The sequence below is a fragment of the Burkholderia arboris genome (assembly GCF_902499125.1).
Taxonomy (GTDB): Bacteria; Pseudomonadota; Gammaproteobacteria; order Burkholderiales; family Burkholderiaceae; genus Burkholderia; species Burkholderia arboris.
Map to the genome: position 1 here is coordinate 169,673 of NZ_CABVPX010000001.1, position 388,324 is coordinate 557,996.

The 388,324-nt window shown below is 67.6% G+C and carries 338 protein-coding genes and 3 pseudogenes (1 of these 341 only partly in view); 160 read left to right on the plus strand and 181 right to left on the minus strand.

The features are described from left to right. Both BLA15945_RS00765 and BLA15945_RS00770 read left to right on the plus strand, forming a co-directional pair. Positions 1-1,120, plus strand: the 3' portion of a protein-coding gene (locus BLA15945_RS00765) for a chloride channel protein (RefSeq protein WP_059240327.1). 668 nt of this gene lie to the left of the window's left edge; 1,120 of the gene's 1,788 nt are visible here — the last part of the coding sequence; its start codon lies off the left edge, out of view; it ends in the stop codon at positions 1,118-1,120. Positions 1,121-1,607: 487 nt separating this feature from the next. Continuing rightward, positions 1,608-1,943 carry a hypothetical protein gene (locus tag BLA15945_RS00770; protein WP_059240325.1) on the plus strand — a complete coding sequence of 112 codons (336 nt, stop codon included), beginning with the start codon at positions 1,608-1,610 and terminating at the stop codon, positions 1,941-1,943. Positions 1,944-2,030: 87 nt separating this feature from the next. On the opposite strand, the gene ppnP is transcribed toward BLA15945_RS00770, so the two are convergent. Both ppnP and BLA15945_RS00780 read right to left on the minus strand, forming a co-directional pair. Then, complete coding sequence (gene ppnP / locus BLA15945_RS00775; protein ID WP_006478890.1) at positions 2,031-2,351, minus strand: pyrimidine/purine nucleoside phosphorylase; 321 nt, start codon at positions 2,349-2,351, stop codon at positions 2,031-2,033. 148 nt (positions 2,352-2,499) lie between these two features. After that, positions 2,500-3,402, minus strand: a complete 903-nt coding sequence (locus tag BLA15945_RS00780) for a LysR substrate-binding domain-containing protein (RefSeq protein ID WP_059240323.1) — start codon at positions 3,400-3,402, stop codon at positions 2,500-2,502. Positions 3,403-3,584: 182 nt separating this feature from the next. Here BLA15945_RS00780 and BLA15945_RS00785 point away from each other — a divergent pair, with 182 nt between their 5' ends. After that, on the plus strand, positions 3,585-4,769 hold the full coding sequence (locus BLA15945_RS00785) for a M20 aminoacylase family protein (protein WP_059240321.1): 1,185 nt from the start codon (positions 3,585-3,587) through the stop codon (positions 4,767-4,769). Positions 4,770-4,811: 42 nt separating this feature from the next. After that, entirely contained in the window at positions 4,812-6,131 is a 1,320-nt protein-coding gene (locus BLA15945_RS00790; protein ID WP_059240319.1) for an MFS transporter, read from the plus strand. Between the two features lie 87 nt (positions 6,132-6,218). Here the strand turns inward: BLA15945_RS00790 and BLA15945_RS00795 are convergent, their stop codons facing one another. From BLA15945_RS00795 to BLA15945_RS00815, 5 genes are all read right to left on the minus strand, one after another. Then, positions 6,219-7,322 (minus strand): porin, encoded by a 1,104-nt coding sequence (locus tag BLA15945_RS00795; RefSeq protein ID WP_059240317.1) that lies wholly within the window; start codon positions 7,320-7,322, stop codon positions 6,219-6,221. A 63-nt stretch (positions 7,323-7,385) separates the two neighbouring features. Beyond that, positions 7,386-7,805: a DoxX family protein gene (locus BLA15945_RS00800; RefSeq protein WP_059240972.1), complete on the minus strand. Its 420-nt coding sequence runs from the start codon at positions 7,803-7,805 to the stop codon at positions 7,386-7,388. 169 nt (positions 7,806-7,974) lie between these two features. Next, entirely contained in the window at positions 7,975-9,252 is a 1,278-nt protein-coding gene (locus BLA15945_RS00805; RefSeq protein WP_174991222.1) for a cytochrome c, read from the minus strand. A 2-nt stretch (positions 9,253-9,254) separates the two neighbouring features. After that, positions 9,255-10,874, minus strand: coding sequence for a GMC family oxidoreductase (locus tag BLA15945_RS00810; RefSeq protein WP_059240313.1), 1,620 nt, complete (start codon positions 10,872-10,874; stop codon positions 9,255-9,257). Continuing rightward, on the minus strand, positions 10,874-11,380 hold the full coding sequence (locus tag BLA15945_RS00815) for a sugar dehydrogenase complex small subunit (RefSeq protein ID WP_174991389.1): 507 nt from the start codon (positions 11,378-11,380) through the stop codon (positions 10,874-10,876). The genes BLA15945_RS00810 and BLA15945_RS00815 overlap by 1 nt, the downstream gene beginning before the upstream one ends. A gap of 304 nt (positions 11,381-11,684) precedes the next feature. Here BLA15945_RS00815 and BLA15945_RS00820 point away from each other — a divergent pair, with 304 nt between their 5' ends. The 5 genes from BLA15945_RS00820 to BLA15945_RS00840 all read left to right on the plus strand — a co-directional run bounded on the left by BLA15945_RS00820 (position 11,685) and on the right by BLA15945_RS00840 (position 25,467). Next, complete coding sequence (locus BLA15945_RS00820; protein WP_174991223.1) at positions 11,685-17,726, plus strand: alpha-2-macroglobulin family protein; 6,042 nt, start codon at positions 11,685-11,687, stop codon at positions 17,724-17,726. 10 nt (positions 17,727-17,736) lie between these two features. Beyond that, on the plus strand, positions 17,737-19,986 hold the full coding sequence (gene pbpC, locus BLA15945_RS00825; protein ID WP_174991224.1) for a penicillin-binding protein 1C: 2,250 nt from the start codon (positions 17,737-17,739) through the stop codon (positions 19,984-19,986). Between the two features lie 259 nt (positions 19,987-20,245). Further along, positions 20,246-20,935, plus strand: coding sequence for a hypothetical protein (locus tag BLA15945_RS00830; protein WP_174991225.1), 690 nt, complete (start codon positions 20,246-20,248; stop codon positions 20,933-20,935). A 380-nt stretch (positions 20,936-21,315) separates the two neighbouring features. After that, positions 21,316-24,519 (plus strand): DEAD/DEAH box helicase, encoded by a 3,204-nt coding sequence (locus BLA15945_RS00835; protein ID WP_174991226.1) that lies wholly within the window; start codon positions 21,316-21,318, stop codon positions 24,517-24,519. Positions 24,520-24,522: 3 nt separating this feature from the next. Next, positions 24,523-25,467 carry a hypothetical protein gene (locus BLA15945_RS00840; RefSeq protein ID WP_174991227.1) on the plus strand — a complete coding sequence of 315 codons (945 nt, stop codon included), beginning with the start codon at positions 24,523-24,525 and terminating at the stop codon, positions 25,465-25,467. Between the two features lie 104 nt (positions 25,468-25,571). Here BLA15945_RS00840 and BLA15945_RS00845 read toward each other — a convergent pair whose 3' ends face one another. Both BLA15945_RS00845 and BLA15945_RS00850 read right to left on the minus strand, forming a co-directional pair. Continuing rightward, positions 25,572-26,819: a multidrug effflux MFS transporter gene (locus tag BLA15945_RS00845; RefSeq protein ID WP_059240303.1), complete on the minus strand. Its 1,248-nt coding sequence runs from the start codon at positions 26,817-26,819 to the stop codon at positions 25,572-25,574. 306 nt (positions 26,820-27,125) lie between these two features. Next, complete coding sequence (locus tag BLA15945_RS00850; protein ID WP_174991228.1) at positions 27,126-28,022, minus strand: glutamate/aspartate ABC transporter substrate-binding protein; 897 nt, start codon at positions 28,020-28,022, stop codon at positions 27,126-27,128. 422 nt (positions 28,023-28,444) lie between these two features. On the opposite strand from BLA15945_RS00850, the gene BLA15945_RS00855 reads away from it, so the two are divergent. From BLA15945_RS00855 to BLA15945_RS00870, 4 genes are all read left to right on the plus strand, one after another. Further along, positions 28,445-30,079 (plus strand): S8 family peptidase, encoded by a 1,635-nt coding sequence (locus BLA15945_RS00855; RefSeq protein ID WP_059240298.1) that lies wholly within the window; start codon positions 28,445-28,447, stop codon positions 30,077-30,079. 513 nt (positions 30,080-30,592) lie between these two features. After that, positions 30,593-30,751, plus strand: a complete 159-nt coding sequence (locus tag BLA15945_RS00860; RefSeq protein ID WP_174991229.1) for a hypothetical protein — start codon at positions 30,593-30,595, stop codon at positions 30,749-30,751. A gap of 47 nt (positions 30,752-30,798) precedes the next feature. Further along, positions 30,799-33,564: a magnesium-translocating P-type ATPase gene (gene mgtA, locus BLA15945_RS00865; RefSeq protein WP_174991230.1), complete on the plus strand. Its 2,766-nt coding sequence runs from the start codon at positions 30,799-30,801 to the stop codon at positions 33,562-33,564. A gap of 98 nt (positions 33,565-33,662) precedes the next feature. Further along, positions 33,663-34,406: a transporter gene (locus tag BLA15945_RS00870; RefSeq protein WP_059240295.1), complete on the plus strand. Its 744-nt coding sequence runs from the start codon at positions 33,663-33,665 to the stop codon at positions 34,404-34,406. Positions 34,407-34,475: 69 nt separating this feature from the next. Here BLA15945_RS00870 and BLA15945_RS00875 read toward each other — a convergent pair whose 3' ends face one another. Next, positions 34,476-34,760: a transcriptional regulator gene (locus BLA15945_RS00875; RefSeq protein ID WP_174991231.1), complete on the minus strand. Its 285-nt coding sequence runs from the start codon at positions 34,758-34,760 to the stop codon at positions 34,476-34,478. 73 nt (positions 34,761-34,833) lie between these two features. Continuing rightward, positions 34,834-35,709, minus strand: coding sequence for a LysR family transcriptional regulator (locus BLA15945_RS00880; RefSeq protein WP_174991232.1), 876 nt, complete (start codon positions 35,707-35,709; stop codon positions 34,834-34,836). Positions 35,710-35,760: 51 nt separating this feature from the next. Between BLA15945_RS00880 and BLA15945_RS00885 the strand changes: the two genes are divergently transcribed. From BLA15945_RS00885 to BLA15945_RS00910, 6 genes are all read left to right on the plus strand, one after another. Continuing rightward, entirely contained in the window at positions 35,761-36,039 is a 279-nt protein-coding gene (locus BLA15945_RS00885; protein WP_174991233.1) for a hypothetical protein, read from the plus strand. A gap of 197 nt (positions 36,040-36,236) precedes the next feature. Beyond that, positions 36,237-37,319: a serine hydrolase gene (locus BLA15945_RS00890; protein ID WP_174991234.1), complete on the plus strand. Its 1,083-nt coding sequence runs from the start codon at positions 36,237-36,239 to the stop codon at positions 37,317-37,319. A 44-nt stretch (positions 37,320-37,363) separates the two neighbouring features. Beyond that, positions 37,364-37,597, plus strand: coding sequence for a DUF7661 family protein (locus tag BLA15945_RS00895; RefSeq protein ID WP_059240287.1), 234 nt, complete (start codon positions 37,364-37,366; stop codon positions 37,595-37,597). Between the two features lie 73 nt (positions 37,598-37,670). Then, positions 37,671-38,126: a MarR family winged helix-turn-helix transcriptional regulator gene (locus BLA15945_RS00900; protein ID WP_081052023.1), complete on the plus strand. Its 456-nt coding sequence runs from the start codon at positions 37,671-37,673 to the stop codon at positions 38,124-38,126. A gap of 67 nt (positions 38,127-38,193) precedes the next feature. Continuing rightward, on the plus strand, positions 38,194-38,757 hold the full coding sequence (locus tag BLA15945_RS00905) for an isochorismatase family protein (protein WP_059240283.1): 564 nt from the start codon (positions 38,194-38,196) through the stop codon (positions 38,755-38,757). Continuing rightward, positions 38,754-40,208, plus strand: coding sequence for a DHA2 family efflux MFS transporter permease subunit (locus tag BLA15945_RS00910; RefSeq protein ID WP_174991235.1), 1,455 nt, complete (start codon positions 38,754-38,756; stop codon positions 40,206-40,208). The genes BLA15945_RS00905 and BLA15945_RS00910 overlap by 4 nt, the downstream gene beginning before the upstream one ends. 31 nt (positions 40,209-40,239) lie before the next feature. Here BLA15945_RS00910 and BLA15945_RS00915 read toward each other — a convergent pair whose 3' ends face one another. Beyond that, on the minus strand, positions 40,240-40,839 hold the full coding sequence (locus BLA15945_RS00915; RefSeq protein WP_081052022.1) for a LysE family translocator: 600 nt from the start codon (positions 40,837-40,839) through the stop codon (positions 40,240-40,242). A 94-nt stretch (positions 40,840-40,933) separates the two neighbouring features. Between BLA15945_RS00915 and BLA15945_RS00920 the strand changes: the two genes are divergently transcribed. Continuing rightward, entirely contained in the window at positions 40,934-41,809 is an 876-nt protein-coding gene (locus BLA15945_RS00920) for a LysR substrate-binding domain-containing protein (RefSeq protein WP_174991236.1), read from the plus strand. A 12-nt stretch (positions 41,810-41,821) separates the two neighbouring features. Here the strand turns inward: BLA15945_RS00920 and BLA15945_RS00925 are convergent, their stop codons facing one another. Beyond that, the gene (locus BLA15945_RS00925; RefSeq protein ID WP_174991237.1) at positions 41,822-43,540 is read right to left on the minus strand and encodes a SulP family inorganic anion transporter; all 1,719 of its coding nucleotides are present in this window, start codon (positions 43,538-43,540) and stop codon (positions 41,822-41,824) included. Between the two features lie 493 nt (positions 43,541-44,033). Between BLA15945_RS00925 and BLA15945_RS00930 the strand changes: the two genes are divergently transcribed. Next, positions 44,034-45,275, plus strand: coding sequence for a mechanosensitive ion channel family protein (locus BLA15945_RS00930; RefSeq protein WP_174991238.1), 1,242 nt, complete (start codon positions 44,034-44,036; stop codon positions 45,273-45,275). 48 nt (positions 45,276-45,323) lie between these two features. Here BLA15945_RS00930 and BLA15945_RS00935 read toward each other — a convergent pair whose 3' ends face one another. Next, positions 45,324-46,745, minus strand: a complete 1,422-nt coding sequence (locus BLA15945_RS00935) for an aminotransferase-like domain-containing protein (protein WP_059240271.1) — start codon at positions 46,743-46,745, stop codon at positions 45,324-45,326. A gap of 152 nt (positions 46,746-46,897) precedes the next feature. Between BLA15945_RS00935 and BLA15945_RS00940 the strand changes: the two genes are divergently transcribed. Together BLA15945_RS00940 and BLA15945_RS00945 are read left to right on the plus strand one after the other, a co-directional pair. After that, entirely contained in the window at positions 46,898-49,222 is a 2,325-nt protein-coding gene (locus BLA15945_RS00940; protein ID WP_174991239.1) for an FdhF/YdeP family oxidoreductase, read from the plus strand. 12 nt (positions 49,223-49,234) lie between these two features. Next, entirely contained in the window at positions 49,235-50,155 is a 921-nt protein-coding gene (locus tag BLA15945_RS00945; RefSeq protein WP_174991240.1) for a bestrophin family protein, read from the plus strand. 13 nt (positions 50,156-50,168) lie between these two features. Here the strand turns inward: BLA15945_RS00945 and BLA15945_RS00950 are convergent, their stop codons facing one another. Further along, entirely contained in the window at positions 50,169-52,199 is a 2,031-nt protein-coding gene (locus BLA15945_RS00950; RefSeq protein ID WP_174991241.1) for an FUSC family protein, read from the minus strand. A 146-nt stretch (positions 52,200-52,345) separates the two neighbouring features. Between BLA15945_RS00950 and BLA15945_RS00955 the strand changes: the two genes are divergently transcribed. The 6 genes from BLA15945_RS00955 (at position 52,346) to BLA15945_RS00980 (ending at position 59,432) form a co-directional block, all read left to right on the plus strand. Further along, positions 52,346-53,248, plus strand: a complete 903-nt coding sequence (locus tag BLA15945_RS00955) for a LysR family transcriptional regulator (RefSeq protein ID WP_059240266.1) — start codon at positions 52,346-52,348, stop codon at positions 53,246-53,248. A 404-nt stretch (positions 53,249-53,652) separates the two neighbouring features. Continuing rightward, positions 53,653-55,212, plus strand: coding sequence for a DHA2 family efflux MFS transporter permease subunit (locus BLA15945_RS00960; protein ID WP_059240263.1), 1,560 nt, complete (start codon positions 53,653-53,655; stop codon positions 55,210-55,212). 176 nt (positions 55,213-55,388) lie between these two features. After that, entirely contained in the window at positions 55,389-55,718 is a 330-nt protein-coding gene (locus BLA15945_RS00965; protein WP_059240262.1) for a hypothetical protein, read from the plus strand. A 264-nt stretch (positions 55,719-55,982) separates the two neighbouring features. After that, positions 55,983-56,315: a hypothetical protein gene (locus tag BLA15945_RS00970; RefSeq protein ID WP_059240260.1), complete on the plus strand. Its 333-nt coding sequence runs from the start codon at positions 55,983-55,985 to the stop codon at positions 56,313-56,315. A 127-nt stretch (positions 56,316-56,442) separates the two neighbouring features. Then, complete coding sequence (locus BLA15945_RS00975) at positions 56,443-58,032, plus strand: ABC transporter substrate-binding protein (RefSeq protein WP_174991242.1); 1,590 nt, start codon at positions 56,443-56,445, stop codon at positions 58,030-58,032. Between the two features lie 146 nt (positions 58,033-58,178). Next, positions 58,179-59,432: a hypothetical protein gene (locus BLA15945_RS00980; RefSeq protein ID WP_059240256.1), complete on the plus strand. Its 1,254-nt coding sequence runs from the start codon at positions 58,179-58,181 to the stop codon at positions 59,430-59,432. An 18-nt stretch (positions 59,433-59,450) separates the two neighbouring features. On the opposite strand, the gene BLA15945_RS00985 is transcribed toward BLA15945_RS00980, so the two are convergent. Further along, positions 59,451-60,758, minus strand: coding sequence for an Nramp family divalent metal transporter (locus tag BLA15945_RS00985; RefSeq protein WP_059240254.1), 1,308 nt, complete (start codon positions 60,756-60,758; stop codon positions 59,451-59,453). Between the two features lie 98 nt (positions 60,759-60,856). Further along, positions 60,857-62,113 carry an oxalate decarboxylase family bicupin gene (locus BLA15945_RS00990; protein WP_174991243.1) on the minus strand — a complete coding sequence of 419 codons (1,257 nt, stop codon included), beginning with the start codon at positions 62,111-62,113 and terminating at the stop codon, positions 60,857-60,859. Positions 62,114-62,549: 436 nt separating this feature from the next. Here BLA15945_RS00990 and sapR point away from each other — a divergent pair, with 436 nt between their 5' ends. The 9 genes from sapR (at position 62,550) to BLA15945_RS01035 (ending at position 70,491) form a co-directional block, all read left to right on the plus strand. Continuing rightward, complete coding sequence (sapR, locus tag BLA15945_RS00995; protein ID WP_174991244.1) at positions 62,550-63,437, plus strand: sap1 transcriptional regulator SapR; 888 nt, start codon at positions 62,550-62,552, stop codon at positions 63,435-63,437. A gap of 27 nt (positions 63,438-63,464) precedes the next feature. After that, positions 63,465-64,028: a D-alanyl-D-alanine dipeptidase gene (ddpX, locus tag BLA15945_RS01000; RefSeq protein WP_059240249.1), complete on the plus strand. Its 564-nt coding sequence runs from the start codon at positions 63,465-63,467 to the stop codon at positions 64,026-64,028. A gap of 61 nt (positions 64,029-64,089) precedes the next feature. Then, positions 64,090-65,691 (plus strand): ABC transporter substrate-binding protein, encoded by a 1,602-nt coding sequence (locus BLA15945_RS01005; protein WP_059240247.1) that lies wholly within the window; start codon positions 64,090-64,092, stop codon positions 65,689-65,691. A 10-nt stretch (positions 65,692-65,701) separates the two neighbouring features. After that, positions 65,702-66,772: an ABC transporter permease gene (locus BLA15945_RS01010; RefSeq protein ID WP_174991245.1), complete on the plus strand. Its 1,071-nt coding sequence runs from the start codon at positions 65,702-65,704 to the stop codon at positions 66,770-66,772. A 66-nt stretch (positions 66,773-66,838) separates the two neighbouring features. Then, on the plus strand, positions 66,839-67,753 hold the full coding sequence (nikC, locus tag BLA15945_RS01015; protein WP_174991246.1) for a nickel transporter permease: 915 nt from the start codon (positions 66,839-66,841) through the stop codon (positions 67,751-67,753). 1 nt (position 67,754) lies between these two features. Then, the gene (locus BLA15945_RS01020; protein WP_059240241.1) at positions 67,755-68,669 is read left to right on the plus strand and encodes an ABC transporter ATP-binding protein; all 915 of its coding nucleotides are present in this window, start codon (positions 67,755-67,757) and stop codon (positions 68,667-68,669) included. Beyond that, the gene (locus BLA15945_RS01025) at positions 68,666-69,442 is read left to right on the plus strand and encodes an ABC transporter ATP-binding protein (protein WP_174991247.1); all 777 of its coding nucleotides are present in this window, start codon (positions 68,666-68,668) and stop codon (positions 69,440-69,442) included. The genes BLA15945_RS01020 and BLA15945_RS01025 overlap by 4 nt, the downstream gene beginning before the upstream one ends. A 126-nt stretch (positions 69,443-69,568) precedes the next feature. Beyond that, complete coding sequence (locus BLA15945_RS01030; protein ID WP_059240237.1) at positions 69,569-69,823, plus strand: GlsB/YeaQ/YmgE family stress response membrane protein; 255 nt, start codon at positions 69,569-69,571, stop codon at positions 69,821-69,823. 332 nt (positions 69,824-70,155) lie between these two features. Beyond that, complete coding sequence (locus BLA15945_RS01035) at positions 70,156-70,491, plus strand: type 1 fimbrial protein (protein ID WP_059240235.1); 336 nt, start codon at positions 70,156-70,158, stop codon at positions 70,489-70,491. Between the two features lie 36 nt (positions 70,492-70,527). Here the strand turns inward: BLA15945_RS01035 and BLA15945_RS01040 are convergent, their stop codons facing one another. From BLA15945_RS01040 to BLA15945_RS01050, 3 genes are all read right to left on the minus strand, one after another. Continuing rightward, a complete protein-coding gene (locus tag BLA15945_RS01040) occupies positions 70,528-71,400 on the minus strand; it encodes a LysR substrate-binding domain-containing protein (protein ID WP_059240232.1) in 873 nt (290 codons plus the stop codon). Positions 71,401-71,507: 107 nt separating this feature from the next. Beyond that, positions 71,508-72,407 (minus strand): class A beta-lactamase, encoded by a 900-nt coding sequence (gene bla / locus BLA15945_RS01045; protein ID WP_174991248.1) that lies wholly within the window; start codon positions 72,405-72,407, stop codon positions 71,508-71,510. A 212-nt stretch (positions 72,408-72,619) separates the two neighbouring features. Beyond that, complete coding sequence (locus BLA15945_RS01050; RefSeq protein WP_174991249.1) at positions 72,620-73,465, minus strand: peptidoglycan DD-metalloendopeptidase family protein; 846 nt, start codon at positions 73,463-73,465, stop codon at positions 72,620-72,622. 500 nt (positions 73,466-73,965) lie between these two features. Between BLA15945_RS01050 and BLA15945_RS01055 the strand changes: the two genes are divergently transcribed. Then, positions 73,966-74,862: a LysR substrate-binding domain-containing protein gene (locus tag BLA15945_RS01055; protein WP_174991250.1), complete on the plus strand. Its 897-nt coding sequence runs from the start codon at positions 73,966-73,968 to the stop codon at positions 74,860-74,862. 35 nt (positions 74,863-74,897) lie between these two features. Further along, positions 74,898-75,284 carry an ester cyclase gene (locus BLA15945_RS01060; RefSeq protein ID WP_174991251.1) on the plus strand — a complete coding sequence of 129 codons (387 nt, stop codon included), beginning with the start codon at positions 74,898-74,900 and terminating at the stop codon, positions 75,282-75,284. A gap of 68 nt (positions 75,285-75,352) precedes the next feature. Here BLA15945_RS01060 and BLA15945_RS01065 read toward each other — a convergent pair whose 3' ends face one another. Then, a complete protein-coding gene (locus BLA15945_RS01065; protein ID WP_174991252.1) occupies positions 75,353-75,565 on the minus strand; it encodes a hypothetical protein in 213 nt (70 codons plus the stop codon). 217 nt (positions 75,566-75,782) lie between these two features. On the opposite strand from BLA15945_RS01065, the gene BLA15945_RS01070 reads away from it, so the two are divergent. After that, positions 75,783-77,954, plus strand: a complete 2,172-nt coding sequence (locus BLA15945_RS01070; RefSeq protein WP_174991253.1) for a hypothetical protein — start codon at positions 75,783-75,785, stop codon at positions 77,952-77,954. A gap of 103 nt (positions 77,955-78,057) precedes the next feature. On the opposite strand, the gene BLA15945_RS01075 is transcribed toward BLA15945_RS01070, so the two are convergent. Next, positions 78,058-78,798 (minus strand): sulfite exporter TauE/SafE family protein, encoded by a 741-nt coding sequence (locus tag BLA15945_RS01075; RefSeq protein WP_174991254.1) that lies wholly within the window; start codon positions 78,796-78,798, stop codon positions 78,058-78,060. A 133-nt stretch (positions 78,799-78,931) separates the two neighbouring features. Beyond that, positions 78,932-79,933, minus strand: coding sequence for an aldo/keto reductase (locus BLA15945_RS01080; protein ID WP_174991255.1), 1,002 nt, complete (start codon positions 79,931-79,933; stop codon positions 78,932-78,934). 143 nt (positions 79,934-80,076) lie between these two features. Between BLA15945_RS01080 and BLA15945_RS01085 the strand changes: the two genes are divergently transcribed. Then, positions 80,077-80,988, plus strand: a complete 912-nt coding sequence (locus BLA15945_RS01085; protein WP_059240213.1) for a LysR family transcriptional regulator — start codon at positions 80,077-80,079, stop codon at positions 80,986-80,988. A gap of 51 nt (positions 80,989-81,039) precedes the next feature. Here BLA15945_RS01085 and BLA15945_RS01090 read toward each other — a convergent pair whose 3' ends face one another. Next, positions 81,040-82,194 carry a porin gene (locus BLA15945_RS01090; RefSeq protein WP_059240211.1) on the minus strand — a complete coding sequence of 385 codons (1,155 nt, stop codon included), beginning with the start codon at positions 82,192-82,194 and terminating at the stop codon, positions 81,040-81,042. A 381-nt stretch (positions 82,195-82,575) separates the two neighbouring features. On the opposite strand from BLA15945_RS01090, the gene BLA15945_RS01095 reads away from it, so the two are divergent. Together BLA15945_RS01095 and BLA15945_RS01100 are read left to right on the plus strand one after the other, a co-directional pair. Further along, positions 82,576-83,673: an OpgC domain-containing protein gene (locus BLA15945_RS01095; RefSeq protein WP_059240968.1), complete on the plus strand. Its 1,098-nt coding sequence runs from the start codon at positions 82,576-82,578 to the stop codon at positions 83,671-83,673. Positions 83,674-83,734: 61 nt separating this feature from the next. Beyond that, entirely contained in the window at positions 83,735-84,667 is a 933-nt protein-coding gene (locus tag BLA15945_RS01100; protein WP_174991256.1) for an alpha/beta hydrolase, read from the plus strand. Between the two features lie 117 nt (positions 84,668-84,784). Here the strand turns inward: BLA15945_RS01100 and BLA15945_RS01105 are convergent, their stop codons facing one another. Continuing rightward, a complete protein-coding gene (locus BLA15945_RS01105) occupies positions 84,785-85,999 on the minus strand; it encodes an FAD-dependent monooxygenase (protein WP_174991257.1) in 1,215 nt (404 codons plus the stop codon). Positions 86,000-86,165: 166 nt separating this feature from the next. Between BLA15945_RS01105 and BLA15945_RS01110 the strand changes: the two genes are divergently transcribed. Next, entirely contained in the window at positions 86,166-87,110 is a 945-nt protein-coding gene (locus BLA15945_RS01110; protein ID WP_059240205.1) for a LysR family transcriptional regulator, read from the plus strand. A gap of 139 nt (positions 87,111-87,249) precedes the next feature. Then, complete coding sequence (locus BLA15945_RS01115) at positions 87,250-88,008, plus strand: SDR family oxidoreductase (RefSeq protein WP_059240202.1); 759 nt, start codon at positions 87,250-87,252, stop codon at positions 88,006-88,008. 79 nt (positions 88,009-88,087) lie between these two features. Here BLA15945_RS01115 and BLA15945_RS01120 read toward each other — a convergent pair whose 3' ends face one another. Further along, the gene (locus BLA15945_RS01120) at positions 88,088-89,299 is read right to left on the minus strand and encodes an alpha/beta hydrolase family protein (RefSeq protein ID WP_174991258.1); all 1,212 of its coding nucleotides are present in this window, start codon (positions 89,297-89,299) and stop codon (positions 88,088-88,090) included. Positions 89,300-89,628: 329 nt separating this feature from the next. On the opposite strand from BLA15945_RS01120, the gene BLA15945_RS01125 reads away from it, so the two are divergent. Beyond that, positions 89,629-90,291 (plus strand): helix-turn-helix domain-containing protein, encoded by a 663-nt coding sequence (locus BLA15945_RS01125; protein WP_174991259.1) that lies wholly within the window; start codon positions 89,629-89,631, stop codon positions 90,289-90,291. Positions 90,292-90,331: 40 nt separating this feature from the next. Here the strand turns inward: BLA15945_RS01125 and BLA15945_RS01130 are convergent, their stop codons facing one another. After that, positions 90,332-90,667: an H-NS histone family protein gene (locus tag BLA15945_RS01130; RefSeq protein WP_226196366.1), complete on the minus strand. Its 336-nt coding sequence runs from the start codon at positions 90,665-90,667 to the stop codon at positions 90,332-90,334. Between the two features lie 310 nt (positions 90,668-90,977). On the opposite strand from BLA15945_RS01130, the gene BLA15945_RS01135 reads away from it, so the two are divergent. Next, a complete protein-coding gene (locus BLA15945_RS01135) occupies positions 90,978-91,634 on the plus strand; it encodes a TetR/AcrR family transcriptional regulator (protein WP_174991260.1) in 657 nt (218 codons plus the stop codon). 141 nt (positions 91,635-91,775) lie between these two features. After that, positions 91,776-92,393, plus strand: a complete 618-nt coding sequence (locus tag BLA15945_RS01140; protein WP_059240192.1) for a cysteine peptidase family C39 domain-containing protein — start codon at positions 91,776-91,778, stop codon at positions 92,391-92,393. A 6-nt stretch (positions 92,394-92,399) separates the two neighbouring features. On the opposite strand, the gene BLA15945_RS01145 is transcribed toward BLA15945_RS01140, so the two are convergent. Together BLA15945_RS01145 and BLA15945_RS01150 are read right to left on the minus strand one after the other, a co-directional pair. Next, complete coding sequence (locus tag BLA15945_RS01145) at positions 92,400-93,494, minus strand: potassium channel family protein (protein ID WP_059240190.1); 1,095 nt, start codon at positions 93,492-93,494, stop codon at positions 92,400-92,402. Between the two features lie 60 nt (positions 93,495-93,554). Then, a complete protein-coding gene (locus tag BLA15945_RS01150; protein WP_059240188.1) occupies positions 93,555-94,889 on the minus strand; it encodes an NAD(P)/FAD-dependent oxidoreductase in 1,335 nt (444 codons plus the stop codon). Between the two features lie 225 nt (positions 94,890-95,114). On the opposite strand from BLA15945_RS01150, the gene BLA15945_RS01155 reads away from it, so the two are divergent. From BLA15945_RS01155 to BLA15945_RS01170, 5 genes are all read left to right on the plus strand, one after another. Beyond that, entirely contained in the window at positions 95,115-95,969 is an 855-nt protein-coding gene (locus BLA15945_RS01155) for a helix-turn-helix domain-containing protein (protein ID WP_059240186.1), read from the plus strand. A 123-nt stretch (positions 95,970-96,092) separates the two neighbouring features. Beyond that, positions 96,093-97,760: an ATP-binding domain-containing protein gene (locus tag BLA15945_RS01160; RefSeq protein WP_174991261.1), complete on the plus strand. Its 1,668-nt coding sequence runs from the start codon at positions 96,093-96,095 to the stop codon at positions 97,758-97,760. A 217-nt stretch (positions 97,761-97,977) separates the two neighbouring features. Further along, on the plus strand, positions 97,978-98,490 hold the full coding sequence (locus BLA15945_RS37830; protein WP_265095817.1) for a DUF6402 family protein: 513 nt from the start codon (positions 97,978-97,980) through the stop codon (positions 98,488-98,490). A 1-nt stretch (position 98,491) separates the two neighbouring features. After that, the gene (locus tag BLA15945_RS01165) at positions 98,492-99,202 is read left to right on the plus strand and encodes a DUF6402 family protein (protein ID WP_265095818.1); all 711 of its coding nucleotides are present in this window, start codon (positions 98,492-98,494) and stop codon (positions 99,200-99,202) included. Then, the gene (locus BLA15945_RS01170; RefSeq protein ID WP_233464093.1) at positions 99,169-99,600 is read left to right on the plus strand and encodes a hypothetical protein; all 432 of its coding nucleotides are present in this window, start codon (positions 99,169-99,171) and stop codon (positions 99,598-99,600) included. The genes BLA15945_RS01165 and BLA15945_RS01170 overlap by 34 nt, the downstream gene beginning before the upstream one ends. Positions 99,601-99,766: 166 nt before the next feature. On the opposite strand, the gene BLA15945_RS01175 is transcribed toward BLA15945_RS01170, so the two are convergent. Further along, positions 99,767-101,326 carry a methyl-accepting chemotaxis protein gene (locus tag BLA15945_RS01175; RefSeq protein WP_174991262.1) on the minus strand — a complete coding sequence of 520 codons (1,560 nt, stop codon included), beginning with the start codon at positions 101,324-101,326 and terminating at the stop codon, positions 99,767-99,769. Between the two features lie 231 nt (positions 101,327-101,557). Between BLA15945_RS01175 and BLA15945_RS01180 the strand changes: the two genes are divergently transcribed. Beyond that, on the plus strand, positions 101,558-103,072 hold the full coding sequence (locus BLA15945_RS01180) for an MDR family MFS transporter (RefSeq protein ID WP_059240180.1): 1,515 nt from the start codon (positions 101,558-101,560) through the stop codon (positions 103,070-103,072). Positions 103,073-103,132: 60 nt separating this feature from the next. Here BLA15945_RS01180 and BLA15945_RS01185 read toward each other — a convergent pair whose 3' ends face one another. Next, a complete protein-coding gene (locus BLA15945_RS01185) occupies positions 103,133-104,131 on the minus strand; it encodes a quinone oxidoreductase family protein (RefSeq protein ID WP_174991263.1) in 999 nt (332 codons plus the stop codon). A gap of 131 nt (positions 104,132-104,262) precedes the next feature. Here BLA15945_RS01185 and BLA15945_RS01190 point away from each other — a divergent pair, with 131 nt between their 5' ends. The 5 genes from BLA15945_RS01190 (at position 104,263) to BLA15945_RS01210 (ending at position 107,891) form a co-directional block, all read left to right on the plus strand. Next, positions 104,263-105,135: a LysR family transcriptional regulator gene (locus BLA15945_RS01190; RefSeq protein WP_174991264.1), complete on the plus strand. Its 873-nt coding sequence runs from the start codon at positions 104,263-104,265 to the stop codon at positions 105,133-105,135. A gap of 88 nt (positions 105,136-105,223) precedes the next feature. Then, positions 105,224-105,784 (plus strand): GNAT family N-acetyltransferase, encoded by a 561-nt coding sequence (locus BLA15945_RS01195; protein WP_174991265.1) that lies wholly within the window; start codon positions 105,224-105,226, stop codon positions 105,782-105,784. Between the two features lie 9 nt (positions 105,785-105,793). Then, positions 105,794-106,651, plus strand: coding sequence for a MerR family transcriptional regulator (locus tag BLA15945_RS01200; RefSeq protein ID WP_059240172.1), 858 nt, complete (start codon positions 105,794-105,796; stop codon positions 106,649-106,651). A gap of 532 nt (positions 106,652-107,183) precedes the next feature. Then, positions 107,184-107,387, plus strand: coding sequence for a cold-shock protein (locus BLA15945_RS01205; protein WP_027790965.1), 204 nt, complete (start codon positions 107,184-107,186; stop codon positions 107,385-107,387). A gap of 279 nt (positions 107,388-107,666) precedes the next feature. Further along, complete coding sequence (locus BLA15945_RS01210) at positions 107,667-107,891, plus strand: hypothetical protein (protein WP_059240171.1); 225 nt, start codon at positions 107,667-107,669, stop codon at positions 107,889-107,891. Between the two features lie 268 nt (positions 107,892-108,159). Here the strand turns inward: BLA15945_RS01210 and speB are convergent, their stop codons facing one another. Continuing rightward, the gene (speB, locus tag BLA15945_RS01215) at positions 108,160-109,128 is read right to left on the minus strand and encodes an agmatinase (RefSeq protein ID WP_174991266.1); all 969 of its coding nucleotides are present in this window, start codon (positions 109,126-109,128) and stop codon (positions 108,160-108,162) included. 357 nt (positions 109,129-109,485) lie between these two features. Here speB and BLA15945_RS01220 point away from each other — a divergent pair, with 357 nt between their 5' ends. The 5 genes from BLA15945_RS01220 (at position 109,486) to BLA15945_RS01240 (ending at position 114,762) form a co-directional block, all read left to right on the plus strand. Next, on the plus strand, positions 109,486-110,157 hold the full coding sequence (locus BLA15945_RS01220; RefSeq protein WP_174991267.1) for a lysoplasmalogenase: 672 nt from the start codon (positions 109,486-109,488) through the stop codon (positions 110,155-110,157). Positions 110,158-110,403: 246 nt separating this feature from the next. Beyond that, positions 110,404-111,987: a flavin-containing monooxygenase gene (locus BLA15945_RS01225; RefSeq protein WP_174991268.1), complete on the plus strand. Its 1,584-nt coding sequence runs from the start codon at positions 110,404-110,406 to the stop codon at positions 111,985-111,987. Positions 111,988-112,008: 21 nt separating this feature from the next. Then, positions 112,009-112,944 carry an SDR family NAD(P)-dependent oxidoreductase gene (locus BLA15945_RS01230; RefSeq protein WP_059240167.1) on the plus strand — a complete coding sequence of 312 codons (936 nt, stop codon included), beginning with the start codon at positions 112,009-112,011 and terminating at the stop codon, positions 112,942-112,944. Then, positions 112,941-113,846, plus strand: coding sequence for a metal-dependent hydrolase (locus BLA15945_RS01235; RefSeq protein WP_059240165.1), 906 nt, complete (start codon positions 112,941-112,943; stop codon positions 113,844-113,846). Before BLA15945_RS01230 ends, BLA15945_RS01235 begins: the two co-directional genes overlap by 4 nt. 4 nt (positions 113,847-113,850) lie before the next feature. Further along, on the plus strand, positions 113,851-114,762 hold the full coding sequence (locus tag BLA15945_RS01240; RefSeq protein WP_059240163.1) for an alpha/beta fold hydrolase: 912 nt from the start codon (positions 113,851-113,853) through the stop codon (positions 114,760-114,762). Here BLA15945_RS01240 and BLA15945_RS01245 read toward each other — a convergent pair. Then, positions 114,717-115,277, minus strand: coding sequence for a putative glycolipid-binding domain-containing protein (locus tag BLA15945_RS01245; protein WP_059240162.1), 561 nt, complete (start codon positions 115,275-115,277; stop codon positions 114,717-114,719). The genes BLA15945_RS01240 and BLA15945_RS01245 overlap by 46 nt on opposite strands. A gap of 255 nt (positions 115,278-115,532) precedes the next feature. Here BLA15945_RS01245 and BLA15945_RS01250 point away from each other — a divergent pair, with 255 nt between their 5' ends. From BLA15945_RS01250 to BLA15945_RS01265, 4 genes are all read left to right on the plus strand, one after another. Further along, positions 115,533-116,426 carry an urea transporter gene (locus BLA15945_RS01250; RefSeq protein ID WP_174991269.1) on the plus strand — a complete coding sequence of 298 codons (894 nt, stop codon included), beginning with the start codon at positions 115,533-115,535 and terminating at the stop codon, positions 116,424-116,426. After that, positions 116,401-117,177 carry a class II aldolase/adducin family protein gene (locus tag BLA15945_RS01255; protein WP_059240158.1) on the plus strand — a complete coding sequence of 259 codons (777 nt, stop codon included), beginning with the start codon at positions 116,401-116,403 and terminating at the stop codon, positions 117,175-117,177. The genes BLA15945_RS01250 and BLA15945_RS01255 overlap by 26 nt, the downstream gene beginning before the upstream one ends. A 51-nt stretch (positions 117,178-117,228) precedes the next feature. After that, positions 117,229-117,417: a 4-oxalocrotonate tautomerase gene (locus BLA15945_RS01260; RefSeq protein ID WP_011354745.1), complete on the plus strand. Its 189-nt coding sequence runs from the start codon at positions 117,229-117,231 to the stop codon at positions 117,415-117,417. A 192-nt stretch (positions 117,418-117,609) separates the two neighbouring features. After that, positions 117,610-122,451: an NAD-glutamate dehydrogenase gene (locus BLA15945_RS01265; protein ID WP_174991270.1), complete on the plus strand. Its 4,842-nt coding sequence runs from the start codon at positions 117,610-117,612 to the stop codon at positions 122,449-122,451. A 22-nt stretch (positions 122,452-122,473) separates the two neighbouring features. Here the strand turns inward: BLA15945_RS01265 and BLA15945_RS01270 are convergent, their stop codons facing one another. From BLA15945_RS01270 to BLA15945_RS01295, 6 genes are all read right to left on the minus strand, one after another. Continuing rightward, positions 122,474-123,334, minus strand: coding sequence for a class I SAM-dependent methyltransferase (locus BLA15945_RS01270; RefSeq protein ID WP_174991271.1), 861 nt, complete (start codon positions 123,332-123,334; stop codon positions 122,474-122,476). Positions 123,335-123,341: 7 nt separating this feature from the next. Then, positions 123,342-123,692: a VOC family protein gene (locus BLA15945_RS01275; RefSeq protein ID WP_059240152.1), complete on the minus strand. Its 351-nt coding sequence runs from the start codon at positions 123,690-123,692 to the stop codon at positions 123,342-123,344. Between the two features lies 1 nt (position 123,693). Beyond that, positions 123,694-123,870 (minus strand): ribbon-helix-helix protein, CopG family, encoded by a 177-nt coding sequence (locus BLA15945_RS01280; RefSeq protein WP_059240150.1) that lies wholly within the window; start codon positions 123,868-123,870, stop codon positions 123,694-123,696. Between the two features lie 114 nt (positions 123,871-123,984). Then, on the minus strand, positions 123,985-124,806 hold the full coding sequence (locus BLA15945_RS01285) for an arylamine N-acetyltransferase family protein (RefSeq protein ID WP_174991272.1): 822 nt from the start codon (positions 124,804-124,806) through the stop codon (positions 123,985-123,987). 121 nt (positions 124,807-124,927) lie between these two features. Continuing rightward, the gene (locus BLA15945_RS01290; protein WP_174991273.1) at positions 124,928-125,620 is read right to left on the minus strand and encodes a hypothetical protein; all 693 of its coding nucleotides are present in this window, start codon (positions 125,618-125,620) and stop codon (positions 124,928-124,930) included. A gap of 316 nt (positions 125,621-125,936) precedes the next feature. Continuing rightward, positions 125,937-127,421, minus strand: coding sequence for an amidase (locus BLA15945_RS01295; protein ID WP_059240144.1), 1,485 nt, complete (start codon positions 127,419-127,421; stop codon positions 125,937-125,939). A 370-nt stretch (positions 127,422-127,791) separates the two neighbouring features. On the opposite strand from BLA15945_RS01295, the gene BLA15945_RS01300 reads away from it, so the two are divergent. Together BLA15945_RS01300 and BLA15945_RS01305 are read left to right on the plus strand one after the other, a co-directional pair. After that, a complete protein-coding gene (locus BLA15945_RS01300) occupies positions 127,792-128,226 on the plus strand; it encodes a universal stress protein (RefSeq protein WP_059240142.1) in 435 nt (144 codons plus the stop codon). Positions 128,227-128,814: 588 nt separating this feature from the next. Then, positions 128,815-129,063 carry a hypothetical protein gene (locus tag BLA15945_RS01305; RefSeq protein ID WP_059240140.1) on the plus strand — a complete coding sequence of 83 codons (249 nt, stop codon included), beginning with the start codon at positions 128,815-128,817 and terminating at the stop codon, positions 129,061-129,063. A 68-nt stretch (positions 129,064-129,131) separates the two neighbouring features. On the opposite strand, the gene BLA15945_RS01310 is transcribed toward BLA15945_RS01305, so the two are convergent. Continuing rightward, positions 129,132-130,514 carry a lysozyme inhibitor LprI family protein gene (locus BLA15945_RS01310; protein ID WP_233464094.1) on the minus strand — a complete coding sequence of 461 codons (1,383 nt, stop codon included), beginning with the start codon at positions 130,512-130,514 and terminating at the stop codon, positions 129,132-129,134. Positions 130,515-130,738: 224 nt separating this feature from the next. Between BLA15945_RS01310 and BLA15945_RS01315 the strand changes: the two genes are divergently transcribed. Beyond that, positions 130,739-131,212 carry a nuclear transport factor 2 family protein gene (locus BLA15945_RS01315; RefSeq protein ID WP_059240138.1) on the plus strand — a complete coding sequence of 158 codons (474 nt, stop codon included), beginning with the start codon at positions 130,739-130,741 and terminating at the stop codon, positions 131,210-131,212. 11 nt (positions 131,213-131,223) lie between these two features. Here the strand turns inward: BLA15945_RS01315 and BLA15945_RS01320 are convergent, their stop codons facing one another. Then, positions 131,224-131,961 carry a BPL-N domain-containing protein gene (locus BLA15945_RS01320; protein ID WP_233464095.1) on the minus strand — a complete coding sequence of 246 codons (738 nt, stop codon included), beginning with the start codon at positions 131,959-131,961 and terminating at the stop codon, positions 131,224-131,226. A 435-nt stretch (positions 131,962-132,396) separates the two neighbouring features. Here BLA15945_RS01320 and acnB point away from each other — a divergent pair, with 435 nt between their 5' ends. Then, positions 132,397-134,982: a bifunctional aconitate hydratase 2/2-methylisocitrate dehydratase gene (gene acnB, locus BLA15945_RS01325; protein ID WP_059240134.1), complete on the plus strand. Its 2,586-nt coding sequence runs from the start codon at positions 132,397-132,399 to the stop codon at positions 134,980-134,982. A gap of 84 nt (positions 134,983-135,066) precedes the next feature. Here acnB and BLA15945_RS01330 read toward each other — a convergent pair whose 3' ends face one another. The 4 genes from BLA15945_RS01330 to BLA15945_RS01345 form a co-directional block, all read right to left on the minus strand. Continuing rightward, entirely contained in the window at positions 135,067-135,480 is a 414-nt protein-coding gene (locus BLA15945_RS01330; protein WP_059240132.1) for a PPC domain-containing DNA-binding protein, read from the minus strand. A 97-nt stretch (positions 135,481-135,577) separates the two neighbouring features. Next, positions 135,578-136,600 carry an FAD-binding oxidoreductase gene (locus BLA15945_RS01335; RefSeq protein WP_174991276.1) on the minus strand — a complete coding sequence of 341 codons (1,023 nt, stop codon included), beginning with the start codon at positions 136,598-136,600 and terminating at the stop codon, positions 135,578-135,580. Between the two features lie 13 nt (positions 136,601-136,613). Continuing rightward, positions 136,614-138,281 (minus strand): hydroxylamine reductase, encoded by a 1,668-nt coding sequence (gene hcp, locus BLA15945_RS01340; RefSeq protein WP_174991277.1) that lies wholly within the window; start codon positions 138,279-138,281, stop codon positions 136,614-136,616. A 193-nt stretch (positions 138,282-138,474) separates the two neighbouring features. Further along, on the minus strand, positions 138,475-138,708 hold the full coding sequence (locus BLA15945_RS01345; protein ID WP_174991278.1) for a DUF3079 domain-containing protein: 234 nt from the start codon (positions 138,706-138,708) through the stop codon (positions 138,475-138,477). Between the two features lie 178 nt (positions 138,709-138,886). On the opposite strand from BLA15945_RS01345, the gene BLA15945_RS01350 reads away from it, so the two are divergent. Both BLA15945_RS01350 and BLA15945_RS01355 read left to right on the plus strand, forming a co-directional pair. Then, entirely contained in the window at positions 138,887-139,813 is a 927-nt protein-coding gene (locus BLA15945_RS01350; RefSeq protein WP_059240124.1) for an ADP-ribosylglycohydrolase family protein, read from the plus strand. A gap of 95 nt (positions 139,814-139,908) precedes the next feature. Beyond that, on the plus strand, positions 139,909-140,316 hold the full coding sequence (locus BLA15945_RS01355; protein WP_059240123.1) for a RidA family protein: 408 nt from the start codon (positions 139,909-139,911) through the stop codon (positions 140,314-140,316). A gap of 9 nt (positions 140,317-140,325) precedes the next feature. Here the strand turns inward: BLA15945_RS01355 and BLA15945_RS01360 are convergent, their stop codons facing one another. The 15 genes from BLA15945_RS01360 to BLA15945_RS01430 all read right to left on the minus strand — a co-directional run bounded on the left by BLA15945_RS01360 (position 140,326) and on the right by BLA15945_RS01430 (position 154,460). Then, a complete protein-coding gene (locus tag BLA15945_RS01360; protein WP_059240121.1) occupies positions 140,326-140,874 on the minus strand; it encodes a GNAT family N-acetyltransferase in 549 nt (182 codons plus the stop codon). Positions 140,875-141,032: 158 nt separating this feature from the next. After that, a complete protein-coding gene (locus BLA15945_RS01365; protein WP_059240120.1) occupies positions 141,033-142,433 on the minus strand; it encodes an MFS transporter in 1,401 nt (466 codons plus the stop codon). 37 nt (positions 142,434-142,470) lie between these two features. After that, positions 142,471-143,715 carry an NAD(P)/FAD-dependent oxidoreductase gene (locus tag BLA15945_RS01370; RefSeq protein ID WP_174991279.1) on the minus strand — a complete coding sequence of 415 codons (1,245 nt, stop codon included), beginning with the start codon at positions 143,713-143,715 and terminating at the stop codon, positions 142,471-142,473. Beyond that, entirely contained in the window at positions 143,712-144,674 is a 963-nt protein-coding gene (locus BLA15945_RS01375) for a VOC family protein (protein ID WP_174991280.1), read from the minus strand. The genes BLA15945_RS01370 and BLA15945_RS01375 overlap by 4 nt, the downstream gene beginning before the upstream one ends. Before the next feature lie 18 nt (positions 144,675-144,692). Then, complete coding sequence (locus tag BLA15945_RS01380) at positions 144,693-146,183, minus strand: aldehyde dehydrogenase (protein WP_174991281.1); 1,491 nt, start codon at positions 146,181-146,183, stop codon at positions 144,693-144,695. 72 nt (positions 146,184-146,255) lie between these two features. Beyond that, complete coding sequence (locus BLA15945_RS01385; RefSeq protein WP_059240112.1) at positions 146,256-147,071, minus strand: aspartate dehydrogenase; 816 nt, start codon at positions 147,069-147,071, stop codon at positions 146,256-146,258. After that, entirely contained in the window at positions 147,064-148,731 is a 1,668-nt protein-coding gene (locus BLA15945_RS01390) for a thiamine pyrophosphate-binding protein (RefSeq protein WP_059240111.1), read from the minus strand. Before BLA15945_RS01390 ends, BLA15945_RS01385 begins: the two co-directional genes overlap by 8 nt. Continuing rightward, positions 148,724-149,521 (minus strand): SDR family oxidoreductase, encoded by a 798-nt coding sequence (locus BLA15945_RS01395; protein ID WP_174991282.1) that lies wholly within the window; start codon positions 149,519-149,521, stop codon positions 148,724-148,726. The genes BLA15945_RS01390 and BLA15945_RS01395 overlap by 8 nt, the downstream gene beginning before the upstream one ends. Further along, positions 149,518-150,375, minus strand: coding sequence for an IclR family transcriptional regulator (locus BLA15945_RS01400; RefSeq protein WP_174991283.1), 858 nt, complete (start codon positions 150,373-150,375; stop codon positions 149,518-149,520). Before BLA15945_RS01400 ends, BLA15945_RS01395 begins: the two co-directional genes overlap by 4 nt. 79 nt (positions 150,376-150,454) lie before the next feature. Further along, positions 150,455-151,366: an alpha/beta fold hydrolase gene (locus tag BLA15945_RS01405; RefSeq protein WP_174991284.1), complete on the minus strand. Its 912-nt coding sequence runs from the start codon at positions 151,364-151,366 to the stop codon at positions 150,455-150,457. Positions 151,367-151,384: 18 nt separating this feature from the next. After that, on the minus strand, positions 151,385-151,912 hold the full coding sequence (locus BLA15945_RS01410; protein WP_059240103.1) for a cupin domain-containing protein: 528 nt from the start codon (positions 151,910-151,912) through the stop codon (positions 151,385-151,387). Between the two features lie 29 nt (positions 151,913-151,941). Continuing rightward, complete coding sequence (locus tag BLA15945_RS01415) at positions 151,942-152,712, minus strand: SDR family oxidoreductase (protein ID WP_174991285.1); 771 nt, start codon at positions 152,710-152,712, stop codon at positions 151,942-151,944. Beyond that, the gene (locus BLA15945_RS01420; RefSeq protein ID WP_059240099.1) at positions 152,705-153,775 is read right to left on the minus strand and encodes an aromatic ring-hydroxylating dioxygenase subunit alpha; all 1,071 of its coding nucleotides are present in this window, start codon (positions 153,773-153,775) and stop codon (positions 152,705-152,707) included. The genes BLA15945_RS01415 and BLA15945_RS01420 overlap by 8 nt, the downstream gene beginning before the upstream one ends. Before the next feature lie 54 nt (positions 153,776-153,829). Beyond that, positions 153,830-154,141: a recombinase-like helix-turn-helix domain-containing protein gene (locus BLA15945_RS01425; protein ID WP_059240097.1), complete on the minus strand. Its 312-nt coding sequence runs from the start codon at positions 154,139-154,141 to the stop codon at positions 153,830-153,832. Position 154,142: 1 nt separating this feature from the next. After that, a complete protein-coding gene (locus BLA15945_RS01430) occupies positions 154,143-154,460 on the minus strand; it encodes a non-heme iron oxygenase ferredoxin subunit (protein WP_006489883.1) in 318 nt (105 codons plus the stop codon). 436 nt (positions 154,461-154,896) lie between these two features. Here BLA15945_RS01430 and BLA15945_RS01435 point away from each other — a divergent pair, with 436 nt between their 5' ends. Continuing rightward, the gene (locus BLA15945_RS01435) at positions 154,897-155,976 is read left to right on the plus strand and encodes a porin (protein ID WP_059240094.1); all 1,080 of its coding nucleotides are present in this window, start codon (positions 154,897-154,899) and stop codon (positions 155,974-155,976) included. Positions 155,977-156,077: 101 nt separating this feature from the next. On the opposite strand, the gene BLA15945_RS01440 is transcribed toward BLA15945_RS01435, so the two are convergent. The 15 genes from BLA15945_RS01440 to BLA15945_RS01510 all read right to left on the minus strand — a co-directional run bounded on the left by BLA15945_RS01440 (position 156,078) and on the right by BLA15945_RS01510 (position 170,415). Next, positions 156,078-156,971: an IclR family transcriptional regulator gene (locus BLA15945_RS01440; RefSeq protein ID WP_059240092.1), complete on the minus strand. Its 894-nt coding sequence runs from the start codon at positions 156,969-156,971 to the stop codon at positions 156,078-156,080. A gap of 291 nt (positions 156,972-157,262) precedes the next feature. Continuing rightward, the gene (tecA, locus tag BLA15945_RS01445) at positions 157,263-157,742 is read right to left on the minus strand and encodes a type 6 secretion system effector deamidase TecA (protein WP_059240090.1); all 480 of its coding nucleotides are present in this window, start codon (positions 157,740-157,742) and stop codon (positions 157,263-157,265) included. A 91-nt stretch (positions 157,743-157,833) separates the two neighbouring features. Next, positions 157,834-158,316 carry a YbaB/EbfC family DNA-binding protein gene (locus BLA15945_RS01450; RefSeq protein WP_407045079.1) on the minus strand — a complete coding sequence of 161 codons (483 nt, stop codon included), beginning with the start codon at positions 158,314-158,316 and terminating at the stop codon, positions 157,834-157,836. A gap of 11 nt (positions 158,317-158,327) precedes the next feature. Further along, positions 158,328-159,788 carry a Do family serine endopeptidase gene (locus BLA15945_RS01455; RefSeq protein WP_174991287.1) on the minus strand — a complete coding sequence of 487 codons (1,461 nt, stop codon included), beginning with the start codon at positions 159,786-159,788 and terminating at the stop codon, positions 158,328-158,330. A gap of 76 nt (positions 159,789-159,864) precedes the next feature. Continuing rightward, on the minus strand, positions 159,865-160,242 hold the full coding sequence (locus BLA15945_RS01460) for a hypothetical protein (RefSeq protein ID WP_059240086.1): 378 nt from the start codon (positions 160,240-160,242) through the stop codon (positions 159,865-159,867). A gap of 40 nt (positions 160,243-160,282) precedes the next feature. Continuing rightward, positions 160,283-161,173, minus strand: coding sequence for a hypothetical protein (locus BLA15945_RS01465; protein WP_059240084.1), 891 nt, complete (start codon positions 161,171-161,173; stop codon positions 160,283-160,285). Positions 161,174-161,181: 8 nt separating this feature from the next. Beyond that, positions 161,182-162,072, minus strand: coding sequence for a peptidylprolyl isomerase (locus tag BLA15945_RS01470; RefSeq protein ID WP_174991288.1), 891 nt, complete (start codon positions 162,070-162,072; stop codon positions 161,182-161,184). 44 nt (positions 162,073-162,116) lie between these two features. Next, complete coding sequence (locus tag BLA15945_RS01475) at positions 162,117-162,467, minus strand: hypothetical protein (RefSeq protein ID WP_174991289.1); 351 nt, start codon at positions 162,465-162,467, stop codon at positions 162,117-162,119. Positions 162,468-162,532: 65 nt separating this feature from the next. Next, complete coding sequence (locus tag BLA15945_RS01480; protein ID WP_059240079.1) at positions 162,533-163,120, minus strand: YbjN domain-containing protein; 588 nt, start codon at positions 163,118-163,120, stop codon at positions 162,533-162,535. A 59-nt stretch (positions 163,121-163,179) separates the two neighbouring features. Further along, positions 163,180-163,854 (minus strand): hypothetical protein, encoded by a 675-nt coding sequence (locus BLA15945_RS01485; RefSeq protein ID WP_174991290.1) that lies wholly within the window; start codon positions 163,852-163,854, stop codon positions 163,180-163,182. Between the two features lie 12 nt (positions 163,855-163,866). Then, positions 163,867-165,624, minus strand: a complete 1,758-nt coding sequence (locus BLA15945_RS01490; protein ID WP_233464097.1) for a putative porin — start codon at positions 165,622-165,624, stop codon at positions 163,867-163,869. Positions 165,625-165,761: 137 nt separating this feature from the next. Next, on the minus strand, positions 165,762-166,451 hold the full coding sequence (locus BLA15945_RS01495) for an energy transducer TonB family protein (RefSeq protein ID WP_063805287.1): 690 nt from the start codon (positions 166,449-166,451) through the stop codon (positions 165,762-165,764). Positions 166,452-166,461: 10 nt separating this feature from the next. After that, positions 166,462-166,872: an ExbD/TolR family protein gene (locus tag BLA15945_RS01500; RefSeq protein ID WP_027780971.1), complete on the minus strand. Its 411-nt coding sequence runs from the start codon at positions 166,870-166,872 to the stop codon at positions 166,462-166,464. Positions 166,873-166,891: 19 nt separating this feature from the next. Further along, complete coding sequence (locus tag BLA15945_RS01505; protein ID WP_059240963.1) at positions 166,892-168,697, minus strand: DUF2341 domain-containing protein; 1,806 nt, start codon at positions 168,695-168,697, stop codon at positions 166,892-166,894. Between the two features lie 65 nt (positions 168,698-168,762). Further along, the gene (locus BLA15945_RS01510) at positions 168,763-170,415 is read right to left on the minus strand and encodes a ShlB/FhaC/HecB family hemolysin secretion/activation protein (protein ID WP_233464098.1); all 1,653 of its coding nucleotides are present in this window, start codon (positions 170,413-170,415) and stop codon (positions 168,763-168,765) included. A gap of 797 nt (positions 170,416-171,212) precedes the next feature. Between BLA15945_RS01510 and BLA15945_RS01515 the strand changes: the two genes are divergently transcribed. Next, positions 171,213-171,776 (plus strand): hypothetical protein, encoded by a 564-nt coding sequence (locus BLA15945_RS01515; protein WP_059240070.1) that lies wholly within the window; start codon positions 171,213-171,215, stop codon positions 171,774-171,776. A 33-nt stretch (positions 171,777-171,809) separates the two neighbouring features. After that, complete coding sequence (gspK, locus tag BLA15945_RS01520) at positions 171,810-172,805, plus strand: type II secretion system minor pseudopilin GspK (RefSeq protein WP_059240961.1); 996 nt, start codon at positions 171,810-171,812, stop codon at positions 172,803-172,805. 28 nt (positions 172,806-172,833) lie between these two features. On the opposite strand, the gene BLA15945_RS01525 is transcribed toward gspK, so the two are convergent. Beyond that, a complete protein-coding gene (locus BLA15945_RS01525) occupies positions 172,834-174,489 on the minus strand; it encodes a type II toxin-antitoxin system Phd/YefM family antitoxin (RefSeq protein ID WP_174991292.1) in 1,656 nt (551 codons plus the stop codon). A gap of 164 nt (positions 174,490-174,653) precedes the next feature. Between BLA15945_RS01525 and BLA15945_RS01530 the strand changes: the two genes are divergently transcribed. Then, positions 174,654-175,478 carry a hypothetical protein gene (locus BLA15945_RS01530; protein ID WP_059240960.1) on the plus strand — a complete coding sequence of 275 codons (825 nt, stop codon included), beginning with the start codon at positions 174,654-174,656 and terminating at the stop codon, positions 175,476-175,478. 236 nt (positions 175,479-175,714) lie between these two features. Here BLA15945_RS01530 and BLA15945_RS01535 read toward each other — a convergent pair whose 3' ends face one another. The 8 genes from BLA15945_RS01535 to gspG all read right to left on the minus strand — a co-directional run bounded on the left by BLA15945_RS01535 (position 175,715) and on the right by gspG (position 181,671). Continuing rightward, on the minus strand, positions 175,715-175,975 hold the full coding sequence (locus tag BLA15945_RS01535) for a FecR/PupR family sigma factor regulator (RefSeq protein WP_174991293.1): 261 nt from the start codon (positions 175,973-175,975) through the stop codon (positions 175,715-175,717). 275 nt (positions 175,976-176,250) lie between these two features. After that, positions 176,251-177,246, minus strand: coding sequence for a FecR family protein (locus tag BLA15945_RS01540; protein ID WP_059240064.1), 996 nt, complete (start codon positions 177,244-177,246; stop codon positions 176,251-176,253). A gap of 11 nt (positions 177,247-177,257) precedes the next feature. After that, complete coding sequence (locus BLA15945_RS01545) at positions 177,258-177,806, minus strand: RNA polymerase sigma factor (protein ID WP_059240062.1); 549 nt, start codon at positions 177,804-177,806, stop codon at positions 177,258-177,260. Positions 177,807-177,812: 6 nt separating this feature from the next. After that, positions 177,813-178,559: a secretin and TonB N-terminal domain-containing protein gene (locus tag BLA15945_RS01550; RefSeq protein WP_174991294.1), complete on the minus strand. Its 747-nt coding sequence runs from the start codon at positions 178,557-178,559 to the stop codon at positions 177,813-177,815. Between the two features lie 165 nt (positions 178,560-178,724). After that, positions 178,725-179,237 carry a type II secretion system protein GspM gene (gspM, locus tag BLA15945_RS01555; RefSeq protein ID WP_174991295.1) on the minus strand — a complete coding sequence of 171 codons (513 nt, stop codon included), beginning with the start codon at positions 179,235-179,237 and terminating at the stop codon, positions 178,725-178,727. After that, positions 179,201-180,676, minus strand: a complete 1,476-nt coding sequence (gspL, locus tag BLA15945_RS01560; RefSeq protein ID WP_174991296.1) for a type II secretion system protein GspL — start codon at positions 180,674-180,676, stop codon at positions 179,201-179,203. The genes gspM and gspL overlap by 37 nt, the downstream gene beginning before the upstream one ends. Positions 180,677-180,704: 28 nt before the next feature. Continuing rightward, on the minus strand, positions 180,705-181,208 hold the full coding sequence (locus BLA15945_RS01565) for a GspH/FimT family pseudopilin (protein ID WP_233464099.1): 504 nt from the start codon (positions 181,206-181,208) through the stop codon (positions 180,705-180,707). A gap of 4 nt (positions 181,209-181,212) precedes the next feature. Beyond that, positions 181,213-181,671: a type II secretion system major pseudopilin GspG gene (gspG, locus tag BLA15945_RS01570; protein ID WP_407045081.1), complete on the minus strand. Its 459-nt coding sequence runs from the start codon at positions 181,669-181,671 to the stop codon at positions 181,213-181,215. A gap of 64 nt (positions 181,672-181,735) precedes the next feature. On the opposite strand from gspG, the gene BLA15945_RS01575 reads away from it, so the two are divergent. After that, positions 181,736-182,182, plus strand: coding sequence for a type II secretion system protein N (locus BLA15945_RS01575; protein ID WP_174991297.1), 447 nt, complete (start codon positions 181,736-181,738; stop codon positions 182,180-182,182). 8 nt (positions 182,183-182,190) lie between these two features. Here BLA15945_RS01575 and gspF read toward each other — a convergent pair whose 3' ends face one another. Continuing rightward, positions 182,191-183,408: a type II secretion system inner membrane protein GspF gene (gspF, locus tag BLA15945_RS01580; RefSeq protein ID WP_174991298.1), complete on the minus strand. Its 1,218-nt coding sequence runs from the start codon at positions 183,406-183,408 to the stop codon at positions 182,191-182,193. A gap of 637 nt (positions 183,409-184,045) precedes the next feature. Between gspF and BLA15945_RS01585 the strand changes: the two genes are divergently transcribed. Both BLA15945_RS01585 and BLA15945_RS01590 read left to right on the plus strand, forming a co-directional pair. Then, positions 184,046-185,383, plus strand: a complete 1,338-nt coding sequence (locus BLA15945_RS01585) for a substrate-binding domain-containing protein (protein WP_059240046.1) — start codon at positions 184,046-184,048, stop codon at positions 185,381-185,383. Between the two features lie 164 nt (positions 185,384-185,547). Further along, positions 185,548-186,894 carry a substrate-binding domain-containing protein gene (locus tag BLA15945_RS01590; RefSeq protein ID WP_174991299.1) on the plus strand — a complete coding sequence of 449 codons (1,347 nt, stop codon included), beginning with the start codon at positions 185,548-185,550 and terminating at the stop codon, positions 186,892-186,894. An 89-nt stretch (positions 186,895-186,983) separates the two neighbouring features. On the opposite strand, the gene BLA15945_RS01595 is transcribed toward BLA15945_RS01590, so the two are convergent. The 8 genes from BLA15945_RS01595 to BLA15945_RS01630 form a co-directional block, all read right to left on the minus strand. Beyond that, complete coding sequence (locus tag BLA15945_RS01595; RefSeq protein WP_233464107.1) at positions 186,984-199,718, minus strand: filamentous haemagglutinin family protein; 12,735 nt, start codon at positions 199,716-199,718, stop codon at positions 186,984-186,986. 310 nt (positions 199,719-200,028) lie between these two features. Continuing rightward, a complete protein-coding gene (locus BLA15945_RS01600; RefSeq protein WP_174991301.1) occupies positions 200,029-202,269 on the minus strand; it encodes a tetratricopeptide repeat protein in 2,241 nt (746 codons plus the stop codon). After that, positions 202,266-204,509, minus strand: coding sequence for a tetratricopeptide repeat protein (locus BLA15945_RS01605; protein ID WP_174991302.1), 2,244 nt, complete (start codon positions 204,507-204,509; stop codon positions 202,266-202,268). The genes BLA15945_RS01600 and BLA15945_RS01605 overlap by 4 nt, the downstream gene beginning before the upstream one ends. 42 nt (positions 204,510-204,551) lie before the next feature. Continuing rightward, entirely contained in the window at positions 204,552-206,774 is a 2,223-nt protein-coding gene (locus BLA15945_RS01610) for a tetratricopeptide repeat protein (RefSeq protein ID WP_174991303.1), read from the minus strand. 187 nt (positions 206,775-206,961) lie between these two features. Continuing rightward, entirely contained in the window at positions 206,962-207,624 is a 663-nt protein-coding gene (locus tag BLA15945_RS01615; protein ID WP_174991304.1) for a PulJ/GspJ family protein, read from the minus strand. After that, on the minus strand, positions 207,608-208,039 hold the full coding sequence (gspI, locus tag BLA15945_RS01620; RefSeq protein WP_174991305.1) for a type II secretion system minor pseudopilin GspI: 432 nt from the start codon (positions 208,037-208,039) through the stop codon (positions 207,608-207,610). The genes BLA15945_RS01615 and gspI overlap by 17 nt, the downstream gene beginning before the upstream one ends. Before the next feature lie 285 nt (positions 208,040-208,324). Next, the gene (locus BLA15945_RS01625; protein WP_034180396.1) at positions 208,325-208,531 is read right to left on the minus strand and encodes a hypothetical protein; all 207 of its coding nucleotides are present in this window, start codon (positions 208,529-208,531) and stop codon (positions 208,325-208,327) included. Between the two features lie 304 nt (positions 208,532-208,835). After that, positions 208,836-209,435, minus strand: a complete 600-nt coding sequence (locus BLA15945_RS01630) for an alpha-ketoglutarate-dependent dioxygenase AlkB family protein (RefSeq protein WP_174991306.1) — start codon at positions 209,433-209,435, stop codon at positions 208,836-208,838. 237 nt (positions 209,436-209,672) lie between these two features. Here BLA15945_RS01630 and BLA15945_RS01635 point away from each other — a divergent pair, with 237 nt between their 5' ends. After that, a complete protein-coding gene (locus BLA15945_RS01635) occupies positions 209,673-210,260 on the plus strand; it encodes a malonic semialdehyde reductase (protein ID WP_059240957.1) in 588 nt (195 codons plus the stop codon). Between the two features lie 21 nt (positions 210,261-210,281). On the opposite strand, the gene BLA15945_RS01640 is transcribed toward BLA15945_RS01635, so the two are convergent. Further along, positions 210,282-211,427 (minus strand): metallophosphoesterase, encoded by a 1,146-nt coding sequence (locus tag BLA15945_RS01640; protein ID WP_174991307.1) that lies wholly within the window; start codon positions 211,425-211,427, stop codon positions 210,282-210,284. A 188-nt stretch (positions 211,428-211,615) separates the two neighbouring features. Here BLA15945_RS01640 and BLA15945_RS01645 point away from each other — a divergent pair, with 188 nt between their 5' ends. From BLA15945_RS01645 to BLA15945_RS01675, 7 genes and pseudogenes are all read left to right on the plus strand, one after another. Next, complete coding sequence (locus BLA15945_RS01645; protein ID WP_174991308.1) at positions 211,616-212,518, plus strand: LysR substrate-binding domain-containing protein; 903 nt, start codon at positions 211,616-211,618, stop codon at positions 212,516-212,518. Between the two features lie 191 nt (positions 212,519-212,709). Continuing rightward, a complete protein-coding gene (locus BLA15945_RS01650; RefSeq protein ID WP_155627276.1) occupies positions 212,710-212,889 on the plus strand; it encodes a hypothetical protein in 180 nt (59 codons plus the stop codon). Further along, entirely contained in the window at positions 212,886-213,179 is a 294-nt protein-coding gene (locus BLA15945_RS01655; protein ID WP_174991309.1) for a hypothetical protein, read from the plus strand. Before BLA15945_RS01650 ends, BLA15945_RS01655 begins: the two co-directional genes overlap by 4 nt. Further along, positions 213,176-214,225, plus strand: coding sequence for a multidrug transporter subunit MdtN (gene mdtN, locus BLA15945_RS01660; RefSeq protein ID WP_059240024.1), 1,050 nt, complete (start codon positions 213,176-213,178; stop codon positions 214,223-214,225). The genes BLA15945_RS01655 and mdtN overlap by 4 nt, the downstream gene beginning before the upstream one ends. Next, positions 214,206-216,269, plus strand: a complete 2,064-nt coding sequence (locus tag BLA15945_RS01665; protein WP_174991310.1) for an FUSC family protein — start codon at positions 214,206-214,208, stop codon at positions 216,267-216,269. Before mdtN ends, BLA15945_RS01665 begins: the two co-directional genes overlap by 20 nt. Then, entirely contained in the window at positions 216,256-217,800 is a 1,545-nt protein-coding gene (locus BLA15945_RS01670; RefSeq protein WP_174991311.1) for a TolC family protein, read from the plus strand. Before BLA15945_RS01665 ends, BLA15945_RS01670 begins: the two co-directional genes overlap by 14 nt. 307 nt (positions 217,801-218,107) lie before the next feature. After that, positions 218,108-218,816 (plus strand): annotated as a pseudogene (locus BLA15945_RS01675) (MgtC/SapB family protein). Between the two features lie 43 nt (positions 218,817-218,859). Here BLA15945_RS01675 and BLA15945_RS01680 read toward each other — a convergent pair. After that, positions 218,860-219,579: an autoinducer binding domain-containing protein gene (locus BLA15945_RS01680; protein ID WP_059240016.1), complete on the minus strand. Its 720-nt coding sequence runs from the start codon at positions 219,577-219,579 to the stop codon at positions 218,860-218,862. A 73-nt stretch (positions 219,580-219,652) separates the two neighbouring features. Here BLA15945_RS01680 and BLA15945_RS01685 point away from each other — a divergent pair, with 73 nt between their 5' ends. From BLA15945_RS01685 to BLA15945_RS01700, 4 genes are all read left to right on the plus strand, one after another. Further along, the gene (locus tag BLA15945_RS01685; protein ID WP_059240014.1) at positions 219,653-220,096 is read left to right on the plus strand and encodes a DUF4902 domain-containing protein; all 444 of its coding nucleotides are present in this window, start codon (positions 219,653-219,655) and stop codon (positions 220,094-220,096) included. 210 nt (positions 220,097-220,306) lie between these two features. Then, positions 220,307-220,915: an acyl-homoserine-lactone synthase gene (locus tag BLA15945_RS01690; protein ID WP_059240012.1), complete on the plus strand. Its 609-nt coding sequence runs from the start codon at positions 220,307-220,309 to the stop codon at positions 220,913-220,915. Between the two features lie 51 nt (positions 220,916-220,966). After that, positions 220,967-221,731: a hypothetical protein gene (locus BLA15945_RS01695; RefSeq protein WP_174991312.1), complete on the plus strand. Its 765-nt coding sequence runs from the start codon at positions 220,967-220,969 to the stop codon at positions 221,729-221,731. 261 nt (positions 221,732-221,992) lie between these two features. After that, a complete protein-coding gene (locus BLA15945_RS01700) occupies positions 221,993-222,379 on the plus strand; it encodes a VOC family protein (RefSeq protein ID WP_059240007.1) in 387 nt (128 codons plus the stop codon). A 21-nt stretch (positions 222,380-222,400) separates the two neighbouring features. On the opposite strand, the gene BLA15945_RS01705 is transcribed toward BLA15945_RS01700, so the two are convergent. Then, positions 222,401-222,970 (minus strand): GNAT family N-acetyltransferase, encoded by a 570-nt coding sequence (locus BLA15945_RS01705; protein WP_174991313.1) that lies wholly within the window; start codon positions 222,968-222,970, stop codon positions 222,401-222,403. A 153-nt stretch (positions 222,971-223,123) separates the two neighbouring features. Then, positions 223,124-223,774, minus strand: a complete 651-nt coding sequence (ribA, locus tag BLA15945_RS01710; protein ID WP_059240003.1) for a GTP cyclohydrolase II — start codon at positions 223,772-223,774, stop codon at positions 223,124-223,126. Between the two features lie 175 nt (positions 223,775-223,949). On the opposite strand from ribA, the gene BLA15945_RS01715 reads away from it, so the two are divergent. Beyond that, the gene (locus BLA15945_RS01715) at positions 223,950-224,411 is read left to right on the plus strand and encodes a CBS domain-containing protein (protein ID WP_021162297.1); all 462 of its coding nucleotides are present in this window, start codon (positions 223,950-223,952) and stop codon (positions 224,409-224,411) included. Between the two features lie 158 nt (positions 224,412-224,569). Here the strand turns inward: BLA15945_RS01715 and BLA15945_RS01720 are convergent, their stop codons facing one another. Further along, a complete protein-coding gene (locus tag BLA15945_RS01720; RefSeq protein ID WP_059240001.1) occupies positions 224,570-224,899 on the minus strand; it encodes a DUF4148 domain-containing protein in 330 nt (109 codons plus the stop codon). A 513-nt stretch (positions 224,900-225,412) separates the two neighbouring features. Between BLA15945_RS01720 and BLA15945_RS01725 the strand changes: the two genes are divergently transcribed. After that, positions 225,413-225,811: a GreA/GreB family elongation factor gene (locus BLA15945_RS01725; RefSeq protein ID WP_059239999.1), complete on the plus strand. Its 399-nt coding sequence runs from the start codon at positions 225,413-225,415 to the stop codon at positions 225,809-225,811. Between the two features lie 178 nt (positions 225,812-225,989). Here BLA15945_RS01725 and BLA15945_RS01730 read toward each other — a convergent pair whose 3' ends face one another. Further along, a complete protein-coding gene (locus BLA15945_RS01730; protein ID WP_059239997.1) occupies positions 225,990-227,078 on the minus strand; it encodes a porin in 1,089 nt (362 codons plus the stop codon). Positions 227,079-227,665: 587 nt separating this feature from the next. Here BLA15945_RS01730 and BLA15945_RS01735 point away from each other — a divergent pair. Then, positions 227,666-228,037 (plus strand): YXWGXW repeat-containing protein, encoded by a 372-nt coding sequence (locus BLA15945_RS01735; RefSeq protein ID WP_059239996.1) that lies wholly within the window; start codon positions 227,666-227,668, stop codon positions 228,035-228,037. A 240-nt stretch (positions 228,038-228,277) separates the two neighbouring features. On the opposite strand, the gene BLA15945_RS01740 is transcribed toward BLA15945_RS01735, so the two are convergent. Further along, positions 228,278-228,664, minus strand: coding sequence for a winged helix-turn-helix transcriptional regulator (locus BLA15945_RS01740; protein ID WP_174991314.1), 387 nt, complete (start codon positions 228,662-228,664; stop codon positions 228,278-228,280). Positions 228,665-228,977: 313 nt separating this feature from the next. Between BLA15945_RS01740 and BLA15945_RS01745 the strand changes: the two genes are divergently transcribed. The 3 genes from BLA15945_RS01745 (at position 228,978) to BLA15945_RS01755 (ending at position 232,501) form a co-directional block, all read left to right on the plus strand. Then, entirely contained in the window at positions 228,978-229,454 is a 477-nt protein-coding gene (locus BLA15945_RS01745; protein ID WP_174991315.1) for a nuclear transport factor 2 family protein, read from the plus strand. Positions 229,455-229,569: 115 nt separating this feature from the next. Further along, complete coding sequence (locus tag BLA15945_RS01750; protein WP_059239989.1) at positions 229,570-230,466, plus strand: helix-turn-helix transcriptional regulator; 897 nt, start codon at positions 229,570-229,572, stop codon at positions 230,464-230,466. A 409-nt stretch (positions 230,467-230,875) separates the two neighbouring features. Continuing rightward, entirely contained in the window at positions 230,876-232,501 is a 1,626-nt protein-coding gene (locus tag BLA15945_RS01755) for an amidohydrolase (RefSeq protein WP_059239986.1), read from the plus strand. A 19-nt stretch (positions 232,502-232,520) separates the two neighbouring features. Here BLA15945_RS01755 and BLA15945_RS01760 read toward each other — a convergent pair whose 3' ends face one another. The 3 genes from BLA15945_RS01760 to BLA15945_RS01770 all read right to left on the minus strand — a co-directional run bounded on the left by BLA15945_RS01760 (position 232,521) and on the right by BLA15945_RS01770 (position 236,028). Further along, entirely contained in the window at positions 232,521-233,132 is a 612-nt protein-coding gene (locus tag BLA15945_RS01760; protein WP_174991316.1) for a cysteine hydrolase family protein, read from the minus strand. Positions 233,133-233,309: 177 nt separating this feature from the next. Beyond that, on the minus strand, positions 233,310-234,560 hold the full coding sequence (locus BLA15945_RS01765; RefSeq protein WP_174991317.1) for an MFS transporter: 1,251 nt from the start codon (positions 234,558-234,560) through the stop codon (positions 233,310-233,312). Positions 234,561-234,711: 151 nt separating this feature from the next. Then, positions 234,712-236,028 carry an MFS transporter gene (locus BLA15945_RS01770; RefSeq protein WP_174991318.1) on the minus strand — a complete coding sequence of 439 codons (1,317 nt, stop codon included), beginning with the start codon at positions 236,026-236,028 and terminating at the stop codon, positions 234,712-234,714. Positions 236,029-236,345: 317 nt separating this feature from the next. Between BLA15945_RS01770 and BLA15945_RS01775 the strand changes: the two genes are divergently transcribed. The 3 genes from BLA15945_RS01775 to BLA15945_RS01785 all read left to right on the plus strand — a co-directional run bounded on the left by BLA15945_RS01775 (position 236,346) and on the right by BLA15945_RS01785 (position 238,778). Further along, complete coding sequence (locus BLA15945_RS01775) at positions 236,346-237,263, plus strand: LysR family transcriptional regulator (protein WP_174991319.1); 918 nt, start codon at positions 236,346-236,348, stop codon at positions 237,261-237,263. Positions 237,264-237,444: 181 nt separating this feature from the next. Next, on the plus strand, positions 237,445-237,981 hold the full coding sequence (locus tag BLA15945_RS01780) for a VOC family protein (protein WP_059239977.1): 537 nt from the start codon (positions 237,445-237,447) through the stop codon (positions 237,979-237,981). A 41-nt stretch (positions 237,982-238,022) separates the two neighbouring features. Then, positions 238,023-238,778, plus strand: a complete 756-nt coding sequence (locus tag BLA15945_RS01785) for a glucose 1-dehydrogenase (protein WP_059239975.1) — start codon at positions 238,023-238,025, stop codon at positions 238,776-238,778. Positions 238,779-238,887: 109 nt separating this feature from the next. Here the strand turns inward: BLA15945_RS01785 and BLA15945_RS01790 are convergent, their stop codons facing one another. Both BLA15945_RS01790 and BLA15945_RS01795 read right to left on the minus strand, forming a co-directional pair. Beyond that, positions 238,888-240,405, minus strand: a complete 1,518-nt coding sequence (locus BLA15945_RS01790; RefSeq protein ID WP_174991320.1) for a purine-cytosine permease family protein — start codon at positions 240,403-240,405, stop codon at positions 238,888-238,890. Between the two features lie 202 nt (positions 240,406-240,607). Continuing rightward, positions 240,608-241,255: a glutathione S-transferase family protein gene (locus tag BLA15945_RS01795; protein WP_059239972.1), complete on the minus strand. Its 648-nt coding sequence runs from the start codon at positions 241,253-241,255 to the stop codon at positions 240,608-240,610. Between the two features lie 105 nt (positions 241,256-241,360). Between BLA15945_RS01795 and BLA15945_RS01800 the strand changes: the two genes are divergently transcribed. After that, on the plus strand, positions 241,361-242,473 hold the full coding sequence (locus BLA15945_RS01800; RefSeq protein ID WP_174991321.1) for a transketolase-like TK C-terminal-containing protein: 1,113 nt from the start codon (positions 241,361-241,363) through the stop codon (positions 242,471-242,473). A gap of 16 nt (positions 242,474-242,489) precedes the next feature. Here the strand turns inward: BLA15945_RS01800 and BLA15945_RS01805 are convergent, their stop codons facing one another. Continuing rightward, entirely contained in the window at positions 242,490-242,945 is a 456-nt protein-coding gene (locus tag BLA15945_RS01805; RefSeq protein ID WP_059239968.1) for a MarR family winged helix-turn-helix transcriptional regulator, read from the minus strand. Positions 242,946-243,120: 175 nt separating this feature from the next. On the opposite strand from BLA15945_RS01805, the gene aceE reads away from it, so the two are divergent. Further along, complete coding sequence (gene aceE, locus BLA15945_RS01810) at positions 243,121-245,805, plus strand: pyruvate dehydrogenase (acetyl-transferring), homodimeric type (protein WP_174991322.1); 2,685 nt, start codon at positions 243,121-243,123, stop codon at positions 245,803-245,805. Positions 245,806-245,861: 56 nt separating this feature from the next. Here the strand turns inward: aceE and BLA15945_RS01815 are convergent, their stop codons facing one another. The 3 genes from BLA15945_RS01815 to BLA15945_RS01825 are packed head-to-tail and all read right to left on the minus strand — an operon-like array spanning position 245,862 to position 251,759. Further along, positions 245,862-247,373 (minus strand): efflux transporter outer membrane subunit, encoded by a 1,512-nt coding sequence (locus BLA15945_RS01815; RefSeq protein WP_174991323.1) that lies wholly within the window; start codon positions 247,371-247,373, stop codon positions 245,862-245,864. Further along, positions 247,370-250,543: an efflux RND transporter permease subunit gene (locus BLA15945_RS01820; protein WP_174991324.1), complete on the minus strand. Its 3,174-nt coding sequence runs from the start codon at positions 250,541-250,543 to the stop codon at positions 247,370-247,372. The genes BLA15945_RS01815 and BLA15945_RS01820 overlap by 4 nt, the downstream gene beginning before the upstream one ends. A gap of 13 nt (positions 250,544-250,556) precedes the next feature. Continuing rightward, a complete protein-coding gene (locus tag BLA15945_RS01825) occupies positions 250,557-251,759 on the minus strand; it encodes an efflux RND transporter periplasmic adaptor subunit (protein WP_059239959.1) in 1,203 nt (400 codons plus the stop codon). 80 nt (positions 251,760-251,839) lie between these two features. Between BLA15945_RS01825 and soxR the strand changes: the two genes are divergently transcribed. After that, on the plus strand, positions 251,840-252,319 hold the full coding sequence (gene soxR / locus BLA15945_RS01830; protein WP_059239957.1) for a redox-sensitive transcriptional activator SoxR: 480 nt from the start codon (positions 251,840-251,842) through the stop codon (positions 252,317-252,319). A 36-nt stretch (positions 252,320-252,355) separates the two neighbouring features. On the opposite strand, the gene BLA15945_RS01835 is transcribed toward soxR, so the two are convergent. Continuing rightward, positions 252,356-253,117: an SDR family NAD(P)-dependent oxidoreductase gene (locus BLA15945_RS01835; protein WP_174991325.1), complete on the minus strand. Its 762-nt coding sequence runs from the start codon at positions 253,115-253,117 to the stop codon at positions 252,356-252,358. A 108-nt stretch (positions 253,118-253,225) separates the two neighbouring features. Between BLA15945_RS01835 and BLA15945_RS01840 the strand changes: the two genes are divergently transcribed. Continuing rightward, positions 253,226-254,137, plus strand: a complete 912-nt coding sequence (locus BLA15945_RS01840) for a LysR family transcriptional regulator (protein WP_174991326.1) — start codon at positions 253,226-253,228, stop codon at positions 254,135-254,137. A gap of 24 nt (positions 254,138-254,161) precedes the next feature. Here BLA15945_RS01840 and BLA15945_RS01845 read toward each other — a convergent pair whose 3' ends face one another. Then, a complete protein-coding gene (locus BLA15945_RS01845; protein ID WP_174991327.1) occupies positions 254,162-254,815 on the minus strand; it encodes a TetR/AcrR family transcriptional regulator in 654 nt (217 codons plus the stop codon). A gap of 148 nt (positions 254,816-254,963) precedes the next feature. Here BLA15945_RS01845 and BLA15945_RS01850 point away from each other — a divergent pair, with 148 nt between their 5' ends. Both BLA15945_RS01850 and BLA15945_RS01855 read left to right on the plus strand, forming a co-directional pair. Further along, a complete protein-coding gene (locus BLA15945_RS01850) occupies positions 254,964-256,256 on the plus strand; it encodes an NAD(P)/FAD-dependent oxidoreductase (RefSeq protein ID WP_059239949.1) in 1,293 nt (430 codons plus the stop codon). Positions 256,257-256,300: 44 nt separating this feature from the next. After that, positions 256,301-256,690 (plus strand): DUF3331 domain-containing protein, encoded by a 390-nt coding sequence (locus BLA15945_RS01855; protein ID WP_059239947.1) that lies wholly within the window; start codon positions 256,301-256,303, stop codon positions 256,688-256,690. Between the two features lie 2 nt (positions 256,691-256,692). Here the strand turns inward: BLA15945_RS01855 and BLA15945_RS01860 are convergent, their stop codons facing one another. Then, complete coding sequence (locus BLA15945_RS01860) at positions 256,693-258,021, minus strand: dicarboxylate/amino acid:cation symporter (RefSeq protein ID WP_059239945.1); 1,329 nt, start codon at positions 258,019-258,021, stop codon at positions 256,693-256,695. Between the two features lie 184 nt (positions 258,022-258,205). Next, complete coding sequence (gene ggt, locus BLA15945_RS01865; protein WP_174991328.1) at positions 258,206-259,957, minus strand: gamma-glutamyltransferase; 1,752 nt, start codon at positions 259,955-259,957, stop codon at positions 258,206-258,208. A 363-nt stretch (positions 259,958-260,320) separates the two neighbouring features. Between ggt and BLA15945_RS01870 the strand changes: the two genes are divergently transcribed. Continuing rightward, positions 260,321-261,199, plus strand: a complete 879-nt coding sequence (locus tag BLA15945_RS01870; protein WP_174991329.1) for a MurR/RpiR family transcriptional regulator — start codon at positions 260,321-260,323, stop codon at positions 261,197-261,199. Between the two features lie 27 nt (positions 261,200-261,226). Here BLA15945_RS01870 and BLA15945_RS01875 read toward each other — a convergent pair whose 3' ends face one another. The 3 genes from BLA15945_RS01875 to BLA15945_RS01885 form a co-directional block, all read right to left on the minus strand. After that, on the minus strand, positions 261,227-262,573 hold the full coding sequence (locus tag BLA15945_RS01875) for an ABC transporter ATP-binding protein (RefSeq protein ID WP_174991330.1): 1,347 nt from the start codon (positions 262,571-262,573) through the stop codon (positions 261,227-261,229). Positions 262,574-262,584: 11 nt separating this feature from the next. After that, positions 262,585-264,336 carry an ABC transporter permease gene (locus BLA15945_RS01880; RefSeq protein ID WP_059239926.1) on the minus strand — a complete coding sequence of 584 codons (1,752 nt, stop codon included), beginning with the start codon at positions 264,334-264,336 and terminating at the stop codon, positions 262,585-262,587. A gap of 79 nt (positions 264,337-264,415) precedes the next feature. Further along, a complete protein-coding gene (locus BLA15945_RS01885) occupies positions 264,416-266,005 on the minus strand; it encodes an inorganic phosphate transporter (protein WP_174991331.1) in 1,590 nt (529 codons plus the stop codon). Positions 266,006-266,267: 262 nt separating this feature from the next. Between BLA15945_RS01885 and BLA15945_RS01890 the strand changes: the two genes are divergently transcribed. The 4 genes from BLA15945_RS01890 to BLA15945_RS01905 all read left to right on the plus strand — a co-directional run bounded on the left by BLA15945_RS01890 (position 266,268) and on the right by BLA15945_RS01905 (position 269,407). After that, positions 266,268-267,206 (plus strand): metallophosphoesterase family protein, encoded by a 939-nt coding sequence (locus BLA15945_RS01890; protein ID WP_174991332.1) that lies wholly within the window; start codon positions 266,268-266,270, stop codon positions 267,204-267,206. A gap of 19 nt (positions 267,207-267,225) precedes the next feature. Then, positions 267,226-267,567: a cupredoxin domain-containing protein gene (locus tag BLA15945_RS01895; RefSeq protein ID WP_059239920.1), complete on the plus strand. Its 342-nt coding sequence runs from the start codon at positions 267,226-267,228 to the stop codon at positions 267,565-267,567. Positions 267,568-267,661: 94 nt separating this feature from the next. Next, positions 267,662-268,123 carry a cupin domain-containing protein gene (locus BLA15945_RS01900; RefSeq protein ID WP_059239918.1) on the plus strand — a complete coding sequence of 154 codons (462 nt, stop codon included), beginning with the start codon at positions 267,662-267,664 and terminating at the stop codon, positions 268,121-268,123. Positions 268,124-268,267: 144 nt separating this feature from the next. Further along, the gene (locus tag BLA15945_RS01905; protein WP_059239916.1) at positions 268,268-269,407 is read left to right on the plus strand and encodes a patatin-like phospholipase family protein; all 1,140 of its coding nucleotides are present in this window, start codon (positions 268,268-268,270) and stop codon (positions 269,405-269,407) included. A gap of 274 nt (positions 269,408-269,681) precedes the next feature. Here BLA15945_RS01905 and BLA15945_RS01910 read toward each other — a convergent pair. The 5 genes and pseudogenes from BLA15945_RS01910 to BLA15945_RS01930 all read right to left on the minus strand — a co-directional run. Next, positions 269,682-270,650 (minus strand): annotated as a pseudogene (locus BLA15945_RS01910) (D-2-hydroxyacid dehydrogenase family protein); the annotation flags it as partial. A 127-nt stretch (positions 270,651-270,777) separates the two neighbouring features. Beyond that, positions 270,778-271,947: an alpha/beta hydrolase gene (locus BLA15945_RS01915; RefSeq protein ID WP_174991334.1), complete on the minus strand. Its 1,170-nt coding sequence runs from the start codon at positions 271,945-271,947 to the stop codon at positions 270,778-270,780. A gap of 85 nt (positions 271,948-272,032) precedes the next feature. After that, positions 272,033-273,397, minus strand: a complete 1,365-nt coding sequence (locus BLA15945_RS01920) for an MFS transporter (RefSeq protein WP_174991335.1) — start codon at positions 273,395-273,397, stop codon at positions 272,033-272,035. Between the two features lie 22 nt (positions 273,398-273,419). Then, complete coding sequence (locus tag BLA15945_RS01925; protein ID WP_059239909.1) at positions 273,420-274,112, minus strand: HAD family hydrolase; 693 nt, start codon at positions 274,110-274,112, stop codon at positions 273,420-273,422. Positions 274,113-274,203: 91 nt separating this feature from the next. Next, positions 274,204-274,515, minus strand: coding sequence for a winged helix-turn-helix transcriptional regulator (locus BLA15945_RS01930; RefSeq protein WP_226196263.1), 312 nt, complete (start codon positions 274,513-274,515; stop codon positions 274,204-274,206). 243 nt (positions 274,516-274,758) lie between these two features. Between BLA15945_RS01930 and BLA15945_RS01935 the strand changes: the two genes are divergently transcribed. After that, positions 274,759-275,088 carry a YdhR family protein gene (locus tag BLA15945_RS01935; RefSeq protein ID WP_155627273.1) on the plus strand — a complete coding sequence of 110 codons (330 nt, stop codon included), beginning with the start codon at positions 274,759-274,761 and terminating at the stop codon, positions 275,086-275,088. A gap of 62 nt (positions 275,089-275,150) precedes the next feature. On the opposite strand, the gene BLA15945_RS01940 is transcribed toward BLA15945_RS01935, so the two are convergent. The 3 genes from BLA15945_RS01940 to BLA15945_RS01950 form a co-directional block, all read right to left on the minus strand. Continuing rightward, positions 275,151-276,656 carry an agmatine deiminase family protein gene (locus BLA15945_RS01940; RefSeq protein WP_174991336.1) on the minus strand — a complete coding sequence of 502 codons (1,506 nt, stop codon included), beginning with the start codon at positions 276,654-276,656 and terminating at the stop codon, positions 275,151-275,153. Between the two features lie 87 nt (positions 276,657-276,743). Continuing rightward, positions 276,744-278,282, minus strand: coding sequence for a DUF3138 family protein (locus tag BLA15945_RS01945; RefSeq protein WP_174991394.1), 1,539 nt, complete (start codon positions 278,280-278,282; stop codon positions 276,744-276,746). A gap of 236 nt (positions 278,283-278,518) precedes the next feature. Further along, positions 278,519-279,640, minus strand: a complete 1,122-nt coding sequence (locus tag BLA15945_RS01950; RefSeq protein WP_174991395.1) for a polyamine ABC transporter substrate-binding protein — start codon at positions 279,638-279,640, stop codon at positions 278,519-278,521. A 795-nt stretch (positions 279,641-280,435) separates the two neighbouring features. Here BLA15945_RS01950 and BLA15945_RS01955 point away from each other — a divergent pair. Both BLA15945_RS01955 and BLA15945_RS01960 read left to right on the plus strand, forming a co-directional pair. Next, positions 280,436-280,744, plus strand: coding sequence for an ArsR/SmtB family transcription factor (locus BLA15945_RS01955; RefSeq protein ID WP_006496873.1), 309 nt, complete (start codon positions 280,436-280,438; stop codon positions 280,742-280,744). Between the two features lie 81 nt (positions 280,745-280,825). Continuing rightward, positions 280,826-281,887: an alkene reductase gene (locus BLA15945_RS01960; RefSeq protein WP_174991337.1), complete on the plus strand. Its 1,062-nt coding sequence runs from the start codon at positions 280,826-280,828 to the stop codon at positions 281,885-281,887. An 18-nt stretch (positions 281,888-281,905) separates the two neighbouring features. On the opposite strand, the gene BLA15945_RS01965 is transcribed toward BLA15945_RS01960, so the two are convergent. After that, positions 281,906-282,433, minus strand: a complete 528-nt coding sequence (locus BLA15945_RS01965; RefSeq protein WP_174991338.1) for a GNAT family N-acetyltransferase — start codon at positions 282,431-282,433, stop codon at positions 281,906-281,908. Positions 282,434-282,520: 87 nt separating this feature from the next. Here BLA15945_RS01965 and BLA15945_RS01970 point away from each other — a divergent pair, with 87 nt between their 5' ends. After that, on the plus strand, positions 282,521-283,132 hold the full coding sequence (locus BLA15945_RS01970) for a LysE family translocator (RefSeq protein WP_059239893.1): 612 nt from the start codon (positions 282,521-282,523) through the stop codon (positions 283,130-283,132). A gap of 251 nt (positions 283,133-283,383) precedes the next feature. Here BLA15945_RS01970 and BLA15945_RS01975 read toward each other — a convergent pair whose 3' ends face one another. Further along, a complete protein-coding gene (locus BLA15945_RS01975; protein ID WP_233464100.1) occupies positions 283,384-283,746 on the minus strand; it encodes a hypothetical protein in 363 nt (120 codons plus the stop codon). A 386-nt stretch (positions 283,747-284,132) separates the two neighbouring features. Between BLA15945_RS01975 and BLA15945_RS01980 the strand changes: the two genes are divergently transcribed. Next, positions 284,133-285,089 (plus strand): alpha/beta hydrolase family protein, encoded by a 957-nt coding sequence (locus BLA15945_RS01980; protein WP_174991396.1) that lies wholly within the window; start codon positions 284,133-284,135, stop codon positions 285,087-285,089. Here BLA15945_RS01980 and BLA15945_RS01985 read toward each other — a convergent pair whose 3' ends face one another. Then, entirely contained in the window at positions 285,090-286,010 is a 921-nt protein-coding gene (locus BLA15945_RS01985; RefSeq protein WP_155627272.1) for a phosphatidylinositol-specific phospholipase C, read from the minus strand. It lies immediately after the preceding gene. A gap of 6 nt (positions 286,011-286,016) precedes the next feature. Between BLA15945_RS01985 and BLA15945_RS01990 the strand changes: the two genes are divergently transcribed. Further along, positions 286,017-287,039 (plus strand): LacI family DNA-binding transcriptional regulator, encoded by a 1,023-nt coding sequence (locus BLA15945_RS01990; RefSeq protein ID WP_059239884.1) that lies wholly within the window; start codon positions 286,017-286,019, stop codon positions 287,037-287,039. A 32-nt stretch (positions 287,040-287,071) separates the two neighbouring features. Here BLA15945_RS01990 and BLA15945_RS01995 read toward each other — a convergent pair whose 3' ends face one another. From BLA15945_RS01995 to ypfJ, 13 genes are all read right to left on the minus strand, one after another. Next, positions 287,072-287,959, minus strand: a complete 888-nt coding sequence (locus BLA15945_RS01995) for a carbohydrate ABC transporter permease (RefSeq protein ID WP_174991339.1) — start codon at positions 287,957-287,959, stop codon at positions 287,072-287,074. Next, complete coding sequence (locus BLA15945_RS02000) at positions 287,929-288,798, minus strand: carbohydrate ABC transporter permease (RefSeq protein ID WP_059239882.1); 870 nt, start codon at positions 288,796-288,798, stop codon at positions 287,929-287,931. Before BLA15945_RS02000 ends, BLA15945_RS01995 begins: the two co-directional genes overlap by 31 nt. Before the next feature lie 34 nt (positions 288,799-288,832). Continuing rightward, positions 288,833-290,071, minus strand: a complete 1,239-nt coding sequence (locus BLA15945_RS02005; RefSeq protein WP_174991340.1) for an ABC transporter substrate-binding protein — start codon at positions 290,069-290,071, stop codon at positions 288,833-288,835. A gap of 195 nt (positions 290,072-290,266) precedes the next feature. Beyond that, on the minus strand, positions 290,267-291,475 hold the full coding sequence (locus BLA15945_RS02010; RefSeq protein WP_174991341.1) for a porin: 1,209 nt from the start codon (positions 291,473-291,475) through the stop codon (positions 290,267-290,269). A gap of 166 nt (positions 291,476-291,641) precedes the next feature. After that, positions 291,642-292,580 (minus strand): helix-turn-helix domain-containing protein, encoded by a 939-nt coding sequence (locus BLA15945_RS02015; protein WP_043181328.1) that lies wholly within the window; start codon positions 292,578-292,580, stop codon positions 291,642-291,644. Positions 292,581-292,649: 69 nt separating this feature from the next. Beyond that, a complete protein-coding gene (locus tag BLA15945_RS02020; protein ID WP_174991342.1) occupies positions 292,650-293,234 on the minus strand; it encodes a DUF3156 family protein in 585 nt (194 codons plus the stop codon). Beyond that, the gene (locus BLA15945_RS02025; protein WP_174991343.1) at positions 293,231-294,733 is read right to left on the minus strand and encodes an APC family permease; all 1,503 of its coding nucleotides are present in this window, start codon (positions 294,731-294,733) and stop codon (positions 293,231-293,233) included. Before BLA15945_RS02025 ends, BLA15945_RS02020 begins: the two co-directional genes overlap by 4 nt. A 248-nt stretch (positions 294,734-294,981) precedes the next feature. After that, on the minus strand, positions 294,982-296,322 hold the full coding sequence (locus tag BLA15945_RS02030) for an aspartate aminotransferase family protein (protein WP_011354541.1): 1,341 nt from the start codon (positions 296,320-296,322) through the stop codon (positions 294,982-294,984). Between the two features lie 73 nt (positions 296,323-296,395). Then, positions 296,396-297,898, minus strand: coding sequence for an aldehyde dehydrogenase family protein (locus BLA15945_RS02035; RefSeq protein WP_174991344.1), 1,503 nt, complete (start codon positions 297,896-297,898; stop codon positions 296,396-296,398). Between the two features lie 220 nt (positions 297,899-298,118). Further along, positions 298,119-298,358 (minus strand): hypothetical protein, encoded by a 240-nt coding sequence (locus BLA15945_RS02040; RefSeq protein ID WP_226196261.1) that lies wholly within the window; start codon positions 298,356-298,358, stop codon positions 298,119-298,121. Next, on the minus strand, positions 298,336-298,521 hold the full coding sequence (locus tag BLA15945_RS02045) for a hypothetical protein (RefSeq protein ID WP_174991345.1): 186 nt from the start codon (positions 298,519-298,521) through the stop codon (positions 298,336-298,338). Before BLA15945_RS02045 ends, BLA15945_RS02040 begins: the two co-directional genes overlap by 23 nt. A 37-nt stretch (positions 298,522-298,558) precedes the next feature. Then, a complete protein-coding gene (locus BLA15945_RS02050; protein ID WP_174991346.1) occupies positions 298,559-299,287 on the minus strand; it encodes a helix-turn-helix transcriptional regulator in 729 nt (242 codons plus the stop codon). 164 nt (positions 299,288-299,451) lie between these two features. Continuing rightward, positions 299,452-300,354, minus strand: coding sequence for a KPN_02809 family neutral zinc metallopeptidase (gene ypfJ, locus BLA15945_RS02055; RefSeq protein WP_059240954.1), 903 nt, complete (start codon positions 300,352-300,354; stop codon positions 299,452-299,454). 393 nt (positions 300,355-300,747) lie between these two features. On the opposite strand from ypfJ, the gene BLA15945_RS02060 reads away from it, so the two are divergent. From BLA15945_RS02060 to BLA15945_RS02080, 5 genes are all read left to right on the plus strand, one after another. Then, positions 300,748-301,539, plus strand: coding sequence for an SDR family NAD(P)-dependent oxidoreductase (locus tag BLA15945_RS02060; protein ID WP_059239864.1), 792 nt, complete (start codon positions 300,748-300,750; stop codon positions 301,537-301,539). 194 nt (positions 301,540-301,733) lie between these two features. Next, on the plus strand, positions 301,734-302,771 hold the full coding sequence (locus tag BLA15945_RS02065; protein ID WP_174991347.1) for a LysR family transcriptional regulator: 1,038 nt from the start codon (positions 301,734-301,736) through the stop codon (positions 302,769-302,771). Positions 302,772-302,870: 99 nt separating this feature from the next. Beyond that, positions 302,871-303,560 carry a DUF4286 family protein gene (locus BLA15945_RS02070; RefSeq protein WP_059239860.1) on the plus strand — a complete coding sequence of 230 codons (690 nt, stop codon included), beginning with the start codon at positions 302,871-302,873 and terminating at the stop codon, positions 303,558-303,560. 92 nt (positions 303,561-303,652) lie between these two features. Then, entirely contained in the window at positions 303,653-304,972 is a 1,320-nt protein-coding gene (locus BLA15945_RS02075) for an MFS transporter (protein WP_174991397.1), read from the plus strand. 49 nt (positions 304,973-305,021) lie between these two features. Then, a complete protein-coding gene (locus BLA15945_RS02080) occupies positions 305,022-305,723 on the plus strand; it encodes a DUF2848 domain-containing protein (RefSeq protein ID WP_174991348.1) in 702 nt (233 codons plus the stop codon). A 351-nt stretch (positions 305,724-306,074) separates the two neighbouring features. On the opposite strand, the gene BLA15945_RS02085 is transcribed toward BLA15945_RS02080, so the two are convergent. Further along, the gene (locus tag BLA15945_RS02085) at positions 306,075-307,052 is read right to left on the minus strand and encodes an NAD-dependent epimerase/dehydratase family protein (protein ID WP_174991349.1); all 978 of its coding nucleotides are present in this window, start codon (positions 307,050-307,052) and stop codon (positions 306,075-306,077) included. 98 nt (positions 307,053-307,150) lie between these two features. On the opposite strand from BLA15945_RS02085, the gene BLA15945_RS02090 reads away from it, so the two are divergent. Then, positions 307,151-308,053, plus strand: a complete 903-nt coding sequence (locus tag BLA15945_RS02090) for a LysR family transcriptional regulator (RefSeq protein ID WP_174991350.1) — start codon at positions 307,151-307,153, stop codon at positions 308,051-308,053. A 15-nt stretch (positions 308,054-308,068) separates the two neighbouring features. Here the strand turns inward: BLA15945_RS02090 and BLA15945_RS02095 are convergent, their stop codons facing one another. Further along, positions 308,069-308,389 carry a DUF7660 family protein gene (locus tag BLA15945_RS02095; protein WP_174991351.1) on the minus strand — a complete coding sequence of 107 codons (321 nt, stop codon included), beginning with the start codon at positions 308,387-308,389 and terminating at the stop codon, positions 308,069-308,071. Positions 308,390-308,449: 60 nt separating this feature from the next. Beyond that, the gene (locus BLA15945_RS02100; protein WP_174991352.1) at positions 308,450-309,322 is read right to left on the minus strand and encodes a LysR family transcriptional regulator; all 873 of its coding nucleotides are present in this window, start codon (positions 309,320-309,322) and stop codon (positions 308,450-308,452) included. Between the two features lie 145 nt (positions 309,323-309,467). Between BLA15945_RS02100 and BLA15945_RS02105 the strand changes: the two genes are divergently transcribed. Further along, positions 309,468-310,928, plus strand: a complete 1,461-nt coding sequence (locus BLA15945_RS02105) for an MFS transporter (RefSeq protein WP_174991353.1) — start codon at positions 309,468-309,470, stop codon at positions 310,926-310,928. Positions 310,929-311,001: 73 nt separating this feature from the next. Here BLA15945_RS02105 and BLA15945_RS02110 read toward each other — a convergent pair whose 3' ends face one another. Then, the gene (locus tag BLA15945_RS02110) at positions 311,002-311,199 is read right to left on the minus strand and encodes an oxidoreductase-like domain-containing protein (RefSeq protein WP_081052008.1); all 198 of its coding nucleotides are present in this window, start codon (positions 311,197-311,199) and stop codon (positions 311,002-311,004) included. Positions 311,200-311,359: 160 nt separating this feature from the next. Here BLA15945_RS02110 and BLA15945_RS02115 point away from each other — a divergent pair, with 160 nt between their 5' ends. After that, positions 311,360-311,782 (plus strand): RidA family protein, encoded by a 423-nt coding sequence (locus BLA15945_RS02115; protein WP_059239847.1) that lies wholly within the window; start codon positions 311,360-311,362, stop codon positions 311,780-311,782. Positions 311,783-311,858: 76 nt separating this feature from the next. Here the strand turns inward: BLA15945_RS02115 and creD are convergent, their stop codons facing one another. The 5 genes from creD to BLA15945_RS02140 form a co-directional block, all read right to left on the minus strand. Then, entirely contained in the window at positions 311,859-313,247 is a 1,389-nt protein-coding gene (gene creD, locus BLA15945_RS02120; protein ID WP_174991354.1) for a cell envelope integrity protein CreD, read from the minus strand. Positions 313,248-313,350: 103 nt separating this feature from the next. Then, positions 313,351-314,802 carry a two-component system sensor histidine kinase CreC gene (gene creC, locus BLA15945_RS02125; protein WP_059239842.1) on the minus strand — a complete coding sequence of 484 codons (1,452 nt, stop codon included), beginning with the start codon at positions 314,800-314,802 and terminating at the stop codon, positions 313,351-313,353. A gap of 15 nt (positions 314,803-314,817) precedes the next feature. Beyond that, entirely contained in the window at positions 314,818-315,570 is a 753-nt protein-coding gene (gene creB / locus BLA15945_RS02130) for a two-component system response regulator CreB (protein WP_174991355.1), read from the minus strand. A 75-nt stretch (positions 315,571-315,645) separates the two neighbouring features. Then, positions 315,646-316,359, minus strand: coding sequence for an SDR family NAD(P)-dependent oxidoreductase (locus tag BLA15945_RS02135; protein ID WP_059239838.1), 714 nt, complete (start codon positions 316,357-316,359; stop codon positions 315,646-315,648). Between the two features lie 57 nt (positions 316,360-316,416). Then, positions 316,417-317,325, minus strand: a complete 909-nt coding sequence (locus tag BLA15945_RS02140) for a sterol desaturase family protein (protein ID WP_059240951.1) — start codon at positions 317,323-317,325, stop codon at positions 316,417-316,419. Between the two features lie 765 nt (positions 317,326-318,090). Between BLA15945_RS02140 and BLA15945_RS02145 the strand changes: the two genes are divergently transcribed. The 7 genes from BLA15945_RS02145 (at position 318,091) to BLA15945_RS02175 (ending at position 324,360) form a co-directional block, all read left to right on the plus strand. Further along, positions 318,091-319,185, plus strand: coding sequence for a hypothetical protein (locus BLA15945_RS02145; protein ID WP_174991356.1), 1,095 nt, complete (start codon positions 318,091-318,093; stop codon positions 319,183-319,185). Positions 319,186-319,293: 108 nt separating this feature from the next. Next, on the plus strand, positions 319,294-319,599 hold the full coding sequence (locus BLA15945_RS02150) for an EF-hand domain-containing protein (RefSeq protein ID WP_174991357.1): 306 nt from the start codon (positions 319,294-319,296) through the stop codon (positions 319,597-319,599). A 46-nt stretch (positions 319,600-319,645) separates the two neighbouring features. Continuing rightward, positions 319,646-320,359: a response regulator gene (locus BLA15945_RS02155; protein ID WP_059239830.1), complete on the plus strand. Its 714-nt coding sequence runs from the start codon at positions 319,646-319,648 to the stop codon at positions 320,357-320,359. Further along, complete coding sequence (locus BLA15945_RS02160; RefSeq protein ID WP_174991358.1) at positions 320,359-321,705, plus strand: ATP-binding protein; 1,347 nt, start codon at positions 320,359-320,361, stop codon at positions 321,703-321,705. The genes BLA15945_RS02155 and BLA15945_RS02160 overlap by 1 nt, the downstream gene beginning before the upstream one ends. Before the next feature lie 248 nt (positions 321,706-321,953). Next, entirely contained in the window at positions 321,954-322,721 is a 768-nt protein-coding gene (locus BLA15945_RS02165) for a DUF4410 domain-containing protein (RefSeq protein WP_174991359.1), read from the plus strand. A 159-nt stretch (positions 322,722-322,880) separates the two neighbouring features. Continuing rightward, complete coding sequence (locus BLA15945_RS02170; protein WP_174991360.1) at positions 322,881-323,573, plus strand: dihydrodipicolinate reductase; 693 nt, start codon at positions 322,881-322,883, stop codon at positions 323,571-323,573. Between the two features lie 304 nt (positions 323,574-323,877). Next, the gene (locus BLA15945_RS02175) at positions 323,878-324,360 is read left to right on the plus strand and encodes a cupin domain-containing protein (RefSeq protein WP_174991361.1); all 483 of its coding nucleotides are present in this window, start codon (positions 323,878-323,880) and stop codon (positions 324,358-324,360) included. Positions 324,361-324,462: 102 nt separating this feature from the next. Here BLA15945_RS02175 and BLA15945_RS02180 read toward each other — a convergent pair whose 3' ends face one another. Together BLA15945_RS02180 and BLA15945_RS02185 are read right to left on the minus strand one after the other, a co-directional pair. Next, entirely contained in the window at positions 324,463-325,272 is an 810-nt protein-coding gene (locus BLA15945_RS02180) for an SDR family oxidoreductase (RefSeq protein ID WP_174991362.1), read from the minus strand. Continuing rightward, positions 325,269-326,102, minus strand: a complete 834-nt coding sequence (locus BLA15945_RS02185) for a molybdenum cofactor biosynthesis F family protein (RefSeq protein ID WP_174991363.1) — start codon at positions 326,100-326,102, stop codon at positions 325,269-325,271. Before BLA15945_RS02185 ends, BLA15945_RS02180 begins: the two co-directional genes overlap by 4 nt. A gap of 170 nt (positions 326,103-326,272) precedes the next feature. Between BLA15945_RS02185 and BLA15945_RS02190 the strand changes: the two genes are divergently transcribed. The 3 genes from BLA15945_RS02190 to BLA15945_RS02200 all read left to right on the plus strand — a co-directional run bounded on the left by BLA15945_RS02190 (position 326,273) and on the right by BLA15945_RS02200 (position 328,949). Continuing rightward, positions 326,273-327,067, plus strand: a complete 795-nt coding sequence (locus tag BLA15945_RS02190; protein WP_174991364.1) for an AraC family transcriptional regulator — start codon at positions 326,273-326,275, stop codon at positions 327,065-327,067. 166 nt (positions 327,068-327,233) lie between these two features. Next, complete coding sequence (locus tag BLA15945_RS02195; RefSeq protein ID WP_059240947.1) at positions 327,234-328,202, plus strand: DMT family transporter; 969 nt, start codon at positions 327,234-327,236, stop codon at positions 328,200-328,202. A 198-nt stretch (positions 328,203-328,400) separates the two neighbouring features. Then, positions 328,401-328,949, plus strand: a complete 549-nt coding sequence (locus BLA15945_RS02200; RefSeq protein WP_174991365.1) for a permease — start codon at positions 328,401-328,403, stop codon at positions 328,947-328,949. 109 nt (positions 328,950-329,058) lie between these two features. Here the strand turns inward: BLA15945_RS02200 and BLA15945_RS02205 are convergent, their stop codons facing one another. Then, positions 329,059-329,193: an entericidin A/B family lipoprotein gene (locus tag BLA15945_RS02205; protein WP_021158165.1), complete on the minus strand. Its 135-nt coding sequence runs from the start codon at positions 329,191-329,193 to the stop codon at positions 329,059-329,061. Between the two features lie 234 nt (positions 329,194-329,427). Here BLA15945_RS02205 and BLA15945_RS02210 point away from each other — a divergent pair, with 234 nt between their 5' ends. Then, positions 329,428-330,723, plus strand: a complete 1,296-nt coding sequence (locus BLA15945_RS02210; protein ID WP_059239813.1) for an aspartate carbamoyltransferase — start codon at positions 329,428-329,430, stop codon at positions 330,721-330,723. A 129-nt stretch (positions 330,724-330,852) separates the two neighbouring features. Here the strand turns inward: BLA15945_RS02210 and BLA15945_RS02215 are convergent, their stop codons facing one another. Both BLA15945_RS02215 and BLA15945_RS02220 read right to left on the minus strand, forming a co-directional pair. Then, entirely contained in the window at positions 330,853-331,272 is a 420-nt protein-coding gene (locus BLA15945_RS02215) for a type II toxin-antitoxin system VapC family toxin (RefSeq protein ID WP_059239811.1), read from the minus strand. Beyond that, positions 331,269-331,535, minus strand: coding sequence for a FitA-like ribbon-helix-helix domain-containing protein (locus tag BLA15945_RS02220; RefSeq protein WP_233464101.1), 267 nt, complete (start codon positions 331,533-331,535; stop codon positions 331,269-331,271). The genes BLA15945_RS02215 and BLA15945_RS02220 overlap by 4 nt, the downstream gene beginning before the upstream one ends. A 296-nt stretch (positions 331,536-331,831) precedes the next feature. Between BLA15945_RS02220 and BLA15945_RS02225 the strand changes: the two genes are divergently transcribed. From BLA15945_RS02225 to BLA15945_RS02260, 8 genes are all read left to right on the plus strand, one after another. Further along, complete coding sequence (locus BLA15945_RS02225; RefSeq protein WP_174991366.1) at positions 331,832-334,075, plus strand: TonB-dependent receptor; 2,244 nt, start codon at positions 331,832-331,834, stop codon at positions 334,073-334,075. 3 nt (positions 334,076-334,078) lie between these two features. Further along, the gene (locus tag BLA15945_RS02230; RefSeq protein ID WP_059239808.1) at positions 334,079-334,834 is read left to right on the plus strand and encodes a tetratricopeptide repeat protein; all 756 of its coding nucleotides are present in this window, start codon (positions 334,079-334,081) and stop codon (positions 334,832-334,834) included. Next, the gene (locus tag BLA15945_RS02235) at positions 334,831-335,514 is read left to right on the plus strand and encodes a Fe2+-dependent dioxygenase (RefSeq protein WP_174991367.1); all 684 of its coding nucleotides are present in this window, start codon (positions 334,831-334,833) and stop codon (positions 335,512-335,514) included. The genes BLA15945_RS02230 and BLA15945_RS02235 overlap by 4 nt, the downstream gene beginning before the upstream one ends. 91 nt (positions 335,515-335,605) lie before the next feature. Next, the gene (locus tag BLA15945_RS02240) at positions 335,606-335,845 is read left to right on the plus strand and encodes a type II toxin-antitoxin system Phd/YefM family antitoxin (RefSeq protein ID WP_059239804.1); all 240 of its coding nucleotides are present in this window, start codon (positions 335,606-335,608) and stop codon (positions 335,843-335,845) included. Next, a complete protein-coding gene (locus tag BLA15945_RS02245) occupies positions 335,842-336,237 on the plus strand; it encodes a type II toxin-antitoxin system VapC family toxin (protein ID WP_174991368.1) in 396 nt (131 codons plus the stop codon). The genes BLA15945_RS02240 and BLA15945_RS02245 overlap by 4 nt, the downstream gene beginning before the upstream one ends. Before the next feature lie 106 nt (positions 336,238-336,343). Next, on the plus strand, positions 336,344-337,063 hold the full coding sequence (locus tag BLA15945_RS02250; RefSeq protein ID WP_233464102.1) for a M15 family metallopeptidase: 720 nt from the start codon (positions 336,344-336,346) through the stop codon (positions 337,061-337,063). Between the two features lie 103 nt (positions 337,064-337,166). Next, a complete protein-coding gene (locus BLA15945_RS02255; RefSeq protein ID WP_059239802.1) occupies positions 337,167-337,751 on the plus strand; it encodes a nucleotidyltransferase family protein in 585 nt (194 codons plus the stop codon). A gap of 171 nt (positions 337,752-337,922) precedes the next feature. Continuing rightward, complete coding sequence (locus BLA15945_RS02260) at positions 337,923-338,063, plus strand: hypothetical protein (RefSeq protein WP_174991369.1); 141 nt, start codon at positions 337,923-337,925, stop codon at positions 338,061-338,063. A 66-nt stretch (positions 338,064-338,129) separates the two neighbouring features. Here BLA15945_RS02260 and BLA15945_RS02265 read toward each other — a convergent pair whose 3' ends face one another. The 8 genes from BLA15945_RS02265 to panE all read right to left on the minus strand — a co-directional run bounded on the left by BLA15945_RS02265 (position 338,130) and on the right by panE (position 347,384). Beyond that, complete coding sequence (locus tag BLA15945_RS02265; RefSeq protein ID WP_059239800.1) at positions 338,130-338,888, minus strand: SDR family oxidoreductase; 759 nt, start codon at positions 338,886-338,888, stop codon at positions 338,130-338,132. Beyond that, positions 338,885-340,432 carry an FGGY-family carbohydrate kinase gene (locus tag BLA15945_RS02270; protein ID WP_174991370.1) on the minus strand — a complete coding sequence of 516 codons (1,548 nt, stop codon included), beginning with the start codon at positions 340,430-340,432 and terminating at the stop codon, positions 338,885-338,887. The genes BLA15945_RS02265 and BLA15945_RS02270 overlap by 4 nt, the downstream gene beginning before the upstream one ends. A 31-nt stretch (positions 340,433-340,463) precedes the next feature. Next, positions 340,464-341,552 (minus strand): alcohol dehydrogenase catalytic domain-containing protein, encoded by a 1,089-nt coding sequence (locus tag BLA15945_RS02275; RefSeq protein WP_059239796.1) that lies wholly within the window; start codon positions 341,550-341,552, stop codon positions 340,464-340,466. 46 nt (positions 341,553-341,598) lie between these two features. Further along, positions 341,599-342,606 (minus strand): ABC transporter permease, encoded by a 1,008-nt coding sequence (locus BLA15945_RS02280; RefSeq protein WP_174991371.1) that lies wholly within the window; start codon positions 342,604-342,606, stop codon positions 341,599-341,601. After that, entirely contained in the window at positions 342,593-344,113 is a 1,521-nt protein-coding gene (locus BLA15945_RS02285; RefSeq protein ID WP_174991372.1) for a sugar ABC transporter ATP-binding protein, read from the minus strand. The genes BLA15945_RS02280 and BLA15945_RS02285 overlap by 14 nt, the downstream gene beginning before the upstream one ends. Positions 344,114-344,175: 62 nt before the next feature. After that, positions 344,176-345,120: a substrate-binding domain-containing protein gene (locus BLA15945_RS02290; RefSeq protein WP_174991373.1), complete on the minus strand. Its 945-nt coding sequence runs from the start codon at positions 345,118-345,120 to the stop codon at positions 344,176-344,178. A gap of 118 nt (positions 345,121-345,238) precedes the next feature. Next, complete coding sequence (locus tag BLA15945_RS02295) at positions 345,239-346,198, minus strand: AraC family transcriptional regulator (RefSeq protein ID WP_174991374.1); 960 nt, start codon at positions 346,196-346,198, stop codon at positions 345,239-345,241. A gap of 238 nt (positions 346,199-346,436) precedes the next feature. After that, entirely contained in the window at positions 346,437-347,384 is a 948-nt protein-coding gene (gene panE / locus BLA15945_RS02300; RefSeq protein WP_174991375.1) for a 2-dehydropantoate 2-reductase, read from the minus strand. 251 nt (positions 347,385-347,635) lie between these two features. Between panE and BLA15945_RS02305 the strand changes: the two genes are divergently transcribed. Next, positions 347,636-349,189, plus strand: coding sequence for a methyl-accepting chemotaxis protein (locus BLA15945_RS02305; protein ID WP_059239786.1), 1,554 nt, complete (start codon positions 347,636-347,638; stop codon positions 349,187-349,189). A gap of 25 nt (positions 349,190-349,214) precedes the next feature. Here BLA15945_RS02305 and BLA15945_RS02310 read toward each other — a convergent pair whose 3' ends face one another. Further along, complete coding sequence (locus BLA15945_RS02310; RefSeq protein WP_059239784.1) at positions 349,215-349,892, minus strand: response regulator transcription factor; 678 nt, start codon at positions 349,890-349,892, stop codon at positions 349,215-349,217. 377 nt (positions 349,893-350,269) lie between these two features. Between BLA15945_RS02310 and BLA15945_RS02315 the strand changes: the two genes are divergently transcribed. Then, on the plus strand, positions 350,270-350,761 hold the full coding sequence (locus tag BLA15945_RS02315; protein ID WP_059239782.1) for a hypothetical protein: 492 nt from the start codon (positions 350,270-350,272) through the stop codon (positions 350,759-350,761). A 27-nt stretch (positions 350,762-350,788) separates the two neighbouring features. Here the strand turns inward: BLA15945_RS02315 and BLA15945_RS02320 are convergent, their stop codons facing one another. The 4 genes from BLA15945_RS02320 to BLA15945_RS02335 all read right to left on the minus strand — a co-directional run bounded on the left by BLA15945_RS02320 (position 350,789) and on the right by BLA15945_RS02335 (position 355,227). Next, positions 350,789-351,295 carry a hypothetical protein gene (locus tag BLA15945_RS02320; protein ID WP_174991376.1) on the minus strand — a complete coding sequence of 169 codons (507 nt, stop codon included), beginning with the start codon at positions 351,293-351,295 and terminating at the stop codon, positions 350,789-350,791. 129 nt (positions 351,296-351,424) lie between these two features. Continuing rightward, complete coding sequence (locus BLA15945_RS02325; RefSeq protein ID WP_059240941.1) at positions 351,425-352,822, minus strand: sigma-54 dependent transcriptional regulator; 1,398 nt, start codon at positions 352,820-352,822, stop codon at positions 351,425-351,427. A 141-nt stretch (positions 352,823-352,963) separates the two neighbouring features. Further along, positions 352,964-353,548 carry a hypothetical protein gene (locus tag BLA15945_RS02330; protein ID WP_059239778.1) on the minus strand — a complete coding sequence of 195 codons (585 nt, stop codon included), beginning with the start codon at positions 353,546-353,548 and terminating at the stop codon, positions 352,964-352,966. A gap of 155 nt (positions 353,549-353,703) precedes the next feature. Beyond that, complete coding sequence (locus BLA15945_RS02335; protein ID WP_233464103.1) at positions 353,704-355,227, minus strand: chemotaxis protein CheA; 1,524 nt, start codon at positions 355,225-355,227, stop codon at positions 353,704-353,706. On the opposite strand from BLA15945_RS02335, the gene BLA15945_RS37555 reads away from it, so the two are divergent. After that, positions 355,202-355,477, plus strand: coding sequence for a hypothetical protein (locus tag BLA15945_RS37555; protein WP_226196253.1), 276 nt, complete (start codon positions 355,202-355,204; stop codon positions 355,475-355,477). The two genes, BLA15945_RS02335 and BLA15945_RS37555, sit on opposite strands and share 26 nt — an antisense overlap. 22 nt (positions 355,478-355,499) lie before the next feature. Here BLA15945_RS37555 and BLA15945_RS02340 read toward each other — a convergent pair whose 3' ends face one another. The 3 genes from BLA15945_RS02340 to BLA15945_RS02350 all read right to left on the minus strand — a co-directional run bounded on the left by BLA15945_RS02340 (position 355,500) and on the right by BLA15945_RS02350 (position 356,880). Further along, the gene (locus tag BLA15945_RS02340; protein WP_059239774.1) at positions 355,500-355,781 is read right to left on the minus strand and encodes a hypothetical protein; all 282 of its coding nucleotides are present in this window, start codon (positions 355,779-355,781) and stop codon (positions 355,500-355,502) included. A gap of 73 nt (positions 355,782-355,854) precedes the next feature. Continuing rightward, positions 355,855-356,445: a hypothetical protein gene (locus BLA15945_RS02345; protein WP_059239771.1), complete on the minus strand. Its 591-nt coding sequence runs from the start codon at positions 356,443-356,445 to the stop codon at positions 355,855-355,857. 111 nt (positions 356,446-356,556) lie between these two features. Continuing rightward, complete coding sequence (locus BLA15945_RS02350) at positions 356,557-356,880, minus strand: hypothetical protein (RefSeq protein WP_059240940.1); 324 nt, start codon at positions 356,878-356,880, stop codon at positions 356,557-356,559. Between the two features lie 1,858 nt (positions 356,881-358,738). Between BLA15945_RS02350 and BLA15945_RS02355 the strand changes: the two genes are divergently transcribed. The 3 genes and pseudogenes from BLA15945_RS02355 to BLA15945_RS37560 all read left to right on the plus strand — a co-directional run bounded on the left by BLA15945_RS02355 (position 358,739) and on the right by BLA15945_RS37560 (position 359,658). Next, the gene (locus BLA15945_RS02355; protein WP_233464104.1) at positions 358,739-358,963 is read left to right on the plus strand and encodes a hypothetical protein; all 225 of its coding nucleotides are present in this window, start codon (positions 358,739-358,741) and stop codon (positions 358,961-358,963) included. Further along, a pseudogene (locus tag BLA15945_RS02360) lies at positions 358,956-359,321 on the plus strand (NAD-dependent epimerase/dehydratase family protein); the annotation flags it as partial. The gene BLA15945_RS02355 and the pseudogene BLA15945_RS02360, both read left to right, overlap by 8 nt. Before the next feature lie 106 nt (positions 359,322-359,427). Next, positions 359,428-359,658, plus strand: a complete 231-nt coding sequence (locus BLA15945_RS37560) for a hypothetical protein (RefSeq protein WP_059239769.1) — start codon at positions 359,428-359,430, stop codon at positions 359,656-359,658. Positions 359,659-359,676: 18 nt separating this feature from the next. Here the strand turns inward: BLA15945_RS37560 and BLA15945_RS02370 are convergent, their stop codons facing one another. Next, the gene (locus BLA15945_RS02370) at positions 359,677-360,600 is read right to left on the minus strand and encodes an AraC family transcriptional regulator (RefSeq protein ID WP_059239768.1); all 924 of its coding nucleotides are present in this window, start codon (positions 360,598-360,600) and stop codon (positions 359,677-359,679) included. A gap of 182 nt (positions 360,601-360,782) precedes the next feature. On the opposite strand from BLA15945_RS02370, the gene BLA15945_RS02375 reads away from it, so the two are divergent. Both BLA15945_RS02375 and BLA15945_RS02380 read left to right on the plus strand, forming a co-directional pair. After that, entirely contained in the window at positions 360,783-361,244 is a 462-nt protein-coding gene (locus BLA15945_RS02375) for a (2Fe-2S)-binding protein (protein WP_174991378.1), read from the plus strand. 2 nt (positions 361,245-361,246) lie between these two features. After that, the gene (locus tag BLA15945_RS02380) at positions 361,247-363,457 is read left to right on the plus strand and encodes a xanthine dehydrogenase family protein molybdopterin-binding subunit (RefSeq protein WP_174991379.1); all 2,211 of its coding nucleotides are present in this window, start codon (positions 361,247-361,249) and stop codon (positions 363,455-363,457) included. Positions 363,458-363,596: 139 nt separating this feature from the next. Here the strand turns inward: BLA15945_RS02380 and BLA15945_RS37835 are convergent, their stop codons facing one another. After that, the gene (locus BLA15945_RS37835) at positions 363,597-363,719 is read right to left on the minus strand and encodes a hypothetical protein (RefSeq protein WP_256086118.1); all 123 of its coding nucleotides are present in this window, start codon (positions 363,717-363,719) and stop codon (positions 363,597-363,599) included. Between the two features lie 519 nt (positions 363,720-364,238). Between BLA15945_RS37835 and BLA15945_RS02385 the strand changes: the two genes are divergently transcribed. The 5 genes from BLA15945_RS02385 to BLA15945_RS02405 all read left to right on the plus strand — a co-directional run bounded on the left by BLA15945_RS02385 (position 364,239) and on the right by BLA15945_RS02405 (position 379,421). Further along, the gene (locus BLA15945_RS02385) at positions 364,239-364,637 is read left to right on the plus strand and encodes a winged helix-turn-helix domain-containing protein (RefSeq protein WP_059239764.1); all 399 of its coding nucleotides are present in this window, start codon (positions 364,239-364,241) and stop codon (positions 364,635-364,637) included. A gap of 362 nt (positions 364,638-364,999) precedes the next feature. After that, complete coding sequence (sctQ, locus tag BLA15945_RS02390; protein WP_059239762.1) at positions 365,000-366,154, plus strand: type III secretion system cytoplasmic ring protein SctQ; 1,155 nt, start codon at positions 365,000-365,002, stop codon at positions 366,152-366,154. Between the two features lie 3 nt (positions 366,155-366,157). Further along, complete coding sequence (gene sctR / locus BLA15945_RS02395) at positions 366,158-366,832, plus strand: type III secretion system export apparatus subunit SctR (RefSeq protein WP_039360892.1); 675 nt, start codon at positions 366,158-366,160, stop codon at positions 366,830-366,832. Next, positions 366,829-367,617, plus strand: a complete 789-nt coding sequence (locus BLA15945_RS02400; RefSeq protein ID WP_059239759.1) for a lytic transglycosylase domain-containing protein — start codon at positions 366,829-366,831, stop codon at positions 367,615-367,617. The genes sctR and BLA15945_RS02400 overlap by 4 nt, the downstream gene beginning before the upstream one ends. Before the next feature lie 215 nt (positions 367,618-367,832). Beyond that, positions 367,833-379,421: an LWXIA domain-containing protein gene (locus tag BLA15945_RS02405; protein ID WP_174991380.1), complete on the plus strand. Its 11,589-nt coding sequence runs from the start codon at positions 367,833-367,835 to the stop codon at positions 379,419-379,421. Between the two features lie 45 nt (positions 379,422-379,466). Here BLA15945_RS02405 and asnB read toward each other — a convergent pair whose 3' ends face one another. The 9 genes from asnB to BLA15945_RS02450 all read right to left on the minus strand — a co-directional run. Next, a complete protein-coding gene (gene asnB, locus BLA15945_RS02410) occupies positions 379,467-381,434 on the minus strand; it encodes an asparagine synthase (glutamine-hydrolyzing) (protein WP_174991381.1) in 1,968 nt (655 codons plus the stop codon). Positions 381,435-381,708: 274 nt separating this feature from the next. Continuing rightward, positions 381,709-382,740 (minus strand): EscU/YscU/HrcU family type III secretion system export apparatus switch protein, encoded by a 1,032-nt coding sequence (locus tag BLA15945_RS02415; protein ID WP_174991382.1) that lies wholly within the window; start codon positions 382,738-382,740, stop codon positions 381,709-381,711. Positions 382,741-382,756: 16 nt separating this feature from the next. Next, positions 382,757-383,566 (minus strand): type III secretion system export apparatus subunit SctT, encoded by an 810-nt coding sequence (gene sctT, locus BLA15945_RS02420; protein ID WP_059239750.1) that lies wholly within the window; start codon positions 383,564-383,566, stop codon positions 382,757-382,759. Next, on the minus strand, positions 383,560-384,228 hold the full coding sequence (locus BLA15945_RS02425; RefSeq protein WP_059239749.1) for a hypothetical protein: 669 nt from the start codon (positions 384,226-384,228) through the stop codon (positions 383,560-383,562). The genes sctT and BLA15945_RS02425 overlap by 7 nt, the downstream gene beginning before the upstream one ends. Then, positions 384,221-385,597 carry a type III secretion system ATPase SctN gene (gene sctN / locus BLA15945_RS02430; protein WP_174991383.1) on the minus strand — a complete coding sequence of 459 codons (1,377 nt, stop codon included), beginning with the start codon at positions 385,595-385,597 and terminating at the stop codon, positions 384,221-384,223. Before sctN ends, BLA15945_RS02425 begins: the two co-directional genes overlap by 8 nt. Beyond that, complete coding sequence (gene sctL, locus BLA15945_RS02435) at positions 385,594-386,223, minus strand: type III secretion system stator protein SctL (RefSeq protein ID WP_027781117.1); 630 nt, start codon at positions 386,221-386,223, stop codon at positions 385,594-385,596. The genes sctN and sctL overlap by 4 nt, the downstream gene beginning before the upstream one ends. Then, positions 386,205-386,954 (minus strand): SctK family type III secretion system sorting platform protein, encoded by a 750-nt coding sequence (locus BLA15945_RS02440; RefSeq protein WP_059239744.1) that lies wholly within the window; start codon positions 386,952-386,954, stop codon positions 386,205-386,207. The genes sctL and BLA15945_RS02440 overlap by 19 nt, the downstream gene beginning before the upstream one ends. Further along, positions 386,951-387,838 (minus strand): type III secretion system inner membrane ring lipoprotein SctJ, encoded by an 888-nt coding sequence (gene sctJ, locus BLA15945_RS02445; RefSeq protein ID WP_174991384.1) that lies wholly within the window; start codon positions 387,836-387,838, stop codon positions 386,951-386,953. The genes BLA15945_RS02440 and sctJ overlap by 4 nt, the downstream gene beginning before the upstream one ends. 50 nt (positions 387,839-387,888) lie before the next feature. Next, a partial coding sequence (locus BLA15945_RS02450; RefSeq protein ID WP_174991385.1) for a hypothetical protein occupies positions 387,889-388,324 on the minus strand: 436 nt, incomplete at its 5' end.

Below are 388,324 nucleotides of genomic sequence, written 5' to 3' on the forward strand. Positions count from 1 at the left end.
GCTGACGACGGCCGCGCCGACGCCGGTCGCGCTGCTGTCGTGCATCGTCGCGGGCCTGCTGTCGGGCATGCTCGCATGCGGCCTGTCGGCAGCGCTCTACCGCGTCGAGGACACCTTCGCGAAGCTGCCCGTGCACTGGATGTGGTGGCCTGCGCTCGGCGCGATCGTGATCGGCATCGGCGGCTGGCTCGAGCCGCGCGCGCTCGGCGTCGGCTACGACGTGATCGGCGACCTGCTGCATCAGCACATCGCATTGAAGATCGCGCTCGCGCTGCTGATCGTGAAGGCCGTGATGTGGGTGATCGCGCTCGGCTCGGGCACGTCGGGCGGTGTGCTCGCCCCGTTGCTGATGCTCGGCGCCGGCCTCGGCACCGTGCTGTCGCCGATGCTGCCTGGCGGCGATCCGGCGCTCTGGCCGCTCGTGTGCATGGCCGCGACGCTCGGCGCGACGCTCGGCGCCCCGCTCACCGCGATCGTGTTCGCATTCGGCCTCACGCACGACGCCAACGCGCTGTTGCCGCTGCTCGCGGCGACGCTCGTCGCGCACGGCTTCGCGACCGTCGTGATGAAGCGTTCGATCATGACGGAGAAAATCGCCCGCCGCGGCTATCACATCTATCGCGAATACGGCGTCGATCCGCTCGAGCGCCATGACATCGGCGAAGTGATGACGTCGGCCGACGTGCTCGTCGCGATCGACGGCGCCGCGACGCTCGATACCGTCGAGTCGCAGTACTTCGGCGCGAAGCAGACGCATCGCGCGTACCCGGTCGTGCAGAATGGCCGCCTGCTCGGTCTCGTCGATCGCGCGACGCTCGATGCGCAGCGCGCGCAGGCAGGCGCCGACGCGCCGATCTCCGGCGCATTCGCCAACCGCGCGCCGTCCGTCGCACTCGCACACGAAACGTGCCGCGTCGTCGCATCGCGCCTCGCGATGCTGGGCCTCGAACGCCTGCCGGTCGTCGACAACGAGCAATCGCTGCGCATCACCGGCATCGTGTCGCGCAGCGACCTGATCAAGCCCGCACTCCAGCACTTCGACGACGAACACAAGCGCGAGCGCTTCCGCCCGATCGTCCCGGCCAACCTGCGCGACGCAGGCACCCGCAAGGCCGGCTGACGCCACCCGCGTGCGCGGCACCCCGGCCGCGCACCGCTTGCTCATCCCGCCTCACCTCGCTGCACGATGCGGCGCGCCCATCGCGCGCCGCATCGCATGCGGTCGCGTCCCGTGTTTAAAGTTGGTTAACAATTCGACCGACGAAAGTTTGTCATCATGGCTGCCATGCGACGGGGCCATCAATCAGCCATTCCACTTCGCCATCAAATAAAGAGCCGCGGCACGGCATGCACACCCATGCCGTTTGCCGCGGCCGTCACGACACCACACGACCGGGCAGCGCGCCGACCGAGCAACGCATGACGTCGAGCCGCATACGACGCATGCCGCATCGCAGCAACGCTGCACAGCACCTGAGCCGCCATTTGGCAAGCGCGTTAACAACTTGTTTCGGAATAGCCGGAACCGTGCGTGCCCGCTGCAATCTCACTAGCACGCAGTACTGCTGCGCATCCCACTCAATCAATCACGACTCGAGGGAGATAACGTGAACGCGAAATACTTACCGCTCATCGCATTGACCGTGGCATTTTCTGCTCACGCAGCCGATTCTGCCCTGCAGAACGTGGGACAAAGCCAAAAGCCCGCCGACCAGGTGGCGCAGTGCATCGCCAAGACGTGGGCCGACAAGTCGCAACAACAGGTGACGTCGCAGTACGAACTGGCGAACGGCCTCGCAATGGCCGTCTATGCGCCGGGCCAGCAGCCGCCTAACGGCGCTGCCGCCGTGGTGCGCCCGGCCAATGCCGGCAACGCGAAGACCTGGGTCGGTTTCCGCGGCGGCGATGCCTCGTCGGCCGGCGACATCAACGCCTGCCTGTAACGAGAACAGGCGCTCCGGATGGCCTTGCGCCATCCGCTTGTGACAAGCCCCGCTTCGGCGGGGCTTTTCTTTTGCTGCCGCCTGCGCTTACAGGTAGCTGCAGACGTAATCGAGCGTCTCGAGCACTTCGATGTCGAAGCGGCTCTTGCCCGGCACCGAGAACGACTCGCCGGCGCCGTAGGTCTGCCATTCGCTGCTGCCGTCGAGCTTCACGCGGCACTTGCCGGCCTGCACTTCCATCAATTCGGGAGCGTCCGTGCCGAAGTTGAGCGCGCACGGCAGGATCACGCCGAGCGTCTTGCGCGTGCCGTCCGGGAAGAGCACGGTATGCGACACGCACTTGCCGTCGAAATAGACGTTCGCGCGCTTGACGACCGATACGTTGTCGAATTGGGTTGCACTGGTCATGTGATGCCTCTGATTGCTGGATGCCGGATGGCGATAGTTGTCGGCGGCCGGCCGGAGCGGCTGGCCGGCCGATATCATACCGGCTCGCGCGACGCGTGCCGAGCGCCAAACAATCAGGATGACTATGCGATCGCCGGCGAGCGGCGGCTCAGCGCAATCCCTTGCGGCGCGCGGAATCGCGCAGGCAGTCGAGCAGCATCGCCGCGGCCGGCGTCAGCGGGCTGTCGCGGCGCGTGACGACCTGCACCGAGACACCCGGCAGGCGCTCGCGGATCGGCAGCACCGCGAGCTGGTCGCGCGCCCACTCGCCCTGCAGCAATTGCTCGGGCATCGATGCGATCAGGTCGCAACCGGTCATCAGGCTGTGCGCGAGCCCGAAGCTCGGGCATTCGACGACACGCGCCGGCACCGGCAGCCCGTACGCAACGAATGAATTGAACAGCACCTGGGTGGAGCTTTCCGGCGACGGATTCATCAGCCAGTCGGCGTCGACGAGATCGGCGAGCGACGTGGCCGACGCGAGCGGATGCCCCTTGCGCGCGACGATCAGCGAGCGGCTCGCGTAAAGCTCCGCGTGATCGAACTCGGCTGCCAGCAGCTCGGGCACGACGACCGCCACCGCGAAATCGAGCGAGCCGTCGTGCAGGCGCGGCAGCGCGACGCCCGGAAACCCTTCGATCAGGTTGACGCGCGCCACCGGGAAGCGGCGCCGGAACGCACGGAACGCGTCGGGCAGGATCGTCACCGCTGCCGCTGGCGTGATCGCCGCCGCGACGGAACCCGTCATCGCGCCCTGCGCCTGCTCGATATCGTCGCGGGCGCGCTGCATTTCGGCGACGATCAGCCGCGCGCGCACCTGCAATTGCTGGCCGAACGCAGTGAGCTGCACGCCGCGCGCGGTGCGCACGACGAGCGATACGCCGAGCGCGATCTCCAGCTCCTTGACCGCCTTCGTCAACGCCGCCGGCGACACGTTCAGGCGCCGCGCGGCCGCGCGGATGCTCCCTTCTTCAGCAACGGTGACGAACGCTTTCAGTTGATGGTATTTCATGGCGGCAACGCGTGATCCGTGGAAACCCTGTGCGTCGCGACGTGTGCCGCCTCAGGGTATTCCCGAGCGGCAACCGATGGTGTGCACCAAAGCAATTTATCAGCTTCTGGTACGCAAAAGAAATTTATATGCTTGCTCGTCATAGGTGCGTCAAACGCCCCATCGGCCCCACAGGAGACACCATGCCGCAAGCCGTGAACCCCGTCATCCCCGGTATCGCCGCGATCGCCCCCGAGCTGGTCGAGGTGCGCCGCCGCATCCACGCTCATCCCGAGCTTGCGTTCGAAGAAACGCTCACCAGCGATCTCGTCGCCGAGCTGCTCGCCGGCTGGGGTTACGAAGTGCATCGCGGCATCGGCAAGACGGGTGTCGTCGGCGTGCTGCGCGAAGGGCAAGGCACGCGCACGGTCGGCCTGCGCGCCGACATGGACGCGTTGCCGCTCGCGGAAGCCACGGGCCTGCCGTACGCGAGCCGCCATGCGAACAAGATGCATGCATGCGGTCACGACGGCCACACCGCGATGCTGCTGTGCGCGGCGCGCCACCTCGCGGCGACGCGCCAGTTCTCCGGCACGCTGAACCTGATTTTCCAGCCGGCCGAGGAAAACTTCGGCGGCGCGAAGGCGATGATGGACGACGGCCTGTTCGACCGCTTCCCGTGCGACGCGATCTTCGCGATCCACAACATGCCGGGCCGCGCGGCCGGCGACATGGCGTTCCGCACCGGCGCCGCGATGGCGTCGGCCGACCGCGTGACGATCACGCTGCGCGGCGTCGGCGGTCACGGCGCGATGCCGCATTTCGCGCGCGATCCGATGTCGGCCGCGGGCAGCATCATGGTCGCGCTGCAGACGATCGTCGCGCGCGAGGTCGATGCGCAGCATGCGGCCGTGATCACGGTCGGCAGCGTGCAGGCCGGCGAGACGTTCAACATCATTCCCGAAACCGTCGTGATGAAGCTGTCGGTGCGCGCGCTGAACGCCGACGTGCGCGCGCTGCTCGCACGCCGCATCGAAGCACTCGCAAAAGGCCAGGCGGAAAGCTTCGGCATCACCGCGGAAGTCGACTACGACTACGGCTACCCGGTGCTCGTCAATCACGCGGAACCGACCGCATTCGCGGCCGACATCGCGCGCCAGATGCTCGGCGCCGACCGTGTCGAAACCGACGCCGCGCCGCTGATGGGCAGCGAGGATTTCGCGTTCATGCTCGAAGCGCGCCCCGGCTGCTACGCGTTCATCGGCAACGGGATCGGCAGCAAGGGCGGCTGCATGGTGCACAACCCCGGCTACGACTTCAACGACGACATTCTCGCGATCGGCGCGAGCTACTGGGTTCGCGTCGCCGAAGCCTGGCTCGCGGCCTGACGGCCCTTCACCACGCAGTTTCGCGCTTACCGGGGGAACCCCATGGAAACGTCCGCCCTTCCGTTCACCGGCACGCCGGTCGATGCCCGCGCCGCCGCCAAGAAACGCCGGCTGATTGCGGCCGCCGCCGTCGGCAACGCGCTCGAGTTCTACGACTTCACGGTCTACAGCTTCTTCGCGATCCTGATCGGCAAGCTGTTCTTTCCCGTGCATTCGTCGTTCGGGCAGCTGATGCTCGCGGTCGCGAGCTTCGGCGTCGGCTTCGTCACGCGTCCGCTCGGCGGGCTCGTGATCGGCATGTATGCCGACCGTGCCGGCCGCAAGAAGGCGATGATCCTCACGCTGCTGCTGATGGCGCTCGGCACGGCAGCGATCGCGGTCGCGCCGACCTTCGCGCAGATCGGCATCGCCGCACCGATGCTGCTCGTGCTCGCCCGCCTGCTGCAGGGGTTCGCGTCGGGCGGCGAAGTCGGCGCGTCGACGACGCTGCTGCTCGAACAGGCGCCGCAGCACCGTCGCGGCTTCTACGCATCGTTCCAGTTCTCGAGCCAGGGGCTCGCCGCGCTCGCGGGCGCGCTCACCGGCGTCGCGCTGACGTCGACGCTGACTGCCGCACAGCTCGAAAGCTGGGGCTGGCGCGTGCCGTTCATCATCGGCACGCTGTTCGTGCCGATCGGTTACTGGCTGCGCCGCACCGTCGAGGAAGTGCCGGCTACCGCACCGGCGGCCGCGCACGACGAGCCGGTCGCATCGCTGCCGCTCGCCGACGTGCTGCGCCATCACGGCAAGGCCGTGTTCGCGGGGCTCGGCGTAACGATCGGCGGCACGTCGATCCACTACATCATCGTGTTCTACATGGCGATCTACGGCGTGCAGGTGCTGCACCTGCCGACCTGGCTGTCGATGACGGCCGGCTGCGTCGCCGGTGCGATCCTGATGCTCGTGACGCCAATCGGCGGCCACCTGTCCGACGTGTACGGTCGCAACCGGATCGTCTGGTGGACACGCATTGTGCTGATGGTCGCGATCTACCCGGCGTTCATCGCGCTGAATCGCTGGCCGGGTGCCGCATCGCTGCTGTCGATCATCGCCGCGCTGTCGATCGTGCACGCGATCAACATCGGCGCGACGGGCGCGATGCTCGGCGAACTGTTCCCGCGTGCGGTGCGCGCGACCGGCGGCGCGCTCGTGTACAGCGTCGGCGTCGCGATCTTCGGCGGCTTCGCGCAGTTCTTCGTCACGTGGCTGATCGCCGCGACCGGCAATGCGAATGCGCCCGCGTGGTATGCGATCGGCTGCGGCGCGATGACGCTGCTCGCGATTCGCTGCATGGATGAAAAAGCCGGGAAGGCGCTCGACTGAGCGGTGAGCGATGCGGCCGCGCGCCGCAAACGAAAAAAGGCACGGGTGCGACCACCCGTGCCTTTTGCGTATCTGGCGTTGCCCCGCTCAGAACGTATGCATCATCCCCACATACGCACCCGTCTGCGACTCACCTGCGAGCGGGCTCGTGCCCGACGTCGCATCGCGCGGCGTCGCCAGCAGCGAGAAGTTCGAGTTGCCACCGTTGCGCACATACGCCACCGTGCCGTACAGGAACGTGCGCTTCGACAGGTTGTACGTGGTGCCGAGCACGTACATCATCGCGTGGCCCGACGGATCGTGCGACGCATCGCTGCCGCCGTCGCCCACCTTCACGTAATAGCCGCCGGCCGTCACGGCCCATTGCGGATTCGCCGCATAGGTCGCGCCGAGCCAGTAGTGATCGGCGCGATCGGCGACGCCGGCCGGGCTGTCCGGCGCCTGGTAGTGCGTATACGCGCCCTGGATCTTGAACTTCGACACCTTCACGTTCGCCCCGACGAAGTACTCGCGCGACGCCGTGAAGATGTTGCTGAACTTGCCGTTGTTGTCGCGCAGTTCGTCGTACATGCCACGCACGTCGAACACCGGCGAGTGATACGAGATCATGATCCCGTCCGAGCGGCCGAAATCGTCAGCCGCACCGTAGTTGAAGCCGCGCGACTGGTTGCCGAACGCATACTGCGCCTGCACGTCGAAGCCGCCGATCACCGGGCTGTGGTATTCGATGTTGTTGCTGCTCTGCTGCCAGTTGCGGCCGCGCACGAGCGACGCGGACGAAAACGCCTGCTGCACGAACGGATCGAATTCCCACACGCCGTCGCTGTCGATGAACAGGTTGCGGCCGGCCTGCAGCTGGCCCCACGTGTCGCTCTTCAGCCCGACATACGCGCGCCGCGACCACATGCGCCCGCCGCCCGTCGTGCCGTTCATCACCTGGAACGCGGTTTCCAGGTTGAAGACGGTCGACAGCCCGCCGCCGAGATCCTCGAAGCCCTTCAGGCCGAACATGCTGGTACCCCAGTCGCCGCCTTCCGCGCTCCAGCGCGACTTGCTGCCGTTCGGCGTCGCGATGTGGTTCAGGTATTCGATGCCGCCGTCGATCCGGCCGTACAGCATCACACTCGTCTGTGCAAAAGCAGCCGCCGGTGTGGCAGCCGCGATCAGCCATGCGAAATGTTTAAGTCGCAAAATGATGCCCCCTCGGAGTCTCGACCTTCCCGCGCGCGCCCCATGCGCGCGCCCAGGGTCTGTTTATCCGCGATCGATCGAATATCGACCGGGGCCCGCTGCGCACAGTGCAAGCAGGCCGCCCGCGATCGCGATGTTCTTGTAGAAATGAATCATGTTGTCGATCTGCTCGCCGCCCGTCATCGTCCAGTAGTGGTGACCGATGATGCCGGTGCCGATCGTATAAAGCGCAAGCAACAGCGCAAGCGGGCGCGTCTGGAAACCAACGAGGATCGCGATCCCGGCGAACAGCTCCATCACGACGGAGATCGCGGCGGAGATGATCGGCGCGGGCGCGCCTTCCGAACCCATGAACGCGATCGTACCGGAGAAGTCGACGATCTTCTTCCAGCCGAACATCACGAACAGGATCACGAGCAGGATCCGGGACAGCAGCAGCAGCACATCGCGCTGGGACGCGAGAAACGGTTGATTCGGTGTCATGGTCTCGATCAACGAAATCGATGCGCGGCCTACGCGCACCGGATTGCCAACGAACCAGGACGGGCGGCCGCCTGCGCCGCCCGCCCCGCTCTGCAACAACCGGCATCGGGCCCGCCCGATGTGCTGTGCGCCTCCTCTGGGTGGTCGCCCTGCTTTGTCGCGCGCCGCATCAGCGCAGCTTCGCGACGTCCTGCTCGGTCACCTTCGCGGCCGGGTTGCCGAACTGCCCGGTCAGGTAGTTCGTCAGCGCGGCGATCTGCGCATCCGACAGCTCGTGGCGGAACGCCGGCATCCCGACGTCCTCGCTGCCGGCCTTGCGCTGCACGCCGTTCAGGATCACCTGCACGAGGTTGGTCGGATTCGGTGCGCCGACCGCCGAGTTGTGGAACAGCGGCGGGTAATAGCCGTCCGGCGTGCCCTTGCCCTGCATCTGGTGGCAGGTCGCGCAGTTGCCGAGGTACAGCCGTGCCGGATCGATGCCCGACGACGCGAGCGCGACGCCACGCAGCTTCAGGCCGTCCTCGGCCGGCTTGCCCCACGACGAGCGCGACTGCTTCGCGTCGCCGCTGGCCACCGCCGGCACCGTGCGGATGTACGTCGAGATCGCGCCGATGTCGGCTTCCGTCATCTTCGAGAAGCTGTGCTCGATCGCCTCGGCCATCGGGCCGGCCGCCTGCGCGAGGCCCGGCACGCTGCCGGTGCGCAGGTACTGGACGAGCTGCTGCTGCGTCCAGCCGCCGATCCCCGCGTTCGGGTCGGACGTGATGTTGTAGCCGTCCCAGCCCGCGAGCACCGAACCCGACAGGAAGCTGCCGCCGGTTTCATCCAGCGACTTCTCCTGCATCGCGATGCCGCGCGGCGTGTGGCACGTGCTGCAGTGCGCGAGGCCCTGCACCAGATACGCACCGCGGTTCCACTCGGCGCTCTGCGCCGGCTTCGGCTGGTACACGCCGTCCTTCAGGAACAGCCAGTTCCAGATCTTCAGCGGCCAGCGCATGCTCAGCAGCGCGGGGATCTCGTTCTTCGGCGGCGCCTGCTTGACCGGTTCGACGCCGTGCATGAAGTACGCGTACAGCGCCTGCACGTCGTCGTCGTTGATCTTCGCGTACGACACGTACGGCATCGCCGGGTACAGGTTGTCGCCGTTCTTCGAGACGCCGTGACGCACCGCGCGCTCGAAGTCGTCGAAGGTCCAGTTGCCGATACCGGTATCGGGATCGGGCGTGATGTTGCTCGTATAGATCTTGCCGAGCATCGGCACCGGCATGCCGAGACCGCCCGCGAACGGCTTGCCGCCCTTCGCGGTATGGCACGCCATGCAGTCGCCCGCGATCGCGAGGTATTCGCCGCGCTTGACCTGCGCAGGATCGGCCGCATCGGCCGCGCGGACGAGCCCCGGCAGCGCGAGGCAGCCGGCGAGGAGGAAGGTGAGAGTAGATTTCCGCACGGTCAGACTTCCTTCTTCAGCGTGTCCGACATCCGCAGCGCAAGCGCCGCGATCGTCAGCGTCACGTTCACCGTACCGACGGTCGGCATCGTCGAGCTGCTCGAGATGAACAGGTTCGGATGGTCGAACGTGCGGCAGTCCTTGTCGACGACCGAGTCGCGTGCATCCGCGCCCATGATCGTCGCGCCCGTGATGTGGTTGTTCGGCGCGAACTCGTCGTTGAAGACGACTTCGGTGCCGCCGAGCACCTTCGCGGCCGTCGCGTAGACCTCGCGCGTGTGCACGGCGCCGCGCTTCACGTAATCGTCGATCGCATACGTGATCTCGGGGCGCGGGATGCCGACCGCGTCGGTGGCCGTCTTGCTCGGCACGATGCGGTTCTCGGGCTGCGGCAGGATTTCGTGGAAGCAGTCGAACTGCACGTAGCGCGCGGAACGGTCGCGGATCTGCGCGTCGAGCTCCGCGGGCTTCATCAGCTTGCCGCCCTTGAAGATCTTCTGCGTTTCCTGATTGATCCGCGACATGTTCGACAGGTGGATCTTCTTCGCGGCTTCGGTCGCGCGGAACGGGCCGTCGCGGAAACCGATCAGCGACGTCATTTCCTGCGGGCCGCGGCCCGGCCACAGCTTCTCGTTCGCATAGAACGACACGCCAGTGCCCGGATGGTCCATCAGGTTGCGGCCGACCATGTCGGAGCTGTTCGCGACGCCGTTCGGGAAATCGCGGTTCGCGGACATCAGCAGGATCTTCGGCGTCTCGATGCCGTTCGCGGCGATCACGAAGTACTTGCCCTCGACGCGATGGTCGGCGCCCGTCTTGTCCTTGTAGATCGCTGCGACGATGCGCTTGTCCGGCCCGGTCTCCAGCTTGTAGACGACCGCGCTGTCGATCAGCTTCGCACCGGCCTGCTCGGCCTTCTCGACGTGCACGATGCCGTTGTACATCGCGCCGATCGGGCAGATCGGCATGCAGTTGTTGTTCCCGCAACAGGTGGGCCGGCCGTCGTACGGGCGGCTGTTGCGCGCGACGGGCTCGGTCACCACGTGGAACTTCGGGTCATAGCCGTTGAGCGCGCTCTTGATCGTCTGCTCGTTGAACGACAACGGCAGCGGCGGCATCGGGTACGGCTCCTTGCGCGGCGAGTACAGGTCTTCCTCGGGGCCCGGGCCCCACACGCCGAGTTCTTCCTCGGCGCGCTGGTAGTAATGCTCGATGTCGTCGTACTGGATCGGCCAGTCGCGGCCGACGCCGTACACCGTCTTCATCTTGAAGTCGTTCGGGATGAAGCGCCACGCCGACGCGGCCCAGTGCCACGTCGTGCCGCCCACCGCGCGGATGTACTGCGAGTTGAACTTGTGCTCGCCCTTCAGGATCAGGTAATCGTTCGGCGGGCCGTATTCCGGATGCGGCGCCCATGCGCTCGACGGGTACGGCGCCATGAAATCGGTCTTGTCGACCTGATTGCGAAAGCGCTCGACGATTTCCCAGCGCGGCATGCGCGGGCCGGCTTCCAGCAGGATCACGGACTTCCCGGCCATCGCGAGCTGGTGGGCAACGATCGCGCCTGCGACACCCGATCCGACAACCACGACGTCGGCTTTTTGCGTATCGGTATCGGCCATCAGGCTTGCCTCTCGATCGGTTTTTCGGCCCAGAAGCCGGGTTTGTTGGGGCAATACGAAGGAATCACGAGCGTATCGGATACGACGCTGAACATTAATGCTTCTTCGTAGGTAATCGCGACGTTATCGACAATGCCGAGATACCACGCTTCAAGAATCTTCAGCGCGAGTGCTTCCTGATCGGGATTCAGCGAACCGGACGCGAGTGCGCCGGCGAGTTGCGGCAGGCTGTCGGCCGTCTTGAACGAGCCCTTCTGCAAGGCCTGCAGGAAGCGTTCGCCGAGCACGCGGCTCAGCCCCTTCTTGCCGGTCAATGCTTCGGAGAGCGTCATGAACGTATCGAGCGGCGCAGTGCCGGGATCGTCAGCCAGGGCCCGCAACGCCAGCGAGCCGGTGAGGCCCGCCGCCGTCAGCGCCAGTGCGCCCTGCAGCCATTGACGCCGCGTGATGCCGCTTGCGGCTGCGTCGCTTTCACGACGCGAGTGGGGAGTGTTGTCGTTGTGCATGTTTCCTTCTCTCGAACACCGGATTCGGGAAAACCACGCTTGATATTTCTCAAACATTGGCGCGGACCTGAAATGTACGCGCACAAATCGGATCGAACAATCTTTTTATAGTCCATTAAATGTTCCGCAATCCGAGACAATCGACATTTCGCTGCATTTTTGTGTCGTTGACGCGACAAATCTGCGGCACCGGCACCAGTGTCGCATGCCGGCGACAGACTGCGTGCCGCGATGCGCGTGCATGACCGTCGGTTAGAATCGCGTGCAATCAAACAGAAAGCTTCCCTCCGAGGGCAATCGAGCGATGAAGCAGCACGACAAGCACAACAAAGAAACGCATCAACCCGGCCACACCACCCGGCTGCTCTGGCGCATCGGCGCCGTCGCGCTGCTCGGCGGCGCCGCGGCGCTGTCGCTGCATGCGGGCGCTGCGCGCACGGTGAGCGTGTCGCCGCAAGGCACCGTCACCGAAGTCCGGCAGAGCGTCGTCAAGTTCGACGAGCCGATGGTCGCGTTCGGCTCGGCCTCCGCGCCGAATCCCGCGCGCGTGACCTGTAACGACTCGACGGCCGCGCGCGGCCAGGGTCACTGGCTCGACGACAAGACCTGGGTTTACGATTTCGAAAACGACCTGCCGCCCGGCGTTCGCTGCTCGGTCGCGCTCAACGACACGTTGCGCTCGGTCGCCGGCAATGCGGCGAGCGGCCCGCGCCGCTTCACGTTCCAGACGGGCGGCCCGTTCCCGGTGTCGGTACGCCCCGGCTCGCGCGAGATCGAGGAACGCCAGGTCTTCGTGATGAAACTGAACGGCCCGGCCGAGCCGCGCTCGGCGCTCGCGAACATCTGGTGCGAAGCGGCCGGCATCGGCAACCGCATTCCCGTCACGGCGGCCGACGACGATACGCGCAACGCCCTGCTCGATCATTTCGGGCTGAAGAAGGAAGCCGCGCGCGTGCTGACGCTGTCATGCTCGCAGGCACTGCCGGCGAGCGCGAAGATGCAGCTCGTGTACGGCAAGGGCGTCGCGAGCCCGAGCGGCATCGCGAACGAAACCGAACGCCGCTTCGACTTCACCGTGCGCGCACCGTTCGCCGCGAGCTTCTCGTGCGAACGCGAGAACGCGAAGGCGCCCTGCACGCCGCTCCGTCCGCTCACGCTGTCGTTCAACGCGCCGATCTCGCGCAAGAACGCCGAAGCGATCAAGCTGCGCGGCCCCGATGGCTCGTTGAACCCGACTTTCGCGGCCGACGATCACAGCGAGGAAGTGACGACCGTCACGTTCAACCCGCCGCTGCCCGCGCAGGCCGCCCTGACGATCGAACTGCCGTCGGGCCTGCGCGACGTGACCGACCGAGCGCTGTCGAACGCCGACCTGTTCCCGCTCGCGACGCGCACCGCGCCGATGCCGCCGCTCGCGAAATTCTCGTCGGGCACGTTCGGGATCGTCGAGCGCTTCGCCGAACCCGATACGCCCGCGCTCGTACCCGTCACGCTGCGCAACGTCGAGGCCGACCTGCATATCGCGGGCCTCAACGCGGGCGGTGCGCAATTTGCCAACCTGAAGGTCGAGAACGACACGGCAATTCGTCAGTGGATACGCACGGTCGACCGCTTCGACAACTGGTCGATGACGGCCGGCTCGATCGACAGCCAGATTCCCGGCCTGCTCGACCGCAAGGGCCAGCACCCGGTCTTCGTGCCGCTCGAGGCCGGAGAAAAGCAACCCGCGCCGAAGAACCGCCGCATCGACGTGCGCTCGCTGTCGCTGCTCAAGGGCGAGCCCGGCGCGCAGACGCTGACGCTGCCGAAGGCCGATCCGAAGACGCTGCGCCCGTTCGAAGTGGTCGGCGTGCCGATCGACAAGCCCGGCTTCTACGTGCTCGAACTCGCGTCGCCCGCGCTCGGCCGCTCGCTGCTCGCGAAGCCGTCGAGCATGTACGTGCGCACCACCGTGCTCGTCACGAACCTCGGCGTGCACCTGAAACAGGGCCGCGAGAACAACCTCGTATGGGTCACGACGCTCGACAAGGGCAAGCCGGTGCCGAACGCGCAGATCCGCGTGTCGGACTGCAACGGCGATGAAATCGCGTCCGGCAAGACCGACGCGCAGGGCCTGCTGAAGATCGACGGGCCGTTCGAGCCGAAGCGCGCGTGCAGTTCGTCGGAGCAGCGCTTCGACGACTACTTCGTGTCGGCACGGGTCGACGATCCGAAGACCGGCCCCGACATGGCGTTCGTCAGCTCGGGCTGGAACCGCGGGATCGAATCGTGGCGCTTCAACGTGCCCACCGACACCGACAGCGCGCCGACCGTGCGCGCCCACACGGTGTTCGACCGCACGCTGCTGCGCGCGGGCGAAACCGTGTCGATGAAGCATTTCATCCGCGCCGAAACGCTGCAGAGCCTCGCGTTCCCGTCGCAATACCCGACGCGCGTGACGATCCGCCATCTCGGCACGGGCCAGACGTACAAGCTGCCGCTCACGTGGGCGGCCGACCATAGCGCGGACACGCAGTTCACGCTGCCGGCCGCCGCGAAGCTCGGCGAATACAGCGTCGAGCTCGAAGGCGGCCCGGAAGATGCACCGACCGCCACCTACTACAGCGGCAGCTTCCGCGTCGAGGCGTTCCGCCTGCCGGTGCTGAAAGGCTCGATCGGTGCGCGCGACGCGCAGAAGAGCCCGCTCGTCGCGGTGAAGGAAGCGCCGCTCGCGGTGCAGATCGACTACGTGTCGGGCGGCGGCGCATCGAACCTGCCCGTGCAGGTATCGGCGCTGATGAAGTGGGCGTCACCGCCGTTCGCGGATCGCTTCGAGGATTTCAGCTTCACGCCGTATCGTCCCGACGCGAGCGACGGCAACGCCGACGACGATTCGCAGGACGGTGACAACACGTCGTCGTCTTCGAACAACGACCCCGATGCGACGAAGCTGATCGCCGACAAGCTGCCGCTGACGCTCGACCGCAACGGCGCGGGCTCGGTCACGCTCAAGGGCCTGCCGGATGTCGACGCGCCGAAGCGCATCGCGCTCGAAGCGACGTTCGCGGATCCGAACGGCGAAGTGCAGACGATCCGCGGCGACACGATCCTGTGGCCGGCCGCGGTAGTGGCCGGCATCAAGGCGGGCCGCTGGGTGTCGGTAGGCCAGCGCGTGCCGGTTCAGGCGCTGGCGGTCGACCTGCAGGGCAAGCCGCGCGCCTCCGTGCCGATCGAAATCAAGGGTGTCGCACACATCACGACGTCGTCGCGCAAGCGGATGGTCGGCGGCTTCTATGCGTACGACAACAAGAGCGACACGCGCGACCTCGGCGTGCTGTGCTCGGGCAAGACCGACGACAAGGGCCGCATGGCCTGCGACGCGACGCTCGAACAGGCCGGCAACGTGCAACTGATCGCGGTCGCGAAGGACGGCGACGGGCGCACGTCGAACGCGTCGACGTCGGTGTGGGTCACGCGTGAAGACGAACTCTGGTTCGGCGGCGACAACACCGACCGGATCGACGTGATTCCGGAGAAGACTTCGTACGAACCGGGCGAAACGGCCCGCTTCCAGGTGCGGATGCCGTTCCGCTATGCCACCGCGCTCGTCGCGGTCGAACGCGGTGGCGTGATGGAAACGCACATCGTCGAACTGAACGGCAAGAACCCGACCGTCGACCTGAAGGTCGGCGAATCGTGGGGGCCGAACGTCTACGTGTCGGTGCTCGCGCTGCGCGGCCGGATCCGCGAGGTGCCGTGGTACTCGTTCTTCACGTGGGGCTGGAAAGCACCGGTCGAATGGGCGCGCGCATTCTGGCGCGAAGGCCGCCACTATGAAGCGCCGACCGCATTCGTCGACCTGTCGAAGCCCGCGTTCCGCTACGGCCTCGGCGAAATCAAGGTCGGCACGGGCGTCCACCGACTCGGCGTGACCGTGACGACCGACGCGACGCGCTACACGGTGCGCAGCAAGGCGCAGGCGCACGTGAAGGTCACGCTGCCGAACGGCCAGCCCGCACCGGCCGGCACGCAAATCGCCGTCGCGGCCGTCGATGAAGCGCTGCTCGAACTGATGCCGAACAACAGCTGGGACCTGCTCGACGCGATGCTGCGCCGGCGCGCGTACGGCGTCGAGACGGCCACCGCGCAGATGGAAATCGTCGGCCGACGCCACTTCGGCCGCAAGGCCGTGCCGGCCGGCGGCGGGGGCGGCAGCGCGCCGACGCGCGAGCTGTTCGACACGCTGTTGCTGTGGAACCCGCGCGTGACGCTCGACGCGAACGGCAGCGCGACCGTCGAGGTGCCGCTGAACGACGCGCTCACGCGCTTCCGGATCGTCGCGATCGCGGCGGTCGGCCCCGACCGTTTCGGCACGGGCAGCACGTCGATCCGCAGCACGCAGGATCTGCAGCTGATCTCCGGCCTGCCGCCGCTCGTGCGCGAAGGCGACGCGTTCCGCGCGCAGGTCACGCTGCGCAACACGACCGACCGCGCGATGCAGGTCGTCGTGACGCCGCGCGTGACGGGCCTCGAGGTCGCACCGCAAACCGTGTCGCTGGCAGCCAATACGGCGACCGAGGTCGCGTGGACGATCACCGTGCCCGAGCAGGCGCTCGACGCGGCCGGCGCGCTGAACTGGCGCATCGAAGCGGCCGAGCAAGGCGGCAAGCGCGCGTCCGACGCGCTGGCGGTCGCGCAGAAGGTCGTGCCCGCGCTGCCGGTGACCGTGCAGCAGGCGACGCTCGCACAGGTCGACGGCACGCTGACGGTGCCCGTGTCGGCCCCGGCCGGCGCCGTGAACAACGCGCAGGGTTCGCCGCGCGGCGGCATCGCCGTGTCGATGCAGTCGAAGCTCGCCGACGGCCTGCCCGGCGTCCGGCGCTGGTTCGAGCGCTATCCGTACCGCTGTCTCGAACAGCAGACGTCGCGCGCAATCGGGCTGCGCGATCCCGCCCAATGGCAGGCGCTGATCGCCCGCATGCCCGTCTACCTCGACAGCGACGGACTCGCGAGCTACTTCCCGCCGTCGTCCGACGATTCGCACCACGGCAGCCCGACGCTGTCGTCGTACCTGCTCGTGGTGTCCGACGAAGCCAGCCGCCTCGATCCGCGCTTCGCGCTGCCGGAAGACCTGCGCACCCAGCTCGAAGCCGGGCTCGCGCGCTTCGTCGACGGCCGCATCGAGCGCAACGCATGGGCGCCGCGCCAGGACCGCGACCTGCGCAAGCTCGCCGCCATCGAGGCGCTGTCGCGCTTCGGCGCCGCACAGGGCCGCATGCTCGGCTCGATCGAGATCGCGCCGAACCAGTGGCCGACGTCGGCGGTGATCGACTATCACGCGATCCTGACGCGCGTGAAGGACATCCCGCAACGCGACGAGAAACGCGCACAGGTCGAACAGATCCTGCGCGCGCGCCTCACGTACCAGGGCACGCAGCTCGTGTTCTCGACCGCGCGCGACGACGACCTGTGGTGGCTGATGACCAGCAACGAGACCAACGCCGCGCGTCTCGCGCTGGAATTCGCGGGCGACCCGGCATGGAAGGACGAGATGCCGCGCGTGACGGCCGGCCTGCTCGCGCTGCAACGCCAGGGCGCGTGGCAGACGACGACGTCGAATGCGCTTGGCCTGCTCGCGATCGAGCGCTTCTCGCGTACCTACGAGAGCGCGCCGGTCGCCGGCGCAACGAAGATCGCGCTGGGCGGCGACGAGCGCTCGATCTCGTGGTCGCAGGCGCAGGCGCCGGCCGACACGCCGGCATCGGCCACGGCCGCCACCCGCGCCGCCGCCGCACGCAGCGTGATGCTGCCGTGGCCGCGCGCGTCGCAAGCGCCGGCCACGCTGTCCGTCACGCAGGACGGCACGGGCCGCCCGTGGGCGACGGTCGAGAGCCTCGCGGCGGTGCCACTGCGTTCGCCGTTCGCGGCCGGCTACCGGATCACGAAGACCGTCACGCCGGTGTCGCCTGCCGTCAAGGGCGTGCTGACGCGCGGCGACGTCGTGCGCGTGCATTTGGACATCGATGCGCAAAGCGACATGACGTGGGTCGCCGTCAACGATCCGATCCCGGCCGGCGCGACGATCTTGGGCTCGGGCCTCGGCCGCGATTCCGAAGCGGCGACGCAGGGCGAGAAGACGCCGGACGGCGCATGGCCGGCGTTCATCGAGCGCGATTTCGACGGCTACCGCGCGTACTACGACTATCTGCCGAAGGGCAAATTCTCGGTCGAGTACACGGTGCGGCTGAACAACGTCGGCACGTTCGGGCTGCCGCCGACGCGCGTCGAGGCGCTGTACGCGCCGTCCGTGTACGGCCTGTGGCCGAACCCGCCGATGACCGTGAAGGCGGCCGACGCGAGCAAGTAACGAGTCAGTGATGATCGATCTGGCATTGCCGCGGCCGGCGCGTTTCGCCGGCCGCCTGTTCGTCGCCGTCGTGCTGGCCGCGCCGCTGGTCGCGCATGCGTTGCCCGGCTACGACGACGTGCGCCGCAACTGGCGCAGCTCCGACTGGGTGCTGCTCGCGCGCGACGGTACGCCGCTGCAACGTACGCGCGTCGACCTCACCGAACGGCGCGGCGACTGGGTGTCGCTCGCTGATGTATCGCCCGCGTTTCGCGAGGCGATCGTCGTGTCCGAGGACAAGCGCTTCTACGAACACAGCGGCGTCGACTGGCGCGGGATCGCCGGCGCCGCATGGGGCAACCTGTGGAACGAGCGCACGCGCGGCGCATCGACCGTCACGATGCAGCTCGCCGGGCTGCTCAGCGATTCGCCGCGCCGCTCGGGCCAGCGTTCGCTGCCGCAGAAGGCCACGCAGGCGATGAACGCGCTGCTGCTCGAACGCGGCTGGCGCAAAGACCAGATCCTCGAGGCCTACCTGAACCTGGTGCCGTTCCGCGGCGAGACGGTCGGGCTCGGCGCACTGTCGCAGGTGCTGTTCGGCAAGGCGCCGTCGGGCCTCGACGCGCGCGAAGCCGCGATCGCTGCGGCACTCGTGCGCGCGCCCAACGCAGCACCCGCGAAAATCGCCGAGCGTGCGTGCCGGATCCTGCGCGACATGCACGCCGAGCAGGCGTGCGCATCGCTCGACGGCTATGTGCAGCTCATCGTCGCGCGCCCGGCCAACCCGGTGCGCGACGACGGCGCCGCCCTCGCCCCGCATTTCGCGCGGCGCATCGCGGCCGAGGTCAAGCCGGCGGCCGGCGCGCAGGTGCGCACGACGCTCGATGCGCCGCTGCAACGCTTCGCGCGCGACACGCTGGTGCGCGCGCTGACCGAACTCAACGCGCCCGCGCACCGGCGCAACGTGCAGGACGGTGCGGTCGTCGTGATCGACAACGCGACCGGCGAGATTCGCGCGTGGGTCGGATCGTCGGGGGCCTTGTCGAGCGCGCGCGACGTCGATGCCGTGCTCGCGCCGCGCCAGGCCGGCTCGACGCTCAAACCGTTCCTCTATGCGCAGGCGCTCGACGAGAAACGGCTGACGGCCGCGTCGCTGCTCGACGACGCGCCGATCAACCTCGCCGCCGGCGGCGGGCTGTACATTCCGCAGAACTACGACAAGGATTTCAAGGGCTGGGTAAGCGTGCGCAGCGCGCTCGGCGGCTCGCTGAACGTACCGGCCGTGCGCACGCTCGTGCTCGTCACGCCGCACCGCTTCGCGCGCACGCTGACCGCGCTCGGCCTGCCGCTCGCGCAGGAAGGCGATTACTACGGCTTCAGTCTCGCGCTCGGCAGTGCGGACGTCACGCTGCTGTCGCTGACCAATGCGTATCGCGCGCTCGCGAACGGCGGTGTCGCGCGCCAGGTCGTCGACCTGCCGGCCGCTGCACCGGCACCGGCGTCCGGCGCGTCGGCACCGGCGCGTGCGCGTGCAGACGGCGGCACGCGCGTGTTCAGCGAGGCAGCCAGCTTCGTTGTCACCGACATCCTGTCCGACAACAACGCGCGCGTCCGCACGTTCGGCTTCGACAACCCGCTCGCGACGCGCTTTTTCTCGGCGGTGAAGACCGGCACGAGCAAGGACATGCGCGACAACTGGACCGTCGGTTTCACGTCGCGCTATACGGTCGGCGTGTGGGTCGGCAATGCGGACGGCTCGCCGATGTGGGACGTGTCGGGCGTCACGGGCGCGTCGCCCGTGTGGTCGGCCGTCGTCGGCTACCTGCACCGCGACCTGCCGAGCCGAGCGCCGCGCGCGCCGGCCGGCGTCGAGACGCGCCGCATCGCGTTCGAACGCGACATCGAGCCGGCGCGCAACGAGTGGTTCCTCGCCGGGACGGCGGTCGACACGATCCGGCTCGCGGCGCCCGTCACGCCGGGCAAGGACGGCGCGCGTGCGCCGCTGACGATCGGCGCGCCGACCGACGGCACGATCTTCGCAATCGACCCGGACATTCCGCCGAAGAACCAGCGCATCTGGTTCGAGCGCTCGGCCGGACGCGCGACGAAGTTCGCGTGGCGGCTCGACGACAAGGTGATCGGGCATGCCGACCGTATCGCTTGGCTGCCGTGGCCGGGCCGGCACCGGCTCGAACTCGTCGATACGCGCGGCAACGTCGCGGATACGATCAGCTTCGAGGTGCGCGGCGCGTTCGCGAAAGCGGCCGCGCGCAAGCCCTGAGCGGGCAAGCCGGCCTGACTGGCCGGCCTGCCTGTCGTTTGGAGGACATGTCGGAAACGCCGCGCCGGCTCGCTCGTGGACGGCACGTTCTCCGGTCGTTTTGATCGTCCCGCGACACAACCCATCGCGAAAGGGACTGAAGGTTTCCGGCGGAGCCGGCAAACGGGCATGCAGCCCGCAGGTCCGGAATCTAGAATGTGAACAGCGCCGCGTCCCCGGGCGCATCCCAGCTGCTTCCCTCTCCCGGAGACCAGCGACCATGAACATCCGCCCGATGCGCTTCACCCGCCCCGCGCTGGGCGTCTTGTGCGTTGCAACGCTCGCCGCCCTCCAGGCGTGCAACGGCGATGCCTGCTTCGGCGTCGACGCGTGCTTCAACAACAACACGCAAACCGTCGCGCTGTCGGGCACGGCCGCGACGGGCGACCCGCTCGCCAGCGCGCAGGTGACGGTCAGTTGCGCGGCAGGCTCGGCGACGACGCTGACGGACGGCGGCGGCAACTATCGTGTGACGGTCAACGCCACGCTGCCGTGCGTCATCACCGTGGCGTCGGGCGGCACGAGCCTGCATTCGCTCGCCTATGCGGGCGGCACCTTCAATACGACGCCCGAGACCGAGCTGATGCTGGTCTATCTCGCCGCGCAGCTCGGCACGAACACGGCCGGGCTGATCGGCAATTTCCAGGGCAGCCTGCACGATCAGCAGGTGATGAACGATCCGAACGCGGTCCAGGCCGCACAATCGGCCGTGGTATCGAACCTGCAGCAGCGCTATGCGGTCACGCTCGCGTCGCCGGCGTTCCTGACGACGTCGTTCGTGGTCGGGCAACCGGGTGTCGACAGCGACCTCGTCGCGCTGGCCAAGGCCGGCGCGATCGATTCGAACGGGCAGCCGGATCCGGCTGCCGTATCGTTACTGGCGCAGGCCGGCGCCGCGCGTCCGCTGTAAGACCCGACTTGATCGCGGACGATCTCGCGGATATTTCAGATTCATCGCCGCTGTAACTGCCAATCGGCGGGAATTCATCCGGGAATCCCGTTCACTGCGCCAGATCGATGCATGCCGCCGCGATTTAAATGGGTCACGTATCCGGCTTATTTTCATTCAAAATCCGATCGCCGGTCTCCGATTGACTGAAATGATCGACATCGAGCATATCCGCCTTATTTTTTCTTGAATTGAAATAAAAGGCGGTTTGCCACCATTTCCTAAACAATCAGCGTTAGACCACACATTTCCCATCCGACGAACAATTGGGTAGAGTGCCCACCATCTGACGACGCAGGCACTTCATTCGCCTCACGTAGCGCAATACCCTTCCGAGTCACATGAATACGAAAGCAAAGATTCTAAATTACTGGCGCGCCACTGAAATCTTCAATCCGCAATCCGTTCCCGATATTGATCTGAAACCCGGCAAGCGAACGAAGCAGACAGACAGGGTTACGCCGGAAGACAATCTCGCGCCCTGGCAACCCGGATTCAAGCGCCTTCCGGCCGCGGAGGAGGACAGTGTATGGCGCCACGACATCTACGGCGGTGTCTATCTGGTTCGGCGTGTACGCGAATTTCTCGAATCGATCTTCGGGAAGGATCCGCAATCATTCGACTCGCGGCTGGACAGTCTTTCCGCATGCTTCCTGATTCGTGTCGATCATGACGGGCGTCCGCTCTTCGACACGTTCGTCGTGTCCGCATGCGCGTGGGCATGGGGACGCACGATCACACTGGGCCCGGATTCGCCGGGCTGGCTCAATGGATTCGAGCTATTCGCCGATGACTTTCTGATCAGGTTGCGCCAGATATTCGCCGTTCCTGACGACGACGAGGAAGGTAAGGCGCTACTCGCGCAGAAAATCGACGTCGGGCGCAAGCTGACGTTGGGCGACGTCGACGCCATCACCGAATTGCTGTTCAAGGAGATCGGTCTGACGAAAGAGGTGCCGGACGAGCGTGCCCGCATCCAGTCGCGACAAGTCGCGACGAGCAAGGAATATCAGGTCGACCGCGCCGACTTCCTGAACAGCTTCTTTGTCGACGACCTGAAGCGGGTCGCCGACGCCTTCGAGCGGAACGACACGGGAGCCGCTTTATCGTCCTACCTGAGCCCGGATAGCGAGATTGACAACGCAGCACGCAACGACACACGGCAATCGGTCGATGCGATGTACGACGCCCTGTCGCCCGACCGCTACCCGTCCGGGCGCTGGCCGGCGAACGGGCACCACCCGCTGGTCTTCAGTCAGCAGTTCGCGATCAATCGGATGACTCGCGAACTGGACGGCGGCGCCGGCATATTCAGCGTCAACGGACCGCCCGGCACGGGCAAGACCACCTTGCTCCGCGATCTCGTCGCGCACATCGTCGTCGAACGGGCTGAAAAGCTTGCTTCGCTGCGCAGACCGGAAGACGCGTTCAACGGCATCGACGGCTGGGGATCCGACAATCGTCAGCGAACCATCCATTTATGGAAGCCGGAGTTCTCGGGCTTCGAGATCGTGGTGGCCTCCGCCAACAACGGCGCGGTCGAAAACATCACCCTCGAACTACCGGGAGCCGATGCGATTGACGACATCTGGAAACCGAGCATCAACTATTTCCCGGATCTCGCCGCGCGGGCGCTCGGTGACGACAAGCCGGTATGGGGCTTGCTGGCGGCCCGTCTCGGCAACAAGACGAACCGGATGGCGTTCCTTCGCGATGTCTGGTGGGATGAAAAAAAGGACGAGCGTCGATCGAACGACGAACCGGCGAGCGAAAAAGGGCTGCCGGGCCTGCTGACCTGGCTCGGCGATCACGCCAGACGCCGGCCGTCGATATGGCGCGAGTCGGTCGAGCGCTTCCGACGAGCCTGTTCCGATGAATCGAAACTGCGGACACAGCGCGAAGACTGGGCCCGGCAAGCCGACCTGCTTCATGCCGCGCGGTCGCGCCTGGGTGCGCTGCGCGCACTTGCACGGGACCGCAATCAGGCAACAGCGAACGCGGCAAACGCGCACGAAGTCGCACGAACACGTCATACGGCAGCGATCGAACGGGCAAGACAGGCGCATGCTCAAAAAATCGATCACCTGCATGCCCGCCCGGGCTTCATCGAGAATTTGTTCAGCTTCGGTCGCGCGCACCGGGACTGGCGAATCAGATTTCTCGCGTGCGTCGATACCGAAAAACAGGCCGGCGATGCGATGGACGCCGCCGCCGGCATCGTGGATCAGGCCAATGTCGCGCGCCAAGGCGCGGAACAACTCGAACGCGAGGCTCACGCCGAAATCACGCTGCTGGCGGACGACATCACGCGACTCGATGCCGGGCTCGTCCACGCACGCGCGATCCTGGGCGACCATTTCTTTGATCGCGATTGCACGGACCACAACCGCGAACTGTCGTCGCCTTGGACCGACCGGGCCTGGAATGACGCCCGGGCGAAGGTGTTTCTTGAAGCGCTGAATCTGCATCAGGCGTTCGCAGCCGAAAACGCCCATATCTTCCGGTCCAATCTCTTCGGCATGGTCGACATCCTGCAAGGTTCCGTACCGGGAGGCGTGTCCCGCCAAGCCGTGAAATCCGCGTGGCAAACGCTTTTCACCGTGGTGCCGGTCATATCCAGCACGTTCGCTTCGTTCGGTCGCCTATTCACCAATCTTCAACGCGAGGAAATTGGCTGGCTGTTGATCGACGAAGCCGGACAAGGGCTGCCGCAGGCCGCCGTGGGTGCGCTCTGGCGTGCCAGGCGGGCCGTCGTGGTCGGCGATCCGCTTCAGCTCGAGCCGATCCTGCCACTGCCGTTCACCTCGCAACAGGCGTTGCGCACCCGCTTCGGTGTCGATGCGACGTGGACGCCCGGCCGCCAGTCGATCCAGCGACTCGCCGACCGGATCTCGACGGTCGGCACCTATCTTCCCGATCACGAAGGCAACGCGCTCTGGGTCAGCGCCCCGCTTCGGGTTCATCGTCGCTGCGACTCCGCCATGTTCAATGTCGCCAACAAAATCGCGTACAACGGGATGATGGTATTCGGCACCGTCACGCGCGCGAAACTTGCGCTTCCCGACACGACTTGGATTCATGTCGAGGGACGCGACGCGCATGGGCACTGGATCCCCGACGAGGGGCGTGTCGTCGCCACGATTCTCGACGACATTCATGCGCACGACGACGTCTCCGGAACGATCTACGTCATCTCCCCGTTCCGGGAGGTGACACAAGGTTTGCAAGACACGCTCGGCAATCGATACGGGAATGTCAAGATCGGCACGATCCATACGGTGCAGGGCAAGGAATCGGATGTCGTCCTGCTCGTACTGGGCGGCCATCCGGAGCGCCACGGCGCGAAAGCATGGGCATCGGAGAAGCCGAACCTGCTCAACGTCGCAGTCAGCCGCGCCAAACGCATACTCTATGTGATAGGCAATCGCGACGCGTGGCGAGACTATCCGTTTTTCAGCGAATGCGCAGTCACGCTCGAACATCGGACGACGTGGCCGGGCGTCGCCCGGCACGGCGCCACGATACTGCTGCGCGACGAGGCATAACGAATGGACAACGTGATGGAACGTGCCACGCATCGTGCCGAATCAAGCGATACGATCGACGCCGACACCTATTTCCAATGGCTCCGACTCGCAGGCACGGCACGTGACGCCGGCACCGACGTCATCGGCGCACTGCGCTCGGCGGGCACACCGGAAGCCGATGCGGACGCCATCGCATGCGGCCTCACCCTGCCCGACGGCATACGTTCCGCACCGGCCGTTGCCACACCTATCGTGTCCGACGGGCTTCCCGACCACGGGATCGTCGAACGCCGCAGCATCACGCAGCGGGATAGGCGCGCTTCATCGCGTGTCGGATACGGACGCCGGATCGCCGCCGGCGCGGCAGTCATTGCCCTCGTTGCCGGCGCGACCCTCGCGCTGATCCATCGCCCGTCCACACGGCCCGCGGAAGCACCCGGCCGGCCCGCCGGCCAGCGGCGCGCGGCAACGACCATCGAAAGCCACCCGGCACCGATAGCACATCAGCAGCGCGACAGCGGCCGCCCCGAGCGATCGGAGTCGCCGCCGACGCTCACGGACCGCGCGCGATCGCAATCTCGCCCCACACCGCTCAAGCAAACGGTCAGTGCGCCCGTGCTCGATACGCGGCCACCGATGCAAATGGAGGCGCCTCGTCCGGAATCCTGTCCGCCGGGAGTCGATCGTCTCGGGTGTCCGGGCGCGTCGCGCCAGACTGAGCACGAATCGCCGTGCCCCAACGGCCTCAGCCGCATCGGATCGTCATGCGTGCCGGCTGCCATACCGCAGCACGCGCACGCGATTCCAACCGGTTTCGGATGGGAATGCGACGCCGGCTTCATTCAGACCGGTGGAAGCTGCGCACGACTGCGCGTGCCACCCAACGCGCATGTCGATTTCACCGGGCGCTCGTGGGAATGCGATTCGGGTTATGAACGTGTCGGCGAAAGCTGTCGTCCATCGTGACCATGCATACGTCCCGGTCGTGACATCACGACCGCACAACGCAGCCTTGGCAGGCATGCGCGCATAGCGTCATGCATTCAGTGGCGGCGCCACCTTCCGGCCTGCTACGCCGCTTCCCCGCTCCCGCACACGACGGGCGCGGCCTGCTGCTGCGACAGGTACCGCAACAGCTTCGTCACCATCCATACGACGATGAACGACAACGCGACGAAGAACACCGCGAGCGGCGTCAGCACGTGAATCGACACGAACCCGGCCAGCCCCATCATCGCGGACGACACGAGCAGCAGCGCGCAACCGAGGATCGCGCTCGTCAGGCCGGCGATATGCGGAAACAGCGAATTGCCCTTGGCCATCAGCGTCGGGTACATCGCGCCCGCGCAGAAACCCATCACGAGCACCGGCGTCGCGAGCGTCCACACGCGCAGGCCGACGGTCAGCGCCAGCACCAGCATCGCGACCGATGCGCCGGCCATCACGCGCGCGCCGATGCGCAGCCGCTGCTCGGCGCTGGGCAGCCCGCGGCCGTGAATCCGGTTCGACAGGCCGCCGAGGAAATACATGAGCCCGATCCCGAGCGCGAGATAGCCGAAGAAGGTTGGCGGCTTGTGCAGCGTGGTCTGCACCATGAACGGCCCGACGATGTTGAACACGAGCAGGATGCTGTAGCACAGCCCCTGCGCGAGGAAGCAGCTCTGGAACACCGGGCTCGCGAGCACCTTGCCCGCATTCGTCATCAGCGTGCGCGGCTCGAGATGCACCGGCTTCGGCAAGGTTTCGCGGTAGTGCCACAGCAGCGCCCACATCGCCAGCGAGTACACCAGCAGGAACACGAGGCACGCGCGCCAGCCGAACCATTCCTGCAGGTGCGCGCCGATCACCGGCGCGATGATCGGTGCGAGCCCCCACGCGATCGACATGTACGTGAACGCATGCATCAGCGCCTGGCCCGAGAACGAATCGGTGATGATCGCCTTCGCGAGCAGGTTGGTGGTCGCGATCCCGAAGCCCTGCAGGCAGCGCGCGAGCACGAACGTTTCCAGGTTCGGCGCGCCGAGCGACAGCACGCAGCCGATCGTGTAGATCACGAGCCCGAACGCGAGCACCCGCTTGCGCCCGTATGCGTCGGCGATCGGCCCGAAGATCAGCTGGCCGAGCGCATAGGCCGCCATGTAGCCGGACACGCTCGACTGGATCGCCTGCGGCGTGGTCGCGAACGACCGTGCCATGTCGGGCAGCGCCGGCACGTAGATGTCGATCGCAAGCTGGCCGGCGGACGAAAACAGGCAGATCAGGAACAGCAGGAAGCGCGGCGAATTCGACTCGCGCGCGGGAGTGGACGTGGCGTTCATGACGACTGGGAAGGATCTCGGGCAGCAGTGTCGCACCGTCAATGTTCGAATTACGAACATGCGTGCGATCGTGGCGAATTCCGTATTGTGCCTGTTGTTGCATCAGGCGACAGGATTCCCCTGGCGCAGGCGAGGTTGAATGCCGATTGCGGCACATCCTGAAAGACGCTAGCCGGGATGCATCCGTCATCGTGACGGCCCGGCGCCACGCGCGCCCGACCTCGCCGCCCGACGCGTTTCGCGTCACTCGCCCTTCCCGTCCGACCCGCCGGCACGCGCCGGCGGTTGTTCACCGTGACGGCCGGATCAGTACTGCGCCTGGTCCGTCGGATTCTTGAACAGCTGCTTCATCTCCGGCGACAGCGGATAGTTGAGGCTCACGCCCTTCGGCGGAATCGGTTGCGTGAACCACCGGTCGTAAAGCTTCTCGGCCGCGCCCGACGTCTGCATCTTCGCGATCACGCCGTCGACCACCTGCTTGAACGCGGGATCGTCCCTGCGCATCATGCACGCGTAGTTTTCGTGGACGAGCGGCGTGCCCGTGACTGAATACGCGCCCGGGTTGCGGTCCTTCGCGATCTCGCCGTACAGCAGCGGCTCGTCCATCACGAATGCCACCGCGCGCCCGGTCGTGACGTTCATGAACGCTTCGGCGTGATCCTTCGCGCTGATGATCGTCATGTTCATCCCTTTCTCTTCGTTGAGCTTGCGCAGCAGGCGCTCGTCCGACGTGCCGGCCGTCGTCGCGACCGTCTTGCCGGCCAGGTCCGTGAAGTCCTTCACGCCCGAATCCTTGCGCGTGCTGAAGCGGATGCCATACAAAAAGATGCTGTTCGAGAACGCGGCCTGCTTCTGCCGTTCGAGCGTGTTCGTCGTCGATCCGCATTCGAAGTCGATCGTCCCGTTCTGCAGCAGCGGAATCCGGTTCTGCGACGTGATCGGAATTTCCTTCACCGCGAGGTTCGGCAGGTTCAGGTCCGTCTTCAACTGATCGATGATGCGCGCCGCGATGTCCCGCGAATAGCCGATGTTCTTCTGCTGATTGTCCGAATACGAGAACGGCACCGACGACTCGCGAATGCCCAGCGACACGATGCCCGTGTCCTTGATCTTCTTCAGCGTACCGGTAAGGGCCTCGGCGTGCGCGGCGCCTGCCAGCGCACAGGACAGCGCGACGGCCAGCCAACGGAAACGGCGATCCATGCTTGTCTCCTGACGAAACGTTGAGCGAAGCACGATCGTACGCCCGACAATATTCGCGTCACATCAGGGGAAGCGTAAACAACCTTCCACCGCGGCCGGATCCTGAAAGATGTTTTCCGTACCGCGCAAACCGGCCCGCGCGGCACGTTTCACCCGACCGGGCCGCGCGCCGGCTCGACCCCACCTTCTGTACCGGCCGTTCCAAACGCGCGTTCATGCTGCGAAGCAGCAACGTAATCGTTTGCGCCAACCCCTGTTTTTCTCGTGAAACCTGCTCAAGAAGCCGTCGCGCACGCCGTTACCCAGTGCATGGCGCGTCGCAGCAACCTTGCTGCAACCGTCAGACAAAAACGACAAGGTCCGGGTCAGCCGGACCAGCGCCACCGCCGGCACGACGGTTATCTACGAGGATCGAGTTTCACATGAGAGCCAAACGTTTCAATTTTGCGCTGGCGCGCTCCGCACACGCGCGCATGCTCGCCGGCATGCTATCCGCCGCCGCCCTCCTGCCTCTCGCCGGTTGCGGCGGTGGAGGCGGCGACGGCAGCAACCCGTCTTCTTCCAACGCGGCGCCCGCACCGGCGCCCGCGCCCGCCCCGACGACCCCGCCCGCCTCGACCGGCAGCAATGCATGCACCACGCAGCAGGCTGCCGTGCAGATGGCCGCACAGGCCGCGCCCGTCGAGCCGCCGGTCGATCACATCATCGTCAAGCTGAAGACGCTGACCGCCACGCGTGCGATGGCCGCCATCGACAACGGCACGCGCCTCGACGCGGTGATCCAGCGGTCGATGACGCGCTGGACGGCGCCGGTCGCCGGCAGTGCACGCGCCTATGCGAGCACCGTGGCGCAGGCGCCGGTCAACGTACAGGTCGAACGGACGATCTCGAACGGCGCGGCCGTGCTGTCGCTCGGCCAGCGCATGGCGTCCACCGACGCCGCCGCGCTCGCGCAGGCGTTCGCAGCCGACGGCGATGTCGATTACGCAGAACCGGATCATCCGATGCAGATCCGCGACACGCCGAGCGACCCGCTCTACAGCCAGCAGTGGTATCTGTCCGACCCGACCGCCGGCATCGACCTGCCGCCCGCCTGGAACGTGACCAAGGGTTCGCCGACCGTCGTCACGGCGGTGCTCGACACCGGATACCGGCCGCACGCCGACATCGTCGGCAACCTGCTGCCCGGCTACAGCTTCATCACCAACGTCAACACCAGCAACAACGGCCTGTCGCGCGGCCCTGACGCAACCGATCCGGGCGACTGGGTCACGCAGCAGGAACTGAGCAACGCGAGCGGCCCGTACTATCAATGCGAGAGCCAGCCGAGCGACAGCAGCTGGCACGGCACGCGCGTGATGGGTGTGATCGGCGCGACCGCCAACAACGGCACCGGCATCGCCGGCGTGTCGTGGCTCGGCCGGATCCTGCCGGTGCGCGTGCTCGGCAAGTGCGGCGGCGTGACGAGCGACATCGCCGACGGGATGCGCTGGGCAGCCGGCATCCCCGTGAACGGCGTACCGACGAACCCGACGCCTGCCAAGGTCATCAACCTGAGCCTCGGCGGTGTCGGCGCATGCAGCACGACGTTCCAGCAGGCGATCGACGACGTGACCGCGAAAGGCGTGACCGTGGTCGTCGCGGCCGGCAACGACGGCCTGTCGACCGGGCTCGACCAGCCCGCGAACTGCCGCGGCGTGATCAGTGTCGGCGCGACCGACGCGACCGGCCGACGCGCATCGTTCAGCAACTTCGGCGCCGATGTGTCGCTGAGCGCGCCGGGCGTCAACATCCTGTCGACGTCGAACACCGGCACGACGACGCCGGGCTCGGACACCTACGGCCTCGCGAACGGCACCAGCCTCGCGACGCCGCAAGTGACGGGCGTCGCCGCACTGATGCTGTCGGTGAACGGCAACCTCACGCCCGCGCAGATCCAGCAGAAGCTGCAAGGCGGCACGCGTGCGGCGAAACTGGCAGCGGGCACGTCGTGCACCGCGATGCCTGCGGGCTCGGGCATCCTCGATGCAGGCGCCGCCGTGGCAGCAGCCCACTGACGCCGGTACGCCGCGTCGACTCGGCCGCGCGCATGCCAACCTGGCCTGCGCGCGGCCGTTTCTTCTTTGGCGCGACGGCGCGCCGGCGAGCGCGCATCGGCCCGGTTACGCTTCTCGAAATAACACCTGACAAAAGGGTTGACGCTTCGCACAGCGAGCCATTACCATCGCTCCCGTCTAATTACATGGAGTGTTCTGTGAACACCGATGCGAGTTGTAGTTGGTGCTTGGCCAACTTGACTGCTGCCTGAGGAAAACGCGCAGAGCCTCGTCTTCTGCCGCATCCCGGGAAGCAGGATGCGGCGTCCTTCCGGCCTGAATACTGGCCCGATCTCCCGCCGAATTTTTCGATGTTGTCGAATGCACGCGACGCGCCGTCGCGCGCGTGCATTCGTGTTGCGCGCAGCGCCAGCCGCGTGCACCTTCCGTTCGCGTGCCGTCCGGCCGCGCGCCTCGTTGCGCGTGGCGCAGTCGATCGCCCGTGCCGATTATCCGCAACCGACAGGAGTGCAGATGAACTCAGACGACAGTAGTCGATTACCGCTCGCCGGTGCGACGCTGCGCATCGACACGCCGACCGCATCGCGCGCGCCGGCGAGCGTTCCCGCCTTTACCGATCCACAGCCGATCGCGCCTGACGCGACGCGGCGGGGAGCGCTCGTGCGTCGATAACGTCACGGCCGCTCCCCGCCCGCCGCCTCGTGCGCAAGGAGCGACTCATGACAACACGACACAACACATCGCAGAAGAAACAGCGCGGCTTCATCAAGACCGGCGCCGGCCAGCAGAACGCACCGCGCATCATGCGCGCCGCGCAGGAAGCAGCCCGTCCGCTCGAAGACACGCTCAAGGCGCTGCACACCAGCACGCGCGGCCTCACCTACGACCAGGCCGCCGACCGCCTGCAGCACTACGGCCCGAACGAAATCGCGCACGACAAGCCGCCGCACTGGACCCGCCAGTTGCTGCTCTCGTTCCACAACCCGTTCGTCTACGTGCTGCTGGTGCTGGCCGCCATCAGCTTCTTCACCGACGTCTACTTCGCGGCGCCCGACGATCGCGACTACGTCGGCATGACGATCCTGCTGACGATGGTCACGATCAGCGCGCTGCTGCGCTTCGTGCAGGAATTCCGTTCGCTGCGCGCCGCCGAGAAGCTCAAGGCGATGGTCCGCACGACGGCCACCGTGCAGCGTGCCGTGACCGACACGTCCGAGCCGACGCGCCGCGAGGTGCCGATGCGCGAAGTCGTGACCGGCGACATCGTGCACCTGTCGGCCGGCGACATGATCCCTGCCGACGTGCGCCTGCTCGCATCGCGCGACCTGTTCATCAGCCAGGCCGTGCTGACCGGCGAGGCGCTGCCCGTCGAGAAGTACGACACGCTCGGCGCGGTGGCCGGCAAATCCGCGAACACGCGTGCGGCCGGCGCGGCAAACGATGCGTCGGCGTCGCTGCTCGATCTCGAGAACGTGTGCTTCATGGGCACCAACGTCGTCAGCGGCACGGCAACCGCCGTCGTCGTCGCGACCGGCGAGGATACGTACTTCGGGTCGCTCGCGCGCAACGTCGTGAGCCACAAGCGCATCGAGACGAGCTTCGACCGCGGCGTCGCGAGCGTGAGCTGGCTGCTGATCAAGTTCATGTTCGTGATGGTGCCGATCGTGTTCATGATCAACGGGCTGACCAAGGGAGACTGGCTGAGCGCGCTCACGTTCGCCCTCGCGGTGGCCGTCGGCCTGACGCCCGAGATGCTGCCGATGATCGTCAGCGCGAACCTCGCGCGCGGCGCAGTTGCGATGGCGCGCCGCAAGGTGGTCGTCAAGCGGCTGAACTCGGTGCAGAACTTCGGCGCAATGGACGTGCTGTGTACCGACAAGACCGGCACGCTCACGCAGGACAAGATCATCCTCGAACATCACCTCGACCTGTCCGGTCACAAGAACGAGGAAATCCTGCGGCTCGGCTGGCTGAACAGCTTCCACCAGAGCGGCCAGAAGAACCTGATCGACATCGCGGTCGTCGCACGCGCCGACGAGATCGGCGAGCGCGTGAAGCCACAGGGCTACAAGAAGATCGACGAACTGCCGTTCGACTTCGTGCGGCGCCGCCTGTCGGTGGTCGTCGAGGACAAGCACGGCACGCACCAGCTGATCTGCAAGGGCGCGGTCGAGGAAATGCTGGCGGTGTCGACCCACGTGCAGGATGAGGACGGCATCCGCCCGCTCGACTTCGTCGCGCGCAAGCGGCTGCTCGAACAGGCCACCGCGTACAACGAGGACGGCTTCCGCGTGCTCGTGCTCGCGACCCGCACGATTGCGCGCGGTGACGAACGCGCGCAGTACCGCACTGCCGACGAACACGATCTCGTCGTGCGCGGCTTCCTGACCTTCCTCGATCCGCCGAAGGAATCGGCCGCGCCGGCACTCGCCGCGCTGCGCGAGAACGGCGTCGCGGTCAAGGTACTGACGGGCGACAACCCGACCGTCACGATGAAGGTGTGCCGCCAGGTCGGCCTCGAGCCCGGCAAGCCGATGCTCGGCGCGGAAATCGAAGCACTCGACGACGAAACGCTCGCCAAGGTCGTCGAACGCACGACCGTGTTCGCGAAGCTCACGCCGCTGCAGAAGGCGCGCATCGTCAAGGCGCTGCAGGCGAACGGCCACACGGTCGGCTTCCTCGGCGACGGCATCAACGATGCCCCCGCGCTGCGCGACGCCGACGTCGGCATCTCGGTCGACAGCGGCGCCGACATCGCAAAGGAAACCGCCGACATCATCCTGCTCGAAAAGAGCCTGATGGTGCTCGAGGAAGGCGTGATCAAGGGCCGCGAAACGTTCGGCAACATCCTGAAGTACCTGAACATGACCGCCAGCTCCAATTTCGGCAACGTGTTTTCGGTGCTCGTCGCCAGCGCGTTCCTGCCGTGGGAGCCGATGCTCGCGACCCAGCTGCTCGTGCTGAACCTGATCTACGACACGTCGCAGATGCTGCTGCCGTGGGACAAGATGGATCCCGAGTTCCTGAAGAAGCCGCGCAAGTGGGAAGCCGGCAACATCAGCCGCTTCATGCTGTGGGTCGGGCCCACGTCGTCGGTGTTCGACATCACGACGTACATCCTGATGTGGACCGTGTTCGGCGCGGGCGCGCTGTATCACCTGAACGGCGGTACCGGCGGCCAGATCGTGATGAACTCGGGCTGGTTCATCGAGAGCCTCGTGTCGCAGACGCTCGTCGTACACCTGCTGCGCACGCAGAAGATCCCGTTCCTGCAGAGCACGGCGTCGCTGCCGGTGCTGCTGTCGACCTTCACCGCGATCGCGATCGGCTGCTGGCTGCCGTTCTCGCCGTTCGCGGAGGCGATCGGCTTCATGCACCTGCCGGGCACCTACTGGCTGTGGCTCGCCGCGACGATGGTTGGCTACATCGTGCTCGCGCAGATGGTCAAGACGATCTACGTGCGCCGCTACAAGCAGTGGTTCTGATTCCGTCCTGAATCTGTACCGATTCCGACCGGATGACGACGCGCCGGCCCGCACCACGCTGCGGGCCGGCACGCTCACGACGCTCTACGGGTAATGTGATGAAAAGAATCCTTCCGCTCGCCGCCGCGAGCGCACTCCTCGCGCCGATCGAAGCCTTTGCCGCCCATCCGCTCGTCAGCGACGACACCGGCACGCAGGGCAACGCCAACTGGCAGTTCGAGTTCAACGGCGAGGAAACCTCGAAACAGGAAGACAGCGGCCGCCACCAGTTGTGGAACGCAACACTCACGCGCGGCTTCGGCGAACACGTCGACGTGTACGTCAACGCGCCGTACACGCATCTGCAGACGCGATCCGACGAGAACGGCGCCGGCATCGGCGATGTCGAGATCGGCATGAAATGGCGATTCGTCGAACGCGGGCCGCTGTCGTTCGCGCTGAAACCGAAACTGACGATGCCGACCGGCAACGACAGCCGCGGGCTCGGCACGGGCCGTGTCGGCACCGGCGCGACGCTGCTCGTGCAGGCCGACGCCACGCGTGTCTCGCTGCTCGCGAACGCGGGCTTCACGTACCAGCCGAATCGCCAGGGCGACCTGACGTCGGTCTGGGCCGTGTCGGCCGCGGCGATCTACAAGGCGACCGACCGGCTGCAACTCGTGGCCGACATCGGCACGTCGCGCAACACCGAACGCACGGCCGGCGCGAATCCGGCGTTCGTGCTCGCGGGCGCGATCTATTCGCCGACGCGCTGGCTCGATCTCGACATCGGCTACCGGCGCGGGCTGAACGACCAGACCTACCGTCATTCTGTGATGGGCGGCGTGACTGCCCGCTGGTGATGTGCGGTCCGGCGCGGCGGACGCGCGTGGCCAGCACACGACGGGCCGCATCGGCGGCCCGTTTTTCATTCATCGGGCGTCGTTCGCCCCGAACAGTTGCGCGCACACCGCGCGCCCTTCGTCGGTCAACGCGGCGCTGCCGGTGCCGTCGTCGTTCAGCGTCGTTGCGCTCAACCCAGCCGCGTCGAGCTGCGTCAGCACGCGGCGCAGCGTGCTCATCGGCAATTGCGTGCGCTTCGCGATCTTCGGCAGCGACCAGGTCTTGCCGGCCGGATCGTTCGCGGCCTCGTTCAGCGTCGCGAGCGTCGCAACGAGCGCGGGATCGAGCGGGGAATCGTCGGATTCGGAAGTCATCGGTTCGGGTTCGTCGGCCGGCGCCGGGCCGGCCTTCATTCGGAAAAGGGAATCGCAACCACTATACGCCGCGTCACGCGCCCTTGAGCGCGGTGCGCATGAACGACACGAAACGCGCGGTGACGGGATCGTCGCGATCCGACAGCCATGCGAGCCCCACGCGCCACTTCGCGTCCCGGCCGTCGAGCGGCATCACCGTCGCATCGCGCAGCAGATACTGCGCGCTCGACGGGATGAACGCGACGCCGACGCCCGCCGCGACCGACGTCAACACCGACTGCACGTCCTCCGCCTGCTGCATCACGTGCGGCACGAAGCGGCGCTCGACGCACCATCGGTCGATCTGCGCGGCCAGCCCCGGGCCGCGCGCCCGCTGCAGCGCGATGAAGCCGATCTCGTTGAGCACGTCGAGGTCCGCCGGCACGCGTTTGAAGCCGAGATGCGGTGGCACCGCGAGCGCGAGCGACTCGTCGATCACCTTGAACGACGACAATCCTTCGTCGGAAGGCAGGCGCAGGAAACCCGCGTCGAGCTTGCCCGCGCGCAGCCGGCGCGTCTGCTCGGACGACGACAGGTCGCTCAGCGTGACCGCGATGCCCGGATTGCGACGCCGAAACTCGGCGATGAGCTTCGGCACCAGCGTCAGCACGGACAGGCAGATGCCGAGCCGCAGATGGCCGCGCTGCCCGCTGGTCGCCTCCCGCGCACGCGCAAGGATCTCGTCGGCATCGCGCACGAGCGTCTGCGCGTCGGGCAGGAAGCGTTCGCCGAACGGCGTCAGCTCCGCGCCGTGGCGGCCGCGCTCGAACAGCTTGCCGCCGAGGCTCGCCTCGAGCGCGCCGATCTGCTTGCTCAGCGCCGGCTGGCTCATGTGCAGCGCATCGGCCGCGCGGCTGAAATGGCACAGCTCGGTGACCGTCAGGAACGTGCGAAGCAGTTTCAGTTCCATTCCTGAAAAGAATCGTATCGATTGAAATATTCATTTTACCGATTGAATGCGATGCCGTTCAATACGGGCATGCCCTTCCCGGAATTCACCGTCATGCCTGTCGATCAAGCGGCCGATTGTGTCGCCGAGCCATCTTGCGATGTCGAAAACACCAACGAACATGCGGCCGCGGCCGATGCCCGCGCACCGAAGCGTCGTGCCGAACGCACGGACGGACGCAGCCGCCGCTTTCGTTTTGGCGATGCGCTGAATGAAGCGCCGCCGCGTGCCGTGACGGGTTCGATCGCGATCAGCTTCGCGGTCGTGTCACGGCGGCACTGGCCGCGCTGAGCGGCCCGCCTGCCCGGTCTTCGCCACACGCGCACCGCCGGTCGGCAGCACGAAAACGCCCCAAATCCGCCCGCATCACGCGTCATTGCGACTCATCCCATCGTCATCGCCACGCGATCGACCGTATAATTTCCCGCACCCGCCGACCGCCCATGCATTCCGCGCAGCCGCATTGCGCGTGAAAAGGAGACTTTCGCTTGACCGGCCTCATCGCGCGCCTGCCTCGCGCCCGGACCACCCTGATCCTCGCCCTCTCGTTCCTGTTGCTCGCGTTCGCCGCGAATGCGTCCGCGCAACGCGTGCAGCCGCATCGCACCGTCCATGCACAAGCGCATGCGCACACGAAGGCCGTCAAGAAGAAGCCCCACCGCAAGAAAAAGGCCGTCAAGCATCGCCGCCCTCGCGTCACGCACCAGGCAGCCAAACGGCACGCGGCACCCGCGCCACAGCAACGGCGCGCGAAACGCCCGGCCGCCGTGCGGTCGCGCCCGCCCGCGAAACCGAAGCTGCTCGCCAGTTGCGGCTACACGCCACGTGCAGTCGGATCGCTGCATTCACGCGCGGCCTACGTGCTCGACGTCGATTCCGGCACACCGCTACTGGCCCGCAACGCGCGCACCGTGCGGCCGATCGCGTCGATCTCGAAGCTGATGACGGCCGTCGTCGCGCGCGACGCCGATCGTCCGCTGAACGGCGTGCTGCGCGTCACCGCGCACGATCGCGACACGATCAAGTTCACCGGCTCGCGCCTGCAGGTCGGCTCGGAGCTGTCGCGCCGCGACATGTTCCATATCGCGCTGATGTCGTCCGAGAACCGCGCGGCCGCCGCACTGAGCCGCGACTATCCGGGCGGTCGCGCCGCATTCGTCAACGCGATGAACCGCGAAGCGCGCCGGCTCGGCATGCGCCATACGCACTTCCGCGAGCCGACCGGCCTGTCGCCGCACAACGTGTCGACGGCGGAAGATCTCGCGCGGCTCGTCGGCGCGGCCGCACAGGATCCGCTGATCCGCTATTTCTCGACGGACACGTCGACCACCGTGCGCCCCGGCGACGGCGAACTCGTGTACGTGAATTCCGACCCGCTCGTCCGCTACCGCCGCCTGCCGATCCGGTTGCAGAAAACCGGCTTCATCAACGAATCGGGGCACGGCGTCGTGATGCGCATGCGCGTGAAGGGCCGCCGCGAAACGGTCGTGCTGCTCGGTGCGCCGACGCGTGCGGGCGTGTCGAGCGACGCACTCAAAATCCACCGCTGGCTGTCCTGCTCGATCCAGTAAACGCGCGCGGGCAGCCGGTGCGTTCACCTGACGGGAGCGATGCCATGCAGGACGAATACCGCTTCAATGCATTCGGACGGCTGCTCGCCGTCGTGCGTACGAACGGCCGCTGGGCCGTGTTCGATCTCGGCGTCGAAGGCAAGCGGCGCCCGGCCAACCTGCAGATTCCGTCCGCGCTCGCCGCGGACGAACTCGCGCAATACCTCGGCGACCTGCTGCACGAGAACGCGACCCCGAGATACAGCGAAGTCGTCCCGGTCGAATCGCGCCGCGCGTAATCGCACGTCGGACCACACCGCAATCCGGCAGAATATTAGACAGTTAAACTTGCAAGTTTAACTGTCGTACTCTATGATTCGCCGCATGAACCCGCCACGCAAACCCGGCGTTTCCGCCGACATCGTTGCCGCCGACCTGACCCTCGCCGTCGGCCAGCTCATCCGGCGACTGCGCTCCGAGATCGAATCCGAAGGGCTCGGCATGTCCCAGACCAGCGCGATCGCGCGGCTCGAACGGCACGGGCCGATGACGACCGCCGATCTCGCCCGCGCCGAGGCCATGAAGCCGCAGTCGATGAAGGCGATTCTCGCGAGCCTCGAGGAAGACGCGCTCGTCGAGCGCGAACCCCATCCGACCGACGGCCGCCAGATCCTGTTCAAACTGACCGCGGCCGGCCTCGACGCACGGCGCAAGCGCAACGCCGCGAAACACAAGTGGCTCGGCGCGGCGATCGAGAAGCTCGATCCGGAAGACATCGACACGCTTGCCGCCGCGATCCCGCTGATCCGCCGCATCGGCGACCAATGAATCCTGCCGGCGCGCCGCGTGGTAGCCGCGCGCCCGGCTTTCCCCGCCCTTTTCCACGGAGCCCATCATGAGCGCAACCCGCCTCGACACGAACACGGCCCTGGTCGTCATCGACCTGCAGAAAGGCATCGTCGCCCTCCCCACGGCCCACCCGGTCGCACCGGTGATCGCACACGCCCGCACGCTGCTCGACGCCTTCCGCAGCCGCGGCCTGCCGGTCGTGCTCGTCAACGTCGCCGGCGGTGCGCCGGGCCGCACGCAGCAGCAGGCGCGCCTTGATGCGCTGCCCGCCGACTGGGCCGAACTCGTGCCCGAACTGAACCAGCAACCCACCGACCACGTCGTGACGAAAAAGACCTGGGGCGCCTTTACCGGCACCGGTCTCGACGCGCACCTGAAGGCGGCCGGCGTCACGCAGATCGTGCTGACCGGCGTCGCGACGAGCATCGGCGTCGAATCGACCGCACGTCACGCGCACGAACTCGGCTACAACGTGACGCTCGCCGTCGACGCGATGACCGACCTCAACGCAGATGCACACGTGAACAGCATCGAGCGCCTGTTCCCGCGCCTCGGCGAGACCGGCACGACGCAGGACATCGTCGCGCTGCTCGACCGGCGCGGCGCGTGAGCGACACGCGTACGCAGCCGGCGCCAGGCCACGCGGCCGGCCGGCTCGACCCGTCGATCTGGAAGGTCAGCGCGGTCGCGACGCTCGGCTCGCTGCTGTCACAGCTCGACGCGACGGTCGTCAACGTGTCGCTGTCGAGCCTCGCGACCGACCTGCATGCGAGCCTGTCGACGATCCAGTGGGTGACGAGCGGCTACCTGCTCGCGCTGACGCTGGTGCTGCCGCTGAACGGCTGGCTGGTCGACCGCATCGGCGCGAAGGCGCTGTACCTGTGGTGTTTCTCGGCGTTCACGCTCACGTCGGCGCTGTGCGGGCTCGCGTGGTCCGCGCCGTCGCTGATCGCGTTTCGCGTGCTGCAAGGCGTCAGCGGCGGGCTGCTCGCGCCGATGGCGCAGATGATGATCGCGCGTGTCGCCGGCCAGCAGATGGCGCGCGTGATCGGCTACGCGGCGGTGCCCGTGCTGCTTGCGCCGATCCTTGGGCCCGTGGTCGCCGGCGCGATCCTGCAGCATGGGTCGTGGCGCTGGCTGTTTCTCGTGAACCTGCCCGTCGGCGCGCTTGCGCTTGCACTGGCCGCGCGCTTCCTGCCCGGCGACCGCGACGACGCGCAACCGCGCGAACTCGACTGGGTCGGTCTCGCGCTGCTGTCGCCCGGCCTCGTGCTGTTCCTGTACGGCGTCGAACGAATCGGCTCGGCCCTCGGCATCGCCGCGGTCGCCTGCTCGGCGCTGCTGCTGGTCGTGTTCCTGCGCTTCGAGCGACGCAAGGGTGAACATGCGCTGATCGATCTCGCGCTGTTTCGCTCGCGCGTGTTCGGCGCGGCGGCCGGCACCCAGTTCCTGTCGAACGGCGCGATGTACGCGGGCCAGATGCTGATCCCCGTGTTCCTGATCCAGGCCTGCGGGCGCTCACCGGGCGAGATGGGCTGGCTGCTCGCGCCGCTCGGGCTCGGGATGCTCGTCACCTATCCGTCGATGGGCGCACTGACGAGCCGCTTCGGCGTGCGCCGGCTGGCCGCTGCCGGTGCATTGCTGGCGCTGTTCGCGACCTTGCCGTTCGTGTTCGTCGCGCTGACCGGCTACGACCCGCTGGTGCTCGTGCCCGCGTTGTTTCTCCGCGGCATGGGCCAGAGCGCGATCGGCGCACCGTCGATCGCCGCCGCGTATGCGTCGGTCGAACGCCGCAACCTGCCGATGGCGACCACGTCGCTCAATATCGTGCAGCGCCTCGGCGGCCCGACGTTCACGACGGTGTGCACGCTGTTTCTCGCGTGGCGGCTGCAGGCCGAATCGGTATCGCCCGGCGGCACGCCGGCCGTCGCGTATGCATGGGCGTTCGGCCTGCTGTGCGCGCTGCATGCGGCAAGCTGCGCGACGACGCTGCGGTTACCGGTGTGGTCGGCCGGCGCCGGTGGTCGGCCCGACGGTACCGCGCGGGCCGGCTCGCACTGAACAGCGGGAGCGCCGCGTGCGCGGCCTCCCGCTACGGCAGCCACATCGGCACGATCGACACCACGAGCAGCAAGCCCAGCCCGGCATTCAGGCAGCGCCACTGCCGCTCGGTGCGCAACACGCGTGCGAACAGCAGCCCGGCGAAACACCACAGCGACAGCGACGCCATCGCCGCCACGCCGAACGCGAGCCCGAGCAGCACGCCGAGCCGCGCCGGCCCGGACGCGAGCGCAGCGAACGACGCGGCCGCACCGAGCGTCATCGCCCAGCCCTTCGGGTTGTGCCAGAGCATCCACACACCGCTGACGAATCCTTGCGGCCGTTGCACGGCGGCATCGAGCCGCGGCTTGCCGCCGCGCCCGATACGCACGGCCAGCCACACGAGGTACAGCGACCCGACCGCCTTCATCGCAAGCTGCAACGTCGGCAGCGCGAGCAGCACACTGCCGAGCCCGGCCGCCGCAGCGGCCGCCATCGACGCCAGGCCGGCCGCGATCCCGGCCATCAGCGGCAGCGAACGCCGGTAGCCGAAATGGGCGCCCGAGGCGGTCGCGAGCGTCGTCGCGCCGCCGGGCGTCACGGTGGACACGATCACGAACAGCATCAGCGGCAGGTAGTCGTGAAGCGGCACGGCAGCTCCGGTAGTCGTCGTCGAAGCCCCGTTTTACCTGCGATGCACGCATGACGAAAGCGAAAGCTTTTTATGCCTGCCATTAGCATCCATAATGCGACGCATGGCACGCAATCTCGACATCGCGCTGCTGCGCGCATTCGTCTCGGTCGCCGATCATCGCAGCATGACGGCGGCCGGCCACGCGCTGCACCTGACGCAGGGCGCGATCAGTCAGCAGGTCGCACGGCTCGAAACGCTGTCCGGCCCGCTGTTCGTCCGCGAGCATCGCAGCCTGCTGCTCACGGCGGCCGGCGAGCGGCTGCTCGAACAGGCGCGCCGGCTGCTCGCGGTCCACGATGCGCTGCTCACCGACCTGACGGCCGGTGCGATGGAAGGCGCGGTGCGTCTCGGTGCGCCGCAGGATCTGGTCGGCACCTGTCTCGCACCGATCCTGAAACGCTATGCGCAGGCGCATCCGCAGGTTGCGCTCACGCTCGTGTGCGCGGCGTCGCCGGAATTGCGCCGGGGGCTCGCGCAGGGCGACCTCGACGTCGCGCTGATCGAGGCGCCGGCCGGATCGGCGCGCGGCGAGTGCATCGCCGTCGACCGGCTGGTCTGGGTCGGCGCGAAAGGCGGCACCGCGCACCGGAACACGCCGCTGCCGGTATCGATGGTCGCGCAGACCTGCGCGTTCCGCCCGACGGTGCTCGACGCACTGCGCGGCTGCGATCGCGCGTGGCGCACCCTGTTCGAGAACGGCAGCTTCGACGCAACGGCCGCGACCGTGCGCGCCGATCTCGCCGTAACCGTCTGGCTCGCGTCCACCGTACCGGCCGATCTCGACATCCTGCCGGCCGGCAACGGCCTGCCCGCGCTGCCGAACTTCTCGATCAACCTGCATGTGCCGCGCGGCCAGCACACGCCGGCCGCGGCGGAACTGGCCCGCTACTTGCGCAACGGTTTTGCGCGCTTGCGCACGGCCGCGTAGCGCCGGTTCGCGCTACACCGTGCCCGGCTCCTGCGGCGCAGGCGTGGTGCCCGCCGCTTCCAGCGCCTGATGCAGCGTCGCAAAGATGCATGCCGCGCCGACCACCTCGGTGATCCCGTGGCGATCCATGTCCGCGCGCAGGTAGCGGTTCACGCGCCCGAACAGCACGCCGATCCCGCGCGCATGCAGCGCCCTGACGAGATCGGTGAGGGTCCGCGCGGCCGAATAGTCGACGTCGGTGATCGCGCCCGCATCGACGACGAACCAGCGCGGCGGCACCGGCGCCGCCTCGACGAGTTCGGTCACTTCGGCGGCAAACAGGTGATCGTTCGCGAAGAACAGGTCGGAGCCGAACCGGTAGACGATCAGCCCCGGCGCCGTCATCGCGCCGCGTCGCGCGGGCACCGGCTGCCAGCGCCCGTTGCCTGCGACGGGTTCGAGCACCATCGTATGCGGCTGGTAGCTGTGACGCACGTGCCGCATCAGCGACAGCGCGACGGCCAGCAGGATGCCCTGCTCGACGCCGACCGTCACGACGGCCGCGGCCGTGATCAACGCAAGCGTGAATTCACCGGGGCTTTCCTTGCGGATCGCCGCGAGACTGCGCACGTTGATCAGCCCGAGCGCGATCGTGAACACGATGCCGGCCAGCACCGCATGCGGCAGATACTGGAGGTAGGTGCTGAAGAACAGCAGCACGACGGCCACCACCGCGGCGAACGCGAGATGCCCGATCTGGCTGCGCACACCCGCGCCGTCGGCCATCGCCGTCTGCGTCGGGCTGCCGTTCACGACGAACGCGCCGCCGACCGCGGCGGCCGCGTTCGCGGCCGCGAGACCGAGGATGTCGGCATTGGTGTCGACGTCCTCGTCGTACTGCTGCGCGAACACGCGCGCGGCCGCCGCGCTCTGCGCGATGATCATCACGAAGCACGATGCGGCGACCGGCACGAGATCGAGGAACTGCTGCCACGTGACGGAGGGCCAGCGCAGCGGCGGCAATCCGCCCGCGACGGGCCCGAGCACCGCGATGCCGTGCGCGGCGAAGCCGAACGCATCGCTCGCGGCGATGCTGCCCACGACCGCGATCATCGGCATCGGCACGCGCGGCAGGAACCGCTTGCACGCGAGAATCGCGACGACGACGAGCGCCGCGAGCGCGAGCGTCGGCCGGTTCGTATGGACGAGATGCGTGACGACGTAGTCGAGTTGCGCGAGGCTACGCGACGCCGGGTACGGCACCGACAGGCCGAGCATGTCGCCGAGCATCGCGATCGACACCTGCACGCCGACGCCGGCCAGAAAGCCGACCAGCACCGTGCGCGACAGGAAATCGGCGAGAAAGCCGAGCTTGAAGATGCGCGCGAGCAGCAGCATCGCGGCCGTCAGCAGCGCGACCATGCCGGCCAGCGCCGCATAGTCCGCGCTGCCGGCCGGCGCCATCGACGACAGCCGGCTCGCGAAGATCGTCGCGGTCGCGGAGTCGGCGGCGACCACCAGATGGCGCGACGCGCCGAAGCACGCAAACGCAACGAGCGGCAGGAACACCGTGTACAGGCCCGTGACGGCCGGCATCCCGGCGATGCGCGCGTAGCCGAGCACCTGCGGGATGTCCATCGACGCGAGCGAGACGCCCGCGAATACGTCGCGGATGGCCCCGGCGCGGCGGATCGGGAGAATGCCCTTCAGCAGCCGCACGCCTGACGAGCGGCTTTCGTTGGAATCTTGCATGCGTGAAATGCGTGAGGTCGATGTGACGGGGTTCGCGAAGTCGTTCGAGCATCGTGCCCCGGGCGGCCCCGGCATGGCAAGTGCGCGAAAGCGCCGCGTGTCGCTCACCGCTGGCTGACAGGCCGCACGCGGGCGCGAGCGACGCCCCGGCAACGCATGCGACGTCCGCATGATGGCACGGATCGCCGATCGAGCGCATCGAAGCGCGAAGGCCCGCTGTAAAGGCTGCGCGCCGATCGCAGGCAGGCGCGCGATGTATCCGGCAAGCGACTCGACACCGGCCTGAGGTGACGCAGATTCACTGCGCGCCCTCACCTGAATGCAGAGGACACCTGCACAAGGGTGAGCCTATTCGGGAGCCGGTCGACGCGGCATTCACGGCATGCGCCCGGAACCCGATGGCACAATCACGGTCCCTTTCATGTGCCCTTCACCGGGCGCGCGCCGCGTCGCGGCGCCGATTCAACGCACCAGAAGGCCCCTGTCTGCCGCCATGACCCTGAACGAATCCTGGTTGACGCCGCTCGTCGGCATCCTCGTCCTGCTCGCCGCCGCCGGTGCGATCACCGTCGCCGTCCACTTCCTGCTGTTTCGCGTGGTTGCGCGCCTCGCGCGGCTGTCCGCCACGCGCGTCGACGACGCGCTGTTCGAGTTCGGCGCATTCAAATGGCTGAACCGCATCGTCCCGTTCGTCGTGGTCAAGCTCGGGCTCGGTGCGGTGCCCGGCATTCCCGACACGGCCGCTCAGGCCGCCGACAAGGTGCTGTTCGCGCTGATCGTGTTCCTCGTGACGATGACCATCAGCGCGACGTTGTCGGCGCTCGAACACGCGCACCGCACCTATCAGCGCGACCAGCCGCGCCTGTCGCTGAAAGGCGCGATGCAGCTCGTCAAGCTCGTGATGTTCATCACGGCGGCGCTCGTCGTGATCGGCGACGCAACCGGCAAGCAGATCGGCCTGCTGCTGTCCGGCATCGGCGCGATGTCCGCGGTGCTGATGCTGATCTTCAAGGACACGCTGCTCGGCCTCGTCGCCGGCGTGCAACTGTCGTCGAACGACATGCTGCGGATCGGCGACTGGATCACGATGCCGTCGGCCGGCGCGGACGGCACCGTCATCGACATCACGCTGAACACCGTCAAGGTCGCGAACTTCGATCACACGATCATCACGGTGCCGACGTGGAAGCTGATCACCGAGAGCTACCAGAACTGGCGCGGGATGACCGAAGCGGGCGGCCGCCGCATCAAGCGCGCGCTGTTCGTCGACGCGACGAGCGTGCGCTTTCTGTCGAACGACGAAATCGAACGGCTCGAACGCCTGACGCTGCTGAAGGACTATCTCGAGGACAAGGTCGACGCGATCGAGCAATGGAACGGCTCGCTCGGCGCGGCCGGCGACTGCCCGGCGAACCGCCGCCAGCTGACCAACCTCGGCACGTTCCGCGCGTATGTCGCGAACTACCTGAAGGGCCATCCGCGCATCCGCCGCGACATGACCTGCATGGCGCGGCAGCTGCCGCTCACGGCCGAAGGCATTCCGCTCGAGCTGTACTGCTTCACCGACACGACGTCGTGGGTCGACTACGAAACCATCCAGTCCGACCTGTTCGATCACCTGATCGCGGTGCTGCCGGAGTTCGGGCTGCGCGTGTACCAGCACCCGTCGGGCTTCGACATGCGGCAGATGGCCGTCGCCGCGAAGGCCGGGTTGCAGGCGCCGCAAGCGGGTTGATGCGCGACGCGGCGGCCGGTCACCGGCCGCTGCCCTTCGCGACAACGCTCACCGCGCCGCGCACTCCGACGCGAGCCGCCCGAGCACCTTCAATGCGTCCTCGATCTGGCGCGACCACGGATAGCTGTAGTTGAGCCGGATGAAATGCCGGTAATCGGTGCCCGCCGAGAACATGTGGCCGGGCCCGACCGTGATCCGCTGCGCAAGCGCGAGCGTGTACAGCTTCATCGCATCGACCTGCGGCGGCAGCTCGACCCACAGCACGTACCCGCCCTGCGGCTGCGACAAGCGCGTGCCTTCCGGGAAGAAGCGCCGCACCATCGCGCTCATCAGGCTCGCCTGCTGTGCGTACTGCTTGCGCATGCGCCGCAGGTGGAAATCGTAGCCGTCGTATTTCAGGTACTCGGCGATCGCCAGTTGCTCGATCGCGGGCGTCGCGAGCGTATTCAGAAATTTCAGTTTCTCGACCTGGTCGCGGTAGCGGCCCGGCATCGCCCAGCCGATCCGGTAGCGCGGCGACAGGCTCTTCGTGAACGACGCGCAATGCAGCACGAGCCCGTCGCGGTCGAACGATTTCAGCGCGCTCGGCGTCGTGTCGCCGAAATGCAGCTCGTGATAGACGTCGCTCTCGATCGCCGGCACGCCATGCTTCGCCAGCAGTTCGACGAGCGCGCGCTTGCGCGCATCGGGCATCTGGAAGCCGAGCGGATTCTGGAAATTCGGCATCACCATGCACGCGGCGATGCGCTCGCGTTCGAGCACCCGCTCGAGCGCGTCGAGATCGATGCCGTCGCCCGGGTGCGTCGCGACTTCCAGCGCACGCATGCCCATCCGCTCGATCGCGTGCAGCATCGCGTAGAACGTCGGCGATTCGACGGCAATCGTGTCGCCCGGCTTCGCAACGGCCTGCAGGCACAGGTTGATCGCCTCGGTCGCGCCGATCGTCATCACGATCTCGCCCGGCTCGACCGGGATCCCGCGTTCCGCATAGCGCCGCGCGATCTGGCGGATCAGCTCCTGGTTGCCGGGCGGCAGATCGTCGATCACGCCCCAGCGCGTGCGGCGCCGGCCGATCGCCTGCGCATAGCGCGCGAGGCGCTGCACCGGAAACTGCGACGCGTCGGGGTAAGGCGAGCCGAGCGGGACCGCGTCGTCGCGCGCGATCGAGCGCAGCGTCGACAGCACGAGCCGGCTCACGTCCACGGCCGACGGCTCGGCCGTCGGCGCGGACGTGTGCAGCTCGGCCTCGGCCGGCGCCGACGCGCGCGCCCGCACGAAATAGCCCGACTGCGGCCGGCTTTCGATCAGCCCGCGGCTTTCCAGCACGAGGTACGCGCGCAGCACGGTCGTCACGCTCAGCTGCTGCTGGCGGCTCGCCTGCCGCACCGACGGAATCCGCTCGCCCGGCCGGTACACGCCACGCTCGATCTGCGCCTGGAGATCGTCGGCCAGTTGTTCGTAACGCTTCACGCGCCTCCCTTTCAACTTCCCTTCAACAACACAGTTGCGATCCGCACTGTATGAATGGCCGCAACTGTACTCTTTTTTGAAGTGAACAGGTGTACACACAGCCGGACGGGTGCCGCGCGTACTCTGCAGCCATCGACCCCGACACCCGCATCATGAAAAAGAAATCCGCCACCGCGCGCATCGAACCGTACACCCACCCGGCCGCCGGCTGGGGCGCGCTGAAAGCCGTCACGATCAACCTGATCAAGGAAAAGGTCGCCGGCGGCAATTACCGTACGCTGCTGCGCCAGAACCAGCCGGACGGCTTCGACTGCCCGGGCTGCGCGTGGCCCGACCGCCAGCACGCGTCGACGTTCGAATTCTGCGAGAACGGCGTGAAGGCCGTGGCCGCCGAAGCGACGAGCAAGCGCGTGACACCCGACTTCTTCGCCGCGCATACGGTCACCGAGCTGCTCGAACAGTCGGACTTCGAACTCGAACAGCACGGCCGGCTCACCGACCCGATGGTGTACGACGCGCAGACCGACCGCTACGTGCCGATCGCGTGGGACGATGCGTTCGAGCTGATCGCGCGCCACCTGCGCGCGCTGCCCGACCCGAACCAGGCGGCGTTCTACACGTCCGGCCGCGCGAGCAACGAGGCGGCGTTCCTGTACCAGCTGCTGGTGCGGCTGTACGGCACGAACAACTTCCCCGACTGCTCGAACATGTGCCACGAAGCGACGAGCCGCGGGCTGCCGGCCTCGGTCGGCGTCGGCAAGGGCACCGTCACGCTCGACGATTTCGAACATGCGGACACGCTGCTGATCTTCGGCCAGAACCCCGCGACCAACCATCCGCGGATGATGGGCGAGCTGCGCGAATGCGCGAAGCGCGGCGCGACGATCGTGTCGATCAACCCGCTGAAGGAACGCGGCCTCGAACGCTTCGCCGATCCGCAAAGCCCCCTCGAGATGCTGACGATGTCGGGCACCAAGATCGCGTCGACGTTCATCCAGCCGACGATCGGCGGCGATTTCGCGCTGATCAAGGGGATGGCGAAGCGCGTGCTCGAACTCGACGACGCCGCGCGCGCCGCCGGTGCGCCGCGCGTGCTCGACACCGCGTTCATCGGCGAACACACCGCCGGTTTCGATGCATTCGCCGACGACCTGCGCGCCGAAAGCTGGTCCGCGCTGACGGCCGAAAGCGGCGTGCCGTACGAGCAGATCGACGCCCTCGCCCAGCTCTATGCGCGCAGCGAACGCGTGATCGCGACATGGGGCATGGGCATCACGCAGCACAAGCATTCGGTCGCGACCGTGCAGATGCTGACCAACCTGATGCTGATGCGCGGCAACATCGGCCGCCCCGGCGCCGGCCTGTGCCCGGTGCGCGGCCACTCGAACGTGCAGGGCAACCGCACGGTCGGCATCGAGGAAAAGCCGTCGCAGGCGTTCCTCGACCGGCTCGGCCACGTGTTCGGCTTCGAACCGCCGCGCCATCATGGCTACGACGTCGTCGAGACGATCGAAGGGATGCTCGAAGGCCACGTGAAGGTGCTGATCGGCCTCGGCGGCAACTTCGCGATGGCGACGCCCGACACGCCGCGCACGTGGGAAGGCATGCGCCGCTGCGACCTGTCGGTGCACATCACGACCAAGCTGAACCGCAGCCACCTGATCCACGGCCGCGACGCGCTGATCCTGCCGACGCTCGGCCGCACCGAGATCGACCTGCAGGACAACGTCGCGCAAGGCGTGACGGTCGAGGATTCGATGAGCATGGTCCACGTGTCGTACGGGATGAACAAGCCGGCGTCGCCGAACCTGATGTCGGAGCCCGCGATCGTCGCGCATATGGCCCATGCGCTGTTCGGCAGCGGCAAGATCGACTGGCTCGCCTACAAGGACGACTACGCGAAGATCCGCGACGCGATCGAAGCGACGCTCGACGGCTTCTACGACTACAACACGCGCATCGCACGGCCGGGCGGCTTCCACCTGCGCGTCGCGTCGCGCGACCGCGAATGGCTCACGCCGACCGGCAAGGCGAACTTCATCGCGCACGCAATGCCGACCGACACGCCGATCCAGCGCGCCCGCGCACTGCACGGCGAACGGCTGATGACGCTGATGACGACGCGTTCGCACGACCAGTACAACACGACCGTCTACGGGCTCGACGACCGCTATCGCGGCGTGTTCGGCCAGCGCCGCGTGGTGTTCGCCAACCGCGACGATCTCGCGATGCTCGGCCTGAAGGCCGGTGAATGGGTCGACATGGAGACCGTGTGGCACGACGGCATCGAGCGGCGCGCGGACGGCTTCCTGCTCGTCGAGTACGACATCCCGCGCGGCTGCATCGGCGCGTACTACCCGGAAACCAACCCGCTCGTGCCGCTCGACAGCGTCGGCGACGTGTGCAATACGCCGACGTCGAAGTCGGTGCCCGTGCTGCTGCATCGCGCGGCCGCGCCGGCGTCGATCGCCGCCTGACGGAGCACGACGATGATCGTTCGGCCGCGCGAGCACTGGCTGCGGATGCTGCTCGTCTGGAACGGCTCGGTGCTGCCGACCATCCTGCCGCAGCTCGTGCTGACGCTCGCGATCAGCCTCGTCGCGGTGTGGGGCGGCGGCCGCGTGCTCGGCGAGAAAGTGCCGCTGAACCCGACGCCGTTCACGCTGATCGGGCTCACGCTCGCGATCTTCGCGGGGTTTCGCAACAACGCGAGCTACGAACGCTACCGCGAGGGCCGGCAACTGTGGGGCGGCGTCCTGACCGCCACGCGCACGCTGGTGTCGCAGGCGCTCTGCTACGGCGCCGTCGATCGTGACGACGCATCGCGGCGCGCGTTCGTGCGCCAGGTCGTCGCGTTCGTCTATGCGCTCAAGCATCAACTGCGCGGCACCGATCCGGCCGCGGACCTGCGCGGGCTGCTCGACGATGCCGCCTATGCGCGCATCGCCGGCTCGCGGTTCCGCCCGGTCGTCATCGTGCATGCACTGCGCGAAGCGTTCGCCGCACGCGCCGATGCGGGCCGCCTCGCCGACACGCGCCTGTGGATGCTCGACGCGCGCCTCGACGATCTCGTGTCGATGGTGAGCGGCTGCGAGCGGATCGCGTCGACGCCGATCCCGTTTTCATACGATGTGCTGCTGCACCGGACCATCTATGCGTACTGCGTGCTGCTGCCGTTCGGCCTCGTCGACTCGATCGGCGCGGCGACGCCGTTCGTCACCGTGTTCGTCGCCTATACGCTGATCGCGCTCGACGCGATCGCCCATGCGATCGCCGAGCCGTTCGGCGACGGGCCGAACCATCTCGCACTCGATGCGATGACGCGCCAGATCGAGCGCACGCTGCTCGAACTGAACCGCGAGCCGCTGCCGGCCGAAGTGACGCCCGGCCGCGCGTACCGCCTCACCTGAGCCGCCGCCCCGCTCAGTCGCCGCGGCCGCGCAGGAAGCGGCCATGCTCGGCGGCGGCGTCCGCGATCCGCCGCAACAGCACGACGCCACGCAGCAACGCGGGCGCGGCATCGCCCTCGCGAACGGCCACGCGCCGTCGGAGCACACGCGCCGCCGCATCGCAAGTCCGGTCGAGCTGGGCGAATTCCGCCCGCGCGACGCGCCCGCGCACCACGGACACCGCACGGCGCGCGGCCGGCTCGCGCGATGCCAGTTCGGCAAGCGACAGCAGGCTGTCGCCGATTCCCCAGATCGCGAGCAGGTCGCGCATGTCGCGCTCGATCAGCGTCTGCGGCAGGCTGCCCGCGAAGCCGAGTTCACGCGCGAGACGGTCGGCCGTCCGGCTCAGCCACGCGCTCTCCGACCACGCACGCGGGTCGCGCGCGATGCCGGCCAGATCGCGGCGCACCGCGCGATGCAACCGCCGCCGGCTGGTGGCGGGATCGCCGGGAAACACCAGCGCGAAGATCAGCGCACCGAACGCGATGCCGAGCAGCGTGGCGAGCGCGCTGTTCAGGAACGCGGCGTCGCCGATGCGCGCGGTGTTGTCCGGCGACGTGAAATTCCAGAAGAAGATCGCGAATGCGCTGCCCATCGCGGCCGTGCGCGGATGACGCATCGCGATACCGGTGCCGATCAGGAACACGCCGAGGATATAGGCCAGCATCTCGAAGCCCGACACCGCCGGCAACAGGATGAAATTGCAGACCGCGCCCGCGACCGCCGCGCAGGCCGTGCCTTTCAGGAAGCCGACGGCCGCGCGCACCGAATTCGGCCGCGTCGAGAACAGCGCGCCGACCACGGCCGTGATCGCGACGAAACCGGCGCCCGACGGCCATGCGGTGACGATCCAGATCGCCGACGCGGCCAGCACCGCGATGAATGCGCGGATCCCGTTGTGCCATGCGAGCACCGGATCGTGGTGGAACGCATAGCGCACGCGCGCAGGCGGCGGCTCGGGCCGGTCGAGCAGCGCCTGGCTCGCGAACGCGCGCTCGAATCCGGCGAGCAGCGCCGCCAGCCGGTCGAGCGTCAGCAGGCGCGACGTATCCGGGCCGACCGGCGCGGCGGCCTCGGCGTGCAGCGCGTCGTCCACGCGTGCGCGCAGCGCCGCCATCCCGTGTCCCGCGTCGCCCGATGCGGCAATGCCGTCGAGCGCGCGCGCGACCTCGTCGACCAGCGGATCCGGCGCATCGCCGGCACGCGCCGCGTGCTCGCGGATCGCCTGCCCGGCGGCCTGCGCAGTCAACACGCCCAGCGCCGCTGCGCGCAGATGGCCGATCGCGTTGCGCACCGGTGGTGCGCCGGCCGCCGCATATTCGGCTGCCGTGTCGAGTTCGAGCGCGTCCACGAACAACCGGTGCACGGCCGCGCCGTTCGGCTCGCGGCGCAGCGCGCCCGCGCCGACCGCCACCGCGCGATCCAGATAGCGGGCGAGCCGCGTCCGGACGTCCTTCAGCGGTGCGCCCGGCGCAAACACCGTTTCGAACAGCGCGCCGCACAGGATGCCGACCACCACGTACAGGAACCGCGCGACCGCGATATCGAACGCATGCAGCGGCGCGGACACCGCGTCCATCGCGATGATCGCGGCCGTATAGCCGGCGAGCACCGCCGCATACGCGCGGAAATTCCGCTGGAACGTCGCCACGCCCGCACAGAGGCCGATCCACGCGGCGAGCGCCGGCAGGAACAGCTCGGGCGTCTGCGCGAACGCGCCGGTCAGCACGAGCGCGACGGCCGCGCCGATCGCGGTGCCGAGAATCCGGTACTGGCTCTTCGACAGCCCCATCCCGCGGCTGCCCTGCGCGACGATCCACACCGTCGACGCCGCCCATTTCGGATCGTCGAGATTCATCCGGAACGCGATATAGAGCGCGAGCAGCGACGCGGCCGTATTGCGCAGTGCGAATGCAAGCGCACCGGGCGGCAACGCCGGGCGCGCGTCGCGCAGCGCGGCCCGGACAGCCGCGAGCGGCGGCATGCTGGGAAAGGCGAATTTCATCCCGCGAGCATACGGTTGCACGCCGGCCGCCACTACGGGGCAGCGGCAGGATGCGTTATTGCACCGGGCAGGATAATCGGCGCGACCCGCAGCGATCCGGCGCGCGACGGTAAGATGCGCGCAGGCCGAACCCTGATACGCCCTGTATGGACCTCGAAAGCATCCGGATATTCTTGCGCGTGGTGGAACGCGGCAGCTTCACGGCCGCCGCCACGCAACTCGACATGCCGCTCAGCCGCGTGAGCCGCAAGGTCAGGCAGCTCGAGGACGATCTCGGTGTGCAGCTGCTCTACCGCACGACACGCCGCGTCTCCGTCACCGAAGCCGGCCGCGACTATTACGAGCGCTGCCTGCGTGCCGAGGAAATCCTGCTCGACGCCGACCGCCAGGCCCGTGCGCTGCGCACCGAGCCCGAAGGCACGTTGCGCGTGCTGGTGCCCTACGCGATCGGCCTGCTGGAACTGGAGCCGGCGCTGGCCGAGTTTCGCCGGCGCTATCCGCTGGTCCAGCTCGTGCTGATCTACGACAACAGCGCACTCGATCTCGTCGAACACGGCTTTGACGTCGCGCTGCGCACGGGCGTGCTGACCGATTCCGGCTATGTCGCGCGCTCGCTCGGCTGGTCGCACGCGAAGCTCGCGGCCAGCCCGCACTATCTCGACCGCACCGGCCGGCCGCGCACGCCGCAGGATCTCGCGGAGCACGACATCCTGTTCGTCGGCCGCGACACGCCCGGCCTGACGCTGCGGCTCACCAACGCAGCCGGCGACGTCGCAGAAGTACCGGTGCGGCCCGTGCTGATCTCGAACGAATCGGTCACGGTACTGCGCCAGGCCGCGAGCGGCGGCGGCATCGCGCTGATTTCGACGCACTTCACCACGCGGCGGCTCGAGAACAACGAACTCGAAATCGTGCTGCCCGACTGGCACCGTACCGACGACGTCGAGCTGCACGCGCTGTACCCGAAGCGCGCAACGCTCGACAGCAAGGTGCGCGCATTCGTCGAGTTCCTGACGGAAGTCTTCACCGCGTGGCGAGCTGCACCGTAACCGGCACCGTACGACCAGCCATCGATGCACGTCGACCGCATTATTGCGCCGCACGAAAGGAATTAATGACCGCGCGAGCGTTGATCGCCGCTCGCCGCGTCGTTAGCCTGTGCCCATGAAAAACCACCGCACACGCGACGGCAGCCACGTGCCCGCTGCCCGCCGGCGCGTCACGCGCGTCGCGCCTTCCTGACCGGCCTGCCCGCGCCCCGGAGCCCGTCACGGCTTCGCCGATCCGATTGAACGCCTGAACCGCACGCTGCGCGCGGACGGCCCCTGTTTGCCGGGCCGCCCGCGCGCGGTGCGTGTCCGTCCGCTGCGCGGCCCGCCCGCGCAGGCGTCGCACGCGTGTGCGCGCCCGCCAGTGCGCGCCGCCCGGCCCCCTTTCATCACGCAGGAACACCATGTCATCTCCGTCACCCCAGGCGCCGCTGTCGGGCGCCAAGCTCGCGATCGGCACGATCGCGGTCTCGCTCGCCATGTTCATGAACGTGCTCGACTCGTCGATCGCGAACGTCGCGATCCCGACGATCTCGGGCGACCTCGGCGTGTCGGTCGACGAAGGCACGTGGGTGATCACGATCTTCGCGGCCGCGAACGCGGTGTCGATTCCGCTGACGGGCTGGCTGACCCAGCGCTTCGGCCAGGTGCGCCTGTTCGTCACGTCGATCCTGCTGTTCGTGTTCGCGTCGTGGCTGTGCGGGATCGCGCCGAACCTGCCGACGCTGCTCGCCGCGCGGATCCTGCAGGGCGCAGTCGCGGGGCCGCTCGCGCCGCTGTCGCAGGCGCTGCTGCTCGGCGCGTGGCCGCGGCAGAAATCGTCGAGCGCGCTCGCGCTGTGGTCGATGACGGCGCTCGTCGGCCCGATCGCGGGGCCGTCGCTTGGCGGCTGGATCACCTACGACTACAACTGGTCGTGGATCTTCTACATCAACATCCCGGTCGGCTTCTTCGCGGCGGCCGTCACGTGGTTCGTGTTCCGCGACCGCGAATCGGCCACGCGCCGCCTGCCGATCGATACCGTCGGCCTGCTGCTGCTCGTGCTGTGGGTCGCGTCGCTGCAGATCATGCTCGACAAGGGCAAGGACCTCGACTGGTTCAACTCGCCCGTCGTCGTCGCGCTGGGCATCGTCGCGCTGATCGGCTTCGCGTTCTTCCTCGTGTGGGAGCTGCACGAGGCCAACCCGATCGTCGATTTGCGGCTCTTCACGCAGCGCAACTTCGCGGGCGGCACGATCGCGATCTCGGTCGCGTACGGGATGTTCTTCGGCACGCTCGTGCTGCTGCCGCAATGGATGCAGGGCTACCTCGGCTACCGGGCGGTCGATTCGGGGCTCGCCACCGCGCCGCTCGGGCTGTTCGCGGTCCTGCTCACCCCGGTGATGGGGCGCCTGCTGCCGCGCACCGATCCGCGCTACATCGCGACGCTCGCGTTCGTCGGCTTCGCGGTCGTATTCATGATGCGCACGACCTTCTACACCGACGTGTCGCGCTGGGATCTCGTGCTGCCGACGCTGCTGCAGGGCATTCCGATGGCGATGTTCTTCGTGCCGCTGACGTCGATCATCCTGTCCGGGCTGCCGCCCGAAAAGATCCCGGCCGCGGCCGGCCTGTCGAATTTCGGCCGCACGTTCTGCGGCGCGGTAGGCACGTCGCTGATCAGCAATGCGTGGAACGACCGCACGATCCTGCATCACGTGCGGCTCACCGAACAGGCGAGCGTCACCAACCCGGTTTTCACGCAGCAGGTCGACGCGACGCGCTCGCTGCTGCACATCGGCCCCGATTCGGCGCTCGCGTTCTTCAACGCTTCGGTCGATTCGCAGGCGGCCGTGATGGGATTGAACGACATCTTCTTCGTGTCGGCGATCATCTTCATCGCGATCATCCCGCTCATCTGGATCACGAAACCGTCGCGCTCGGGCGGCGGCGATGCCGATGCGGCGGCGGCCGGCGCGCATTGATCCGTACCCGCTTCGGCCGGGCCCGGTGTCCTGCACGCCCGGGCCCGCGCCGCCCCCCCGCCGACGTAATAAAGACTTGCAATCGATACAGGCGGAAACGTCAACAGCCGGTGCCCGCCCCGCGTTTTTTCCTCATGCGCCCACGATCCGGACGCGCAACAACAGGAGAAAACACCATGCGAGCCCTTACCCGCCAAATCGCGATTGCCGCCACCCTGATGTCGGTGCTGACCGGCACCGCGTTCGCCGACACGCCGTGGCAACAGGCGCATCCGCGCCGCGAAGAGGTCAACCAGCGCCTCGCGAACCAGAATCGCCGCATCCATCACGAAGTGAAGGAAGGCGAGATGTCGCACGCCCAGGCAGCACGCCTGCATCGTGACGACCGCAAGATCCGCCAGGAAGAGCGGGACATGGCTGCGCAGGATCGCAGCCACATCACGAAGAGCGAAAAGCACGTGCTGAACCAGCAGGAAAATGCGGTCAGCAACAAGATCGGCCAATAACAGCGACAACACCGGCAAGCGCCCATTCGCCATCACCTGAAACGCCCGCTGCCGCGATGCGGTAGCGGGTGCTTGTGCTTGTTGTGTATCGAATCGTTTCAACGCGCCAACGGCTTCAAATGCTGCGGGTATACTCCGTCGTCAGCCGCCTGTCGCATCGTCGTCCGTCAAAAAATGGCCCGATTCCGGGCGGTTTCGTCGCGAAGCTTCGCGTTTCGCCTACCCCGCGCCCCAGCCTCGATACGAGACACACGACGACCGACCATGAAACGATTCCTGCTGCTCCTTCCCGCCGCCCTGCTCGCCGCCTGCGGTTCCGCGCCCTCGTCCGATTCGGCTTCCTCGGGTGCCGCGCCGATGATCTACGTGTCGTCGCAACGTCCGGCCTACGCGATCGCGAACTGCCTCGACAGCCGCCTGTCGGGCACCGAACAATCGCAGCACAACGGCGTGACCGACATCTCCGTCGGCTCGAATTCGTACTTCGTCACGCTGACGCCGTCGGGCAACGGCTCGGTCATCAAGGTCGTCCGCGGCTCGGGTAGCGAGCCGGCCGAGGAAGCGATGCGCTTCGCGATCGCACGCTGCGCGATCTGACGCCCGCCGGTGCCGGGCGCCCGCCCGGCCCGCCGCTGCGCGCCAGCCGGCGCGTACGCCGAATATTTTCATCCGGGCGTCCGTCGATGAGAGAATCGCACCACGATTCCTTTTCGATGGAGCCCGCATGAAGCACCTGCTGTCCCGGTTGTTCGTCAGCGCCGCGCTCGTCGCGCTTGTTCCGGCGCTGCCGGCGCAGGCTGCCACGCCGCCCGGCATCTTCGTCGTCGCCACGCAGCTCGGCGAATTCACGACCCTCGACCCGAGCGGGATCTACGAGCTGGTGCCGTCCGAATATGTCGCGAACACCTACGAACGCCTGGTGCGCGTCGACCTGAAGGACCCGACACGCTTCGACGGACAGATCGCGCAATCGTGGACCGTCGGCGCCGACGGCACGACCTACACGTTCAAGCTCCGCCCCGGCCTCACGTTCCATTCCGGCAACCCGGTGACCGCCGACGACGTCGCATGGTCGCTGCAGCGCACCATCCTGCTCGACAAGGGGCCGGCCGGCGTGCTCGCCGATCTCGGCCTCACGAAGGCGAACGTGATGCAGAAGGTGCGCGTGGTCGATCCGCAGACCGTCGTGCTCGAAACCGACCGCAAGTACGCGCCGAGCTTCGTGCTCAACGTGCTGAGCGCGTGCCCGGCCTCGGTGTTCGACAAGAAGCTCCTGCTGTCGCACCAGCAGGGCAACGATTTCGGCAGCGGCTGGCTGCGGACCAACGATGCGGGCTCGGGCCCGTACCAGCTCGTCAAGTGGACGCCGAACGAGACCATCGTGCTGCAGCGTTTCGAGAAGTACCGCACGCCGTACCCGATGAAGCGGGTCGTGCTGCGCCACGTGCCCGAAGCGTCCGCGCAACGGCTGCTGCTGGAGAACGGCGACGCCGACGCCGCGCGCAACCTGAGCCCCGACAGCCTCGCCGCGCTGACGAAGGCCGGCAAGATCAAGGTCGCGTCGTGGCCGGTATCCGCGCTGCTGTACCTGAGCCTGAACACGAAGAACCCGAACCTCGCGAAACCGGAGGTGCAGCAGGCGATGAAATGGCTGGTCGACTACGACGGCATCCAGCGCAACATCGTCAGCACGACCTACAAGGTGCACCAGACCTTCCTGCCCGAAGGCTTCCTCGGCGCGTCGAACGCGCGGCCGTACAAGCAGGACGTCGCGAAGGCGAAGGCGCTGCTCGCGAAGGCCGGCTTGCCGAACGGCTTCGACGTGACGATGGACATGCCGAACGACTATCCGTACCTCGAGATCGCGCAGGCGCTGCAGGCGAACTTCGCGCAGGGCGGCATCCGCGTGAAGCTGATCCCCGGCGATGCGAAGCAGGCGATCGGCAAGTACCGCGCGCGCCAGCACGACATCTTCATCGGCGAATGGTCGCCCGATTACATGGACCCGAACAGTAACGCGCGCGGCTTCGCGTGGAATCCGGACAACTCGGATCAGTCGCCGACGAAGATGCTCGCGTGGCGCAACAGCTGGGACATTCCGCAACTGACGAAGGACACCGAGGCCGCGCTCGTCGAGCCGTCGCCCGCGAAGCGCGCGCAGCGTTACGAGGCACTGCAGAAGGCCGTGCTCGCGAACTCGCCGTTCATCATCATGTTCGAGAAGGTCGTGCAGGTTGCGACGCGCCCCGGCGCGACCGGGCCGGAGATCGGGCCGATCAACGACCTCGTGTCGTACCGGACGCTCGCGAAGTAATCGCGGCGGCCCGCGCACCCGGCCCTGCCGGAGCACGGGTCATCGCCGCCGGCCGCCACGCCGGCGCTGCGCCGTGCGGCGGCCGCGATCTACAATGGCCGGCGCCGCGCCGATGCCGCGCCGGGCACACGTAACGGGGAAACAACATGCATTCGAGCGAGCACGCAGTCTGCGTCGCGATCAACGACAACAACCGCGCGTGGTATGAAATGCTCGTGCCGTTCCTGCTGTCGCTGCGACAGACCGGCTACGACGGGCGGATCGCCGTGATCGGCTACGGGCTGTCCGAACGCAAGCGGCAGATCCTCGCCAGTCAGTCGGTCGACGTGATCGACGCGTCGGACGCGTATGCGCTGCCGGTCGGCCGCTTCATCGAGGCCGCCGAATATTGCGCGCGCCATCCGCAGATCCGCAAGCTCGCGCTGTACGACGCCGATATCTGGTTCTGCGCGCCACAATTCGACCTGTTCTCGCAGATCGGCGATGACCGGATCCATGTGTGCCCCGACCCGCTGTTCTGCACGTTCGTCGTCACGCCGCTGATCGGCGAGCGGCGCGACCATCACTGGCGTCTCGTCGTCGATGAAGTCAACGCACGCCACGGCGGCGCGCTGCAGGCCGGGCTCGTGGCCGGAACGGCCGATGCCTGGGCGCGTTATGCCGATCACCTGCGCGACTGCATGGCCCGCATCGGTACCGATTTCCAGGAATGCTTCGGCATCGATACGACCTTCCTGCATCTGTGGAGCGCGCAAGGCGAAACGACGCTGCTCGACCCGGTCCAGAACTTCGTCAGCAAGTACGGCATTCACGAATCGTTCGATGCGGGCAGCGGCAAGACGACGCTCCGGTATCAGGGCGAACCGATCCGCGCACTGCACATGACCGGCGATATCCGCTTCCTCGACCGGTGGCGCTACTACACGAACCACATCGACGCCGCGCTGCGCGACGGCACGCCGTTCGCGCTGTCGGACGGCACACCGGCACCGTCCGACGCCGTCGCCGCACGCATCGCCGCGGCGGACTACGTGCAATCGGCCGGGCTGGCCGTGTCGTCCGCAGCGATCGAGGCCAGCGCGGGCGCGTATCTGCAGGCGATCGACGAACCGGGCGGCACGATGCTCGTCGGCAGCGGAAACCACGAAGCGGTATTCACCGCGACCCGCGACATCGCGCGGCTGAACGTCTACGTCACGCACCCGTCCGGCTCGCCGTCACCGCTGCAGTGCGAAGTGCGGGTCGACGGGCAGGCCCAGCGCAAGGGCACCGAACTGATGGCGCATTTCTCGTATCAGGTAGCGGCCGGCGCCGTCATCACGCTGCGCTCGACGAGCCTCGGCGGCCAGCAGTGCAACGCGATCTGGCGGCTGCGCGAAGCGCCGGACATGCAGCAGTAGGCACCGGGCCGCTGCCGGTCAACCGAATGCCGCCCACACCAGGTAGGCATTCAACCCGACGATCACGACCGTCGCCGCGCCGGCGACGATCCGCAGCGGCATCCGCATCGCGTAAGCGCCCATCACGTCCGCGCGCGCCGACAGCATCAGCAACGCGATCATCGGCATCGGCAGCACGAAGCTCAGCACGACCTGGCTCGCGACCATCGCACGGGTGACGTCGCAGCCGAGCGCGACCACCGCGAATGCGGGCGCGATCGTCACCGCGCGCCGCACCCAGACCGACATGCGGCGGTGGATGAAGCCCTGCATCACGACCTGCCCGGCCATCGTGCCGACCACCGAACTCGATACGCCCGACGTCAGCAGCGCGACGAGAAACAGCGCGCCGGCCGCCGGACCGAGCACCGGGATCAGCGTGTGATACGCATCGCCGATATCGGTCATGCCCGGCGCACTCAGATGGAACGCCGACGACGCCATCATCACCATCGCGAGATTCACGAATCCGGCCAACCCGAGCGCCACGACGACCTCGCGGTTCGAGAATCGCACGAGCCGCCGCCGCTCCGCGTCGTCGCGCGGCGCGGTGCGATCCTGCGTGAGCCCCGAATGCAGGTACAGCGTGTGCGGCATGATCGTCGCGCCGATGATCCCGACCGCGATCGTCAGCGCCGCGTGATCCGGAATCTGCGGGACGACCAGATGGAACGCGGCCGCGTGCCAGTCCTGCGGCGCGATCAACAGTTCGCCGAGATAGCACGCGCCGATCACGCCGACCAGCGCCGCGATCGCGGCCTCCAGCGGCCGGAAGCCGCGCTTTTCGAGCGCGAGGATCGCGCAGGTCGCCAGCGCCGTCGCGATCATCCCCGCGAACAGCGACAGGTGGCACAACAGCCCGAACGCGAGCGCGCCGCCGAGGAATTCGGCAAGATCGGTCGCCATCGCGGCGATCTCGGACGCGATCCACATGCTCCACACGACGGGCGCGGGGAAACGGTCGCGGCACAGCTCGGCCAGATTGCGGCCGGTCACGATGCCGAGCTTCGCGGACATCGCCTGGAACAGCATCGCGATCGTGTTCGCGGCCAGCACGACCCACAGCAGCCGGTAGCCGTACGCGGCGCCGGCCTGGATGTTGGTCGCGAAGTTGCCGGGATCCATATAGCCGATCGACGCGATCACGGCCGGGCCGACGAACGGCAGCAGCGCGGCGACGCCGGTGCGGCGCCCTTCCAGCGCGGCACGCGTCGCGCCGTCGATACGCTCGGGAGACGGGCCCGGCAGCACGAGGCCGCCGGCAGGTTTGCTCGGGACGGGAAGCATGGTGGAGTTTCCGTTCGAATGAGGAAGACCGATTCGGGAGCGGGCGCCGCGGCCGGCATGCCGCCTGCCGGCCGCGGCGCTGCACTGCGCATACCGCGTTACAGCGGCACGACGTCGGGACGATTGCGCGGAAACTGCGCGATCACGTCGGGCGCGACGTTCAGATGCGCTTCGACGAGCTTCGGCGGCGTATGCGCGAGCCAGTCGGACAGCGACACCTCCGCGTAGCGGTCGGTCTTGAAGATCTCGAGGAACACGAGATCGGTCTGGCCGGTGTTCTGCACGTAGTGCCCGAGACTCTTCTTCACGTAGCCGACGTCGCCCGCGCGGAAGTCGGCCGTCTGCGCCTTCGGCCCCGTGTCGAACACGGTCATCCGCGCTTCGCCCTGCAGGTAGTACTGCCATTCGTCCGCGTTCGGGTGCCAGTGCAGCTCCCTCATGCCGCCCGGGTGCACGGTGACGAGCGCCGCCGCGACGGTCGTCGACACGTTGAAGTTGGTGCTGTCCGCGATCCGCACTTCGCCGCCGCGCGTCTTCCTGACGGGCTTCATGTCGCCGAGCGAGAAGATGAACGGATGCGGCGGCGCCCCGGCCGACGCAGCCGACGCGCGCTGCGCTTCCGCGAGCGGGCCCGGTTCGTCGCCCTGGAAGATCCACAGGTTGTCGAGCGGAACGTTCCTGAACGCATCGGCCGGCACGCCGAAGTTGAGTGCGAGCACGTCGGGCGGCGTATGCGCGATCCAGTCGGTCAACAGCAGCGTGTTGAATTCCGATGCGCGGCCGTTATCGAACGCGAGCAGGAATTCGGCGCCGTCGGTGCCGAGGCCCTGCAGCGAATGCGGCAGGCCGGGCGGGAAATACCAGAGATCGCCGGTCTTGACGTCCTGCACCGACGGCCGCCCCAACTCGTCGAGCACCGTGATCCGGCAGCGGCCGTCGAGCATGATCGCCCACTCGGCCTGCTGGTGCCAGTGCATCTCGCGAATGCCGCCGCGCGTCAGGCGCATGTTGACACCGGAGATGGTTTCGGAAATCGCAAAATCGTCCTGCGTGACTTCGCGCGCCCAGCCGCCATTCTGGATGCGTTTATGCGCATTATTGAACGACGCCCAGAATAACGGCATCCCGTTGATATCGGTGGCCGGCGGATTTTGAAAGGACGGAAATTGATTGGCGATGGCCGGATTTTTAGGACCCGGGTCGGTCACGCTCTGGCGATTGAGTGCATTCACCGCACCTTCCGGCGGGCGGTCCGGATTACCGAACGAGGCGGCCTTGGCCGACACCGCGATGCCTGCCGCAGCAATGGCGCCGGCCGTACCTGCCAGCATTTTGCGTCGAGAAAGATTCGTCATGGTTTCCTCTTCATTCCTGCAACCTTGAACACTTCCATTACGGAATACCTGCCGTTTTTCGATTATCGAAAATCAAGGATCCCGTGACTCAAGTTAAATCCAAATCATCACATAAATTAAATGAATTATTAATCTGAATTAATGATTTAATCTGATTTACTTTAATTTTGTAATTATTGCGTTGCAGCGGGAGGATGAGCGATAGCGACGGAAGATCGAAACATGCGCGCCGATGCAACGCCATTGATTCGCATGACTGATCAAATCGGCGCGCCATGCTCGCCGGAACACAAAAGTCGCCGTTCACCACCGGCCCGGCGGCCACCCGCCCCTATCACCTATCCTCACACCATAGTTTTTATCCGCTGGCGCGAATGATTTTGGTTTTGTTAGATGGATGACATTCGCTCATTCGACGACAACGATCTAACAGCCGATGACCTGCGCGTTCGCCCATACCGTCGAATCCCGCTATGCCGAGCTGACGCCGACCGCCAAGCGCATCGCGAGCTACATGCTCGCGAACCTCGACCGGCTCGGGCTCGAGACGGCCGACCAGATCGCGCAGCAGGCCGGCACCAGCGGCATCTCGGTCGGGCGCTTCCTGCGCAGCGTCGGCTATCGCAATCTCGACGACCTGAAACGCGAACTGCGCGGCGGCGGCGACCGTCCGTGGATGATCACCGACCGGCTCGACGAGTACCGCCGCGTCGCCGGCACGCCGCCGGCCGAACGCAACGGCAAAGGCGACGGCAACGACGGCACGCTCGCATCGTCGCTCGAGCGTGAACTCGACGCGATCCGCCACGTGTACCGGCTCGCCGAAGGCCCGGTGTTCGCGCAGGTCGCCGACCGGATCGCGCAGGCCGACGCGGTATTCATCCTCGGCATCCAGTCGACGCGCGGCATCAGCAACGCATTCAGCAGCTACCTCGAATACCTGCGCCCGCGCGTGTTCTATTCCGACGGCCAGTCGGGCTCGTACGTCGATTCGCTGAACTCCGAATTCGAACGGCCGTACTGCATCGTCACCGATACGCGCGCATATTCGCGCAGCGCGCGCCGCTATTGCCAGGCGGCCGCCGAGCGCGGGCAGCCGTACGCGCTGGTCACCGACCTGTCGTGCCCGTGGGCGCGCGACTGGCCGGCCGACCTGCTGCAGGTAAAGACCGACGTCGGCCAGTTCTGGGATTCGCTCGCGCCGCTCACCTGCCTGTTCAACCTGCTGATCACAGCCGTGGTCGACCGCCTCGGCCCCGCGATCGACCGGCGTGTCGCGCGTAACCGCGAACTGCAGCACACGTTCGACCAATTCGAATCCTGAGCGAGCCCGACCGAACCCGAACCACCGATGAACGACCACCACCTCGTCGAAATCACGCCCGCCACTCATCACGTCGACATCGATCTCGTCTACGCGACCGATCGCAACCTGACTGGCAAGCAGATCTATCGTCGCGCGCACTGCCTGCTGCTGGCGCCGGCCGAAGCTGCACTGCGCCGCGCGGTGAGCGTCGCCGCGCAAGCCGGCTTCACGCTGTGCATCTACGACGCGTACCGGCCGCCGCAGGCGCAGCTGGTGCTGTGGGATTTCCTGCCCGACCCGAACTTCATCGCCGATCCCGGCGGCGGCTCGAATCACAGCCGCGGCACCGCGCTCGACCTGACGCTCGTCGGTGCGAATGGCGAACCGCTCGACATGGGCACCGGCTTCGACGAGATGGTCGCCGCATCCGGCCACTTCCACGCGGGGCTGCCCGAAGCCGTGCAGCGCAACCGCCTGCTGCTGCTCGGCGTGATGCACGCGGCCGGCTTCGCGCACGTCGACGACGAGTGGTGGCACTACGAACTGCCCGGCTCACACGCGTTGCCGCAGATCGACAACGCGGCGAGCGGCCCGTGGCGCCTGATGTGATGGCCATACGCATTCCCCTCACCGTTCACGTTCGACGACTTCAACGACACATGGAGCGCAGATGAAACCCCTGACATCCCGGCTCGTCGCGGCGCTGGCCGCCGCATCCGTTCTCGCCGCCGTCCCGCTTTCCGCCGCGCGCGCGGAAACGCCGAAGGACCTGTTCGTGATGGCCACGCTGCTCGACGAATTCACGACGCTCGACCCGGGCGAGATCTACGAACTGGTGCCGGAGGAATACGTCGCGAATACCTACGACCGGCTCGTGCGCGTCGACCTGCGCGATCCGTCGAAATTCAACGGCGATGTCGCGCAGTCGTGGACGGTGAGCCCCGACGGCCTGACCTATACGTTCAAGCTGCGCCCCGGCCTCAAGTTCCACTCGGGCAACCCGCTGACGGCCGACGACGTCGCCTGGTCGATCCAGCGCGCGGTGCTGCTCGACAAGGGGCCGGCCGCCGTGCTGACCGGCATCGGCCTCACGAAGGCCAACGTCGCGGCGAGCGTGAAGAAGCTCGACGACCAGACGGTGTCGGTCACGACCGACCGCAAGTACGCGCCGACCTTCGTGCTGAACGTGCTCGGCTCGTGGCCCGCGTCGGTGCTGGACAGGAAGCTGCTGCTGTCGCATCAGCAAGGCACCGACTTCGGCAATGCGTGGCTGAAGACCAACGAAGCCGGTTCCGGCGCGTACAAGCTGGTCAAGTGGACGGCCGGCGACAGCATCGTGCTGCAGCGCTTCGACGGCTACCGGCTGCCGCTCGCGATGAAGCGCATCGTGCTGCGCCACGTGCCCGAAGCCGCGAGCCAGCGCCTGCTGCTGGAAAACGGCGACGTCGACGCGGCGCGCGACCTGAGCCCCGACGATCTGGCGTCGGTCGTGAAATCCGGCAAGGCGAAGGTGTCGGCCTCGCCGCAGGCCACGCTGCTGTATCTCGGCCTGAACACGAAGAACCCGACGCTCGCGAAACCCGACGTGCAGGACGCGCTGAAATGGCTCGTCGACTATGCGGGCATCCAGGGCAACGTCGTGAAGACGACCTACAAGGTGCACCAGACCTTCCTGCCCGAAGGCTTCCTCGGCACGCTGAACGCGAACCCGTACAAGCTCGACGTCGCGAAGGCGAAGGCGCTGCTCGCGAAAGCCGGCGTGCCGAACGGCTTTTCGGTGACGATGGACGTGCGCAACGACTATCCGTACACGGAAATCGCGCAGGCCGTGCAGGCGAACTTCGCGCAGGCCGGCATCAAGGTGCAATTGATCCCCGGCGACAACAAGCAGACGCTCGCGAAGTACCGCGCGCGCCAGCACGACATCTACATCGGCGAATGGTCGGCCGACTACATCGATCCGCACAGCAACGCGCAGGGTTTCGCATGGAATCCGGACAACGCCGACAAGTCGAGCTATAAAATGCTGGCCTGGCGCAACAGCTGGGACATCCCGCAACTGACGAAGGAAACCGACACCGCGCTCGCCGAACCGACCGCCGCGAAACGCGCGCAGCTGTATCAGACGATGCAGAAGGAAGTGCTCGCGCGCTCGCCGTTCGTGATCATGTTCGAGAAAGTCGCGCAGGTCGCGACGCGGCCCGGCGTGAGCGGGCTCGAAGTCGGGCCGATCAACGATCTCGTGTCGTACCGCAACCTGAAGAAGCAATAAGATTCGCCGCATGTCGACTCCCGCCTCCTCCCTCGAAGCACTGCGCACGCTGCCCGCGCGGCGCCCGGCCGTGCGCTGGGCACTGCGCGGGCTGCGCTGGGCGCTCACGCTCGCCGTCACGTTCGCGGGGCTGCTCGCGCTGACGTTCGTGATCGGCCGCAAGGTGCCGATCGATCCCGTGCTCGCGATCCTCGGCGATCGCGCGTCGGCCGAGGCGTACGCGGCCGAACGCATCGCGCTCGGGCTCGACAAGCCGCTCGTCACGCAATTCCTGATCTACGTGCGCGACGTGCTGCACGGCAATCTCGGCGTGTCGCTGCTGACCGCGAACCCGGTGCTCGACGACATCAAGCGCGTGTTTCCGGCCACGCTCGAACTCGCGACGATCGCCACCCTGATCGGCATCGCGATCGGCGTGCCGCTCGGCGTCGCGGCCGCCGTGAAGCACAACCGGCCGATCGATCACATCGCGCGCTTCGTCGGGCTGATCGGCAATTCGGTGCCGGTGTTCTGGCTCGGGCTGATGGGCCTGCTGCTGTTCTACGCGCGGTTGCACTGGGTCGGCGGGCCGGGCCGGCTCGACCCCGTGTACGACGGGATGGTCGACCCGCGCACCGGCAGCCTGCTGATCGACTCGGCGCTCGCGGGCGAGTGGGACGTGTTCCGCAACGCGGTATCGCACATCGCGCTGCCGGCCGCGATCCTCGGCTACTACTCGGTCGCGTACCTGAGCCGGATGACGCGCTCGTTCATGCTCGACCAGTTGAGCCAGGAATACATCGTCACCGCGCGCGCGAAGGGCTTGTCCGAGCGGCGCGTGATCTGGCGGCATGCGTTCGGCAACATCATGGTGCCGCTGCTCACCGTGATCGCGCTCACGTACAGCAACCTGCTCGAAGGCTCGGTGCTGACCGAGATCGTGTTCGCGTGGCCGGGGCTCGGCTCGTACCTCACGGGCGCGCTGCTGAACGCCGACATGAGCGCGGTGCTCGGCGCGACGCTCGTGATCGGCGCGATGTTCATCACCGTCAACCTGCTGACCGACGCGCTGTACCGCGTGTTCGATCCGCGTGCGCGCTGAGGGCCGCCCCGACATGACCGCTTCCACCCCGCTTCTTTCATCGCCGATGCCGAAGGTCGTCCAATCATGAACGCCGAGCGCCTCACACTGCGCGCGTGGCTGCTGTCCGATGCGCCCGCGTCGCGCCCGCAGGCCGCACTCGGCCTTGCCTACCGACGCTGGCGCCGGCTCGCCACGAATCCGCTCAACCTGTTCGGGCTCGCGATCCTCGTCGCGCTGATCGCCGTTGCGATCGTCGGCCCGCTGATCATGCCGCACGACCCGCTGCGCCAGGTCCTGTCCGACCGGCTGCTGCCGCCCGGCTCGCCGTCGCACTGGTTCGGCACCGACCAGCTCGGCCGCGACATCCTCTCGCGGCTGATCGCCGGTTCGCGCCTGACGCTCGGCATCGCGCTGCTCGTCGTCGTGATCGTGGTGCCGATCGGCCTCTTGATCGGCACCACGGCCGGCTATTGCGGCGGCTTCGTCGACAGCGTGCTGATGCGCATCACCGACATCGCGCTCGCGTTCCCGAAGATCGTGCTCGCGCTCGCATTCGCGGCCGCGCTCGGGCCGGGCGTCATCAACGCGGTCGTCGCGATCTCGATCACCGCGTGGCCCGCGTATGCGCGGCTCGCACGCGCGGAGACGATCCGCATCGCCCAGGCCGATTACATCCACGCCGCGCGGCTGCAGGGTGCGTCGGGCCCGCGCATCCTGCTGCGCTACATCATGCCGCTGTGCATGTCGTCGGTGATCGTGCGCGCGACGCTCGACATGGCCGGCATCATCCTGACCGTCGCGGGCCTCGGCTTTCTCGGCCTCGGCGCGCAGCCGCCGAGCCCCGAGTGGGGCTTCATGGTCGCGTCGGGCCGCAACGTGCTGCTCGACGCATGGTGGGTCGCGACGCTGCCCGGCATCGCGATCCTGCTCGTGAGCCTCGCGTTCAACCTGCTCGGCGACGGGTTGCGCGACGTCTTCGATCCCCGTCATGGAGCGTGACATGCCGATGCATTCCACCACCGCGCCCACGCCGCTCTGCGAGATCGACGGGCTGAAGATCGGCTTTCGCGGCCATGACGGCGTCGTCACCGACGCCGTGCGCGACCTGTCGCTGACGCTCGCGCCGGGCGAGCGGCTCGGCATCGTCGGCGAATCGGGCTCCGGCAAATCGCTGACGGGCCGTGCGCTGCTCGGCCTGCTGCCTGACGCCGCGCGCTGGTCGGCGCGCACGATGCGCTTCGCGGGCCACGACCTGCTCGCGATGTCGCCGCGCGACCGCCGGCGGCTGTGCGGCAGCCAGATGGGCATGATCCTGCAGGACCCGAAATATTCGCTGAACCCGGTGATGACGGTCGCGAAGCAGATGGGCGAGGCGTTCCGGCTGCACGAGCCCGGGCTGCGCGGCCGCGCGCTGCGCGAACGGATCGTCGATGCGCTGTCGGCCGTGCAGATCCGCGACCCGGCGCGCGTCGCAGACGCGTATCCGCACGAGCTGTCGGGCGGCATGGGCCAGCGCGTGATGATCGCGATGATGGTGTCGACCGGCCCGCGCCTGCTGATCGCCGACGAGCCGACGTCCGCGCTCGACGTCGCGGTGTCGATGCAGGTGCTCGCGGTGCTCGACGCGATGATCGCGCGGCACAACACCGGCCTGATGTTCATCAGCCACGACCTGCCGCTCGTGATGTCGTTCTGCGACCGCGTCGCGGTGATGTATGCGGGCCGTGTGGTCGAAACCTGCGCCGCGCGCGACCTGCGCGACGCGTCGCATCCTTATACGCGCGGGCTGCTCGCGGCGAACCCGCCGCTCGCGAACCCGCCGGACGAACTGCCGGTGCTGCGGCGCGACCCTGCGTGGCTCGAGCCCCTGCAGCCTGCCGTCACGCCCGCCGACCGACAGGAGGCCGCACGATGATCGACGTCGATCACGCATCGATCCGTTTCCCGACCCGCACGGGTCACGTCGACGCCGTGCGCGACGCGAGCTTTGCCGTGCGCGACGGCGAAGTGTTCGGGCTCGTCGGCGAATCGGGCTCCGGCAAGTCGACGCTGCTGCGCGCGCTGACGGGCCTCGTGCCGCTCGCATCCGGCAGCCTGTCGATCGATGGAAGGCCGGTCGGCGGCACGCCCGATCGCGCGTTCCGCCGCCACGTGCAGATGGTGTTCCAGGATCCGTACGCGTCGCTGCATCCGCGCTTCACGGTCGACCAGACGCTGCGCGAGCCGCTGTCGATCCATGCGATCGGCGACGCCGATGCACGCATCGCCCGCGCGCTGGCCGAGGTCGGCCTCGGGCCCGCGTTCCGCTTCCGCTATCCGCACCAGCTGTCGGGCGGCCAGCGGCAGCGCGTCGCGATCGCCCGCGCACTGATCGTCGAACCGCGGGTGCTGCTGCTCGACGAGCCGACGTCCGCGCTCGACGTGTCGGTGCAGGCCGAGATCCTGAACCTGCTGCGCCGCCTGCATCGCGAACGCAGCCTGACGATGATCCTCGTCAGCCACAACCTCGCGGTGATCGGTTTCCTGTGCCAGCGCATCGCGGTGATGCAGCACGGCGAGATCGTCGAGCAGCTCCGGATCGAGGACGTGCGCGCGGGGCAAGTCGCACGCGACTACACGCGCACGCTGCTGAATGCGACCGAAGGCTACCGCCGCCTCGACCCGGTGGCCGGCGCGCCGGTGGCGTGACATCTGCGCGACGCGCCGGCGTGCGATACTCGGCACGCCACGCGCCGGCTTGCCGCCGCATGGAACCCTTGTGCGCCGCACGGGTCAACTTCCTTTCGTCAACAGCACAGCAATAGGGAGGCGTTCATGCTGCAATTCATCGAAACCCTGGTCGTCGGGCTCATCGTCGGCCTCCTCGCCCGCGCGCTCAAGCCCGGCGACGACAAGATGGGCATCCTGATGACCACCGTGCTCGGCATCGTCGGCTCGCTGGTCGCCGGCTACGTCGGCCGGGCCGCCGGCTGGTATGCGCCGGGCCAGGGCGCAGGCTGGATCGCATCGATCATCGGTGCGATCGTGCTGCTCGTTGTCGTTGGTGCGATTCGCAAGCGCGCGGGCTGAACACCGCACGCATCGTTCCAATGCAAAACGGCCGCTCGTCACGAGCGGCCGTTTTGCTTTCCGGGCGGCGCCAGAGCCGTTGCCTGCGCAACGGACTCGGCAACCGTTCGTCCTGCGATCCTATCCCGCCCGGCATTTTCCCGACTTGCGGTTGCGCAGATCCGGCCTACATTGGTTGAAGCAATCCGCAGTCATTTGCTTATTACCTTTATTTCCATTTTTTGATTCAAGAGGTCCGATGGTTTTGCCGTTTACGCATATAGCATCGCAGCGTTAGACGGACTGCCACCCGAGCGGCCCCGCTGCGACGCGCTTCCTCTCTGGAGCCTGTCATGAAGCATCGCCTGTTCGCCGCCTCGTTCGCCCTGGCTGCCACGCTTCTGGCCTCGTCCTCGTCCTTTGCCGGCGGCACGTCCGGCATCATTCATTTCTCCGGCATGATCGTCGAGCCGCCCTGCTCGTTCGCACTCGACACGGCCGATATCGCCCGTCCGCACGTGCGCCCCGACTGCCCGCGTCCTGCGAGCGGACAAGTCGCGTTCGTCGACGCGGCCAGCCTGCGCACGATCAAGACCACGACCTTTACTCAGGCCTCGCGCGCAATCGTTTTACCTGACCGTCCGGGCAGCGATCATGCCCCGATGATCGCCGTCGTGACCTACCAGTAGAGCCCGCTGCCGCACGCCCGTCGCCGAGGTCGCGCGTCAGTCGCGATGGCGCGCGATCCAGTCGCTGAACGCACGGATCTTCTGCTGGCTGCCGAGGTTTTCGGGGTAGACGAAGAAGTAGCGCGCGCCCGTCTCGAGCACGATGTCGAACGGCCGTTCGAGCCGGCGTGCGCTGACGTCGTCGTCGACGAGCGTCACGTCGCCGATCGCAATGCCGAAGCCCTGCATCGCCGCATTCGTCGCGAGATCGAGCGTGTCGAACGTCGGCCCGCGCGCGGGATCGACGCTGCGCTCGCCCGCGTGATCGAGCCATGCACGCCAGTCGCGATGGTCGCGCGTCGGATGCAGCAGCGTATGACGCGCGAGATCGCCGAGCGCGTCGAGCGGCGCCGCCTGACGTAGCTCGGGCGCGCAGACGGCTGTCAGCCGCTCGTCGAACAGCGGCAGCGCGACGACGCCCGGGCCCGGCGACGTCCCGTAGACGATCGCCGCATCGAACGGCTCGGTCGAGAAATCGACGACGTGCTGCCACGTGGTCGTGATCTGCACATGCAGATCGGGATGCTCGCCCTGGAAGCGCATGATGCGCGGCAGCATCCAGCGCATCACGCAGGTCGGCACCTTCAGCGCGAGATCGGTACGCTGTCGCGTCAGCCGCATCGAGATGTCCTCGATCCGCGCGAAGCTCTCGTTCACGACCGGCAGCAGTTGCTCGCCCTCCGCCGTCAGCGTGAGCCCCTTCGCATGTCGCTTGAACAGCGGAAATCCGTAATGCGCCTCGAGCGTCTGGATCTGCCGGCTCACCGCGCCCTGCGTGATGCACAGCTGCTCGGCCGCACGCGTGAAGCTGCGGTGGCGAGCCACCGTCGAGAAGATCTGCAGCGCGTGCAGGGGCGGAAGTCGGCGCATGGCGAACGGGATACAGGGAAACGGCGCGGAAGGACCGCGCGCCGACGCCGGCGCGCGCTGACCGACACGATAAGCCAAACGCCGGCTTTGCGCGAGACGCCGGGCGCTCAGGCCGTCGCGGCCAGTGCACCCGCCGCGATGCGCGCTGCCGATGCGACGACGTCCGCGCGAACCGCCGCATCGGCCTGCTGCTGCGTGAACGACACGGCCATCACGATCGGCGCACGCGACGGCGGCCACAGCACCGCGATATCGGTCGTCGTGCCGTAGCCGCCCGTGCCGGCCTTGTCAGCGACGCGCCAGCCCGGCGGCACCCCCGCCGCGATGCCGGTCGCGCCGCGCGCGCCGCCGGCCATCCATTCCGTCAGTTGCGTGCGCTGCGGCTCTTGCAGTGTCTTGCCGAGCAGCAGCCGCTGCAGCGTGTCGACCATCGCGACCGGCGTCGACGTGTCGCGTTCGTCGCCGGGCGCGGCCTGGTTCAGTTCGGGTTCCCAGCGATCGAGGCGGAACGTCGTATCGCCGCTCTCGCGCGCGAACGCCGTGACGGCCTGCGGGCCGCCGAGCACGCCCATCAGCAGGTTGCCCGCGCCCTTGTCGCCCGCTTGCAGCATCGCCTCGCACAGCTGCGCGATCGTCAGGCCCGTGTCGACGTGGCTTTCCGTGACCGGTGAGCCCGCCACGATTTCATAACGGCGGTAGAGGATGCGGCGCGGCAGCAGCGACGCGTCGAGCGAACCGCGCGCGAGCATCGCGGCGGCCGCCATGACCGCATACGTGCCGCACAGCGGGAAGCGTTCGCGCGCGTGATGAGCGAGGCGCACGCCGTTCGACGTATCGAGCGCGGCGACGCCGAGCCGCCCGTTCGACGCCTTTTCGAGCGCGGCCAGTTCGGCCTGGGCGGCATGGGCGCGCCCCTGGTCGGCGACCGGTGCGGACGTGCAGGCGGCGACGAACGGCGCGGCAACGGCGGCAAGCAACAGCGAGCGGCGTGTCGGAGAGTGTTCCATGGATAAGATGTGTTCGGTCGGAAACGGTGGCACGAAGCAACACGGGCGCGCATCGGCGAAGCGCCCCCGTTCACGCCGACGGCCGGCCCGCGACGGCCTTCGCCGCGCATCCCCGAAAGACGCCCGTCGGCCCCGCATGAAGCGCGGGACGCGCATGAACAGACCCTAGCGTAGCAGCGACCGCCGCCACGTTCCAGCAAAACGGCCCTGCGTCACCCTTGCGACGACGGCAGGTACGGCATCGGATTCACCGGCTTGCCGTCGCGCCGCACCTCGAACAGCAGCGCGACGCGCGAGTTGTCGAGGTCGCCCATCTCGGCGATCTCGTCGCCCTGGCGCACGATGTCGCCCGTCTTCACGAGCAGCTTGCGGTTGTGCGCATAGGCAGTCAGGAAATCCGCGTTGTGCTGGACGATGATCAGGCTGCCGTAATCGTTCAGGCCGGTGCCCGCGTACATCACGCGGCCGTCGGCCGCGGCGCGGACCGGGTCGCCCGGCCGGCCGGCGATCTGGATGCCGCGGTTCTGCCCCGGCCGGAAGCCGTCGACGATCTTGCCGTTGGCCGGCCACTTGAGCGCGACGCCGCCCGCATGACGCTTCGTTTCCTTGACGACCTGGCGATCGTTCGTGCTCGATGCGGTGGTCTGTGAAGCGGCCTGGCTACCTGCGGCCCCATTGCCCGCGGCAGTTTGCGTGCCGGCCGCGCCGGCCGGCGGCAGCGGCTGCTGCTTGACGATGCGCAGCACCTGCCCCATCCGCAGCCTGCCGTTCGGGGCCAGCTTGTTCCAGGTGCGCAGGTCGGCCACGCTGCAGTTGTTCGCTGACGCGATGCCCGTCAGCGAATCCCCGCGCTTCACGACGTACTTCTGCGCGACGAGAATCGGCGCCGGCGGCATTGCGTTTGCCGACGGCGCAGCAGGCTGGCTCGAATCAGGCGGCTGTCCCGCCAGCGTATCGCTCGGCGGAACGGACTGCGTGCTTGCACAACCGGCCATGACGAGCACGGCGGCCAGGCCCGACAGCCGCGCCGCATTGCGGTAAATCTCGCGCGTTTTCATGGACGATCCGACTCCGGTTTGACAATCTTTCAAGCATCTCAAAAACGGATCGGCCGACGTGTAACCGGATGCAAACAATGATGACAAACGATCACGAACCGGATGCCGGCCGGCATTCGATACCGGTAATACGGTCCGATTCAGAAAAACTTGATGGTTTTTTTGCAAGAAGGCGGAAGAATTTTCGTCGCTTAAAACTATGACAAGTTTGTTTCAATAGGCGCGAGGCCGCACTCAACGCAACCATCCGACGAATTCGGAACAGGCCCACGCGACGCCGATGCACAGGAACAGCAGATGCAGCGCGATCTTGAACGACACGCCCCACGACGAATCGATCTGCATGACGGGCTCCCCGGTTGATGTGCGTCCATGATCGGCCATCGATCGCGCCCCTGAAATGCGGAACCGGCGAATCGGGTCTCAGGCTGCGCCTGAGACCCGGGCGGCGGTTCCTGCTAACTTATCGGCCATTCCACCGCCATCGCCCCCTGCCCATCATGCGCTTCGACCTGACCGACCTGCGGCTCTTCCTGAACATCTGCGAAGCCGGCACGATCACGAGCGGCGCCGAGCGCACGCACATCACGCTGCAGGCCGCGAGCGAACGCATTCGCGGCATGGAAGACGAGCTCGGCGTGCCGCTGCTGCACCGGACCAAATCCGGCGCGCAGGCAACCGACGCGGGCCGCGCGCTCGAACACCACGCGCGCACCGTGCTGCAGCAGATCGACCACATGCGCGGTGAACTGCAGCAATACGGCCAGGGGCTGCGCGGCCATATCCGGCTGCTGTGCAACACGGCGTCGCTGAGCGAATACCTGCCCGACGCACTGGCCGACTACCTGCCGCACCATCCGAAGCTGTCGATCAGCGTCGAGGAGCGCTCGAGCCAGGAGATCGTGCATGCGCTCCGCAACAAGACGGCCGAGATCGGCATCGTCGCCGATTCGGTCGGGCTCGGCGGGCTCGAACAGAAGCCGTTCCGCGCGGACTGGCTGATCGTCGTCGTCCCGGCCACGCATCCGCTCGCGGCGCACGACACCGTCGCGTTCGACGACATCGCCGGCGAAGACTTCATCGGCCTCACCGACGGCAGCGCATTGCAGGTGCATCTCGCCGATCAGGCCCGCGCGCTCGGCAGGCGGATCCGATACCGCGTGCAGTTGAAGAGCTTCGACGCGATTTGCCGCGTGATCGCGAGCGGCGTGGGCATCGGCATCGTGTCGCGGCATGCGGCCGAGCGCGCGATGCAGACGATGGACGTGCGGCTCGTCGAGCTGTCCGATGCGTGGAGCCACCGGAAACTGACGCTCTGTGCGCGGTCGTTCGATACGCTGCCGAAGTACACGCGGGAATTCGTCGCGTTCTTGTCCGGCGAGACAACGTCGCCGTAACGCGCGCCGCATCGTCGATACACGGAGACCTGACCATGACCGAAACCGATCTCGCCACCCGCTATCGCGCGTATATCGATTGCCTGAACCGGCAGGACTGGGCGGCGCTCGGCGAGTATGTCTCCGACGACGTGATCCACAACGACCGGCCGCTCGGCCTCGCCGGTTATCGCGCGATGCTGGAACAGGACTACCGCGACATTCCCGATCTCCGCTTCGAGATCCGGCTGCTCGTATGCGAGGCGCCGCGCGTCGCATGCCGGCTGCGCTTCGCCTGTTCGCCGAAGGGAACGTTCATGGGGCTCGCCGTCGATGGCCGGAAGGTCGGGTTCGCCGAGAACGTGTTCTACGCGTTTCACGAAGGCAAGATCCGTCAGGTCTGGTCGGTGATCGACAAGGCGGCGATCGAGGCACAGCTTTAGCCCCGTCGCAGCGACCGCTTGCCGGCCCGGACCGGCGCACCGATATCCGGCCTGATACGGCCTGATCCTTATGGATAACGTTTTCTCTCGTCATCCTTCGAAAGCGCGCCGCCAATCAGTCTTGCTGCCTGCCGCAGCTGCACCCGCATCCCGCGCGATGCCATCTCATTCATTGAGAGAATTCCGCGCGATTTCCGTGCAATCTTGATCCGCATACCCGTTTCACCATTCCCACTATCCGGGTTTTCACCGGCGCATCCGGCGTGAAAGTTCGTTGACATCACGTCGCTCGATGCCTAAATTTGGAAAACGTTTTCCAATGCTTCAGCGCGACGCCGGCCACGGCCCGTGCAGGGGGAACGCTTGCCCGCTCGAGTTGTGATTCAGGCCGTCCGCCTTCAGGGATCAGGGTTGCAAGGCGGAGGTCAGGTACGGGCATCGAGCGCGGCAACGGCCACATCCGCCCGTCCTTCATCACTATTCGAAACTGGAGACACAATGCATCCGCGCAGCAGATTCGCGCTCGGCGCCGCGTTCAGCGCCCTTTCCGTCCTGTTCGTCAGCGCATGCGGCGGCAACGACGTGACCGACACGCCGGCGGCGTCGCCTTCGTCGTCCGCACCGGCGACGCCCACGCTCGCGTCGAATTCGCTGCAGGCGCTCGTCTACGGTGCGCCCGACACCAGCGTGCCGGCCGGCACCGGCATTCCGGTCACGATGATGGGCCAGATGCGCGCGCTGTTCGACCTGATCCGGAAATCGCCCGACTTCACGCAGGTCGTGATGGATCTCGGCGACGGCACGCCCGTCCACGTGCTCGATACGAATACCGGCGACAAATTCCTGCCCGGCAAGCTCGCGCTCGGCCTGTCGTACATCCTGATCGACATGAAGTCGAAGAACGACCCGCAATACGCAAGCTACCTCGCGACGTACCAGACGATCACGACCGCGATGATGGCGCAGTCGGGCAGCAACTATACGTATGCGAACACGTCGTGGGGCGAGTACTACTATCTCGTCGCACTGAACAACCTGAAGGCGCACGGGATGCTCAACGAAGTCTTCAGCGACGCGATGCTCGCGACGCTGCAGCAGCGCCTGACCTTCTGCGACATGTTCGGCCCCGATGCGAGCGGCAAGACCAGTACGTGCCCGGCCGCCGGCACGCCGATCGATATCGCATCGCTCAACACTGCGCAGAATTACTATGCGGTGTCCTACGGAATTGCCGGGCTGCGCCAGAAGCTCGGCTGGAGCAGCCCGTCGTTCGCCTCGAAGACCGATCCGTCCGTGGCGACGATGGGCGCGCGCGACGCGCTGCTGTACACGCTGACGAACCACATCCGCAACGATTCGTCGGGCGGCTTCTCCGACGAAGCGTCGAACACGCACACGACCTACTACGACCAGGCGCGCTTCGACCGCTACAGCACGCTGCTGATCGGCGAGGTGGTCGAGCGCACGTTCGAGATGGACAACGTGGCGAACCTCACGCCCGAACTGAAAGGCTATCTGCGCAAGTCGGTGGACCTGATCCTGCCGCAGTTGAACGCCAACGGCCAGGGCTTCAACTACGGCCGCTCGATCGGCCCGTACGGCGATTCCGCGTTCATGGAAGTGCTGACGGCCGCCGCCAACGCGGGGGTGCTGACCGACCAGGAGAAGCAGGTTGCGTATGCGTTCATCTACCAGGCCGCGCATCGTTTCGACACGTACTGGTACGACCCGTCGCTGCCGACGCCGTCGGTGAACATGTGGGTCAAGGGCCGCGGCACCGACGCGTATCGCGGCAAGCCGCGCGTGATGGGCGAGAACTTCAGCCTGCTGCACCAGTACCTGTACGTGAATGCGTGGTGGAACAAGCTCGGCTTCGGCGGCAAGGCGCCGATGGCCGATGCGGACTACGGCGCATGGCTCGACGCGCTGCCGCGCTACACGCTCACCTGGTACAACCAGCCGACCGATGCCGCGCACCCGTACAGCGCGGCGCTGCTCACCGTGCGCGACGGCCGGCGCGTGATCAACCTGAACCTGAGCCAGGCGCCCGACTACAACTCGTTCACGCCGTACTACCCGGTGCCGTTCTCCGACAAGCTGATCTACGGCACGACCGACCTCGGCTACGCGCTGCTGGTGCCGCAGGTCACGTACAACGCGAAGAGCTACATTCCCGTCACGTACTACAAGAACCTGAGCGTGCAGCAAAGCAACGGCCAGGTGGTCGTGTCGTTCGATACGACGAAGTTCCGCCTCGCCTCGAAGAATGCGGCCTACACGACGGATCTCGACCTGCAGGTACACACGGTGCTGACCTTCGCGCACGGCGCGGTCACACGCAGCGATACGCTGAGTTCGGGCACGCTCACGGGCAACCTCGCGGTCGAGACGGACTTCACGTCGTTCGCGGATTTCGCGTCGACGCAGGCCAACGGCGACGGCGTATCGGTCACCTATGCGAACAGCCCCGCGACCGGCTATGCGGCGTCCGGGTTCGACACCTGCGCACTGTCCGCCTTCGACACGGCGAACGGCACGACGAACCCGCTGTCGACGACGCCGATCGGCCAGCTGCATTCGAACTTCGCGTGCACGACGAAGCCGTTCGCACTCGGCGCGGGCGCGACGCGTACGGTCGGGTGGACGCTGAAGTACGCCGATCCGGCCTGAGCCGTGTGATCCACGCCGTGTGAACGCGCCCGAAGCCGGTTGCCGAAACCGGCTTCGGGCGCTTCACAACCCGGCAGGCGTCACACTCGCCCGGAATACCCGTTCACAGCCACCCCGAAACCGCCATATACGCGCCGAGCGCCATCAGCCCGACGAAGAAGCAGCGCTTGAACGCCTTCTCGCTCATCACGCGCCGCGCATACTGGCCGCCCACCATCCCGGCCAGCGCCGGCACGAGCGCGAGCGCCGACACGCCGAGATCGACCGTCTGCAGCGCGCCCGTCACGCGCAGTTGCAAACCGAGCACGATCGTCGACGCGGTGAACGACAGCCCAAGCGCCTGGATCAGGTCGTCCTTCGACAGCCGCAGCGCCTGCAGGTACGGCACGGCCGGCACGACGAACACGCCGGTCGCGGCCGTCACGACACCCGTCAGGTAGCCGACCACGGCCGACAGCCATTTTTCATGGCGCCCCGGCGCGGGCAGCCGCGCGGCAGCGAGCCCCCACAGCCCGTACAGGATCAGCACCACGCCGAGCGCCGCGTGCGTCCAGGAACTGCCGGCCGCGAGCGCGGGCAACCCGCCCGTCAGCGTCCCGATCGTGAGACCGGCGAGCAGCGGCCACAGCCGGCGCAGCAGCGGGCCGAACGACGGGCCGAGCCACAACTGCCACACGTTGGTGATGAACGACGGTACGAGCAGCAGGCTCGCCGCGGCCGACGGCGGCATCGCGAGCGTCAGCAGCCCCATCGCGATCGTCGGCAGCCCGAGCCCGATCATGCCCTTGACCGCGCCGGCCAGCAGGAAAACCAGCACGATGATCGTCAGCGTATGAATTTGCATGGAGGCGGCTCCATCCGGTTGAGTACGGCGCCGATGGTGCCGCCCCGCCATGCTGCCCGCCATCTGGCTTTGCCTGATGCTGGCTAGGGCCCGCCGGACGGGCCTGTCAGGCCCGTCGATCCGGCCCCGTGAATCACCCCCGTCCCTGCTCGCTGTCGAGGTGCGCCATTTGAGCAGCCGGATAGCGCTCGCCGGCAGCCGCCCCGGCGGGCACCGCCGCTTCGATGCGGGCGAGATCATTGACCGTTAGTTGCAACTTAGTCGCCAGCAAACCATCCTGCAGTTGCGTGCGCTTGCGCGCGCCGACCAGCGGCACGATGTCGGCGCCGCGCGACAGCGCCCACGCGATCGCGACCTGCGCCGGATTGCTGCCCTTCTCGTCGGCGATCGTGCGCAGCGCATCGACGAGCGCGAGGTTGTGCTCGAGGTTCTCGCCCTGGAAGCGCGGGCTCGCCGCGCGGAAATCGCGCTCGCCCTGCCGTGCCGCGCTCCAGCGCCCGCCGAGCAGCCCGCGCGACAGCACGCCGTAGGCCGTGACGCCGATGCCGAGCGCGCGACAGGTCGGCAGGATGTCGGCTTCGATCCCGCGCGACAGCAGCGAATACTCGATCTGCAAGTCGGCGATCGGTGCGACGGCCGCCGCGCGGCGGATCGTGTCGGCGCTGGCTTCGGACAGCCCGACATGGCGCACGTATCCGGCCTTCACGAGATCGGCGATCGCGCCGACCGTGTCCTCGATCGGCACGGCCGGATCGACGCGCGACGGCCGGTAGATGTCGATGTAGTCGGTGCCGAGCCGCTTCAGCGAATACGCGACGAAGTTCCGGATCGCGTCGGGCCGCGCGTCATAGCCGGCAAACCCGCCGGCCGGATCGCGCAGCGCGCCGAATTTCACGCTGATCAGCACCTGGTCGCGTGCCCGGCCGCGCAGCGCGTCGCGGATCAGCATCTCGTTGTCGCCCATCCCGTAGAAATCGCCGGTGTCGAGCATCGTGATGCCGTGGTCGAGCGCCGCATGCAGCGTCGCGATGCTTTCGTCGCGGTCGGCCGGCCCGTAGAAGTCCGACATTCCCATGCAGCCGAGTGCGATGGCCGAAACCTGCGGGCCGGTGCGGCCCAGTTGACGCGTGTCCATGTCCGTTTCCTTCGAGTGGTGAGTGGATGGAGCGGATTCTGGTCGCTTTGCCGCGCGCGATAAACGCGAAACGTTCCACCAAACCATTCGACGCTGATTAACAATGGAGACTGTCTTCCATCACTGCCAAGGTTCTCGCCCGCATGGATCATCTGCAAGCAATGCGCATCTTCGCTCGCGTCGCCCATCTCGGCAGCTTCACGAAGGCGGCCGAGCAACTGCAACTCCCCCGTCCGACCGTCAGCAACGCGGTCCAGTATCTGGAAAAGCACCTGAAGATCCGCCTGCTGCAACGCACGACGCGGCGCGTCGCGCTGACCGCCGAAGGCGCGACCTACTACGAGCGCTGCGTACGACTGCTCGCCGATCTCGACGATGTGGAAACGCTGTTCGAGGACGCCGGCACGTCGCCGCGCGGCGTGATCCGCGTCGACCTGCCCGAGCGTTTCGCGCTGAACCAGGTGATCCCGGCGCTACCGGATTTCCATGCGCGCTACCCCGACCTGCGCGTCGTGATCAGCACGACCGACCGCTTCGTCGATCTCGTCGCCGACGGCATCGACTGCGCGGTGCGGGTCGGCGTGCTGTCCGATACGTCGCTCGTCGCGCGGCGCGTCGGCGAGATGGCCCAGATCAACTGCGCGTCGCCCGCGTACCTGGCGCGCCACGGCACGCCGCGCTCGCCGGACGAGTTGCCGGACCACGTCGCGGTCGGCTATTTCTCGAGCCGCACGGGCCGCGAGCTGGACTGGGAATATGCGGACATGGATTCGGGCGACGTGCACACGGTGAAGATGCACAGCGTCGTGTCGGTCAACAGCTCGCAGGCGTATCTCGCGTGCTGCGTCGCGGGCCTCGGGCTGATCCAGGCGCCGCGCGACGGGCTCGCGCCGCTGCTCGCCGACGGCGCGCTGGTCGAGGTGCTGCCGGAATGGAATGCGGGGCCGCTGCCCGTATCGGTGGTGTTCCCGACCGGCCGGCACCTGGCGCCGCGCGTGCGGATCTTCGTGGACTGGCTCGCGGAAACGCTCGGCGGCATGCACCGGGCGGACTGACGCGGACCGGTGCCGGGGCGCCCGGCCCCGGCCACCGGCCGGTCGAAACGATCAGAACTTGTGGCGGATCGCGGCGCGCACCGCGAACTGGTTCGACGACGCCGACGGGCCGTCCGTCCCGACGACGTAGCCGCCGTCGGCCGCCGTGCCCGTCTTGTCGCCGGCCACCTTCTGCCACGCGCCCTGCAGGTACACGTCGGTGCGCTTCGACAGGCTGTAGTCGGCCATCAGGCCGACCGTGTGGTACTTCGGTTTGAACGAGCCGGCCGCGGCATCGAACTTGCCGTCCGTGTACACGTACTGCGCGCCGAGATAGAAATCGGGCGTGAGCTGGTACTTGCCGTTGATCTCGAAGTTCTGGAACTTGGTCGCGGTCAGCCCGAGGCCGGCGAACGTCGACGCCGGCAGGTAGACGGTCGACACCGGGTTCTTCACGTCCGTCTTCGTGTAGACGAAGCCGACCGTCGCCGGGCCGAACGTATAGTTCACGCCGCCGCCGAAGATGCGCAGGCGATCGGCGACGAAGTTCGCGTCGTCGGCCGAGATCGCGCCCGCGCTGCCGACGCCCGGGTTGTTCGCCTGCAGGTATGCAGCGGCGACCTGCAGCCCGGCCAGCGAATACTGCGCGCCGATGCTGTACTGGCGGTTGTTCGAGAAGCCCGTGCTGTTGCTGAAGCTGTACGTGCCGCCGAACGTCAGGCCGTTCCAGTCGGGGCTCGCGTACTTGACCGTGTTGTTGACGCGGAACGAGTTGTCCGTGTTGTCGTTGTCGAACGGGTGCGAGAACAGCGTGCCGCCCCAGTTGCCGTTCGCGGTCAGCGGCGCGAGATAGTCGACGACGGAGTCGTACTGGCGGCCGAACGTCAGCGTGCCGAAGCGCGACTGGCTCAGCCCGACGAACGCCTGGCGGCCGAACATGCGGCCACCCTGGCCGAGCCGGCCGTTGTTCACGTCGAAACCGTTTTCCAGCGTGAAGATCGCCTTCAGTCCGCCGCCGAGATCCTCGCTGCCCTTCAGGCCCCAGCGGCTGCCCTGCGCATAACCGCTCGCGAGCTGGTAATTCGTCTTTCCGACCCCATTGACGTTGACGTTGTTCGTGTAATTGAAGCCTTCGTCGATCAGGCCGTACAGCGTCACGCTGTTCTGGGCAAAGGCCGGCGCGGCGAAGGCAGCGAGCGCGGCGGCAAAAATGACGTGCTTCTTCATGACGGATCTCCGGAGCCGAGGGCCGGGCAGGCCGAGCGCCCGGCGAATGTTTGGTCTGTTCTATGTGTGGCCCGCAGGGCGGACGACGCGGTGTGCGGCCGCGTGAGGACAAAATGGTGTCACGTCGGAAACCGTCCGTCCATCGGGGGTTGATCACCGCGCGCAAAGCGTTGCGCTCGTCCAACTGCTCCGTTGCGCCGACAGCCTGACCGGGCTTATCGGCAGCGGCGGGCCGGCCCGCCATCCGCGTAAACCCGGCCGGTGTCGCATCGGTGGCACAATGCGCATCCGTTCGCCATTTCTTCACGAAGTCATGCTTCACCCCGATTCATGCGCGGCATGGGCCGGCCGCGCCCGCGGCCCGCGCCGGGACGCGATCCGATGACCGCGCCTGCCCGGGCCGGCCGCTACGCCGAACTCGATTTCTTCCGCGGCCTCGTGCTGCTCGTCATCGTCGTCGACCACATCGGCGGCAGCATCCTGTCGCGCGTGACGCTGCACGCGTATGCGCTGTGCGATGCGGCCGAGGTGTTCGTGTTCCTCGGCGGCTTCGCGACCGCCATCGCGTACAACTCGCTCGCCGAGCGGCACGACGAGGCCGCCGCGCGCCAGCGCTTCATCCGGCGCGCGTTCGAGATCTATCGCGCATTCCTCGTGACGGCCGGCCTGATGCTGCTGATCACGGCCGCGCTGAACGCGTTCGCGATCGACGGCCCGAACATGCCGACCAACGATCTCGACGGCCTGCTCCACAAGCCGCTCGCCGCGCTGCGCGACATCCTGTTGTTCCGCCGCCAGCCGTATCTCGCGTCGGTGCTGCCGATGTACGCGTTCTTCGCGCTGCTCGTCCCGCTCGCCTTGCCGCTCGCACGCACGCAGCCGTGGCTGATGCTCGCGTTCAGCGGGTCGCTGTGGTACGCGGCGCCGCACGTCGCGCGCTTCCTGCCGACCGTCGAAGGCGCGCCGTGGGACTTCAATCCGTTCGCGTGGCAGTTCCTGTTCGTGCTCGGCGTGATCGCGCGCTGCCAGCCCGTCTACCAGACGCTCGCACCCAAGCCGCAAGGCTGGCTGCTGACGGCCGTGTCGCTCGCGATCGTCGCGGCCGGCGCGTACTACCGGCTGCGCATCGAGCCGTTCCCGACCGATCCGTCGATCAAGCAGAACCTCGGCGCGCTGCGGCTCGTGAACTTCCTCGCGATCGCGTGGCTCGCCGCCAAGCTCGTGCACCTCGGCTGGATGAAGAAGGTCGCGCACGCGATGCCGTGGATCGGCACGATCGGCCGGCAGGGGCTGCTGTGCTTCGTCGCGGGCACCGGCATCTCGCTCGCGGTCGATTCGCTGCTCTACCAGGCGACCGAAGGCTATCTCAACGTGCCGCTCGGCCTCACCGCCGACGTCGTCGCGATGGGCCTGCTGTACCTCGTGGCCAAACTCTACGGGCCGCTCGTCGCGCGGCTGCCGTTCCGTTCGCGGCGATGATGCGCCGCACCGTCACGCGCCGCTGCTACGATAGCCGGCGCCTCTCCTGAAACGCTTCGCCATGCGCCGACTCACCCTTCCGTTCGCCATCGCCCTGATCGCCGGCTCCATCGCCGCGGCCCGCGCCACGCCGGCCGCGCCGCCGGTCCAGCCCGCGCCGCCGCCGGCCGTGCAGACCGCGACGACGCCGTCGTCGATCCAGGAACCGCCGGTCAATCCGGGCAGCAGCGTCGTGCTGCGCACGTTCCGGTCGGCCTCGCTGAAGCGCGACTGGTCGTATACGGTCTACCTGCCACCCGGCTACAACCCGGAAGGCGCGCGCTACCCGGTGATGTACCTGCTGCACGGCAATGCCGGCAACGCGAACGACTGGGTCACGCAGGGCCGGCTGCAGGCGACCGCCGATACGCTGATCGAGCGCCGCGAGATTCCGCCCGTCGTGATCGTGATGCCGCAGGGTGGCACCGACTGGTACGTCGACCGCAAGGAGAAGATGCAGAGCGCGTTCCTCAACGACCTGCTGCCCGAGGTCGAGGCGCACTTCGCGGTGTCGAACCAGCGAGCGGGCCGTGCGATCGGCGGCGTGTCGATGGGTGGCTTCGGCGCGCTGCGCTTCTCGCTGCTCGAACCGGGGCTGTTCTGCGGCGCGATGCTGCTGAGCCCCGCGATCTATGCGAACGAGCCGCCGCTCAATTCGGCCGCGCGCTACGTCGGCGTGTTCGGCGACCGGCAGTTCGACTCGCGCGTGTGGCACGAACTCAACTACCCGGCGCTGCTGCGCGGTTATTTCGCGCGCAGCTGGCGCGTGCCGATGTTCATCGCGGCCGGCGACGACGACCTGACGATCCAGGCCGAATCGAGCGTGCTGTACACGCACCTGCGCCGCGCGCAGAACCCGGCCGAGCTGCGCATCGTCGACGGCGGGCATACGTGGGACGTGTGGCGCGGGCTGCTCGGGCAGGGGTTGAAGTACGCGCTCGAGTGCGTGAAGTGACGGCAGGCGGGCGTTGCGCCGCCCGTTTTCGTCTGGCGGGCCGCTCACCGGCCGGTAGCCGTCGAGCGGCATGCGCGCCGATACGCTGCCCGCGTCACGCAGGCACGCAGGCCGCCATCAAAGCCACGTCCCGCCCTGCCGCTCGCTCGGCGCCTCGTTGAGCGCATCGAAGTCGTGGATCCAGTCCAGGTGATGCAGCACGCTGTCGCGTTCGGCCAGACGCGCGTTGCGCGCCTGCGCAGCCGGCCCGTCGGGCAGGTGCAGCACGTCGGCCGCTGAAATCGACGCGTACTGCACCTTGCGCGTGCGGCCGCGACGCAGCCGCTCGTACGCTTCCTGCGCTTCACGCCAATTCCCCGGCCCTGCCTTCGCGAGTTGCGCCGCCAGCACCACCGCATCCTCGATCGACTGGTTCGCCCCCTGCCCATGGTGCGGCACCAGCGCGTGCGCGGCATCGCCGATCAGCGTCACACGCCCGCGGCTCCAGCGGCCGAGCGGCGGACGGTGGAACAGCCCCCAGCGCTGGCTGACCGGCACCGCGGTGATCATCTGCACCACGGCCGGATGCCAGCCCCCGAACGCGCGCAGTTGCTCGCCCTCCTCGGCCGGCATGACCCAGTCGCGCGACGGCCACGGTGACGGATGCCGCTCGACCAGCAGGAAATTCTGGTCGCCGTTGTCGCCGATCGGATAGTGCAGCAGATGCCCGTGCGGCCCGACCCAGAACTGGATCGTCTCAGGATCGGGCAGCAAATCCATGCGCGCGGCCGGCACCACGCCGCGAAAACCCGAACAGCCCGAGTACAGCGCATCGTCGTAGCCGAGCATCCAGCGTCGCGTGATCGAACGCGCGCCGTCCGCGCCGATCACGAGATCGGCTTCGATGCGTGCGCCGTTGTCGAACGACAGCGTGACGCGCTCGGGATGCTGCGCGAGATCGACCAGCCGATGGCCGAGATGGATGCGTTCGAGGCCGACCGCCTTCGACAGCACGGCCTGCAAATCCGCGCGATGCACGCCCCAGTACGCGCCGCCGAATTGCCGGCGGTAATCGGGAGTGCCGCGATGATGGCCGATCACCGCGCCGCTGCGCCCGTCGCGATAGACGAGACCCGGGATGTCCGCGCATACCGCATCGAAGGCCGCGCGCAGACCCATGCGTTCGTAGAAGCGCGTCGCATTGGCCGACAGCGCGACGGCCGCGCCGACTTCGCGCAATTCATGGGTCTGCTCGTAGAGTTGGGCGTCGATGCCGTGCTCGCGCAACGCGAGCGCGAGGGTCAGGCCGCCGATGCCGGCGCCGACGATCGCAATCTTCAGGTTCGTCTGCATGATGAAGATGTCTCCGATATTCCTATGTGGGGTCTGCGACTTGCGCAGCGGTCATGTCGAATGCATGCGCCGTATCGGTATTTTCAGGAGTGGACTTTCATCCCGCAATAAAATGAAATGAATCTGCTTCATCACCAAATGCAATGAACTGGGCCATGCGAAACCGATGGAACTGAGCGAGATCGACCTCAACCTGCTGCTGCTTTTCCAGCGGCTGATGCAGGAGCGGCGCGTGTCGAGCGTCGCCGAACAGATGAACATGAGCCAGCCGGGCGTCAGCAACGCGCTCGCGAAGCTGCGCCGCCGGCTCGGCGATCCGCTGTTCGTGCGCGGGCCGGGTGGTGTCGTGCCGACGCCGTTCGCGCTGCGTCTCGCGGAACCCGTGTCGCATGCGCTCGCGACGCTGCATGCCGCGCTGAATCCCGAGACCGGTTTCGATCCGTTGCGCGCCACGCGGACGCTGACCATCGGCATGACCGACATCGGCGAAGTCGTGTTCCTGCCCGCGCTGCTCGAACACCTGTCGCACGCGGCACCGGGCATCGCGCTCAATACCGTGCGCGACACGAGCGTCAACCTCAGCGACGAAATGGCCGACGGCCGCGTCGATCTCGCGATCGGCCTGCTGCCGCAGCTCAAGGGCGGGTTCTATCAGCGCCGGCTGTTCGATCAGCGCTATGTGTGCCTGTTCCGGCGCGGGCACCCGCTCGAGGACGCGCCGCTGACGGTCGACGCGTGGTGCGACGCCGAGCATCTGGTGGTGGTGTCGGCCGGCACCGGTCACGGGCAGGTGGACGAATGGCTGAAGCGGCGCCGCGTGAAGCGCCAGGTACGGCTGACGGTGCCGCATTTCATGAGCGTGGGCTACATCCTGCAGCGCACCGACCTGATCGCGACGGTGCCCGAGCACCTCGCGCTGCAACTCGCCGCGCCGTTCTCGCTCGGCTGGCGCGCGTTGCCCGTCACGCTGCCCGGTGCGCCGATCCATATGCTGTGGCACACGCGGGTCAATCAGGACGAAGGGAACCGGTGGCTGCGCGACGTGGTGGTCGATCTGTTTGCGGAAACGGGCGCGCACGCGAAGAAGCGTTCGCCTGGCCGGAAGAAATAGCTGCGGTTATCGCGCGGCCGGGTGCGCTTGCGATGTCGCTTGAATCCGTATGCCGCGCATTTCGTCTACATTGCCGAAGTGGCGATGACACCGGTCGTCGCCCGCATCACCCGTCACTCAACCAGCAGGAAATCAAGCCATGTCTGTCTCGAAGCAATTCGCAGCCGTCACGGGCGCCGGCTCCGGCATCGGTCGTGCAGCGGCCATCGCGCTCGCTGCCGCGGGCTTCACCGTCGCGCTGCTCGGGCGCAACGCGGCATCGCTGCGCGAAACGCAGGATGCGATCCACGCCGCCGGCGGCGATGCGCAGGTGTTTCCCGCCGACGTGACCGACGAAGCATCGGTCGACCACGCGTTCGCGCAGATCGCGCAGCAGTTCGGCCGGCTGGACGTCCTGTTCAACAATGCCGGGCGCAACGCCCCCGCCGTTTCGCTCGACGAATACGACTTCGACGTGTGGAACAGCGTCGTCGCGACGAACCTGACCGGCGTCTTTCTGTGCGCGCGGGCCGCGTGGCGCCTGATGAAAGCGCAAACGCCGCAGGGCGGCCGCATCATCAACAACGGCTCGATCTCGGCACACGCGCCGCGCCCCGATACGATCGCGTACACCGCCACCAAGCACGCGGTGACCGGGATCACCAAATCGCTGGCGCTCGACGGCCGCCGCTACAACATCGCGTGCGGCCAGATCGACATCGGCAACGCGGCCACGGCGCTGACGGACCGGATGACGCAAGGTGTCCCGCAAGCGGATGGCAGCCTGGCACCCGAGGCGCGCATGGACGTCGCGCATGTCGCGAACGCGATCGTCCAGATGGCGAACCTGCCGCTGGACACGAACATCCTCACCATGACGATCATGGCGACCGCCATGCCGTTCGTCGGTCGCGGATAAACCGGCGCTGGGGCCCGCGCCGGAAGATGTCGCCAGGCCCCTGGCGCGATGCCTCCCGGCGCTCGACTCGCTGCGCCGCTCAGGCCAGCGACTGCGTACGCTTCCGGACTTCGCGCTGGTCGATGCCCAGCCGCGCGGCAAGCCAGTCGCAGATGAACTCCTGCCCGAGCGTCGGATTGTCGACCTGGCAGTGCGCGGCGCCCGTTTCATCCGGATCGAACAGCCGCAGCGTCGCGTCGACACCCTGCGCCTTCGCATAGTCGTAGGTATCGGTTGCCGTCTTCAGGCCGAGCCAGTCCTCGGTGCCCTGCAGCACCAGGTACGGCACCGAGATTCGATCGATCACGCCGGCGAGACGGAAATCCCGCGCCTTGTCGACCACATCCTGCGGCGTCGCGCAGCCGAACACCCATTTCAGGTGCCGCCAGATGAGCCGCTCCGGCGTCTCGAGCCAGCTCGCGAACAGTGCCCCCATGTCGAACATCACCGAATCCGAAACCGCCGCGACGATGCGCTTCTCGAACGACGCCGCGCGCGCCGCATAGACGCCGCCGACGCTTGCGCCATACAGTGCGATCCGGCCGGCATCGACGTCGCGGCGCGTCAGCAGGTAATCGACGCACGCGCCGACCGGCACTTCGGTATCGGGCCGGTTGACGATGCCCTGCCGGCGCAGCGTGCCGCCCTGCCCCGGCAGATCGACCAGCAGCAGCGACATGCCGCGCGTGAGCGCGTGCTTGGGCATCTCGTGGAGCAGTTCGTCCTTGTACTCGTCGAGCCCGCCGAACGCAATCACGGCCGGCGAACGCACGCCGTCGCCCGCGCACGGGATGAAATACGCGTCGAGATCCGCGCCACCCTCGTACGGGATCCGCACGATCTCGCCGGCCGGCGTCAGCCCTTCGAGATAGCGATGCGAACAGCGTTCGACGCTGTCGAACGTGTCGCACCGCCGCGCGTCGTCATGCGCGAGGTAGAACTCCGACGACCGGTAGTAGTTGGCCGCGCGCAGCCAGTTGCTGCTCGCGGTGCGCAGGAAGCCGCGCTCGAATGCGTCGAGCGCGCGCTGCTCGCTGGCCCTCGCGAGGAGTTGCCATTCGCGATACCAGCTCTCCGTGTCACCGGGCGTCATCCGCGCCGCCGCGCGAAAGCACTCGCTGATCAGGCTCGCACCTTCCTGCGCACCGCCGAGCGTGCGCGCGAACTGGAAACTCAACTCCGGCTCGCCGGGCCATTGCACCCAGCCTTCCGCGCGATACGCGCCATTCATCCGGTCGTCTTGCAGATTCATGTCAGCCTCTCCGAAATTACCGATACGTAAATTTCTGGTCATGCCGATGCGCTACCGCTTGTGCCTCCATTCATCATGCGTGCAGCATCGCGCGCCGACAGCCGGGACGAGATGCGTTGCGTTCAGTTCTCGAATTTACATATACGTAAATACAGGAACCGAAAAAACGAGGCATCGAAGATGCCCCGCTTTCGTCACGTCAACACGCTGGAAGTGTACGCCTCGATGCCGGCCAGCGACAAGCCTCGCACATTTGATCGGCCGGGTTCGTGCCGATGCGGTATATTTTTATTACGTATCAGTAAAATCATTCTCCCCGGTGAACGTCAATGAGCAAGAAATCCCGCGTCGCGTCGCTCCTGTCGGCACTGCCGCTCAAGCCTCAGCGTCGCGAGCACCTGCAGGTTCCCGCCGACCAGATCGGGCAACGGCTGCGCGCGCTGCGCCAGTCGCGCGACCTCACGCTGAACGAGGCCAGCCGGCTGACCGGCGTGCCCGCGGCGACGTTTTCGCGCATCGAGACCAACAAGATGTCGCCGACCTTCGGCGTGCTGCACCGGATCATCGAAGGGATGGGCTTCGACTGGCGCGACGTGCTGACCCACCACCCGCGCCATCGGGCTTCGCTGAGCGTTTGCCACGCGGGAGACATCGTCACGACGCGGATTGCGAACATCCCGTACACATACGCGCTGCTGCATCGCGACAGTTCAGCCGGGATGATCACGCTGCGCATGCAGGTCGACGCGCGCACCGTGGACGAAGCCGGCGGGCTCGCCGGTCATGAGGGCGACGAGTTCTGCTATGTGCTGTCGGGCGAACTGGCGCTGCATTTCGAGCACGGCGAGCCGACACGGTTGCGTGCCGGGGAAAGCGCGTTGTTCTCTTCGCACCGGCCGCATGCGTACGTGGCGCCGTCGCCGGACGGCGCGACGCTGCTCGTCGTGCTGACGCCGCCGGGCCACACGCCGCAGCAGCCCGCATCGCCTTAGCTCACCCCTGCAACGCACGGTCCACGCCCACCCGGTTCCGTCATCGCCTTTTGGCTTTCTTTCCAAAGGCCGGTGGCTTGCATATGACGAACTGACGGCGGTCCTTGCCCCGGATCCAGAGCGGCGCGTTACCGCGCCCGCTCCACTCCTTGCCGCTCGCCGGATCGCGATAGCGCGCCGGCAACGCTTTCACGATGTACGAGCCACGGCGGCCGTTGCGGCCGACCAGGTCGCGATGCTTGATCGCATAGGTGTCCATCAACGAGTGAACCTTCTCGATCGCATCGATGCGTTCGCGCTCGCGGGCGCGCTCGATTTCCTCGTCCAGTTCGGACAGCTCCACAACGAGCTGCGCATAGGTCTTGCTCACGCTCATCTTCCGCTTCCTGCCACGCATCCACATGCAAATCGACATGATTCGCATGACTAACCGACTGTTTCATCACGACGCACGAGGCCGGCATACCTGATCGACCGGCGACGCGCTCTGCGCATCGGCGGCGCGACTATCCCTGGCGCACCGGCACCGCATCGACGCCCCCGCACCGGCACGATCGTCCGCCTGGTCCCCGCCCACTGCGGACATTCGGGTGCACAATCGTGCCCGGCGTTTCAAATATCAACTGATATCTGGAATGCGATCGTAATGATTTCCATCTCAAATATCAACTGATATCCTTCCGGCCATGATCACGGCACCCCTTCCCCCGCGGCTGACCCGCGAAGAAAGTCGACTGCAGACCCGCGCGCATTTGCTTGCCGCGGCGAAGCGGCTGTTCGTCGATCGCGGTTTCGGCGCGACGTCCCTCAGGGATATCGCGGCCGAGGCCGGCTACACGCAGGGCGCGTTCTATTCGAATTTCGCGAGCAAGGAAGCGTTGTTCGTCGAACTGATGCAGTCGCGCTCGATGGCGCAAGTGGCAGACGTCGCCCGGGCGCTGAGCGACCCGTCCGCGTCCGGGAACGACATACTGGATGCGCTGGAAGTGTGGTCGCGGACCGTCGATGCCGAGCCCGAGTGGTCGGTGCTGGGCGTCGAATTCAAGCTTCACGGGCGTCGCAATCCCGATTTTGCGAAGGCGGTGCAGGCATTACTGGATGCCCACCGCGATGGTCTTGCCTGTTGCATCGAACAGATTTTTGCCCGGTTCGGGAAAGTGCCGCCCGAGTCGCCGACCGTCCTGGCCGTGTCGTTCATGGGGCTCTCGCAAGGGTTGTCGCTGCACGAGTCGATCCTGTCGGAGGTGCCGATCGGGCACATGATCATGGTGTTCCTGCGCAGCCTGCTGGCGTCGGCCGAGCCCGTGCGTTCATCTGCGAGGCCACGGGCGCAAAAAAATTGACCGGCTCCGCGATGGAACCGGATGGTGCGTGATGCGGCGGCACGATGCGGCGCCGCATGCCAATGCGCGGCGTTACGCCCGCACGATATCTTCGGCACAACGGTCGACCGTTTCGTCGCGATACTGTTTACCGGATGAAAAATGACCGACGTACCTTACTTCTCGCAGTGGGAATCGAGGATGCTGATCGACAAGTTTCTGTCCGGCGCGCTGCGTTCGGAAGACGATCCGCTCTGGCGCGAGTCGGGCGCCCGCAGCCCCGAAGAGTACGCGCAATGGAGCCCGCACATCTGCGGCATCGCATGCCTGAAGATGCTGCTCGCGCAGCGTACGAAGCGCGTGTTCCCGTTGCTCGAACTGGTCCACGACGCCGTGACCTTCGGCGTCTACCGCCCTGAACTGGGCGATGGCGGCAAACGCCTGCTGTACCGACCGTTCGTGCAATGGCTCGGCGAGCGTTTCCAGATGCGAGGCAGCGTCGTCGAGCATACGGAATCGGCGGTCCTTGAAGCAAGGCTACGCGACGGACACAGGCTGATGGCGTCGGTCCATCCGGGAATCCGGCATCGGGATGTCGAGCCGCCGGCGCGTGGCGGCCATCTGGTGCTCGTGCTTGGCGTCGACGCACAATCCGGCGACTGGATCTTTCATAACCCGTCAGGATTTGAACGGGACACGCAGGAAAACGTGACGATGCGGCGCGAAACCTTCGATCGCTACTTTGCCAATCGAGGAATCCTGATCGCCCCACCGGACTGAATGCCCTCACACATCCGGATCCGGAATCCGCGCCGACTGAATCACGACCAGCGTATCCCCCGCCTCGATCCTGCACGGCGGATCCTCGTAGAACGAATAGATCTTCCCGCAGCGATCGAGCCCGACCACGATCGCACCCGGCACGACGTTCGTCAGGCACCCGATCTCCTGCGGCAACGCTTCGCGCTCCAGCAGCGTCGCACGCCCGCGCGTCGACAGCATGTCGTTCACGAATGGCACGATATAGCGGCTGTGCACCGCATCCGCGAGCAGCAGCGCGCCGATCTTCGTCGACGACACGATCACGTCCGCGCCGGCCTGCCGCAGTTGCCGCTGGTACAGGTTTTCCTGGATCCGCACGACGATCTTCGTATCGGGCGCGATGCTGCGCACCGACAGCGTCAGCAGGATCGCGGTCGGATCGTCGGTCACCGAAATGATCACGGCCTTCGCCGCGCGCACCTGCGCCTGCTGCAGCAGATCCTCATGCGCAGGATCGCCAAGCAATCCCGTCACGCCGAGCGACGTCGCGGCCTCGAGCGCCTGCTGCTGCGAATCGATCACGATGACCGTCGCGGGATCGACGCCGCTTTCCAGCAACTCGCGCACCGCGATCGACCCCGACAGGCCATAACCGCACACGACGATGTGATCGGACAACTGCTTCTGCAGGCGCTTCATGCGGAATTCCTCGATAACGCGCTGGATCACGAACTGATACGCCGTGCCCAGGAAAATGAACCAGATGACGATACGGATCGGCACGATGAAGAACGCATCGAGCAGGCGTGCCCGCGCGGTGACCGGCACGATGTCGCCGTAGCCGACCGTCGCGACGGTGACCATCGTGAAATAGACGAGATCGGCGACGGTCATCGGCGTGCTCTTGGTCGAATCGCGCAGGCCGTCGCGATCGAGATACAGCACGATGAACGCGAGCGTGCACAGCAGCACGACCGCGCCGATGCGGAACAGCAGCGTGCGCCGCGGCGACGTCGCGGGACGCGTGAACAGCGTGCGCGTACGCGGCGCCTGCCACGGATTGCGGGCACGACGCAGGCGTAAGCGCAACGAGCGGCGCTGGTCGGATGGCGAAGCCAACGGGGAGTCTCCTGAAGAATGCGGGCTCGATTTTACGACGGGAACGCGCGCGCCCGGCCGTCACAGCATGCTGCGCGGCCGCACCATCGTTCCGTCGACGAAGCGCCGCGCGCGAAACGCCGACAGGTCGAGCGACGGCGTCCCGGTATCGATCCATTCGGCGAGCAGCCGGCCGACGATCGGCCCCATCGCGAAACCGTGACCGCAGAACCCCGTCGCGATCGCGAGCCCCGACGGCGTGCCCGGTGCATCGATCACCGGGATGCCGTCGGGCAACACGTCGATCAGGCCGGCCCACGCCTCGACGATCTGCGCGTCCTTCAGCGCGGGAAAGATCGCCTTGAGCTTCGCGAGTGCGCGCGGCGCGTGGGCGCGATTCGGCTGCGGCTGCGGATCGCGCGGCTCGACCGGCCCGGTCGCGCCGCTGATGCGGGCAAGCGCGTCGCGCCAGGCAGACGCATTCAGGTGCAGCCGGAATTTGTCGCGCTGCGACCAGAACTCCGGCCAGAAGAGACTCAACCCGCGCAGGTGGCCGAGCGTCAGATCGACGTCGACCTGCATGTCGTCGGCGAGATTGATCGCGCCGTTCTCGCGCTGCCGGATGCCGAGGCCGTGCCCCCAGACCGTCGCCGCCGACACCGGCGGCACCACATTGGTGCGCATGCAGGTGCCGCGCACGGCCTGCTGCGGCAGCCGGATGCCGACGCCGTCGAGCAACCGGAAACTGGTCGCGCCGGCCGCACAGATCGCGCGCCGCGTACGGATCGTGCCGCGCTCGGTCACGACGCCGACGACCGCGCCGCCGGCCGTCTCGATCGCCGTCACGCCGCAGCCTTCGAAGAAACGCGCGCCGGCCTCGGTCGCGCGCGCCGCGAACGCGGCGGCCACGCGACGCGGCTCGGCCTGCCCGTCGGTCGCGGTGTACAGCCCGCCAAGCGTGCGTGCCTGCGGCGAAAGGCCACGGACGCGCTCGTCGATCTGCGCGCGCGTAAGCGTGCGCGTATCGAGCCCATGCTCGCGTGCGACGGCGAGCCACGCGTTGAACGACGACCAGTCCGTTTCGTTGTCCGCAATATAGAGACAGCCGCCCTGCCGCCATTCGAGATCGAAACCGAGGGTTTCCTCTAACCCCTCCCAGATCCGCATGCCCGCCATCATCAGCGGCACCTCGGCGGCTTCACGGCCCTGCTGCCGCACGAAGCCCCATGCGCGCGTCGACTGCTGCCCGGCGATGCGCGACTTGTCGAGCACGACGGCCTTCAGGCCACGCAGGCCCAGGTAGTACGCGGCCGCGCAGCCCATGATGCCGGCGCCGGCGATCACGACGTCGGCTTCGGCCGGGAACGCCGTTTCGGCGCGGGTCAGGGCATCGTGCAACGGATAGGTTGTCGTCATTGTTTCCTGTCAGTCGTTAATGCGTTCGAGATGCGGGTGCTTGCGGTAACTTCGTGACACACCTTTCACACAATCGCACCTTTCACGACACTGAATGACGACCATTTTGCGGTAAAGTTATCTTTTGCGCGCGTGGCCGGTCGGCTCGCCATTGGACGTCATGAAGACTGTCCGTCGAGACTGCCGCAAGGCGTCGTTCTGAACGTCACGATCCGTTCCCGTAGCATGACCACTGAAGCAATCACCACGGATTCCCTCGCGGTTGCCGAGCGCGTGCGCGAGCTGATGACCCGCAACGGCATCGGCAAGCGCCAGCAGACCACCGAGCTGTGCCGCATCCTCGACCTGAGTTTCTCGCAAGGCCACCGCAAACTGCGCGGCAGCAGCCCCTGGACGCTCTCGCAGATCAAGAAAGTCGCCGAAGCGTACGGCGAACCCGCCGCCCAGCTGTTCGGCGCGCAAACGCTCGACCCCGGCATGGTCGGTGCCTATTCCCAGGAAGCCGTCCTTTATGCGGGCGTCGCCGAGATCCCGTGTACCGCGTGGATCGGCGCGCCGCTCGAAGCCGGCGCGCGTCCCGAGTTCGTCGCGTACGAACAGAACGGCCGCTGGCGCGTGCTGCGTCATACCGGCGTGCTGTACCAGAACGCGTACGACGTGCACAAGATCGAGATCTATCCGCGCCGCGCGGAGAGCGACAAGCTCGTCGTCGCGGTGATCGACCCCGATCGCGTCAGCGCGACCGAGCTGTGCCGCTATCTCGAACGGCAGGGTTTCGCGACGGCCGCGTTCGACGGTCTCGCGCCGTTCGTCGACGCCCTGCAGGGCCAGGCCTTCGACGCCGTGCTGACCGAATGGCTGTTCGACGACAGCACGGCCGCGACCGCGATCAAGGCCGTGCGCACGTCCGACAACCCGGGCGCGCCGATTTTCGTCCTGACGGGCGACCTGCTCACCGGCCGCGCAAGCGAAGCCGACATCAGCGAAGTCATCCGCGCGTTCGACGTGGTCTGCTACGAAAAACCCGCGCGCATGGCGATCCTCAGCGCGGATCTCGCGAAACGGCTCGCGCGCGGATAATCCCCGCCGGCACGCCTCACCTCAGGGTGGCCAGCGGGCGCGCAATGCCGCGGGCATGGACAGGTTCCTCAGTACAATAGCCGGACCTGTTCACGCCCGCACCGGCATCCGCCGCCCGACGCCATGGCCCGCCTCATCCCCGACGACTGGAAAAGCCTCGCCGCGACCGGCGCGGCCGAACGCGAACGCGAAACGCTCGCCGCGCTCGAACACGCACTGCCCGACAGCTACACGGTGTATCACGGCGTCCACTGGACGCGCGCCGATCAGGCGTTCTCGGTGTTCGGCGAAGCGGCGTTCGTCGTCGTGAGCCCGGCCGGCCGCGTGCTGCTGATCGAGCAGAAGGCCGGCTTCCTGCGCGAAACGCCGAAGGGGCTCGTGAAGGTCTATCTGCAGAAAGAGCGCAATGTCCCGATCCAGCTCGCGCGCACGCAGGAAACACTGCACCGGCGGCTGACGGCCGCGCTCGGCGCGGGCGTCTACGGGGTCGAGGCGCTGCTGTACTGCCCCGACTACTCGATCCGCGACGCGTCGATCGCCGGCGTCGCGGCCGACCGCATCGTCGACGCGTCGCGCAAGGCGCAGCTCGCGCAGGTCGTCCTGCAGATCCTGCCCGAGGACGACGCACACTTTCCGAACGCGCCGAAGCTCCACCATTTCCTCGCGGACGAGCTCGCGCTCACGCCCGACACGAGCGCGCTCGTCGGGCAGGCCGGCACGCTCGTCACGCGGCTGTCCGGCGGGCTCGCCGAATGGGCGCGCCAGCTTGAGTTCGCGCCGTTCCGGCTGCGCGTCACCGGCACCGCCGGCTCGGGCAAGACACAGCTCGCGGTGCAGGCGATGCGCGATGCCGTCGCGGCGGGCAAGCGCGTGCTCTATGTGTGCTTCAACCGGCCGCTCGCCGACTACATCGCGCGCATCGCGCCGCCCGGCGCGAAGATCGCGAATTACCACCAGCTGTGCGACTGGGTCGCGCGTGACGGCGGCTATGTGCCCGACTTCCAGGTGCCCGGCGAATTCGAGCGGCTCGAAGCGCGTTTCGCGGAAGCGCCGATTCCCGAGCACTGGCGCTTCGACGTGCTGGTCGTCGACGAAGGGCAGGATTTCCATGCGCCGTGGGCGGCCGCGCTGGCGCGCGTGCTCGCGCCGGACGGCGCATGGTGGTGGCTCGAGGATCCGCTGCAGAACCTGTACATGCGCGAACCCGTCGCGCTGGCCGGCTGGGTCACGCTGAAGGCGCTGACGAACTACCGCAGCCCGCGCGACCTGCTCGAATTCGTGCGCGACGTCGTCGGCCGGGTCGAGCCGCTCGCGGCCGAGCTGCGCGCGGGCAGCCCGTTCGACGGTTCGGATCCGTCGGTGTCGGCATACGGGGAAGATGGCGCGTCGGGAGACGCATTGACGGAAGCCTGCATCGACGCGACCAAGCGCGCGATCACGCACGCGCTGTCGCTGGGCTTCCGCAAGCAGGACATCGCGGTGCTGTCGTATCGCGGCCGCGAGGGCTCGGTGCTCGCGCCGCTCGACCAGCTCGGTCCGCACCGGATCAAGCGCTTCACCGGCAAGTACGACCTGTTCGGCAACCCCGAATATCGCGAAGGCGACGTGCTGCTCGATTCGATCTACCGCTTCAAGGGCCAGTCGGCGCCGTGCGTGATCCTCACCGAAGTCGACTTCGACACGCTCGACGCGCGGGCCGCGCGCAAGCTGTTCGTCGGTGCGACGCGCGCGACGATGAAGCTGCTGATCGTCGCGTCGTCGCGCGCGGCCGCGCAACTCGCGGCGGTCTGACGCGGCGGTCTGACGCGGCGGTCTGACGCGGCGAAACGGTTCGCCCGGCTCGGGGACACTATTCGACGTCATGGTGGCCGACACAATCGGGCACATTTCTTTCTGCCCCGGCCCCTTGTCCAATCGCGCTTCGCCCTGTTTCGGCAACACCTGATGGTTTGTCCGCTTGCAGTCGGCTTTTACGATGCCAGGCTATTCGTTGCAAACGGAAGAGTCCATGGCCGACGTAAAGAAGGTGCCTTACTACAAGCCGAAAAATGGGTGGTTCGGATCGGAGTTGAAGGAATACAAGGGTTCCCAAGGATGCATTCCGCTTGATACTCAAAGAGGCGTATCGATCGACAGGCTCGCACCGGGGGAAAAGCCTCCACCACCGCCTCCTCCTCCAAAACCGATTTCCAAGCCCTCGAACGCGCCGCAGCCCCCTCCAGCACCTCAACCGCCGCCGCAAGCCGACCAGACAATAACCAAAGGATCACCGCGGCAGGCGGAATCGGAAGTTTGCGATAACCCGCCACCTTTCGATCTCCAGGACGTACCAATCGCGATGGACAAATTGGGCTGGAAGGTTTCAGCCAAACTTGCGCGAATCTGGTTTGCGGGTGCTGCGCATATTTACAATGACGATCCAACGTCGGCCCAGCCGCTGAATGACGATGACGTTTCCCTCGACTGGGCGTTGAAATTCGGAAGCGTCAGAAGAAAATACGAAAAAACTGCTTTCGAGTGACATCTACAGCGAGCGATCCGTACGCACTGCGTCAGATATCACCCAGTCCTTTGTCAAGAAGTTATTTTTTGACAGAAATTCCACATTCAATTTCAACACCTCTTCATTCACCGGAAATCCTCAAAAATTTCACAGGGATTGGCAATTTCAATTATTGTCAATAAGAAACCTCGACACCCTTGAAAATCTTGCTCCAACAGACCTCACGGGAGCCCTAGCCAACTTCAATATTTATACCGCCATCGGAAATGTCGAAATATCATTCGAGAAATACTTCAAATATGAAAAATCAGGAAATCTGTATTGCCTTAACGCCATCGGAAAAATCACACACATCTATGCTTATTTAAAAGACAGCTACTCATTCAACGGAAAGCAATACCTAGGGCACTGGAACAAGCATGGAGTCATCATCGCGCCGGGGTCAATCCTCACCGGATCAAGCGCGCTCAAACGAGATTCCGACATTGACATTTGGTCAAGAAACCTCAGCAAACCCGTGGATACGAGAAGAAGTTTTGCAGGAAGATTCAAATCCACCGATGTTTACTTCCCAGTCTATAACGCCGACTACAGTCGTTGGCGGGAGAGGCATCGCCGGGGAAGAGACTTCATGATATATTCAAAGCCGGTTTATTTGAAACTGAAGAAGCCGATCGACCTCAAGCTTGGCGAAATATGCAGACTAGAGCCCTCAGATACATTGGCCTAGCCATTGTTGCCTATATCGGCGTAGGCCTGACCATTCATCTCAACCGCCCCGTCTACGGGCGATGCGATTTCTATGATCGCCCAGAAACACTGGATGGTGGCAAAAAAAACATGAATGGAGTTCCGTATCGATTCAAGATGTGCGGCACCGGCGGGAATGATCAAGACGCGACGAACGACAATATAGAGCTACGGGTTTTCAGCGAAGAAGGCGAGCTTCTTGCGAGGCGATATTTCTCCGTCAACTGGCATCATGGAGACAGCTTCCATCGCCCCCTGAATTACGAAGGCAATCTGGTTCGCTACATCGACTTGACCGACGAATCGAACCACAATAAATATCTCACGATTCCACCTTCAAAGTGGGATTGGCTTCGCGCCAGAATGCCGTTGTTCTAAAAGCGCATCGCAATACTTTGATTTATAAAAAATAAAGCCCCGCTACCGGGGCTTTTATTTCTTGACCGACCGCTCGAACAGATCAACGAAGATAACGCCGGCCAATCCGCGAAGCTGGCCGCGTCAACCGACCATCGGGTCACCACTCGCCTCGCGCCTGCGTTGCTCAAGCCACCCGGAACGCCCCCACCGCACGGCGCAACCCGTCAGCCTGTTCCTCGAGCGACGCAGCCGCCGCCGCCGCCTGCTCGACGAGCGCCGCGTTCTGCTGCGACACCTGATCCATCTGCGACACCGCGCGGTTCACCTGCTCGATCCCGTCGCGCTGCTCGCTCGATGCGGCCGCGATCTCCGTCATGATGCCGGTCACGCGTCCGATCGCCTGCTGGATGTCCTGCATCGTCGCACCGGCCGTGCCGACGAGCCGCGAGCCGATCGCAACGCGTTCGACCGATTCGCCGATCAGCGTGCGGATTTCCTTCGCCGCGGACGCCGAGCGTTGCGCAAGCGTGCGCACCTCGCCTGCGACCACGGCAAAACCGCGGCCCTGCTCACCTGCGCGCGCAGCTTCGACCGCCGCATTCAGCGCAAGAATGTTGGTCTGGAACGCGATGCCCTCGATCGTGCCGATGATGTCGGCGACCTTCTGCGAGCTCTGGTCGATCTCGTTCATCGTGCCGATCACCTCGCCCACCACCGTCGCGCCGCGCGTCGCGATTTCGCTCGCGCTGTCCGCGCAGGCCTGCGCCTCGAGCGCGTTGTCGGCGTTCTGCTTCACGGTCGCCGTCAACTGCTCCATGCTCGCGGCCGTCTCCTGCAGCGCCGACGCCTGTTCCTCGGTACGCTGCGACAAGTCCGTGTTGCCGGCCGCGATCTGGTGCGTGGCCGTCGAAATCGCTTCGGAACCCTGGCTGACCTGGCGCACCGTGTCCGCGAGGCTGCGCTGCATGCCCGTCACGCCCTTCACCAGCTCGGCCATTTCGTCACGCGACGACCAGCGCACTTCCGACGTCAGGTCGCCGTCCGACAGGCGGCGGAAATGCGACAACAGGCGATTCACCGGTTGCGTGATCGCGAAATGCAGGCCGATCGCACAGCCGAGGCACGCGGCCAGCCCGAATGCGATGCCCGCGATCGCGCCCATACGCATCCAGCCGTAATAGGTCTGCGCGGTGTCGTAAACGTCCTTGCCGCGCGCGACCTGGTACGCATCGAGCGCATCGGTCGCCTGCGTGAGCGCGACCGACAGCGGCGGCGCGACCGTCATCAGCAGCCGGTCGGCCTCGTCGCGCCGGCCTTCGCGGATCGCGTCGATCATCGGCTTCAGCGCCTGCCCGATCAGCGCCTGGCGCGCGGCGTCGAGGCGGCTCGCGAGCGGGCCCTCGTCGCCGTCGTGCGGCATCGCCGCGTAATTGCGCCAGGCGGTGTCGGCCTTCGCGAGATAGCCTTCGGCCTTTTTCACGAGATCCGGCACTTCCGGCGCCTCCGGATGCAGGAGCGCGCGGTCGAGCGTCGTGCGCACGATCGTCAGGTTCAGGCTCGCCGCGGACAGCGCGGTCTTCGCAGCCAGTTGCTGCGTATAGGCCTCGTCGAGTGCGCGGTTCGAGCTTTGCATGCCGGCAAGGCCGATCAGCCCCGACACGACGAGCAGCGCGGCAACGAGACCGAGCGTGGAGAAGATCCGCGTACGGATCGAGAAACGGGAAAACAGGGCGTTCAGGTTCATGACGGCACGTGAGCGATGAAAAATGCCGCGGCAATCGGTCCGCAGCACTCTGTATTACGGTTTGCCTGCAAAAAACTTGAGTCCGTCCCTGCTTTCCGTCTGATCACGGTCAATTTTTCCTGCCGGCAATCTCCTGTTACGACTGCAACAGACTGAGTCTGAGCAGAAATTGACTAGTCAAGTATATGTGGCTATATTTCGGCTCAATTCCCTGCCACGGCAGATATCTCGATGACAACCAACACCCTCCTCACTCCGCCGGCCGCCGAAACGGCCCGCCGCGACGCGCCGACCGGGCTGATCATCGCCGCGCTGCTGCTCGTCATGCTGCTGTCCGCGCTCGACCAGACGATCGTATCGACCGCGCTGCCGACGATCGTCGGCGAGCTCGGCGGGCTCGACCAGTTGTCTTGGGTCGTCACCGCGTACCTGCTGTCGTCCACCGTCGTGCTGCCGCTGTACGGCAAGCTCGGCGACCTGTACGGCCGCAAGATCGTGCTGCAGGCGGCGATCGTGCTGTTCCTCGCCGGCTCCGCACTGTGCGGCGTCGCGCAGGACATGACGCAGCTGATCGTGCTGCGCGCGCTGCAGGGGCTCGGCGGCGGCGGCCTGATGGTCGTCACGATGGCCGCGATCGGCGATCTGGTCCCGCCCGATCGCCGGGCGCGCTACCAGGGGATGTTCGGCGGCGTCTACGGCCTCGCGACGATCGTCGGCCCGCTGCTCGGCGGTTTCCTGGTCGAGCACCTGTCGTGGCGCTGGATCTTCACGATCAACCTGCCGCTCGGCTTGCTCGCGCTCGCGGTGATCGGCATGGCGTTCCGTCCGCACACCGCGCACGTGAAGCACCGGATCGACTACATGGGCGCCGCGTTCCTCGCCACCGCGCTGACCTGCGTGATCCTGTTCACGAGCGAAGGCGGGTCGCTGCTGCCGTGGACGTCGCCGCAACTGTGGATGACGCTCGTGCTCGGCCTCGTCGCGATCGGCGGCTTCATTTATGAAGAGCGCCTCGCGGCCGAGCCAATCATGCCGCTCGCGCTGTTCCGTCAGCGCACCTTCGTGCTGATGAGCCTGATCGGCTTCGTCGTCGGCATCGCGCTGTTCGGCTCGGTCACGTTCATTCCGCTGTACCTGCAGGTCGTGAAAGGCTCGACGCCGTCGCAGGCCGGCATGCAGCTGCTGCCGATGATGGGCGGGATGCTCGCGATGTCGATCATCAGCGGCCGGCTGATCTCGCGCCTCGGCACGTATCGCCCGTTTCCGATCGCGGGCACGCTGATCGGCGGCATCGCGATGGCGCTGCTGTCGACGCTGTCGCTCGACACGCCGCTGCACACGATGTACGCGTACATGGCGCTGCTCGGGATCGGGCTCGGCATGGTGATGCCGGTGCTGACGCTCGCGGTGCAGAATACGGTCGAATTCCGGCACATGGGCGTCGCGACGTCGGGCGTGACGCTGTTCCGCTCGATCGGCGGCTCACTCGGCGTCGCCGCGTTCGGTGCGCTGTTCTCGCACGGGCTGCAGTCGCGGATCATGCAGGCGCTGCCGGCCGGCACGGAATTGCCGCCCGCGATGGGCCCGGCCGCCGTGCACCAGTTGCCGGACGCCGTGCGCGACGCGTACCTGCATGCGTTCGCCGGATCGCTGCATGTGGTGTATCTCGCGGCGGCGGCCGTGATCGCGATCGCATTCGTGCTCGCGTGGTTCGTCGAAAGCGCGCCGCTGCGCAAGCATCACTGACCAGCAAGGTGGCGGCGTGCCGGTATCGTCACTGCGAAGCACCGGCCCCGCCGCTGGCCGTCACGGCACCAGCACCACGCCCCCCGTCGTCTTGCGCGACTCCAGCAGCCGATGCGCATCGGCCGCCTGTTCGAGCGGCAGCCGCGCGCCGATCTCCACGTGCATCCCGCCCGCGAGCCGTTCGAGCGTCGCGCGCGCCGCTTCCCGATAACCCGCCACGTCCCGTGCGATGAAGCCGAGCACGCTCGGCCGCGCGAGCGCGATCGAACGGACCGGGCCCAGTTCGTCGAGATCGAAGGTCTGCCGCGCGCCGATCGCGGCCACCTGCCCGATGCTCGCGACCATCCCGAACGGACGGATCGCACCGAGCGTGCGCGTCAGCACGTCGCCGCCGATGCCGTCGATCGCGTAATCGACGCCCGCGCCGCCGCCGAACGCGCGCGCGGCCGCGACGAAATCCTGTTCGCGATAGTCGACCACCGCTTCGGCGCCGTGCGTGCGCACGAGCGCAGCCTTCGCGGCCGATCCGACCGTACCGATCACCCGTGCGCCGAGCGCGCGCGCCCACTGCGTCGCCAGCAGCCCGACGCCGCCAGCCGCCGCATGGACGAGCACCGTATCGCCGGCGCCGACCTGCCGGACGCGATGCAGCAGCATGTAGGCGGTGATCCCCTTCAGCAGCCCGGCGGCAGCGGCTTCGTCGCTCAGGCCGTCGGGAATTGGCAGCACGCGTTCGGCCGGCATCGTGCGCAGGCTCGCATAGCTGCCGGTCGGCATGCCCGCATACGCGACGCGCTGGCCGGGGACGAGATCCGTCACGCCCGGCCCGACCGCGTCGATCACACCGGCCGCCTCGACACCGAGCGCATCGGGCAGCGCGGGCAACGCGTGCGCGCCCGTCCGGAAATAGATGTCGACGAAATTCACGCCGATCGCGGTCTGGCGAATCCGCACTTCGCCGGCGGCAGGCGGCGCGACGGGCGCATCGACGCGGCGCAGCACGCCGGCGTCGCCGTAACGGTCGATCCCGATCCGGATGGCGTTGGCAGTTTGGGTCATGACGTTCCTCGCTATCGAATGAAGTGACACGATCATCCCATCGTGCATAATCGAACGGAATTCACGTTGACCGCCCATTTACTGTGCAAAAATCGACCGATCCGATTGCCGCTCCCCCCTCCGCGCTGCCGATGAGCTGGGATGACATCCGCTACTTTCTTGCGGTGATGCGCAGCGGCAGCCTGTCTGCCGCCGCCCGCGCGCTGCAGGTCCAGCATTCGACGGTCGCGCGGCGCATCGACGCGCTGGAATCCTCGCTCGGGGTCCGGCTGTTCGACCGGCTGCCGCGCGGCTGGCCGCCGACCGACGAAGGACTGCACCTCGCCGAGCACGCCGCGCGCCTCGAAGCCGATGCGCATGCGTTCGCGCGCGCCGCGCAGGGGGCGGCGGCGCTCGACGGCGTGGTGCGCGTGTCGGCGTCGCCGGTGTTCGCCAGTCATTTCCTCGCGCCGCGCCTGGCCCGCGCGCAGCGCGCGTGGCCGGCACTGCGCATCGACCTGATGGGCGAAATGCATGCGGCGAACCTGTATGCGCGCGAAGCCGACCTCGCGGTGCGGCTGTCGCGGCCGAGCGAACCGGGGCTCGCCGCACGCCGGCTCGGCACGATGCGCTTTGCGCTGTGTGCCGCACCGGAATGGGCCGACGCGCCGCCCGACACCTGGGCGTTCGTCGGCTACGACGACGCGCTCGCGCAAACCCCGCAACAGCAATGGCTCGAACGCTTCGCGGCCGGACGGCGCTTTGCGTTCATCGCCAACGACCTCGCCGCGCTGCATCGCGCCTGCGCGGCGGGGGCCGGCGTCGCGCTGCTGCCGCGGTTTCTCGTCGACGATCCCGTCGCGCACGCTGGCGCGCCGCTCGTCGAGCTGACCGACGCGCCGCATTGCGACATCGAGCGCGAGATCTGGCTCGTCGTTCACCCCGACGTGCGCCGGTCGCCGCGCGTGCAGCGCGTCGCCGATGCCATCGCCGATGCGGTTCATGCGGCGGACGGACGGCTGTAGGCAACCCGCGCCGCACTCCGTCGAACGGCTTTGCCACACGCGCCGGCGGGCGGCATAGTAGCGATTTGCGTTTGTCCGCCCCGCCGCCATGTCCACCGCTCCCGCCTGCGTCGTTCGCGACGCAACCGACGCCGACCTCGACGCGATTCACGCGATCTATGCGCACCACGTTCACCACAGCGTCGCGTCGTTCGAGGAAACGCCGCCCGACGTCGCCGAGCTGCGCGCACGCCGCGACGCGGTACTGCGCCACGGACTGCCGTATCTGGTCGCCGCATGCGACGGCCGCGTGGCCGGCTATGCGTACGCGACGCCGTACCGCACGCGCAGCGCGTACCGCTTCGCGATCGAGGATTCGATCTACATCGACGATGCGCAGCGCGGGCGCGGAATCGGCCGCGCCCTGCTCGCGGCGCTGATCGCGCGTTGCGAAGCCGGCCCGTGGCGGCAAATGATCGCGGTGATCGCCGACGGCGGCACCGGCGGCTCGACGTCGCTGCATCGCGCATTCGGTTTCGAACCGGCCGGCACGCTGACAGCGGTCGGCTTCAAGCATGGCCGGTGGATCGATACGGCGCTGCTGCAGCGCCCGCTCGGCGACGGCGCGCGAACGCTCCCCGCCTCGCCCGCTCCCGCCGCGTCGCGCTAGAATGGCCGCATGTCAAAACAGACTCATTCCACGCCCGACGAGGCTGCACCGGATTCCCGCAACGAGTACACGGTCGACGAACTCGCGCGCGTGTCCGACACCACCGTGCGCAATGTCCGCGCGTACCAGGATCGCGGCTTGCTCGCGCCGCCGGAAAAACGCGGGCGCGTCGGCATCTACGACGACACGCACGTCGCGCGCCTGAAGCTGATCAACCATCTGCTCGCACGCGGCTACACGCTGTCGAACATCCAGGATCTCATCAAGGCGATCGACGAAGGCCACGACCTGCGTTCGATCCTCGGCCTCGAAAACGCGATCGGCGGCCGCTGGTCGCACGAGCTGCCGAAGACCTATTCGCTCGCCGCGCTCGCACAGATGTTCGGCCCGCAAGCGACCACGCAGCTGTCGCGTGTGACCGAGCTCGGGCTGCTCGAACGGCGCGGCCTGTCGTTCGTCGCGAAGAGTCCCGCGCTGCTCGAGGCGGCCGCCGCGATGACGAAGGAAGGGATTCCGCCGCGCGAGCTGCTCGACGTGATCAGCCTCGCTCGCCCGCACTTCGACGCGATCGCGCGGCTGCTCGTCGATCTCGTCGTGAAGCGGCTCGACCGCTACGACGCCGGCACGCTGCCGCCGGCCACCGACGTGCCCGAACTGGTCGACGCGATCTGGCGCCTGCGCCCGCTCGCTGCCGTGTTCGTCGAAGGCGAGACGAACCGCGCGCTCGAAACCGCCGCGAGCGCGTATCTCGGCGGCCGCGTTGCAACGATCCTCGACAAGAAGCTCAGCGATGAAGCGGCGCGGCAGTCCGGCGCGCCGGATACGTCCGATACATCCGATACGCAAGGCGACGGCGACCACACCTAGGGCGGCTGCCGTCTCGTTCATGATCGGCAATGCTTCGTGTGCGGGCGCCATCGACGACGCGACGATTCTTTCGATCGAGCGGTAACAGCCACGCCCCGAAGATGTCTCGCATGGCGTTCGTTCGACGATGCGTTTCCCCCGCCGGATCACCCGCACCGCCGCCGTCACGCATGCGTCGACTGTTCGCGACAACGCGCGCGGTCCGGACAGAGGAAAGACCAGCGACCGTTGCAGGTGACAACCACCGCTTGCGTCGGTCGGCGAACGGCCGGACGCGCCACCCGTCGCCCCCTCCTGCCAGACGGGGTCGCATCGCTGCGCCCTCGATAACGGGCCGTGCTGTGAAACAGTTACAAGATAACGGTTGACGCGAGCCCCGCCCGGCGGTTACCGTATCGTCCGAAGTTCAAGAAGTCCGATTGCTGTTCATCAATTGATCGCTCCTCAGCGGTATTCGTTGTCCTCTCCCTCCTTGACGCTTCACGCGCTCTTCAACAGAGCAAATCTTTCTATTTTTTCTCAAGGAATCTTCATGGATACCGGTATCGTCAAGTGGTTCAACGACAGCAAAGGCTTTGGCTTCATCACCCCGGACAACGGCGGCGACGACCTGTTTGCTCACTTCTCGGAAATTCGTGCCGACGGCTTCAAGACGCTGGCTGAAAATCAAAAAGTGAGCTTCGAAACGAAGCAAGGCCCGAAGGGTCTGCAAGCGGCCAACATCACGCCGCTGTAAAGTTTGAAGGGCCCGGCCTCCCGCGACGGACGCCGGGTCGCAGCGACACCCCCACGGAGCCTCGCCTCCCAAAGTTGGCGCTATCGCCTTTAGCTGCATCGGTTTGTTCAGCAGCTTGCCAAGCGCCACACGCCTCGTTGCACTTCATCCCCCCTCTGGCCGCAACGCCTGATTTTCGTTTCTCGACTGCGTCGGATTCAGCTCGCAATGGCTTTGAATCGGCCTACCCGTGCGCATTTCGCACGGCACGCGCGCACTCGAACATCATTAAAATTAAAAATGCAAAACAATCGAATTCAACAGTACAACGGCTATGCCGTCCACCCGTCGGCGCATCGCTTGCCCGATGGCAGTTTTTCATCCAACCTGCTGCTCGAACGCAGCGGTAGCCCGCGCAACGAAGGCCGCTACCAGTTTTATTCGCTCGATTACTTCGCGAGCGAAGCGCTGGCGCTGGAGCATTCGGCACGCTGGGCACACAACTGGGTCGATGCGCGCGGCTAACGGCAGCGCCCCGGTACCGGCATCCGCCGCCTGTGAGTCATCGGTGCGCACGCGACCAAGCGTGTCCCGACATCGCGCGCAACCGATTCGAAACCTTCCGGTTCGAGCGGCGCCCGATTCGAATTTTCGAATGGCCCCTTCGCCGGCGTCGTCACGCCGCGCCATCTCCGCGTCGAAATTGACGACGGACTTGCGTTACCGGAGCCGACCAGCATGAAAACCGGCGGGCAACCTGCCCGCCGGCCTCTTGCATTGCACGCCCGCTCACCTACTTCAACGCGCCCGCCACCTTCTTCTGCCGCCACAAGCACAGCAGATCGCACGCGACATGCGCGGCCGCGATCGCGGTGATGTCCGCGTGATCGTACGCCGGCGCAACCTCCACCACATCGGCCCCGACCAGATTCACCGCCCCGAGCCCTCGCACGATCGCGAGCGCCTGCGCGGACGACAACCCGCCCGCGACCGGCGTCCCCGTCCCCGGCGCAAACGCCGGATCGAGGCAGTCGATATCGAACGTCAGATACGCGGGCCGCGCACCGACGATCTCGACGATCCGCTCGACCGCCGCGCGCGAACCATGGTCATGCAGCCACGCGGCATCGAGCCGCTCGATCCCGAGAAAATCGTCGTTCCACGTGCGGATGCCGACCTGCACCGACGTCGCGGGATCGATCAACCCTTCCTTCACGGCCTTGTAGAACATCGTCCCGTGATTGAGGCTGTCCGGCTCGTCGTCGGCCCATGTATCGCAATGCGCATCGAAATGGATCAGCGACAGCGGCTTGCCGTAGCGCTCCGCATGCGCGACCAGCAGCGGATACGTGATGTAGTGATCGCCGCCGAACGTCAGCATCTTCGCGCCCGAACGCAGGATCGTGCGCGCATGCTCGATGATCGCGGGCTTGATCGACAGCGGGTTGTGCGCGTCGAACCAGCAGTCGCCGTAGTCGACGGCCGCGAGATCGTCGAATGGATCGAAGCCCCACGGATACGGATTGAGCTCGGCGAGTTGCACGCTCGCCGCGCGGATCGCGGCCGGCCCGAGCCGTGCGCCTGACCGATAGGTCGTCGCGAGATCGAGCGGCACGCCCGAGATCGCGACGTCGACGCCGTCGAGCGCACGCGAATAGTTGCGGCGCATGAACGACAGCACGCCCGCATAGGTGTTTTCGATCGAGGAACCGTAAGGCGTCGTGCGACGGATCGCGCCGTCGCCGTGGAGAAGTTCGGTCATGGGTCGGACCTGTTTTCGTGGGGAGCCGGCACCGCCCCGCTTTCGACGAGCGCGCGGGCCGGGCACGGCATGGATTCATCGGGCACGCACCGGCGTACGCATCCAGTCGCGCGGCCGGGCGGAACATCGACAACGGCAATACCGCGGCGATCATAGCAAGCCGAATTGAAGTCGTTGCCCCGGTTCGGCCGGGGCAACGCGCGGAGAAATCCGCCGGCGGCATCGTCATCCGTCGCCATCGATGACTAGAAGGATTCGCCGGTTTTTGCGTGCCCGTTCTTCCGGATAATGGCCGGCAGCCGCGCCCTCGACGGCGCGCCGTCCACCGCAGACAACAACAATCCGGAGACACCCGCCTTGATCGCCACGCTTCCCGCCACCTACCGCCGGCTCTGGCCGCTCGCCATCGCCGCCGCGCTGCTGTACGGGCTGTCGCTCGCCACCGCGCCCTATCCGGGCCAGGCCGTCGCGAAAGCCGCGATGGGTATCCTGCTGCTCGCCGCGGGCAGCACCTGCGGCGCGCCGCGCGAACGCGCGTGGCTGTGCGCGGCGCTCGCCACCGCAGTGCTCGGCGACGTGCTGCTCGCGCTGCCCGACTGGCCGCTGTCGTTCGTCCTCGGTCTGGGCGCGTTCCTGCTCACGCACGTGTGCTACTGCGTGATCTTCATGCGCTGGCGCGCACGGCCGCACGGCTGGCGCATCGTCGCGCTGATCGGGCTGTGGATCGCCGCGCCGGCTTTCTATGCGGCATTCTTCCCGCACCTCGGCGAGCTGCTGGCGCCGGTCGCCGTCTACATGCTCGTGCTGTGCGTGATGGCGAGCTTCGCGCTCGCGGCCCGCACGCACGGCGCGCTGGTCGCGATCGGCAGCCTGATCTTCGTCGGCTCCGACACGCTGATCGGCGTCGGCCGGTTCCTCGGCGGCTTTCCCGGCATCGACTACCTGATCTGGGGCCTCTACGCGCTCGCGCAGGTCACGATCGTGGCCGGGGTTTTCCATGAGACGGCCGCCCGATCGATCCGTCCCTGATACTGTTTCAAACAGACCGCCGCGCGCCGGCGGTCTCGTCCAGCACCTGTCTCGTCCTGCCGACGGCCCTTTCCGCCCATCCCGCATCGCGGAAAGCAAACCGTTCCAAACCCCGCTCAGCCTTTTCCCGTCTGGCTTCCGGCCCTTAGAGCGCCGCTTCTAGCCTCTTGCGGTTTCCGGGTTCACCCACTATCGTTACATCAAACAATGTAACATTCGAAAATGAGCCAAATCGGAGACACCCGGATGAATGCTCGCACGTTGCCTTTCGGTCCGCCCGGCCACGACGGCCAGGACGAAACCATCGACATCGCCATCATCGGCACCGGCTTCGCCGGTCTCGGGATGGCAATCCGCCTGCGGCAAACAGGCGTGACCGACTTCGTCGTCCTCGAGAAGGCCGCGTCGGTCGGCGGCACGTGGCGCGACAATCATTACCCCGGGTGTGCATGCGACGTGCAATCGCACGTCTATTCGTTCTCGTTCGCGCCGAACCCGCGCTGGACGCGCATGTTTGCGCCTCAGCCGGAAATCCGCGCGTATCTGGAAGACTGCGTGCAGCGCTTCGGCGTCGGCCCGCACCTGCGCCTGAACCACGAGTTGCAGCGCGCCGAGTACGACGAAGCCGCGCAGCGCTGGCACCTCACGTTCGCGAACGGCAAGCGGCTGTCCGCGCGCGTGCTGGTGTCGGGGATGGGCGGCCTGTCGCGCGCCGCGCTGCCGTCGATTCCCGGCGTCGAGAATTTCCAGGGCCGCGCGTTCCATTCGCAGCAGTGGGATCACGACTACGCGCTCGAAGGCAAGCGCGTCGCGGTGATCGGCACCGGCGCGAGCGCGATCCAGTTCGTGCCGCAGATCGCGCCGCGCGTGAAGGAACTCGCGCTGTTCCAGCGCACGCCGCCGTGGATCATGCCGAAGCCCGACCGCAACCTGAGCGGGCTCGAGAAGTGGCTGTTCCGCACGCTGCCGTTCACGCAGAAGGCCGTGCGCAGCAGCATCTACTGGATGCTCGAATCGCGCGTGCTCGGCTTCGCGATCCATCCGTCGCTGATGAAGAACGTGCAGAAGCTCGCGTTGCGCCACATCCGCAAGCAGATTCCCGATCCGGAGCTGCGCAAGACCGTCACGCCGGACTACACGCTCGGCTGCAAGCGCGTGCTGATCTCGAACGACTACTACCCGGCGCTGTCGCGCAAGAACGTCGACGTGATCACGACCGGCATCGACCACATCGAAGCCGACGCGGTCGTGACGACCGACGGCAAACGCCACGAAGTCGACTGCCTGATCTACGGCACCGGCTTCCAGGTGGCCGACCCGTATCCGCGCGGCGCGATCGTCGGCCGCGGCGGGCTCGACATCGTCGACGCGTGGCGCGACGGCGCGCATGCGTATCTCGGCTCGACGCTGCCCGGCTACCCGAACTTCTTCATGATCGTCGGCCCGAACACGGGCCTCGGCCACAACTCGATGGTGTTCATGATCGAGTCGCAGATCGAATACATCCTCGGCGCGCTGCAGGCAATGCACCGCGAGCGAGCGGATGCGATCGAGGTGCGCCCGCTCGTCGAGGCGCAGTTCAACAGCGACCTGCAGGGCAAACTGAAAAAGGCGATCTGGTCGACGGGCGGCTGCAAGAGCTGGTACCTCGACCCGCGCACCGGCAAGAACACGACGCTGTGGCCGGGCTTCACGTGGCGCTTCCGCCAGGCGACCGCGCGCTTCGCGATCGCCGATTACCACGCGTATCGCGCGCCGCAACACGACACGACGGCGCGGCCCGTCGCCGCGCCCGCCGCTTCCGCATCCACGTCCGCCGAAGCGGCCTGAGTAAGACAAGGAGCCAACGACATGAGAGATTTCGCCAACAAGGTCGCCGCGATCACGGGTGCCGGCTCGGGCATGGGCCGCTCGCTCGCGATCCAGCTCGCGCAAGCAGGCTGCCACGTCTCGCTCGCCGACAAGAACGGCGTCGGCCTCGCCGAAACCGAACGGATCGTCCGCGCGATCGCGCCGAACGCGCGCGTATCGACGCGCGTGCTGGACGTCGGCGACCGCGACGCGATGTTCGCGTGGGCCGACGACACCGCGAAGGAACACGGCAAGGTCAACCTGATCTTCAACAACGCGGGCGTCGCGCTGTCGAGCACGATCGAAGGAATGGAATACAGCGATCTCGAGTGGATCGTGAACATCAACTTCTGGGGCGTCGTGCACGGCACGAAGGCGTTCCTGCCGCACCTGAAGGCCTCGGGCGACGGTCACGTGATCAACACGTCGAGCCTCTTCGGGATCTTCGCGCAGCCGGGCATGAGCGGCTACAACGCGACCAAGTTCGCGGTGCGCGGCTTCACCGAATCGCTGCGCCAGGAACTCGACATGATGAAGTGCGGCGTGTCGGCGACCTGCGTGCATCCGGGCGGCATCCGCACGAACATCGCACAGGCGAGCCGCGTGTCGAAGAACATGGTCGGCTTCATGGTCGCGAGCGAGCAGCAAGGCCGGGACACGTTCGAGAAGTTCTTCATCACGACCGCCGACGATGCCGCGCGCACGATCCTCTCGGGCGTGCGCAAGAACAAGCGCCGCGTGCTGATCGGCCGCGACGCGAAGGCCGGCGACTGGATGGCGCGCGTGCTGCCGTCCGCGTACCAGGCGCTCGTCGTGCTCGCGACGCGCCGCGAGGCCGCTCGCGCGCGCCGCGATGCCGCACGCGGCACGCCGGCGCCCGCACCGCTGCACGCCACCTACAACAATGCAGGCAATCAGGGAGGAGAACAATCATGACGACCCCGAACATGATGCCCGTACGGCGCGACATCCGTTTCGCGCTGCCGCCCGAACGCGCGCGCGACTGGCACGTGCAGGGCGTGCCGGTCACGCACTTCATGAATGCGCTGTCGCTGCTGTTCCCGGCCGGCGAACGCTTCTTCATGGATTCGGTGCGCAACTACCGCGACCGGATCGAGGATCCCGAGCTGAAGAAGCAGGTGCTCGGCTTCATCGGCCAGGAAGCGATGCACACGCGCGAGCACATCGAATACAACGACCTGCTGCAGTCGTCGGGCCTGCCCGCGCACAAGCTCGACAAGCGCCTGTGGACGATCCTCGGCTGGTTCAAGAAGGTGCTGCCGCATTCGATGCAGCTCGCGATCACGATCGCGCTCGAGCACTACACGGCCATTCTCGCGAACCAGCTGCTGTCGGGCCACGAGCACCGGATCGACGGCTCGGTCGAAGGCTATCAGCAGATGTGGATGTGGCACGCGATGGAGGAAACCGAGCACAAGGCGGTGTCCTACGACGTGTGGACCACGGTGATGAAGCCGGGCCTCGGCAGCTACCTGCTGCGCACCGGCACGATGCTGACGACCACCGTGTTCTTCTGGACGATCGTGTTCGACTTCCACGTGCGCCTGATGCGCGCGCACCGTCGCGAACACGGCAAGTTCGGCGGCATGTGGCGCCTCGTGAAGTATCTGTACGGCCCGAAGCACGGCGTGTTTCCGAGCATCGCGCGCGAATGGCTCGACTACTTCCGCCCGGGCTTCCACCCGTGGGACCACGACAACCACCAGTACCTGCAGGGGCTCGACACGCTGCTCGAGAACATCGACGCGACCAACGCGCGCTACGCCGCGCAAGCCGCCCCGCGTCGCGTGCCGCTGCACCCGGTCCCGCAGGCATGACGCCATGGCGCGCGCCCACGAGATGCTGACCGTCCAGTCCGGCGACGTGAAGCTCGCCGTCTACGTGAGCGGGTCGCGGCGCGCGCCGCCGCTGATCCTCGTGCACGGCTACCCCGACTCGGCGGCCGTGTGGGCGCCGATCCGCGCGCGGCTCGCGAAGCGCTACCGCGTGATCGCATACGACGTCCGCGGCGCCGGCGCGTCCGATGCGCCGCGCCGCCGCGCCGACTACACGCTCGAGCGGCTCGCCGCCGACCTGAAGGCGGTGGCCGACGCGACCTGCGGCGGCCGGCCGTTCCACCTCGTCGGCCACGACTGGGGCTCGATCCAGTGCTGGGAGGCCGTGACCGACCCCGCGTTCCGCGGCCGGATCGCGTCGTACACGTCGATCTCGGGCCCGTGCCTCGATCACGTGTTCCGCGCGAAGATGCGGCTCAAGCAGAGCCTGAAGTCGTGGTACATCGCGTTCTTCCACCTGCCGCTCGTGCCGTCGCTGGTGTGGCGGCTCGGCGGCGCGGCGCTGTGGCCGCGCTGGCTGCAGCTGACCGAACGCGTGCGCGCCGAGCGCGATCCCGTGCAGCTGAAGAATGCGTTGAACGGGATGCAGATGTACCGCGCGAACTTCCTCGCGCGGGCACGCAAGCCGCGCGAACGGTACGCGCAGGCGCCGGTGCAGATCCTCGTGCCGGTGCGCGATCGCTACGTGACGCCCGAGATGTCGGTCGGCCTCGACCGCTGGCTCGGCGACCACGTGCGGGAGGAAATCGACGGCAGCCACTGGATCGTGCTGCGCCACCCCGACATGATCGCGCAGCGGATCGACCGCTTCGCCTCCGCGCAGGAGCGGCCGGCGGTCACGACCGCCGCGGTTCAGCGCCCCGTCGGTGCCGGCAGGCGTCTGAACAGCGTCTCGTAGTCGACGACGAGCCCATCGTCGTCGATGTCCATCTCGGCCGTGAAATTCCGGAAGATCCCTTCGTAGCGGTAGCGCCGGCCCGGCTCGATGCACGCGTAGGCCTGCTTGACCGGCGTGACCATCAGGTCCGGCGTCGAGATGTACGCGACATCGATCGGCCGCCGCTCGCCGCGCGCGAGCCCCAGGCGGCCGATCGGCAGCGCATTCGTAAACGGCGTCGCCGCGATGTCGATGTCGATGCAGCCGTCGAGCCCGGGCAGCGCACGGCCTGAGCCGTCGCGCCAGTGGCCGGCGCCGTCGCTGCGCAACTCGAGCGTGCCGCCGCCCATCACCTTGAGCACCGCGTAGGCGACACGCCATTGCGCATCGCACTCGACGCGATACGCGAGCCCGTACGCGCGGCCGTACCGCTGGCCGACCACCGCGCTTTCGACGACGATCGCGCCGCCGCTCCGGTCGAACGTCAGATGTTCGACCCCGTCGCCCTCAAGCGACGCCCAACGCACTTCGCGCATCCTTTCGCCTCCCGGTTGCCCGATGTCGGGCATCGTCGCACGAATCCGCCGACGGAAACGCCGGCGAATGCACCCATTCGCTGGTCACGCCGATTTCGCATCGGAAAGCGTTCACGCAGCGCCGGTCAAACAGCGGCGCCGCGCCTCATTCCCCACCTCGGTGCATCCACGACAAATCCTGACTATCCAGAATTCCCTATTCCGGTGCATGGCATTGTGTCCTATGCTCGCGGCTCGTCCTGTTCCGCCGCCATCATGCCTACCGCCCGCCCCGTCCCGCCGTCGATCGACCTGCGTATCCTGCTGCGCGGCATCGGGCAGGTCGTGCTGCAGGCGAATGCGCTCACCGGCGCGCTGCTGCTCGCCGCGCTGGCGCTGACCGACCTGCGCCTCGCGAGCGCTGCGCTGGTCGGTTCGGCCGCCGCCAGCATGACCGCCGTGCTGACGGGCGCCGAGCGCCGCGACGTCGAACAGGGGCTGCACGGCTTCAACGGCGCGCTCGCGGCGCTGATCGCCGTACTGTTCGCGCCCCATCAACTCGCCGCCGTCGCGCTGGTGCCGCTGGTCTCGATCGGCGCGGCACTCGTGCAACGCGCGATGCGCGGGCCGCTCGCCCGCTGGCGCCAGTGCCCGTATTCGAGCCCGTGTCTCGCCGTCACCGCGCTGTGGCTGCCGTTTGTCGCGCTGCAGCATGCCGACGGCGCGACGGCCGCCCCCGCGCTGACGCTTGCTTCCACTGCCGACGCCCTCCTTTCAGGCGTCGCGCAGACCACCTTCGCGCAAGGCGCCTGGGCCGGACTGCTGATCGTCGCCGGCGTCGCCATCGCGTCGCGCCGCGCGGCCGCGTTCGCGCTCGGCGGCGCGATCGTGTCGACCGTGCTGCTGGTCGCGCTCGGCGCGAACGGCGCCTTGTTCGCCGACGGCCTGCTCGGCTTCAACGGCGCGCTCGCCGCATTGGCGCTGATGCCGCGCGGCCCGCGCGCGGCGCTTGCAGCCGCCGCCCTCGCCGCGCTGATCCAGTGGCTCGCGATGCGCGCGGGCCTCCCCGTGTTCACGGCCCCGTTCGCGCTTGCGTCGTGGGTGACCGTAGCCGTCGCGCGCCGCTTCACCCTCGGAGATCCCGATGTCGTCATTCGCACACCGTCCTGATGCCGTGAAACCCGGCGGCCCGATCTCGGACGCCGAACGCGCACGCCGCGTCGACCTCGCCGCCGCCTACCGGCTCGTCGCACTGAACGGCTGGGACGACCTGATCTACACGCACCTGTCGGCAACCGTGCCCGGCGAGCCCGGCCACTTCCTGATCAACCCGTTCGGCCTCACGTTCGACGAAGTGCGCGCGTCGAACCTCGTGAAGATCGACCTGGCCGGCAACCGGATCGGCGACAGCGAGCATGCGGTCAACGTGACGGGCTTCGCGCTGCATGCGGCCGTTCACGCCGCGCGCGCCGATGCCGTCTGCGTGATGCATCTGCACAATACGGCCGGGATCGCCGTGTCGATCCAGCGCGACGGGCTGCTGCCCGCGTCGCAGCACGCGCTGCGCTTTCACGGCGACCTTGCGTACCACGACTACGAGGCGCTCGCGTTCTCGCCGGCCGAAGGCGCGCGGCTAACCGCGAACCTCGGCGCGAGATCCGCGATGCTGCTGCGCAATCACGGCACGCTGACGGTCGGCCGCACCGTGGCCGAAGCCTATGTGCTGATGGATACGCTGATCAAGGCCTGCGACATCCAGGTGCGCGCGCAAGCAGGCGGCGGGCCGCTCGTGCTGCCCGACCCGGCGATCGCGGACCGCACCGCCGAACAACTGCGCGACGGCGGCGCGATCGAAGGCGAACTGGAATGGCCGGCGCTGCTGCGTCGCCTCGACCGGATCGATCCGTCGTATCGCGACTGACCTCGCAGCTGCATTCAACCGAATCGTCCAATCCCAACCGGAGCATTTGTCATGCCGACTTTCAATATCCAGCTGTTCGAAGGCCGCACCGTCGACCAGAAGCGCGAATTCGTCGAAGCGATCACGCGCGTCACCTGCGAGACGCTCGGCTGCGCGCCGGGCTCGGTCGATATCATCCTCACCGACGTGAAGAAGGAGAACTGGGCGACGGCCGGCAAGCTGTGGAGCGACGAGCGCTGAGCGTCGACGGCGCCGCCGCTTCGGCACCGCCCGCCCCGCACTGATTCACACGCTGCGGCGCCCGCGACGGGCGCCGCACGCGGCCGCCCCGGGCCGCCTGCGTTGTGCGCCCGCACATCGCTTTGTCACGCAATCGGCGCCATAATGCCGGACAGACGCAGCAGCCAATGGCCACCCGACGAGGAGACCGCCATGGAAGCGAAGAACGAGGAAGTCGTCGCACACCTGCTCTCCGATGTCGTCGAATTCGCGCGCGGGCGCCTGCCCGAAGCCACCTTCCGGATCGTCGAACCCTTCCTGCGTCACTACTACGATTTCGTCGACGCCGACGATCTGCAGAACCGCAGCATCGCCGACCTGTACGGCGCCGCGATGGCGCACTGGCAGACCGCCCAGAAATTCGTGCCCGGCAGCGAACGGCTGCGCGTGTACAACCCGATCCTCGAACAGCACGGCTGGCATTCCGATCACACGGTGATCGAGATCGTCAACGACGACATGCCGTTCCTCGTCGACTCGGTGACGATGGCCGTCAACCGCCTCGGGCTCGCGCTGCATTCGGCGCTGCACCCGGTGTTCCGGATCTGGCGCGGCGCGGGCGGCGGCATCGAGCGCGTCGACGCGGGCGGCGCGACGCCCGGCGACGGCCAGTCGCAACTCGCGTCGTTCATCCATTTCGAAGTCGACCGCTGCGGCGACGCCGCGCTGCTCGACACGTTGCGCGAGGACATCGCACACGTGCTCGGCGACGTGCGCGCATCGGTCGAGGACTGGCCGAAGATCGTCGACATTGCCCGCGCGACGATCAAGGAGATGAAAGCGCGCGAATCGACCGCGGAAGACATCGAGGCGCGCGCGTTCCTCGAATGGATGGCCGCCGATCACTTCACGTTCCTCGGCCAGCGCGACTATGCGCTGGTCTCGGACGGCACGGGCTTCGGCCTGCGCGGCATCGAAGGCTCGGGCTACGGCATCCTGCGCGAATCGCTGCGCCCGTCGGGCGCACCCGATGTGACGCCGCTGCCGCAGGCCGCCGCCGACATCATCACCGGCGCGTGGCCGATCTTCCTGACCAAGGCGAACTCGCGCGCGACCGTGCACCGGCCGGGCTATCTCGACTACGTCGGCGTGAAACTCGTCGGCGCGGACGGCAAAGTGACCGGCGAACGCCGCTTCATCGGGCTGTACACGTCGACTGCGTACATGGTGTCGAGCGCCGAGATCCCGATCGTGCGCCGCAAGTGCGCGAACATCGTGCGGCGCGCGGGCTTCCTGCCGAAGGGGCATCTTGGCAAGACACTCGTGACGGTGCTCGAAACCTATCCGCGCGACGAACTGTTCCAGGCCGACGAAGACCAGCTCTACGACATCGCGCTCGGCATCCTGCGGCTGCAGGAACACCAGCGCACGCGGCTGTTCGTGCGGCGCGACCGGTTCGACCGCTTCGTGTCGTGCCTCGCGTTCGTGCCGCGCGACAAGTACAACACCGACCTGCGCCGCCGCATCGCGAAGCTGCTGGTCGACGCGTTCAACGGCGTGAACGTCGAATTCACGCCGCTGCTGTCGGAATCGGCGATCGCGCGCATTCATTTCGTCGTCCATGCCGAACCGGGCACGATGCCCGACGTCGACACGCGCGAGCTCGAAACGCGGCTCGTGCAGGTCACGCGCCGCTGGCAGGACGATCTCGCCGACGCGCTGCTCGACGCATTCGGCGAAGAGCAAGGCAACCGCCTGCTGCAACGCTATGCCGATTCGTTCCCGGCCGGCTATCGCGACGACTACCCGGCGCGCACGGCCGTGCGCGACATCGAGCTGATCGAGCGCGTGAAGGACACCGGCCAGCTCGCGATGAACCTGTACCGCCCGATCGAGGCCGAGCCGCGCGCGTTCCGCTTCAAGGTCTATCGCGCGGGCGACCCGATCGCGTTGTCGCGCAGCCTGCCGATGCTCGAGCATCTCGGCGTGCGCGTCGACGAGGAGCGGCCGTACCGGATCCAGACGCAGGACGCGACGCACGCGTGGGTACACGACTTCGGTCTTGAACTCGCCGACGATACCGAGTTCGACATCGAGCGCGTGAAAGACCTGTTCGAAGACGCGTTCGACCGGATCTGGAGCGGCCGGATCGAGAACGACGATTTCAACCGTCTCGTGCTGCGTGCGCACCTGAGCGCGCGCGAAGTGACGATCCTGCGTGCGTATGCGAAATACCTGCGGCAAGTCGGCTCGACGTTCAGCGACGCGTATATCGAACGCGCGCTGACCGGCAATCCGGCCATTGCGCGGCAACTCGTCGAGCTGTTCCTGCTGCGCTTCGACCCGGCCACCGGCGACACGCGCGACGTGCAGGCCGAACGGCTGCTGAAAGCGATCGAAGGCGCGCTCGACCAGGTGCCGAACCTCGACGAGGACCGCATCCTGCGCCAGTTCCTCGGCGTGATCAACGCGACCGAGCGCACGAACTACTTCCTCGTCGACGCGAACGGCGAATCGAAACCGTACCTGTCGTTCAAGTTCAATCCGGCGAAGGTACCGGGCCTGCCCGAACCGAAGCCGATGTTCGAGATCTGGGTGTATTCGCCGCGTGTCGAAGGCGTGCACCTGCGCGGCGGGCGCGTCGCGCGCGGCGGCCTGCGCTGGTCGGATCGCCGCGAGGATTTCCGCACCGAGGTGCTCGGGCTGATGAAGGCGCAGATGGTGAAGAACGTCGTGATCGTGCCGGTCGGCTCGAAAGGCGGCTTCGTCGTGAAGAACCCGCCGCCGCCGAGCGATCGCGAAGCGTGGATGCGCGAAGGCATCGCGTGCTACCAGACTTTCCTGCGCGGCCTGCTCGACCTGACCGACAACCTGGCCGGCAACGCGATCGTGCCGCCGCCCGACGTGGTGCGTCACGACCCCGACGATCCGTACCTGGTCGTCGCCGCCGACAAGGGCACGGCCACCTTCTCCGACTACGCGAACGCGATCTCGCACGAATACGGCTTCTGGCTCGACGACGCGTTCGCGTCCGGCGGCTCGGTCGGCTACGACCACAAGAAGATGGCGATCACCGCGCGCGGCGCGTGGGAATCGGTGAAGCGGCACTTCCGCGAGATGGGCATCGATACGCAGACGACCGACTTCACCGTGGTCGGCGTCGGCGACATGTCGGGCGACGTGTTCGGCAACGGGATGCTGCTGTCGCCGCATATCCGGCTCGTCGCCGCGTTCGATCACCGGCACGTGTTCCTCGACCCGAACCCCGATCCCGCGACGAGCTTCGCGGAGCGCGCACGCCTGTTCGCGCTCGAACGCTCGAGCTGGGCCGACTACGATCCGGCCGCGATTTCGTCGGGCGGCGGCGTGTATCCGCGCACCGCGAAGACGATCCCGCTGTCGCCGGCCGTGCAGGCCGCGCTCGGCATCGACGCGCACGCGCTGCCGCCGACCGAGCTGATCCGCGCGATCCTGCAGGCGCCGGTCGACCTGCTGTACAACGGCGGCATCGGCACCTACGTGAAGGCCGCGCGCGAAACCCACCTGCAGGTCGGCGACCGCGCCAATGACGCGGTGCGCGTGAACGGCGCGGACCTGCGCTGCAAGGTCGTCGGCGAAGGCGGCAACCTCGGCTGCACGCAGTTCGGCCGCATCGAGTTCGCGCAGCGCGGCGGCCGCATGAATACGGATGCGATCGACAACTCGGCCGGCGTCGATTGTTCGGATCACGAAGTCAACATCAAGATCCTGCTCGGGCTCGTCGTGTCGGACGGCGAAATGACCGAGAAGCAGCGCAACGCACTGCTCGCGGCAATGACTGACGAAGTCGGGCTGCTCGTGCTGCGCGACAACTACTACCAGACGCAGGCGCTGTCGATCGCGGGCCGCTATGCGGTCGAACTGCTCGACGCCGAAGCGCGGCTGGTGCGCTGGCTCGAACGCGCGGGCCGGCTGAACCGCGTGATCGAATTCCTGCCGACCGACGACGAAGTCGCCGAGCGGCAAGCCGCGAAGCTCGGCCTCACGTCGCCGGAGCGCGCGGTGCTGCTCGCGTACAGCAAGATGTGGCTCTACGACGCGCTGCTCGAATCCGACGTGCCCGAGGATCCGCTGGTGGCCGCGATGCTGGTCGACTACTTCCCGAAGCCGCTGCAGCAGCGTTTCAGCGAACCGATGGGCCGCCATCCGCTGCGCCGCGAGATTCTCGCGACGCACCTGACCAACGCGCTCGTGAATCGCGTCGGCTGCGCATTCGTGCACCGGCTGATGGAGGAAACCGACGCGAAGCCGGGCGACATCGTGCGCGCGTGCATCATGGCGCGCGACGTGTTCGATCTCGATGCGGTATGGCGCGACATCGACGCGCTCGACAACCGCGTGGCCGACGACGTGCAGGCGCGCATGTTCGTCGACGTCGCGCGGCTGCTGGAGCGCGCGGCGCTGTGGTTCCTGCGGCATCTGCAGTCCGGCGCGGTGGCCGACGGCGGCGTCGCCGAGCTGATCGCACGCTGCCGCGATGCGGCAGAGCGGCTGGCGCCGCAACTGCCGTCGCTGCTGCCGGCCGACGATCTCGATGCGCTGTCCGAGCGGCAGCGCGTGCTGGTCGAAGCCGGCGTCGACAGCGCGCTCGCGGTACGCGTCGCGAGCGGCGATATTTCAGCGGCGCTGCTCGACATCGCCGAAGTGGCCGCGACCAGCAACCGCAGCCTCGAACTCGTCGCGGGCGTCTATTTCTCGCTCGGTACGCTGCTCAATTACGGGTGGATCAGCGAGCGCGCGGCGACACTGCCGACGCCGACGCACTGGGACATGCTGGCGCGCGCGGCCGCGCTTGCGGAAGTCGCGCGCCTGAAGCGCACGCTGACGACGAGCGCGCTCGCGGAATCGCCGGATTCGACGACGCCCGAGACGATCGTCGGCGCGTGGCGCGAACGCCGCGAGGCCGCCCTGGCCCGCTACGAGCACCTGCTCACGGACCTGCGCGCATCGGGCGGTGCGAGCCTGGCGGTGCTGCTCGTGGTCGTGCGGGAAATGGCCGTACTCGAACGCGCGTGACGGGCGTCACGAACGCGACGGATCAGACCGTCGCGACCAGCAGCGCTTCGGCGTTGTTCGGCGGCCGCAAGCCGTCCGTGCGATCGGCGAAGTAACGGCGCGTCAGGTCGGCGGCCGACACGTGCGCGGCCTTCGCAAAACCGGCCGCCAGCGCAAGCGCCTGGATCTGCGCCGGCATGAAGAAGCTGATGAACGGCGTACCGCTCGCACGTGCGCCCTTCGCGGCCATTTCCAGCCCCGGACGCACGTCCGGGTCCGCGTGTTCCAGCGGCAGCAGGAACGTCATCGCGAGCGTCGAGCCCGGCGCGAGCGACGCGACTTCGCGCAGCGCGGCCGCGTTCGCCTCGCGCGTCAGGTACATGCTGACGCCGGTGGACACCACGACGGCCGGCTTGCCGGCATCGAAGCCGGCGCCGACGAGCGCGTCGCGCCACGACTGCTTCGCCTCGAAATCGACCGGCACGAACCGCAGCCAGCCGGGCACGCCGTAGCCGAGCTCGGCCAGGCGGCGCTGCTTCCAGGCCTGCGGCGCCGGCGGGTCGACTTCGAAGACGGTCACGCGCGACGCCATCTCCGGCCGGCGCTGCACGAAGCTGTCGAGCCCGGCGCCGAGGATCACGTACTGGCTCACGCCGCGCGCGGCCTGCTCGGCCACGAGATCCTCGATGAAGCGCGCCCGCGCGACGATCGACGCGCGAAACGGCCGCGTGAATTGCGGATCCATGTCGCCGCGCTGCTGCCAGCCCGGTTCCGGCGCGAGCAATCGAAGCCCGACTTCGTCGGCAAGCACATGCGGGGGGGCGTCGAGTTCGACGTGCAGCGCGCGCCACAGCGCGACGCGGGCGGCCGTGCTGTCGGGGGCGCCTTCGCGGAGGTCGGTCATGCCGGCCTCACGCGCCTTGCTTGCCCGGCGCCTGCAGGCGCCACACGCGGCCGTCCGGGTCGCGCACGGTCATGTCGCGCGTGCCCCAGTGAGTATCCTCGAACGGCGTGACGACCTCGACGATCGGCTGCGGCTGCACCGCCTGCTCATCGGGCACCTTGAGCACGACCTGCATGGCCGGCGTCTCGCCCGGCGGCACTTCGGCGATGAACAGGAACGGACCGTCGCCGCTGCGCAACTGGCCCGAGTGGTGATCGGTTTCGAATTCCAGCTTGAAGCCCAGCGCCTGGAAGAACTTCGCCGACTTGCCCCAGTTGTGCGTCGTCAGGTACACGGCTTCGATTCGCTCGGATGACATGTCACTCCTCCTTGGTGGACGGCGCCGCGCCCGGCGGCGGCGCGGCCAGGTACGCGCGCAATGCATCGGCCACCAGCGCGGACAGCGACTGCTCCGTTTCGATGGCGCGATGCTTGACCTGCCGGATCAGGCCGAGCGGCAGGTACACGTTGAATTGCTTCACTTCTTCGTCGGTCATGAATACTAGTATGCTAGCAATCTAGCAAATGTCAACCGCGCCTGCGGCGGAATGGATCGATTGCATCGAGGCGCGGCCCGCAGGCGGGCCGCTTGCGCGCATCGTGCGTGCGCGTTACCGCGCGGCCAGCCGCGTGAACAGCGCGTCGAGATCGAAACCCGCCGTATTGATGCCGATCGTGTCGCGCAGGCACGCGCCCCACTCGGCTGCGTTGTCGAACGTGACGGTGCGCCCGGCGCCCGCCGCGTCGCGCAGCGTCAGCGCCGTGTTGAGCAACGCCGCACGGCCGTCCGGCAGCACGCGGCATGCGATCAGGTCGTTCACGAAGATCGATTCGGGATACGTCGACGTGAACCAGTTCGCGGCGTCGTAATCGATCCATTCGGCCGGCTTCAACGAGAAGCGGTAGGTCGTCTGCCAGCCGTCGGGGATCTCGAACTGCATGTCGAATTCGCCGTCGACCGGCGCGTCGACCACGCGGAACGCGCCATGCGGGGTCAATTGCCGCTCGCCGGGCACGAAGCGCAGCGGCGCGGTCAGCGTCGCGCTGCCGAAGCCGATGTCCGCGAGCCACGCCGCGCCGTCGAGATCGATGCGCAGCAGCATGTGCGTCTGCGCCGTGACGATCTCGGGCGGCCGCATCCAGCGCACGCGCGCGATCAGCGGCGTCACGCGAAAGCCGATCGTCGTGAGCGCGGCATGGAACAGCTTGTTGAGTTCGAAGCAGTAGCCGCCGCGGCGGCGCTCGATCACCTTGTCGACGATCGCGGGCAGGTCGAGCGCGACGCGTGCGCCGGTCAGCGGATTGAGGTTTTCGAACGGGATCGCCTGCGGATGCAGCAGATGCAGCCTGCGCAACACGTCGAGCGTCGGCTCGACCGGGCCGTCGTAGCCGATGCGGGAGAAATAGCGCGAGAGGTCGAACGAGTCAGTCATGAACCGGCACCGATAAAAGGGACACGCCACGATAGCATCGCGCGACATCCCCATGTTGTGCGGCGCGATCGTCCGTCGCCGCGCGCGATGCCGGCACCGCATCGCGCGCACCCGCACGACGTTACGGCAGCAGCTTCAGCGCGGACGCGGCGACCGACGGCACCGAAATGCCCTGGCTCGTCGCGAACTGCACGGCCTGGCTGAGCGTCGCGGCAAGCGACTGCAACTGGCCCGGCGCGCTTTGCGCGATATACGACGCGGCCTGCATGTTCTGCGGATTCAGGCCCGACTGCAGCAGCGACGCCGCACTCGTCGAACCGAGATTGCCGAGCCCCGACTGCAGTTGCGAATACTGCGTGAGCCCCTGCCCGAGCGACGCGAGGCCGTTGCTGAACGCCTGCTTGTCGACCGGGCCGTGCGTTGCGCCGCCGCTCGCGAACGCCTGGCCGAGCGCCTGCGACACCGACTGCTGCGCGCCACCCATCTGCGACAGCGCGGCCGGCGTCAGCGCATCGCCGCCGGACAGCTGGCTCGCGGCTTGCTGCGCCTGCCCGGCCGCACCCGTCAGCCCCATCGCCGACGCGAGCGACGACTGGCCGGTCAGCACCTGCTGGTTCGCGCCGACATACGCCTGCAGCAACTGCGCGACACCGCCCTGCGCGGGCGCAGCTTGCTGCTGCCCGCCGGCGCCGCCGAGCAGCGATGCGCCGATCGATTGCAGGTCGAGCTGCGCGTGTGCGGCGCTACTGATCAGGATGCCGAACGCGATGCCTGCCGAGGCCAGGTGCCGGCCCGTCGCGCGAATGTGCTTCATGTGTTTCCCTCGTGCCCGAATTGTCGAGGCGATATTGTCGAAGCGCGTCGCGCGCCGCCGCAACGACTGAAACACATCGAAACGAAATCAGGCCACGCGACCGCTTGCAATTCGGCGACCAACGGACACCGGCGCGCAGATTCGCGCGCGTTTGCCGCGCGATGTCATGCACGTCCTGCGATTCGTTCTCCGGTTGCATCAATCGAGGCAGGTTCCGGCATGCGCCGGCGGCGCAACGCATCGCCTCAAAACGAAACGGGCGGCTCGCCGCCGCCCGTTTCGCCCGCCTGCTACCGGCTTCCCGCCGGTCGCGACGTTACGCTGCCATCCACGCCGGCAACCGCTGGCTGACCCAGTCGGCCGCTTGCTCGTAGCCGCGTGCGAGCTGCAGCACGGCGAGATCGGCGCGCGGGCGTCCGATCAGCTGCATCCCCATCGGCAGCCCCGCGTCGTTGAAGCCGACCGGCACGTTGATCACCGGGCAGCCCGCCAACGTCCACGGCACGACCGTCTCCATCCAGCGGTGGTAGGTGTCCATCGGGCGGCCCGCGATTTCTTTCGGCCAGCGCTGGTCGACGTCGAACGGGAACACCTGCGCGGTCGGCGCCGCGATGAAGTCGTAGCGGTCGAAGAAACGCAGCACGGCCTGATGCCACGCGGTGCGCTCGACGCTCGCGTCGAACACGGCCGCGCCCTGCATCGCGAGCAGCCCTTCGACCTCGTAGATCGCCTCGGGCTTCAGCAGCGCGCGCCGCGCCGGGTCGCGATAGTGCGCGAGCAGCCCGCCGCCCGACAGCAGGTGCCGGTGCGCGAGCCACAGGCGCCAGATCCGGTCGGGCGCGAACGCCGGCAGCGCGGCATCGACGTCGCAGCCGATCTCGCGCAGCGTCGCCAGCCCCTGCTCGCACTGCGCGAGCACGCCGGCCTCGGTCGCGAGATAGCCGTTCCAGTCGCCGACCCACGCGATGCGCTTGCCGCGCAGGTCCGCATCGAGCGGCTGCGCGAACACGGCCGGATCTTCCGCGAGCGACAGCGGATCGTTCGCGTCGTAGCCGGCCTGGATCGCGAGCAGCTGCGCGACGTCGCCGACGGTGCGGCCCATCGGCCCTTCGATGCCGAGCTGCTGCATGTACACGTCGACGCCCGGCCAGCGCGGCACGCGGCCCTGCGACGGACGAAAGCCGTAGATGTTGCAGAACGCGGCCGGATTGCGCAGCGAACCGCCGAAATCGCTGCCGTCCGCCACCGGCAGCATCCGCGCCGCCAGCGCCGCCGCCGTGCCGCCGCTGCTGCCGCCCGCGCTCTTCGTCAGGTCGTACGGATTGCGCGTCGCGCCATAAACCTCGTTGAACGTGTGCGAACCGAGCCCGAACTCGGGCGTATTGGTCTTGCCGATGAAGATCGCGCCGGCCGCGCGCATCCGCGCGACGCCGACGGAATCGGCCTGCGGCACGTTCTCGCGGAAGATCGGCGAGCCGTAGGTCGTCCGCAGCCCCTTCGTCATCGCCAGATCCTTCGGCGCCTGCGGCATCCCGTGCATCCAGCCGCGGTACTCGCCGCGCGCCAGCTCGGCATCCTTCTGCGCCGCTTCGGCGAGCAGCGCATCGCGGTCGCGCAGCGCGACGATCGCGTTGACCGCGCCGTTCACGCGCTCGACGTGGTCGAGATACGCGCGCATCGTCTCGACGCACGACACCGCCTGGCTGCGGATCGCCGCGGCGAGCTCGCTGGCCGACAGGCGCACGATCGGATCGACGGAAATGGAAGCGGAGGCGAGAAACTGCGGGGCGCCGTGCGGCATGCGGGGTCTCCTGGAATCGGGATGGAATGGCGGGCCGCGTAGCGGCGGCGATCGCTCCCGGGCCGGCCGGGAGAGGCCGCGCCGCGGCCGATGTTCTACTCTACGCGACGCCGGATCGGCGACCTCCGATATTTTCCGTCGCGATTCATTGCGGATCCGACTAAATCGGGGCGGCGCCTACCGGACCGCTCACGCCGTTCCGGCCGATGAAATCGTTTATGCGCATAAACTAAAATTTCTTATATTTCTAATAGGCGCGTCACGCGGCCGCACGCGTTAACGCGATTTTTATGCGGCCGCCCGATTTCTTTAGATGGCTCGATCCGGCCGCACGCTACGCTGGAAGCATCTCGTTCCCTGGACATCGTTCATGCTCAAGCTGCTGGTTCCGGTCGGTCACTCGCCCCGCTCGCTTCAGGCGGTTCGCCACGCGACATTCCTCTATCGCGAACGGTGCGCGTCGGAGATCGTGCTGATCAACGTGCAGGCGCCGCTCGAATCGACGCGGCTCGAGGCCTATTACCCGCTGTCGCGGCTGCGCTCGATCGAGGAGAAGTTCGCGTCCGACGATCTGGCGATGGCGGAACGGATTCTGCGAGAGGCCGGTGTCAGATACACCGTCGTGATGAAGGTCGGCCCGGTGGCCGACACGATCGCAACCGCGGCAGCCGAGACCGGCTGTGACGAGATCGTGGTGGTCGCGCCGCGGCACGATCCGCTGCATGCGCTGATGTCGGTATTTCGCCGCAGCGTGATGAGCCGGCTGGTGCGCATTTCGAACGTGCCGGTGACGGCCGTGCAATGACGGGCATCCGGCACGGCGGCGCAGCTGACGCCGGCCGCCCGACGGGCCCGCAGCCTTGCGCCCGCGACCGTCGAACGTGCGACGAAGGACGAGGGACGTGCGGGCGCCGTGCATCGCACGCGTACCCGCCATCGTGCAGCACTCAGTCGATGACCTTGCGCCAGAACACGAAATACGCGGCAGCCGACGACGCCATCAGCAGGATGGCCCACAACGGGGCAAGACTGATCAGGACGGAAGAGACGTTCAACATTTGGATTCCTCACTATTTCGACAGCGCTGTTCAACACGCACCTGCTTGCCGGAACCGATGCATTCATCCGCCATCGCGTTCCGTCAAATCATGTATTCATGCTATCGCTTTGAACGTCCGCACAACCGTCTCCGCCTGACCGTACCCTGACATTCGTCAAACTCGCGCGAATCGCGCGCCGGGCCGCGCCCCCTCCTTTCCACGCAAAATCCGGAAAACAGGACGGGATCACCCCGCCCGCCCCGCCACCTTTTTCAGCAGACGTTTACCGGGGGAAGCCCCAAGTGCTTCGTCAAACGTGTCCGCGTTACGCTTGGGCAACGAGGAGACAAACCATGAGACGAGCCGTACATATCGCTGTTTTTGCGCTGCTGGCCTATCTCATCGGCGATCGCGCGATCCTGCATGCGCAGGGCCGCGACGCCAGCCCGCTCGCGTGCGAGCAAGGCGCCGCGCAGGTCAAGGCCGACGCGCTTGGCCGCGGTTTCGGCGAAGCCGCCGCCGGCAGCCAGAGCGAGGCCTTCATGTCGGGCTGCCTGGTGACCGGTCGAGGCAATCAGGACGTCGCGCTGGCGAACCGTTGACGGGAATCCGGTGACGTGCCGGTCGCGTTCAAGTCGAAATGGCCGAACCGAAGCCGCGCGCGCCCGCGTCAATTCCCGCTGTTGACCGTCATTTTCCCGATCGACGCCGCGACGGACGTCACGGTCCGGACACCGTTCACGCTGAACGTCTGCTCGCGGTCCGTATCGTTGGCGGGAAGACGCATCGACAGTTGCGCCATCAGGCCGTCCTTGCCGTACTGACCAAACCAGTCGATCAAGCGGCCGATATAGCACGTGCCCCCGACATGCACCGGCATGTCGCCGACGATCTCGTACGAATAGTGGCCGGGCCCATAGTTCGAATACGCGGCGCGGTCATCGCCCTGCACCGTGGACGGAACCGGGCACAGCGGCTTGCCGGCGCCCGCATCGCGCGCCTGGCTGTCGCTCACATCGCGCAGCGCCTGCTCGAGCGCCATCTGCAGCGGGCCGTCGAGCATCGTTGAACCCGTCTTGCCGTCCTTGTGCTGTTCGATCGGCACCGACAGGCGGTAGCGGTAATGCACCGTCAGCATCGGCACCCGGTCGACGACGGTAAACGGTCGCAGCAAGTAAAAATCATCGACGCCGTAGTGACTGTCGCGATACAGCGCATAGACGCGCCCGCGCAAGCGAATCCAGTCGGCCGCCTGATTCGCGCCGCGGCCATTCGTCGTGTACAGGCTGCGCTCGATCGCCCCGTTCGAATCGCCGGGCACCTCGAACTTGCCGCCGTTACGGCGCAGGACGTCGACCGACGACCACAACCCCGTTCCGTTCGCCGCCGACTCGATCACCAGATCGCGCTGCCCGTTGCCATCCAGATCGATCAGCGTGTAGGACGCGCTCGCCTCCGTGTCGTCGCCATCGACGTGCGACGCCTTCAACGCCTTCCATTCGTCGGCTGTCACGCCGTCGGGCCGGGTCGTCGGAAACGCCGCGCCCTGCCCGTCATCGGACGCGCTGGAAAACCGCGTGACTGCCGTCCTGATCCGCAGCCGTGCGATCACCTGCTCGACGGGCGAGCTCGCATCCGTTCGTCGCGCCTGATCGACGCGCGTACGCAAATCGTCGAGCGCGGCCTTGTCTTCGGCGTCGGGGCGATAGGCGAGCACCACGGCCAATTGCGATTGCAGGTCGCTGATCCACGTCAGATAGCGTTGCTCGATACAGCCATGATCGGCGCCGCATCGATCGCGCGTCGTCAGCCAGCCGCGTTGCGCGGTCCGCAACGCAGCGCGTTGATCCTGAGGCAACACGCCGGACAACTTCCGGTAAAAGGCCGACAGCCGGCCGTCGTCCAGATGCAGGTCGTTCGACGCGCACACGGCCTTTTCCGTCGGGCTGGATGCCTGCGCACAGTCGAGCCCTGCCGCGAAAGCGGGGAATGCGTGCGCGAGCAGCACGAGCAGCCACGTAGGCCGCAACGGCGCTTCAACGCGAAATATCACGAATGGGTTCTCGACGGTCATGGCGCGCTCGCGGATCGAGGCCCTGCCGGCCTCCAGCGCGGATTGTCCATCAATTGCCCGGCGGGCGAAACAGCCGGCAGAAACCGGCTCATGCCGCCGCGCCGGTCGGCGACAGCGCATTCGATTTCCGCTACAGTGGCTTGCCCGGCGCCCGGCCGCCGCGTCGCGATTCCGCTTCATCGACAACGACATCCAATCAAAAGATGAGTCATCCGAACACCGAACTGATCCAGCGTTTTTACACGGCCTTCCAGCAGCGCGACATCGACGCGATGCTCGCGTGCTATGCGGACGACATCGTCTTCAGCGATCCGGCGTTCGGCGAACTGCACGGCGAACGTGCACGCGACATGTGGCGCATGCTGGTCGCGCGGGCGCAGGAGTTTTCGCTGACGTTCGGCGAGGTCGCGGCAGACGAACACACCGGGCGCGCGGAGTGGATCGCGCACTACCGGTTCACCGCGACCGGCCGGATGGTGGTCAACCGGATCGACGCGCGGTTCCGGTTTCGCGACGGACGCATCGTCGAGCATCGCGACCGTTTCGACCTATGGCGCTGGGCGCGTCAGGCGCTCGGGCTGAAAGGCGCGCTGCTCGGCTGGACGCCGTTCATGCAGCGCGCGATCCGGGCGCAGGCCCGAAAGAATCTCGACGCGTATCGGGCCAAACGGAAGTAAGCCGCGCACCGCTATGGCTTCATCGTCGCGTCGATCAGGTCGTAGGCCATGTCCGGCAACACGCCGTCCGGGTTCTTGAGGCGGTTCTGGCGATACCAGCTTTCATCGGCCTCGGGATGCGGACCGGCGAGCCCGACGCGCCCTTTGCCGTAACGGTAGGTCGCGGCCGCGATGTCGTTGTTCGGATAGGTCGCCAGCACGACGCCGCCGGAGCCGGCCGGCACGGCCGGGAGCATCGCGCCGTCCTGGTAATAGATCCAGCGCTTCTTTCCGCGCCATACGACCGGCGTCACCGTGTCGGCGATACCGTGAAGCGTCGAGCCCGGCCGGTCGACCTCGGAGTCGATGTCGCCGGCGACCAGCCGGAAACCCTGTTCGCCCGCCAGGTACGCGCCCATGCAGAGCCCCAGGTATCGCCCGCCGTTCGCCACGTACTGCCGCACGGCCTTGATTGAATTGCGCCCGATGCTGGTGGCCGCGCCGGGGATATCCTGCCCGCCGCCGGGTTGCACGTACAACGCGGCACCGGCCAGCGCCGCAGGCGTGATCTTGAGCCGTTCCGCCGGCCCGACGTAGATCACCCGGAACCGGTAGTCCGATTCCTGCAAGCGCGCGGCAATGGCCTCGGGGCAGCCGTCGCACGCCGCAGGGCCGCGATAGACCAGTGCAACGGGCCGGCTGGCCGCGCCACGCGATGCGTCGCCGGTCGCCGCCGCATGCATGACCGACGACGCGACGAGCAACAGCATCAGGACTATCGAATCTCTGGAACGCATGTTCTTGACCGTCGGAGTAAGAGGGATCGCGACCGCCCGGGACGAATCGACGGGCACGCACCCGTTTCCGCCCCGTGCTGTTGAAACCTGATCGCAAGCCGGGTGACAGGAAGCCTAGACGTGCGAGCGCGCCTCGTGTGTACCGTTTCCTGCGGGCTTGTGCAGAAATGTGCGGTGCCTGTCACCGGATCCGGCCCCCGCAAGCCACCCACCGGGCCACGCCAGACAAGGCCGGCTGCGCGATGCCGCCACGATTCCCGGCCCCACGCGCATCAACTCTTATATAAGACATAAGACATTTGACGTTCCAGACCATTGAGATTAGAATCCCGCTCAAAGCAGTGCCTGGAATAGCCCCGGAGTGCCGGCAAGGCCTTCCCCTCAAACGCAATATCAGCAGGTCTCCCCATGCTTGAAAACTTTCGTGCTCACGTGGCCGCCCGCGCCGCGCTCGGTATTCCTCCCCTGCCGCTGACGGCTCAGCAGACCGCCGAACTGGTCGAATTGCTGACGAACCCGCCGGCCGGCGAAGAGCAGACGCTCGTCGACCTGATCACCCATCGCGTGCCTGCCGGCGTCGACGAAGCCGCCCGCGTGAAGGCCGGCTTCCTGGCCGCCGTGGCCAAGGGCGAGACCGCCTGCCCGCTGATTTCGCGCGCGCGCGCCACCGAACTGCTCGGCACGATGCTGGGCGGCTACAACATCCAGCCGCTGATCGAGCTGCTGTCCGACGACGCAGTCGCGGCAGTCGCTGCCGACGCACTGAAGAAAACGCTGCTGATGTTCGACCAGTTCCATGACGTGAAGGAACTCGCCGACAAGGGCAACGCGCACGCGAAGGCCGTGCTGCAGAGCTGGGCCGATGCCGAATGGTTCACGAGCCGTCCGGAAGTGCCGCAAAGCCTGACCATCACCGTGTTCAAGGTGACGGGCGAAACCAACACCGACGATCTGTCGCCGGCCCCGGACGCCACCACCCGCCCGGACATCCCGATGCACGCGCTGGCGATGCTGAAGAACGCGCGCCCGGGCATCACGCCGGAAGAAGACGGCAAGCGCGGCCCGGTCAAGTTCATCGAATCGCTGAAGGAAAAGGGCCACCTGGTCGCGTACGTGGGCGACGTGGTCGGCACCGGCTCCTCGCGCAAGTCGGCCACCAACTCGGTGCTGTGGTTCACCGGCGAAGACATCCCGTTCGTCCCGAACAAGCGTTTCGGCGGCGTGTGCCTCGGCAGCAAGATCGCCCCGATCTTCTACAACACGATGGAAGATGCCGGCGCGCTGCCGATCGAACTCGACGTGTCGCAGATGGAAATGGGCGACGTGGTCGAACTGCGCCCGTACGATGGCAAGGCGCTGAAGGACGGCAACGTGATCGCCGAATTCCAGGTCAAGTCCGACGTGCTGTTCGACGAAGTGCGCGCCGGCGGCCGCATTCCGCTGATCATCGGCCGCGGCCTGACCGCGAAGGCGCGTGAAGCGCTCGGCCTCGCGCCGTCGACGCTGTTCCGCCTGCCGCACCAGCCGGCCGACAGCGGCAAGGGCTTCTCGCTCGCGCAGAAGATGGTCGGCCGCGCATGCGGTCTGCCGGAAGGCCAGGGCGTGCGCCCGGGCACGTACTGCGAACCGAAGATGACCTCGGTCGGCTCGCAGGACACCACGGGCCCGATGACCCGCGACGAACTGAAGGACCTCGCGTGCCTCGGCTTCTCGGCCGACCTCGTGATGCAGTCGTTCTGCCACACCGCCGCGTATCCGAAGCCGGTCGACGTGAAGACGCACCAGACGCTGCCGAACTTCATCAGCACGCGCGGCGGCATCGCGCTGCGCCCGGGCGACGGCGTGATCCACTCCTGGCTGAACCGCATGCTGCTGCCCGACACCGTCGGCACCGGCGGCGATTCGCACACGCGCTTCCCGATCGGCATCAGCTTCCCGGCAGGTTCCGGCCTGGTCGCGTTCGCGGCCGCCACCGGCACGATGCCGCTGGACATGCCGGAATCGGTGCTGGTCCGCTTCAAGGGCAAGATGCAGCCGGGCGTCACGCTGCGTGACCTCGTCAACGCGATTCCGCTGTACGCGATCAAGCAAGGCATGCTGACGGTCGCCAAGCAAGGCAAGAAGAACATCTTCTCGGGCCGCATTCTCGAAATCGAAGGCCTGCCCGACCTGAAGGTCGAGCAAGCGTTCGAGCTGTCGGATGCATCCGCCGAACGTTCGGCTGCCGGTTGCTCGGTGCACCTGAACAAGGAACCGATCATCGAGTACCTGAACAGCAACATCACGCTGCTGAAGTGGATGATCGCGCAGGGCTACCAGGATCCGCGCAGCCTGCAGCGCCGTATCGCGGCGATGGAACAGTGGCTGGCCGACCCGCAACTGCTGTCGCCGGATGCCGACGCCGAGTACGCGGCCGTCATCGAGATCGACCTCGCCGACATCCACGAGCCGATCGTCGCCTGCCCGAACGACCCGGACGACGTGAAGACGCTGTCCGACGTCGCAGGCGCGAAGATCGACGAAGTGTTCATCGGTTCGTGCATGACCAACATCGGTCACTTCCGCGCCGCGTCGAAGCTGCTGGAAGGCAAGCGCGACATCCCGGTCAAGCTGTGGGTCGCGCCGCCGACCAAGATGGACCAGAAGCAGCTGACGGAAGAAGGCCACTACGGCGTGTTCGGCACGGCCGGTGCGCGTACCGAAATGCCGGGCTGCTCGCTGTGCATGGGTAACCAGGCTCAGGTGCGCGAAGGCGCGACGGTCATGTCGACGTCGACCCGCAACTTCCCGAACCGCCTCGGCAAGAACACGAACGTGTACCTCGGCTCGGCGGAGCTGGCGGCCATCTGCTCGCGTCTGGGCAAGATCCCGACCAAGGAAGAGTACATGGCCGACATGGGCGTGCTCAGCGCGAACGGCGACCAGATCTACAAGTACATGAACTTCGACCAGATCGAAGACTTCAAGGAAGTGGCCGACACCGTGCAGATGTAATCACGCAGTCGGGCTGCGGCGGGTGGTCGACGTCGCAGCACCGCGCAATGGCGCCGCAGGCCGAATGGCCGCGGCGCCATTTTTTTATGCGGCGTCGCCGCCTGGTTCGCGCCGGATCACCAGTTCGTTGAAGCCGGTGCCCGCGTCGGGTTCGCGCGAGAAACGATGCGCAGGCAGCAGCGCGAGCAGGATCTCGGCCGTCGTGCGTACCACGCAGCCGCTCGCCACATGGCCGCCCGTTACGCGGCCGTCCGCATCCGAGACGGCCATGTGCAGGTGTGCGCCGTCCGGCGACACCGAGCCGGCCAGCGTCAGGATTTCGAGGTCGCCGCGCAGCTCGGCCGGCTGGTCGACGCCGGCGAAGCGCAACTGCGCGACGCTCAGGCTGCCGATGCCCTGGATCACGAAGGCGGCGTGCGCGCCGTGCCGGCGCAATGCCGCCTCGATGGCGCCGCGCAGGTCGTCGCCGGGGGAAAGACGCAGGGGATGGGCTTGCATGGTCGAGAACCCGTGGTGGACCGTGGTATCGGCAAAGCGTACGTTCGCCCCGTGAATCCGGCAAGTCATCCAACTCTGAAACGGCCGCGCATCGACCTCACACGGTAAAGCGCTCGCTCGCGAACTGCGCATCCGGCACCCCCGCTGCCGTCGCCGCCTCGCGCGCGCCCTGCACGAGCGGCGGCGGCCCGCATACGTAGATATCCGGCGGCGCCCCCGCCCGCGCAAGCGCCGCGCGCAACGCATCGACCGGCGTACCGCGATACCCGGCCCACTCCCCATCCGGCCGCCATACACACAGATCGACGCGCAACTGCGGCAGCTCGGACTGCAATCGCGCCAGTTCGTCGAGCATGAACAGTTCGCTTTCCTGATTGACGCCGAAGAACAACCGCGCGTCCGCCATCTCCTGATAGTCGGCCATGCGCCGCAGCATCGACAGGATCGGCGCGAACCCCGTGCCGCCCGCGACGAACCAGCGCGGCCGCAGGCTGTCCGCGAACAGCCCGAAGCCGCCCATCGGCACGCGCACGGTCAGCGGATCGCCCGGCCGTGCACGCTCGCGCAGGTAGGTCGAAAACCACCCGCCCGGCCGCAGCCGGACCAGGAATTCGAGGCGCCCGTCCCAGTTGCTCGTGTTCGCCAGCGAATACGGGCGACGCAGGCCGCTGCCCGGCACCTCCAGCTCCGCGAACTGGCCGGGCTCGAACTCCACGGCCGCACCGGATGCGTCGTCGGGTTCGACCTGCAACTCGACGCGCATCGTGTCGGCCGCGATCGTCTCGAGCGCCGCGATCCGCGCGGCACGCACGGGCACCGGATGCAGCAGCACCTTGGTCCGGTCGTACGGTGCGGCGATGCGCAGATCGCCACGCGGCGTGGTCCGGCACAGCAGGACCGCGCCGCGCTGCCCGGCCGGCAGCACGCCCGCGGTGTCGGGCTGCATCTCGTACGCGCCGTCGACGACGGTCGCCTGGCACGCGCCGCAACTGCCGCGCCGGCATTGCGACGGCAGCGTGATGTCGGCGTCGGCCGCCGCCGACAGCAGATCCTGTCCGGCATCGCACCCGAAGCCGAACCGCTCGCCGTCGTGTGTCGTGATCTCGATCCGGTAGGTCATCGAACGATCCCGCTCAAGCGGCGTTGCGCGCCAGCGACGCGGCCAGGTCGGACCCGGCGTCGCCGATCGGCTGGATGCCGAACTGTTCGACCAGCACCGCGAGCACGCCCGGCGTGATGAATGCCGGCAGCGTCGGCCCGAGGCGGATATTGCGCAGGCCGAGCGCGAGCAGCGTCAACAGCACGGCCGCCGCTTTCTGCTCGAACCATGAGATCACGAGGGACAACGGCAGGTCGTTCACGCCGCATTCGAACGCGTCGGCGAGCGCCGTGGCGATCCGGATCGCCGAATAGCTGTCGTTGCACTGCCCGACGTCGAGCAGGCGCGGAATGCCGCCGATGTCACCGAACGCATGCCGGTTGAACCGGTACTTGTTGCAGCCGAGCGTCATCACGACCGTATCGCCGGGCGCCTGCTCCGCGAACTCGGTGTAGTAGTTGCGGCCCGGCGCCGCGCCGTCGCAGCCGCCGATCAGGAAGAAATGGCGGATCTGTCCGGCCTTGACCGCCTCGACGACCTGGTCCGCGACGCCGAGCACCGCATGCCGGCCGAACCCGACCGTGATCGATTCCTCCGGCGCCGTGGCCGGGAAACCGGGCAGCGCCTGCGCCGCGCGGATCAGCATCGAGAAATCGTGATGCTCGAGATGGCGCACGCCCGGCCAGCCGACCGGCCCCGTCGTGAAGATGCGCTGCCGGTATTGCGGCATCGGCTCGATGATGCAGTTGGACGTCATCAGGATCGGACCGGGGAAATGCGCGAAATCGCTCTGCTGGTCCTGCCACGCGCCGCCGTAGTTGCCGACGAGATGCGGAAAGGCCTTGAGCATCGGGTACGCGTGCGCCGGCAGCATTTCGCCGTGCGTGTACACGTGGATGCCCGTGCCGGCCGTCTGTTCGAGCAGCGCATGCAAGTCGCCGAGATCATGGCCCGACACGAGGATCGCCTTGCCCGCGACCGGCGACACGCGCACGGCCGTCGGTTGCTGCGCGCCGAAGCGGCCGGTGTTCGCGCTGTCGAGCAGTTCCATCACCGTCAGGTTCAGCCGGCCGAGTTCGAGCGCCTGCGCGAGCAGCGCATTCACGTCGTCGGGGTCGCTCGCGAGAAACGCGAGCGCCGCCTCGACGCCTTCGTAGATGTCGTCGCGCTCGTAGCCGAGCACACGCGCATGATGCGCATACGCACACACACCCTTCAGCCCGTACAGCACCAGCGCACGCAGGCCGACGATGTCCGCGCCGACGGTGTCGAGCCCGTTGTCCACGCCGACGGAGGCGGCCTGCTCCAGCAAGCCGGTCAGATCGGCCGCCGGCTGCCACGTCGCCGGCCCCTGCGGGGCAGGCACGATCGCTCCCGCCGCCCGCGCATGCGCTTCGCATGCGGTCTTCACGCGGTCGCGCGTCTGCGCCGCTTCACGCAGCAGCGTGACAAAGCGCGCCGCGTGGAAATTCACGTTGGTCAGCGTCGTGAACATCGCGTACAGCACGAACCGGTCCGCGTCGCGATCGGACGCGCCCGCCGCACGCGCGATCGCGCCGTATTGCGCGATGCCCTTCACTGCGTGGACCAGCAGGTCCTGCAGGTCGGCCGTTGTCGCATCCTTGCCGCAGTTGCCTTTCGCCGATGCGCAGCCGGGCCGCGCGCCGGTCCGGTCGGTCTGTTCGCATTGATAGCAATACACGCTGCTCTCCTTTCTCGATCATGGGGACGCGGGTCGGCGCGACGGCGGCGGAACGCAGGTTCCTGGCCGCCGGGCATCCCGCCCGCTTCAAGATGCTTTTCGTGTGCATCTTTGTTCATGATGTTTCGGCGCGCTTTTCGTGGCCGTGATGCAGATCAAGAAACGGAACGTGTGCGGGTGAGGCAACTTGTCGCTACGGCCGCTCGCCGGTTTCGGTCGTGTGTTCGTGTTTGCTGTCGTTGCCGGCATCCGCGCATTCGATGCCCCAGTCGCCATATCGGTACCAGTCGTCGCCGAGCAGTTCGCTTGGGTGCTGCGTGCGGCTGGAGCCGTTGCCGCAGCGCATCGCGTGTGTCGGGCAGTAGTTGTCGCATCCCCAGCAGATCCGCTCCGGATGCACGGGATGCAGCGGAAATTTCTTGGCCATGATGTGTCGTCTTCCCGGTGTCGTTTCATCCGCTACCGTTCGACTCTAGTTCAGCGGCACACACGGGCCATGCGGCATTCGTTCGCACCGGCCGCAGCGTATCGGCTAGGCATGCGCGGGCGATTGGTCTAGTCTGCACGGTATTCCGCGACGCAAGCCGCCTACCCGACCTCCTCCGATGACCTCGACTCCGAACCGAAGCGCCCGCCTGCGCGGCGGCCTGTTTGGCCTGCTGATCGGCGACGCGCTGGGCGTGCCGTACGAATTCCACGACGCCGCGTCGATCCCGCCGCCCGCTGCGATCGACATGACGCCGCCGCCCGGCTTCGCACGCGCGCACGACGGCGTGCCGCCCGGCACCTGGAGCGACGACGGCGCACAGGCGCTCGCGCTGCTCGACGCGTTAGGGCACGACCGCGACCTGAATCTCGACACGTTCGCCGGCAACCTGCAGGACTGGTTCCATCGCGGCGCATTCACGCCGGACGGCCGCGTGTTCGATGTCGGCCTGCAGACGCAGCGCGCGTTCCATGCGCTGGCGGCCGGCGCGGCGCCTTCAGCCGCCGGGCCGGCCGACGAGCGCGACAACGGCAACGGTTCGCTGATGCGCTGCTTTCCCGTCGTGATGGTCGCCGCATCGCGCGATGAAGCGATCCGGCTCGCGTGCAGGCAGAGTGTCGTCACGCACGGCCACGTGCGCTCGCAGCTTGGCTGTGCGCTCTACAGCCTCACTGCAATGGGAATCGTCGAAGGTCAACCCGCGCCCGATGCGGTGCGCGCAGCCGAAAACGAACTGCTGATGCGCTACGAAGGCACGGCCGACGAAATCGAGCTGAAGATCGTGCTCGACGGCCGCTTCGACGCACCGCAAGGATCGGGCTACGTGGTCGACAGCTTCTGGTCGTCGATCCATTGCCTGCTGTCGACAGGCAGCTACGAGGACTGCGTGAAGCACGCGATCGCGCTCGGCAACGACACCGATACGACCGCGGCCATCGCCGGCAGCCTCGCCGGTGCGCTGTATGGCGAACCGGCATTGCCCGATCGATGGGTCGCGACGCTGCGCGGGAAGGAGCGGGTCGAGGGCTGGCTCGCGAAGCTGTGAGCGACATGCACGGCCGCCGGCCGTCCGTTGAGTCGAACCTGGCGAGCCCGATCCGGCCGCCCCGAACCACTGCATCAACCTGAGAGGATGCTCCGATGCTGCGTGCAATCAATCCCCCCGGCGCCACGATTCCCGGCATTTCGCAGGCGATACTCGTCGAAGGCGGTCAGCCGCTGTATCTGTCCGGACATGTCCCGTTCGATGCCGAAGGCGCCGTCGTCGGCGCCGATCATGCGACGCAGCTCGATCAGGTGTTCCGGAACATCGCCGCTACGCTTCGTGCCGCGGGCGTCGGCTTCGAGTCCGTCGCGCGGCTGACGATCTATGTCCGCGATTTCGACTCGAGCCTGTTGCCGCAGATTCGCGAGGTGCGCGACCGCTGGGTCAATACCGCATGCCCGCCCGCGAGCGCGCTCGTAGGCGTGGCGTCGTTGTTCCGCACGGATGTGCTGGTCGAAGTGGATGCATTCGCGATCGTTCCCGCCGCGAAGTCATCCGGCTGAGGCGCAACGTCAGCGGCGATCGCTCGCCAGCAGCCCGTACAGCGCGCTGTCCGACACTTCGCCGCCCACGATCCAGCGTTCGCGCAGCAGCCCTTCCCTGACGAAGCCCAGCCGTTCGAGCAGCTGCGCCGACGCGACGTTGCGCGGATCGATGTCGGCCTCGATCCGGTTCAGCTTCAGTGTGCCGAACGCGTGGCCGATCACGGCCGTCGCCGCTTCGCGCATGTAGCCGCCGCGCCAAAACTTGCGCCGCAGGCTGAAGCCGATCTCGGCACGCCGGCATTGTTCGTTCGCATGGAACAGCACGCATTCGCCGAGCGCTTCGCCGGTTTCCCGCAGTTCGAGCACGCAGATCAGGTCCTGCCCGCTCGCGGACGTCGTCAGGTTGCGCGCGACGCGCGCCGCGGCCTGTTCGATCTGCGTCATCGGCGAGAACGAGAAATAGCGCATTGCCTGCGCGTCCGACCAGATTTCGAAGAACGCCTGCGCATCGGTTTCGCGAAGCGGCCGCAGGACGAGGCGGGAGGTATGCAGCGTGACGGGTTCGAACAGGGGCATGGCAATGGTCTGACGAAATCGGGATCGTGAATTAGAACACGCAAGCCGACCGTCAACAATCGCGCCCGTTCGCGGCGACGGATCGCCCCAAAACGAAAAAGCCCGGGGAACATCGCCCGGGCCTTTCCCTTCGCTTCATCCGGCGTTGCGGAATGTGCTTACGCCTCCAGCGCCTCCAGCACCTTCCCCTTCGTCTCGATCCCGACGAAGTGCACGGTCACCGCCGCGATCAGCGGCACGATGCCGATCAGGTAGAACGCCGGCGCGAGGTTTCCGCCGATGATCGCGTGCGGCACGACCATCGGCGCGACGAACGACGCGATCTTCAGCCACGCGCTGCCGAGCCCGCAGCCCGACGCGCGGATGCTCGTCGGATACTGCTCCGGCGTGTAGACGTACGCGGTGATGAACCCTGACGCCATCAACCCGAGCGACAGCGAACAGAAGATCGCGACGACGTACACCGACGACGCGTGATAGATGCCCGCGAACGCCAGCGACAGCGCGCACAGCACGAACGACCACACGATCACCGGCTTGCGGCCGAGCTTGTCGACCAGCAATGCAGAGGCCAGCGACCCGAGCACGCCCATCACCGAGCCGATCACCGCGAGGTTCAGCGCGAGCTGCAGCGGCGCGTGATAGAAGTTCTTGTAGATCGTCGGCAGCCACGTCGACAGCCCGTACTGGATGAACCCGCAGGTCGCCCACAGCGTCGCCACCGCGAGCGTGCGCTTGCGATACGCGGCGCTGAACAGGTCGCTCATCTTGCGCTTCGGATGCTGGCGCACCATCTCGTCGAACGCGGCCGCCTGCGTGACGGGCGGCAGCTCGCCGCGCACCGACGCTTCGAACACGCCGACCGCACGCCCGGCTTCCGGGAGCCGCCCGCGCGACGCGAGCCAGCGCGGCGATTCCGGCACGAGGCGCGTGAGCACGAGCGACAGGATCAGCGGCAGCCCGCCGACGAAGTACATGATCTCCCAGCCGAAGCGCGGCACGAGCCACGCGCCAAGCGCCATCGACACGAGCAGGCCGATCGGGAACACGATCTCGTACAGCAGCACGAAACGGCCGCGGCCATGTGCACGCGTGATCTCGTTGATGTACGTCGCGGCGACCGGCAGCTCGCCGCCGAGCCCGAGCCCCTGCAGGATCCGCAGCAGCACGAACACTTCGAAGGTCGGCGCGAAGCCGCACGCGATGCTCGTGATGCCGATCACGGCCGAGCTCCACGCGATCGCCTTCACGCGGCCGTGCTTCTCCGCGAGCGCGGGAAACAGGAAGGCGCCGATCAGCTGGCCGATCGCGCCGGACGCGATCAGCATGCCGATCTGCGTCGGCGACAGCCCCCATTTGTGGATCAGCAACGGCAGCGTCGCCGCGATCGTGATCACGTCGAAGCCGTCGAAGAACGTCGCGGTGCCGATCAGCACGCGCGCACGGATCTGCATCGAGTTGGCCGGAAGCCGCTCGAGCCGCGCGATGATCGCGCCGGGCGTGGAGGCGGCAGCTTCCATCGTGGCGCGACCGGCCACGACGTTGTCGAAAGTGCTCATGCGGGGTGTCTCCTGGATCTTTTTGCCGTATTGGCCGTCAGGCAAGCGCTTTGGTCGTGTCTGCCAGGGCTTCCGTATCCACTGCCCGGCCCTGGTTCATCCACTTGCGCGCGAGCTTCAGCTCGCGTGCGTTGTTCACGGCGATGACACCTCTCACGTGCCCGTCGCCCACAAAAAACAGCGTCGCACGGCGCGCGGCGAGATCGCCGCGCACGACGAGCTGCGCATCGGCCGGCAGATCACCGAGGATCTGCAGGTTCACGTCGTACTGATCGGACCAGAACCACGGAATCTCCGCGTACGGTGCGCGCACGCCGAGCACGGCCTTCGCCGCCGCGATCGCCTGGTTCTGCGCGTTGGCCCACGATTCGAGCCGCACGCGCCGCTTCAGCCAGCCGTTGTGGTGGTTCGCGACGTCGCCACACGCGAAGATCGCCGGGTCGCTGGTCGCGCCGTATTCGTCGACGACGATCCCGTCGTCGACCGCCAGCCCCGCGTCGCTCGCGAGCGACGCGTTCAGTGCGAGGCCGATGCCGGCCACCGCGAAATCGGCGTCGATCGTCGTGCCGTCGGCCAGCGTCGCACGCACCTTCGATGCGTCGTCAGGCTGCGCATCGAGCGACGCGAGCGCGGCGCCGGTCCGCACGTCGACACCGTTCGAACGATGCAGGTCGAGCAGGAAATCCGACACGATCTGCGGCACCGAGCGGCCGCACAGCCGCGGCGCGCCTTCGACCACGACGGCGTCGACGCCGAGCTTGCGCGCGGTCGCCGCGACTTCGAGGCCGATCCAGCCGCCGCCGATCACGAGCACGCGCCGGCTCGCGCGCAGCTGCTCGCCGAGCGCGGCCGCTTCGTCGAGCGTGCGCAGGTAATGCAGGTTCGGTGTATTGACGATCGCATCGGGCAAGCGGCGCGACGTGCCGCCGGTCGCGATCACGAGCCGGTCGTATTCGATCTCGCGGCCGCTCGCGGTCGTCACCACGCGGCGTGCGCGGTCGATCGAGGCCGCACGCTCCGGCTGCCATGCTTCGACGTTCAGCGCGTCGAATTCGTCGGGACGCACGACGCGCACGGTTTCGATGTCGGCGTCGCCGGCCAGTACGGCCTTCGACAGCGGCGGACGCTCGTACGGCAGATGCGCCTCGTCGGCGATCATCACGAGACGGCCCGCGTAACCTTCCGCGCGCAGCGTCTTCAGTACCCAGCCGGCCGCCTGGCCGCCGCCGATCACGACGACCGTACCCGGCGCAGGCTGCGCGGGCGTATTCGCTTCGGTCATGATTTGCGCTCCGTCATGAACTTGCCTTCCGGCGCCTTCGCGTCCTTCTGCCGGCGCGTGTTGCCGTCGAGGCCGCCGTCGACTGCCCATTCGGCGAACACGGTCGGGCCCGGCTCGAATTCGCGCGGCTGCCACTCGGGCGTCAGCATGTCTTCGTCCGCGTAGTACTCGATCAGGCCGCCGGCCGGATTCTGGAAGTACCAGAAGTACGCGGACGACACCGGATGGCGGCCCGGGCCGAGTTGCGTTTCCCAGCCGCAGCGGTCGATGTGCATGCCGCCGCCGAACACTTCGTGGATGTCGCGCACGGTGAACGCGACGTGGTTCAGGCCGCGTTTGCCGTTCGGCAATGCAAGCAGGAACAGGTCGTGATGGCCGCCGTGCGGCGCGCAGCGCATGAATGCACCGCGGCCCGGGTAGCGATCGGACGTCTCGAAGCCCAGCAACTCGTGATAGAACTTTTCCTGCGCGTCGAGGCAGTTCGTGAAGAACACGACATGCCCGACCTCGACCGGCTCCGCACGCGCATAGATCGGGCTCGGCTGGTCGACGCGCAGCGTCTTGCCCCACACGTTCGACGGCGAGCCCGTGATGTCGAGTTCGCGCTTGCGCGTGACTTCGACGCGGATCGCCATCCCGTTCGGGTCGATGCAGCCGACCGCATCGTCCTGTGCGTAATAGCCGGGCTGACCGGCGAGCTTCGTGCGCAGCGCATCGAGTTCGGCCTGCGTCGGCACGCCCCACGTGACTTCCCGCAGCGTCGGGCCGGCTTCGAATGCCGGCGGCAGCGCCGGATCGTCGGCCTTGACGGCCAGCACGGTGCAGCCGTTCAGCGTCTCGAAACGCGCGCGCGTGTCGTCGTGCGCAACTTCCTTCATCCCCCAGTCGGCGAAAAAGCGCCGGCAGGTCGCGAGGTCGTCGACGCCGTACGTGATCTGCTCGATTCCCAAAATGCTCATTGCGTCATTCCCCTTCGCTCAGTTCGCCCACGGCAGCGGCGCGTCGTTCAAGCCCCAGTAGAGGCTCTTCTGCTGCATGTACTCGCGAATGCCGAGACGGCCCTTCTCGCGCCCCATCCCGCTCTCCTTCCAGCCCGAGAACGGCGTGGAAATCGAAAACAGCTTGTACGTGTTGATCCACACGGTGCCCGTTTCGAGCGCGCGCGCGATGCGCCAGGCGCGCTTGTAATCGCGCGTCCAGATGCCGGCCGCGAGGCCGAACACGCTGTCGTTTGCCTGCGCGATCAGCGACGCTTCGTCGTCGAACGGCATCGCGACGAGCACGGGCCCGAAGATTTCTTCCTGGCAAATGCGCGCGGTGTTCGGCAGGCCTTCGAGAATCGTCGGCTGATAGAAGAAGCCGTGCTCGCGCCCGTCACCCGACGGCCGCTCGCCGCCGCACAGCAGGCGGCCGCCTTCCTCGAGGCCCAGTGCGACGTAGCGCTCGACCGATTCGCGATGCTTCGCGGTGATCAGCGGCCCCATCTGCGTGTCGGGCCGCGTCGGGTCGCCCACGCGCAGCTTGCGGGCGCCGGCCACCAGGCGTTTCATGAATTCGTCGTACACCGCGCGCTGCACGAACAGCCGCGAACCCGCAATGCACGCCTCGCCGGACGAGCTGAAGATGCCGTACAGCACACCGTTGACCGCGTGATCGAGATCGGCGTCGTCGCACACGATCGTCGGCGACTTGCCGCCGAGTTCGAGCGACACGGGCATCAGCTTCTCGGCCGCGATGCGCGCGATGCCGCGGCCCACTTCGGTGCCGCCGGTAAACGACACCTTCTTCACCAGCGGATGACGCACGAGCACGTCGCCGATCACCGAGCCCTTGCCCGGCAGCACGCTCAGCACGCCCTTCGGCACGCCGGCTTCCTCGCAGATGCGTGCCAGCGCGAGCGACACGAGCGGCGTGACTTCGGCCGGCTTGAGCACCACCGCATTGCCGCCCGCGAGCGCCGGCGCAAGCTTCTGCGCATCGGACGCGATCGGCGAATTCCACGGCGTGATCGCCGCGATCACGCCGATCGGCTCGTACACGCTCATCGTCAGGTAATCGCCACGCGACGGCGTCAGTTCTTCGTCGAGCGTTTCGAGGCACGCCGCGAAATAGCGGAACGTGTTCGCGGCGCTGGCCACCAGCACGCGGGTCTCGCCGATCGGCTTGCCGTTGTCGCGACGCTGCAGGTTCGCGAGCGCCTCGTGGCGCTGCATGATCAGGTCGGCGATGCGGTACAGCACCTGCGCGCGCTGGTGCGGCTTCAGCCCGGCCCAGTCGGCGCGGCGCCACGCGGCGTCGGCGGCCTCGACGGCTTCGGCCGCGTCTTCCGCATTCGCGGTCGACACTTCCATGTTCAGCGACTGGTCGGCCGGATAAATGCTCGCGTAGGGCGCGCCACGGCCGCGCCGCCACTCGCCGCCGATCAGGATGGTGCCGTCGGGTACGAGGCTCGTATCGAAAGGAGTCATGTCACAAGTCCCACAAATCTGTCTCTGCACATCCGCCCTCGCCGTGGCGCGGGCGGACGGTCCAAGGCCCGGTCAGATCACGCAGCGGGCCGCGCGGTTGCGCAGCGCGCGGATCGCGCAGTACGCCGTCAGCGCGGACGTCTTCGGGTTGTCGGGCAGCGGCTTGCCGCTCATTTCCAGCGACATCTCGCCGAATGCGCCGCGCGCGGTGATGCGGTGCACGTTGCGCTCGACCGCCGGATCGGCGATCAGGCGCACGTGGGTCGCGTCGAGGCCGAGGCCCGCGAGCGCGACGGTGGCCGCGACGTTCGCGTTCTTCGGATACAGCCGCGCGGCATCGCGCGCGGTGCCCTCGAAGATCACCATTTCCTCGGTCATCGCGCGCAGGTCGCACAATGCCTCGGCGGGCGTACCGAGCCAGCCGAGCGGCGGCTTGCGGCCGACGTACAGCACTTCGTCGAGGCCGCCCTGCTTCGCGGACGCCAGCGCATCGATGCCGCCGATCGCGCCGGACAGCAGCGTGACCGTCGCGCCGCCTTCGTCGGCCGCCTGCGACAGCACGTCGAGCAGCGCGAGATCGGACAGTGCGCCGATCGATGCGACTGCGCAGTCGGTGCCGGCCTTCAGCAGCGGCACGACGTGATCGACGAGCGCGCTGTGGCCCGCGCATTCGAGCGCGAACTCGGGGCGGCGGGCCAGTGCGTCGACCGACGACACGACCTCCACCGCGCCGCCGAGCACGCCCTGCACCGCCGCGCGCTGGTGTTCCGGCACGATCACGTGCGCGACGCGCAGCGACGCATCGTGCTCGACTGCGCGGTACACGGCCGCGCCGATCGCACCGAAGCCGATCATCGCGACGTCGACGGGTGCGTGGGCGTTACGCATACTGGCGCTCCGTCGGCGCTTCCTTCTTCACCGGCGGGCCGGCGAAGTTCGACGCGAACGAGCCGACCGACAGCATGTCGACCTCGACCATCACCGGCCCTTCCTTCGCCATCCCTTCGCGCACGATCGCTTCGGCGTCGTCGAGCGACGTGATCCGGTAGTGCGTGAGGCCGAAGCTCGCGCAGAACTGCGCGAAATCGGGCTGGTGCAGCTGCACGAAGCAGCGGCGGCCGCCGTAGTGCGCGTCCTGGATGTTGCGGATCACGCCGTAGCACTGGTCGTTCATCAGCACGATCATCACGTTCGCGTTTTCCTGCACGGCCGTGACGAGTTCGCCGACGTTGACCATCAGGCCGCCGTCGCCGACCAGGCAGACCGTCTTCGCCGCCGCGCCTGCGAGCGCCGCGCCGATGCCCATCTGGATGCCCTGGCCGATGCCGCCGCCGAGCGCATGCACGCCCGAGCGCGGCTCGAAGATCTTCAGCAGGCGGTTGCCCCACGTGCTGTTCGAGATCGTCACGTCGCGCACCCAGTTGTAGTCGCGGCCGACGGCGCCCTGCAGCGTGTCGACCAGCTTCTTGTAGGGCCCGAGGCCCTCCGCCACGCTGGCGACGGCCTGCTCGCGCGCGGCCGCGAGATCGGCCGCGAATTGCGGATCGACCGACAGGCGGCCTTCGAGGCGGTCGGCCAGCTCGGCCAGCACGCGCTTCGAATCGCCGTGCACGAACAGCTCGTTGCGATAGCCGCGGTTGTCGGCGAGCGCCTCGGCATCGACGCGGAACAGCGGCTGCGGCAGCGCGAGCTTGTACTTCAGCGTCTCGTTGCCGCGCAGGCGCGAGCCGACGACGACGAGCGCATCGCAGGTCTTGTAGAACGCTTCGACGGACGCGTGCACGTTGAACGCGCCGAGGGTCGCCGGATGATCTTCGGGCAGCACGCCACGGCCCTGCACGCTCGTCACGACGCCGAAGCCGAGCTTCACGAGGCGTTCGACTTCCTCGCGAGCGTGGCGCGCGCCGCCGCCGAGCCACAGCAGCGGACGACGTTTCGCCGCCAGCGCGTCGGCGAGTTTCGCGACGCGCGCGGTGTCGTGCTCGCGCACCGTGACATGGGCCGGCGCGAGATCTTCCGGCCATTCGATTTCGGCGGCCTGAATGTCGATCGGAATCTCGACCGACACCGGGCCCGTCGGCGCCGTCTGCGCGATGCGCACGGCTTCGCGGATCGTCGGCAGCACGGTTTCGACGGTGCGCACGCGGAATGCGGCCTTCGAGATCGAGTCGAGCATCGACAGCTGGTCGGGGGCTTCATGGATGTACGCCAGATCCTGGTCGAGGTAAGGCGTTTCGATCTGCCCCGTCACGTGCAGCAGCGCGGTGCCGGCCGTCAGTGCCTCGACCATCGCGCCGGCCGCGTTGCCCGCCGCCGTGCCCGTGCTCGTGAACGCGACACCGAGGCCGCCCGACACGCGGGCCAGGCCGTCGGCCATGTTCAACGCACCGGCTTCACCGCGCGCGCCGACATACCGGATGTTGCCGCGCGAGTTGATCGCGTCGAGGATCGGCATGTTGTGGATCGAGATGACACCGAATGCGGTTTTCACGCCGCACTGCTCGAGAAAGGCGGCAATCAGCTCGCCAACCGTGGTTTTTTTAGACATGGCGTGCAAAGCCTCCAGAAACGTCGATATGGCTGCCCGTCGTGTACGACGACAGATGCGTTGCGAGATAAAAGAGTGCCCAGGCGGCCTCGTCAGGCTTGCCGAAGCGGTTCAGCGGAATGTTCTTCTTGCGGGCGAGCGCGCCCGTCCAGTCTTCCCAGCTTTCGCCGGGCTGCGCCTGCGTTTCGTAGCGGCGACGCCACTGGCCCGACTCGACGATGCCGATCAGGATCGAGTTCACGCGGATGCGCAGCGGCGCCAGCTCGGTCGCGAGCGACTTCACGAGGCTCAGCACGCCCGCGCGCGCCGACGACGTCGCGACCATGTGCGGCTCGGGCTGCAGTGCGAGCAGCGAGTTCACGCACGTGATCGTCGGCGCCTGCGCGTCGCGCAGCAGCGGCAGGAACGCACGCGTCGGGCGGATGATGCTGAAATACTTCAGCTCGAGTTCTTCGCGCCACGCGTCGTCGGTCGTGTCGGCGAAGGTCGACACGCGGCCCTGGCCGGCGTTGTTGACCAGCATGTCGGCACGGCCGAAGCGTGCTGTGACCGCTTGCGCGAACGCGGCCACGTCGGCTTCGTCGAGCACGTTGCAGCGCGTAGCCAGCAAGTGCGCACCGTCGTACCTGTCACGCAGCATCGCTTCGGCGCGCTCGAGGCGGTCGCTGTCGCGGCCGCAGATTGCAACCGACGCACCCGCCTGCAGGAACCGTTCGGCCGTCGCGAGGCCGATGCCGGACGAACCGCCCGTCACCACCGCAACCTGCCCGGTCAGATCGATCTGAATCATCGGAGTCCTAAAGCCTTCAGAAACGTGTGCTCGTCATCCGAGCGGTAATTGAGTCGCCGCGACAGTTCCGCCGCCGCGCGCTGCACCTTGTCGATCAGCCCGTCCGCGATCAACGCCGCGTCGATCTCCGGACGCGGCACCGTCACCGTGATGCACGCGACGATCCTCTGCGTCTCGTTGCGCACCGGCGCCGTCACCACCGAGATCCCGCGCTCGAACGACGAATTGCTGACGCCGTAGCCGCGCAGCGCATCCTCGCGGATCATGTCGTGCAACGCGTCGACCGTTTCCGGCGTCGCGCTCGTCATCCGGTTCAGCGCGCCTTCCGGATACAGTGCGTGCAGTTCCTTCAGCGACAGGTCGCCCATCAGCACGTGGCCGTGGGTCGTCGCATGCGCGGGCAGGCGCGTGCCGACGTTCACGCGAATCGAGCTGAACACCGGCGACTGGCTCTGCGCCTTCGCGACGAACACCACGTCGCGGCCGTCGCGGATCACGATGTGCGTCGTGAAGCCGGTCGCATCGCGCAGGCTTTCGATCACCGGCAAGCCGAGATCGGTCAGCTCCAGCGAGCTCAGGTATTCGAAGCCGAGCCGCAGCACGGCGATGCCGAGCTTGTAGTTGCGATCCTTGTCCGCGCGCTCGAGAAAGCCGAGCGATTCGAGCGTCTGCAGCAGACGGAACACCGTCGTGCGCGGAATGCCCAGCCGTTTCGACAGTTCGGGCGCGCCGAGCACGGGCTCGCGCGGCGAGAATTCGGCGAGAATCCGCAGCCCGCGTTCGAGGCCCGGCACCACATAGTTGGCTTCGGCCTTCGCGTTTTCGGATTCGTTTTGTTGCAGCGGTTCGCTCATGATGCCTCCCGCCGGGCCGCCCCAAGGGAGACATCCGCCCCCTTGGGGGGCAGCGAACGAATGTGAGCGTGGGGGTTTTTCATCCCAGCCCCCGCTGTTGGTCGCACTGGCGGCAGAAGCCGTCGATCAGTGCGGAATAAACGGCCGGCGCTTCCACGTAGCCGGCATGACCGGCTTGCGGAATCACCTGCAGCGCGACGTGCGCGGCCGCGGCGATCCGCTCGCACGCGGCGGGCGGCGTGATCGCGTCGTTCGCACCGACGGCCACGGCCGTGCGGCCGCGGAAGCCGGCGAGATCGGTCGCGAGGTCTGCGTTCGCGAGCAGATGCGTGGCCTGCGCGTAGCCGGCCGGCACGATGCGCGCCATGTTCCAGCGCACCCACGCCTTCGCCTCCTCGTTCGCGAAACCGGACACCATGTTGCCGCTGCGCTGCTCGGCGAGCCCGGCCGGGCCGAGTTCCGCGAGCATCGCGAGCCGCGCGTCGCGGCGCGATTCGCGCGTTTCGGCCGGTGCGCTGCCATAACCGCCAGCAGGCGACACCAGCAGCAGGCCGGCGATCCGCGCGGGCATCACGCGGGCGAGACCGCCCGCAACGATCGCGCCGAGCGAATGACCGACCAGCACGCAGCGTTCGATGCCGAGTGCCTCGAGCCACGCGTTCAGCGATGCCGCGTAATCGGCGGCAGCCGGCGACGCGCCGTGCACGGGCGTCGACACGCCGTAACCGGGCGCATCCCATGCGAGCACGCGCCGCGATGCGCCGAGCGTGTCGAGCTGGCGGACCCACGATGCGGCGCCCGAGCCGATCCCGTGCAGCAGCACGACGGGCAGCGTGCGGCCCGCATGCTGCGCGCCGGCCTCGCCTGCGCCGGCTTCACGGTAGCCGATCGTGCCCGCCGCGCCGGCCGCGCAACGCTGCTCGGGAAACTGCCCGAGCAGCGCGGCGAACGCCGCGGTGCGGTCGCGTTCACGTTTGTCGATGACACTCATTGCTTCACCCGCTCCGTTTCAACGCTTGATCTTCGCGAGCGGCGAATCGGGCGGATACGTCGGCGTGATCGGCTTCGGCGAACCGAGCATCACGCACATCAGCGCATCTTCCTCGCCGATGTTGATTTCCGTGCGATACACGCCCGGCGGCACCGAGATCAGGTCGCGCTCGCCGAGGATCGCTTCCCACGTCTCGCCGTCGCGCTCGCAGATGACTTTCATCTTGCCGCGCAACACGAAGAAGATTTCCTCGACGTCCATGTGGATGTGGCTCGGGCCGATGTTGCCGGCCGGGATGACCATCGTCGAGAACGTGAAGCCGCCGGCCGGCACCGTGTTGATGTCCTTCGCGACGCCCGTGCCGCCCGTGCCGACGTAGCGCATCTGCGCACGGCGGTACTTCGGGTCGTAGTCGGCCTGGAACTTCAGCGCGTCCCAGTCGTAACGGCGTGTCGCGTAGCGCGCCACGCGCCCTTCCATCCAGTCGTTGAAGCTTGCGCCTTCCGGCTGGTCCCACGACTTGCGTTCGAGATCGGCGTCCGCCATCGTCCTCTCCTTCATTCAGTGTGAAAACATCAATTCATTACGAAGCCGCCGTTCACCGGCAGCAATTGACCCGTCACGAAGCGCGCGCCGTCGGACAGCAGGAACAGCACGGGGCCCGTCACGTCTTCGGGCACCTGCGCACGTGTCAGTGCGCGGCCCTGCATGTAGAACGCGTGGCGCTCGGCCGGTACGTAGGCGGTCGCCTCGACTTCGGTGAGCCCCGGCGCGATCGCGTTGACCGTCACGCCGTGCGCGCCGAACTCGCGTGCCTGCGCATGCGTCATCGCGATCACCGCGCCCTTGCTCGCGACGTATGCGAGCAGCTTCGGCGCGCCCCACAACGCAGTGTCCGACGCGAGGTTCACGATCGCGCCGCGGCCCGACCGTGCGAGGTGCGGCAGCGCTGCATTGCTGACGAGCCACACGCCGCGCACGTTCACGTTCATCACGGCGTCCCATGTCGGCACGTCGAGCTCCGTCGACAGCTTGCCGCCCGAGTTCGTGATCGCCGCGTTGTTGATCAGTGCGTCGATGCCGCCGAGCGCCGCCGCGCCCTGCGCGACGAAGGCGTCGATGCTGGCCGGATCGGCCAGGTCGAGCGCGAAGAAGTGCGCGGCGTGGCCGGCTTGCGTGAGCGCTGCGGCCAGCGCGCGGCCCTCTTCGACGAGCACGTCGCCGAACGCGACCTGCGCGCCGGCCGCGACCAGCGCCTTCACGAACGCCGCGCCGAGCCCGCGCGCGCCGCCCGTGACGAGCACGCGGCGCCCCGGCAGCGACACGACCGGAGCGAGCTCAGCCATTCGCGGGCTCCGAAGCGGCGTGAGCCGCGCGGTGCGCGTCGAGTGCCGACAGGTGTTCCTGCGCACGCTGACGCAACATCCGGCGCACGCGCGTGATGCCGACGTCGTGCTGGTACAGGTATTCGTGATCGCGCGCGTGCGGCGCGAGGCTTTCGAGGACGTAGCGGTCCTGCTCGAGCACGTCCCAGTGCAGGCCCTCGAGGCGGTTGCGGTACATGAAGCGCCATACGTCGCGCTGCCAGCCGCTGACCTTGCGCGTACGCCAGAAGTAGACCTGGCAGTTGTCGCCGTCGACCGGCGTCGCGAAGCCGATGATCCCGAAGTTGCCGCCCGGGCCGAACTTCTGCTTGTACGGGATCGCGAGGCGCATCCACAGGCAGCCCGTTTCGCCGAGTTCGACCCAGTCGAAGTTCACGTCGCGCTGGCCGATCTTCTCGAACATCAGGCCCGTTTCCGTCTTGCGCACGCGCATGTCGGCCTGCTTGTCGCCTTCGGCCATCGAGTGCGACGTCGCGTGCAGGTACGCGCCGTGCATCGGATCCATCACGTTGTCGATCGCGTACTGGTAATTGCACTTCCAGTTCGACACGCACAGGAAGTGCCCGTACTCGTCGGCAACCAGTTCCTCGGGCAGGTTCAGCGGCGCCGGCTCGCCGTGCGCTTCGTCGCCGAACCACAGGAAGATCGCGCCGGCCTTCTCTTCGACCGGATACGACTTCACGCACTTCGTGCCTTCGAGCGGACAGTTCGAGACGGCCGGCACGCGGTTGACCGTGCCGCCGCCGTCGATTTCGACGCCGTGATACCAGCACGCGATGTTGCCGCCGAGGTTCCAGCCAAGCGACAGGCGCGCGCCGCGGTGCGGGCAGCGGTCTTCCAGTGCGTGGACCTTGCCGTCGTGATCGCGCCACAGCACGATCTGCTCGGACAGGCGCGTGAGGCCGACGGGCGCATTCGACACCTGCCAGCTCGGTGCAACGGGATACCAGTAGTTCTTGATGCCGCGGTCGAGATAGTCACGGACCGGGTCGTGTTGGACTGCGTGTTGTACGGGGGACGTCATCAGTGTGCTCCGGATGCGGTTGTCGTCGGGTCGGCGGTCACGCGCGCGGCGCGCTCATTCCGCGAGCGCGGCCATTTCGGCGCGGAAACGTTCGGCGCTCCACGCCGTGCCGTCCGGCGCGCGGAAGCCGATGCGATTCAGGCCCGCGACGACGTCGTCCAGCTCGGTTGCGCCGGCTTCGAACACGCGTTCGAGCGCATCGCCGAGGTCGTTCTCGTACTGGGTCGGCGCGGCCTTGCGGTTCTGCCAGACCTGGTTCTCGACCTGGCCGGGGATCTCGATCTGCCCCTTGCCCGCGACGTTGTTCGGCTGCGGCGCCACCCACGGCTTCAGGAAGGGATTGAAGTTGACGGTCGCTTCTTTCATGTCATTCCACCTTGATCTGGATTTCCTCGCCGGCGAGGCGCACCGCGTACTGCTTCAGCGCGCGTCCGCCCGGACCCTTCAGGCATTCGCCCGTCTTGATGTCGAACACGGCCTCGTGCAGCGGGCATTCGACGGTGCCTTCGTCGACGAACCCCTGCGTCAGCAGCGCGTACGCATGCGGGCACACGTTTTCGAGCGCATACACGTCGTCGCCGACGCGGTAGATCCCGATTTCCACGCCGTCGGTCCGCTTGAACTCGATCGGCGTGTCTTCCGACAGCGCGCCGGCATGACCGGCGCAAATCCATTGTTCAGACATCTCACACCCTTCCTTCTGATCGACTCTCAGTTTGTTCCATACCCGGAACAGCAGTTTATGGATGGTGATTATAGGAGTGACTTTCCACGAGTAAAACAAAAAGCTGCATGTCCTAGGGAAAATACTGACCGGTGGGTCGGGGATCGCGCCCGACCGCCTTATCAAATGTAATTTTTCTTTGTATGGCGGGGATTTACCGGGTTTATCGAGGCGCCGCGCACCACTGCCGGGCATCGATCCGGCACCCATCCGTCCCGAAAAATTTATTTTTGATCCGGCGCTTGACGCCTCTATACTCCATTCCATCAGAGGCACACTGTTCCTTATATGGAACATAAAAATGCCCGCCGGATAGCGGACAACCGCGCGACGGACGACCGTCCGCGCGCATGCCGCCACGGCACGTTTTCATCAGGTTGGAGATTCAGGAGATCAAATGGTCAAGCATGCGGTAGCAGCAGCAGTGATCGGATTGGGCGCCGCGTCGGGCGCGTGGGCACAGAGCAGCGTGACGCTGTACGGCAGCCTGGATGCGGGTGTCGCTTACGTGAACAACGTCGGCGGCCACGCGAAATGGGCGATGATCCAGGGCAACACGCAGCCCGACCGGTGGGGCCTGAAAGGCAAGGAAGACCTCGGCAGCGGCCTGTCGGCGATCTTCCAGCTCGAAAACGGCTTCTATACGAACAACGGCCAGTTCGCGACCGCGAACACGATCTGGAACCGCGCGGCGTACGTCGGCCTCAGCTCGGAGCGCTACGGCACGCTGACGCTCGGCCGCCAGACGCCACTGACGTTCGACTATCTCGATCCGCTCAGCACGGCCTACCTCGCGATGAGCTGGTACGCGTTCCACCCCGGCAACATCGACGGGCTCGCCGCGACCGGCAACGTGCCGTACAACAACGCGGTCAAGTACCGTTCGCCGACCTTCGCGGGCTTCTCGGCCGCGGCCACGCTGGCCTTCGGCAACACGACCAACTTCTCGACCGGCAAGTCGGTCGGTGTCGCGCTGAACTATGCGAACGGGCCGTTCAAGGCGTCGGCCGTGTACTCGAACGAGCACGACCGCTCGATCCTGATCAGCCAGACGGGCATTACGTCGTTCCAGGGGCAGAACACCGCGAACGGCTACCTCGCGAACAAGGTCGAGAACATCGGCGCGGGCGCGTCCTACCAGTTCGGCGACTTCCTCGTGCATGGCCTCTACACGCGCACGAAGATGCAGTCGAACGGCTATTCGGATACGTTCCAGAGCTACGACGCGGGCGTGAACTACCGCAGCAGCGCGTTCAATACGATCGCGGGCGGTGCGGCGACCACGACGCTGGCCGGCCGCCGCTGGACGCAGGTCGAGCTCGGCGACATCTACGCGTTGTCGAAGCGCACGCAGCTGTATGCGAACGTGCTCTACGAACACGGCTCGGGCGGCGCCCAGGCCGCGTTCTTCACGGCCGGCGTGTCGAGCACCGCGAACCAGGTGATCGTGCTGACCGGGATCCACCACTCGTTCTGAGCGATGCAGGGCATTCGGTGCCCGACATGAAAAGAGCGGCCCGCGGGCCGCTCTTTTTCGTTTGCGATGCCGCGTGCCGCGGCCCGTCCGACGCGCCGGCGTCAGAACATCGCGACCTTGTGGCGCGCATGCGCGAACGTCGGGTCGCTTTCGAGCGGACGGTAGTTCAGTCGCTGCGACAGATCGACCGCCGCCCCGCACACGGCTTCGACGAGCCGCTCCTTCTCGCGGGCCTCGCCGATCTCCGAGCGCGGCACCGTCGCGGTGATCGCCGCGACGATCGAGCCTGAATGATCGCGCACGGGTGCGGTCACGGCCGAAATGCCGCTCTCGAATGCCGCCTCGCTGACCGCATAGCCGAGCCGCGCGTAATGCCGCACGCGTTCGTACAGCTCGTCGACGCTGCCCGGCGTGCGCTCGGTGAACTGTTCGAGCTTTTTCTCCGGATAGAGCTGGCGCAGCGCGTCGCGCGTGAGGTCGCCCATCAGCACGTGGCCATGCACCGTCGCATGCGCGGGCAAGCGCGTGCCGACGTGCACCTTCACCGAACCGAACATCGACGCATTGCTCTGTGCCTTCGCGACGAACACGACATCGCGCTGGTCGCGAATCAGCAGATGCGTCGACAGGCCGGTCGAATCGCGCAACCGTTCGAGCACGGGCGTACCGAGATCGGTCAGTTCGAGCGAGTTCAGGTATTCGAAGCCGAGCCGCAGCACGCCGACGCCGAGCCGGAAATAGCGGTCGCCGTTCACGCGCTCGAGGAAACCGAGCGCCTCGAGCGTCTGCAGCAGGCGGAACGTGGTCGTGCGCGGAATGCCGATGCGCTTCGACAGTTCGGGCGCGCCGAGGACGGGCTCGCGCGCGGAGAATTCGGCGAGGATCCGCAGCCCGCGTTCGAGCCCCGGCACCAGATAGGACGAAGCGCCGCCGGACGACTCGTCGTCGCCGGGCGTCGCCGGATCGGGTGCGTCGCTCATCGTTGTCTTGACCATGTGGACATGGACGGAAGGAAATCAGTCACGAAACGGGTCATGGATCATCGTGGATATTCAGTCATGCTACCTCAGCGCGCGCCCGGGCTCGCACCGGTGCGCGTCGCCGCGATGCAGCATGGGCATCCACGCCTCCATGAGGCGTCATTCAAGGTCGAGAGGATAGCAGCGTTGGAGCGCGACGCCATGCGGAAATCGCCGAACGTCAGGCCGGCGGCCGCGCGGCGCGGCACGGATGCGCGGCACACGGCCGGGCAACGATGCCCGGCGTGGAACCCGACGCCGGAGCGGCTACAGGCGCGACAGATAGACGCGAATGTTCGTGCGGTCGTACGTGAAGCCGCCGGCCGGATCCGGCTGCAGCACCCGAGCCAGGTCGACCGTATGCAGCCATCCCGCGCCCAGCAGGCCGCCGTTTATCCCGCGGATCCGAGTGCCGCCGACGGCGATCGCCGCGTGAAAGACATTCGTGCCGCGCGCGAAGCCGACCGCGGTGCCCGCCGGAATGCTCGCGCGCCCGTCCCACTGATCGCCGGTCTCGAAGTTGAACCGCGTCCTCCACAGCTGACCGATCGTATCGAGCAGCGCACCGGGCGCGATCATCGCGTCGGCGCGCAGCAGATACCGGACATAGGCCGCGGCGTCGTAGCAGACGCCGCGGGATACGTACTCGTCGATGTTCGCCATCCCGAACATCAGCGCCTGCGCGTGTTTTTGCCGTTCGGCGGTACCGGATTGGGCGACATGCCCGCCTAGCTGGGTCAGTTGCATGGAAGCTCCTTTTAGGGGAAGCAGAACGTCATCGTCCCGCCAATGCAATAACCTCATATCTTATTACGATATCGGCCGACGTCGATCCGGCTCAGAACGTCATCGCGCGCGCCGCGGACGCCGACGCCGGCGCGGCGGCGTCCGCATCGGGATTCGGCGCGAGCCGCAGGCGCACGCGCAACGGTTGCAGCATGTCGCGCGGCGGCGGCTCGGCGAGCGGGCCGGCCGTCAGGAGCTGCCGCAGTGCCGCGTCCGCATCGGAATCGCCGAGCGACGCGAACTCGACGCGCGTGACGACGCCGTTCGCGCCGATCCACGCACGCACGACGATCGCGGGCGGCGGCGCATCGGCGCGCGCGTTCAGCACGCGTGTCTCGAGATAACGGTGGAGCCGGTCGGCCGCCTCGCCGTCCGCTTCGAGCCACGTCTGGAACTGCTGCCCGGCGAGCTGGCCGTAGCGGAGCCACGTTGGCGGCACGTCGGCCGTCTGCGCGAACGCCGGCGCAACGCCCAACGCCAGTACGGCGGCAGCCACGATCGCGCGCAGCCATCCGGATGCGCCCCGCCTTTGCATTTGCATTTGCTTCATCCCGCCTCCCGTTTCGACGTTGGGTCCGCCCGTCCGATCTCGATCGGCAGATACAGCCGCGTGCCGCCCCGCTGAACCAGCAGCGCGACGTTGCCGTGCGCGGCGTCGATCCCGGCCATCAGCGCACCGATGCTCGCGACCGGCGTGCCGTTGACCGACAGCACGATATCGCCGGGCTGCAAACCCGCGCGAGCGGCCTGGCCGCTCGCCTGCTCGACGACGAGTGCCTGACCGACGCCGAGCCGCAGGCGCTCCGGCTCCGTCGCCGCACGCAGCGCGAGTCCGAACCGCGCCGGGCCCTGCTCGGCACCGGCCGGCGCCGTGCCGCTGTCGACCGCGGCGACCGTCGCGATCACATGCATCGCCCGGCCCGCGCGCCACACGAGCAGGTCGGCCTGCCGCCCCGCCCGCATGCCCGCCACCGTGCCGAGCAGATCCGCCGATTCGGCGACCGGCCTGCCGTCGACCGCGAGCACGACGTCACCTGCCTGCAGGCCCGCGTGCGCGGCCGGGCCGTCCGGCTCGACCATCGTGATCAGCGCGCCATCCGGGCTCGCGAGGCCGAACGAACGCGCGAGCGCCTGGCTCACTTCCTGCACGGCCACGCCGAGCCGGCCGCGCGTGACCTTGCCGGTACGCAGCAACTGGTCCTTCACGTCGAGCGCGATATCGATCGGAATCGCGAACGCGAGCCCCTGATAGCCGCCCGTCTTCGAGAAGATCATCGAGTTGATCGCAATCACGCGGCCGCCGAGATCGAACAGCGGGCCGCCCGAATTGCCGGGGTTGATCGGCACGTCGGTCTGGATGAACGGAATTGCCTGCTCGCCGGGCAACGAGCGCGACTTCGCACTGACAATGCCCTGCGTGACGGTGTTCGCGAACCCGTACGGCGACCCGATCGCCATCACCCAGTCGCCGACTTCGGTGCGCGCCGGATCGCCGGTCGCGACGACCGGCAGGTTGTGCGCGTCGATGCGGATCACCGCGACATCGGACACCGGATCGCTGCCGATCACGCGCCCCTTGAACTGGCGCTTGTCGGTCAGCTTCACGTCGATGCTCACAGCGTCGCCGACCACGTGACGATTGGTCAGGATCACGCCGTCCGCACTGACGATGAAACCCGAGCCGAGACTCACTTCCTCCCGGTTGCCGATCACGCGCCGCGCGAGAAACGGTGCGAGCGGATGGTCGGGCGCGATGCCCGGCGGCAGCTGGATACCCATCTGCGTGACCTCGCGCGTGACGCTGATGTTGACGACGGCCGGCCCGACACGCCGGACCAGCGCGGCGAAGTTCGGCAGCGCGACGGTCGGCGGGACGGCCACCGCCTGCGCGGACCGCTCGACGGACTGTGCCGCCGCGCAGGCGCTTGCGCCTGCGTACGCGATCGCGAGCGCCCCCGCGATCGCCCGCAGCACCGCCGCCCGCTCCGTATGCCAGCCCGCTGTCATGGTGCCGCTCCTCGTCGGTTCGCGCCGGCACGCCGCCGGCTCATCGATGCCTTTGCCGCACTGGCGGCCGCCTCCGTTACCTCGGCGGCACCGCAACCGGCGCATCGGGCCGTTGCGGCGTCACCGACCGGCCCCAGTTCGAGCCGAAGCGGTTCCTCTCGGTCGACAGGTTGAACGTGCCGAGACGGTTCGACGGCTGTTTCGACAGCCGCTCCGAATCCGTTTGCGAGGCGCCCGCCTGCGCGTCGGCTTTCGGCTTCAGTTGCTCGCTCAGGCAGTCGTACGACAGCGCGCGCCGGCCGTCGACTTCCGCATCGACGCACACCGGCTTCGCCGCCGAACCCGGACCGGCCGGTGCGGACCCACCCGGGCCCGCGCGGCTGCCCTGCGCATGCGCGCCGGCCGCCAGCAGCACGCAGACGATCGCCGCGATTCCGCTCCGTTGCATCTTCATCCGCCCCTCCATCCGTGACGACTCCATCGCGGGCATGCCGTCAACCGCCCGCACCCGACACCGGCGCGCGAGCCAGGAAGCGCGCGAACGCCGCGCGATCGGCAGAGCTGACGGCCGGCTCATCCGCATCGGCATGCCGTGCCCACGCCTCGCGCATCCCGTCGACCGGCTGCCACGCGTGCACCTGCGCGCCGGTTGGATACGGCGTGACGAGCGGTTCCCGGTAGTCGACGCGGAACAGCGGCGGCGCGTCGTTGCCGGCCGTCCACAGATCGCCGGCGTCGCGCACGCTCGCGTCGAACCAGAAACGCACCCAGCGCACCGCGGGCGCGCGCGCCTCGGTGCCCGATGTATCGGCGCCTGGCATACCGGCACCGTGTGTACCGGCACCGGGCGCTGCAGCGCCCGACGCAGCGGCACCCGACGTATCCGGCACGCGCAGGAAACCGGCCAGCACGAGCAGCAAGGCCGCGAGATCGTCGTCGCGCAACATCCGGTACGACCAGAGATCCGCGACATCCGCGCACGAGATCACCGCGATGAAGCGCCCGATCGTCAGCGCGGGCCACGCACGGCGCATCAGCGCGTAATGGCGCGACCACTGCGCGATGAAACGCTCGCGATGACGGGCCGCGACCTGCACGTCGCGCGAGCCGCGAATCGTCAGCTCCTCCGGCTGGTACTGGCGCGTCGTGAGCACGCACTGCGCGGAACATCGCGCGCTCCGGTGCCGCGCATACCCGCCCGCACCGGGCAGCGGCTCCAGCGCACCGAAACACAGCGGACAATGCGTCGGCCACTCGCCGGGCCGGCCCGGCCACGGGTTCGCCTTCGGCATGCGCGGACGATCGGCGGCCGCGGCCGGGCGCCGCCGCCCGGGCGTGCGCGCGTCGGGCGCCGCGATGCGCGGCGTCGAACGGACAGTTGCCATGAGCGTGCCTACCGGGCCGACGCGAGCGCTTTCTTCAGCGCGTCTTCGTTGATCGGCGCGTTCGCGGCGAGCTTCGCGAGATAGGTTTGCGCATTCTGCTGCGTGCGCTGCGCGCGCAGCATCGCGCGCAGTTGCTCCTTCACGTCGGCCAGCGGGCGCGGCGCGGCCGCGCGACTGTCGATCAGCTTCACGACGTGAAAGCCGGCCGGCGTGCGGACCGGCGCGGACACCTGGCCCGGCTTCAGCGCATCGGCCGCCTGGCGGACCGCCGGCACCATCAGCTGGTCGGGCACGAACCCGAGGTCGCCGCCATTGGCGGCGCTCGCCTTGTCCTGCGAATTCGCCTTCGCCAGCGCCGCGAAGTCGCCGCTGCGCGCGCGGTTCGCGAGATCGGCCGCCTGCTTGCGCGCCTTCTCGAGCGTCGCTCCATCCGCGTTCGGCGGTACCGCGATATAGATCTGCGCGACGTGCAGCGCGCGCGGCGCGGTGAACGCGGCGCGGTTCGTGTCGTAGGCGGACTGAAGCTCCGCGTCCGACGGGTAGTCGGCCGGCGGCGCATTCACCGACGCCAGATAGCTGCGCACGACGATATCGCGCTGCGCCTGCTCGACGGCCGCCTGCACCTGCGCCTGTTTGTCCCAGCCCTTCGATTTCGCCTCGGCCAGCACGGCTTTCTGCGCGAGCGTCGAACGCACGACCTGGTCCAGCGCCGCGGGATCGGCCGCAAGGCGCTCGCGCCCTTCGGGGCTCACCGACTTCAACAGCCCCGCGATGTCGGCCTGCGTCACCGACGCCTGTGCGGCATTCGCGATCACGTCGTCCTGTGCGTGCGCAACCAGCGGCGCACCCAGCACGAGACTGCCTGCCACCATCGCCCGCATCTTCATCTTCGTCATCATCGTTCGATTGCCCTCTGGATTGTTCTGGATACGCGGATGCCGCGTCAGCGCGAACCTGTCAGCGTCACGCGCAGCACCAGCGGTTGCGCCATCCCGCGCGGCGGCGCAATGCCGACCGTCCGGCCGACGAGCGCCGCATGCAGCGCGGCATCGAGCGCCGGCTGCCCACCCGCCCCGCTATCGACGCGCGTCACGCGCCCGCGCCGGTCGAACCACGCGCGCACCGGCAGCACGGGCCCGTCGCCGCCGGTCCCGGCCTGCGCGTCGGCCCAGCGCTCGACGCCGGCACGCAGATCGCGTGCGGGTGCGTCGTCGCCATCGAGTACCGCGTGCAGCCACGGCGCGACGCGTTGCGCATACGCGCCCCACACTGCGGGCGCATCGCCGGCGGGCATCGCGCCGGATCGCTTGCGACCCGGCAGCCACGCGCATAGAGCGGCGGCGATCCGGCCGGCGGCGATCACGATTGCGCGGCGGCCTCGAATCCGGCCGTTGCGACGGCGGCCGATTCGCGATCCTGACTGCCCGCCGCCGTACGTGCGGCCGCCTCCTGCTCCGCCATCGCCGGACGGTTGCGCAAGTGCAGCAGGAATTCCTGGATCAGGCGATCCCACAGCTCGATCGTCGAGCGCAGGTAGCGCTCGGACACGCCGCCCGCGACGACCACGTCCATCTCCAGCGCGAGAAACGGCCCGTGGCTCGCGAGACGTGCGAAGCGCTTGGTGCGGTTCCAGTCCGCAACGAGTTCGATCGGCAATTCGCCCTGCACCTGCAGCACGCACGACAACGTGTAGTCGATGTACGGCAGCGCGGCGGGCGCCGCGTCGCTGCCCTGCGGCGCGAGCGCCGCGGCCGGGTTGCCGAAGCGCACCGCGAAACCGATGCCCTGGCTCGCGCTCATGAGCTGCACCGCGCCGTTCTGTTCGGCCGCCGTCACGCGGTAACCCGCGCGGCGCAGCACGTCGGCCAGACGGTCGGCGCTGATCGCTTCGATCGGCGCATCGTGTGCCGCGCGTTCGTCGCCGGCGTTCGGTTGTGTGTCTTGCATGTCTGTCTTCCTCGTAATCGGCGAATCGATGAAATCAAGCGAGATGCCGGGCCGCACGCTCACGGTGCGCTCGCCGCCGAAGCCGCCGCAGCAGCAGCGGCCTGACGCGTGGCCGGATCGTACTTGCCCGCATACAGCGCATCGCCGTAGCGTTGCGCGAGATCGTCGTACTTCACGCGCGCCGACTGCGCGAACGGCTGCCGCGACGAGAAGAACGTGCCGATCCCGACGTGCTCGTACGCATCGAGAATCTCGTGCCCCACGCGATACAGCTCGGCATTGTGGGCCTGGCAGGTTTTCAGTTGCGTGTCGCGCGCAGCGGCGTCCTTCTGCAGTTGCGTGTGCTGCGTATCGCGGGCGCGCGATACGGCGAGCAGGTCCTCATAGGACGACTTGTATTTCGCCAGCGACTTCGCGTCCTGCTCCCGGCCGGCCCGCTCCTGCGCGAGCGCACGCTTCGCGGCCGCCTCGGCGCCCGAATCGCCGCGCGCCGCCGCCAGTTGCCCCTGCATCGCCTTCAGTTGCGCGAGCGCGTCGTCGCGCTGCTTCTCGGCCGCCGCCTTGTCGCTTTGCAACTGCGCCTGGTTGTCCTGCAACTGGCGCAGCTCCTGCACGGTGGTGCGCAACTGGCTGCGCAGCTTGTCCTCGATGCCCTGCGCGTGCGCGCCGCCGGCCGCGAACAGCAGCGCGCCGGCCACGCCGGCCGCCAGCATCGTGCGAGTGATCGTGTTCATTCGCGGCTCCGGTCAGAAGCGAGCGTTGAGCTCGATCTGCAGCACGTCGATCGATACCGGCGGCCCGTACACTTCCTTCGAGCTCAGGTAGCGGGCCGACACCCATGTATCGCGCGCGACCGCATACGCGGCGCCGATCACGTAGCCGCGCGCGTTGGTGCCGCCGAGATGGAAGTCGGGATCGTTGAACGCGTCGAGCACGGCGTCCGGCTGCAGGTACTTGTACGCGATCGAGAAATTCCACTGGCCCTTCTCGCGCGGCTCCGGCTCGCCGACCGTCGCCTTCGCGAGGAAGCCGTTCGGGCCGCTGCGATAGTCGGCACGTGTCGCGTTCACCGTCGTCGATTCGTAGTTGTTGACCGGCAGCGACGCCGCCGCAAACGCCTTGTTGTCGTTGTACGCGAGGTTGCGCACGTATTCGCCGTCCAGGCGCAGCTTGAAGCGGTCGGCCACCACCGTGTCCCACTGCGCCTTCAGGTCGAGCAGCCGGTAGTTGTACGCGAGCCCGAAGAGTTGCGGCTGCGGCGTCATCCCCGGCGCGAGGTTCGGGTTCTGCACGATGTTGCGCAGCGCGATCAGCGTGTTGCCGCCCTGCATGAACGCCGGCGCCTGGTTGTCGGTGCTGCAGTTCGTCGCGCCGAGATACAGCGCGCACGGCGACGACAGCGTGCCGCGCATGTTCTGGAAGTCGTAGTACGCAACCGCACCGCGCAGCCGGTTCTTCGCGTCGATCTTCCAGTCCGCGCCGAACTGCGCGCCGAACATCCATTTCGTGTCGCTGCCGGCCTTGTCGGTGCTGTTCGACGGGAAGTTCTCGCTCGTGTACTGGATCGGGAACACGCCGAGCGTGCCGAACAGCGTGACGTCCGGATTCCACGGCAGCGCATGGCGCAGGTTCGCGGCCAGCCCGTCCATCATCAGGTCGTCGGAGAACACGAGATCCGACTTGAAGAACGGATTGTCGAAACGGCCGGCCGTCAGGTTCAGCCACGAGGTCGGCTTGTATGCGAAGAACGCCTTGTTCAGCCAGATGTTCTTCTTCCCCCAGCCGCCGCCGGCAGTCGACGTCGTCGATACGGGCCCGTTGTCGTTGCCGCTCGCGAGCTGGAGGCCGGCCGTCATGTCGTCGGACAGCGTCGCGGTCACGCCGAGCCGCGCACGGTAGCGCAGCAGGTTGTTGCGGTTCTGCGTGGTGTTCTGCGTCGGCAGCTGCGTCGTGTTGGTGTTCGGGTTGATGTCGAACCCGCCGCCCTGGTTGATCGCCGCGAAGTTCGTGACGTTGTTCGCGTTACGGCTGCCGTAGAAGTGATACTCGTCGCGCACGCGCAGGTCGCCGTCGAGCTTGATGCGCGACACCCAGTCGGGGAACGTGTTCGGCTGCGCCCAGTTCTCGGACTTCGCCTGCGCGATCACTTCCTGCTTCACCTGGTCGCGGATCTGGTCGCGCACGAGCTGCGGCACATACGGCACCGCGACGTCGCCCGGCTGCGTCGGCGGGTTGACCACGCCGCCCGCCACGACCGGTGCGCCCGACGCGCGGGCCGCCCTGGCCTGCGTGGCTTCGGTACGCGCCTCGCTGATCAGCTGGTTCGCATTCTGCTGCGTGAGCACGCCGCGCTTGACGAGCAGGTTGATCAGGTTGATCACCACGCTTTCCGTCGGCGCGGCCTTCCCCGATGCCGCCTGCGCCTCGAGCGACTGCCCGTGCGCGACGGATGCGCAGGTCAACCCGAGCATGACCACGGCGGCACTGACACGCGAGCGCCTCATCTGCACTCCTTCATTGCCGTCATGCTCGCCGCAATTTCTCTTCTTCCGAATCATTCCAGCTCTCCGCGTATCTACTGTATTTTTCCTGGCACAGCCCTCTCGCCGGACCCGCCCCGTGATTCCCGTACCGCCCCCGTCTAGCTCCGTCCGGTCAAAGTCACCCACTTCGGATAACGCACGCCGGGAGGCGGTGGTTCGTCGATCTTGCCGATCGACTCGATCGACGCGACGATCGCCGCATCCAGCCTCGGATCGCCGGTCGATTGCGTAATCTCGACCTTCGTGATGTGCCCGGCTGGGTCCAGCCACAGATTCAGGCGGACCGTGTACCGATTGCCGCCTGCCTCCTGCACGTGCTTGTCCTGCTGAACCGCGTGTTGAAAGACGCTGCTGAGATACTGCGAGTAACCGTCACTGCCAAACGTCCCGCCGCCCCCACCACTGCCGACCATCCCCGAGCCGTCGCCCGCGCCGATGCCGAAGTTGTCGCTGCCGGCCTGCGCATCGGCATTCATCGTCATCTGCTTCGGCTGGTTGTCCGACGGCTTCGGCGCCTCGGACGGCTTCGGCGCGATCGTCGGCCGGTCGACGGGCGTCTTGACCTCTTCCTTCACCTTCTCGGGCGGCGGCTTCTGCTTCGGCGGCGGAGGGGGCGGCGGCAACGGGATCACCGTCGTCACCTGCGGCGCGCTCACGCGCTTCACGCCCGCGGTATCGCCCGCGAAACGCCAGATCAGCGCGGCCAGCCCCGCGAGCACGAGCGCGATCGCAACCGGCTTCACGAAGCGGCCGGGGCCTTTCTGCGGCGGGCCGCCGTTGTAGGTCATTTCCATCGCGTCAGCCGCCCTGCTTCGCCTTGCCGGTCACGAGCCCGACCTGCGACAGGTCGAGGCGGCGCAACAGGTCGAGCACGTCCATGACCTTCTGGTACTGCACGGCCGCGTCGCCCTTCAGCACGATCGGGAATTCCGGATTGGTCGCCTTCTCGGTGCGCAGCCGGCTTTCGAGTTCGTCCATCGTCACCGGATACGCGTCGAGGAACACCTGCCCCGAATCGGCGACCGTGATCGCCTTCGTCTTCGGCTTCGCGAGACTCGCGGACGAGCTCGCCTTCGGCAGGTCGACCTTGATGCCCTGCACCGACGCGGTCGTCATGATGATGAAGATGATCAGCAGCACGTACGCGAGGTCGAGCATCGGCGTGATGTTGATGTCGTCGTACGGCTTGTCGTCGTCCTGAACCTGCATGGTGGTCTCCTGCGTGCGGTCAGTCGGCCAGCACCGCGTGATCGGGCGCGCGGTGGGCTTCGGCGAGGCGCGTGACGAATTCGTCGACGAACACCTGCATGTTCGCGGTCACGTTCTTGTTGCGGATCAGCAGGTAGTTGTAGCCGAACAGCGCCGGAATCGCGACGAACAGGCCCGTCACCGTCGCGAGCAGCGCGGCCGCGATACCCGGTGCGATCGCGTTCACGTTCACGTCGCCGGCCGCCGCGATCGCCGCGAACGTGATCATCACGCCGACCACCGTGCCGAGCAGGCCGAGGAACGGGCCGCCCGAGATCGCGATCGTCAGCAGCACCATCGATTTCGACAGCTTCTGGTTCTCGCGCACGAGCGTCGCGTCCATCGACGCGCGGATCGCCTCGATCGATTCGGACGTGATCACCGTGCGGCCGTTGCCGTCCACGCGGCTGTGAATCTCATGCACGCCGGCCTGGTACAGCCGGTACAGCGACGACTGGTACAGCCGGCGGCCGTCGACGCTCGCTTCGTCGACATGCGCGAGACCGACCAGGTGACGCCCGGCCACTTCGCGGAAGCGCTGCACGAAATACAGGTTCGCCTTGTCCACCGTGCCGACGTAGCGCGCCTTCGTCCACATCACGACCCACGACACGAGCGCCATGCCGAGCAGGATCGCGATCACGACCCACGCATCGACGGTCACCGACTGCACGATCACGCCGAAGTAGCCGAACCCGAAGCCCGACTGCTTTTCATCGGCGCCGTACGCGACGAGCTTCGATTCCGAGCCCTGCGCGAGCGCGTCGACGGCGATCGCCGCCGGCGAACGCGCGATCTTCGACAGACGCAGTTCGTCGAGCGCACCCGCATACGCGGCAAACCCGGCCGGTGCACCGGCGGCGTCCGCACCGACCGTCGCCGCGCCGTTCAGCGCCGGCAGCGTCGCCGCGACCTGCGCGGCCTGCTTGCCGTTCACGTAGACGGTCAGGTTCTTGCCGTCGGCCGTGACGGCGAGATGGGTCCACTGGTTCGCCGCGACCGGCGGGACGGCCGGCGTGCGCACCGGCGCCGGATTGTTGGCCGCGCCGTCGGCTTCCGCGAACGGCACACCGTTGTCGAGACCGATCAGCAGCGCGTTCGCGCCGTCGCGGTGGCTGTACAGCAGCGTGTTCGCCGCCAGCGCCGACGGCTTCACCCACACGCTGAACGTGAAGCTGCCACCGGCCGGCACATTCAACGACGCGCTCGCCGGCAGCGTCAGCGACCCCGTGCCGTCGAACCGCGCGCCCTTGCCGACGATGCCGTCCTCGACCGTGCGGAACGACGCGTTCGGCGCGTTGTTGCCGTACGCAGTCGCATCCTTCGGCGGAGCGCCCGCCGCGCCGTTGAAGTGGTAGACGAGCGTGTAGTCCGCATCGAACGTCTCGGCCGGCTTGCCGCCGTCCGGCGCCTTCTTGTTGCCGTAGTACATCCAGATCGACTCGGCGGCGCCGGCCGGCATCTTCGGCACGTCGACCCAGATGAGGGCGACGCCGAGCACCGGATCGTATTGCTCGACATGGAAATTCAGCGGCGTCTTGTCGTCGGCGGCGACGAAGCGGATATCCGCGCCGTTGTCGGCCAGCCCGTCGAACTGGAAGTTGCCGGCATGCAGGCGGATCAGCAGCGGCACGCGGCCGGCCGATTCCGCGAGGTTCGCGCCTTTCGCGCTCGCGTCGATCGTGATCGCCTTCCGGTACGACCAGTCGTTCTGCCACCATGCGTTCGCGATGCCGGGCAATACGCCGAGCATCACCGCCAACAGGAAAAACAAGACTCGCTTCACGATCCACTCCCCGAATGGGCGGGCGCCGCGCTCGTCGCATCGCCCCGCCACGATCAAAAAAACCGTCAGAACCCCAGCCTTACGTAGAAATCGAACCGCGGGCTGTACTGCCGCGTATAGACGCCCGCCTTCAACGGCCAGCCCGCCTCGAAATCCGCGCTCGCGTACTTCATGAGCTGCAGCCGCGTGCCGACGCCGACGCTCATCAGGTTGAAACGCGCCGTCTGCTCCGGCAGCGGGCTCAGCAGCCACAGGTGCGCCGCGTCGAAAAATGCGTGGAAGCGCCACTCGTTCAGGCGGCTGCCGACCGCGCCGCCGAGCCACTTCGCGACCGACGGGCTGCGCAGCTCGACCGACGCGATCACGCCGCTGTCGGCCGTGTTCTCGGCCTGCATGTAGCCGCGCACGCTGTTCATCCCGCCCGCGGCGAACTGCTCGCTCGACACGAGCGGCGAGTTCGAGATCTGTGCGTTCACGTGCGCATTGGCCTGCATGTCGTTCGCGAAGCGCTGCGTGTGGTTCACGTCGAACTTGCCGTACACGAAATCGGGCGTCGCGTTGTAGCGCTTGTTGTCCCAGGCGCCCCAGTCGCTGCCGAGGCCGCGGATGTTGGTCGTCAGCGACGCGGAGAACGACGTCTGCGAGTTCTTCAGGCTCAGCTGGCCGTTGTACGACAACGTCACCGGCACGTACGTGAGCGGCGCCTTCGAACCGCCCTGGCCCGGCAGCGACACGTCTTCGTCGTAATGCTTGCGGTCGATCTCGATGCTGACCGAATGCGCGTAGGTCTCCGACGCCGGCAGTGAATAGATCGCGGTGAAGCCGTACGTGGTGCCCTTGCCGAGCACGTTGGTGTTGCCGACCGACGCCACGTTGCTGTCCGAATGCACGACCGTCGCGAGGAAGCTCCAGCGCGAATCCTTGATCGGCGCGAGATACGAGAACGCGTAGACACGCGCATCGTTCGGATGCTGCGGCGCGATCACATAGGTGCCGGAAATCACGTGGCCGAGCTGCCAGAGATTCGAATAGCTGAGGCTCGCGGTCGTGCGCAGCGTCGACGTGCCCGGGCTGTTGTCGTTGTTCAGTTCGAGCGAGCCGTGCAGCGGGCTGCGATCGTCGACCTTCAGGTCGACGTCGACCGTCTGCGGCAGCGCGCCCGGTTTCAGCACCGGGATCACCTGGCGGTCCGCCGAGCGGTTCAGGTCGGTGAGCTGCTGCTGCGCCTGGTTGAAATCGGGCACCTGGCCTTCGGCGAGCGCGGGCACCGCGTCGCGAATGTTCTGCGGCGAGTTGTACTTCGCGCCGTCCACGCGCAGGCGCCCGACCTTTGCCTCGGTCACCTTCAGCAGGATCACGCCGTTCTTGACCTGCTGCTGCGGCAACTCGACGACGACCGACTGGTAGCCACGGTCCTGGTACGCCTTCTGCAACGCATCGCGCGCCGCGTTCACGTCGGCGAGCGTGCGGCCCGGCCCTTCGAACGGATACACGGCCTTCTCGATCTCGAGCGTCGGCAACATCGTGTTGCCGCGCACCACGAAGGCATTCACGTCGAACGACTGCGGAGCGGCCGGCGCCGCCTTCACGGCCGGCACGGCTTCCTGCGCATGAATGCCCGGCGCGACGCTCAACCCGCCGGCCAGCACCGCACCGGCCAGGCATCGGCAATTCAGCCGCCATCGTTCGCGTGACTTGCGGTCTACTCTCGGCGGCATGCGCCATTCCCCTTTTGTTGTTCCGGATCGCGGCGAAGCGGCCTGCACCCGCCGCTCGCTTCGCTATCAGTTGCCTGTTTCACTTTGATGACGATTGATTCGCCATCCTTATGATGATCTGCGCAATGCTTTTCCCGAATCCCGTACCCGGTGCGTTCGACCGCATCTACCGGAAAGGACGAAGCGAATCCGGAAAACCCGCAACTTGCGATGCGCATCGTCACGACCGGCCGCCCGACGACGCATCGGCACTGTTGCGTCGATCGGCGACCGCCGTCGTGCGCGGCGTACGAGTCGCCGCTCTCACCTACCTAGACGGAACCGGGCGCGCATTGCCGCAAACTTTTTTTCGCAGGCCGTCCGGCTCGACGCCGGAAACGGGACAAGGCCGCCAGCGGGCGGCCTGCAATGCGCGCGCAACGAGCACCCGCGCGCATCGCGCGGGACGTTGTGCAGGAATGTGCGTGGCCCCCGTTTCGTGTGCGTATCGTCCGCCGTGGCCGTCAAGGCGCCCGCACGTCGCGCGCATGCGCGATCGCCGGCAAACGAATTGCCGCTCCGAAGGCGTCGCGCCAGGCGCGCCCCCTGTGGCGGCACGACAATCCTCGGGTTTCAACCGGGAAGTTTTTGTGACATTCCGCTGAAGATATTCACGAAACGCCCGCGAGACCGTTTCCGCACGCCGGGTTTGCGATGCGGCGCCGTGCAACGTATCCCGGTCATGCGAAATCCTGCGGTTTGCGGCGGCCCGCTTCGTCCTAGCTATTGGGTAAAAACATCAACGACGGGATCGATCCATGTCATTCGCCACGATGTTCGCGCGGTGGCTCGCCGCTCGGCTGTCCGGCCATACCGCGACCGCCGGCCGGCAGCCTGACCTGTTCGCCGGGGCGCGGCGTCCATTGCGCTGGCGCGCGCCCTGGCTGGCCTGGCAACTGGCGTCGTGGTGCGTGCTCACGATACTCGCACCGCCGATCTGGACGATCGGCACGCTGCTGCTGATCAATGCGTCGAGCGACCAGCCGCTGTTCTGGATGCTCGCGATGGCAATCGTGCCGGTCGCCAACGGCGCCGCGATCGTCGCGACGAACCAGCGGCATCACCGCACCCCGTTCACGCGGCGCACGACGGTTGCGCTGTACCTGTTCTTCGTCGCGATGGCGGTCGGCTGCGCGCTGTTCGTCCTGCTGCTGTGGCGCTCGCATACGATCGCTTCGCTGGTCGGCCCGCTTGCCCTGACAGCCGACGGCACGCATCCCGCCACGCTCGCGTTCTGGGTGGCCGGGCTCACCGCGATGTTCGGCGTCACGTCATCTGCGCATGCGAGCATCGCACACGCGTGGCTGGCGTTCGAGCCCTGAGCGCCATCGCGCCGCGATAGCAGGAGCATGCGCATGCATCGACATGGAAGATCCGGAAAGGCGCGGCGGCCGCGCGAACGCGGCATCGCGATCGTGACGGTGCTGCTCGTCGTCGCACTGGCGGCGACGCTCGCGGCCAGCGTGCTGTGGCGCCAGCAGGTCGCGACGCGCGACGTCGAGAACCAGCGGCTGGCCACGCAGACGATGTGGATCGAACGCGCGGCGGTCGAATGGGCGCGCGCCACGCTGCGCGCGCAGAGCGCGACGTCGAACGTCACGTTCGTCGGCCAGCCGTGGTCGTCGCCGGCCGCCGACGTGCAGCTCGCCGACCTGCTGCCGCCCGATGCCGCGGCGGTCAACGCGGAACTGTCGCGCGCGTGGGTCTCGGGTCATGTCGAGGATGCGCAGGCGCGCTTCAACCTGACGAACCTCGTGATGCGCATCGCGCCCGGCAAGCCGTGGCAGGCCAACGGCGAAGGCGTGCTCGCCTACCGGCGGCTGCTCGGCCAGCTGTCGCTCGATCCCGGGCTCGCGCAGCAGACGGCCGACTACATGCTGCGCTCGCTGCGCGACACGAACGGCCCCGGCGGCTGGCCGCTGCAGCTCGTTTCCATCGACGATCTCGCGCGCGTGCCCGGCTACGATACGCATGCGATCGAGACGCTCGCGCCGTACGCGACGGTCCTGCCGGATCTCACCACCGTCAACGCCAATACCGCGGCCGAGCCCGTGCTCGTCGCCGCGATCCCGACGCTGTCGCCCAGCCAGGCCAAACGGCTCGTCGACCGGCGCGGCACCGCGTATTTCGTCAGCACCGGCGACGTCGCCGAGTACCTGCTGCCCGCGCGCGGCGGCAATCCGACGCTGCCGGACGGTTCGGTCGTCGGCGTCAACAGCACCTACTTCATCGTCCATTGCCGCGTGCATTCGCCGCGCATCAACGCGCGCGTCGACACGCTGATCGCGCGCTACGGCAGCGGCAATTTCACGTGGACCTCGGTGATCTGGGTTCACCGCCTGACGAGCTGAGCGCGACGCCCGCGCGCCGCGCCGCCGGCTAGTTCAGCGACGATTCGCTCAACGCAACCGTACGCATGCCCTGCGTCGCCGCGCCGTCGAACGACAGCCGCGTGAGGCTCGTCTCGCGCACCTCGCCGAGCAGCCGGTTCCAGTCGTCGATCGACACGAGCAGCGCGATCGGCCGGTTGTACTTGGTCACCATCACGAGCGCTTCGCCCGCGTGCCGCAGCGCCTTCGACGGATTGCTGCTGAAGTCGCGCGTCGCCATTGCGATCGTGCGCAGGCTGAACACGTTCGCGGCCGGATCGCCGCCGTCGTCGTGCAGCAGGCTTTCGAGCGTCGCCGCGCGCAGCAGCGCCTGCGATTTCGCGGACAACCGGTTGTCGCGGCGCCTGCGCCGCTCGCTGCGCGGATCGACGTGCACGGCCAGCATCCGCACGATCTGGCCGAGCGTCGCCGCCGGCAACTGGTCGTAGCGCCGCCACCAGTCGGGCGGCAGCGCGATCATCATCCCTGCGTAGGTGGCCGCGACGCCGTCGGCGATATGCGCCGGCACGCGTTCCGCGTCGCGTTCGTCGAGGCCGAGTGAGCCGGCGACGACACGCGCCATCACGCTGAACGCGTTGTACGCGAGTGCCGCGATCCCGCTCGCGAGCAGCGACGCGCGCGCGGGCACGCCGCCGAACGGCATGCCGTCGAATACGGCATCGAGCGGAAACGGCAACGCGTCGCGCCAGCGGCGGCGCGCCATCTGCATCACCTGGCACGCGTCGAACTGTTCGGCCGGCAGGTTGGTCAGCACCGCGACCGTCGCGCCGTCATCGGGCGCGTGGCGGCGCCATTCGATCCGCCTGAGCGTACCGGCCGTATCGCCGTCGCCCGCCGTGCCGACCGCCTGCTCGCGCACGTCGCCGCCGTCCAGCGGACCGGCATCGCGCCAGCCGCCGGGCGGCCGGCACGCAACCGCGGCGCCGTCATCGCGCAGCACGAACGCGCCGCCGCGGCGCGGCCAGCCCGACACGATCGCATCGGTATCGAAACGGCCGTCGACGATCCACAGCTCGCCGGGCCGCACCGTTTCCAGCAGTGCGCCGACGAACGCACGTTCGTGCGCACGGCCACGCTCGACCGGCAGCAGGTCGACGATCATCGCGAGATCCGGATCGTAGACCGGCAGCACGCGTGCGCCCGTCACGCCGATCGCCGCGTCGCGCACCGGATCGTCGCACGCGCGGCCGCAGCCGCAACCGGCTGCGGCGGGCGCGCAACCGGCGCCGTCCAGCACGCGCAGCCGCATGCCGCCGGACCCGCCCGCCCGTTCGTCGGCCCGCGCCGCCGCGACAGGCAGCAGCAGATCGGCGCTGTCCCGGACGAGCGCACGCCCCCAGCCGGCCCGCCATCGGCTCATGTCGTCGTGCAGCGCGGCCACGGCGGCGGCGGATGCGGACGACGCATTTCCCGCCGCTGGCTGCTGTACCTGAGGCATCTGCATCTGCGTCTGCGCGGCCAGTGCCGCGATCGCGTCGACCGCGAGCGCGAACAGCGTCTCGCGAATCGACTCGTCGTCGAGCGCTTCGTCCGCGTCGGCCGCCGTGTCGATCCAGTCGTCATGCAGCGCGCACTGCAGCACGAGCCGCGTCATGATCGTCATCGGGCTCTGTTCGACGAAGCGTTCCACGATCGTGCGCATCATGCGGTCACTCCCCACTGTTCGGCCAGGCCAGCCGGCTGGCCGGCGTCGCGGCGCATTCGCACTTGACGGGCCGTGCGCGACACCGCAGCATCGTGGGCGACCCGATCCGCGCGACGATGCGCCGTCGCGGCGGTCCGCCCGCAATCGATGCACGAGGCACCGGCATGTACGTAGATCCACGCGTGGCGCACGGCCGCGCCCGGTTCGACCTGAGCGGCTCCCCGCGGCTCGTCGCCGACGAGCGCCGCTGGGAAATCAGCGACGTCGTCACGCGCGGCATCGACGATTTCACCGGCGTGCGCAACCGCCGCAACCTGCTGCGGCTGCTCGAGCGCCAGATCGCGCCGAAGCTCGCGCGCCTCGGGCTCGAGCCGTACGTGGGCGCACTGGGTCACGTGGAAGGGCTGTTCGTCAATTTCTCGACGATGAGCGCCGAGCACGGCCTGCGCGAATTCCAGCTTCAATTGACGGTGCCCGATCTCGTGCTGCGCAGCTTCGCGTCGAACGCGATCCGGCCGCACGCGGTCGCGCGCTGCATGCAGCGCAACGGGGTGATGTCGCTCGCGGAAATCGAGCATGAGACGCGCATCGCGTTCGTCGCGGCGCGCGTGATGCGCTCGCTGGCCCTCGCGGAAGGCTGGCAGCAGATCGGCGTGCCGACGCCGCACGGGCTGTTCGTCGGTACGCTGACCGACGCGCACGACGTCGCGATGAATACCTATTTCCGCCCTGGCGACAACGATCGTCCGTCGCGCTGGAGCGGCTTCTCCGCCCTCTTCTCGACGATGCCGGACTGGCGGCCGGAACAGGTCCGGCACGGTGGCGAACTGCTGCATTGGATGGTCAACCATATTGTGGCCCTGCAAGAATCCGCACCGTTCGTCGAACGTTTTCCCTTTCTGCGCGAGCCGCTGCGCGACGCCGGCGATCCGCTCGACGCCGCATGGAGCGGCGCACGCGCCGGCCTGCAGCACGGGTCGCCATCCTGAATCGTGCAGCCGGGCTTTCGTGGCCCGGCCGGCGCAATCTCGCCGCGCGCCGGCCGCCGTGCGTGCACGGCGATCCGGAAGCCCATTCCGGCTCCCGTTCCCCGGTCTCCCTGCCGCGGCCCCGCTTTGCGGCCGCGCTTCATGGCCCCTCTTCACGGCCCCCTCGCTCTCTCATATACAAGGTCGAAGCGGGTGCGCCTAACCCGCAGACTTTATTGAAACGCCCGCCCATCCCGTCAATGCGTGCGCGTCGGCCCGCCCGGCTCGCCAGGTTCCTGGCGGCCGACCAGTTCCAGCACGGCCCACATCCAGATCAGTTCGCGGACCGTGCGCGCATGCTCGTCGCTCTGCGCGCGCCAGCGCCCGAAGGCGTCGCGCTCCTGTTCCGTCGTGTCGCCGGCGCGCAACCACAGCAGCCAGCGCACCGCGCCCTCGCGGATTGCGTCGGCGCGCGTGTTCGCGTCGCCGGAATCCGTATCCCGTTGCGATTCGTTCATGATCACGCCACCGCCCGAAGCTCATTCGACACACCTTCCCCGCACCGCGCATCGCTGCGCGGCCGGAGCGCTTGCCACCCACGCCTCGGGTCCGACGACGCCCCGCCGGGCCGTCACGAAAGACGGCCCGGCGTTTGCCGGCCCTCATGGATAAAGTCGTATCGAAGGGCCGTAACCCGCAGCGCGGGCAGCCCCGGCACCGGCGATGCAGCCGCCTGACGGAGAAAGGGAGAACGGAAGGAAACGGAAGACGCGGGAAGCCGCAGGAAGCCGCGTCAGCTCAGCAGCACGATGTTGCCGGGCAGGCGCGTGATGTGCGCGCCGTACAGGCGGCCGACCATGTCGATCACGTCGTCGAGCCGCGTGATCGGGAACTGCGCCTGCATCCGGTTCGCGCCGAGCGACGCGCTGCGCAGGATGACCTTGCCGTGCCGGTAGCGGTTGATCTCGTCGACGACGTCCGACAGCGGCACGCCGTTGAACACCAGCATGCCGCGCCGCCACGCGCTGACGGCGCCCGGATCGATCCGCGACACGGGCTGCACGCCGCGATCGTCGTAGACCACCTGATCGTCGGCGTTCAGCGTACGCGCACCGCGCGGATGGTTGAGCGCGACCGTACCGGACAGGCAGGTCACGCAGACCTGCGTGCCGGTGCGCCGCACGTTGAAACGCGCGACCGTCGCCTGCATGCGGCCGCCGCCCGCGACGACCGTGACGGGCTGGATCGGCGTCGCGCGGCCGGCCGGCGGCGCGACCGCGTCGATCTCCGCCTCACCCGCGACGACTTCGACGCCGTGCGGCGCATCGCTCGCCGGCAACACGTCGAGACGCGTCTGCGTATTCAGTTCGACCGTGACGCGCGACGACAGCGCAACGCTGCGCTGCTCGCCGGTGCCGGTATGGTAATCGGCCGCCATGTCGCCCAGCGAAGGCCACAGCTGCATCGGCGGGCGCAGCGCGAGCCACGACGCGCCCGCCGCGACCGCGAAGCCGATGAACGCGCGGCGCCCGGTGCGCATCGTGCGCTCGCGCTTTGCAACGTTTGCCCAGGCAGCGGCCGTGCGCTCCTCGTGCGCGAGTTCGGTTGCGGCCGTGCGCAGCGAACTCCAGGTGTCGCGCAGCAGATCGGCGGCTTGCGGACGATCTGCGCACCAGCGCTCGAACGCGTCGGCTTCGGCCTGGCTCGCGTCCCCCGAGCGCAGACGCAGCAGCCACGCACTCGCTTCGTCGAGTTCGTCGTGGGCAGGTTGGGCCTGGGCTTTCGTCATCGTCCGGATGCTCAAAATTTACGCGGGCCGCCTCGCGTGCCCGAGTACGGATCACCGTCTTCCTGCATGCGTTGCAGGCAGTACTTCATCGCCGCGCTCAGTTCGCTTTCCACGAGCCGCAGCGAAATGCCGAAATGCTCGGCGATCTCGCGGTTCAGCAGGCCGTCCACGCGGGCGGCCAGCAGGATCGCGCGGCGCCGCGGCGGCAGGCCGCGCAGCACGTCCTTCAGCGTCTCGACCTTGCGGCGCGCCGCGACGATGCGCTCGGGGTCCGCCAGCTCGTCGGGCATTTCCAGCAGCGTCTCGACATCGTCGTCGTGCAGATGACGCCGTTCGCGGCGATGCTGGTCGATTGCAACATTGTTCGCCATCCCGAGTATATAGGCGTCCGCGTTCGTCACCTGCGTGGAGACGTTCGCATTCTCGAGACGCAGCCAGGTTTCGTGCAGCGCGTCGGCGGCGCCGTCCTTCGACCCCGTCACGCGCTCGAGGCGCCTGACGAGATACGCGTAGCGCGTCGCCAGCAGATTCCGGAGCCCGCTGCGGTTGCTGTCGGACATGGCGGCCTAGCCCCGAACCGCCGGCTGCGGCGCCGGACAGCGGAAATGCACGCCGTTGCCGGCCGGCCGCAGCAGGATCGTGACCGGCTGCGGCAGGTCCGCAGGCGGCGCGTCGTCCAGCTTCAATGCACGCAGCGCGCGCATTACCGCCGCGTCGCGGGCGGCCGAACCGCTCGATGCCACCATGTTGACCGCCACCACCGCCCCCCTGTTGTCGATGCGCACCTGCGCGACGAGTCGATAGCTGCCCGGCACGGCCGCAGGCTGCGCGCAGAGCGCATCGATCAGATGCGCCTGCAGCAGGCCCGCGAACGCGCGCCGATCGCCGGAATCGCCGATCCCGTCGATCGGCAAGGCCGCATCCGGCGGCCTGTCGGCCGTCGCGGGCGCCATCTCGGCGGCCGGCTGCGCGACGATGATCGCTTCGTCCGGACGCGAGAATTCCGCACGCAACCCCGTTCCGGCCAGCATCCGCTCGAGCGCGTCGCGCGGCGCGAATTCACCCTGGACCGGCGCACTCGTGCGCCCGTCGAGCAGCGGCGCCGGCGCCAGCACGATCAGCTCGGTGAGCCGCGCGAAGTCCTGCAAGGTCTTCGCGAGCGGCTGCGCGGGCAGATCGAAATGCACCGCGCTACCCGGCTGACGGCCGATGGACCCGGGCTCCTGCGCGTGCACGCCGCGCATGCACAGCACGACGAACGCGAGCCACGCGACGAGCGCCAGGACACCGGTCGGCGCCCGTGAACGAGTCATGAATGCCTGGACGGAAGTGGAGTTGCACGTTGCCGTGCGGAACGCGCCCCCCCGTGAGCGGTTCCGCGGCAAACGAACGTCAGATTGTGAGCGGGCACTATGACAGTCAGGTGAACCGTGCCGCGAAGCGATTCAATACTTTCCCGAGTGTCGTGCGGTACGCATTCAACGCACTGTTTGCGGCTGCAGCAGCACCGAAACCGTCGTCACGCCGGGCTTGCCGTCCGCGCTCGCGTGACCACTCACGACGCGCACGTGATGCGTGCGGCGCATGCGGTCGAGCCAGTCCATCCACGCAGCGAACGAGACGCCCTTCGCGTCCACCTGGATGCCTTCGCCGAGCACCGCCACCTGCGCCTTCGCGATCCCCGCCTGCGCGAGCGACGCGGCCAGCGCTTCCCGCAATGCAGCACCGGCCGGCGGCCGGATCGCGGCGGCCGCGCGCAGCCGTCGTGCCTCCGCGAGTTGCCCGCCGGCTTCCGCAACCTGGCTCTGCAATGCAGGCAGGTTTGCCGCAATGCGCGCGCGGCCCGTGTTTGCGGGCTCCCACATCACGTTGTAGACCAGTGCCGCGAGCAACACGGCACCACCCGACGCCAGCAGCGCACGCTCGCGCGGCGCACGTCCGTCGAACCACTGCGTCAGCGCGGCGCGGGCCGCGTGGAACCGAGCATCCACTTCGCCTCCTCCTCGTTGACCGTCACGCCCTGGGCCTGCAGGCGCCGGCGGAATCCGTCGCCGTCGACGGCGGTACCGGGACGGAAGGCGACCGCCAGCATGCCGTCGCGATAGTCGAGCGTCGCGATCGCATCGGACGGAATCGGACCGAGCGCGCGCGACAGCGCCGCCGACAGCACCAGGTAATCGTTTGCGCGCAGTTCGCCCGCCGCCGCACGCAGGCGTTCGAGCCCGGTGCGCATCTGCATCGGCGGGTCGAGCATCACGGTGGTTTCGGGAAAGGCGGCTTTCACGCGGGCCGTCAGTTCCGCATTCAACGCATCCTGACGATGACGGAGCTGAAACCATTGCACGTTGATCGTCGCGATCGCGACGGCGGCCGATGCGATCGCCAGGCCGGCAGGCACGCGCCAGCGGCGCCATCCGCCCGTGTCAGCGCGTGCGGTGCGGGCGAATTCGAACTGGCACAGGTCGAACCTGCAGTCGTACGCGCCGCGTGCAAGTGTGTCCCACCGCAGCGTGCGTGCGGCGAGCGGAAATGCGGAATGTCCGGACATGCGAGCACGCAGGTCCGATGCGGCGGTGGAAGCACCTTCGACCTCGTCGTGAACGTCGACAACCAGCGCGTGCACTCGCACGGAATCCTGTTTCGACAACTCGACAATCGTCGCATCCAGTGCGGACGCACGCGTTTCAAGGCCGAACCCCGACGCTCCCCGCCTGACGGCCAGTTCGAGCCGGAGCGGGTGGCCGGCCGCATCGGTATCGGCTTCGCTCGATGCGGGCGGACAGACGATCAGTACGTCCGCTTCACTGCGGCCGGCATCCACTTCGCTCAACGCCGGTGGACTGACGAGCCGCGCATCGGCTTCACTGCGCATGAGCACCGTCGCTTCGCCGTCTTCGTCGCCGTTCGGTAATGACAATGCTCGCGATGGGGGCGACGTTGCGGGCTCGGGCAACACGGTGCCCTGCTCGCCGCCATCCGCATGCTCACGGTCCGCCGTCATCAAGCAGTGAATCAACGGCACCGCACGCACGCGCCGATGGCCGGCATCGTCGAACCAACCGACCACTTCGCGGAACCGCTCGCGATCGACGACCGCCACGGGCCGCGCCGTATCGCCGCTTGCCGCCGGGCCGACGGCGACGTGACTTCGCTGCGCATCGCCGATCAGATACTCCTCGATCGCATGCGGCAGCACGCGCCGCAGCTTCGTGCCCGTCACGGGCGGCAGGTTCACGTCGACGAGCAGCGTATCGCGTGCGGCGAGCACGAGCACGGTCGACGCGGCCTTCGGCCACGCGTCGCGCTTTGCCCGCCCTCCGCGCACGCGTTGCCCGCGCCGGTCGAACAACGCGTACGGCATCTCGGTTGCTTCCCACCCCGACGCATCGAACGTGCCGATCGACGGCAACAGTACGACCAGGCTCGTCATCGCGCCTCCCGGGCGCTTCGCACGCCGCTCATGGCCGCCTCACGACGAAGTTGCCGATGCCGGTGCCGACGACGGCCATCCGCACGTCGCCGGACCACAGCGTGATCGTCACCGGCACGTCGATGCTTTCGCTGCCGAGCACGATCCGCGACGGCGTTTCGCCGCCGCCGGTATAACGCACCGACACGCCCGTCACCTCGGCGCCCCAGCGGCGCGCGCGATACAGATCGTCCGTCATCGGCGCCCACGCGCCGCTTTCCGTGCGCTGCACGAACCGGTACCCGCCGCCCACCGGCTGCCACGCGATCGGCATCGAGCGCACCTGCGCTTCGTCGCCGGCCGATTCGAGCAGGTTCGCGAGCCGCTGCGCTTCCTCGGCCAGATCGGTGCGGCGATTGCGCGTCGGCGCGAGCGTGACGACCGCGACCAGCAGCCCGACGATCAACAGCACGACGAGCATCTCCAGCAGCGTGAAACCCGCCGCGCGACCATGCGTGAACGGGCGCCGTCTCCTGGCATGCGCGATCGTCATGCCGTTACTGCCACGAACCGATGTCCGCATCATTCCCCTCGCCGCCCGGCTTGCCGTCCGCACCGTAGCTGAACACGTCGATCGCACCGTGCGCGCCCGGGTTCAGGTATTGATACGCGTTGCCCCACGGATCCTTCGGCAAGCGCTCCAGATAACCGCCGTCCTTCCAGTTGTTCGGCACCGGATCGGTCGCCGGCTTCTGGACCAGTGCGGCAAGCCCCTGCTCCTGCGAAGGATAGCGGCCGTTGTCGAGGCGGTACAGGTTCAACGACTGCATCATCGTGCCGATGTCCTGCTTCGCGGCAATGCGGCGCGCCTCGTCGGGACGGCTCATGATCTTCGGCACGATCAGCGCCGCGAGAATCCCGAGGATCGCGACGACCACCATGATCTCGATCAGCGTGAAACCGCGTTGCTTGCGACGGCGCGCATGCAGCATTCGGACTGCTTCGTGGTGCGTCATCATGCATTCACCCTTGCGTCAAAGAATGGAAGCTGTTCCCCGTTCATCGAACCGACCCGTCGCCATGAAACCGCTCGCCCTGCTCCGCACCGTTCCGTCCCGCATCGATCCGATGCCGCTCGCCGCGACCGTCGCCGCCGCCGCGGCGCTCGTCGCCGTCTCGATGTGGGCCGCACGCGTGCTGAACGCGCCCGATGCACCGCCGCCCGCCCGCACCGCGCCGCCCGCACCTTTCGACGTGACGGCCGGCGCGCAGCTGTTCGGCGCCAAACCCGACGACGGCCGCGACACGATCCAGTTGCTCGGGGTGCTCGCGTTCGATGCACGCCGCGCGGCCGCGATCGTCAGTGTCGGCGGCGAAGCGGCGCGCGTCGTACGGCTCGGCTCGGCGATCGGCGAAGCCGCGAAGCTCGCGGAAATCCGCGCGCGCTCGATCGTCGTCGACCGCAACGGCCTGCAACGCGAGATCGCGCTGCCCGCCGTGCAAAAGGCAAACGCGTTCGTGCGCTGAAACGCGCCTCACTGCACCATGTTGTTCAACTCGATGATCGGCATCATCACCGCGAGCACGATCACGAGCACCACGCCGCCCATCGCGAGGATCAGCAACGGTTCGAGCAGGCTCGTCATGAACATCGTGCGGCGCTCCAGCTCGCGCGATTCGCCTTCGGATGCGCGATCGAGCATCGTCGTCACGTCACCCGTCGCCTCGCCCGAACGGATCAGGTGCACGAGCACGGGCGGGAACGTCTTCGTATGGGCCAGCGCGCGTGACAATGCCGAGCCTTCGCGCACACGCACGATCGCATCGTCGACGTTCGCGCTCATCGCACGGTTCGACAGGGTTTCGCCGGCCGCCTGCAACGCACGCAGGATCGGTACGCCCGCCGCAGTGAGAATGCCGAGCGTGCTCGCGAAGCGCACCGTGTTGTAGCCCCGCACAAGCTTGCCGGCGAGCGGCGCGGTCAGCAGCCAGCGGTCAAACCTGAGCCGCGGCCCGTCCTGCGCCAGCACCTTGCGGATGGCGAAGACGATCGCGACTGTCGCCGCGAGCGACGCCCACCACCAGTGCCGCACGAAATCGGACAACGCCAGCATGACGACCGTCAGCGTCGGCAACTGCTGCTTCGTGCTGGTGAACACGTTGGCCACCTGCGGCACCACGTAGCTCAACAGGAACGTGACGATGCCGAACGCGATCAGCGTGACGATGCCCGGGTAGGTGAATGCAAGCAGGATCTTCTGTTTCAGTGCGTTGCTCTGCTCGATGTAGTCCGCGAGACGCGACAGCACGATGCCGAGCTTGCCCGTGTGCTCGCCGGCCGCGACGAGCGCGCGGTAGATCTCCGGAAAATCGCGCGGATGCTGGCCGAGCGCATTCGCGAACGAATGGCCGCCGACGATTTCCGCACGGATCGACGCCATCAGCTCGCGCACGTATTCGCGCTCGGCCTGCTCGCTCAGCACCGACAGCGCTTCGTCGAGCGGCAGCCCCGCGACCAGCAGGCTCGCGAGCTGGCGCGTGATGATCGCCTGCTCGCGCTGCGACAGCTTGCGACCGAGCGACAGCCGTTGATGACGTTGGCCGTGCAGGCGTTGTGCGGCCAGTTCGACGACGAGCGGCGTAAGGCCCTGCGTACGCAGATGGCTGCGGCCTGCGCGTGCGCTGTCGGCTTCGAGCACGCCTTTCAGCGTGCGGCCGGTGGGATCGATCGCTTCGTAGCGGAATGCCGACATGTCAGTACCCTCGTGTCACGCGTGCGGGTTTTTTCGGCGACATCGTGCAATGTGGCCGACGGAATCGCCGGGGAAGACTACGGAGCGAACCGGCGCAATTTTGTGACGGATGTTGGGCTACCTTTTAGGGCTCCGGCGGGCCTTATTACCTTTGGTCGTTTTTTTATATTGGAAAAACGATTTCATTTTCATCAATGCCTAAAATTAATCACCATTCATTCAGCCGCCACGAATTGAATGGCATTTAATGACTCGATGCGCTCAATTCCATAAACATCCTGACCGGATACCTCATTCACACGCGGAGGAAATGTTCCGTAGCATTCGCCACGAAACTGACTTGGAGTTGCGATAGCGACAATCCGCGCAACTTCAGATCCGTAAAGCAAGGCCCTGCCGAGGCACACCCTCGTCTTCCCGACATCCGGGAACCGTCCATCGCGCCAATCTACCGTAAATCGTTGCTCCGCCCACCCCGATAACGCACCGGCAATATCGCCAAAAATGTTCCGTACCTTTCGTTATTAAAAATTCACACGCGTCATACGGATTTCCCCCTACATTTACCCGGCGGTCAACACGGTATTCAAACCGCAGCAGCAGGCTTCCCGTTTATCTTCGTCCAAGGAAATTTCTCATGAAATCCAGCAAGCGCAAGATCTGTCAAGTCCTCGCTCTCGTCGTTTCGGGCATGGGCGCATCCCTCGCGATGGCCGCAGGCCCGGTGATTCAAGGTGGCGGTTCGTCGCTCGTCGCTCCGACGATCGGCTCGGTCAGCAACCCCGCCAGCGAAATCGGCCTGTTCGGCACGTCCGAAGGCACGTTCACGTACTTCTCGGTCGGCTCGGGCGCCGGTCAGAACGCATTCCTGAACAACCAGCCGACGTTCTTCGGCTCGGGTGTCTCGGGCACGGTTCACTTCGCCAACAGCGATGCCGCGCTGACGACCGCTCAAGTCACGGCGTACAACAACACGGGCCTCGGCACCACGAACGGTCCGCTGATCCAGATCCCGTACATCGTGACGGCCATCACGGTGCCGGTCGTCAACGCGCCGGCCGTGTCGAGCTCGGTCACGCCGCAAACGACGCCGGGTCAGGCACACAGCATCGCGCTGAACGACAACGATCTGTGCGGCATCTTCTCGGGCAAGTTCACCGACTGGAACCAGGTGATCAATCCGGAAACGGGTTCGGCCTACACGACGACCAGCTCGCCGATCAAGGTTGTCTACCGCTCGGACAGCAGCGGCACGTCCGAACTGCTGACGCGCCACCTGGCTGCTGTCTGTACGACGGCCAACACCAAGGCCGGCGTGACGTTCATCGATTCGCTGACGTTCGCGAACACGAGCGCCTTCCCGTCCGGCGTGCCGTCGAACTTCGTCGGCGCATCGGGTAGCGGCGGCGTGCGCGGTTCGCTCGCAGCGCTGTCGGCAGCGGGTACGGCCGCTGTCGCGTACCTGAGCCCGGACTACACGAACACGTTCCTCGCGTCGCAAAGCTCGGTCGTGACGTCGTCGGGCGCGCTGCAACTCCCGATCGCCAGCCTGTACAACACGACGGCCAAAGCCTACTACGCACCGACGTATGCGAACGCGACGACGGCGATCGGTACGATTACCGCTCCGTCGGGCAATGCTGCTGGCGATCCGACCCAGTGGGTTCCGGTTTCCGGTTCGGCATATGCTGCCCTGGCCAACCCCGCTTCCGGCTATCCGGTCTCGGGCACGAGCCAGATCATCCTGAGCCAGTGCTATTCCAACGCTGCGGCGGGTACGGCTGTTCATGACTTCCTGAACAACCACTTCACGAACGCCAGCTACGCGTCGGTCGTCCATGGCAACGGCTTCGACACCGTGCCGTCGGGATTCCAGACCGCGATTTCGTCGAACTTCCTGAGCAACTCGAGCAACAACTACCTCGACATCAACGATTCGGCCGTCTGTGGTGCTGGCGGCTATGCCGGCCGGTAAGCTGAATCGCTCCTGAATCAACGTCCCGATGAACCGTCTCGAGTAATCGAGACGGTTTTTTTTATTCAACACGCCGACCATGCGCGACACCGTCACGCTGGAACCTGACGTACGTCATGCTCCGAAGGGTGCGCGAACATCCGTCGGCATCGTGAAAGCCCTCCATGAATTTCATCCGACGAAAAATCTGTCAGGCGCTGGCTCTCGTCATTTCGGGCATGAGCGCAGAACACGCATTCGCTGCGGGCCCGGTCATTCAGGGCGGTGGTTCGTCGCTCGTCGCGCCGTTGCTCGGCAGCACCGCGAACGCAGCGACTGAAACCGGCTTGTTCGGCACGTCCGAAGGCACGTTCACGTACTATTCGGTCGGCTCGGGTGCTGGCCAGAACGCATTCCTGAACAACCAGCCGACATTCTTCGGCACGGGTGTTACGGGCGCAGTTCATTTCGCGAATAGCGACGCCGCACTCACGACTGCTCAGGTCACGGCATACAACGACACGGGTCGCGGCACCACCGACGGCCCGCTGATCCAGATCCCGTACGTCGTGACGGCTATCGCGGTGCCGGTCGTCCGCGGCCCCGCCGTGACGAGCTCGATCACGCCGCAAACAACGCCGGGGCAGGCGCACAGCATTGCACTGAACGACAACGACCTGTGCGGCATCTTCTCGGGCTGGATCACCGACTGGAGACAAGTGATCAACCCGGAATCCGGCGTGCCCTACACGACGACCCCCACGCCGATCAAGGTCGTCTATCGCCAGGACGGCAGCGGCACGACCGAACTGCTGACCCGCCACCTGGCTGCCGTTTGCACGAGGGCAAACACGAACAACATCGGCGTCACGTTTGTCGATTCCCTGACGTTCGCAAATGTGACGGCCTTCCCCACAGGCATGCCATCCAACTTCATCGCAGCGTCAGGCGACGGTGGTATTCGTGCGTCACTTGCATCGCTGTGGTCGATGGGCACGGCGGCCGTCGCTTATTTGAGCCCGGCCTATGCGAACACGTATTTGGCACCATCCAGTTCGGTCGTAACGTCGTCGGGTGCGCTGCAGCTTCCGGTCGCCAGCCTGTACAACTCGGCGGACAAAGTCTACTACGCACCGACGTACGCAAACGCGACGAAAGCGCTCGGCACATTCTCGCCACCGCAAGGAGCCACTGGCCAGGATCCCACGTTGTGGGCCCCTGTTTCCGGCAACGCCTACAAAGCCCTTGCCAACCCGCTTTCCGGCTATCCGATATCCGGTTCGAGCCAGATCCTCCTGAGCCAGTGCTACACCAGCGCAGCGACAACGACGGCCGTTCACGATTTCCTGAACAACCACTACACGAACGCCAGCTACGCGTCGGTCATTCATGGCAACGGCTTCGATACCGTACCATCAAGCTTCCGGAGTGCCATCGTTGCAAGCATCCTGAGCAACACAAGCGGAAACTACATGGATATTGGCAACCCGGAAGTCTGTGGCTCGTCGGGGGGCCTGTATTCCGGCCGGTAAAGACCCCCCTCCATCCAGGCGTTGTCGGATAGACCACCTCAAGCGATCAGGGTGGTCTATCTTCTGCTTGCCCTACGTACCGCTTGATCTCAGAACCGGCCCAATTTCCCTAACTCCTCCTTGCTGAGCAACGTCTTCTGCGTCGCCCCCGCCGCCCCGAATCCCAGCAGCGAAACCGCATTCGACGAGTCGTAGCCGACCTGTTCCGATTTGCGCCGCTTCGATCCGCCATCCGGGCCGTTGTCCCCGAAACCCTCGACCTGCACGCTGATCGTCCAGCGACGCGGCGCGACGCCCGATGCGTTGTTCTTCGCGATGTCCTGCGCGACCTGGCTCGCCGCCGATGCCGCCGAACTCGCCGCCGTCAGCGCCCCCGTGTTCACGGCCTGCACGAGCGGAATCCCGGTTGCCTTGCCCGTCACCTGGATGTTGTCCGCGTTCACCACACGCAACGCCGCAACGTTCAGGTTGCCCGCACGAATGCCGGCGTCGCCCGCATCGACGGTCCCTCGCGGCGCGATCAGGTTCACCGTGCCTTTCGGCGCACCCGGTATGCTCTGCAGCGTCGCGATACCCGCACCCGTCACCTGCCCGCGCGCATCAACCGTGCAGTAGTGGTTCGCGTCACAGACATACTGCGGCGCCGGCGTGTCCGCCGACGTCTTCGCGCCCTTGCCCGCGTTGATGTCCCCGTTCGAACTCCAGATCGTCATGTTGCCGCCCTGCTCGGTGAAGATCCGGCTCTGCGCGAGCAGCACACTCTGGTCCGTGAAGATGTCGACGTTCCCCTTCTCGAGCGTCAGGATCCCCATCGTGCCGGGGCCCGCAACCACGTTCCCGGTGCTGTCGACGATCTGCGGCGGCGCCGTCGTGCTGCCGACGAGCGCCTGTCCGCCCGGCCCGAGGATGGTCACATCGCCGCCTTGCTGCGTCTGGATCGTCGTGCTCCGGATGTCCAGATTGCCGGTGCCGACCTGCTTGTTCGCACCGTTCGACCCGCCGCCCAGATTGTTGGCCGTATAGCCGAACGAGGCCGGGAACAGCTTGTTGATCGCTTGATAGCCTCTCGCATACTGCCCGCTATACGGACTCGATGGATCGTTGAAGTCCGCACCGACTTGCGCGAGCACGCCGAACAACACCTGCTCCGCGAAGCGTTGCTGCACGTACGACGGCAACGCCTGGAATTGCTTCCACGCTTCGTCGGCGGTCAACCTGCCAACCTTCGCCAGCGCCGCATCCTTGTCTGCCTGCAGGCCCGTATCGACGCCAAGCCCCGCGTCGTACTGCTCCATGAACGCAATCAGTGCTGGCGTTGCACTCGGCACGCCAGCAACCGAGCTGCCCGGCGCGATATAGGTCGAGACGAAGCCGGGAAGATCGACGCCGGCGCCCACGCCGAACAGCACGTTGACGTTCGCGCTCTCGTGCGGCAGGTTCGGATTGTTCGCGTTTCCGACTGCATCGATACCCGTGAAAACGTGCGCGATTCCACCCGTGTCGGCTTTCTGGTTATACAACTCGGCTTGACTCGTCAACGGGCCGATGTTGCGTCCCGCCTGAACATCGAACCAGCCTGGTCCGCCGATCGCCAGCACCGGAACAGCGCCGCCGTTGGGAGGAATCGGTGTGTCGTAGATGTCACGGCCGGCCACGATGCGCGTCGCATCCGAGCTGCGCAGGTTTTGCCCCCAGAACGCGAGGTTCACGATGTCCTGTCCAGCCTGCACGAGTGCCGGCTTGTCCACCGATAACGTGACAAGATTCCTGTAGAAGTCGTCACTATAGCCAGGAGAATCGACCGTGCCGTTGACGATGCTGCCGTTCAGACTGTAAAAGCGCACAGGTTGCACGTCGGCATCGTGAAGCGCGTTCGGTGCATGTGCGGCAAGTGTCGTATTCGTCAACAACGGGATATTTGGCTTCACTGACGGATTCGTCGGCGAAGGCGTCTGCGACGGATCGGCGTCGGACAGACCGAATGTATTGGGCAATGCGACGTTGGCGAGCCCGGCCGATACGTTGGACAGATACACCGACTGGTTCGCGACCAGATTCAGTTGACCCACCGCCGACGGAAAAAGCGCGCCGCCCGATTGAATCACGATCGATCCGTCGAATGCAGTCAGATTCACACTGGCCGGCAGTACGCCATTCGCGCCGGTCAACATGCCGCCAAGCGTACCCAGGCGAACGTCGCCGGTCGTCGAAAGCACATTGACTGCCGAAGCAGATGAAAAGCCCTGGTTGTCAGGATATTGACCGTAGCTGGAAAGATTGACGACGCCAGTCGGCTGCCCCGCGCTCGACGTGAAGCTGCTCGAATAAGACGGATTCAGTACCGCCCCGACATTCACACCCTGGCGCGCGGCAACATCGAATGTCCCGTCCTGAGTCGCAAGCACGGTCGACACCGCGATGGGTGATCGCCCGACCGTCCATGACGTTCCGGAAATGTCTGACCCGATGCTTCCGCCAGCCGAGATCGTCCCTGTTCCCTTCGCGACGAAGTAATCGCCGCTCAGAATGTCGCCGCCAGCGTGTACCGTCAGATTTCCGCCGCCTACGGTGACGGGCTTGCCGCTTCCGTTCAGGTACCACGTGGTCGGCAGCGACACGGCCAGATCCGAAATATTGCCACCCGCGCTGATCGATACGTTACCGCCAACGCTCATGACGCCTTGGTCAAATGCACCGAAATCGATCGAGGTTCGGCGCAACGGAGCAAGGACGAAATTGCTATCCGCGGTTTTCGCTCCGGTAATCTGCATCCACTGCCACCAGTACTGACTGATGCTGTTGCCAGCCCCGCCAGTTACCGTTCCGGTCGTGTCGATCACGTTCTGCATGCCCTCGATGTTCCCTTGGGCATGAATCGTGATATCACCGGCCGAATCGGGATTCACTGCCGGTGTCACCAGGATGTCCTGCAAGCCGCCGACACTGGCATGGGCAATCGCAGTCGACGTACCCACCGATGGCGCCCCTGCGGCAGGCGCGCCGGCCGTATAGATCACGCCGGGAATGATCAAGGTTGACGCATCAGCCGTCTTGCTCGTATCGAACAAGGACACATCGTTGCCGGCCGCCACGTCGATCGATCCCGTGCCGGTACGGATCGTTACCGGTTCGACGAGTGTCAACCCGTTGCTGCCGACATAGCTGGTATGCCCGCTCAACATCACGTTGCCGGTGCCGTCGGAGCCCGCTCCAGCATTGACGAACGTCGAAACCGGTTGCAACGCGAGCGGGTTCGCGCTCTGCGTGTCTGCACCCGACACGATGCGGTATGTCGAGCTTTCACCACCGAGCAGCGTCGCGAAGGCAACCGGCAGCGGGTTGTTTGCACTCGGCACGTTCGCGACCGTGTTGCCTGGTAGTGGACCGATGTTCACAACGCCAGTGTCCGGCACCGCGCCTGGTGAAACAGGCGCGTAGAACATGTTGTAGGCGCCTCTCGTCGCTCCGATAACGCTCTTGATACTCGTGAGAGTATTAAGGTAACCAGAATAGACAAGCACGTAGTTGGCGTAATCAGCCAAATAGGCAGCTTGCTCGGCAACCGACGCGTTTGCCACTGGCTTTGTTGGCGGCGTCGGCGCAGCAGGCGTGCCGAATCGGGCGGCAGTAGCGGGATTGTATCCGTTACCCAGATAGGCGGTGCCGGCTCTGGGGCCCGATAAATCGGGCCCCCAGTAGGCAATCAGATAGTTCGTGTATGTCGAGAAACCAGATGGCACCAACGGCGCAGTCACCGACGGCGTGACCGGCAGAATCTGTGCGACGTACTGCGGGAGGCCGATGCGCGCCAGGTCAGCCTGCCATGCGCCTGCATACGACAGATAGGTGGAATAGTAGCCAGCGGTTTGCCCCATCAACGGTGCGCTCAGCGCCGCGTTTGGATCAAGGGAAGTCAGGCTCGCCGTGGCGCCGCCCCTAAAATTCACCGTCACTTGGGTCGGGTCATTGATTGCCACAAGCTGGTCGAACGTCTGCTTTGCTCCCGCGTAGGTCCCGGTCGGGGTAACCGGCCCCGACCCACCCAGAATCGACGCGACCTGGCTCTGGTAGAACCCGTCCGAAATGCTTGCGTACGCATCGAAGTTGTTCGCCGCACGGAACGTCAGCGTCGGCGCGATCGTCGACTGATAGCGGAAATCGGGCGTGATGCTGCCGCTGTTGTTCGGCGCGCCCGCACCAAGATTCCAGTTCGACAACACCGAAATATTGCCGCCGTTGACTGCGCTCCCCGGATTGTCGAGTTCGATACCCGGCACGACGCTGAATTTTTGCAGCGGCGCGCCGGCAAACTGACCGGCAACGCCATCCGGCCCATGCTGAACAAACGCCATCAACGTGCCCGGCGACGTTCCGGTCCCGTTGGCGCGATAGCCATAGAACGCGACATGATCGGCGTTCGCGGTCCCCGGCGCGAAATACGCGCCTGTCAGCCCGGTAAAGCCGCTGCCGGAAACTCCGTTGCGCAGCTGGTCTTCGGTCACCGCCGTCGTCTGTCCGGTCGCGCTGTTGGTCAGCGTTCCGCCCCCCGTGCCACTCGGTGCGTAGCTGTACGTTACGGGGTTGCTGCCGGGTACCGTGAAGGTGCCCGCAAGCAAATGGCCACTGCCGTCGTACCAGCCGGCCGGATCGATGAGGCCGTCGAAATGCTGCGAACCGGTCGTCGCATCCGCTGCGCTCCACACGGCGTACGCCTCAACCGTGGTCTTGCGGGAACCGCGCACGCCTGCTCCCGATTGCGCGGGCGCGTCGAAGGCGACGTTGACCGTGCCGTCCCGCAGCAACGGCGCACGGAAGCTGACGGAGCCGTCGAGCGTGCCGCCCGGCGTCCCGCCGGACACGTCGATCGACGCGTTCGAGCCGAGCCGTATCAAGCCGGACTGCGCAGCGGACACGTTCTCGTAACCGTAAGTCGCGTTGTACGGATTGGCCGCGGCCGGATCGAACGTCGCACTCGTGCCGACCGTGACCTTGCCGCCACGCTGGCTTGCGTTGGTTGCCTTCGCCAGCAGCGAACCCTCGATATCGACACCGCTCTTGCCGAACAGGCTGATCTGCCCGCCGGCCTTGCCCGACGCATCGATCTTCCCCAGCACGTTCACGTTGCCGTTCGCGGTATCCGATGCATTGCCCGCGCCGCCGTCGGCAGTCAGCGATACTGACTGCGCGACCAGCGCATTACCGGCCGACAGCGTCAGGTTGCCCGACTTGGTATGAATGTCGATTGACTGGTTCACGCCGCTCGATGCGAGGGTCTTCGCCAGTGAATCCAGATCCGCGGCACCGGCCGTGTCGAGCGACAGCGAGCCGCCCGCATAGCCGTTCGTCGCACCGCCCTTGATCGTGCCGTTCAGGTTCACGACCTGCTTCGGCGCCGACAGCGTCAGGCCGCCCGCCGCGCCGCCGCCTTTCGCGCCCGAGAAATCGAGCGTCGCACCCGGCTGCAGGTCGACCGTCCCCGCATCGGCGGTCAGGACGATCGAACCGGCCGGTGCGTACTGCGTCACGTCGAAGAACTGCTTCGACACGCCCGCGGCGCTGACCGTCGAGCCGTTGCCGATCGTCAGGTTACCGGTGGTCGCCTCAAGGCTCACGTTGCCGGCCGGCGCCGCGATCGTCGCGCCGTTGTCGGCAAGCGTGCCGCCGACGAATTTCCATGCGCCGCCGACCGGCGTCTTCGTCAGCGCGGTGCCCGCCGCGCCGTTCAGCGTCAGCGCACCGGTCGTCTTCACGGTCGACGCAGAATTCGTATCGGCCAGGTACACGGGTGCATTCAGCGTCACCGGCAACACACCGAAATCGAACGTCCCCGTGCCTTGCCCGACGATGCCGCCCGTCGCCGTCAGGGTTGCCGACGAGAATCCGCTCAACGTCTTCGTGCCGGTGCCGAAGTCGATCTCTTTCGCGTTGACCGTCAGCATGCCGCTGCCCGGCACGACCGTGCCGTTGGGCGCGCCCGTCTCGTTCGTGAACGCGATCTGCTGCCCGTTCAGCGTCACACGCCCGCCGTCGCTCGTGAACGTGCCCGCGCTCAGGTCGATGCTCTTGCCGAACGTCGCGTTCACGTCGCCGACGAAGCCCATCGCGCCATAGCTGCGCAGCGACACGAGATCCGCGTTGGCGAGCTGCGCAAGTCCGGCCTGATCGATCACGAAGCCCGGCAGGCTTGCCGCGGCAGCGCCGCGCGCATTCGTGAACGTGATCGCCGAACCATCCACCGTGATCGCTTTCGCGGACAGCACCGCGCTCGGGTCGACCTTCAGGCTGCCCGACGAATCGAGCATCAGCGCCTGGCCGCCCGACAGCGTCGCGCCGGCACCGACCGTCAGCAGCCCCTTGCCGGTGCCGCCCGTGCGCGTGAGCGGCGCCATCGCGCCGTTCGACACGCGCAGCAGCGCGCCGTCGCCGGCAATCGCGATCGGCTGGTCCTTCGCCGCCGGGTAGTCGCCCGCCGCCGCGATCGACGCGCCCGCATCGACACGCAAGCCGTTCGCCGCATTCGGATCCGTGCCGCTCGAATCGGTCTTCGTCACGAGCAGGATCTCGGGCCCCTTCAGCGACGAGCTTGCGTCGTTCGATACCACCACGCTGTTCGCGATCGGCGTGATCGTCACGCCCTTGGTCGTCGCCGCACGCGTGCCGCCGATCAGCAGGCTGCCGGCATTCAGCGAATCGAGCGCATCGCCGCCGATCTGCAGATAGCCGGACAATGCCGCGCTGCCGTTGCCGGTGATCTGGATGTCCTGCGACGCAATGTCGACCTGGGCCGGCGCGCCACCGGCCCCTGCCGCCGCGTTCAACGTCGCCCCGAGCGTGAGCGCCTTCGTCGCGGCCAGCACGAGCTGACCGCCGTCCACCGGCAGCGGCGGCGTCACGTTGCCCTGCTTCGCGGCCTGCGCGGCGAAGAAGTCGTTCGCGCCCTTCAGCGTGTATTGCGAATACTGCTGCCACGTCGCGCCCGACTGCACATTGAAGAGTGTCGGCGTCGCACTGCGGCCGCCCGTCACGGCATCGGCAAAGTACCCGGCCGTCATGACGGTGCCGTCCGGCAGCACCTGCGATGCGCCCGGCACGACGTTGCCGGCCGTCGCCGACACGGTCACGCGATACGCGCCCGGCAGCGTCGCGTACTTGCCCGGCAGCAGCGTGTAGTAACCGGGCGCGAGGCCCGGCACGCCGGACAGGTACACGGCCTTGCCGATCGCGTCGTTCAAGCCGGCCTGGCCGACACCGAGCGTCGCGGTCCTGGTCGTCGGCGTCCCGTTGCTCGCGACGTCCGGCTGCACGGTCTGCGCGAACAGCGGATCGTATGCGGCAACCGGCGACTGCTTGCCCGGCACGATCGCATAGACGTTCCCTGCGCCGGTGTTGACCGGCACCGCCGTCGTGCCTTTGCCGCTCGCGTAGCTCAGGTTGTATTGCGACAGCACATCGCGCGTGCCGCCCGTGCCCGGCACCCATTCGGCCGCCTGCAGGTCGCCGCCGCCCGACAGGTCGATCGTCGCGCCCTTGTTGAGCGCGACGCTGGTGCCGTTCACGCCGATGTACTTCGCGGGCGGCGCCTTCAGATCGGCGGCCGTCGTGCCGGCGATCGGATTGAACTGCCATTCAACACCGTCGATCGTCGCGCCGTAGGGAATGATCGACCCGCCGTTCGAAACCGACGTCACGCTGCCGTTCGCGAACGTCACCGAATCGGTCGCGACGAGCGGCAGGTTGCCGAACTGCTTCTGCGTCGCGCTGTTCGTCGGGTCGCCGACGCCGAATACCAGCGTGCCCGACGGTGCGCGCACGGCACCGCCCTGGACGATGTTCGTTGCATCGACGAGCAGCGTGCCCCCCGCCGACAGCGGCGTGCCGGACGAGCCGGTCGTGCCGAACGAGACGGTGGTCGGCATGCGCTTGCCCGTCACCGGATCGACGGGCCCCACCGCATCGACGATGAACGTGCTGCCGGTGGCCGGGTACAGGCTCGCCGCGTTGAACGTCACGTTGCCGGGCGTGTACAGCATGCCCGGCGACAGCACGGCGCCCGACGGATTGGACGAGCTCAGGCGGATGTCGCCGCTGCTGGTGAAATTCGCCTGACCGACGTTGTTGAGCTGGAACTGGTTGCGCAGGTCGACGAACGACGCATTCACGTTCAGCGTCGCATCGGAACGCGTGGCGACCGGCGTGAAGGCGGGCGTGGCCGAGGGCGCCATCGGGCCGACCAGTGCGACATAGGGTGCGCCAATCGTCACCGACGTGCCCAACGCATGCGCCGGCGGCTGTGCGAGCAGATCTGCAAGCGCCGAGCTGCCGCCCGCCGGCTTCGCAGGTGTCGACAGCAGCGTCGACAGCTGGTCCATCCCGATCGCCGCGATCCGGCCGGTATTCAGCGTCACGGATTCGGGCAACGTCAGGTTCACGTTACCGGCAAACGCGATCGGCGGCACCGTGAACGGGGATGGTGTGCCATCGCCCAGCACGAGATTCGCGATTCCCGAATCGTTCAGGCGATCGGCGGCAAACTGGATCACGCCGGTCGGTTGGCCGGTCGGCAACCCGGTGGTCGGGTCGACCGGCGTCGAAAAGTCCTTGCCCGGGGCAAGCCCCGCGGGCAAGAGCATCCCGCTTTGCTGCACAACAAGCGCCGTCGCACCGGGTGCGCTGTTGTTCGCGCGCGGCAGGATCGCCAGCGTGCCGCCACGGGCTTGCGACGCGCCGCCATGGCCGAACAACGCCCCGTCCGCGAAGAGGCCGTACGCAGGCGACAGCGTGATCGAGCCGGCATCGCTCCACACGGGCTGCGACGCATAGGTGCCATTCGCCTGCAAACGATCGAAGTTCGCCGACGTGCCCGACACGTCGATCTTCGACCCGGCTTGCGTCACCACATAGCCCGCATCGCTCGACAGCGTCACCGCCCCGCCCGACAGAACCTTGCCGGTATTCGGCACGACGGCCGTTCCGCCGATCTTGGCCGGGGCGGCGAGCGGATTGGCGAGCGCGACACCGGATACGTCGAGCGTCGCATCGGCACCGAGCCAGACGGACCGGCTGCTGCTCGGCGTGAAGACATTGAATTGGCCCGGCTGAGCGGTCGCGGTGCCGGTGTCGGCGCTCAACACGACCGACCCGCCCGGCGCGACCACCGAGCCGAGCACGGTCACCTGCTTTGGCGACGCCAGCACGATGGCCGCACCGGCATCCGCGTTGATCGATGCGCCGGACGACAGCGTCACCGCACCGGTCACGCCCGGATACGACGGCACCGTACCGTCGTTGGCCGCCGTCAGCCACGACACGGCGCTACCGCCGGTCAGCACGAGGCCCGCCGGTTGCCGGTGATATGCATCGAGCTGGCCGACGGCCGTCAGACCGCCCGTGGACAGGTTCGCGCCCGTACCCGCCTGCTGGAGCGCCAGTGCGTCGGGAAGCAGGTTCTTTTGCGTGAGCGCGACCGTTGCGCCCGGCGCGACGGTCGCGTCGTAGTACGCGTTCAGCACATACTTGCCGAAGCCCTGTTGCGCAAAGAAGTTCTCGGGCAGATACACGTCCCACGGCGCCGCAGCCGCCCGGTCGCCGCCGATCCGGAAGCCGAGCGCGCCCAGCGTCATCGTCCCGCCGCCCGAGAAACCATCGCTCAGGATCGTGCCGCCCATTGCGATCGTGCCGGCAGTCGGCCGGGTGCCCGGCAGGTTCGCGCCGCCGTCGTTCGTATGACCGAATTGGGCGCCGCCTGCAGGTATCGCATAGGTCTGCAACGCAACGTTGCCGCCGCGCCCGGCCGCTACGCCGTTCTGCATCAGCAACTGGCCGTTCGCGAGCATTTCGCCGCCGCCCGATACATCGAGCACGCTGCCCGGTTGCAGCAGGATCGAGCCCGTCGCATCCACGGCATTGCCGTTCGCGAAAGTCGTCCCCTGCATCGCCGACAGCGAAATGCTGCCGCCGTTGATGAACTGGCTGTTGCCGGGCGTCGTGCCCGGCGCGGCCTGCACGTCGTTGTTCACCCATTGGCCGGCCGCGCTGATCACCCCTTGCGGACCGACGACGACATTGCCGCCGCTCGTGATCGAAATCGAGCCGGACGGCACGGACAGCCGCCCCGCGACATTCACGTTCGCGCCGGCCGCCGGGCTGTTGAGCGAAATCGATCCGCCCGGCTGCAGGTTCAACTGCGTGCCCTGCGCCACCACGATCCCCTTGCCCGCGTTCTTGTCCTCGGTCACGTTCAGGTTCGCGAACCCGCCGTTGTTCAGCACCGCGACCGGGACCACGCGCGTTGCCTGCAGATTGTTCGGATCGTTGCCGGACAGGGCCTGCGAGGCGTTCTTGTCGAGCGGCGTATCGATCGAGAAACCCGGCATCAGCGCGCCCAGTTGCGGCGCGTTGTCCTGCAGGATCGTCAACCCCGAGAGCGCATTGAGCGGCAGCGATGCGGTGTTGGCAGCACTGTTCCACGTCATCCCGGCCAGCGCATTGCCGGCCAGCTTCGGATCGGCTCCCAGGTTGAACGTGCCGCCGGACGGCAGGCTGTTGCCCTGCATCTGCTTCGCGCCGCCGAATGCCTGCGCGCTGATGTCGCCATCGAGCACCAGCGCCTGCGATGCGAACAGGTCGAGCGTGCCCGCGTTGCCGCCGACGATGTAGTCGGACTGGTAGGTGCCGCCCGTCTGCAGCGGGTTGAACCACGACTTCGTCACGCCCCAGCGCGGATGGCTCTCGACGAACTGCCCGGCGATGCCGACATAGCGGTCGTACGGGTTCGCCTGCCCGATCGGCACGATCGCGCCGTTGGCGTCGACGAGCCGCGTCGTGTTGACCATCCCGCCGTTGTAATGCACGTACCCGCCGTTCAGGTTCATCGACGAACCGGTCGCGGTCATCACCTCGTTGCCGGACAGCGTGATCGTGCCGCCGTTGGTCAGCAGCTGGTCGACGGTCCGCGGAATCAGGTTCACGTAACCCGACAGGTTCAGGATCGGGCTACCGACCCACTGCACGCCGTCGCTGCGCGTGCCCGTCAGCGTGCTGTCGACGACCACGCCCTTCAGCCCGAACAGGAAACTGTTGCGCAGCAGCGGCGAATCGGCCAGTTCGTTCTGGCCGATCCGGTCGACCGTCACGAGCGTCTGCGAAATCGGCGCCTGCACGTTCGCCAGCCCCGATACGTCGATCGTCGCGCCATCGTCCACGTAGATCCGGCCCGGCACCGCCGTCTGGCCCGGCACCTTGTTCGTCACGACCGACGGCGCATAGGCCGTCACCGACACGTTCGAGCCGGGCGCCTCGATCAGCGAGCCGCCCTGGAACCACACGGAGCCGGCCGTCATCGCGATGCCGCCCGGCGTGAACGTCGTGCCCGGCGTGGAGGTCGCGGTCTGGCCATTGTTGTCGGGCAGCACGGTCGTCACCGATCCCGGGCCGAAGCTCAGCAGGCCGGCGCGGCGCACGTCGAAGACGCCGTTCAGCACCTGCCCCGGATACGGATTGCCCAGCGGATTGTTCGACGCATACTCGTCCGCCGTCGAAATCGTGATCGTGCCCGGCGTGTTCACGCTCGTCGTCACGCCCACCACGCCGTTCTGCGCAACACGGCTGCCGAGCAGGTTCACGTTGCCGCGCGCGGCCTGCACGATACCGGTGTTCGTCAGCGTGCCGGCCGGTGTGACGTCGACCGACGCACCGGTAGCCGGATCGACGGTCACGATCTGCCCGCTCAGCTCCGGCAGCAACACCTGCGGATTGATCGTTTTGCCCGAGTTCGGCAGCAGGCTCACCCCTACGCCCGCCGCCAGCACGACCTGCCCCGACGTCGCCGCAATGCTGCCCGCGTTCGTCACGTTCGGTGCGGCGACCAGCACAAAGCCGCCGTCGCTCGCCGTGCCGTTGGTGTGCGTCGTGATCGACGCCCCTTGCTCGATGGTCACATCGCCCGGCGGCTGGTACGCGCCGGTCTGCAGCACCTGATTGCCGAGCCCGAGCACCTCGTTCGGCTTGCCCGTCGCCCCCGCCACCCCGCTCGAACTCCCCGACTGCGGATAAGCCAGCCCGCCCGTCGTCCCCGCCGGCAGGCTCAGGAACTGCTGGTTGCTCGCGACGATGCCCGCGGGCGTCGGCACCAGCTGGTTCTTCATGTCGAGCAGGTTCAGCGACGACGCGACCAGCGAATGCACGTTGACCTGCGACCCGGCACCGAACAGCACGCCGTTGCGGTTGATCACGTACACCGCGCCCTGCGCGGTGATGTTGCCGAGAATCTGGCTCGGCCGCCCGCTCGGATCGTTGATCCGGTTCAGCACGGCCCAGTTGTTCGTGCCGTTCGTCTGCGTGCCGGCCGACTGGTCGAAGTTCAGCGTCGTCTGCCGGCCGACGTTCATCGTCTCCCACGTCAGCACCGCGTTCTGCCCGGTCTGCTTGACGTCGACGTTCACGTGCCCGTTCGCGTCGACGTTCTGCGTCGGCGCGTTCGCGTTGAACCACAGCACGGGATTGTTCGTATCGGCCGTCGCGCCGGCCGCCACCTGCAGCCCGCCCGGCGCCAGCCCGTTCGGCACGGTCGACGGCAGCTTCGCCGCCGCCGCGGCCGCGTTCTGCTGCGCGGCGATCTGTGCGGCGATCGCATGCGCGGCGTAGCCGAGGTTGCGGATCGACGGCTGGCTCGCCTGCAGCGCCTGCTGCGGCGACACGCCGAGATTCGGCATGCCCGGCGCACCGCCGGCGCCGCCCGCCCCGCCCCCCGATGCGCGCGGCGTCGCCGCGCCGAGGTTCATGATCCCCGCCGCCTGCACGTGCGCGGACGCGCCCGCCAGCAGCATCAACGCCACGGCCTGCACCAGCGGCCGCAGTTCCGATTTCAGGATCGAGCGCGAACCCGTCGCGTCAGGTTGTCGTGCCGTGCGTGCGCGTGCTGCCATTCTTCACCCCGAATCCTATGAAATTGCGCTGGACGACGATCGCGCCGAAAGCGGCATCGATCCGTTGCCATGTCTGGTCGTTGCGCCCGGGCCTGAACCCGGGCACTGAATCACAAGAACATACGAAGCCGCGATGGCAGCGGCGTGGCGGGTGCTACGGACCATTCCGGCCGCGCATGAAAGGTCCGTAGCTTTTGTCACAGTCGGCCGGTCACGCGGTGTCGCCATGCGCGCGGATGCGGGCCGCAAGCGCATCCGCCACGCGTTCGACCAGCGCCTGCCAGTCGCCGGGCCGCCCCTGCCGGAACAGCGTCGCGGCCGGATACCACGGGCTGTCGTCGCGCGCGAGCAGCCAGCGCCAGTCCGGCACGCGCGGCAACAGCACCCACACCGGGCGCCCGAGCGCGCCGGCCAGATGCACGACCGACGTATCGACGGCGATCACGAGATCCAGCGCGTCGACGAGTGCGGCCGTTTCCGCGAAATCCGTCAGCTCCGCCTCGAACGACAGCACGCCGCTTGCCGCGAATGCATCGGCATCGCGTGCGCGGACGCCCACCTGCAGGCTCACGAACGTCGCGTCGAGTTCGACCAGCGGCGCGAGCGCGGCGAACGTCATCGACCGGTTTTCGTCGTTGGCATGATTCGGGTTGCCCGACCATGCGAGCCCCACGCGCAGCCGTCGCGACGGCGCGCGCGCATCGAGCCGGTCGGTCCACGCGGCACGCCGCAGCGGGTCGGCATGCAGGTACGGCACGTCGGCCGGCACCGTATCGAGCGTCGTCCGGAATGCGAACGGCAGGCTCATCATCGGGCAATGAAGATCGAACGCCGGCGCAGGCTGGCCGTCGGCGACGACACGGCTCACGCCACGCAAGGCGCCGAGCAGGCCGGCCAGCGCGGCCGGTGCGTCGATCAGCACGGTCGCACCGCGATCGTGCGCCAGACTCGCGTAGCGGCAGAACTGCAGCGTGTCGCCGAAACCCTGCTCCGCGTGCAGCAGCAGCGTACGCCCCGCGAGCGGTTCGTCGCCTGTCCATTGCGGACGGTCGGCATGGCGCCGGTGCAGCATCACGTCGGCGGCATCCCAGCGCGATTCGTGCTGCCGCCAGCCCGCGGCGTAGTCGCCCATCACCAGGCGGCAGAACGCTTCGGACCGGCGGGCGATACCGTGATTCGGGTCACGCACCGTGGCCAACGCGAAATCGGCGAGCGCGGCGGCGTAGTCGCCGAGCTGCTGGCGTGCGACTGCGCGCGTGTAGATCTCCTGCGCAGTCCGTCCCGGCGCACCGGCCGCGGCGGCGTAACTCGCCAGCGCATCGTCGTACCGGCCGAGCAGCTGCAACGCGATCGCGCGATTGCACAGCACTTCCGCGTGCGGGCCGTGCGCGTCGAGCGCACGATCGTAATGCGCGAGCGCTTCGTCGCACGCGCCCAATGCGCGCAGCGCGCCCGCCCGATTGCGCAGCGCATCGAAATCCGCCGGTACGCGCGAAAGGGCTTCGCCATATGCGTGCGCGGCTTCCTCATGCCGCCGCAGCCCGAGCAATGCATTGCCGCGGCCGATCCACGCGCCCACGTTGTCGCGGTCGCGCGCCAGCAGCCGGTCGCAGCGCTTCAACAACTCGTCGCGCAAATGCAGCAGGTCGAGCGCCACGCAACTCACGAACAGCAACTGCACGTCGTCCCGCAATCGCGCCAGCGCTTCGTCGAGGCACGCGAGCGCTTCGGCCGGCCGCCCCAGTTCGATCAGCGTATAGCCGCACGCATAGACGAGATCGGGGGTCTTGCCGCGCACCACCATCGCGAGCTGAAAGCAATGCAGCGCCTCGTCGCCTCGACCGAGCGCGCGCAGCGCATGGCCGCGCTCGGCGAGCGCAGCCGGATCGTCCGGATCGATCCGCAATGCGCGCTCGATGCTGATCAACGCATCGGCGGGCCGGCCGAGCGCGCGCAAGGCTTCGCCGCGCCGTACCCACGACACCGCGCGGCCCGGCTCGCGCGTCAGCGCGAGATCGTAGGCGCCCACGGCTTCGCCGTGCCGGCCGAGCGCATGCAGGGCATCACCGCGCGCCGCGTGCGCCGGCGCATGGCCGGGATCGCGCGCGAGTGCCTGTGCCGCGGCGTTGAGCGCCTCGCGATGCCGGCCCGCACCGGTCAGCGCCGCCGCATGATTCACGAAATTCCACGGCTGATTCAGCCCGAACCGCATCGATCGCGCGATCAGCGGCTCCGCGCGCGCGGGCTCCCCGAGCTGAAGATGCACGAACCCGAGCAGGTGCAGCGCCTCGACGTGATCCGGCATCATCGCCAGCACCCCGGCGTAGAGTTTTCCCGCTCCGGCGAAATCGCGCTGTTCGAGCCGCGCGCGCGCATGGCGCAGCGCATCGTCGATCGCGGCCCGCAGCGGCGCGGCACCCGCGCCGAACGCCGGTGCCTGCGCCGTGCTCATCGCGACGCCCCCGCCACCAGCGCCGGCAGCGCATCGCGCATCCGCTCGACGACTGGCGCCCATTGGCCGCCCTCCGGCTGGCGAAACAGTCGCGCGCCCGGATACCACGGGCTGTCGTCGCGATCGAGCAGCCAGCGGAAATCGGGCGTGTGCGGCAGCATCACCGCGAGCGGCCGGCCGAGCGCGCCGGCCAGGTGCGCGACCGACGTATCGACGCTGATCACCGCGTCCAGCGCCTCGACCAGCGCGGCCGTTTCCGCGAAGTCCGTCAGTTCGTCGCCGACGAAGCGGATCGCGCTCGCGTCGAGCGCCGCCCGATCCTCGTCGCGGATCACCTTCTGCAGGCTGATCCATTCGTAGCGATCGTCGAGCAGCGGCGCCAGGTCCGCGAGCGTGATCGAGCGGTTGCGGTCGTTCACGTGCAGCGGGTTGCCGGACCACACGAGTCCGATCCGCGGCCGGCCGGCGACGCCCAGACGCTCACGCCAGTGCGCGACACGCGCGGGGTCGGCCCGCAGGTACGGCGACCCCGCCGGAATCGACGCCAGACCGGTGCGGAATTCGAGCGGCAGGCTCAGCAGCGGGCAATGCAGGTCGAACGGCGGCAGCGGATCGCCGCGCGCGACGAGCACGTCGACGCCGTCGAGCGTCGCGAACAGCGCCTTCAGCTCGACCGGCGCCTCGACCACGACGCGCGCACCGAGCGCCTTCACGAGCGGCACATAGCGGCAGAACTGCAGCGTGTCGCCGAGCCCCTGCTCCGGATACAGCAGGATCGTCCGGCCGTCGAGCGGCATCCCGTGCGTCCAGCGCGGCTGCGCGAAATCGCGCCGGCTGCCGTCGAGCTGGCTGTCGCGCCAGCGCCATTCGTACTCGGCCCAGCCGGCGTCGAAATCGCCGATCGACAGGCACAGGAACGCACGCATGCAGTGTGCGTGCGCAAAATCCGGATCGATGTCGATCGCGTCCGCATACGCGCGCAGCGCGTCCTCGTGCCGCCGCAATGCGCGCAACGCGTTGCCGCGGTGGAAATGCGCGAGCTTGTCGCCCGGCGTCGCGGTAATCACGCGCGTGAAATCGTCGAGCGCGTCGTCGTAGCGATGCGTTTCGAGCCGGACCCGCGCCCGTGTGAACGACGCGGGCGCATAGTGCGGATCGATCGCCAGCGCGCGATCGCACAGGTCGTGCGCGTCGTCGTGACGGTCGACCCGCATCAGCGCGCTCGCGTAGTTGCACAGCACGCCCGTGCTGCGCGGCTCCACGTCGAGCGCGCGTGCATAGCTGTCGACCGCGTCCGCATAACGGCCCAGATGGCTCGCCGCATTGCCGCGATTGGCGAGCGCGCGCGCATGGCGCGGATCGATCGCGATCGCACGGTCGCAGCGCATCAGCGCCTCGTCGTGCCGGCCGAGCTGTTCGAGCGCGATCGAGCTGTTGAAGATCGCGTCGACGAACGCGGGGCTCGCCGCGATCGCCGCATTGAAATCCGCCAGCGCGTGGTCGGGGTCGTGCAGATCGAGATACGCGACGCCGCGCAGGAACAGCGCTTCGGCGCTGCCCGGCCGCAGCGCGAGCGCGTGACCGTAGCTGTCCGCCGCGTCGCGAAAGCGGCCGAGTTCGCGTAATGCCAGCCCGCGCCCGCGCATCGCGTCGAACGTGCGGCCCGCGAGCGCGATCGCACGGTCGCAGTCGGCGAGCGCATCGTCGAAGCGGCCGAGCGCGCGCAGCATGTCGCTGCGCTTCACATGGCCGTCGGCGAAACCGGGCGTCAGTTCGAGCAGCCGATCGTAGACCGCACGCGCTTCGTCATAACGCGCGAGCTGCGCGAGCAGCCCGGCCCGCTGGAACAGCACGCGCTGATGCACGGGATTGATCGCGAGTGCCTCGTCGAGCCGCGCAAGCGCATCGTGCTCGCGCCCGAGCCCGGCCAGCACCGCCGAGTAGTTCGCGAGCGCGAGCGGCACCGGCTGGCGTTCCACCGAGCGCCGCATCAGCGGCTCGGCATCGTCGAGCCGCCCCTGCTGGAAGCGCACCGCGCCGAGCAGGTGCAGCGCCTCCGGATGCTCGGGATCGAGCGCCAGCAGTTCGGCGTAGGCGTTCTCCGCATGCTGCAGCGCGCCCTCGTGATGCGCCTTGCGCGCTCGCACGAGCAGCCGTTCGAGCTGCGCGGTATCGGGTAGACGGCGCTCCGGCGCGACCGGCGCGCCCGCCAAGGTCGTCCCTTCCCCGTTCGGTGTCATCGTGTGGCCCCCACTGATCGCTGTTCGTATTGCGTGTCGTGTCTAACGTGTCATCGATTCGAGCGCGGCACGCACCGCGTCGATCGCATCTGCCCAGTTGCCGGGCGCGGACTGGCGAAACAGCCGCGCGGACGGATACCACGGGCTGTCGCCGCGCGTCCGCATCCAGCGCCAGGCCGGCGGGTCCGGCAGCAGCACCCAGACGCGCGCACCCAGCGCGCCGGCCAGATGCGCGACCGCGGAATCGGCCGCGATCACGAGATCCAGCGCACCGATCAGCGCACCCAGATCCGCGAAGTCGCCGAGTTCGTCGTCGACGCGGCATACCGGCGCGTCGGCCAGCAGCGCTGCGTCGCGTTCGTTCATGGACGTTTGCAGGCTGATCCAGTCGACGTCGAGATCGAACAGCGGCGCGAGCCGCGCGAAATCGATCGACCGGCCGGCGTCGTGCCGGCGTGCCGGCTCGCCCGCCCACGCGAGCCCGACGCGCAACCTGCGTCGTGCGCCGAGCAGCGTGTCCCACTGGCGCGTGCGCTGCGGGTCCGCATGCAGACAGGCGGCGGTGCCCGGAATGGCGCCGGCTTCGGAGTGGAATGCATGCGGCAGGCTCGGCAGCGGCACCTGGCAGTCGAACGCGGGCAGCGGCTCGCCGCGCGCGATCACGTGGGCCGCGCCGTCGAGCGACGCCATCAGCGTGCGCAACGACGGCGGCACCTCGAGCACCACGCGTGCGCCGCGTGCCGCGACGAGCGGCACGTAGCGGCAGAACTGCAGCGTGTCGTCGACACCCGGCTCCGCATGGATCAGGATCGTCTTGCCGTCGAGCGGCTCGTCGCCGCGCCACACCGGTTGCGCGAACGGCCGTGCATGCCGTGCGAACGGCGCATCGCGCAGCCGCCATTCGTACGCGCGCCAGCCGTGCGCGAAGTCGCCTTCCATCAGGAGCAGCGATGCGCGCGCGCAATGTGCGCCGGCGAAGTCGGGTTGCAGCGCAATGGCGCGATCGTACGCGGCGAGCGCGTCGTCCACCTGCCCCAGGTCGGCCAGCAGGTTGCCGCGGGCCAGCCAGTGCGTCGCCACGTCGGCGCGCAGCGCCAGCGCGCGATCGAGCGACGCGAGCGCGTCGTCGTAGCGGTGCAGATCGCGCAGCACGTTGCCGCGGTGCGTCCACGCTTCGGCGAAATCCGCGTCGAGCGCGAGCGCCGCATCGTAGCTGGCGAGCGCCGCGTCGAAGCGCTGCAGGTCGCGCAGCGCCGTGCCGCGATTGCATAGCGTGTCGGCCGAACGCGGCTCGAGCACCAGCGCCCGCTCATAGCTGGTGAGCGCGTCGTCGTGACGCTCGAGCTGCAGCAACGCGTTGCCGCGGCCCGCGAGTGCGCGCACGTGATCCGGATCGCGCGCCAGCACGCGTTCGCAACGCGCGAGCGCCTCGTCCGCGCGGCCGAGCCGTTCAAGCACGGCCGCACTGTCGCAAAGCGCGTCGAGTCGCGCGGGATCGGCTGCGATCGCCTCGTTGAACGCGGCAAGCGCTTCGTTGAGGCGATCGAGTTCGGCAAGGGTACGGCCGCGCTCGACCATGATCGCGGCGATGCCCGGCCGGATCGCCTGCGCACGATCGAAACAGTGCAGCGCATCGGCCGTGCGCCGCATCTCGCGCAGCACGAGGCCGCGGTTGAACCACGCTTCGAACGAGTGCGGATCGACCATCAACGCGCGGTCGTAGGTGTCGAGCGCGTCGTCGAGGCGGCCGAGCGCGCGCAGCGCCCCGCCGCGATTGCACAACGCGTCGAGCACGAGCGGCGACACCGCCAGCGCGCGGTCGAAGGATACGAGCGCATCATCGTAACGGCGCAGGCCGATCAGCGTGTTGCCGCGGCGCACGAGCGTCTGCACGTCGTCGGGCGCCGCTTGCAGCGCGGTCGCGAAATGCCCGAGCGCCTCGTCGATGCGGCCGCGCTCGCCGACGATCGCGCCGAGGTCCGACAGCGCGCGCACGTCCGGCGCGACCGCGATCGACTGGCGCAGCAGCGCTTCGGCATGGTCGGCCGCGCCGCACTGGAACTGCAGCACGCCGTACAGGTGCAGCGCCTGCGGATGATCGGGCGCCTTCGCGAGCACCGCGAGATAGTCGCGCGCCGCGTCGTCGAACTGTCCGGCGCTGTGCCGGTGTTGTGCGCGGCTCAGGATCGCCGCCGCTTGCCATTGCCCGGGCGCGTCGTGTCCCGACGCGCCCGCCTGTGCATCATGCCGGTGCTCGACCGTCACGTTCGCCCCCTTCCCGTTTGCCGATGCCGCCGCTGACCCGGTCGATGGAACCGGTCGCGGCGGTCATGCTCGTGACGAGACTAACGGACGGCCAATAACAGACGTATGACGAAAGTTACGGACCATTTTGCCCGGGGACGGAACGGCTTTCCCCGCGGGGCCGCGTACGCCGGACGGCATCGCGCGGTCACTGGCCGATCGGGATCGTCCGGACGTACTCGACCGCCGGCGCACCCATCGTGACCGCGAAGCGGATGCCGCGCGGCACCGGCACCCCGATCGACGTCGAATTGCTGATGCCGTGCTGCGCGAGAAACTGCGCATAGGCCTGTTCGACGACGGTCTGGCTCGTCGTCCAGCCGCCGGGCGGAATCCACACGGAAAGCTGCATCGTCCGCGCATCGTTGCTGACCACCACACGCGCGAACGCATCCATGTGCTGCAGCGCGTCCTCGACGTCGGCCAGCGACGCGAGCGGCTGCGACGCGCTGCGCACGAGCTCGCGCCCCTTCAGCTGATAGCGCACGACCTGCATCTGTGCCGGTCCGCCGCCGACCCCGAGATGGCGCACCATCACGAGTTCGTTCGGCCGGATGCGCAGCGGCGGCCCGAACACTTCGTCGGGCGTCACGAGGTTCGTCAGGTCGAATTGCAACTGGGAGAAGTAGCGGCCGAGCAGACGCGTTTGCGCCAGATTCGACGCGATATCGTCGCGGCCGCGGATCGTCGCGTCGAGGCCGCGCCACGACAGCAGCGCGATCACGGCGAGCAGCGCGATCGCGACCAGCATCTCGATCAGCGTGAAGCCGCGCGCACGCGCGGCCGCGCGCGGCTCAGCGCCGCGCTTCATTCTGGATCACCGTGACGACTTCGGCGAGCACGTTGCGGCTCGACGCGGACGGATAGACGCTCACCGTCACGCGCCGCACGAGCGGGCTCGGCAGCGCGGCCACCGACTGGCGGCACACGAACCGGTAGCGCCCCTGCGGACACGCGAACGTGTTCGTGCCGACGGACGGCCAGGTCGATGCGATGCGGATCTCGCCGAGCGCGTTGTCGGCACTCCATAACGCGAGCAGGCGCATGCGCGCCATGTCGGTATCCGACGCGAGCGCGCCGATCGCACGCATCACGGCGCCCAGCGCGACGGCCACGATGGCCAGCGCGATCAGCACCTCGATCAGCGTGAATCCCCGTTCCGGCACCCGCACCGGTCGCAATCCGCCGCGCGCATGGCGGCGGTAGTCGGTTCTGTCGTCGCACATGACCTGCATCATTCTTGTCGATGGGTCGGCGTCCGGCGTTCGAACCGCGGCGCAGGCCACGTCGCCGGCGCGACGGACGCCGTGCACGGACGTTAAGCGCGACGTATGGCACGCACGTGTCGAATGGTACGGACCATTTGGCACGGCAAGCGCCGGCGCACCGCACGCGGCGGCGCGCATCGCGACGGGCGGATGACACGAAAACGGAAAACGATCGGGAAGGCACCGTCCGGCACCGGACGGCAGGGGTGAAGACGATCCTCGGGCGGGATCGCCGCGACGGCGTCAGGCCGTCACGGCGGCGTCATATTCGGCGCGGGCGAGCTGCCCGGCGGCGTATGCCTCGGCTTCGCCGCGAAAGCCTTCGCGGCTGAACGCCACGACTTTCACGCCGACGCCGGTCGCCCGCTTCACCGTCAGCGCCCATTGCCATCCGCCGTCTTGCTCGAAGACGTGCAGCGAGGGTTCGAAGGAAGGGTCGAGTACGGTCACGCGTTTTGCTCCTGCCCCCTTGCGTGCCGCATCGGCAACGCTCAGGGCATGTCGAAAGGATCGCGCCGGTGTGCCGACGCGTTTCTGCCATTCGACAGTCTAGTCAATTATTGTTGCGACGCACCATCAGAGGTTTCACTCATCTATCGGAACCGGGCGGTCGATGAAATTTACCTGAAACCCATACGGGACGGGCCTCCGGGCCATGCCGGGCGGCACGGAATCGCATTCGTGCGGCAACGTGCCGCACACACGGGCGATTGCTTGCATCGACCTTTCGTGGATCACGAAAACAGGGAGCGATCTATCCGGCCGCCGCCATCACGCGCCGGAAGGTCAGGTTGACCCGCTCGCCCTGCACGCCCGGCGCCTTCGGCACGCGGTGCTGCCATTCCGCCTGCGTGCGGCCGCGCATCACGAGCAGGCTGCCATGCACGAGGCGGTACGCGTGCGTGACGCCGGTCGCGCGATGGCGCAGATCGAACACGCGCATCGCGCCGAGGCTCACCGACGCGATCACCGGCGCCTCGCCGAGTTCCGGCTCGTTGTCCGCGTGCCAGCCCAGACTGTCCAGCCCGTTGCGGTAGCGATTGAGCAGCACGCTGTTGAAGCGCGCGCCGCACGTCGCCTCGACCGCGCGCTTCAGGTCGAGCACGGCCGGCGTCCACGGCGCGGGCACGTTGCGGATCCCCGAATACACGTACACCGCGTCCGGCTCGCCCTGCCACGCAGTGAGTCTCGGCAACGGAATGCGCCCGCGCGGCGTGCGGATCGTGTCCTGCCGCCAGGCGACTTCGCCGATCAGCGCGGCGAGCGCGCGATCGGCGTCGGGCGGCGCGAGCCAGTCCGGGTACCAGTCCACGTCGGGCGCGGGCGTATCGGCGAAGAGATCGGGCGTCGACATGTCGGAAGGAGCGGGCGATGAACGGGGCGAACGATGCATGTCTGCATACTAGCCAACGGCGCCACGCGCCGCCATGCGCTGTCATTCGCCGATGAAAGGAAACCGCCGCGCACCGCGATGCGCAGGCGCGCATCACGCTATCATCGCGGCGTGTCGCGGCATGCCCCGCCGAGGGGCGCCGCATTCTTCCGCCACGCGGGCCGGCGCAACCCGGCCGCTTTCTTCCCGGATCCCATCATGACGACGCTCTCCGATTCCGCCCTCGATCAACTGTTCCTCACCGCGCGCACGCACAACGCATGGCAGGACAAGCCCGTCGACGACGCGCTGCTGCACCGGCTGATCGACCTGACGAAATTCGGTCCGACGTCGGCCAACTCGAGCCCCGCGCGCTTCGTGTTCGTCAAGTCGCCCGAAGCGAAGGCGCGCCTGAAGCCCGCGCTGTCCGAAGGCAACCTCGCGAAGACGATGGCCGCGCCCGTCACCGTGATCGTCGGGATGGATTACGCGTTCTACGAACACCTGCCGCGCCTGTTCCCGCACGCCGACGCACGCAGCTGGTTCGCTGGCAACGAAGCGCTGATCCAGGCCACCACGTTCCGCAACGCGTCGCTGCAAGGCGCGTACCTGATCCTGGCCGCCCGCGCGCTCGGCCTCGACGCGGGCCCGATGTCGGGCTTCGACGGCGCGAAGGTCGATGCCGAATTCTTCGCGGGCACCGCGATCAAGAGCAACTTCCTCGTGAATCTCGGCTATGGCGATCCGGCCGGCCTGTTCCCGCGCAGCCCGCGCTTCGATTTCGACGATATCGCGCGCATCGAGTAACGGCGGCCTCCGGGCCGCGGGCTAGCCGCGCGTCAGCCGGATCAGCGTGATCTCGGACGGCACGCCGAAGCGGTTCGGCGGCCCCCAGTAGCCGGTGCCGCGGCTCGTATAGAGCCACATGTCGCCGAAGCGGTTCAGCCCGCCGATCACCGGCTGCTGCAAGCGCACGAACGGCGGCCAGGGCAGGAACTGGCCGCCGTGCGTATGCCCCGACAACTGCACGGTAAAGCCCGCGCGGTTCGCCGCCTCGGCGCTGCGCGGCTGGTGCGCGAGCAGGATCTTCGTGCCGACGTCGCGCGGCGCGCCCGCCAGCGCCTGCACGGGGTCGCTGCGATGCGCGGGATCGAACCCGCCGGCCGTGAAATCGGTCACGCCCGCGAGCACCGCGCGGGCGCCGTCATGCTCGATCAGCACGTGCTCGTTCAGCAGCACCGTCAGCCCGATGCGGCGGAATTCGTCGATCCACGCATGTGCGCCCGCGTAGTACTCGTGGTTGCCCGTCACGAGGAAACTGCCGTGCCGCGACCGCATCCGGCCAAGCGGCGCCGTGTGGTCGCGCAGGCGCTTGACCGAACCGTCCACCACGTCGCCCGTCACGACCACCAGGTCGGCGTCGAGCGCATTGACCGCGCGCACGATCCGTTCGATATACGGCCGCTTGATCGTCGGCCCGACGTGGATGTCGGACAGTTGCACGATCGTCAGCCCGTCGAGCGCGGCCGGCAGCCCCGCCACCGGAATCGACACGCGCTTGACCGCCGCCGTGCGGCGCGCGCCGGCGAACCCGATCGCGGTGACGAGCACCGCGGCCGCCAGCACGCCGAGCGCCGTGTCGGGCGCCGCGCCGCTCCAAGCGCCGTCGTGCCCGAGATGCCGCCACGCGATCACGCCGAGCAGCACGAATTCGCGCAGGAACGTCAGCACCAGCAGCGACGAGAAGAACCCCATCACGAGCGCCCCGGCCCAGCCGACCAGCGTCGCGGCCCAGCCTTCGTCGAAGCGCCGCGAAAACATGCCGACCGGAATCAGCACGACGAAACTCGCCAGCACGAGCGCCGCGATCGTGCGCGCGACCGGCGACGCGAACGCGTCGGGAATGATCCGCATCCCGACATACAGATGGAACAGCACGCCGATTGCAATGAACCGGACAAAGAAACTTCGCATGGAACGCTCACCTTCGTTGCGATACCGCTTCCGCGACACGCGTCGCGCGGGGCCGTGATGCCCCGTGCCGCGCGTCGCGCCATACGCACGATGGTACACAGATCCCGGCCGCGACGACCGGTCGCGCCCGCCGGTGGAGCGTCGCGCGGCTTCGCGCGATAATCCGCCATCCTCCCGCCGCCACGCCCATGCGCTTCGATCTCGTCGACCTCAAACTGTTCACGCACATCGCGGAGGCGCGCAGCCTCACGCGCGGCGCCGAACGCGCGCACCTGTCGGTGCCGGCCGCGAGCATGCGCATCAAGAACCTCGAGGAACAGGTCGGCGTGAAACTGTTGAGCCGCACGAGCCAGGGCGTCACGCCGACCGCGCCGGGCGAGACGCTGCTCGCGCATGCACGCCGCGTGCTGCGTCAGCTCGAACAGTTGACCGGCGACCTGCAGGAATACGCGTCGGGCGTGAAAGGTCACGTCCGCGTCTTCGCGAACACCACGGCGATGAGCGAGTTCCTGCCGGGCGTGCTGCGCCGCTATCTCGTCGATCATCCCGACGTGACGATCGACATGCAGGAGCGGCTGAGCCCGGACATCGTGCGCGCGGTGCAGGAAGGCGCGGTCGACATCGGCATCGTCGCCGGCGACGTGCGCACCGACGGCCTGCAGGCGATGCCGTACCGGCGCGACCGCCTCGTGCTCGCGACCGCGCCCGGGCACCCGCTCGCCGGTCTGGCGTCGACGCCGTTCGTCGCGACGCTCGACCACGACTTCATCGGCCTGCCCGAGGCCAGCGCGCTCCACACCTTCCTGAAGCGCGCGGCCGCCGACGTGCAGCGCACGCTGCGCTGGCGCATCCAGGTCAGCAACTTCGAAACGGCCTGCCGGATGATCGAGGCGAACGTCGGCGTCGGCGTGCTGCCCGAAGGCACCGCGCGCCGCCATGCGAAGACGATGGCGCTGTGCGTCGTCGCGCTCGAGGACGGCTGGGCCGAGCGCCAGCTGCAGATCTGCGTCGCGGATCTCGATGCGCTGCCGCGCTTCGCACGCGATCTGGTCGACCTGCTCGTCGCGGACGCGCACGGTCAGTCGAACTGACGGATTCATCCAGGTTCGACGCGCAATCGGCGGCTTCCGCGCCGATTCCATCGCACCGGAACGGCAAATTCCGCCCCCCTTCTTTCATCTGACGATCCTTTACAGTCCGTTAGCAACCCTACGCGAGCGGGCGCTGGCAGAATCGCGGCGATCAGGCGGCATCTGCCGAACTCGCGGACGGACGAAGCGGCATGATCGCCGGCGCCGCACGGGCGGCCGCAGCCCGCGCCGCCCCTGCGCACCGGATGGCTGGCGATCCGCATCGCGCTGATTTATTATCGGCTCCGTATCCCGGAATCGTCGTCGCGGCGACGATCCGCATTGCGCCGCGCCCGGCATCCACCCCCAACGTCGAGCTCGTCACACCATGAGAAAAACAACGCCGCGCGCGCCCCTGCGCGTCGCCGCCGTCCTGTCGCCCGCCCTGCCGCTCGCAGGCTGCGCATCGCGCGGCGCACCGTCGTACGTGCTGTTCGGCGCGTACTTCCCGCTCTGGCTCGTCAGCGCGATCGTCGGCGTCATCGGCGCGATCGTCGCGCACCGCGTATTCGTCGCGACCGGCTGGGCTTCCACCGTGCCTTACCAGCTCGCCGTCTGCACCGCGATCGGGCTCGTGGTCGCCGTGATCGTCTGGCTCACCGGCACGGGGCCGTTCGCATGAAGGCCGCCGGACTCCCCCGCCCCTCCGCGAAAGGCCGCGCGATCGCGCTCGCAATCGTCGCGCTCGGCATCGCCGCGCTCGTGTACGCGTACTGCCGCACGACCGCCTATCCGTCCACCGACGACGCGTCGATCGACGCGGACGTCGTGCATGTCGCCTCGCCGGTCGGAGGCCGCATCGTGCAGCTCGCGGTGCACGAGAACCAGCGCGTCGCGAAAGGCGACCTGTTGTACGAAATCGATCCCGTGCCGTACCGGCTGACGGTCGCGCAGGCACAGGCCGACGTCGAACTCGCGCGCGCGTCGCTCGACACGCGCCGCCGGTCGCTGATCGGCGAGCGTTCGAACGCGGCGGTCGCCGCCGAGCAGGTCAAGCGCGCGACGCAGAACGCGGATCTCGCGACCCGCGACGTGAACCGGCTCGCGCCGCTCGCCGCGCAGGGTTACGTCAGCGCGCAGCAGTTCGACCAGGCGAAGGTCCGCCAGCGCGACGCGTCCGTCTCGCTCGCGCAGGCGCAGGAGCAGCAGCGCGCGTCCGCGCAGACGATCGGTGACGAAGCCGATGCGATCGCGACCCTGCATGCGCGCGAAGCCGCGCTCGCCCGCGCACAGCATGCGCTCGACGATACGGTCGTGCGTGCGCCGCACGACGGGCTCGTGACGGGGCTGAGCGTGCTCCCCGGCGAAACCCTCGCGCCGAACCAGTCGATCTTCACGCTGATCGACGCACGCGAATGGTTCGCCGTCGGCAATTTCCGCGAGACGTCGTTGAGCCGCATCGCGGTCGGCGATTGCGCGACCGTCTATTCGATGATCGACCGCAGCCGTCCGCTGACGGGCAAGGTGGTCGGCATCGGCGCGGGCATCGCGGACAGTGCGCGCATCAACCTGCCGCGCTCGCTGCCGATCGTGCAGAACTCGGTGAACTGGGTGCACGTCGCGCAGCGCTTCCCGGTGCGCGTGAAGCTCGACGAACCCGACGCGAAGCTCGTGCGCGTCGGCGCCAGCGCGATCGTCGAGGTCCGGCATGGCACTGCCTGCCGCTGACGTTCGCGCGCCGGGCCCGCGCGAAGTCCTGCGGCTGCTCGCGCCGTTTCCGGGGCGCATGGCGATCGCCGTGCGCGTCGCGCTGATCTGCGCGCTGACCGCGCTCGTGACGGCCGCGTACGGCACGCCCGAAGCCGCGCTGTCCGCATACGTCGTGTTCTTCATGATCCGTGCCGACCGCGTGACGAGCGTCGTGCTCGCGGCCGCGCTGCTGCTGATCGTCACGATCGTGATCGGGCTCGTGCTCGGCATCGCGATCTTCAGCATCGACTATTCGATCCTGCGGGTCGCGTGCATGGCCGTGCTGTCGGTCGCCCTCCTGTACCTGACGTCCGCCAGCAAGCTGCGCCCCGTGGGCGCGATCCTCGCGATGATCGTCGGCTTCGGGCTCGACCAGCTCGGCCTCGCACCGTTCGGCGAAGCCGCGACCCGCGCGCTGCTCTATATCTGGCTGACGATCGCGATCCCCGTCGGCGTGGCGATCGTCGTCAACTTGCTGATCGCGCCGTCGCCGCGCAAGCTCGCGCACGCGCAGCTCGCGAAACGGCTGCGGCTCGCCGCGCGACGACTGCGCGGCGACGACGACGCGCGCGCCGCGTTCGACGCGAGCCTGCGCGAGGGCGACAAGCAGTTGCTCACCTGGCTCAAGCTGTCGAAGCTCGAAGGCTCGTCGGCCGCCGCCGACGTCGTGGCGCTGCGGCAGGCCATCGCCTCGAGCACCGCGCTGATGGTCGGCGTCGCGCTGGCCGATCGCGAACCGGACGCACGGCTGCCCGATGCGTTCGCCACGCCGATCGCCGCGACGCTCGACGACATGGCCGCCATTCTCGAACGCGGCGGCTATCCAGTCGACGTGACGCTCGCGCTGCCGCCCGCCGACGCGCTGCCGCCGCTCGCACGCATCGCCGCAACCGATCTCCAGGCCGCGATCACCCGTTTCGCGGAGCCGGACGCGACGGCCGATGCAGCGCCTGGCGCGCCTGCGGCCGCGCCCGCCGCACCCGACGCACCCGCCGTGCCGCCGGCACCAGCACCGCGAGGCGGCTTCTTCCTGCCGGACGCGCGCACCAATCCCGACCATATCCGCTATGCGCTGAAAACGACCGCCGCAGCGATCTTCTGCTACCTGCTGTACTCGCAGCTCGACTGGTCGGGCATCCATACCTGCGTCGTCACCTGCTACATCGTGTCGCTCGGCTCGACGGCCGAGACGGTCGAGAAGCTCACGCTGCGGATCTTCGGCTGCATGGCCGGCGCGCTGCTCGGCACCGCCGCGCTCGTATTCGTCGTGCCGGCGCTGTCGTCGGTCGGCCACCTGATGGCGCTGGTGTTCGTCGGCGCGTGGCTGTCCGCGTGGATCGCATTCGGCTCGCCGCGCATCGCGTATGCGGGCTTCCAGATCGCGTTCGCGTTTTTCCTGTGCGTGATCCAGGGCGCCGGCCCCGGCTTCGACCTGACGATCGCGCGCGACCGCACGATCGGCATCCTGCTCGGCAACGTCGTCGTGTATCTCGTGTTCACGCGCATCTGGCCCGTCAGCATCGGCAAGCAGATCGACGTGGCGTTTGCCGCGCTGCTCGATCAATGGCGGCGCATCGCGCAGATCGCGCAGCCGGCCGAGCGACGCACGCTCGCGGCCGAAGCGTTCGCACGCCACGGCGCAATCGCGCAGGAACTCGGCCTGGTCCACTACGAACCGTCGTGGGTGCGGCCGGCCGCGACGTGGCTCGCCACCCGGCGGCGCGCGCTCGCCGAACTCGGCGCGATCGAAGGCCCGCTGTTCCTGCTCGCCGAACGCCAACCCGGCGACGCAGCGATCGGCGCGCAACTCGCGCGCGTGACCGAGCCGCGCGACGACGAAGCCGCGCGCTCGCCGAACCCGGCACCCTCGTCCCCGGCGCCCTCGTCCCCGCCGCCGGCCGCCGCCCCCACCGACCCCGCACGCGACGCGCTGCTGAACCTGATCGACACGCGGCTCGCGCATATCGCCGACACCGCCCGTCAAGCCACACCGAAGGAGCCTGCCCCCCATGCGTCGACCTGAACCGCCGGCCGCCTCGATCGCCGTAGCCGCCCTCGCGACCGCCGTCGCGCTGGCCGGTTGCGCGACGTCGTCGATCGATCTGGCGCCGGAGGCATCCGACCGCCCGTGGCAGCCGCAAACGTCGGCCGCGGGCGACATCGTGCCGGGCCCGCCGCGGGCGTCCGCGCAACGCGCGCACGACTACACGCTGCCCGCGTCGCCGGCGCTCGCATCGGTCGCGCCGCCGGCCGAGCTCGATGCCGCGCATCCGTACACGCTGGCCGAGCTGATCGACCTCGCCGAATCGTCGAACCCGCTGACCCGCATCGCGTGGAACGATGCACGCAACGCGGCGCTCGCGGTCGGCCTGGCCAAGTCCGCCTACCTGCCGCGCCTGTCGGCAACGGCGATGGGCGCGTACCAGACGAGCCACGGCTCGACGTCGACGATCCTCGGCGATTCGTCGAGCAACACCACCGTGCACGGCACGATCTCGGCGCTGTCGCTGCAATGGCTGCTGTTCGATTTCGGCGGCCGCGCGGCGCGTGTCGAAGCGGCCGAACAGGCGTCGATCGCATCGAACGTCGCATTCACGGCGGTGCACCAGCAGGTGATCCACGACGTGACGGTTTCGTACTACCGCTACGAAGCCGCCCGCTCGCGCGCTGTCAGCGCGCAGCAGGGTCTCGCGAACGCGGATGCGATCCTCGCGGCTTCCCGCGCGCGGCTCAAGCACGGCGTCGGCACGGTCGTCGAGCTCGCGCAGGCGACGCAGAACCGCGCGCAGGCAAACCTCGCGCTCGTGCAGGCGAACGGCGCGGAAAGCGACAGCTACCTCGCGCTCGTCTCCGCGCTCGGCATCTCGCCGCTGTCGAAGCCGACGATCGCCGCGCTGCCGAAGCGGCCGCTGCCGCCCGCGCTCGGTTCGTCGGTCGATGCGATCGTGTCGGACGCGATCGCGCGCCGCCCCGACCTGCAGGGCGCGTTCGCGCTCGAGAAGGCCAATCGCGCGAAGATCAAGGCGGCGGAAGCCGCGTTCATGCCGAAGATCTTCCTGTCCGCGTCGACCTCCTACGCAAGCGGCGGCACGGCCATCTCCGCGCTGCCCGCGATCGGCGACCAGGCGCCGACCGTCAACCTGAACGGCAGCCGCTACGGCGGTGGCGTGTTCCTCGGCGTGACGATTCCGCTGTACGACGGCGGTCTGCGCTCGGCCGTGCTGATGCAGGCGCGCAACGATGCGCAAAGCGCGTCCGCGCGCCTCACGCGAACCAAGGAGGAAGCCGTGCGCCAGGTCGTCGCCGCGCAGAACGCGGTACAGACGAGCCTCGCGTCGCACGATGCCGCGAGGGCCCTCGTCGATGCCGCGCAGACGAGCTACGACGCGGCGCTCACCGCGTACCGGAACGGCGTGGGCTCGGTCACCGATGCGACGATCGCGCAGAGTCAGTTGCTCGCCGCCCGGAACGCGGAGGTCGACAGCTATGCCGGCGCGCTGTCGGCCGCCGCCGCGCTCGCGCTTGCGACGGGGACGATCGGCTCGGCGCAATAGCGCAGCCGCCGCAAGGCGGTTGACGCAGGCGCGCGCCGCCCACTAGAATGCCGCCCATTCTTCCTTCAGGAACCATCGTGGACAGTTGCAGCACTCCGTTGCGTGCGCCGCTTGCCGCCTGAACGCCTGTCCGACGCAGTTCTCCTGCCCCGGCTCGCGTTCCGCGAGCCGCACGCCTACCCGTTTCACACTGAATGACGCATTCGCGCGGTAAAGTACCGCGCGATGACGGCTATCGCCGCGTCGCCCCCGGCCTTGCGCCGCGGCGACGCAGGCCGGCATGCGCTTCTTGCACGGCAGGACAACCATGACTTTCGATTTCGCACTTCGTCTTTTCACCGCGTTCGCCTGCGGCGTCGCCATCGGCCTCGAGCGCCAGATGCGCCAGCGCACGGCCGGCCTGCGCACCATCACGCTCGTGGCGAGCGGCGCATGCCTGTTCGTCACGCTCGGCGTGCTGACCGGCAACGGCGTCGCGGGTGTCACGCAGATCGCCGCGTACGTCGTGTCGGGCGTCGGTTTTCTCGGCGGCGGCGTGATCATGCGCGACAAGGGCTCGATCCAGGGCATCAACACGGCCGCGACGCTGTGGTGCTCGGCCGCCGTCGGCGTGCTGGCCGGCTCCGGCCATTACGTGCCTGCGCTCGCCGGCACGGGCGTCGTGCTGCTCACCAATACCCGTGCTGCGCGGCGTCAGCCAGACGATCAACGCGACGCCCGTATCGAACGCCGATCTCGTGCGCGAATACCAGATCACGGTGATCTGCCTCGCCGCCGACGAAGTGCATATCCGCACGCTGCTGTCGAACTCGATGTATGCGAAGCCGCTGTCGTTCCAGAGCCTGACGAGCGAGGACGTGCCCGACCAGCCGGACCGGCTGAAGGTGACCGCGACGCTGAAGCTGCATCCGAAGGATCAGCAGAAGCTCGAGCAGATCGCGAGCCGGATGAGCATGGAGAAAAGCATTTCCAGCGTGAGCTGGACCGCGAAGGAAGCGGAGCCGATGATGGAATGAGCTGGCGTGGCGGCTACCGCATCCGGCGCCGCCGTCGCGTGCGTCAGGGTGCTTCGATGAGCCCCGCAGAGATCGACTTGACGACCGCCTGGACCTTGTTGGTCGCGCCGAGCTTCTCGAGGATGTTGTTCACGTGGAAGTTGACCGTCCGTTCCGAGATGCTGAGGATCTGGCCGATTTCGCACGCGGTCTTGCCTTCGGCCGTCCAGCACAGCACCTCGCGCTCGCGCGCGGTCAGCGTGACGCCCGCCGCGGGCGACAGCTTCGGCACCATGAAGCGGCTCATCAGCGAATGCGACAGGTTCGCGAGCCAGTTCGTCTGCAGCGTCAGCATGTTGATCTCGGCCGGCGTCAGCCGGTCGGCATGGCGTGCGATGCTCAGCAGACCGAACGCACCGCGGGCCGCCCAGCTCGACTGCGCGACGCCCACCGACAGCCCGAAATCGCGCGCGTCCTGCCACAGCGGGCACGGGTCGATCCGGTCGACGTCCGGCCAGACGATCATGTTGGTGCTGAGTGCGCCGTCGCGAACCGTCGAATCGATCTCGATGTAGTTCTGCGCCTGGTAGTGCGCCATCCAGCCATCCGGATAGGTATTGAAGATGGCGACCGCCGGCTTCGAAACGGGCAGCGGTACGCGAATGCCGTAACAGCAGTATTCGAATCCCAGCCGCTTGGAATAGGCGGCGATCCGCTGGAAGAGTTGCTGCTCGTCTTCAGCGGCGCTGAATTGTTGGTAGGCATCCTGCCAGCGCAGTTCCATTCGTTCTCCGACAACGTCACGCTGTCATACTTGTCAGGTTCCAGCACCCTATCGAGGCTGATACATTCCGCGCATGACTTCACCTTTGCTGCACCCAGTCCCCGGCCCGTCTCCGGACGGCTACGTGCGCTTGTCAGAAGGCGCACTGGCCGTGCTTGTGCTTGACCATGTCGCAAGCGGCCTCGATGCATCGCTGCTTGCCGAACTGCGCGACAACGCGATCGACGCACGCCTCGCCGGCTATACCGAATGGCATCGCACGGCCAGTGCCGGCGTCGCTTACGTGACGGTCGGCTGGGACTGGTACCTCGAACGCGCGACGGGCACGTTCGTGATTGCAGGCGGCGACGTCCGCAGCAACGTGATGGCCGTCGACGCCAAGGGTGCCGACATCGGCATGTTCCGCACGGCCGCCGCGCTCGCGGCACGGCTAACCGGCATCGACTGGCCCGCCGCGGTCGCGTCTGCCCTGCTCGGTCGCAACGACACCTATCATGCCGGTCCGACGCTCCAGTGACAACCGGCCGCGCAATCTTCCGATCATTTCGCAAGACTGGCGCTCTTTATAAGCAAAAGCAGCCTGGTTTTCAATCCCGCCGGTCAAGAAACCGTTACCACGCCGCAAATGGCGTGTTTGTCCGCCCGAACCTGTAAGAGTTACTAGTTACAGCCCCCTCGTCCTGCGCGATGTAATGCACGCATACAAAAGTACAGATCCGAGGACACCATGCGGACCTTCGTTCACGAGGAAGGGCGGTTGCCACACGAACTTGCTGCGGATCTAGGGCGCTATCGGCGCCGTGTGTTCATCGAACAGCTCGGCTGGGCGCTCCCGTCGGCGAACGAAAGTTTCGAGCGCGACCAGTTCGATCGCGACGATACCGTCTACGTGTTCGCGAGGAACGCGGTCGGCGACATGTGCGGATGTGCGCGCCTGCTGCCGACGACGCGCCCGTATCTGCTGAAGTCGCTGTTCGCCGACCTGATCGCCGCAGACATGCCGCTGCCGCAATCGGCCGCCGTCTGGGAGTTGTCCCGGTTCGCGGCGACCGACGACGAAGGCGGGCCGGGCAACGCCGAGTGGGCCGTGCGCCCGATGCTCGCGGCCGTCGTCGAATGCGCGGCGCAGCTCGGCGCGCGGCAGCTGATCGGCGTGACGTTCGCGAGCATGGAGCGGCTGTTCCGCCGGATCGGTATTCACGCGCACCGCGCAGGCCCGCCGAAACAGGTGGACGGTCGTCTGGTGGTCGCGTGTTGGATCGACATCGATCCGCAAACGTTTGCCGCGCTAGGAATCGAGCCGGGGCAGGCCGCCCGGCAAGCTATCGCCGCCTGAGCCGGAACGCGCGTTTCGGTCCGGGCGGCATCGTAACGAAGGAGAACCAACGTGGACCAGTCTCAGGTCTTTCGCGCGATGATGCCCGGGTTGACGAGCGCCAGCGGCGCCCGCATCGCGGTCGCTTATCCGTCGTTTCCCAGGCCGCTGCCGCTCGTCCGGCTCGACCGCCGCGGGCTCGTGTTTCGTGCCGCCGGCGCCGCGCCGCTCGTCTGCGGGCTGCCGCGCCCGGCAACACTGCTGGTCGCGGACGAGCCGCTCTGCTCGCTGCGCCTCGTGATCCGCGGCGTCGCCCCGGCCGGCGACGGCCGGCACGACCTGACGATGCAGCCGTCCGGCGCCGCCGGCGACGAATTGCTGTGGCATGCATTGCGCGATCGCGAGCCGTACCGGCACATTCAGCATCCGCTCGCCCCGGTCGACCTGCCCGCCGCCGCCGACGGCGAACCGCATGCGGCGGTTGGCGACGCCGGATCGCGCCCGTCGCGCAGCGCGGCTTTCCGCCTGCCCTGCCATAGCGACGCGCTGTTCTTCGCGGACTGGCTCGAATATCACTTCGACGAGCTGCGCGCGCTGTCGCAACAGCACGGGCCGCAACTGCAGCTCAATCAGCTCGAACGACAGGTTGACGACGACGAGGTCGGTGTGCGCTTCGTCTACGACATCGACGGGCACGCGACGCGCCACGCGCTGACCGACTGCGCGCGTGAGGCCTGCGCATGGATCGAGACGGAGATGCGCAGCAAGTACGCGCTGCCCGTCGCGCAGGAACGGTTCGGCGCGTTTGCCGCGCACGCGCGGCCCGGCGGTATGTGAATGAGGCAACGACCGCCAGTTGCATGAATACAACGAGGGCTTGCAAACGTCCGGGTTTTCCCTTAAATTTACGTCTGTCTCCTCCATGTCTCCAAACATGGATTCAGCCCGCTCAAGCAGCGGGCTTTTTTATTGCCTGCGCGGATTGCGGGGACACATTACTCTTCGCCTTCGCTACCCGGCGAGCTTGCATTCCGACACGCCATCATCCGGACCGACCGGATATCATCGGCGGGTCTGCCACGCTCCCCCGAGGCCATCTTGCACGCCCATCTGCGCATTGCCCGCCCGGTCGGCAACCTCGCCCGAACCGAACGCATGTATCGCGACGCCCTCGACCTGTCGGTCCTGGCGCGCTTCGAAGACCACGACGGCTTTTCCGGCGTGATGCTCGGACGCGAAGGCCTCGACTATCACTTCGAGTTCACGCACTGCCCCGACCATCCGATCGCGCCGTCGCCGACGCCCGAGGACCTGATCGTCTTCTATCTGCCCGATCGCCCGGAATGGGAAGCCGCATGCGAGCGCGCCACCGCGCACGGCTTCATGCCCGTGACGTCGTTCAATCCGTTTTGGGAAATCTCCGGCCAGACCTTCGAGGATGCCGACGGCTACCGGATCGTGTTGCAGAACGGTACGTGGCGTTGACGGGCGGATACGCGTGAACCGCTACGCGCCGGCGTTCCCGCCGGGGCGTGCGACATAGACGACGTGCCGTCGCAGCGCATGCCCGTACGGTAACGCGGGATGGTCGAAATCGCGTGCCGGCTGGCGCAGCATGCCGAGCCGCTGCATCACCCGTTGCGATCGCAGGTTGGTGTCGGCCGTCCACGCGAAGATCTCGCCGAGCCCGATCCGGCCGAACCCGTCGGCCATTGCGGCGGCCGCCGCTTCGGCAATGTAGCCATGCCCCCACGCGTGGCGTGCCTGCCGCCACATGATTTCGACGCACGGCGCCATCGGATGCGTTGCGCGTGCTTCGCGCGACAGGCCGCACAGGCCGATCAGCGTTGCGTCGGCGCGGCGCTCGACCGCCCAAACACCGAAACCGTGTGCGTCGAAATGCGCGTCGAAGCGCGCGAGCACGTCACGCGCCTCGTCGGCCGGCATCGGGCCGCGCGCAAGCCACGCAGTCACGTCCGGATCCGCATGCATTGCCGACAGCGCTTGCGCGTCCGCTGGTCGCCAGCGACGCAGCGTCAGGCGCTCGGTTTCGATCTTCGATGGCGTGGTCGTCATGGGATTGTGGAACGGACTCGCGGCGAATGAATCGCAGATGACGTCACGAACCCGGAACTGGTACGAGCGAAGGGGAAATCGCGATCGTCGCTTCTACGCGCGACGATCGGACGAACAGAGGATGGGAAATGGGCGCGAGTGCGCCCGCTCCCGTTACTCGTTTTCCTCGAAGTAATGCCCGAACTTCGTCTGCTTCGTGCGGATATAACGCTCGTTTTCCTCGCGCACGGGCACCGCGAGCGCCACGCGCTCACAAACGGGAATGCCGTGCTTCACGAGCGTGTCGAACTTCTTCGGGTTGTTGCTCATCAGCCGCACCGACGTCACGCCGAGCATGCGCAGAATCGCAGCGGCCGAGTCGTATTCGCGGGCGTCGTCGGGCAGGCCGAGATCGAGGTTCGCTTCGACGGTGTCGCGCCCCTGCTCCTGCAGCGCATAGGCGCGGATCTTGTTGCTCAGGCCGATCCCGCGGCCTTCATGGCCGCGCAGATACAGCAGCACGCCGCGGTCTTCGGCCGCGATGTAGCGCAATGCGAGATCGAGCTGCTCGCCGCAATCGCAGCGGTACGAGCCGAACACGTCGCCGGTCAGGCATTCGGAATGCAGCCGCGTCAGCACGGACTGCTCGCCGGTCACGTCGCCCATTACGAGCGCGAGATGTTCGGCATCGCTGCCCGATACGCGGAACGCGTATGACGTGAACGTACCGTAGCGCGTAGGCAGCGACGCGGTAGCGACGAGCGTCACGCACTCGTCGGCCTGGCCATTGCCCGGCGTGGGCGATTGGGGACGCGAAGACATCATGAATTCAATCGAAACGTTCAGGAATGTAGGAGTTGTGTGGATAGTGCGTGACGGGAGTTTACCGCTAATCTGGAAACGTCACGCGACTGCCACTGCCTGCCCGGCTATACTGGGCTCATCGGGTGTCGCGCACCAACGCCCAGCCTTCCCTGTATCGACCACACGGAGAAAGCGAATGAGCACGACTGTCGCGCAGATTCTCAAGGCCAAGCCGGATTCGGGCCGCACCATCTACACCGTCACGAAGACCGATCTCGTTTACGACGCCATCAAGCTGATGGCGGAAAAAGGCATCGGTGCGCTGCTGGTCGTGGACGGCGACGACATCGCGGGCATCGTCACCGAGCGCGACTACGCGCGCAAGGTCGTCCTGCAGGACCGCTCGTCGAAAGCCACGCGCGTCGAGGAAATCATGACGGCGAAAGTGCGCTACGTCGAACCGTCGCAATCCACCGACGAGTGCATGGCGCTGATGACCGAGCATCGGATGCGCCACCTGCCCGTCCTCGACGGCGGCAAGCTGGTCGGCCTCATCTCGATCGGCGACCTCGTGAAGAGCGTGATTGCCGATCAGCAGTTCACGATCAGCCAGCTCGAACACTATATCCACGGCACGCCGGCGGTCACGTCCGCCTGATTCGCCCCAGCAAAAAAGGCCCAAACGCATAAGCGTCTGGGCTGAAAGCCGCCGACATGCGGCGACGGAGGTTCTGCTCCTGCGGGCGAACGACGCGCGCAACTGGCGCGCGTCTCGTCGATTCAGTGGTGCGCTCGGGCAGACCGGGGGACGTTCGATCAGTTACCGAAGTAAACCGAGTTCACGGGGTTCGGCGTTTCCCGCGTCATGCGGCGGCCAGCTTGCCCGGCGCCCGTTGCCACGGCACCGTAGCCGCTCGTGTCGGCTTGCGCGAGCATCGGCTGGTTCGGCTGAATGCGTTGTTCGGCTGCCTGGATGTTGTTCGGGTACTGCGAATCGCTCGCCAGCGGCTTGTAGCCGTTCTGCTCGAGTTGCACGAGTTCGGCCTTGACCTGGTCGCGGGTCAGCCCCTGCTCGGACTGCGCAAACGATGCGATCGGGGTGGCAAGGACGGATGCGGCGATTGCTGCGTAGATGATCGACTTCATGATTTACCTCCGGAATATGTTCTCTTTTGACGTCGCCCCGGCAGTGACTGTCTGAAGCGATTGAGTCCAGTGTAGTGCCCGCCATTCCAAGGGGAAACCCTTAGTTTGAACATACAGCGTTGCAATATTGGCAAATATCGCCCACGGTTTCCGAACCGGGCCGCCACTACTTACGTCATCTGCACAACAATCGCTGACGAAACGCCAACAGCCGGATCACATATCCCGAAAGTTGTGTTGTAGAATCGTAAGGTTTTATTCGCCAGCCGATATTCCATCCACCATGTACGCGCTCACGCCCCTTTCGGTTTCGCCGTCCGGCCCCGCCGGCGTGCGCGCGCACGCCGGCCATCCGGCGCACCCCCTCGCTCGACGCACGGCCCAGGCGCCGCTCGCCCCTGCCCGGCGCCTGATCTGATCGTTCGGTCTCCACCCGGAGCCAGGTCAGACAGGCTCCGGGCGATCCTCATAGGCACGCCACGCCTGCCCCTGCCGATCATTTGGAGAACTGCCATGAAACAACGCCTTTACCAGCTGACCGAACTCGACGTCGCTCGCCTCGAAAAGCACGCCGAGCACAACCCGCGCTTCCAGACGATGCTCGACACGCTGCTCGAACGCGCCGATATCGTCCAGCCCGACGCCATCAAGGCCAACGTCGTCACGATGAACTCGCAGATCACGCTGCTCGACGAAGCCACCCAGGAACAAGCCACCTGGACGATTGTTTATCCGGACGCTGCCAATCTCGAACTCGGCCGCCTGAACGTCTTCTCGCCCGTCGGCATGGCGCTGCTGGGCACGCAACGCGGCCAGATGGTCAAGGTGACGCAGCCGAGCGGCGCCGAAAAGCAGATGAAGGTCGCTGCCATCGTGTTCCAGCCGGAAGCCAACGGCGAATACACGCGCTGAGCCGCCGGCCGGCCAGCGCCGCGCCAGACAGGCGCAACACGCAAAAAAGCGAGGCACGGGCCTCGCTTTTTTGCGTCCGGACGATCCGGATGACCGCCATCGCATTCCGTAGACGAAAAAAAGGCGCCCGAAGGCGCCTTTTTCGATGCTGCGAAGCGGGTTGCCCCGCCCGTCACGCTTAGAAGCGGTGACGCAGACCAACCGTTGCTGCGGTTTGGTTGATCGACGAGCTCGATGCCGTCGTGTTGTCGCCGTTGTAGATGCCCGTGCCGACGATGTTGTTGCCCTTCGCGCCACGCTGGTACACAGCTTGTGCGTAGACGTCGGTGCGCTTCGACAGAGCGTAGTCAGCTTGCACGCCGAACTGGTTCCAGTGCGAGCTGCCGTTGTTGACCTTCGCGTTCGTGTACGTGTAAGCAGCACCCAGGCCGAGAGCCGGCGTCAGGTTGTACTTTGCGTTGACTTCGTAGTTGTCAGCGCGCAGCGTGCCAGCACCGTTAGCTTGGTTGTCGATACGCGATTGCGTCCATGCAGCGCCGACTTGTGCCGGGCCGAATGCGTAACCAGCAGCAGCGCCGTACGTACGGACACGACCTTGGCCGCCGATCGTCGATGCGCCGTTGGCGTTCGTACCGTCACCCAGGTTTGCTTGCGAGTACGCTGCACCCAGCTTCAGGCCTTGGAACTGGTACGACGCACCAGCGCTGTATGCGCGGTTGTTGCCGAAGTTCGTGTTGTTCGAGAACGAGTACGTACCACCGAACTGCAGACCAGCGTAGTTAGCGCTCGTGTACTTGATCGAGTTGTTCAGTGCGACGTCGCCGTTCGTGCTCAGACGATCGTTGTTGATCGGGTGCGCGAAGTACGTGCCGCCCCACGAACCCGTTGCCGTCAGCGGCGCCAGGTAGTCTTGCGTTGCGTCGTACTGCTTACCCAGCGTGACCGTGCCGTACTGGCTCGACAGGCCAACGAAAGCCTGGCGGTTGAACATGCCGCCGTTGCCGTTTGCGAACTTGCCGTTACCGATGTTGAAACCGCTTTCCAACGTGAAGATTGCCTTCAGGCCGCCACCGAGGTCTTCCGAACCGCGCAGACCGAAGCGGCTTTGGTCGATACCCGAGCCCATCGACCACAGCGACTTGCCGCCGACGTTGCTTTGGTAGGTGATGCCTGCGTCCAGCACGCCGTACAGCGTGACGCTGCTTTGCGCGTGAGCGACGGTTGCGAACGATGCTGCAGCTGCTGCAACGATCAGAGTCTTGTTCATTCGTGGAGCTCCCTTCTAAAAAGAGGCAGGTCTCGCGACCTTGTTCATAAACGGTCTTCAACCGCCCGGGAATGCCATCGGTCCTGCTGGCTACGCCCGGATAGTTGCCCGTTTGGGAACCGTGAGTTTAGGGGTGTACCCTAGGGGAGCGATCCGCAAATAAAGAAATAAGCTTTTCCAGAACTAGAAATAATGAAAGTGGGGCCGCGTCATAAGTATTTGTTTTAACGATTATTTTTGACTTCTTGACGAGGGCTTTTTGGAGGCATTCATCGCATCATTCTTTCATGTCATCGTCTTGACGGTTGCATAGAAACAACAAACGGATTCGATCCGGCACCCCAAATCGGCAACTTTTACCCACTCCTGTCTCAAATATTAGGCGCCTCGCGCCTAAAACGCACCTGCCGCCCCGTAAACATGGCGTGGCATCCGGGCCGCCGGCGATCTCCCCGTCAGCCGACGGAAAGGGAAAGGCGGCTTGCGCCCGCCGTGACACGCGGTAACAGCCTTAACGGCCCGCGTAACCCGGCAAGCACACCGGCAGGCTAATGTAAGGCAGCCTCGAATACACAACAGGACACGCCATGAACCGACGCTCGTTGCTGCGCGCCATCGGATTGACCGCCGCCTTCGCCGGCACCGGCTGGCTGCGCGCCGCCTCGGCCCAGCCCGCACCGCCCGTGTACCGGCCATCCGGCCCGAACCGCGTGCCCGGCGGCCCGCCCTACGACGATCGCCCGGGCTTCGCGCCGCCGGCGGCGCGGCACGACCGCCGCCCGCCGCCGCCGCGACAGCACGGCTATATATGGGTGGATGGCTACTGGCGCTGGCAGCGTGGCCGCTATATATGGGTGTCCGGCCGCTGGGTCGCACGGCGCCCCGGGCGCCGCTGGGTGCCCGGCTACTGGCGCCGCCAGGGGCGGGTGTGGGTCTACGTCGACGGTTCGTGGCGGTAAATGCCCGCACGGCCCCGGTCGATGACAGTCCGGAGTCCGGCGGGCGCGAACCCGCATCGTGCGCACGGCGGAATCTCGATGTGCGGCCAGTGCGCCCGGTCGGCACGCCGCCGGCGACGCTTATCCTGCCGATGTCATTCGGATAACGAAATCACGCATGGCGATGCGCACGCATCCGTTCATGCGTCACCCGGCGGTGCGCATCTGCAGCCCACCGCCAATGGATGGGCCGGTGCGCGCTCAGCGCCCGCCTCCCTCCTGCTCGCGCGCACGGCGGCGCGCCGCGCAGATCGCGCGATGATGTTCGTCGGCCCACCGGATCATCGCCTGCATCGGCGTCAGAAACGAACGCCCGAGGTCGGTCAACGCATATTCGACGCGCGGCGGCACCTCGGCGAACAACGCGCGACTCACGAAGCCATCCTGCTCGAGCCGCTTCAGCGTACGCGACAGCATCTGGTTCGACACATCGCCGATCGCCCGGCCGAGTTCGTTGAAGCGCATCGTGCCGCCCGCCAGCGCTTCGAGCACGAGCAGGCTCCACTGGTCGCCGATGCGGTCCAGCACATCGCGGATCGGGCACGGCCGATCAAGTTCGACGGTATCGTCGGCGGACGGGAGCGGCATGACGGGATTCTCTTTCACGGGCAACGCACGGTCATCGCGGTGTGACCTGTTCACACCGCGGTGACTTCTTGTGACGGGTTCGCGGCAACTGTACCATTCGACCGGCCCGACAGCCGCCCGGATTCGCCAGTTCAACGAAGCATGACGATGCCGCACAGGATCAGCCGCGACACCGGCACGGACTGTTCGGCGACGCCTTCGCGCCGAGACGGCATGTGTGCCGCAGCGACTCCCGCCGGTCGTCGCGAGCGGCGCAATCCGCAGTCGCGCATCGCGCGCCCATCCACGAATCGTCAGACAAGGAAACCGCTACATGTCATCGTTCCGCTCCCCCGTTCGCGCCGTTGCCGCATGCGTTCTGCTGGCCGCATCGACAGCCGTGCTGGCTGCCGGCCCGGCCACGCGCGACCTGGCTGCCGAGGAAGCCAACCGCCAGCTCGTGCTGACGTTCTACGACCGCTTCTTCAACAAGCACGAAGCGGTCGAGGCCGCGGCTGTCGTCGCGGACGACTATAAACAGCACAACCCGCACGTGCCGGACGGCAAGAAGCCGTTCGTGTCGTACTTCGTCGGCGCGTTCCAGAAGAATCCGGCATCGCGCGCGCGCATCGTCCGCAGTGCGACCGACGGCGATCTCGTCTACCTGCACGTGCATGCGACCGAGCGTCCGGGCGATCGCGGCGAAGCGGTGGTCGACATCTTCCGCGTGAAGGACGGGAAGATCGTTGAGCACTGGGATGTCATTCAGCCGGTACCCGAAACGTCCGCGAACCGGAACACGATGTTCTGACGCGCGCCCGGCAAGTGTCGATGCAACATCGGCCGCCCGCCGGGCAAGCGCGAATGCCCGGCGGCAACGAAGTCCCCTACAATCGGGCTTCGCCGCCGCGCGGCCTCCGTCTCGCATGACCGCACCGCCGCCCGCCGTGCCGCCGCACGCGAAGCACGGCCCGCGCGGGCGGCCGTTCGCGAAGACGGTGTCAACGATGAGCCCCGCCCATATTTCCCTGAGCAACGCCGGCGACCTGGTCGCCAGCCTCGGCAGTCCGCAGTTTCCCGCCCGGCTTTGGGCGTGGCTGCGCGAAACCGTCGATCCGCAATCCCATTACAGCGTCGCGACGCGTTACCGTCGCGACGCGCCATCGCAATCGGTCGACAGTGTCGACGTGCTGTTCTTCGCCGGTGGTGACGATCCCGACGGCACGCGCCACGCGCTCGATCTGTATACACAGGGCGACTGGCGATCCGACACCCTGCTTCCGCATATCGAGCGCGTCACCGATTCGCAGCTGGTGTTCTCGTGCAACGAGGACATCGATACGGCGACCGAGTACGGCCGCCAGTTCGCGCTCGGCGAGCTCGGCGAAGACTGCACGCTGCTCGGCAGCGAGCGCGACTACGTCTATGCGTTCTCGCTGTTCCGCCGGCGCGGCCAGCCGTCCTATACGCTGGCCGAACTGGCGCTGCTGCGTCAGCTCGGCGATTTCGTGCTGCCGCTGCTGATCCAGCACGCACGGCTCGCACGCCTGACGCCGCGCTCGGACGACGGCGCGCTGCTGCAGCGTTTCGAACAGCGGCTGTCGGCCAGCGGTGCGGCGCTGTCGCAGCGCGAGCGGCTCGTCTGCCGCGCGGTACTGCAGGGGCAGCCCGTCCCGCAGATCGCCGACACGCTCGCGCTCAAGCAGAGCAGCGTGCGCACCTATCTCGGACGCGCGCTCGCAAAGCTCGGCGTCGCGAACCGGGCCGGACTCTTTGCGTGGTGCGTGACAGAAGAAGCGGCGCCGGAAGACCGCGGCCGCTAGACGGCGCCGCGGCGACATTCCTGCAACCACCGCCCTTTTGTCGCGCGTTGTCCTCAAAACAATGACAGACAGCCCGCTCTCCCGCTCCTAGTATCTGACTCAACCGACGACAGAAACGCGTCGGATGCCACGGAGACACGGAATGCCGAATACCGGATGGACGCCGGCCCGCGCGGCCGCGAGCGCGTCGCCCATCGCCACGCCGAGACGGCTGCATCGGCGAAACCGGCATGACGCCCTGGCAGCCGTTGCCGGTCTTCGCCACCGCACATCGCCGCCCCTGCCGCGCAGCGCCGGCACGTAACACCCCGCCCCCATTCCAACCCGACCGGGTTCACGCGGACGGACGAGCCACACGGCTCGCCCGCCGGACACGTGCGCCCGTCGATCCCCCATCCGGAGGAGACACATGCAACACGCCGATACCGTCTATCTGAACGGCCTGCTTTACACGGGCGACGCGCAGCGCCGCTTCGCGCAGGCGCTCGCCACGAAGGACGGCAAGATCGTCGCGGTCGGCCGCGACGACGACATCCGCCCGCTGGCCGGCCCCGCCACACGGAGGGTCGATCTCGCCGGCCGGCTGATGCTGCCGGGCCTCATTGACGGTCACGTGCACCCGCTCGAAGGCCATCAGATCCTCGGTGATTTCGACCTGTCCGGCATCAACGATCCCGACGCGATCGTGCAACGCATCCGCGCGTGCGCCGACGCGACGCCGAACGAGCCGTGGGTCTATCTCGGCGGCGCGAACCTCGCCGCGTTCGGCGCGTATCCGACCCGCGAGCTGCTCGACCGGATCGTGCCCGACCGGCCGCTGCTCGTGGTCGGCTTCGACGTGCACAGCGGCTGCCTCAACACGAAGGGGCTCGAAGCGGCCGGGATCCAGGCCGACACGCCCGATCCGTCCGGCGGGGTGATCGAGCGCGACGCATCGGGCGCGCCGAACGGTGTCGTGCACGAAGCCGCGTTCTACCGCGTGTGCCCGATCATTCCGCAACTGAGCCCGGCCGGCTACCCGAAGTCGCTTGCGAAAGCGCACGCGATGGCGCACGGCTACGGCATCACGGGCTGGTTCGATGCGCGCGTCGAGGAGGCCGAACTCAAGGCCTACGCCGCCGCGCAGCGCGCCGGTACGCTGAAGGTGTACATGAGCGCAGGCCTCTACGCGAACCCGCGCCGCGACCCGCGCGAGCAGATCGAACGCTTCGTCGGATGGCGCCGCGAATACGCGTGCGACAACCTGCGCCTGCATACGGTGAAGATCTTCGTCGACGGTGTCCCCGAGTCGAAAACCGCTGCACTGCTCGAGCCGTACGCGGGCACCGACGACTGCGGCCTCGCGCTGTGGAGCCAGGACGCGCTGAACGAAATCTGCCTGCTCGCCGATACGGCCGGCTTCGACCTGCACTTCCATACGCTGGCCGACCGCGCGGTACGCATGACGCTCGACGCGCTTGAATACGTGCAGCGCTGCAACGGGATGCGCGACCGGCGCGCGCAGCTCGCGCACCTGCAGCTCGTCGATCCGGCCGACATGAGCCGCTTCAACCGGCTCGGCGCCATCGCCAGCGTGCAGACGCTGTGGACGGCCGCCCGCGAGGAACAGCAACAGCTTTACCGCGACCTGCTCGGCGCCGAGCGCACTGCACGCAACTATCCGTTCCGCAGCCTGCGCAACGCGGGCGCGATGCTCGCGGCCGGCTCCGACTGGTCGGTCAGCACGATGGACCCGATGCAGATCATCCAGACGGGCGTCACGCACCTGCTGATCGACCAGCCCGAGAGCCCGCCGTGGAATCCGCACGAGCGGCTCGACCTGCTCACGATGCTCGAGGCCTATACGGTGAACACCGCGTATGCGCTGCGCTTCGACGATTGCACGGGTTCGCTCGAAGCGGGCAAGGACGCGAGCTTCGCGATCCTCGACCGCAATCCGTTCGCACACCCGGTCGAGACGTTCGCGCACACCCGCGTGATCGAGACGCGCTTCCGCGGCGAAATCGTGTACGCCGCGCCGGGCTGGGCGGACTGACGCGCGAACCGGCTAACCGTCAGGCCACGCCGAGCGCCAGCACCTGCTCGGTCGTCAGCACGTCGCCGAACGTGTCCGACAGTGCGGCCAGCGTCGCGCGATGCAGGTCGCGGTGCGGCACGGTGCCGCCGTCTGCGACGTCGATGTCGCGCGTCGCACAGGCATCGTCGACGACGATCACCCCGTAGCCGAGCGGCACCGCGTCGCGTGCCGCGCCGGCCACGCATGCATGCGTCATCAGGCCCGTGACGATCAGCGTGTCGATGCCGGCCGCCTTCAGCCGCGCATCGAGGTCCGTCGTCGGGAACACGCTCACCGACGTCTTCCTCACCACCGCGTGATGCGGGGCCGGCTGCAGGTCCGCGTGGAAGCCGGAACCGTCGCTGCCGTCGGCGAAGACCGGGCTGTCGGCCGTATCGACGTGCTGGACGTGGAATACCGGAATGCCCGCTCGGTCGGCGAACGCGATCACCCGCTGCGCATTGCCCAGCGCACGCGGCCCTTCCGGAATCGGCAGCCGGCCGCTGAAGTATTCGTTCTGGAAATCGATCACCAGCAGCGCGGTACGGGCGGCATCGATCGACGTCGGCGCGGACGCGCCGGCCAGGGTACGGATGGTCGGATGTTGCATGGGTCGCTCTCTTTCGGTTGGCACATTGAATGGAACGGCGCGCCGGGCCTGCCGGCGCCGCCGGACACGGCCCGCTACTTCCCCGGCCGCGAGGCGCCAGTGTCGGGCCGCGCGGCGTTGCGCGACAGCGGCGCGCAGGACAACGTCCGACAGGATCGGGCCAACGTGCGCAACCGCCTAGGACAGCGCGGCCGTACGGACGCCCGGCCGCGTGCGGCCATATGCCACCATCATCGCGAAGCTGAGCAGGAACCCCGCGCCGCCGATCAACAGCAGGCCGGTCTCGCCGAACACGGTCAGCAGGTTCGTCAGCGCGCCCGTGACGACCCACGCGACGGCCATGACCGAACCCGCGACACCGAGCGCCCAGCCCTGCCGGTCCTCGCTGACGGCATCGGAAAACGCCGTATACATCGTCGTGTACGCCACCATGTCGAAGCAGCCGACGACCATCGCGAGTCCCCACAGCACCGGCTCGTGCGGAAACAGCGCGGACAGGACCTGGCCCAGCCCGGCGACGAGCAGGCCCGTCTTCGCGATATCGATCACGCGCCACACGCGCAGCATCAGCCGTACGACGAACAGCAGGCCGAACACGAAGCAGACGCCGATCACGCCGCTGAACAGCCCGAGCCGCGCGCTCGTGTAACCGAATTTCGCCTGCAGCAGCAGCATGATGGTCTGCAGGTAGAGCCCGTAGCCGACCTGCATCAGGAAGAACACCACCGACAGGAACGCGACGTTGCGCTGGCGCGTGGCCTCCCGGATGATCCGCAGCGGCAGCAGCGGATCGATGCGCGTGTCGCCGCGCGGCGCGGCCGAATCGCGATACGACGCCCAGGTCCAGAACGCGCAGATCAGCGACAGCGCGGCGACCAGCACGAACGGCGTGCCGTAGCCGAACAGCGGCGAGATCGTCCGGTCGGACGTCACGCCGCCGAGCACCGGGCCGACGATCACGCCCGCGCTGAACGCAAGCGACATGATGCTCATGTTGTACGCCTTGGTCTCCGGCGTGCTGAGATCGGTGATCGCCGCCTGCGCGATGCCCTGGCAACCAGCCATCAGGCCCGTGAGCCCGCGGCCGGCCAGCAGCATCGCGATGCTTGCGTGCCACGCGCCGGCCGCCATCATCGCGTAGCCGACCGCCAGGCCGAGCACGCACAGCAGCAGCATCCGGCGGCGGCCGTAGCGGTCGGACAGCTCGCCCATCAGCGACGAGCCGAAGAACATGCACAGCGGGTAGATCCCGTAACCGAGACCGAGGTAGAAATTGCGCGCGTGCGCGCCGGCGTCGGCCGGCAGGATGCCCGCGTGCGGATCGCTGAAGATCGCGGACATCATCGGATAGACGAGCCCGAACCCCATCGCGTCGAGCGCGATGGCGAGCAGGCAGGGGCCGAGCAGCGTGTAGTCGAGTCGAGACATGGGGACCTTCCGGACAGCGTGGATGATCGCCCAAGCGTAACGACCGGGCGGCGGCCGCGGTAGGCCGCCGCCCGCGATGCTCATCATTGGCTGTGCCGATACCCGGCATGCCGCCTGTGCCGATGGGTCGCCGGCGCAGCCGCCCGGCCGGCTACTTCGCGCTCAGCGGCTCGCCCTCGAATTGCCGGCGTGCGACCACGCACGGCGCACCGTCATGCATGAACACGCTCGCGAGCAGCCCGAACGACGCGGCGAACAGCACGTACCACGCGGGGGCGACGGGCGATCCGCTCGCGCGCGTCAGCCATGTGACGATGAACGGCGCGAAGCCGCCGAACACCATCACCGCGACGTTGTAGGCGAGCGCGACGCCGGTCGACCGCGAACGGGTCGCGAACTGCTCGGCGAGCGTCGTCGGCGCGGGGCCGTAGCAGATGCCGATGATCGTGCAGATCACGAGCTGCATCACGAGCAGGTGCCCGATGCCCGGCGCGGCGGCCAGCCACGAGAACAGCGGATACGTGACCGTCAGCAGCGCGAACGTGCCGGCGATCAGCACGGGCCGCCGGCCGATGCGGTCGGATACGATCGCCGCGACCGGAATCGTCACCGTCAGCAGCGCGACCGCCACCATCTGCACCTTGAACACCTGGTCGAGCGGCAGCCCGAAGGTCTTGTGCACGAACGTCGGCATGTTCACGAGCATCACGTAGAACACGGCGGTCCCGGTGATCGTCTGCCCCATCGACACCAGCACGCCGCGCAGGTTCTCGCGCAGCACGCGCGACACGCTCGCCGGCGGCTCGACGGTCGACTTGCTCGCATCGAGGAACGCCTCGGTCTCCTCCATGTGCCGGCGAATCCACAACCCGACCGGCCCGATCAGCAACCCGAGCGCGAACGGCACGCGCCAGCCCCAGCTGTGCAGCGCCGCATCCGACAGCGACTGCGTGGCCCATGCGCCCATCGCCGCACCGGAAAACACCGCGAGGCACTGGCCGATCAGCTGCCACGATCCGTACAGCCCGCGCCGGTTCGCGGGGGCGCTTTCGACGAGGAACGCGGTCGCGCTCGCATATTCGCCGCCGGTGGCGAAACCCTGCAGCAGCCGCGCGACGACGATCAGGATCGGCGCCGCCGGGCCGATCGCCGCATACGATGGCGCGAACGTGATCAGCGCGATCGACAGCGTCATCAGGAGGATGATGAGCTGCATCGCGGCCTTGCGGCCCTTGCGGTCCGCATAGAGGCCGAGCAGGATGCCGCCCACCGGGCGCATGAAGAAACCGACGCCGAACGTCGCAAGCGACATCAGCAGCGATGCGTACTGGCTCTCGGCGGGAAAGAACAGCCGCGCGATGATGCCCGAGAAGAAACCGTAAACGATGAAGTCGTACCACTCGAGGGTATTGCCGACGACTGCGGCGATCACCTGCCGCTGCCGCGAGTTCCGACGTGAGTCGCGCATGCTTTTCTCCTGCAGTCTCGTGGTGCCGCGCCGCATGCCTGCCGCGTTCCGTGGCGGGCATGGGCGAACCGGCCGTTCGCATCGCCGGTCGATGCGGGCACGCACGGCGGACCTTCCCGGCCCGCGCGCATGACCGGCGTGAATCGATCATAGGGATGCCGAAAATCCGCATCAATTAATGCCCGCGCCGGATGATTAGCCGGAGATTAAATGTTCCCCGTCCGCCCTCCGCCGCGCGAAAAACCCGGTTTTTCGCGCATTGTTGCGGCCCGGGTTCTGCGGCAGAATCGTCGGCCGCCCTTCCCGTCGCCCGCATCATGCGCAACCGCATCAACGAAGAGATCACGTTCCGCAAGCTCGAAGTTCTGCTCGCGTTCATGGAAGCCGGCAGCCTCGCGAAGGCGGCCGAGGCGCTGGGCGTGAGCACCGTCAGCGTGCACCGCGCGCTGCATACGCTCGAGGAAGGCATGCATTGCGCACTGTTCCGCCACGAGGGGCGGAACCTGATGCCGACCGATGCCGCGCAGGTGCTCGCCGAAGTCGCCGGCGAAGTGCTCAAGACGATGACGAACGGCATTCGTTCGACGCGCGAGGCGGCCGGCTATGGCGCGGGCCAGTTGAAGATCGGTTCGCTGTATTCGCTGACGATCCGCACCGTGCCCGAGGTCGTGATCGCGCTGAAGGAGCGTCGCCCCGAGCTGCAGGCCGAACTCGTGCTCGGCTCGAACGCCGACCTGCTCGACAAGCTCAGGCAGGGTGCGATCGACGCGACGCTGATGGCGCTGCCCGAACCGGACGCCGAGATCGAATCGATCGCGCTGTTCGAGGACGAGATGTTCTTCGCCGCGCCGGTCGATTCGCCGTATGCGCAACGCGACGCGATCGATCTCCACGCGTGCGGCGACGAGCCGTTCGTGTCGCTCGGCGAAGGTTTCGCGACGCATCACGGCTTCACGGAGGCATTCCGCACGGCAGGCGTCACACCGAACGTCGTGATGCGGGTAGGCGACATCTTTTCGCTGATCAACCTCGTGTCGGGCGGCGTCGGCTGCTCGCTGCTACCCGGCCGCGTGCGCGACCTGTTCGCGCACAAGATCGCGCTCGTGCCGCTCGCCGGACCGACGATCCGCCAGACGATCGGCCTGAGCTTCCTGCACCGCCGCGAACGGGATCCGAACCTGCTCGCGCTCGCGACGGTCTGCCGGCTGACGGTCAAGGCGCCGACCGCGCGTTGACGCGTCGGCCGTTTCTCCGTCCTTGCAGCGCGCGTACCGATCGCATCGCTGCGCCATACGGCTGCGCAAGCCATCCCCCCGGGTTCTCGTCCGTTTGGATGGCACGAAGCACACGCTTTGTTGCGATCATGGCCGTCATTCATCGCGCGGCACGCATACGTGCGTCCGCCACGGAGACGACATGAACGATCCACTCCCCGGCCCCATCGACCAGATCGGCTACGTGGTCGCCGACCTCGACCGCAGCATCGCGCGCTGGCGCGCCCGCCACGATGTCGGCCCGTGGACCGTGTTCCGCAACGTGCGCCTCGACGGCCGGTATCTCGGCGAACCGGTGACGGTCACGATGGACGTCGGCCTCGCGTATCGCGGCGATCTTCAGATCGAACTGATCCACGTCACGAACGACACGCGGTCGCCGTACCGCGATGCGCACGGGCAGCCGCTCGTCGGCCCGCATCACGTCGCGTGGGTCGTCGACGATCTCGATGCGGCAGTCTCGCAGCTCACGGCGCGCGGCCTGCGCGTCGTGTTCGAAGCACACAACCCGGCCACGCGCGTCGCGTATCTCGACGACGCCGACGATCCCGGCGTGCGCGTCGAAGTGATCGAAGGCGCGGGCATGCGCGACATGATCGTGCACGGCATCGCCGAAGCACACACCTGGGACGGTACCGATCCGGTTCGCATCATCGACGCGGCGGCCGCCTCCGCGTAAGCGAGCCCGCGCGTCCCCTCTCACTCACAGGAGCAAGCAGGATGAAACGACTCGAAGGCAAGGTGGCGCTGATCACCGGCGGCGCCCGCGGCCAGGGCGAAGCGGAAGCGCGCCGGTTCGCCGCCGAAGGCGCACGCGTGGTGATCGCCGACGTGCTGGACGACGCCGGCCGGCGCGTCGCGGCCGAACTGGGCGACGCCGCGCGATTCCAGCATCTCGACGTCACCCGCGAAGCCGACTGGCAGGCAGCCATTCAGGCCACGCTCGCGCAGTTCGGCCGGCTGGACATTCTCGTGAACAACGCGGCGATCCTGAAGCTCGTGCCGATCGAATCGTGTTCGCTCGACGACTATCGCAAGGTGATCGACGTGAACCAGATCGGCTGCTGGCTCGGCATGAAGTCGGCCGTGGCCGCGCTGAAGGAAGCAGGCGGCGGCTCGATCGTCAACGTGTCGTCGACGGCCGGGATGGAAGGTGTCGCGGGCGGCAGCGCATACGTGTCGAGCAAGTTCGCGGTGCGCGGGATGACCAAGGCTGCCGCGCTCGAATTCGGCCGCTATGGCATTCGCGTGAACTCGGTGCATCCGGGCGGCATCGATACGGTGATGGCACGCCCGCCCGAGTTCGCGGATTTCGATCCGTCGTCGATCTACAGCGGCCTGCCGATCGCGCGCATCGGCAAGCCCGACGAAGTGGCCAGCCTCGTGCTGTTCCTCGCGTCCGACGAATCCGCGTATTGCACGGGGTCGGAATTCATCGTCGACGGCGGGATGCTCGCGGGCAGCACGTTTCACTGATCCACCGCGCACGCCGGAAACGGAAACGACAACGCCGCCGGCGGCTTGACCCGCATGGCGGCGTTGTCGTTTCGGCAAGCGTAGCGAGAGACAACCCGCCACGCGCCGCTCAATATCCCTTCGGCTGAATCGCCGGCGCACCGGCACCGCGTGCGCCCGGCTTGCCGCCGCGCACGAAGCGGCGCCCGTGCGGGCCGTACACGCCATCCGGCTCCGGATACAACGTCAGCAGCACGAAGTACAGGATCCCGCCCACCGCCAGCGACACCGGCACGCTCAGGTCGAGCCCGTCCGCGAGGTGGCCGAGCGGCCCGACGAACTGGCCCGGCAGGTTCACGAACGCGAGCCCGATGAACGCAGCCGGCAGCCATGCCCCCATCGCGCGCACGTTCCAGCCGTGCGTGAACCAGTAGTGCCCGCCGTGCAGCCCGCGGTTGAACACCTGCAGGTCGTCGGCGAGATAGTAGCCGCGGCGCGTCACGTAGCCGATCACCATGATCGCCATCCACGGGCAGCTGAACGTGTCGATCAGCGTCGAGAACGTCGCGACGCTTTCGACGAGGTTGAACCAGAAGCGGCCGACGAAGATGAACGCGATCGCGATCGTGCCGATCAGCAGCGTCGCACGCACGCGGTTCAGGACGCGCGGGAACATGCTCGACACGTCGAGGCCGGTGCCGTACAGCGCGGTCGTGCCGGTCGACATCCCGCCGATGATCGCGATCAGGCACATCGGCAGCAGGAACCAGCGCGGCGAGATCGCAAGCAGCCCGCCGACGTAGTCGTTCGACGCGATGAACGCGGGCGCCTTCGCCGCGATGATCGTCGCGGTCGCAAGGCCGAAGAAGAACGGCACGAACGTCGCGACCTGCGCGGCGAATACGGCGCCCATCACGCGATGCTTCGGAGTGTGCTGCGGAATGTAGCGCGCCCAGTCGCCGAGCGTCGACGCGAACGATACGGGGTTGCTCAGCGCGACCAGTACCGCGCCGACGAACGCGGCCCAGAAACCCGCGCTGCCCAGTTGCAGCGTGCCCGCATAGTTCATGTCGAACAGGCCGGCGAACGCGAACAGGCCCGCGACGAACAGCACGCTCGCGGCCCACACGGCGATCTTGTTGACCCACAGCATGAAGCGGAAGCCGTAGATGCAGACGATCAGCACGAGCACCGCGAACACCATGTAGGCCGCGCCGAGCGTGAAGCCGTTGACGGGCACGCCGACCATGTTGTGCGCGCCGCCGACGAGCGCGTCGCCGGAACTCCACACCGCGAGCGAGAAGAACGCGATCGACGTGAGCAGCGCGAGGAACGAGCCGACGATCCGGCCGTGGATGCCGAAATGCGCGCCGGACGACACCGGGTCGCTCGTGCCGTTGCGCGGGCCGAACAGGCTCATCGGCGCGAGAATGCAGGTGCCGGCGAGCACGCCGAGCACGATCGCGCAGACGCCCGCCTTGAACGACAGCCCGACCAGCACGGGAAAGCTGCCGAGCACCGATGTGGAAAACGTATTGCAGCCGCCGAACAGCAACCGGAACAGATCGATCGGCCGCGCGTAGCGCGATGCATCGGGAATGCGCTCGAAACCGAACGACTCGACCTGCGTAATCCTGCCTTCACCCATTTGTCTCCAACTCCTCTGGTGCGCCTGTACGGCCCGGGGCTGCGGCCATACGACACATCGTCATCGATTCGCGGCCACTCTAAACCGGATCGCGCGGCGCAAATATCACGCATTCGAGACGTTTACGACGAAGGAGAGCAATGTTTCCCGGCAGCGAGGCGGCCGGGCCCCGCGCCGCCCATGCAGCGCGGGCGATGCGAAGTCAGTGCGCCGCCTCGGCCGACGGCGCGCGGCATGCGATCAGGCCCCGCTGGACCGCCGGCCGTGCGGCGATGTCGGCCAGCCAGCGCTCGACATGCGGAAAACCGGCAACCTCGAGATCGAGCTCGGCCGCCGTGCGTAGCCACGGAAACGCGGCGATGTCGGCGATCGAATACCGCGACGACGCGAGATACGCCGATTCCGCCAACCGGCGGTTCACGACCCCGTAGAGGCGCGTGGCCTCCTTGCGGTAGCGGTCGATCGCTTCCGCATTGACCGTCTTCGATGCATGCAGGAACCACCACAGCTGGCCGAACATCGGCCCGATTCCGCCGATCTGGACATGCAGCCATTGCTGGACCGCCGTGCGCTCGGCCAGCGTTTCCGGATGCAGACAGCCGGTCTTCTCGGCGAGATAGCCGAGGATCGCGCCGGATTCGAATACGGCCAGCCCGGTATCGTGGTCGACGATGGCCGGGATCTTGCCGTTCGGGTTGATCGCGAGGAACGCCGGGCTGCGCTGCTCGCCGGCGGACAGGTTCACGTGCACGAGGTCGTGCGCGATCCCGGCCTCTTCCAGATAGATCGCGATCTTGTGCCCGTTCGGCGTATCGGCCGTATGGAACGTGAGGGAGTGATTCGAGGTCATGTCGGTCCTTGTCATCGGATTATCATTGCAACTACAATCGTTGCAATTGCAATCCTATGCCGGAACCGATGGCGCCGGCGACATGCCAGTACTCGAAGGAGGGACATGCAAACTGCGCGACCCGGTCCGCCCGTGCGGACGCCCGACACCCGCCGCGCCGCGGCGGCCTGCCTCGAACGGCTCACGGCACGGCGGCTCGCGCCGCCAGGCCATGCGGTGTCCCCGCTCGGCGCCATGCGCGCGGCCGCGGATTGCCTCGAACGCGATACGGCGACGTCGAAGCGCGTGTGGATCGTCCGCGCCGATGCACGCGAGTCGTTCGCCGACACGCGCGCGCATCGCCACATCAGCGCGTGGCCGCTGCGGTTTCTCGATCCCGGCAAGCGTTTCGAGCGGCCGCTGCTGTACCTGCTGCACGCGCGTGCGATCGACCGGCTGCGGCTGGCCTCGATCGAAACCGTCGATCGCGGGATCTTCGTGAACGATGCCGAAACGGCCGCGTCGTCCTGGCCGAAGGGCGTGACGCCCGACGTTCCGCACTGGCTGGCCGCGAACCCCGCCTGCACGCCGTACGACCCGGCGTCGGGACACGAAGCGATCGCGATCCTGCGCCACGCGCTGCACACGCTCTATGTCGCCGGCCAGCCGGGGTTTTTCTACCTCGCGGGCCATGACGACTGTGTGCCCGATGCAAAGCCGCTGTCGGCGACCGCAGCCCGCGACGCGTTCAACGGCATGGTGCGGGCCGGCCGGCGCGCGGCAGCCGGCGCGGCCGCGCACATCCGGCTATGCGGCGCGGGCAGCACGCTCACGCACGTGATGGAAGCCGCCGACCTGCTGCACGACGAATGGCGGATCGACTCGACGATCTGGAGTTGCCCGAGCTACACGCAGCTCGCGCGCGACGGTCGCGCAACCGACCGCTGGAACCTGCTGCATCCGCACGACGAACCGCGCGTCGCGCACGTGCGGGCGAGCCTCGGCGAAAGCGGCACGCCGGTGCTCGCGGTGACGGGCTATGCGCGGCACGTCGCCGCGCAGATCGGCGCGTTCATCCCGGCCCGCTTTACGGCGCTCGGCGCGGATACGGCCGGCCCCGGCACACGGGCACCGAATGCGCGGTGGATCGCCGCGGTCGCGCTCCGCCTGCTGGCCGACGACGGCCGCGTGCCGGCCGACTGGGCCGCGCAGGCGATGCACCGCTATGCGCGCGGCTGAGGCGCGCCGGCTGCCGTTACTTCGCGTCGGCGGACGCGTCGCGCGCCGCGGCGGTCGCGCGGTCGAGCGCGGCGGCCATCGCCGCCTGCTCCTTGCCGGCGAACTGGTCGAGAAAGAGCTCGGCGACCGTCGACTGGTACACCTTCCACATCTTCTTGCGCAGCGTCCGCCCCTTGTCGGTGATGCTCGCAAACGCCGCGCGGCCGTCGTCTGCGGACCGCGCGCGCGTCACGAGCCCTTCCTGTTCGAGCCGGTCGACGAGCCGCGTCAGGTTGTAGCGCTCGATCGCGAGCACATCGGCCAGTTCGTGCATGCGGCGCGTGCCGTCGGGCCCGCTTTCGAGCCCCCACAGCGCGTCGTACCACGCGTACGCGGGCAAGCCGGCCGCCGCGAGGCGGCGCTCGATCTCGCGAATCATCGTCCGGTGCGCGCGGACGAACGAGAACCACAGATCGGGTTCGGGTGCGCTCATGTCAGGTCGTTCCTTTCGTTGAATTGCAGTTGCAATTAAATTTTACCTCGATAACAATGGCCTTCATACGATTGCAATTGCAATCATTTTCGCCCGCCGATCGGCGGGCGTTCCGTCGCGCGACGCGGCGCCACGACCGTCGCCCCGCGCAGCCTGATGCTTCTGGAGACACTGCATGACCGCACCTCTCGCGTTACCCGACATCGATCCGCAGGAAACCCGCGAATGGCTCGATGCGCTCGAATCCGTGATCGCACTCGAAGGCCGCCCGCGCGCGCACTACCTGCTCGACCAGCTCGCCGATCTTGACGCGGCCCGCCACGGCGACCTGCATGGCCGCGTGACGACCGCCTACGTGAACTCCGTGCCGCGTGAACGGCAGCCGGCCTACCCGGGCGATCTCGCGCTCGAGCGCCGCCTGAACGCGATGATCCGCTGGAACGCGATGGTGATGGTGCTGCGCGCCGGCCGGCATTCGAACGTCGGCGGCCACATCGCGACCTACCAGTCGGCCGCGGTGCTGTACGACGTCGGCTTCGACCACTTCTTTCGCGGCCGCACCGATACGTTCGACGGCGACATGGTCTACATCCAGGGGCATTCGGCGCCCGGCATCTACGGCCGCGCGTATCTGGAAGGCCGCATCACGGATGCGCAGCTCGACAATTTCCGCCGGGAAACCGGCCGTGAAGCAGGGCGCGACGGGCTGTCGTCGTATCCGCATCCGCGCCTGATGCCGGAGTTCTGGCAATTCCCGACCGTGTCGATGGGGCTCGGCCCGCTCACGGCCGCCTATCAGGCGCGCTTCATGCGCTACCTCGAGTACCGCGGGCTGAAAGCGCATCAGGGCCGCAAGGTGTGGGCGTTTCTCGGCGACGGCGAAATGGACCAGCCCGAATCGCTCGCGGCCATCTCGCTCGCCGGGCGCGAACGGCTCGACAACCTGATCTTCGTCGTCAACTGCAACCTGCAGCGTCTCGACGGCCCCGTGCGCGGCAACGGCAAGGTCATCCAGGAACTCGAAGGCACGTTCCGCGCGGCCGGCTGGAACGTCGTCAAGGTGATCTGGGGCGGCGGCTGGGATCGCCTGCTCGAACGCGACACGACCGGCCTGCTGCGCCAGCGCATGATGGAGTGCGTCGACGGCGACTACCAGACCTTCAAGTCGCAAAGCGGCGCGTACGTGCGCGAGCACTTCTTCGGCAAGTATCCGGAACTGCTCAAGCTCGTCGCCGACCTGTCCGACGACGACATCTGGAAACTGGCGCGCGGCGGTCACGATCCGGAGAAGGTCCACGCGGCCTATGCGCAGGCGATGCGCGCGGCCGGCCGGCCGACCGTCGTGCTCGCAAAGACCGTCAAGGGCTTCGGGATGGGCGAAGCCGGCGAAGGCCAGAACGTGAACCACCAGTTGAAGAAGATGAGCGCCGATGCGGTGCGCGCGTTCCGCGATCGCTTCGCGCTGCCGGTCAGCGACGCGCAGCTTGACGAACTGCCCTACCTGAAGCCGGAACCGGACAGCGCGGAAGCACGCTATTTCGCGGCACGCCGCGCGGCGCTCGGCGGCCACGTGCCGGCCCGCTTCAGCGCCGTGCAGCCGCTGCCGGTGCCACCGCTCGCCGCGTTCGACGCGCAATTGAAGGACACCGGCGAGCGCGGGCTGTCGACGACGATGGCGTTCGTGCGCATCCTCGGCACGCTGCTGAAGGATCCGCAGCTCGGCAAGCTCGTCGTGCCGATCGTGCCGGACGAATCGCGTACGTTCGGGATGGAGGGCCTGTTCCGCCAGATCGGCATCCACTCGCATCTCGGCCAGCTCTATACGCCGCAGGACGCAGGCCAGCTCAGCTACTACAAGGAAGCGAAGGACGGGCAGATCCTCCAGGAAGGGATCAACGAATCGGGCGCGATCGCGTCGTGGATCGCGGCCGGCACCGCGTACAGCAACCACGGGCTGCCGGCGATCCCGTTCTACATCTTCTATTCGATGTTCGGGCTGCAGCGCGTCGGCGATCTTGCCTGGGCGGCCGGCGACGCCCGCACGCGCGGCTTCCTGCTCGGCGCGACGTCGGGCCGCACGACGCTGATGGGCGAAGGGCTGCAGCACAACGACGGGCATAGCCAGGTGCTGTCGTCGGTGATTCCGAACTGCGTGTCGTACGACCCGACCTATGCATACGAACTCGCGGTGATCGTGCGCGACGGGCTGCGGCGGATGTTCGCGGAACAGGAGGACGTCTACTACTACATCACGCTGCTAAACGAGAACTACCCGCATCCGGCGCTGCCCGATCACGCGGAGGCCGGCATCCTGAAGGGGCTCTACCTGTTGCGCGAAAGCGCACCGCGCACCGCCGATGCACCGCACGTGCAGCTGATGGGCAGCGGCGCGATCCTGCGCGAAGTGATCGCCGCCAGCGACCTGCTCGCGCAGGACTTCGGCGTGTCGAGCGACGTCTGGAGCGCGACGAGCCTGACCGAGCTGCGCCGCGACGGGCTGGCCGCGGAGCGCTGGAACCTGCTGCATCCCGATCAGGCGCCGCGTGTGCCGTATGTGCAGCAATGCGTCGATGGCCGCACGGGGCCTGTCGTCGTCGCGACCGACTACATGAAGATCGTCGGCGACCAGATCCGCGCGTTCGTCGACGGCCGGCGCTTCGTGTCGCTCGGCACCGACGGCTTCGGCCGCTCGGATACGCGCGAGGCGCTACGCACGTTCTTCGAGGTCGACCGCCACTTCATCGCGATCGCGGCGTTGAAAGCGCTCGCCGACGATGGCGTGATCGAGCGCGCACGCGTCGGCGAGGCCATCCGGCGCTACGGCATCGACGTAGACAAGGTCGACCCGGCGACCGTGTGACCCTGCAGCGCGCGACAGACACGGCCCTGCCGGCCTGCCGCGCGCCGCTGCTCGCGCTACGGCTTCGACTGCGCAAGCGGGGCTTGTGCGCCCTGCCCGGTACCCGACGGCCAGCCGCCTGCGAGCGCCTTGTACAGCGCGACCGTCGAGGCCGCGCTGCGCATCCGCCCGTCGGCCGCCGCATCCTGCGCCTGCAGCAGCGTCCGTTGCGCATCGAGCACTTCGTAGTAGTCGATCGCACCGGCCGAGAAGCGTGTCTGCGCGAGCTGTGCGGCGCGCGCGCTGTCGTCCGCCGCCCGCACGAGGTGCGCGGTCTCGTCACGCGTGCGGGCGGCACGCAGCAGCGCGTTCTCGGTTTCCTCCAGCGCGCCGAGCACGGTCTGCCGGTACTGCGCGAGCTGGCCGGCCGCTTCCGCGTCGCTCGCGGCGATCCGCGCACGCACGCGGCCGACGTCGAGGAACGACCAGTCGATGCCGAGCGCGATCAGGTTCGTATCGCTGCCCGCGCGGAAGAACCCGTAACTGCTCGTCGCACTGCCGAGCAGCCCCGACAGCGTGAAGCGCGGGAACAGGTCGGCCGTCGCGACGCCGACGCGCGCGGTCGCCGCGTGCAGCCGCGCCTCGGCCGCCGCGACATCGGGACGCCGGCGCAGCAGGTCGCCCGGCGTGCCGGGATCGATGTCGGCGTCCAGCGCCGGCAGCGGCGCCGATGTGCCGGGCGACGCGCCGGCTTTCGGCAGATCGAAGCGGCCAATCAGCGCATCCGGCGTCTGGCCGGTCAGCACCGCGAGCCGATGCTCGTCGACGCCGATCGCGGCTTCGTGCACGGCGATCCGCGACGTCGTCGATTCGTACTGCGCACGCGCACGCGCCGCGTCGAGTTCGGACCCTCTTCCCGCGCCGACGCGTGCATTGATCAGCGCGAGTGTCTGCTTCTGGTTGTCGGCGTTCTCGCGCGCGATCCGCAGCCGTTCCTGCGAGCCGCGCAGATCGACGTACGTGCTCGCCACCTCGCCCGCGATCGCAACGCGCACCGCGCGCACGTCGGCCGCGCTGGCCGCTGTTTCCGCACGCTGCGACTCGATCGAGCGCCGCACGCGGCCGAACAGGTCGAGTTCCCAGGCGGCATTGATCCCGACGTTCGACGTCGGCGTATTGCGCTGGCTGCGCGGCGCGCCGAACGCCTGGTCCTTGCTCATCAGCTGATGGCCGATCTGGCCGCTCGCGGTGATGGTCGGATAGCGGTCGAAGGTTGCCTGCGACAGCAACGCGTTCGACGCGTCGTAACGCGATACCGCGACCTGCAGGTCCTGGTTGGCCGCCAGCGCCGCGTCGATCAGCTGCGTCAGCGCCGGATCGCCGAAGCCGCGCCAGAACGTGGCATCGGCGGCGGCCGACGCATCGGGCGGCATCTCGGCCGGCGACGCGTCGCGCTGCGGCGCCGGATGGGCGTCACGCGCGAACCGCGCGGCCGTGGCCGTATCGGGCCGCTTGAAATCGGGGCCGACCGCGCACGCGGCGAGCGCCACCGACATCGCGAGCGCGGAAAGACGGAAAGCGGCGCTCATCGGTTTTCTCCTTCGAGGGTGCCGTGCTGTTCGCTCCAGACGGCCGGCGTGCCGCCCGCGAGCTTGCGGATCGCCACGTAGAACACGGGCGTCAGGAACAGCCCGAACACCGTGACGCCCAGCATCCCCGCGAACACGGTGATGCCGGTGGCCGCACGCACTTCGCTGCCCGCGCCGCTGCCGATCAGGAGCGGCACCGAGCCCGCGATGAACGCGACCGACGTCATCACGATCGGGCGCAGCCGCAGCTTGCACGCTTCGAGTGCCGCCTCGATCACGCCCTTGCCCTGGATTTCGAGCTCGCGCGCGAACTCGACGATCAGGATCGCGTTCTTGCACGCGAGCCCCATCAACACGACCAGGCCGACCTGCACGAACACGTTGTTGTCACCGCCGGACAGCCATACGCCGAATAGCGCCGCGCACATGCACACGGGCACGATCAGGATCACCGCGAGCGGCAGGGTCCAGCTCTCGTACAGCGATGCGAGCACGAGGAACACGAGCATCACGGCAAGCGGGAATACCACGATCGCCGCGTTGCTCTGCGTGACCTGCTGGTAGCTGAGGTCGGTCCATTCGAGTGTGATGCCCGGGGGCAGCACCTCCTTCGCGATCTGCTGGAGCTTCGCGATCGCCTGCGACGACGACATCACCTTCGGATCGGCGTCACCGATCAGGTCGGCGGCCGGATAGCCGTTGTAGCGCACGACCGGATCGGGACCGTACGCGGGCCCCACCGTCACCATCGAGCCGATCGGCACCATCTCGCCCCTGGCATTACGCGTGCGCAGGTTCGCGATGTCGGCGGCCGTCTGCCGGTGGCCGGCATCGGCCTGCGCCATCACGCGATACACGCGGCCGAACACGTTGAAGTCGTTCACGTACATCGAGCCGAGATACACCTGCAGCGTATTGAACAGGTCGGTCAGCGCGACGCCCTGCGCCTTCGCCTTCAGCCGGTCGACCTTCACCTCGAGTTGCGGGATGTTCGCCTGGTACGAGCTGACCGGATAGCTCATCCCCGGCGTCTTCGCGACGGCGGCCTGGAATGTCGTGAGCGCCTTTTGCAGTTCGCCGTAGCCGAGCCCGCCGCGATCCTCCAGGTACAGCGAGTAACCGGAACCGTTGCCGAGGCCCTGGATCGGCGGCGGCATCAGCGCATAGGTAATGCCGCCATTGATCGCCGCGAAGCGTGCGTTCAGGTCCGCGTTGATCTGCGCGGCGCTGCGGTGGCGCCGGTCGAACGGCTTCAGGATCACGTACGAGTTCGTGATGTTCGGCGTATTCACGCCCTGCAGCGCATTCAGCCCCGCGAATGCCGGCACCATCTCGACCCCGTCGGTGCCGAGCGCGATCTTCGTCATCTGCTCGGTCACCGCGCTGGTGCGCGCGAGCGACGCGCCTTCCGGCAGCTTCGCGCCCGCGAACAGGTACAGCTTGTCCTGCACGGGGATGAAGCCGCCCGGCACCGCGTTCAACAGCAGCGCGGTCGCCGCGAGCAGCGCCGCATAGACCGCGAACACCACGCCGCGCCGCTTCAGCGTGCGACCCACGACGCCGTGATAGCGGTCGGAGCTACGCTCGAAGAAGCGGTTGAACGGATGAAACAGCCAGCCGAATGCGCGGTCGAGCCCGCGCGTCAACGCATCCTTCGGGGCGCCGTGCGGACGCAGCAGCTTCGCGGCGAGCGCCGGCGACAACGTCAGCGAATTGATCGCGGAAATCACCGTCGAGATCGCGATCGTCACCGCGAACTGCTTGTAGAACTGGCCCGTGACGCCCGACATGAACGCCATCGGCACGAACACCGCACACAGCACGAGCGCGATCGCGACGATCGGCCCCGACACCTCGCGCATCGCCTGGTGCGCGGCATCGCGTGGGCTCAGCCCCTGCGCGATGTTGCGCTCGACGTTCTCGACGACGACGATCGCATCGTCGACGACGATCCCGATCGCGAGCACGAGCCCGAACAGCGTCAGCGTGTTGATCGAATAGCCGAGCAGGTAGAGCCACGCGAACGTACCGACGACCGACACCGGCACGGCGACCAGCGGAATGATCGATGCGCGCCACGTCTGCAGGAACAGGATCACGACGAGCACGACCAGCACGACGGCCTCGATCAGCGTGTGCTGCACCGCGCGGATCGACTCGCGCACGAACACCGTCGGGTCCCACACGGGGCGGTACGCGACGCCGGGCGGGAACCGCTTCGACAGCTCGTCGAGCTTCGCATACACGGCCTTCGCGACATCGAGCGCGTTCGCACCCGGCGACAGGAAGATGCCGACCACGGCCGAATGCTTGTCGTTGAAGTACGAGCGCAGCGTGTAGTCGCCCGCGCCGAGCTCGATGCGCGCGACGTCGGACAGCTTCACGACCTGGCCGTCGTCGCCGTTGCGCAACACGATGTCGCTGAACTCCTGCACCGTGCGCAGGCGGCCGCGCACGTTGATCGACACGAGGAAGTCGTTTTTCTTCGGCGACGGTTCCGCACCAAGCTGGCCCGCCGACACCTGCACGTTCTGCTCGCGCACGGCCGCGATCACGTCGCTCGCGGTCAGCCCGCGCGACGCCAGCCGGTTCGGGTCGAGCCACAGCCGCATCGCATAGTCGCCGGAGCCGTACACGCCGACGTCGCCGATGCCGGTGAGCCGCGACAGCTCGTCCTTCACGTGCAGCGTCAGGTAGTTGCGCAGGTACAGCGAATCGCGGCTGTTGTCCGGCGAATAGAGGCTCACGTACATCAGCGGCGTCGGCGACTGCTTCTGCGTGGTCACGCCGTACTGGCGCACCTCGTCGGGCAGGCGCGACAGCGCCTGGCTCACGCGGTTCTGCACGCGCACGGCGGCCGTGTCGGGATCGACACCCTGCAGGAACGTGACGACGACCTGCAGGCTGCCGTCCGACCCGGCGACCGACTTCATGTACATGATGCCTTCGACGCCGTTGATCGCCTCTTCCAGCGGTTCGGCGACCGATTCGGCGATTTCCTTCGGGTTCGCGCCCGGGTACGTCGCCCGCACGACCACGCTCGGCGGCACGACTTCCGGGTATTCGCCGGCCGGCAGCATCGGAATCGAGATCAGGCCGATCGCGAAGATGACGATCGACAGCACGACCGCAAAGATCGGCCGGTCGATGAAGAATCGGGAGAAATCCATTACCGTTCTCCCGTCATTGCGCGGCAGGCGCGCCGGCATCGGCCACGGCCTGCGTGCCGTTGCCGCCGCCCGCATCGGCGCGCGCGGGCAGCGCCTTCGGCTTCACCTGCGCACCCGGATAGTAGATCCGCTGCACGCCGTCGACGACCACGCGATCGCCCGCCTGCAGCCCCTTCTCGACGATCCGCTCGCCCTCCAGCTCGCGGCCGATCGTCACGTCGCGGCGCAGCGCCTTGTCGCCGGGGCCGATCACGTACACGTACTTGCGGTCCTGGTCGGTCAGCACGGCCTTGTCGTCGACGAGCAGCGCATCCTGGTCGCGGCCGCTGACGAGTTGCACGCGTGCATACAGGCCCGGCGTGAACGTATGGTCCGCATTGGGCAACCGCACGCGCGCGCGGATCGTGCCGGTTTGCGGGTCGAGCCGGTTGTCGAGGAAATCGACGGTGCCCGCATGCGGGAAGCCCGTTTCGTTCGCGAGGCCCACACGCACCGGATCGGCGCCGATCGCGCGATGCTTCGGATCGGCACGGCGCGCGTTGTAGCGCAGGTAGCTCTGTTCGTCGCAGTCGAAGTACACGTAGACCGGATCCTGCGACACGACGGTCGTCAGCAGCGTGTCGTCCGCGCGCGCGAGGTTGCCGACGGTCGCGACCGCGCGGCCGACGCGGCCCGCGATCGGCGCGCGCACTTCGGTGAAGCCGAGATTGAGCTTCGCATCGGCGACGGCCGCATCGGCCGCCTGCAGATCCGCACGCGCCTGTTCGGCGGTCGCGCGCGCATTGTCGAGTTCTTCCTGCGACGTCGCATGCGCATCGATCAGCGTCTGCACGCGCTTGAGCTGCACCTGGGCAAGGCTCGCGGCCGCGCGGGCGCGCTGCTGCTGCGCGTTGGCGCGGTCGAGCGCGATCCGGTATGGACGCGGGTCGATCTCGAACAGCAGCGCGCCCTGCGCGACGAGATCCCCCTCCTTGTAGGCGACACGCTGCAGATAGCCGCTGACGCGCGGCCGCAATTCGACCGCGTCGACCGCTTCGACACGCCCGTTGAACGCGTCCGCGAGGCGGACCGTGCGCGGCGCGACAGTCGCGACACCGACTTCGGGAAGGGGATGGGCCGACGACGTGTCTTTGCCGTCGTGACAGCCCGACAACGCCAGCAACAGTGCGCAGGCGGCGCCCAAAGGCGACGTCCTGCGTAGGGATAAGGAGAGCATGATGCCTCGCGACGGGTTAAACTGCCGCGTAGCATAAAAGTTGAAGTTAACTTCAAGTCAAGCTTTCCCCGGAGAACGTCATGGGTACCCCGGAAGAACCGAAATGGCCGCTGATGTCGATCCGCGAAGTGGCCGCGCGCAGCGGCGTGCCGGCGTCGACGCTGCGGTTCTACGAGACGCGCGGGCTCATCAAGTCGCACCGGAACGGCTCGAGCCATCGTCACTATTCGCGTGCGGTGCTGCGGCTGATCGCGTTCATCGTGTTCGCGCAGAAGATCGGCTATTCGCTCGACGAAATCGCCGAACAGCTCGTCAGCCTCCCCGAGGACACCGCGCCGAGCAACAAGGACTGGCAGCGGCTGTCGCGCGGCTGGAAGCAGCGCGTCGCGAACCGGATCGAGGAACTGCAGCGGCTCTACATCAACCTCGACGAATGCATCGGCTGCGGCTGCCTGTCGCTGAAGCGCTGCAAGCTGACCAATCCGGAAGACCGCGCGGGCCGCAACGGGCCCGGCGCGCGGCGCTGGCTCGGCGACAAACCACCGGCGGATCCCGAATGACGGACGCACCCGCGCCCGCCGCTCGCGCGGTGTACGTTACCCGACGCGCCAGCCGCCGTTCGCCGCGATCGTCGCGCCCGTGACGAACGACGCGCGCGGCCCGGCGAGCCACGCGACCGCATCGGCGATGTCGTCCGGCTGCCCGGCGCGGCCAACCGGCGTCTGCTCGCGGATCGTCGCCGCGATGGCCGGTGCAACGCCACCGTCGCCGAAGAAACGCGTATCGGCGATATAGCCGGGCGCGACCGTATTGACCGTCGCGCCGCGCGGCCCGAGCTCGCGCGCGAGCGCACCGGTGAACCCTTCGACGCCGGCCTTCGCGGCCGCATACGCGAGGCCGCCAGGCAACAGGCTGCCCGCGCGCGCCGCGATCGAACCGATGTTGACGATCCGCGCGGCGTGGTCGGCCAGGTGCGGCAGTACGGCCATCGTCGTCAGGAACAGGCTTTTCAGGTTCGCGTCGAGCACCGCGTCCCACACGGCCTCCGCTTCGCCCGCCTCCGTATCCGCGCCGACGCGGCCGGTCAGCCCCGCGTTGTTGACGAGCACGTCGATGCGCGGCCAGCGCGCGACGATGGCGGCCACCGCCGCTTGCGCGTCGCGCCTCACGCTCAAATCACCGGCCTGCCCGATTGCCGCACGGCCGAGCCGCGCGACGGCCGCCTCCAGCCGCGCCACGTCGCGCCCGACGATCGCGACCCGATACCCGTCCTGCACCAGCCTGCTCGCGATCGCGAAGCCGATCCCGCCCGACCCGCCCGTGACGATCGCCGTACGTTGCTGTTCGCTGCCCGTCATGACCTGCCCTCCTGACTATCGACGATGGATGACAAGGACATTCTGGGCAGCGCCGGGTGATAGGTAAAATACGAATTCAGTGATCCACTGATACATGGAAGGTATCGCATGATCGATCTGCGCCAGTTCAGGCAATTCATCGCCGTTGCCGAGACGCTCAGCTTCCGGCGTGCGGCCGAGCGGCTGCACATGGCACAGCCGCCGTTGAGCGCCGCGATCCGCAAGCTCGAAGACGCACTGGGCGTCGCGCTGCTCGAACGCGACAACCGCGGCTCGCGGCTCACGCCGGCCGGCGAAGCGTTCCTGCTCGAAGCGCGGCGCGCACTCGAACAGGCCGAACGCGCGGTGGCGGTGGCCCGCCGCGCGGGCGCCGGTCTCGGCGGCACGCTGCGGCTGCGCTTCGTCGACAGTACGGTCAACGCGCTGCTGCCGCTGATCCTGCGCGCCTTCCAGGAACGGCATCCGGGCGTCGATTTCCAGCTGGAAGAAGGCACGACCGCCGAACAGGTGCTCGCGCTGCGTCAGGACCGCACGGACGTCGGCCTCGTCGTCCTGCCGGTGGCCGATGCCGGCGACGTGCGCGTCGAGCCGCTGCTGCGCGACCGGATGGTGGCCGCGCTGCCCGCCGGCCACCGGCTCGCGCGCCGCAAGCGCATCGCGCTCGCCGAGCTGGCGGACGAGCCGTGGGTCATGTTTGCCGCGCACCACGGACCCGGCATGCATGCGCTGATCGCGACGGCCTGCGCACAGGCCGGGTTCGCGCCGCGGGTGGTGCAGCAGCCGCGCCAGATGCAAACGACGGCCGGGCTCGTCGCAGGCGGCATCGGCGTCGCGCTGATGCCGCGCCTGTTCGTGCCGATGCAGCCGCAAGGCATTACGTTCTGCGAACTGAAGGATGCGGGCAGCCCGCTTGCGTACGAGCTGGCGATCGCGTATCGCACGCCGTCGCCGCTCGTCGATGCGCTGCGCGAGACCGCGCGAAACGCGGTGCGCGAACTGGGGCTGGTTGCGGCGACGTGACCGCGCGCATCGCGCGCGCGGCGCTCAGTCGCCGATGAGGTTGAACGCGACCGCGAGCACGGCTTCCCGGAATGCATCCGGCCGCGTCGGCAGCGACGTGAACTCCAGCATCATGTGGCTGTACGACACCGTCGTGCCGACCGCGCTCGCGATCATGAAGAACAGCACGTTCGGATCGACCGGGCGGATCGCGCCGGCCTCGACCGCGTCCGCCAGCAGCGGAAACATCGCATCGTGATACGGGCGCACGATCCGCTCCTGCAGCCGGTCGAGCCGGCCGCCCTCCTCGGTCGCCGCCGTCGAGAAGAACATGCCGATGTCCGGCTCCGCAAACTCGTGATCGACGCACAGCTCGAGCGCGCGCCGCACGCGGTCGCGATGCGGCAGCGATGACGTGCGCAGTGCACGCAGCGCATCGAACAACGGTTCGGCCAGCTCGACGATCTGCTCGACGACAGCCAGCCACAACGTTTCCTTCGTACCGAAATGATGGGCGATCAATGCCGCGTCGATGCCCAGTTCGCGCGCGACTTCGCGCACGCTCGTCGCATCGTAGCCACGCTTCGCAAAGGTTCGGCGCGCGGCCCGCAATATCACGTCCGGACCGACGGACGCCTCCGCCAGCGGCCGCCCGCGCGTACGCCGCTTCGACGGCACGCGCTCAGTGACTTCAGCCACGTTTTCCTGCTCCCCTTGAATGGTTCGATTGCCCGTGTTCGGGCCCCGGTTTCATTTCCCCGGAATTGGATGGCCTGCCCTACTCCGTTGACACGCGGAGCCGGGAAGCGCTACGATCATACATTATTCATCACGTGATGATTTATCCATGACTACCCCTACACGCATCGTCATCGTCGGCGGCGGGATCGCCGGGTTGCAGCTCGCGACCCGCCTGGGCGAACGTCTCGGCCGGTCCGGGCGTGCGCAGGTCACCATCGTCGACCGCAGTCCGACCCATATCTGGAAGCCGATGCTGCACACGATCGCGGCCGGTACGCGCGACGTCCAGCAGCAGCAGGTGATCTTCCTCGCCCATGCCCGCGACCACGGCTACACGTACCAGCCGGGCGAACTGAAGGGGCTCGATCGCGCGCGCCGCCGCGTGCAGCTCGGCGAGATCCGCTCGCAGGCCGGCGACGTGGTGATCGACGCGCGTGAACTCGAATACGACGTGCTGATCCTCGCGCTCGGCAGCCAGGCCAACGATTTCGGCGTGCCGGGCGTGCGGGAGCACTGCTACTTCATCGACAGCCAGCAGCAAGCCGAGACCTTCAACGAAGCGTTGCGGATGCGCGTGTTCCGCAGCATCGCGCGCGACGAGCCGTTCCGCGTCGCAATCGTCGGTGCGGGCGCGACGGGCGTGGAGCTTGCGGCGGAGCTGAGCCGCCTGCTGGAAGTCGCGCAGGCCTATGGCGACGAGACGGTGCGCGAGCGGCTGCAGCTCACGCTGCTCGAAAGCGGCCCGCGCATCCTCGCCGCGTTTCCGCCAAGAATTTCGGCATCCGCGCAGCGGCGGCTCGAACAGATCGGTTTTCACGTGCTGACGTCGACGCGCGTGACGTCGGCCGATGCGAACGGCTTCCACTATGGCGACGGTTCGTTCGCCGCAGCGGACCTGATGGTCTGGGCGGCCGGCGTGAAGGCGCCCGATTTCATGCAGGCGCTTGGCGGGCTCGACACGAACCGCGCGAACCAGGTCGTCGTCGGGCCCACGCTGCAGGCAACGGGCGACGAACACATATTCGCGATCGGCGATTGCGCGAGCCTGCTGCCCGACGGCCAGGAACGGCCGTTGCCGCCCACCGCGCAGGTCGCGACGCAGCAGGCCGAGCATCTCGCGAAGCACCTGCCCGCGTGGCTCGACGGCACGCCGATCCCGCCGTTCGCGTTCCACGATTTCGGCGCGCTCGTGTCGATCAGCGATTACGACGCGTTCGGCACGCTCGGGCAGTTCGGGTTCTTCCGCGGCGGCTTCATCCAGGGGCGTTTCGCGCAGTTCAGCCACCTGATGCTCTACCGGCGGCACCAGCAGGCGCTGCACGGTTTTTCCAAGGCGACCCTGCTGTGGATCGCCGAGCGGATCAACGGCTGGGTGCAGCCGCGCATCCGCCTGTCGTGATGCCGCGCGTGGCGGCACCGCGTTACGTTTCGAGGAAAAGAAACATGAACAACCCTGCAGCGCCCTGGCTCATGACCGTCGCCGCGATCGGCAGTTTCGACATGCCGTCCGTCTCGTGGGGCCTCCCGCGGCGGCGCACCATCACGCGCGACCGGCTGCCGTCGTGGGACCCGACGAGCAAGCCGACCATCAGCGTGCTCGAGCGGCCCACGGCCGACACCGTGATGATTTCGTGGCGCGACGCGTGCACCGGGCATTACGGCTACCAGAAGTGGCGGCTGTTCACGACGCGCAAACGCGGCGTGTGCGCGCTGTCGGGGCGATCGATCGAGGCCGGCGACAGCGTCTATGCGCCGCAGCTGCTCGGCTCGACACCGGGCAACGCCGCCGCGATGGTGCTCGCGGCGTGCATCGACGAGGCCCTGGCGGCCTGACGTCAGGTCGACGTTGCCTGACCGGCGCCATAGGCCGGATCGCTGTTCTGCCGTTCGAGTTCGGCGTCGAGATGCGCGGCATGCGCCTGCGCTTCGGACTCCGACATCAGCTCGCCTTCCCACTTCGCGACCACCGCGCTGGCAATCGAATTGCCGACCGCGTTCGTGGCCGAGCGGCCCATGTCGAGGAACGTGTCGACACCGAGGATCAGCAGCAGCCCGGCCTCCGGGATGTTGAACTGGTGCAGCGTCGCGGCGATCACGACGAGCGATGCGCGCGGCACGCCGGCCATCCCCTTCGACGTCAGCATCAGGATCAGCAGCATCGTGACCTGCGTGCCGAGCGACAGGTGGATGTTGTAGGCCTGCGCGATGAACAGCGACGCGAACGTGCAGTACATCATCGAGCCGTCGAGGTTGAACGAATAACCCATCGGCATCACGAAGCTCGAAATCTTGCGGCGCACGCCGAAACGGTCGAGTGCATCGAGGATCTTCGGGTACGCGGCTTCCGAGCTCGCGGTCGCGAACGACAGCATGAACGCTTCCTTGATCAGCACCAGCAGCTTGAACACGCGGCGGCCGAGGAACAGCAGCCCGGCGGCGACGAGCGTGGCCCACAGCAGCACGAGGCTCACGTAGAAGTCGCCCATGAACACCGCGAACTTCAGCAGGATCGACAACCCGTTGATCGCGACGGTCGACGCCATCGCAGCCATCACCGCGAGCGGTGCGAGCTTCATCACGTAACCGGTGATCTTCAGCATCACGTGCGCGAGCTGGTCGATCGCGGCCACGAGGATCTTGCCGCGCTCGCCGAGCGCCGACAGCGCGACGCCGAAGAACATCGAGAACACGACGATCTGCAGGATCTCGTTGTTCGTCATCGCCTCGGCGAACGATTTCGGCACCATGTGGCCGACGAAATCCTTCAGCGTGAACTTGGATGTCGCGAGATGCGCGGACGCGCCGATGTCCGGCAACGGCAGGCCGAGATTCTCGCCCGGTCGCAGCACATTCGCCATCAGCAGCCCGAGCAGCAGCGAGATCAGCGATGCGGTGACGAACCAGCCGAGCGCCTTCACGAACACGCGCCCGACCGACGACGCATCACCCATGTGCGCAATGCCGACGACGAGTGTCGAGAACACCAGCGGGCCGATCACCATCTTGATCAGCCGCAGGAACACGTCGGACACGAGCGAGATGTAGCCGGCGATTTCCGCGGCCGACTGCTTGTCCGGGAACTGCGTGAAGATCAGGTAGCCGATGAGGATGCCGGCCGCCATCGCGAGCAGGATCCAGCCTGCCGCAGACATTCGTTTGTTCATAACGGGATTCGCCGCACGGTGAAGGGGTTGACGGGTGAGAGGCGCGCGCCCCGTGCCGTGCCGCGGCACGCGCGTGGCAAGCCGGTCAGGCTTGCGGATGTCCGCGAACGGACGCGCTGCCGCCGCAGCGGCATTCGCGGGAAGGCGAACGCCGGCGGCAGCGGTTCGGCATGAAACGATCCGGTCAGTAGCCGATCGCCGAGCCGGCCGGACGGCGCGGGTCGTTGTAGCCGTAGATGAAGCCGGCACGCACGTTGCCGGACACCGACGAATCGTTGCCGGAACTCTGGCGGCTCGCCGCTTCGGTGCCCGGCAGGCCGACCATGATCAGCTCGGCGGCGCCCCACGGCGTCTGCTCGACCATCTTGTAGCCCATGTTGCGCAGGATCGCGAGCGTGTCGGGCGACAGGCCGTAGGTTTCGTAATAGACCTCGTCAGGCAGCCACTGGTGATGGATGCGCGGCGCGGCGACCGCGTCCTGCGGCGTCATCCCGTAGTCGATCACGTTCAGCACGGTCTGCAGCGTGATCGTGATGATGCGCGAGCCGCCCGGCGAACCGACCACCATGAACACCTTGCCGCCCTTCTTCACGATGGTCGGTGCCATCGACGACAGCGGACGCTTGCCCGGCGCGATCGAGTTGCGCGTGCCCTGCACGAGGCCGAACATGTTCTGCGCGCCGACCTTCACGGTGAAGTCGTCCATCTCGTCGTTCAGGAAGAAGCCCGTGCCCGGCGCGATGACCACGGCGCCGAAGCGGCCGTTGACCGTATAGGTCGTCGACACCGCGTTGCCGTCGTGGTCGATGATCGAGTAATGCGTCGTTTCCGGTTTCTCGTGCACGCCGACACCGGGCTGCACGTCGACCGACGGCGTCGCCGTATCGGCATGGATGCTCTTGCGGATCTGCGCCGCGTATTCCTTGCTCGTCAGCTTCGCGACCGGGTTGTCGATGAAGTTCGGATCGCCCAGCAGCGTGTTGCGGTCTTCATACGCGTGACGCATCGCTTCGGTCATGTAGTGAACCGAAGCGGCCGAGTGGTAGCCGAGCTTGCGCAGGTCATACCCTTCGAGGATGTTCAGCGTCTCGCACATCGTCACGCCGCCGGAGCTCGGCGGCGGCGCCGACACGAACTCGTAGCCGCGATACGTGCACGTCAGCGGCGCCATGTCCTGCGCGCGGTAGGACGCGAAATCGGCCGCCGTGATCACGCCGCCGCCGCGCTTGGCCGCTGCTTCGACGATCTTCGGGATCTCGCCGTGATAGAACGCGTCGGGCCCCTGCTCCGCGATGCGCTCGAGCGTGCGCGCCAGGTCCTTCTGCACCAGGCGGTCGCCCGGCTGCAACGCCGTGCCGTCCGGGCGCAGGAAGATGCGCGCGGCTTCCGGATCCTTCTTGAAGCGTTCGACCGTGGTGTCGAGGATGTCCGTATCGCCGCGCGTCAGCACGAAGCCGTCGCGCGCGAGCCGGATCGCCGGCGCCATCACCTGCTTGCGGGTCAGCTTCCCGTACTTGCGTTGCGCGAGATCGAGGCCGGCCACCGTGCCCGGCACGCCGACCGCGCGATAACCGTACAGGCTCTGGTCCGGGATGACGTTGCCTGCCGCATCGAGGTACATGTTCGCGGAAGCCGCGGCCGGCGCAGTCTCGCGGAAATTGATGAAGCGGTCGCGGCCGTCGGCCAGGTGGAGGGTCATGAACCCGCCGCCGCCGATGTTGCCGCAGCACGAATTGGTCACGGCCTGCGCATAGCCGACCGCCACCGCCGCGTCCACTGCGTTGCCGCCTTCCTTCAGGATGTCGACGCCGATCTGCGACGCGAAGTGCTGCGACGACACGACCATGCCGTTCTTCGCCTCGACCGCCGGGTCCGATGCGGCGAACGCGCACGCGCTCATGGCCGACAACAGGGTGAGTACTACGAGCCGCCTCATGACGGAATCCTCCAGACAAATAAACCGGGCCGTGCCGGGATGCGCCGCTGCACGACGGCATGGCGGCGCCGCCAATCCGAAATGTAATAAACAATACATCTCGACGAGGCCGCGATCATAGCACTCGCTTTTTTGCATCAAAACCTAGGGTTATTACTGAATATAAAACGAATGCACGTAAAAACGGTTCTGCTCGAATGTTTGTTTCATTACATTCATGAGTGAGCCGATTGGCCGTGCGATGCGGCCCTCTAATATCGGGACGTACGCGGCCCGCCGCCCGTCGATCGGCTAACATGCGTGGAGTCGCCGGCAGACCTGGGTCTGCCGTTTGTCATACAGATAAGAGAGCTGGAGTGCCCGATGGGGACGAGCATCAGGGCGTTGCTGTTATCCCAGATGGATAGCTTCACGCCGTCGGAACAGAAGGTTGCGCAGGCGTTGCTGGATCGCTATCCCAGTCTCGGGCTGGGGCCCATCGCGCAGTTTGCGAAGCAGGCGGAAGTCAGCGACCCGACCGTGTTCCGCTTCGTCGTCCGGATCGGTTTTCCGAACTACTCGTCGTTCCAGCAGGCGCTGCACGACGAGATCGACACGGCGATGAATTCGCCGCTCGCGCGGATGGATGCGTTCCACTCGGAAACGGGCATGCGCGACAGCCATGCGGCGATTTTCCAGCGGCTGTCCGAGTCGCTCGCGACCACGATCGAAGGGCTCGACGCGGCCGCGTTCGACGCGGCGGTGGCGCTGCTGGCCGATCCGGACGTGCGCGTCTTCTGCGGCGGCGGACGCTACACCGCGCCGCTCGCGTCGCTGTTTTCTTTCACGCTGGCCTATGCGCGGCCGCATGTCCACTCCGTCGAGCCGAACGTGAATCTCGCGTCTGTCGCACTGGCCGACATGGGGCGCGGCGACGTGCTGGTGATCTTCGACTTTCGCCGCTACCAGAAGGACAGCATCCGCTTCGCGCAGGCCGCGCACCGGCTCGGCACGCGGATCCTGCTGATCACCGACGAATGGCGATCGCCGATCGGCGCGTTTGCGGAAATCGTGCTGCGGATCCAGGGGCGCCCGTTCGCGATGCTGCAGACCAACGTGCCGGCGCTGGCGCTTGCCGAAGCGCTGGTGATCGGCGTGACGAACCGGCTGCCGGAACTCGCGCGGCAGCGGATGGAGAAGATCGAGCAGCTCAATACGGGCGGGATCGAGCAGGACACGAATCAGCGGGACTTGCCCGAATGACGATCGCTCGCCGTCCAGGCGCAGGCGTCAGCTCTCGACATCCTCGAGACTGAACACTTCCGTCTTGTCGTTGTACGAGAAGACTTCGCCGTAACGGCCCCAGTCGATCACCGCGTCGAGCGTTTCCTCGGCCGCTTCGTCCGACAGGAAATCCTCCAGCTCCTGCTCGAAGCGCACGCGCGGCGCGCGGTGGCCCGGGCGCTCGTTGAGCACCTTCCGGATCCGCGCAGCGAGCGGCACGTGCTTCAGCAGATGATCGGCGAACATCAGCTTGCGCTCCTGCGTGCCGAATTCCGCGAACACGCGGGCCGGCGGCGTCAGGAACACGTCGCCTTCGCGCACGTCCGCGAAGCCGAGGTACTGCAGCACTTCGGCGATCGGGAACAGTTCGTCGACCTCCAGATGCAGCGTGCGCGCGATTTCCGGCATGTCCGCGCGGCCGTGGTACGGCGCCATCGCGAGCGTCTCGATCAGGCCCGCCATCAGGTTGGTCGACACGCGCGGCATCCAGCTGCCGAGTTCGAGCCCCTTCTTCGTCGCCTCGTTGGTCTGGCGGGCCGTCATCTTCGCGTAGATGTCGTCGACGAGCTTGCGGAAATCGGTGTCGAGCCGGTTGCGCGGATGCTTGAACGGCACCTTGATCTCGGCGATCACGCGGCCCGGGTTCGACGACAGCACGAGGATCCGGTCGCACATGAACACGGCTTCCTCGATGTTGTGCGTGACGATCAGCACCGACTTGATCGGCATGCGGCCCTGCGTCCACAGGTCGAGCAGATCGGTACGCAGCGTCTCGGCCGTCAGCACGTCGAGCGCCGAGAACGGCTCGTCCATCAGCAGGATCGTCGGATCGACGACGAGCGCACGCGCAAAGCCCACGCGCTGGCGCATGCCGCCCGACAGCTCGCGCGGGTACGCGTTCTCGAAGCCGTCGAGACCGATCAGGTCGATCGCGGCCAGCGCGCGTTCGCGCCGCTCGCGCGCGCCGACGCCGAGCGCTTCGAGGCCGGCTTCCACGTTCTGCAGCACCGTGAGCCACGGGAACAGCGCGAAGGTCTGGAACACCATCGCGACGCCGTCGGCCGGGCCATCCAGCGGCTTGCCGAGGTAGGTCACTTCGCCGCCGGTCGGTTCGATCAGCCCGGCGATGATTCGCAGCAGCGTCGACTTGCCCGAGCCGGAACGGCCGAGCAGCCCGACGATTTCGCCTTCGCGCAGCGACAGGTTCGCGTCGTCGAGCACGAGCAGTTCGCCCTGCGACTTGTTGAAGCCGCGGTTCACGTGCTCGACGCGCAGGATTTCTTCGCCGAGGCGCGGCGGCTGCAGCGGCTGGGACGTCTTGACGGGGGCGTTGATAACGGTCGAATTTTGCATCGCGCTTACTCTCAATCGAGCCGGAGCCGGGATTCCGCATAGGCGTACATCGGACGCCACAGCAGACGGTTGAACAGGGTGACGAACAGGGACATCACGGCGATGCCCAGGATGATCTTCGGGAAATCGCCGGCGGCGGTCGTCTGCGCGATGTACGCGCCGAGGCCGTGCGCGACGACCTTCGTGTCGCCCCACTGCACGAACTCGGACACGATGCTCGCGTTCCACGCGCCGCCCGATGCGGTAATGGCGCCCGTCACGTAGTACGGGAAGATGCCGGGCAGGATCGCCTGCCGCCACCACTGCCAGCCGCGAATCCGGAAATTCTTCGTGGCTTCCTTGTAGTCGTTCGGATAGGACATCGCACCCGCGATCACGTTGAACAGGATGTACCACTGCGTGCCGAGCACGATCAGCGGCGACAGCCAGATGTCGGCGTTCAGGTGGAAGTGGACGATCACGATCACGAACACCGGGAACAGCAGGTTCGCGGGGAACGCGGCGAGGAACTGCGCGAGCGGCTGGACCTTCTCGGCCAGCTTCGGACGCAACCCGATCAGCACGCCGAGCGGCACCCAGATCACGGACGCGATCGCGATCAGCACCAGCACGCGCAGCAGCGTGATGAGCCCGAGCACGAGCACGTGGCCGACCTCGCCCATCGTCACGCCGGTCGCGACGAAGCTGACGACGCGCCACACGACGTACACCGTCAGCAGGATCACGAATGCGCCCCATACGATGTCGCCGACGCGCGACGAACGGCGTGACGTCGCGCCGCGCGAGCGCGTGCCCTTCAGCGCCGGCAGGCGCAGCGGAATCCGCGCGGCCTGCGACAGCAGCCAGCCCGCCGGCACGAGCAGCTGATGAATCAGGTGCGTGCGGCGCATCATGTCGAGCAGCCAGGATTGCGGCGCATCGCCCGACGCGGTGTTTTCCATCCGGAACTTGTCGGCCCATGCGACGAGCGGGCGGAACAGGAACTGGTCGTACGCCAGGATCACGACCGACATCGCGACGATCACCCAGCCGACCGCGCCGAGGTTCTTGTCCGAGATCGCCTGCGCGAGATACGCGCCGATGCCCGGCAGCGTGATGGTCTGGTTGCCGACGGTGATCGCCTCCGACGCGACGACGAAGAACCAGCCGCCCGACATCGACATCATCATGTTCCAGATCAGGCCCGGCATCGAAAACGGCACTTCGAGCTTCCAGAAGCGCTGCCACGGCGTCAGGTGAAAGCCACGCGACACTTCGCTCAGGTCGCGCGGCACCGTGCGCAGCGACTGGTAGAAGCTGAACGTCATGTTCCACGCCTGGCTCGTGAAGATCGCGAAGATCGCCGCCAGCTCCGCACCGAGCACGCGGCCCGGGAACAGCGCGAGAAAGAACGTGACGGTAAACGAGATGTAGCCGAGCACCGGCACCGACTGCAGGATGTCGAGGATCGGGATCAGCACCATGCCCGCGCGGCGGCTCTTGGCCGCGAGCGTGCCGTAGACGAGCGTGAACGCGAGCGACGCGACCATCGCGGCGAGCATCCGCAGCGTGGTGCGCAACGCGTATTCGGGCAGGTTCGACGGATCGAGCGAGATCTTCTGCGTCTGCAGCACGCCGATCGGCGCCATCGTCTGGTGAAAGCCGACGATCGCCATTGCAAGCAGGCAGATGATCAGCGGAAACGCGACGGCATCCCAGCGGTTGGGCAGCACGCGCCACGCCGAGGCGTTCGCGGTGCGGTTCGGATCGAAACTGATATCCATCGGTAGCGTCTTGTGTTGAATTGAAAATCGATGGGGCCGACCGCTTGTCTCGCGGCCGGGCGTCGCACCCCGGCGCGAATCAGAACAGCCTGTGCAGCACCCAGTACAACGTAGCCGACAGCGCGATCGATGCGGGCAGCGTGAGCACCCACGCGAGCACGAGGTTGCGTACCGTATCCCAGCGCAGGCCCGCGCCGCTCGCCGTCATCGTGCCGGCCACGCCCGATGCGAGCACGTGCGTCGTCGATACCGGCAGCCCGTACGCGTCGGCCATCCCGATCGTCAGCATCGCGACGGCTTCGGCCGATGCGCCCTGCCCGTACGTGAGATGCGACTTGCCGATCTTCTCGCCGACCGTCACGACGATCCGCTTCCAGCCGACCATCGTGCCGAGGCCGAGCGCAATCGCGACCGCGACCTTCACCCACGTCGGGATGAATTTCGTTGCGCGGTCCATCTGCTGCCGGAACGCTTCGAGCGCGCTCGCGTCCTCGACCGGGAACGCCGGCGCCTTCGCTTTCTCCATCAGGCGGATCGCCTCGGACGCGACGTACATGTTGTTGCGCACGTTGTCGACGAGGTTCTGCGGCACGCTCGAAATGCCGCCTGCTTGCGCGACCTGGTCGGCGATCGTGTCGGTGAGCTTGCCGAGCGCGGGAATCGTCGCGGGCGTCAGCTTGTGCGTGCGCACGTACGCCTCGACATCGGCACGCGGGTGGGCGGACTGCACGGCCGGGTCCGCGTACTTGACCAGCGTCGTCGACGCGTGGCGCGCAACCGCGACGAACGTGCTCGTCTGGTCCGGCGTCACGGCCTTGTTCAGCGCGTAGGCGGTCGGCATCACGCCGATCAGGATCAGCATGATCAGGCCCATGCCCTTCTGACCGTCGTTCGAGCCGTGCGCGAACGACACGCCCGTGCAGGTCAGGATCAGCAGCAGGCGAATCCAGAACGGCGGCGGCTGGTTGCCCTTCGGCCCCTGGTACAGCGCCGGCACGCGCACGAGCGCCTTCAGCAACAGCAAGACGAGCGCGGACAGCACGAAGCCGATCAGCGGCGAGAACAGCAGCGCCTTGCCGACGCCGAGCGCCTGGTTCCAGTCGACGCCGCTCGTGCCCGACGGGCCGCTGACGATCTGGTTCATCAGGCCGACGCCGATGATCGAGCCGACGAGCGTGTGCGAGCTCGACGACGGCAGGCCGAAATACCAGGTCGCGAGGTTCCACGTGACGGCCGCGATCAGCAGCGCGAACACCATCGCGAAGCCCGAGCCGCTGCCGACCTGCAGGATCAGCTCGACCGGCAGCAACTGCAGGATGCCGAACGCGACGGCGCCGCTCGACACGAGTACGCCGAACAGGTTCCAGAGGCCCGACCAGACGACCGCGAGGTGCGGGTCGAGCGAATGCGTATAGATGACGGTCGCGACCGCGTTCGCGGTGTCGTGAAAGCCGTTCACGAATTCGAAGCCGAGCGCGATCAGCAGCGCGACGATCAGCAGCAGAAACGGGAGGGCCGAGCTTTCCTTGACGGGGCCGAGATCGGCACCGAGATGAATGCCGACATAGACGATGCCGCAGGCAATGATCAGAAAGAACAGCGCGAGGCTGACGGTGCGCGTGCGATGACTGGCCGCACCGCTGGTTTCCGTTGCCGCGGGATTCGGCATGAAGGGGCTCCGGAGAGGTGATTCGGAGTGGCAGGCTATCGGGCGGTCGTGACGCAAATGTGACGTGTCACTTACAGGACATTGACAGCGCATCCCGCTCGCATCCCGCATTGCCCCGGAAGCCGCCGACACGGGTGTTCGACCGCGTAACGCGTAACGCGCGGGAATAAATCCGCCGCTTCGGCGGTATGGCATGCGAAGGCGCCGGCTTATTCCAGGACGATCCGGCCGTCCGGTTTCGTCATACGAATGCGAGGCTCCCATGTCTTCATCGACCCCTACCCGCCCGTCGCGCCGCAAGGCCTTGCAATGCCTGGCCTTCGGCGGGCTCGGCACGCTGTTCACGCTGTCGGGCGGCATCCTGACGCCGTTCGACCTCGCGCTCGCGCAGACCGGCGACGCGCCCCCCGCGGGCAAGCCGCTGTTCGTGCAGATCAGCGACACGCACATCGGCTTCAACAAGGACGCGAATCCCGACGTATCGGCCACGCTGAAGCAGACGATCGGCCTCGTCAACGGGATGCCCGCGCTGCCCGCGCTGGCCATCCATACGGGCGACATCACGCACCTGTCCAAGCCCGAGGAATTCGACCACGCGTCGCAATTGCTATCCGCGCTGCGCGTGCCGGAACTGCACACGGTGCCCGGCGAGCACGACGTCACCGACGGTTCGGGCGCCGAATATTTTGGCCGGTTCGGCAAGGCCTCGGACAACCGCGGCTATTACAGCTTCGATCACGCGGGCGTGCATTTCATCGCGCTCGTCAACGTGATGCATTTCAAGCCGAACGGGCTCGGCAGCTTCGGCGACGAACAGCTCGCGTGGCTCGAACAGGATCTGAAGGGCCGCTCGTCGAGCACGCCGATCGTCGTGTTCTCGCACATGCCGATGTGGACCATCTACGAACCGTGGGGCTGGGGCACCGGCGACGCGCCGCAGACCATGGCGCTGCTGCGCCGCTTCGGCTCGGTCACCGTGCTGAACGGGCACATCCACCAGATCGTGTCGAAGGTCGAGGGCAACGTGACGTTCCACACCGCGCGCTCCACCGCGTTCCCGCAGCCGACGGCCGGCAACGGCCCGGGCCCCGTGCCGCTCACGGTGCCGCACGACCGGCTGCCCGCGATGCTCGGCGTGACGACCGTCGAATTCGCGGGCCATCCGGTCGCGTCGTCGCTGCGCGACGCGACGCTCGCCTGACAAACATGAGGAGACCGACATGATCCGCTTCAAGCAACCCGGAATCGTCGCGGCGCTGATCCTGTGCGCGGCTGCCGCCGCCACGCCGCTCGCCGCGTTCGCACAGGGCCCGGACGGCGCGCAAGTGACGATCCGCAATTTCATGTTTTCGCCGATGTCGACCACCATCAAGGCCGGCACGACGATCACGTGGAAGAACCTCGACGCGGAACCGCACACCGTCGTCAACGATGCCGGCATCTTTCACTCGAAGGCACTCGACCAGGATGAGACGTACTCGTTCCGCTTCGACAAGCCGGGTGTCTACAAGGTGTTCTGCGGAATTCACCCGTACATGAAGGAGACGATCACCGTCGAATGACGCGGCCCGCCACGTAACGCGCGGGCGAACGGCGGGCGGCATCCGCCTACAATGACCGCCGTCCCATTCGCCCGCGTGGCAGACGGAGCCGCCCATGCCCAGGATCGACCTCAGCACCGTGCCCGAACGCCGCGGCAGCGGCTATCCGCGGCCGTTCGACGCGCCGTGCGCGCAGCGCATCCGCCAGCGTCTCGGCGACGCCGGCGGGCTGCGCGATTTCGGCGTCAACCTGATGCGCGTGCCGCCCGGCGGCTGGTCGGCCCAGCGCCACTGGCATGCCGACGAAGACGAATTCGTCTACGTGCTCGAAGGCGAGCTCGTGATGATCGAGGACGGCGGCGAGACCGTGCTGCGCGCAGGCGACTGCGCGGCGTTTCCGAAAAACTCGGGCAACGGCCATCACCTGGTCAACCGGTCGGACGCCGTCGCCGTCTATCTCGAAGTGGGTTCGCGTTCACCGGACGACGTGATCACCTGCCCGGACATCGACATGATGAGCCCGAGCCGCGACGGCCGGTTCCTGCACAAGGACGGCACGCCTTATCCGGATGCGTGACGCCGGCCGTGTCAAAGGGTCGGAAGCGAACGGCAAAGCAAACGCAAGCCACTGTTGCGCAGCAGGCCGCCCCGCGCCGTCGATCGCCTAAACTGAATCGAACTGTTCGGATCCGACCCACCGTCACACGCAGCGAGGCAAGCCATGACCGCGAGCCAACCGGCACGAATGGACCTCCCCGGGCAAGTCGTGCTCGTGCTCCAGGGCGGCGGCGCACTGGGCGCGTTCCAGCTCGGCGTCTTCCAGGCGATGGACGAAGCCGGGATCCGGCCCGACTGGGTGGTCGGCACGTCGATCGGCGCGATCAACGCGGCGCTGATCGCCGGGAATCCGCCGGAACGGCGCTACGAGAAACTGTCGGCGTTCTGGCATCGCGTGACCGAACGGACCCGCTTCGACGTCCCGCCGCTGCTGCCGGGCTGGGACCGGACGCTGGCCGAGCTGATGATCATCGGCGGCGGCATCGCGGGCTTCTTCCAGCCCAATCCGGCGTCGTGGCTCGGGCCGATGGCGCGCCTCGGCGTCGATCGCGCGTCGTATTACCGGATCGCGCCGCTGCGCGACACGCTCGCGTCGCTGATCGATCCCGAGCTGCTGAACGCGGGCCATCCGCGCCTGACCGTCAGCGCGGTCAATGCATGCACGGGCACCATGCGCTATTTCGATTCGCGCGACACGCGGCTCGGGATCGAGCACGTCATGAGCTCGGGCGCGCTGCCGCCCGCATTCCCGGCGATACGGATCGACGGCGCGCCGTACTGGGACGGCGGCGTGTATTCGAATACGCCGGTCGAGGTCGTGCTCGACGACAACCCGCGCCGCAGCTCGATCATCTTTTCGGTGCAGATGTGGAATCCGGCCGGCCCGGAGCCCGAGAGCATCTGGCAAGTGTCGGAGCGGCAGAAGGACATCCAGTACGCGAGCCGCACCGACAGCCACATCGCGCGCCAGCAGCAGATTCACCGGCTGCGCCACGTGATCCGCGAACTGGCGCGGCACGTGCCGGAAGCCGACCGCGCGTCGCCGGCCGTACGCCGGCTCGCCGCGTGGGGATGCGAGACGACGATGCACCTGGTCAAGCTCGCCGCGCCGCGGCTCGACGGCGACAATCAGCTGAAGGACATCGATTTCACGCCGGCCGGCATCGCGGCCCGCCGGCAGGCCGGCTATGACGCGACGAAACGGGCGATCGCCGCGCGTCCGTGGGACTTGCCGATGGACCCGACGGAAGGCTTGACGGTGTTCGATCCGGACGCCGCACCGGTCGCTGAAAAAACGGCATGACGCGCGGGTGGCGCGGCCGCGCGCCGACTGCCCCGCACAGTCAGGCGCGCGCGGCCCGGAGATGCGCGCGGCCGGCTTCGCTCACTTCGACCTCGGCCACGCCGCCTGGCGCGTGGTGGCGGACCACGTAACCGCGCGCGCAGGCATCTTCCCACACCGGCAGGCGTGGGCACGACGTGCGCCACGCATCGATCACCTCGTTGTACGGCCGCGCGCCGGGCCCAATCCATTCGAGCAGGTCGACAATCAACGGCTCGATCGATCCCGCTTCACGCGCGAGCACGTCCGGGTTGACCACGTGAATCGGCTGTCCGGCCGCATAGGACACGATCTGGTCGAACACATCCGAGAACTGCGTTTCGAATTCGTCTTCGGTCACGTAGCCGATATGCGGCGTGCACACCACATTGGGCAAACGCAGCAACGGATGCCGCGGATCGCGCAACGGTTCCGTCTCGTACACATCTACCGCCGCCATTCCGGGCCGGCCGGCCTGCAACGCCGCTTCGAGCGCACCCGGTACGACGAGGCCCGCCCGGCTCGTGTTCACCAGCAGCGCACCGGGTTTCATCCGCGCCAGATCCCCGGCCGTCACGATGCCGCGCGTGGCCGGCACGAGCCGCATGTGCAGCGAAAGCACGTCGCAGGTTTCGAAGAAGGTGTGCTTGTCCGGCGCCGTGTGCCAGCCGTCGTCGCGCGCACGCTGCAGCGACGCTTCGCGCGCCCAGACCAGCACGTTCATCCCGAACGCGGCGCCGTATCGCGCGACCTCCGCGCCGATCCGGCCGTAGCCGTATATGCCCAGCGTGCGCCCGCGCAGCGTCCGTCCGACGCCGGTCTGCCAGTTGCCGGCCTGCAACGCGCGCATCTGCTGCGGAATCTGCCGCATCGCGGCCAGCACGAGGCCCCATGTGAGTTCGGCGGCCGCATAGGACGGCGTGCCCGCGTGCTGGTTCGACGACACGATCACGCCCTGCGCGGTGCACGCATCGATGTCGATATGCGGATAGACGCTGCGCTGGCTGATCAGCCGCAGCTTCGGCAGCCGGGCGATGAGCGGCGCGCGAATCGGCGTGCGCTCGCGAATCAGCACCAGCACCTCGGTATCGCGCAGGCGTTCGGCCAGGGCGTCGACGTCCTGCACATGGTCGTTCCAGATCGTGACCGCCTGCCCGTCCAGCTTGCTGAAGCTCGGCAGCGTACGCAGCGTGTCGAAATAATCGTCGAGGATCGTGATGTTCATGGGGGCGCTCCCGGGAATGCCGTCATCCTGAACCGCGAACGCTGCGCAGGGAAATGAATTTATCTTGCCGATTCCTGCATTTCTCTGATCGATCGCCTTTGGCCGTGCGCGGACCGCGCATGCACGCTCATTGTCCTGCCGCACGCATGACCGGCGCCGTACCGGCGACGACCGGGCACGATTGCGGCAATGCCTGCCCGAACAGCACGGCCAGCCCGCAAGCGGACGTGAACATGCCGAGACCGTCGTGCCCGACGCCCGGCACTTCGACGACCTGCTGCGCGAGATCGTCCGGGTGCCGCTTCTTCAGGTAATCGAAATACGCGAGCCCGCGCGCGAGCCGGTACGGGCCCTGTGCCATCGCCGCGCACGAACGGTCGATGAAATGCGTATACGGATTCGTATCGGCCTGCCCGAGCAGGTACACGACACGGCGCGCAACGTAACGCGTTTCGAGCTCGCGCGCGTCCTGTGACGCAACGTAAGGCGGCGCCGACTTCAGCCCGTATTTCCATTGCGTCGCGCGCGGGCAGGTGCCGCCCGCGATCGCGTCGGCATTCGGCCGTTCATCGTCGAAATACAGATAGCTCGACGGGTTCGCGACCACGTAGCGCACGGCGATGCCGGTATGCGCCAGCGCGTCCCCTTCGCGCCCGGCCACGGCATAACGCTGCAGCAACTGCGCGCCGGCGGAGTGGCCGATCACGACGACCGTTGTCAGGGACGGGTACAGGCTGCGGTCGGCGAAATGCGCGAGCAACGCGTCGAGCGCCGCGAACGAGCTGATCGGGCCGGGCTGGCGCGCGGGTTCGCCGCCCTTCCATCCTTCCTGCGTCCACGCCAGCGTCGATGCGGGCAACGAGAACGCGCGCGTATCGGCGCGCGTCAGGAACTGCGGCGCGACGACCATCGTGCCGTTGCCGGACGCACCGGCCTGCTCGACGACCTTGCGCCCCGACGCATAGTAAGCGTCGGCATTGCGGAGCGTGCCGTGAATCACGATGAACACGCGCGTGACGTCGGGCGCGGCGTGGTCGAGTGGATGGTCGGCGTAGACCGGCAGCGCCGCGCTGCCCTGCGGCGTCTCGACGGCCACGCGCTGGTCGGCGACGGCCTTGACCGGTGCTTCGAGACGTTCGCGCTGCGTGGGCGTAGCGGCTTCGGCCGGACTCACACTGCCCGACAGGCCGATGACGGCACAGGCTACCGAGAGCGGAAACACGAATGACAGCGTCCGGGCGGCCGACCGCGCACGCGCGGGCCGGATGCTTGCAAAGGCAACGGAAATGAGGGACATGGCGGCGGATCGGGTTTCGGATATGACTTTAACGGCGATGGTCGCAGAATCCGTCGCGCGCTGCCGGCCCGTTGCGCAATACGGCTCAGTCGGCCGGCTCGGAAACCCGGCCGGCGTCGGCCCGAACTTCGCGCGCGCCGCCGCGCGGCGTGTTCCGGCCCTCTGCCGCCGGCGGCAAGCCGCCCGCCGCCACGGCAAGCAACGGGCGCTCGGGATGCACGAACAGCCACAGCACCGCGCCGCAAGCCGCCGCCGCACCGGTCACGAACATTCCGCTGCCCCAGCTGCCGGTGACCTTGACGACGAGCGCGAGTGTCATCGGGCCCGCGACGTTCGACAGTGCGCCCCACACGTTGGTCCAGCCCGACATCACGCCGGCGAACGGCCGCCCGAGATCCTGCGCGGCCGACCATACGACGACCTGCACGAACCCGACGGCCGCAAACGACACGCACAGCAGCGCGATGACCGCGGCCATCGCCTCCGCGCGCGACGCGGCGACCAGCGCCAGCGCGCTCACGACGAATCCCGCGATCGCGACCGGCGTGCGCGCCCAGTAGATCGAGCCCGTTTTCCTCAGCAGCCGGTCGCTGACGGCGCCCGCGACGAATACCGCCGCGAACACGGCAACCCACGGCAGCGACGCGTACAGCCCCATCGCCTTCAGCGACAGTCCGCGCGCGCGCATCAGGTAGGTCGGCAGCCATGTCGTGTAGAAGCTCTGGATCAGCACGAGCAGGAAATACTGAATGCCGAAGATCCAGAAGCGCCCCAACCGCAGGCAACGCATCAGCGAACCCGACACGGCCGTGTGGCCGGGCGGCTGGCCGGCCGCGATGTAGTCGGCTTCGGCCTGCGTGATGAGCGGATGCGACGCCGGCGCATCGCGGTAGCCGAACCACCAGATTGCGCCGAGCAGCAGGCCGAGCGCGCCGAATCCGTGGAAGACGGCATGCCAGCCGAAATGGACGATCGTCCAGGCCGTGAGCGGCGCCGACACGATCGGGCCCAGATACAGGCCCGCGAGCAGCACCGCGTTGCCTTTTGCGCGCTCGCCGGCCGGAAACCAGCGCTTGAGCGCGACGACGCTGCTCGACCAGTCGGCCGACTGCGCGCCGCCGAGCACCAGCCGGCAACCGAACAGCCAGGCGAACGAACCGCCGAACGGCGTGACGATCATCATCAGCGACCACAGCGTGCTCGTGCCGAACAGCACGCGGCGCGACCCGAAGCGTTCGGCCGCGCGTCCGGCCGGAAGCTGGCCGATCGCATAGGCCCAGAAGTAGATCGTCAGGATCATCGACATCTCGACGATCGACAGGCCGAGCTCTCCCTGGATCGTCGGCGCGGCCACGGCCATCGCCGCGCGATCGAGCGTCATCACGAAGGTCAGCGGCGCGACCAGAAACGCGACGATCTTCCAGCGCAGATGGTTCACGTGGCGCGGCATCGTGCGGCTCCCGAATCCGGCGTCAGGCGTCGTGCGGGCCCGACGCCCGGCCCGGCTCGCGCTGCATCCGCTGCACGAGCGCGGCCAGCTCGCCGATATGCGTGCGCACGGCCTGCTTGCCCGCGCGCGCCCATGCATCGAACGTCGTCATGCCGCTCACCGCGCCGACGAACGGCACGCCGGCGCGCTCGGCCGCCTGCGCGTCCACGGCGTGGTCGCCGACGTAGATCGCCGCGCGGGCCGGCAGGTCAAGCCGCGCGAGTGCCTGCACGAGCCCTTCGGGATCGGGCTTGTGACGCTGCACGTCTTCGCCGCCGATCAGCACGTCGACCAGCGATTGCAGGCCGTTGCGTTCGAGAATCGCCTCGATCCGGTAACGAAACTTGGACGACACGATCGCGACCGCGAGCCCCTGCTCACGCAACTGCGCGAGCAGCGGCGGCACCTCGGGATAGATGCGCGTGCCGGCCACCATGATCTCGTCGGCGCGCGCGACGAAGTGCCGCGCGAATGCGTCGGCCCGCGCCGGCTCGGCTTCGCCCGTCAACGAATGGAACATCTGCGGCAGGGTCAGCCCGATCACGGCGCCGATCTGCGCGGGCGTCGCGCCGGCGGCGCCCAGCCGATGCAATGCGTATTCCGTGCATTCGATGATCGCGGCGGACGAATCCGCCAGCGTCAGATCGAAATCGAAGATCACGGCCCGAACAGACATGAAATGACTCCGCAAACAGAAAATGGATCGCGCCCGACGCTTGACGCTTGACCCGGAACGATGTTGCGACGCGTACCCCGGCGCGGATCGATCAGCGCGCTTGACCGGATTGCTCGCGATCGGCCGCGTCGAGCCCTTCCGGGTCGCGCTTCGCCCACTGTCTTGCCCACCCCAGCAACGGCTGCAACGCCGCTTCGAGCCGCCGGCCTTCGGCGGTCATGCAATAGCCGCCCTCCCCATGCTCGACGAGGCCGGACGCCTTGAGCTCGGCCAGCCGCGTGTTGAGCAGGCGTGCGTTCGTTTCGCAGGCTTCCTGCAACGCGCGAAACGTGAGCGGCGCGCCCCGCAGTTCCCACAGGATGCGCAGCGCGGTACGGCGCCCGAGCAGATCCAGCACGACCATGATGGGCCGCCCTGTCGTCGATCCGCGAACACGTTGTCCGATTTTGGGTGTGGTCATGCTTTACTTTTTAAAGCAATCGACGGGCAGAGTCAATTGCCTGAATGGTGCGTCGCCTTTGCTTTACTTTTTAAAGCACGGCGCCTACGCTGTCACACAGGCGCTTGAAGCGCATGCGGCACCGATCCCCTCTTGAGCGACGGCGCGTGTGTTGCGTTTCCGCGATTTTCTCGTGGAGGATTGACCGTGATAACCGAAATCGTCTTCTTCAAGCTGCAACCCGATGTCGATGTCACCACGCTGGAAGCGCGCTATGAAAGTACCGCGGCAAAGTGGGCGCAGAACCCGGACCTGCTGCACAAGTGGTACTTCTACGACGCGGCCACGCACGAAGGCGGTGGCGTGTACGTGTGGCGCACGCGCGAAGCCGCCGCGCACTGGCACGGCGACGAATACAAGGCGATGGTCGAGCGGGTGTACGGTCACCCGCCCGTGATACGCGTGCTCGATACGCTCGCGCATGTCGATGCGACGCAAGGGCGATACGAGATCGTGGGGAAGGCACTGCCGGGCTGACGTGTTCGGCCGCCCGGCACGGACCGTTCCGGGCGGCCTTGTGCGGTTGCAGGACGCCCGATCTACGCAGGAAGTTCACGCGTCGCGCAATGCACGCCGCCTCCCCCCGACGCAATGCCCAGAATATCCACCTGAACGATATCCCGCGAACCCGCATACGGCTGGATCGCCGTCAGCGCAGCGGAGTCGGCAGAAGCATCGTTGAATTTCGGCATGATGATCGCGCCATTGCATGTATAGAAATTGATGTAGCCGGCCGCGAAATTGGTCATCTGGCGATTGGTCAGCGTCATGCCATTCGACGTTCCATAGTTTGCCGGCGTCGTCAGCTCGATCAACTGCAGCGTCCTTCCGCTTGCGTCGGTCTGATTGTTCAGGCGCCGCCAGTTGGCCTCGCTCAGCGCCCGTTCTCCCATCGAATTCGACGCGTCGTAGCAGTATGCGACGACACCGGGCGATAGAAACTTGGCGTAGAAATCGACGTGCCCGTTCGTGATGTCGGTCTCGCTCGCCGGCGTCGCGGCGCCACCTTGCCCACCGGCGCCGCAACCTTGCGGAAAGATCGCCGTTCCCGGAATCCAGATGATCTTCTGTACGCCGAGCGTACGCTGCAGTTCCGCCAGCACCGTGTCCTTGGCCGTCGGCAGCAGTGTCGCGTTGGCAACGACACCCCCAGGAATATTGAACAGTTGCGGATTGCGGCTGACGTGCAGCACCGCCGATTCCGTCAGGATCGCCGTCGCCTCCCCGTCGAATTCGATCGCCCCGCCTTCGAGCGTCAACGTACTTTGTATCAGCGTCGCGTTGTTCGCCTGCGCCATCCATCCCGCCAGCGCACGATCGTTGGCGAACGGCTGGAAGAATTTGCCCGCCTTGGACTTGTTGCTGCCCGCCGCAACGGCAGGCGGCACCGTCATGCCCGCATTGAGGTTCAAGCCGTCCGTGTTCGCATTACCCCAGCCGTTGAAGTTGAAGTTCACCGCGCACAGCGCATTGCCATTGGCCGTATCCTTTACGAAGACACAGCCGGTGTCGCGCGTCCACAGATCGTCGAAGCCGTCGGCCCGCGCGATCAGGTTGACGCCGCCCGCGCCTGCGCCGCGTGCCAGGTAATTCGCGTGGATCGCGGGGTTCGCGTCGCTTGCCGTCGCCAGCAACGCCTGCGCGGCGCTCAGGTCGACCGGCAACACCAGCATGTTGACCGGTTCGTAGGTGCCGATCGCCTTCGCGACATCCATCAGGTCGGCACGAACCCGGTCGATACCCGCATCCGTGCTCTGCGCGGTCAGCGGCGTCCAGATGCCTTCCGAACCCGACGCGAACGCCATGTACGTCGCCGCGTGCGGCGCATCCTCGCCCGGCATCAGGTATGCCGCCGGGTTTGCCGCCTGACGCGACGACGCGCGAATGGCCGCGGGACCTGCCGACGCATCGTCGCCGCCACACCCCGCCAACGCGCCCATCCAGGATGCACCGAGGAGGGCCGCCGATCCCCTGATGAAGTCGCGACGCGTGAGTGCCGAGCGATCGGTTTCCGGGCATGACGGTCGGGTGAATTTGTCTTTCATTGCATCTCCATGAGCCAATGAGCCAACTGGATGGGGCCGGACGACAACGCACCGTTGCCGACCGGTACGACAGCGCGCTGTCCGGCGCTAGAACGAGTAGATGAACTGCGTCGCAAGCAAGTCGTTGCTGTTGCCGTACGAGCCGTCGTTTCTCAGGAACACCTTGTTGTTGGCCCAGTCGTGCCGGTACTCGACCTTCACCGTGATCTGGGCGGTCGGGAAAAACAGCAGGTCGAGCGCGACGTCCTGACGGTTCGAACCCTTGCACTGAAGACCCATGCCGCCACTTGCCTGCGAATTGGCGAAGCAGTCCGCGCCGATGCCGAAGCCGTTGTACGGGTCGCGCCCCTGACCATTCAGCGCGATGCCGCCGCCACCGCCGCCGTTCTTGCTGTCGGCGAGGAAGTCGTAGCGGAGCGTCATGCCCATCCTGCCGACGCCCGGCAAGCTGAACTTCCGGTGCGCGAGCAGCGAAATGCCATACCATTGCGCCTGGCCGCCGTTGAACGCCGCGTTCTGCTGCTGACCGTAGTCGATTTCTGCGTTGTACTGAACGTCTGCGAGCTGATAAGTCAGGTCGGCTTCCGAGAAGAAGAATGCGCCGAAGCCATTGGGCGCCTGACCGCCGATGCCATAGCTCATTGCACCGGTCGCGGGATTGACTGCGCTCGGCAACGTCTGCCGCCCGATGTTGAACGACGCCCCGATATCGAGCGCACTGGACCACGCATAGTCCGCGCGTGCCGTGAAAGTCGGCACCTTGTTGCTGATCGTGACCGGATCGCCCAGCGCGTTGGTTCCCGTCTGTGTAATGGCGCCATTGGTCCGGTACTGTTCGTTACCGAGCAGGAACTTCCACGTCCACTTGCCCTTCGTATAGTTCGCCCCGAGGCCGACATAGCTGCCCGGGTCGGAAAAGTCGTACAGCAGGTTGTGAGTCAGCGTAAGCATCTGATTCGACTGCTGGACCTCGTAGCCGCCGAAGCTGGACATCAGGCCTGCAACGAATGTCGTCGTACCCGTGAGCGGAACGGTGACGACCGCCGTATTCAGGATGTTGTTGCCGATCTGGCCACGCTCGTTCTGCATCAGCGTGATGCCGTTGCCCCGGTTGGGCATCAGCGTGATTTCGGCCGACGGCGCCATCGGCCCGACACCGAAGGTTTTCTTGATGTCCAGGTACAGGTCGCCGAACGTGCTGTTGAAGTAACCGCCGGTATTTTCGTGATTCGCGAACAGGAACGACGAACCGCCCTGCGCGCGGTTGTACACATAAGTCGGGTCGATGTAGCCCGTCACGGAGAGACCGGCAATCGGGCCGGTGTTCGCTGCGTCCTCGAGCGAGTTCACCTTGAGTTGCTGAGTGGCAAGCTGTTGCTTCATGGCCGTGACGTCGTCGTTGGTGAGCGACGCCTGCGCGCTGCCATAGTCAGGCGACGACGGATCGACCGGTACAGGTGCGGCGATTGCCGGCCGGTCCGACGGACGCGCCTGCAATCCGGCCATCTCCTTCTTCAGTACGTCGAGTTGCGCCTGCAATACCCGGATCCGGTCGGCCATGGTGTCGGCCACGGCAACACCGGGCAGACAGCCCGCCACCAGCAAACCAATCAGCTTTCTTCTCATACGAAGTCTCCATGTTTTTCTATTGCAGCGATTGCCGCCTTGGCCGGGCTGTCGCACACCGGCGGGCGGCAGGCGCACGCACGAACGCTCCCGTGCGAGGCGCACGAGGCAGCTCACAAGGAGTACGGTGTTCGGGGGAATGCGCCTGCTCGCTATCGGTGCAGGCAACCTGGCATGACGGCGGTTTCAGTCCGCGCGGCACGCGGCGCTTGCCGGCGCTGCGCTGTTCGACGCCATCAGCGCCCTGCCTTCAGCTGTGCCCAGAGGCGGTTCTCGAGACGGACGATCTCGATCGGCAGCGGTTTCATCAGCGTCATTTTCCGCAGCACGTCATCGGGGGGATAAACGCTCGGATCCTGCGATACGACGGGGTTGACGAGTGGTCGAGCGGCACGGTTCGCGGTCGGATAGAACACTTCGTTGGTAATCGCCGCATTGACCTTCGGGTCCTCGATATAGTCGATCCACTTCATGGCCGCCTCGGGATGCTGCGCGTCCTTCGGAATCGCCATCATGTCGAACCACAGCAGGCCGCCTTCCTTGACGTTCGAAAAGCGGATCTCGTAGGATCGTTTCGCGTCTGCGGCGCGCCGCCGCGCAATGCCGACGTCGCCCGACCAGCCAATTGCGACGCAGACATCGTTGTTGGCGAGATCGTTGATGTAGCCCGACGAGTTGAATTGCGTGATGTACGGACGCACCTTCTTCATCAAATCGAACGCGGCCTGATAGTCCGCGGGATTCGAACTGTTCGGGTCCTTGTGCAGGTACTGCAACGCGGTCGCGAACGCATCGGCGGCCTGGTCCAGGAACGAGACGCCGCACTGCTTCAGCTTCGACACGTTCTCCACGTCGTACACCAGTGCCCAGCTGTCGACCGGCGCGTTGTCCCCCAGCGCTTTCTTCACTTCCTGGACGTTGTAGCCGATGCCGTCCGTGCCGAACGCCCAGGGCACGCCGTATTGCGCGCCCGGATCGACATCCGCGATCATCTTCATCAGCACCGGGTCGAGATGCTTCAGGTTCGGAATCTTCGACTTGTCGAGCTTCTGAAGCATGCCGGCCTGGATTTGCCTCGCCATGTACAACGACGACGGCACCACGATGTCATAGCCGGAACTCCCGGCCAGGAGCTTTGCCTGAAGCGTGTCGTCACTGTCGTAGTTGTCGTACCGCACGTGAATGCCGGACGCCTTTTCGAAGTTCGGGATCGTGTCCCTGGCGATGTAGTCCGACCAGTTATAGACATTGAGTTCGGGAGCCGCCGCGATCGCCGGCAGCGAGCAGCACGGAAGAAGCCCCGCAATTGCAACCAGAGCAACGCCCGCGACCTTTGGGCGAAGAGGACAGAAGCGCATTGCTGTTTTCCTTGAAGGTAATGGATCGGCGTGAACGTTGACGGCAAATTGAAAGAAGCCGGTCGGCGATCGGCGCGCTCCGTACGATTCGTCGCTGCTCACGCAGTCGCGAATCCGTGCCGACGAAAGCACTGCGCCGCGGCATACGGGCTCCGTGAATTCTTTCTCCTGCATCGCAATCCGATGACAATTTGCTTTCTACTCCGATATAATCGGACGATACGAATGGCGACGGTATTGAATGAATGCCGTTGCCCGTCAGGTATCGCTTGCACTCGCCTTGCCGACGAGTGAGCCATTGTGGGTAGAACAATTCCTGGTGAAAATTGATGTTTTTTGCTTGATTCGATCAATTTTCCTCATGGCTCCACGGCAGCCGACACGTGCCGTGCCACGCGCCTCGCGCCGATCCGGATACCGTCCGGAATACCGACAACCGCCGATCGATCGGTGCGCAATCCGGGCCGGATACGGGGCGTTCTCCCGCGTATCCCGATGCAGCCCTTTGAAACCTGGTTGCAAGTCCAACGCCACACCAGTGCGCAAACCCGACGCGGCCGACTTGCCGATTCACGCGGTGACGCGCGCCCGCGGCGCCCGCTGGCCGGGCATCCCCCCGTCAACGGCCCTTCGCGCACCCACGCATCGCTCAAGCGCGAAAGTGCGGCCCGTCGTCCCTATCGACACCCTATCAACCCCATAGCCAACAGTGCCTTCGCGCATATCGTAAAATTACGATATAAGATTCGCCCATCGACGATACCTGTTTGCCCGACCGAAACGCCAAGCCCTTCCATGCCGACCGAACTCGACATCGATGCAATCCTGAAAGCGCTCTCGAACCCCGTGCGCCGGGAAATCCTCGTCTGGCTGAAAACGCCCGGCGAGCACTTCCCGCAACAGACGCTGCCGTACGAACACGGCGTCTGCGCGGGCCAGATCGACGCGCGCTGCGGGTTGTCGCAGTCGACCGTCTCCGCGCACCTCGCCACGTTGCAGCGCGCGGGGCTCGTGACGTCGACGCGGATCGGCCAATGGGCGTTTTTTCAGCGCAACGAGGCCGTCATCGACGCATTTCACGACGCCCTGCGCCGCGAACTCTAGCCAACGGCCGAACCGGCCATGCGGGGCGCCATCGCACATGACGCGACGGCTTCCCCGCCTTTCGTGAAGAGGTTATCTGCCATGCCCACGCTGTTCGATCCCGTTACCCTCGGCGACCTGACCCTGCCGAACCGCATCGTGATGGCGCCGCTCACCCGCTCCCGTGCGGGCACGGCGCGCGTGCCGAACGCGCTGATGGCGCGCTACTACGCCGAGCGTGCATCGGCCGGCCTGATCATTACCGAAGCGACGTCGGTCACCCCGCAAGGCGTCGGCTATGCCGACACGCCGGGCATCTGGTCCGACGAGCAGGTCGAAGGCTGGAAGCAAGTAACGCAGGCCGTGCATGCAGCCGGCGGCCGCATCGTGCTGCAGCTCTGGCACGTCGGCCGGGTCTCCGATCCCGTCTTCCTGAACGGCGACCTGCCGGTCGCGCCGAGCGCGATCGCCCCGGGCGGCCATGTGAGCCTCGTGCGTCCGCAGCGCCCGTACGTGACGCCGCGTGCACTCGAACTCGACGAAATTCCGGGCATCGTCGCCGCCTACCGCAAGGGTGCGGAAAACGCGAAGGCAGCGGGCTTCGACGGCGTCGAAATTCACGGCGCGAACGGCTACCTGCTCGACCAGTTCCTGCAGGACAGCACCAACCGCCGCACCGATGCGTACGGCGGCCCGATCGAGAACCGCGCACGCCTGCTGCTCGAAGTCGTCGACGCAGCGATCGACGTGTGGGGCGCCGGCCGTGTCGGCGTGCATCTCGCGCCGCGCGGCGACGCACACACGATGGGCGATTCCGATCCGGCAGCGACGTTCGGCTATGTCGCACGCGAACTCGGCCGCCGCAAGATCGCGTTCATCTTCACGCGCGAATCGTATTCGGGCGACCAGTTGAGCCCGCGCCTGAAGGAAGCGTTCGGCGGCCCGCTGATCGCGAACGAGCAGTTCACGCTCGACACCGCGCAGGCCGCGCTCGAGAACGGCAGCGCCGACGCGATCGCGTGGGGCAAGCTGTTCATCGCGAACCCGGACCTGCCGCGCCGCCTCGAAATCGGCGCACCGCTCAACCAGCCGGTGCCGGAGACGTTCTATGCGGAAGGCGAAACGGGTTACACCGACTATCCGGCGCTGAACGACGCGGCCTGACGGCCGGGCAGCACGTGTTCAGGCGCGCACGTCCGCGCGCATGAACACGCGCTGCGTTTCGTCGAGGCCGAGTGCGACGTGGTGCGCGCGGATCGCGCGCAGTGTGTCGTCGAGCGACGCGTCGTCGACGATGCTGAAGCCAAGGCGCGCGTAGTACGGCGCATTCCACGGCGCGTCTCGGAACGTCGACAGCACGACCTGCCTGACGTGCTCCTGCGCCGCGCGCGCCATCACCTGCTCGATCAGGCGCGCGCCGATCCGCTGTCCGGCATGCGACGGCGCGACATCCAGCTCCTCCAGATACAACCGCTGCGCATCGAGCAGCCGATAAAACGCGAACCCGACGCACGTGCCCTGCGGATCGACCGCGACATACGCGCGGCCATCGTCGATGCGCACGAGCACCGCAGCCGCATCGGTCGGCTCGCCGTCGGCGATGTCGGTCATGCCGATCGCGCGAAACCGCTGCGCGGCGGCAACTTCCACAGCGGCCATCGCGGCCGCGTCTTCCTGCGTGGCAGGGCGAATCAGGATCGATGCAGTCATGACGGCAATTCAGGCAGGCAGTCTGGAACGGCCGTCACTATAATCCAGACTTCATACGTTTCGGACGTCCCGTCCCCGAGGCTCGCCATGACGTTGTCCGCACTCGCCGTCTTCGCCTTCGCCCTGCTCGTCACCGCCGGCACGCCCGGCCCGAGCGTCGCCGCGCTCGTCGCACGCGTGCTGACGAACGGCGTGCGCGACGTCCTGCCGTTCCTCGCGGCGATGTGGCTCGGCGAAGCGATGTGGCTCACGCTGGCGGTCGCGGGGTTGTCCGCGTTCGCGCGCACGTTCGCGGCGGGCCTGATCGTGCTGAAGCTGCTCGGCGTCGCCTATCTGCTGTTCCTTGCGTGGAAGATGTGGGCCGCGCCGACCGATACGGGCGCGGACAACCTGCCGCGCGGCCAGTCGCCGTGGCGCATGTTCGTCGCGGGCATGCTGGTTACGCTCGGCAATCCGAAGATCATGGTGTTCTATCTCGCGCTGCTGCCGACCATCGTCGACCTCACGCACGTCGGTATCGTGGCGTGGGCGGAACTCGTCGGCACGATGCTTGCGGTGTTGATCCTGTGCGACTGCTTCTGGTCACTGCTTGCGTCGCGTGCCCGTGCGTTCCTGACGTCGGCACGCGCGAAACGGATTGCGAATCGTACGAGCGCGGCAGCGATGGCCGGCGCGGCAGTAGCGATCGCGACGCGCTGATGCGTTATCGCGGCATAGCCGTGGAATCCGGCAATGGCTGGCGTGAGAGAAACGTCACTCTCGCGAGCGTGGGTCTTCCCCCAAGTCACGCAGGCGCTTCTTCAACCGTTGATTGTCTGCGAGCAATGCGACCAGTGCGACAAGCGTCGCAACGGGGAAAAACCAGTCTCCTGAGTAGTGCAGCAATGCCCACGCCATAGCCGCAACGACAACAGCCGCGGCGATCAGACCGGTTCTGTCTCGCAATCTGCTCACGCTGCCCCCCTCCCGATCGCACGTGCGCGGATCACGTACGTCACACTGTTTGGCATGGGTCGAAGCACCTCCGGATACCGTTCGATCATGCGATAGACATCTTGCGGAACCGCAAGGCCGCGACGGCCCGCCCAGATGCGAATGCCATCGACAGCAGCCATGCCGTGCTTATCACACACCAGCGATGCATCTGCCGCAACGATCAGACTACCGATGACCGCTCCGACGTAAAAACTCGCCCCGAGCGCGGACACGGCTGCCAGCAGTTCCAGCCCGGTGGTTGCGCCGATCAGCTCGCCGACCGTGGCAGTCGGACCCAGCGTCTTGAGTGCGCCAAGAATGGTCGCGAGCAGTGCCAACTGCCGTTTGCTGCACAGCGAACAGGCTTGCCGGCGCAGGCAAACCGAGTGCATCCATGTTGTCACGGAATGCCCGATAGAAATTCTTGCATTGCGTCATTCAAAATCCCCCCGAAAGCGTGGTGATTCTAGTCATGACGCGACACGCGGACGATCCCGGCGGATTCATCCAGCCGGGGCAAGACCTCCCTTCAGAGCTTCGCCCCCCTGCCACCACAACCGTTCGCCGCCCCGACGCAAGCACGCCAGCATGCGTGGCGATTCGTTTCGAAGCGTTGCGAACGGATCTGCTAGTCGCTCAGCAACACTGTACACAGCCACCGATTTTCGTCACGATACGGCGAATTGCGACGGCAGTCCGCCGTGCCCTTGCCCCGGGGATCGACATGAAAACCTGGCTGTCGGCTGTCCTGCTCTGCCTGTCCGCAACGATCGCGCATGCGGCCGGCGTCAAGTTCGTCACCATCCCGGCCGACGCGGCCGGCCCGGAGATGCGCGCGGGCGTGTGGACGCCCTGTGCTGCAACGCCACAACCCCTCTCGATCGGCCCGTTCGTGCTGAACGGGTCACGCGACTGCCCGACCGTCGGCGACAAGCTGCCGCTCGTCGTGATCTCCCACGGCCACGGCGGCTCGCTCCTCGGCCATCACGACCTCGCCGAAGCGCTCGCCGACGCAGGCTATGTCGTCGCGGCGATCAACCATCCCGGCGACACGTTCTCCGACATGAGCCGCGCCGCCGACCTGCAGGAATTCGTCGAACGCCCGGCCGACATCAAGCGCCTGGTCGACTACATGCTCGGCAACGCGCCGGATGCCGCCCGAATCGATCCGGCACGCATCGGTTTCTTCGGTTTTTCGCGCGGCGGCTTTACCGGCCTCGTGCTGGCCGGCGCCAATCCGGATTTCGTGCACGCGTCGGTGGCCTGCCCGGACCCGACCTGGCCAATCTGCAAGCAGATCCGCGACGGCGATGTGCCGAAGGCGCCGCTGACGCACGATCCGCGCATCAAGGCCTACGTGCTCGCCGATCCGTTCGATGAATTCCCGACCGCCGCCACGCTGAAAGACGTCCATGCGCCGATCCAGCTCTGGGCATCCGAGTTCGGCGGCGACGGCGTCGAGCCGGCATCCGTCCCCGCGCTGGCCGGCCTGTTGCCGCAGCGGCCTGAATTCCACACCGTCCCGAACAGCGCGCATTTCGCGTTCATCGCGCCGTGTTCCGACGCATTGACACGCATTGCGTCGCGGGTCTGCGTCGATGCGAAGCCGTTCGATCGCGTCGCCTTCCACAGGACGCTCGACGCAAAAGCACTCGCATTCTTCAACGCGAACCTGCGCTGACTAACAGCGAAACGCCTTGCGCCAGACGCCCGGTTCCGGCACCGGGTCGTTGCACGCGATCAGCGCACGCACCAGTGCCCAGTCGTCGTCGTCGCAGAAATCGAGCAGCATCGCGCCATGCGGGCCGCGCTGCTCGCGCAGTCGTTCAGTCAGCCGCGCGTGAATGCCCTGCACCTTGCCGTCGCCATGCGCAACCACCGACGGATTCGCGCCCATCCCCGTCCCGCTGCAAAAACTGATCGCCCACCTGCCGCTGTCCGGCAACGGCAGGTGCGTCAGCAGCGTATCGATCGCGCGCCACTTCCACGCGATCGACGCAGCCACCGGCACACGATATTCGTCCTGGATCACGAACGCGCCGTCGGGGTGGTCGATCGAAAACGTCGCGTTGTCGGGCCACGCGGTCAGGTCGATGCCGAGCGGCCGGCCGCTGCGAAAGCGCCGCAGCAGCACGATCGCGCCGCGCACGTCGCCGAGCGCGGGCAGCGTGCCGCCCGCATGCCAGCGCAACCGCGGATGCCGCGCACGATGCGCGTCGAACGTCGCATCGAAACTGCGCGTACACGCCTGCGCCGGCCACTCGTCCTTCACCGACATCACGATGCATTCGCGCGGATGCGCATCGAGAAAGCGCGTACAGGTTGCCAGCACGTCGTCGAACGTCATGCCGAGCGCGATGCCGCCGTGATGGATGTCGAATGCATCGCGCACGTGCCGGCAGCGGATGTCGAGCAGCCGCACGCCGTGCGCGAGCTGCGCGTCGAGCGGCGCGCGCTGCGTACGCACGAGCCCGTCGTCGACCGTATACGCACAAGTGTCATGGCTGCCCGGTAGGGTCAGCGTATGCAGCAGCCGTGCATCGTCGAGCGCCGACATCCAGTCGGCGAGCGGCATGCACGTTTCGTGGCTCGAAGGGATCATGAATCGATGAATGACAAGGAAAGAAAACCGTGGGTGACGGCATCGGATGTCGCGGCGCGCGCGGGTGTCTCGCGCTCCGCGGTATCGCGCGCCTTTTCTCCGACGGCGAGCATCGCACCGCAGACGCGTGAACGCGTGATGGTCGCCGCGCGTGCGCTCGGCTACCAGGTCAACCTGATCGCGCGCGACATGATCACGCAACGCAGCAGCATGATCGGCGTCGTCACGGCCGGGTTCGAGAATCCGTTCCGCGCGCGGTTGCTGTCGGACCTGATGGCCGCGCTCGGGCAACGCGCGCTCACGCCGCTCGTGACCAATGCGGAAGATCCGCGCCAGGTCCGGCAATCGCTCGAACAACTGCTCAGCTACCGGATCGCGGGCCTCGTGATGACGTCCGCGTCGCCGCCGCTGTCGGTCGCGCAGCAGTATCTCGAACACCGGATTCCGGTCGTGATGATCAACCGCGAGGCGAACCTGCCGGGCGCGGATGTCGTCGTCAGCGACAACGCGGCGGGCGCTGCCCATGCGGCGCAGCGGCTCGTGCGAGCCGGCGCGCGCCGGCTCGCGTTCGTCGGGCCGCGCGGCGCCAGCTACAGCGCGCAGTCGCGCGCCGCGGCGTTCGAGCACGCGATCGGGCAAGGCGATGCGTTCGACGCGACGCTCGCGCACGTGCTCGACACGCCGTCCGATACCCATGCCAGCGGGATCGACGCGGCGCGGCAACTGTTCGCAGGCGGCGAACGGCCCGACGGCGTGTTCTGCTCGTCCGACCTGCTCGCGCTCGGCGTGATCGACGTCGCACGCCGCGAATTCGGGTTGCGCGTACCGGACGACCTGCGCGTGATCGGCTTCGACGACATTCCCGCCGCCGAATACGACGCCTACCGGCTGACGACGCTGCGGCAGGACACGCGCGGCCTCGCGCACGCGGCGATCGACCTGCTCGCCGATCGCATTCGGACGTTCGACGGCCCGTCGCGCACGCGCGTCGTGCCGGTCACGCAGGTGGTGCGGGACAGCTGCGCGTGACGGCGTGAAATCGGGCGCGGCACGGCCGCGCGTCACTTCAGCCCGCCCGCGAACCCGCGCAACAGATAGCGCTGCACATAGCCGGCCACGGCCAGCGTGGGCAGCGACGCCATCAGCCCCGCGCTCATCAGGTCGCCCCAGTCGATGCCGTTCTCCGTCACGTAGCCGGCAATCGCGAGCGGCAACGTGAAACGGCTCGGCGTCGACACGAACAGCAGCGCGATCAGGAACTCGTTCCACGCGGCGATGAACACGAAGATCGCCGTCGCGATCAGCCCCGGCGCGCACAGCGGCAGCACGATCTGCACGAGCCGTCGCGCGAGCCCCGCACCGTCGATGCAAGCCGCCTCCTCATACTCGATCGGCACGTCGCGTACGAACGCGAGCAGCATCCAGATCGCCATCGGGAGCGCATAGATCTGATAAGCGAGCATCAGGCCAAGCGTCGAATCGAGCAGATGCAGCCGCTTCGCGAGCGCGAACAGCGGCACCGCGATCGTGATCGGCGGCATCAGCTTCAACGCCAGCACGAGCACGAGGAACAGCAAGTCGAGCCGCGCCGGAAACCGCAGCCGCACGAGCGCGTACGCGGCCGGAAACGCGAGCGCCAGCGCGAGCAACGTCGTGCCGAAACCAACCAGCAGCGAATTGAACAGCGGCGCGCCGATGCCGTTGGACCACACCGACGCGAAATGCTCGAGCGTCGGCGCGGCCGGCCAGATCCGCAACGGATGATCGAGGCGTTCGAGCGTCGGCATGAAGGCCGCGCCGGCCATCCACAGGCATGGCAGCAACAACAGCGCGAGCGCGGCGATGCGCAATGCCCACGGCATCGCGCGACCGAATGCGGCGCCCATTCGCGCGCCCGTGATGCCTGCGGGATGCGCCGTCACGCGCGCCGCTTGCGAACCGTCTGCCATACGTACCCCGAGACCAGCACCGCGGACGCCGCGAGCATCAGCACCGACGCGGCGCTCGCCGGCCCGACGTTGAAGAAGCGGAAGCCCGTGTCGTAGATATAGGTCGACAGCGTCTGCGTCGCGTTGCCGGGGCCACCGCCCGTCAGCGCATAGACCTTGTCGAACAGCTTGAACGTATCGATCGAACGCAGCAGCAGCGCGAGGCCGATCTGCGGCGCCGCGAGCGGCAGCGTGATGTCGCGCAGGCACTGCCACTCGCTCGCGCCGTCGGTGCGCGCGGCTTCGTACAGCTCCTGCGGAATCGACTGCAGCCCGGCCAGCACGATCAGGAACGCCATCGGCGTCCACTGCCAGATGTCGACGAGCGCGAGCGACCACAGCGCGAGATGCGGATCGGACAGCCAGCGCACGCCTTCGATGCCGAACACGGCGAGCAGCGTGTTCAGGAAACCGTCGAAGTTCAGCCAGTTGCGCCAGATGGCCGAGCACACGAGTGTCGACAGCATCATCGGCAGGATCGCGAGCGGCAGCGCGATGCGCCGCCCCGGAAACGCGCGCACGAACAGCAGCGCGAGGCCGAAGCCCAGCGCGACTTCGGCGAGCGACGCGACGATCGTGAACCGCAGCGTATTGCCGAAGCCGGCCGTGAACGCGTCGTCGCCGAGTACCGCGCGATAGTTCGCGAGCCCCGTGAACGCGCGGCGGCCGGCCGAGTAGTCGACCTGGCAGAACGAATCGATCAGCACCTGCGCGACCGGATACAGCGCGAGCGCGACGAGCACCAGCAGCGCGGGCCCGAGCAGCGCGACGAACGGCAGGCTGCGGCCGAAGGCTTTCATGCGCGATCTCCGATCGACGGGTTGACGCGCGCGGTCACTTGCCGGCCGCGGCCATCGCCTGTGCGATCTTCTGCTGCGCCTGGCGCAGCGCGGCGTCGGGGGCGGCCTGCCCGGTCAGCGCAAGCTGCAGCTGGTCGCCGAGAATGCTCTCGACCTGCTGCCAATCCTTTACACGCGGGCGCGCCCGGCCGGCTTCGAGCGCCTTCAGCTGATCGGGATACCAGCGGTACTGGTGCACCAGCGCCGGATCGTTGAACACGCTGCGGCGGGTCGGCGGAATGCCGATGCCGGCGAGGCGCGTCTGCGTATCGCGTGCGGTCAGGTAAGCGAGGAAGTCCTGCGCGAGCTTCGCGTGCGGCGCATCCTTCGGAATGCCCATCTGCCAGATGCCGAGCATCGGCGCCGGGCCGGCGGTCTGCCCGGGCGGCGGCTGCAGCGCAATCTGCCCGACCACGCGCGACTGCTTCGGATCGTCGAGCGCCGGCACCCATGCCGGCCACACCTCGATCGACTGCGCGGCCGTGCCGCGCTGCAGCGCATCGCGCACTTCCGCCGCGCCGTACACGTCGACGTCCTTCGGCGCGAACGCCTTCAGCGCAAGGAACGTCTTCAGCGCGGCCTGCGCTTCGCGCGAATCGATCGTCACGTTGCCGGCATGGTCGAACACGTCGCCGCCATACGCCCACAGGATCGGCAGGAAGCCCGTCACGACCGGGTTGCCCTTCGTGCCGCGAAACACGACGCCCGACACGCTCTTGTCCGCGCCGCCGACGGTCTGCGCGATCTTCAGCACGTCGTCCCAGTTGCGCGGCGGCTGCAGCTTGTACTTCGCAAGCAGGTCCTTGCGGTACGCGAACATCTCGACGTTGCCGACGATCGGCAGCGCGTACAGCGCACCGGTGGCGTTGCGGCCGAGCGCGACGGCGGACGGCACGAGGTCGGCGTCCGCGAGCGACGCCGGCAGCGGCTTCAGCCAGCCGTTGCCGATGAATTCGGGCGCCCACGTGTCGTCCATCATCACGAGGTCGTATGCCCCGGTGCCTTCGCGCATCGACAGCTTGAGCTTCTGGTACAGGTTCGCGTTCGGTAGCTTGAGCAGCTCGATCTCGGTGCCCGGGTGCAGTTTGTTGAAGCCGGCGACGGCGTCGGCCAGCCCCTTGCCGTAGATGTCGTCGCGGCCTGCGATGACGAGATCCGCGGCAACGGCGTGCATGGCGGCGAAGGACAGCGCAAAGGCGGCGGACAGCGCGCGCAGGCGGGTCAGCAGGGTCATGAGGTCTCTCTCGTTCGACGTGGTGGCGGGACGGCCAGGCGTTGCACACGTGTGCAACGCAGGTGATGCGGCTGGCTGCCTGAAGCGTACGCCATTGTTCACGCCGATCGTTAAGAATTTATGGCACGCGGCGGGAGAGACAGCCAAACTGCCCGACTGCCCCGCCCCGCCTGGCCACGGCTGCCCCCGGCCCGGTCAGAAGTTCACGCGGATCCCGGCCATCACCGCCAGCTGACGGCTCGAGTTGCTGTTCGCGAGCACCGGAATTTGCGCGTAGTTCACCGCGTTGCCGTCCGCGCCGGTGCCGAGCCCCGTGCCGCTCGCGATCTGGCCGATCGCGACCGCATACAGCGCCGTGCGCTTCGACAGGCTGTAGTTCGTGCCGACGTTGACCTGGTGGAACCGCGTCGTGCCGCGTCCGTCGGTATGCGCGGCGTTGAAGATGTACGCGACGCCGCCCTGCAGCGCGGGCGTGAACATGTACGTGACGTTCAGCTCGCCGATGTCGAACGTGAACGCCTGCGTGCGCGGTTGCGCGGTGGTCGAGAAATAGCGGCTGTCGCCGAGGCGCGTATGCGTGTAGGTCAGCGCGACCGTCGCCGCGCCGAGCGTGACCGAACCGCCCGCGCCGAACGCGCGCATCGAGCCGGCGTCCTGCAGCAGGCAGTACATCGCACCCAGATTGCTGCACGCGAAGTCGCCGATATAGCCGCTCGCGCCGCCGAGCGCCGCGTCGAGCGGCTGGTGCAGGTCGAGGTAGCCGACCGAGAACGCCACCGGCGCGCGCGTGTACGTCGCGGCCACCGCATAGCCGCGCTTCGCGGAAAAGTCGCCGGCCTGCCCGCCGAAGCTGAAGGTGCCGCCGAACGTGAGGCCGTTGAAATCGGCGCTGGTGAACTTCACCGCGTTGTTGAAGTTGAATGCGGCGTTCAGGTTGTCGACGTCGCCGAGATGCGAGCCGTACGGCGTCGCCCAGTTGTTGCTCGATACGTATGCGCCGAGCATGTCGGTGTACGAGTCGTATTGGCGGCCGAGGCCGAGCGTGCCGATCCCGTCCCGACGCAGCCCGACCCACGCCTGCCGGCTGAATGCGGTGCCGCCCTGCAGCGCCTGCCCGCTCGCAGACAGGAACTGCTGCTCGAGCGTGAACACCGCATCGAGCCCGCCGCCGAGCGGCTCCGCACCCTGGAAGCCGAAGCGCGACGGCACGAGGTTGCCGCCGCCCATCTGCCACGCATGGCCGCCGCCCGTGCTGCCGTCGGCGCGTGTGAACTGCTGGTTCGTCGAGTAGATGATGCCGGTGTCCACGGTGCCGTACAGCGTCACGCTCCCCGAGGCCTGCGCGTGTGCGTGCATGCAACCCAGCGTCGCCGCGGCTGCGGCCAGTCGTCGTCCGATCTTCATGTCCCGCCCTCTGTTGTCATCGATTCGCAGTGCAAACCGATGGTGTTGTCGATATGGGTGACGGGACTCTATCCAGCGAAAATTCAGGACCTCTATCGCAAATCGGCAAACAGTGGGTTGAGCTGCCCGCGACGATGCCCGACGGCGCCGTCGCGGGTGGCGCGCGTCATTCGGGACGTGTCGTCTGGGAAGGCAGTTCGCCGAACAGGTCGCGATACTCGCGTGCGAAATAGCCGAGATGCGTGAACCCCCAGCTCGCGGCGGCCTCGCCGACGCCGAGCTGCTGCACCGACGTCGTGCGCAGCATCCGGCGCACCGCGTTCAGCCGGATCGTGCGCAGGTAGCCCACGGGGGTGACGTCGGCCACGCGTTGAAAACTCGTTTGCAGCGTGCGGCGGCTGCAACGCAGCGCGCGGCACAGTTCGAGCACGGTGACGGGCTCCTCGGGCCGGTCGCGCAGATGCTTCTCGCAACGGCTCACGATATCGCTGTAGGTAGCGTGCGTGATGTCGCGGCGCTCGACGCCGATGCCCTGTTCGAGCGCGTCGAGGAACATGCCGAGCATTGCGTCGCGGAACATCTTGCGGGTCGCCGCGTATTCGAGGTGGCCCGGGTTGCGCTGCGCGTCGTCGATCAGCGCCGACAGCCGCACGCCGAGCGCGACGCCCTGTTCGTCGGACAGCCGCGTCACGTGCCGCAGCTTGCGCGCGCCGGACGCGCCGAATTCGGCCTCGCACAGCTCGTCGACCATGTCGGACGCCGCGCTGATCCCGACGAGCCCCATCCCTTCCGGCGTGTGGAATTCGAAATCCTCGCCGGCGCGCAGCGCGAGCAGCGCATAGCCGTCGATCGGCTGCCCCTGGAACGTGCCCGCGAGCGGAACGGACAGCGGCACCGCGAGCGACGTGCGCCCGGCCGGCGCGAGCCCGGTTTGCGCGACGCGCCGGTTGGTCGTTTCGCGGAAGAAGTGAAAATCGTCGTACAGCACCTGCGTGACGGTGCCCTTGAAGCGGCCCGGCGTCATCTGGCGGTAGACCTGATGCCAGCCCGCGATCGCGAGCCCGTGATCGTGCACGTCTTCGTGTGAGCGTGACTGGAACAGCATCGGCATCTCCGGTAAAACCCTGATTCCTGGATGCGGCCGCCGGGTTCACACGGCACGCAACGCCACAGCTTACCCTCGCAAAATCCTGCGCAGTGCGGTTTCGAATGCAAGAAAGGCCGCCGACAGCGCAGCGGCCTGCTCGCCGGTCAGCCGGACATAGCGGCGAAACGACGGCATCCGGTTCACGACCTCGCTGCCACCGAACGGCACGATCGCAAGCGTCCAGCGGCCGTCGCGCGTGTCGATCGTGCAGTCGGTCAGGTGCAGCGGCCGCAGCGCGTCGACCAGCGACGGTTCGGCGATCAGCGCGGCCAGTGTGTCATTGAATACGGGGTCGCATCCCGAGGCGCGTACCGCATCGATCCCCGTGCTGCGCAGCCAGCCGGTCTGCCGCACGCGGGCGCTGCCCTGCGCGGCCGGGCCGTTCGCGGTCGCCGCCACCCGCACGCTGACCGTATGCATCAGGAACTGGCGCTCGACGCGCTCGTCGACGCTCACGCGCACGCCGTTCGGCAGCCGCGCGGTGGCGCCGACACCGCCGGCATCGCGCGCGGCCTGCAGGTCGGCCAGCACGCGCGCGGCGATCGCGCCGGGCCGATGGCCGGGCGGCGGCGCGTCGGGCGCCGCGCGCCACCGGGCGAGCACGGCCCTCACGACGCAACGTGCTCGTTGCGCAGCACTTCCTCGACCGGCACCGGCTTGAACGGATGCCGGCGCTGCACCACGAGCGTCCAGAACAGCGCGTACAGCGCGGTGAGCCCGAGCATCGCGCCGAACGGCACGTAGATGTCGCGCGGGTTCATGCCAGGCGGCGTGATGTACCAGATCGCGAGCACGATGCCGACGCTCGACACGATCTGCGGCAGCGGGAACAGCGGCGAACGGTACGGACGCGGCAGGTCCGGGCGGCGGATGCGCAGCATCACGACCGACGCGGTGACGAGCAGGTACGCGGTACCCCATGCGCAGGTCGCGGCGAGCACGAGGTGCAGGATGCTGTCGAGATTGCCGTTGATCAGCCACGCGTGGAAGATCGGCACGATCGCCGCCGCCACGATGCCGACCACCGGCGTCTTGAAGCGCGGATGCAGGTACGCGAAGCAGCGCGGCAGCGCGCCGTCGATCGCCATCCCGTACAGGATGCGCGGCAACCCGGCCATCAGCGTGTTGATCGTCGCGGCGCCCGCGCACAGGAACGCAATACCGAACCACACGCGGCCGAACGGGCCGAGCACCTGCAGCGCGAACGCCGGAATCGCACCCGGTGTGTCGAGCAGGTGCGTCAGGCCGTCGGGGCTCACCGGCACGTTCGCGACCTGGCGGCGGATCGCCGCGCCGTACAGGAACATGCAGATCGCGACGCCGACGAGGCCGAGCGCCATCGCCCGCGGAATCGTGCGGCCCGGCGACTTCATCTCCGGCGCGAGCGGCGTGACGAACTCGCAGCCGACGAACATGAACATCGCCATCCCGACGAGCGACAGCACGGCCGGCACCGACGTGCCGACTTCCGAGCCGCCGAACCAGCCGTCGAGATGCACGGCCGGCGCGGCCGCGAGCCCGAGGATCCCGAAGATCATCAGCGACAGCCACATGCCGGCCGTCAGCACGATCTCCAGCTTGCTGAACACCTTGATGCCGATGATGTTGGTGATCGCGAACGTGACCACGAGGCCGACGCCGACGAGCCACGAGCTGTTGTGCTTCTCGAACGCGGCGTTCAGCGATTCGAAGTTGACGAGCGCCATGATGCCGCTCAGGATCGTCTCCGCCGTGCCGGCGAACACGTGCACGAGGAAATACGCGGAGATCGTGCCGGTGATCGCCCAGAAACGGCCCAGCCCGCACGACAGGTAATCGTAGACCGAGCCGGCCGTCGGCAGCATCGCGGCGGCTTCGGAGAACGTGGTGGCCTGCGCCTGCATCATCACGAACGCGATGATCATCGCGACCGCGAACGCCCAGCCGCCCATCCCGAAGCCCGACGTCGCGGTGAGGATCACCGGGCTTGCCATGATGAGGCCGACGGCGCTCGCCAGCGCGGTCGGAAAGCCGACCGCACCCGCCTTCAGCGCCGTGCCGCCGCCCGCTTCGGCCGGCGATCCGGCGGACGTGTCGCCCGCGGCGCCGGTAACTCCTGACCATCCCGACATCTTTGTCTCCTTCCTTGACTGGCCTGAACCCGCGCTTCGTCGGCGGCTGGGGCCACGTTTGCCTTGCGGTCGGCCCGGGGTGGCGCTTCAGCGCTTCGTTCCCCGGACCCCTGTCGATCACATCGTGATCCGATGTCGAAAAAATACGCAGGCAAAATAATCCGGTCATAGCGCAAATCGGCAAACCCGCGGCGGCGCTCCCGCCTTCCGCCACCGGCCTGCCGTCATGCGACTGCACCGCGCCGCCGTTACGCGAACGGCACGGCCTCGAAGCCTGCCGCGAGCGCGTCGACGATCCGGTCGAGTTGCTCGCGCTGGATCACGAGCGGCGGCGACAGGATGATCTTCGTGCCGACCGGGCGCACCAGCACGCCGTTCTCGCGCGCGACTTCCGCCACCGCGTTCGCATAGCCGGACAGCGGGTCGATCGGCTCGCGCGTATCCTTGTTCGCGACGAGGTCGAGCGCGAGCATCAGCCCCTTGCCCCGCACTTCGCCGACCGCCGCGAAGCGTTCCGCGAACGGCTTGAGCGCTTCGAGCAGATACGCGCCCTGCTTCGCGGCATTCGCGGGCAGGTCTTCCTTCACGACGATGTCGAGGCTCGCGATCGCGGCCGCGCATGCAACCGGGTGGCCCGCGTACGTGTAGCCGTGCATGATCGCACCGCCGAAATCGGCGTTCGCGGCGAACGCATCCTCGATCCGCGCGTTCACGACCGTCGCGCCGAGCGGTACGTAGCCCGACGAGATGCCCTTCGCGAGACACATGATGTCCGGGCGCACGCCCCAGCCGCGGCTGCCGAACATGCTGCCGCTGCGGCCGAAACCCGTCACGACTTCGTCGGCGATCAGCAGCACGCCGTAGCGATCGCACACCTCGCGCACGAGCGGCCAGTAGTTGGCCGGCGGCACGATCACGCCGCCCGCGCCCTGGATCGGTTCCGCGATGAATGCGGCGACCGTGTCGGGGCTTTGGAACTGGATCTCGCGCTCGAGCATTTCCGCGCAGATCCGGCCGAGCTCTTCGGGATCCTGCGTAAACGGGTTGCGGTACAGCCACGGCGTCTCGACGTGGAAGCAGCCCGGCAGGTTCGGTTCGTAGTTGCGGCGGAACACCGTGTTGCCGTTGACCGACGCGCCTCCGAAGTGCGTGCCGTGGTAGCCCTGCTTCAGCGAGATGAACTTCGTGCGGTCGGCCTGGCCGCGCACCTTCCAGTACTGGCGCGCGATCTTCAGTGCGGTCTCGATCGAGTCGGAACCGCCCGAGCTGTACAGCACGCGGCGCATCCCTTCCGGTTCGAGCATGTCGATCACCTTCTTCGACAGTTCTTCCGCGCGCGGATGCGAAATGCCGTCGAACAGCTGGAAGTATTCGAGCTCGTCGAGCTGGCGCACGATCGCGTCCTTCACTTCCTGGCGGTTGTGCCCGACGTTCACGTTCCACAGGCCCGCGACGCCGTCGACGAGCTTGCGCCCCTCTTCGTCGAACACGTAGCAGCCGTCGCCGCGCACGATGCGGATCGGCTTGCGCTGCTTCATCTCGTTCGGGTGCACCATCGGATGCCAGAATTTCGCTTCGTTGTAGCTCATTGCAGTCTCCACTGTCGGATCGTTTGAACTGGGTGGTTCGGGTTCGGGTTTGGGTTCGAGGTCGCGCCGCGCATCAGTGCGCGATGCAGACGGATTTGGTTTCGGTGAAGCCTTCGATCGCGTACTGGCCGAATTCGCGGCCAATGCCCGATTGCTTGTAGCCGCCGAACGGCATCGACGGATCGAGCGGGATATGGCAGTTCACCCACACGGTGCCGGCCTCGATCTGCGGCACGAGGTTCATCACGCGCTTCAGGTCGTTGCTCCAGATGCTCGCGGCGAGGCCATACGGCGACGCGTTCGCGAGGCGCACCGCGTCGGCCGCGTCGTCGAACGGCACGACGACGATCACCGGGCCGAACACCTCGTCGCGCACGATCGCGCTGTCCGGATGCGGATCGGCGATCACGGCCGGCTTCACGTAGTAGCCGGGCAGATCGTCGGCCGGCGTGCCGCCCGCGAGGAACGTGAGGCCCGCGCGGCGCGCGCCTTCGATGTGCTGGACGACCTTGTCGCGATGGTGTGCGGACACGAGCGGGTTGATCTGCGCGGTCGTGTCGAGGCCTGCGCCGAGCTTCATCGACTGCGCGACGCCCGCGAGGCCGTCGGCGAGCTGCGCGAACTTGCTGCGGTGCACATAGATGCGCGACGCGGCCGCGCACACCTGCCCCTGGTTGAAGAACGCGCCGGCCGCGACGCCGTCGAGCGCCTGCGCGACGTCGACGTCGTCGAGCATCACGATCGGGTTCTTGCCGCCCAGCTCGAGCGAAAAGCGCGTCATGTTCTGCACGGCCGCCGCGCCGACCAGCTTGCCGGTCGCGGTCGAGCCCGTGAATGAGATCTTCGCGATCGACGGGTGGCTCGCGAGCGCCGAGCCGCAGACGCGGCCGCCCGTGACGACGTTGAACACGCCCGGCGGCACGCCGGCTTCGCGGGCGAGCTCGGCGAGGCGCAGCGCGGTGAGCGGCGTTTCCGGCGACGGCTTCAGCACGATCGTGCAGCCGGCCGCGAGCGCGGGAATCAGCTTCCACACCGCGATCATCAGCGGGAAATTCCACGGCACGATCGCCGCGACCACGCCGACGGGCTCCTTGCGGGTATAGGCCGTATAGCGCGCGCCGGGCGGGAACGGGATCGACACGTCGAGCGTCTGGCCGGTGATCTTGGTCGCCCAGCCGGCCATGTAGCGCACGTATTCGACGCTCGCGCGGACTTCGATCGCGCGCGACACGTGGATCGACTTGCCCTGGTTCAGCGTTTCGAGCTGCGCGAGCGTTTCGGCGTCGCCTTCGATCAGGTCGGCGAGTTTCAGCAGGATGCGTTCGCGGTCGGCCGGGCGCAGCCCGCTCCAGACGCGCGTGTCGAATGCGTGCTTCGCGCTGGCGACCGCACGGTCGACGTCGTGTGCGTCGGCATCCGCGACCGTTGCAAGCCGCTCGCCCGTGGCCGGGTCGTACACGTCGAGCCGCGCAGCCGCGTGCGCGGGCTGCATGTCACCGTCGATGAAGAGGCCGAAATCGCGCGCAACGAAGGTGCGCACGGTGTCGCTGACGGCGACGAAGTTCGTGTTGCTCATGGGCGTCTCGAGGATTGTCGTGGCTGGACCGCGTGCCGGTCAGGCACGCGGGCGTCGGACCACTGTATCGACGAGGGATCACGCCCGGTGAGCGCAAATTGGCAGCGCGTGGCGGATCGTGGCGGGTTCGAACCCCGCGGGACGCGGCCGGAAACTGGCCCGATATCGGCACGGACAACTGCTGCTCAGATACCGGACTGTCAGTCCGGTCGTTGAATGGCTAGTTTCTGAAACCGTGCGCCATCGATGCAAGGAAGTCGTATGCCTGGTAATCCAGCCAGTAAATGCCGAGCGTCAGCGGGATCAGGAAGTACAGCGAATCGTACGTCCCGCTTCGCACGGTCCCGACGATGAAAATCGGCAGCGCAATGCTCAACGCGATGACCACGAGCGAAACGGCAATGATCGCGACGTCCATGTTCCCGGCCCTTTGATTGTTATCGAAACGACGATCGCGCATGGTACTTCACGATCTCGCAGGCCGGCTGGCAGAGCGACGACGGGCACGGCGCGGCCAGCAGCTGACGGACATGCGGCGCCGCATTCCCGACCCGCTCGTTTTCCCTGGCGCTTCCCAAGGTGAACCGGCAGAAGCTTGCGCCGAGGTCGCGGTCGAATTCCATCGGGCGGTCCGGCCGACCGTCTCGACGATCCGTCGGATCAAAGGAACAACGCCCCGACCAGTTCGGTGCGGTTCGACACGCCGAGCTTGCGATACATGCGCATCAGGTGGGTCTTGATCGTCGGCTGCCCGAGCGCGAGATCGCGTGCGATCTCCTTGTTCGAGCGGCCGTCGCGCACGAGGCGGGCGATCTGCTCCTCGCGATAGGTCAAACGCTCTTCGCAGCCGATCCGGTGGATCCCGCGCCGCGCGCGCAGCAGCGGGCTCAATGCGGCTTCGGCCACCGGCTGCAGCCGCGCGAGCGCATCGATTTCGCCGGGCGCGAACCGGCCCGCCGTGCAGTTGCCGTCCGCGTCCCCCGTCCCGAAACGCAGCAGCGAGAACGCGCCGATCGTGCGGCCCGCGTCGCGCAGCCAGATTTCGACGACGTCGGCCACGTCGTGCCGCCGCAGGAAACGGGTCCAGTACGCGGACGCATCGCGTCTTTCGTCAGGCAATTGGGACGCGAGCGTGACGACCGCGCATTCGCCTGCCGCGCAACGCGACGGGTGCAGCGGATCGAGCATCCGGTAGCGCGCGACATAGGTGCGGTGCATCGATTCCGGCATCCCGAACAGCTCGAAATCGGCCGGTTCGCCGCTCTGGTCGAGCCGGTAGAACACGATCGCGGACGGGCTCGCGAACGCGTCGAACGCCGCCACGCAGGCGCGCAGCGCGCGCTGCCAGTCGGCGGCGTCCTGGTCGGCGGGAACGGAGGGGGTCGGCATGATGGAGTCGGCTGGCGGGCGAACGGATCGATTTGCGAGGTTCGGGCCAGCCTACCGGCGCCGAAACGCGCCGGTGAGCACAAATCGGCAAATCGTCCCGGTTCGGCCGGGATGACGGGTCCAGCCGGGACGATGCGGGCGCGCGAGACGGGGCGCGCCCTGTTTCAGCGTGCGTTCGCGGCGAACGTGTCGCAGGCGCTCAGCTCGCCCGACTCCATCCCGCGCCGCAGCCAGTACACGCGCTGATCGCTGGTGCCGTGCGTGAAGCTCTCCGGTACGACGTAGCCCTGCCCCTGCTGCTGCAGGCGATCGTCGCCGATCGCGGCCGCCGCCTTCAAGCCCTGCTCGAAATCGCCCGGTTCCATCAGCCGCTGGTTCGCGTGCTGCGCGTTGTTTGCCCACACGCCGGCGAAGCAGTCGGCCTGCAGTTCCATCCGCACCGACAGCGCGTTCGAGCGCGCCTGGCTCGACCGCCGCCGCGCGGCGTCGACCTTGTCGGAAATGCCGAGCAGGTTCTGCACGTGATGGCCGACTTCGTGCGCGATCACGTAGGCCTGCGCGAAATCGCCGCCCGCGCCGAAACGCTTGCGCAATTCGTCGTAGAAACCGAGATCGATATAGACCTTGCGGTCGGCCGGACAGTAGAACGGCCCCATCGCCGTCTGGCCCGTGCCGCAGGCGGTCGGCGTCGAGTTCGTGAACATCACGAGCTTCGGCGGCTCGTACTGCGCATGCAGCTGCGTATTGAACACGCCCGTCCACGTGCGCTCGATATTGCCGAGCACCTTGCGCGTGAACACCGCGCCCGGATCGTTCGCCGGCGCGCCCTGGCGCTGCGCCGGCACGCCCTGGCGCTGCTCCGGCGCCGGCTGCGCCTGCTGCTGGCGACCCTGCAGCGCCGACGCGCCTTCGAGCACCACGCGCGGGTCGATCCCGAAGAAATACGACGCGGCCAGCGCGACCACGATCGTGCCGATGCCGATCGTCGCGCCGCGCCCGCCGCCGAAGCCGCCGGCGCCGCGGCGATCCTCGACGTTCATGCTTTCTCTTTCGTCGTCCAGCCTCATTGCCGGGCCCTCCCTGTTCTTGTCGATGGTCCGGTCGCGCCAGCGCACAACCGGGCGATACGCCGCGGCGGCGCGCTCCATCGGCGGACCCGATACCTGTGCCTCGGGCGCATGCTCGCGCCGATCCTGCCGGCCTGCCGCTCCGCTCGCACGACGGAATCGGCCGGCCGACGCGCCGTGCGTCGATGCGTGCGCACGCCCGCGCTATTTTGCCGGGCTTTCGCGACTTATCGCAAAAATGTGGAGGATAGAGCGATTCGGCGCCGCACATCGTCAGCCTTTGCAAAATGGGCCACGGCCGTCCGGACGACCCTCGTTCATCCTTTCGGCGGATACCGGCGTACGCCGGCGCCGCCTAAAGTGACCGGAACCCACCCCTTACCGGAGAACGACATGACGCACCCGCAACCCCGCACGATCGCGATCACCGGCGCGGGCACCGGCATCGGCGCCGCATGCGCGCGCCGCTTCGCCCGCCGCGGCGACCGCGTCGTGCTGATCGGGCGCCGTCAGGCGCCGCTCGACGCACTGGCCGCCGAGACGGGCGGCCTCGCGCTCGCAGGCGACGCCGCGAGCACGGCCGACTGGGCCGGCTTCCTGCCGCGCATCGCCGAACGCTTCGGCCGCGTCGACGCGCTCGTCGCGTGTGCGGGCGGCCACGGCATCGGCCGCGCGGACGAAACCGACGACACGCAGTGGCGAAACGCGATGCACGCGAACCTCGACACGGCGTTCGTCAGCGCGCGTGCGTGCCTGCCCGACCTGATCGCGCAGCGCGGCAACATCGTGCTGGTCGCGTCGATCGCGGCGCTCGCGGCCGGGCCCGGCGTGTGCGGCTACACGGTCGGCAAGCACGCGCTGCTCGGGCTCGCGCGGTCGCTGGCACGCGACTACGGCCCGCACGGCGTGCGCGCGAACGCCGTGTGCCCGGGCTGGGTCCGCACACCGATGGCCGACGCGGAAATGGAACCGCTGATGGCCGCGCACGGCGACTCGCTCGACGGCGCGTACGCACGCGTCAGCGCCGACGTGCCGCTGCGGCGCGCGGCCGAACCGGACGAAATCGCGGCCGTCTGCGCGTTCCTTGCGTCGCCGGACGCGTCGTTCGTCACGGGAGCAACGCTCGTCGCCGACGGTGGCGCAATGGTCGTCGACGTGCCGACGCTCGCGTTCGACCCGCTTTGACGCAAGCGGGCACGCCGCCCGCGTGGCACATCGTGGCGGGCAGCGTGCCGGCACCGGGCCGCCGGTACCAGTACAGATACCCGTACCCGCCACGACACACGCGCCGCGCCGCCCGCTCGTTTGCCGCCCCGGAAATCCGCTACCATCGACCGATCCCGCCGCCCTCCCGGCGCCGCCTCACAGTTCGGACTTCGATGAACATCCGGTTTCTTGAAACCTTCGTCTGGCTCGCGAAGCTGGAAAACTTCCGGCTCACGGCCGAAAAGCTGCACACGACACAGGCCGCCGTGTCGAGCCGCATCGCGTCGCTCGAGGAGGCGTTCGACGTACGCCTGTTCGACCGCAACACGCGCTCGGCCACCCTGACGCCCGCGGGCCGGCGCATGCTCGCGTATGCAGAGCGGATCGTGCGGCTCGACGGCGAAATGCGCCGCGACATCGACGCGGCGAGCGACGCGGGCCTGATCCGGATCGGCGTGATCGAATCGATCGTGCACAGCTGGTTTCCGGCGTTGATGGCGCAACTGCGCGAGCGCTATCCGCGCCTCGACGTCGAGATCACGAGCGACACGACGCTGCATCTGATCCGCCTGCTCAGCACCGACGGCGTCGACCTGATCATGCAGACCGACCCGGTGCCGGGCCCCGACTTCACGAACCTGCCGCTGTGCGAATTCCCGGTGCGCTGGGCCGCGAGCCCGCGCCTCGGGCTCGGCGGCCAGCCGCTCGACGTCGCGCGCCTGGCCGAGTTTCCGATCATCAGCTTCTCGCGCCACTCGGGTCCGCACGCGACGATCGAACGCCTGTTCGCGGCCGTCGAGCGGCCGGCCAGCATCAACTGCATCACGTCGGTCGCCGCGATGATCCGCCTCGTCGCCGACGGCTTCGGCGTGGCCGCGCTGCCGCCCGCGATCATCGGGCGCGAGCTGCACGAAGGCGCGCTCGAACTGCTCGACGTCGAGCCCGAATTCCCCGCACTGCCGCTCGTCGCAACGTACCGCAGCCAGGGGCTGCCCGTAGCGGCGCGCATCGCCGAACTCGCGAGCGAAGTCGCGCGCGCAATGGCCGCCGCGGCCAGCCATGCGAAGCCGGCTGCGCCCGAACGCATCGACACAACGCCCACACGCAAGGCGACCAGAACGAAGACGAATGCGCCGGCGAAAACGACACGCACGAAGCAAGCCGCGCCGCCCGCCCCTCCCGCCGCGAAACGCCGCCCGCGCCGCTCATAAGAAAACCTGTTCACCGCGAATTTGTTTTCTTGTTGGACGGGTGCGGCCCGTCTTCGGGACACTGCGGTTCCTGACACACCCCGTCACGAGGACCCCGCGATGACCCGCCTTTCCCTTCCGCACGGCCAGCTTTGCGTCTGGACGGATATCGACCCCGCGCACGAAGCCGATTTCAACGCGTGGTACGACCGCGAACACATGCAGGAACGTGTCGCGATTCCCGGCTTCACGCATGCGCGGCGCTTTCGCGCGACCGACGGCGGCCCGCGCAAGTACCTCGCGCTGTACGTGACGGATGCGCTCGACGTGTTCCACGGCGATGCGTACCGGCGCGCGTTCACGCAGCAGACCGCATGGTCGCTCGCGAACTTCGAACGCATGACGGGCACGCAGCGGCGCGTCGGCGAACTGACGATCGAGGCCGGCGACGGCGAAGGCGCGCATCTCGCGCTGTTCGTGCTGCCGCCGGACCGCATCGACGTGCCGCACCTGCGCCGGCACCTCGACGACGCCCTGCGCGAACCGGGCATCCACGCCGCGCGGCTGTTCCGCACCGCGCCTGACCTGTCCGCGCCGATCGGCGCCGATGCGGCCGCCCGCCCCGCCGCCGATGCGCTCGTGCTGATCGAAGGCAGCGACGCAGCGGCCACGCGCCGCGTGGCCATCGCGCTCGCCGGGCATGACGACGTCCGCACGTTCGACCTGCTGTGGCGCGCCGCCGCGCCGCTGCAGGTTGCGCACCGCGCGCCCCAGGCCGACCCGGCTACCGCTGCCGCATTGCCTGCTTGAACGTCGAGCGCCGAACGCCGGCGCCCGCCGTGCCGCATTCACACGCGGCCGACACGCCGGCCCCGCGATTTCCCCCCGTCATCCGTCACGACCTGCCCGATACCATGAGCACTCTCGCCCAGCCCGCCGCCCACGCGCCACGCCGCGTCCGCACTAGCCGACTCGCGACCGCGAGCATGATCGGCACGTCGCTCGAGTGGTACGACTTCACGATCTACAACACACTCGCCGCGCTCGTTTTCAACCACCTGTTCTTCCCGTCGGTCGATCCGCTGGCCGGCACGATCCTCGCGTTCTCGACCTATGCAGTCGGCTACGTGTCGCGCCCGCTCGGCGGTTTCGTGTTCGGCAACCTCGGCGACCGCATCGGCCGCCGCGCGGTGCTGATGCTCACGCTCGTGCTGATGGGCGTGACGACCGCGCTGATGGGTGCGCTGCCGACCTATGCGCAGGCCGGCATCCTGAGCCCGATCCTGCTCGTCGCGCTGCGTTTCGTGCAAGGCGTCGCGCTCGGCGGAGAATGGGCCGGCGCGGTGCTGCTGTCGGTCGAACACGGCGACCAGAAGCGACGCGGGCTGTCCGCGTCGTGGACGCAGATCGGCCCGTCGTTCGGCACGCTGCTCGGCACCGGCTGCATCGCGCTCGTGACGCTGTCGACCACGTCCGACAACTTCCTGTCGTGGGGCTGGCGCGTGCCGTTCGCGGCCAGCGCGCTGCTCGTCGTGTTCGGCTTCTGGCTGCGGCGCGGCGTCGACGAAACGCCGCAGTTCGAGCAGCTTGCCGAATCGCACGCGACCGCCGAAGTACCCGTCGCCGATGTACTGAAGTATCACTGGAAGCGCCTGCTCATCGCGGGCGGCTCGCGGATCGGCTCGGACGTGCTGTATGCGCTGATCGTCGTGTTCACGCTGACCTACGTGACGACCGTGCTGCACCTGTCGCGCCCCGTCGCACTGACGGCCGTGATGATCGGCACGGCCTGCAATGCGCTCGCCGTGCCGCTCTTCGGCGCGCTGTCGGACCGCTTCGGCCGCCGGCCCGTGTATCTCGCCGGCGCAATGGCCGGCATCGTGTGGGCGTTCGCGTTCTTCGCGATGCTCGATTCGGCGCGCCCCGCCGCGATCGTCGCGGCCGTGGCGATCGGCCTCGTGATCCACGCGGTGATGTACGGCCCGCAGGGCGCGTTCGTGACCGAACAGTTCCCGACCCGCGTGCGCTATGCCGGCTCGTCGCTCGCGTACACGCTCGCGGGGATCGTCGGCGGCGGCTTCGCGCCGCTCGTGATCGCCGCGCTGTTCCGGCAGACGGGCACGACGACGGCGGTATCGCTGTACGTCACCGCCGCGCTCGTCGTCACGTCGATCGCGCTGCTCGCCGCGCGCGAGACCGCACACCGGCCGCTCGAGGATTGAGCGTCTCCGCCAGCCGGTTCATTCCTTCGCACTTCAAACGGATATCCGCATGCCAACCCTGTCGTTCAACGTGATTCCCCTGCAAGGCGCGCCGGCCGCCGCCGACGTCGACATCGAGCGCGTCGTGATTGCCGGCTGGGCCGGCCGCGACCCGGCCGCGATCCAGGCGCATATCGACGAACTCGCGGCACTCGGCGTCGCGCCGCCGTCGACCACGCCGTGCTTCTACCGCGTGGCGCCCGCCCTGCTCACGCAGGCGCCGTCGATCGGCGTGCTCGGTGCGCGCTCGGGCGGCGAGATCGAATGCGTGCTGGTCGACAGCCCGGCCGGCACGCTGGTCACGGTCGGCTCCGATCATACGGATCGCGAAGTCGAGGCGTACGGCGTCGCGGTATCGAAGCAGGTCTGTGCGAAACCACTCGGACGCGACGCATGGCGTTATGCGGACGTCGCCGATCACTGGGACGCGATCGAGATGCGGTCGTGGCTGATTGCACGCAACGGCGAACGGATCGCGTACCAGCACGGTGCGGTGAGTGGGCTGCTCGCACCGGACGTGCTGTGGCAGCGTTTTGACGACCGCCGCACGATGCCCGCGCGCTGCGCGATGTATGGCGGTACGGTCGCCGTGCACGGCGCGATCGCGGCCATGGGCGACGGCGATGCGTTCGAGATGGAACTGCACGATCCGGTGCTCGGGCGCAGCCTGCGGCACCGGTATGCGGTCGAGGTGTTGCCGGTCGTGGCGTGACGGGCAGCGAAAAACCGCACGGCACGCAGGCGCGGAGGGTTTCAGTCGCTGCGCCTGTGCCTACCGATAGGGTTGAAAACAGTGGTAGTCAGGAAAATTGAACTGTGAGTTGTCGCAATACAGAACGCCGGCCAGGTCGGTGCAACCGCTCAATGTGGAAATAATGGCCGCTGCAACCCACACTTTCCGTCCGAAATACAACATCGCACCCCCGTTTTCGCATTGTCGGTATTGACCGACATGATGCTCATCGGACGCGCCCGGGTATGTGGAGAATTGTTGTCCCGCGGGTTCTTCACTGCGCGATGATGCTTGCCCGTGCCCGGCCATGACCGTGGCACGGGCCCTGGCTCACTTGAGACACCCGAGCCCGGCCAGCGTCGCCTCCACCGCCGTATCGAGCGGCGTCACCGGCTCGCGGCCAAGCACTGCGGTGACGCGCGCGTTGTCCATCCGGATCGGTTCGCGCCACAGGTAACGCATCTCGAGCAACTCGCGCAGCGTCGTCACGAACGGCGCGGCCGCCCAGACGATCCACCACGGGAAATTGCGCAGCGCCGGCCGCATCCCGTGCCGTTGCGCGACCCGTTGCACGGCCAGCGCCATCTGCGTGCCGTCCTCGTCCCAGTGCCCGCCCAGGTGAAAACGCGCGAACGGCTCCAGCGTCTCGCGCCGCTCGATCAACTCGAGCATCGTGCGGGCCACGTCCGGCACGTACGACCATTGATGGCCGATGCCGCGGCTCGGCACGCTGATCGCCGCGACGGGCCGCCCGGGCTTGATCAGCCCCTGCGAGAACCAGCTGTTGCCCAGGTGCGGCCCGAAGAAATCGCCGGCTCGCACGACGATCGCCCGCACGCCGTGCTCGCTGGCGTCCTGCAGCCGCCGCTCCATTTCGACGCGAATCGCGCCCTTGCGGGTCGACGGATGCTGCGGCGCATCTTCCCGCAGCACCGGAAACGCGTCGGCGCCGAAGTTGTAGATCGTACCGGGCAGCACGATGGTCGCCTGTGCGGCCCGGGCCGCCGCGATCGAGTTGTCGACCATCGGCAGCACCTGCTCGGCCCAGTTCCGGTATCCGGGCGGGTTCACCGCATGCACGATCACGCTGCAGCCGCGCGCGGCGCGGACCACCGCATCGCGATCCAGCGCGTCGCCGCGGAGCCACGTAATGCCGTCGCGCTCCACGATCTCGGCATCGAGCCCGCGCTTGAGCGCCCGCACCTGCCAGCCTGCATCGCGCAACTGCCGCGCGACTTCCCCGCCAATTCCGCCGCTCGCGCCGAGCACGAGTGCCTGCCGTTGCGTCCCGCCTGCGTCCGTCGTCATTGCCGCTCTCCTTGAATGAACCATCGTGAGACGCATTCTGGCGCGCCGGATCATAACAAGGAATTGCCTAGCCCAGCACATCGGCTATACATTTATGTATGACCATCGATCTGAACTGGGAACGCTACCGCACCTTCCTCGCGGTGCTGACGGAAGGCTCGCTGTCCGGCGCGGCGCGCGCGCTCGGCATTACGCAGCCGACGGCCGGCCGCCACGTCGCCGCGCTCGAAGCCGCGTTCGGCCAGACGCTGTTCACGCGCTCGCCGTCGGGCCTGCTGCCGACCGAGGCCGCGCTTGCGCTGCGCGGTCATGCGGAAGCGCTGCGCAGCGCGGCGGCCGCGTTCGAGCGCGCGGCGGCGAGCCACGGCGCGGGCGTGCGCGGCATCGTGCGGATCTCGGCCAGCGACGTCATTGCCGTCGAGGTGCTGCCGCCGATGCTCGCGCAATTGCGGCGCGACCATCCGGGGCTCGTCATCGAACTGGTGCCGACCGACCGCATCCAGGACGTGCTGAAGCGCGAGGCCGACATCGCGGTCCGGATGGCGCCGCCCGCGCAGGACGCGCTCGTCGCGCGGCGCGTCGGCGAAATCGAGGTCGGACTGTATGCGCGCGACGATTACCTGGCGCACCACGGCGCGCCCGCGACGGTCGACGCACTCGCGCATCATGCGCTGATCGGTTTCGATACGGTCACGCCGTTCATCCGCTCGGCGGGGCGCGGGATGCCGCTCTGGAAGCGCGAGTCGTTCGCGCTTCGCACCGACAGCAACCTCGCGCAGCTCGCGATGATCCGCGCGGGCTACGGGATCGGCTTCTGCCAGTCGGCGCTCGCGAAACGCGACACGCGGCTCGTGCGCGTGCTGCCGGACGGGCCTTCGATGCGGCTGGAAACCTGGGTCGTGATGCACGAGGACCTGCGGGCGAGCCCGCGCTGCCGGGCCGTGTTCGACGCACTGGCGACCGGGTTGCGCGCGTATGCCGATGGCGAAGCCATCGAGTAGCAAGCGCGCGCCGCGCTATTCGTAGATTTTCCCGGAGAACAGGATGTCCGCGATGCGTCGCCAGGGATTGTCGGGCACGTCGTAGAAGCGCAGCCCCTCCTCCGATGCCTCGGCCCACTCGACCATGGCTTCCAGGTACTCGCCGATCGAACGGTTTTCCCAGCCAAGCGCGGCACGGGCGTACGGCGACGGCGGCGCATCGGCCTCGAGCTGCCGCTCCTTGTGCCAGTCGTGGCCGAGCATGCGCAGGAATTGGATCAGCGAACGCTCGTCGACCACGCGTTCCAGCGCGTCCTGCAGCCTGGCGGCCATCTGGTTTTTCAGTTCGTCGTTCATGCCTGTCTTCCCCTGGCGCGCCGCTCGGATACGCGCCGCCGCGTGTCGCGCGGCCTGGTTTTACATCAGCAATTGGCGCGACAGCACCTCGCGCGCCTGGGTGACGGTCTCGCGTTCGCCCGGCATCGGCGGCGTCAGCGAAAACACCGCGTCGGGCAACGGCGGCAACCGGTATTTCGTGCCGAGCCGCATCAGGCCGTCGCCGATCGCCGATGCGCACAGACAGCCGACCCCGAGCCCCGCCGCGACCATCGACTGCAGCCCCGCGACGCCCGACGCACTGTGCACGAGCGCGTACGGCGTGTGCCGCTCGTCGAGCGCGCGCACGGCGACCTGATGCATCATGCAGTCGTCCGGCAGCAGCACGAGCGGCAGCGGCTCGGGCAACTGCTCGGCGAGCGCGGGCGACGCGACCCACGACAGCGGTTCGCGCCGCAGCACCCAGCGCGTATCGGCTGACGCCGGCCGGAACGGCCCGCTCGACATGTTCATCACGACGCCGAGATCGATCTGCCCCCGCGCATGCGCCGCCTCGATCTCCACGCTCTTCATCGCGCTCACGTGCAGGCTCAGCTGGGGGTAGCACTCCCGCAGCCGCGCCAGCATGCCTGCCACTTCATTCGTGCGGAAGTAGTCGGTGATCGCGACGCGCAGTTCGCCCTGGATCGCCTGCCCGCGCAGTTCGTCGAACGCGGCCTCGTTCAGCGCCACGATACGCCGCGCGTGCTGCAGCAGCCGCGTGCCGGCCGGCGTCGGCTCGACGCCGCGCTTGCTGCGCACGAACAGCGGCACCCCGGCCCGCGCTTCGAGCTTGCGCACCTGCTCGCTGACCGTCGATTGCGACAGATGCAGCAGCGGCGCAGCGGCCGTCAGGCTGCCGGCGTCCGCGACTGCCGCGAAAGTACGCAACTGGTCCAGGTCGAAACCGCGCATGGTCGTGCTCCATCCATCGAATAACCCGATGGATGCTACCACTCTTTCCCGCTTTTCCGAATCATGGGCCATCGCCAGAATACGGAGTCAACGGCCTGCGTGCGTCGATCGCGCATGCGGCCCTCATTTTTCGGATCCTGCTTCCATGACGAACCCCACTCTTGCCCCCTGCGCGCCGGCCGGCGCGGCTGCCGCGGCGACGCCGCGCAGCCATCACGGCTGGGCGCTCGTGGTCCTGCTGGTCGGCGCCATTCTGCCGCCGCTCGACTACTTCATCGTGAATCTTGCGCTGCCGGCCATCCGCGACGGCATCGGCGCGCGCCCGGCCGAATTGCAGCTCGTCGTGTCGGCGTATGCGTGCGCGAGCGCGGTCGTGCAGATCACGGGCGGCCGCCTCGGCGACCTGTACGGCCGCAAGCGCATGTTCATGCTCGGCATGGCCGGCTTCGTGCTCGCGTCGACGCTGTGCGGGCTGGCCGGCAACGGCACGGTGCTGGTCGGCGGCCGGGTGCTGCAGGGCCTGTTCGCCGCGATCCTCGCGCCGCAGGTGCTCGCGACGATCCGCAGCGTGTTCAGCCCGCAGGAACAGGTGCGCGTGATGGGCTTCTACGGATTCGCGTTCGGCCTCGCGGCCGTGATCGGCCAACTCGGCGGCGGCGCGCTGATCAGCCTGCATCCGTTCGGGCTCGGCTGGCGCGCGATCTTCCTCGTCAATCTGCCGATCGGCATCCTGGCGCTGATCGGCAGCTGGCGCTTCATCCCGGAAAACCGGCCGCCGCGCGGCCAGCGCATCGACGTGCCGGGCACGGTGCTGATGTCGCTGTTCCTGCTGATGCTCGTGTATCCGCTCACGCACGGCCGCGAGGCCGGCTGGCCGCTGTGGATGATCGCGTGCCTCGTCGGCGCGCTGCCGATGCTCGGCGCGCTGCTGGCGGTCGAATCGCGCCGGCTCGCCGGTGGCCGCGATCCGCTGCTCGACGTGCGCCTGTTCCGCAACCCGGTCGTCGCGCTCGGGCTCGTGCTCGCATTCCTGTTCTACATGCTGAGCGCATTCTTCCTGAGCTACGGGATCTATCTGCAGGGCTGCCTGAACTGGTCGCCGCTCGCGTCCGGGTTCGCGATCCTGCCGCTCGGGCTCGGCTTCCTCGCGAGCCCGCTGCTGATGCCGCGCCTGGTCGCCCGGTTCGGCGGGTATCGCGTGCTCACGCTCGGCTTCGTGATGCTCGCGGCCGGCGTCACGGCCGCCGCCGCGCTCGCCCGCGCAGGCGCGCCGGGGCCCGGTTTTTATGCGGGCATCGCGGCGATCGGGATCGGTCAAGGACTCGTATTGCCGTCGGTCGTGCGCATCGTGCTCGCGGAAGTCGATGCGGCCCGCGCGGGCGTCGCGTCAGGAATGGTCAGCGCGATGCTGCAGATCGGCGCGGCCGTCGGCGCCGCGACGATCGGCGGCGTGTTCTTCGCGCGGCTCGGCGTGCATCCGGCCGCGCTCGACTACGTGCAGGGGTTCAGGACGTCGATGTTCACGCTGACGGTCGTGTTGGTGGCGTGCATCGCACTGTCGACGGCGCTCGGGCCGCTGCACCGGCGGCTGCATGCGGGCGCGTAGCCGGACAGGGATGGCAGCGTCGGCAGAAGCCGAATCGAATCGTCAACGGCGCAGGCTCGCGCCGGCACCCGGTTCAATGGGGCTGCTTGCGCTCTGCTTGCCGCGCCTCCCATTCGGCCAGCTCGACGCGATAGCGCGCGAGTGCTTCGTCGTAGAGGTCGAAAACGCACGGCGAACAGCCGCTGTTGCAGCAGTCTTCCAGTTCGGGTTGTTCAGGTGGGGTCGGACGGGGATCGTCGACGGACGGATCCCCGGAAACTTGGTTCGGCACGGCGTGGTCCGGTGATGTGGAATGGTCAGTATAGGGCGATCCGGGCCATCGCCGCTTTCAGCAGGCCGGCCGGGTCGACGATGAACCCTCCATAATGTCGCGATGGCGAACGCAGCGCTCCGTTGCGGCCGCCCCGTTCCCGCCCCACCGGAGCTGCGCGATGGCCGAAGCCGTGAATCCACCGGAAGTCTGGGCGCCGTTCGGCGCGTTCTCGATGGCCGTGATCCAGGGCGACGGAAGGATCGTGCATCTGAAGGGGCAAGTCGCGCTCGACCGCGACGGGCAGGTTGTCGGCCAGCGCGACATGCGCACCCAGGTACGCCAGACGCTCGACAATATCCGCGACGTACTGGCCGCGATGGGCGGGCAGATGCAGGACGTGATCTCGCTCGTCCACTACGCAACCGACATCGACGCATTCATGCAGGCCGGCGACATCCGCAAGGCTTACTTCGCCGAACCCTATCCGGTGACGACGACCGTCCAGGTCGAGCGTCTCTACCATCCCGACCTGCTGATCGAGATCACGGCCGTCGCCGAAATTCCGCTCGCGCGCTTTCGCCGGCCGGCAGCGCACACATGAAACCTGGCCGCCCCGCGCAAAAACGCGCGCCGGCCGAAGCATTCCCGGCCGGCGCGCTTGCTCGCCACCCGCGCAGTTACTTCGCCGGCGCCCCCGGTTTCGCCGCCCCCGGCTTGTCAGACAGCGGCTGCCACGCGGCGCCGAGCGAATACCAGTCGACGCGGCGCGTCAGCGTCATGATGCCGGCGAGGATCGCGAACAGCAGCAGCGAACCGAGCATCAGCGCATTGTCCTCGGACAGCAACAGCCCGTAGAGCGCCGCATACAGCATCGCGAGCAGCACCGTGAACGTCGCGCCGCGCTTCACGCTGTGCAGCACGAACGACAGGTAGAAGCCGAGCAGCCCGATGCATGCGCCGCTCGCCGCGAGATACGCATAGCCGAACGCGATGTGCTCGGACAGGCTCAGCAGCAGCAGGAAGAACAGCGCGAGCGACAGGCCGACCAGCGTGTACTGGATCGGGTGAATGCGCAGCCGCTTCACGAGTTCGTACATGAAGAAGCTCGCGAACGTGAGCATCACGAACAGCGCACCGTATTTCGTCGCGCGTTCGGCCTGCAGATAGACGTTCACGGGTTCGATCACCGACACCGACGCCATCTCGATCGCCCCTTCACCGTTGCCGGCCGCGACCTGCTCGCGCGCCTTCGTGTTGAACGACGTCACGTGCCAGTTGCTGACGAAGCCGCGCGCATCGATCGTGCGCTCGGCCGGCAGGAACTCGCCGCCGAAGCTCGGATGCGGCCACGTCGATTTCAGCGAAAAGTCGTTCTGGTCGCCCACCGGCGCGAACGCAACCGATTCCGCCCCCGCCAGCGGCAGGCCGACGCTGAACGGCACGACCGCCGCCCCTGCGTTTGCGTCCATCAATGCCGCGAGATCGACATTCGCATGCACGCCCTGGCGCAGGCTGTCCAGCCGCGTGCCCTGCTCCACGTCGAGCGGCTTGCCGCCGATGCGCAGGTCGGGTTGCGCCTTCAGCCCGCGAAGATCGCCGATGCCGAGCGTGACGTACGCGCTGTCGATCTTGAAGCTCACGTGACCGTCGGCCTGCGGCAGCTTCTTCAGGTCGGGCAGCGGCAGCGTGCCCGTCATCCGGCTGTCGAGCCCGTACACCAGCGCCTTGTGGATGCCGCGATAGCGCACGCTGACCGACAACGTGCCGTCGACGTTCAGTGTCTTCGGAAACACGAGCAGGCGCTTCGTCTCGCTTCGCAGGCTCGTCTTCGTCTTGCCGCCAGCCGGCGAGTCGTCGCGCACGCGCGTGACTTCCGTGTAATGCACGACGAGCACCGGCCCGGTCACCGTCTGCGGCCCCGCGTAGCTCGCCCAGATGCTCTGCAGCGCACTCTGCCGATAGTCGGCGCGTTCCCGCACGATGCTCTGGACCATCTGCAGCGGGATCAGGATCGCCAGCGCGAGAAACGCGGTGATCACGGACTTGAACAACAGGACTCGATTCATTGCTGACACGTACCGGAGTGGAAGATACGGTCAGCATGAGCGGGCCCGGTGAAGGGCGATTGAGGCCGGTGTGAAGCGAATGTGTGGCGAACGTGAAGCGCGCTCAGCCGGCCGACGGCAGCGTGAGCGTCGCGCACGCGCCGCCTTCGGCGCGGTTGGCCAGCGCGACCTGGCCGAGGTGCAGCATCGCGACTTCGCGGACGAAACACAGCCCGAGGCCCGTGCTGCGATCCTGCCCGTCCGGGCGCGGCAGCGAATAGAAGCGCTCGAACACGCGCGCCAGCGCGTAGTCGGGCACGCCGGGGCCGTCGTCGTCGACGCGCACGATCGCGACGTGCGCCCTGCCCGCCGGCTGCCGTTCGAGCGCGATCCGGATCGTGCTGCCCCGCGGCGCGAAATCCAGCGCATTGTCGAGCAGGTTGCCGAGCGCCTGGCGCAGCAAGAACGGATCGCCTTCGACGACCGCCGGTTCCGCCGCATCGTTCGCGTCGATCCGCAGGTTCACGCCACGCTGCCGCGCGCGCGGCTCGATATCGTCGATCAGCTGTTCGAGCACCCGCCGCAGCGCGACCGGCTCGTGCACCGACAGGCGCTGCTTCTGCTCGACTTCGGCGAGCGCGAGCAGCTTGCGGATCATCTGTTCGAGGCGGCCGGCCTGGCGGCGGATGTTCTCGGTGAAGCGCCGGCGGTTCGCAACCGGCATGTCTTCCTGCAGCAGCTCGGCCGCGCCGCTGATCGCAGCCAGCGGGCTCTTCATCTCATGCGTGAGCGTGTGGATATAGGTTTCGACGTACTGCCGGTCCTCCAGCCGCTGATGCATGCTTTCCACCGCGCGCCCGAGCTCCGCCAGCTCGTTCGCGCCCTGCAGCGGCATCGTCGCGCGCTCGCCGGCCGCGATCGCGCGCGCATAGCGCTGCAGGCGCCGCAGCCCGAGCACCAGCCACCACGTGCACGCCACGCCGATCAGGATCGCGCCGCCCATCAGCAACGCACCGTACAGCATGATCTTGCGCTGGCTGCGTGCGATGAACGGCGCGACCGTCTGGTTCGGCTTCGCGATCGTCAGCACGCCGATGATCTCGTTGCCGCGCCGGATCGGCGCCGCGACGTGCATCACGGTGCTGCTGTCGTCGTTCGGATCGCTGCGCGTGCTGCGCGCGCCGTATTCGCCGCGCAGCGTGCGGTACACGTCGTTCCAGCGCGAATAGTCCTGCCCGAGCGCGCTGCCGGACGAGTCGTAGCGCACGATGCCGTGCGCGTCGGTGATGTAGAGGCGATAGCCGATCGCGTTCTTCTGGATGCCCCACACGTTCGCGCTGACCGGGCGCTCGTGCAGTGTCCCGAGCTGCCGCGCGAACGCGCCGTCGGCGATATGCCCGTTCGCCATGTCGTCGGCGGCCAGCGTCGCCAGCACCTGCGCGGTGTCGACGAGCGTGTCCTCCATCGCTTCGCGCACGCCGGGCTTCACCTCCTGCACGAACACGCGCAGCGTGATCAGCGCGGCCAGGCCGACGATCAGGAAAAATCCGAAGAAGATGCGCAGGCCGATATGCATGGGCGGTGCCGGTCGTTACGGTTGCAGCGAATAACCCATCCCGCGATGCGTGCGGATCGGGTCGCGCTCGGAATCGATCGCGCGCAGCTTGGCGCGCAGCGTCTTGATGTGCGTGTCGACCGTGCGGTCGGCCGAATCGAGCGCCTCGTGCCAGACGAGGTCCATCAACTGCTCGCGCGAATAGATGCGCCCCGGATGCTGCACCAGCAGCGCCAGCAGGCCGAATTCGTAGCGCGTGAGGTCCAGCGCGTGGCCGAGCCACGATACGCGCGCGCCGTCGGTGTCGAGCGTGAAACCCGGCGCGGCGGCCGGCGTCGCTGCGGGTGCGGGTGCGGGTGCGGGTGCGGGTGCGGGTGCGGGTGCGGGTGCGGGCGCGGGTGCCGGTTCCGGCGCCACCGTCCGGTAGAAGCGGCGCAGGATCACGCGCACCCGCGCCGCCAGCTCGCGCGGCGAAAACGGCTTGACCACGTAATCGTCGGCGCCGATCTCGAGCCCGACGATCCGGTCGATCTCGTCGTGCCGCGCGGTCAGGAAGATCACCGGAATATCGGTGAAGGTGCGTAGCCGCCGGCACACTTCGAAACCGCTGAGGTCCGGCAGGCCGACGTCGAGCACGATCAGATCGAAGCGCGTATCGCGCAGGCGGTCGAGCGCCGCCTGCCCGAGCGTGCAGTGGACGGTCTGCATGCCGTCGGTGCCGAGGGCATAGACGATCGTGTCCGCGATCGCCTGTTCATCTTCGACGATCAGGATAGTGGGCTGATTCATGGTCTCGGGTTCGGGTCGCGCAATCCGCGTGCGACATTGTACGCACGGCCGCCGCGCGAACCCCTTCCCGGCGCGCTACGCCACGCGGCCGCTCACCGGAATCGATGCACCGGTGATCGCCTGCGCATCGGCCGACAGCAGGAACCCGATCGTCGCGGCGATCTGCTCGGGCCTCACCCAGCGCGTGAAATCCGCGTCGGGCATGTCCGCGCGGTTCGGCGGCGTATCGATGATGCTCGGCAGGACCGCGTTCACGGTCACGCCGCGATCGAGCAGTTCGGCTGCCAGCGCCTCGGTGAGTCGCGCGACGCCGGCCTTCGCGGCCGCATAGGCACCCATGCCCGCGCCCGCCTTGAACGCCGCGCCCGCGCCGATGTTGACGACGCGGCCGGCCGGGCTCGCCAGCAAATACGGCAGCGCGGCCTTCGACGCGTTCAGCGCCGTCTTCACGTTCAGATCGTACATGCGGTCCCACGTGGCGGCATCGCCGTCGGCAATCGTCTGCCACACGAATGCGCCGGCGACGTTCAGCAGTGCGTCGACCCGGCCGAATTCGCGGTTGACCGATTCGAGCGCCCGCGCCGCAGCCTGCGGATCGACGAGATCGATGCCGCCGATGCGCAATGCTTCGGCCGGTACGCCGGGCAGCGCCTGGGCATCGGGGGCCGCGCCGCGGCCGATCAGCGCGACGCGTGCGCCGCGCTCGCCGAGCCACGCGGCCGTTGCGACGCCCAGATGACCGAATCCGCCGGTGATCGCGACTGCCTTGCCTTTCAGGTCGTGTTCCATCGATGAGTTCTCCTGGATCGAGAGTGGTTTGACGAAGTTCCGACAGCGTAGCGCCGTTCACGCATCCGTGCGCACGGCGACGAGGCTGCGGCGGCGCAGTTCCTCCGTCGTTTCGCCCAGGTTGCCCGGCCGCCAGCCCGGCGGCAGCATCACGAAACGGATCGCGGTCCATACGTCGCGGGCCGTCGCGACGTCGCGGGCGAGGCTCGCCCAGTGCTCGAGTTCGACGACGAACGGATTGCGCGAGCGCGTCGGCGTGACGAGGCCGTAGCGGCACGGTTCGTCGGCACGCTCGGCGACATAGGTGCCGAACAGCCGGTCGAACACGATCAGCACGCCGCCGTAGTTCGCATCGAGGTAGTCGAGATTCGACGCATGGTGCACGCGATGCGCGGACGGTGTATTGAACACGTATTCGAGCCAGCCGAGCTTCGGCATCCACGTGTTGTGCAGCCAGAACTGGTACATCAGGTTGAACGACAGGATCGCGAGCACGGCTTCAGGACGCACGCCGAGCCACACGAGCGGCGTGAAGAACATCGCGGCGCCGGCGATCTTGCCGGTCCAGCCGAGGCGAAATGCGGACGACAGCGTCAACTGATTCGGCGAATGATGCACCGCATGCGTCGACCAGAAGAAACGCACACGATGCGACGCGCGGTGATACCAGTAGTAGCAGAACTCCTGGCCGACGAACACGAGCAGCCCGAGCGCGACGCTGTGGACCGGGATCGTGAAGAGCCGGTGCGCCCACGCGAAATCGAACAGGGGTGTGGCGAGCGACAGCGGCACCAGCGCGAGCAGCTTGCGGCCCGCGAGATCGGCCAGCGACAGCCAGACCTCGTTCCAGTCGAACGGTTCGGGCTGACGGCTGCGGCGCCAGGTGAGCACGGCCGCCTCGACGAGCGAGACGGCGACGATGAGAAGTGTGACGTAGTACGCGAGCTTGCCGGTGGTGGTGAGCATGATGGGTCTTTCCTTCGGTTGAGTCGGACGCGTCATGGGCAGCACGTGCTGCCGTCGCGTCGAATGGAACGCACTGTAGTGGGCGCGGAACGGAAAGACCACGCGGGAAATATGTCGCCGTATGTCGCGCAGCAATGCGCTCGCTCGATGAGCCGCGACCGCGCGTGCGTGGGGATTGGCGGTCGGGTCGCGGGTTGCCCGGCGCGTGCATGGGCGACGGAAACTGTGTCGCCGTATGTCGTGGTGAAGCCGGTCGGTGGTGTGCGGGACAGGTATCGACGAAACGACGAAACGGCACGGCTGAGCGACCCGGGGATATTGCCGTTGACGATCGGGCGTTCGTCCATTCGCCCTTCACCGGACAGCATGCCGCGTCGGCTACAGCCCTGTCGCAGCGGGTTCCGGCCCCGGGCATCGCGTGCTGTCCATATCAATAGGTGTGTCGCGAAGCGTGTCACGACGCAGCGCCTGCCTGAATCGGTCGGTAAATGTGTCGCCGCATGTCACCGCGACACCTGCTCGGGCCACGCACGACATACGCCGACCGGGATTGCTTCACGCCCCCTTCTCGTCGCGCCCAGCCTTTCCCTGCAACGCATGCCCGCGACCGGCGCGGCCGGCGCCCGCATTCGTCGTACCGAAATACGGCACGTCACGTGTAACACCGCGACATCTTTCATGACGCGACGAACACGCGTCGCCGTCCTAAAGTTCGTCCCGTCGCCACGCCACTGCGTGCACCGCAACGAACCGCAAGGACACCCGATGAAAACCCGCTTCCTCGTCACCGCCGCCGCACTCGCCACGCTCGCCAGCGCACCGGCCTTCGCCGGCTGGTCCGGCCACGGCACCGCCTACACGCCGCACGGCACCTTCAGCGGCGCGCACGCCGGCTCGTGCGGCGGCGGCAGCTGCTCGCATGCGGGCGGCGTGATCGGCCCCGGCGGCGGCATCGCAACCAATACCGGCACCGTCACGCGCACCGCGCCGGGCCAGTTCTCGAACAGCGGCACGGCCGTCGGCCCGAACGGGCGCTCGGTCGAGCACAGCGGCGACACGAGCTGCGCGGGCGGCACCTGCTCGCATACCGGTTCGCTGACTGGCTCGGACGGCCGCAGCGCGTCGACGTCGGGCAGCGTGACGCGCAACGGCCCGGGCCAATACTCGTCGAGCGGCACGATCACCGGCTCGGGCGGCAACACGGCCAGCCACACCGCATCGACGAATTGCGCGGGCTCGACCTGCTCGCGCTCGGGCACCGTGACCGGCACGGATGGCGGCAGCGTCACGCATTCCGGCAGCGCGACGCGCGTGGCGCCGGGCGTCGTGACGACGTCGGGCGGCTCGACGGTCGTACACGGCGGCACGGTCTCGACCGGCGGCTCGACGGTGATTCACGGCAGCACGGCGGCAGGCGGCGCGGTGGTCGTGGCCGGCGGGACGGTGCCGGTTCCCGTGCCTGTACCCGTGCCGGTGGTGCCGGTCGTGCCGTCCCCGCCGGCCGCCGTGGTCGTGACGGCTCCAGCGGCCAACGCCACGGTCGCCGTTGCCGCACCCGCACCTGCGCCGGCCGCTGTCGTCGTCGCGGCACCGCCGCCCGCGCCGGCTGCCGTCGTCGTCACGCCCCCGCCGCCGAAAGTCGTGCATGTTGCGCCGCCGAAGGCCGTCGTGGTCGCCCCTGCACCGCGCATCGTCTACGTTGCCCCGCCGCCGCCGAAGGTCCTGTATCTCGCGCCGCCGCTGCCGCGCGCCGTGTACGTCGCCCCGCGCGCGGTGTATGTCGCGCATCCGCCGCGCGCCGTCGTGTGGGTGCCCGCCCACTGGGCCGGCCGCGTCTGGGTGCCCGCGCACTGGGCGTGATCCGGCGTCGCCCCGCCACGCTTCATCGATTCGTTTCGCTTTTCATCCGTTCCAGTTTCATCAACCACCCGGCCGGCGCAGACCGTCGGCCACGCAAGGAGAAACCCCATGAAGTCCATCAAGAAGATGATTGCCGCCGTCGTTTTGTGTATCGTCTCAGCAGCAGCGTCGGCCCAGCAGATGCCGCCGGGCGCGGCGGCCGGCGGCGCACGCGCCGAGCATGCGCTGATGCAGTTGCAGACCCGCTTCGCCAACGCGAACACGACGCACGACGGCAAGCTCACCCGCGAGCAGGCCGCTGCGGGCATGCCGATGGTGGCGCAGCATTTCGACGAGATCGACGTGCAGCACAACGGCTACGTCACGCTCGCGCAGCTCGCCGGGTTCATGCGCCAGCGCATGGCGGCCCGCTGATCGCGGACACGAGTCCGGCCGCACCGCACGCACCGGGAGGCAGTCGATGGAACAGTCCTGCAGGATCGTCGTGCTCGACGATGAAGCCGAATTGCGCAACATGCTGCAGCGCTTCCTGACCGGCCACGGCTTTCAGGTTCGCGCGGTCGCCGACGGCAAGCGCCTCGATCGCCTGCTGCAGCGCGAACCGTACGACCTGCTGGTGCTCGATCTGATGATGGAGCCCGAGGACGGCCTGAGCGTGTGCCGGCGCCTGCGCGCCGAAGGCCAGACGCTGCCGATCCTGATGCTCACCGCGAAAGGCGACGCTGCGGACAAGGTTGTCGGCCTCGAGACGGGCGCCGACGACTATCTGGCGAAACCGTTTCTCCCCGACGAACTCGTGGCCCGCATCCGTGCGCTGCTGCGGCGGCAGAAGATGGCGGCCGGCGAGCCGACCGTCACGTCGCAGCAGTTGCGCTTCGGCGCATTCACGTTCGACGTCGGCCAGCAGACGCTGATGCGAGACGGCGTGCCCGTCGAGATCCATTCGGCGCAGATGCTGCTGTTGCACGCGCTCGGCTCGTCGCCGAACCGCGCGGTGAGCCGCGAGAACCTGCTCGCCCGCGCACGCGGCCGCGACCACGCCGCACTCGACCGCAGCGTCGACGTGCAGATCCTGCGGCTGCGCCAGATCGTCGAGGACGATCCCGGCAAGCCGCGCTTCATCAAGACGGTCTGGGGCATCGGCTACATGCTGGTGGCCGGCGTCGAAGCGTGATGCGCATCCCGCTGCCGCGCTCGCTGCTCGCGCGCAACATCGCGCTGCTGGTGGCGCTCGTCGCCCTGTCGCTCGCCTGTTCGCTCGGTGTGTTGCTGCACTACGTGCAGCGTCCGCGCATCGAGCGGGCATCGATCATCTTTTCCGACTACGTGCAATTGCTCGACCGTACGCTGGCCGGCATGCCGCCCGACGCCGGCCGCACGGTGGCCGCGCAGTTCGGCGGCCAGGCCTCGCCGCCGCCCGCCGCGCCGCCGCATGCGCCGAACCTGGCGGCCTTCTTCCGCACCTGGCAGCGCGACGTGTTCATGCAGGCGCTCGAACGCCATCTGCCGCCCGACCTGCCGGCGCGCTGGCAATCGGGTGACGACGAACGCCTGTGGATCCGGTTGCATGCGGCCGGCTCGCCGGTCTGGGTACCGCTGCCGATGGCCGCCGACGCGCAGGCGAGCGGCATTACGACCGCCCTCGTGCTGTCGGTCGGGCTGGCGCTGCTGGCGGCGTTGACCGGCTACCTGATCCAGCTCCACCTGAACCGGCCGCTCGACGCGCTGGCGCGGGCGGCGCAGCGCGTCAGCGCAGGCGAGCGCCCGCCGCCGCTGCCGACCGACGGCCCGACCGAAATCGCCGACGTGAGCCGCGCATTCAACCGGATGGCCGATGCGCTGCAGCAGGCCGAAGCGACCCGCTCGCTGATGCTGGCCGGCGTGTCGCACGACATCCGCACGCCGCTGACCAAGCTGCGCCTGGCGATCGCGATGGCGCTGCCGCGCGGCACGCACGACGCACTCACTGCATCGGCCGAGCATTATCTCGACCAGATCGATACGATCCTCCAGCAATTCATGGACTACGCGGGCAGCGGCGAGCGAGAAACACCGCAGCCCGGCGACCTGAATGCGTTGATCGGCCAGCTTGTCGCGGATTTCGCGGGGCTCGGTCACGAATTCGAATTCGACGAAGGCGACGTACCCGCGTTCGCGTTCCGCCCGATCAGCGTGATGCGGCTGCTGATGAACCTGATGCAGAACGCGGTCGTGTACGGTCGTACCGGGCTGGGCGTGCAGACCTGGACCGAGCACGGCGTCGCGTATGCGGTCGTCGGCGATCGCGGCAACGGCATCCGTGCGGCGGAACTCGAGCGGCTCAAGGCGCCGTTCAGCCGCGGTGCAAACGCGCGCAGCCATGCGGGCGGCACGGGGCTCGGGCTTGCGATCGTCGAACGGATCGCCCGCCTGCACGGCGGTTCGCTGACGTTTCGCGACCGCGATGGCGGCGGCCTGGAGGCCGTCGTTGCGCTGCCGCTCGAGCCGTCCGTGACGGCGCGAAGATCGCTTTCGGCCTGACTGCCCGTCTGCCGGCCTGCCTGCCCGGCGACCTGACCGCCTGGCTTGTCCACACGCTCCGGCGCGTGACATACGCCGACATCATTCCTGCGTGGCGCATCACCCTCGACCTCCGCATACTTGCGCCTGCGTGTTGCGCAACGGCATGAAACCTCTCCCTCGCCAGCGATCACGCCCCGCTTCCGATCGTTCGCGTTCCTGAATGCTGCGACCGTATCGACAACTTCATCCAGGCCCCGGAGATCGACATGTTCAGTTCCCTTCACACCCTTTCCGCACATGCCAAACGTCTGACCAGTGTCGCGCTGATCGCCAGCGCGCTCGCGATGACCGGCTGTGCGTCGACCGCGACCACGGCCATGACCGCCGCGCCGGCGGCTCGCACGCAGTCGCAGGTTCACGCGGACGTCGTCTATGTGTCCCCGTTCGACGTGGACACGACCGATGTCAAGACCGACGGCGGGATGATCGCCAAGCTCGCGGCCCTCGCAAAGGGATCATCCGCCGACGCGCAGCGCCAGCAGAGTGCGCTGAAGACCCGCGATCAACTCGCCGACGCGCTCGTGCGCGAACTCCGGTCGCAAGGCATCCCCGCGCTACGCGGCCCGGTGCCGGACGGCCGCGACGCGCTGGTGATCGAAGGCCGGTTCGAGACGATCGACGCCGGCAACCGTCGCCGCCGCACGCTGATCGGGCTCGGCGCCGGCAAGAGCGAAGTGGGTGCGGCGGTCACCGTGGTGTTCCGGCCGGCGTACGGCGCGCCGCAGCCGCTCGGCACGTTCTCGGCCAGTGCCAATAGCGGCCACATGCCCGGCATGGTCGAAACCGCCGGGGTTGGCGCGGCAGCCGGCCGCCTCGCGACGTCGGCAGCAGTCGGCGCCGGCATGCATGGCGTGTCGGAAGCGAAGCACGACACGGTGGCGTCCGACACCGACCGCCTCGCGCGCTCGATCGCCAAGCAACTCGCCGCGCAGAACGCAGCAAATTCGTGGCTGCCTGCGGTGTCGGCGAGCTGACGCACCGTATCGCCGCCTGTGCGGCCCGGCGGGCGCGCAGGCTGGCGGCCGGGCATAATGCGCGAGGCCGCTACGTCGGCACGCGCCGCGACCGTGCCGCGCAACCCGACGGCCGGCGCCATGCTCGTCACGAATCCCGAACCTCAACCCGTCAATTCCATGCAAGTACTCGTCGTAGGAACCGGCAAGCTGGCCAACGAACTGCTCGACGCGCACCGGCTCGACCCGGCAACCTGTCGCGTGATGCCGTGGTCGGACAGCGCGCAAAACGACGTGCAGCGTAGCGCTGCCCGAACGATCGTCGTGCATGCCGGTTCCGGCCGCGAACTCCCTGCCGCGATCGCGTTCTGCGCAGCCACCGCATCGCCGCTCGTCGAGCTGTCGACCGGCTCCGAGCTCGAAACCGGCACGCACGCTTTCCCGGTCGTACTGTGTCCGAACACGAACATCCTGATGCTCAAATTCATGAGCATGCTGGAAACCAGCGGCCACCTGTTTCATGACTGCCGGATCACCCTGACGGAATCGCACCAGGCCGGCAAGACGTCCGTCCCGGGCACGGCCGTCGGGATCGGCCAGTCGCTCGGCGTGCGGCCGGAAGACATTCGCTCCGTGCGCGACCCGGACGTGCAACGCAGCGAATTCGCGGTTGCCGACGATCAGCTCGGCCGCCACGCGATTCACCGGATACGCATCGACGACGGCGCATGCAGCCTGCAGTTCGAATCGCGCGTGGTGGGCGCGACACCTTACGCGGACGGCGTGTCGCGCATCGTCGACGCCGTCCGGCAACACGACCTCGAGCACCGCCGCTATTCGATCGTCGAATTCATCCGCAACGGCTGGCTGTAATCGAGGCGATACGCCACGACAGGCGGCAGCAGGCAGCAGGCAGCAGGCACAGGTGCATCGCGTCCGTCATTTACGCAGTGCAACAAGGTGCGCCTCGGATTGAAATGTCATTGATCGCTTCGCCGGCGACTTCCGGGCCGCGCGTCCCGCCGCCCGGAAGCCGCCACGAGCGACCGTCGTTTCGTATTGGCCGGCAAGCTAGCGCCTTATCGGCCGACGCCCATTCGCAGCGATGGGGCGCACATCACTGCCGACGTCGGCGCCAGAACCGCCCCCTCGATATCCCCCAACAGGAGAGCAATCGATGATCCGCCCCGATTTCATCAAGCACTGGACCGAGCTCGAAGAGCCGGAAGCGCATTGCTATCGCGGCGATACCGAGCCGATGGCGCTGGACGCACCGCTTTCCGCCGAGCTCGGCATCACGCGTATCGGCATTCATCACGTGAGGCTTCTACCGGGTCGACGGACGTCCTATCCACATGCCGAAAGCACCGAGCAGGAATTCGTGTACGTGCTCGAAGGCAATCCCGATGTGTGGATCGACGGCGTCCTTTACCCCGTTGCCGAAGGTGATTCCGTCGCGTTTCCGGCGGGCACCGGAATCTGTCACACCTTCATCAACAACACGAGGGACGAAGTCAGGTTGATGGTGATCGGGGAACGCCCGCGCGACGACAACCGCATCCGCTACCCGATGAACGAGGCGTATGAGCTGACCCGCGCGGACCGCTGGGTGGACTGGCCCGCCAGGCCGCTCGGGGACCATGACGGGATGCCGGACTGACGCGCGCGCAGATCCCGCGCCGGAGCGCACCGAGCCTGCGGCGCGAGCTCGCGGCGGGCGGCCGGAACCGCCCCGTTCCAACGGTCGGTACCCGGTCAACCGTCACGCGCCGCCAAGCACCGCCCCGCTCTCGGGCAACGTCGCACCACCATCGACGACGATCGTCTGCCCGGTGATGTACGCGGCATCGGCTGACGCGAGAAACAGCATCGCGTTCGCGATGTCCTCCGGCTCGCCCATCCGCGCGAGCGGAATATCGCGCGCGATCTGCGCGGCGACCGACGCGTCGCCGAGATTGCCGGCCGCTGGCGTGCGGATCATCCCCGGCTCGACGCCGTTGACGGTCACGTTGCGGCGCGCAAGCTCCAGCGCCGCCGCGCGAATGAAGCCGTTCACGCCGGCCTTCGACGCCGCGTAATGCGCGAGCCCCGGATAGACGACGCGCGGCCCCGTCACCGACGACGTGACGAGCAGCCGCCCAGCACCCGCGCGCCCGAATGCCGGCAATGCAGCCTGCGCGAGCCAGAACAGCGCCGACAGATTGACCGACAGCGTCCGGTCGAGCGTCGGTTCGTCGATCTTCGCGAACGGTGTCAGCGGGAAATACGCGGCGTTGTGAATGACGACATCGAGCCGGCCGCCATCGCGCTCGACTGCCGCAACGAGCGCACCCAGCTCGTCGCGGCTGGCGGCGTCGACCCGATACGCGCGCGCATCGCCGCCCGCGCCGGCCAGCGCGTCGGCCTGCGCGGCCGCCGCATCGCCGTTCAGGTCGGCGACCGCGACGAACGCGCCGGATTCCGCGAAGCGGCGCGCAATTGCCGCACCGATCCCCTGGGCGGCGCCGGTGACGAGCACGACACGCCCGCTGAAATCCGCACGCAGGCGGCCACTGCCCAGCACGGCATTCATCGCTGCGCCTCACTGCCGAGCGGATGCACGGTTTCGTTCAGCACCTGGGCATAAGCGCCGATCTGGAAATTCGACAACGTGCCAAAATCGCCACCCTGGAAGCCGAAGATCTTGCCGTCGGTCTTGCGCTGCGCGAGATCGATCAGCACGACGCCGAGCGTCGGTACGATCTTTTCGCGCCATACGAACAGATAAAGCTCGTCTGCAATCCTGAAGTAATGGCAGCGGTCGACATCCGCCAGCCCGGCTTCGACTCCCTGCAGGCATTGCCACGCGTAGAAGTTCTCGTTCAGGTAGATGTGCTCGTAGCATTCGGTCGGGCTGTAGCGGTACATCGTCCGCTTGCCGATCAGCTCGCGCGTGGGCGCATGCAGCGGCCCCGGCTGCGCGTGGCCACCGAGCGTGCCGTGGCGGAATTCCGCATCGACGGCGGTCAGCGGCAACCCGCGTGCGACGCGCGTGAATGCATCGATGCGCGTATCGGCTTCCGTCGGCAGCGTACCGACAACCGACGTCCACACACCGTTGTCGAGATCGACCACGAGGCTAGCCGACGTCGCCCGGACGGTGGAATCGATGTAGTCGACGAAGTACAGTCCGTCACGCAGCCGTGTCACGCGGCACGGCGCGCGGCCGCCCGTGTCGGTCGCCGCGTCGCGCCACTGCAGCGCGCCCGGCTCGAACGTGTAGACGCGCCATGCGCCTGACGCGTCGCCGAGCGCGAGCGTGCGCCCGGCGAGCGCATCGACGGCTGCGAGGATGTTCGCTTCCGGCGCGAAACCGTCCGCGAGCGCGCCAACCTGAATGAATACCGGATCCTGTCGTTCCACCTGCCGTCTCCCGCGCAGCTTCAGGCCCGGCGGGCCATGTACGCTGCAGATGTGCACATGGTGCGGGCTGCGCGCGCCGCGCGGTATCCGCCAAAAGGATGAAGGGCGCGCGGCGCCGGAACGCGCTAAAGTGCTCGTGATCCGCGCCGCGACCGGCGCGAGGAGCACACATGCACCGTGTCACCCACTACCGACGCACCGATGAGGGCATCGAGGCGATCAGCCTCGAGTCCGACCGTGCGTTTCCGCGCCACGCGCACGACGAATTCGGGGTCGGGGTGATCGTCAGCGGTGCGCACCGGTCGTGGAGCGGCCGCGGGCAGGTCGACGCGCTGGCCGGCGACGCGATCATGGTCAACCCGGGCGAGATGCACGACGGCTCGCCGATCGACGCCGGCACGGGCCGGTGCTGGCGGATGCTGTACCTTGCACCCGCGCTGGTCGCGGGCGTCGCGGCGGAAGAGGGCTTGAGCGGCGTCGAGCTCGCGCATCCGGCCGTGCGCGACGCGCGGCTCACGGCCGCCGTCGGCCGGCTGCATGCGTGCATCGTCGCCGGGGTATCCCGGCCGCTCGCCCGCGACGAGGCGCTCGTGATGCTCGTCGCCGGGTTGCTCGCCCGGCACGCGAACCGCATGCTGCCGGCGATCGGTGTCGCACCGGCCGTCCGGGTCGCCCGGGAGCGGCTCGACTCGGCGCCAGCCGCGCCCGTTTCGCTCGCCGAGCTGGCTGGCCTGAGCGGTATCAGCCGCTTCCAGTTGCTGCGCGGCTTTGCGCGCGAGCTCGGCATCACGCCGCACGCGTACCTGATCCAGTCGCGCACGCGGCTGGCGCGCGCGCTGCTGGCCAGCGGCCTGCCGATCGCGGATGCCGCGGCCGAAGCCGGTTTTGCCGACCAGAGTCACCTGACACGCGCGTTCGCGCGCCAGTTCGGGATCACGCCGGGGCAATTCACGCAGGCCGTTTGACGCCGCAGTCACCTCGGCGCAAGCCCCCTGCGCAAGCTGCTGTCGACGGCGGCTGCGCCCGATGACGCATATGCCAGTCCGCAGCGCACCGCGTCCCGCGCTCGCGCCCCCGCCGCTGCAATTTCGTTCAAGACGCACACTGCCGCCGTACGCGACGATGCGGCGCATGAAGACACGACTGATTGGCTATCTCTATCTCGCCGCCGCGATGGCGGGCGTCGGCAGCACCGTCATCGCGAGCCGTCTCGCGGCCGGCGGCCTGCCGCCGTTCGCGGCCACCGCGCTGCGCTTCCTGATCGCGACCCCGCTGCTGTTCGCGCTGATGCGCGCGCAGCGCATGCGCTGGCCGCGCATTTCCGTGCGCGACGGCGTGCTGCTCGTCATCCAGGCCGCGGCGGGCGGCGTCGGTTACACGGTGCTGCTGATCAGCGGCACAAAGCTGTCGTCGCCGCTCGACGCGGGCGTGATGCTCGGCACCTTGCCGGCGATGTCGACGCTGATCGCGGCCGTCGTGCTGCGCGAGCGGCAGACGCCGCGCGACTGGCTGGCCGCCGCGCTCGCCACGGCCGGCGTCGTGTTCGTCACGTTCACGCCCGGCCAGGCGATGCCGTCGCTCCAGACGCTTGCCGGCGATGCACTGGTGCTGGCCGCCGTCGCGTGCGAAGCCGTCTTCATCCTGCTCAACCGGCGGCTTGCCGCGCCGTTCCCGCCCCTCGCGCTGTCCACCGCGATGTCGGGCCTCGGCTTCGTGCTCGCGCTCGTGCCGGCTGCATTTGAATGGCGTGCGGTCGCGAACGGCTGGACCGTCGGCGCCGTGTCGGCGATCACCTACTACGCGCTGGTGCCGACCGTGCTCGGCTACCTCTGCTGGTATGCCGGTTCGGCGCGCACGAGCGGCACCGAAGCCGCGCTGTTTACGGCGGTCGCACCGGTCTCGGCCGTACTGTTCGCGATCGCGCTGTTCGCCGAACCGTTGACCGGCACGCGCGTTGCCGGTATCGCGCTCGTCGTCGCCGGCATGCTCGTCGGCGCGACACGGCGGCGCGAACCGCCTGCCGAAGCGCGCACTACGCACCCGGAGAATCCAGGCCGGCCGGCCAGCCCCGCGCCCGCCGCGCAGACCGCCGCCGACTGACTCGCGCCGGCGCGTCGTGGCGGAAACGGCGGCGACTCCGTCCGCCGCACGGCCAGTCGCCCCCTACGCTCCCGCCCTGCAGGCGGTGACTGTAGGAATGTGTCCGCGCACCGCAAAACCGTTGCGCACCACTGCGCAAGATGCAATATTCGCGGGGCCGGAACCTTTGACAACCATCGAACAACAATCCGCCACGCAATGAACAGGAAGGAAGCCAAAACCAGAATCGCGGTGCTGCTCTCGGCGGGCACGCGGAAGGCCGACGCACTGGCCGAACTGTCGGGACAGGGGCTCAAGGATCGCGTGCTCGCGCACCTGATCGCGTCGCGCCCCGACCCCGAACGCTGCCGCAAGAACAAGGTGCATGTCCGGATTCTGGTCGCGCTCGGCATCGCCCAGCTGGCGATCAGCCTCATGCTCGCGTATTACTTCTTCGTAACCGGCGCCGGCACGGGCCTGGTGGCCGTATTCCTCGCGTTGACCGTGCCGCTGTCGCTGCTGTTCATCTGGGGCTTTGCGACCCATCGCGTCGGCGCGTATCACGCGTTCATCCTGCTGTCGCTGCTGCAGTTGCCGAAGACCGTCACCGAGCTCGGACGCGATCCGTCGTCCGCCCTGCCGAGCCTCGTGATCACGGCCCTGCTGGTGGGCTACGTCTGGTACGTGCGCAACCGGATGTTCCCCGACTACGGCTGGTTTGCGCCGCGCAAGGTCGAAGGCCGCTACGCGTTCGTCGAACACGCCTGACGCCGCCGGCCTGACGCCGCCGGCGCCAGCACCGGCCGAAAAAAAGGCGCCGGGCCGCCCCGCAATCGCGGGACGGCCCGGCGCCTTCTGCATTCCGGAACCGGTCGGCTTACTTTGCCTTTTCAGCCGTATCGCTGATCGCCTGGCCGCCCTTCGAAATATCCTGGCCCACGCCGGCGACCGTATTGCAACCGGCGAGCGCGGCGGTCACCACCAGCAGCATTGCAGCAATCGTACGCGTCATTCTCATTCTCCTTCGAGTCAACAAGCCCGACCGGGCGATTCGTTTGCGGCATGGCGCCCGGCACGATGCCGGGCACGGGGCCTGACCTGATTATACGGAGACGGACGCGGTGTGCCAGTACGAACCCGCCACGTGTCACACGCGCCACACAGCCCGTTCGCGCAGATTTTTCTTGACTTCATTGCGCCACGAACTAATATACGCAACGCGTATATTTTTCGCCAGGAGCCGCCGATGACCGTTCCCCAACAAGCCTTCCTCCGCGACGCGATGCGCCGCCTCAATATGACCCGCGAAGCGTTCGCCAGTCGCATCGGTGTCAGCCGGCGTGCGCTGGACACCTGGCTGTTGCCCGACGACTCGCAGGAATCGCGCGGGATGCCGGAGATCGTCGAGCGCTTCGTGTCGGAAATCGTCGAGCGCGCGGTGCCGGACAGCGGAGACTATACGCAAAGCGTAGATAAACAGGGGCTCTCGAAGCAGTTCCTGTTCGAAGGCAAACCGCAGTTGATCTCGGTCGACCAGTTCTCGCGGGATTCGGTCGAAGCGCTGTTCCGCGTGGCCGATGTGATGCAGCCGATCGCGCGCCGCCACAAGATTTCGCGCGTGCTGGAAGGCGCGGTGCTCGGCAACCTGTTCTTCGAGGCCAGCACGCGCACCCGCGTGTCGTTCGGCGCGGCCTTCTGCCGGCTGGGCGGCTCGGTGTGCGATACGACGGGCTTTACGTTCTCGTCGATGGCCAAGGGCGAATCGATCTACGACACGAGCCGCGTGATGGCCGGCTACGTCGACGCGCTCGTGATCCGCCATCCGGAGAAAGGCTCGGTGGCCGAGTTCGCGCGCGCGACCAACCTGCCCGTGATCAACGGCGGCGACGGCCCCGGCGAACATCCGAGCCAGGCGCTGCTCGATCTCTACACGATCCAGCGCGAGTTCTCGCGGCTCGGCAAGATTGTCGACGGCGCGCACATCGCGCTGGTCGGCGACCTGAAATACGGCCGCACCGTGCACTCGCTCGTCAAGCTGCTCGCGCTGTACCGCGGGCTGAAGTTCACGCTCGTCTCGCCGCCGACGCTCGAAATGCCGGCGTACATCGTCGACCAGATCGCGACGAACGGCCATGTGATCGAGCAGACGACCGACCTCGCGGCCGGACTCCGCGGCGCGGACGTCGTCTATGCGACGCGGATCCAGAAGGAGCGCTTCACCGACGAGTCATTCGAAGGCTATACGCCGGATTTCCAGATCAACCAGGCGCTCGTCGACTCGGCGTGCAAGCCCGACACGCTGATCATGCACCCGCTGCCGCGCGACAGCCGGCCCGGCGCGAACGACCTGTCGGTCGACCTGAATCGCGACCCGCGCCTCGCGATCTTCCGCCAGACCGATAACGGCATCCCGGTACGGATGGCGATCTTCGCGGTGCTCCTCGGGGTCGAGAATCTCGTCCAGCATTCGATGCGCGACGCGACGTGGCGCCCGCCGGCGTACCTCGGGCCGGAGGACGCGGTGTTCCACGGGGTGGATTGACACCGTTCCGGAAGTTTCGCGCCTACCCGGCATCACCTCGGGGAGCGGGCGAGCTTGCCGGATTCGGAACGCGCCGCGTTGCCGGCGCGTTTTCCGTTTCGGCGCGGAAAAAGGGCCGACAATCGCAAACTATCGCGCCCACGGGTCGATGACCCGAAGCCCCACCGCCTCGAACGGCGCGACGTCGCGTGTCGCCACGATCAGGCCGTTTGCCTCGGCCGTCGCGGCAATGTGACCATCGACGACGGCAAGCGCGGTGCCTGCGGCACGCGCCCGCGCGCAAAGGCTCGCGTACGCTTTGCTCGCCGCATCGTCGAACGGCAGGATCCGGCCTCGAAACAATGGAACGACACGCTGCTCGATGCCTTGATGCAGCCAGTCACGCCTGCGCCCTTCCGGCAATCCCGCCACGCCGAACCGCAATTCCGCGAGACTGATCGCGGATAGAAACAGCGTCTCGACGTTCTGAGCATCGAGCCACTCGATCACCGCCGCGCTCGGCTCGCGCCGCAACGGTTCGGACATGACGTTCGTATCAACCAGGATCATTCGAAGCCCATCGGCTCGGTTGGCGTCTTGTCGCGCGGGACGCTGAAGTCGGCATCGCCGGCCGCTCGCCCGATTTCCGCCAGCAACGTTCCCAACTTGAGCCGCCCACCTGGCAAGACGGCCTGCTCGAGGATGTCGCGCACCTCGGCTTCGGTGCTGCGCCCGTGCCGGGCCGCGCGAATCCGAAGTGCGCGATGCACTTCATCAGGCAAATTTCGAACGGTGATCACCGGCCTGATGCGCCCTACCTGGATTGCTTTCAATGCAGTCGCTTTATCGTTTTGCTGTCACGCGTAGCCAGATGCGATGTATCCACTCCAGCCCGCCCGGCAAGCCCGTCACACCTGGCCACTTAGCCATTCCTTCGCGTCTCGCCCGCCCCGCAACGCCTCCGTCACAATCGTCAACAATTCCCCCACAAACACGAACAAGAACGCTTCTCATTTAACATGAAATTACATAGAATGCCGCCTGAAAACAAATCGTAATAATTCCCGGCGGCACGCACATTTCTGCAGCGCACCGCCTCCGGGGCCACATCGCGAGGTCGAAGCGCACCATGAAGTCCCGTCCCGACGAGCTGAAGCTCGGCAAATTCACCACCCTGTGCAGCGTGCTCGCCGCGAGCCCCGCGTTCGCCGACGGCACGCCGCCCGCGGCCCCCGCCAGCACCGAAGGCCATCTCGCGCCGATCGAGATCCAGGGCAAGACCGAGCACAGCTACAAGGCTGACTTCTCCGCTTCCGCCAAATTCACCGCGCCGCTCGTCGACACGCCGAAATCCGTCACCGTGATCCCGCAGGAACTGATCCGGAGCAGCGGCGCGTCGACGCTGACCGAGGCGCTGCGCACCGTGCCCGGCATCACGTTCGGCGCCGGCGAAGGCGGCAACCCGCTCGGCGACCGTCCGTTCATCCGCGGCTACGACACGCAGGGCAGCATGTTCGTCGACGGCATGCGCGACACGGGCGCGACCACGCGCGAAATCTTCAACACCGAGCGCGTCGAGATCACCAAGGGTTCCGACGGCGCGTACGGCGGCCGCGGCGGCGCCGGCGGCAGCATCAACCTGATCACGAAGGCGCCGCACCTCGGCACGACGGCCGCCGCGAGCGCGGGCTTCGGCACCGACCGCTATCGCCGCTTCACGGCCGACGGCAACTGGCAGTTCGCCGATCACGCCGCGTTCCGCCTGAACCTGATGAGCCACAACAACGACGTCGCCGGCCGCGACGCCGTCAACAACGAGCGCTGGGGCGTCGCACCGTCGATCGCGTTCGGCCTCGGCACGCCGACGCGCGTGACCGCGAGCTACTACCACCTGTCGACGGACGACATGCCCGACGGCGGCATTCCGTACTTCTATACGACATCCAACAAGCCCGCGAACGTCGGCACCATCTATCCGGCGCCCGTCGATCGCCACAACTTCTATGGCCTGATCAATCGCGATTTCCGCAAGACCACGTCGGACATCAGCACGATCAAGATCGAACACGACATCACGTCGTCGCTGACGATCCGCAACACGACGCGCTACACGGAATCGACGCAGGACTACATCTGGACGCAGCCCGACGACAGCCAGGGCAACGTGGTGAACGGCAAGGTCTGGCGCCGCAACAACAACCGCGACAGCTCGATCAACAGCCTCGCGAACCTGACCGAGCTGTTCGGCGAATTCCGCACGGGCCCGTTCAAGCACAGCTTCACGACCGGCATCGAGCTGACGCGCGAATGGGGCAAGCGCGATTCGTACACCGTCGCAACCGACACCGGCAAGATCTGCCAGAAAGGCATCGGCGCCGCCTCGGGCTACAACTGCACGAGCCTGTGGTCGCCGAACCCGAACGATCCGTGGGCCGGCTCGATCACGCGCAACAACGACTACGCGCATGCGCGCACCACGACGAAGTCGATCTACGGCTTCGACACGATCGAGATCACGCCGCGCTGGCAGGTCAACGCCGGCGTGCGCGTCGACGACTACTCGACCCGCTTCACCGACACCCAGGCGAACGGCGGCAAGACCACCACGCGCGACGACACGCTCGTGAACTGGCAGGCCGGCCTCGTGTTCAAGCCCGCGCAGAACGGCAGCATCTACGCGTCGTATGCGACGTCGTCGACGCCGGCCGGCATGCTGCTCGGCGAAGGCAGCGAAACGCAGTCGCTCACGCCGGGCCGCGGCGGCGTCGGTCCGAACGCCGATCAGATGTCGCCGGAAAAGAACCGCAGCATCGAGCTCGGCACCAAGTGGAACGTGCTGAACGACAAGCTGTCGCTGACCGCCGCGCTGTTCCAGATCGACACGACGAACGCGCGCGTGACGCTGCCGAACAACCAGTACGCCATGGTCGGCAACAAGCGCGTGCAGGGTCTCGAGCTCGGCGTCGCCGGGCAGATCACGAAGCAGTGGCAGGTGTTCGGCGGCTACACGTACATGAAGAGCGCGCTGCGCGACAACGGCAAGGACAGCGCGAACGACGGCAACCGCTTCCCGAACACGCCGAAGCACAGCCTTACGATGTGGTCGAACTACGACGTGACGCCGAAGTTCACGGTCGGCGGCGGCGCGTTCTACATGTCGGAAGTTTTCGGCGATCCCGCGAACCTGCGTGCCGTGCCGTCGTACTGGCGCTTCGACGCAATGGCGCAGTACCGGATCAACAAGAAGCTCGACCTGCAGCTGAACGTGAACAACCTGTTCAACCGCACCTACTTCGATCAGGCGTACCCGGCGCACTATGCGTCGATCGCGCCGGGCCGCTCGGCGTTCGTCACGCTGAACGCGCGCTACTGATCGATGGAGGCCGTGTCGCTGAAGGCGCTCGCGTCGGTATCGCCGCGCGAGTTCGCCGACATCCTGGCCGGGCCGCCCGAGCGCGCCGCCGCGTGGGTCGCGGCGGCCGCCGACAACGGCATCGTCGACGCGCAGGCCGTCTACGGGCAGTACCTGCTCGACGGACACGGCGTCGCACGCGATCCGGCGGCCGCGTTCAACTGGTTCCGGCATGCGGCGCGAGCCGGCCATCCGATGGCGATGAACATGCTCGGTCGCTGCTACGAGTTCGGCTGGGGAACGGCCGCATGCGCGCCGGTTGCCGTGTACTGGTACCGTCTCGCCGCGCAGGCGGGCCTCGACTGGGGCATGTACAACTACGCGACGGCGCTCGCGCTCGGCAACGGCGTCGACGAGCACCGCGCCGACGCGCTCGACTGGTTTCGACGCGCAGCGGCGCTCGGCCATGCGAAATCGATCAACCTGATCGGCGGCTTCTACGAAGATGGCTGGGTCGTCGCCGTCGATGTCGATGCGGCGTTCGACCACTATCGCCGCGCGGCCGAAGCCGGCGACTTCCGCGGCCAGTTCAACTATGCGCGGCTGCTCGCCGAGCGCGGGCGCATCGACGAAGCGCTCGGATGGCTCGCGCGTGTGCCGGCCACCGCGACGCCCGCGTTCACCGCAAAGATGCGCGCGTATCTCGTGTCGTCGCCGATCGACGCGTTTCGTTCGGCGGCCATGCAACTGGCGCCGCATGCAATGGAATCCGCATCATGATGCTTCATATCCCCGGCGTACTGACCAACGCGCAAGTCGCGCAATGCCGCGACCTGCTCGATGCGGCCGAATGGGTCGACGGCAACGCGACGTCCGGCGCGCAGTCGGCGCTCGCGAAACGCAACCGGCAATTGCCGGAAGGCTCGCCAGTCGCACGTACAGTCGGCGACGCGATCCAGGATGCGCTCGCGCGCAATCCTCTGTTCTTTTCGGCAGCGTTGCCGCTCAAGGTATTTCCGCCGCTGTTCAATCGCTACGAAGGGGGCGAAACGTTCGACACGCACGTCGACAACGCGATCCGGCTGTTGCGCGGCACGGATTTCCGCGTGCGCTGCGACCTGTCGGCCACGCTGTTTCTCGAAGAACCCGAGGCGTACGACGGCGGCGAGCTGTGCGTCGAGGATACGTACGGCGTGCATCGCGCCAAGCTACCGGCGGGCGATCTCGTGCTGTATCCGGCATCGAGCCTGCATCACGTGACGCCTGTCACGCGCGGCGAGCGCGTGGCGTCATTCTTCTGGATCCAGAGCATGGTGCGCGACGACGGCGACCGCACGCTGCTGTTCCAGCTCGATACGCAGATCCAGGCGCTTTCAGCCGAAAAAGGCGCGAAGGACCCGATGGTCATTGCGTTGACGGGGATTTATCACAACCTGTTGCGGAAGTGGGCGGATGCGTAGCGCGAGGGGGTAACACGGTCTGCCCCGGGCGCTTGCGCCGGGTCGGAATCCATGACTAAAATGACCATCGTCAAATGACCATGCTCATCTCGTGATGCCGCACGCTCCCGTATCGAAATCCGAATTCAAGGCTCGCGCGCTCGAATACTTCCGGCTCGTCGAGGCGTCGGGTGAAAGCCTGATCGTCACCGACCACGGCAAGCCGACGCTCGAGATCCGGCCGTATCGCGCACGCGAGGCTCAGCCGTTGGACATATTGCGCGGCTCGGTCATGCGCTACGACAATCCTCTCGATCCGATTGCGGAAGAGGATTGGGAGGCGTCGCGGTGATCGTGCTGGATACGCATGCATTGGTGTGGTGGGTGGCGGGCGATCCTTCGCTCAGCAAGAAAGCACGAAGCGCGATCGATCGCGCACGGAGTGAAGGCACGCTCGCCGCATCGGCGATCTCCGCGTGGGAGATTGCGATGCTGGTGCGCAACGGTCGCCTCGCGCTGTCGATGGATGTCGACGCGTGGCTCGCCACCGTCGCGCAGATCGACGGCATGCGCTTCGTGCCCGTCGATGCCGACATCGCCGCGAAATCCACCGACCTGCCCGGCACGTTCCACAAGGATCCGGCCGACCGCATGATCGTCGCGACCGCGCGGCGGCTCGGCGCGCAGTTGATCACTCGCGACGAAAAAATCCGCGCGTACGCGCACGTCAAGACGCTCTGGTGAGCGCCACCCGCCCGCGCACCCAACCGCCGCACGTCCTCGGCCGGACTCTGGCATATTGGCGATTCGTCTGACCAAAACGATCACGGCCGCCTCACCGCATCGGCTCGTGACCCGCAATCGTCACCTCGCCGCCCTGCCCGTTACCGTGATACCGCTCTCCGATCCCGCCGTCCGGTCGATCGCCCTGATGGAGTCGCACGAAGGGTTCGTCGATCTCGCCGCCTACGATGAACGCATCGCCGTCGACCTCACCCGCAGCGTCGTCGAAAACACGAGCCCGCATTTCCTGAAGGTGCGCCGCGGCGTCGCCGAACGGCTGGCTGCCGCCGCGCGAACGCTCCCGGCCGGCGTGCGCCTGTATGTGAAGGAAGGCTATCGCCCGCTCGCGCTCCAGCGCGACTACTTCACCGGCCATCTCGCGCACTTGCGCGCGACGCTGAATCCGCTGCCATCCGACGATGCGCTGGTCGAACTCGCGAGCCACTATGTCGCGCCGCCTGAAGTCGCGGGCCATCCGACCGGCGCCGCCGTCGACCTGACGTTGATTGCCGCCGACGGCACCGAGCTCGACATGGGGTGCGTTCTCGACGCCACCGACCCGGAATCGTCCGGCGCGTGCTACACGCACAACGCGTTCATCAGCCGCGCCGCCGCACGCAACCGCCAGGTGCTGATCGCCGCACTGACCGGCGCCGGCTTCACGAATTACCCGTCCGAATGGTGGCACTGGTCATTCGGGGACCGCTATTGGGCTGTCGTCCAGAACGAATCGCACGCAATTTACGGTCCTGTCGAGGAAAGCATGCTCGACGAAGCGTCGCGATGACAGTCTTTCCGGCCTGACGGGCGCGAATCGGTAACATCCTCACTTGCCGATCCCGGCCCGCTCCCGCACAATCGCAGCACCTGTCTCACTCCCCCCCGCGCCGATGTCCTATGCGTCACTCGCCACCGGCGTCCTGCTCGCCGGCGGCCTTGGTCAACGCTTCGACCCGAGCGGCCTGCACAGCAAGTTGCTCGCGCTGCTTCCCGACGGCACGCCGGTTGCGGTCGCAGCGGCCCGCCATCTCGCGGCCGCCACGGCCGACGTGATCGCCGTCGTCCGCCCCGGCGCCGAAAAACTCGCCATTCTGCTGAACGAAGCCGGCTGTCAGGTCGTGTACGCGCCCGACGCATTGCGCGGCATGGGCGCGAGCCTCGCGGCCGGCGTGCGTGCGACTCCCGATTCGAACGGCTGGCTCGTTGCGCTCGGCGACATGCCGTGGATCGCGGCGTCCACCTACGAGGCCGTCACGCGCGCACTCGAAGCCGACAACGCATCGATCGTCGCGCCCGCGCATCGCGGCGTGCGCGGCCATCCGGTCGGTTTCGCCGAGCACCACTTCGATGCGCTCGCCGCGCTCGACGGCGACACGGGCGCCCGCGCGTTGTTCGCCAGCGTGCCGGTGAAACTGCTCGACGTCGACGATCCCGGTATCCTGCGCGACGTCGACACCCCGGCGGATTTGCGCTGATTCGAACGTGCATGGCGGCACGATCCCGCACGAATACCGTCAATGCACGGACTTCGCCGACGATCGGCAACCGGCCGCAATAATCCCGCTGCAAACGCGCGTCCGATTGGCTATAACGGAGACGAGGCGCACCCGCCACGCCGCCGCTGTCACGCACTGCGCGAGTTCTCCATGACCGATCACACGACCCCGACGCCCGAGCCACCGGCCGACCCGAACCGCGATCCGGAAGACGATCCGCTATCGTCGCCGCCCGGTCATCACGGCAACCCGCAGCAACCGGACGAACCGCCGAGCAAAGATCCGGTTTAGCCGCACGCGCCGCCACGCCTCTACTCCGCTGTTTCCCCGTCATGCGCGACCGCCGCATGACGGCGACTAACGCGCGGTATACCCGCCGTCGACCGGCAGCGACACGCCGCTGATCATCGACGCCGCATCGCTCAGCAAAAACAGGATCGGCGCGACGACTTCGTCCGGCTCCGCAAAGCGCCCGAGCGGAATCGCGGCCAGCATCGGCGCGCGCTTCTCGGGTTCGCTCCACGCGAACTGCGCCATCGGCGTGAGCGTGACGGTCGGATTCACGCTGTTCACACGAATGCCGTGCGGCCCGAGTTCGATGCACAGCACACGCGTAATCGCGTCCATCGCCGCCTTCGACGCGCAATAGCTCAGATGCGCGGGTAGGCCGACCAGCGCGGCCTGGCTCGACACGTTGACGATGCTGCCCCGCGCGCGTGCCGCGCCGCGCCCGTCGCGTTCGACCATCTTGCGCGCGACAGCCCGTGCGACGAGCGCCGCACCGCGTGCATTGACGGCCATCACGCGATCGAAGTGTCCGGCACCGACGTCGAGCGCCGGTTCGAGCGACGCGATCCCCGCGCAATTGACGAGGCCGTCGAACGCGTCGTGCGCGGCAAGCGCGGCATCGATCGCGTGTTCGTCGCCGCCGACGTCCATGCGCACCGTCTCGCACGCAGTCTCGCTGGCGAGCGTGTCGAGCGCGGCCAGGTCGCGCCCTGCCGCGACAACGCGCGCCCCCGCCTGCGCCAGTGCGATCGCACACGCGCGCCCGATCCCGCTCGATGCGCCCGTGACGAGCACCCGCGCGCCGCTGAAATCGAATCGTGAGTTCATGATGATGTGCCCAGCCTGTGCATGATCGGCTTGAGTGCCGGATACAACGCCGTATAGAGCGCGAAACGCGCGTCGTACGCTTTCGCGCGATCGCCATCGGGCCGCGCACGTTCGACGAGCGTGACCCAGCCGCCCTGCGCGTCGTCGTCCGACACGAGCCCCGCTCCGACGCCCGCGAGCAACGCGGCCCCCATCGCGGCTTCGACGTCCTGCTCGATCGTCCACACCGGAAAGCCCGTCACGTCCGCAATGATCTGCATCCACAGCGCCGAGTGCGCGGCTCCGCCGACGACGATCAACCGGTCGTCCAGCGCGACTGCCCCGCGGCGGCCGGCCTCGATGTTGTGTCGCAACGCAAATGCAACCCCCTCCAGCACCGCGCGATACAGGTGCGCGCGCGTATGCGCGAGACTCAGCCCGACGAACGCGCCGCTCGCCTTCGCGTCCCACACCGGGCTGCGCTCGCCCATCAGGTACGGCAGGAACAGCACGCCGTCGGCGCCGGCCGGCACGCGCTCGGCCGCCTCCTCGAGCAGCACGTGCGGATCGCCGTGCGGCAACAGGCGCGCCGCATCGATTTCCGCCTGACAGAACTGGTCGCGGAACCACGCGACCGACGCGCCGGCCGTGATCGCACCGCCGAACACGTACAGGTCGCGCTGCCCGTCGAACACGTGCGGCATGCTGACGAGCCCGTGCCGCGCATCGACGTGCCGGTTCACGTAGCCCCAGCACATGCTGGTGCCGATCATCGCAACGTGCTGCCCGGTACGCGTCGCGCCGGCCGCGAAGGTCGCAACGGCCGCATCGACACCCCCGGCCACGACGGGCGTGCCGGCCGGCAGGCCGAGCTGCTCCGTCCATTGCGACAGCAGCCCGCCGACGATCTCCGTCGAATCGACGAGCCGCTCGGGCATCATCGTCGCCGGAATGCCGAGCATGTCGAGTGCGTCGTCGGACCATTCGCGGCGCGCGACGTCGTAGACGCCGCCGATATTGCCGGCCGAACTGTGATCGACCGCGACCTCGCCGGTCAGCAGGTAGATCACGTACGCGTTCGGCGGCAGGAAATAGCGCACGTTCGCCCACACATCCGGCCGCTGGTCGCGCAGCCACAGCATCTTCGTGAAGCCGTAGTAGCTGTCGACACCGTTGCCCGTGATCACGCGCAGCCGTTCGACGTTCACGTGTTCGTTGACCCAGTCGACTTCCGCGGTCGCGCGCCGGTCCATCCAGATCAGGCACGGATGCAGCGGCCGCATGTCGATGTCGACCGGAATGCCCGAGCCGCCGTACAGGCTGCTCACGCACATTGCACGGATCGCATCGGCCGGCACACCCTGCGCGCGTGCCTCGCTCACGCAACCCGCGACGCATTCGAGCACCGCGTCGAACCACACTTGCGGCCACTGCTCGGCCCACAGCGGGCGCGGCGTGTCGGGTTGATAGCCGGCCGAACGCCGTGCGACGATCGTGCCATGCCGGTCGACCAGCAGCGCCTTGGTGCTCTGCGTGCCGATGTCGACGCCAATCACGTATTCCATGATGTCTCCGGTGAGGCGCATGCCTGCCGCCTCAGCGGGCCGGCTTCAGCAGCACCTTGATCGATTCGGGCGATTTCGCGACGCGGATCGCGTCGTCCCAGTCCTCGAGCGCGAAGCCGTGCGTGACGATGCCTTTCGACGTGACGAGCCCGCGCGCGAGCAGGTCGATCGCGATCGGATAGCAGTATGGCCCAAGGTGCGCGCCGCGCACGTCGAGCTCCTTGCGGTCGCCGATGATCGACCAGTCGACGGTCGCATCCTCGCCGAACACGCTGAATTCGACGAAGCGGCCGAGCTTGCGGATCAGGTCGAGCCCCTGGCTCACGCCGACCGGCGCGCCGGTCGTCTCGATGTACACGTCGCAGCCGTAGCCGTCGGTCAGCGCGCGGACGATCTCGCGCGCATCGTCGCGCCTTGGGTTGATCGTCACGTCGGCGCCGTATTGCCGCGCGAGTTCGAGCCGTTCGTCGATCAGGTCGATCACGACGAGTTTTTTCGGCGTCTTCAGGTGCGCGACCTGCGTCATCATCAGCCCGAGCGGGCCTGCGCCCGCGATCACGACGACGTCGTCGAGCTGGACATCGCCGCGATTCACCGTATGAATTGCGCACGACAGCGGCTCGATGATCGCCGCATCTTCGAGCGAGACGCCGAGCGGGATCTTGTGAACGATCGCGGTCGGCGGAATCCGCATGTACTCGGCCATCCCGCCATCGGCAACCTCGCGCTGGAAGCCGAAGATGTTGTGCACTTCGCACATCCAGTACTGGCCCGACTTGCAATAGCGGCACTTGCCGCACGGCACGATCTGCTCGGCGATCACGCGGTCGCCCATCGCCACGCCGAAATGCCCGGCTGCGCCGTCGCCGAGCGCTTCCACGTAGCCGAAGAATTCATGGCCGGGAATCACCGGCGCCTTCACCCAAGGGCTCGGTCCGCCCCAGAACATCTTCGCGCCCGTATAGCACTTGCAGTCGCTCGCGCAGATCCCGCACGCGGCGATGCGGATCACGAGCTCGTTCGCACCGGGGCGCGGCTTCGCCACCTGTTCGACGCGATAGTCCTCGGGGCCGTGGCAGACGACCGCGGTCATGCGCGGCGGGTCTTCGGGTGTCGTCATGAGTTGTCTCTTTCGTGAGTGATTCGGATGACTGATGAACCGGTCGTTACCGCGACCGTTCGCGGCTGATGTAGATCGCGAGCAGGATGATTCCGCCCTTGATCACGTTCTGCACATACGGATTCACGCCGATCATGTTCAGCCCGTTGTTGAGCACGCCGAGCAGCAGTGCGCCGACCAGCGTGCCGAGGATCGCGCCGCGCCCGCCGGAGATCGACGTGCCGCCCATCACGACGGCCGCGATCGCGTCGAGCTCGAAGCCCACGCCCGCGTTCGGCTGCCCGCTCATCAGCCGGCCCGTCAGCACGATCGCGGCAAGCGCCGACGTGAGCCCGGCCAGCGTGTAGACGATCAGCTTCACCCGCGCGACACGCACGCCGGTGAGCCGCGTCGCCTGCTCGTTGCCGCCGATCGCATACACGTAGCGGCCGAACGGCATGCGCTCGAGCAGCAGCCACGCGATCGCATAGACCACCAGCATGGTCAGCACGGGCGCCTGGATGCCGAGCACCTTGCCGCTGCCGAAGAACGCGACCCAGTCGGGCAAGCCGTCGATCGGATAGCCACCCGTATAGATCAGCGCGAGGCCGCGCGCGATGCCCATGGTCGCGAGCGTGACGATGATCGGCGGCATCCCCGCGAACGCGACGAACACGCCGTTCAGGAAGCCGAAGCCGAAGCCGACCGCGATGCCGATCGCGAGCGCGGCGACCGCGTTGACACCCGCGACCATCAGCCCGGCCGCGAGCGTGCCCGACAGCGCCATCACCGAGCCGACCGACAGGTCGATCCCGCCCGTCAGGATCACGCAGGTCATGCCGACCGCGATGATCGCGTTGATCGATACCTGGCGCAGCACGTTCTCGAGGTTCGCGGCGGACAGGAAGCTCGGGCTCGCGATCATCATCGCGATGCACACGACGATCAGGCCGACGAGCGGATAGAACAGCGTCGAGCGCCGCAGTTGCGCCCACATCGCACGTGGCGGCGGCGCGTTGCCGGCAGTGGCCGCGAGCGTCGTGGAAGGCGTGGAAGAAGAATCAGGCAGGTTCATGGGTCGCTCCTCGCGTGCCGGCCGTGGCATAGGTCATGACCGTGTCGGGATCGATCTCGTCGCCGGCGAGCGTCGCCTCGATGCGTCCTTGCCGGAACACGGCGACGCGATCGCACATGCCGACGATTTCCGGCAGCTCGGACGAGATCATGATGATGGCGTAGCCGCGCGCGGTGAGTTCGCGCATCAGCCCGTAGATTTCGGCTTTCGCGCCGACGTCGATGCCGCGCGTCGGCTCGTCGAAGATCAGCACCGACGTGTGATGGTTCAGCCAGCGCGCGATCACGACCTTCTGCTGGTTGCCGCCTGACAACGTCGCGACCTCGGTGTGGATCGACGGCGCCTTCACGCCGACGCGCCGCATCACGTCGTGCGTCGTGCGCGCCTCGCTGCCGCGGTCGATCAGCCAGCGCATCGACCGGTATTTGCCGAGGTTGTTCAGCGAGATGTTGTCGCGGATCGAGAACGACGTGACGAGCCCTTCTGTCTTGCGGCTTTCCGGCAGGATGCCGATGCCGGCGCGCAGTGCGTCGGCCGGATCGGCAAGCTTCGCCGCCGCGCCGCGCACGCGCACTTCCTTGCGGTGCGCGCGGGTCGCGCCGATCACCGCCAGCGCCGTTTCCGTTCGGCCCGAGCCGACCAGCCCGGCGAAGCCGAGAATCTCGCCGGCCCGCAGCGTGAAGCGGTTCACGGGGCCGTCGCGCTCGATCTGCAGCGCCTCGACTTCGAGCACGGCCGGCGCATCGGCCGGCAGCGCCGGTTTCGGCGGAAAGCTGCTTTCGATCCGGCGACCGACCATCATCCGCACCAGTTGCTCGACGTCGGTGTGCGCGACGCCGGTCGTCGCGACGTACTGGCCGTCGCGCAGCACCGTGATGCGATCGCACACCGCGAAGATCTCGTCGAGATGGTGCGAGATGAAGATCATCGCGACACCCTGCCGCTTCAGCTCGCGCATGATCGCGAACAGGTGCCCGGCTTCGGCCGGCGTGAGCGTGGCGGTCGGCTCGTCGAGAATCAGGATGCGCGCGTCGAGCGACAGCGCCTTGCCGATTTCGACGAACTGCTGCTGTGCGACTGACAGCGCGCGGATCGGCGCATCGAGATCGATCGCCACGCCGAGCCGCGCGAAGATCGCGGCGGCCGCATCGCGCATCCGCTTGCGGTCCCGGGCGCCCCAGCGGTTGCGCAGCTCGCGGCCGAGGAACAGGTTGTCGACGGCATCGAGGTGCGGAATCAGGCTGAATTCCTGGAACACGATGCCGACGCCCGCCGCGACCGCGTCGTGATAGTCCGCAAAATGGCGTGCGGTGCCGTCGATCTCGATCGTGCCGGTATCCGGGTGATGAATACCGCACAGGATCTTCATCAGCGTCGACTTGCCCGCGCCGTTCTCGCCGAGCAGCGCGTGGATCTCGCCGCGCGCAATCTCCAGATGAATGTCGGACAGCGCCTTCACGCCGGGAAAGCTTTTCGTGATGTGGCTGAGCCTGAGTATCGTGTTCATCGGCTTCTCCGTGCGAAGGGCGCCGGCCGTGCCGCCGCCCGTCGCGTCGCGTCGCTCGTCGTTCACCAGCTGAAGCCCTTCGCGTTGCCGCGATCGACGACCTTCACGTCGACCGGGATCGCCTTCGGCACCGTCGCGCCCCACTTGCGTGCGATCGCGATGCCGAGCGCGATGCGTACCTGGTCGGCCGGGAACTGCGCGGTCGTCTCGATGAACTTCGAATTCGGCTTCTGGATCGCGGCGATCGCCTCGGGCGCGCCGTCGACGCTCGTCAGCTTGATGTCCTTGCCGGAACCCTCGATCGCAGCGAGCGCGCCCATCGAGCCGCCGTCGTTCACGCTGAAGATGCCCTTCAGGTTCGGATGCGCGGAAATCATGTTTTCGGTGACCGACAGCGCGGTCGCGCGCTCCTGCTTGCCGTTTTGCGTATCGACGAGCTTCACGTTCGGGAATTTCGCGAGCCCGGCCTTGCAGCCGCGGACGCGTTCGAGAATCGGCACGACCGGAATGCCGTCGAGGATCGCGACCTCGCCGCTGCCGCCGATCGCCTTCGCGAGGTATTCGCACGACATCACGCCCGCGTCGTAGTTTTTCGAACCGACGAACGAATCGACCGGGCCGTTTGCGTTCGCATCGACGGCCACGACCACCGCGCCGGCCTTCTTCGCCTGCGTGATCGCCGACTGGATGCCGGTCGAATCCGTCGGGTTCACGAGCAGGATGTCGATCTTCTTCTGCAGCATGTCCTCGACGTCGCTCACCTGCTTGCTGACGTCGTGATGCGCGTCGGTCACGACGACCTGTGCGCCGATCGATGCGGCCGCGTCGTTCAGCGCCTTCTGCATCGTCACGAAATACGGGTTGTTCAGTTCCTGGAACGTCATGCCGATGCGCAACGGCGCGGCCTGCGCGGTGGCGGCCGGCAGCAGGGCCGCGACGGCGAGCGCGGCAACGGCCGCCATGCGGGCGGCGCGACGGGGGGATGAGGCGGGCGATGCGTGCGTCATGACGGTGTCTCCGATTGTGTGCAGCTTTTTCGTGGGTGAGTGAGCCCCTCGCGACGTGAGCGACGCGATCGGCTGGGTGAAACGGCAGGGAAAATTCAGGCGGGCGTCAGCCCGGCGATCATCCGGGCTGCGGCGCGAGCTCGGGCGCACCGGGCGTCAGCACGCGCGGCGGCATCGGGTTGCCGGTGGGCGCCGCATGCAGCGCCAGGTCGCGGCTGCGCGCGTTCAGGCGCTGCAGCGCACGGAATTCGGACGGCGCCATCCCCTTCACCGCGCGGAACTGGCGGTTGAAGTTCGACACGTTGTTGAAGCCGGCCTGGAAGCAGATGTCGGTGATGTTCGCGTCGTCGGCGAGCAGCATCTGGCACGCGGACTCAATCCGCAGACGATTCACGTACTGGACGAACGGCATGCCCGTCTGGCGATGGAACGCACGCGAGAACGCGCTGACGCTCTGCCCGGTCAGTTGCGCGAGATCGGATTCGCGCAACTCGGACGCGAGGTTCTTGCCGATATACGACAGCGCGTGGCTGAGCCGCGTCGGCGTGACGTCGGCCTGGTCATACGCGGGGCTCGCGAGCAGCGTGCGTTCGGCCGCGCCGCACAACCGTTCGAGGATCGTCATGAACAGCGCGATGCGGCGCATGCCGCGTGCGGCCAGCAGCGCGTCGAACAGCGGCGCGATCGCGGCGCTCGTCGCGGCGTCGAAGCCAACCCCTCGACGCGCATCGTCGAGCAGCGCCTGCGCGTCGCGGCATTCGGGGAATGCGTCCATGCAGCGGCGCACGAACGCCGGGTCGAACTGGATCACCAGATTGCGGCGCTCGACGGTCTCGCCTTCGGCCATGTCGCTGACCCAGTTGTGCGGCAGGTTCGGGCCGAGCAGCACGAGATGGCCCGGGCCGAACGAGCCGATGTGGTCGCCGACGAAATACTTGCCGCGGGTCGCGACGATCAGGTGCAGTTCGAATTCGGGATGGAAATGCCAGCGGATCGTGCGATACGGATAGCCGTGCGACCAGACCTTGAACGACTCGTCGCGTCGCACTTCGACCACTTCGAGATCGGGGTGCATCATGTTGGCGTCTCCATTCCCATGTATCGCTGGCCGGCCAGTTCGGCGGTGCGCGCGCGTGCCGCGTGTTTCGCGCGGCACCGCGACCGGTCGCATGGGAAGCAATGTAGGTCGATCGAGCGCGCGGCTCCACCAACTTTACGCCTGATTTCCGATACTTTTTTGCGCAATCCGGCCACAAACGGCGCCGCACGGCAAATTTGTGCAGCGCGGTACGGCCGGGCGGCCGTCCGCGCCGGCGTTACGCGGCCGCGTGCTCGCGTGCCGTGCGCACCTCGTACGCCTTCAGGTGGTTGTACGCGATCCGCAGCAGCGACAGCGCGTCGGCCGCCTGCGGGTCGCGCCGCGCGAGCAGGTCGCCGATCACGTGATCGGCTTCGACGCGCGCATGGTTCTCGACGTCGCGCAGCATCGACGCGGTCAGCGGCGACGGCGTCAGCACCATTCTCTGCATCCGCTCGATCGCCGTCGGGTCGGGCCGGTGGCCGTTGTGTTCGGCGATCGCGCTGCATTCTGCGAGCATCGTTTCGAGCAGGCGGCGGCCGTCCGGCGCGGCGAGAATGTCGCCGACCGAGCCGCGGAACAGCGACGTGCTCGCGGCGAGCGTCGCAAGGAACACCCACTTCTCCCACATCCGCGCGGCAATGCTGTCGCTGAGCGTCGCGTCGAAGCCCGCGCCGCCGAGCACGTCGGCTACCGCGCGCACGCGCGGCGATTCGCCGCCGGCAAGTTCGCCGAACGACACGCCGTGCGTGTCGTTCAGGTGCACGATGCGCTGCTCGCGATCGAGCGTCGCCGCGATCACGCAGAGCCCGCCGAGCACCTGCGTCGCGCCGAAGCGGTCGCGCAACACGTCGAGATGGCGCATGCCGTTGAGCATCGGCAGGATCAGCGTCTGCGGGCCGACGAACGGGGCAAACGAGAGCATCGCGTCGTCCAGGCTGTATGCCTTGCAGCTCAGCAGCACGAGGTCGAACGGCGCGACGCCGGCGTCCGCATCGGCCGCGCGCACGGTCCGCACGTTCGCAAGCGTCAGGTCGCCGCGCGGGCTGCGGATCAGCAGCCCGTCGCGCGCCAGCGCAGCCGCGCGGCCGTCACGCACCAGGAACGTCACGTCGCGTCCCGCCGCGGCCAGCCGGCCGCCGAAGTATCCGCCGACCGCGCCGGCCCCTACCACCAGAATCCGCATCGTTGCCTCCTTTCGGTTTCGTTCAGTGCCGTGCCGGCGCCAACCCGGGCGCGCGGCGCGAACGCAATTGCCCGACAGTATAGCGATGCCCGTTATGCATATGCATAGATACCCCTTTCGGCATCGAAGGCATCGGGCAGGTACCGGTTCCTAGGGATAACCCGTCTACGGCGATGTGCGCCCGGCGCCGTCAAGATACTTACCCCGTCACGCCGCCCCGGCGAGCATCCTCGACTGACCGACCACATACCATGCGCAACCTTTCCCTGAATCAGAAACTCGCCTCGATGATCGTCATCCTGTGGCTCGGCCTGCTCGTCATCGCCGGGCTCGGCGCATGGCAGACACGCGCCTCGATGATCGCGGACCGCCGCGACCAGCTTGCGTCGCTGGTCGCGCAGGCCGCGAGCGTGACCGACCATTACTACAAGCTGTCGCAGCAGAACGCGATGCCGGAAGCCGATGCGAAGCAGAAGGCGCTCGAGGCGATCGCCGCGATGCGCTACGGCGCCGACGGCTATATCTCGATCAACGATTCGAAACCGGTGATCGTGATGCACCCGATCAAGTCCGATCTCAACGGCAAGGACGTGTCGAACTTCACCGATCCGAACGGCAAGCACCTGTTCGTCGAGATCGTGAAGGCCGGCAACGCGGAAGGCGGCAAGGGCTTCGTCGAGTATCTGTGGCCGAAACCGGGCGCGGACAAGCCGCAGGATAAAACCAGCGCCGTGCAGCGCTTCGCGCCGTGGGACTGGTACCTGGTGACGGGCATGTACATGAACGACGTGCGCACGGCGGTGCTCGAGAGCATCGGCCGCTGGTTCGCGATGACCGCGGTGCTCGGCGCGATCGCGACGGCCGTGATGGTGCTGGTGCTGAAGAGCGTGCGCGCGAACCTCGGCGGCGAGCTCGAGGTGGCGCTCGACGCCGCCCAGCGCATCGCGCAGGGCGACCTGACCGCGCGCGTGACCGTGAAGCAGGACGATCGCGGCAGCCTGCTGCATGCGCTGCACACGATGCAGGGCGGGCTGATCGACATGGTGTCACGCGTGCGGATGGGCACCGAGAACATCAACGTCGGCGCGAGCGAGATCGCGTCCGGGAACACGGACCTGTCGCAACGCACCGAGGAGCAGGCGGCCGCGCTCGTGCAGACCGCGTCGAGCATGGACCAGATGACCGCGAACGTGAAGCAGAACGCGGACAGCGCCGCGCAGGCCGCATCGCTCGCCGGCCAGGCCGCGCAAGTCGCGACGCGCGGCAGCGAGGTGGTCGACGACGTCGTGCGCACGATGAACGAAATCACCGACCGTTCGCACAAGATCGGCGACATCATCGGCGTGATCGACGGCATCGCGTTCCAGACCAACATCCTCGCGCTGAACGCGGCCGTCGAAGCGGCACGTGCGGGCGAACAGGGCCGCGGCTTCGCGGTGGTCGCGGCCGAAGTGCGTTCGCTCGCGCAACGTTCGGCGACGGCGGCGAAGGAGATCAAGTCGCTGATCGTGTCGTCGAACGAGACGGTCGAACACGGCGCGACGCTCGTCACGCACGCGGGCGAGACGATGGCCGAGATCGTACAGTCGGTGCGGCGGGTGAACGAGATCCTCGACGAAATCAGCCACGCGTCGCGCGAGCAGAGCGCCGGGATCGAGCAGGTCAATCGCGCGGTGGGCGAGATGGACCAGGTCACGCAGCAGAACGCGGCGCTCGTCGAACAGGCGGCGGCGGCCGCGCACTCGCTGCGCGATCAGGCCGAAGCGCTGCGCGACGCCGTGACGCGGTTCGCGCTGCCGGCCTGACGGCGCCCGCCCGGCGCGCGCGCGCTCACGCCGCGCCGCCGGTCTGCAGCGCGCCCTCGCTGCGCCCCAGCCCCAACCCCGCCGCCCGCTGGATCAGCTCGACGTCGTTGTTCGCGCCGAGCTTCTTCATCGCACTGATCTTCTGCGCGCTGACCGTCTGCTTGCCCTTGCTCAGGCGCTGCGCGATCGTCTTGATCGGCACGCCCGACAGATACAGGCGAATCACCTCGATCTCGCGCGCCGACAGCTTCACGGGCGCCGCGCCCCGCTCGCCGAGCGCGTCGACCGCGCGCCGGACGGACGGGGACCGGTACGTCCCGCCGCTGTAACTCGAATGGATCGCCGTGACGATGTGGCCGACCTCGTCGAACTTGCTGACGACGCTCACGCCGCCGATCGCGAGGATCGACCGGAAGATCAGCGGGTTCTCGTTCGCGACCAGCGCGACGATCCCGACGTTCGGCCGCGTGCGCCGCAGCCAGTCGAACAGCGCGAGGCCGTCCATCTGCGCGTCGCCGCGAATCGCATAATCGACCAGCACGACATCGCAGTCGACGCCGCCGAGCGACGCGACCAGTTCGGCCGCGCTCCGGTAAACGGCGACGAGTTCGATCGCGCAGGTGCTCCCTGCGATCTGCTCGATGCCGGCCAGCGTCAACGGCCAGTCGTACGCGAAGACGATGCGAACATTGAATTTCCTCATGCGCAATTCCTGGTGGTTCACCGGCCGCGCCGCACGAAACGCGCGCGACCGGTTGAGCGTTTAAAGGACGTTCAGGCGATTTTTAGCCTGAACGTCGATTCTATGAACCTGCGCACGGACGGGATATCGGACGGCATACGAATCGGCCGTCGGGGACGTAATACGAGTTTGATATTCACGCGGGCTCAGCGGTCGGCAGTCGCCGGTCGGCCGGCGCGGCATCGGCCTGACGGCCGGCTTTGCGCGCCGCGCGGCCGGTCAGCAGGTAAAATCGCCCTTTTGCATGCCATCCCGGGCGACCGGCGGCGAGCGACGCGCCGATGCCCGGCCGCGCGCCACCGCCCTTTCGCCGGCTGCCCGCACTCCCCGTTTTCCTCATGACCGATTCCGACCTGCAATCCGACGACACCTCCATCCACGAAGACGGCCTCTGGCGCGACAACGGCTGGACGGCCCGCATCATCAAGAACGAAGACGACGACGGCTGGGCCGTCGAGATGACCAAGGACGGCGAGTCCGAGCCCGCGCTGGTCGGGCCGTGGACCATGGGCCGCGACAAGAAGAATCCGAAGCCGATGGATGCGAACGCGTTCCGCACGCTCGTGAAGACCGCGACCGAAGTGCTGATGCGGCACGAACAGCAGCGCCGCGCGATGCTGCACAAGGAAGTGACGGTCCAGGACGAAGCCGGGCAGGATGTGTCGGTGACGCTCGACATCGTGCCGGACGAGTTCGAGCCGTATGCGCAGCTCAAGGCATTCGATCCGTATGGCGAGCTGCTGGCCGACGCGAAGGTGTCGGCCGGGTTCAAGCTGAACAAGGCCAGCGCCGAACGCTGGGTCGCATCGGGCTTCGAACGGCCTGCGTGAGCGTGCGCGGCGCGCCGGCACGCGCGGTCAGGCGCCGGTGCCCTGCTCCGCACGTCTGAGCCGGCGTGCGGCCAGCTTGCGCCGCACGAGTTCGTCCAGCTGCTGCGTCGCGACCTCGGAATCGCGCGCGGCCAGGCCAAGCAGGTTGCGCGCGAGCTGGATCGGCGTCAGCACGATGCCCCACGGCAGCCCCCACCAGCCGAGCGTGGCCGATGCGAGCAGCGCGACCGCCTGCTTCTTGCGGCCGCAGCGGCGGCAGCATACGTGGCGTCGCGTGGCCCAGCGCGTGACGAACACCAGCGACACGACGCGATGCGACGCGTGGACGTCGACCGGCCGCCCTTCGCGCAAACAGATCGGGCATGGCCCATAGCGACAGTCGTCGACGTACTGCCGGACCTTGGCGTCGGGCACCCGTTCGGCCTCGACCACGATCGGATGCGCTTGCGCGCATACCGGGCTGCAATAGCGGCGGCGGCCGATCGACCGGCCGCCGGCCAGGAACGTCCTGCCGCAGTGACTGCACTCTGCCACGATAAACCTCGGATAAGCGTGATGCGCCGCGTGCCGGCCGCGCGCATCGATGCGCGCGGGCCGAACGGGTCATTTCACGTCTTAACGGCCGCCGGCGCACGGTCTTGAGCGGACGCGCGCCACGGCGCGTCAGCCGTGCAGCCCGTGCGCGGTCATCAGCCGGTACAGCGTCGCACGCGAGATCCCCAGCTCCGCGGCGACCTCCGCATGCTGGTGGCGGTGGCGCAGCAGCGTTTTCTCGATCGCGTGCCGTTCGGCCTGCCGGCGCGCCTGCGCGAGCGTCGGCGGGTGCTGCGACGTATACGCGTGCAGTTCGAGGTCGGCGGCCGAGATCAGCGGACCGTTCGTCATCACGACCGCGAAGCGGATCCGGTTGATCAGCTCGCGCACGTTGCCGGGCCACGGATAGTTGTGGATCGCCTCGATCGCGCACGGCGTGAAACCGCGAATCCGGTACGAGCCGTCGCCGTGATAGCGCCGCAGCACGTCGTCGGCGAGCAGCATGATGTCGCGGCCGCGCATGCGCAGCGGCGGCTCGTCGATGCGCAGCACGCACAGACGGTAGTACAGGTCGGCGCGGAACCGCCCGGCCTGCATCGCGGCCTCGAGATCGACATGGGTCGCCGACACGATCCGCACGTCCACCGGAATCGACGCATGCCCGCCGAGCCGCTCGATCTTGCCTTCCTGCAGGAACCGCAACAGGCTCGCCTGGCTCTCGAACGGCATGTCGCCGATCTCGTCGAGAAACAGCGTGCCGCCGTGCGCAGCCTCGATGCGGCCGATCTTGCGCTGGTGCGCGCCCGTGAACGCCCCGCGCTCGTGCCCGAACAGTTCGGCCTGCAACAGGGTCGGCGGGATCGCCGCGCAGTTCACGGCGACGAACGGCGCGTCGGCACGCGACGACTGGCGGTGGATCGCCGCCGCCGTCAGCTCCTTGCCGGTGCCGGATTCGCCGGCGATGAACACGGTCGCCTCCGTGTTCGCGATTTTGCGGATCGTCGCGAACAGCCGGCGCATCGCATCGCACGATCCGATCATCGCGCTGCCGGGCGGCGCAGCCTCCGGGGCCGGGTCGCCGTCCGCGAGCTTCAGCATCCCGTATGCATGGCCGACGAGATAGCCGATGGTCGTGTAGGCCGTCGCGTTGCGCACGTAGTCGAAACAGCAATGGCGGATCAGGCGCGCGATCGTGATGTCGCGCAGCCGCTCGCCGTCGGCGAGTGCGATCCAGCCGACGCGCGAGTCACGCAGCAGCGTCTCGAACGACGCGACATCCGGTGACGCGAAGCTTGCGAAATCGACGATACCCGCATGCGGGCGGTTCGCCTTGACGAGATTCAGTGCGTCCGCAACGGTTTTCGCACGCCACACGTCCCAGCCGCGCAACGCGAGACAGTCGACGAGCGCAGCATCGTGTTGCTGCGACAGGTAGACGAGCGGCCGCGACGGCGCGACATGGTTGCGCCGGACGGCGACGAACGGCAGCGCACCGGCGTCCCGTTCGACATCCTGCGGGCCTGACACGCTGAGCTGGCAGCAATAGTTCACGATGGCCTCGCCGCGTAGGGTTGTATATCGGGGCGGCCGTTGCCGGCTTGTGTGTGGCGGGGCTCCGTGGTCCCGCGGCGCGGCGCCGCGCCGCCCCGTCCTCGAATCGATGTTTCGTTATCGGCAGAACACGACGCGCTGGGTGTAGATCTGCGGCTCGATGACCGGCTTCGCCGATCGGTTGAGATCGTCGCGATAGGCACGGTAGGTCTTGCCATTGACCGTCACGTCAGCCGCGCGGGCCGTCTCGATCTTGTCGAGCCCGTTGCGCTGCCAGTCGCTCACGCGGTCCGCCGCCGTCACGTTCGACTCGCCGGCGATCTTCTGCGTGATCGCGCTGCCGTCGCTCCACGGCTGCGTCTGCATGTCCTCGGCGTGCTGCATCGCGCCGACCGTCTTGCCGGTCGGCGACGGCCCGTTCTGCGCTTCGAACGGTGCGCCGCGGCCATACACCGGCGATTGCCACGACGGCGCGTGCCCCTCCTCGGGCATCATGTAGATCATCTGCGGATCGCCGACCATCATCATCGGCGCGCATGCCGTGTTGTCGGGGCGGCCGAGCGTCGACAGCGCCTGCTGGACGCTCACGGCATTCGCAGCCGTCTGCTCGCTCAGGATGACGAACACCGCGGGATTCTGGAAAACGGACTGCGCAGCGGCTTCCACGCTGACCAGCAGCAAAGCGACCAAAAAGATCCTCATGATTGAGGCCTCCTTGCATCCTCGTCAGGCAAAAAGAGGTGTTGACCTCGGGGATGGGACCAACACCTGTCAAACAGGAAAAGACTGTCGGGCATCGGGCCGTACGGCTCCCGTGTGACCGGCATCCCGGTCGCACGGAAGACGGCCCCGCGTGCTCACGACGACGTGCTCGTCGAGATGACGGCCGGCGCCGGCGCGACCGGTGCAGCCGGTGCGGCCTGCTGGTCGACCGTAGCCGGCGGCAATGCCTGCGCCGGATCGGTCAACGCGGGCATGTCGGCGGACGGCGCAACCGGTGCGGCAGCGGATTCGACCGCGTCCGGCACCTTCGCGTCGGCTGCCGGCATGTCGGCAGGCGCCGCGGCGGCGGCAGGCTGAGCGGCTTCCGGAGCAGGCGCTTCGACAGCCGCTTGCGGGGCCGGCTCGGCAGCCTTTGCTTCGGCTGCCGGCGCCGTGACGACGGCAGCTGCCGGCATCGGTTCCGCAACGGGTTCGCCGGCGGCCTGCGCTGCGTTGTCGGTCGCGGCCGGCATCGGCTCCGGTGCCTTGTCGGCGACGGCCTGCACGGGCTCGGGTGCCTTCGTGTCGGCAACCGGCTGGGCGGGCTCGGCAGCCTTCGTGTCGGCTACGGGCTGTGCGGCCTCCGGTGCCTTCGCGTCAGCTACCGGCTGTGCGGCCTCCGGCGCCTTCGTGTCGGCTACGGGCTGTGCGGCCTCCGGCGCCTTCGTGTCGGCTACCGGCTGTGCGGCCTCCGGCGCCTTCGCGTCGGCAACCGGCTGCGCAGGCTCGGGAGCCTTCGTGTCGGCCACCGGCGTGGCAGGCGCTTGCGATGCCTTGTCGGCAACCGCCGGCGCGGCAATCACGGCCGCGGCCGGCACGGCTGCCATTGCGGCCGCCGGTACGACCGCGGCTGCGGGCGCGGCGGCAACAGCCGGGGCAGCTGCGACAGCAGGTGCCGCGGCAACCGCAGGTGCTGCTGCTGCCGGCGCAGCCACTGCCGGTGCGGCGGCGGCGACGGCCGGCGCTGCGACGGCCGGAGCGGCAGCAACCGGCGCGACCGCCGGTACCGGGACAGGCACCGGGACCGGGACGGGCGCCGCCTGCACCGACGTCGTCTGGATCGGACGCGTCGGCGCCGGAGCCGGCGCGGCCGAACCGAGCGGCGGCAGGCCCATCCGGTCGCGCACGATCGGGTCGCGATACTTCACGTCGTCGGCGACGGTCGCTTCGACGCTCGGCGCCACGTTCGAACGCGCGAGCGGCGCGGTCGTGCCCGGGCACAGGTGGCCGGTCGCTTCCACTGCGCGCCGGTTCGCATCGCTCTGGCACAGCAGCGCGAGCGCGACGTCGGTCAGGCCCATCGCACGGAATTCACGCGCATCGAGACGCCGGACGCAAGCCTGGTCGACCAGCGTCGTGCCGCCCGTCGCGCCGAACCCCGGGAACGACACGCCGACGCTCACCGAGCCCATGCAGGTGTCGGACAGCGTGGTCGTGAGGCCGGGCGCCTGGATCGCCGGGTTGGTCTTGATCGTCTGCGTGCCCGAGTAGTTGACGTTTTCCGATGTCTGGGTGTTGTACGGGTTGGTGCCTGGCGCGCCGGACGAAGCCAGCGAGCTAACGCTCTGCGGCGTCACGTTCGAGCCGCCGCTCGTGCTGGACGGCATCGTCACGTTCACGTTCACGCTCGAATTGCCGCTGCCGCGCACCCCGCTGGAGCTGGTGGCATTGCCGCCGCGCGAGCTCGTGGTGTTCGTGTTCATGCTCGAGCCACCGCCCTGGCTGATCGCCGTCGACGACGTCGAGGACTGCGCGCTCGAAGTCGAGTCGGCAGTTTGCGCCTGGGCACCGATCGTGGTCATCGCGAACATTGCCGCGCATGCCACCTTGATCCTGTTGCTGTTCATTTCAATCTCCGGACGAGGTTAGACCTCCCACCCAGGCAACCGTGCTAATTCCCCTGAATGACTTCAGATTTCGCTGCTTCCCCGAACTGCTTCCAGCCGCTGCCCAGCTGGGACCACGAGCCGGCCGACATGCCCTGCCACTGCTGGGCGTCCGGTCCGCCGATGGCACTGCCCGACGAAAGCGTTTGTTGTTCTGACGGTTTGGTTGTCTGGTCAGGGTTGTTAGACGTCTGCATAGTCGATTGCACACCATCGGCAGCACGGTCAGCGCCATACGCCGTCAGAGACGCGAGCATCAGAGCGGCGGCAATCAGGTTCTGCTTCATGCCAACTCCTTACGTGACAACAGTGCAGGAAAAGAGACCAGCGTCGCTGCGAAACTGGTCCCCCCACACCAGACTAATGACTGCTCCCGGTCGCGCTCGAACTGCCCTGGCTTCCGCCCGATGCGGACGGTGAACCAGCCGGACCGGTACTCCATGCGGTCGACGAGTTGTAGTGATTCGAACCCGTGATCGCGGCCGATCCGCCACTGCCCGTGAGTCCAGCGGCACCCGCGTTGGCAATGCCGTTGTCGTTCGCGCCCGTGGCCGTGTAGTGGTTCGCGCCGAGTACGATCGTGGCGGTCACCCCTCCCGACAGTGCGTTTGCGTTCTCGTTCGTGCTGCTGTTTCCGCCGAACGAGCCTGCGGCACCGATACCGCCGCCTGCCGCGAACGCGCCCCCGTTCGTGCCGGAACCGCTGGCCGTCGAGGTTGAGTTGTGGTTGGCGGACGCCGTACCGACGGAACCAGCGGGTGTCACGGTACTTCCGGCGCTTGCACCAGCCGTCGATGTCGAATTGCTCGTATAGCTGCCGGAGCCGACCAGTACCGAACCGGACACACCCGCTGCGACGGATTGCGTCTGATTGGTCGTGAACGAACCCGCTGCCAATACGGCCGACGATAGGACGGTGAGCGCTGTCGCTAATATGACTTTGGCTTTCATAGCAATTCCTTGCTGTGAGGAAGTTCGGCGGTGGCGGAGCCAGGCTCGCCCTGGTGGGGTGAAGCCCGGCATCCGTACCGCCAGCCAATGACGAACGCTACGCGCCGCGGCTTAGTGGTGATACGTCCAGCCAACCGAGCCGGCATTCGCACCGCTGCTGCCGCCAGCTTGTGCCCCGCCGAAGCCGAAGCCGCCGACGGTCGACGTTTGGGTATGGTTCGTGTACGAGATCGAACCGCTGCCCGGGCCGCCCGCCACTGCGCCGGCTGCGCCGAGCGCCGCGCCGGAATCGGTTGCGGTGAAATGGCCAAAGCCCGCAACCCCGGCCATCGTCTGGCCACCGCTCGACGAGTTGCTGCTCGACAGCGTGCCGCTGGCGGCGAACGCGGCACCCGAAACCGCCAGAACTGCTGCTGCAATCAGAAGCTTCTTCATGGTCGACTCCATAACGGCGTGAACAGAATGAGCAAGGAAGATCGCACGCCTTCAACCTTCCCGCCGTGAGCAATCCCTAAAATTAAGGATCACTATCAAAACAAGAAATTATTGCTGGCCTTGAATTCGATATTTTTGTAATTTTGGTCAGCCGAATTCTAGTTTCGTGATTTTAAGTTGTCCAAACTTTATACGTAGGTGTTTTCGATTAATTTTATGATTATTAAATCAACCGCCAAGAAACACCTTGATAATGCCAACATGAACGACGCACACGCCGTTACAGCCCGCCATTTTCAATACACCGCCCGACTCGATGCCGGCACGCAGCATCCAGTTGCGGAATCGAAAATACGCGAATGCATTTAAAACATCAAAATGCAACGCCGTTCAACATGCGTCCGTTATCCTGGCGATAACAGGCCTGCATGACAGCCAGTCGGCATGTTTGCTCCCTGAGCGAGCGAAATAGGTTTTCCGGATAATCCGGCCGACAGGCGTTCGATCTAGTCCGGCCGGCGCCGGTATTGACCCGGCGCGATCGAAACTGCCTTGCACGGTCGTAGACGAATCGGCGTCAGGCTGTCCGGCACGAACAGTCTGGCCCATGCGGGTGAACTGGATGAGGGCGAGCACCGCTGTCGCCCGGCCATCGCGCGTGGCGACAACCGATCCGGCACGCGGCGGATGCGGAGGCAGGAAACCAGGCAATGGAATACTCGCGAAGCTGGCACTGCGTCGCGAGCAACACCCCGATCTTTCCGACTACCCCACCGGTGCGCAAAATACGCGCGGATCAAACTACTGCTTATGGTCTTCATCGCCGTTTCCCCGACTGCTACTGACGAGTTGGTCGCCCCCACATCTTTGTTGCATCGTGTCGACCGCTCGCCGATGCAGCCATTACCGCAAGCGGCGTGCCACATGTTGTCCCGTCGCGCATTGCGAGCGGCAGATCGCCGCCACGCCGGGTCATTCCGCCGGAAACGTCATTTTTTGTTTCAGGAATGTATCGCGACAACGATTGCGCACGTGCCCCGATCATTGAGCGTCTCGAAGCAATACCGCGATTAGACGGACGAATCCGGCCCGTGGAACCTTGCCGGACGGCAAGATGAACGGGTGTTTCAAACTTGAGAAGCGCGCCGCCGCGCAGGCCGGGCGGAAACCCACTTTCCACTGACTAACCACGCTTCGCGACGTAGGCGACCAGGCTCCCGTGCGAAAACGAACGAGAATCGATTCGTCCTGCGCGCAGCGCCAGGGCCATGCGCAGCGGTCTTCGATGCGCTGCCGGCACGCGCGCCCCCCGATTGTCGAAACGAATTTGATTCATCCGTGAAAATACCGACACGATCACACGACGAAAAATGTTGCCATCCCGGCCGTTACCGGCGTAATAATTAAAACAAATGTAAACACGGAATCCCGACAAAATCACAAGCGCCGTTTTTCATTCCGGCTCGCCCCACCTTTCACTTCGGAGACATCCTGACAAGCGATACATTCGAGAAACGTTTTTAAGCATTTATTCCCCCGATTCTCATCGACGAAACATGCCGATTAAGCACGCGTTTTACGTTAACAATCTCGTAAAAGCCTGATTTATCGAGTGTTTCATCGTATCGAATCGCATTGATCCGGCGCTCGCACGGGTCATTCCCCTGTCCCCACGATTCACGCGTGAAACGCCTGCACGCCTGTCGATCGGTGCTGGCATCGCCGCGCCCGCGCCCGGCGGGACTGCGTCATCCATGGCATGCCGATTGCCTGATGTCCGGCTCTCACCGGGCGGCACGCCACAGCACACGAATCACGGGCAGTGGCCGCTCGCAATCTGCGTGTCGGGGAAAAGGCGATGAAGATCACCACCGATCGATCGGCGCTTGCGCCGTTCAAGCATCAACGGGGTTGTCAGCGAAACCGGAGCGCCTGCCGTGGCGCTTCGTCGACATCGGAACAGGCGGACCGGCGCTGGCCGAAACGGTACCCGTGCAGCGGGATGGAGCGTGTGCGCGACGCCGTCGGGCAAATCGACCTGTGGTTCCTCGAGATGCTCGACGAAGGAGACGGCGATGAATGACCGCGCACCGCTCGAAACGCGCGCCGGTCAGCGCGTGCGGGTGACCGGCGGCGCCGGCTTTCTCGGCAGCTACGTGTGCGAGCGCCTGGTCACGGAAGGCGCAACGGTCACGTGCGTCGACAGCCTGCTGACGGGACGCAAGCTCAACGTTGCCGATCTGAAGGCATCCGGCCGTTTCGAGTTCGTGAAGGGCGACGTGTCGCTCGGCCTGCCGCAGCTGCAGGTCGACGAAATCTGGAATCTCGCGTGCGCGGCTTCGCCGCCCACCTACCAGACCGATCCCGTCCACACGATGATGACGAACGTGCTCGGCATGAACCACTGTCTCGCGCTCGCTCACAAGACCGGGGCGCGGCTACGTGGACGAAGTCGGCCTGTCGGTGTTCGACTGCCCGCGCTGCGCCATCTGGCCGCCCGGCGGCCACTTCTCGGCCGCGAGCATCCTGCGGACCAAATATGAGCGGGTGACCGAATACGGGCTGCCGGTGATGGTCGCGGAGCTCGGCGTCGACGGCTCGAATTCGCGCAAGCGCGAGGAACTCGACGAATTCCAGCGCTCGCTGTGGCGTTATCCGCTGCTGAAGGCCGTGGTCTATTTCAACGCGGTCGATACGCCCGGCGCATGGCCCGCGCACTATGTGCCGGACTGGCGGATCGCGCCGGCCGTCCTGCAAACGACGGTCGTGGCGAAATGACGGGTGAGCGGCGGCCCGTCAGCCGAGCAGTTCCCTCTTGCGCAGGTGCACGACGTCGCGCATCGGCGGCGCGCCGAACAGCCGGCTGTATTCGCGGCTGAACTGCGACGCGCTTTCGTAACCGACGACGGCCGCCACCGATCCGACGTCGCCGCCCTGCCGCAGCAACAGCCGCCGCGCTTCGTGCAACCGCAGCTGCTTCTGGTACTGCAGCGGGCTCAGCGTCGTCACGTGCTTGAAATGATGGTGCAGCGACGACACGCTCATGTTGACCGCCTGCGCGAGCGACTCGACGCGCATCGGCTCCGCGAAGTGATCGCGAATCCATTCGATCGCACGCGCGATCCGGTGTGTCTGGCTGCCCGCGATGGCCATGTGGCGCAGCCGTGTGCCCTGCCCGCTCGTCATCAGCCGGTACAGCAGTTCCTTTTCGATCAGCGGTGCAACGACCGGGATGTCGGCTGGCGTATCGAGCAGCCGCAACAAGCGCAGCGCGGCGTCGAGCAGCGGCGGCGTCAGCTCGGCCAGCGCGATCCCCTCGCCTTCGGGGCCCGCGTCGGGTTCGGGCAGGCGCATCTCGGCGGCAAGCTCGACGATCCGCTGCGGATCGAGGGTCAGCGACAGGCACAGGTAAGGCGCGTCGGGCGACGCGCGCGTCACGCGCGACAGGATCGGCAAGTCGATCGAGGTAATCAGGCAATTCTGCGTGTCGTATTCGTAAGCCTGGCCGGCGACGACTACGCGCTTCGCCCCCTGCCCGGCAATCACGAGCGCGGCGCGCGACACGCCGCAGCCGAGATCGACCGGGCGCGTGTGCCGATGCAGCATCAGGCCCGGCACGGCCGTCGAATGCGAGCCGTCGGCCGGCGCGAAACGGCCGATCAGCGACGCCAGCTCGCGTCGCCCGGATTCGCGCGACGCGACGATATCGGTCATGTCCATGACGCATCCTCGAATTGATTTCCTCGTGTCGCGGGAGCATAGCGAAACGGCTCGCCGCGCGCCGGGGATTTGCAGGATTGTTCAACAAATTTGCAGGATTGGGTAGACGCAAATTCAGGCTGCTCGCGCACACTGCCGGCTAACCTGGCGCATGCCGGGTTTTCCCCACGGAGACAACCAAAATGCCTACCTCGTTTGTCCTGAACGGCAAGAACGTCACGCTCGACGCCGATCCGTCGATGCCCGTCCTCTGGGCGATTCGCGAACACGCGGGACTGACCGGCACGAAGTTCGGCTGCGGCATGGCGCAGTGCGGCGCGTGCACGGTGCATCTCGAAGGCCAGGCCGTCCGCTCGTGCGTGCTGCCGCTCGCCGGCATCGCGGGCAAGCACATCACGACGATCGAAGGCCTGCAGAGCAAGCCCGCGCACGCCGTGCAGGCCGCCTGGGTCAAGCTGCAGGTGCCGCAATGCGGCTATTGCCAGTCGGGCCAGATCATGTCGGCCACCGCGTTGCTCGAGCAGAACCCGAAGCCGACCGACGCGGACATCGACACCGCGATGAACGGCAACCTGTGCCGCTGTGCGACCTACGCCCGCATCCGGGCCGCGATCCACGACGCGGCCGCGACGCTGGGAGCCTGACCATGACGATCGAACTCGACAACACCGATTCGGTAAGCCCGTCGCGCCGTACGTTCCTGAAGGCTGCGGGGGCAGCGGCCGCCGTCAGCCTGACCATCGGCTTCGAATGGGCCGGCCTCGGCCGCCGCGCGCTCGCCGCGAACGCGCCGGCGGCCGGTTTCGCACCGAACGCGTTCCTGCGCATCACGCCGGACGGCACCGTCACGGTCATCGCGAAGCACGTCGAACTCGGCCAGGGCGCCTATACGGGCATCGCGACGATCGTCGCCGAGGAGCTCGACGCCAACTGGTCGAACGTCCGCGTCGAAAGCGCGCCGGCCGATGCGAAGCGCTACGCGAACCTCGCGTTCGGCACGATGCAGGGCACGGGCGGCAGCTCGGCGATGGCGAACTCGTGGCAGCAGCTGCGCGAAGCGGGCGGCAAGGCGCGCGCGATGCTGGTGTCGGCCGCCGCCGCCCGCTGGAAGGTGCCGGCCGGCGAGCTGACGACCGCCAAGGGCGTCGTCACGCACGCGAAGAGCGGCAAGACGGCTGCGTACGGCACGCTCGTCGCCGATGCGTCGACGCTGCCCGTGCCGGACAAGGTCACGCTGAAACAGCCCGCCGACTTCAAGCTGATCGGGCACCGGATTCCGCGCGTCGACGCATCGGCAAAATCGAACGGCACCGCGCATTTCACGCTCGATACGACCTTCCCCGGCATGCGCGTCGCGCTGCTGCAGCGCCCGCCGCGCTTCGGCGCGACGGTGAAATCGTTCGACGCGACGGCCGCCAAGGCCGTGCCCGGTGTCGTGTCGGTCGTGCAGGTGCCCGGTGGCGTCGCGGTCGTCGGAACCGGCTTCTGGGCCGCGAAACAGGGCCGCGACGCGCTGAAGGTCGACTGGGACGAAACGAACGCGGAGAAGCGCGGCTCGGACGAGATCATGCGCGAATACCGGCAGCTCGCCGACAAGCCGGGCACGTCGGCGCGCAAGGACGGCGATGCCGACGCGGCGATCGCGGGCTCGGCGCGCAAGATCAGCGCGACGTACGAATTCCCGTATCTCGCGCACGCGCCGATGGAGCCGCTCGACGCAGTCGTCAAGCTGACGCCGAACGGTTGCGAAATCTGGGCCGGCGACCAGTTCCAGACGGTCGACCAGGCCAATGCGGCCAAGACGGCGGGCCTGAAGCCCGAGCAGGTGCAGATCCACACGCTGTACGCGGGCGGCAGCTTCGGCCGGCGCGCGAACGCGTGGTCGGATTACGTGGTAGAGGCCGTGTCGATCGCGAAGGCGCTGGGCGCGGACGGCAAGCCCGTCAAGCTGCAGTGGACGCGCGAGGACGACATCCAGGGCGGCTTCTACCGGCCGATGTACTTCCACAAGCTCGACGCGGGACTGACCGCGGACGGCAAGCTGGTCGGCTGGCGCCACCGGATCGTCGGCCAGTCGATTCTCGCCGGCACGCCGTTCGAGCCGTTCATGGTCAAGAACGGCGTCGACGCGACGTCGGTCGAGGGCGCGGCGAACCTGCCGTACGCGGTGCCGAACGTGTCGGTCGAGCTCACCACCGCGAAAACGGGCGTGCCCGTGCTGTGGTGGCGCGTGGTCGGCAGCTCGCACACGGCCTACGCGGTCGAGGCGTTCATCGACGAAGCCGCGCACACGGCGGGCAAGGATCCGTACGCGTTCCGCCACGACCTGCTCGAGAAGGAGCCCCGGATGCGCGCGGTGCTGGACCTCGCCGCGCAGAAAGCCGGGTGGGATCCGGCCAAGCCGCTGCCGAAGGGCCGCGGGCGCGGGATCGCGGTCGCCGAGGCGTTCAAGAGCTATGTCGCGCAGGTGGCCGAGGTGTCGGTCGACGCGGACGGCAAGGTGAAGGTCGAGCGCGTGGTGTGCGCGGTCGACTGCGGGATCGCGATCAATCCCGACATCGTCGCCGCGCAGATGGAAGGCGGCATCGGCTTCGGGCTCGGCGCGGTGATGCACAGCGCGATCACGCTGAAGGACGGCCAGGTCGAGCAGCGCAACTTCGACGGCTACCACGTGCTGCGGATGGCCGAGATGCCGAAGGTCGAGGTGCATATCGTGCCGTCGGCCGAGGCGCCGACCGGGGTCGGCGAGCCGGGCGTCGCGCCGGTCGGGCCGGCTGTGGCGAACGCGATCTTCGCGGCGACGGGCAAGCGGCATTACGTGCTGCCGTTCGATTCGGCGGACAGCGCGAAGGCCTGATGTAACGGCATGCCGGCCGCGGGGCGCGCGATGCCCCGTGGCCGGCGTTTTTTCACCGGCTCGCGCAACATTGCGCTCGCCGGAGTCGAAGCCGCATGTCACGGCCTGGCCCGTCAGCCTCGTACGCTCCTGCCCGACTTCAGGCCAGCGCCGCGGCCTCCGGTTCGACGACGAATTTTTCCGGGCGAATCGTCCACGGGTTGGCCTCCAGGAATCCGGGCAAATCCAGCCTCCGCCCCGTCACCTCGCCGAATTGCGTCATATGCGCCATAAAACCGACCTGGTCCTGACAGCAGACGGAAAAAAATGCGCAAACTTGACCAGCCCTTCCTGGGACACGTTACCGCGGCCGTCCAGATCGCTGCGAAGAATCGACGAGGTCCGCGGCCTGCTCGAGCAACGGATCGCGTACGCGATCCTCGGGAAACAGCGGTTCGAAGGCGGCGACGGTCGTCATGCTTCCCTGCAGGGTTCCAGGTAGCGTTTCTCTCGCCCCACCGTTGACCCGGACCGAGCGCGCGTGACCCGTCTTCCACACACGTTACGTCAGACGTAACGCCCGTAACGTCGGCACTCCGATGCTACGTAACAATCCTTCAATATTGCTCCGACCCCCTCTCTGTCCATCCGACGCTCGCCGTTAAAAATTCTTTTAAATTCAAGGCCGCCACGCCCTCCGCGCCGCACCCGCCAGCCATCGCCGCCCGACAACTCTCTTCCTGGCCCGGAAGTTGCAGCATAGAACCCGCAAACACTCCTTTATGGACATGCGAGGGCCACCATGGATTGCAAATACCTGTACATCGACAACATAAAAATCAACTTCGTGCGCCGCACGATCGAAATCGACAACAAGGTCGTTGACGTTACGCCGCGCGAATTCGACGTCGTCGAATTCCTGCTCGACAACATGAACAAGATCGTGCCGCGGCAGGCAATCCAGGAAGCCGTATGGGGCCGCGAGCTCGGCGTGTCGTCGCGCACGCTCGACACCCATATCTCGCGGATCCGTTCGAAGCTGCAGCTCGAACACGACAAGAACCTGCGCATCATCCCGATCTACGCGGTCGGCTATCGCCTGGTGCTGTTCGGTGCGGCGATGACGCACGTCGAGCGCCACGACGCGGCGCCGATCCTGCGCGCGACGCCGCAACCCGCGATGGCCGCCGACTACGCGTAACGCTTCACCGCGCGCCGCCCGTTCGCGGCACGCCGGCAACGCGCCCCCCACCGCGCTGCGCGGCCTGCCGACCGGACACGGCCTGCATGCCGCCTGGCCCGCCAGCCAGTCGCGACCCGACCGCCGCCTCCGGGCGGCGGTTGCTTTGGCGCGACCGTCGCCGTTTCCCTGCGTCGTCCCCCTTCGTCGCGCTTCGTAGCACCCCGCTCGCGCCACCGCCGCGCGATGCATGCGACTACGGATTCCGGCGCGGCACGCGGCCATTGCCGTCCCTACAATCGACGCAGCAGCCGCGCGCCCCTCCGCGCCACCGGCCCCAGAACAACCCGTCGAACCAACGCCGAATCCGCCCCGATCCCGCCGTGCCTGCGCTGTTCCTGACGAATGCCGACGCCGGCGACGCCGCGAGCCGGGCCATGCCCGCCGCTTCTGCGCCGCCCGCCGCGCCGCCGGCCGCGGTCGCGCTCGACGCGTCGCCCTACTTGCCGCGCCTGTCCGCCGCTGCCGCGCGCGGGCTGTCGCACGCGTACGGCGCGACCGGCGCCGTCCCGGTCACGCTCGGCGAGCATGCGTACGAGGTGCGCTGGCGCATCGCCGCCGAGCCGGCCGCCGATGCGCACGCGTACCGCTTCGTCGTCGGCCCGGCCGCCGGCACGCTGTGGATCGACCCGCTCGCGGAAACGGAATGGCTCGGCGACGCAGCCGACCCGGCCGTGCCGGCCGTGATCCGCGCGGCACTGCTCGCCGACCTGTGCGCGCCGCTCGCAGCCGTATTGCAGGCCGCGACGCGGCAGCGCGTGGAACTGCTGCCGCCGCCCGACAACCTGCCCGCGTGGCACGCGTCGCCGGCCGCGCTGCGTTTCGAGCTGCGGCGCGCCGACGCCGCGTGGCGCTGTCATGGCGCGCTGCTGTTCGACGCGCCGGATGCGCTGTCCGTGTTCTTCGCGGCCGCACCGGCCGCGCTGGCCGACGCGCGCGCGGCCTACGCGACCCTGCCCGTGCCGCTGGTGTTCGAGATCGGCCGCACCGAGCTGACGACGGCCGAACTGGCCGACGTCGTCGGCGGCGACATCATCGCGATCGAGCGCTGGCAAGCGCACGAGCAGAACCTGCTGTGCGTCGCGCGGCTGCCGGCCGCGCCGGCGTGGGAGATCACCGGACGGCCGTCGGGCAACCGGCTGACCGTCGAACGAATCAGGGAGATGCCTTTGGAACCGACCCGCACCGACTCCGCGCCCGCGACGGCGCACGACGCGCCGTCCGCCGATGCGCCGCGCACGCTCGACGGCCTCGCGGTCGACCTGCGCTTCGAATTGCCGCCCACGTCGATGCCGCTCGGCGAACTGGGCGCACTGCAGCCGGGCGCCGTGATCGAGTTGCAGCAAGGGATCAACCAGAGCGTGATCCACCTCGTTGCCAACGGGATGCTGATCGGCACCGGCCACCTGATCGCGGTCGGCCAGAAGCTCGGCGTGCGGGTCGTCACGCTGACGCAGCCCGCGCCGCGCGAGCGCTGAACGATGGGTAACCTGCCGAATCCGGTCGCGCTGATCGCGGTGATTGCCGCGCTCGGCATCGCGCCGTTCGCGGCGCTGATGGTGACGAGCTACACGAAGCTCGTGGTCGTGCTCGGCCTGCTGCGCTCCGCGCTCGGGATCCAGCAGGTGCCGCCGAACCTCGTGCTGAACGGCATCGCGCTGATCCTGTCGCTGTTCATCATGGCGCCGGTCGGAATGTCGATCCGCGACGCGCTGCAGGCGCGCCACTTCGATGCGTCCGGGCAATTGTCGACTGCGGATGTCGGCGCACTCGCCGATGCCGCGCTGCCGCCGATCAAGGATTTCCTCGTGTCGCACACGCGGCAGCGCGACCGCGAATTCTTCGTGCGCACCGCGACGTCGGTATGGCCGAAGAACCGCGCGGACGGCATCAAGGACGACGATCTGCTCGTGCTGGTGCCGAGCTTCACGCTTGCCGAGCTGACGAAGGCGTTCCAGATCGGCTTCGTGATCTACATCGTGTTCATCGTCGTCGACCTGCTGGTCGCCAACATCCTGCTCGCGCTCGGGATGCAGATGATCTCGCCGACGACGATCTCGGTGCCGTTCAAGCTGCTGCTGTTCGTCGCGCTCGACGGCTGGTCGCTGCTCGTGCACGGGCTCGTGATGTCGTACCGCGTGGCGGGCGCGGGATGAACGCGCACGGCCTGCGAACCGTGGCCGCGTGCCTGTGCGCCGCGGCCCTGCTCATGCTTGCGTGCATGCAGCCGCGCAGCGCGCACGCGGCCGGCAGCAGTGCCGGTTTCGCGCAACTCGCGCGCGCGTGTGCGCCGAACGTCGATCCCGCCACGCTCGGCGCGCTCGTCCGCACCGAATCGGGCTTCAACCCGTATGCGATCGGCGTGGTCGGCGGACACCTGACGCGCCAGCCCGCATCGCTCGACGAGGCGCGCGCAACCGCGCGCGCACTCTCGTCGCGCGGCTTCAGCTACAGCGTCGGCCTCGCCCAGGTGAACGAACGCAATTTCGCGAAATACGGACTCGACGAAGCGACGATGTTCGAGCCGTGCCGCAACCTGCAGGCCGGCGGCGCGATCCTGACCGAATGCTTCGCACGCTCGTCGGGCACCGGCCGCGCCACCCAGGCCGCGTTGCGCGCGGCGCTGTCGTGCTATTACAGCGGCAACTTCACGACCGGCTTCTCGAGCGGCTACGTGAGCCGCGTCGTCGCGAGCGCGCAGCGCAACGCGCGCGAAGGCGGCATCGAACCGATTCCCGTCGTGAGCGACACGCCGCCGCCCGAGCGCCAGCGGCGCATGGCCGCGGCCGCCACGACACCGCCCGAACGTGCGCGCCGCTTGCCGTCTCCGGCCGCGTCCGCCGATGCGCCGTCGTGCCATGCGCGCCCGGTGGTGATGATGTGCCGCGGGCTGCCGGCGGGCCAGGCGAAGCGGCTGTGCGTGAAGTGTCTCGATCAGTGACGGCGCGCGGGGCGGGCCGCCGTGTGCGGATCGAACGCCCCGCCGCAACCGCTCACACCTCGTAGCAGGCGCCGCGCGCGCATCGCGGCCGCGCCGGCCCGCTACGAAACAGCGGCATTTCAGCCGCGACGTGTCTCCTTACACTTGAAAGCTGGCGGCGCGACGAACCGTGCGCCGGATGTCCCGCGCATCGCGCGGCTCAACGGAGACAAGGCATGCTGTCGATCGACGGATTGGGACTGGGCGTCAACTGGCAGCGCTTCCTGTCGGAAACGCTGAATCCCGTCGTCGCACCCCCGCCGCCGCCGCCGCCGAAGCAGGACGATCCGGCGGCCGGCCCGGCCAAGCCCGTCACCGCCCCGCCGATTCCCGTCAACGCATCGCTGTCCACCGATCCGTCGAAGCCGACCAACGCGGAGATCGCCGCCGCTACGTCGCTGATGCAACGCATGGCCGCGCAATACACGGCGCCGCCGCCCGACATCACCGTCGAGAACGAGACGACGCAAGCAGTGCAGCAGGCAATCCAGGACGCGCAGACGAAATACGACGACGCATCGACAGCGCTGCAGGGCGCGCAGAACGTGCTGCACGTGGTCAACCGCGATCCCGAATCGACGCCCGATGCCCGCAAGGCCGCGCAGGCCGACTATGCGAAAGCGCGTACGGCGGCCGACACCGCGCAGCGCGACCTGAACGTGACGACCGACGCCGGCTACACGATCCTGTACCGCGAACAGGCCGACGCGGACAAGCCGTCAGGCATCCAGATCGACGACGACGGCAACGTGACGAACCCGGGCGACGCGCAGAACGCGGCCAACGACAAGCTCAAGGCGCTGCAGGCCACGTTTCCCGACCACGCGAACGACCCGAAGTGGGTGCCGAAACCGGGTGACTGCAAGACCCCGGAGCAATCGAAGCGCTACGACGAATGGAGAAGCGCCGACGCGCACGCGGCCGCCGGTACCGCGAAATACTTTTCGGATCTGTCGAACGCGTACCTCGCCCGTACGCAACTCCAGTCCTACCTCGTCAATCCCGACTACAAGGCGGCACTCGACTCAGGCATTAGCCGGCTGAACACCGCGCTGGCGGAGCAGCTACTCCAGGTGAACCTGCCGGAAGCACCCGAATCGCCGGACGCCGCGCAAAAGGCCGTCACGGCCGCGGCGAAATCGGCGAACACCACGAACGCGGCGCTCGCCGCGGCCAACGATGCCATCGCGCTCGCGCAAGCGCAGCAGAAATTCGACGTGGTCGCCGGCAGGCAGGGGACGGTGATCGTCGCGCCGAATTCGGTGCCGGACGCCAGCGCTGCGCTCAAGCGCGCGCAGACGGCGGCAAGCACGAGCGGCGGCTATCTGCAGATGCTGGCCGCGCAGCAGCAGGTCGACACCGCGCAGGACAACTGCACGGCCGCTCAGCAGGCGGCCGACACGTGGCACAAGGACAACCCGCGGCCGCCGCACTCACCGCCCTTCGACGCGAAGGTCGATCTCGATCTCGGCGATGCGTACGCGAAGCTCTACCAGGCGAAGCAGCAGGCAAGCATCGCGCACGACGGCTTCGTCGCCGCGTACGGTGCGACGCTCGCGCAACAGTACGACGATCAGGCGTCGAAGATCAGCGCGCAGGTGAAGGCGCAGCAGCCGTTGCTGAAGCCGTTTTTCCAGCAACCGCCGCAGTTGACGCCGGCCGCCGCACAGCCGGCCCCCTCATCGTCGCTGCCGACGGCCGCCGGCGCCGCGCCGCGCACGAGCCCGTTGCTGCCCACGGCCTTCCCCGCCCCTGCGCCGACCGGCACGAATGCCACGCCGGCGCCGACGATCCTGCCGCTGACCGACCCGTCGCGGTCGCCGATGCCGCTGCCGGCTGCGCCGAGCGGCCCCACGCAGCTCGACGCCACGCGCCTGCAGGTGGTCGCCGGTGCGCTGCGGACGGCCGGCAACCGGCTGGCGGACGACGTCAATTCGCGTGCGGCCGACGTCGCACTGAAGAACGCGCAGGATGGCGTCGATCAGGCAAAGAGCGCGCTCGCCGCCAAACAGAAGCAGTACGACGAATGGGCCGCCGCCAACCCGGCGCCGGTGCGGCTGCGCACGTTGCCGGACGGCGACGTGATGCCGGCGCCCTCGTATCGCCCGAACCTGTACCAATCCGATCTGAACGACGCGCAGGCCGCCGTCACGAAGGTGGAGAACGCCGTTCCGCAACTGAAGCTGCTGCGCGACACGTCGCGCCAGCAGGTGCTGCTCGATCAGTTCGACGCGGGCCTCGACGAGCGGCTGCGCTATGTCGACGAAAAGTCCGGCGCGGCGGACGACTACAAGAAGGCGATGCACGACTTCTACGAAGCGCACCGCACCGAGATGTCGAACTCGATGCTCGACGCGGCAAGCCTGAGCACGCGGAACGGCGCCACGATCGCGTTCGGCTCGCTCAGCGACAACCAGCAGCGCAACCTGATCGGCGTCGCGCTCGGGCAGCAGCCGGACGTGCCGGCCGATGAATCGTCGCAATCCGTATCGGCCGCCGACGATTCGACTGCGCGCTTCGTCGACAAGGACAAGCTGTCCGCGATCAACACCGTGCGCGACAAGCTGCTGTCGGTCGGCGGCGGCAAGGACACGCAGGTCAGCGTGCTGCCGATGGTGTATGCCGCAAAGGAAACCGGGACGACGACGAGCGCGCTGTTCAAGGTAACGGACAAGGACGGCAAAACGCACTACATCGACGAATCGGCCGGCAACTACGACAGCATCAACGACTATCTCGACAGCAACCAGCTGTCGGCGGACGGCACCGTCGACATCCTGACCGGCCACAACGAAGACGGTTCGCAGCAGGTCGTGTCGAAAGCCGCGCACAACAACAGCGACTTCGACAACGTCCTGAATTTTCTCACGGGCACGGACGTCAACATCGGGATGCTGCTCGGCGGGATGGCGCTCGAGGTGATCGGCACGGCGCTCGACAGCACGGTGATCGGCGCGACGATAGGCGTGCCGCTGAACCTCATCGGCGCAGGGATGACCTACACGGCGATCGGTTCCGCGATGACGAAGGCGGGCCTCGATCTCGCGAACCGCATCGACCACGACCAGAGCATCAGTCCGCTCGACGCCGGCGCCCGCGCCGACTACATCAACCTCGTGCCGATGGCTGCCGGCGGCGCTGCGAAACTCGCCGGCACGAAGCTGTTCGAGCGCGCGGTCACGACGAAGGTCGCGTCCGTCATCGCCAAGGGTGCGGAACGTACGGCGTTCGTGACCGGTGTCGCCGGCGCCGGCGAGGCGTTCGTCGAATCCGGGGTCGACCTGTTGCAAGGCAATACGAAGGCGGCCGGCGAAGCGTTCGAGTCCGGCGTCATCAATACCGCGCTGATGGGCGCGGGCGTCGCGAAGCAACGCGCGGTCACCGGCATCCGGACCCGCACCGGACGGCCGATTGCCGCGCACACGACGGATGGCAAAGTCGTCAAGGTCGATGATCAGACGATCGGGCAAATCCTGAACAAGGACGGCGCGGCATCGCTGTCGGCCGGGCGCACGCGTGCGACGCTCGACGGCGAGGCCGTGAAGGTCGCGCCCAACGGCGTACTGATGGTCGGCGACAAGGTGCTGACCTACGAAGACCAGCCGATCCGCGTGCTCGACAAGACGTCGGCCAGGCAGATGCCGCCCGGCAAATCGGTGGTACTCGGCCAGGACGGCACGCTGTCCGTCGTGTCGGCTTCACCGAAGGCCTGGACCCACGGCACGCGGGTCGACGGCGTGACGGACACCGGCGAGCGCATGACGTTCGGCCCGGACGGCGCCATCGGCACGACGTCGAACATCGTCGCGAAGTCGCGGCTCGACAGGCTGGACGAGGTCATCGACCAGGGCAAGGACCTGCACCACCAGTTGCGTGACGCCGCAGCGAGGGAGGCGCGCCGTGTCCAGCAGGCCGCCGCCGAAGGCGAAAGCGCGAATGCGGCACGCGATGCCCGCGGTACGCAGCGCACGAGCGAGGCGCGCGCGCAGGCCGGCCGGCAGCACGACGACCTCGACGCGGACCGCACGACGGCCGCCCGCAGCGCCGCTGCGCGCGCCGCCGATAGCGACGAACCAGCCGGCGCCGGCACGCGCGCGAAGCCGGACGGCACGCCGCCGCGCGTCAATGTGCGGGTGGTCGACCTGACGGACGAGGCGCCCGCCACGCGGCCGGCGACGTCCGACCCGGCCGGCATCTCGGTGCCGCGCGGGCCGAGCGTCGAGCCGATGCAGGTCGGCGAGCGCACGGTCTATCTCGTGCGTAACGGTGCGCCACACGATCCGGGCGCGCGTGCGCCGCGTCCGCAGAATCTCGACGAGCCCGTGATCGTCGTCGCCGGAGAGCACGACGCGGCACTCGCGCCCGAGCTGGCGAACCGCTGGCAGAAACCCGTCTATGCGGCAGCGCCCGACGCATTCGGCGCCGACGGGCAGTTGCGCGCCGGCGCGCGGGTGCTGCGCTTCGATCCGGAGCCGGAAACGGCGGCGATGGCAGGCCGCCCTTCCGCAACCGCCGTGGCCGACGCAGCATCGCCGGCATCGACGCACCCCGCTGCACCCGACGAAACGGTGATCGTGCTCGCCGGCAAGCGCGGCCCGAACGAGCCGGCGATGCCGCGCGCGGTCGCGACGCCCGAACCCGTCACCGCGCACGACGGCCTCTTCAGCGCGCCGAGCCGCGTGCTCGTGGTGGTCAAACCGGACCACCCCGCCATTGCCGAAGCAGCGGCCGAACCCGCAGCGGCGCGCGCTACGGCCGCCACCTCTCCGGGCGACAAGACACCCGCCGAAGCCGCCGGCGGCAAGACCTCCCGCACGCATGCCGATGACGAACGCCCGCCCGTGCCGACCGACGATCCGGAGCGCGCGGCGCCCGCGGAAACGCCCGGCACCGCGACGCCCGATTACGCCACCCCGCATCCCGGCTGGATCACGCGGATGCAGATGCGTCTGGGCGGCGCACCGCTGCCGGAAGCCGTACAAGCGCTCGCCATGCAGTCGGGCACGCTCGCGACGCAATTGCGCATGCTTCAGGACGCCGGCTGGCGCGTGACGATCGGCAAACGCGGCCGCGGCAGCCACGTCGATACGCGCAAGCGCCGCGTGACGATCGACGGCGGCCTCCGCGATGCCGGCAGCATCACGTACGTGCTCGCGCGCGAATCGCGCAAGGCCGTCGAAGCGCTGGCCGGCGTGCTGGACCACGACTACGGGCCGCGCGGCGGCTTCACGCGCAAGGCGCTCGAGGCCGAGGCGCGCGCGCAGATCAGCGCGTTCGAGGCCCGCTACGAAATCAAGCTGACAAGCGGTACCGACATTGCCGCGCACCTCGTTCACCCGGACGCAATCGCGCGCGAAGGCGCGAACTGGCGTGGACGGTCGCACGACTACGCCGGCACGGTCGACCGGCTGGCGAGCACGCTGGGCGGCGTGCATACGTCGGGCGCGGACGGCCCGACCTATCGCGAGTTCTACAACGACGCCTGGTCGCGCCAGAAGGGGCGCGGCGGCATGCCGCGCCGGATGCCCGCGCCGCGGATGGACGAAACCGGTGCCGCGCCGCGCGGCGTCGCCCGCTTCGATGCGCGCATCGCCTGGAGTCGCGCACATGCCGAGATCGCGTCGCCGTACCGCGCGGGCGAGCGCCCCGATGCCGCCGAGCTTGCCGCCGCGCGCACGCGTCATTTCACGATCGACCCCGGGCGCCGCGTGGTCGTGCTGCACGCCGACACGCGCGCGGACGGCACCTTGCTCGTCGACGGCAAGCCGGTGAGCGCGCACGAATACCTGCTCGAGATGGCACCGCCGTTCGTGGTGCAGGAAGGCTATGCGATCGTGCTCGCCGCGCAGCACGACGGCGCCGCGCATGCGGCGCGGCTCGCGAACCTGTGGCAGCGGCCCGTGTATGCCGCGCCCGCGGAAGCGGTCGGCGCGCACGGCGCGCTTCTCGATACCGGCACATTTCACCGTCTCGATCCCGCGCCCGCCACGCCGCACGATCTCGGCCCGCTGAACGCCGACCCGCTGGGCGTCTATGCGCACGGCGACCGCAACGCGCGTGTCGACGTCGCACACGAAGCCGGCGAACTGCTCGGCGCCGGCGGCGAAAAGACCGTATTCGCGCTCGGCGACGACGCCGCGCTCGGCATCTACGATCGCCACGTCAACCCGGAATCCGGTCACGTGCGCGCGGCTGTCGACGAACGGCTCGCGCTCGACGATCTGCGTTCGTACGGATTGCAGACGGTCACGATGAGCGGCCCGTTCTCGGTGCTCGGCCGTGTCGGCGTGCTCTACCGCCCGCTCGGCGTCCTGCATACGCACACGATGGTCGCGACCGGCACGCTGCCGCGCGTCGTCACGCGGGCCGCACTGGAACACATCCGGAAGATTCGCGCGGTCGTCGAACGCGAAGGCCTGGCGTTCGACCTGCAGGGCATCTTCACGCGCACGGGCGACTTCCTGCTGAGCGATCCCGGCCCGGTCACGCGCGACCCGATCGACTACCTCCGCACGCTCGAGAAGCTCACCGAACTCGAACAGCTGCTCACGCACGGCCTCGAACAGGGCGACATCGCCATCGCGCGCCCGGTCATCGCCGACACGCTGCCGCCCGACGCGTTCGTTCAGAAGCCGTCCGTCATCACGCAGATCCGGATGCGGTTCGGCGGCGCGCCGCTGTCGAAGGAAGCGCTCGCGCTGGTCGACCGCTCGACGCTGCTGAGCGGGCAGCTGGCACAGGCGCAGGCCGCCGGCTGGAAAGTTGTGGTCGGCCGGCCCGGGCGCGGCAGCCGGATCGACACGGACAAACAGCGCATCGTGCTCGACGGCCGGATGCGTCACACCGGTACGCTCGTGTACGCGCTCGCGCACGAAGCGCAGCATGCGGTCGACGCGATCGCCGGACGCCTGCTGCTCGACGGCGCGCCCGTCGACACGCTGGTCGACCGCGCGCTGATGGCCGAAGCGCGTGCGCAGGCGAACGCGTTCGCGGTGCGCCGCGAGCTCATCGACGACCTGGGCATCGACATCTCGAAAGATGTCCTCCTGCCCGACGGGATCGCGCGCGAAGCAGAACGCGTGATGCCCGGCGACGAAGCCGGCCTGCGCCGGCTCGCGGATGCGTTCGGCGACGCCGAACCGTCGGTGCCCGGCTACCCGACCTATCGCGACTACTACGCGAGCCAGATCGCGCGCATGCAGGCCGGCGGCGTACCGCGCGAAATGGCCGCGCCGGCCTCCCCGGCGCATCGGCCGGCGCGCGGGCTCGCCGCCCGCAAGGCCGCCAGGCTCGAACAGCGCGCGCTCGATCTGCTCGCATCGCACGGCAAGCGCGACCTGCTGCGCGTCGACGGCGACCAGCTCGACAGCATCGACGCGATGAAGGCAGCGTTCGGCACCGACGCGCATGTGCTGATCGCGCTGCGCACCGACCGCCCCGCCGACCGGCGCGACGCGATCCACCCGCAGCCCGAATTCATCGCAAGCTTCCGGACCAACGCACAGGGCAAGTTCGTCGACAAGAAAGAGGTATCCGACGATATCGATCAGAACCTGTTGCAGGACGCATATCTTGCATTGAAGGACAAAGGCGCCGCGAACCGCGGGGATTACGACTACTATGTGTCGCCCGTCGCGCTCGCCGAGTTGCGCAAGTTCGGCGGCGCCGCGCGCATCGACGCGTATTTCGGCGAACCCCGCGCGTGGGATGTCGAGCCGTCGGACACGGGCGTCGACGCGGAGGTCGTCGCAAACGTGAACGCGCTCGACAGCGCGCCGCGCTTCCTGCGGCCGAAACCGGCGGCGCGACACGATCCCGGCGCGGGGACGACGGTCTATGCGGTCGAACGCAAGACCGGCACGGTCCTCGGCTACGCGACGCGCGATGGCGCCGGGAAATGGACCTACGTCGAAAAGACGTCGCTCGGCGATGCCACGATCGAATCGCGCGACCTCGCGGTTGCGTTCCGGCGTCGCTTCCGCCCGTTGCCCGGCGGGCGCCGCGGCGTGCGGTTCGTCGTCGCGAAGGTCCCGCACGACGTCGTCGAAAGCTACGGCGGCTTCGCGCCGGCCAAGATGCGTCGCCCGATCAGCAAGCCGAAGACGCCGCTGTCGAAGCCGGACACGTACGTGCAGCGCGTGCTCGGGAACACGCATCCGTCGCTGCGGCGCCAGAACCGCGCGGCGGCCGGCGCGGGCGTGCCCGACATCCTCCCGACGACGGCGGACGGCGCGCTCGACTTCAACGCGCACCACGCGGACGAGCTGAAACGCGCGCTCGAGATGGGCAAGATTCCCGACGGGCACTACGTGTACGTGTACGACCACGAAGGCACCGTCACCGACGTGCTGACCGGGTCGCTGACCGGCCTCATCGCGGTGGAGAACGGCACGGTGCGCTGGTACGACGACGTCGGCCAGTTCCGCGATCCGGACAACCCCGGCCTGCCGCTGGAGCGGTCGACGATCGGCCGCGGGCCGTATGGCGGCAATCAGCATTTCCTGCTTTCCCGGCTCGCCCCCGACGTGTTCGAGCCGCGCGCCGCCGCGATCAAGGCGGCCGCTCTGCACGCCGCGCAGCCGGCAGCGGTGACGGCGCCGCCGCCACCCGCTGCGCGCCAAAGCGGCAACGGCACGCAAGCGGGCAAAGGCGGCAAGGCCGGCCGAAAAGGTCGCAAAGGCAAGCACGCCGCGCGCGGCGGCCAGCGAACGCAGCCGGCCGCGGCAGCAGCGGCCAAGCCACCCGCCGCGCCTGCCGCGCCGCCCCCGAAACCGATCACGCTCAAGCCGTTCCAGCCCGCGTACGTATCGGGCTCGATCGTCGAATCGGTCACGCGCTACGGCAACGCGAAGATCGCCGATTTCGCGTCGACACTCGAGCGCCTCACCGAATGGGGCAAGCGCGACGTCGGGCGTAAAGAAGGCAACGGCCTCACGTTCACCGACCCGCCGAAGGCCATCCTCGCCGATGCCGTGCTGGCGAAGAAGATCTTCGGAACGCTGCACATGTGGCGTGAAGCATCGAGCCTGCACCCGCACGGCGCGTTCACCCGGGCCCCCGCCCAGCGCAATCTGGTCATGCGGGGCGCGCAGTGGATCGGCGCGGCGCGCAGCGCGGACAGAAAGCTGATCAGGCGATACGTGAAACTGGCCAGTCTGACCGATCTCGCCGACCGCTTTGTCCCGATGTCGCGCTCGTTCTCGCTGCGCGACGATCCCGACCAGATGCAGCGCTACGTCAAGCGGTATGGCGGCGCGCTGCCGGCCGTCGCGCTGCAGGTCGATCCGTATTCGCTCGCCGCCGCGATGGGCGCCCTGCAGGATCCCGGGTTCATCCAGCGCGCCAAACGCTTCGGCGATCCGTCCGGCGCCCGCTACGACGACGATACGGCGACGCTCACGCGCACGGACGCCGACGGCACGCGGCACACGCTCGAACTCGACGATCTCGCCCACTTGCACAAGTGGCTCACGGCGGCCTCCGAATACGGCTTCCTGCTGCGCATCGAAGCTGCACCGTCCCGGCCCCGCGTGTCCCTGGAAGACGGCCATGCGATGGCCGGCACGAACAACGGCTACGCGGAAATCCGGCGCATCGGCGAGGCGCTCGAAGTATGGGCGGCGCAGAACGGCGGCAAACCCGCGCCGCTCGTGCTGCTGACTTTCCACGGTTCGGACGCCGTGCTCGAGCCGGTGCCGGGCGAAGGCCACGTCGCGTTGCTCGACGCGATCCTGAGCCGCAAGCAGCTCGACTGGGTGCATGTCGGCCTGTCGTGGGGCACGCACGGCGACGACTTCATCGCGAATGCCGATCTGACGCGCGCCCTGGCGGCGAAGATCGCCGACTACGGGAAAAACGCGCCTGAAAAATTCGCGAGACTGCACGGCGGCGATGCGCTGACGCGCGTGTTCGAACCGGTCGGCGCGCAGGATTTCGCGAACCAGCAGCGATTCCTGTTCTCGGAAATCGAGCGCATCGCGAAAAAGGCGCACCAGATGTCCGACGCCGAGATCGCGGAATTGCGCGACGCGCTGTACGAAGGCAACACGTCGACGCTGCTGAATCTGGCACGCCGGGCGACGAACGAGACGTCGCAGACGCGATGGAACGACAACGCGCCCCACAACCGGCTCGCCAAGCGGGCCCACGCGGCCGGCAAAGACTGGCTCGACAGCCATCGCGACAGCGTTCCCGAGCGACCGTCGCTTGCATCGGTATCGGCGGCCGACAGCCGCGAGTACTGGAAGAACGTCACCGGCCAGAAAGCGCTGCAGTATGACGCGACCCTGCCGATCGGCGCCGCACGCAAGGCCATCGCGCAGCCCGATATGCCGAGCGCCACGATGGACGAGGCCAGCGCACGGCTCAACGCGCTGCGCGTGCACCGACTGTCGAAAACCCGATCGGACATCCGGAATGCATGGATTGCGAGCGGAGCCGTCCTCGGCCTCTCGACCGGGATCGGCTTTGGGTTCCATCAGCTCGACACGACCGGGCTGGGCAATGCGTCGTCGACGCTTCTGCTGGCGTCGCGCCTCGGACGCGTGTTCCAGGTCATGCACCAGGGCGCCATCCGCAGCCTGCAGTCGGGCGACCCGAGGGCCGCGGTGGCAGCCATCACGAGCCTCGGCGCAACGCTGGCGCGCCAATTCAACTCCACGACGCATGACTACGGCGCGCATCGGCTCGCTCAGCTGGACTCCGCGGTACGCCATGCGCAGGCAAAGGCAGCGCAATACGTCGAGCAATACCAGCAGGGGACGATGAGCTTCGACGACGCGAAGACGAACATCACCGCGCTCGCCGAGGACGTGCTCACGCAAATGCAGGGGTTCGTCGGCGGCACGTCGCTGCAGCAACTTCATGCGGGCAATCCGCGCAGCGGGCTGGGCGTCACGGCGCGCGCGGGCATGGCCGTCGCGTCGGTTGCGTCGGTCGCGACCGGGATCCTCAAGAACTTCTATCCGACGCACCCGCTCACGGGCTTCGACGTCACGCTGGGCTGGACGGCCATCGCGAGCGGCGTGATCGGCACCGCCTACGCCGGTACGTCGCTCCTGATGGTGTCGCGACGCGTGAACGCTGACAAACGCAGTCGCGTCGTGCGCCTGCTCGATTCAACGGGCGACTTCACGTCGGTCGCGCTCGGCGGACTCTCCTCCGTGTCCCAATGGCGGCAGGGCAACTACGATCTCGCAATCGCGACCGGCACCATGACCTCGCTGCTGCTCGCCGGCCGGCTCAATACGCACTTCCCGAACGCGACGCCTTTCGTCAAGAAGATCCCGACCGCGGTGGTCATGATTCCGGTCGCCGCATTCGGCTACAAGTTCGTCATCGGCATCGCGCCCGTGATCGGGGGCGTTTTCAACTGGATGTTCGGCGGCGGATCGTCGCAGTCGAACGTCGCGCCGGGCGCATCGTCGAGTGCATCACCGAGTGCGTCGCCAAGCACCCCGCCGTCGCCGTCGGCGAGCGCCACGCCGTCGCAGCCGCAACCGTCGCCAGGCACGCCGTCGAACCCGCCGTCACCGTCGAACACCCCGCAGCCCTACATCGTCGTCGACGGCGATTCGCTGTGGGTGATCGCGGACCAGCATCGCCAGTCGCTGCTCGACGCCGCGAACGTGTCGCGTGCCGATCAGCAGGCGATGACGCGCAACGAGCAAGACAAGCTCGCACTGAACGAGATCCTGCAGCTCAATCCGTCCGCCGCGCGCGATCCCGGCAATCTGAAGATCGGCACGCCGCTGGTCGTCGGATGACGACCGGCGCACCGCGCGGCCTGGACGGACGGCGCGACGCGGCCGTCACGTCGCCCGCTGATGTTCCAGCCACGCCTGGAACATCAGCACCGTCCACAACTGGTGCTGCCAGTTCATTCGGCCCGTCTGGTGCTGCCGCCACAGCCGCTCGACCGCCGTCGCATCGAAGAAGCCTTCCTCGCGCAACCGCGACGGCCGCAGCAACGCCTCGGCCCAGTCGCGCAGCGCGCCGCGCAACCAGTGGTCGACGGGCGCGCAGAAGCCCTGCTTCGGCCGGTCGATCAGCGCGGACGGCACGTACCGGTCGAGCAGCCGGCGCAGCAGCGCCTTCGACTGCCCTTCCGGCAAGCGCACCGCCGCCGGCACGCGCCACGCGAATTCGACGACGTGATGGTCGAGGAACGGCATGCGCGTTTCGAGGCTCACGGCCATCGCCGCGCGATCGACTTTCGCGAGGATGTCGGTCGGCAGGTACGTGAGCGTGTCGATCGCCATCGCCTGCTCGGCGAAGCTCAGGTGCGCGGGCCACGCGGACACCGTGTCGAGCGGCGTCGGCGGCTCCTGCCCCGACAGCGCGATGCGCTCGGGATGATGCACCGCCGACATCAGCAGCCGGTACAGCCCGATGCGGCTCTCCGCCGTCATCACGTGGCCGAGCTTGTGCAGGCGATCGCCGATGCGCGTGGCCGATTCGCGCGCCTCCACGCTGCCCCACGCGCCCTGCGCGACGGCCGCGAGCTGGTCCGCGTGATCGGGCCGCAACGCATGCAGCGCGGCGGCGATCCGCGCGCGCACGGCGGCCGGCACGCGATGCAGCTTGCGCCACAGGCGCGGCGTCAGGAAGTAGCGCGTATAGCCGCCGAACAGTTCGTCGCCGCCATCGCCCGACAGGCTCACCTTCACGTGCCGGCGCGTCATTTCCGATACGAGGAAGGTCGGGATCTGCGACGCATCGGAAAACGGCTCGTCGTAGATCGACGGCAGCTTCGGCACGACGTCGAGCGCATGGTCGGCCGTGACGTAAAGCTCGGTATGGCGCGTGCCGAGGTGGCGCGCGACGGCCTTCGCGTAACCGGCCTCGTCGTAGCCGGCTTCATGGAAGCCGATCGTAAACGTGTCGACCGGCGTCGACGATTGCGCCTGCATCAGCGCGACGATCGCCGACGAATCGACGCCGCCCGACAGGAACGCGCCGAGCGGCACGTCCGCTTCCATCTGTCGCGCGACGGCCTGGCGCAGCACCGCGTCGAGCTGGCCGACGGCCTCATCGGCGCTGCCCTCGAACGGCTGCGCACGGCCATCCTCGATCGCCTGTTCGAGCGTCCAGTACGCCCGCGCGCGCGGCGTATCGCGCGCATGCTCGAACTGCATGTACGTGCCGGGCGGCAGCTTGTGGATGCCGCGGTAGATCGTATACGGCGCAGGCACGCTCGACTGGCGCAGGTACAGGCACAGCGCGTCGCGGTCGATCGTGCCGTCGAAGCCCGGATAGCCGCGCAACGCCTTCAGTTCGGACGCGAACACGAGCGCGTCGCCGATCCGCCCGTAGTAAAGCGGCTTCTCGCCAATCCGGTCGCGCGCGAGCGTCAGCACCCGCGACGCGCGATTCCACAGCGCGAACGCGAACATGCCGGTCGCCCGGCGCAACGTTGCCTCGACACCCCACGCGACGATCGCCGCGATCAGCACCTCGCTGTCGGAGTGGCCGCGCCACGCCGGTGCACGCCCCGCACGCTCGAGTTCCGCGCGCAGTTCGCGATGGTTGTAGATTTCGCCATTGAAGACCATGACGTAGCGGCCGCACGCAGATGCCATCGGCTGCCGGCCGTGCACCGACAGGTCGACGATCGCCAGCCGCCGGTGGCCGAGCGCGATGCCGGCTTCCGGGTCGACCCAGATCCCCTGCCCATCCGGCCCGCGATGCGCGAGGCTCGCCGTCATTCGCGCGAGCGTGCCGCGCGCAGTCTCCTCATCGAAGGCGCCGCTATTCAAGAAGCCGTCGATTCCGCACATTTGATTTGTCTGCCCCTGTTGACCTGTTCCGTCACGCATGGCGCAACCTCGCGGTCCGCCGTCCGGCGTGACGGTCGAGCCATATTACGAAGAAATAAATCAGCAATAATTCACTGGTGAACGTCGATGCAGTGCGGAAAAAAAATGACGTCAAGCGCCTTGCACGCATGACCGGCCAAAGGGGCCATATCGAATTGGAACGGCGAGCAGCCAGGCCCAGCGGAATAAAAAAGGCAACATGGCGACGGGCCTGCCACGGCCGCAGTGGTACGCGTCAACCCGCGCCGGTCGCCCATTTCAGCAACTGCGCAACCTCACGGAAATGCTGCGGCTGGATCGTGCCGTTCTCGGGCGTCGACTCGTACAGCGCCTGCGCGAGCCCGACGTTCGCGAGCGTCGGGCGCAGCGCGTCGCGGGCAAGCCGCACGATCCGCTCGGCCGCGTCGCCCTCGCCGCGCGCGAGCACCCACGGCAGCGAGCCCATGCCGCCGTAATAGAGCGCGACCGCGACGCGCGGCGAATAGACGACCACCGACGCATAGCCGATCCGGTCGGGCAGCGACGCGAACTGCGCTTCGCGCGCGAGCTGCCGGCGCTTCGCCTCGATGTGCGGATCGCCCTCGTCCTCCTTGTGCTCGCGCCGCACCTCGTCGACCGACATCTTCATCTTCTGGTTGAACTCGTGCCGCTGGTGCACGATGTCGATCAGCGCCATCACGATATAGATCAGCGCGGCCCAGCCGAACAGCAGCATCAGCAGCTTCACGATCAGCGCGAGAATCGAGACGGGCCGCGTGAAACCCGACTGCACGGACGGGTCGAGCGACTCGACGATCAGCCAGCCGAGCGTCGCGACGAGCAGCGCCGTCTTCAGCAGCATCTTCGCGAGATTGACGAGGTTGCGCAGCGACCACAGGTTCTTCATCCCCTCGGCGAGATTGAGCCGCGACAGTTGCGGCACGAGGCGGCTCCACGCCATCACGCCGCCCACCTGCACGAAGCCCGCGAGCAGGCCCGCGAGCAGCCCAGCCGCGACGATCTGCGCGGACAGCGTCGCCCAGTCGCGCGCGGCGCCGTCGATCAGCACCGCGAGCCGCGCGGACGGATCGGCCGCGCCGACCGCGTCGAACACGAGCCGGAACAGCGCCTGCAGCCGCGCGAACAGCGACCCGATGCCCACCGCGAGCGCGACGCACACGCCGACGAAGAACGCCGACGAAACCGTTTCCGCGCTCTTCGGCACATCGCCTTTCTCGCGCGCGTCGCGCAGGCGCTTCGCGGTCGGCTTCTGGTCCTTTTCCGCCATGCCGGCTCCGCCGCGCTCAGCCGCCGCCGTGCGCGGCGAACAGCGCGCGCAGCAGCGCCATCAGCCCGCTGTCGGGGCTCAGCAGCGAATGCAGCGACGCATACACCACCGGCAGGAACAGCATCATCATCAGCAGCGCGAGCGCGCTCTTCAGCGGCTGCGAGAACACGAAGATGTTGAGCTGCGGCACCGCGCGCCCGACCAGGCCGACGCCGAGCTCGACGAGCACCAGCACGATCGTGACGGGCGCCGCGAGCTTCACCATCCATTCGAAGATCGTGTCGGTCTGCCGCACGATGAAAGTCTGCAGCATCGACGCGAAATCGGGGCCGAGCGAGCCGATCGGCCACCATGCGTACGACTGCGCGAACAGCTGCACCAGCACCTGCAATCCGCCCGCCGTGACGAACAGCGCGATCGCGACGAAATTGAGGAAGCCCGACGTCGGGCCGCCTTCGTGGCCGCCCATCGGATCGAAGAACGCGGCGCTGCCGCTGCCGGTCTGGAAGTCGATCAGGTAGCCGACGCCCTGGATCGCGAACAGCACCGCGCTGAACGCGCCCGCGAGCAGCATGCCGACCATCGCCTCCTTCGCGACGAGCAGGCACCACATCAGGAACGGCAGCGCGGCCACCTGCGCGGCGTCGATCGTCGGCGCGACGAACGCGGCGATCACGACCGCAATGCCGTTGCGCACGAGGCCCGTGATGATCTGCTCGTTGAACACCGGCACGACGAACATGATCGGCAACAGGCGCGGCATCACGTAGAGCAGCGGCCGCAGCATGCCGGCGACATCGTTGAAACCCGCGGCCTGGTCTAGCATCGGCGCTCCGCGGCGGCAGGCGGCGCGGCATCGTCGGCCGGGGCGGATGCACCGGTTGCGGCGGCGATGTCGGCGCCCGTTTCCGCGACGGTCATCGCCGCATCGAACGCGGCGGCCGCTTCAGGCTGCGCGCCGGCATGGGCGGCCGCGTCGCCGGCCCCGGCCGCCCATGCACCGGCCGTCGAGAAACGCCGCACCGCGTAGCCGTCCGCGACTTCGTCGGCGTCGCGTTCGACTCGCGCAGCGCGCGCGTGCAGCGCCTTCTCGCCGGCCTTCTCCAGCTTGTCCTCGGCGGCCTTCGCCTTGCGCGCGGCGCGCTGCAGGTCGGCGAGCGTCGCCTCGTGGCCGCGATGCACGTGCGCGGCCTCGCTCACCGACGCATTCGCGGTGCCGATATGCCGGTCGAACGTACGCGTGTCGGCCGCCGCGTTCTGCAGCGCGCGCGCTTCGCGCACGTCGTCGGCGAGCCGCGTCTGGATCGCAGCCTTCGCCGCGACCTGCTGCGCGAGCTGCGCCTGCGCGGCCGCGAGCGCGCGGCGGCTCTGCGCGGCGATGCCCTGCTGGCGCGCGGCCGCGACGCGCGCGATCTGGCTGCGCATCTCGCGCACGCGCTTCAGGCGCGCGAGCGTCGCGAGCACGAGGCGGTCGTCGGCTTCAGACATGATCGTTCGCCAGCTTCGTCAGCTTCGCGAGCAGCACGTCGAAGCGCACGTCCTCGTCCGACGCCTGCGCGCAGAACGCACCGATCGCGTCGCGGGCGCGCAGCGCGAGGTCGCCGAGCCGGTCGCTGCCTTCGCGATACTCGCCGATCTGCACCAGCAGCTCGATCTCCTGGTATTTCGCGATCAGCTCGCGCACGCGTGCGGCCGCATGCTGGTGCGCGCGGTTCGCGACGAGCGGCATCACGCGCGACAGGCTCGCGAGCACGTCGATCGCCGGATAGCGGTTCGCGAGCGCGATCTTGCGCGACAGCACGATGTGGCCATCGAGGATCGAACGCACTTCCTCGGCGATCGGGTCCGACTCCTCGTCGCCTTCGACGAGCACCGTGTAGAGCGCGGTGATCGACCCGTGCGCGCCCTGCCCCGCGCGTTCGAGCAGGCGCGGCAGCACCGCGAACGTCGACGGCGGAAAGCTGCGCCGCGTCGGCGGCTCGCCGCTCGCGAGGCCGACCTCGCGCTGGGCGCGGGCGAAACGCGTCAGCGAATCGACCAGCAGCAGCACGCGCTTGCCCGCATCACGGAAGTGCTCGGCGATCGCTGTCGCGACCAGCGCGGATTTCACGCGCTCCATCGCGGGACGATCGGAGGTCGACACGACGACGATCGAACGCGCACGCACCTCAGGCGACAGGCTGTGCTCGATGAATTCGCGCACCTCGCGGCCGCGTTCGCCCACCAGGGCGATCACGTTCACGTCGGCCTGCGCGCCGCGCGCGATCATCCCGAGCAGCGTGCTCTTGCCGACGCCGGACGGCGCGAAGATGCCGACGCGCTGCCCGATGCCGAGCGTCATCAGGCCGTCGATCACGCGCACGCCGGTCGGAAACGGCGTGTCGATCATCTTGCGCGCGAGCGGGTTCGGCGGATCCTGCTGCGTCGACACCCACGCAGCGCCCGTCACGGGCCCGCGATCGTCGAGCGGCCGGCCGAGCCCGTCGAGCACACGGCCGAACAGCCCTTCGCCGACCGGAAACACATGCTCGCGCCCGGAGGGCACGACGGTCGTCTCCGGCGACAGGCCGGCCACGTCGCCGAGCGGCGTGAGCAACGTCGTCTGCCGCGAGAAGCCGACCACCTCGGCGAGCAGCGTCGGCTGGTTCGGCGTGCGCAGCTCGCAGATCTCGCCGAGCCGCGCGCGGATGCCCGTCGCGTTCAATATCTGCCCGACCGCGTGGTTGACGCGGCCCTGCACCGACACCGGCGAGAAGAACGCGAGCCCCGCGTCGAGTTCGCCGACGAGGCGGCCGCGATCGAACGGCGCGCCGTCGTCGTCGCCGAACGGTTGCGGATCGTCGAGCGGCGCGTTCATCGCGCGGCGCCCTTCAGCGCGTCGCGGCGGATCGCCTGGCGCAACGCGTCGATCTGCAGGTCGAGGCTCGCGTCGATACGCCCGGACGGTGTTTCGACCGTGCACGCGTGGCGCTCGAGCTGCGCATCCTCGACGATGCGGATCTTCTGGCGGTTCGACTGCCCTGCGAACGCGCCGTCGAGCGCGTCGCGCATCTCGTCCGTGCGACCGGGCGCGATGCGCACGATCAGAAACGCCTCGTCGCGCACGAGCGGCGCGATCCGCGCGAGCGCGGCCTCGTACAGCTTCTGCGTGCTCATCTCGCCGACGATCGCGCGCACGGCCTTCACGACGATATCGGCCATCGCGTCCTTCATCGTCTCCATCGTGCGCGTGGCGGCGAGCGCCTGCGTATAGGCCTGCGCGGCCTGCTCGCGCTGCGCGCGGCGCATCCCCTCGTCGTAGCCGGCCGCCTGGCGCTTGTCGAATTCGCGCTGCGCGTCGGCGACGATGCGCGCGGCCTCTTCGTGCGCGGTCGCGATCACCGCGGACGCATCGAGCAGCGCCGCGTATTCGCGCTCCTTGAGCACCTTGCGCTCCGACAGCAGCTGCAGGTTGTCGCTCGTGATCAGAAAAGCCAGTCCCATGACGCAAGCCTCTCGGGAATCAGAAACAGGAACATCAGCTCACCGAACTGGTCGCGCTGCGCGCGGTTCAGCCAGTACGGCGCTTCGTCGTCGATCGCGCGGTTGAACTTCAGGCGCACGCGCTGCGCGACCGCGTCACCGGACACACCGATGAAATCCGCGAGCAGGCGGCCGCCGCGTGCGCGGATCACGGTCGGCAATGCGGCGGGGTCGGCACGCCACGGTTCGAGCGTTTCGGCGAGCGCGCCGAATTCCGGTGCGCGTTCGAGCGCGAGTTCGAGCGCATCGCCGCCGAGCCGCGCCGCGACTTCCGCGCGGATGCGCCGCCCGGACAGCGCGTCGCGCAACCAGTTGCGATGCAACAGCAGCCCCGCGTACGCAGCCAGTTGCTCGAGCGCCGCGCCCGGCAGCAGCGCGAGCCGCGCGCACGGGTTCGCCACGTCGAAGTCGTGCCGGGCGGCCACGCCGTTCGCATCGAGCAGGTGCCGCGCCAGCAGCTTGCGGCCGGCCGCGCCGAACGCGTCCGGCGAGCGGTAGCGCGCGGGCCAGTCCGCCGGCACGCGTGTCACGTGCAGATAGCGGTCGGGCCGCAGGTTGAAGTCGCAGACGAGCGCATGAAACGCGGCGCGGCGCGCGGCGGGTGGCGGCGCGAGCGGCTGCAGCCACGGCAGCGGCGCCGGATCGGGTGAGACCGGCCCGTCACCCGGCGGCAGCGCATGCGGATCGCTCATGCGCCGTCGCGCGCGCCATCCGGCGTACGCAACCCGCCGCCGGTCTGCTGCGCCGACGCACCGCCGGCGCCGTTCGCCCCGCGCGTCGCGCCGAGCAGGCCCGCGAGCCGCGCGCCGAACATCCCGCGCCGTGCGGCCGACAGTGCGATCACCGCACCGGTCAGCAGGATCAGCGCGAACACGAGCCAGCCGAGCGGCGAACGCAGCCGCAGGATGTCCGACACCGCGCTGCCGATACCGTCCACGCGCGCCGCACGCGCCGCGGCCGGCTGCAGGAACAGCGACACGTTGTCGTACTGCAGCCCTTCGATGCTGTGCGCGACGAGATCCTTGACCATCGGCGCCATCGCGCGCAGATCGACCCCGGGCCGGTAACGGATGTACACGGCCGCCGACGACGGCTTGATCTTGTCCGCGAGCGGATCGTTCTCCGGAATCACGACCTGCACGCGCGCGACGACCACGCCCTCGATGTCCTGCAGCGTGCGCGACAGATCCTGCGACACGCCGTACAGGTAGCGCACGCGCTCCTCGGCCGGCGTCGATACGAGGCCCTGCTTCTGGAACAGCTCGCCGAGGCTCGCATAGCTGGGCTTCGGCAGCCCGTTCGCCTGCAGCACCGTGAGCGCGGACTGCATGTCGCCGTCCGCGACGCTCACGAGCCACGCGTTGCGGTCCGACGTGTCGCGCGCGTCGTTGTCCTTCGACGCGCTGATGCCCGCGTCGCCGAGCACGGCGACCATCTGGTTCGCATCGCGCTCCGACAGGCCCGAGTACAGCTCCTTCTGGCAGCCGGCCAGCAGCACGAGCAGCCCCGCGAGCAGCGCGCGCGCCGCCCGGCTGCGCCACGCATGCACGCGTGGCGTCGAATCGATCGTCGTCATCGTTTGTCCGCTTCAGTGCACGTGAGGCCGGATCCGGCCCACGCGCGCTTTCACTCCTGCGTCTTCAGCACGGTGTGCGTGAAGCCGTTCGCCGCCTGCGCGACCGACAGGCTCAACTGGTATTCCGAAATCGTGGTGGTCGCCGTCCACTGGAAATCCATCGCCTTCACCATCGTCATCAGCGGGTCGCTGCGGCTGTCCGCCATCGACGTCAGCATCTCGCTGCGATGCTTGTCGATGCTCGCGTACCGCGTATCGAGATCGTTGCCGTAGGTGCGCAACCGCTCGACGAGCGACGACTGGTTCGCCTGCGCGGGTGTCATCTGCACGGCCGGCGCCGCATCCGCCGGGGCGCGCGACATCGCGACGCCCGACGACGACGGCGGTGCGGCCGGCGACGCGCCGGGCTGCATCAGCGCATCGAACTGGCGCACCTGCGCCGGATCGGACGCCGCGCCCGGCTGCTGCGCGGCGCTCGCGAGCGCG

Bases quoted from the DNA above. Each gene is read 5' to 3' on its own strand.
- ppnP (WP_006478890.1), bottom strand. From the start codon at position 2,351: ATGACCAGTGCAACCCAATTCGACAACGTATCGGTCGTCAAGCGCGCG.
- BLA15945_RS00780 (WP_059240323.1), bottom strand. From the start codon at position 3,402: ATGAAATACCATCAACTGAAAGCGTTCGTCACCGTTGCTGAAGAAGGG.
- BLA15945_RS00785 (WP_059240321.1), top strand. From the start codon at position 3,585: ATGCCGCAAGCCGTGAACCCCGTCATCCCCGGTATCGCCGCGATCGCC.
- BLA15945_RS00790 (WP_059240319.1), top strand. From the start codon at position 4,812: ATGGAAACGTCCGCCCTTCCGTTCACCGGCACGCCGGTCGATGCCCGC.
- BLA15945_RS00800 (WP_059240972.1), bottom strand. From the start codon at position 7,805: ATGACACCGAATCAACCGTTTCTCGCGTCCCAGCGCGATGTGCTGCTG.
- BLA15945_RS00810 (WP_059240313.1), bottom strand. From the start codon at position 10,874: ATGGCCGATACCGATACGCAAAAAGCCGACGTCGTGGTTGTCGGATCG.
- BLA15945_RS00815 (WP_174991389.1), bottom strand. From the start codon at position 11,380: ATGCACAACGACAACACTCCCCACTCGCGTCGTGAAAGCGACGCAGCC.
- BLA15945_RS00820 (WP_174991223.1), top strand. From the start codon at position 11,685: ATGAAGCAGCACGACAAGCACAACAAAGAAACGCATCAACCCGGCCAC.
- pbpC (WP_174991224.1), top strand. From the start codon at position 17,737: ATGATCGATCTGGCATTGCCGCGGCCGGCGCGTTTCGCCGGCCGCCTG.
- BLA15945_RS00830 (WP_174991225.1), top strand. From the start codon at position 20,246: ATGAACATCCGCCCGATGCGCTTCACCCGCCCCGCGCTGGGCGTCTTG.
- BLA15945_RS00835 (WP_174991226.1), top strand. From the start codon at position 21,316: ATGAATACGAAAGCAAAGATTCTAAATTACTGGCGCGCCACTGAAATC.
- BLA15945_RS00840 (WP_174991227.1), top strand. From the start codon at position 24,523: ATGGACAACGTGATGGAACGTGCCACGCATCGTGCCGAATCAAGCGAT.
- BLA15945_RS00845 (WP_059240303.1), bottom strand. From the start codon at position 26,819: ATGAACGCCACGTCCACTCCCGCGCGCGAGTCGAATTCGCCGCGCTTC.
- BLA15945_RS00850 (WP_174991228.1), bottom strand. From the start codon at position 28,022: ATGGATCGCCGTTTCCGTTGGCTGGCCGTCGCGCTGTCCTGTGCGCTG.
- BLA15945_RS00855 (WP_059240298.1), top strand. From the start codon at position 28,445: ATGAGAGCCAAACGTTTCAATTTTGCGCTGGCGCGCTCCGCACACGCG.
- BLA15945_RS00860 (WP_174991229.1), top strand. From the start codon at position 30,593: ATGAACTCAGACGACAGTAGTCGATTACCGCTCGCCGGTGCGACGCTG.
- mgtA (WP_174991230.1), top strand. From the start codon at position 30,799: ATGACAACACGACACAACACATCGCAGAAGAAACAGCGCGGCTTCATC.
- BLA15945_RS00870 (WP_059240295.1), top strand. From the start codon at position 33,663: ATGAAAAGAATCCTTCCGCTCGCCGCCGCGAGCGCACTCCTCGCGCCG.
- BLA15945_RS00875 (WP_174991231.1), bottom strand. From the start codon at position 34,760: ATGACTTCCGAATCCGACGATTCCCCGCTCGATCCCGCGCTCGTTGCG.
- BLA15945_RS00880 (WP_174991232.1), bottom strand. From the start codon at position 35,709: ATGGAACTGAAACTGCTTCGCACGTTCCTGACGGTCACCGAGCTGTGC.
- BLA15945_RS00885 (WP_174991233.1), top strand. From the start codon at position 35,761: ATGCCGTTCAATACGGGCATGCCCTTCCCGGAATTCACCGTCATGCCT.
- BLA15945_RS00895 (WP_059240287.1), top strand. From the start codon at position 37,364: ATGCAGGACGAATACCGCTTCAATGCATTCGGACGGCTGCTCGCCGTC.
- BLA15945_RS00900 (WP_081052023.1), top strand. From the start codon at position 37,671: ATGATTCGCCGCATGAACCCGCCACGCAAACCCGGCGTTTCCGCCGAC.
- BLA15945_RS00905 (WP_059240283.1), top strand. From the start codon at position 38,194: ATGAGCGCAACCCGCCTCGACACGAACACGGCCCTGGTCGTCATCGAC.
- BLA15945_RS00920 (WP_174991236.1), top strand. From the start codon at position 40,934: ATGCGACGCATGGCACGCAATCTCGACATCGCGCTGCTGCGCGCATTC.
- BLA15945_RS00925 (WP_174991237.1), bottom strand. From the start codon at position 43,540: ATGCAAGATTCCAACGAAAGCCGCTCGTCAGGCGTGCGGCTGCTGAAG.
- BLA15945_RS00930 (WP_174991238.1), top strand. From the start codon at position 44,034: ATGACCCTGAACGAATCCTGGTTGACGCCGCTCGTCGGCATCCTCGTC.
- BLA15945_RS00940 (WP_174991239.1), top strand. From the start codon at position 46,898: ATGAAAAAGAAATCCGCCACCGCGCGCATCGAACCGTACACCCACCCG.
- BLA15945_RS00945 (WP_174991240.1), top strand. From the start codon at position 49,235: ATGATCGTTCGGCCGCGCGAGCACTGGCTGCGGATGCTGCTCGTCTGG.
- BLA15945_RS00950 (WP_174991241.1), bottom strand. From the start codon at position 52,199: ATGAAATTCGCCTTTCCCAGCATGCCGCCGCTCGCGGCTGTCCGGGCC.
- BLA15945_RS00955 (WP_059240266.1), top strand. From the start codon at position 52,346: ATGGACCTCGAAAGCATCCGGATATTCTTGCGCGTGGTGGAACGCGGC.
- BLA15945_RS00960 (WP_059240263.1), top strand. From the start codon at position 53,653: ATGTCATCTCCGTCACCCCAGGCGCCGCTGTCGGGCGCCAAGCTCGCG.
- BLA15945_RS00965 (WP_059240262.1), top strand. From the start codon at position 55,389: ATGCGAGCCCTTACCCGCCAAATCGCGATTGCCGCCACCCTGATGTCG.
- BLA15945_RS00970 (WP_059240260.1), top strand. From the start codon at position 55,983: ATGAAACGATTCCTGCTGCTCCTTCCCGCCGCCCTGCTCGCCGCCTGC.
- BLA15945_RS00975 (WP_174991242.1), top strand. From the start codon at position 56,443: ATGAAGCACCTGCTGTCCCGGTTGTTCGTCAGCGCCGCGCTCGTCGCG.
- BLA15945_RS00980 (WP_059240256.1), top strand. From the start codon at position 58,179: ATGCATTCGAGCGAGCACGCAGTCTGCGTCGCGATCAACGACAACAAC.
- BLA15945_RS00985 (WP_059240254.1), bottom strand. From the start codon at position 60,758: ATGCTTCCCGTCCCGAGCAAACCTGCCGGCGGCCTCGTGCTGCCGGGC.
- BLA15945_RS00990 (WP_174991243.1), bottom strand. From the start codon at position 62,113: ATGACGAATCTTTCTCGACGCAAAATGCTGGCAGGTACGGCCGGCGCC.
- sapR (WP_174991244.1), top strand. From the start codon at position 62,550: ATGACCTGCGCGTTCGCCCATACCGTCGAATCCCGCTATGCCGAGCTG.
- ddpX (WP_059240249.1), top strand. From the start codon at position 63,465: ATGAACGACCACCACCTCGTCGAAATCACGCCCGCCACTCATCACGTC.
- BLA15945_RS01005 (WP_059240247.1), top strand. From the start codon at position 64,090: ATGAAACCCCTGACATCCCGGCTCGTCGCGGCGCTGGCCGCCGCATCC.
- BLA15945_RS01010 (WP_174991245.1), top strand. From the start codon at position 65,702: ATGTCGACTCCCGCCTCCTCCCTCGAAGCACTGCGCACGCTGCCCGCG.
- nikC (WP_174991246.1), top strand. From the start codon at position 66,839: ATGAACGCCGAGCGCCTCACACTGCGCGCGTGGCTGCTGTCCGATGCG.
- BLA15945_RS01020 (WP_059240241.1), top strand. From the start codon at position 67,755: ATGCCGATGCATTCCACCACCGCGCCCACGCCGCTCTGCGAGATCGAC.
- BLA15945_RS01025 (WP_174991247.1), top strand. From the start codon at position 68,666: ATGATCGACGTCGATCACGCATCGATCCGTTTCCCGACCCGCACGGGT.
- BLA15945_RS01030 (WP_059240237.1), top strand. From the start codon at position 69,569: ATGCTGCAATTCATCGAAACCCTGGTCGTCGGGCTCATCGTCGGCCTC.
- BLA15945_RS01035 (WP_059240235.1), top strand. From the start codon at position 70,156: ATGAAGCATCGCCTGTTCGCCGCCTCGTTCGCCCTGGCTGCCACGCTT.
- BLA15945_RS01040 (WP_059240232.1), bottom strand. From the start codon at position 71,400: ATGCGCCGACTTCCGCCCCTGCACGCGCTGCAGATCTTCTCGACGGTG.
- bla (WP_174991248.1), bottom strand. From the start codon at position 72,407: ATGGAACACTCTCCGACACGCCGCTCGCTGTTGCTTGCCGCCGTTGCC.
- BLA15945_RS01050 (WP_174991249.1), bottom strand. From the start codon at position 73,465: ATGAAAACGCGCGAGATTTACCGCAATGCGGCGCGGCTGTCGGGCCTG.
- BLA15945_RS01055 (WP_174991250.1), top strand. From the start codon at position 73,966: ATGCGCTTCGACCTGACCGACCTGCGGCTCTTCCTGAACATCTGCGAA.
- BLA15945_RS01060 (WP_174991251.1), top strand. From the start codon at position 74,898: ATGACCGAAACCGATCTCGCCACCCGCTATCGCGCGTATATCGATTGC.
- BLA15945_RS01065 (WP_174991252.1), bottom strand. From the start codon at position 75,565: ATGTCAACGAACTTTCACGCCGGATGCGCCGGTGAAAACCCGGATAGT.
- BLA15945_RS01070 (WP_174991253.1), top strand. From the start codon at position 75,783: ATGCATCCGCGCAGCAGATTCGCGCTCGGCGCCGCGTTCAGCGCCCTT.
- BLA15945_RS01075 (WP_174991254.1), bottom strand. From the start codon at position 78,798: ATGCAAATTCATACGCTGACGATCATCGTGCTGGTTTTCCTGCTGGCC.
- BLA15945_RS01080 (WP_174991255.1), bottom strand. From the start codon at position 79,933: ATGGACACGCGTCAACTGGGCCGCACCGGCCCGCAGGTTTCGGCCATC.
- BLA15945_RS01085 (WP_059240213.1), top strand. From the start codon at position 80,077: ATGGATCATCTGCAAGCAATGCGCATCTTCGCTCGCGTCGCCCATCTC.
- BLA15945_RS01090 (WP_059240211.1), bottom strand. From the start codon at position 82,194: ATGAAGAAGCACGTCATTTTTGCCGCCGCGCTCGCTGCCTTCGCCGCG.
- BLA15945_RS01095 (WP_059240968.1), top strand. From the start codon at position 82,576: ATGACCGCGCCTGCCCGGGCCGGCCGCTACGCCGAACTCGATTTCTTC.
- BLA15945_RS01100 (WP_174991256.1), top strand. From the start codon at position 83,735: ATGCGCCGACTCACCCTTCCGTTCGCCATCGCCCTGATCGCCGGCTCC.
- BLA15945_RS01105 (WP_174991257.1), bottom strand. From the start codon at position 85,999: ATGCAGACGAACCTGAAGATTGCGATCGTCGGCGCCGGCATCGGCGGC.
- BLA15945_RS01110 (WP_059240205.1), top strand. From the start codon at position 86,166: ATGGAACTGAGCGAGATCGACCTCAACCTGCTGCTGCTTTTCCAGCGG.
- BLA15945_RS01115 (WP_059240202.1), top strand. From the start codon at position 87,250: ATGTCTGTCTCGAAGCAATTCGCAGCCGTCACGGGCGCCGGCTCCGGC.
- BLA15945_RS01120 (WP_174991258.1), bottom strand. From the start codon at position 89,299: ATGAATCTGCAAGACGACCGGATGAATGGCGCGTATCGCGCGGAAGGC.
- BLA15945_RS01125 (WP_174991259.1), top strand. From the start codon at position 89,629: ATGAGCAAGAAATCCCGCGTCGCGTCGCTCCTGTCGGCACTGCCGCTC.
- BLA15945_RS01130 (WP_226196366.1), bottom strand. From the start codon at position 90,667: ATGAGCGTGAGCAAGACCTATGCGCAGCTCGTTGTGGAGCTGTCCGAA.
- BLA15945_RS01135 (WP_174991260.1), top strand. From the start codon at position 90,978: ATGATCACGGCACCCCTTCCCCCGCGGCTGACCCGCGAAGAAAGTCGA.
- BLA15945_RS01140 (WP_059240192.1), top strand. From the start codon at position 91,776: ATGACCGACGTACCTTACTTCTCGCAGTGGGAATCGAGGATGCTGATC.
- BLA15945_RS01150 (WP_059240188.1), bottom strand. From the start codon at position 94,889: ATGACGACAACCTATCCGTTGCACGATGCCCTGACCCGCGCCGAAACG.
- BLA15945_RS01155 (WP_059240186.1), top strand. From the start codon at position 95,115: ATGACCACTGAAGCAATCACCACGGATTCCCTCGCGGTTGCCGAGCGC.
- BLA15945_RS01160 (WP_174991261.1), top strand. From the start codon at position 96,093: ATGGCCCGCCTCATCCCCGACGACTGGAAAAGCCTCGCCGCGACCGGC.
- BLA15945_RS37830 (WP_265095817.1), top strand. From the start codon at position 97,978: ATGGCCGACGTAAAGAAGGTGCCTTACTACAAGCCGAAAAATGGGTGG.
- BLA15945_RS01170 (WP_233464093.1), top strand. From the start codon at position 99,169: ATGCAGACTAGAGCCCTCAGATACATTGGCCTAGCCATTGTTGCCTAT.
- BLA15945_RS01175 (WP_174991262.1), bottom strand. From the start codon at position 101,326: ATGAACCTGAACGCCCTGTTTTCCCGTTTCTCGATCCGTACGCGGATC.
- BLA15945_RS01180 (WP_059240180.1), top strand. From the start codon at position 101,558: ATGACAACCAACACCCTCCTCACTCCGCCGGCCGCCGAAACGGCCCGC.
- BLA15945_RS01185 (WP_174991263.1), bottom strand. From the start codon at position 104,131: ATGACCCAAACTGCCAACGCCATCCGGATCGGGATCGACCGTTACGGC.
- BLA15945_RS01190 (WP_174991264.1), top strand. From the start codon at position 104,263: ATGAGCTGGGATGACATCCGCTACTTTCTTGCGGTGATGCGCAGCGGC.
- BLA15945_RS01195 (WP_174991265.1), top strand. From the start codon at position 105,224: ATGTCCACCGCTCCCGCCTGCGTCGTTCGCGACGCAACCGACGCCGAC.
- BLA15945_RS01200 (WP_059240172.1), top strand. From the start codon at position 105,794: ATGTCAAAACAGACTCATTCCACGCCCGACGAGGCTGCACCGGATTCC.
- BLA15945_RS01205 (WP_027790965.1), top strand. From the start codon at position 107,184: ATGGATACCGGTATCGTCAAGTGGTTCAACGACAGCAAAGGCTTTGGC.
- BLA15945_RS01210 (WP_059240171.1), top strand. From the start codon at position 107,667: ATGCAAAACAATCGAATTCAACAGTACAACGGCTATGCCGTCCACCCG.
- speB (WP_174991266.1), bottom strand. From the start codon at position 109,128: ATGACCGAACTTCTCCACGGCGACGGCGCGATCCGTCGCACGACGCCT.
- BLA15945_RS01225 (WP_174991268.1), top strand. From the start codon at position 110,404: ATGAATGCTCGCACGTTGCCTTTCGGTCCGCCCGGCCACGACGGCCAG.
- BLA15945_RS01230 (WP_059240167.1), top strand. From the start codon at position 112,009: ATGAGAGATTTCGCCAACAAGGTCGCCGCGATCACGGGTGCCGGCTCG.
- BLA15945_RS01235 (WP_059240165.1), top strand. From the start codon at position 112,941: ATGACGACCCCGAACATGATGCCCGTACGGCGCGACATCCGTTTCGCG.
- BLA15945_RS01240 (WP_059240163.1), top strand. From the start codon at position 113,851: ATGGCGCGCGCCCACGAGATGCTGACCGTCCAGTCCGGCGACGTGAAG.
- BLA15945_RS01245 (WP_059240162.1), bottom strand. From the start codon at position 115,277: ATGCGCGAAGTGCGTTGGGCGTCGCTTGAGGGCGACGGGGTCGAACAT.
- BLA15945_RS01250 (WP_174991269.1), top strand. From the start codon at position 115,533: ATGCCTACCGCCCGCCCCGTCCCGCCGTCGATCGACCTGCGTATCCTG.
- BLA15945_RS01255 (WP_059240158.1), top strand. From the start codon at position 116,401: ATGTCGTCATTCGCACACCGTCCTGATGCCGTGAAACCCGGCGGCCCG.
- BLA15945_RS01260 (WP_011354745.1), top strand. From the start codon at position 117,229: ATGCCGACTTTCAATATCCAGCTGTTCGAAGGCCGCACCGTCGACCAG.
- BLA15945_RS01265 (WP_174991270.1), top strand. From the start codon at position 117,610: ATGGAAGCGAAGAACGAGGAAGTCGTCGCACACCTGCTCTCCGATGTC.
- BLA15945_RS01270 (WP_174991271.1), bottom strand. From the start codon at position 123,334: ATGACCGACCTCCGCGAAGGCGCCCCCGACAGCACGGCCGCCCGCGTC.
- BLA15945_RS01275 (WP_059240152.1), bottom strand. From the start codon at position 123,692: ATGTCATCCGAGCGAATCGAAGCCGTGTACCTGACGACGCACAACTGG.
- BLA15945_RS01280 (WP_059240150.1), bottom strand. From the start codon at position 123,870: ATGACCGACGAAGAAGTGAAGCAATTCAACGTGTACCTGCCGCTCGGC.
- BLA15945_RS01285 (WP_174991272.1), bottom strand. From the start codon at position 124,806: ATGACTGACTCGTTCGACCTCTCGCGCTATTTCTCCCGCATCGGCTAC.
- BLA15945_RS01290 (WP_174991273.1), bottom strand. From the start codon at position 125,620: ATGAAGCACATTCGCGCGACGGGCCGGCACCTGGCCTCGGCAGGCATC.
- BLA15945_RS01295 (WP_059240144.1), bottom strand. From the start codon at position 127,421: ATGCCGCACGGCGCCCCGCAGTTTCTCGCCTCCGCTTCCATTTCCGTC.
- BLA15945_RS01300 (WP_059240142.1), top strand. From the start codon at position 127,792: ATGCTCAAGCTGCTGGTTCCGGTCGGTCACTCGCCCCGCTCGCTTCAG.
- BLA15945_RS01305 (WP_059240140.1), top strand. From the start codon at position 128,815: ATGAGACGAGCCGTACATATCGCTGTTTTTGCGCTGCTGGCCTATCTC.
- BLA15945_RS01315 (WP_059240138.1), top strand. From the start codon at position 130,739: ATGAGTCATCCGAACACCGAACTGATCCAGCGTTTTTACACGGCCTTC.
- BLA15945_RS01320 (WP_233464095.1), bottom strand. From the start codon at position 131,961: ATGCTGTTGCTCGTCGCGTCGTCGGTCATGCATGCGGCGGCGACCGGC.
- acnB (WP_059240134.1), top strand. From the start codon at position 132,397: ATGCTTGAAAACTTTCGTGCTCACGTGGCCGCCCGCGCCGCGCTCGGT.
- BLA15945_RS01330 (WP_059240132.1), bottom strand. From the start codon at position 135,480: ATGCAAGCCCATCCCCTGCGTCTTTCCCCCGGCGACGACCTGCGCGGC.
- BLA15945_RS01335 (WP_174991276.1), bottom strand. From the start codon at position 136,600: ATGACCTACCGGATCGAGATCACGACACACGACGGCGAGCGGTTCGGC.
- BLA15945_RS01345 (WP_174991278.1), bottom strand. From the start codon at position 138,708: ATGGCCAAGAAATTTCCGCTGCATCCCGTGCATCCGGAGCGGATCTGC.
- BLA15945_RS01350 (WP_059240124.1), top strand. From the start codon at position 138,887: ATGACCTCGACTCCGAACCGAAGCGCCCGCCTGCGCGGCGGCCTGTTT.
- BLA15945_RS01355 (WP_059240123.1), top strand. From the start codon at position 139,909: ATGCTGCGTGCAATCAATCCCCCCGGCGCCACGATTCCCGGCATTTCG.
- BLA15945_RS01360 (WP_059240121.1), bottom strand. From the start codon at position 140,874: ATGCCCCTGTTCGAACCCGTCACGCTGCATACCTCCCGCCTCGTCCTG.
- BLA15945_RS01365 (WP_059240120.1), bottom strand. From the start codon at position 142,433: ATGAGCACTTTCGACAACGTCGTGGCCGGTCGCGCCACGATGGAAGCT.
- BLA15945_RS01370 (WP_174991279.1), bottom strand. From the start codon at position 143,715: ATGACCGAAGCGAATACGCCCGCGCAGCCTGCGCCGGGTACGGTCGTC.
- BLA15945_RS01375 (WP_174991280.1), bottom strand. From the start codon at position 144,674: ATGAGCATTTTGGGAATCGAGCAGATCACGTACGGCGTCGACGACCTC.
- BLA15945_RS01380 (WP_174991281.1), bottom strand. From the start codon at position 146,183: ATGACTCCTTTCGATACGAGCCTCGTACCCGACGGCACCATCCTGATC.
- BLA15945_RS01385 (WP_059240112.1), bottom strand. From the start codon at position 147,071: ATGCGTAACGCCCACGCACCCGTCGACGTCGCGATGATCGGCTTCGGT.
- BLA15945_RS01390 (WP_059240111.1), bottom strand. From the start codon at position 148,731: ATGTCTAAAAAAACCACGGTTGGCGAGCTGATTGCCGCCTTTCTCGAG.
- BLA15945_RS01395 (WP_174991282.1), bottom strand. From the start codon at position 149,521: ATGATTCAGATCGATCTGACCGGGCAGGTTGCGGTGGTGACGGGCGGT.
- BLA15945_RS01400 (WP_174991283.1), bottom strand. From the start codon at position 150,375: ATGAGCGAACCGCTGCAACAAAACGAATCCGAAAACGCGAAGGCCGAA.
- BLA15945_RS01405 (WP_174991284.1), bottom strand. From the start codon at position 151,366: ATGAGTGTCATCGACAAACGTGAACGCGACCGCACCGCGGCGTTCGCC.
- BLA15945_RS01410 (WP_059240103.1), bottom strand. From the start codon at position 151,912: ATGGCGGACGCCGATCTCGAACGCAAGTCGTGGGACCAGCCGGAAGGC.
- BLA15945_RS01415 (WP_174991285.1), bottom strand. From the start codon at position 152,712: ATGGCTGAGCTCGCTCCGGTCGTGTCGCTGCCGGGGCGCCGCGTGCTC.
- BLA15945_RS01420 (WP_059240099.1), bottom strand. From the start codon at position 153,775: ATGACGTCCCCCGTACAACACGCAGTCCAACACGACCCGGTCCGTGAC.
- BLA15945_RS01425 (WP_059240097.1), bottom strand. From the start codon at position 154,141: ATGAAAGAAGCGACCGTCAACTTCAATCCCTTCCTGAAGCCGTGGGTG.
- BLA15945_RS01430 (WP_006489883.1), bottom strand. From the start codon at position 154,460: ATGTCTGAACAATGGATTTGCGCCGGTCATGCCGGCGCGCTGTCGGAA.
- BLA15945_RS01435 (WP_059240094.1), top strand. From the start codon at position 154,897: ATGGTCAAGCATGCGGTAGCAGCAGCAGTGATCGGATTGGGCGCCGCG.
- BLA15945_RS01440 (WP_059240092.1), bottom strand. From the start codon at position 156,971: ATGGTCAAGACAACGATGAGCGACGCACCCGATCCGGCGACGCCCGGC.
- tecA (WP_059240090.1), bottom strand. From the start codon at position 157,742: ATGCAACTGACCCAGCTAGGCGGGCATGTCGCCCAATCCGGTACCGCC.
- BLA15945_RS01450 (WP_407045079.1), bottom strand. From the start codon at position 158,316: ATGCAAAGGCGGGGCGCATCCGGATGGCTGCGCGCGATCGTGGCTGCC.
- BLA15945_RS01455 (WP_174991287.1), bottom strand. From the start codon at position 159,788: ATGACAGCGGGCTGGCATACGGAGCGGGCGGCGGTGCTGCGGGCGATC.
- BLA15945_RS01460 (WP_059240086.1), bottom strand. From the start codon at position 160,242: ATGAAGATGCAACGGAGCGGAATCGCGGCGATCGTCTGCGTGCTGCTG.
- BLA15945_RS01465 (WP_059240084.1), bottom strand. From the start codon at position 161,173: ATGGCAACTGTCCGTTCGACGCCGCGCATCGCGGCGCCCGACGCGCGC.
- BLA15945_RS01470 (WP_174991288.1), bottom strand. From the start codon at position 162,072: ATGATGACGAAGATGAAGATGCGGGCGATGGTGGCAGGCAGTCTCGTG.
- BLA15945_RS01475 (WP_174991289.1), bottom strand. From the start codon at position 162,467: ATGCCCGCCGGCGATGCGCCCGCAGTGTGGGGCGCGTATGCGCAACGC.
- BLA15945_RS01480 (WP_059240079.1), bottom strand. From the start codon at position 163,120: ATGCAAGACACACAACCGAACGCCGGCGACGAACGCGCGGCACACGAT.
- BLA15945_RS01485 (WP_174991290.1), bottom strand. From the start codon at position 163,854: ATGAACACGATCACTCGCACGATGCTGGCGGCCGGCGTGGCCGGCGCG.
- BLA15945_RS01490 (WP_233464097.1), bottom strand. From the start codon at position 165,624: ATGAGGCGCTCGCGTGTCAGTGCCGCCGTGGTCATGCTCGGGTTGACC.
- BLA15945_RS01495 (WP_063805287.1), bottom strand. From the start codon at position 166,451: ATGACCTACAACGGCGGCCCGCCGCAGAAAGGCCCCGGCCGCTTCGTG.
- BLA15945_RS01500 (WP_027780971.1), bottom strand. From the start codon at position 166,872: ATGCAGGTTCAGGACGACGACAAGCCGTACGACGACATCAACATCACG.
- BLA15945_RS01510 (WP_233464098.1), bottom strand. From the start codon at position 170,415: ATGCCGCCGAGAGTAGACCGCAAGTCACGCGAACGATGGCGGCTGAAT.
- BLA15945_RS01515 (WP_059240070.1), top strand. From the start codon at position 171,213: ATGTCATTCGCCACGATGTTCGCGCGGTGGCTCGCCGCTCGGCTGTCC.
- gspK (WP_059240961.1), top strand. From the start codon at position 171,810: ATGCATCGACATGGAAGATCCGGAAAGGCGCGGCGGCCGCGCGAACGC.
- BLA15945_RS01525 (WP_174991292.1), bottom strand. From the start codon at position 174,489: ATGATGCGCACGATCGTGGAACGCTTCGTCGAACAGAGCCCGATGACG.
- BLA15945_RS01530 (WP_059240960.1), top strand. From the start codon at position 174,654: ATGTACGTAGATCCACGCGTGGCGCACGGCCGCGCCCGGTTCGACCTG.
- BLA15945_RS01535 (WP_174991293.1), bottom strand. From the start codon at position 175,975: ATGAACGAATCGCAACGGGATACGGATTCCGGCGACGCGAACACGCGC.
- BLA15945_RS01540 (WP_059240064.1), bottom strand. From the start codon at position 177,246: ATGACGAAAGCCCAGGCCCAACCTGCCCACGACGAACTCGACGAAGCG.
- BLA15945_RS01545 (WP_059240062.1), bottom strand. From the start codon at position 177,806: ATGTCCGACAGCAACCGCAGCGGGCTCCGGAATCTGCTGGCGACGCGC.
- BLA15945_RS01550 (WP_174991294.1), bottom strand. From the start codon at position 178,559: ATGACTCGTTCACGGGCGCCGACCGGTGTCCTGGCGCTCGTCGCGTGG.
- gspL (WP_174991296.1), bottom strand. From the start codon at position 180,676: ATGACGAGCCTGGTCGTACTGTTGCCGTCGATCGGCACGTTCGATGCG.
- BLA15945_RS01565 (WP_233464099.1), bottom strand. From the start codon at position 181,208: ATGACGATCGCGCATGCCAGGAGACGGCGCCCGTTCACGCATGGTCGC.
- gspG (WP_407045081.1), bottom strand. From the start codon at position 181,671: ATGACGCACCACGAAGCAGTCCGAATGCTGCATGCGCGCCGTCGCAAG.
- BLA15945_RS01575 (WP_174991297.1), top strand. From the start codon at position 181,736: ATGAAACCGCTCGCCCTGCTCCGCACCGTTCCGTCCCGCATCGATCCG.
- gspF (WP_174991298.1), bottom strand. From the start codon at position 183,408: ATGTCGGCATTCCGCTACGAAGCGATCGATCCCACCGGCCGCACGCTG.
- BLA15945_RS01585 (WP_059240046.1), top strand. From the start codon at position 184,046: ATGAAATCCAGCAAGCGCAAGATCTGTCAAGTCCTCGCTCTCGTCGTT.
- BLA15945_RS01590 (WP_174991299.1), top strand. From the start codon at position 185,548: ATGAATTTCATCCGACGAAAAATCTGTCAGGCGCTGGCTCTCGTCATT.
- BLA15945_RS01595 (WP_233464107.1), bottom strand. From the start codon at position 199,718: ATGCTGCTGGCGGGCGCGTCCGCGCACGTGCAGGCGGCGGGGATCATG.
- BLA15945_RS01600 (WP_174991301.1), bottom strand. From the start codon at position 202,269: ATGAGCACGGCGCAGGCACCGGCGTTCGGCGCGGGTGCCGCGCCGCTG.
- BLA15945_RS01605 (WP_174991302.1), bottom strand. From the start codon at position 204,509: ATGACACCGAACGGGGAAGGGACGACCTTGGCGGGCGCGCCGGTCGCG.
- BLA15945_RS01615 (WP_174991304.1), bottom strand. From the start codon at position 207,624: ATGAAGCGCGGCGCTGAGCCGCGCGCGGCCGCGCGTGCGCGCGGCTTC.
- gspI (WP_174991305.1), bottom strand. From the start codon at position 208,039: ATGTGCGACGACAGAACCGACTACCGCCGCCATGCGCGCGGCGGATTG.
- BLA15945_RS01630 (WP_174991306.1), bottom strand. From the start codon at position 209,435: ATGTCGACGCCCGATCTCTTCGCCGATACGCCCGCGCCCGACGTGGAC.
- BLA15945_RS01635 (WP_059240957.1), top strand. From the start codon at position 209,673: ATGACGACGCTCTCCGATTCCGCCCTCGATCAACTGTTCCTCACCGCG.
- BLA15945_RS01640 (WP_174991307.1), bottom strand. From the start codon at position 211,427: ATGCGAAGTTTCTTTGTCCGGTTCATTGCAATCGGCGTGCTGTTCCAT.
- BLA15945_RS01645 (WP_174991308.1), top strand. From the start codon at position 211,616: ATGCGCTTCGATCTCGTCGACCTCAAACTGTTCACGCACATCGCGGAG.
- BLA15945_RS01650 (WP_155627276.1), top strand. From the start codon at position 212,710: ATGATCGCCGGCGCCGCACGGGCGGCCGCAGCCCGCGCCGCCCCTGCG.
- BLA15945_RS01655 (WP_174991309.1), top strand. From the start codon at position 212,886: ATGAGAAAAACAACGCCGCGCGCGCCCCTGCGCGTCGCCGCCGTCCTG.
- mdtN (WP_059240024.1), top strand. From the start codon at position 213,176: ATGAAGGCCGCCGGACTCCCCCGCCCCTCCGCGAAAGGCCGCGCGATC.
- BLA15945_RS01665 (WP_174991310.1), top strand. From the start codon at position 214,206: ATGGCACTGCCTGCCGCTGACGTTCGCGCGCCGGGCCCGCGCGAAGTC.
- BLA15945_RS01670 (WP_174991311.1), top strand. From the start codon at position 216,256: ATGCGTCGACCTGAACCGCCGGCCGCCTCGATCGCCGTAGCCGCCCTC.
- BLA15945_RS01680 (WP_059240016.1), bottom strand. From the start codon at position 219,579: ATGGAACTGCGCTGGCAGGATGCCTACCAACAATTCAGCGCCGCTGAA.
- BLA15945_RS01685 (WP_059240014.1), top strand. From the start codon at position 219,653: ATGACTTCACCTTTGCTGCACCCAGTCCCCGGCCCGTCTCCGGACGGC.
- BLA15945_RS01690 (WP_059240012.1), top strand. From the start codon at position 220,307: ATGCGGACCTTCGTTCACGAGGAAGGGCGGTTGCCACACGAACTTGCT.
- BLA15945_RS01705 (WP_174991313.1), bottom strand. From the start codon at position 222,970: ATGACGACCACGCCATCGAAGATCGAAACCGAGCGCCTGACGCTGCGT.
- ribA (WP_059240003.1), bottom strand. From the start codon at position 223,774: ATGATGTCTTCGCGTCCCCAATCGCCCACGCCGGGCAATGGCCAGGCC.
- BLA15945_RS01715 (WP_021162297.1), top strand. From the start codon at position 223,950: ATGAGCACGACTGTCGCGCAGATTCTCAAGGCCAAGCCGGATTCGGGC.
- BLA15945_RS01720 (WP_059240001.1), bottom strand. From the start codon at position 224,899: ATGAAGTCGATCATCTACGCAGCAATCGCCGCATCCGTCCTTGCCACC.
- BLA15945_RS01725 (WP_059239999.1), top strand. From the start codon at position 225,413: ATGAAACAACGCCTTTACCAGCTGACCGAACTCGACGTCGCTCGCCTC.
- BLA15945_RS01730 (WP_059239997.1), bottom strand. From the start codon at position 227,078: ATGAACAAGACTCTGATCGTTGCAGCAGCTGCAGCATCGTTCGCAACC.
- BLA15945_RS01735 (WP_059239996.1), top strand. From the start codon at position 227,666: ATGAACCGACGCTCGTTGCTGCGCGCCATCGGATTGACCGCCGCCTTC.
- BLA15945_RS01740 (WP_174991314.1), bottom strand. From the start codon at position 228,664: ATGCCGCTCCCGTCCGCCGACGATACCGTCGAACTTGATCGGCCGTGC.
- BLA15945_RS01745 (WP_174991315.1), top strand. From the start codon at position 228,978: ATGTCATCGTTCCGCTCCCCCGTTCGCGCCGTTGCCGCATGCGTTCTG.
- BLA15945_RS01750 (WP_059239989.1), top strand. From the start codon at position 229,570: ATGACCGCACCGCCGCCCGCCGTGCCGCCGCACGCGAAGCACGGCCCG.
- BLA15945_RS01755 (WP_059239986.1), top strand. From the start codon at position 230,876: ATGCAACACGCCGATACCGTCTATCTGAACGGCCTGCTTTACACGGGC.
- BLA15945_RS01760 (WP_174991316.1), bottom strand. From the start codon at position 233,132: ATGCAACATCCGACCATCCGTACCCTGGCCGGCGCGTCCGCGCCGACG.
- BLA15945_RS01765 (WP_174991317.1), bottom strand. From the start codon at position 234,560: ATGTCTCGACTCGACTACACGCTGCTCGGCCCCTGCCTGCTCGCCATC.
- BLA15945_RS01770 (WP_174991318.1), bottom strand. From the start codon at position 236,028: ATGCGCGACTCACGTCGGAACTCGCGGCAGCGGCAGGTGATCGCCGCA.
- BLA15945_RS01775 (WP_174991319.1), top strand. From the start codon at position 236,346: ATGCGCAACCGCATCAACGAAGAGATCACGTTCCGCAAGCTCGAAGTT.
- BLA15945_RS01780 (WP_059239977.1), top strand. From the start codon at position 237,445: ATGAACGATCCACTCCCCGGCCCCATCGACCAGATCGGCTACGTGGTC.
- BLA15945_RS01785 (WP_059239975.1), top strand. From the start codon at position 238,023: ATGAAACGACTCGAAGGCAAGGTGGCGCTGATCACCGGCGGCGCCCGC.
- BLA15945_RS01790 (WP_174991320.1), bottom strand. From the start codon at position 240,405: ATGGGTGAAGGCAGGATTACGCAGGTCGAGTCGTTCGGTTTCGAGCGC.
- BLA15945_RS01795 (WP_059239972.1), bottom strand. From the start codon at position 241,255: ATGACCTCGAATCACTCCCTCACGTTCCATACGGCCGATACGCCGAAC.
- BLA15945_RS01800 (WP_174991321.1), top strand. From the start codon at position 241,361: ATGCAAACTGCGCGACCCGGTCCGCCCGTGCGGACGCCCGACACCCGC.
- BLA15945_RS01805 (WP_059239968.1), bottom strand. From the start codon at position 242,945: ATGAGCGCACCCGAACCCGATCTGTGGTTCTCGTTCGTCCGCGCGCAC.
- aceE (WP_174991322.1), top strand. From the start codon at position 243,121: ATGACCGCACCTCTCGCGTTACCCGACATCGATCCGCAGGAAACCCGC.
- BLA15945_RS01815 (WP_174991323.1), bottom strand. From the start codon at position 247,373: ATGAGCGCCGCTTTCCGTCTTTCCGCGCTCGCGATGTCGGTGGCGCTC.
- BLA15945_RS01820 (WP_174991324.1), bottom strand. From the start codon at position 250,543: ATGGATTTCTCCCGATTCTTCATCGACCGGCCGATCTTTGCGGTCGTG.
- BLA15945_RS01825 (WP_059239959.1), bottom strand. From the start codon at position 251,759: ATGCTCTCCTTATCCCTACGCAGGACGTCGCCTTTGGGCGCCGCCTGC.
- soxR (WP_059239957.1), top strand. From the start codon at position 251,840: ATGGGTACCCCGGAAGAACCGAAATGGCCGCTGATGTCGATCCGCGAA.
- BLA15945_RS01835 (WP_174991325.1), bottom strand. From the start codon at position 253,117: ATGACGGGCAGCGAACAGCAACGTACGGCGATCGTCACGGGCGGGTCG.
- BLA15945_RS01840 (WP_174991326.1), top strand. From the start codon at position 253,226: ATGATCGATCTGCGCCAGTTCAGGCAATTCATCGCCGTTGCCGAGACG.
- BLA15945_RS01850 (WP_059239949.1), top strand. From the start codon at position 254,964: ATGACTACCCCTACACGCATCGTCATCGTCGGCGGCGGGATCGCCGGG.
- BLA15945_RS01855 (WP_059239947.1), top strand. From the start codon at position 256,301: ATGAACAACCCTGCAGCGCCCTGGCTCATGACCGTCGCCGCGATCGGC.
- BLA15945_RS01860 (WP_059239945.1), bottom strand. From the start codon at position 258,021: ATGAACAAACGAATGTCTGCGGCAGGCTGGATCCTGCTCGCGATGGCG.
- ggt (WP_174991328.1), bottom strand. From the start codon at position 259,957: ATGAGGCGGCTCGTAGTACTCACCCTGTTGTCGGCCATGAGCGCGTGC.
- BLA15945_RS01870 (WP_174991329.1), top strand. From the start codon at position 260,321: ATGGGGACGAGCATCAGGGCGTTGCTGTTATCCCAGATGGATAGCTTC.
- BLA15945_RS01875 (WP_174991330.1), bottom strand. From the start codon at position 262,573: ATGCAAAATTCGACCGTTATCAACGCCCCCGTCAAGACGTCCCAGCCG.
- BLA15945_RS01880 (WP_059239926.1), bottom strand. From the start codon at position 264,336: ATGGATATCAGTTTCGATCCGAACCGCACCGCGAACGCCTCGGCGTGG.
- BLA15945_RS01885 (WP_174991331.1), bottom strand. From the start codon at position 266,005: ATGCCGAATCCCGCGGCAACGGAAACCAGCGGTGCGGCCAGTCATCGC.
- BLA15945_RS01890 (WP_174991332.1), top strand. From the start codon at position 266,268: ATGTCTTCATCGACCCCTACCCGCCCGTCGCGCCGCAAGGCCTTGCAA.
- BLA15945_RS01895 (WP_059239920.1), top strand. From the start codon at position 267,226: ATGATCCGCTTCAAGCAACCCGGAATCGTCGCGGCGCTGATCCTGTGC.
- BLA15945_RS01900 (WP_059239918.1), top strand. From the start codon at position 267,662: ATGCCCAGGATCGACCTCAGCACCGTGCCCGAACGCCGCGGCAGCGGC.
- BLA15945_RS01905 (WP_059239916.1), top strand. From the start codon at position 268,268: ATGACCGCGAGCCAACCGGCACGAATGGACCTCCCCGGGCAAGTCGTG.
- BLA15945_RS01915 (WP_174991334.1), bottom strand. From the start codon at position 271,947: ATGTCCCTCATTTCCGTTGCCTTTGCAAGCATCCGGCCCGCGCGTGCG.
- BLA15945_RS01920 (WP_174991335.1), bottom strand. From the start codon at position 273,397: ATGCCGCGCCACGTGAACCATCTGCGCTGGAAGATCGTCGCGTTTCTG.
- BLA15945_RS01925 (WP_059239909.1), bottom strand. From the start codon at position 274,112: ATGTCTGTTCGGGCCGTGATCTTCGATTTCGATCTGACGCTGGCGGAT.
- BLA15945_RS01930 (WP_226196263.1), bottom strand. From the start codon at position 274,515: ATGGTCGTGCTGGATCTGCTCGGGCGCCGTACCGCGCTGCGCATCCTG.
- BLA15945_RS01940 (WP_174991336.1), bottom strand. From the start codon at position 276,656: ATGAAAGACAAATTCACCCGACCGTCATGCCCGGAAACCGATCGCTCG.
- BLA15945_RS01945 (WP_174991394.1), bottom strand. From the start codon at position 278,282: ATGAGAAGAAAGCTGATTGGTTTGCTGGTGGCGGGCTGTCTGCCCGGT.
- BLA15945_RS01950 (WP_174991395.1), bottom strand. From the start codon at position 279,640: ATGCGCTTCTGTCCTCTTCGCCCAAAGGTCGCGGGCGTTGCTCTGGTT.
- BLA15945_RS01955 (WP_006496873.1), top strand. From the start codon at position 280,436: ATGCCGACCGAACTCGACATCGATGCAATCCTGAAAGCGCTCTCGAAC.
- BLA15945_RS01960 (WP_174991337.1), top strand. From the start codon at position 280,826: ATGCCCACGCTGTTCGATCCCGTTACCCTCGGCGACCTGACCCTGCCG.
- BLA15945_RS01965 (WP_174991338.1), bottom strand. From the start codon at position 282,433: ATGACTGCATCGATCCTGATTCGCCCTGCCACGCAGGAAGACGCGGCC.
- BLA15945_RS01970 (WP_059239893.1), top strand. From the start codon at position 282,521: ATGACGTTGTCCGCACTCGCCGTCTTCGCCTTCGCCCTGCTCGTCACC.
- BLA15945_RS01980 (WP_174991396.1), top strand. From the start codon at position 284,133: ATGAAAACCTGGCTGTCGGCTGTCCTGCTCTGCCTGTCCGCAACGATC.
- BLA15945_RS01985 (WP_155627272.1), bottom strand. From the start codon at position 286,010: ATGATCCCTTCGAGCCACGAAACGTGCATGCCGCTCGCCGACTGGATG.
- BLA15945_RS01990 (WP_059239884.1), top strand. From the start codon at position 286,017: ATGAATGACAAGGAAAGAAAACCGTGGGTGACGGCATCGGATGTCGCG.
- BLA15945_RS01995 (WP_174991339.1), bottom strand. From the start codon at position 287,959: ATGGCAGACGGTTCGCAAGCGGCGCGCGTGACGGCGCATCCCGCAGGC.
- BLA15945_RS02000 (WP_059239882.1), bottom strand. From the start codon at position 288,798: ATGAAAGCCTTCGGCCGCAGCCTGCCGTTCGTCGCGCTGCTCGGGCCC.
- BLA15945_RS02005 (WP_174991340.1), bottom strand. From the start codon at position 290,071: ATGACCCTGCTGACCCGCCTGCGCGCGCTGTCCGCCGCCTTTGCGCTG.
- BLA15945_RS02010 (WP_174991341.1), bottom strand. From the start codon at position 291,475: ATGAAGATCGGACGACGACTGGCCGCAGCCGCGGCGACGCTGGGTTGC.
- BLA15945_RS02015 (WP_043181328.1), bottom strand. From the start codon at position 292,580: ATGCTGTTCCAGTCACGCTCACACGAAGACGTGCACGATCACGGGCTC.
- BLA15945_RS02025 (WP_174991343.1), bottom strand. From the start codon at position 294,733: ATGTCGGGATGGTCAGGAGTTACCGGCGCCGCGGGCGACACGTCCGCC.
- BLA15945_RS02030 (WP_011354541.1), bottom strand. From the start codon at position 296,322: ATGAGCTACAACGAAGCGAAATTCTGGCATCCGATGGTGCACCCGAAC.
- BLA15945_RS02035 (WP_174991344.1), bottom strand. From the start codon at position 297,898: ATGAGCAACACGAACTTCGTCGCCGTCAGCGACACCGTGCGCACCTTC.
- BLA15945_RS02040 (WP_226196261.1), bottom strand. From the start codon at position 298,358: ATGCGCGATCGTCGTTTCGATAACAATCAAAGGGCCGGGAACATGGAC.
- BLA15945_RS02045 (WP_174991345.1), bottom strand. From the start codon at position 298,521: ATGGAATTCGACCGCGACCTCGGCGCAAGCTTCTGCCGGTTCACCTTG.
- BLA15945_RS02050 (WP_174991346.1), bottom strand. From the start codon at position 299,287: ATGCCGACCCCCTCCGTTCCCGCCGACCAGGACGCCGCCGACTGGCAG.
- ypfJ (WP_059240954.1), bottom strand. From the start codon at position 300,354: ATGAGGCTGGACGACGAAAGAGAAAGCATGAACGTCGAGGATCGCCGC.
- BLA15945_RS02060 (WP_059239864.1), top strand. From the start codon at position 300,748: ATGACGCACCCGCAACCCCGCACGATCGCGATCACCGGCGCGGGCACC.
- BLA15945_RS02065 (WP_174991347.1), top strand. From the start codon at position 301,734: ATGAACATCCGGTTTCTTGAAACCTTCGTCTGGCTCGCGAAGCTGGAA.
- BLA15945_RS02070 (WP_059239860.1), top strand. From the start codon at position 302,871: ATGACCCGCCTTTCCCTTCCGCACGGCCAGCTTTGCGTCTGGACGGAT.
- BLA15945_RS02080 (WP_174991348.1), top strand. From the start codon at position 305,022: ATGCCAACCCTGTCGTTCAACGTGATTCCCCTGCAAGGCGCGCCGGCC.
- BLA15945_RS02085 (WP_174991349.1), bottom strand. From the start codon at position 307,052: ATGACGACGGACGCAGGCGGGACGCAACGGCAGGCACTCGTGCTCGGC.
- BLA15945_RS02090 (WP_174991350.1), top strand. From the start codon at position 307,151: ATGACCATCGATCTGAACTGGGAACGCTACCGCACCTTCCTCGCGGTG.
- BLA15945_RS02095 (WP_174991351.1), bottom strand. From the start codon at position 308,389: ATGAACGACGAACTGAAAAACCAGATGGCCGCCAGGCTGCAGGACGCG.
- BLA15945_RS02100 (WP_174991352.1), bottom strand. From the start codon at position 309,322: ATGCGCGGTTTCGACCTGGACCAGTTGCGTACTTTCGCGGCAGTCGCG.
- BLA15945_RS02105 (WP_174991353.1), top strand. From the start codon at position 309,468: ATGACGAACCCCACTCTTGCCCCCTGCGCGCCGGCCGGCGCGGCTGCC.
- BLA15945_RS02115 (WP_059239847.1), top strand. From the start codon at position 311,360: ATGGCCGAAGCCGTGAATCCACCGGAAGTCTGGGCGCCGTTCGGCGCG.
- creD (WP_174991354.1), bottom strand. From the start codon at position 313,247: ATGAATCGAGTCCTGTTGTTCAAGTCCGTGATCACCGCGTTTCTCGCG.
- creC (WP_059239842.1), bottom strand. From the start codon at position 314,802: ATGCATATCGGCCTGCGCATCTTCTTCGGATTTTTCCTGATCGTCGGC.
- creB (WP_174991355.1), bottom strand. From the start codon at position 315,570: ATGAATCAGCCCACTATCCTGATCGTCGAAGATGAACAGGCGATCGCG.
- BLA15945_RS02135 (WP_059239838.1), bottom strand. From the start codon at position 316,359: ATGGAACACGACCTGAAAGGCAAGGCAGTCGCGATCACCGGCGGATTC.
- BLA15945_RS02140 (WP_059240951.1), bottom strand. From the start codon at position 317,325: ATGCTCACCACCACCGGCAAGCTCGCGTACTACGTCACACTTCTCATC.
- BLA15945_RS02145 (WP_174991356.1), top strand. From the start codon at position 318,091: ATGAAAACCCGCTTCCTCGTCACCGCCGCCGCACTCGCCACGCTCGCC.
- BLA15945_RS02150 (WP_174991357.1), top strand. From the start codon at position 319,294: ATGAAGTCCATCAAGAAGATGATTGCCGCCGTCGTTTTGTGTATCGTC.
- BLA15945_RS02155 (WP_059239830.1), top strand. From the start codon at position 319,646: ATGGAACAGTCCTGCAGGATCGTCGTGCTCGACGATGAAGCCGAATTG.
- BLA15945_RS02160 (WP_174991358.1), top strand. From the start codon at position 320,359: ATGCGCATCCCGCTGCCGCGCTCGCTGCTCGCGCGCAACATCGCGCTG.
- BLA15945_RS02165 (WP_174991359.1), top strand. From the start codon at position 321,954: ATGTTCAGTTCCCTTCACACCCTTTCCGCACATGCCAAACGTCTGACC.
- BLA15945_RS02170 (WP_174991360.1), top strand. From the start codon at position 322,881: ATGCAAGTACTCGTCGTAGGAACCGGCAAGCTGGCCAACGAACTGCTC.
- BLA15945_RS02175 (WP_174991361.1), top strand. From the start codon at position 323,878: ATGATCCGCCCCGATTTCATCAAGCACTGGACCGAGCTCGAAGAGCCG.
- BLA15945_RS02180 (WP_174991362.1), bottom strand. From the start codon at position 325,272: ATGAATGCCGTGCTGGGCAGTGGCCGCCTGCGTGCGGATTTCAGCGGG.
- BLA15945_RS02190 (WP_174991364.1), top strand. From the start codon at position 326,273: ATGCACCGTGTCACCCACTACCGACGCACCGATGAGGGCATCGAGGCG.
- BLA15945_RS02195 (WP_059240947.1), top strand. From the start codon at position 327,234: ATGAAGACACGACTGATTGGCTATCTCTATCTCGCCGCCGCGATGGCG.
- BLA15945_RS02200 (WP_174991365.1), top strand. From the start codon at position 328,401: ATGAACAGGAAGGAAGCCAAAACCAGAATCGCGGTGCTGCTCTCGGCG.
- BLA15945_RS02205 (WP_021158165.1), bottom strand. From the start codon at position 329,193: ATGACGCGTACGATTGCTGCAATGCTGCTGGTGGTGACCGCCGCGCTC.
- BLA15945_RS02210 (WP_059239813.1), top strand. From the start codon at position 329,428: ATGACCGTTCCCCAACAAGCCTTCCTCCGCGACGCGATGCGCCGCCTC.
- BLA15945_RS02215 (WP_059239811.1), bottom strand. From the start codon at position 331,272: ATGATCCTGGTTGATACGAACGTCATGTCCGAACCGTTGCGGCGCGAG.
- BLA15945_RS02225 (WP_174991366.1), top strand. From the start codon at position 331,832: ATGAAGTCCCGTCCCGACGAGCTGAAGCTCGGCAAATTCACCACCCTG.
- BLA15945_RS02230 (WP_059239808.1), top strand. From the start codon at position 334,079: ATGGAGGCCGTGTCGCTGAAGGCGCTCGCGTCGGTATCGCCGCGCGAG.
- BLA15945_RS02235 (WP_174991367.1), top strand. From the start codon at position 334,831: ATGATGCTTCATATCCCCGGCGTACTGACCAACGCGCAAGTCGCGCAA.
- BLA15945_RS02255 (WP_059239802.1), top strand. From the start codon at position 337,167: ATGTCCTATGCGTCACTCGCCACCGGCGTCCTGCTCGCCGGCGGCCTT.
- BLA15945_RS02260 (WP_174991369.1), top strand. From the start codon at position 337,923: ATGACCGATCACACGACCCCGACGCCCGAGCCACCGGCCGACCCGAAC.
- BLA15945_RS02265 (WP_059239800.1), bottom strand. From the start codon at position 338,888: ATGAACTCACGATTCGATTTCAGCGGCGCGCGGGTGCTCGTCACGGGC.
- BLA15945_RS02270 (WP_174991370.1), bottom strand. From the start codon at position 340,432: ATGGAATACGTGATTGGCGTCGACATCGGCACGCAGAGCACCAAGGCG.
- BLA15945_RS02275 (WP_059239796.1), bottom strand. From the start codon at position 341,552: ATGACGACACCCGAAGACCCGCCGCGCATGACCGCGGTCGTCTGCCAC.
- BLA15945_RS02280 (WP_174991371.1), bottom strand. From the start codon at position 342,606: ATGAACCTGCCTGATTCTTCTTCCACGCCTTCCACGACGCTCGCGGCC.
- BLA15945_RS02285 (WP_174991372.1), bottom strand. From the start codon at position 344,113: ATGAACACGATACTCAGGCTCAGCCACATCACGAAAAGCTTTCCCGGC.
- BLA15945_RS02290 (WP_174991373.1), bottom strand. From the start codon at position 345,120: ATGACGCACGCATCGCCCGCCTCATCCCCCCGTCGCGCCGCCCGCATG.
- BLA15945_RS02295 (WP_174991374.1), bottom strand. From the start codon at position 346,198: ATGATGCACCCCGATCTCGAAGTGGTCGAAGTGCGACGCGACGAGTCG.
- panE (WP_174991375.1), bottom strand. From the start codon at position 347,384: ATGCGGATTCTGGTGGTAGGGGCCGGCGCGGTCGGCGGATACTTCGGC.
- BLA15945_RS02305 (WP_059239786.1), top strand. From the start codon at position 347,636: ATGCGCAACCTTTCCCTGAATCAGAAACTCGCCTCGATGATCGTCATC.
- BLA15945_RS02310 (WP_059239784.1), bottom strand. From the start codon at position 349,892: ATGAGGAAATTCAATGTTCGCATCGTCTTCGCGTACGACTGGCCGTTG.
- BLA15945_RS02315 (WP_059239782.1), top strand. From the start codon at position 350,270: ATGACCGATTCCGACCTGCAATCCGACGACACCTCCATCCACGAAGAC.
- BLA15945_RS02330 (WP_059239778.1), bottom strand. From the start codon at position 353,548: ATGAGGATCTTTTTGGTCGCTTTGCTGCTGGTCAGCGTGGAAGCCGCT.
- BLA15945_RS02340 (WP_059239774.1), bottom strand. From the start codon at position 355,781: ATGAAGCAGAACCTGATTGCCGCCGCTCTGATGCTCGCGTCTCTGACG.
- BLA15945_RS02345 (WP_059239771.1), bottom strand. From the start codon at position 356,445: ATGAAAGCCAAAGTCATATTAGCGACAGCGCTCACCGTCCTATCGTCG.
- BLA15945_RS02350 (WP_059240940.1), bottom strand. From the start codon at position 356,880: ATGAAGAAGCTTCTGATTGCAGCAGCAGTTCTGGCGGTTTCGGGTGCC.
- BLA15945_RS02355 (WP_233464104.1), top strand. From the start codon at position 358,739: ATGAAGATCACCACCGATCGATCGGCGCTTGCGCCGTTCAAGCATCAA.
- BLA15945_RS02370 (WP_059239768.1), bottom strand. From the start codon at position 360,600: ATGGACATGACCGATATCGTCGCGTCGCGCGAATCCGGGCGACGCGAG.
- BLA15945_RS02375 (WP_174991378.1), top strand. From the start codon at position 360,783: ATGCCTACCTCGTTTGTCCTGAACGGCAAGAACGTCACGCTCGACGCC.
- BLA15945_RS02380 (WP_174991379.1), top strand. From the start codon at position 361,247: ATGACGATCGAACTCGACAACACCGATTCGGTAAGCCCGTCGCGCCGT.
- BLA15945_RS37835 (WP_256086118.1), bottom strand. From the start codon at position 363,719: ATGACGCAATTCGGCGAGGTGACGGGGCGGAGGCTGGATTTGCCCGGA.
- BLA15945_RS02385 (WP_059239764.1), top strand. From the start codon at position 364,239: ATGGATTGCAAATACCTGTACATCGACAACATAAAAATCAACTTCGTG.
- sctR (WP_039360892.1), top strand. From the start codon at position 366,158: ATGGGTAACCTGCCGAATCCGGTCGCGCTGATCGCGGTGATTGCCGCG.
- BLA15945_RS02400 (WP_059239759.1), top strand. From the start codon at position 366,829: ATGAACGCGCACGGCCTGCGAACCGTGGCCGCGTGCCTGTGCGCCGCG.
- BLA15945_RS02405 (WP_174991380.1), top strand. From the start codon at position 367,833: ATGCTGTCGATCGACGGATTGGGACTGGGCGTCAACTGGCAGCGCTTC.
- asnB (WP_174991381.1), bottom strand. From the start codon at position 381,434: ATGTGCGGAATCGACGGCTTCTTGAATAGCGGCGCCTTCGATGAGGAG.
- BLA15945_RS02415 (WP_174991382.1), bottom strand. From the start codon at position 382,740: ATGGCGGAAAAGGACCAGAAGCCGACCGCGAAGCGCCTGCGCGACGCG.
- sctT (WP_059239750.1), bottom strand. From the start codon at position 383,566: ATGCTAGACCAGGCCGCGGGTTTCAACGATGTCGCCGGCATGCTGCGG.
- BLA15945_RS02425 (WP_059239749.1), bottom strand. From the start codon at position 384,228: ATGTCTGAAGCCGACGACCGCCTCGTGCTCGCGACGCTCGCGCGCCTG.
- sctN (WP_174991383.1), bottom strand. From the start codon at position 385,597: ATGAACGCGCCGCTCGACGATCCGCAACCGTTCGGCGACGACGACGGC.
- sctL (WP_027781117.1), bottom strand. From the start codon at position 386,223: ATGGGACTGGCTTTTCTGATCACGAGCGACAACCTGCAGCTGCTGTCG.
- BLA15945_RS02440 (WP_059239744.1), bottom strand. From the start codon at position 386,954: ATGAGCGATCCGCATGCGCTGCCGCCGGGTGACGGGCCGGTCTCACCC.
- sctJ (WP_174991384.1), bottom strand. From the start codon at position 387,838: ATGACGACGATCGATTCGACGCCACGCGTGCATGCGTGGCGCAGCCGG.